Genomic DNA, 453,593 nt, shown 5'->3' on the forward strand with positions numbered 1-453,593 from the left:
GTCCACTTCCCAAAAAACGAGAGCCAAAGACGACATCTGCATCACCATTTAAGAGTGGCTCTAAGAGGACAAAAAACTCATTTGGGTCGTACTCAAGATCTGCATCCTGCACCACAACGTAGTCACCTGTTGCTTGGGCAATACCCGTTCTTGTAGCAGCGCCTTTGCCTTGATTTTTATCATGGTAATAGACTTTTACATCCGGAAAAAAGCCTTCAATGTCATTCTTGAGTATGTCACGAGTTCCATCTTTGGAGCCATCGTCGACAAGGATAACTTCTTTCGATATATCGACATTACGAACCCGTTCTAGGATCTCTTTGATCGTATGGATCTCATTGTAGACGGGAATGACGACAGATAGACAGAAATCCTTGCTTTTGAAAGTTTCTGAGTCAGATAGTCTCTCTCGATGTGTTTTTCTCAATTAGTATTGGCCTTTAAATTTTTGTTCGTTGCTATATGTTCTAATGTCTGTAGGGGGATTCTGTGTTTGAATGATATTAAATTGTTTGTTGTTCATCGCTTTGAAAGTAGAATTGACCTACCCGTCCAGATGCGCTTTATAGGGTTTTTGTGCAAATACAGCAGGCTACTTGGACTCCAGAGTCGCCAAGATACTTAGCAAGCGCTCTACTTCGGGAACGGTGTTGTAGTGTGCCAGTCCCACCCGAACCGCGCCCTCGGGGAGGCTGAGAGTCTCCATCACCCCGACGGCGTAGTAGTTACCGCTCCAGGTGCAGATCCCTGCAGCCCCGAGTACCTCAGCAACGGCACGCGGGGTGTGACCAGCGACCGTGAAGGCGACCGTTGGTACCCGGTCCGATTTGCCTGGCCCGTAGACCGTGACTCCGGGGAGCCTGTGGAGTCCCTCAAGAAGGCGGGTACCGAGCTCCGCTTCGTAGCGCTGCATCGCGTCCATGCCAACACTCTCGATGTACTCCACCGCGGCGGTTACCCCTGCCAAGCACTCGTGGTTGAGGGTTCCTTGCTCCCAGCAGTGGGGAATGCTGGTCTTGGCGGGGCGGACTTTGTGGGGCTTAAGGCGCTCTAAGTGCTCCCGCTTGCCGTAGAGGACACCGATGTGCGGCCCGAAGAACTTGTAGGCGGAGCAGGCGAGAAAGTCGCAGTTCAGCGCACGGACATCCGTGGGGCAGTGGGGGACAAACTGCACGGCATCGACAGAGACCAGCGCCCCCGCGGCATGGGCGAGCCCGATGGCATGCGCTAGGTCGGGGATCGTGCCAAGGGCATTGGAGGCCGCGGTGATCGCCAGCAGGCGGGTCTTGCCCGGTGTGAGGGCCGCCTCCAGCGCTGTCATGTCCAGAAGGCCCGTTGCCGGGTCGAAGGGCACACGACGAATCACGGCCCCGACCGCCTCTAGCTCCCGCCAGGGCGCGACATTGGCATCGTGGTCTAGGTCCGTGACAATGATCTCATCGCCGGGGGAAAGCGTCTCCCCAAACGAGCGGGCGAGATGAAAGGTCAGCGCGGTCATGCTCTGCCCAAAGACAATCTCATAGGGATCGGGCGTGCCTAAAAGCCGGGCCATCGCCGCCCGCGCCGCCGCGACAGTCGCATCGGTGCGCTGGCTGGTGGCAAACGCGCCGCCCACATTGGCACAGCTGGTCGCCCAGTACCCACTCACGGCATCGATCACACTCTGGGGCACTTGGGTTCCGCCTGGGTTATCGAAGAAGATCAAGTCGGGGTTGTTGGCCAGCGCCGGAAACTGCGCCCGGATGGTGTCGATGGGAAAGCTCATACGGGGATTGTACCTGGCCTTGACAAGATACGACACCTGTCGTATGATGCCGATGACGGTTATACGACGATTGTCGTACGGAGAGTTAAGGATGAGAAAGAAGACAAACTTAGGGCGGGCGGAGTCGGAGGTGCTGCGCTTTATCGCGGAGCGGCACCCGATCAGTGTGCGTGAGGTCGCCGAGAGCTTCGGCGACGTGCGCAAGACGACGATCCTCAACGTGATGGAGCGCCTCCGGGAGAAAGGCTTTCTAACCCGCGAGCCCCGAGAGGGAATCTACCAGTACTCCCCGACCCAGACCCAAGCTAGCCTGATGCGTGGCCTGGTCGCCGAGTTTGTGGACACGATGCTCGGCGGCTCGGTCGAGCCCTTCGCCGCCTACCTCGCCGAAAAAGAGACCCTCACCGAGACCGAGCTGGCGCGCCTTAAGGAGATCATCGCCAAGCTGGAGGAGAAGCCATGACCGAGACCCTGCTTCGCACCACGTTCCAGAGCGGTGTCGCGCTTTTGGTAATCGCCGTCCTCTGCCGCCTCTTTTCCAAGCTCTCCCCAAACATCCGCTGTTGGCTCTGGCGTGCAGGCTATCTCAAGTGTCTTGTTGCTTTTGCTGTCCCAATCACGCTTTCGATACCTTTTCTTCCACCTAAAACCATTTCTACAGACTTTCCTATTACCCATACGGGCTCTCCTGTGGGCCATACAGATTTTTCAGTCACTCGTACGGACTTACATTTAATCCGTACAGACACACCGACGATACAAAAAAGCTCTCCTGTAATCCATACTACTTTTTTACCGACCCGTATGGGATTTCAAAGCGGGCAAATGATGAGCATACTCTATTTATTAGGCGTTGGCGTGGCGTTTATGCGGCTTGTGGTCGCCGCGGCGCAGACTAGAGCGCTTCTCCAGAAAGCCACACAAGTCTCTCTCCCCGCTCTGCCCGCCCTCTGTGCCCGCTTCGGTCTTTGTCGTGCGCCGCGAGTGGCCCGGCTTACGGGCTTTTCGAGCCCCCTGCTTGCCTTTGGGACGATCTTGCTGCCCGAGCCCGCGCTCGCCGACGAAGCGCTGATTGTCGCCCATGAGCTGGCGCACGTGAAGCGTCGCGATCTGTTCTGGGAGGGACTTGGTGCGCTTGTGGGCGTGCTGCTCTGGTTCCATCCGCTGGTCTGGTGGGCGCGGCGCGAGGAAAAACTCGCCCGTGAGCAGGCCGCCGACACCCTCGCGCTTGCCGTCACCGCTGCCCCCCGCGCCGAGTACGCCCGTGTGCTCCTCACGGCGACCCTCGCCCACACCCCGGAGCTCGCCGTGGGTGCGTTTGCGAGCCCATCGCGCCTTCGCCGCCGCCTGGAAGCGCTCGCTCAGCCCGCCCTGCCGCGGCGCAAGGCTACCTCGCTACTACTCCTCGCCTGCGTCTTGGCTCTGCCCGCACTGATTCCCTGGAGAGCGGTCGCGCGGCAGCAGGCAGCACAAGGGGGGGTGGGCCTTCCGCGTCCTGACAGCCCTCATCCCCACTTTGGAATGGTACGCACGAAGGCGGATCAGCCCTTGGGTGATGTTCTCGTGCGCCTTGTGCAGGTCGAGGTGGAGCCGCTCACTAAGAAGGCCCATGCCACGGTGGTTGCCCAGACACACACAGCACCCGATGGTACGTTTCGTTTTCCAGAGAACCTCACTCAGGCAAGCCTGCGGGTGCTGGTCGATACACCTGGCTACTCGCCCAACTACGCGCCCAACGAGGGGATGTTCTTCGAGCCGGGGCGTGGCTGGCGCATTACGCTGGAGCCTGCGACACAGTGGGAGGTAACTATCCTTGACAAACAAGGCCGCCCCCTGAGCCAGCAGCCCCTTGAGGTCCGGCAATGGGGATGGGGAGGACTTGCCCGACAAGCGCTAGAGCCCGAGCGCTTCCAGGGAACCACCGATGCCCAGGGGACCTTTCGCACCGAAGGGCTCAGTGCGCCCGGTACAATGGATCGGCAAAGTGGCCAGCTCGTGCGGCTCAAAGACCCTCGCTTGGTCCCTGTGTCCCTTCAAACAACCAAACAGGGAAGCCGGGTCTTCCAAAAAATGGTGGTTATTGAGGGGCGGACCATCAGCGGTCGAGTCCGTGACCTCCAAGGCAGGCCGGTGGCGGGGCGGGAGGTCGTGCTGGAGCAGCCAGGGTTGATGGGGACGTACTTTCCCAGCCCAAGTACCACAACAGACTCTCAGGGGCGCTTTACACTTGTCGGTGCACGGCCCGCGCCTTGCCGTGTACGCTTAGAGGTGGGACGTCAGGAGAGCTATGCCCCCGTGCGGAGTGAGCGTCTCTCGTTGGAGAGTGGCAACCTGACGGGTGTCGAGCTACGGCTCACTCCTGGGGGCGTGGTACAGGGAACAGTGCGCGAGAAGAGTCGTAACCAGCCGCTCCCCGGAGCGGGAGTGCGGGTGGACATCGCCTATAGCTACACGGATACATCTCAAGGAAAGCCCGTAACCCGAGTCGATTTCCAGTTTGCCGGTTTCACCCGAACGGATTCCCAGGGACGCTACACGCTTCACGTTCCTCCCGGAAAGACAGTCAAGCTCAGTCTTGAGGGGACGTTTAGCCCGCGCTTCCCAGCACCGTCGGCGCGGGTATTCCAAGGGAGAGAAGGAGAGACACACACCATAGACTTCTCCCCCGTTAGTCCGATGCCTCTGGAGGGGATCGTCGTGGATAGCACAGGCAAGCCGGTTGAGGGGGCAACGGTGCAAGAGCAACACGTCATGGGGATTGCCGCCACTACCAATGCACGTGGGCACTTTTCTATCCCAGAGTGGCAGCTTCCCATGGGGGTGTACGGTGGCTGGGCCAGCAACGACCGTGGAAAGCGCACCAAGGGAGTTCTTGTCGCAAATGACTTCCAGCTCTTTGCCCAAAAAGGAGTTCTCTCCGGGAGGGCCACCGTGGGATTTAACCAGAAAGCGCCGGTGCGAGTTGTTCTCGTGGCGGGCAAGGTCATCACCGTGCGTGGCAGAGTGGTGAGTGCCTTTGGTGAGCCACTCTCTGGCGTGAAGATTCGAGTCATGCCCCTCAACCCAGAGCCACGAGACCGAGAGAATGGCTTGGCACCCGAGAGCCTCTCTCTCACCACGGATGCAGACGGGCGCTTCGAGGGCTTGCTCCACTCCGTGGGGAAGGTCATGGCGGCCATCTGGAAGGAAGGCTGGTCGCACCAGTCGGTTCGAGGGATGAAGGTCCTCCCCCTCGGGAGCACGGCTGAGCTGGGGACGCTGCAGCTAACCAAGGCGGACGCGGTTCTTGCCGGTAAGGTGGTGGATCGCCAGGGGAGCCCTATTGCGGGTGTGTCCTTGCATGTCTTTGGCGGGGCCATCCTTACACAGACAACCAAGACCGATGCGGCGGGCCGCTTCTTTGTCTCCAACATCGTTCCAGGCAGCACGCTCAGCGCCAATCTTGCAGGCATGATGAAGGGCAAACGGGTTCAGGCCTACCGCTATCGTATCCCCGCCAACCGAAAAGATATCGTCTTCTGCCTCGACGGCCCGGATGGATTTAGCACACGCTAGCCCACTCAAGGTGCGCGGTATCATAGACACATGAGTAGTGTTTTCACCGCCGATCTAAAAGGCATTGTCGTACCGTGCCCGTCGTGTGGCCAGAAAAACCGCATCCCCTACGAGCGTCTTGCCGCGCACGGCACCTGCGGCAAGTGCGAGGCGAGCCTGCCGCTGGTCCATGCGCCCGTGGACATTCCCAGCACGGCGGTCTTCAATGCGGTGCGGGGCGCGAGCTCGCTCCCCGTTCTGGTCGATTTCTGGGCGGCGTGGTGCGGCCCGTGTCGCATGGTCGCGCCGCAGCTGGAGAAAGTGGCCGAGCAAGAGGCGGGGCTGACCCTGATCGTCAAGGTCAACACCGAGGCGCTGCCCGGACTCTCGGCGCAGTACAACATCCAGGGGATTCCGGCGCTCCTGCTCTTTAAAAACGGCAGCTTGGTTGCGGAGCAAGCGGGCGCACAACCTGCCTCCGCAATCCGGGAATTTATCTACCGCTGAGCCGGCCTCATGGACGAGGCGGGCTCCGGGCTTCGCCCTACTGGCCTCCAGCCGCCAAGTCGCTCCGCGACATCGTAGCCGCAGGCTAGAAGCGGAGCGTGCCCGCCTCGTCCATGAGGCCGGGTACAATAGCGCCATGAGCCTCTACGATTCGCTTCCGTTGACCTTCCCTCGCCGCAAGACCCGCCCCGTTCGTGTGGGCAAAGTGACCATTGGCGGGGACCATCCGGTGGTGGTGCAGTCGATGATCACCGCCGAGACCCACCAGGTCGAGGACTGCGTCCGTCAGATCACCGAGATGGCGCGCAAGGGGGCGGAGATCGTCCGCGTGACCACGCCGTCGATGCGCGATGCCCACTGCCTGGGACAGATCAAGGAGAAGCTCCGGGCTCGGCTGGTCGATGTGCCGTTGGTCGCCGATGTGCACCACCAGGGCAGCGATATCGCGGTCGCGGTGGCGGAGTATGTCGATAAGGTGCGCCTCAACCCGGGGCTGTTTGTCTTCCACAAGCACACGGGCCGCTCGGAGTTCACCGACGCCGAGCACGACGAGCAGCGGGAGGCGATCGAGGCGAGCCTGGTGCCGGTGATCGAGGCCTGCAAGAAGCGCGACATCGCCATGCGGATCGGGGTGAACCATGGCTCTCTGGCCGAGCGCATGCTGGTCACCTACGGCGACACGCCCGAGGGGATGGTCCAGAGCGCGCTGGAGTACCTCCGAATCTGTGAGAAGCACGACTTTCGCAACCTGGTGATCTCCCTCAAGGCCAGCCGCGTCCCGATCATGCTCGCCGCCAATCGGCTCATGGTGCAGCGCATGGACGCCGAGGGCATGGACTACCCCTTGCATCTTGGGGTCACGGAGGCCGGCGACGGCCAGTACGCCCGTATCAAGAGCACGACGGGGATTGGTACTCTATTGGCAGAGGGGATTGGTGACACGATTCGGGTATCTCTTTCCGAAGACCCCATTCAAGAGCTGCCCGTCTGCTACGAAATCCTGCAAGCGCTCGGTCTACGCAAGACACAAGTCGAGTTTATCGCCTGCCCCAGCTGTGGACGTACGAAATTTGATCTTCCAACGGTCTTAAATCAAGTGAAACGTGCCACAAGTCATCTTGTTGGGCTAGACATTGCGGTGATGGGATGCTTCCCTCCTGGCGAGACGGTTGTCACGGAGGCTGGTTTCGTTCCCATCGAGACTGTGGAACAGGGACAGAAGGTACTCACGCAGGAGGGGACCTACTCTCCGGTAACCGCAGTGGATACCCACTCCTTTGAGGGGGAACTCGTTGAGCTAAAGCTACGTGGCGCACCTTCCATTTTAGTGACGCCCAACCATCCGATCTTGGCACTAGAGCGCACGGGGAAAGCGAAAAAAGATCGCACGCGCTGGCAAAACATGGCCGAAGTGCCAGGGCTAGGACAGGAGCCGAGCTGGCAGGGAGCAGAAAATCTCCATAAAGGACACGTCCTTCTCTATCCTGTACTTCAGGGGGAGCAAGCCCTAACAAGCATTCCTGAGGCATCGCAGCTTTCCATGAACGAGGACTTTCTCCGGCTTGCAGGGTACTTTGCCGCCGAGGGCTCCCTGGGCGGCCGTAATGGTATCCCACGACAGGTTTTCTTGACTTTTGGTTCTGATGAGCCTGAGCTCGCACAGGACGCTCGGGATATCTTCTGTCGCCTTGGGGCTTCGGTTAGCCTACGAGAGCGCCCGGAGAGGAATACCATTGAGACCGTGGTTCACTCCACGGAGTGGGCAACTCTCTTCGCCCAGCTTTTTGGACGGCGTGCAGAGAACAAGCACTTTCCTCAATGGATGCTGACTCTGCCTAAAACCCAGCAAGTTACCTTGCTCAGGACTCTCTGGCTTTGCGACGGCTACACGGGCGTGGTGCGTGGCTATCCCCGTGCTACCTATGTGACCGTCTCGCGTCAGCTTGCCTACCAAGTGCACCAGCTGCTGCTCCGTTTGGGAATCCCTGTGACCCTGGTTCGCCGCCAACCTAAGAACCGCCAGGAGGTCTATTTCCTCTCTGTGACCAACGCCGACGCGCTCCGCACCTTCGCCAGCACACTGGGATATGAGATCGCCATCCCCGAGGAGCGCCAGAACAGGGCTCGCCTGGCGCTTGACGAACATTTTCTCTACCTACCTGTTCTCTCTACTGGACGAATCGCTTATAAGGGAAATGTCCACAACCTGGAAGTCGCCGGTTCGGGAACCTACGTGAGTTCGCTCGCCGTGGTGCACAACTGCATCGTCAATGGCCCCGGCGAGATGGCGGACGCTGATTATGGTTATGTGGGTAAAGCGGGTGGGAAAATTACGCTCTATCGCAAGCGAGAAGAGATTAAGACAGTCGATCAGAGTGTTGGGGTTGAGGAGCTGATCGCACTGATCAAGGCCGACGGGATGTGGCAGGAACCGAAAAAGGAGAACTGAGATGCCGTCTCCGTTTCCTGGGATGGACCCGTGGCTGGAGAGCCCAGAGCACTGGCACAATGTCCACCAAATCTTGATCACACTAATCGCTGCGCAGCTCAATCGAATACTCCCCGAGGGGTTTGCGGCGACAATTGATGAAAATATTTATCTTCTGTCGCCCGGGGATCGGTTTCTGCCCGATGTTGCGATCTTGCGTACGAGCAATAACTTTGCGACTGCTCCCAATCTCCCTGGTGCTTCCGGTGCGGTGTTAACGGCGACAATGCCGTATGAGATTGTTGAAGAAGCCGACGAAGTACGGGAGCCTTTTGTCAAAGTGATCTCGACCAACGCACAACGCACGGTGGTGACAGTGATTGAGGTACTCAGTCCGATCAATAAGACAGGGGCGGGGCGGGAGCAGTACCGCAAAAAACAGCTGGAGATTTTGGAAAGTGCCGCCCACTTGCTAGAGATTGATCTCTTGCGTGGGGGCCAGCACACCGTTGCGGTGGAGCAACGAAGCCTCACCGCGCAGTACCGAGGGTTCTGGGACTATATCGTCTGTCTCCACCGGGCGGGAGTGGGGAACCGCTTTACCTGCTGGCCGGTGGGGCTGTTTGACCCGTTGCCGACGATCTTTGTCCCACTCACTGTGGGGAGCCCTGAGCTTACTCTCGATCTCGGGGCACTTTTTTCCCGCTGCTATGACGAAGGTCCGTTTCGGCGCACGGTAGACTACTCGCAAGTGCCCACACCGCGTTTGAAGCCTTCCGAGGCACAGTGGGCAGCGGAGTGGCTTAAGCAAGAGTGATCTTTGCGGCGAGGAGCGCATCCCGCAGAGTGGCGCGTAGGTGCGGCAGGAGCTGGGCGGGGCGCTGGCCTTTGGGGGCCTTGAAGGTGATCTTGAGCGTCGTCTTGGCGGCGTCGGCGAGGGTGACTCCCTCGACACGCGGCGGCTCGGGGAGGTTTTGCTGGGCGAGAGTCTCTTCGATCAGTTTGGTCACGGCGGCGATATCCTCCGCGGCGGCCACCGAGAGCTCGAAGCTCGCCCCCACCAGCCCGCGGCTGTGGTTGCAGACCGAGGCGATGTCGCCGTTGGAGAGAATATAGAGCTTGCCGTCGTCGTCACGGATGCGCGTGATCCGCATCCCCAGCTCCTCCACCACCCCTGTCACGGCCCCGATGGTCACGTAGTCCCCGGCCACGTACTGGTCCTCTAGGAGCAGAAAGTAGCCGGTGATAACATCCTTGACCAGCTTCTGGGCTCCGAAGCCAAAGGCCAGTCCGGCCACACTGGCGGTGCCAATAATCGGAGCGACATTGATGCCCAGCAGGCTCAGTGCGGAGACAATAAAGACAAAGGCCAGCACGAAGTGGAGCGTGTGCTGGAGGATGGTGGCGAGGCTCCGTACCCGCGCCGCCTGGTGCTCCGTGGCCGCCTTGTTCGCCAGCTGCTCGCCCACGCGCCGCACCCCCCGCTTCAGGAGCCAGCGCAGGCCGATATAGAGCCCGATCAGCAGGACAAACTCTAGAAGGAACAGGACGATCTGACGGTAGGCGAGCCGCTCCAGCCCCGTGAGCTCGGAGAGCTCTTCGACAACGCCGCGTGTGGAGACAGGCGGCTTAGGAGTGGGGCTGGGAGCGGGGGTGGGCTGCATCTACGCGATCCCACCCTCACCAAGCTTATCGGCCTGGTCGATACTCACGAGAGAGTCGATAATGTTCTGGATGTCGCCGTCCATGACATTGTTGAGCCCATGAATGGTCAGCCCGATCCGGTGGTCTGTCAGACGGTCCTGGGGGAAGTTGTAGGTGCGAATCTTATCCGAGCGGTCCCCCGAGCCCACTTGCAGGCGCCGGTTCTGGGTGACAGAGGCCAGCAGCTTCTCCAGCTCGCGCTCGTAGAGGCGGGCACGGAGCACGCGCATGGCCTGCTCGCGGTTCTGGAGCTGGCTGCGCTGGTCCTGACAGGCGACCACGATCCCGGAGGGGATATGGGTGATGCGCACCGCGGTCTCGTTCTTCTGAACATTCTGGCCGCCCGCGCCGCCCGAGAGGTAGTAGTCCATCTTGAGGTCCTTGGGGTCGATATTGACCTCGACATCGTCCACTTCCGGCATCACCGCGACCGTCGCCGTGGACGTGTGAATGCGCCCGCCGGACTCGGTGACCGGGACGCGCTGCACGCGATGGACACCGCCCTCGAACTTGAGCTGCGAGAACGCGCCCTCGGCCTGGATCGAGAGCTGGGCATCTTTGACCCCGCCGATTCCCGTCTCCTGGCAGGCGATCAGCTCGCTCTTCCAGCCGCGCCGCTCCGCCCAGCGCATGTACATCCGCAGGATCTGCCCGCAGAAAAGCTCGGCTTCGTCGCCACCCGTGCCCGGACGGAACTCCATAATGACGTTTTTATCGTCGGCGGGGTCCTTGGGCAGGAGCATGAGGCGCAGCTCTTTCTCCAGCGGGGTCACCTGTGGCTTGAGCTCTTCCAGCTCTAGCTGCGCCAGCTCCTTCATCTCCGGGTCGCCCAGCATCTCCTCCGCATCGGCGATTCCCTGCACAACTGCTTTATAGCGGCGGAAGGTCTCGACCAGCGGGGTGAGCGCCGTGTGCTCGCGCGCCACGGGGGCGTAGCGCTTGGGGTCCGACGCTACCGTGGGGTCCATCATCTGATGGTTCAGCTCTTCGTAGCGTTTCTCAACATCAAGTAGTTTTTCAAACATGGTTTTTCCAGAATCAAAAAGACAGCAAAAAGCAGCCGCAAGACACGTGCAAGACTGCAAAAGGGGGAGACGTGAGGTGATGCAGGTGCCCCGGGGGGCTAGAGGGGGAGTGGCCAGAGGCTGGCATGAAGGAAGGTGTGCATCGTAGAATCCAACAGGATTGTACCATAATGCCACAAAAACCGATCCAAACCCTCGCCGATGCCCTTGCCTTCCTGCACTGGGACCCCCGACGCCACGGCGCGCTGCTCTGTATCGCCCCGGAGAAAACGCCGCTTCTGCTCCCAAGCCCCTCCCGGGAAATTCTGGGGGCTCTCGGTGCCTACGAGGCTTGGCTGAAGCAGCAGACGCTCCTTGCGCAGCAAAAGCTGGGCATGCCGCCGCCCGGTGGCTGGATGCCCCAGGAGCTGGTTGCGGCATTTGGGCGTGGCCTGCGCCGCTTTGGCAGTGTCACTGCGCTGGGGCCAGCGGAGCGCGTGGGCTACAGCCGCAACCCCGCCCCGCCGCGCTTCGATGCCTCGGCCAGCACGTTTCTAGAGACCGTCACCGAGGCGCAGTGGCAGCAGCTCTGTGGCGGTGGGCTTGCCGTGGCGCAGTGTACAGCCGCTCAGCGTGCGCTGGTGCTGGGGCTCCTGCCCGAGTCGACGCTGATTCGGGATGCATCGTTTCAGGGCATGATCCCGCTCGATGGCCCACGACGCTCTCAGCTCATGCTCTCCTTGGGGCTGGTGGCGATTGTGCAGGGGCCGCCTATCGGGCCCTTTGGTTTTACGCTCTTGGGAAGCGGGTTTAACTTTCCTCTCAAACCACAAGTGCCCCCCCTGGGGCAAGAGCTCTTGCAGAGGCTTCCGAACCGCGGGGGAGTGGGGCAGCTCAACCCACGGGCGCTCTCCGGGCAGGTCGCGCTGGAGGGGGAGAAGGTGACGGTCGCGCTGCTTCTGGAGCGGGCGACCCAGGCCAGTGGCGTCCTGGTACGCGCCGATGCACGGGTTGCCAAGCTCCCGGTGTGGAGCCAGGGCACGACACTGGCCACGGGCGAGCTGCTCGAGGCGCTGTGCTTCGCCCTCGCGGGAGTTTTTCGCAAGACCGACGAGGGCTTTTTGCTGGTGGAGGAGCTTGCCCCGCTTCAGGTCCGCCGCGCCCGTGTCGCTGAGTGGCATGCCAGTGCGGAAGCCGTACATCCGCGCGAGACACAGGCCTTCGCTGAGCGCTTTGATGCACTCTTGAGCGTGCCCTTTGCTACGGGAGCAGTGTTTGCCCTGACAGACTCCCAGCGCCGCCAGTACCGTGCGGCGCACCAGGAGGGTAAGGAGCTCCGGCTGGGCTACTCGGAGCTGACTGCAAGCCAACAGGTGGTGGTGGATGCGGAGCATAAAAAACTCCAGACTGCCTTTCAAGCGGCCCAGCGGCAACCCGCGGTAGCGGTCACGCTTGATAAGGTGACTGTCTCCCTGAGCCTCCAGCTCCAGGCCCGTGTCCCCGATGCACCGACGTTCTACGTGGGCGATATCGACTTGAGTGAAACGCGACGCCTCCGTGTGTCCGTCAAGGGCCGGCCCGTGCTCGTGCGTGTGGGCGACAAAGACAAAGACGAGCTGAAGGCACTCCTGCAAGCGGCGCAAGAGGCGGGCGCGGCGGCGGTCTGGCTGGAGGCGAGCCCGGAGCTGCTGGAGGTCGCGCTGGCGGAGAGGCGCTTGCCGATCTGGGCGTGCGTCCCCGTGTTGCGCAGCAACGACGGCACCCCGGCGCGCAATAGCCTGGGCGAGACCTGGCGTGCGCTCTGCCGCCGTCGGTTCCGCCGCGACGAGCTAGACTGGCTGGACCCTGGTGTCGAGAGCAACCTGGCGGTGGCACGGGCAACGATCGAGCGCTTCCGCCTGCCACAGGTCGCGGGGCTGGTCTTGACCGAGACCGTGCCACCGGGGTTCCGGGAAGAGGTCTCGGACTGCCACACGGAGGAGCTGGGCTACACGCCGGAGCGCTGTCGTGCCTTTCGCCAGAAAAACGGGGTCGAGCCCGCCGATGTGATTGTCTCCTACGGCAGGACATTCCCCAGTGAGTCCGACCGACGCCTCTTCCCGCCCGCCCACGACCTGGCGCAGACCTGGCTGGGGGAGCGCGAGGACGATGCAGATCGCTTTTTGACCCGTCTCCAGCAGGCGCTTCTGAAGGAGCAGCCCACCCTGAGTGTCTGGTGGGGGGGAAGTAGTACGTGGGTGGTGTGCTGGAAAGCAAAGCAGCCCATCCCGCTTCTCTACCCCTACTACGACCCAACCCCCGCGAAAGAGTACGAGACGCAGTGGGTGGTGGCACCGGAAAAATTTACGGAAAAGACGCCGTCAACGGCGACGGTCGATCTTCGGACGCTCTCTGTGTCGGCGCTTCTGGCTGGATTTCGACAGGGGGTATTTTAAAGTGCCTTTTATAAATTAAATAATGAATTAGATTGCCTGAAGTTGCCGATTGTGTCACGGGTTTTGGGTTGAAATGGGCTTTTAGTGGGTAGAATCCCCGCTGGAAAAGAAATTATGAATATTTGTGTTATTGGTACAGGCTATGTCGGACTTGTCACTGGGGTGATCTTTGCGGACCTGGGAAATGAGGTCATCTGTGTGGACAAGCTGGAAGCGAAAGTGGAGCAGCTCAACCGCGGTGAGATGCCAATCTACGAGCCCGGGCTTGAGGAGCTGGTACAGCGCAACGCGGAAGAGGGGCGCCTCACCTTCACCACAGACTTGGATGGCGCGGTGCGCAAGTCCGAGATTATCTACATCTGTGTGGGCACCCCGCCGCGTGAGGACGGCTCCACCGACATGAGCCAGGTCGAGGGTGCGGCGCGTGGGATCGCGGCGGCGATGGACCGCTACAAGGTGATCGTCAATAAGTCCACGGTCCCGGTGGGCACGGGCAGCTTTGTGCGCGAGGTGATCGAGACCAACCGCCGCCGCAATGTGGATTTCGACGTGGTCTCCAACCCGGAGTTCCTGCGCGAGGGCTCGGCGATTCAGGACGCGCTCAACCCGGACCGCATCGTCATTGGTGCCCCCAACCAGATTGTCGCGCTCAAGGTGCTGGAGCTCTACGCCCCGCTGGAGCGCCCGATGATCATCACCGATGTCGCCAGCGCTGAGCTGATTAAGTACGCGTCGAACGCGTTCTTGGCCGTCAAGATCAGCTTCGCCAACTCCATCGCCAATATCTGCGAGGCCGTGAACGCCGATGTGATCCAGGTGATGAAGGGGGTCGGGCAGGACCGCCGCATCGGCCCCGCCTTCCTCAACGCCGGCCTTGGCTACGGCGGAAGCTGCTTCCCTAAGGACTCGTCGAGCCTGCTCCACACCGCGCAGAGTGTCGGCTACGACTTCCCGATCCTAGAGGCGACCATCAAGACCAACGATGAGCAGCCCAAGCGCTTTATCAAGAAGATCGAGAAGGAGCTGGGCGGCTTCAAGGGCAAGAAGATCGCGCTGCTCGGGCTGGCCTTCAAGGCCAACACCGACGACATGCGCGATGCGAAGTCCCTCGATGTGATTGCGGCGGTGCTCGCGGGCGATGGCGAGATTGTCGCCTTTGACCCGATTGCGATGGAGAACTGCAAGAAGATCTTCCCGCAGATTACCTACGCCAAGAGCGCCTTCGATGCCGCGGAGGGGGCCGATGCCGCGGTGGTTGTCACCGAGTGGAACGAGTTCAAGCAGATCAACCTGGAGAAGCTCAAGGCTGCAATGAAGGGGAGCCATGTCTTCGATGGCCGCAACCTCTACGACCCCGAGAAGATGCGGCGTGCGGGCTTTGTCTACCACGGAATCGGCCGCACGAGTAAGTAGCGCTTTCGCGCTCGGAGTGACCCTCTTCCTCATTTCCGCTCCGCGGAGGAAGAGGGTTTTTTATTGGCCAGAGTGGATTCCCTTGCATTAGGGCTCTACGGAGCACAAGTACCCCTCTCAGGAGGGCCAAAGCTCTCGTTATTTGTATTTGCAACCGAAATAAAAGGCGTGATATAGTGGTTAGGAAGCAACCTCAAGGTTTGTGGTCTGCTTCAATTCAACTCTCCCCGGCGAGCCTTTTTCCCCACACTATTTTGTGTTTCGTCGTGCTCTCGCCGACCGCTTCGTTTTCGGAAAGTCCTCATGCCAAGACGTCGTTTGACAACGCCCCCCGACCCGGATGGGGTCGATACAACCTCTGCTCCTGCTAGCGTGGAGAGTGCCCCTGAGGCGACCACCACGCCCTCTACTCCGACACTACTCCCAACCCCTCCCCCTGAAATGATTGCTGCGGCAGAGTCGCTGCTGGGTGACGCCGCGCTTCCTCCTCCCGCCCCCCCCTCGCGTCGCCGCCGCCTCCTCCAGACGAGCGCTCCGCCGCCGCTGACCCAGCAAGAGGCCTTAGAGCTTGTCGCCGATCTGCCTGAGCGTGTCGCGGAGCCCCTGCCACCGCCTGCCCGCATCGAGCGCCAAGACCGCAACGACCGCAACGAGCGTCCTGATCGTGGCGACCGCCCCGAGCGCCGGGATCGTCCTGGCCATAGCATGCGCCCCGCTCGCGGCAACGCGGCGAGTCCGGGGAACTCCTACAACAACCCGCCTCGGCGTGGCAATGTGGGGCCTGCTCTGGGAGCGGGAGCCGATCTCCGTGACCTGGAAGAGGCCTCGCTCAATGGTGAGGAGCCGCTCAGCGGTGAGGGGGTCCTGGAGATCAATAGCGAGGGCTACGGCTTTTTGCGCCGCCAGAACCTCGCCGCCAGCAACGACGATATCTATGTGGCGCAGGCACAGATCAAGCGCTTTGGCCTCAAGACGGGCGACCAGGTGCTAGGGTTTGTCCGCCCTCCCAAGGACTCGGAGAAGTACTTCGGGCTCCTGCGGGTGGAGAAGATCAATGGCTTCGACCCGGATGTCGCCCGGATGCGCCCCAACTTCGATGAGCTGGTGCCGATCTTCCCGGAGTCCCGGATCGTGCTGGAGCTGGACCCCAAGACCCTCTCGATGCGCTTTATGGACCTGGTCTCCCCGATTGGCAAGGGCCAGCGCGGGCTGATTGTCGCGCCGCCCAAGGCCGGTAAGACCATCCTGCTCAAGCAGATCGCCAACTCGATTGCTATCAACCACCCGGACATTCACCTGATGGTGCTCCTGGTGGACGAGCGCCCGGAAGAGGTGACCGACATGCGGCGCTCGGTGCGAGGAGAGGTGATCGCCTCGCCCTTTGATGAGCTACCCGACAACCACATGCGTGTCGCCGATCTCTGCCTGGAGCGGGCCAAGCGCCTCGTGGAGGTGGGTAAAGATGTCGTGATCCTCCTAGACTCCATCACCCGCTTTGCCCGCGCGTCGAACCTGACCGTGAACCCGTCGGGGCGAACCCTCCAGGGCGGTCTGGACCCCGCCGCGATCTACCGTCCTAAGCGCTTCTTTGGCGCGGCTCGCAACATCGAGCACGGCGGCTCGCTCACCATTATCGCCACGGCGCTGGTGGAGACCGGCTCGCGCATGGACGATATCATCTTCGAGGAATTTAAGGGCACGGGCAATATGGAGCTGCGCCTGGACCGCTCGCTGGCGGAGCAGCGGCTCTACCCGGCGATCGACATCAAGCTCTCCGGCACCCGCCGCGACGAGCTCCTCTACCCGGCCGACGACCTGCGCAAGATCTGGCAGGTGCACCGCATCCTGGCCAACTTGGGGACCAAAGAGGCCACCGAGCTCCTGCTGGACCGCCTCGATAAGACACGCTCGAACCGCGAGTTCCTCTCCGCGATCGGGGGGACCGCACCCGCGGCGACCAATAAGTCGGAAGCAAACAAGTCGGAGTAGTATGTCTAGCCCGTTTGACGAGACCAGTGAGGACGAGAACCGGAAGCCGCGCTCGCTCGACGAGAAAGAGGTGACGGTTCTCGGGCTCTGGGAGACCCGTGAGGCGGCGCAGGCGGACGGACCGATCGAGGAGGTCGCGCTGGTGCTCCGCGATGGCCGAGGGCGCCGGCTCTCGGTGCATATCGGGCCGTTTGAGAGCATGGCGATCCACAATGCCCTCCAGAAAGTCGCGCCCGAGCGGCCCCTGACCCACGATCTGCTCCGCAATCTGATCGAGAAGCTCGGGGGAAGGCTGAGTCGTGTCGTGATCGACGATCTCTGGCAGGGAACGTACTATGCCAAGCTTCACATCGAGCGCGAGAAAGCACCCGCTCTGGAGATCGACTGTCGCCCCTCGGATGCCATTGCGCTTGCGCTACGCTTCCGCGCCCCAATCTCCGTTGCGGAGCACGTGCTCGTGGAGGCGGCGGAGTCCGAGTAGGCACCACGACGGAGATGTGCAAGAGCCCGAGGACACGTGCCTCGGGCTCTTTTTTGCGTTGGGCTCTTGCTTTTTTAGTGCTTGCGGCGGCGCAGAACCACGAGCCCCAGCACGGCGAGCGCGAGGGTGCCTGGCTCGGGAGCGCTCGTGCCACTGAGGGCTCCGACTGCATAGAGCGTGGCATTGTTGATCGCGTAGACCTTGCCATCCGCGCCAATCAGGGTCGGGGTGTAGGCCTCGCCGATGCCCGCGGTGAGCGTGATGACCTCCGTGAAGGTATTGGAGTCGAGCGACCAGCGGTAGAGCTTGCCGTCCTCGCTATTGGCCAGGACGCTGTTGCTGAAGGGATCGAAGACCGCTGTGTTGATACACCACTCGCGCACCCGGGGGAGAACGGGGTCGGGGGTCTGGCCGGCGATCGTGAGGATCTCTTTCATCACAATCGTGTTGGTGCGGGTGTCCAAGAAGGTATCGTTGGGATCGAGGATCGCCAGGCGGTTGTTGCCGACCCCGTAGTCGTTGTACTTGGTCATCAGCAGGTACGACGATGTCCCGGTGTAGGACTTAACATTCTTGGCGGGAATCACGGTCGCGGTATCGTCCCAGCCAAACGCACCCGCCGCGCCGGAGGGAGTGAGGTCGCCGTTGAACTGGAGCATCCACCCGCGCGACGAAGCAAAGGGGCGCTCTAGGACTCCGATATAGACCTTTCCATCCGGCCCCACCATGGGCGAGGCCGTGCCATCGTCGCTGATCCAGGCATCGTTGAGCGGGTTCTGGGCATCCTTGAGCCGCACCGTGGCGGTAGGGGCCAGGGTCGTGGTGTTCATCGAGACAAGATAGCCCGCCGGGAGCGTGTCGGCGTTGCGCATCACCGCATAGACCTTCGAGCCATCGTTGCTGATGGCGAGGGCTGCGTTCATGGCGATCTCGGTGGCATTGCCCCCGGTCGCCGCAGACGCCGACATCAGGCTCACCTGTCCTCCCGGGGTGACCTTTGCGATACCGCTGGAGAGCGTGGCCCCACCCTCCAGGGTGAGAAAGGCACTGACACGGTAGCCGAAGTACACATTCCCCTGAGAGTCCGAGGTCAGCGGGGTGCAGATCTTGAGCCCGGAGTCAAAGGCCGCTTTATTGGCCGCGTAGTGGGCGTCCCCGACAATCGAGATCCGTGTGGCCGCGCTGGGGGCGTTGGAGTCGAGGTTGCTCTGGTAGAGGACCGTTCCGCCGCCGCCCGCCATGTACATGCGGCCTGTCGAGGTCAGGGTGGGGGCGTAGCTGGGGACCCAGCCGTGGCCCGGAAGGGAGTAGTCCGTGGAGGAGGTCCACATCAGCGCACCATTGGCCCCGTTGCGCGCCTCGACCTTGAAGCCATCGTTTGCACCGGTCTTCACGGGGATGATCACCGTGTTGTTGTTGGTCACGAGCGGAGAGCCATAGTGGACCAGCAGGCTCGTCCCTGAGTACTGGGGGTTCAGGTCCACCGGGGTGCTCCAGACAATCTGCTGGAGCGACTGGGAGGCGACAGTCGAGAGGGCGGTGTGCTGGGCATTGCCGGCGTAGCCGCTCCACACCTGCGCGTGCGCTCCCCGCGGAAGCAGGAGCGCCCCCGTCGAGAGAGCGATGAGACACGAGAGTTTTAATCTTGATGAGATCATGCGAATAAGCTTTCTGATTCACTGCCAGAGTTACAGGGACGTTCACCAGGTGGGAAGAAAACTCCTGCCTCGGGGTTTTGAGGTATCATACGCCGGCCTCGAACACCTCATGCAAACCACACCACGCTCCCTGCTCGCCGCGCTTTGTTGCGTCGCCATGCTCCTCTACTCTGTCTATCTCGGCGCGGTGGGGGTGCTCCTGCCCTACCTCGGGAGAGCGTTCTCGCTGGGGGAGGAGGCGCAGGGAAGGCTCTTTCCGGCCAACTTTGCGGGCTTTGTGGTGGGGGTGCTCCTGTGTGGCTACCTCTCGGACCGCTGGGGGCGCAAGGCGGTTTTGCTGATCGGGCTGGCGGTCTATGCGGGCGGGCTGAGCCTCTTTGGGAGCGCGGGGAGCTATCCGCTGGCGCTGGCCGCGGCCTTGCTCGTGGGAGCGGGGAGTGGGGCGATGGAGGTGGTCGCCAATGCGCTGGCCGCCGATCTCTACCCCGAGAGGCGTGCGTTTCTGCTCAATGCGCTCCAAGTTGCCTTTGGGGTGGGAGCCGCCGTCGCCCCGACCCTCTGCCGCTACTTGCTCACCCACGGCACCGACTGGCGCTGGCTCTACTTCGGGCTGGCGGCGATCAATGGGGTGGTCTTTGTGGTCCTGAGCCTCTGTCGCCTGCCGCAGAGCGCCGCCCCCGAGGCGCTGGAGCTGGCGGCGCTACGGGCGGTCCTGCAGAAGCCGAGCTTTGCGACTCTGTGCGTGATGCAGGCGCTCTATGTGGGGGCGGAGGTGAGCTTCTTCTCCTGGCTCCCGACCTACTTTGAGAAGCAGCTCACCGGGGGCGTGGCCTGGATGGCGGGGGTGGGAACCCTGTTCTGGATCACGATGACGATCGGGCGGTTTGCGCTGGGGGGGCTCCTGGGGCGGTTTCCACTGATGCGGCTCAATGCGCTCGCGGCGGGGGGCGGGGTGGTCTTTGCCGCGCTGGCCCTGCTCTGGCACACCCCGCTCCCGGTCTTGGTCTGTGTGGCGCTGGCGGGGCTGTTCTTTGCGGGTATCTTCAGCCTGGTGCTGGCCGAGGCCGGAGAGCGCTTCCCGAGTGTGGCGGGCACGGCCTTTGGTGGTGTCGTGGCGGCGGGCGGACTGGGCGGTGCGGTGATTCCGTGGGTTGTTGGTGCCTTGGCGGCGGGCGGGCTGGGCTGGCAAGGGGCACTGGCGCTCGTGCCCCTCACACTAACGGGAACTCTGGTACTGAGCCTCGTCCTGCTACGCACGCCGCCGTCGGGCCAGTACCAGAGTCCCGCCGAGCGCTAGAAACGCAACGGAGGTGGGCTCAGGAGCGGCAGTCGTTGCGTGTGCCGCGAGCTGGATTGTCAGGCCGTTGGGGAGGATCGAGCCGGTCCAGCTGGTGCGGTTGTTCTCACTAAAGCGGTAGCCCTCCAGGATCACATCGCCCGCCCCCGCCCCGGTGGCGCTGGGAAGGACACTCCCGGTCGAGATGTCCCAGCGCACGACATTCTGAAAGTTGGTCCCCCCCGCGTTGTAGGCCTCGGAGGTCAGGACAAACCAGTAGGTCGTGCTGGGGACCAAGGTGACAATGCCGGCGGTGGTGAAGGTGAGGAGCGTCGCAGGGGGCGCACTTGCCCCGATCAGCTGGGAGCCAAAGGCACCGCCCGGGACAAGCGTGCTGGAGGGGTTGCCCGCGCTATTGGTGTAGATTCCGCCGGTGATGGTATGGGCGGCACCGTCCTCGTTCTCCGCGGCGATCTGGAGTGAGGTGAAGTCAAAGGTCCCCGAGGCACTGGTGGTGATCCCATAGGCTTTCCAGTACCGGTCGGCGAGGACTCCGGCGGAGTTTCCCAAGACAGTCCCCTGCACGTTGGCAGTGGCGGGGTTATTGGAGATCGTCACCTGCGCATGGGCAGGCAGCCAGAGCGCACTGAGGAGAAGCACGCCACAGAGTCGAAGAGAGGCAGTCAGGTTCGTCATGCCTCCAGTATGGCGCTCGCACGGGGACGGAGCTGGGGACAAATGCGGGGGTATTTAGGGGACAAGAGCCCCCGGATGGCGACCGAAAGATTTTTCTGCCGTGTCGAAGGAATTTTAAAGGAGGATGGCAAACTTATGTTTATGAAGAGTGTTGCCCACTACGCCCATCTCTACGACTACGAGCGCTCTGCCAATGCACAGATGCTTACGATGCTGGAGTCTGTCCCGGAAGCCGGCCGCACGGACCCGCGTTTCCAGCGTGCGGTGACGATCGCCGCGCACTTGGCGGCCTGCCGGGAGAACTGGCTGACCTGGATGGCGGGGGAGGACCGGCCTATCGGGCTGTGGTTTGAGCGCGATGCTACCCTGGAGTCGCTGCGCCCGCGCTTTGCCGTGCTGGAGCAGCGCTGGGCAGACTATCTCGCCGCCCTCCCCGACGATCAGCTCCAGGCGACCTTTTCCTTTACAGAGGGCGACGGTAATACCTACCGCGTGCTCCGTGAGGGGCAGCTCATCCAGCTCGATGGCCATGCCTGCTACCACCGCGGCCAGGTCGTGTTGCTGGTCGATCTACTCGGCGGGGAGACCGTGGACACGGACTATATCGACTGGATCTACCCGCGTGATCCGCGCTATGGGGTGGTTACGGCAGGGGAATAAAGAGCCGGTCGCGGAGGGTGTCCCAGGTCTTGGCCCCGAGGGCCTGGGCACGCTTCGCGTAGGCGGGCTCGTTGAAGGCCCTGCTGGCGCGCAAGAGAGGGAGCACGAGCTTGCTGCCCTCGACCTTGTGAGTGGGGTCGTTCTCATGCGGCCAGGGCTTGCTCCCCTCGGCGAAGGGGAGGAGGTACTCCAGCGCGCCCCGGAGGCTCCGGCCATCGGCGGTCTTGTAGCTCCAGAGGTCCACCCCCACTTGCTGGGCGTAGTCGGCGAGGGCGCACATGGCGGTGAGGTTGAAGGTGCTGTAGCCCCAGCTATCGGCACGCTCCAGCTCACGGGGCATCGTCCCATCGGGCTGAATCTGCTCGGCAATGCGCTTGGTCTTGAACTCCTCCGCGATCTTACGGGCATCGTCGGGCTTGCCCAAGTAGAGCGCCAGCGCCGTGGCCTGCACATCCCACCAGCAGCCGTGGTTGTTGCCCGCCTTCTTCTCCGCTACCCCGATCTTGCTGGTGGTCAGCCAGGTGTAGTAATCCGCAAGCCAGGCACGCATGGCTTTTTGGTCATCGGCGCTCCACTCAGGCGACTTGTCGAGGAGCTCTAAGCACAGCAGCAGCGTCGTCAGGTCGCGCCACTCGATCACGCCCTCCTTGCGCCCCAGCACCCCGCCGGGGATCGCCTGCCCGTTGTCGAGGTGGGGGAGCATGCGGGTCTTGGGATCGAGAAACCAGGTCCTCAGGAGTAGCGCGGCGTGCTTCAGATAGCCGGGGTTGCTCTTGAAAGAGTCGGCGAGGATCAGGGTGCAGGCCGCACGCTTGATCGCGCCAGCGTTGTTCTCATCGCCCATGGCCACCTGCGCCGCGTTGCGCTTGCCGTCTTTGCGGATAAACGGGAGGCCGTCGGGCTTTTCTGGGTTGGGCCAGAAGTAGGGGGCGTAGCTAACATACGCATGGGGATCGACTCCCACGAGCCCCTGCTTCTTATCCAGCACCGAGAGTGGCTTCTGCTCCAAAGCCTTCGTGGCATCGTCGAGCAGGCGCTGGAGCACGGGCTGGAGCGCACTGGTCGGGCTGGCGAGGCTGGCCTTGGCGGTGTAGAGCTCGGCGAGGGTCGCCTGAGCACGGACAGGGGAGCCGACGGCAAGGAGCGGCAGGAGAGAGAGAAGAAGCGCGGCGCGGCGCAGAGTAGGCATGGTACCTAGACGGGCCCGACGGGGGGAATTGTTCACCTTGAGCGGTATCCAAGCACCTTGAGAGCCTTCTGGAGGCGCTGCTCGTCAAAGCCCAGGATTACCTCGACGACTAGGCCCTGCGCATTGACGAGGACTGTTACGGGGTAGGTCGTTATCCCGACTGCCTCCGCTAGCTTTCGGGCACCCGTCCCAACCAGTGTTGCGTAGCGGAGTCCATAGGTGGTGCTGGTGCGCTTGGCATCGCGACTCGTATCGATGGGGTTGACTCCCAGAATCCCTATTTTTTGGGCTTGGAGCGGTGCGGCTAGCTTTGCGAGGAGGGGCATCTCTTGGATACAGCCCGTGCAGGCCGAGAACCAGAAGTTCAGCAGGAGGCCGCGGTGGCGCTTCGAGACCTGCCGGGAGTCGATAGAACGGCCCGTAAAGTCGGTTCCCGTAAAGGCAGGGAGCTTTGTACCCACTCGTATCCGTTTGGAGAGGTCAGGTGGGCTACTGAAGACCTTGGCATCGCGCGGGGCAATAAAGGTGAGGTCACGGGCAGTCAGTGGTCTTTCCTCAACCGAGAGATACCGCAGCTCGTACTCTGTCCCCTGAGCGGTTGCGATACTGCCAAGGGGAAGGAGCGACTCGGGGTGGATATAGAGAAGCACATCGTGCCCCATTGCTGCCTTGCAGGGAAGCTCTAGTGCTGGTTTTCCCGCAAAGGACGCCTGGCGCGTCGCAGCCTTCGCCCTGAGGAGCGCGCCCTTCGGCCACAAGATCTCAAATCCTGCAGGAAGGGGGTTGCCGTCCTCAGGCTTGCCCCTACTGAACTCTTTCTTGGCAGGCATCCAGGTCACTTGCTCGTCGCGCGAGATATACATCTCTGAGGTGGGATACTTCGCGTAGAAGAAGCCCGTGGGGGCGATCTTAAACTCCATGGGCACCGACGAAGGTCGGACCATCTCTGCTCGGATCACGACTCCTCTTAGCTTGGCGATGCGTGCATAGACCTGCGTGAGGTCAGGGAGGGCTCTCTCTGTCTGGGGGGGCATCTGTTGCATACACTTCTTAGACCCCCTTTGGCTAGGGTTTATTCAAGGGGTTCTTAAGGGGGAGGGCTAGTCTAGTGCGAGGGTGAGGGCCTGCTCCAGGGGGAGGGCGTAGCCGACGGCCCAGGCGGCGTCGAAGGCAACCGCGCCGAGGAGTGTCTTGGCGGCGTCGAGCTTGGTGGTGTACTCGGCCAGATCAGTGGGGGGGACACTCGCCCCGAGCTCGTCGCGTAGGTGGGCGGCAGCGCCCCAGAGGTGGGTGGCCTGGGTAGGGCTCACCAGAACCGCGGCGATACGGCCGAGGCTATCGAGCAGGTTGGCCAGCCCCTCGCGGTTGCCGAGCTCGCGGTGGAGGGTGAGGCTCTGGCGGTAGAGGCCGCGCGCCACCCCGAAGTCCCCCTGCTTCTCCGCCAGGTCGCCCTGGTTGCTCAGCGAGACCGCGACCTCCGCCTGGTGGCCACCGTCGCGGTAGAGTGCCTGGCTCTCCTGGTAGAGCTGCTGCGCCGCGGCGTAGTCGCCCTGGTTTGCCGCCATGAGCCCCAGATTATTGAGTGCATTGGCCGTCCCCTGGAGGTCGCCCAGCTCGCGCTGGAGGGCGAGGCTCTGGGCGTAGAGGTGGCGTGCCGCGGCGTAGTCCCCCTCGTTGGAGGCGAGAATCCCCAGGTTATTGAGTGAGATGGCGATCCCATGGCGGTTGCCCAGGGCACGCTGGATCACGAGGCTCTCTTCGTAGAGCGGGCGGGCTGCCGCGTAGTCGCCTTGATTGGCCGCGATCAGCCCCAGGTTGTTGAGTGCATTGGCCGTGCCCTGGGAGTCGCCCAGCGCGCGCTGGAGGGCGAGGCTCTCCTCGTAGAGCGCCCGGGCGGCGGCGAGGTTGCCCTCCGCGGCGGCGAGGACCCCGAGGTTGTTCAGACAGATCGCGATCCCCTGGGGATCGTCGCGCTCCCGCTGGAGCGCAAAGCTCTCCTCGTAGAGTGCCCGGGCGGCGGTGTAGTCGCTCTGGATACGGGCCAAGTTGCCCGCGCCATTGAGGACCCGTGCGCGCAGGCTGGTCTGGGGGGCGCTTGTGGGGGGCTTCAGCGCGACGGCGCACCAGTCGCGGCCCTCTTCAAAGTAGCCCCGGGTGTACCAGAACCGCCAGAGCACGCCACAGAACCGGAGCAGGGCCTCGGGGGGACTCCCTTCGTCCTGGGCAGAGGTCAGGGCGGCGCGTAGGTTGTCGTGCTCGGTCTCCAGGCGCTCTAGCCAGTGCTGCTGGTCGGGGCCGGTGAGCTCTGCGGACTCGACCAGCGCGAGGAAGTGCTCCTCATGCCGGCGACGCCAGAGCGTGGCCTCGCCCGTCTCTTGTAGGCGCTCGCGTGCGTACTGGCGCACGGTCTCCAGCAGACGAAAGCGTGTCGTTCCCGCGGTCTCTTCCGTGAGGCAGAGGCTCTTGTTCACCAGGGACTCCAGGAGGTCCAGCACTTCAACGCTCTCGACAGCTTGGTCGGCGCAGACTAGCTCGGCGGCATCGAGTGTCCAGCCATCGGCAAAGACCGAGAGCCGGCAGAGCAGCGCTTTCTCGGCATCGGTGAGCAGGTCATAGCTCCAGTCGATCAGCGAGCGCAGGGTCTGCTGGCGCGGGAGGGCGGTGCGCGAGCCCCCGGTGAGCAGCCGAAAGCGCTGGTCGAGCCGGTGGTTGACCTCGTCCACGGACATGCTCCGCACCTTGGCTGCCGCCAGCTCGAGCGCCAGAGGAATCCCATCGAGGTGCTGGCAGAGCGATGCCAGGGCGGGCGCGTTGGCATCGGTCACCTGAAACTCGGGGCGCGCGGCACGCGCGCGCTCCACAAAGAGCCGGACCGACTCGACCTGCGAGAGGCTTGCCGCGCTGGGGGCTTGCTTGGGATCGGGGAGAGAGAGGGAGGGGACGCGGTAGGTGCTCTCCCCAGCGATTCCCAGCGCCTCACGGCTGCTGGTGAGCAAGACCACCTGGGGGCACTGCTTTAGGAGGCTGGCCGCGAGCTGGGCGCAGGCATCGACCAGGTGCTCACAGTTATCCAGCACGAGCAGGAGCTGCTTGCTCTTCAGGTAGGTGGTCAGCGTGCTCAGCAGGGGCTTGCCCATTTCTTCTGGGAGCCCGAAGACACTAGCGACTGTCTGGGGGACCAGAAGCGGCTCGGCCAGCGACGCAAGCTCGACCAGCCAGACCCCGTCGCCGAAGCTATCTAACAGGTCCGCGGCCACCTGGAGCGAGAGGCGGGTCTTGCCACTCCCCCCGCTCCCGGTGAGGGTGAGGAGGCGGGTTGTCTTCAGGAGCGCCTTGACCTCCGCGAGCTCTCTCTCGCGCCCGATAAAGCTCGTCACCTGCAAGGGAAGGTTGTTGGGCAGGGCGACACTGCTCAGAGAGCGCAGGGGAGGGAACTCGGCGGGAAGCGCGGGGTGGAGGAGCTGGTAGACCACCTCGGGGCGGCCCAGGTCCTTGAGCCGATGCTCCCCGAGGGGGCGGAGCGAGCACGGGGGCGGGAAGGCATCGCGGGCGAGCTCGTGGGTGGTCTGTGAGAGAAGAACCTGCTCCCCATGTCCTGTGGCTAAGAGCCGCGCGAGGCGGTTGAGCGACTGCCCAAAGTAGTCCTGGTCGCGGCTCTCTACCTGCCCGCTGTAGAGCGCCATCCGAACCTTGAGCGTAATGTGCTCGGGCCAGGGCTCGGTGGAGAGCGCCTGCTGCGCCGCTACCGCCGCCACGACTGCGGCATGAGCTTGGTCAAAGGCGGCATAGAAGGCATCCCCGATAGTCTTGAAGACATGCCCTCCGTGTGCCTCCAGCACCTCGTGCAGGAGCGCATCGTGACGGGCAAGCGCGGTCCGCATCTGCGCAGGGTACTCTTCCCAGAGCCGTGTACTGCCCTCGATATCGGTGAAGAGGAATGTCACCATTCCTGAGGGTGGGGGCATGACGACAAAAGTATACCCTGTCAGCTGCCTTCACCGAAGGCACGTTTCCAGCCATAGGGGGTATCCAGGGCTTCGGGAAAGTCGCTGAAGCGTAAGGGATGAGGGCTGATCCCACAGATTCTTAGGCGACGAGGTGGGATTCTTAGGAGCGCGTAGGCGTAGAGCTTATGGTGGCCATCGAGGATGAACTCGGTCCAAGTACTTCTCGTTGCCGTTGCGGTCAGGACGATAGGCCGTTCCCCGGCTTCGATGGCATACATCCACTCCAGGATCCGTTTTTCGTCGAGGGTGGCATAGCTCTGGGTGGCGAGTAGGTTGGGAATGTCTTGGTACTTGTCATCGGTGGGATAGAACCACCCCATAAACATATGGTCTTCACTCTCCCACTCGTCCATCCACCAGGAGGGGATGTCTTCCAAGACGAGCTGATACGTGCCGGGAGTGAAGAACTCAAAGAAGGGCCGGATCTGTGACCGAAGCGACTGCCTCTCCGAAAAGCCCTGCGCGACACGCGCACGCAAGGCAGCAATATCGTCTTCCGCAGAGAAAGACCGCAGGTGCAGGTAGTCCTGTAAGATACTCCCGCTACACTGCGCCCAGGTCAGCGTAACCGGCCGGCCATCGGCAAAGAGCCCCAGCGCATGGGAGTGCTGTCGAACCTCAAGCCGCCCCTTGCTCGCTTTAAGTGTTGTGGTTTCTTCACGCAGAAGCATCAGAAGTATCGGCCCTAGCCCCCCCTCTCCTCTCCCCCTTCCTTCGTCCCGACGAAGTCGGAAACAGAGCGAAGGAAGGGGGCCGGGGGGATGGATGCCTGGGAGGGATGCCCTACGCGTTGGTGGTCATCTTGCCCTTGTCGGCGGCTTGGGCGTTCTTGCGGGACTCTTCCTTTGCGGCGGCCATCTCCTCCACGGTCTTCGTGTGCTGGCGCGCCGTGCCCTTGAAGCCGACCATGCGATGCACGCGCGTTCCGTTGGCCTCTTGAGCTGCGAGCTCGGCCTGGGCAGCGTCCACTGCGCCGCTAGCGACATACTGCGGGAGCCACTCGGCCTGCGCGACCAGCATCTGGTCGGTCATCTGCCAGATCTCCTCGGGGTCACAGACCGCGCCGGTGAGCGGGTCGTGGAGCATCGCTTGCTTGAGGAGCGTGCGGTCGCCGGTGAGCGCGGCGTGCACAGACATCCGCTGGACATTGATGCTCGCCGTACAGGTGGCGGCGCAGGCCAGCGGCAGGTCCCCGACAATCGGGATACTGATGCCATTGCGGTCGACGTAGCCCGGCACCTCTACAATGGCATCGGCGGCCAGGTTCGGGATCGCGCCGTTGTTGACCACATTGAAGTGCCCCCGGTAGACACGGCCGGTCTCCAGCGACTCGATAATGTAGCTCCCGTGCTCCTCGCTGCGCTTCTCAGGCGTGAACTGCGGCGGGTCCTGCGCCAGCCAGTTGGGGAAGTCGGTCTCAAACCAGTTGCGCCCCTCAGTGCAGACCCGCAGGTAGCCGCCAGTCTCGCCATTGATCCAGCTCGAAAGGTCAATCCACTTCGTCACTTCGTCGAGGCGCTTGCGGTACCAGGGCAGGTACTCACTTAAGTGCCCATTGCTCTCGGTGGAGTAGTAGCCAAAGCGCTTGAGGGCATCGATACGCACTTTCTCGGTGGTGGGGTAGCGGTCGTGGCCGGTGAAGAGCTCGTAGAGCTTGGGGATCAGGTCGATCCCGCGCCAGACCGCCTTGACACACCAGGTCTGGTGGTTGATCCCGGAGAAGACAAAGTCGATGTCTTTTCGATGGACTTTCTCATCCGCGCCGAGCAGCTCCTCGCGCTTGGCCCACTGCTCGACACAGCTGGCGATCTGGTGCTGTGCACCCTGCACCCCGTGGCACAGCCCGACCGTGTTCACGCCGCCGTAGTGGTTGGCGGCCCAGGTGAGCATCGCCATCGGGTTGGCGTAGTTCAGAAAGAGCACGTCCGGCTTGGCCACTTCCCGGATGTCTTTACAAAAATCCAGGGTCGCGGCGATCCCGCGCTGGCCGTACATGATCCCGCCCGCACACAGCGTATCTCCAACACACTGGTCGATCCCGTACTCCAGCGGGATGTCAATGTCATCTGCAAACGCCGAGAGTCCGCCGATACGCACGGTGCTAATCACATAGTCGGCATCGGCGACCGAGGTGCGCCTATCCGTGGAGGTGCTGATGGTCGCGGGCAGGCCATTGCCCTTGATATCGCGCTCGGCGAGCTGCTTGACCATGTCTAGGTTCTGGGCATTGAGGTCGTGGAAGGCAAAGTGCATGTCCGCGAACTCGGGGACAGTGAGCAGGTCGGCCATCAGGCGACGGGTGAAGCCGATACTGCCGGCTCCGATCATGGCAACTTTTAGGGGCATAGTTCTTCCTAAGGGTTTCCGCGCAGCCGCGCAGGGATAGGCTATTTTAGCGCTCCAAACTCACGAATTGCAATCGTCGCCTTCGAGAGGAGTCGCTTCTTGTAGCGCTTGTGCGATCACGGTCTCCTCGGTCAGGAGGCTTCCTTCTTCTATGGCAGCCGCGAAGGCAGTGTCGCCAAGAGCGAGGCGGGCTTGCTCACGCCACTTCTGCAGGTAGGCTTCGACAAAGGGCTCTTTGGGAAAGCCGATACACTCATGGATTTTTTGGGCCGCGCCCCAGAGCAGTGTTGCTTCATATGCCTTTTCGCGACAGACAAGCACGGCTCCCAGACCCTCTAGAGCGGTCGCGGTGCCTTGCTTATTTCCCTGCTGCTGGCAGAGGGTTAGGCACTCCTGAATCAGAACCTGCGCGGTATCAAGGTTCCCCAGGACACACTCCACCTCGCTCAGATTCCGCAGAAGTGTCTTGAGGGTGTGTCGGTTGCCTTGGGCACGGAGCATCGCAACTCCCTCACGGAGCAGGGACTGAGCGCTGACATAGTCGCCACGGGCCGCGGCAATATTTCCTAGGCCTTCTAGGCCCGTTGCGAGAGCTCGGGTGTTGCCTGTGGAACGAAACAAAGCCATGCTCTCTTCAATGAGGGGCTCTGCCGTCAGGAAGTCATTCTGGATGATCGCCGTCCCTCCCAGAGTTACCAGGGAGAGTCCCAGGTAGATGGGATCGTTGATCTCTCGGAAAAAGCTCAGGTTCTTCTCGATGAGCTGTCTGGCCGTGTTATAGTCGCCGCGATGGTTTGCCAGCCAGCCCTGCGCCATCCCAAAGACAGCAATGCTATGTTGGTCTTCCAGCTCGTGGGCAAGCTGTAGCGCCTCATCAAGGGCCGCGCCCGCCGCGACATCGTCGCCTTGCTCCATCGCCAGGAGGCTGGTGCCATGCAGGACCTCGGCAAGGGACTTTACCACCGTGCGGGGGCGTGTCCCCTGCCATGCGTGCCCGAGTCTGGCAAGCTCTTCTAGATGCTCACGTCCGTCGCTGAGATAGCCACAGACGTGCCAGAAAGGCCAGAGTGCCTCCCCAATGCGCAGTCCACGACGGATAAAAGTCTCTGAGGATGCGTTTGCACTGCACCAAGCAAGAGCCGCACGAATATTTTCGTACTCTTCATCCATGTGCTGCATCCAGAGGGGAAATCCTTCAAAGCTCGTGATCGCAAAGATGGCCTCCACTTGGGTGACCGTATGATCTAAGTGCCTCCCACGTACCGTCTCGGACTCACCGGACTCCGCGAGACGCTCCCGTGCATACTGGCGCACGGTCTCTAAGAGTCGGTAGCGGGCGCGGTTGCCGTGCTCTTCGTAGGTGACAAGGCTCTTATCCACCAAGGAGGTGAGTAAGTCCAGCACATCAAGTTCGTCAATGCCGGCTCCACTACCGACACTCTCTGCGGACTCCAGCACCCAGCCTCCCGCAAACACCGAGAGTCGGAGTAAGAGCGTTTTTTCTTCTGGGGTGAGTAGGTCAAAGCTCCAGTCAATGAGAGCCCGCAGGGTCTGCTGGCGTGGGAGCGCGGTGCGTGAACCCCCTGTCAGCAGGCGGAAGCGATTGTCCAGTCGGTCTTCGAGCTGCTCGATAGGCATGGCACGGAGGCGGGCGGCGGCGAGCTCAATGGCCAGAGGAATCCCATCTAAGCGATAGCAGACAGAGGCAAGCGCCGGGGCATTCTCGTTGGTGACGAGGAAGTCCGGCTTTGCGGTGGTGGCGCGCTCCAAAAACAGCCGCACGGCTTCAAACTGTGAGAGACTCTCGGGCGTGTGGTGTGGAGAGGGCTGAGGCAGGGAGAGGGAGGGGATGCGGTAGGTACTCTCCCCGGAGATGCCGAGCGCTTCTCGGCTACTGGCAAGCATTCGTATGCTAGGGCAGGAGCGCAACAGCGTGTCACCCAGCAAGGCAACCGACTCAAGAACGTGCTCACAGTTATCGAGGACCAGGAGGAGCTGCTTGCCTTTCAGGAACCCCTGCAGAGATTTTGTCAGGGTCTCCCCCGGCGACTCACGTACCCCGAGCACCTCCGCGACCATCTGCGGGACAAGGGCAGGGTTGGTAAGCGGTGCCAGCTCGACAAGCCAGACTCCCTGTGGGTAGTGCTCTAGTACCTCAGCCGCGACTTGCAGGGAGAGGCGTGTCTTGCCGCACCCTCCGCTTCCGGTCAGGGTCAGGAGCGAGGTGGTCGCGAGCAGGGACTTGATCTCTTCCATCTCACGCTTCCTACCAATAAAGCTTGTCACTTCCTGTGGCAGGTTATTAGGGAGGGCAATACTATCAAGCGAGCGCAGCGTGGGGAACTCCGCAAGGAGTTCGGGATGCAGCACTTGGTAGATATGCTCTGGCCGAGAAAGATCACGCAGGCGGTGCTCGCCAAGATTCAAGAGGGTTGTTTGTGCCGGGAGGCTGTCTCGTACGAGCTCCTGTGTTGCCTGAGAGAGCAGCACTTGCCCTCCATAGCCTGTGGCGAGTAGGCGTGCGACACGGTTGAGCGGTTGCCCGAAGTAGTCATTGTCGCGGCTCTCGACCGCTCCTGTGTGCAGGGCCATCCGAGCCCTGAGGGCAATACCATCTTCCCAGGGTTCTGCGTAGAGACAGCGCTGTGCGGTCAGGGCTGCGGACAGAGCCTCTGGTGCGGTAGCGAAAGCCGCGCAGAAGGCATCCCCGATGGTCTTGAAAACATAGCCATTGTGCTCCGTAATCGCTTGATGTAGGAGCGCATCGTGACGGGCCAGCGCGGTCCGCATCCGCTCGGGATGCTCTTCCCAGAGCCGTGTGCTGCCCTCGATATCGGTGAAGAGGAAAGTGACAGTTCCAGCAGGCAGTATCGGCATAGCTGTATTGTAACCGCTGGAAGGTGTTTATTGCCTGCCTACGTTCGGTAGGCAGGCAAGGGCTTGCTTAGCGCGTGTAGACACCCGTGGGGGACCAGACCGCGCAGGGGCCACCCGAGAGCCCGATAGGCAAGGGGAAGATCGGGATCGCTTCGCCATTGATCTTCAGGCTGAGCTGCCCCGCCGCCGCCTCGATTCCCTGTTGCACAAAGGGCAGGGGCTCCCCAAACGGCCGCTCGACCAGCTCCAGTACCCCCAGCTCACTGAGGCGGGTCTCGATCTCAAAGCCCTCTATCGTGACGCGGCAGCCGACAGTGCCCGGCTGGCTAGCAAAGACCTCGATCTGGGCAGGGAGAACGGGCGCGCTCTCAAACGGGGTTCCCGCGAAGATATTGGGGCCAAAGTACGCCCCGATCTGCGGGTCGGTGGAGACAAAGCCCATAAACAGCGGTGCGGCGCTCGGGTCGGGCTGGTAGAAGACCATCCCGCTCGCGGCGGAGCCCAGCGGCGTGTGCACCAGCCGCGCGATATGCACAATGACATTGGGCTGCTCCGCCCCCGCGATTGTGGAGGCGACCAGGTCGACCCCGCCCTCCCAGCTCATCCAGTTCGTAACTTGCATTGAAGTGTTCCTCTCAAGAAACACTTTAGCGGTCTCCCGTAACGGTAGCGTTACAGGGGCAGATCGGTTTTCTTGGTCCAGTTACCCGTGCCCTCTTTTTCCAGGACGGTGACGGTCTCTCCCTTGGTGAAGGTCATGCGGGTGATATTGGGGGCGACCAGCTCGTAGCGGATATCGGTGGTTCCGCCCGAGACCGAGACCGTGCTGGTGATTCGGAGCGCCTCGCTCTTGCCAAAGAAGAGGCCAGCGGCGCGGTTGGCACGCAGGTAGGTGTCGAAGGTGACATTGAACCAGCTCTGGTCGCCGTCGTCGTGGAGGAAGGTCACGGACTTGGCATCGTACTGCTGAAAGAGCTCATCGAGCTCACGAACCCCCGTGGTGAGGACGCCACTCTTCCAACGGCCGAGCCAGGGGGCATCGTGGCTGATGGCAAAGTGAAGCTCGTGGCCGTTGTAGGCGGAGGCGGCGTGGATGTCCTTGAGCTCCGGGAAGGCAAGCCGTGCACTGGTAAGCTCTTCCTGTCGGGTACGGACCGCGTCCATGGGCACCACGTAGCCCACGACATCGCGTGCGGCCAGCAGCAGTGCATCGCGGTCGATGGTCGCCTCCAGACGCGTCGTGACAAAATCGTCCCCGGAGCCTTTTCCCCCACAGCCGGAGAGCAGGAGCAGGCCTGCAAGTGCGACGAGACAAAGTGTTCTGGAGCGTTTCATGCCCCATTGTAGCGCATTTTACGGGGGGGGCGAGAGAATCGCGGCGCAGAGGTTGTCCACCCAGCGCTCCAGGCTCGCGTGCTTCTCGATCCAGCGGCGCGCATTGCTGCCGAGTTTTTGGCGTAGCGCGGGGTCGGACTGGAGGCGCGTGAGGGTCTTCTCCCAGGCACCCGGGTCGCCCACGGGGACATAGAGCCCGTTCTCACCGTCGAGTATCGCATCGGTCTGGCCCTCGGTGCGGGTGGTCACCACGGCTTTCCCACAGGCCATCGCCTCCAAGATCGCGGTGATCCCTGCCTGGAAGTCGTTCTCATAGAGGGGGACCGCGACCACGCCCGATGAGAGATAGAGCTCACGGAGCTCCCCGTACTCGTAGCGGCGGGCGGAGACATTGGCGGGCATGGTGCGCTTCTCGGTCTCGTTGTTGTGCTTCGACCAGGGCGAGGCGGCCGCGAGCGGGAACTGCGTCTCGGGGAGGCGTTCGGCGGCGGCCAGGAGGGTGGGGTAGTCCCGCCACTCCAGCCCCGCAGCGCTGACCTGCTTCTCGTTCTCCGCGATCTCGGGGAGGGGGCGCCAGAAGTTGGCATCGGCGTGAAACGGGATCAGGCGCAGGCGCTCGGCAGGGATTCCCAGCACTCTCTCACCATGGGCGAGCTGCGTTGTGGCGTAGACAAAGATCGTGTCCATCTCGCGCCAGAGCTGGAGCGTCCCGAAAAAGAGCTTCTTCTTGCCGGTCGAGAGCCGGTGGCCAATGGTGACGTGCTTTGGCCGCTTCTTCCCCGAGAGCCGGAGCAAGAGCGCCAGAAAGATGCCGATATTCTCGCCGTTGGTGAAGAGTGCCTGGTAGCCCTTGCGCCGCCGCCAGCCCGCCACGGCGAGGGCGATATCTTTCCCGAGCGTCTTGCGTGCCAGCGCCACCAGCGGGTCCGAGTCGGCCTCCAGCGCGCGGTAGTCGTAGAGCTCGGCGCAGGTGCCACGGCTCTCCAGCCCCGCGACCAGAGCATCGTAGTCCATCGTGGGGTGCTTGTCCGCCGCGACCGCCTCGGCGATCTTCTCTTTCCGGTAGCTCGGGATCAGTAGCAGGGTCTTCATGATTACCTCCCCCCCATCCCCCGCTCAGCGGGGGGGACGAGAGGATGTTCCTTATATTCCCCCCGCCGGGCGGGGGTTAGGGGGGCAAGCCCTTTCAGGCGGGCGAGGATCCGGGGATAGTTCACCGCGGCATCGTAGCGTTCGAGAGCGGCCTCGCGGGCGTTGCGGCCCAGGCGCAGGCGCAGGGCGTGGTCGGTGAGGAGGTGCTCAAGGGCTATCGCGAGCGCGGCGTCGTCCCCGACCGGCACGAGCTTGCCCGTCTCGTTGTCGATCACGGCCTCGGGGATCGCGGCGACTGCGGTGGTAATGACCGGCAGGCCCGCGGCCATTGCCTCCAGGACCGCTTGCGGCAGGCAGTCGGCGCGGGTGGGGAAGACAAAGAGATCGGCCTCGGCAAAGAGGGTCCGCAGGCGCTCGGAGTTGGGGGTGACACCGTTATGAACCGTGATATTCTCCGTGGTGGCGAGCTCCGTGGCCTGGGTGACGAGGTGCAGGTGGGCGGTGCGGCGGACACTCTCCGGGAGGCGGGCGAAGGCGGTGAGCAGCGTGTCTCCGCCCTTGCGCACAAAATCTCCCCCGACAAACAGAATGTTGAGCGGCGCACCGGCGGCACGGGGCTGGCGCAGGGCGCGGGCGGCGTCCCAGGCGGCGATATCCACCCCGGGCGGGATCACAAAGACTTTATCGGCGGGCACCCCGTAGTCGGCGACCAGCGAGTCCTTGGCCCACTGGCTCCAGGTGATGAGGCCCCGGGCCGCGGAGAACGCGCGCTGGTTGAGGCGGGCCTTGAGCACCTCGACTCGGCCGTTGCCCGGTGTGTGCCCGTAGTGGGCCCCAAGTCTATCGTACTGGAGCGGGGTGGCATCGAGGGAGATCAAACCAGGCGTCTTCTGGAGCATGCCTGCGGCCAGGAGCGCGGTGACCTGCGTGTGGAAGAAAAGCGCGTCAAAGCTCTGTCCGCGTAGTCCTAGATACGCTCCCAGTGAGGCTCGCAGGCTCCAGTTCGAGCGGACGCCGGGAAGCTTGGCCCAGGCACCGGGGGTGTTGTGGTAGGGGAGCTCCACAAAAGTGGGGTGCACCAGGCTATCGCTGGCGAGGGCTGCCTTGAGGTTCTTGGCGTGGGTCGCGTGGCCGAGGGAGTGCTCCAGCGCGAAGCCGAGCTTGAGGGTCGCAGACATCAGAGAGCTCCTCAGGCCAGCGGGGTCGGACCGACAAAGTTCTCAAAGGCGGCGGCGGGCTCGGAGGAGTGCGAGCCGATCCCATAGCGGGTGAGCAGGTGGGTGATCAGGTGCTCCAGGCGGTGCTTGGGCAGGCGGGCCGGCGCAAAGATAAAGACGTTGTCGTCGATCTGTAGCAGGCTCATACGGCGGCGCTCCGCGGTCAGCCCTAAGTAGGTGTTGGGCGCGATCTCGCGGCAGACAATCTTGCCCCGGCTGGTGCGGATCATCATCTGGCGGTCGTTGGTGATGGCGCGGGCGTGGGTGGCAGCGGCCTCATTGACATCGCCAATGGGGTACTCAAGGTCGTCGAGGTCGACGGTCGTGGTGACGACTATTTTCTTCGATGCGTTCATCATGTGAGGTCCTTTGTCCGAGTTACTTACGAAGGCTAGCTTCGGTCGGTTCCGTGGGCTGCACGGGAGCCGTGGTGATATTGAGCTTCTGGGGCACCGTGGTGCGGGGCTCCTCGATCAGAGGGCGAGGGCGGGGCCGTCGCAGACCGGCACGCACCAGGAGCGCCTCGTGTGTCAGCTGGAGCAAGAGCGGCAAGTCGCGGCAGATGTAGCGCTTGTAGAGGCGCTTGGGGTCCTGCAAGAGCCGCCAGGCCCACTCCATTCCTGTCTTCTGGATCAGGCGAGGTGCCCGCAGAACCATCCCCGCCGCCATCTCAAAGCTGCCGCCCACCCCGATACTCACCGGGACACTGAGCTGCATCTTATGTCGGGCTATCCACTTCTCTTGCTTAGGGGCACCCAGACCAACCAGTAAAACATCCGGGTTGGCATCGCGCAGGATCTGGGCGATCTTGGCCTGCTCCTCGGGGGTGTCGAAGGTCTCTTTGGGGGGGCAGTAGGTGCCGCAGATCTGCACGCCGGGGAAGCGCTCCTCCAGAATGGCCTTGGCGGCATCGGCCGCGCCGGGCATGCCCCCGAGGAAGAAGAGCTTCAGGCCGGTCCACGCCGAGGCGCGGCACAGCTCTAGGAGAAGATCGCTCCCCGCAACACGCTCGATCAGGTCGGCCGTATCGGGGCGGAGCCGCGAGAGCCAGACAATCGGCATCCCATCGGCCAGGACCAGCGCGGACGACGCATAGATCTCACGAAACTCTGCATCCTCTTTGAGCAGAGCCAGGTGGTCCAGGTTTCCCGTACAGACATGCTGGGGCGCATCGGCTTTATGGACGAGCTGAAGGATGCGCTCGACAGCCGCGGTCATGGTGACATTGTCGAACCGCGTGTCTGAGATAACCACCTGTTCATTGAGTGGCGACATATCGATTTTTCTCCGAGTTGAAAACATACTGAGGAAAAACAAAAGCAGATTCCGTGCCGGTGTGTGACAAAAGCACTAAAAAAAACTCTAGGAAAATTTAGTAGGCACCGTCGCCCCGGAGAATCGCCGGGATAGCACGCAGGAGGATCGAGAGGTCCAGCAGTAGCGAGCGATTCCGCACATACTCCAGGTCCAGCGCGATCCACTCGTCGAAGGTCAGCTTGGAGCGCCCCGAGACCTCGCGCAGGCAGATCAGCCCGGGCGGCACGGAGAGGCGCTCCTGAGGGTAGTTGGGGCACTGCTCCAGCTCACGGGGCAGGTGAGGGCGCGGCCCGACCAGGCTCATATCCCCTTTGAGGACATTCCAGAGCTGCGGGAGCTCGTCGAGCGAGTAGCGGCGCAGTACCCGCCCGATCCGTGTCACCCGGGGATCGTCTTTCATCTTAAAGATCGGGCCGGTCGCCTCGTTCTGCTGGCTCAGGCTGGCTTTAAGGGCTTCTGCATGGGGCACCATGCTCCGAAACTTATAGAAGGCAAATCGCCGCCCTCCACGCCCGACACGCTCCTGCTGGAAGAAGACCGGCCCCCGGTCCTCCGACCAGACCAAGAGGGCCAGGGTCGCCAGGACGGGGGCGAGGAGAGTCAGGGCAGTGAAGGCAACCAGGATATCAAGGGTGCGCCGGGCCGGTTCGGCGCGCACCGCGCTCTTTTCGTTGGGGATGTCCATTGCGGTAGATGTCTTGACCATGGGGCTGAAGGTTTCTCCTGAGATAGTGACGCGTGGCACGCGTATACTTCTAAACTCCTACCGTTACTGTGCCAAAACGAGGCGCAATCCTGAAAACTGGTAGTTTTTTCAGTGAGGTTTTGGTAGCAGATCGTATGGCTATTTTCGTATTTAGTATGCTAGTTTCGATATTGATTGCTGGTAATGCTACTAGTATGGACACTATATTTGCTGGTTTTTAGAAATAGAGTGATTAAATTGCTAAAATAGGCCTGAGACCTCGTTGCGGGTATTCCGATTCTCTGATGACAGTGTTTTGGCATCAGAAAAAATTTAGGGGATTATTCGTGTTCGTGTCGATTTGGCATGGTGGTTGCTTTAGCTCTATGAGTGACCCTACTAGGGAAAACTTTTAAACGAGCACACGAGAAGGGGAGCGTTAAAATGAAGACAACTCAACAAACACGACGGATGATGATGACACTGGGGGTCCTTGCGACCACGCAGACCACCTGGGCAGCCGGCCCCATTCCCGGCATGGCGGTTGTTCCCGTCGTGGTTGGTGCCCAGGCCCGCCGCGTCCAAGAGGCTCGTCCTCTGCAGCTGCCCGCTCCCAGTGAGCCCCGCAGCACGCCCTCCGTTGCGAGCCCCGCCGCGAGCTCCGTAGCTAGTGCACAGAGCCGCTATAAAGTCCGGGCGGGCGACTCGCTGGAGATCAAGGTCATGGGGCGCCCCGAGCTCACCCAGGCAGTGACGGTCGCTCCGGATGGGACGATCATCTACCCCTATGTCGGAGAGGTCGCGATCGCGGGGGACTCGCTGGTGCAGATTATCGCCAAGCTCAAAGGGGGCCTGAAGCGCCAGCTCGAGAACCCGCAGATCCTGGTCTCCGTGGTCAAGCGCCAGATGGGCGAGGTCGCGGTGCTGGGGCCGGTGAAAGAGGCGGGCAAGAAAGAGCTCGGCGACGACTGGAGGGTGCTGAACCTAATCGCCGCCGCCGGTGGGCTGACCGTGGAGCGTCCTGAGTTTGTGACGATGCGCCTGGTGCGCAAGGGCGGCCAGACCACCCTCAATGTCGATCCGATCCAGCTCTACGCGTCGGGCGATCCCAAGCTGAACTTTATGCTCGAAGACGGCGACCTGCTGGTGATCCAGGAGCGCGACAAGAGCGAGACCATGGTGACTGTCGTGGGTGAGGTCGGCAAGCCCGGCCAGGTGATCTGCCCCCGCGATGGCTCTCCCCTGGCGGCTCTGGTGGCGGCGGGCGGTGCGACCGGCAAGGCGAGCCTCTCCAAAGCGACCCTGCGCCGCGGCTCGGGCGGAACCCCGATCCCCGTGGACCTGAGCAACCCCGATAAGCTCCCGCTGAGCCTGCAAGTGGGGCCAGGCGACACCCTGACCATCCCCGCGAGTGTCAGCCAGGTCTTTATCGCCGGCGCGGGTGTCCTCAAGCCCGGTGCCGTGGAGATCCCCGACAAGACCGCGCTGACCATCTACTGGGCGATCCAGCAGGCCGGTGGTGTCCAGCAAGACGCCGACCTGAAGCACGCCAGTATCACCCGGATCGCTCCCAACGGCGCTCCGATCGCGGAGGAGATCGACCTGGAGAAGATCTTCAAGAACCGCAACTCCCAGGGCAAGGGAGCGGAGGAAGCCGCCGCTCTCAATAGCAAGCTCAAGCCCGGTGACATCCTGGAGATTCCTACCAAGGGTGCCAAGCGGCGCGGGTTCAACCTGGGCCTAAACGAGGCGATGATGGGCCTCTCGACCTACCTGATGGTTCGCCAGATTCGCTAACGTACGGAAATTATCAAGAACTATGTATCGTCGCACAAACGTTATTTATCGAGTGGTGGATGCGCTGTTTCGGAACCGCAACCTGGTTCTGATCACCCTGCTGTGTGTCGCGATTCCGGTCGCGCTCCTGCTGATCTTCAAGTCCAAGGGCTACACGGCCACCGCCGCGGTGAGTGTCGCGCAAGAGGGCAAGATCCTGCGGGAGAACATCGGGGCCAATATCGACCAGTCCGGCTGGAAGAGCGCCGCGGAGGTGCATGTCGCCAACCTCACCACGCTGATGAAGGATGTCCGCCAGGGCGGCTTTGTCGATGAGGTCTTTCAGCGGGCGGCGCTGAGCCACCCGATCTCGCTGGCACCGGGCAGCTACGACAAGCGGGTCGAGGCCTTTCTCAGCGGCTTCACGATCAAGACAGATGGCGACAACCTCTTTACGATCAGCCTGAACTGGGAAGATGGCGACGAGTGCAAGAAGCTGGTGAAGGCGATCCAGGACCAGTACATTGTCGAGACCGTCCGCTCCAAGCAAGTCGCATCGCAGAGCGGGGTGGTCTACTACCAGAAGCAGATCGAGCAGGTCGAGCAGAAGATGACCGATGCCAATGTGCAGCTGGAGCGCTTTCGCAAGCTGCACCCTGAGCTCGGCCCGACCAGCCACGAGGTCATCACCGACCGCATTGGCCTCCTGGAAGACCGGCTGCAGCGCGCCAAGCTTGCTCTTGTCGAGGGCGGCGAGCGCCAGACACTGCTCGCACCGCGCCTCTCGCAAGAGAGAAAGTTTATCGAGCCCGAGAGCCCGTCGGTGGTGGGAAGCACCGACTCGGTCGCCCGAAAGCACCTGCGTGAGCTGGAGGACCGCCGCTCGCAGCTGACCTCGGGAGATAGCCCCTACGCCACGACCAGCGACACGATCCGCGCCTTAGACCAGCAGATCGACCGTGCGCGCCTCGATGTCAAGCGGGAGCAGCGCGAGAAAGTGAAGACCGGGGGCGTCACCCGCCGGGTGAACCCTCGCTACGCCGAGCTCGCCGAGGCGACGACCCAGTCCGCGCTGACCGCCAAGACCGCCAAGCTAGAGATCGAGCAGGTCACCCAGCAGATCGCCGCGGCCAAGAAAGAGCTCAAGGACCTCCCCGCCCTCCAGAACAAGATGAACGATCTTGACTTCAAGGCAACCTCGATCCAGAACGACCTTGGCAAACTACGGACCGGCCTCCAGAACGCCCTGCAGAAAGATGCCTTGGAGAAGGACCTGGCGAGCCAGACCCTGAAGGCGGTGGGCGAGGTCTATGCGGCCAGCCTCTCCGGCCCGAAGAAGCGCATCCAGCTCGGGTTTGTGAGCCTGATCCTGGGCGCTGTGGTCGCGGCCCTGATGGTGGCGCTCCGTGAGTGGGCCGACCCGACCATCCGCTACGAGACCGATATCGAGCAGGCGCTGGACATTCCCGTCCTGACCGGCCTCCCCGAGACCCGCGCCGTCCTGGCACCTAAGAGCCTCGAAGGAAGCCGCCGCTCCGGAAGCAAGTCCCGCAGGCCCAAGGCCCTGCTGCCTTCCGAGGAACTATAGAGCAAGAGAGCAAGAGGAAGAGACCGCGTGATTACCCAAGACCACCCGCTAGAGCAGCCCACTATGAACGAAGACCACAACGACCTGAGCCTAGAGCGAGTCGCCCCCACGACTAGTGTCACCCTTGTTCCTGCGGAGGCCCTCCGCCGTGTCCATGTCGCCATCGAGCGCGCCGATGCGGACTTCGCCCAGCTCCACGCCGCCATGGAGTGGCAGCTCGCCGAGAGCGCCAACTCCAACCACTGGGACCAGGCCGCCGAGCACCTGGAGGACCCGCTTCTGGACACCGACAGTGTCTTTGGGATCACCAGCGCGGTCCCCGGCGAGGGCAAGACCACGATCGCGATGCACCTTGCCTTTAGTATCGCCCGCAACAGCGGCCGCAAGGTCTGCCTGATCGACTTTGGGATGGGGGACAACGATATCTGCCGCCGCCTAGGGGTGCGCACCGAGAAGGGCGTGATCGATGTGCTCGAAGGGCGCGACTATGTCATCCGCACCCTCCAGCTCGCCGACTGTGGCGATCTCTCCGTGATCCCGGCGGGCAAGTTCCCCCGCAACCCGAATAAAGCCGCGCGCTCCCCCGCGGTCACCGAGATTATCGCCGCCGTGCGTGAGATCTACGACACCGTGATTGTCGATCTGCCCGCGGTCTCGACCGGCAATGCGCTCCCGATTGCCGAGCACCTCGACAAGGTCATGCTGGTGGTCTGTGCCGGCGCGACTCCCAAGGATGTCGTGCAGCAGGCCGTGGACCGCCTGGGCCGCCGCCGCGTGCTGGGGGTCGTTCTCAACCGGATGAAGTCGTCGGTGCCGCGCAAGATCCAGCAGTTCTTCCGAAAGGTCGCGTAAGGAACGCTTCATGAGCGAGCTCTACTCCGCATTTACCTACACCTGCCTGACCGCCTGGATGGCGCTCGGGCTGGCGACTCTGGGCAGCAGTGCCTACCTCGCCGGCCTGATGGGGCGTGCCGCGCTGCGTCAGAAGAAGACCCAGGCCAAGCTCTCCACCAGCGCGGTTCCTCAGCTGGTGGTGGTGATCCCCGCCCACGACGAAGAAGTCGTGATCGCGGCGACTCTGGAGAGCCTCGCTGCGCAGAGCTATCCCCACACTGCCTACGAGCTTGTCGTGGTGGCGGACAACTGCACCGATACGACTGCTGCCCTGGCACGTGCTGCCGGCGCGACCGTCCTAGAGCGCACCGACACCGAGCGGCGGGGCAAGGGCTACGCGCTGGAGTGGGCTATCGAGCAGCTCTGGAGCCGCACCAGCAAGCCCGATGCGGTCGTGATTGTCGATGCCGATACCAAGGCCGCTCCTGACTTTCTGGAAGTACTTTCTGGAGAGCTCTTTGCGGGAGTTGGCCCCGAGAGCTGGGCCACCCACCGCCGCGCGATCCAGGGCCGCTACGGGGTCCTCAACGGCGGCGAGTCCTGGCGCGCCGCGCTGATGGAGGGTGCCTTCGAGCTGGTTAACCATGTCAAGCCACTGGGGCGCAGTGTCCAGGGCTTCACGGTCGGGCTCAAGGGCAATGGGATGGGCTTTACCCGTGCGGTGCTGGAGGCGGCTCCCTGGAGTGGCAATAGCATCACGGAAGACATCGACTACGGGCTGGACCTTCTGCTCAACCATGGGCTCGTGGTGGGCTACGCCCCCGAGGCGGTGGTGCGGGCGCAGATGCCCAACACGAGCCAGCAGGCAGCATCACAGCGGGCACGGTGGGAGCGGGGGCGCTACCGCCTGCTCCGTGAGCGCGCCCCCCAGCTCTTTACGGCGGGGATGAAGCGGGGCGACTCCCGCCTGGTCGATGCGGCGCTCGACCTGGTGATCCCGCCCCTCGCGGAGCTCGCGGCGCTCCATGGTGCCTGGCTTGGGCTCACCGCCCTGTGCTTTAGCATGGGGGTCCTGGTGCCGGTCTGGGTGCTCCTCTGGCCCCTCTCGCTGGCGCTCTACGGTGCCTATATCTTCGGTGGCCTGAAGGTCTCGGAGGCGCGCCCCGAGGTCTACAGCGCCCTGGTCCGTGCCCCATTCTACGCGCTCTGGAAGTTTGCCCTCTACGCACTGGTTCGTCTGAAGGGCGGACAAAAGACCAAAAATGGGTCCCTAGAGTGGGTTCGGACCGAGCGCACACCCATGGGGGACGAGTCTAAGAAGCCCTTGGAGGACGCGGCATGAACCTGGTGATCGGCGCGGTCTTTGGGGCGACCCTGATGGGGCTATTTGTCCCGCGCTGGCAGCTCAAGCACGGGCTGATCCTGGCGGGCTGGATGTGTCTGGTTCTGGTGGTGTTTTACTTTAAGAATCGGTAGTAGGTAGAAGCTGAGATGATCAATGCTATGTCCACGACACCTGTACGAGAGCTAACAGAAGAGGAGCGCCGCCGCCGTGCCAAGGCACGCGCCGCGCGCCGCCGCCAAGAAGAGGCCGCCCAGAAACAGCGGCTTCGGCGCGAGCGGATCGCCTTCGCGGTCCTAGGGAGTGTCGGCAGTGTGGCCGTGCTGGCCGGGGTCTGGGGCATCAAGCGCGTCAAAGAGGCGGGCGGGCTCCGGGAGAGCGCCAAGGGCCTGGTCAAGAGCTTCGCCACGACCACGGGAATTGGCCCCAAGGGCCTGATCCCCGTGGCCCCCACCGAGCGCGCCGACGAGCCGATCGTGGTCTACCGCGACGGCATGGGGGAGGGCTGGGACGACTGGTCCTGGGCGACCCGGGATAAGGCATCCGCGGCGATGGCGGCCAATGGGATCAATGGGATCGCCATGACCCTCAAGGGCAGCGAGGGGCTCTACTTCCACCACACCGCGTTTCCCGCCGATGGCTACGGCTCACTAGAGTTTCTCTACAAAGGCGCGCCCGACACGGTGATGGCGACGGTCTTCGACGAGTACGCAAAGCCGCGCCGCCAGCTCAAGCTGGGGAGCTACGTGGTCAATGGGGCGGTCGGGCTCAAAGACGGCTGGCAGAAGATCAGCATCCCTCTGAAGGCGATGGGGGTGGGGGTCGGGGATAAGATCAGCGGGGTCGTGCTCCAGTGCGCGATGCCATCGGCGAGCGGTCAGGTGGGCTTCGACGATATCTCGCTCATGCCCGATACTAGCCTCCCCGAGGCACCCAAGGCGCTGACGATTCCGGTCGCTGTGGACACGCAGGCGGGCAAGCACGCGATCAGCCCGACGATCTACGGGGTCGCCCACGCCAGCAAGCAGGAGGCCGAGGCACTGGGCGCGACCCTCAACCGCTGGGGCGGCAACCCCAACTCGCGCCACAACTGGGTGAGCAATCTCTGGAACTCCGGGAGCGACTGGGAGTTTCGCAACCACGCGGGCGAGAAGCCCCAGACCAAGGCGGGCGGTGCCGCCGATGCCTTTGTCCAGGACAACCGTGCGCTGGGGATCACGAGCTACATGACCGTCCCGACCCTGGGCTGGGTGGCCAAGAACGGCAATATCCAGGTCAAGTCCGAGAATGTTCCCTGGAACACCGGCCCCGGTGTCTCGGGCTGCGACGGCCCCATTGCGGGCTACGACCCGACCGAGAACCGCAACCGCACCAGTGTCCGCTCCGTGGCGCGCAAGAACAAGCCCTTTGAGCTCTACCCCGCGCCCGGTGACACGGTCTACCAGGACGAGTGGATCAACCACCTGGTCAAGCTCCATGGCAATGGCGCGGGCAGCGGGGTGAAGTACTACGCGATGGACAACGAGCCCGATCTCTGGTCCCACACCCACCGCGATGTGCACCCGGCGCAGATGGGCTACGACGATACCTTCAAGAACTTTACGGACTACGCCACGGCGGTGAAGGCGGTCGATCCCACGGCGCTGGTCGCGGGGCCGGCGGTCTCGGGCTGGATCAGCTACTTCTACTCCGCGCTGGACCGGGGCACCGACGACTTCCGCACGGGGGCGGACCGCCGCGCCCACGGCGACACGCCCTTTATTCCCTGGTTCCTGCAGCAGGCCAAGGCCTTCGATGCCAAGCGCGGCAAGCGGACCCTCGATGTGCTGGATATCCACTACTACCCCCAGGGTGAGAATATCTACAGCGATGCCAAGGACCCTGCGCTCCGGGCGCTGCGGATCCGCTCGGTGCGGAGCTTGTGGGACAAGGACTACCGCGATGAGTCCTGGATCGCCAATACCGGCGATGGGCCGAGTGTGCGGCTGATCCCGCGCATGAAGGACTGGATCGCGCAGTGCTACCCCGGAACCAAGCTGGCGATCGGGGAGTGGAGCTTTGGCGCGGAGGGCGATATCAGCGGGGGGCTCGCCGCTGCCGAGGCGCTGGGGGTCTTTGGGCGCGAGGGGGTCGATGTGGCCTGCTTCTGGACCCGGCCCAAGCTCTTTACGCCCGCTGCGGCCGCCTTCCAGCTCTTCCGGCGCCCTGAGCCAGGGCAGGCGGGCTTTGGCGATAGGGGCTGTCAGAGCACGTACGGCCAGGGCGAGCGCCTCGCGGTCTTCTCCGCCACGGAGAGCAAGACGGGCGCACTGACCCTGGTGCTGATCAACAAGACCCCCAAGGCGACCATCACCGTGCCTCTGAGTATCACGGGCCACGACGGCGGAGCGAGCAGGCTCTGGCGCTTCTCCGCGGAGAAGCCCAACCAGCTGAGCGCCGAGGTGGGCCCCAAGGTGAGCGGAGGGAAGGCCAGTATCAGCCTGCCCCCGTACTCCGCGACCCTCGTGCGGATAGGGGGGAAGTAGCTTGGCCAGTCGTCACGAGCGGGCCTTCCGCGCGTCCAATGTCCTCGGGCTCCGTGAGGTAGAGCAGCGGCAGCGCCGGCAGCAGGCAATCCTGGGAGGGATCGCCGGGCTGCTAGCGCTGCTTGCTGGCATCTCCTATGTCCTGGTCGAGCCCACCACCTTGCTCGTGCCGATTCTCTTGCTGAGCGCGACCCTGCTTCCGGCGGTCTTCTGGTACTACCCGCGCATGGCTCTCTTTGGTATCTTTGGCTGCGCGATCCTGTTTGAGGTCTTCCAGACGGTCCCCAAGGAGCAGGGCCTCACCGATGCCGTGCCGTTCTTCTGGAACATCAACACGATGTTCGATAAGTTCCTAGGAAGCAACCCCAAGGCCGCCCCGATCAACTTCTTCGAGCTCATCCTGATTGTCTTCTCGGGCATCATGCTCCTGAGCTTTGCGACCCGGCAGCGCACCCAGCTTCGTGTTGGCTCGCTCTTCTGGCCGATTGCGATCTACCTGGGCTTTGTGGTGGTCGGGTTTCTCAATGGGATGTCCACCGGAGGAAACCTCAACGAGGCGCTCCAGGAGACCCGAGCGCAGTTCTACTTTGGCATCATGTATGTCATGGCGGTGAATGCGATCCGGGACCGGAAGCATGTCGATAGCCTGATCTGGCTGAGCGTGATCTGTATCGCCTTCAAGGCCTTTAACTACATCTACCGGCACTTTGCGCTCTTCCATGCGGAGATTCAGGACCAGGGAGTGGGCTCGCACGAGGAGGCATTCTTCTTCATGTCCTTTGTGATGCTGCTCTCGGTGCTCTCGTTCGCCAAGGTGCAGCAGAAGCTCCAGGTGCTGATGTGGACCCTGCTGCCCTTTGTCTTCTTTGCCAACCTGACCACCAACCGCCGCACCGCCTACGCCGCGCTGACAATCGCGCTGCCGATCTTGCTGCTGGCGGCCTACAAGGGCTTTCCCAAGGCACGGCGCTCGGTGCTGACCGTGCTGGTGAGTATCGCGGTGCTCTTCCCGCCGTACTTTATCGCCTTCAAGGACAAGGATGGCGCGATTGCCGGGCCAGCGCGTGCGATCAACTCCGCGATCTCGCCCAACCAGCGCGACTCGGACTCGGACACCTACCGCCGCAACGAGAACTACGACCTGATGTTCACGATGCGGGCTACGCCGGTGAGCCAGGCGATTGGCTACGGCTACGGCAAGCGCTTCTACACCCCCGCCAAGCTGGACTCGATCAAGGATATCTACGCCTGGTACAACCTCCTGCCCCACAACCAGATTCTCTGGGTCTGGATGCGCCTGGGGACCCTGGGTTTTCTCGCTTTCTGGGGGATGGTCTGCTCGATCCTGGTCTATGCCTGTCGGGTGATCCGCTTCCAGGAAAGGGAGACTCTGAAGCCAAAACCGGGGGATATCTATCCGCGGCTCGTGGCGTTCTATGCCCTGATTGAGGTGGTTCTGCTGATGGTCTTTGGCCTGCTGGACCTGCAGCTCTCCAACTTCCGGGACATGGTCTTTGTGGCGGTCTGGGTGGGGGCGCTGGCGGGCCTAGCCCCCGGCGCGATGGCCCTCAACGACCCCGAGAAGCGTGTCCGTCGCCCCGGAGTGAGCGCCGCGCCGCGCCGCCGCCTGCCCGAGGAGCCCCGCCCCCAGCGTCGCCCACGGCCCCAGCCCACGCGCCCCCGGAGCACCCGATGAGCGGCATGAGCGCCCGCGTGGCGAAGAATATTGTCGGCACCCTCGGGACCCAGCTCCTGACCTTTGCCATGGCCTTCCTGGTCAACCTCTACCTGCCGCGCTATCTCGGGCCGGAGGGGACCGGCAAGCTCGCCATTATCGCCAGCTGGGTGACTGTCCTAGGGGTCTTTGTGCCGCTGGGGACATCGCAGGTGATCGTCAAGGAGGTCGCCCGGGACCGCACGAAGGCAGGCGCACTCTTGGCCAACGGCCTGGCCCTGCGCCTCCTGATGGGGATCACCGCCGTGCCGATCGCCTACCTGGTTGCCTGGGCGCTGGGCTACTCGCGGGAGATGTTGATCCTGCTACTGGTGAGCGTCCCCGGCATGGTGGTCTTTGTGCTCAGCGATGTCTTTGCGACCATCTACCAGGGCCGTGAGGAGCTGGCCCGCTTCAACCGGGCGACCCTGCTGGATAAAGTGGCCTACGGGCTCGCGGTCCTGCTCCTGGTCGCCTTCAAGGCGCCGCTCTGGATGATCGCGGGGGTGGCGATCCTCTCGGGGCTGCTGACCTTTACGTTCTATGCGGTGGGGCTGCGGGATGTCCTCAAGACCCTAACGCTGCCCCGCTGGGCGGACCTGAAGTCGCTGGCGGTGGCGAGCCTGCCGTTTATGGGGCTGCTGATCTTCCGCACCCTCTACGGCCAGACCGATCCGATCGTTCTTGGGGCCGTCGCCACCAAGGTCGAGGCGGGCTGGTACGCAACCGCCTTTAAGCTGGTGGGCTCGGCGATGTTCTTTCCGATGGCGCTGGTCTTTGCGCTCCTACCCACCCTCTCGCGCCTGCACGGCAGTGGGGACCACGCGGGCTTCCTCTCGCTGGCGCGCCGGGCACTGGATATCTCCCTCTTGGTGGGGCTTCCCATCTCCGCCGCCGCGATCTTTCTGGCGAAGCCGATTGTCCAGCTTCTCTATGGCCCGAGCTTTGCCGGTGCCGCTCCCGTGCTCGCCGTGGGGGGCTTTGGGATGCTGCTATACTTCGTGACGGCGGTGCTGGGCCTGCTAGTGATCTCGCTGGACCGGCAGCTCGTCCAGACCCGGAGTGCGCTGATCGCCTGTCTCTTTGGCATCCCGCTCTGCATTCTCTTCTCCTGGGGCGGCCACCAGCTCTGGGGCAACGCCGCGCTGGGGGCGATTGTCTCCGATGTGCTGGTCGAGGTCTATCTGGGCGTGGTCTACTGGAAGGCGCTCCCCGCCGAGCTCTTCGACACGGCACTGGTCTCGCGCGCGGTGCGCTACACGCTCTCGGCGCTGCTGATGGTACTGGGGCTCTGGCTCTCGCTAGGGACCAGTCTGGGGCTCTGGGGCATCCTTCCCTGCATGGTTGTCTACCTCGCCGCCTGCGTGCTTCTGCGCTGCTGGAGCCCCGCCGAGCTCCGCGACCTGCGCGGGATGCTCGTCCGCCGCCCCGCGTAAGACGGATCGCCCGTTTTAGATCGCTCCCATGAACGGGAGCGTCTTACAGTCCTCGTGCCTCGGACACAAAGGGCTTCGCCCATCCCGATCCGCGTTAACGCGGGTATGGCCGAAGGCCTTCGTGTCGGAGCCTGCGACGACAGCAAGACGCCCCCCTCCAACGGGGGCGAGCCAAACCGAAGCAATCGAAAAAGTTTAGTAACTTCGTCACGTTGGCACAAAACTTGTAAGACTAAAGCAACATGACTCTCACACAACTGATCCGTAGCGATATCGCCGCGTGGGCGAGTATCTGGAAGAGCAAGCCCAGCGCGGCGTTTGTCTTTCACTACTGCGGGCTCCGGGCCACGGTCCTCTACCGGATCAGCCATGCGCTCTGGAAGAGCCGTGTGCCGCTTCTTCCGGGGATGCTCTTTCGGCTCAATATCACCCTGCATGGCTTCGATGTCCCCCCGGCGACCGCCATTGGCCCGGGCCTCTATGTCCCGCATCCCGTGGGCACCGTGCTCTCCGCGGAGCGCATCGGGGCCAATGTCACCCTCATCTCCGGGATCACAGTGGGGATGCGCGGTGAGGGCGAGTTCCCCATTATCGAGGATGGCGCGTTTATCGGGGCGGGGGCGCGGATCTTGGGCAAGGTGACGGTCGGGGCGGGGGCGAAGATCGGGGCCAATGCGGTGGTCCTCAAGGATGTTCCTGCAGGCGCGACCGCAGTCGGGGTGCCGGCACGGATTCTCGGGAGCTCGTCGGAGAAGGTAGCCGCATGAGACACAAGCTACAGACACTCTGGGTGCTCGTCACCAGCCTGGTCAAGACCCGAAACTGCACGCAGCGCGGCAAGCTTATCCGGGTCTGGGGGCAGCTCCAGGTCAGCGGCGATGTGCGCCTCGGGGAGCGGGTGCGGGTCCGTGCCACACACGTGCCTGTCGAGCTGGCCGCCGGACCGGGCGCGTGTATCACGATTGGGGAGAGTAGCTTTATCAACTCCGGGGTCTCGATTGGAGCCCAGGAGCAGGTGACGGTCGGTAAGAACTGCGCGATTGGCAACTACACCCTCATCATGGACTCCGACTTCCACAACCCCTACGACCACACGCTCCCTGGTGCCGCCGCGCCGGTGGTGCTCGAAGACGATGTCTGGCTGGGGGCGCGGGTGACCGTGCTCAAGGGGGTTCGTATCGGGCGCGGAGCCGTGGTCGCTGCGGGAGCCGTGGTGACACGCGATGTCGCTCCCTATACCTTGGTAGGCGGTGTCCCCGCACGCGTGATTCGCACGCTGGAGAAACTGGACCGATGATCGAGAAGACAATGCCACAGCGCGAGCCCGTGCGAAACCGGGTCTTGACCGCCCTTGCGGAGGAGCTGGGAGTCACGAGCGTCCCCTGGCGCCTCGTGGTAGCCCAGACCTGCCTGCGTGGCATCCCCGAGGACATGGCAGGCCGCTGGCGTGCGCTGGTCTACCGCCGCGCCGGGATTCAGATCGGTCCCCGAACCCTGATCCGTGGCATCTTGCGCCTGCGCGGGGGCCGCGATGCGGTGCGGAACCTGACTATCGGGAGCGACTGCCTGATCTACCCGCCGGGCTCGATCGACTGCTGCGCGCCGGTTCGGGTGGGAAACAACGTGACCTTTGGCCCCCATGTCACCATTGTCACGGGGACCCATGAGCTGGTCGATCCCTGCCACCGTGCGGGGGCGCTGGTGCCCAAGCCGGTGGTGATCGAAGACGGTGCCTGGCTTTGTTTAGGGGTGATTATCCTCCCCGGCGTGACGGTTGGTAAGGGCGCGGTGGTGGCGGCGGGCTCGGTGGTGACCCGCGATGTGCCGCCCCACACGCTGGTCGGGGGGAGCCCGGCACGAGTGATCCGGTCACTGGAGACGGAGGTACGGGTATGAAGCGTGTTTTGTTCCTACAGTCGCAGACCTTCTTTGGTGCGGACTCGGCGATCCATGCCCAGCTCATGCAGCACCTCAACCACGATGAGGTCGAGGTCCATGTGGCGTGTAACCGACGTCAGGATGCAAATGTCGCGATGACGGCGCTGGAGCGCATCCAGCAGATCAAGGGGATCAAGGTCCGGCCCACGGAGTTCGGCCCGACGGTCTTCTCCCGGCCCCTCTGGGAGCGGCTCTGGATGTCGCTGACCCAGGGGCCGCTGGTTCCCTTGCACCTGCTCGCGCTGGCTGCCTACATCAAGCGGGAGGGGATCCAGGTGATCCATGGCACCGAGAAGCCGCGTGATGCCTTCTATGGTGTCCTGCTGGGCAAGCTCACCGGTGCAAAGAGCGTGATTCACATGCATGTCCGCTACGCCAACTGGCTCAGCCCGACCGTCCGCTGGGCCCTGCGCAACGCCGATGCCGTGGTGGGGGTCTCCGCGTTTGTCTCCAAGACCGTGGTTGAGGCCGGGATTCCCGCCGAGCGCGTGCACACCGTGGTCAATGCGCTGGACACCTACGACTCGACCTGGGAGCCCCGCACCGATGCCGCCGAGGTCCGGGCAGAGTTTGGGATCGCCCCCGATGCCGTACTGATCGGGGTCTGCTCGCGCCTCTTCCGCTGGAAGGGCCAGAAGGAGCTGATCGAGGCGGTCTCACGGCTGCTCCCTCAAGTGCCGCAGGTCCACCTGATGATTGTCGGGGAGGACGACTCCCGCGCCAACCCGGGCGGCGGGAGCTTCTGCGAGGAGCTCAAGGCCCAGGTCGCCCAGCTCGGGATGACCGATAAAGTCACCTTCACCGGCTTCCGCCGCGATATCCCCCGCCTGATGAATGCCTTTGATATCTACGCCATGCCCAGCTTTGAGGAGCCCCTTGGCATGGTCTATCTCGAGGCGATGGCGCTGGGAAAGCCGGTCGTGGCCTACAACAATGGGGGGGTCCCCGAGGTTGTGGAAAATCACCTAACGGGTTTCTTGACAGAACCCTACGATATAGACGCTTTGGCACACTCGTTGCTTACATTAGTCAGTAATCCGGGACGACGAAAACAGATGGGAGCCGCCGCGCGAGAGCGGGTGCTCCGAGAGAGTACGCCGGAGCAGATGTGCTCGCGGATGGAGCTGGTCTACCGTGCGGTCCTCACCGGCTGCCGAGAGACTGAGGCGATCCCCGCAGTCAAGCTGGAAGCGCAGTAAGGCGAGAGATGAGAAGTGCAATGCCGTTTCTAAGTGTGGTCATTCCAACCTACAACCGCTGTGAGAGCCTGCGAGTAACCCTGGAGGCACTCAAGCGTCAGGAGCCGGTTACCGGCGGCTTCGAGGTGGTCGTGGTCTCTGATGGGAGCACGGACGGTACGGACGCGCTCCTGGTGGGCTGGCTGGCGGCACGGCTGCCCTTCACGCTCCGGGTGATCCGGCAGGAAAACGCCGGACCGGCACGGGCACGCAACCGCGGCGTCCAAGAGGCGACGGGCGAGGTCATTGTCTTTCTGGATGACGATGTCGAACCGCAGATGGGCTGCCTACAAGTGCACGCCCAGCGCCACCTGGCAGAGAAAGACTTAGTCCTGATCGGCCCGATGTCGCCCGATCCGGAGCGCCGGCGTGTCGAGCCGGTCTGGATCGCTTGGGAGCACGCGATGCTCCAGAAGCAGTACAGCTCCTGGAAGAGCGGGACCTGGGCGGCACACGAGTGCGGTCCTCATAACTTCTACACCGGCAATGCATCGGTGCGGCGCGCGTTTATCCTGGCGGTGGGGGGCTTCGACGAAGGCTTCACGCGCCAAGAGGATGTCGAGCTGGCGACTCGGATGGAGCGGACCTGCGGTGTCTACTTCCGCTTTGAGCCCGCGGCGGCGGCCTTTCACCGGCCCCACCGTAGCTTTGAGTCCTGGCTGCGCGTCCCCTATGCCTATGGCAAGCTCGATGTGATCCGTGCACAGCGTGGCGATGCGAGCTGGGAGGTCGTGCGGCACGGGTATGCGTCACGCCAGAAGGCGACACGTCTTCTCGCGGACCTGGCACTTCCTCGCACGGGGGTGGGAGAAGCGCTGCGTGGTCTGCTCCGCATAGGAGCAGAGGCGGTCTATGCGCTCCCGCTGGGGGGAGCGCGGCGCGCGGGCCTGGGAGCCCTGAGCGCCCTCTACAATCTTCATTATCTAGAGGGGGCACGAGACGAGCTGGGATCGTGGGATGCCCTCCATCAGGTGTTGCGTGCAAGCACTACTTCGGCCTACGGGGATTCGAAAACAGAAGTCAAAGAGAGAGCGGCATGATGACGAGTGGATTAACAACGGGTGGTTTGACAACGAGTGGTGTGCTCAATCGTAAGGTGTCGGACACGGCATCGGATTGGCGCGAAGGACGACGGCTGCGGGCGCTGGAGCTCTACCGACAGGGCTGGAAGCAGAAGCATATCGCCGAGGCACTGGGCGTGACCTGCGGTGCCGTGAGCCAGTGGGTAAAGCGAATTCGCGAGGTGCCCGACGAGAGCGCGGTCGAGGTTCTCCGCCGCCGCAAGCCCACCGGGGCACCGTCGCACCTGACCGCCTGCCAGCGCCAGGAGCTCTCGGACCTGCTGAGCCGTGGCGCACGCGCGTGGGGCTACAGCGACGATATCTGGACCTACCGCCGTGTGGCGGAGACCATCGAGCGGGCCTACGGGGTGCGCTACCACGAGAGCTATGTCGGGCGCCTGCTCAAGGCCTGTGGCATCGAAGTCCGCCACTCCAGCCAGGTGCTCAGCTAGCCCCTACCCCGAGAGGTCTTTGGGAGCCTGCCAGAAGATATCGAGCATGCGCTTCCAGAGGCCTCGGATGGTCAGGGTCGCCGCCACAAGGTAGAAGGCGGGGACAAAGATCCAGAGCCAGGCGGGCCAGTCGTGGGGCGCAGAGGTCATCGACAGCACAATCGCGGCGATGGGATTGAAGATATTGGGAAAGCCCGCCAGCCAGGGAAACCACGCGGGCGGGTTAAAGCTCGTGTTCATCAGGCTCGCCATCAGCGCCGGTGCGGCGTAGGTGATGGCGGTCAGGCCGGGCAGCCCAAGGAGCGGCACGATCGCCCAGCCTCCGGCGTTGCCCGATGCCTGCTGGCTCTTCTTGCTGGTGAGCGAGCAGTAGAGCGACAGGGTGACATTGAGCAGGGCAGTCACCAGGATGATCACCTGCGATGCCAAGAAGTTGGTCCAGGACATCCCCGTCCCGGTTGCGGTGATCGCCAGCGCGGGAAGCATTCCCGCATAGAAAAGCCCGATCGGCCGGAGCGTCCCCGCCGCCTTGCCCGCGAGGATCTGCAGGGGCGAGTTGCGCGAGAGCAGCAGGGCGTTCCAGGTCATCTTCTCCCGCTCCCCCGTGATCGAGGTCGCGGCTTGGAGCGGCATGGCCAGCATCAGCACGAGCCCCTGGAGCACGACCAAGAAGCCATGCATCCCCCAGAAGTACCCCTGCTGAACCGACTGAGGTAGCGGCACTGCGAGCGAGATAAGGTAGAACATCCCCGCGTAGAGCCCTAGGATGCCAAGAATGCCGAGGGTCTTCTCCGTGGTACGGGTCGCGGACTGCTTCTTCTCCGCCGTCCGCCTCTGCGAGAGGAGCTCTTTCTGGAAGATCGGGTTGGTGGTGATCAAGTGCGCCCACCACTCGGGGAGAGAGAAGGTCGTGGGGGGAGGGGCGAGGTGCTGTGGGGGGGTAGTGAGTGTCGGGAGGACCCGCTCTCCTCCCGTGAAGGTCTCCCCGCTCCGTAGCCGCGAGAGAAAGACCTCGTCGTCGGCGCTCAGGGTTGCCGCAGTGGGCTGAGGAGGAGCAGGGGGGCGTACGGGCGGAACCTGCTTTTTCTGTTCTTCATTTTCTTCTTGCGTGACTTTAAGCATAACAACTCCTACAGACAACAACTCAGTATAGCGCGAATATTGTCCTATTTACCCGGAAAAATCCTTGGGCGCATCCCAGAGCGAGCGAAGCATCCGCTGCCAGACACGGCGTGCGGCGAGCACGACGACGAGGCAGTAGAGCACGGGGACAACCCAAAGCGCGAGAGGAAGGTGCCCAAACAGCATCACAACCGTCAGGAGACAGAGCAGAAAGGCCAGAAAGTTCAGCCCTCCCAGCCGCCACATGCTCTTGCTACTTGCTTCTTTGAGGTTCTTGCTCCAGAGGGAGATCTCGACCCCCACCAGCACCGAGAGCAGGGTGTTGGGCAGGAGCACCAGCGGCAAGAGAAGCAGCACGGCGGGGGAGATCACCCCACGCGCCACGAGTGCCAGCCCTATCGTAAACAGACCGGACAGCGCCAAGAGCGAGACCCGGAGCACATTGGCGATCTTGCCTCCCAGGATCTGCGCGGGGGTAAGGCGAGAGAGGAGCAAGGCATTCCAGGTGCGCTTCTCCCGCTCTCCGACAATGCTGCCACTCGTGAGGGCGGTGGAGATAACGAGCCCACTGATGAGCGGGCCGATTAGCCCCCCTCCACCCCCACGGTTGAGCCAGGGAAGGAGTATCGGAATCAGGGCGTAGGCTATGCCAAAGAGAATCAGATAGGGGCGTGTCCGACGCCATGCTTTCTGTTGCGGCGGCAGGGCCTCCCACTTGTCTTGGGCGGCACGGAGCTTGGCACGGTGGGCGTCGGCTTTCTCCGGGGAGTAGCTCGCGGGGATCTGGATCGCATGGGACTCGCGCTGGTAGACAGGGTTCTCGGTGATGATCTCGCGCCAGAGGGCGGCCAGCGACGACTCGACCGGGGCGGTTGCGGTTGTGGGGGGCGTTGCGTGCTCGCGCTGTTGCTGGGTGGAGAGTGCCATACCTACCTATCTACGACGGAATTTCCCCGCGCCGGTTGCGGCTATTCGTCCCCTTCTTTTTTCCGAAAGCGTGCGGGGCGCAGGTTGGTCAGCCCCCAGATTGTCAGCACGCCGCTCACGCCGAGGGTGGGCATGCAGAGCACCAGTGTCTCCCAGAGCTTGGAGAGACCATGCAGAGGGTCTCCGCTCACGGCCAGCCAGCCCCAGACACCAGGTGGCACCAGCCCAAGGAGACCTCCCAAGAAGCAGCAGAAGGCACGTCGCCCCCCGACCGGTACGCGCAAGGCCCACTCGGTTGTTGTGCCCAGGAGAAGTCCCGCCGGCACCGCCTGGAGCAAGACCACCGCCCAGACAATCTCTCCCGCGGTCTGCGACCCAAGCTGCGTGTGGTAGTACGCGGTCGAGGCACCTAAGGCAAGTGCCCCTAAGAGTCCGCCCCAGAGTCCCTTCATTTGCTTTTCTCCTGTTCTCTCGGCTCACGTGGCTTCTCGTCGAACTCGTACCACACCCGGATAAACTGGTACCAGTGGTTGTAGTGTGAGATTCCCTCGTAGGTGGCGACACTTCCCTCCATCGTGGCTTCCTCGGTCACGGGCTTCTCTCTCTCCAAGATATTGGGCAGGACAACGGTCTCGATATTCAGGACCTTGACCTGGTGGTCGCGTACCCAGAGATTTGCTTGTAGAACCGCGTCCATGAGGTTATCGAACTCCGCCGACTGGAAGAAGCCCGCGGGCCGCTTCTGCTTGGGGGCGAAGTCACGAAAAGCAAAATGAGTCATAGTATCTTAGTCGGCTTTCTACCGGATTTCCAGTACCTCACCCGCCGACTCCGCGCGCACGTTTGCGCTGTACATCGGGGTGACTGCGCTGGGGAGAGCATGGCTCTTTCCCCGTGTCTGCGCCCGTAGATGGTACTCGTAGACATGCTTGCCCGGTGCCAGGTGCCGTGCAAAGAGCGCGACCCGGTCGTCCCGAACATCGATATGCGAGTACCAGAAATTCCAGCTACCGTAGGTATCGTCTTCCTCAAGTGTCCCACGGGCATTGGGCTCAAACCCGGCGGGGAAGCGGTCCTCCAGCAAGACAAACTCCTGCGCCTGAGTCGCCTCGACAATCAGCCGGACGCGCACGGTCTCCCCCTGCGGGAAGCTCGTGCTGGCTGCCTCGGGGAGGAGGCCCTTGGGCCCCGATGCCAGCCGGACATACTCGCGGCGTATTTTGAGCCCCTTGGCATCCAGCGGCGCGAGTGTCTCCGTGCGAGTGGTCTGGCGCAGAGTGGCGATTGCATAGCCGCCCGTCGCCTGGAGCGTATTGGATCTGGGCTGGAGCGCGGTGGCGGGGATAGTCGCCTCCCGTAGCTTGCCCCGTGGCGCGAGGGGGATCGGCTTGCCATTGAGGGTCAAAGACGGTGCCACGCTCGCGTTGTTGGACTCTGGCAGGAGGCAGAGGGTGGAGATCACGAAGGCGGTGTCTCGGGTGTTGCCGAAGTAGCTCTCGGTCTGGGTGGAGAGCAGGTAGGTGGTCGCCTTGGAGAGCACGGGGCTCTGCGGGAGGGTGGTGAGCAGGGCGCGCAGGGCTAGGGCCGTGGTCGTGCGCTCGCTCCCATCGCCCCAGTGGGCAAAGGCACCGTCGACCACCGCTTTTTTCTCCAGTGCCGTCGCGTAGGCAAGGGGATCGAGGCCCGCGCTCTTGCAGAACAGGACGAGCCAGGCGAGGGTATCGGCGCGCTTGGCGCTCGGCTCGCCGAAGCGGTGGAGCAGGGCGGGGGCGAGTGCGCGGGCGCGGGCGGGATCGACCCGGCTGGCGGCGTAGAGTGCGAAGGCGGTGTCAGGGACGGGGGTAAGGGGGGCTTCCAACAGTGCCCAGAGCGGCTTGGTGCCTCGGGTGAGGAGCTCGTCGGGGACCGCATAGCCCGCATCACGCGCCTCGGCGAGGCCCCAGACCGCGTAGGCGGTGTGCCAGAGATCAAAGTTGTCTCTGTACCACCAGCCCCAGCCCTTATCGCCCTGCTGCATCCCGGCGAGGTGCAATACCCCCTCCGCGACCAGGGCTTTGTCGGCGACACCCGCTGCGATCAGCGGGACAAAGCGGCTGACCGTCTGCTCGACACAGCCATAGGGGTATTTTCGGAGGTAGTCGGTCGCCTCGGTGATGGTTGTCTTTAGGCTGGGAGCGATCCGCACGGTCAGCGACGAGCGCTCGGCAATCGCGCCTTCGGGGACGGTGAGAGCGAGCGCACCCTGCGGATCGAAGCCGTAGTTGGTGACTGTCTCCCGGGCAAAAGGGCGCACGGTGAGCGGGAGCTTGACCCCATCGGTGAGGCGCGTCTCGGTCCAGCCCTCCAGGATCAGCTCCGTGGACTCGGGCATCCCTCCCGGAACCGTCCAGCTCCAGGTCGCCTCCCCGATCGTCCCCGTGGCCACCGTCAAGGTCTTCTCCGGCTCGCTCAGACCGGCGGCCTTGAGACGCAGGTGCGCGGTCTGCGACTGCCCACTGTTGTTGTGGACGAGGCCGGTGAGCTTTACCTGGTCGCCCTCCACCACAAAGCGGGGCATGTCCAGGCGCACGAAGAAGGGGCGGTTCACCAGGATCTTTGCCCGTGCGTAGCCGACTGCAGTCTGGTCGCTCACGGCGTGCGCCACGGCCCGCCAGGTGGTGAGGTTGTCGGGGAGGGGAAAGGTCACGGTCGCCTTTCCCTCGGCGTTGGTGCGCACCTCGGGGTTCCAGTAGGCGGTATCGACAAACTTCTCGCGGGTCTTGACCTTGATGCCGTCCTTGCCATCGCCTGCCAGGTAGAGAATCTCAAACGAGTGCCGCGTGCGGACATCGCTGGTGCGGTGCGGGTAGAACGCCTTCCGAAGCGCCTTGGAATCGTCTTCCTTGAGCGCGTAGATAGCCTCATCGGCGACCGAGAGCGCGAGCTCGGTGGCGACCGGCTTGCCCGCGCTATCGGTCACGGCGACCTCGAAGCGGGCGGGCTGGCCGGGCTCGTACTGGGGCTTGTCGGGGGTGAGGGCGATACTCAGGGTCTTGCGGGGCAGGGTGACACGCAGGGGGGTCTCGGTCTGCTGGAGCTGCTTGTGGGCGACATAGACCGCGCCGAGCGAGACATTGGGGCCGTACTCTTCCAGGACAGGAACCGCGATCCGGGTGACACTCTGGCGAACGGGAACCGCGATTGCCTTGTAGAGCCGCTCGCCCTCGATCGTGAGCAGTACGGTCTGGCCGGTCTCCGCCGCGCCAATCACGACCTGTGCGGTCTCGCCGGGGGCGTAGCTGCGCTTGTCGGTGGCGAGGGTCAGGCCCGCGAGCCGGGTGCTGTCCTCGGCGACCTCATCGCGTGGGGTCACCCAGAGGGTCTGGTGGGTCTGGGCCTCGCGGCCGGCGCTATCGCGTGCGGTGGCTATCAGATCGATATCGCCGCTCTTCGGGAGCGTGATCGTGAGGGTCGTGCGCCCGTCCTCGCCGCTCTTTCCGGTGAGCGGGGCCATGACCGCGACCGGGCCTTTCTTCTCCTGGTGCTCGACTCGCAGGGTGACCGGGGCGTTGGCGACCGCCTTGCCCTCGTGGTCGCGGACCGTGATAAAGAGGCGGGTAGGCTGTCCCGCGCGGGCGAGATAGCCCTCGGGGGTGAGAGCCACTTTGACATCGGCGGCGGTGACACTCACATCCGCGGACTGCTCCACCTCCCGCTCGGCGTTGTCGGTGACATAGGCGGTGAGCTTGTAGCGCTCGGTCTGGGCGGGGAAGTGGGGGCGTGTGGGCTCGTCGCTGTCCTCAGCCTCTTCTTTGGGCTCGGGCTTCTCGGGCTCGGTGGGCAGCGAGAGGCTCAGGTGCCCGGTGTCATCTAGCCGCCCCTCACCATCGGCGACCAGGCTCCCCGAGCCATAGTCCTCCCCGGCGAGGTCCTCTTCCATCCCCGGCCAGCCCGTGTTGTCGTAGTCGGCGGACCAGTCGGTCTCCCGGGTGAGGCTCCAGCGGACCTTGGCATTTGCGACGGGTGCTCCAAAGTAGTAGGTCGCCGCGATCGTTGCGTCCAGGCGGCCGCTTCGCAGGAGCCGTAGCTGCTTGGGCGTGACACTCACCGAGAACTCGGGCTTGCGGTAGGAGGCGATCTCGATACTCTGGAGATGCCGCTTCCCCGCAACCTCCACTTTTAGGTCGTAGAAGCCGGTCTGGCCCTCGGGGTTGACCGTGAACTCCCCGATCACCGCGCCACTGGCAGTGACGGTCTTGGTCTCTTTTTGGAGCTCTAGGCCGTTCGGGTCGGTGAGCGTGACGACGGCAGGCTCGCCGGCGGGCAGGCGGTAGGCGGTCGCGTTTCCAGGAGTCGGGCGGCGTAGGATGGTCTTGTAGTGGACGGTCTGGCCGGGGCGGTAGAGCGGGCGGTCCGTGATCGTGTGGCCCACCAGCGCCTCGTGGTCGTCTTCTTGCGCCCCCCGCGCCTCGTAGATCATCGTCTCATCGTCGCCGACCCGTGCCAGGGTGGCCGAGCCGCTGGCAGTCACGCCGCGCAGCGTCGCGAGGCCCTGGGCATCGGTCGTGCTCTCGGCGACCACACTGCCCGCCAGAAACTGCTGGACACGTGCTCCCGCTCGGGGCGTCCCCCGCTCGATATCGACCACAAAGGCGAGAAGGCTCTTGTCGCTCGGGGAGTAGTGGGTCACCAGGGCCGTGTCGGTGAGCTGCACCCAGGACCAGACCGTCTGCTTGGCGTGGGTCAGGCGGGCGAAGTAGAGGCCGGGCTTCTTCTCGAGGCCGCGCAGGGGCAGGCGCAGGGTAAAGAACCCCTCTCGGTCCACGCGGGAGATCGCCTCCTGGTTCTCGACGATCGGTGTCGTGCAGAGCGGCTTGAGCGCGGTGGGCAAGGTGCTGGTCGCCTCGCTCCACGCGTTTCCGATACGCCCCAGTGCCTCGGCGCGCTCGGGCTTGCTCAGGACCTCCGAGAGGCGCGCACGGTAGAGGGAGACCCCGATCTTCTCCCCAGCACTGCCCAGCCCGGTGAGCGCGAGTGTTGGCGTCTCATGCGTTCCAAAGGTCCGCTGCTGGGTGTAGGTAAGCTCCAGTGCCGCGCCATTGGGCTCCAAGGCGGGCTCGGTGTGGGTGGTGGTGGCCTCACGGACCTGGAGGTCTTTGACGGTGCCATGGTGGTGCTGCGCCTGGGGAGAGAGCGAGTAGGTGCCCACCGGGATGTGTGAGAGAGAAAAGTGGCCGCGTGAGTCGGTGTGGGCCCGCCAGCGGCGCCGGTCGCTCTCCGCCTCGGGCACCAAGACCACGGTCGCATCGGCGAAGGGCTTCTTGGTCGTGGCAAAGGTGACCGTGCCGTCGACCGTTCCCACGGGCTCGCTCTGGGCAAAGAGCGCCCCAAAGCCGAGCAGGATCAGCAGGACCGCGAGGGTGGGAGCAAGGGCTGTCTTCATTTCTGCCTCCGCGCGAGGGCGTAGCCGATCCCAAGACACACGGCCCAGGCAAGCACCAGCTCACCCGTGAGGAGTAGCCGATCCAGGCGGGTCTTGCTGGCGAGGGGAGCGAGGTGCCCCAGGAGCTGTGCGAGGGCGGTGGCCACTCCCAGCGAGTAGAGCGGTGCAAGCGTGAGCTCTCTCTCCGTGGCCGCGCTCCAGAGCTGCCCGGCGAGCAGCCCGAGGACAAGGGTCAGGCCCGCGGGAGCGCCGTAGAGGATGCAGAGGACAGTCGGGGCAACAAGCAGGGTCGCTCCCGCGGCGAGGGGGCCCGGGAAGCCGCTCGCCAGCCGTGGCAAGAGCCCCCCCAGGAGCAGGCCGAGGAGAAGGTACTGCTCATGGAGGCCAAAGCCGTGTGCCCCGTCGAAGCGCTGTGCGACCAGCCGCCAGAGCGCCGCCAGCGCCGCCGCGACCAGGCCAGGCAGGAGGACCTCGGTCTTCTCCGTGAGCAGGCACAGCAGCCCCAGACCAATCGCCAGCAGAGCGACCGCGTAGCCCTGTCCCGTATGGTTGGCCGACGTGATCGCAAGGACAATGAGGAGCGCACTCAGGGCTCGCTTTTCAGTCTGGTGGAGCCAGAGGAGCATCAGAGTGAGGGGGAAGGCTATCGCTGCGGCGGTCAGGACACCGACATTTTTGAGCGGCCCGATGAGCGTGAGGGCAAGGGGCCGTGTCGCGAGGAGGGCGTAGACGAAAAATCCGACAAGCCCTATGATGGCTCGCATGTCCTTGTCGCGCGCCTTGATGTGTCCCTGCACACTGGCGATCACGAGCCCTCCGACCGCAAAGAGCGGGGCAAAGGCCAGCCAGCCGCCGCGGATCGCCGCCCCGCCCCGGAAGGTGCCCAGCGCCGCCGCCGACCCAACCCCGACCGTGAGCGAGCCGACAAGGGTGAGCGACGGTACGCTCTCGGGGTGGCGGAGCCCTGTCAGGCAGAGTGCGGCGAGCAAGCCCAGTGTCGCACCAAGCAGGTTCTCACGGGGGAAGCTCCCGTGCTGCATCAAAAAGAGGAACAAGGGAGCCAGCGCCAGCCCTGCGGCGGCCGTGGGCCTCTCTTGCAGGACAAGCCAGGCTGCGAGTGCCCCAAAGATGCCTCCAATGAGCACACCTAGCCCTAGCGCCTGACCTGGGGCGAAGCTCCCCGAGGTGGAAAGGGAGAGAAGAAAGGCGACAAGGGCAGGGAGCGCGCTCTGCCAGGGTAGCGCGACAGCTCGTCGTGGCGGCAGAAAACCAACCCCTCCCGTGAGTAAACTCAACACCAGCGCAACAACCAGCAGGCCACGTTCCATGAGGCACCTCTTCCACTGTCGATTATACCGGCTTGAGACCCCCGTGATAGAATTTGGCATGAAACTGCTACTGGACCAAGGCCTCCCTTTTCGCAACGCGGCGCTCTTGCGGGCGCAGGGAGTCGATGGGGTGCACACCGAGGAGCTCGGGCTGGGGCTGGCACGCGATGAGGAGATCCTTGCCCACGCCCGCCGCGAGCAGCGCACGGTCGTGACCCTGGATTCCGACTTTCACACACTCCTCGCCTGCACCGGTGCGAGCAAGCCCTCCGTGATTCGCCTGCGGATCGAGGGGCTCTCCGCCGAGGGAGTCGCCGCGCTGGTGCCCCAGGTCCTGGATGGGCTGACGGCGACCCTTCCGCAGGGGGTGGCGGCGAGTGTCGATAGCCTCCATCAGGTCCGAGTACGCCCACTGCCGCTCTGATTGCGGGAGAGAGTGGAAAAAAATCGTGAGTCTGCCGATAAGTAAGGGAGGGGAGCGGGTGGGCTCCCCGTAAGACTACCGGTATGACTGTTAAGTCCTGGACACAATTTAACTGCTACGATGTGCTCAAGGTGGCACCGGGTGCCTCCGAGACCGAGATTCGCACGGCCTTTAAGCAGGCATCACGGCGCGCCCACCCGGACCGGGGCGGCTCGCACGATGCCCAGGTCCAGGTCAACCTTGCCTACGAAGTCCTGAGCAACACCGAGACCCGCGCCAAGCACGACCGGCACTGGAAGCTCGGGGCGCACGCCGCCGGGCCGATCCTTCCTTTCTTCACCGGCGATGAGGCGGTTCGTAATCTCTGGACGGGTGTCGGGGGGAGCTCCCGCAAGCTCGCCGATGGCAAGGGCTCGTCGGGGGTGGTGCGTCGGGTAAAAGAGCGGATCAACCGAGACCGGGACCGCATCACGCTCGACCGGGAGAACCGCAAGGCCATCCTCGTGGCCGAGTTTGAGAAAAAGCTCCAGAAAGCACGTCTTGAGACCGGCGTCCTCGCGCTGGCCATCGGGCTCTCGGTGCTGGTGGGGAGTGTCTACACCTTTGGGTTTCTCGGAGTCGCGGGCTTTGGCGCTCTGCTGGCCCGGCGGCTGGGGGGAGTCTTGGTGCACCCGGAGACCGACCTCAAGCTGGCAGTCCTCGATCCGTTGGCGAAGAAGCACCTCGACGAGGCCGCGGAGCGGCTCTCCCAGGAGTCCGTCGCACGGGATCGCGAGCGGCTAGAGGTACACTTCGCCGCCCTGGAGCAGCTCGGGAAGCTGGTCACCACCACCACCAAGGCCACCGACTCCGAGGGGCAGGTGCTCCGTCGCCTGCTCGCGGTGCTCTTTATCTTGGGCCTCATGCCCACCCGCCACGACTCCGCGGCGCAGCGCGTGATCCTCCAAGGCGAGGGCGAGTGGGCCGCGCTCTTCTACCGCCACGCCGGAACCCAGCAGCTCGCCACCGCTACCGTGGAGAAGATTATCGCTGCCCGCGCGTCGGTGAACGCCCAAGCGGCCTTTCTCTACAACCTTGGGGGGCTCTCCCAGAAAGCCGCCGAGCGCGCGGAGAGTGCCTACATCCGCTGGGTCGGGATGCGCGAGCTCAATACCTGGGCCCGCCAGGTCTGGACCTCCGAGAACGGGGGACCGTCGGGGGATATCCTCCAGCGCCTCGCTGAGTTCAAGGCATTTCTCGATACCCTCCCCAGCTAGTCTGTAACGCTGTCGTCACGGTAGCTTGTTAATCTAGGAGGCATGATGCAAAACGCTAAGAAACTCGCGCTGGGCTACCTGGCGCAGACACAGGCACTTCTTCCCAAGGTTGGGATCGATGACCACCCCGGCGACGGCGGCCCCGACTTTGGCAAGCGCACTCGGGATGCAATTCTCCGTGTCTACCTGGGGATGGCCAAGGCGCAGGACGGGCTGGCAAGCGAGGCGGTGATCAAGAACACGCTCGCCAAGGCCGTGTCGCTGGTCACCGTGGACGGTAAACCCGACCTTGGCCTCGTGGAACTGGTGGTGGAGGGCTACCTCAACCAGCTCTGGAAGGCAGAGGCACTGGCACTGGTGCAGAAGTACGACTCCGTGGGCTACTTCGCCGCCAATAACCTGCCGTTTATGCGCGTGATCGACGACAAAGACGCCCCGGCTATTCTGCGAGAGGCACTCAAAAATACGGAGAAGATCCCGCAAATCACCGAGCGTCTCGCCCAGTACCTCGCAATCGCCGAAGCCGCGCTGATGAAGGGCTTTGCCGACGAAAAAGACGCGGCACGGGCGGCGGCACTCGCGCTGGCACCACGCGTGGTGCACGACGGGCGCTTTGGGGCACTGACAGTCTGCCTGGGCATCTCCCAGTCCCTGCCCGCTGATAAGGCCCTCGCGGAGCAGAACCTACGCAAAGAGACCGTCGACGCGCCCGGGTACCTGGCACTGGGGCTGATCTGGCTGGGGAAAAAGCCGGAGGCACTCGCGGCTCTGGGCAAGCTAACCAAAGACTCGCGCCCGGATGACTTGCCCCCGCGTATGGTCATATTGCTGGAGGAGAAGGAGTACCTTGCCCATGTCACACGCACCAAGAACTACACCGCCGCATGGCGCGATGCCAAGAACACCACTTTGTTTATCGACGCGGAGCGTCGCCTTAATATTGCGCTTCTCGCAGAAAAACTAGACCCAGCCTCAGCGTCGGCACGGGACTGGTACCGGGTCTATCAAATTGTCCAAGACAACCCCGATATTGCCGGGCGCCTCCTGCCGCAGCTCAAGAAAAAGCTACGCGTAGAGCTAGTCGAGAAAGAGAAATACTGGAAGCAAAAGGCGTCCACGAGCGAGCTGAGCATGCGTCAAGCGGATATCTCGGAGTATGTTGAGTTCGCCGCCTACGCCGACCCGCCCACCGCGCTCCGGCTCCTTCCCCGCGTCACCGAGCCACGCTGGCGCATCGACGCCCTCGTCGCGCTGGCACAGGCAGAGAGCATCCGCAGTCGCCCCAAGGGAGATGCGGGGTAGCTTATTTTTCACGAAGCAAGAAAGGTTAGAAGATGCAAAACCTACCGATCTCGGAGCTGGTGGAGGTGCACATCGCTCTCACCAAGCTCCAGACGCTGATACGGGTGGCAGGGAAGCCCGACCTCCTGAAAAGCATTGCGGACGAAGCCCGGCAGGAGATGTGGAAATGAATCGCTTGACATTCCTAGGAGGTTTGGGAGGCAGTCTTGGCAGTGCCGTTCTTGCCCAACCCCCGACAAAAGACGAGGAGCAAAAGAAAGTACGCGAGGAGCTCGCGAGCCTCACGAAGCAAATCGATACCCATCGTGAGAAAGAAAGAAACGAGGCCGATTCGCGTAAGCGAGCGGAGCTACAAGCCGATCTCGCACGCTGGTACAACCTTCGCGGGACCTTGTGGATGGAACTCGAAGAGTGGCAAGCCGCTCTGCTGGATTTTAGCGACTCTCGAAGATACTACAGGCTGCCAGAAAAATACTTCATTACCGACAACGGCTGGTTGGAAGCGACACTGAACTATGCAGAAATGCACTGGAGGCTGGGGCACTTCGACGATGCCGTCCAGTACGCGAAAGATGCCCGAGCCAAGGGCAAAAGAACCGCAGATGCCGACTTTATCTTGGCACAGGCTTATGCCGCTCTTGGGGATCTCTCTAGTGCGGCGGTGGCGGCCTCGAACTGCTTTGTCGCTCGTAGCGGTGATAAGACGGTCGATTCCAAGAAACTGGCCAACACGGAGCGGCTACAGGGCATGATTGGCTATCTTCAGGGAGAGCTGCCTCTCGCACAGGCGCACTGGCAAGCGGCGGCGGCACGCGACGGGCGCTTCGGCACGATCGATCCCTTCGATCCCAAACAAGCAGCTCTGAACGGCGCGATTGCCAAGAACCCAAAAGACTTCACGGCACGGCTGGCACGGATTATCTACTTTCGAGAGCGCGCCGCCTTCCAACAAGAAGAGAAACGGATTCGGGCAAAAGCAAGTACGGATCGCACGCCCGACGAGGTCGCCTTGCTCCGAAACTCCGTTGGGGCTGCCAAAGGGGGCTACATCAACCTGCTGAACATCCGAAGCCCGCTCCCCCACTCGTTCGAGGAGGCGGCGCTGCTGGATTTGAAGGTGGCACTGAACCTTCAGCCGAAGAGCAACGCGGTCTACTTCGAGTGGTTCGTAGCGCTGACCAACTACAACAGAAAAGCTCCCAAACTAAGTATCAAAGAGGGAGTTATTCGGCAACATCCGAACCTCTACTTCCTTCTGGCGGCGCACTACGCCCGTCAAGACCCCGAGGTTCTCTATGTGATGGGCGCGCAGTCGGGAGGCCTCGTGACACCCGGTACGGCTGTTGGGTTTCTCTCGCGGGGGCTGCTCCTCGCTCCTACCCACCCCTTCGCCGACGCAGCACGGAAGCTGCGCGATGAGACGGTGAAAAAGCTACCCTGCGCGACGCTACCCAGCCCGCCCCCCGGCTCTCCCAAGACGGCGCTGGAGTGGAAGGAGCGCGGCAATGCCTTCAACGCGGGCGGCGACTGGCGCAACTCCCTAGAGTGCTATGAGAAAGCCGTTGCCCTCGACCCCAAGTTCGCCGACGGCTACAACAACATCGGAGGAGTCTACCAAAGCATCGGCTGCTACGACAGAGCCATGGAGGTACTGGACAAGGCCATCGCGCTGGCTCCACAGCACAGATTCGCCTACCTCACCCGTGCCCGAGTAGGAGTTACCGTGGGAGGCTACGACAAGGTCCTCGCCGATGCCGAAAGGGCCGCTACCTACGGGGCGACTCCCAGCGCCAAGGCAGAGGCGTCTAGTGTCAGAGCCGAGGCCTTGCTACGCCAGTTCCGTGCGGACGAGGCACTAAAGGCGGCGACCGAGGCGACGACGCTCGATGCCAACAACACGGGGGCCTGGGCGCGACGGGGAATCGCGGAGCTGTACCTGGGAAAAGACGCGGTGAGTGCGTTTGATCGGGCAGGAACGAATCCCTACACTCGACTGCTGCGCTGCCTTGCCGTGATCTTGGCCGTCCCCGAGGGAGGTGAGGTCTACCCGGAGCAGAACGGCAAGGGGGGCTGGAAAGCTCTAGAAACCGAGAAGATCTCCAACGAGTTCGACCAGATGATGCTTTTTATACTGGTCTGGCAGGAGAGCGAGCTTGCGCCCAAGCCAGGATCGACGCGTGCGAGGCGGCTCGCGAGCTTCTACCACGATATCTTCCTTGCGCGAAATCCCGCCTCGTAGATGATCGGACATGGTGCGGGTGCATGTCTTCCCCGACGGCTTCACAAAGCTCCTTTGTGCCCAGGACTTCAACGACAGCTCCAGTAGCATCGCTGCCACCACGGTTGAGTTCAGCCGCGACAAGCGCGGACTACTTATCGTCAGCGAGAGCTACTCGGAGCGCGAGGGGGGCGGGCACACGACCGATTACTTTTGGACAGGGCATCGCTTCAAAGAAAAATAGCGGGTGTTCGTCACGCTGTGTTCACGCAAGCCCCGTAGCATAGCGGGCATGCGAACTCTTTCTCGTTTTAGCTCTCTCGCCCTCGCGCTGACTCTCTCTGTCGGCGCAGCACAGGCACAGTACATCGCGCGTCGGCTCAGCACGCCCAGCTTTCCCCAAGCCGTCAGCTCCGTGAGTGGCAACCGGGCGGTCGGCACGTTTGGCTCATCGAGCACCCGCAACCGTGAGGACGCCATGCTCTGGGACATCCGTGTCGGCACGCCCACTTTTCCCGAGAGCCCCGTCAATAGTGCCTACCAGCAGATCAGCGGCGACTGGGTGATCCAGAGCCAGTTTGACTTTAGCGTGATCCAGGTCACCAGCAACCGGACCTACACAGCGAAGAACCTGGTCACCAACCAGACAGTCAGCCTCGGAATCTCCGCCTCGGCGAACAACTCCCAGACCTACACCAGCACGGTCCCAAATCTCCGCGAGGGCTGGGCCTTTACCAACACGGATGTGCGAAGCATCGCTATCGGGCCCTACAACACCTACTCGTCAACGGCGTTCAACCTCGCGACAGGGCAGCAGTATAGCTTCACCTGGGGGCCACTGTTCTCGTCGTTTCCGCGCCAGATCCTGGATATCAGTGGCACGAATGTGCTAGTGAACCTGACGGGAACGGGCTTTGGCTTTCTTGACCTCCCGACCGGCAATATCACCAACCTCAGCACTGGGCTCTCGTCGGTGCGCGGCATGAGCGGCAACTATATCGTGGGGACCAGCACGGCGACTGGCGCGGTGGCGGTCTATGAGATCGCCAGTGGGACGACGCGCAACCTGGGGACGATCGGCTCACTGACCGGGGCGAGCACCGTGATGGTGGGGGCAAACCAGACGGTCGGGACGGCGCAGCAGGCGGGGAGCAACCGCGCGGTGCTGTGGGACAACGCGACGGGCGCAGGGACCAACCTACACGGCTATCTCCCGAGCGGCTACACCAGCTCCAGCGCGATCGCAATCGACAAGAACTTCGCCGACGGTCCGCTCCTGCTCAATGCCTTCAACAACCTCGGTCAGTCCGATACCTACGCATTGCGCCGCTTCGGGGGCGCAACGGTTGAGATCGACACCCCGGAGATCGCGACTTTCGATAGAGACTACACCCAGAGCGGCGGTGGTGTCTCTAATGCGGGGACGATCCAGTGGACGAACCCATCGGGGATCTACACCCTGAGCGGTGGGGGCTACCTCTACAGCACGGGGAGCATCCTGGGGGGCATTAGCAATGGTGGCGGGACTCTCTCCGGTGGCCTGGGCAGCGGGGGCAGTGGCGGCGGGATCGGGGCGTTCTCGGCGACCGGGGGCTACGCACAGGGCAGTGGGGGAACGCTCCTGCTCAATATCGGCGGGGGAAGCTCCTTTGACACCTTTAGTTTTGGGGGAACCGCAACCCTGGGAGGGACGCTGGAGATCGCACTGTCAGGCGGCTTCCTCCCCGATGTAGGCCAGGGCTTCCTGTTCTTCTCCGCTCCCAATCTCAATGGCAGCTGGGAGCGGATTGTCTCGCCAGGCTACCTCTGGGACGTCACCTACACGCCCACGGGTGCCACGGCAATCTTCCGAGGCCCCCTAGCCGGTGGAACCTCCGCTCCGGAGCCCTCCACACTCGCGCTTATTTCCCTCGCGCCACTGGCTCTCCTCATCCGCCGCCGGTACAATCGGGCCTAGAGATGCTCTGGAGAGTTCGTTTACTGGGGGGGCTGGCGCTAGAGCGGGATGGGTTTCCCCCCGTGACGCACTTTCGGAGCCGTAAGACCGCGGGCTTGCTGGCCTACTTCGCCCTCTTTCCGGGCCAGCACTCCCGCGAGCGGCTGATCGACCTGTTCTGGCCCGACGACCCCTTGCCGCAGGGGCAGCAGAGCCTCCGCGCCGCGCTGACATCACTACGCCGCCAGCTAGAGCCGCCGGAGCTGCGGGCGGGCAGTGTCGTGCTGGCGACGAGGACCCATGCGGGGCTCCATCCCTCGGCGATTCAGACCGATGTGGCCGAGCTGGAGGCGGCGCTCAAGGCGGGCGACCGAGCACGGGCCGAGCGCCTCGCGCTGGGGCCACTCCTCCCCGATTTCTACGACGACTGGGCGATCACGGCCTCCGAGGCCCTGACCGCGCGCCTGGAGCGTGTCGGGCTGGGGGAGCCCGGCGCAGCTCCTCCGCCCGTTGCGCCACTCTCCCGCACCCACAAACGCCTCGGCGTGCCGCCGTCGCTGGACCGCTTCTTTGGGCGTGAGGCGGAGCGGGCGCAGCTTCAGGAGCTCCTGCTCGCCGGCGTTCCTGTGACCCTGACCGGCGCGGGAGGCAGTGGCAAGACACGTCTCGCCACGGAGCTTGCGCTTGGGTGGGAGGGGACCAGTGTCTTTGTAGCGCTGGCCGATGTCCACGACACAAGCGAGCTGCCCGAGCGCCTGGCACGCCTGCTCGATGTACGCGCTGAGGGCATCACGGCGGCACTGGAGGCGGAGAGTGCCCCCTTGCTCGTGCTGGACAACACGGAGCACCTGACGGGCGCGGCGCTCAAGGCCTTTGTGCTCTCCCTGCGAACGGCCCTTCCCCCGCTACGCCTGCTGATCACCTCACGCCAGCGGGTCGGGTTTCCGGGGGAGCGGCTCCTGCCCCTGGCCGCGCTACCGCTGCCGAACTCGGATGCCGAGCTCGCCAGCCTGGCGAGTGTCCCGAGTATCGCGCTCTTTGTGGACCGGGCACAGGCCTGCCGCGGGGACTTTCAGCTCACCCTGCGCAACGCCGGAGCGCTCGCCGAGCTGGTGCAGACCCTGGAGGGCGTGCCGCTTGCTATCGAGCTGGCAGCCTCGTGGACGGGTGTCCTGACCCCGAGCCAGCTCTCGGAGCGGGTGCAGGCGTCGCGGCTGGCGCTCCCCGCGCGGCGGGGGCGTGCGGGGCGGCACGACTCGCTCTGGGCCGTGGCGCACAGTAGCTACACGCTGCTCTCGCCCGAGCTCCAGCGGCTCTTTCGGCTCCTCGCGGTCTTCCGTGGGGGCGCGACCCTCGCGGCGATTGCGGCTGTCGCCGAGGAAAAACAGGTCGAGGAGGCCGTGCTGCGGCTCAGTGAGCGCTCGCTAGTTCGCCAGACCCTCGGGGAGACGCCGCGCTTTGCGCTGCCCGAGGCACTCCGGGAGTTCGCCGCCGAGCGCTTGAGCGAGGTGGCTGAGGAAGAAGCAGCGCTGGGGCGTCACGCGACCTTTTTTATGGCCCACGCCGAGGGGCTGGAGAGCGAGCTCGCCACCGAGCGCCAGGGCCAGGCACTCGCCCAGAGCGACAGGGAGTTCGACAACTTCGCCGCCGCCCTTGCCCACGCCGATGCGGAGCAGGCGCTACGGCTCAGCAGTGCGCTCTGGCGGTTCTGGGAGTCGCGGGGGCGCTTGCGGGAGGCGGAGCGCGCGCTCACCGAGGCGCTGGCCCACCCCGATTCCAGCGCGCCCGCCCTCCTCGATAGCCGGGCACGGGCGCTGGGGGGCCTCGGGGTCGTGCGGGTCCGGCAGCGCGACTACGCAGGGGCACTCGTGGCGCAAGAGGCGGCGCTGGCGATCCGCCGCGAGCAGGCCGAGCCTGTCGGGATCGCGGTGGCACTCTACAACGTGGGGATGGTCGCCTCGGCATCGGGGGACTTTGAGCGGGCGGGGGGCCTCTACGACGAAGCCCTTCTGCTCTTACGGCCCACCGGCGACACGCACCGGCTCTCGACCATGCTCATGGCGCGGGGCAATCTGGAGGTGCGCCGCAAGCAGCCGCTCCTGGGCCTGCCGTATCTGGAGGAGGCGCGGCGTGTCCAGACCGACACCGGCAACGTCATGGGCTTGATCTACACCCTCATGGCCCTTGCGGCCCTGCGCTACGAGCTGGGGGAGCTAGACACGGAGCTTGGGCTCTACGAAGAGGTGCTCCCGCTCTGTGTCGCGATCAACGACGTGGTCAACGGGGCGACTGCCCTTCTCAACATGACCGAGACACTGATGGAGCAAGAGGCCGACCCCGAGCGGATTGTCTTTCTGGCGGCGCTGGGGGAGAGCACGCGCCGCAAGCACGGCATCCCCCTGCTCCCCGCCGACGACGAGCGCCGCGCCAAGCTCGCGCCCCTCCTGGAGCAACCCCGCTACGCCCTCCTCTGGGCACGCGGCGAGGCTACCGACTGGACCCAGTGGGACTCCCCATAAACGAGGAAGGAAATCCACCGCCTTGCACCGAAGTGAGAGGGCGGAGGACTGTCATGACCAAGGACGGCAAGGTTGCGGTTGGGATTATTGGGTTTGGGGGGATTGCGCGGGGAGCGCACCTGACGAGCGGGTACCGGAAGCTCCCGGACTGGTGTGAGGTGGTGGCGGCGGCGGATATCCTGCCGGAGCGCTGTGCACAGGCAAGTGGGCAGTTCGGGATTCCCGAGACCTACGCGACGCACACGGAGCTCTTGGCGCGCGACGATATCGACGCGGTCTCGGTGTGTACGGGCAACTACGCCCACGCGCCGATCACCATCGATGCGCTGCGGGCCGGCAAGCACGTGCTCTGTGAGAAGCCCATGGCGATGAACGCCGAGGAGTGCAAGGCGATGATCGCGGCACAAAAAGAGACAGGCAAGAAGCTTCAGATCGGCTTTAACATGCGCTACTCGCCGGGAGCGCAGAGCCTCAAGCGCGCGGTGGAGGCCGGGGAGTTTGGCGAGATCTACCACGCCGCCGCCCGTGCGATCCGCCGGCGCCGTGTGCCGTCGCAGGGCGTCTTTATCAACAAGAAGCTCAATGGCGGCGGGCCGCTGATCGATATCGGGGTCCATATCACCGACATGACCCTCTGGCTGATGGGGCACCCCAAGCCGGTCGCGACTGTCGGAAGCGCGGTCTGCAAGATGGGCAAGACCCCCGGCCTCGTGGCGGAGTGGGGGGCTTGGGACACCGAGGCCTACACGGTCGAGGACTTTGCAAGTGCCTACGTCCGCTTCGAAGACGGCCGCACAATGACCTTGCTAGCGTCGTTCTTGGCCAATATCGACGAAGAGCACTTCGATACCCAGCTCTTTGGGACGGGCGCGGGCGCGTTCTTCGATGCCAACGCGGGCAAGTACAAGCTCTACCGCGAGGAGTTCGGCACCCTCACCGATACCACGACGGGCTGGCTCCCGAGTGTCGCCAGCACGCACGGCAAGGAGATCGAGATGTTCCTCAAGGCGATCCGCGAGGACATGACCATCGACGAGGTCGGGGCCGCGACCGGCGAGCAGGCGCTGATGGTGACCCAGATCATGGACGCGATCTACAAGTCTAGCGAGACCGGCGGCGAGGTCGCTATCTCGTAAGGGGAACCGCACACGGGGCGAGGGTGGGCTGGTTGTAGGCCCGCACTCGCCCCACGTAGACTGTCAGGCCCTTATCGCCATCGTCGTAGGCATCGGCAGGGTGCGCGGGGTCGTCCCACACAACGGTGGTGTTGTGAAATCCTTGGAGGCAGAAGCTGGAGAGCCCCAGGAAGTTATCCGGTGTCAGGTGGAGCGTGCCCGCCTCAAGACGTGCCCCCACCAGCCGTTCGACCACGGCGCTGTCCCACGCCGGGCAGCTCTCGCGCGGCGCGTCGAAATCGCCCGCGTCGAAGCACGCTTGCACACTCTCGTCCGCGAGGGGCGGCGGCGTGAGCCCCCGCCAGCGCAGGGCCTGGCAGTGCGCCACCAGCCGGGTGAGCCAGGGGTCGCTACAGTCGAAGAGAAGCCGGTGCTCCGACGACCACCGCTCCAGAAGCTGCACTTGCACGGCGGCGGGGCGTGGCTCAAAGAACCAGCGTGTCGCGCTCTTAAAGGCATCGTCCTCCGTGGCCGCGCGTCCCAGGGTGAAGTTCCGGGAGACCACCATATCGGGTGGCAGGTGGATCAGGAGATCGTCTAGGGGCGGCGTGCAGCGGTGCACCCAGCCGGTCGGGCTCTCGCCGTTTTTCTCGCTCCAGCGCGGCGTCAGCTCCACAAAGACCGTCTCCGACGAGGGATTGCGGATCAGGAGCGAGACCACGACGGTGCCGTCTGGGGCCACAAAGCTATCCTGAACCAGCTGCAGCTCCGAGAACTCGGCCCGTCCGTAGAGGCTCGTGTGGCTAGGCCGCCAGTGGCCATCGGTGGGGAGCACGGGCTCGCCATCGGAGGCAATGGTGAGTGTCAGCGCCTCCGTCCCCCAGCTCTCCTGGGAGAAGGGGCGACGGAGCAAGTCATTGAGGCCAGCGTAGCGTGGGTCGAGGATCACGGGACTGATTCTACCCGATGACCGAGAGATCGCCCCCGTTGGAGGGGGGCGTCTATCTGTCGTCACGGGCTCCGACACGAAGGCCTCCGGCCATACCGAGTTTACTCGGGAGGTATGGGCGAAGCCCTTTGTGTCCGAGGCACGAGGACGTAAGACGCCCCCCTCCAACGGGGGCGGTCTCATCGGGTATACTGGTAACTATCCCATGTCTGCCTTGCTTGCCAGCATCCGCTCTATTGACTTTAAGTCGCTCGCGTTGGCCGCGCTGGATATTATCGTTGTTGCCTATATCCTCTACCGGCTGATCGTGCTCGCCAAGGGCCGGCGTGCGTGGCAGATTCTGATCGGGATTGGGGTCTTTTTTCTGCTGGTCCTGCTCTCCAACTGGCTGGGACTGGTAACCCTCAACTGGCTCCTGCAGTCCATCACGCCTCTGGGCCCCGTGGCGATTGTGATCTTGCTCTACCCCGAGCTGCGGGAGGTGCTGGAGCGCTTGGGGCGGCTGGACTTCTGGGGCGCGCCGCTGAGTGTCACGCGCCAGGAGAATATCACCGGCACGATCGAGGCGATTGTCACGGCCGCCACCCTGCTCTCCGCGCGTAAGACCGGCGCGCTCATCCTCATGGCGCGTGAGACCGGCCTCGACGATGTCATCGCCACGGGGACCGTCCTGAATGCGACCGTCACCCCCGAGCTCCTGACCACGATCTTCTACTCCGGCACCGCCCTCCACGATGGCGCGGTGATTGTCCGGGACGGCTTTCTTGTGGCGGCGGGCTGCACGCTTCCGCTCTCGGATGCCCCCAATATCGCCACCAATGTCCACATGCGCCACCGTGCGGCCATGGGCGCGTCGGAGAGCTCGGATGCGGTCGTGGTGATTGTCTCGGAGGAGACGGGGACGATCTCGATCGCTATCGGGGGCAAGCTGGACCGGGGGCTCAAGCCCGAGCTCCTGCGCGAGAAGCTCCTCTCTGCCTTTGGTAAGGGAGCGAAGAAGGCCCTGCCACGCCTGAGCCTGACGCGTAAGAACAAAGAGGCGAGCTCGGAGGCACCGACCTCATGATCGCTCTCCTGCGCCGCAACTGGGAGTATAAGCTCCTCTCCCTGGTGCTCTCGATCCTTCTCTTTGTGATCGCCAGTGTCCAGCGCAACCCAAGCCGCACCAGCAGCATGACGGTTCAGCCCGATGTGATTGGTGTCCCGGCGGATCTTGCCGTGAAGGTGCCCCCGCGTGTGGAGCAGGTGACCCTGACCGGAACCACAGAAGACCTCGAACTGGTGCGCAAGCAGGGGATTCAGGTGCGGGTCAATGCCAATGGAGCCGCAGCGGGCAAGAACGCTCTTCCGGTGGGCTACGAGCTTCCCAAGGCGGTTCGGGGACGGGTCTCTATCGAGGCTCCGCCCATGCTGGAGGTGGAGCTGGAGGCACGGATCGAGCGCAGTGTGCCGGTGCGGGTGCTCTTTGAGAACCAGCCCCCACCAGGGTTTGAGTACGAGACGCCACAGGCAACACCCGAACAGGTCACGGTGACCGGGCTCGCCTCGGATGTCGCCCAGGTCGAGCGGGTAGTGGCGCTCCTTGACAATACAGGAGCCAGTGGCGCGGTGCGCCGCGAGGTGCCCGTGGTCGCCCAGGATAAGAACCAGCAGGTGGTCTCACGGGTGAACCTGAAGCCGACCCGTGTGGAGGTCGCCTTGCTCCTGCGCCAAGCCCCCGCAACCAAGACCCTCGTGCTCTCCGCCGCGCTGAGTGGCTCGTCTGCGCCTGGGGTGCGGCTGACCGGCTACCAGTTTGCCCCGAGCACGATTGTCGTCCGCGGGGAGCCCACGACACTGAGTAAGCTCTCGTCGTTGCTTGTTCCCGTGAGCCTGAGTGGGCTGGCCACGGCAGAGACACGCAAGGTTTCCCTGACACCGCCGCCGGGAACTGTTTTTGCGGGACCTCGGGATGTCCAGCTGACCCTGAGTGTGGAGGGGGCCACGGGGCCGCCGCCTACACCGACGGCATCCCCCAATCCACCGGTCCCACCGAAGGGGTAGTAGAGAAGAATGGCACTCAAGTTTGGCACGGATGGAGTACGGGGGATCGCAAACACGGAGCTGACTCCTGAGTTTGCCCTGGCACTCGGGCGGGCGGCGGCCCAGAGCCTTGGTGGAGGGCGCTTTGTGATCGGGCGGGACCCGCGGCGCTCGGGCGACTTGCTGGAGGCGGCACTCACCGCCGGGCTCCTCTCCCAAGGCGCCGATGTGCTCTCGCTGGGCGTGGTGCCGACTCCGGGTGTCTCGTTTGTGGCGCGCACCACGGGGGCGAGCGCAGGTGTCGTGATCTCGGCCTCCCACAACCCGATGCAGGACAATGGCATCAAGTTCTTCGGCCCCGATGGCAAGAAGCTCCCCGATGCCACCGAGGCGCAGATCCAGGCAGCACTGTCCAATGAATTCTCTCGTCCCGCTGGTCCCGGAGTGGGGCGCCTCACCCACAACAGCGGTCCCGTGGACAACTACGCCGACTTTCTGGCCGCCACTCTGGGAGAGACGACGCTCGCGGGGCTCAAGCTGGTGATCGACGGTGCCAATGGGGCGGCGAGCTACTTGGCAAGGCCGCTACTGGAGCGCCTGGGGGCCGAGGTGGTCGCGATCCACTGCGAGCCCGATGGGGTCAATATCAACGAGGGCTGCGGCTCGACCCACCCCGAAGAGCTGGCGGCACGGACCAAGGCCGAGGGCGCCGATGCGGGCCTTGCCTTCGATGGCGATGCCGACCGGGTGATCCTCGCCGACCGCCACGGGCGTATCTTCGATGGGGACCGGATTCTCTTGACGGGCGCGCTCTGGTGGAAGCTGGATAGCGTCGTAGGGACCGTGATGAGCAACATGGGCCTGGAGCTGGCGCTGCAAGCCGCCCAAGTCCGGCTAGAGCGCGCCAGTGTGGGGGATCGGTATGTCGCCGAGCTCCTGGAGAGCACCCGCGCGCGGCTGGGCGGTGAGCAGTCCGGGCACATTCTCTTCCCCGAGCTCTCCCCCGCGGGCGATGGCCTACTCACCGCGCTCCAGATCCTCAAGATTGTCCAAGACTCCGGCCGCGACCTCGCCACTTGGTACGACAACATGACCACGCTCCCGCAGAAGCTGGTCAATGTCGCCGTGCGGGAGCGCGATGGCTGGGAGGCCGATCCCGCGATCACCGCAGCGATTGCCGAGACCGAAAAGGCCCTCGCGGGTCGTGGCCGCCTGCTCGTGCGCGCCTCCGGCACCGAGAAACTGATTCGGGTCATGGCCGAGGCTCCCACCGAGACCGAGGTCGCCCAGGTCTGTGACCAGGTCGCCGCCGTGATCCGCGAGGTGCGCGGTGCCTGAGCTGGCTCGGGAGGGGCGCGAAGCGCCCTTTGTGTCCGAGGCACGAGGACAGCAAGACGCCCCGGTTCATCGGGGCGGTCTAAAACGGGTGGGATCAAACGGGAGTGAGCTCCTCGCCCTCTTTCTAGAAAGCCATAGCCCCACGACCATGGCGGCGTACCGCCGTGACCTCGACGACTACGCGGCGTTCTGCGGCAGCGAGACGCCCACTGCGATCGCGGACCTACTGGCGCTCGCCGCCGGGGATGCCAACCGGCGTGCGCTGGCCTACCGAACCCACCTGCGCCAGCGCAAGCTCTCTCCCGCGACTATTAATCGGCGTTTGGCGGCGTTGCGCTCGCTGAGCAAGCTGGCACGCCTCTTGGGACAGACCACTTGGGCGCTGGAGGTGACCAACCTCGCCAGCGAGGCCTACCGCGACACGCGCGGACCGGGTCGGGAGACCGTCCAAGGGATGCTCGCCCTCGCGGAGCAGAGCCCCCGCGACCACGCGCTCCTGCGCCTCCTCTACGATCTGGGCCTGCGCCGCGCCGAGGTCTGCTCGCTGGACGTGGCGGACCTGGAGACAACCCGGCTCTGGGTGCTGGGAAAGGGACGACTGGAGAAGACCCCGCTGGAGCTACCCGCCCCGACGCGGCAAGCGCTTCTGGACTGGCTCGCCGTGCGCGGGAGCGAGCCGGGGGCGCTCTTTACGAATCAGGACCGTAGTGGGAAGGGAGATGGGCGGCTGAGTGGGCGCAGTGTGCACCGGATTGTCGGCAAGTACGCCGAGGCGCTGGGAGTCTCCGCGCGGCCCCACGGACTGCGCCACACCGCCATCACCGAGGCATGCAAAGCGGCGACTGCGGCAGGGATAGGGATCGAGGAAGTGCTCGACTTCTCCCGCCACAAGAGCCTCGCCGTGCTAATGCGCTACCGGGACCGAGAGCGCAACGTGCAAGGCAAGCTCGCGGCGCTGGTGGCGGGGGAGCAGCTTGCCCCCTAACCCCCGTCCGACGGGGGGACAACAAGGAGTGTTGCTGAGATGGCTGGCTATTCTTGTACGCTACCCAATGGGGAAGAGACTCGGTTTTCGTCGATGGTGCGCTACTACTATGTCCTGGATCGGGAGACGTACCAGGCAATTCGGTGCAGCGTGGAGCCGATGTTTTGCAATGCCTGTCAGACAATTGTTGAGGCGGAGAGCTGGATCACCGTGGACGATTTTGAGCGGCGTATCGCGACCAGTCGTCGGGTAGGAGTGAGCGGGGCTTGGTTAGCCGAGCTTGCGCTTCTTAGAGAGTTCCTCAGAGGGCGCGTCTCGGGAAGGAAGTGCTTAACGTGTGGCGGCGAAGACTTGGTCGCGGTTCGAGCGAACCTCGATATATTCTTCTCAGGAATCAAATCCTACGCATTTCTAGATAAAGAGGGGAATGGGATTTCAATAGAAACAAGGGATATCCAGAAATATCTTTTTGCCCAATCAGAGAAGCCCGCAAGTGCTTAGGTGAAGAACAAGTTGGGGTCGTAGAGAATCAACGCGTCTTCGCGGCCCCGGGCCGCTTGGCGAAGCCGCCCCGGGTACCCTCTGGGTGGTGGGACCTTCAGGCCCCGGAAAATCATGCATACCCCTAGCCCCCGCTTGGCGGGGGCCAGAGGACAAGCATTACGCGGCCTGGACGGCGGCGACGGCGGCGGCGTAGTCGGGCTCAGCGGCGACCTCGCTGACGATCTCGGCGTAGGTGACGGTATCGTTCTTATCCACGACATAGACGGCGCGGGCGTAGAGGCCCAGCTCTTTTAGGTAGAGCCCCCAGCTCTTGGCAAGCCCCATCTCACGGTAGTCCGAGAGCATGGTCAGGTTCTTCACGTCCTCCGCCTGGCACCAGCGGCCCTGGGCAAACGGCAGGTCCGCGGAGACCAGAAACACCGCGACATCGTCGCCGAATGCCTGGCTCGCATCGCTGAACTTCTTGCCCTCAAGGGAGCAGACACTGGTATCCACCGACGGCACAAAGATAAAGAGCTTGGTCTTCCCGGCTCCCGCTTCGAGGGGGTTGACGGGAGCAAGCCCCGCCCCGATTAGCGTCGCGCCGGTCGCGGTCGCGCCCACCGAAAGCTCGGGACCAACCAGGGTCATCGGGCCGCCCTTAAAGGTCACCACACCACTTCGCTCAACAGACATAGATATCAAATCCTCCACCGTAGAGAACCTAAAACGAGGCTCTGGGTTCCCAGGTCGGGGGCTGGCCGGGCATTAAAATACCCGGCACCAGAAAAAGAGCGTCCCGAGGACGCAGAGAACTCTTCGCTCCCCGCGTCCCCGGGACGCTCCCTCTCTTTCAGACGGGTATTTTAATGCCCGGCTCTATCCCCCGGACAGATATTCGTCCACGGTGCGGACACCCATTTCCTCGCCGCGGTTGTAGGACTCCAGGGCGGTGAGCAGGGCGCGGGCGGTATCGAGGCTGGTCAGACAGGGCACCGAGCGCTCGACACTGGCGCGGCGGATCAGGGCACCCTCTTGCTCGATACGGCGGTCCTTGCTGATCGTGTTGATGAGCAGTCCCACCTCGCCGCTGTAGATCAAGTCGATCAGGTCGGGCTTGCCCTCGCTGATCTTATTGACGGGAGTCGCCTCGACCCCATTGGCTGCGAGGAACTTGGCCGTGCCGCCCGTCGCGTAGATCTGAAAGCCCTGCGCCACGAAGTCCTTGAGGAGCGGGAGCGCCTCGGGCTTGTCGGCATCGGCCAGTGTCGCGAGGACAGCCTTCTTCAGCGGCAGGTTGATGCCGCTGGCAACGAGCGCCTTAAAGAGCGCACGCGGATAGTCTAAGTCTTGACCCAAGATCTCACCTGTGGACTTCATCTCTGGCCCGAGGGTGTTGTCCACCCCGACCAGCTTCTGGAACGAAAAGACGGGCGCCTTCACCGCGGGATTGGCCTGCTCCGGGAAGAGGCCGTTCTCATAGCCCTGGCTCTCTAGCCCCTCGCCCAGAATGCAGCGGGTCGCGGCCTTGACCATCGGAATGCCGGTGATCTTAGAGAGATAGGGGACCGTGCGGGAGCTGCGCGGGTTCACCTCAATGACATAGGGAATCTCGCCCTCGCAGACAAACTGGATGTTCATGAGACCGACCACGTTCATGGCCTTGGCCAGCTTGATGGCGTACTCGGCGATCAGGTCCTTGGTCTTCTGCGAGACGGTCTGGGGGGGATAGACCGCCATGGAGTCGCCCGAGTGGACACCGGCGCGCTCGATGTGCTCCATGATTCCGGGCAAGAGGCACCGCTCGCCGTCGGAGATGCAGTCCACCTCCAGCTCCTTACCAATAATGTAGCGGTCCACCAAGATCGGGGCCTTGGGCGAGACATCCACCGCGTACTTCATGTAGCTCGCCAGCTCTTCGTCGCTCTGGACAATCTCCATCGCGCGTCCGCCGAGGACATAGCTGGGGCGCACCAGACACGGGTAGCCGATCTCCCGTGCCACTTCCAGCGCCGCCTCGGCGCTCACCACGGCGCGGCCATCAGGCTTGGGAATGTCCAGCTCGCGCAGAAGCTTCTCGAACTGCTCGCGGTCCTCAGCAAGATCGATGGAGTCCGCCGACGAGCCAAGAATCTTCACCCCCGCCTCGACCAGAGGCCGCGCGAGGTTGATGGCGGTCTGGCCCCCAAACTGAACAATCACGCCCTCGATCGGGGACTCGCGGTCGATCACATTGAGGACATCCTCTGCCGTGAGGGGCTCGAAGTAGAGCTTGTCGGAGGTGTCGAAGTCCGTAGAGACGGTCTCCGGGTTGTTGTTGAGGACAATGGCCTCGTAGCCCGCCTCACGCAGCGCCCAGACACAGTGAACTGTGCAGTAGTCAAACTCAATGCCTTGACCGATACGGATCGGACCCGACCCCAGAACCAGAATCTTTTTCTTCATGCAGACCTCAAAAATGTGGCCCGCCGCGCTGCTAGCCCTGCGAACCCTGACATTGTACCGCATCCAATGCCCTGGATTGGAGTATCCCGCCCTCCAACGGGCGGGACTCTAGCGCATCCAGAGGAGCATGGTGTCGCGCGGCTCGCCGGCCCACACGACCTGCTTTGCCTCTGTGGTGATCTTCCAGCCGTCTCTCTCGCGCTGCTCGACAAACTCTAAGGCGGCGGGACGGATCGGATCGGAGAGGAGAATGGGCTTGCCGAGGGTCGGGAGGAGCGCGGTGAGGGTGGGGTGGAGCGTGCGCTCGTAGAGGATATCGGTGCCGATCACGAGGTCAAAGCCCACCAGCTCTGGGGGCCAGGTGCGCCAGTCGCCGGTGCGGACCGTGACATTCGGGACGTTGTTGAGGCGTGCGTTCTGGCGGCAGAGCTCCAGGCAGTCGGGGTGGTAGTCGGTCTGGATCACTTCGGCAGCTCCGAGGTGCGCGGCGACCAAGCCGACATAGCCGACCCCCGCCCCGAGCTCCAAGACACGCTTGCCCGCCACGAGAGAGGGCTCGTCGGCGAGGCGAAGCGCCAGTGCGTGCGCCGAGGCCCAGAGGAGCATCCCAAAGGGAAAGTTGGCCAGGTCCTCGTCGGTCTGGACACGGGCGACCAGTGCGTCTTGGTCCGTGACGCAGCGGAGGTGCCAGGGCCGGCCCGCGGCGTGGCGGGTCTGGGTAACAAGGGGGTAGCGGTCCAGCATGGGCTCTAGTGGGGAGAGTTCGGCACCGAAAATGCAGAAGAGAGTCCTGCAATGCACGATACCGTCGATATCTTTCTTGCCGTTGTCGCCGCCGTGGGGCTGGGGGTCTTCTTTGGCATGCCGCTAGGCTCGCCGCGGACAAGCCGACCTGTGCGTGTGCAGCAGCAAGCCGCCACACACGCACAAAGCCGTCCCGAGCTAGTGGTCGTCGCGCAGGGACGCGCCGTGGCCCAGGATAAACGCTAGCAGGTCGGCCTCGCGCTCGGCGAGCCCCTCGGGAGTGCGCGCCTCGACATTCAGGCGCAGTACCGGCTCGTTCTGGCTCATGCGCAGGTTGCAGCGCCAGTCCGCCTCCGCGAGCGAGACACCGTCGATCTGGCTTAGCTCGGCATCGGGGTGGCGTGCCTGGAGCGCCGCAATAATCCCCTTGGCATCGTCGGTGATGAAGTTGAGCTCCTCACTGGCTGGGTAGTTTTTCTTGTAGCCATCGAGAAGCTGCGAGACCGTCCCGCCGTTTTTGATCTGCTCCGCGAAGATTCCCAGCACGGTCAGGAACGTGATGATCCCATTGTCGCAGTACCAGAAGTCGCGGTAGTAGAAGTGGCCGGAGTTCTCTCCGCCAAAGATCGCATTGGCCTGGCGCATGGTCGCCTTGATAAACCCGTGGCCCGTGCGGCTCGTGACCGCGGTACCGCCCCCGGCGGCAGCGGCGGCCTCGGTCGCCCAGATCTGGCGCGGCTCGACCACAACCGATGCGCCGGGCTCGACCTTGAGGAAGTGCTCGATCAGGACCGCGTTGATGTAGTAGCCAGAGAACGAGCGCCCCTTCTCATCGTAGAAGAAACACCGGTCCGCGTCGGCGTCCCACGCCACACCGAAGTGGGCTCCCTCGGTGACGATCCGCTCGCTGATCTCCTTGCGGTTGGAGGGGAGCAGGGGATCGGGGGTGCCCTTGGGGAAGCTGCCATCCTCGTTCCAGTTGAGGCGGATCATCTCGATGGGGTGGCCCTCAATGGCGGCATCGACAAACTTCCCATTGGCTCCAAAGTTCACATTGCCCACCAGCTTGAGCTGCGGCAGGCCCTCGGGGACATACTGCTGCAGGTAGGCGGCGTAGTCGGCGAGCAGGGGGGTGGGGGTCACGGTGCCCGGAGTTGCAGCCTTCTGGGGCGTCGCGGCCTCGATATCGGCGTAGATCTCGCCCAGCTTGCCCTCGCGCACGAGCGGCTGGCCCTTCTTGCCGACAAACTTAAAGCCATTCCACTCGCGGGGGTTGTGGCTCGCGGTGAGGGCGAAGCCACCGTCGATCTCCAGGGTCCCCGACGCAAAGTACAGCATCTCGGTCGAGATCACCCCCAGGTCTAGCACCTCGACACCGAGGTCTACCAGGCCCTGGATCGCGGCGGCCTGCATGGACGCACCACTGGTGCGCACATCCCGGCCCACGGCGACTTTCTTTGCGTCCATCACCCGGGCAAAGGCCTGGGCGCAAAGATAGGCAAACTCTTCATTGATCACCGAGGGGTAGATCCCTCGGATGTCGTAGGCACGGTAAAGGGACTTGTCAAAAGGCATGTTCAATTCTCCGGCATCTAGGATACCCGAAAATGACGAATCTCCATCAATCTGGAAGGAAGCCTTGACAGCAAGGAAGGGGCGCGATAGAATCTCTCTCGCTTGCCTGCGGCCTTAATCTGCTGTGATCAAGCGAAACCCTCAGTTGCCCAGGTGGCGGAATTGGCAGACGCGTACGTTTGAGGGGCGTATCCCGTAAGGGGTAAGGGTTCAAGTCCCTTCTTGGGCATAAAAAAGTCAGAGGCTCTCCGTAACAAACGGAGGGCCTTTGGCGTTTTATAGTTAATCGAAAGAGTTCGGGTATAGTAACCCAACCTTAGGCTCTAAACCATCAATCTCAGGAGTTTGTCATTGAATCGTACTCTGCCCCTCTCCGCGCTTGTCTTTGCGCTTACCCTGGCCTCTCACGCGCCGACGCTGGCGCAGCCCCCTGCCCCCAAGACTGCTACCCCGGCTCCGACGCAGCCTCCTGCCTCCACCCAGAAGATTCTCTTTAGCAACAAGGCCCAGCAAGGCCAGGTGAAGAAGATCAATGCCGTGGCGACCTTTACGGTGGAGGGCCCCAATGGCCAGAAAGTGACCCTGGAGTTTAAAGAGCAGGATCGAGTCAACTACAACGCGGTCGCGGCAAACGGGGAGATTACCTACGAGACACACACGGACTCGGTGCAGCAGTTTCTCAATGGCAACAAGCTCCCCGATGACCCCAACATGGGCAAGGATGTCGATACGTATGTCATCAAGCCCGATGGCACCCTGGTGAGCTTTAAGTCCAGCAAGACCGAGAAGGACGACGACCACAGCGACGAGCGTCTCTACGTGGCGACCTCGGTGGGGTTCTCGGATAAGCAAGTCGCTCCGGGGGAGAAGTGGACCCGTGAGTACAAGGCCGATGCCAACATGGGGCTGGTCGAGGGCAAGGGCGAGTACGAGTTTCAGGCGCTGGAGGAGAAGAATGGGATTCTCTGCGCGCGTATCGGGGTGACCTATACCGAAAACTCGGGGAAGAACCCGATCTCCACCAAGGGCCTGATCTGGATCGAGCCGGCCAGTGGCGATGATGTGGCATCGGATATCGTGGTCACCAATATCCCCTTTGGCGATGGCGATGTGGTCACGGCGAGCTTTAAGTCGAACCGTGAGAGTGGCGGCCCCCTGCCTGAGGATATCGTCAAGAAGGCGCAGGCAAGCCTCAAGGCCGAGCAGAGTGCGATCAAGGCGCAGGCCCCCAAGGTCGAGGCGGCAAAGCCCAAGACCATCGATGAGGTGGTCAAGGACTACGAGAAGCTGCCCGGCGTCGTGACACTCTGGCGCAAGCGCGAGGAGAGCGGCAAGGACACGATCTACGCCGAGGTGCGCGAGGACCAGCTCGACAAGCTCCTCTTGCTCCAGGCGACCTTTAGCACCGGCGATGCCGAGCACGCGATCTCGGGCGACCCGATCGCCGACTTTGTCTTCCAGCTCACCAAGAGCCCCGATGACAAGCTCTATCTCGCCGTCCCCAACACCAACTACCAGACCCAGGCGGGCACGCCGCTGGAGAAGTCGCTCAAGCGCTCCATGCCCCCGCTCTCGTTTTTGCAGACCTTCAAGATCGAGGCCAAGCAGGCCGACCGCAAGAGCCTGCTGATCGATCTCTCGGAGTTCTTTAAGTCCGATTTCTTGGGGATTGGGTTTGCCTTCTCCGGGATGCCGCCGATCCCCGGCCTGATGGCGGGGCCGACCGGGGGCGGGATGGGGCTCGACCGGGAGAAGACCTATGTTCTGTCCGTGAAGAACTTCCCCGAGAACCTGGTGGTCACCAGCCAGTACCACTTTGTACGCGGCCTCTCGCCCATGATGACCAACACCCCGACCCTGGGTGATCCGCGGAGTGCACCGGTGCAGGTGACCTTTAATCTCTCCGCGCTTCCGGTGGGCAATGGCTACATCCCGCGCTACTACGACACCCGGATCGGCTTCTTTACCACCGACTTCCAGTCGCTCGACCGCGACGACAAGCTCGACCTGACCAAGCGCTTTATCACCCGCTGGGACCTGCGCAAGAAGAACCCCGAGGCCGCGGTCTCCGAGCCGGTGAAGCCGATTGTCTTCTGGCTGGACAACGCGATCCCGGAGGACTACCGCAAGCCGCTGGCCAGTGCGATCCTTTCCTGGAACCCGGTCCTCGAGAAGACGGGCTTCAAGGACGCGATCCAGGTCAAACAGATGCCGGACAAGCCCAGCGAGGACGAGGTCAAGAAGGGGCTGGTGCCCACCGACACGGCGGACATGCGCTTTAATGTCATCCGCTGGGTGGTCTCGCCCAACCCAGCAGATAGCTACGCGGTGGCACTGGCACGCCACAACCCGCTCACAGGGCAGATCCTCAACGCCAGTATCACGGTCGATGCGGGAATGGCCCAGATTACCAAGGTGGAGCACAAGGACATTGTCTCGCCGGAGGCCGCCTTTGCTCGGATCGCGGAGTACGAGAACCACGACGATACCAAACTCGCAGGGCAGAGCAAGCTGCGCTGTGAGTACGGCCACGCGGCCCAGACCAATGCCTACTTTGGCCTGCTCGCCTCTAGCCTGCTGGCGGAGGGCAAGATCAGCCAGAAGGACTATGTCGCGCAGTTCCTGCAGGATGTGGTCACCCATGAGTTTGGGCATATCTTGGGGCTGCGCCACAACTTCGTCGCCTCGACCCAGTACTCCCTGGCCCAGCTCAGCGACCCGAAGGTGGTTCCCAACGGCAAGCCCATCGCGGCATCGGTGATGGACTACAACCCGGTCAATATCGCCGCCCTCAAGGTCAGCGGGGTTCCCTTCTGGTCGCTGAGCCCGGGTGTCTACGACCAGTGGGCGATCCAGTACGGCTACGGCACGGTGCCAACCGCCACCAAGCCTGATGACGAGCTGCCGGTCCTCAAGCAGATCGCGCGGCGGAGCGGTGAGCCGGGCCTGATCTACAACACCGACTTCGAGGCCGATAGCTTCGACCCGACCATTACGCGCTTTGATAGCACGTCCAACCCGCTGGACTACTGGGAGCGCATCATGCAGACGTCGCAAGAGCTCCTGGGCAAGCTTGAGTCGCGGGTCAAGCCGGGCGAGAGCTATGTTGAGTTCTCGCGGCAGGTGCAGCTAACCCTGAATATGATGGCCCAGGGCTCCGCGCAGGCGAGCCGCTATATCGGGGCCCAGCAGGTGCGTCGTAGCTTCAAGGGCGATGCCGGACAGAAGCCCAACCTCAAGCCCGTGGAGGCGGCGCAGCAGAAGCGTGCGCTGGACCTGCTGGCAAAGTACATCCTGGCTCCCGGGGCGCTCAAGCTCCCGCAGGGCTACCTGGAGAAGATGACGGTCGACCTGGCACCGATTGAGTCTCGCCCCTCGGAGTTCTTTGTGGGGGAGGTGATCGCCAACCTCCAGAAGTCAGTCGTGCGGCGCCTGCTCTCGTCGCAGACCCTGATGCGGGTCGCCAGCAACGAGTATAAGACTGGCGATCCCAGCAAGGCACTGACCCAGCCCCTGCTCTTCAAGACCGTGGCGGATGCGGTCTGGAGCGAGCTGGCGACCAAGCAGAATGTCAGCTACCAGCGCCGCCATATCCAGCGTCAGCATGTCGAGTCGCTGATCACGCTGGCCAGTAGCAGCGCGACCGACGACAGCCGGATGCTGGCGGCGGCGCACCTGCGGATGCTCCGGGAGAAGCTCAAGGCCGCTCAGGCGATCCCAACCCTCGATGAGTACACCCGCCTGCACTACACCGACCTCTCGGAGAAGATCCAGCGCCAGCTCGATGCCAAGGTTAACCTTGGTGGTGGCGGCGGTGGTGGCCTGGGAATGCTCTTTGGCCGCCCTGGAAAATGAGCCGATTTTCGCGCGTTGTCCCTCCTGCCCTGCAGGGGGGACTTCTCTTGTTGCTGGGAACTCTATTTCTCTTCTTTGAGGTTGTTGTCCGTGGCCGGGTCCTCTACTACGGCGATCTGACTCTCTACTTCCTCCCCGAGCTAGACTTTCTCCGCGGCGAGCTCCGCGCGGGGCATGTCCCTCTCTGGAACCCCTTTATCAACTGTGGGCAGCCGTTTGTGGGCAACCCCCAGACCTGGGTGCTGTATCCGTCCACTCTCTTGCTCCTCCTCTTTGAGACCTCACGTGCCAACGCCCTCTCGACCGTGCTGCATGTCTTTTGGGCGGGGTGGGGGACACTCGGGTTTCTTCGACAGCAGCGCCTCTCTGCCCCCGCCGCGGCTCTGGGGGCGGTGGCGTTTGCCTTTGGGGGGGCGCTGGTCTCCAAGGCCCAGTTTCCCAACATGCTCCAGGCGATGGCGTGGCTCCCCTGGCTCCTCTGGGCGACCGAGGGCGTGCTGACACAGCGCACGCTTGGGGCGGTAGGGAGGCTGGGGCTCTGTGTGGGGCTGGCGCTCCTTGCGGCACACGCGCAGGTAACCCTCATGCAGCTCTACTTGTTGCTCGGGTGGGTGGGCTTTCGCTTGAGGAGCCTGCCCCGCTCCGAGCGCCTCCGGCCGCTGGGCGCGCTGACGCTGGCGGCACTGCTGGGGCTCTGCCTGGCGCTGGCGCAGCTCTTGCCGGTGGTGGAGTACGCGCTGGCCTCGACCCGGCCGCACCTGAGCCTGGGCGCTGCCAATCGTTTCTATCTGCCTTGGCGGGAGCTGATCCTGCTGGTGGCGCCCAATGCGCTGGGGAACCCGGCGCTCGCCACGGGCTGGCAGGGCAAGGGCAACTTTTGGGAGCCGTGCTGCTATATCGGGCTGATTCCGCTTGTGCTGGGCGTGTACTTTGGTTTCGTGCGGCGGCGTGCGACCCGATTCTGGCTCCTCGCGGCAGCTCTCTCGCTCTGGCTGGCGCTGGGGCGCTACGGTGGGCTGTACTTTGTGGCGTTCTATGTCTTGCCCGGGGTGAAGCAGTTCCACGATCCCGCGCGCTGGCTCTATCTCACGAGCTTCGCGCTGGCGGTGCTCGCCGCGCAGGGGCTGGAGCAGGTGCGTCTGCGGGAGAGCGGAAAATGGCTCCTGGTGCTGATAACTCTGGGGGAGCTCGTGTGCTTCTCGCGGACCCTCAACCCGACCTGTGCCCCAGAGCAGCTTAAGACACTGGTGAGCCGCCCGCCCGCCCCTACCGAGCGTGTCTTTCACCTGCGGCCCTTTCAGGCCTGGAAGCAGCTCGCGCCCTACAAGCGCTACCCCGAGCCCGCCGTTGCGCTGTCGGGGGCGGGCATGACCCCCAATGTCCCGCTACTGAGCCGAGTCCCGCAAGCGGGGGGCTACGAGCCGGTGGCACGCCGGGATGTGACGGAGGCGCTGAAGGCGCTGGGGACACTCCCCCCCGACCCAGCCGGGCTGACTCCCACACAGACCAAGCAGCTTGAGGCGCTGGGGGTCCGCTGGGTCTACGGCAGTCGCGCGACGCGGCGTCTGGTGAGCACCTTGCCACGGATCGCCGGGGCGACACTCCTAGCCGAGCGGCCTGGCGTGCTGGAGCTTCAGCCCACGGCGAGTGTGGTTGTGGTCCGCGAGACCCATGCCGCGGGGTGGCGTGCTTGGGCCGATGGTATCCCGGTGCCGATTATCGCGAGTCCCCCTGTTTTTATGGAAGTGAGCGTCCCTGAGGGCACGAAACGGGTGGTTTTTCGCTACGAGCCGCTCTCTTGGCGGGTTGGGGTGTTTATTTCAGGGGGCGCAGGGTGTATACTGGTAGCACTCATGTTATCGATGTTAAGGAATAAAACGTGGCAGAGCTGACGATTCAAACCACGCCGGGGAGTACGTCCCTGGTGGCGTTTTCGGGAGAGCTGGACGCCTACCACGCTCCACGCGCCAAGACCGAGCTGGAGGCGCAGCTCGCGGCCCAGCCGGAGACCCTGGTGATTAGCCTGAAGCGCGTGGCCTACGTGGACTCGACCGGGCTAGGGGTGCTGGTGGCGATTCGCAAGCAGGCAGAGGCTGTGGGTGTGGGGCTGCGCCTCGTGATGCTCTCCGAGGGAGCCGTGCGGCGGACCTTTACCATCACGGGGCTCCTGAGTGTATTTTCTATTTTTGAGGATGAAGCTGCAGCCCTTGAGGCGGCGGCGTAAGTAAGGAAGGATAGCGACATGCAGAAATTTTCCCGAGCGGCGCTCTTAAAAGCGCTGATTCCTGGTGTGGTTCTCTCCCTGAGTATGGTGGGCTGTAAAGACCCCAATGCAGGGAACACGACGGGCGGCAGTGGCAGCACGGAGTCCAACTCTACCGCCGCGACCCAAGATACTAGCGGCGATAAGATCAAGGTGGGGCAGTACGCCTCCCTGACCGGTGAGACCTCGACCTTTGGGGTGGAGTCGAACGCGGGCCTGACCTTTGCCGTGGAAGAGATCAATGCGGCCGGTGGGATCGATGTGGGCGGCAAGAAGATGCAGGTCGAGGTCGAGACCCAGGACGACCAGAGCAAGCCCGACGAAGCCAAGACCATTGCGGTGAAGTTTGCGGCCGACCCCAAGGTGGTTGCCGTGATCGGGGAGGTTGCCTCCAGCCGCTCCAAGACCGCGGCCCCTGAGTTCCAGCGTGCGGGGATTCCCATGATCTCCCCGAGCTCGACCAACCCCGATGTCACCAAGGTTGGAGATTTTATCTTCCGTGTCTGCTTTATCGACCCGTTCCAGGGCTTTGTGATGGCCAAGTTCGCGATCGAGGAGCTCAAGCTGAAGAAAGTCGCGATCATGCGCGACCCTCAGCAGGACTACTCCGTCGGCCTCGCCGATGTCTTTAAGGACGAGTTCACCAAGATGGGGGGGGAGATTGTCGCCGATGTCTCCTACAACGCCAAGGACTCGGACTTCCGCAGCCAGCTTGGGCAGATCAAGGGGGCCGGTGCCGATGGTATCTTTATCCCCGGCTACTACAACGAGGTCGGGACGATCGCGCGCCAGGCTAAGGAGCTGGGGATCACCGTGCCTCTAATGGGCGGCGATGGCTGGGACTCCGAGAAGCTGGTCGAGGGTGCGGGCGGGCCGGGTAAGGCTCTGGAGGGGGCGTACTTCTCCACCCACTACTCCAAGGACTCGAAAGACACCAAGGTTCAGGACTTTGTGAAGGCCTTCACGGCCAAGAACGGCAAGGCACCTGCCAGCCTCGTGGCCCAGGGCTACGACGCCATGATGATCCTGGCCGATGCGATCAAGCGCGCCGGCTCCATCGAGCGCAAGAAGGTCCGCGATGCTCTGGCCCAGACCAAGGACTACGCCGCCGTGACTGGTAAGATCACGATCGACGGAGACCGCAACGCCAACAAGAGCGCGGTGGTTCTACAGATCAAGGGCGCAGAGTTTACCTACGTCAAGACGATCGACCCGAAGTAGAGACAGTGCTCACCCAGCGGCTTTTCGCTGGGTGAGCTTTTATTTGTCTTAAGAAGAAATTTGTGGATCAGTTTTTACAAAATATAATCAACGGTGTCCAGCTCGGGAGCATCTATGTGCTGATCGCGCTGGGCTACACGATGGTCTATGGGGTGCTCCGCCTGATCAACTTCGCGCATAGCGATGTCTTCATGGTGGGAGCCTACATGGGCTACTTTGCGTCGCGCTGGCTCAAGGTGAAGCAGCAGACCACGGTCTGGGCGGGGCTGGTGCAGCTCCTGCCCGTGCTGCTGATCTCCATGACGGTCTGTGTGGTGCTAGGCCTGGTCATCGAGCGGCTGGCCTACAAACCCCTGCGCCGTGCGCCGCGCCTGACAGCACTCATCACCGCCATCGGCATCTCGCTCTTTCTGGAGGGCATGGCACAGCTTCCCTTTGTCTTTGGGGTGGACCCGAAGTTCTATCCCGAGATCCTCCCCAGCGGCCCGGAGGCGACCCTGCACCTGGGCAACCTGACGGTCTCCCAGAACCAGCTTGTGCTGGTGATCACGGCGTTCTTGCTGATGGGGATTCTCTGGTTTATTGTCCAGCGCACCAAGATGGGCAAGGCCATGCGCGCCGTCAGCCACGACTTCGATGCCGCTGCGCTCATGGGGATCAACACCGATGCGGTGATCTCCTTTACGTTTGGGCTGGGCGCTGCCCTGGCTGCGGCCGGAGGCGTGCTCTTTGGCGCTCTGACCTTCAAGAGTATCTTGCCCCTGATGGGGGTCCAGATGGGCATCAAGGCCTTTGTCGCCGCTGTCGTGGGGGGGATTGGCTCGATCCCCGGCGCGATGCTGGGCGGCCTGCTCATGGGGCTCTCGGAGTCGTTTGTGAAGGGCGCACCCCATATCAAGCTCGGCTCCTATGATTTTGATCCGTCGCGCTGGGTGGATGCACTGGCGTTCTTAATCTTGATCGTGGTCCTGCTCGTGCGCCCCGCGGGGCTCTTGGGCAAGAACGCACCGGAGAAGGTCTAGCCATGCAAAAAACACTCTTAAAGCGCCTGGGCTGGGCGGCGGTCGCACTCGTCGGACTCATGGCGGGCTCGCTGCTCTTCCCGCTCTTTCTTCAGGACGTGGTCTACCGCGTCGTGATGCTCTGTGGGATCGCGATCATCATGGCGGTCTCGCTGAACCTTATCAACGGCTTCACGGGCCAGTTCTCGATCGGGCATGCGGGCTTCCAGGCGGTGGGAGCCTATGTGGCCGCCTCCCTGACCGTCTACGGCCACGACAAGCTCTTCTCGTTCGTGCCAAAAGACGGCAACTTCTCCACGATGGTGGTTGGGGGGCTAAAGCTGCCGATCTACTCCCTGCTCTCCGGGGGACCGGCGATGCTGGCCTCGATGCTGATCGGGGGGCTGGTGGCGGCGGGGATTGGCTATCTCGTGGGCCTGCCGAGCCTGCGCCTCCGCGGTGACTACCTCGCCATTGTCACCCTGGGCTTTGGGGAGATCATCCGGGTGATTGTGGAGAACCTGGATGTGGTCGGGGGGCCGCGTGGTTTCTCCGGCGATCTCAAGACGGGCATTCAAGTGCCGGCGCTGACCAACTTTTTCTGGGTCTACGGCACGGTCTTGGTGGTGATCCTGGTCTCCCGTAACCTGCGCTTCTCCGTGCATGGCCTCTCCTACCTCTCGGTGCGTGAGGACGAGATCGCGGCGCAGGCGATGGGGGTGAACACGACCACGGTGAAGGTAAAGGCCTTTGTCCTGGGTGCGTTCTTTGCCGGGGTCGCGGGAGCCCTCTTTGCCCACTACGAGCGGACCATCTTAATCACGTCGTTTAACTTCGTGCGCTCGTTTGATTTTGTCACCATGGTCGTCTTGGGCGGCCTAGGCTCGATCACGGGAGCGGCGCTCGCTGCTGTCGTGCTTACCGCACTCCCTGAGGTGCTGCGCTACACACTAGGAACCGAGGCAAATAAGTACCGTCTGGTTGTCTACGCCCTTGCCCTAGTGATCATGATGCTGGTGCGCCCCCAAGGGATTTTTGGGCGAGGGGAGCTTTCCTTTCGTCGGTTTATTAAAAAGAAAGAAGAGGTTCAAACAGGTTGAATAGACCATTTAACCCCGAATCGGATAGAAGGTTTCGGGTCGCTGTTTTTGTTGATTTTGAGAATGTAAAGCGCTCGGTCGATGATTTTTTTGAGAATGATCGTGTCGATTTTAAGCTGATTCTAGATGAGATTGTGCGGATTACCCAGGGACGGATTTTACTAAAGCGGGCCTATGCCGACTGGAGTGTGTTTCGGGACTACCGCGCTGAGCTGCTGGACAATGCTATCGAGCCTATCCAGACCTTCCCCCTCACTCCGAAAGGGAAAAACGGCTCGGATATTCGTCTTGCAATCGATGTCATGGAGTATGTCCTACGGCACCCTGAGCTCACCCACGTGGTGATTGTCTCGGGCGACTCCGACTACACCCCCCTCGTGGTCAAGCTCCGCGAGCTCGGTGTTCAGGTCCTGGGGCTAGGCGTGCGCTCCAACTCGGCCAACTACCTCGTCAAGGCCTGCGACCGGTTCCTGTTCTACGATGACCTCAAGGTTGCGCCCGCGCAGGACCCCGCTGCGCTCCTTGTGCGTGCCCTCAGCGTGATGGGGAACCGCCCGGTCCCTGGCTCTGCGCTCAAGATTCAGATGCGCCGGATTGATCCCAGCTTCGATGAGACACGGCTGGGGTTTGGCTCGTTTCTAGAGTTTCTCCGGGCCAACCTGCACCTCGTCGATGTCCACAAGCCCTCTGTGGGAGACGTGACAGTGGCACCACAGGGAACCCTGGAAGCGGAGGGAGAGACCCTCTACACGCCTCCAACACCTGCCGATAAGCTCCGGCTCTGGCTGCGGGAGAACAACTTCCGCTATGTCCCCTGCACCGAGCGCCACACGATTATCGCGGGCCTCTACGATATCTTCGTTGCTGCCGAGGCGGAGGGAGGGGTCTCGCTCAAAGAGGCGAAGGATCGCCTGCACGCCTGGGTGGAGGAAGTCCATTCAGATATCACCTGGGACGCGGTAAACTCGACCATCTACCACTTGTTCTACACGTGGTGCTTTGAGTTCGACCGGGGCGACGAAGCGGAGAGCAAGCAGCTCTGGGACCGGCGAACCCGGCTCCAGCCCGATATCACCGATGCCGATGACCTGATCGAGAAGACCGAGCGGGGGATCGCCCGCAAGCTCTGGGAGCGCGATCGGGACGGTGTGGATGCCGAGGCGCTCAATGAGTGGCTCTACGACGGTAACCCAGAGGACCTGGAGAGTGTCAAAGAGCTAATTGAGATCGTCTCCGACCCGGACTACACCACTGTCGGGCGTGTCGGGGGCGGCTAGGAGCCCACAGCGTGAGAGCAATAGAGCCACTCGGTGCCGCCAACCAGGCCTGGACCTTCTGGAAGACCATGAGCGAGGTCTCGCCACGAGTCGTACGCGACGAGATGACGCGAGACTTTCGCCTTAGTATCGTGGGAACCGAGGAAGACCGGCAGTGGTTTCTGGACCGCCTGATCCCCGAGACCGCCACACGGATCGAGCGGGAGGACGGCAGAGAGCGGCTCTACTTGCTAGATCGCGCCCCGGACGAGGGAGTCTCGGAGGTCTCCGCGGCGACCTTCTACCTGGCAGGCCCAGACCAGCCCCTCGGGGTTCGCGGTGTGCGGTGTGCGCCGTTTGTGGGTAGCTACGACGAGGCGATGGCCTGGGTGGCACAGACCCGTGCGGGTCAAGGGGTGGCCTTTGGACGTTATCTTCCTGGCATGCGGCCTGCGGTTGCCCAGCGGCTGATCCTCAATGCCAGCGCCAACAACGCGCGCTTTGCCTTCCTCTCCGCACTCCCCTGGATCCTGCCCGTCTCCCTCCCCTTCCTCCCGGCATCGTCGGCGGTGGATGTCTTTGTGCTCACCAAGAACCAAGCGATGCTGGTCATGCGGCTGGCCGCGGCGCACGGGCAGGCCCCTGGCTACACCCACCAAGTGAAAGAGATCCTGGGGACCGTTGCCGGAGCGATGGGGTGGCGCTTGCTGGCGCGCGAGCTGGCGGGGATGATCCCGGCGGGAATCGGGGTGGCCGCCAAGACCGCGATCGCGTATTCGGGGACGATCACGGTGGGGAAGGCGGCGCTGTACTACTACCAGAAGGGCCACCAGATGACCGCCGAGCAGATTCGCAACATCCACAAAGAGAGCGAGGCTGAGGCAAAGGCCGTGGCGGAGCAAGTGATCTCCAACCCACCAAGCCCGGAGGACCTCACCGAGCTCTAGCTGGCACGAATCGTGTGGAAGAGGGCTTCCGTATGAAGGCAGAGCGACGGTATGCACATGAGGTTCGCCTCAAGAAGCTGGAAGAGCTGGCAGAGCAGAAGCTAGGCTGGGCCGAGGCACGCCCGGAGGCTCGCGACGCGTGGCTGGCCTATCTCCAAGCCAACGACTACGATCTTGAGACCGTCTTGGTGCGGGCACACCAGCTTGCGCAGCACCCGCCTCTCCTGCTGGAGTCCCCCGAAACGCTCGCCGAGAAGCTGGCAACGTGGGAGGGGGAGAGTGCGTTTACCCCGGATCTCTCGTCCCCCGAGCGTGCGCTGGTTGCCTACGATGCGGAGCTCCTCAAGACCCCCTGGGACCCTCGACTGCTCGTGGCCCGGGGCTTCTTCCTGAACCGACTGGGGCGCTTTGCCGAGGGGCTTGCGGCCAGCGAGAGCGCACTACGGCTCGATCCTGGCAGCGATCAGGCCTTCAATAACCGTGGCTTTGCCCTGACGGGACTGGGGCGCTACGACGATGCCTTGGTGTCGTTTGCGGAGGCGCTCTGGCTCAATCCTGCCAATGCAAGCGCCTACACCAACCAGGGGACGACTCTCTGTGTGCAGGGGCGCTACACCGAGGCAGTGGCGGCCTTTGACCAGGCTCTGGTGCACAACCCCGAGCTTGCCGCCGTGCACAACAACCGAGCGGAGGCACTGAACTTCCTGGGGCGCTACGACGAAGCCTTGGCCGCCGCCGACCGGGCACGTGAGCTTGCGCCTGAGCTCGCCGGTCCTCATGCCGTTCGCGGCTTCTCTCTGTTTTCCTTGCAACGGTTTGCGGATGCCAGCACGAGCTTTGGGCGGGCGGACCGGCTAGCGCAGCTCAAGAATCCCGTCTACCTCTTGCTCCAGGCGGTGGCCCTGCTGGCGGTGGGCGCTGCGGGGACACGCCAGGAAGGGATTCGTCTGCTGGCGAGCCCCCGGCTCCAGGGCTTCCAGGGGCACCGTCTCTTGATCCTGCGCACCTACCAGTACCTCCACGCGCTCTCCCGGCAGGGGCAGCTCGTGCGGCTGGCGGAGCTCAAGAAACTCCTGGACGCGGGCGTTCACTTTCCTTCCACTTGGCAGTTCTCGCTAGAGCCCAGCCTCACTCAGGCAACCCTCTCGGGCCACGAAGATGCGGGCTGGCTCCCGACCCTGATCGACGTTCTTCTGGCGAGACAGCCCTCCAGTGTGCTGGAGAGCTGGCCGCTCTGGCAGCAGCTCTAGAGGCGCTAGGCGCTCGGGGCGGCAAACTCCACCAGGTAGCGTGGGCAGATCTGCGCGGTGTCGTAGACAATCATCTCGTTGTTGGCGACCCCGCTCTTCTCCGCTTGGGCAAAGGTGGAGTCGTAGCCGTCTTTGCGCGGGTCGAGCGTGTGGTTCCAGGTCGGGGGCGTGAAGCTCTTACCCATCGCGACATCGCAGAGGAACATGAAGCAGTGGTCCGTGCTGCGGCCCTTCCAGTAGCCGTAGGCGTAGTTGAGGGACTTGGTGCTTTGGTCGGAGAAGTAGACCCCGTTGCCAAACATCCGCCCCGTGCAGTGCGCCGCCGAGGCGGGGGCGATCACAAAGCCGCTCCGCAGGATCGAGAGGAGGTTGCTCGCCTGGGTCCCGTGCCAGAGCTCCTGGACATTGCCCACTGTGGCACCGCACTCCTCAAATCGCTGGCGCATCGCAGCGATCTCCACCCGAAAGACCCGCTTGACATCGAGGTGGGAGCTGGCATGCATGGCCTTTTGCGTGCTCTGGTATTTTCGTCGAATCCGCTCGATCTCCACGTCGTCGGTGACCCGCTCCAGGCGCGCCTCAAAGAGCTTCGGAGCGGGAGCCGCCTCTTTCTCGCTCTCTTTGTCGGCCTTGAGCACGAGCGCCAGGCTGGCTTCGAGCGCATCGAGGATTCCGTTTTGTTTTTGGACCGCCTCTAGATCGGGGAAGAGCTGCTTGGGATCGGGCTTGGCGCGCCCGATGTTCTGTGGGATCAGCATCAGGTAGTCGTTGAGGTGGGGGACAAAGCAGGCATGATCCCAGTCGCCTGTCGCCACAAAGCCCCCAAGCGTCCCCAGTAGAGCACGCGCCTCCGTGAGGGCCTCGCGGGTGACAATTCCCAGGGGTGTGGAGAACGTCCCCCGGCTCTCGTCGTAGGTCATCGTGGTCGCTTCGAGGATACGGTGCACATTGACGCGGGCGAGGTACTGCACCAGTGCCTGGGTCTCGGGGGAGCTCGTGATAATCTGCTCCGCCGCCACTTTCGCCAGAGTCTCGCCCTGGAGGTTAGCGCTGCTTGCCGTATTGGCGAGGGTCTTCTGAGGCCGGTAGCCCTTGCCCTCTTTCTCGCGGCACTTGGCATCGAACTGCCACTCGTTGTAGTGGGGGAAGCTCTTGCGCTGCCCATCCTCCCCGACCCGTCCCCAGTGCGTCTCACAGGAACCGTCGGCTAGGAGCTTGATGTTCCAGAACTTGTTGTTATTGCCTGCGATATTGGTCAGCACGTACCGTGCTTCTTTCACCACGCTCACCGTAGCCATCTCTCACTTCACCTTGCCTTTCGTCTCACACCGCGTGGTAGGCGGCTTCGTAGAGAGACTCCAGGGGGTGGGCAAAAGGCGGAAAAGAAAAAGCCCCCTACAAGAGTTTGTAGGGGGTTCTCGCACGCCTCTTATCCAGGAGGATGGTAGTCATGTAGACCAGCGCGTAGAAAGGTTGCTTCAGGCACTTAAACGAAGAGCAACCTGCAATTGTTCAGTTTGAATCTACTCTTTTCGGCGGCGGCGGTGGGCAAGCAGCAGGCCACCCAGTGCGAGCAGACCGACGGTGCCCGGCTCGGGGGCGTTGGTGAGGGTGACACGTGAGGTGCGAAAGGCTCCACGGGCGGAGGTGGTGTTGTCGCCGAAGAAGAGGAAGTTAGTGGTGTTGTAGGCAAGCAGGCCCGACGACGAGTAGTTGCGGAGGGCACCGGAGACGACGGAGGTGCCGTTGGCGAGGAGCTGGTAGTTGCTGCCGCTGATCTGCAAGCTGTAGTTCGTCAGGGCGGCGGTGGTATCGAAGAACCCTTCTTCGGCCTTGGTGAAGCTCGGCCCGGACTGTGCCCAGATGCGGTCTGACCAGAAGCCCAGCTCGATTCCCATGAGGTCGCTGGTGATCGCAATCACGGAGACACCGGAGCGGTTGGGGCCATTTACCCCATCGTGGGTCTCGCTATCCACCTTGAGGGTGAAGCCCAACGAGAAGCCTTGCGTGCGGTTGAGGGTCTGGTCAAAGCGGGAGAACCCTGCTTGGGTGCTATTGTCGGGGAGGGTGGTATTGAGGACGGTCGCGCCCCCGGCGAAGGTCTCAAAACCGGGAGGGAAGACAAGCCAGCCGCCGTATTGGCTAACTCTTTGCCCCCCTGCGCCATCGTAGAGCGTGGTCTGAGCGACAGCGGGGGCGCTGAGGGCAAGAAGGGGAACGGAGAGAGCAAGTAAGCGTTTCATAGGTTTCCTTTGAGGTGGGATTCGAAGTCTTGCCGTGCCTCTTCGGAGAGGGCCTCGGCGCAGAACCAGGTATCGTCCATGGTCGCCGCGAGGATGCTGTCGGTGAACCAGAAGCGGAGCTCTTGGGGATGGACCAGCGGCTCGTCGGCGACCGGGCTGAAGAGGCGCGCGGCATCGGCGAGTGGGGTGGGCGTGTCAAGCTCCAGCGGATGATCGGCGCTGGTCACCAGCTCAAAGGCCAGCGCTTGGGCGGCGAAGTCGCTGAAGTAGGCCGTGGACGGCAGGAGCAAGTACTCGCTTCCCAGGACGCCATCGGCATCCTCGATATAGACCGGCGGGTTGGCCAGGTGGCTATCGGATTCCAGGACCACCCAGCTGTAGAGGTACTGGTTCTCATCGTAGAGGATCAGCCGGCGCGGGTAGTCCGCCTCCTCGCCCGCGAGCCCCTCCCCCTCAAGGTCGTCCCAGAGCGAGCACCACTCCAGCTGTGTGTAGGGAGTCAGGTGGAGCTGTGAGCCGGGGTGGTAGAGACGCTCGCACTTGCCAACAGCACCGTACCAAGCCCGCACGAGAGCGGGTAGGGGCCGGCCTAGCTCCTGGTTGAGGGCATCGAGCTCCATGGCGCTCAGGCCTTCCTCCGGAGTGAGGGGGGCACCAAGCCAGGGCTCGACAAGGGAGAAGGCAGTCTTCCAGCTAGGGGGGAGTGTGTTCATTGTGGTTGGGTCGTGTTGCGCGGGAGCGGAGGCTCGTCGGTGAGGGGCGGGGCGATGGCGCGGCGACGGCGGCGGCGTGCGCGGCGTGCCCGCTCCTGGGCGAGCTGGCGCTGGCGCAGGAGGAGAAGCAGACCGCCCCCGCCGCCAAGCAGGCCAACCCAGAGCCAGGGGCTTCGCCCGGTTGCCTGCACCACGGAGCGCTTGACGGCGCGGGTCGCCGTGAGAGGGACTTGGGTGACAGGCTTGCCGTCGCGCAGGACCGTGAGGCTCGCGACCGCCTGGCCTTGTGCGATGGGGGCGGTGTTGGTCGTGGGGGTGACCCGTGTCTCGATCGTGCTGGGACGCAGGCGGTCCTGAGTGATGTGGAGCGTCTCTGCGACTGTCGCCGCGACCCGCCCCTCCGCCCCGAGGCGTGTCGGGACCCAGGCCGTGCGCTGGCCACTCACTGCAACCGTCTTGGCGGAGAAGCGCGCAAAGCCCCACTCGATCAAGGGAACCGTGTCCCCGACCGCGTTGCTGGGGGCCGCCAGAATGACCGCGAGGAGCCGCCTGCCGTTGCGGGTGGCGGAGCCCACAAAGCAGTGGCGGGCGGCGTTGGTGAAGCCCGTCTTAACCCCATCGGCGCCGGGGACCACATCGTAGAAGCTCTTCTTTGCCTTCGAGGCCACGACCAGGTCCTTAAAGTTGATCGAGCGGCTGATTGTCCGCTTGGGAGTCCCGACAGCATCGGCGAAGCGCGGGTTCTGGAGCGCGGCCCGTGCGATCAGGGCGAGGTCGCGTGCGGTGGTGTAGTGGTTGGGGTTGTGCAGGCCATGCGGGTTGACAAAGTGGCTATTGGTCGCTCCGAGCTCTGCGGCCCGCGTGTTCATCTTCTCCGCAAAGGCTGGCACCGAGCCCGCGACATGCTCCGCGATCACCACTCCCCCGTCGTTGGCGGAGCGCAGGAGAAAGCCATAGAGGAGCTGCTCGGCACGGAAACGCTCACCGGGCTTGATGCTGAGGCTACTGGGCTCGATATTCACCACGGTTGGATCGGTGCAGGTGACAATGTCATCGGGCTTGGTGTTCTCCGCAAAGAGTAGCCCCGTGAGGATCTTGGTTGTGGAGGCGGGGTAGCGCTTGATATCCGCCCCGGACTCGTAGAGCACCTCGCCCGTGTCGTACTCCATGAGCAGGACACTGGGAGCCGAGAGCACCGGGGCCTTGCCTAGGTCGGCTTTGTAGAAGTAGCCGGGGAGCTTCCCCGCCTTGACCAGCGCGATGTGCTCCGCCTCGGTCTTGAAGGCGAGAGAGGGCTTGGCCCCCTGCTTGCGTCCCGGGCGGGCTTGGGCCGGCGCAAGTGCCAGCAGGAGCACGGTAAGAGCGAGGAGCCAGTGCCTCATAGCGCGCTCGCAGCCTCCAGAGAGAGGTGGGCTGCCTCTTGCTCGGATGCCGTCGGGGCATCGTCGGGGAGGGCCGGGAGCTCGTCGAGGCTGGTCAGGCCGAAGTAGTGTAAGAACGCATTGGTTGTCGCGTAGAGGATCGGGCGGCCGGGGGTCTGCTTGCGGCCCGCCTCACAGATCAGCTCGCGCTCCTGGAGGGTCTTGAGGACACCGTCGCAGGAGACCCCACGAATCGCCTCGACCTCGGCCTGGGTGGCGGGCTGGCGGTAGGCCACAATGGTCAGCGTCTCCAGCGCGGGCTTGGAGAGCCGGTTGGCGTGGGGAGCGAGGAGCTTGCCGATCGTCTCGCCGTACTCCGGGCGGGTGGCGAGCTGGAAGCCGCTGTCGAGCTCGATGATCCGCAGTCCGGAGTCTTGGTCACGGTAGCGCTGGCGCAGCTCTTCTAGAGCGTCGCGCACCGCGTCCTCGTCCCACTCCGTGGCCTTCACCAAGTCCTTGAGGCTCAACGGCTCACCGGAGACAAAGAGCAGGGCCTCCACCATTCCTAAAAGGCTACGCATCCTCGTCGGTCTCCTCGTCGCTATCGGGATCTACCATCGCGCTGTGGGGGGCGTCACGCTCGCTATCGGGCACAAAGATAAGACGGATCGGGCCGCAGAACTCGTCTTGCTGGACATCGATGGCGTTTTGCTTGAGGAGCTCCAGCAGTGCCAGAAACAGCAGGATGATCTCCAGGACCTCAAAGGGTGGGACGGGCAGTAGCTCCACGAGGTCCAAGCCCTCGGCACCGGCGCGCTCCACCTGGCCCAGCACCAGGCGCATCGTCATGCGGAGCGTGATCTTCTGGCGGCGCACACTGGTGATCGAGCGCTCGCCCGCGCCCACATCGGCGAGGATACGCTCCAGAGCGCGCAGCAAGGCATCGGCGGGGAGCTCACCAAACTTGGGAGGCAGGGCGTACTCGTTGGAGTAGGGCAGCGGCTCGCGGAAGAACGAGCGGTGGATCTCTCCCTCGCGCTGAAGAAGTGTCTCGGCGATCGCTTGGTACTGGCTGTACTCCAAGAGCCGCCGTACCAGCTCGGCGCGTGGGTCCTCGCCGACACCCGCTTCGTCTTCGAGCTCGTCTTTGGGGGGAGCGGGCAGGAGCAAGCGGGACTTGATCTCCAGCAGGGTCGCGGCCATCACCAGAAACTCCCCTGCTACGCCCAGGTCCAGGTTCTCCATGGCGTTGAGGTGGACTAGATACTGGTCGCAAAGCTCGGTGATAGGCAGGTCAAAGATATCCATACGACCGTGCCGCACCAGGTGGAGCAAGAGATCGAGTGGACCGTCGAAGTCGTGGATATGGACCGTGGGAGGCGGCGCAAGGGCGACCGGCATAGTAAAGGATTGTACCCAGTGCGACGCCCTGTCGCAACGCACGAGGCACGGTGACTTTTGCGGCTACAACTGGTCGGTGCGGAGGCGATAGCCGACACCTGGGACGGTGAGTAAGTAGCGGTCGCCGGTGATATTGGGCTCCAGCTTGCGCCGGAGGTGGGAGACATGGACATGAACCACGTGCACTTCATCGTAGTTCTCTCCCCAGACAGCGCGGAGCAGGTGGGAGTAGGGCAGGACATGGTCGACATGCAGCACTAGCTCGCGCAGGAGATCGAACTCAATCTTGGTGAGCTTGATCTCCTCACCGGAGCGCTTGACCTCGCGGCGCAGTAGGTCGATCACAAACGGGCCGATGGTGATGGCTTGTGCGCGGGGCGGGGCGCTTGCTTGGGCGCGGCGCAGGACCGCGCGCATGCGTGCAACCAGCTCCGCGGTGTGAAAGGGCTTGGTGAGGTAGTCGTCGGCTCCTAGCTCGAGCGCGGTCACTTTAATCCGCGGCGTGTCTGCCGCGGTCACCAGGATAATGGGGATACTCGACCACTGGCGAACCTGCCGGCAGACCTCCAGGCCATCTAGCTCCTCGATCCCAATATCAAGGAGCACCAGGTCGGGGGGATGCTGTGCGATTCGCTCCAAGGCGAGCCGGCCGCTGCGGACAACCTCGATCTCCCAGCCCCGCGCCGAGAGCTGGGACTGGAGGAGCTTCTGTATCGTGAGATCGTCCTCGACAAGAAGGACACGCTCTCCTTCTTGGAGGGGGAGGGTGAGGAGTGTTTCCATCTCGCCTAGACGCTCTCTCTCTCAGGGGCGGGCTCAGACGCGCTCAGGAGCGTACAGTGTGGTAGCGTCACAGTCACAGTCACTCCTCCGAAGGGCTCGTTTTGCGCGGATATCTGCCCCCCATGTCCCTCGACAAGAGTCCGGCAGATCGCGAGGCCGAGTCCGGTCCCCGCGGACATACTCGTGGTGCTTCGGCGATAGAACTTCTCAAAGATCTTCTCCTCCGTGCCAGGGGGGAGACTCTCCCCACGATTGGTCACCTGAAAGACAACCTCGGTCTCCCGTAGCTCGCCTACGAGGAGGAGGGGAGAGCCTTTAAAAGAGTACTTGAGCGCATTTTCAAGCAAGTTGAGCGCGACAATCTCCAGCTGGGTGGGATCCCCCATGACAAGGAGAGGGGTGGCGGGAAAGTGTGTTTGGATGGAGTGATCTTTACTGAGGACACGAACCCGCTCGAGGGCATTGGCGATGATATCGGTAAGGTCACAGGGCTCCTGCAGGACAGGCGCAACCTCCGACTCCAGTCGCGACATCTCCAGCAGGTTGCGGACGCGGCTTGCGAGGGTATCGAGCTCTTGGCTCACCAGAGTAAGGCACTCGGTGACCTCGGGGGAGAGCGAGGGTGGGAGAGCTTCTGGGGAGTCGGCCTCCAGGAGGTTGGAGACGGAGAGCTGCATCGTGGAGATGGGAGTCTTGAGGTCGTGAGAGATATTGGCCAGGAGGTCTGACTTGGCAAGGTTGAGCCTGTGGAGGGACTCATTGCGCTGCCCGAGGGCAAGAGCGAGCCGCTGAAGGCGCTCATAGAGTAAGAAAAGGTTCCAGCTGATCACGGGCACAGCGAGAAGGAGTGGGATGCCAACAATGGCGAAGTTTCTCAGCAGATACCGGTAGGGGGCAAAGGCTGCATCGGTGGGTTGCGCTACCAGAATCACCCAGCCGGGAACCAAGGTTGGGGTGTAGCCTACCATCTGTTCCTGCTGTGACGGCGCGAAGCTAGCCTCTAAGGGAGGAGGAATCCGGTAGAGCTCCGCTCCAGGACTGCCTTGTAGCGCCTTTTGGTAAGGGGCATAGTCAGGACGAACCCGGCGCTCCAGAAAACGGATTGCACTCTCTTGAGGAGCGGTGGCGTCACTGCTGGTAGCGACAATCCGCTGGGTGTTGTCGATCAGGATCACGGTGCCGCTGTAGAAACGAATGGAGGTCAGCCAGTCGTAGAAGTTCCCAAGGCGAAAGTAGGCAACGAGCACCCCCACCGCGATCCCTTGTTGATTCCGCACAGGAATCGCCATTGCCAGTGCTTCTTTCTCCTCCAGTCCCCTGAGATGAACGACATTATTGACCAGGGGGGGATCTTGTTTGTGGTGGGAGTATAGCTGAGCAAACCAGGGCTCTGCGGCAATACTTTGTGGGAACTCCGCAACCGCAGGGTACTCTGCGATCTGCTCTCCTTCCTGATTGTAGGTGGCGGCGGCCAAGAGGTCTGGCAGGAGGTCAACACTATCTTTGAGGGTACTAACCACCATCGACCGATCGTTTTTCTGAACCGCTTGCGTGAGAGTGGGGCGCTCTACGAGGGTATGAAGGATCGTAAATGCATTCTGACACCGTCGCTCTAGGAGGCGAGCACAGAGCCGTGCGGTATTTTGCGCTCGCCAAGCCGCGAGCCGGGTCTGATTGGAGTTTGCGCTGCTGAGGGTAATGGCGAGGTAGAGAACGAGGCTAAAGAACAAGACGAGGATCATGCTCAAGACAAGAGCTCTGTCTCGTCGCGATTGGGATAGACTGGTGGTAAGCCCTGTATCCGATACCTCCGAGTCGAACGGGGCATCGTGACGTGGGGGGATTTGAGGGCTTCTCCCGTGGGGAATCTTCATGGCGATCTCGTTGCAACTGACATTGTAGCACCCGCGGACTACACCACCGAGAGATCATGGATTCTTGAGGGAATCTTGAGACGATGCCCCTTCGGGGGAAGAGCATTTTAGCCAAGATTCGGGTACAACGGAGCCCGGGTCTGCATGTTTCTAATTTCCTGAAATTTCCACCGCGAAAACCAATGAAAATTAAGCTATTGCCTTTGTCGAAACAGCATCAGGGGGATTATGGTTCCTAAGGTTTGCCTCAGATTTCAAGAGAGGGGAACACTTGTCGTTTTGCGGCGAGATTGTCGTACCGGGACTCATTGGGGAGACAGACAATCATAATGGCTGGCAAAAAGAGCATCCTACATTTATTAAATTTTATCCCTTCTCATGAGCGGACTATGGATCACTTTATCCTGAGAATGGTGGGGCAGTTAAACCAATCAAAAGTTCACTCTATCTTTGTATTCCCTGCTGAGCCCTCCTTAGTGATGAAGGAGAGGCTCCTGGGCTTAGGTGCCGATTATAAAGTGTGTGCCTTCCCCTTAAATCCCCAGCGTGTGTCTACACTTGTTAAAGAGCTGGAAGGCTGTCACATTGATGTGATGCAGACAATGTTTATGTCTCCTTATAATGTGAGTTTGTTTATTTTTAAGTGGAGAGCTCGTGTCGGTAAGTGGATTTTTGTAGATCGGTCTAGTGGGAATTCCACAAGGGGTAGCGAAAAAAGTATTGGTAAGGATTTTTATCGTCGTATTCGTGGTTTTTTTTCTGGATTTGTAATCGATAGAGTGATCTCCGTCTCTGGTTATGTCGCTGCACGCGATCAGTTTGAGATGTTTTTGCCTGGCGATAAGATTCGTACTATCTACAATGGCATTGACCTCGCACGGTTCTCCGTTGCTCAGGCACCAGTTGCCAATGCGGTATTTACAGTGGTCTTTGCCGGACAGTTGATCCCCGAGAAAGGGCTTGAGCTACTCATTGAGGCCGTTGCGCAGCTGAAGGTACAAGATGGAATCGTGGTACAGGTAAAGGTTGCAGGTGCGGGCCGTAGTCAGAGTGAGCTGGTAGCTCTCGCAGAGCGCTTGGTGCCAGGGCAGATTCAGTTTCTGGGACAGGTCTCCGATCTGCAAGAGCACTTCCGAGCAGCGGATGCTGCTGTGTTTCCGTCGCGCTGGGCGGAGGCATTTGGCTTTGTGGTTGCTGAGGCCATGGCCTGTGGGCTGCCCGTGATTGTCTCCGATGCGGGGGCACTCCCTGAGGTCGTTGGGGCGGACCAGCAGGCGGGCTTGATCTTTGAGTCCGACGACGTCGGAGCGCTGGCACAGCAGCTCAAGAGGCTCTACAGCGACCCAGCGCGACGCCAGGCGATGGGGCTAATCGCACGTCAGCGCACCGAGACCCTGTTCTCTTTAGATCGAATGGTCGATGACTATGTTGCCGCCTGTTTAGAGCTTCTGCCAGACAACAAGGGCTAGCATTTGCCAGCAGACAAGCGATCTGGGGAAACGTGGGGTATACTCCTGACTAGCGCGCGTCTCTGACGCGCGGATGTCGTTTTCTGGATGCTTCCCCGGCAGTGACCCGCCGCCCCGTTGCGCGATTTCGAGTGGCGTGAGCGTGACCTGTGCCTGGTTGAGGCGTCGTTTCTTACTTTGTTTACTTAGGAGTACCTCATGCGACGACGGCGCACTGCCGCCTCTGCCGACGATGAAAACGTCGTGCTTGATGCTGTTAACAGCACCCCGACCACAACCGACACCGTCCCTGCCTCTGCAGAACCGGAACCTGTCACCGATATCCCCGCCCCTAAGCCGCGTCGACGAACCACGCGGGCGAAAGCCGAGACACCTGCTGTCGAGCCCGAGCCTACCGCTGTTGTCGAGCCCGCTGCGGTGGTGCCTGAGCCTGAGCCAGCGCCGGTAAAGCCACGGCGGACGCGCAAGCCCAAGGCCGTCGAGCCGGAGCTTGTCGTTGCGGCTGAGCCTGAGCCCGAGCCTGTGGTTCCCGAACCCGTGCTTGAGGAGAGTACCCCCGAGCCCGCCGAGTCTGCCTCGCGTCGCCGCCGCTCTCGTGCTCGAAAGGCACCGCTGGAGCCTACCGTCGGTCTGGAAGAGGCCCAGTCCATTCTCGCCGAGGTTGCGCCCGAGCCCGCTCTTGCCGCAGAGACCATCTCCATCGAGGAGCGGATTGTCGCTGAGGATCGCGACCCCCGCACGGGCCGCCGTCGCCGTGGCCGGGGAGGCCGCGACAGTAAGCCCACCGCCGAGCCCGAGCCGACTCCCGCCCCCGTTGCCGAGACGCCGGCAGAGACCGAGTCGGGAGACTCCGATCGCCCCCGGCGCGTTCGTGGGCTCCGGCGCACCCGGACGGTCGCTGCCCCCACCATGATGGTCTCGGGGGACGAGCTGCCGGTCGTGGTGCCTGTGGAGCTTCCCGAGCCTGTGGTTGCGGAGACCGACGAAGGAAAGCCCGCGCGGGTTCGTGGGGGACGGCGTGGTCGCCGCGACGGTGGCGCTGCCGCGCTCCTTCCCCCCCCGGTTGCTGGCCCTGTTGTCCCGCCCCCTGTGGAGCCGCTGCCGCCGCTCTACACGCCACTCCCCGCTGAGGTCCTCGCCAACTTGGTGGAGGCTAAGGTCGCGGTGCGTAAAGGTGTCGCCGAGCTCTTGATCGGTGGCGAGCCGCGCCTGCCGATGCTCTTCTTTGTCAATACCGAGATGGGCGAGGAGTTTCTTGCCAGCGCCCAGCGCCAGATTCGCTTCGCCTACGAAGCCGGCGTGCGCCTCTTTACGGTGCTCTGCCACCTGCCCTGGAAGACCCGCTCCGGGGAGCGGCGCTACGACCTGCTCGATAGCATCCTGCGCTTTGTCTCCGAGAACGCGCCTGAGGCACTGGTCCTGCCACGGCTGATCTTCTCGCCGCCCGCCTCGTGGGCCCGGCAGAATCCCGGTGAGATGGTGCGCTACGCCAGCGGCGAAGAGGGCGATGTCTCCCTGGGCTCCCGGCTGTTCTGGGAGAAGGAGGCCGAGGAGGCGCTCCGTGCCGCAGTCGAGCATGTTGCGCAGGGACCGCACGCCGCCCGGGTCTTTGGGTTCTACCTGGAGCACGGCGAGTGGCTGCATGAGAAGGGGGTCGGCTACGACCTCTCCGATGCCAATGTCGCCGCCTTCCGTAGCTGGCTGCGAGCGCGCTACAAGAGCTCGCTGGTCGCCTTCCGGGCTGCCTGGCACGATGGCCACGTGACCTTTGAGAACGCCGCGATTCCCGCCTGGCCCGTGCCACAGGGAACCGGGGTCTTCCTCGGAGCGCGTGAGACCCGCTGGTCGGACTTCCATCGCTTCATGAGCGAGCGTGTCGCCGAGGTGATCAATCGCCTCGCAAAGGCCGTGAAAGAGGCATCGGGCGGTCGCAGTGCGGTCGCAGTGAGCTGTGGCTACACCCTGGAGCTGGCACGCACGAGCTCGGGACACCTGGCGCTCTCCGATGTCCTGGCATCGCCGCATGTCGATATCCTCACCGCCCCGTTCTCCTACGCGGGCCGTCTTCCCGGTGGCGCTGCGCCGCTGCCCCTGCCGATTGAGTCGGTGGCGCTGGCGGGCAAGCTGTGCATCCTCGAAGACGATACCAAGACGTTTTTGGCGAGCGGGACGACCCCGGATACCTACAACCCGCATGTTCCGACGGTCGAGGGGACCCGCGCGGTGCATGTCCGCAACTTTGGAGCCGCGCTTGCCCACGGGGCGGGCATCTCCTACATGGACCTCTGGGGCGAGGGCTGGCTCGATGACCGTGAGACCTGGGAGTTTCTGGGCGGCCTGCGGGAGATCGCCGATCTCTACGCGACACGGCGGCGCAACCCCCGGACACGTGCCAACGCCGATCCCGATGTGGCGGTGATTGTCGATGAGGCGAGCTTCTTTGAGGTGCGCGACGAGCGTCTGCTGGAGAAGCTGATCTCCAACCAGCGCGAGGTGCTCCTGCGCTCCGGGGCACGGGTGGGCTTCTACCTCCAGTCCGACCTGCTACGCAAGAACTTCCCCGAGACACCCAAGCTGCTGATCTTCCTCAATGCCTTTAAGATCGAGCCCGCTCTGCGCGCCGCGATCCGTGAGCGCTGGCAGGACGCTGGCCGGACCCTGGCTTGGCTCTTCACCCCCGGAGTCCGGGAAGAGAGCCTGACCGAGCAAGCCGAGGTCTTTGGGATGCACCTGAAGTTCCAGCCCTTTGCCTCGAAGCTTGGGAGCCGGGTCTTCTCCGACACCCGCTCGCCGCTGACCGAGACCCTACGTGGTCAGAAGCTCGGCGAAGAGGTCCGGGTGAATCCGTCGCTGACCATTGCGGACTCACGGGCTGTGGTTCTTGGCGAGTACGGCAATGGTAACGCCTCGCTGGGGGTTCGCAAGCACCCGCGCTGGCAGTCGGTGTTTATCGGCGAGCCGGTCCTGACCCAGGCACTCCTGCGTGGCCTCTACAAGCTGGCGGGGGTGGCGGCCTACACCGCGGACGACGATGTGGCTTGGGTGGGCGATGGCCTGCTCTGTCTGCACTCGGCGCCGGGTGGCGGGACCACGGTCTACCTACCGGAGGAGGCGGTGCTCCATGACTTTGTCTACGGCGAGACCCTGGCCCGCGATGGCCGGGGGGCACGCCTCTCGATGCCGGTCAATGGGACCCGCTTGCTCTACTTTGGCCCGACTGCGGAGTCCGAGCGCTTCGGTGCCGAGCCCGCGACCGCACCGCCGGGGCTGACCCTGAGCGAGCTGCCGGTGCCTGTGCCTCCGTTTGTCTTTGAGACCCCCTCGCCGCTGGGCGTGGAGTCGATCTCCGCCGAGGACGAGGCGATGTTCCAGGCCGCGCTGGCCGAGCTACCGCACCTCGCGGAGGTGATTGGCGAGCTAGAGGAGCCGACAATCGCGATTGCCGAGGCCGCGACTGCCGCGGTCGCCGAGGTGGTCGCTCCCACGGAGCGCGCCCCACGCCGCCGCCGTGGCCGTGGTGGGCGCGATCGCCGTGGCCGCGACGAAGAGACCAGTGAGCCCGCTGCCGCAGAGACGGTAGAAGATACCGAGCCTGTGCGTCGCCCGTCGCTGGAGGAGCTCCTGCCCCTCTCGGAGTCCCCGCTGGAGGGAGAGCTTCCCCCCATCCCGGAGGAGTTCCTCGCCCTCGACGAGACCCCCGCAGTTGCGGAGCCCGCCCCGCCTGCCCGCCGCCCGCGCCGCCGCCGCCTACGCAGCGACGCCAGCGAGCCCACGGAGTCTGCGGAGTAGCACGTGCAGTCTGCGCCCCTCATTCTGGAAACAGAGCGAGGGGCGCTTTTGTTTTTCTGATCGGGAATCGTGCGGCTTTAGGGCACATTCGCGTGGACGGTAAACGTCCGGCAAGCCTGCACGGAAATCGTGCGGCTATGGGGCCTTCGGCCGCCTCCTCGTTCCTCGTCGGAAAATTCCGCCGAAGGCGCGGCGGAGGAACGACGCCCTACAGCCCCGAGGTTTACCGTCGAGGGCAATCCGGTTTCTAACCGGCGGACAGAAGGGGGCTTGCGGCCACGATCCCATGGTCCGGTCCCTTGACCAGCACGGTATCCGCGAGGGCTTTGGTGGGGAGGATGTGCTCGTGGAGGTTGGGGAGGTTGACACTCTCCCAGATCGTCTGGATGCGCGCCTCCCACTCCGCATCGGTGAGGGCGAGAAAGCGGGTGAAGTAGGACGACGGATCGGTGCGGGCGGTGTCGCGGAGCCGGAGCAGGCGCTCGCGGTACCAGCGGAAGAGATCGGGCTCCTCGGCGTGGAGGTAGAGCCGCTGGTCCAGCTTGCCGGCGGTAAAGGCGGGCTGGAGCGCGTTGATCCCCTCGACAATCACCAGCTTGGGCTGACCGAGGGCGCGGCGCGTGTCGGGGAGGATGTCGTAGGTCTGGTGGGAGTAGACGGGGACGCTTGCGGGCTCGCCGGCGCGGAGGGCATCGAGGAAGGCGGTGAAGGCGGCGGCATCGTAGCTCTCGGGGAAGCCCTTGCGCCCCAGCAGGCCCCGGCGCTCCAGCTCGGCGTTGGGGAGGAGAAAGCCATCGGTCGAGACCACCTCCACCGTCTTGCCCGCCGCCCGCTCGGTCTCCGCCAGCTGCGCCGCCAGCGTGCTCTTGCCCGCCGCCACACTGCCCGCCAGCCCAATGAGCGTACTCACTGCGCGAAGGTCTTCTCGATCACATTGCCCTCTCCCAGCAGGACGATCTGCGCGGTGTGCGTGGCGATGCTCTCTTGGGGAACCTGGCAGTAGGCGCAGATGATGAGTAGGTCGCCTTTTTGTACGCGTCGCGCCGCCGCGCCGTTGAGCGAGACCTCGCCCGCGGTGCCCTTGATGACATAGGTGGAGAAGCGCTCGCCGTTGTTAATATTGTAGATCTCGACTTGCTGGAGGGGGTGGAGCTTGGCGGCGGCGATCAGCTCGGGATCAATGGCGATCGAGCCCTCGTAGTGGAGATCGGCTCCCGTAACCGTCGCACGGTGGAGCTTGGAGTAGAGCATTGGGATGGTCATAGCGCCTTAGCATACCCGACAAGCGCGTCGCAGAGCGTTAAGAGCGTGGGAAGGGGAGCGCCGGGGCCGGCGTGGTCCCAGAGCGTGGCGCGTGTCTGTTGCATGGTCTGCTGGTCGTTGTGCACCACGAGATCGGCGCCCGCTGCCAGTACTTTCTCTACGGCGATGCGCGTCTCGTCGGGGCCCGCGCCCTCGGTGAGCTTGAAGCCGACAAGCTTCAGCGCGGGGTTTTGGCTGTAGCTTTTTAGCTCGGGGAGGATTTTCTTCCCCGGAGCCAGCTCCAGCGAGAGCCGCGCCGACGAGTGCAGCTTGCCGGTGAAGGGGGCGGGGTGGGGGATGCCATCGACCGTGACCGTCTCTACCACAAAGTCACTGACCGCAGCGGCGTGGATCACCAGACCGAAGGAATGGCTGCTCAGGAGCGTCTGGCAGGCTTGGTCTAGCTCCGCGACCGTGGTGAAGAAGTGCTCGTCCACAGGGCTGGTCGGCGCGACCGAGTGCCGTGCCCGCAGCAGGGTGACCGCGAAGCCTGCCGCACTGAACGCATCGGCGAGGGCGGCACCGGTCGCGCCCGTGCTGGAGTTGGCGATCACCCGGACACCGTCGATGGGCTCCCGTGTTCCGCCGCTGGTGATCAGCACCCTCACGCCAGAATCGCCCTCAGGATAGCGTCGGGCTCCATCAAGCGGCCCTCGCCCACATCGCCACACGCGAGGTTTCCCGCATCGGGCCGGAGGATCGTCACGCCGAGACTCTCCAGCTTCTGCACCGACTCCTGCGTGACCGGGTGGGTCCACATCCTGGTATTCATCGCCGGGGCGACAAAGAGCGGCTTGGCGAAGTCGTGGGTGAGCCAGAGGTTGCCCAAGAGATCGTCCGCGACTCCACTTGCCATCTTATTGAGGCGATTGGCGGTGGCAGGGCAGAGCACCGAGATATCGGCCCAGCGGTTGAGCTCGATGTGCTCCATCCAGCGCCCCGGTGCAAACGTCTCGGTGAGGAGCGCACGGCCCGAGAGCCCTTCGAGGGTCGCCGCGCCGATAAATTTTAAAGCGGACTCCGTGGCAACACACTGCACCGTGTGCCCCGCCTGCACGAGCCGCGAGACCACGGTGCAGGCTTTGTAGCAGGCAATGGAGCCTGAGAGCTGGAAGAGAATGTTCATACGTTTTTGGTTCGCCCCGGTTGGAGCGGGGCGTCAACAGGCGTCGCAAGCTCCGCCGCAAAGGCCTTCGGCCATACAACCCGCGGCGAGCTTACTATGGCCGAAGGCCTTCCCAGCCGTAGGCTCGTTGACGCCCCGCTCCAACCGGGGCGATTCTACAGCGCGATGTTATCAATCAGTCGGACGACCGGGCCATTGTCGAGGGGCGGCGTGTGCACGGCCCCGAGGCGGCGGCCCCAGCGCTCGGCGATATAGTCTACCGTAAAGCCGAGCTCCGTGAGGTCCTGGGTGGCGGCGTCGCAGGAGAGCGTGGTGTTAGCCAGGGTCTGGGCCCACTGGGTGGCGAGGGCGCGCTGGGCGGGGTTGAGGCGGCGGTTTCGGCTGCTCATGGCGATGCCATCGGGCTCACGGACCGTGGGGCAGGCGATAACTTTCGTGGGGTGGTGGAGCGCCTCGGCCATCTCTTTGACCAAGAGGAGCTGCTGGTAGTCTTTCTCCCCGAAGAACGCGGCATCGGCCTGGAGGCAGTTGAAGAGCTTGAGCACGACCGTGAGGACACCGTCGAAGTGGCCGGGGCGGTGGGCACCCTCGAGGACAGTGCTCGTCTCGGTCTCGGTGACCCGGTAGCGGTAGGAGTCGGGGTAGAGGGTCTCGTAGGTCGGGGCGAAGACAAAGCCGCAGCCAACTTCTTCTAGCAGGCGGCAGTCGTCCTCGAAGGTGCTGGGGTACTTGGCGAAGTCTTCGGGGTTGTTGAACTGGGTCGGGTTGACATAGATGCTCACCGCCGCGTGCTCGCACTGGGCGAGGGCGGTCTTCACCAGTGCCAGGTGGCCGTCGTGGAGGGCGCCCATGGTCGGGACAAAGCCAAGCGTCCCCGACGGCCGCAGGGCGCGCCACTCGGTGGGGGTGTGGAAGATGGTCATGAGGTCTTCTCCAGGATCGCCGCGACAGTCTCGTCGAGCGTCAGGTGGGTGCTGTCGATCACGGTCCAGCCACTCCAGTCCTGCTGGAGAAGCCAGGCATAGGCATGCCGGAGCAGGTCCTCGATACCGGCCGTGTCGAAGCTCTTGTTGGTGCGGGTGGCGTTGCGCTCCAGGGCCATCTCCAGGCTGGGCAGGAGCAGGACGCGCCGGCAGCGGGGATCGGTGAAGTGCGCCGTCACATCGTCGGGGCCGAAGACATCGGCGACCGCGACCGTAAACCCCGCGTCGGCGTAGAGCGTGGCCGCGTGCGCCGCGACCGTCCGGGCGAGGCCAAACTGCCGCGTGGTCTCGTCGGTCCAGTTCTCGGGATGGGCGGCCCCGGCGACCACCCACTCGCGGAGGTCGTCCATGGGGATGTGAATGCCGAACGCAGAGCGCTGCGCCAGGGCAGTGGCGACCGTGGACTTGCCCGCTCCCGGCGGCCCCGAGAGGAGGTAGATGCTCAACGGTAGCTCTCTTTCTCGGTTGGGAAAGCGGCGGACTTGACCGCACTGTCGTAGGCCCGGAGCGCCGCGAGCGCCTCCGCGCCCACCTGGCCAAAGGCGCGGGCGAGCTTGGGAGGCTTCTCCGTAAAGCCGAGCAGGTCGTGGAGGACGAGCACCTGGCCGTCGGTAGCGGGCCCGGCCCCGATCCCAATGGTTGGGATGGTGAGTGCCTCCGTGATGCGCTTGCCCAGTGGCGCGGGAACCCCTTCGATCACGAGAGCAAAGACCCCTGCCGTCTCTAGCGCCTTGGCATCGGCGAGGATACGCTCCGCGGCGTCGTCCTCGCGGCCCTGTACTTTAAAGCCCCCAAAGGCATGGATAAACTGCGGGGTGAGTCCGACATGGCCCATCACGGGGACACCGCCCTCGACCAGGTTCTGGATACAGGTGAGATTGCCAGCGGCTCCCTCGATCTTGACCGCGTGGGCTCCTGCCCTAAGAAGAAGCTGGGCGGCGCTGACCGCCTCGCGCTGGCCCTTGCGGTGCTCGAGAAACGGCATGTCGGCGACAATAAATTTTGTGCCCGCGCCGCGTGCCACGGACTCGGTATGGAGCTGCATCATCGGCAGGTCGGCGGCCAGCGTGCTAGGGTGCCCGTGGACCACCATCGCCACGGAGTCCCCCACGAGAATGCAGTCCAGCTCGGTCCGGGCGACCAGGTGGGCGAAGGCATAGTCGTAGCACGTGACGACAGTGATCGGCTCGTGGAGGGCTTTCCGACGGCGAAAATCGGGGAGGGTCATGGACTCTATTCTATCGCTGATTGGCAGTGCGGTAGAGGGGCAAAACCACGAGGGCTTTCCTCATTCTTAATATCATCGACTCGGAGAATATTGGTGTCGCACACGATTGTGGTTGTGCCCTGGAATTTTTAAATCAAGTACGACTGTTTCTTAATGTAGGTGCAATATTTTGTGTTTTTTGTATTAACTAGTATTAATATAAAGTTTAAATTGTCTTAATGGACGTTGATAGTGAGCAGTGATATTATTGACCGGTTTGATCGCTGGGCTCTTGTGATAGTCCGCGTTCTAAAGAAAAATCAGGAGTAATCTTAATGCAGAAGCGCGCGTTTACGCTTATTGAGCTGCTTGTTGTTATCGCCATCATTGCGATCCTTGCCGCTATCCTCTTTCCTGTCTTCGCTCAGGCCCGTGAGAAGGCTCGTCAGACCTCTTGTCTGTCGAATCAGAAGCAAATGGGTCTTGGGGTGATGATGTACACCCAGGACTATGACGAGACTTTCCCTGCTGCCTACTACTACAACAATGACAGTAGCTCTGCGGGTGGCTACACGCACTGGAGTGGTGTTGTTCAGCCTTATGTGAAGAACCTTGGGATCTTTGTCTGCCCGTCCGATAAGAACCGTGGGCTTGCCCCCACCAACTTTATCGGTAACAACCTGGGATTTGGCGTGCCAAGCGGACAGACCAGCCAGGTTCCTTCTATCCAGGACAACCAGGCTCCTCGCCTGTCCTATATTGCCAATGGTGCTGTCCTCTCCCGCAAGCGTCGCACTGCTGACCCCGGTAACGTGGTAGGGATTGCCGCTATGGACGCTCCCGCCTCCACGATCATGGTTGCGGAGATGACCGACTCGGTTCCCTGTATCAATGGCTCCTCTGCGGCATCTGGTGTGGCCTTTAAGACCCACCGCAACACCCACACGGTGAAGACTGCTGCAGGCGCGGCGTTCACGCAAGAGACGGAGCCGTCGGGCACCCCCCTCATGGCACTCACTCCTGCTGAGGCAAATAGCTCCTTTGTGACCTGTCAGGCAGGGACGATCTCCCACTTTACCGCCTACATTGCCCCCCGACGTCACAGCGATGGTGCAAACTACACCTTCGCCGATGGGCACTCCAAGTTCCACAAGTTTGAGCAGACCATCAACCCGATCAACTACCTCTGGGGAATTCGCTACTACGGCCACGGTAATGCTCCTGTCTACCAGCCAGGGACGACCATTAACGTCCAGTAGAGCTCTCTGATCCTAAAAGAGACAAGCCCGTCCGGCACTGCCGGGCGGGCTTGTTGATTTCTTGGACGTGGCCTCAGGGATGCCGTGCCTATCGTCTTAAAAGCTCACCGTCTGTTAACAATCCCATGCCGTTTTAGGGATAGGCTGAAGCGGTATGAAAAACCGTCGTCTCTTCACGCTCATCGAGCTTCTTGTGGTGATTGCTATTATTGCGATTCTTGCCGCTATTCTTTTTCCGGTCTTTGCCCAAGCACGCGAGAAGGCGCGTCAGGCTGCCTGCCTCTCCAACATGAAGCAGATCGGGACCGCGGTGCTGATGTACGCGCAGGACTACGACGAGTCTATTGTGCCGTCGCAGAACGGGGTCTCGGGGGTGAACTTGGTCTCCTGGCCGACCATTATCCAGCCCTACATCAAGAACGCACAGGTCTTTGTCTGTCCCAGCGCCTCGGAGACGCCGCAGGCGCCCGACTCGAAGTACATCAACAACACAGCGGCGCGGCTCTATATGGGGGTTACCAAGGGCACCACGACCGCGGGCAACGGTGGCGACGGCAGCGATCCGGTGGTCTGCCTCGTGCCGCGCCTCTCGTACAGCCGCAACCTGATTCCCACGACCAATGGCAACCCCTGGGACGCCTTGATCGCGGGGCGTGTCTGCAACAACGGCAAGACCTACCCGGGCTTTGTGGACTATGTCAGCAACCTCAAGTCCGGCTGGGTGGGTACGGGCACCACATTCACCCGCTCGATGGCCGAGGTCGCCGAGCCTGCCAACACGATCCATATTGTCGATGGCATGGCCGGGGGCAACGCGGCCGCAAACCCCCTTGCCTACGGCGCGTCGATGCGCGGCCTCCAGCAGGACATTCGCACCGACATGTTCAACGACAGCCCGCCCTCAAAAGTCGCACCACGGCACTCGGGGGGCTTTGTGATTCTCTACGGCGACGGCCACTCGGGCTACAAGAAGTGGGGCTCGACCACGCCGTGTATGTGGACCATCCAGGACGATACTTGTAACTAACGTCGGCGCAGGAACGGCCGCTCCGCAACCGTGAAAAACGCAAGCCCTGCGAGAAGCGCGGAGGCGGTACGGACAAGGCCGGTGAGCAGGGGGCTGCTGGCGACGGCGCTGGGCAGGGGGAGCGCGAGCATGATAAGTAGGTGCAGCAGGTAGATGCTGTAGGAGCGCTCCCCCAAGAAGACAAGGACACGGCCCAGGAGACTCTGCACGCGCCACTCCCCGACAAGTATCAGGCAGCAGGCAAAGACAATCCCCCAGAGCGGGTCACAGAGCGGCCCCAGGCGGTAGAAGCCCAGCACCAGCACCAGGGCGGGGAGCAGGCACGCGCTGCCCACCACAAGCGCGATGGCTCTCTGCCCCCGCACCGGACGCGCGACCCGCAGCGCGGCTAGCATCCCACACGCAAACTCAAAGACACGTCCGGGGAGTGCGTGGTAGACCACCGCGAGACCGGGCTGCCACGTGCGCGAGACCCCCAGCTCACGGGCAGCAAGCCCCTGCCACAGCAGGACAATCACCAGAGTCGCGATCAGAACCGTGCGAATCCCACGCCGGGCCACCAGCGCCACGAGGACGGGAAAGATCAAGTAGAGCTGCCACTCCAGCGCCAAGGACCAGCACACGGAGCTCAGCGAGGCAAAGGTCTGGCGGGTGAGGTTGTGGAGCAAGACCAGGTGCAGCGGGAGATCGTACCAGCTGCCCAAGAGCTCGGAGACGGGGCGGCCTTGCTGGTGCAGGAAGCGTAGCCCCAGCGCAAGGGCAACCGCGAGCGAGAGGTAGTAGGGGGGCAGGATGCGGCGGGCACGGCGCAGGAAAAACTGCTTCAGGTGCACCACCACCGACTGTTCCTCCCGCTCCTGAACCAGCGGGTAGTAGAGGCAGAACCCCGAGAGAACCAGAAAGAGCGAGACCCCGAGCCAGCCGATCTCACAGAAGCGGGCAAGCGCGGTCGGGACTCCCGGTTGGTCCCCAAAGGCATGGTGCAAGACTACCCAGAGGCAGGCTAGCCCCCGGAGGGCGTCCACGGCGGGGAGATGGCGGCGCGACGGCATGGTGTTTGGCTACTCGCCTCCGTTGGGAGCGGGCTCGAGATGCACCTCACCGACCGTGAGCTCCCCGTGATGCGCGCCTAGCTGCAGGGCGACGATCACCTGATCGGTCTTCACGGAGGCAAGGGAGACAGGCAGGCAGACCTCTTGGCTGGTGGGGGTGGCGAGGACCTCCGTGCTCCAGAAAACCTTCCCCGCGGACTGGAGGGTGACGGGGACCGCGTGTGGCTGCGTGGCGCGGAGCCGAAGGCGGAGGCAGGCGCTCGGGCCAGGCTTCTTAGGCGGGACAGAGAGGGCGGTGCTGAGGAGGGAACTCCCCGTGCGAGCGTTGCCCCCGGTGAGCTTGAGCCGCAGCTCCGCGGGGGACTCCACGGTATAGGCGGTGCTACCTCCCGACGGAGGCGCGAGGCGGAGCGCACTGGTGCCCGCAAGAGGGACGACCGTGACCTGCGCCTGTGTCTTGAGCTGCCAGATGCTCCGTGCTGGGGCTTGGTGTGAGCGTGCTGGCATCGCGTGGAGCAGCGAGGGCACCAGGCAGAGGGCGACGAAGGGCAACACCACAGGGAGGGGAGGCAGCTTGGTCATATGCTCCCCCTCTTTGCAGAAACTAGGCCAGATAGGCTCCGCGTGCCAGAAAACCTCCGTCGACCGCAAGACACTGGCCCGTGATGTGCCGCGCGGCAGGCAGGCAGAGAAAGGCCACGGCGGCGGCGATATCCTCTGGCTCCGCGATCCGGCCCAGCGGCGTACTGGCCAGCACCCGCGCCAGCCGCTCGGGGTCATCGAGGACGGGCTGGGCAAGCGGGGTGCGGGTGTAGAACGGGTTGACCGCATTCACGCGAATCCCACTGCCCGCCCACTCGACCGCCAGATAGCGTGTCAGCTGGTCCAGCGCGGCCTTGCTCAGGGCGTATGGGGCTCCCGTTCCGATCGAGACCGCGCTTGCCACCGAGCCGATATTGACGATCGTCCCGCCCCCTTGTGCGAGCAGGGGCTGGGCGGCGCGGCAGAGCCGGAAGACGGAGTCCAGGTTCGTGGTTAGAACCCGTGCGTACTCATCGTCGGTAAGGGCGAGGGTCGGCTTGCGGACACTGGTCCCGACATTATTGACCAAGATCTCTAGCCCGCCCAGGCTCTCCTGCACCGCCGCGACGATCTGCCCTGCAGCCCCGTCCTCGGCGAGATCGACGTTGATATCCGCCCCGGAGCGCGCCACGGTGAGCACGCTCGCGCCCAGCGCGCGTAGCTCCGCCACCACTGCCGCTCCAATCCCGCGGGTTCCCCCGGTCACCAGCGCCCGCTGTCCGTCTAGTCGCCACCTACTCATAGGGGCTATTCTACCGCCGTTTCTTCACGATGAGCTGAAACACGAGCCAGCAGGTAAGCCCGAGAGGAAGAACCCAGGGGACGAGCGCGACCCCAACCAAGACAATCCCGACAAGGAAGTTTTTCAGGCTCTCGACCGAGCCGCTGAAGCTCCGTGAGACCTGGGTGGCGAGGGTGGGAGGGCCTTCGGGGACGAAGTTCTTGACCTCGCGGAGCGTGATCGTGATGGTGGAGAGGTCGGTCTGGTTGGTGAGAAAGCGCAGGCGACCCTCGATGCGCTCGATCTCATCGCGCACCCGGCTGAGCTCTTTCTCCACCGTGAGCACCTCAGTGAGCTTTCCGGTGGCCTTCTGGAGCAGCTCGATCAGGCGGTCTTCTTCAATCTTCTTGTTCTTGAGCCGCGCCGCGACATCGTAGAACTCCTCGCTGACATCATCGGCCTTGCGCGAGCTGCTCTGAAGCTCCCCGAGAGCCGGGAGGGCCTTTAAGAAGGCGTCGAACTTCTCCGCCGCGATACGCACGGTCCACGAGCCCTCGCGCGTCTCGCCCCGTGCACCGGTCTGGCTGGCGTTGCTGATGTAGCCGCCGAACTCTTTTGCACGGGCTTCCAGTCCCGCCGCCGCCTTGTCCAGGTCCTCGCAGATTAGGGTGACCTCGCCGGTGAAGATAATCTTGCGCGGCATCGCCGGGGCCTTGGCGACGGGCTCCGCGTCGGCCTTGGCAATACTTGCCTCACCCCCCATCGGAGCCATGGCCGAAGCGGGAGCTTGCGCCACCTGCGTAGATACCGAGCTTTCGGGGGCGCTGGCGTGCGGCTGACCCGCGCAGCCTGCCACGAGCGCGAGACCGATTATTGCCGCCGATTGAAATCGGCGTCTGCAGTAGCCTTCGGCTGCGAAGCCCGGGTACCCTCTGGGTGCGGGCTGGAGAATATGGAGCCCGGCACGGGCTTTGCGGCGCGCAGCGCCATTGCAGACGCCGGTTTCCAACCGGCGGCAGGGAATGAGTTGTTTCATGCCCGTTTAGTGCCCGAGGGCGGCTAAAACGTTCATTTTTTCTTCATCGGTGAGGGGCCAGTCGGCGCTGGCCATGTTCTGCGCGACTTGCTGGGGGCTACGCGCTCCGATAATGGCGCAGGTGAGAGCGGGGTGAGAGAGCACCCAGGCCGCGGCGAGGTTCCCGACCGTCTTTCCGTGTGCCTCGGCAATCGGGCGCAGGCGCTCGACAATCGCGAGGTTTTTGGTCAGCTCGGGCTCCTGGAAGAACGGGTTCTTGCGACGCCAGTCGTCCTCGGCGACCCGGTTGATGTCAAAGCTCCCAGAGAGCAGGCCCGCTTGCATGGGGGAGTAGGCCACCACCCCGACCCCGTTCTCCAGGCACCAAGGGAGAATCTCCGCCTCGATCTCGCGCCGGAGCAGCGAGTAGGGCGGCTGGAGGCTCTGGACGCGGCGGATGGCGTGGCATTTTTCCAGCAGGGGCACGTCGAAGTTGCTCACCCCGATAAAGCGGCACTTGCCTTCGTCCTGGAGTGTCGCCATCATCCCCCAGGAGTCTTCGAGCGCCGTTCCCGTGTCGTTGTCGGGCCAGTGCACCTGGAAGAGATCCACGCAGTCGAGCTGCAGCCGCTGGAGGGAGGCATCGAGCTGCTGGCGAATCGACTCGGGGCGCAGGTCGGACTGCGGTCGGTCGGCAGCGGTGGCACCCCGGACCCGGCCGCACTTGGTGGCGACAAAGACCGGCTGGCCAAACTCACGCACGGCCCGTCCCACAACAGTCTCGGAGTGTCCGAAGCCGTAGACCGCCGCCGTGTCGATCCAGTTGCCGCCGAGCTCCAGGTACTTGAGCATCGCCGCCACCGAGTCGTTGTCGTCCTGGGGCCCCCAGCCAAACACATACGGGCCCCCTGCGGCCCACGCACCAAATCCCACCGTGGTGAGCTGTGGCCCACCGAATCCTAGCTGTCTCGTTTCCATACAGGCTTCCTCTTCTCCAAGAACGCACGAATTCCCTCTTGTCCCTCGGGGGAGACGCGGATACTTGCTATCGCTTCAGCGGTGTCAGCTGTGCCTTCGGCCAGCCCGTGCAGGAGCTGCTTGGAGGCTGCAATTGCCTTTGGTCCCGCGCTACAGGCATCGGTGAGGACACTGTTTACCGCGGCGGCAAGGTCCTCACCCGGCACCACTTCCTGCACCAGCCCGAGCCGGAGCGCGGTGGCGGCATCAAAGCGCCGCCCGGTGGTGAAGTACGCTCGCGCCGCTCCGAGTCCGATCTTTTCGACGACAAACGGGCTGATCACAGCAGGAATGATCCCCAGCTTCACCTCGGAGAACGCAAACGTGGCTTTGTCGCTAGCAATCGCGTAGTCACACGCCGCCACGAGCCCCGCGCCGCCGCCCATCGCCGCACCATTGACGGCAGCTATCACGACTTTGGGGCACTGGGCAATCGTCTCAAAGAGCGTCTGGAGTGTCTTGGCATCAGCGAGGTTTTCGTCGTGCGAGTAGCCTACCATCTTGCCCATCCACTCCAGATCGGCTCCGGCGCAGAAGCTCTTACCATTGCCGGTCAAAACAATCGCCTCAATCCATGAGGTACTTCCAAGGCGTCGGATCGTGGTGGTGAGCTCATGGATCAGTCGTTCGTTGAAGGCATTGTGTACCTCAGGGCGATTGAGCGTGACTCTCCCAACGGGAAAGGCACCACTCACCTCTAATAAACTGGGGCCATATTCTTTGAGATCAAAATAGGCACCAGGAAAAGTGACCTCAAACTCTCCAAGCGGAAGCTTCTGGAGCATACCATGCAGATTAATGGCATGCTCGATAGCAATCGTGAGATCAAAGTCTCCCAAACGAGGGCTCACGTTTGGGTCGTCGTCAATATGGAAGCGAAGGAGCCAGGCATTCCCCTCGGCGACAAAGGCATGTCTAACCCAGGTATCCGCGTTATCAAAGAGCTGAGTAAGCACGTCTGTGCTGGCAATTTCGGATTGGAGAGTCTCCCACGACGTTGGAGTTGCATCATTGAGGAAGCTATCGTGCTCCACCCAGCAATGGAAAAACTCCAAAGGTATGTTTGGGAACTGTTCAGCGAGATAGGTAACGACGCAGGTTAGGGCTTTCTGGAGTGCCTCTGGAGTCAGCCTCTCTTTGCAGTGAAGTGTCAGGCCATTGAACGGTGGGGCATGTTGCTGGCGGAGTGCGTTAAGGGCGTGCGTCATGGCTTTTGGATCGTCGCTTTCAAGATAATCACCAGCTCGGAACGGGACTTGTCGCGGGCATCACGGCGGAAGAGCTGGCCGAGAAGCGGGAGGTCACCGAGGAGGGGGATCTTGCGGATGGCGTTGAGGTCGTTCTCGCCGATAAGCCCACCGATCACGAGCGTCTCACCGTCTTTGAGGCGCACGGAGGTCTGGACCGTGCGGCGGGAGATGCGCGGGAGGGAGATGCCACTGGTCTGGGTTTCGAGCAGCGTGAGGCTGCCAACCTCCGGGTTTACTTTGAGCTGGATCGTGCCATCGGGGTTTCCGATGGCCGTCACATTGAGCTCGACACCGACATTGACTTTCCCTGTCTGGAGCGCGACCCCATTTTGGGTGACCTGTGTCCCTTGCAGAAACGTCACTTCATCGCCAATAAAGATCCGTGCCCGCTGGTTGTAGAGCACCATGAGCTTGGGGTTGGCGAGGAGCCGGGCTTGGTTTTTCTGGATCGCGGCGTCGATCGTGGCATTGAAGGTGATGGGGTCGCGGGAGAGGCGGCCGAAGACAATCTCATCGAAGCGGCCACTGCCCTTGGGCTTGTCCAGAGTACCCTTGACCGTCTTACCACCCGGTGCGAGCTCGTAGCTGACCCCCAGCGTACTGGAGACCCCCTCGTTGATATCGAGAATCTGCGCCTCGATCAGCACTTGCGGTGCGGGTAGGTCGAGCTGCTCGAGGAGCCCGAGCGCCTCGCTGACCTTATCGGGTGTCCCCTTGAGTACCAGAAAGCGGACAAACTGGTCGCTGACATCCTTGATATCGGGAACCGCCGCGGTGACACGGACGGGGGCGGTGGGGGACGAGCCCAGGTCTTCTCCCTGGAGCGTGTCGCGCACGTACTTGGGCTGCGGCCCGAGCAACGTCTGCACCTCGGGGAGGAGCTTGGTCAGCAGCTCCGAGAGCTCCTTGGGGGTCGCGTACTTGACTTGGTAGAGCTTGATCACCGCGCTCACCGGCGGTGGTGGGGTCTGCGCTCGGACAGGGGGGGCGAGGGCGAGCAGGGCAAGGGCAGCGACGGCGCATCGTTTCATAGCGTGCATTGTACCAATGAGTCGATATACTTGGCGGAAAGGAAGTTGCGTATTATGGGTGTGGAAGGCAGTGAGCTGCTGATTCAAGCGGCGGCGGAGAACCATCTTTCCTGGTTCACCGAGAATGCACGGGTGGCAGGTGGCGAGGTCCAGCAGCGTGATGGCCTGACCGTGATCTACTCGCCGTCGTCGTCGCCCGATGCCTTGAGGGAGGTGACGATCGCCTTTCCCCAGTGGGCGAGCGAGGGGCTGGGAGCGGCGCTGGATGCCGCGCTCGCGTTTGCCCGGAGCAAGGACGTGCGGCAAGTGTCGTGCTGGTCTCTGGTGCCCACACAGCCCGACGATCTTGCCGCACTTCTGGTCGCACGGGGCTTCTCGTGGGGCTGGGAGCCGCACTGGATGGCGCTGGACCTGGAGACCGCCACGCCGGAGAGCTTCCCCACTCCTGAGAGCCTAGAGCTCGCCTTGGACGAAGGCAGCCCGTGGGAGGTGACAGGCATTCCTTACTACGAGCCCCGCGATGCCCCACGGCTCCGCGCACTCGCCCAGCAAGAGCCACGCAAGACGTACCACTTTGGTGCGCGGCTGGAGGGCAAGGTGGTGGGGCATAGCCTGCTCCATGTCTCTGGCGGCCCCCTCCATGTGGCGGGGATCTACAATGTCGGGGTGCTCCCGGAGGCACGCAGGCAGGGAGTCGGGCGGGCGGTCTCTTGGGCGGCGTGTCAGCACGCACGAAGCCTGGGCTGCCGCTATGTCTTGCTCAATGCCGCGACCCACATCTACAACCGGCTCGGCTTTGTCTCACTGGGCCACGGCCAGACCTGGTGGATGTTTCGACCCGCCCTGGAGCTTCCGCCGCTGGCACCGGAGACTGTCGCCTTTACCGAGGCGATCGGGCGCGGGGATATTGAGGCACTCCAAGCCTTGCCGCTGCCTCCTGATCTCGACTCGACACTCCCGTGTAAGATGACCCTGCTGGAAGCCGCCGCACGCCTGAAGCAGCCCGAGTCGGCGCGCTGGCTCCTGGCCCAGGGAGCCTTGCCCGATATTATCCCCCTCTGCGATCTGGGCTGGCGCGACCAGGTTCCTGCGGCGCTCGCGGCGCGCCCCGCGCTCGCCAATCGCTTACTGGGATCAGGGGGCTGGACCCCGCTTCATGAAGCCGTACTACGCAAGGACCGAGAGCTTGCTCGCCTGATCCTAGCCGCCCGCCCCGACCTGAGTATTCAAGACCTCCAGTTTAAGGCAACGGCACTGGGCTGGGCGAAGCACTTTGGGTACCCGGAGTTTGTCAGCCTGATCGAGGAGCAGTTGAGTCCCGCCCCTCCAACGGGCGGGAACTAGTGCTCAACGAGCACTGCACGCACGGGGGAGCCGTCGGCACCGTCGACGCGCAGGGGGAGCGCGATGAGCTGGTAGCGTCCCGGCGCGATCTGGCGCAGGTCGAGCGACTCCAGGATATGGATCCCCGCCGCTGCGAGAGCGTGGTGGATCGGGAGGTCCTTGCTCTGGAGGCGGTCCACGCTGGGGACGTCCAGCCCGATCAGGCGCACGCCTTTGCTCGCTAGGAGCGCGACACTTGCCTCGGTCAGCACCGGGACCTCGTCGGGGAAGCGCGTGTGGTCGGTCCAGGCGAGGGTCTTGAGCAAGACGCGGGGTGGGAGGGGGGCCGTGCCAAAGACCTCGGGGGTGAGCTCGTCTAAGCCCGTCGCGTCCAGCACGACACACTCGCCGATATAGACCTCAGGGGAGATCTCGGCGATCCCGATCCCCTCGGGCAGGAAGTGGCGTGGCGCATCGGCGTGGGTTCCCGTGTGGCAGCTCAGGGTCAGAGCGCCCACGGAGATCGTCCCCCAGTCCGTGCTGGTGAAGGAAAACTCGGTGTCGCCCGGCCAGACCGCGAGCGCCGGGTTCAGGGGAATCGTGATGTCGTGGACCATGGTTTTTACAGTGCCTCGCCGCAGTGGGCGCAGTGCTTGTCGGATTTTTCCGCGACATGCCAGCAGTTCTGGCACTGGCGCGCGCTGGTGCGGCGCAGGCCACAGCCGGGGCAGTGGAGGAGCGTGGGGAGGCGCTCGTCGGACCAGACCAAGCGGCACTGCGGACAGCTCCGTCGCCAGCGCTCCCCGAGACCGGCCGCAACACCGCCCAGCAAGAGCACAGCTCCTCCGAGGGCGACCCAAGCGGGTCCGGGACCGGGCTCGGCGTGGCTGACCTCCCCAAAGGGCTCGATGGGGGAGAGGCGAACCTGCTCCAAGCGCGCATTGACGGGCATCAGCCGCATGCGAAGCGAGAGGATCTGTCGGGAGACGGCTTGGACCGCGGGCTTGCCTTGGCTCATGCCCACGCCCAGCGCCACCAAGCCTGCCACGGCTACCACAAACGGTGCACGTCGCAGCACGCTCAGACCGATCAGCCCGGCGGCTGCGGACCAGGCCCCCGCAAAGAGCACGCCCGGGGCGGCGAGAGGAATCCCAAAGAGCGAGAGCTGCACCCAAGGCGCGACACTTCCCGCCAGTACCCCAAGCGCGCCAGCACCGCTGAGCATGCGCCCTCCGTGCCAGAGCCCGGCCCCCAGCCGCCGCCGATCCGCTTGTCTACGGCTTGCCATAGCCACCCCCTCCCGGAGTCTCCAGAATTAGTCTGTCTCCCGCCGCGCACTCCGCCGCCGCGACTCCGGGAAGCGCCTCGATACTTCCGTCCCCACGGGCGATCCACTGCCGGCCGGGGGCACCGTCGCTTCCGCCGTCTGCGCCAAACCCGCCCGTCGTGCGGCTCTGGGTCAGGAGCGAGACCGCGACAGGCTCTAGAAAGACATACTCCCGCACGATTCCCTCGCCGCCGGAGTGCTGGCCTGCGCCGCCGGAGCCGCTCCGAATTGCAAAGCGCTCCAGCCGCACGGGGTAGCGTGCCTCGATAATCTCCGGGTCGGTGATGCGCGTGTTGGTCATGTGGGTGTGCACCGCCGCTGCCCCCGGCGCGGCTGCGGTCGCGCCCGCCCCGCCACAGACCGTCTCGTAGTAGCCAAAGCGGGCGTTGCCAAAGAGCGTGTTGTTCATGGTCGCCTGCGACCCCGCCGAGAGCCCGAAGGCCTGGAGAAGCGCCGCCACCACCCGCTGACTGACCTCTGTATTGCCTGCCACCACCGCAGGGCAGAGCATCGGGTCGGCATGAAACGTCGGGTTGAGCAGCGTGTCGGGCGGCAAGACAATCTCCACGGCTCGCAAGAGCCCCTCGTTCAGCGGCACGTCCTCGCCGATCAGCAAGCGGAGCACAAACAGGACACACGCCACTGTCACCGCGGGCGGCGCATTGAAGTTCGCCGGGTGGGTCGGTGAGGTGCCCGTAAAGTCTATGACAAGCCCGTTATCGCTGTCTCGGAGCGCGACTTGGATCGTGTGGCCGTCGTCTAACTGAGTGGTTGAAAACCACTCGCTAGAGGCGCTTCGCGCCGGTCGTCCTGCCGGACGCACGAGGGCTTGGCATGCGATCTGCTCGCACCGATCGGCGAGGGCGGTTTGCAGGGCGAAGAGTTTTTCGGGGCCGTGTTGCTCGGCGAGCGCACGCAGGGCTTGTGCGCCTTGGTGGTTGGCGGCGAGCTGCGCTTCCAGGTCGGCGAGGTTGTCGGCGAGGGCGCGGGTGGGGTAGGGAGCTTTGGTGAGGAGCGTCGTGAGCTTCTCTCTATCCCAAGGCGTCGGGGGGATTACCACGCCTTCCTCGGCCAGCGTCCTTGCACCGGGCGGCATCGAGCCGGGGCGCGTCCCGCCCAGCTCCGCATGGTGTGCGCGGCTGGCGACATAGCCAAGCAGAACCCCACAATCATAGACCGGGGTGACAACCGTGATGTCGGGGAGGTGAGAGCCACCGAACGCAGGGTGGTTGACAAGGATCGGCTGCTCACCAACAAATGCCTTGGCGCGGATCAGCTCGCGCACACAGACCCCCAGCGCACCCAGATGGACGGGGATATGTGCCGCAGTCGCCACCAAGTCGCCGTCGGGGCCGAGCAGGGCGCAGGAGTAGTCTAGCCGCTCTTTCACATTCACCGAGAGCGCCGTGCGACGGAGCGCCTCGCCCATCTCGGTGGCGACCGACTCGAAGCGCCGAGTGAAGAGCTCCAGGGCCCCCACCTCATCTTCCTCCCTCCCCCCGCCTAGCGGGGGAGAAGAATGCTGTAGAACCAGCGCACCGCTCTCCGACGTTGTCTCTGTCCAGCCCTCTCGCACGACCGTGACACTAAACGCCTCCACGATCAGCCCCCCCTCAACCCGCCTTCGCAGAGGGAGGGTGGCCGAGGAACGAGGCCGGGTGGGTTCAGGCTGGGTGGGTTCTGTCCGGGCGGCTGCCACAACCACCCGTAGGCTCTCCAGCTCGATCGCACGGCTCGGGTCCGGCGCGTAGCCATAGAGCTGCGTAAAGTGCCGCTGGAACTCGTCGGCAAGCGCAGGGATGACAGGGACTTCGAGCGGTGTCTCCTGCCCCACGAGGCGCAGGCGTGCGATCCGGCGTGTGACCTCACCGGGCTCGCCGAGTGCGGTGAGCGCCTCTGACTCTAGCCCGGTGAGAAGGGCGGGGAGATCTGTCTGGTCCAAGAGCTGGAGTACTTGACGCTCCGCGAAGCGCTCGCGGCGGGCGTGGGCGATCCCAAAGGCGGAGAGGAGGCTCTGGTCGGGGGGGACGATCACCGTGCGCATCCCGAGCTTCTCCGCGATGGCACAGGCGTGCTGGCCGCCCGCCCCGCCAAAGGCGACCAGAGCGTGCTCCGTGGGATCGTAGCCCTTGCGGACACTGATCTGGCGAATGGCATCGGCCATGGCCTCGTTGGCGAGCTCATAAAAAGCGTGGAGGAGCGCCTCCGCAGGCTGGCCCGAGAGCTCGGCGACCGCGTGGAGTGCCTGCTCGGCGGCGGTGCGGCTCAGCGGGAGGGAGAACTCTCGCTCAGGAATATGGCCCAAAAGGAGATTGATATCGGTGATCGTCAGAGGGCCGCCCGCACCGTAGCATGCGGGGCCGGGCTGCGCCCCCGCCGATGCTGGCCCAACAAAGAGGCGTCCGTGGCGATCGCACCCGCAGATCGAGCCGCCGCCCGCCGCCACGGACTCGACCGCCACGGCGGGGGCTAGGAGCAGCGCATCTCCGACCTTGTGCTCGAAGACATAGGGAAGCTCGGGAGCCTCGATCCGTGCGACATCGGTGCTGGTGCCGCCCATATCGAAGGCGATCAGCCGAGTGAATCCCGCCCGGAGCCCCGCCTCACACGCCCCAACCACGCCCCCCGCAGGCCCGGAGAGGAGGCTATCCTTGGGGCGAAACTGGTTTACCGGGACAAGTCCCCCCGCGCTGGTCATCACGGTGAGAGTACTTCCTGTGCTGAGCCCCCGCTGGACACCGGTGAGGTAGCTCTCTAGGACGGGGGTCAGGTAGGCATTGACGACGGCTGTCTCCGCACGAGGCAGGAGCTTCTGGAGCGCCGCCAGCTCCGACGAGAGCGAGACATGGGTGAAGCCGCATCCGTACAATATCTCCGCTACCCGCTGCTCGTGGGCCGGGTTGCGCCAGGCGTGCAGAAGCGCCACCGCCGCGGTTCGGTGACCCGCTGTAACAAGGCGTTGCGCGTCCGCACGGAGTACGGCTTCATCGAGTGGGCGCAGAACCGAGCCATCGGCACGCAGACGCTCCGCGACCCCGACGGACTCGGCGTAGAGCGGCTCCGGCTTGACAATATCGAGCGCAAAGAGCTCGGGGCGGGCTTGGTTTCCTATTCGGAGCAGGTCCTCAAACCCCGCCGTGACAAAGAACACGGGAGGCGTCCCGGTGCGTGTGAGCAGGGCATTGGTGCCCCGTGTGGTACCGAGGCGTAGCTCCAGATCGGGTAGCGGCTGCGAAAACGGCGTGCGGGTCACCAGGTGCGCCGCAACCAGAGGGGCTTCCATGCCGGGCGAGTACGTGAGAATCTCACTGTCGCGCTGGACGGCGACACCGTCAAGGAAACGATTAGGGAGCCCTGTGCGCCACGGGGCATTGCCCGTAGCATCGGTGCGTAGCACCCCACTGGAGAGCACCTTGGCACGGTGCCACGTGCCCTCCGGGGAGAGCGCCAGGCAGTCGGTGAAGGTCCCACCGGTGTCTGCAAAGATGCGCCAGAGACTCACGCGGCGAGGAGCTCGTCCCAGGACTCCGCCTCAAGTACCTTATCTAAGAGTTGTTCAAGCAGGGCTGGCTCACGGACATTTTCTAGGGTTGCAAGGACTGTCTCGGTCGGCTTCCTAAGGCGTTTCTCGCCGATACGAAGGAGCGACGCACGCAGTGCCTGTTCTTTGCCTTGCTCTAAACCTTGCTCTAGCCCCAGCTCGCGGCCTTGTTCGCGGCCAAGTTCGATGCCTTTTTCAAGTCCCTCTTTCATGAGGGCCTGATAGGTCGAGGATAGCTCCAGTACATTTTTTCCCATTAGTTTCTCCACAAATTTCGGGTCGTATTTCAGGCCCATGAGGACAAAGCTTGCCGTGCGCAAGGCAATTATATCGCCGTCTTCACGTAGGGAGCGATGGTCTCAAGGGCAGTCGGGCAGTCTACACTGGGATTCTCCGTCAGGAGATCTAGGACCAGGCTCTTGGACTTACCGCGTCCGTTCTGCCGGCGCTCGCTCTCGATCTCTGACCGGAGCTTGCGCCAGTCGCGCAGGGCACCGGGGCTGACAGCGGCGACGAGGACCGTTTTCTCCGAGGCTTTCTGGCCCATCGCATCCGCCGAGGCATCGGTGGACTGCATCTCGTGGAGGCGTCCCGCCTCTGTCCAGGGCTCGAAGGTTAGGTCGAACTTGCGCTCTCGCATCAGGAGCGGGAGGTCCGGGGCGGCGCGCTGGGCGCTCTGAAACAGCTCGATCATGAGCTCTCGGACGGCTTGGGCGCGCGCCTTTTGCCAGGTGTTCTGGGGGGCTGTCGCGGCGGCGGGGACACCGACCGGAATCCCCTGTGGCGCTGGCGTGAACTCGGGGACATCGAGCTTGAGGTTCTCGTAGCGGTTACCTACAGAAAAGTACATCTCCGTGCTCCGGTTGCTTGGCTCATCAAGCGGATCGCCGAGACTGGCACGGAGGCGCTGTAGGCGTGGCTCCAGCAGGTACCCAAGCTCCAGGTAGTCGATACCCGAGTAGTAGTCCATGTCCAGGTAGCCCGGAGAGCCGCTGCGCTGAAACGCCATCCCGGCGAGCCCGGGAGTACGGGCCAGCGCCGTCACCAGCGTCTTCAGATGGTTCCTTACCTCACGGACAAAGGGGGTGACGAAACCATCGTTGCCCATCCGGCGCTTGATGTACTCGTGGAACCAGGCAGGCTCCTCGGTGCGCTGGGCAAGCCCGGCCAGCACGCCCTCACTATTGGTCTCGCCAAAGAGCCCACGGTCCTCGACAATCCCTGGCGGAAGCGGCGCGGGCTTGGGCTGGAGCCGGTCCCGTCGCCAGCAGAGTACGTCCACCGCCGCCCAGACCGCGACTCCTTGCTTCTTTCCCTCCGCAATCGCCGCAACCAGCACCTTGGTGGGATCGCCGGACGTGAAGTAGGGTGCCCCCTGCGGCGTGGCGGCCAGCAAGAGCGCATTGAAGCCCATGGCCTTTGTCTTCTGCACCAGCGCGACCGCCTCGCTGACACGATCGGTGGTGGCCAGGATGCCACGGAACGCCTCGGGGATCGGGATCGGCTGCACCGGAGGCACAGGTGCCTCCACGGTCGCTGGCGGCTCACTGTCATCGTCGAGCCAGCGCCACTGGCCTAACCGCATCACCCCGAGCCCCTCCAGCTCCACCCCAAACTGCAGGTTGGTGTCCAGCCCCACCGAGCTGTCGTCTTTCAGGCTGGAGAGAACCTTGCTGTAGGGCAGGTGCTGGTTCTGCTCGTTCGGGTCCGGGGGGAGGCCCGGAAGGGGCTCGCGCGGTGTGGCGCTGCGCTCCAGGTCGGCGCGGATCGCCTGACGGAGCGGTGCCGGAAGCTCGGAGAAGGGTAGCTTGCTCTTCCCGAGAAACTCTTGCGGGAGGGCACTAGGGTCGCCGGGGACAAAGGGGAGCGCGGTGGTCCAGCTCCGTTTTTTCAGGCGCTTGGTGTTGGACTTGCTGGCGGCCTTGGCACGGGCCTCCCAGCGCTTGACGATCTGGGCCTGCTGTGCGCGGAGCGTCGCGAACCCGGTGACATCATAGGTCAGGACATAGCCCCTGCCCACCCGTCGCCAGGTGCCGCACACCGAGAGCGCCAGGGCTTGCGCGAGCTCTTGGGCAGGGACACTCAGGTCGGTCTCCCCCAGCAGGGTCAGCCTTTGTACGGCGAGCCGTGGCGCGCAGTAGAGCTCCAGACCGGTTGCCTGCGCCAGCTGCACGACCAGCGCACCGACCGTCTTTGGGGCGTCTAACCGGATCGAGCGCTTCAGGGCCGGAGCGCTCAGAGGAAGCTCGGAGGGCTTGAGCTGATTGGGGCGCTCGGACTTCAGGTAGGCGGTCAGAGGGCTGATCTCGTTGGGGAGCGCGAACTCCATGCCATCGCCCTCCAGCTTCCAGCCCTCCTGCGGCTTCTCGCTGGCCGGGGTAATCGCCACGCCGAAGCCCTGCTGACCCGGCACCCCAAAGGTGTAGTGGCGGCTCTGGAACACACGGAGCCGTAGCCCACTCAGAAGCTCGCGCTCGGAGAGGGTCTTTGTCTGCTTTTCATAGGCCTCCCGCACGGCCTTTGATCGCTCCTGCAGCGCATTGCGCTGCTCCGGGGTGGTGGCTGCCTGAAACTCTTGAAAATCGATGGTGCCAGGCGACACGTTGGCGGGGGCGACCTTGAAGGGCTTCGGGAGGGCTTTTTTAAGGAGGCTTGCCTGGTCGGGGCTCAGGTCACGGAAGCCGAGGCCACGGCTGACCAGCTGGTCGAACTGGGGATCGGAGAGGGTGGCGAGGAGGGCGGTGAGGGGATCGGTGGAGATCAGCTCGCCCAGGGGGACACTCTCCCCGAGCTTGGGATTGGTGTGGAGAACCGTCATGGTCTCGGGGACCAGCGCGACAAGGCGTCCGAAGCGCACGCGCCGTCGCCCAAAGGCCCGGGTGACTCCCTCCAGGGTGCTGGTGTCGAGGCTGCTCAGGAGCGCTTGGGGTGTTGTGTTCGGGCTATCACCCCGGTTGAAGCGGGCCACCGAGGCGGGGACGGCACCGCTGTTGACGATCAGCCAGAGCCCGTTTCGGGGGAGCTGGGACTCGGGGAGGCTGGTGATGCTCTGCTCCAGCGAGCGGTTCAGGCGCTGGTACTGCTCTAGCTGCCGCTGTTGCTCCGGCGTGAGGTTTCGGGGAACGGGAAGGGGGGGCGCCTCCTGTGCGTGGGCGGAGAGGGAGAGCCCAAGGGTTCCAAGGAGGAGCTCACGGCGTTTTATCATAGGATTAAGGTCTCTTTGTTGTTAGGTAGGGAGAAATCTTGTTGAGCACTTCCAGGCTATCGCCGCTGGGGTCTTCGCTAAGCAGATCTAGGATCAGGCTTCGTGATTTACCACGTCCAAACTGTGTGCGGTAGCTCTGAATTTCGTCGCGGAGCTGTCTCCAGTCTTTACGTGCCCCCGGACTGACTGTCGCCACGACCACCGTTTTCTCAGACGCTTTCTGGCCCAGCTCATCGGCGCTTGAGTCGGTATTGAGCATCTCGTGGGGCTTGGTGGCGTCTGTCCAGGGCTCAATATTAAAGCCAAACTTGCGCTCTCGCATGAGCAAAGGCAGCTCGGGCGCGGCGCGACGGGCCGCTTGGAAGATGTCGCTGAGAACGGCTTTGGCAGTCTTAACGCGGAAGGCTTGCCAGTCTTTTTCCTCGCTCGCGTGGGGCGTGTCAAACCCAAAAACGGTGAGAGGCAAAGACGTCGTATTCTGCCCGACGGAGTAATAGATGCCGCTATGACCGATCAGCACCTCGTCAATCGGGTCGGGCTTTCCTGCGCGAGCCCGTGCGAGCCGCACCTCGGGGAGGAAGCCAAACTCTAGGTCGTCTATCCCCGGGTAGTAGTCCATGTCCAGATAGCCAGGGACTCCTGCCCGCTGAAAGAGAATCCCCGCCAGCCCCGGCAGCTTGGCAAGCTCTGTGGTGAGCGCTGTGAGTGCTTTTCCCACCCCAGGATCAAACGGGCTGACATATGCATCGCTGCCAAAGCGCCGTTTGAAGAACTCGCGAACCTCAGGGATATCCGAAGCCCGACGGCTTAACTCCGCGGCAACGCCCTCGCTATTGGTCTCACCAAAGAGCCCTCGGTCCTCACGAATGTCCTCGGGGAGGGGCTTTGGAGCGGGGCTGAGCCTATCGCGTCGCCAGCAAAACACATCCACGGTCGCCCACACCGCGACGCCTCTCGCTTTGCCTGCCGCAAGTGCCGCCGCGAGAGGCGCGGTGTGCTCGCCACGTTGAAAGTAGGGGGCTCCGTGCGCGTCTGCTGCTAAAAAGAGCGTATTGAAGCCCAGCGCCGCCACGCGCTCTACCAGGGCTTTCGCGGCCTCAGGGGTTGCGGCAGCGGCTAAAACACCCCGTAGGCTCTCAGGGATTGGAATCGGCTCCACGGCAGGAATCGGTGCGTTCGGAGCGCTGTTGAGCTCGCGAGCAGAATCGGGATAGCGTGTTTGCCCTAGTGCCATCGGGCCGGTTTCTGGGAGCTCAATGGTGAGCTGAAAGCGTGGATCAATGCTCATTGGTGTGGCATCATTGAGCGCGGAGAGCACTTTCCCCACCGAAATATAATGGTCACTGTCGCTTTCTGGATCCTGGGGGGGCTGGGAATCGCGCTCTAGTGCAGCGCGCACCTTGGCTTGCAGTGCCTTAGGGAGCTCCGAGAGCGGAACCCGAGTGCGCCCCCGAAGCTCGTCTGGAAGTGCATGAGGATCGCCGGGTGGCGCACCGACGGTCTTGAGCCAGTCCCGCTTCAGAAGGCGTGTTGCGTTGGACTTACCAATACCCTTGGCACGCTCCCGCCAGCGCTTGACGATCTGCGACTGAACCGCATGAATCTGCGCCCTGCCTTGCGTGTGGTGGGTGAGCATAAAGCCCGGTCCAAGCCGTCGCCAGGTGCCGCAGAGCGAGAGGGTCAGTGCCTTGAGAAGCTCACTGAGCGGCACTTCCAGGCTCGCCTCGCCCAGCAGGAGCACGCTCTGGGCGGCAAAGCGCGGGTCACAGAAGAGCTCCAGTCGCGAGATCGCGGCGGCTTGCTTCACGATGTCCCCAACCGTCTTGACGCTTCCCAGAGAGATGGCTCGCATGAGGGCAGGCAGCTCCCACGAAAGCTCCGAGGGCTTGAGCTGGTTGGGACTCTCAGACTTCAAGTACCGCTCGATACTTTGCAGACCCTCTTGCTGTTTTCCGTAGTCCTTCTGCCCACCGTTCTGCAGCGCCCACTTCTCGCCCTGCCACTCGCCACTCTCAAGATTAAGTCCGAAACCATAGCCGTCCTTGCCTGGAACATCAAACGAGAACGAAGGACTCTGGTAGAGGCGCAGACGTAGGCCGCTACGAATCTCGCGCTCGCTGAAGGTTTTTAGCTTGGACTGGTAGAGCAGGGTCTGTGTTTCTGCACGCTCCTGGAGCGCTTTGCGCTGGTCGGCGGGAAAGCCTTGCTGAAAGATCCGATAGTCCAAGACACCGGGTTTGATATCGCTTGGCGCGGCACGCAGGGGGTTCGGGAGGGCTTTGGTAAGCAGGCTCGCCTGGTCGGGCGTGAGCTGGCCAAACGTCAGGCCCTTGGCGAGCAGGGCATCGAACTGTGAGTCGCTGAGAGTCGCCATGAGGGCACCGAGAGGGTCTTCGCTCACCAGCTCGCCGAGGGGCACGCTGTCCCCAAGCTTCGGGTCGGCATGAAGCACGGTCATGGTCTCGGGAACCAGCGCGATAATTCTCCCAAAGCGCCGCCGCACGCGCCCGTAGCTCTTGGTGATGCCCTCTAAGCTAGTGAGGTCCATCGCCGCCCGGAGCTTCGCGTAGTCCACGTTTTGGGAGCGCCACTGCTCTTGCTGGAGACGCGTGATTTGGGCGGGCGGCGCATCATCGTTGACAATCAGCCAGAGCCCGTTCTGGGGGAGCTGCGCCTCGGGGAGGGTCTGAAGAGCCGTGCGGAGCGGGCGGTTCAGCAGGGCAACATCGGCCTTCCTCTGGGCAAGTTCCTCGGGGCTGGGTCTTGGTGGCTGCGTCTGGGCTTCCGCGTCGCTGGCAAGGGGCAAAGCGAACCCAAGGGTTCCAAGGAGGAGCTCACGGCGTTTCATCGGCAGCTTCTTTCTTCTCGATCTGGAACGTCTGGCCGTCTACCTGAACCGACGGCGTAAAGTGGGGGATCGGCTTTCCCTTAGGATAACGGATCAGAAGCGTCCGTGGTTGCGTCCAGACAAGCGTAATCTTGTCACCGGGGAGCTCGCTGTAGAAGACAGTGTTAGGATAGTCGAGCGCACGCTCTGTTTTTTCGGGCGTGTCAAAGCCCGCAGGGACAATGCTAACGTCCGTGAAGAACCTCGATGTGGCTCCCCCATCGGCGTAGTGGGCGACCGCCTTGAACTTGCCATCGGGCGATGTCTTGGTCTGCCAGACGATGTAGGTGACGCTCAGCTCCATGGCCTTTGCAAACAAAAAGGCACCGAGGAGCCCAAGAGCGACAAGCACCCCGATAATCCACAAGCAGGAGCGGATCATGGCTACGGCTCCGCGAGGGTGCGGGTGTCGCCGACACGGTGGGTGAAGCGGACGCCGTCGAGGTATTCGAGCAGCGGGAGGACGATCTTTCGGGAGCTGCCAATGGCATCGCGCAGGCCCCCGACCGTGATGCCCTCGGGCGTGCTGGCGAGCTTGCGGATGGCTTGCTTGGCCTCCGCGATTGCCTCCGCACTGAGGTAGAGGTTGTCGGCGATCTTGACCAGCTCGTCGCGCTCACAGAGGATCGCAAGGATGGTCGGGACATGGACATCGCGCGGGTAGGTGGCGGCGAAGTCGCCGGGGAAGGGGGGGGCGTACTGGGCGGCCTGAAAGACCGAGAGGATGTGCGCCGCGGGCTGCTTCCAGTTCTCGGGGAGGACCACCTCGTGCTCGGGGAGGTGAACCCCCTTGGTACCGACCGTGAGGAGGACGCCTTCGTTGCTGAGGTAGGCGACCAGCGCCTGGAAATCTTTCACGGTGGCGGCCTTGCTGAGCGGGATGCGGAGGTTCTCGCGGGGCATGGCGCGCTTGTAGGGGTTCTGGCGGTGGAACTGCTCTAGCGTCTTCTTGGCCGTCTCGCGCAAGCGCCGCCCGGCTTCGTCGCTGAGGTAGTGCGTCCCCCCGATCACGATCGCCCGGCCCGCATCGGCGAGCGCTTCGAGGGCGTCGTCGGCGGGGAAGCCGACAGCGGCGCTGAGCTCCTTGGCGGTGAACTCGGCGTGCTTGGAGCTGAGCTGGGCATAGACCGCCTCGTCGGGCGCACCCGTGCCGCGTGCCTCAAAGAGCGCGAGGGCCGCCGCATCGCCGCGCCGGTACTTGCGGCTGGGCGTCGGATCGACTATGGTCCCACCGCCGACCGCGCGCGCCGGGGAGTAGGTGCGCACCACAAAGCGCTCCCCACGCGCCGGTGCCGCCGGGCTCTCACAGAGAAGCTGGACGGGAATATCGTCGCTTCCGGGCAAGAGCTCCACCCCTTCGAGCAGCACGAGCCGCGCCAGAATCTCCCCCGTGCCCAGGTGTAGACGAACGCGCTCCCGGTGGCGCAGGGGCTTGGTGGCCGACGGCAAGACCGAGAGGCGGGCATCAAGGAGCGTGGACGCGGCGAGGCTCCCAGGTGCACAGAGCACGGCCCCGCGCTCCAGCTCCCCGACCTCGATCCCCGGCAGGTTTACCGCGACCCGCATCCCCGGCTCGGCGGTCTCGATCTTCTGGCTATGGCTCTGGAGGGTGCGCGCCTTGCTCACCTGCCCCTGCGGCTCCAGCGCCACAGCATCGCCGGCGTGGAGCGTCCCCGAGACCAGGGTGCCCGTGACCACGGTGCCGACTCCGGGCAGGGAGAAGACCCGGTCCACGGGTAGGCGCACGGGCGCACTTGCATCGCGCTGGGGGGCCTTAGCTGCCGCCTCTGCCAGCGCTTGCTTGAGCGCGTCGAGCCCCGCGCCCGTCTGGGCGCTCACGGGGACAATCACGGCGTCTTTGAGCGGCGTCTTGGCGAGCAACTCGCGGGTCTCTAGCTCGGCGAGCTCTTGGATATCGGGGTCGGCGAGGTCGGTCTTGGTCAGGGCGACCACGGCGACGGTCACTCCGAGGACGGTAAGAATATCCAGGTGCTCGCGGGTCTGCGGCATCGGGCCTTCGTCGGCGGCGATCACGAGCAGAGCCACATCGACCCCGCCCGCGCCGGCGAGCATGTTCTTGACAAAGCGCTCGTGGCCGGGGACATCGACAATGCCGGCCTCAAGCTCGCCGGGGAGGGAGAGGAAGGCAAAGCCCAGGTCGATGGTCATGCCCCGCGCCTGCTCCTCCGCGAGCCGGTCGGTGTTGGTGCCGGTGAGGGCACGGATGAGGGTTGTCTTGCCGTGGTCTACGTGCCCGGCGGTTCCGATGATGAGATGGCGCATCGGGGGTATTGTATCCGAACCCATCCCCAACCCCTTCCCTGCGGTAGGGAAGGGGCCAGGGGATGGGTTCAGAGCCGAATCACGCTCCGAATCACGTTGCCCGTCTCCATCGTGTGGAACGCATGCTCCACCTCGTCGAGCTTGACATAGCCCGTGACCATCGCATCCAGGTTCAGGCGACCCTCCAGGTAGAGCTGGGCCAGGAGCGGGAAGTCGTGGCTCGGGAGAGCGTCGCCGCAGTGGCACACACGCAGGTTCACCTTGTTCCAGTAGACCCCCGTGTCGATATTGCCCACGTTCAGGGTCACTTCAGCGTCTTTACCGGGGAAGCCAATGTTGACTGCCGTCCCGTTGTAGTTCACCATGCGCACCGCTTGCTCGATACAGGGCATCAGACCGGTCGCCTCGAAGGCAAAGTCCACGCCGCCCTCGTAGCCAGGCCAGTCGTCGGTCACGAGATTGCGCACCGCGGCGACGGGGTCACCGTCGCGGGCATTGACCACGTGGGTCGCGCCAAAGTTCTTGGCCCACTCTAGCTTGGTGGGGTTCACATCGACGCCGATAATGGTCTTCGCACCCTGAATCTTCGCGCCCTGGATCACCGAGAGCCCGACACCGCCACAGCCCACCACCGCGACACTCGCGCCGGGCCAGACCGTGGTCGTGTTCATGGTCGCCCCGACCCCGGTAATCACGCCGCAGGCAAGCAGACAGGCCTTATCGAGGGGCATGGCCTCGGGCATCTTGATCGCAGCCTTCGCATTGACAACCGTCGTGGTCGAGAACGTCCCACAGCGCAGGACCTGCGAGCACGCAGCCCCATCCGATGTGCGCGTGATGGGCGTGGTCGGGCGCAGGGCCATGTAGCAGTGACGGGGGTCGCCGCGACGGCACGCCGGGCAGTTGCCACAGGGCGCACGGTAGGCGATCACGACCGGATCACCGGGCTTCAGGTGGGTGACATTGCTCCCCACCGCCTTCACAATCCCCGCGCCCTCGTGTCCTAAGATGATCGGGAACTTCATTCCCGCGCCCTGCTGCATCTTGATGGTCAGGTCCGTGTGACAGACACCGCTCGCCACCACCTCGATCACGGCGTCGTCGGGTGCCGGTGCCGCCACCGAGATATCAATCAGCTCGACATCCTTGCCCGCCTCGGTCAGGACTGCCGCTTTTCCTAAAAATGCCATTGTTTCAGCCTCCAATTCGTGCTACTATTCGGGGCACCGTGCCGGGAATCCTCCGCAGTGCGCCCCAAGACGCCCATGACCCGCCGCGATAAACAAATCAACTTTGCCATCTGCCTCGCCGATGCCGTGGGGTTTCCGCTGGGGATCGCCTTCTTCTCCACCCAGACCATCCTGCCTGTGTTCCTGGCGCACTGCGGCGCGTCGCCGGCCGTGCTGGGCGCGCTCAACGGGCTCTCATCGCTGCTCGTCCTCGCGCCGGGCCTGCTGATTGTCGGCACGCTCCAGCGCCGCAAGACCGTGCGCCTCTGGCTGTTCTGGGTTGCGTTTATCGAGCGGCTCTTCTTGCTGCCCCTTGCCTTCCTCTCTCCGCTCTGGGGGAAGACCCACCCGGACTGGCTCGTGATCGCGACCTTTCTGGGCTTCTGTGGGCACTCGCTCTCGATGGGCTTCAATATCCCCGCCTACTGGACCGCGATTGGCAAGACCATCCCCGTGCACTGGCGCGGGCGGCTCTACGGGTTCGCCGGAGGGATCGCGGGGGTCTGTACCCTCGGTACCGAGTGGGTGCTCCGGCACGTGGTTCTGGGCAGCGGCTTCCCCGGCGGCTACGGTATCGGCTTTGGGCTGGGCTTTGCCATTCTGACGATCACGATCCTTCCGTTTCTCTTTTTGCGTGAGCCCGATAGTATCCCCGCCGAAGGCTCGGAGCGGGCCAAGAACGTCGATCTCGCGCACCTGCGTGCCACCTGGCAGGGCGATGCGCGGTTCCGGCGGCTGAGCTACTCGCAGGTGGTCTTCGCGCTCACGCAGGTCGCGTCCCCGTTTCTCGCGCTCTATGCCACCCGGCGCTTTGGGGAGGAGCACGCGGACCTTGCGCTCTACACCGCCGTGAGCATCTTCGCCGGGTCGGTCGCCGCGCTACTGATCGGCTGGCTCGCGGACCGCTGGGGGAACCACCCGATGGTTGTCTTTGCGGGCATTGCCGGGGCGGGCGGCTTTCTCTTCGCCCTGCTCGCTCCGTCGGGGGGCGCGTTTGCCACGGTCTTCGTGCTCTGGGCCCTGGCGACGGCGGGCGTGGATGTCGCGGCGAACAACCTCATGATGGAGCTGGCAGGGGATGCCACCAAGATCCCGACCTACTCGGCGCTCTACAACATTGTCCGCGCCGTGCCCCGCATGATCGCCCCGTGGCTGGGGGGGCTTGCGGTCGCCCATATCGGCTACGGCCCCCTGATGGGGATCGCGGCGGCGGCGGCACTTGCGTCCTTGTCGCTCTTGCGAACGCGTTCTAAATGAGGCCTAGAGATGAGCCCCTGAGAACGAGTCTCTGGGCTTAGGAGGACGACGGCTGCCTTCGCAGCCAACCGAATACCGGATCTAGTGGCTCCGCAGGGAGCCGTCGCCCTTTCAAGCCCGGACACTCGTTGTCTGGGCACTCATGTTGTCTGGGCTCGCGTGGTTCCGGTAACTTTTGCAATAGGTATAATACGCCATGCCTTCTGCACCCTTTGGCCTGACCGTGGCCTACCTCGCCTACCCGGAGCGTACGACACTCTCCGACCCGCACCCGCCGTTTTCCTGGTGCCTGGAGACCGGACTCCAAGCCGCCTACCAGCTGCAAGTGACCGCCGAGGGCGGCGCGACGCCGCTCTGGGACACGGGCAAGGTTCCTAGCTCGCACTCCATTGCCGTGCGCTACGCCGGGCCGCCGCTGGAGTCGGGGAAGCGCTACGTGTGGCGTGTCCGTGTCTGGACCGCCGCAGACCGTGCCCGGGCGAGCGCGTGGAGCAAGCCCCAGAGCTTCGCTACTGGCAAGCTCGGCGAGTGGCCCGTCCCTAGCCCCAAGAACGACTCCTGGGTCAACCGCAACCCGCTGACGACCACCGACCTCGCCCCCGAGAGCATCGTCAAGCGCCCCGATGGCAGCTACTTTGTGGACTTTGGCCGTGCCTGGTTTGGGACACTGAGCCTGAAGTCAACAGTCGAGGGACGTGCGCTGGTGCACTTTGGCGAGCGGCTCGCCGCCAAGAACACGATCGACCGCAAGCCGCCCGGCAGTGTCTGCTACCGCAAGGCCGAGGTCGCGCTCAAGCCCGGAGAGAACGCGATTGCGACCCCTGCGGCCCCTTTTCCCGCGGGAGTTCGCCGGGGGGCGGTGCTGATTCCACCCGGCCACGACGAGGTCCTGCCGTTTCGCTCGCTGGAGCTGGAGGGCTGGCCCGGGGAGCTGAAGAAAGAGAACGTCACGCTGCACGCGCTGCACCAGGTCTTCGACGATACCGCAGCCAGCTTCTCGTGCTCCGACCCGACCCTCACCGAGGTCTGGAAGCTCTGCCAGCACACGTTCAAGGCGAGTAGCTTCCTGGGGGTCTCCATCGACGGCGAGCGGGAGCGGACCCCCTACGAGGCCGATGCCTATATCGCGCAGCTGGGGCACTGCCATGTCGAGCGGGACTGGCCGCTCTACCGGCACACGCTGGAGTACCTCCTGCACCACCCGACCTGGCCGACCGAGTGGGCGCACCACCTGATCTTCATGGCCGAGGCCGACTACGACTTCACCGGGGATGCGTCGGTGGCGAACCGCCTCTGGGACCGCCTGGAGAAGAAGCTCCTACGGGAGAAAGCCCGCCCCGATGGCCTGCTGGTCGCGGGTGCGATCGTGGACTGGCCGCCCGCGGAGCGCGATGGCTTCGGAGGCGGCGCGATCGCCACCGACAACCGGCAGATGGCTGCTCCCATGGTCAATAGTGTCGCCAATGCGTTCTACTACAAGGCGCTGGTGGGGATGGGGCGCTTGGCCGCTGTGACGGGGCGGCCCGACACCTACAGCGCGGAGGCGGCACGGGTACGAGCTGCCTATCTCGCCACCTTCTTTGACAGCGGCCGTGGTGTCTTTGTCGATGGCGAGGGGAGCACGCACGCATCGCTCCATGCCAACCTCTTCCCCCTCGCCTTTGGGCTCGTCCCCGACACGAATAAGCCCTCCGTACGGGCGCTCCTCAAGTCCAAGGGGATGGCCTGTAGTGTCTATGCCGCGCAGTATCTCCTTGAAGCGCTCTTTGCCGCCGGCGATGCGGAGACCGCGCTCAAGCTCATGCTCGCCCCGGGGGATCGCTCGTGGAGGCACATGCTGGAGATGGGGGCGACCATGACCGCGGAGGCTTGGGACGCCAAGTACAAGCCGAACCTTACCTACAGCCACGCCTGGGGAGCCGCCCCCGCCAACCTCATCCCCCGTGGCTTCTTTGGGCTTCATCCTCTGGAGCCTGGCTACGGAAAAATTGCCCTTCGGCCGCTCCCTGGGGGGCTTGCCTGGGCAAAGCTCACGGTTCCCACGGTCCGTGGCCCGCTCAAGCTCGCCTTCGACACGCGAGGGGGACGGCTGGCGTTTGAGGTGACCCTGCCGGGCAATGTCACCGCCGAGGTCACGCTGCCCGGCAGCACTACCCCCCGGGTGCTCGGGCCGGGAACCCACAAGCTCTAGAGAGCACGGCGCAGGTGGCATGGTGTCATAGAGGAAAAAACTTTATCCGGCCACTCTCTAAAAAAACAAAGTACGCTGATACTATATACTATGACAGAGCCGCTTCGACCTTTACTGCACTTCACCGCCCCGCGCGGCTGGCTCAACGACCCCAATGGGCTGGTCTTCTACGCGGGCTACTGGCACCTGTTCTACCAGCACAACCCACAGGGAACCGAGTGGGGGAACATGACCTGGGGACATGCCCGGAGCCGCGATCTGGTGCGCTGGGAGCACCTTCCCCACGCGCTGGAGCCCTACGACGGTGGGACGATCTTCTCCGGCTCGGCGGTCTGTGACGAGGCGGGGGTGGCGGGGCTGGGCAAGGGGGCACTGCTGCTCTTCTACACGTTTGCGGGAAAGCCGTTTGACCAGCGCCTCGCCAGCTCTACCGACGGCGGAAAGACCTTCACACAGCACACCTGGAACCCGGTCTTGCCCAATGTCGAGGGCGAGAACCGGGACCCGCGTGTCTTCTGGCACGAGGCGAGCAAGCACTGGTGCATGGCGCTCTATGTCCGTCGTGGCGAGGTCGATGGGATCGAGTTCTACCAGTCCCACAACCTCACGGACTGGAGTTTCTCCAGCCGGATCGAGGGCTTCTACGAGTGCCCGGAGTGCTTCGAGCTCGACGGTACCTGGGTGCTCTTCGGGGCCGATGGGGGCTACGTGCTCGGGCAGTTCGATGGCAAGACCTTCCACCCCGAGGGCGAGCGGCAGAAGCTGGACCAGGGAATGCACTTCTACGCCGCCCAGACCTACAGCCACGCCCCCGAGGGACGCCGGGTGCTGATCGCCTGGATGCGTGGGGGGAGCTTCCCCAAGATGCCCTTCAACCAGCAGCTGACCTTCCCCACCGAGGTGACTCTGAAAGAGGTCGGAGGGCAGAAGCGTCTCTGCCGCCAGCCGGTCGCGGAGATCGCGGGGCTCTGGCGCGAGACCTGGGAGCTGAACCAGACCGCCCTCGTGCCGGGCTGTGGCCTGATTGGGCTCTGGGAAGGGGAGGCCTTTGATATCGAGGCCGAGCTGATCGTCCAGCCCGATGCGCTCTTGCAGCTCTCCGTCCGTGGGAGCGAGGTGCGCTACGATGCGGCCAGCCAGATGCTCACCTGCCAGGGCCGGACGGCGCGGCTTCCGCTGGGCGAGTCGCAGCGCCTGAGGCTACGGGTTCTCTGTGATCGGACCAGTATCGAGGTCTTTGCCGGCGAGGGGGATGTCGTGCTCTCGACCTGCTTCCTCCCCGACCCCACCCACCGGACCGTCACCGTGGCGGCTCCCAACGGGGGGATCTTCCTAGAGACCCTGGCGGTGCGCTTAATCCGCGGCTAACACCCCCCAACTTTTCCCCCAGACACGGCGATAAATCCTTTGTAGGTGCATGAGCACGCTACCGAAGGAAAGGTCGTTGACAATGGGGCGTGTTAAGATCTGGCTGATCGTTTTGTTCTGCTGGTTGGGCTCGCTTAGCTCTACAGGGACAGCGCACGCGGTGGTGCAGTGGGCGCGCCAGTACCAGCTCCCTTGCTCAGGCTGCCACGCCGGATTTCCCCGCCTGAACGAGGCCGGGATTCGCTTTCGACAGCTCGGCTACCGCTTCGATCCCGATGAAAAGCCCCGTGTGGTCCCCGAGCAGCTGATCGGACCGACCTGGGCGCCTGGAATGACACTTGGGACAGATGATAGCATCGCCATCCAGCGCCGCGGTGTCAAGATCCATGTCGGGGGCGCGGTCTCGTCGCAGCTTGCCTTTCTGGTCCAGCCCACCCCCGGCGAGAAGAATGCCTTCAACATGGCCCAAGCGATGGTCAACCAGGGAGCATTTCGCCTGACCGCGGGCCGGGTCTATGCCTGGGAGAACGGTGGCGGGGTGGGGGCGGGCGATCGGTTTCCCACGGCGAATCTTCCGCGGATGCTCACAAGCTTGGGGAAGGTCGCGGCAGGGGGGCTGGGAAATGGCTTCCGGCTCGATCACACCGACGCACACGCCAATACGGCGTCGGTCTTCTCCACCGATCTGCGCGGCAGTGGGACCGCCACCCCGACACGGGGAATCTCCCTCACCCGCCGCTACGATCCCAAGGCGCTACGCTACGCCGAGGTCTTTGGAGGGAGCTCGCAGCTACCAGGGGGAGGGACCGCCCAGCGGATCGGCGCGACATTCAGCCACGCCCTGGATGGGCCGGCGGCGTCCGGGCCGAGGTGGGTCCTCCTAGGGGGCGCACTCTACGGAACGGGCGGCGGCTACCTGTCTGCGGGATTCTTGGAGGCGGACTGGCTCCCCACCAACCGAACCCTCGTTCTGATCCGCACCGACCTGGAGCAAGGGACGGTGGCGCGTAGCACCCGTGGCGGACTGGCACTGGGGGCCGCTCTGCAGCTCACGGCGCAGCAGCGGCTGGACCTCGACTGGATACCCGTTCGGGTGACGAGCACCGCTGCACCCCTCAACGCACGGCTCCGATTTTTCTACTAGCCTACCGCCGCGCACTCAGAATCCGTGGGTTTGTGCGGCGCACCGGGGCCTCCGGCTCGTCGCTCTCGGAGTCGGCGAGGGTATCGCTGAGCAAGCGGAGGACATGATCTAGGGGAGTGGCCTGCTCACGGAGGGCGGCGCGCTGTGCCTGATACTGCCTCTCCTGCTTCTCTACCTGGGCTTCACACCGGGCGAGCTGGGCATGGAGCTCCTCCAGCTGCTGCTGGTGCTGGGCTTGGAGTCGCTCTAGCTGCTGCTGGAGCTGGACACGCTGCCAGACGGCTTGGCCCAGCAAGTCGCTCTGTAGCGCGGGGTCGAGGGCGTAGTGCTTCTGAAGGATCTGACTCAGGGTGCTGGTGCGGAGCGCCGCGGGGAGGTTGTCGGGGAGTGAGCCTAGGAGCTGGCCTAGCTGGGGGAGGGTAAGCGAAGAGGGGGTGGAGAAAGCCATGATGCCCTGCGGGTTTGCAACATGCATACCAGCAGGGCATCTGGAGGGAAATATCGGGGAGGGCCTATGACTCGCTGATTCCCAGGAGCCGCCCGGCAGTCTCTTCGCGAAGGTGCGGGGGGAGCTCGGCGGTGTGGCCCGTGGCGAACGTAGGGGTGCCGGGGCTACCCGCGAGGTCTGTCCCGAGGAACTGAATCACCCGGACCATCTGGTCCATCTGGCCCACGACCTCGTCGCGGAGCTTGTCAAACTCGGCGTTGATGCTATCGCGGCGCTTGAGCAGGTTCTCGATCTCCGCGTTGAGTGCCTGGGTCGCCGAGTGGTGCTGCTCGTCGAACTGTTTGAGCTGCTGGGTCATCTGCATCTTCTTCCAGGTTGCTTCTCCCAGGATGGTCTCGACATCGGCACCCTGGTCCTTGCCCTGGTTCTGGATGGCGTTTCGGATCGCGGCCCGCTTGACCCGCATGGGCAGGTTGTCGGGTAGCGACGAGAGCATCTGGTAGACGGACTCCGGGGAGAGGCTATCGCCGAGGCTCACCACCGGAACCCCCGCCTCGGCTACGGGCTCGACGACAGGAGCAGCGGGCTCAACCGCAACTGGGGCAGCCGGGGCGGGGGGAGCGACGACAGCCTGCGGAGTGGCGGCACTCGCCTCGGCCACTGTCCGTTTCGAGGCAACTCCCGGAAGCTCCAGGTAGTCTTCCTCTTCCTGTGTCGTGTTTGCCGTGTTGGTATCAACGAGGTTGTTGTTGACCAGCTCGCGCAGTTTCTTTGCTAGGTTCATGCTAGGTTTCTCTCTGTAGGAAATAAAAATTCTAAGCGGCCTTGAGGACGGGGAGCTCCATGCCTTGCGGGACATAGCGGGGCTGGAAGTCCGAGCAGCGGTAGGAGACTGCCTCCTCCGTCGGGGCCTCGGCTTCGTCCTTGGCGATCGTCGTTCCGTACTCACGGCACCAGCTTTGCTGGGGATCGAAGTGCCCACAGTCCGCACAGCGTCGCAGGACCGTAAAGCAGGTCGAGCACCGTAGCGCCCCCACCAGCTCGATCCGCCCACAGAGGGGACAGTGGATATAGAGCTCACGGAAGCCGTAGTCGGCGCTCTCTAGGGCTCCGCGGACCTGCTCGGCGAGGGAGCTGAGGTGGCCCGCGGCGCGGGTAAGGAGGGCCAGGAGGCGGTTCATGTCCTCCATGCCCAGAAACTCGACAATCCGAGGGTCGATCGTATCGATGACGCCCGTGACTTGTTTATCCAGGACCTTTAGCTGCTCGTGTGCGGTCTGAGGGCGGTAGGGCTTGCGGCGCTCATCGGTGGCCTTGAGGGAGCGGATCATCTGCTCGCTGACCCCACTTCCCACACGTAGAAAGACCTCGCTCTTCTGGGGGTACTGCTGGATCGCGGCGACGGTCTGCTCGACTTGGGCGACACTGAGGCGCTCTTGTTTGATCTTCTCCATCAAGCGCGCCTGGATCTTGGGCATCCCATTGAGAGGGAGCAGAGCGCGGGCATGGCTCTCGGCAAAGGCGCCGGTGTTGGTTCCCTCGCCCTTGCGCTCGGCGAGCTCGGCCTGCATGAGCTCGGGGAGCTGGAGCAGATCGAGAGCTCGGCGCAGGGTGGTATCGGAGACCCCGAGAACCTTCCCCACTTTCTCCATGGGCATCTGCTCGAGCAGGGCAGCGATGGCCCGAGCACGCTCGATAGGGTTGAGGTCCTCACGCTGGAAGTTCTCCAGGAGCGCATCCGCCGCCGCTTCATCGTCGGTGAGCGAGCGAACAATCGCGGGGATATGGGTCTTCCCCGCCAGGTGGCTCGCTCGGAAGCGGCGCTCGCCCATGACAATCTCATAGCGAATCTCGCCCGTGGAGAGAGTCTTGGGACGAACGACAATGGGCTCTAGGACACCCCGCTCGCGGATGGAGTTGGAGAGCTCCTCCAGCGAGTCCTGGTAGAAGGTCTTTCGGGGCTGGTCCTCGGCTGCCTGAATCAGCTCGAGAGGAAGTTCTATGAATGTGGACATCTTGCTCTGCTTAAGTTATCGGCAGAACTGCCTCACAAAAATAGGCTCGTCATGAGATTATGCAGAGACTCGGTAGTTGTAGAGTGCCTCGGCTTCGTCCTCACCTAAGAGGCCCTCGCCCGCTTGAAACTCACTGCGGATCAGCTCGAGCTGGATCCCCAGAGACGCTTTGGTATCGTCGGTTTCCTGGAGCAGGAGGCATAGATAGAGGCCGCTCTCGGGGTCATGGGAGAGAGGGGTGATACAGACCTCGAACTCCGGGAGCTGGAGGCGCATCTCCTGGACCAAGTCCTCGTTGGCCTGGGGCTCCAGATGGACACGGATCGTGTTGAGCGAGCGGGCGTAGTCCGATGCCAGACGATCTGCCTCCATTGCCTCGTGGCCCCCCGAGCCCATGCAGACTCCGGTAGCTAGATCGAGGACCGAGGCACCGCGTACACCCGGCAGGGGGGTAAGGATGTCGAGCACCGCCTGGATGGTCATGCTGCCACCACCGGTGCCATGAACTGTCCCAGAGCCGCCAGTGACTGACGAACACGCGCCAGATCCGCACGCTTGGGATCGAGGATCACCTGGAGAAAGAGCCCCGCATGGTTCTTACCGGGCAGGGGCCGTAGCACAAAGGTGTAGTGCTCCTGGGAGATCACGATATCCCCGACCTGGTCACGCAGGGCGATGGCATGGAGCCGTGCGAGGCGTGGGTTCAGGTTGGCCCCCTCGGGGAGGGCCTCCGGGCGAGCACTAGAGTCGAGCGGAAGGTGACGGGCGGTGTCGGTGTCAAAGAGCGAGACTTGACGGATTCCAGTGAGCGACAGGAGAGCGAGAAAGACGGGCGATGCTAGTACCATTTTTTTTGACGTTCCTAAACAAGAGTGTTGAGATTATTTTAGGAAGGGCAAAATTTAAAACTAGGCTTTTTGACAAGAACCCGTATTACTATCAGTTTATAGCGAATCTATTTATGGGTAATTAATGTTTTGTTTAATGGACTAAAGTGTAAACCCGATTCTTCCGAAAACTAAGGCGAACCGAAAAAATCTCAAGGTTTAGGATGAATCTCGTATGCTAAAAAGAAAACAACTCCTCATGACAGGAGGCCTGCTCCTGGGAGGAAGTGCGATCGCGCATGCCCAGACACCTAAGGCCGCGTTTACACCCGACAGTGGTGATACCGCCTGGATGCTCGTGGCGACCGCGCTCGTCATGGTGATGACCCCAGGTTTGGCTTTCTTTTACGCGGGGATGGTACGCCGCAAGAACACGATCAATGTACTGATGCAGTCGTTTGTGGCGATCTCCGTAGTCACCGTGCTCTGGTTGCTCGTGGGCTATAGCCTGAGCTTTGCGCCGGGAAGTCCTGTGATTGGGGGACTGAGCTATGTCTTCCAAGCCAACACCGATGCGGCACAGCAGCTGACTCTCAATGGGGCCGCACTGACAATCCCCCACCCCCTCTTCATGATCTTCCAGATGATGTTTGCCATCATCACTCCCGCCCTGATCTCCGGCGCGATCGTGGACCGCATGAAGTTTAGCGCCTATCTGTTCTTTATCGCCGCATGGAGCCTCTTGGTCTACTCGCCCATGGCACACATGATGTGGGGCGAGGGCGGTCTGTTCTTTAAGATGGGGGCCGTGGACTACGCCGGTGGCACGGTGGTGCACACCCTGGCCGGTGTCTCCGCGCTGATCCTTGCGACTCTGGTGGGCCGCCGCAAGTTTATCCGCGGTGAGGAGACCCGCCCCCACAACGTTCCCTTTATCCTCCTGGGAACGGCGCTGCTCTGGTTTGGCTGGTTTGGCTTCAACGCAGGCTCTGCGGGTGGTGCTGGAAATGTCGCCACCAACGCCCTGATCGTCACCCATGTCTCCGCTGCCGTGGCTGCGGCGGTCTGGATGCTGATCGACGTCATCCGTGGGGGCAAGCCGACCGCGTTTGGCTTCGCTGCCGGTGCGGTGATCGGCCTGGTCGCCATTACTCCTGCGTCGGGCTATGTCTCCCCGCTCTCCTCAATCGTGATTGGGGCCGTTGCCTCTGTGGTGGGCTACCTCGGGGTGCAGCTCAAGGAGAAGATCCGCTACGACGACTCCCTCGATGTGGTGGCCGTGCACGGCATGGGCGGTATCTGGGGAATGCTCAGTGTTGGCCTCTTTGCGAGCAAGGCGATCAACCCCGCAGTCAACAATGGCCTGTTCCTCGGTGGCGGCGCGACCCTGCTCCTCAACCAGTTCATGGCAACCGCCGCCGCCGTCATCCTGGCGGGTGTTGGTAGCCTCGCGATTGGCATGCTGGCCAAGGTGCTCTTCAAGGGACTCCGTGTGGAGCCGCAGGAAGAGGGCATCGGGCTCGACGAGACCGTGCACGGCGAGACTGCCTACACGGGTGAGGACCTTACTCTGGTCGCAGCGGAGCAGGAGCACTTCAGCAAGGCTGCCTAGTCTTACTGTCTAACACAAAGAAAGGATACGTTCTATGAAGATCAAACCAGGAGGACTGGCCCTCATCGTTCTCGTTGTCGCTTCCGTGATTTTTCTGATCGCACGAAACCTGGGAGCGGGCGATGGCTCGACCAAAGGGGTTCCGCGCCTCAGCGGAAAGTCTGTGGAGCAAGGTAAGTAACCAAGACGCCCTCCCTGCGCAAGCCGCAGGGAGGGCGTTTTTTTGTTTGGGTAGCGACGCGCTAAGCGGCTTGCTGCTGCCGGCGCTGGCTAAGGTGTAGCTCGACCTGCTCGGCGGTGAGCGGCTGGCTAAAGAAGTAGCCCTGCAAGAGATCACAGCCGATCTCCTGGAGGAAGGTGTTCTGGCTCTCGGTCTCCACCCCCTCGGCGATTGCCTGGAGGTTGAGGGCATGGGCCATCTCGACCGCCGCACGCACCAGAGCGTTGTCCGTGGTGTTCTTGCCCGCCCCCGAGACAAAGCTCTGGTCGACCTTGATGGCATCCACAGGGAAGCGCCGCAGGTAGGCCAGCGACGAGTACCCGGTGCCGAAGTCGTCCACGGCGATCCGCACCCCCAGCTCCCGGAGGCGGCGCATCGCGGTGGGGAGGTTGTCGAGGCTGCTGGCGAGGGTGGACTCGGTCATCTCCATCTCCAGCGCGTGGCAGGGGAGGTTGGTCTCCCCAAGGATGCGCGTGATCTGGCTGACCATGTCGGTGCCGGAGAACTGGCGCGCGGAGAAGTTGACACTGATAGCCAGGTCGATCCCGTAGCAGGCGCGCCAGGCGGCCATGTCGGCGCAGGCACGGCGTAGGATAAACTCGCCCAGCGCACCGATCAGGTCGGTCTGCTCCGCGAGGGGGACAAAGTGGGCGGGGGGAACCATCCCGCGCTTGGGGTGACGCCAGCGGGCGAGGGCCTCCAGCGTGCGCCACTCGCCCGTGTTGGGGTCTACCTGTGGCTGGTAGCTGACAGTCAGGAGGCCTTCCTCAATGGCGTGTCGTAGCTCGCCTTCCTCGATCAGGCGCTTGTAGCCCCCCGCGCTCATCGACGGTGCATAGAGCGCGAGGCCGCTGTGTTTCTTGGCCTGGTACATGGCGATATCGGCATGCTGGAGCAGGGTCGAGGCATCGCGGCCGTCTTGGGGGTAGAAAGAGATCCCGATACTCGCCCCGACACTGAGCTCTTCCTTGCCGATCAGGATAGGGCGACGCAGAGAGTTGATGAGCATCTGCGCGGTCATCTGGGCGTGCTTCTGGTTGCGGGGCTGGGGCAGGAGCGCGGTGAACTCATCGCCGCCCAGCCGCGCCAGCACATCGCCGGGCTCCATACAGGTCGCAAAGCGCGAGGCCACTTCCTTCAGGAGCTGGTCACCAATGGCGTGGCCGAGGGTGTCGTTGATGCGCTTAAACCGGTCCAGGTCCACAAAGAGCAGAGCAAGCAGGGGGCTCTCTTTTCCCTGGCGGCGTAGGCTGCTCTGCTCGCGCTCTTGAATCTCCTCTTCCACTTTCTTAGAGAAATGGGCACGGTTGGGCAGGAGCGTGAGCGGGTCGAACTGGGCGATGGCATTGCCGGCGGCGGCACTCTCCAGCTGGCGCGCCATGGCCTGCTGGCGGAGCTGCGTGAGGGCATGGATCTGGAGGGTCAGCTGGAGCATCGCCTGCCGGAGCGTGGGGGTAAAGCCATCGGGGCGCTGCAGGAGCACCATCAGCTCGCCCACAGCGTAGCCCTGCATGTCCAGCAGGGGAATGATCGCGACACCCCCGACTAGGCCACCAAAGCGCTGGCTCTGCTCCACGGTCAGGGACTCGACAATGCCCTCGGGGCAGTGCTGGAGGTTGCTCTCCCCAAAGAGGGTCTGGTAGCGGATCGCTTGCGGGGAGAAGCGCCCTGCGCCCTGCCACTCCAAGTAGCTCCAGCGCTCCTGCGACGACTCCAGGGTCAGGATGGTCCCCAGGACGCCGGGCTGGCGGCTTAGCAGCGTGATCAACGCCCCGACAAGCTGTTGGAAGTGCGGGGAGAGTGTGGCAGAATCCTCGGAAGACATCATATTCAGTATCGGAATATACGTCTTCCAGGAATACTGTTAGCTTTACTGGTGTCGTGGGGGGTGCCGTTAGGGTACGGAGGGCTTTGCCGCTGGGGTCGACTCCACCTTGGTCTCTGACTTGGACTCGGTCTTGGTCTCGGTGGCCGCTGTCTCCGTCTTTGCCTCGGCGGGCTTGCTCTCCGCAGGCTTGGCCTTGCCCGACTCTTTCTTCGAGTCGTTGATGTAGAAACCGTCGCCCTTAAACGCAATCCCGACCGGGTAGATGATCTTCTTGACCGGGCCGTTGCACTCTTCACACTCTGTCAGGCGCGGGTCGGTGATTTTTTGAACCCGCTCAAACTCATGGCCGCACGCGGTGCAGCGATAACCATACGTAGGCATAGGGTAAGATTTTATCATGAACACCCTCCCCAGTACCGAGCTGGTCAACCCCCACACCGACGGCATGGACCGTCTGCCCACCGACGAGATGCTGCGCCGGATCAACGACGAGGACGAGAAAGTCGCGGGGATTGTCCGTGGCTGCATCCCTGAGATCGCCCGGGCCGTGGACGCGGTCGCGGCGGGGCTGCGGCGCGGCGGACGGCTGATCTATGTCGGGGCGGGGACCTCGGGGCGGCTGGGCGTGCTCGATGCCAGCGAGTGCCTCCCCACCTTTGGGGTCTCGGTCGAGCAGGTCTTTGGCATTATCGCCGGCGGCGAGCGGGCGCTCACCAAGGCAATCGAGGGCGCGGAGGACGACCGCGAGGCGGGGGCGGCGGCGATGGACGAGGTCCTCGTGGGAGAGCACGATGTGGTGGTGGGCATGAGCGCCTCCGGGGGCGCGCCCTATGTCCGCGGCGCGATCGCCCGGGCCAAGGAGCGTGGCGCGGTCACCGTGGGAGTCGCCTGCGCCACCCCCGCGCCGCTCTGTGACGAGGCCGATATCCCGATCCAGGCGGTGGTAGGCGCCGAGGTGCTCCAGGGCTCGACCCGGCTCAAGTCCGGGACAGCGCAGAAGCTGATCTGCAACATGCTCTCCACCGGCGCGATGGTCAAGATCGGCAAGACCCTGGGCAACCGCATGGTCGATGTCCAGGCCACCAATCTCAAGCTGGTCGCCCGCGCCCAGCGCCTCATCGCCGATCTTGGGCAGACCGACCTGGAGACCGCCGCCACGCTCCTCACCCAGTCCGGGGGCTCCGCCAAGCTGGGAATCATCATGGCCCGCAAAGGCGTCGATGCCGACCAAGCCCGCGCCCTCCTCGCCGAAGCCGACGGCTTCCTCTCGCTCGTGCTGGGCGAGTAGCCGTGCCGTACCGTGCTGTCGCGATCTTTTGTGGACTATTGGCGCTCTTGCAAGCCTATTGGGTGCTTGCGATGGAGAGCGACGACCATCCCAAAAATGCGGGGGCGGCTCTGAACTTTTGCTACAGTGACTTGGAGCACGCTTCCGACCAGCACGCAGGAGTCCTGCCCAACCTCCACGACGGCCAAGCGCTCTGCAAGAGCTTCCAGCCGCCCCTGCGCTACAACCCGGCGGTCGCGGGGAGGAAACTCCAAACGCTCTCCCAAGACACCTGGATGGCGCGTACCCAGGAGCCGCTAGGCGAGCGCGTGTGGGCCATCGGGCCAGGAGGTATCTCGACACAGGATCGCCCAGATCTACTGGCATGGCGCTTTTGGAGTGCAGGCGGGTTCTCGATCTGCCTTGCCGCTCTTGCGGGTGGGGCGGCGCGTCGACAGCGGCGCGGCTAGGGCGGAGGAGCCTCGCGATATACTAATCCCCATGCACTACGTATTTGACCAGCTCCGGGAGCAGGCGAGCGCGGCACTTGTCGCCACGGGCCTGATCGCGCCGGAGCAGCTCGCGCTCGCCGAGCCCAAGAACCGAGACCTCGCTGACCTTGCCTGCCCGATCTTTGCCGCCGCCAAGGCTGCGGGCGAGGCCCCGCCCGCCTTCTCCCAGAAGCTCGCCGCCGCCGTGCGTTTGCCGGAAGCCGGCCTGCTCGCGAAAGTGGAGGCCGCCGGGGGATTTGTCAACTTCACCGTCCGTCCCGAAGCGCTCGCTGCCGCCGTGCTGGCGGAGGTGACCGAGCGCGGGGATGCGTTTGGTAAGGATAGCTCGGTCGGGGCAGGCGAGAAGGTGATTGTCGAGTACAGCTCGCCCAATATCGCCCGAAAGATGCATGTCGGTCACCTGCGCTCCACCGTGATCGGCCACAGCTTGCGCCTGATCTTCGAGGCACTCGGCTACGACGTGATCGCCGACAACCATTTAGGCGACTGGGGGACGCAGTTTGGGATGCTCCTGGCCGCTATCGACCTCTGGAAGCTCACCCCCTGGGACGATCCCGACCCGGTGCAGAGCTTGGTCGTGCTCTACGCCAAGTACAACAGCGAGGCCAAAGAGGACGAGAGCCTCAAGGACCTGGCACGGGCGTGGTTTAAGAAGCTGGAAGATGGCGATGTCTGGGCACGGGAGACCTGGCAGAAGCTAATCGACATCACCATGGCCGAGTTTAGCCGCACCTACGACCGGCTCGGGGTGAGCTTCACGACCCAGCATGGCGAGAGCTACTTTGAGTCGAGGATGCCTGCGGTGATGGCCGAGGCGGTGGAGAAGGGAGTCGCGCGGCGGGATGCGGGCGGCGCGCTGGTGGTGGAGTTCGACGACAAGCTCCCGAGCTGCCTGCTCCAGAAGTCCGACGGCGGGACACTCTACCAGACCCGTGATGCGGCGACGTGTCTCTACCGCTTGGAGAACTACGCCCCGGCGCGCAATATCTACGTGGTCGGTGCTGAGCAGAAGCTCCACTTCCAGCAGGTCTTTGAGATCGTCCGGCGCATGGGCTACGAAAAAATCGCGGATGTGAGCATTCATATCAGCTTCGGGAAGGTCTCGCCGCCCAACGGTGGGCGCTTCTCCATGCGTGAGGGCAACGTCGTCTTCCTCAACGATGTCCTCGATGAGGCCGTGGAGCGGGCAGAAGCCGCGATGCGCGCCAATGTCGCTGCGGGGCGCTCGGAGCTGACCGAGGAAGAGATCCCCGAGATCGCGGAGACCCTGGGAATCGGGGCGGTGGTCTACGCCGATCTCTTCCAGGGGCCGGACCGCAACATCACCTTCGACTGGGACAAGATGCTCCAGAGCGAGGGAAACACGGCGATGTACCTCCAGTACGCCCACGCCCGCTGCCGAAGCATCCTGCGCAAGGCTAGCCCTCTTGCACCTCCATCCGATGGGGGCGGGGGGGGCTTGTTGGTGCATCCCGCAGAGCAAGCGCTCCTCAAGCAGCTGGCGCGCATGCCGCACGCGGTGCGCGAGGCAGGCGAGAAGTACCTGCCCGCCAGTGTCGCCGACTGGACCTTCCAGCTGGCAAAGGCGTTCTCCACCTTCTGGGAAAACTGCCCCGTCCTACGCGACGATGTCGCGCCCGAGATGCGAACAGCCCGCCTGGAGCTGGTTGCGGCGACGGCGCAAGGGCTCAAGAACGGGCTGGCACTGCTGGGAATCAAGGCTCCCGAGCGGGTTTGACACGGGGTGCTAGTCGAAACGGACACCGCTGATCAAGACATCGGCGGTGGCCTTGCCCGCCTGGAAGGTGATATTTCCCTTCCCAAGCGGCACTTCCTTGGTAAAGGTCACGGGAACCGTGTACTCTTTCCACTCTGAGGTCAGGCTGATGTCCTCGGAGACAAACTTCTCAAACGGCTCCGTGTTGAACTCAACCGCAACCGTCAGCCGAGACTCTGAGCCGCTGGTCTTGCCCCAGAAGTGGAGGGTCTTCTTATCGCCGACTTTCTGAGCGACTGGAATCCCCACACCGGTCTGCAGGTCCCAGCTCTCCCCGTGCGCGGCAGTGATCTTCAGGTGGGCAACCCGCCCTGTCCCCGATGGTGCACTCGTATCCTGCTCGACCACGAGAGGGACCTCGCCTGGGGTCTTCGACGACGACCAGAACTGATCCTCGGCGAGGCTGGGGGCGGGTGAAGCGCTCTTAGGAGCTGCCGCCACGGTGCTGCTGGCAGCGGCGGCGGTGTTGCTGCGACTGCGGCTCTGGAGGACGGCTTGTGCACTGAGGGCGAGAACCCCGAGGCTGATAAGGGCGATACCGCCCGGCTTGATGATGACCTTGACTGCCATGAGTTTCCTAAAAATAAAGAACGTTGATTAAATATTCGGAGAATCATGGTAGGGTCTGCAGAGCCGCAGGAGAATTCGGGTAGATTTACCTGGTTAAAGAGGTGTATTCCCAGTGGGTGGTACACTACCGTCCGTGATACAACCAACCCTCCGGCGCTACCCCCTGGTCAAGAACGACCCCCTCCAAGCCTGGGACGCCGCCGATGAGCTGCTCCTCAAGCATGTCGCTGCCCTGGAGCTCGCCGGTAAGCGCGTCTTGATCGTCCACGACCACTTCGGTGCCCTCACCTGCTCGCTGGAGGCCGAGGAGCTCACCAGCTACACGGACTCGTTTCTCAGCCACCGCGCGATCCAGCTCAATAGCCAAGGGGCCCGCTCGACCGTCTCGACCCTCGACGAGCTCACCGGGGTCTACGATTTTGTGCTCCTGCGCTTCCCCAAGAACCTCTCGTACTTTGAGGACATTCTCTGTCGGCTCACGGCGCACCTGCGGCCCGGCTCGCTCCTGATCTGCGCCAGCATGGTCAAGCACCTCTCGGTCGGGGTGTTTCCCTTGCTCCAGAAGTACATCGGCGAGACATCGACCAGCCTGGCGGAGAAGAAGGCGCGCTTGGTCTTCGCGGAGTTTGAGAAAGAGGCCGTCGCCTCGCCGTTCCCGCTCTCGCTCGACATTCCGGGCCTTGCCCATCCCTTCACCAACCACTCCAATCTCTTCAGCCGCGAGAAGCTCGATCCCGGCACCAAGTTCCTGCTCCAACACCTCCCCGAGGGGCCGTTTGCCAAGGTCCTCGACCTGGGCTGTGGCAACGGCATCCTGGGGATTGTTGCCCAGCAGCGCTACCCCGATGCCGCACTCACGTTCTCCGATGAGTCCCGCATGGCTCTCCAGAGCGCCGAGACCAACTACCGAAAGTTCTTCCCTGAGGGCACGGCGGCATTTGTCTGGGCCAACTGCTACGAGGACCAGGAGCGCGACTCGCTGGACCTCGTGCTCTGCAACCCGCCGTTCCACCAGGAGACCACGGTCCACGATGGGATCGCCTGGCAGATGTTTGTCGATGCCCGCCGCGCGCTAAAAGTAGGGGGGACGCTCCGGGTGATCGGGAACTCCCACCTGGGCTACCACCTCAAGCTCAAGCGCATCTTTGGCCGGGCGAAAATTGTCGCCACCAACGATAAGTTCATGATTGTCGATGCCGTCAAGACGCCTACCCAAGTGATACAATAGCGAACCATTGTTTGTTTGGGGAGGCGGGGCGCATGGCAAAGGGAAGTGGGCGGTTTGAGTTCGTGGGGCCACCGGCGGCGGGAGATCAGCCCAAGGCGGTCGCCCAGCTTGTCGAGGGGCTCCGCAAGGGCGAGAAGCGCCAGACACTGCTCGGGGCGACCGGAACCGGAAAGACCCACGCCATCGCGCGCGTGATCGCCGAGGTCCAGCGGCCGACCCTGGTGATGGCACACAACAAGACCCTGGTCGCGCAGCTCTGCACCGAGCTCAAGGAGTTCTTCCCGAGCAACGCGGTCGAGTACTTTGTCAGCTACTTCGACTACTACCAACCCGAGGCCTACATCCCCCAGACCGACACGTTTATCGAGAAAGATAGCGCGGTCAACGAGGAGATCAACCGCCTGCGCCACTCCGCCACCCAGGCGATTCTCTCGCGACGCGACACGATTATCGTGGCATCGGTCTCCTGTATCTACGGCCTGGGCTCGCCCAAAGAGTACAAGAACACGGTGGTCTGGTTCGAGGTGGGGCAGGACTGCGACCGCGACGAAGTGATGCGGCGCTTGGTGAGCATGCAGTTCTCCCGCAACGATATCGCCCTCACTCTCGGGACCTTTCGGGTGAAGGGCGACACGCTCGATATCCAGCCCGCCAACGAGGAAGTCATCTACCGGATCGAGTTCGACTGGGACACGGTACGGCGCATCACCGCCATTGATCCTATCACCGGCGAGACCATGAGCGAGCGCGACGAGCTCTCGATCTTTCCGGCGACCCACTGGGTGAGCGACCCGGAGAAAGTCGAGGAGATTGTCCGCAAGATCGAGGGCGAGATGGAGGCGCAGGTCAAGAAGTTCGAGGCCGAGGGCAAGCTGATCGAGGCCCAGCGCATCCGCCAGCGCACGAACTTTGACATGGAGATGGTCCGCGAGATGGGCTTCTGCTCGGGGATTGAGAACTACTCGCGCTGGTTCGATGACCGCGATCCGGGCTCGCCGCCCAACACGCTGCTGGACTACTTCCCCGACGATTTCCTCATTGTCCTCGACGAGAGCCACCAGACCATTCCCCAGCTCAATGCGATGTATGCCGGCGATAGAAAGCGCAAGGAGACCCTGATTGAGTACGGGTTTCGGCTGCCCTCGGCGGCGGACAACCGCCCGCTGCGCTTCCAGGAGTTTGAGAAGGCCGCCGGCCAGCTGATCTTTGTCTCCGCGACCCCCGGCCCCTACGAGCGCCAGCACTCCGAGCGGATCGCGGAGCAGATCATCCGTCCTACGGGCCTGATCGACCCCCAGATCACGATTCGCCCCACGAAGGACCAGATCGACGACCTGATCGGGGAGATTCGCGACCGGATCGAGAAGCACGAGCGCATTCTTGTCACCACCCTCACCAAAAAAATGGCCGAGGACCTGACCGAGTACCTGGTCGAGCTGGGGATCAAGGTCCAGTACCTCCACTCCGATGTCCACACCCTGGAGCGCTCCGAGATTCTCCGAGACCTGCGCCTTGGGGTCTATGATGTGGTGGTTGGTATCAACCTGCTCCGTGAGGGCCTCGACCTGCCCGAGGTCTCGCTGGTTGCGATCCTCGATGCCGATAAAGAGGGCTTCCTGCGCTCGGAGACATCGCTGATCCAGACCATCGGCCGCGCCGCCCGAAACTCCGAGGGCTTGGTGCTGATGTACGCCGATACCATCACGGGCTCGATGCAGCGCGCCATCGACGAGACCAACCGCCGCCGTGCGATCCAGGTGGCGCACAACACCAAGCACGGGATCACTCCCACCACGATCAAGAAAGCGGTCCAGGACGTGCTGGCCGCCAAGCAGGTCGCGGAGGCCAAGAGCTACTACAAGGTCACCAAAGAGGTCGCCCCCGAGTCCCTCCCGCTGAAGGACCTTCTCCTCGCCCTCACCGATATGGAGAAAGAGATGAAGCAGGCCGCCAAGAACCTGGACTTCGAGCACGCGGCGCTCCTGAGAGATGAGATGAGCCGCCTCAAGAAGCTCCTCCCGACCGAGATGAAGAAGAAATAAGGGGGCGGCCTCATGGACGAGGCGGGCCCGCTTCGCTTCTGGCCTGCGGCCGTGATGTCGCGGAGCGACTTTGTGGCGCGTGCGCCAGGAGCGAAGCGAGCGCCCCTCGTTCATGAGGGGCCGCGTATCGGGTAGAATAGCCTCGCACAGCCTCCGATGATGGAATTCGTCGGGGGTATTTGTTTTTAGGAGAGGATGAGGCATGGAACAAAACACCGCGCGGCGGGGGGCCGAGACCCAGCAGAAGGCGCTGGAGGTCAACCTAAACCCCCGCCTCTACGGCACCTTTGCGGAGATTGGGGCGGGGCAGGAGGTGGTGCGCTGGTTCTTCCAGGCAGGCGGCGCGGCGGGGACCATCGCCAAGTCCATCTCCGCCTACGACATGACCGTCAGCGATGCCATCTACGGACCGTCGCCGCGCTATGTCTCCCGCGAGCGGCTCCAGACCATGCTGGACTATGAGTTCTCTCTACTGCGGGAGCGCCTCAGCCCGCTCCGTGGCCCCGAGACCGACTTCTTTGTCTTTGCCGACACGGTCGCGGCGCGCAACTTCCACGGCACCAACGAGTGCCACGGCTGGATGGGGATCAAGTTCCAGCGCCTCAACGAGCTCGAGGCCAGCCAGGTGGTGATCCATGTCCGCATGCTCGATACCGACAACATCAGCCAGCAGGAGGCGCTCGGGATTGTCGGGGTGAACCTGATTCATGGGGCCTTGCTGCACTACGACAACCCCGATGTGATCCTCAGTGACCTGCTGGACAGCCTCACCGCAGAGCGGATCGAGGTGGACATGATCAAGTTCAGTGGGCCCGCGTTCGAGGAGATCGACCACCGCCTCATGGCCCTGAAGCTGGTGCAGCTCGAGCTCTCCAACGCCGCGCTGTTCTCCGCCGACGGCGAGGTCTTGCAGCCGTCGGAGGTGCTCCGCAAGAAGCGCATCCTGGTGGAGCGCGGCTCGTTTCGGCCCGTGACGCATGTCAACTTGGACATGATCCAGTGCGCTAAGCAGCAGTTCGCCGACAGTCCGGGGGGTGATCAGGAGACAGTCGTGCTGTTTGAGATCACGATGAAAAATCTCTTGGCGAGTGGCGAGATCGACTACGCCGACTTTCTGGCCCGTGCGGACTTGCTCGCCGCCACGGGAGCCACGGTCTTGGTCTCGGACTACTTTGAGTACTACCGCTTGGCGGCCTACTTGCAGCGCTACACCAAGCTCCCGATTGGGATCACGATGGGGATTCCCAGCCTCAAGGACCTGTTTGAGGAGCGCTACTACGAGGACTTGGGCGGGGGGATCTTGGAGTCGTTTGGGCGGCTGTTCAAGAACGACCTGCGGCTCTATGTCTACCCGCTGATGGACAAGGCGAGTCGGCAGCTCATCAATGTCGCCAAGCTAAAAGTGGCACCCCACCTTCAGAGCCTCTACGAGCACTTGGTGGAGAATGGCTTTATCCAGAGCCTGGATTTCTACAACCGGGAGTTCTTGCACATCTTCTCCCGCGATGTCCTGCGCAAGATCGAGGAGGGGGACAGTAGCTGGGAGGCCGATGTCCCCGCTGCCGTGGCGACTTGCATCAAGGAGCGGGGATTCTTCGGCTGTGGTGGCTAGGGCTACAGAACGACGTGGCGGACGGAGAGGATGCCATCGAGGCTACGGATCGTCTCCGTGACCTCCGGGGAGGCGGCGGTATCGACCGAGAGGGCCATCACCGCGGTGCCGTCTTTTTCGTCGCGGCCGACGTACATCCCCGCGATATTGACCCCGCCCTCCCCCAGGATGGTCCCGATCTTGCCGATCATGCCGGGCCGGTCGTGGTTGCGCACCATGATGTGGTGGCCCGACGGTCGAAAGTCCACGGGGTAGGTGTCCAGGAAGACAATATGGGGGTCGTTCTTGCCAAAGACCGTTCCTGTCACGGCGTGCGTTCCGCGGTCGTCGGTGGCGAGCACGGTAATCTGCCGCTCGTAGTCGTCGCTGCGGGGGCCGCGGGACTCGGTGACCTTGACGCCACGCGAGGCCGCCAGCGCCGGGGCATTGACATAGTTCACCGACTCGCCCAGGGCGGGGACCAAGAGGCCCTTGAGCACCGCGCGCGTCAGGTGGACGGTCTGCGCCGTGTCGAACTCGCCCTCGTAGCGAATCTCCACCGCCGTGACGGAGCCTCGTGCGAGCTGCGCCTTGAGGCTGCCCATCTTCTCCGCAAGCGTGAGGTAGGGCGCGGTACGGTGCAGGATCTCCGCTGGAAGCGACGGCATGTTCACCGCGGCGCGGGCGCTGCCGCCCTGAAGCACGGCGACAATCTGCTCGGCGATATCCACCGCCACGCCCACCTGTGCCTCCTCGGTCGAGGCGCCCAGGTGCGGGGTTGCGACCACTTTGGGGTGCAGTGCCAGCGGGCTATCGGGCGCGACCGGCTCGCTCTCCCAGACATCGAGTGCCGCCCCGCCGATCTTCCCCGACTCCAGCCCCCGCAAGAGCGCGGCTTCGTCGTAGATGCCGCCCCGGGCGACATTGATCAGCCGGACACCGTCCTTCATCACCGCGAGCTGGGCATCGGAGATGAGGCCCGTGGTCTCCTTGGTCTTGGGGACATGCACCGTGATAAAGTCCGCGTTGCGGTAGAGCGTGTCGAGATCGACGAGCTGGACACCCAGTGCCTCGGCCTGCTCCTTGCCCAGAAACGGGTCGTAGGCGAGGATGGGCATCTCCATGGCCTTGAGCCGCTTGGCGACCTCGCGCCCGATCTTGCCCAGCCCGATCACGCCTGCGGTCTTGCCATAGAGCTCGACACCCACGAACTTGCTGCGCTTCCACTCGCCCGCCTTCATGCTCTGGTGGGCTTGGGGGACACTGCGCGAGAGGGCGAAGAACAGCGCGACCGTCAGCTCCGCGGCAGCGATGGTGTTGCCCTCGGGGGAGTTGACCACGAGGATGCCCTTTTCCGTGGCCTTGGGGACATCGATATTGTCCACCCCGACCCCGGCGCGCCCGATGATCTTGAGCTTGTGGGCCGCCTCCAGAATCTCCGCCGTGACCTTGGTCTCCGAGCGGACAGCTAGCCCCTCGTACTCCCCGATGATCTCTTTGAGCTCGGCACCGGAGAGCCCGGTGCGCACATCGACTTCCAGCCCAGCGCGGCGGAGGATAGCAACCCCCTCCGCCGCGACCGGGTCACTCACTAGCACTTTTGCCAAGGTGGTCTACGCTTCCGTGATCGTAATCGTGCGGATCGTCACTGGCGCAATGGGTCGGTCTTGTTGTCCGGTAGCCGCGGTGGCAATGGCTTCCAGGACATCATCGCCTGCGGTGAGCTTGCCAAAGCCGGTGTACTGCTTGTCAAGGAAGCGGGGATCGCCGTGGCAGATGAAGAACTGGCTTCCTGCCGAGTCGGGGTGCTGGGAGCGGGCCATGGAGAAGACCCCGCGGGTGTGGGGGAGGTCGTTGAACTCCGCGCGCACCTTGTAGCCGGGACCGCCCATGCCGGTGCCGGTGGGGTCGCCGCCCTGGATCATGAAGCCCTTGATGACGCGGTGGAAGATCACGCCCTCATAGAAGCCCTCGCGGGCCAGAAAGACAAAGTTATTGACGGTCTGAGGGGCTATCTCGGGGTAGAACTCCGCCGTCATCGTCCCGGCGCTGGTCTCAATGGTCGCCGTGTATTTCTTCGAGAGGTCGATGGTGAACGCCGGTGCGGCGTCGTACTGTTTAGCAGACATAGGTCTCAGGATACCATGAAAAATTCCCCCCCATCCCCCGCCGAGCGGGGGGGGGAATGCGGTATTTCCTTATTGTCCCCCCGCCGGGCGGGGGTTAGGGGGAGACCTATCCCAGCAGTGCCTCGACAAATACCTCGGGGTTGAAGGGCAGCATGTCCTCTGGTCCCTCACCGACCCCTACCATCTTTACGGGAACGCCTAGCTCCTGTCGGAGCGTGATCACAATCCCCCCACGCGCCGTCCCATCGAGCTTCGCCAGCACGATCCCGGTGACCCCCACGGCCTCGGTGAACTGCTTGGCCTGCGGCACGGCGTTCTGACCCGTGGTCGCATCGAGCGCCAGGAGCACCTCGTCGGGCTTGCGCCCCAGCTCCTTCTCACAGATACGCCCGATCTTGCGGAGCTCCTCCATGAGGTTCAGCTTGGTGTGCAGGCGCCCCGCCGTATCGACCAGGATCAAGTCCGCGCCGCGCGTCTTGGCCGCGATAATCGCATCATGCACCACGGCAGCGGGATCGGCGTTCTCTTTCTGGCGGATCAGCTCGGCCCCGGCGCGCTCCGCCCAGATTCCCAGCTGCTCGGCGGCGGCGGCGCGAAACGTGTCGCCCGCCGCGAGAATCACCTTCTTGCCCTCTTTCTTCGAGGCCCGGTAGGCCAGCTTCCCGAGGCTCGTGGTCTTGCCGACCCCGTTGACCCCCACCATGAGATAGAGAGTCGGCCCGCTCTCGGCGACCTTGAGCTTGGTGTCGCCGGCATCGCCCAGCGCCTCGGTCAGCGCGATCTTGAGACCGTCTTGGACCTCCTGCGCCGTGGACATGCGCTTGTCGCGCACCATCCCCTTGAGCCGCTCCAAGACCTGCTCCGTGGTGCGAAACGACAGGTCCGCCGCGAGGAGCGCCTCCTCGAACTCATCGAAAAGGTCATCGTCGATGCGCCCCTTCCCTGTGACCAGGGCATCCACCGACTGAAACAAGGTCTTGAACACGCCACGTTTGAGCATGGGATTATGATACCGCGAACCCGGCATCTGGTTTGATATAATTCAGCCATGGCTGCAACACTGGAACCACCACAACTTTCGGTCATTGAGGGGCTGGAGCGCTCGATCGTTAGTAGTGCGGAGCTACTACGGCTCCTCGATCCTGTCCGGTACCGGGCGGTGGTACGCTCCCTGCTCCCTCAGCCGATTGGGGCACAAGATCACACTGCGGCACTGGAAGACCTAGATCGCTGGCTGGAGACACTTCGCCAGCAAGATCGCGACGGTGTGGAGCCCTAAGCATTGCCTGAGTATCTCCTGGACACGAATGCGTTTCGTGAGCTTCTCGTGCCCAACTCCGCTATGGCTCAGCGAATCATGGCCAATACGGAGTCCATCTTTTTAAGTACCGTTGTGGTGCGCGAGATTCTCAGGGGCGCGATGGCCTCGATCTCGGAGGCGGAGGGGAATGCATCGCGGGGCAAGGCTTCTCTGGTACAGCGCTATGCCCTTCTTGAGCTGGTGCTTGCCCGTATTCAGCTCTTCCAAATCCTGTGTTACTCCGATGCTGCAGAGAGTCTCTACCAATCATGGCCAAAGAGTCTGCAACGAATGGGACCCAATGACTGCCGAATTGCCGCTTCGGCAGTCGTGACTGGGATCACGGTCGTCACGCGAAATACCGGGGATTTTAGTCGTATTGCGGAGCATGAAGCGCGGCTGGTCTTTGAAGACTGGGCTTCGCAACCAGCCGCACAGTAAGCGCTACTTTGCCATCCAGTAATCCCCGCGGTAGACAATCCCCGGTTGCTGCTCGCTCACGGGGAGCTTGGCGGCAAACGCGGCGCGGGCGACCGCCTTGGCGTGGCCGTCGCAGAAGACAATATTGCCGAAGCCGTGGTGGCGAAAGTCCAGCGACGACGTGCACCCGTACCCCATATAGCACCAAGCGCTCGGCGGCTGGATCGTGATGGTCTCGGTGACTGCGGCGCTTGTTTTCATGCCATCTGGTGCTACTGCCGCGCTATCGGTGCGGTTGCCCGAGTCCGCAAAGAGCAGGCACTCCGCGGGGCGCGAGATCGCCGCCTCCGTGGCAGGCTGGGGCTGCATCACCCAGCTGCCACCGACATTGACCCACTGCTCTCCGGCCAGCACGGAGCTGTAGCCGTAGCCCGTGCCACCGAGATTGGCTGGCCCCGCGTACTCCGAGCAGCGCTGGAGCGCGCCGCTCTTGAGGTAGGGGAAGATCAGCCCGCGCGTTTTGTCCAGCGGTCCGGAGAACCCGCCGCGCGCCCCAACCCAGTAGGTCTGGGAGTCGCCGTAGGAGAAGAGGGGGAGCGTGGAGTCGTAGTCTTGGGCGTACATCAGCGCCGCGAGCCCAAGCTGCTTGGTGTTGGAGAGGCAGGCGGTCTGCCGGGCCTTGCTACGCGCTTGGGCGAAGACGGGGAAGAGGATCGACGCGAGAATCGCGATAATCGCGATGACGACAAGAAGCTCGATCAGCGTAAAGGCCGCTGACCGGCGAAGAGGGAATTTCACAAACGTTTCTTTCTAGCCTGTTGCGCGCAGGCCGAGGGATTTGTCGCCCCCGCTGGCGATCGGACTCGGAGCCAAGGCTCGATTACCGTTGCGCGACAGTGCCGGAATCACACCGGACTTCCCCAGAGGGCGGGAGCGGGGTCAGGGTATCACAAAATCCGGGTAAAATCGCTTCATGGAACGATTTGTCATCGGAGTAGATGTGGGAACCGGCTCGGCGCGGGCGGGGGTTTTTGCGGTGGCCGACGGCGCACGCAAGGGGATGGCGACCCATCCGATCAAGCTATGGCGGCCCCAGCCGGAGTTTGTCGAGCAGAGCTCGGGCGATATCTGGAGCGCGGTGGGGATCGCGGTGCGCGGGGCCATGGCGCAGGCGAAAGTGGCGCCGGAGAGCGTGGTGGGGATCGGCTTTGACGCTACCTGCTCGCTGGTCGTGCTGGGCGCGGGGGACACGCCGCTGACCGTGAGCCCCAGTGGCAGCGCGGAGCAGAATGTCATTGTCTGGATGGACCACCGCGCGATTGCGGAGACCGATACCATCAACGCCGGGAGCCACGATGTCCTGAAGTATGTTGGGGGCGCGATCTCGCCGGAGATGGAGCCGCCCAAGCTCCAGTGGCTCAAGACGCACCTGCCGGAGACCTGGGAGAAGGCGACCAAGTTCTTGGATTTAGCCGACTTTCTGACCTACAAGGCATCGGGGCAGGATGTGCGCTCGCTCTGCACCAATGTCTGCAAGTGGACCTACCTCGGCCACGAAGGGCGCTGGGACAACGAGTTTCTGGCAAGCCTCGGCCTCGACGATCCCCGGATCACGGGCAACCCCATCCGGCCACTCGGGGAGCGCATTGGGCCACTGACGGCGGAGGCGGCGGCGCACTTTGGCCTGACGACAAGCTGCTTTGTGGCGGTGGGGATTATCGATGCCCACGCGGGGGGGCTGGGGCTGCTCGGCGCGGCGGACTTAGAGAACTCTATCGCGCTGATCGGCGGGACGAGCAACTGCCACATGGCGGCCTCGAAGGAGCCGATCTTCGTCCCCGGAGTCTGGGGGCCGTACTTTGGCGCGATGGTGCCCGGCTACTGGCTCACCGAGGGCGGGCAGAGCGCGGCCGGCGCGCTGATCGACTTCGTGATCGAGGACTCCAGCGAGTACCGCGACCTGGCCTACCGGGCGGAGGCGGCGAGCACGACGGTCTATGCGCTGCTCAACACCGAGGCCCAAGAGCTCGCTGTCGCGGAGGGGCTCACCGATGTGGCCTATCTCACGCGCAACCTCCACGTCCTGGACTTCCACCTTGGCAACCGTTCCCCGTTTGCGGACCCACACGCGCGGGGCGTGGTCGAGGGGCTCTCGCTGGATCGGTCGCTGGCGCAGGACACACGACTCTATGTCGCGACCGTTCAAGCGCTGGCCTACGGCACCCGCGCGATTATCGAGGCGGCCAATGCCCAGGGCTTCACGATCTCCCAGATTGTCGCGACAGGCGGGGGAACCAAGAACCCCCTCTGGCTCCAGCAGCACGCCGATGCCTGTGGCCTGCCCATCACGCTGGGGAAAGAGCCCGAGTCGGTCCTGCTAGGCTCCGCGATCCTCGCCGCGCACGCGTCGGGGGACTACGCTACGGTCACCGAAGCCATGACGGCCATGGGACGAGCGGGGGAGACGATCTTGCCCAACCCCGCGACCCGCGCCTTCCACGATGCGAAGTACGCCATCTGGCGGGACCTCTACGAGTCCCAGAAGCGCCACCGTGCGCTGATGGCGTAGGCGCATGCTAACGGTCCTCAAGCAGGAGCTCCTACTCCGGTCTCGACAGGCGTCCACTTGGGGACAGTTTCTCTTTATCCTGATCGCTGCCGCGGGCTATCTCGCCAGCCAGCGCAACGACAGTGAGCTGGGGCGCGGTCTGGTCAACGCCCCGGTCTCGCTGGTGACGATCTCTGGGATCTTCTGCCTGCTGGTCGGCCCCATTGTCGCGGCCATCGCGGGGACCGGCATCCTCCGCGACTACGAGCTCCGTGTCCACGAGCTGTTTTTCACATCGCGCTTGAAGCCTCTGCAGTACTACTTCGGGCGCTTTCTGGGGAGCTTTGTGGTCGTGGCGGCACTCTTTCTCGCCCTGCCGCTGGGGCTCTGGCTTGGGACCCACCTTCCGGGAGACACCAGCCACGTGGGGCCGTTTCGGCTCGCACCCTATCTCTTTTGCTACGGTGTGGTCCTCCTCCCCAATCTCTTGCTGACCAGCGCACTCTTCTTTGTCTGTGGGGCACTTACCCGAAGTCTCTTTGCAGTCTATGCTATCGGGGTGAGCCTCTTTGTCTGCTACGGCATTGGGGCGATGCTGGCGCTCGGGATCAAGAACCGAGCGGCGGCAGCGATTCTCGATCCCTACGGCTTGACCATGCTCTCTCTGGAGACGCAGTACTGGTCGCCCGCACAGAAAAACACGCAGCTCCCCGCTCTTGACGGCTCGCTTCTGCTCAATCGCTGTCTCTGGGCGGGGCTAGGGCTGGCTGTCTTGCTTCTGGGCAGTGCGCTCTTCCGCTTCCGGGCACAGGGGCCCGCGCGACGGCAGCGCGGCTCGATGCGAAGAGAGCGCCCGACACCACCTCCTACAACGCCGATTCCCCGTGTCGTGCCGAGGCCGTCGGCGCTCCGAAGCTTTGTCCACCTGGTACGCTTCACCACCCAGCAGCTCGTCACGAGCTGGCCCTTCTGGGTCTTCTTCGTCCTAGGGCTGATTGTGTTTTTTACGTCGGTTAACAAAGAAGATAGCCTGCTAGGGACAGCCCTGCGCCCCACGACCGTCCGCATGCTCACCGAGGTGGGCGATCTCTTCTCCGTTCTCTATGTGATCGTCGGCGTGATCTATGTCGGGGAGCTCTGCTGGCAGGATCGCCTGCTTCGGGTGGCCCCCCTGATCGACGCGCTCCCGCTCTCTCGGGCCACGGTAACCCTCGCCCGGTTTGTCGCATTGCTGGGGGCGATCTTGCTGATGGGGGTCTTCTTCTGCGGGCTGGCGATGCTCCTGCAGGTTGCCCACGGCATTGTCCCCGAGCCTCGTGCGTACCTACTAGGTGTCCTCGGTGCCCACGGGGTCACGCTGGTCTGCCTGCTGAGTATCGCGCTCTGTCTCCACTCAATCGCGCCCAATAAGTTCCTTGGGCATGTCTTGTTTCTGGTGGCGACCTTTATTCCCAGTCTCGCGGAGCTGCTAGAGCTTGAGCACCCGCTTCTGGATTTCGGCTCGGTAGGGGAGTGGCACTACTCCGACCTCGATGGGTTCTCGGCCTTTGCCCCACAGCTCCTTGGGCTGGGCGGGCACTGGCTCTTGGTCTCAGCTCTACTCCTGACGCTCACCCTACGGCTCGGGCGGCGGGTGATCGTCCCGTTTGGCGCACTGGTGGCCGCGAGCACGGCGGTGCTGCTCTACAACTTCCATGGAGTCCATCGCTTCACGAACGCGGCCTTAGAAAACCGCGAGCGCGCCGACTACGAGCGGCTCTACGGGCCGCGCTGGCGCGAGGCGCCCCAGCCCCGTATCACGGCCGCCGACCTGGATATCACCCTCTGGCCGGAGCGCCGCGCCTTTCGGCTAGCGGGACAGTACACGCTTAAAAACACCACCCAGAAGCCCCTCACGGAGCTCTTTATCGGCTACGACAGCACGCTGGCCGTCGAGAAGCTCGCTCTGGGGCCTACTGCCCAGCGTCTTGAGAACAACACCCGGCTGGGAGTACAAATCTGGCGCTTGGCGGCCCCGCTCGCTCCGGGCCAGGAGCTGACACTGGCATTCTCTCTGCTCTGGGACAAGCCGGGGTTTGCCGCAACGGGCGCACGCATCGATATCGCGGAGAATGGGACCTTTCTCAAGAACCTCGCCCCCCGGATGGGCTACCAGCGCGATGCGGAGCTAAGCCGTGCCGCCGACCGCAAGAAGCAGAGCCTGAAGGCCCGTCCCCGGCTCCCCGACGCGCTTGCCATCCAGCGGAGCTATATCGCCTCCGATGCCGACCTCGTGGACCTCACGACCACCGTTCGTACTGCTCCTAACCAGCGCGCCCTCGCTCCGGGAAAGCTCCAGCGCGAGTGGAGCGAGGGCGGGCGGCGCTGTTTTCGCTATGTCACGGAGCGCCCCATTCGCTACTTCTGGGCCGTGGTCTCGGGGCGCTACCTGGAGCGGACAGTCACCTGGAAGAATATCCCCATCACGGTCTACTACGATCCTCACCACCCCTGGAATGTCGAGCGCATGCTCCGGGGCGCGCAGGACACCCTGGCCTTTTGTAGCAAGAGCTACGGCCCCTACCCCTTTGCCCAGCTCCGCATTGTCGAGTTCCCGGCGCGTGGGGAGGCGATTGCGGCCCAGGCCTTTGCGGGGACGGTCCCGTTCTCCGAAGAGGGAGGGTTTATCCACCAGGTAGAGCCCGATGCGCTGGACATTCCCTTCTTTGTGACGGCGCACGAGGTGGCGCACCAGTGGTGGGGGCACCAGGTGACCGGCGCAGAGCTCCCCGGCGCGGAGCTCCTCGCGGAGTCGCTCGCGGAGTACACGGCTATCCGGGTCGCGGAGGAGGCAGGGTTCTCGGCGCAAGAGGTTTTGGAGCGCTCGTCGGACCAGTACCTCAAGGGGCGTGGGAAGGACACCGACGAAGAGCAGGCGCTGGTGACGGCACAAGGGCAGGCCTATATCAGCTACCCCAAGGGCGCTCTGGCGTTTCATGCGCTGCACTGGCTGGCCGGAAAGCACCTAGAGCGGTTTCTGCGCAACTACGTGCGGGTCCTGGCGTTTCGTGGGGCACCGTATCCCACGGCAGAGAACCTCGTGCTCAACTTGGAGGAGAACCTTCCCGGGGACCGGCAGCGCATCGATGAGCTCTTCCGCCAGATTGTTTTGTGTGATGTCGCGGTGGTCTCGGCGCAGTGCCAGCCCGTGCCCGGAACCCGCCGCTGGAAGACCCAGCTCACGGTGACCGCACAGAAAGTCCGCGCCGATGGGCAGGGCAACGAGAAACCCGCTCCCCTCCACGACAGTATCGCTGTCGCACTCGATGGGGGCTCGGCCAGTGAGACGCAGTTTATCGCGCTCTCCCAGCCGCGCCAGACAGTCACGCTGGAGACCCCGTTTCGCCCGACCTCGGTCCTGCTCGACCCCGGCTACCACCTGTTTGATCGTGTCCGGGAGAACAACCGTGGCACGGTCGAGTAGGGAAAAACCGGCATGGTAGAATGAGCCGGTGGAAAAGTAATGGTCAATCGAGGGGCATGGATTGTCGCAATTGTTGCCGCTCTTGCGGTGCTTCTGATCAATCCGATTGCTGAGATTAGCTGGAACGACGACTGGTGCTATGGGCGAATGGCCTATGAGTTTGCGCGTTCTGGGACGTTTGTCTATAACGGCTGGGCAGCGGCAATGGTGGGGCCTCAGGTACTCTGGGGAGCGCTCTGGATTAAACTTTTTGGCTTTTCCTTCACGGTTTTACGCTTAAGTACACTTCCTGTTTTTATTGGCTGTGGGGTTTTGCTCTATCGTCTACACCGACGCGCTGGTATTGACGACAATCTCTCTACTCTGGGCTCGCTGGCGACCCTTCTCTCACCGATTGTTCTCCCTCTCGCGGCGTCTTTCATGACCGATATCTTCGGTCTTTTTCTTTTTCTGCTCTCCATTGTCTTCCTGCAGAACCTACAAGAGGGGACACGCGAGAAAGCGGGGCTCTGGATCGCTCTTGTGGTGCTTACCGGGCTCTTAGCGGGCGCGATTCGTCAGCTCTTCTGGCTGGTGCCGCTGGTTGCGCTGGGCTATATCGCGTGGCGGCGGCGTGAGCTGCGCGCTCTGGCGCTGGGGGGCGCGGCGGTGGCTCTTGTGGGGACGGTGGCGCTGACGCTCTGGTATACCAAGCAGCCCTATGCCCTCGGGGAGTCGGTTGTGCCGGGGATAAAGGGCATTGTCCACAACCCGGTTCCTAGCTTGCTGACCATCTTGGGGCTCTTGATGGGGGTGACACTGTTCTTATTCCCGGTCGTGAGTGCTGTGGTCCTCCCGCGCCTGGGTGGGGGAGCGGGGAAGGGGCGCCTCATCGTTGGGGTGCTGGCACTGGCGAGTGCAGGGGCGTGCTTCCTCGGAAAGTGGCTCTTTCCCTGGAGCTACAATATCTGCTCCGAGTTTGGAGTCCTACGGCCCGCCGATACCGCGCTGGGGGACCCAGAGCTCGTGCTTTCCACCCTCCCGCGCCTGGTGCTCTCGCTGGTCGCGCTCCTGAGCTCGCTCTGCGTGGTCGAGTGGGCAATCGCCGAGCGAGCCACGCTCATAAAGACCCTCCAGCGCGTCCTTGCCGCCCAGACCGAGAAGACCGACCACGGGGTGGTGATCCTGGCCCTCTACAGCGTCCCCTATCTGCTCGTCGCGCTCTCCCGTGCGGGGATTGGGATGTCTTGGGACCGCTACCTGATTCCCGTCTTCCCGCTGGTCACCATCCTCGCGCTACGGAGCCTCGCGGGGCGTGCCCTGCCCAAGGCCGCGTGGGCCGCGCTGGCGCTCTTTGGCCTCTATAGTGTCGCGGTCTCCCACGACTACCTGGCGTTTCTGCGTGCCGAGGCGACCGCGGTGCAGGCGCTGGAGAAGCGCGGCGTGCCCGCCACCCAGATCCGCGCCAACTTTGAGTTTGACTGCTGGACCGAGACCGAGCAGAAGGGCTTTATCAACGATGCCCGCATCCATAATCCCGTCGATGCCTACAGAGACCTCACCGACGAGCAGATGCGGGGCGTCTGGCCCACCAGCCAGAAAGTGCCCTGGTGGTGGCGCTTTACCCCGTCGGTGGAGGGCCGCTACTTCGTGGTCACCACCCCCATTCCCGGCCTGATCGACACCGCCGACACGCCGATTACCTACCAGCGCTGGCTCCCCTGGACAACCGCCACGATCCGTATCCAGCAGAGCCCCACAGCAAACTAGGCAAGCACCATGGAAACACCCTCCGATCCCACGCCTCCCCAAGACAGTAGCGACCATGTCGCCCAGGTTACCCAGAAGGCGGTAAAGGGCGCCAAGATCATGACCCTCCTGGGGTTCGGTCAGGTCTGTCTGCGCTTCTTCTCCACCAAGGCGACCTCAGTCTTTCTGACCAACCTGGACTTCGATAACTTTGGGCCTGGCTCCAAGCTGACTGGGATCGGGGGCTTTCTCTCGGATGTGGGGCTCGCGGGGGCGCTTGTGCGCAAGGGGACCGAGCCCACCGACGACGAGCTCATCACGGTCTTTCTGAGCCAGCAGCTCCTGGCAGGGCTCTTTGTGGGCGGCGTCCTAGCCTTCTTGCCACTGATCCGTACGAGCCTGCACATGAACCACACCGCGACCCTGGTGCTGCTGTTTCTGTGCTTTGGGGTCTTCCTGCAGACATTGCGCCTTATCCCGATGCTCGTGCTGGAGCGCAAGCTCAAGTTCGATGCCATCGCCCGCTGTGAGATGCTGGAGAGCGTTGTCCAAGTGCTCGTCACCATTACCATGACCCTGATGAAGTACGGGGTCTGGGCGCTGGTGGCGGGCTACTGGTCGCGTGGGATTACGGGCTTGATCGCCATCTGGATCGCCTCCCCGTGGCGCCCGCGGGGGACCTTCCGCTGGGGGATTGTCAAGGAGCTGGCCAAGTTTGGGCTCCCGTACCAGCTCAATGCCCTCATTCCCACCCTGGGCGACTTCTGGATGGTGCCCGTGCTCAAGCAGCTCCTCACCGAGGGCGCTCTGGGGTTGGTGACCTGGTCGGGGAATATCGCGTCGATCCCGATGACCATCAACAACATGCTGGTGCGGGTGGCCTACCCCGCCTACAGCCGCCTGCAGGCCGATAGCGCCGCCCTCGCCGATGCTCTCCAGAGCGCCGTGCGCCGCCTGACCGCGATCTTTGACCTGGCGATCTCCCCGTTCGTGACCCTCTGCCCGTTCTTGATTCCGTTCTTGCTCCACCCCAAGTGGGCACCCGCCGTGCCGATTGTCCAGTGGCTGTGTGTTCAGGCGGTGGTGAGCATGCTCCTGGGGACGGTCTGCTCGGTGCAGAACGCGCTGGGGAAGGCGAGCGAGCGGATGTGGGTGACGGTCGGGATGGCGGTCTTGCGCTGGGTGACCGGCTACTGGGCGATCTCACGCTTCGGGCTGGCGGGCTACGGCCCTATCGGGCTGGCGACCGGTGCGTTTGAGCTCTGGGTCTCCGGGGTGCTGGTGCGCCGCCACAACCCGCAGAGCGCGACCCTGCTGCACGATCTCTTTGGACCGCTCCTGATCTCCTGGGTGACCCTGGGGGGTGCGCTGGGGCTGGGTGAGGCTCTCGGGCACGGCGTTCTCTGGCAGAAGGCCCTGGTCGCGACCCTGGCCTGGGTGCTACTCTCCGCGCTCCGCGAGGCCCTGACACCGTTTCGGATGCTGCGTAGCGAGCTGGGACCGCTGCTCGCCCTGATCCAGCGGAAGCGATCCTAGCCCATGTCCACTCCCCAGCCCATGCCGATCCCCGACCTGAGTGTCACGGTCATCAACCACAGCAACCCGGACTACCTCCAGGAGTGCCTGCGCTCGGTCTTCCGCGAGGCCGACGGGCTGACGCTGGAGGTGATCGTGATCGACAACGCGACCAACCAGCGCCTTGTCCCCGAGCTACGGGCGGAGTTTCCCCAGGTGCAGTGGCTCTTCAACGCGCGCTCTCTGGGGTACTCGGCCAACCACAACCAGGGGCTAAAGCTCGCGACTGGCCGCTACCTCTGCACCCTCAACGACGATACCGTGGTCCACGACCAGGCGCTGGGGAAGCTGGTTGCCTACCTCGATGCCCACCCCGAGGTCGGGATGCTGGGGCCGCGCCTGCTCAACCGCGATGGCACCATTCAAGACAGCGCCTACTACTTTCCCAGCGTGAAGAGCGTGCTGATCTCCTGGCTGACCCTTCCTGGCGGGCTGGTGCGGCTCAAGCGGCAGATGATCCACCCCGCACAGCAAGGGGAGAGCGCCGCTGAGGTGGACTGGGTGCTCGGGGCGTGCCAGGTGATCACCCGCGCCGCCTACGAAAAAGTGGGGGGGCTGGATGAGAAGCTCGCCCCGATTGTCTACTACGAGGACACCGACTGGTGCCGGAGCTGTCATAAGGCGGGCTTTAAGATTGTCTACCTCCCCGAGGCGCGGCTCACCCACTACGGTGGCTCGAGCACGGGCGTGGACGGTGCTGAAGGTGAGGTCCGCCCCATGCCGATGCTGCGGGAGCTCAGCGCGACCTGCATGCGCTACTTCCGAAAGCACCATGGGGTTCTTGTCACGCTCTGGCTGCAGCTACTCTTTGTGTTTGTGACAGCCTGGAACCTGGGGATGATGGGACAGTCGCGGCTTCGGCGGCGGCTCTCGGCGGCCAGCTTTAAAAATGGCCTGGCCAATGCGGTTTTTGCCTTGAAGGGTGCCCTGAACCCTTAGGCGCTTGAGGAGCTTTATGTCGCGAGAGACGGTTGCGGTGGTGATTCCCACCTACAATGTGGCGGCCATTATCCGGCCCACGCTGGAGAGCATTCGCTGGGCGGATGAGATCATTATTGTCGATATGTTTAGCGACGATGGGACCAAGGAGCTGGTGGAGGCCTATCCCAATGTGCGCTACTTTGGCCGCAAGGACTATATCTTCGCCAATGTCAACTACGGCATGGAGCAGGCGACCACCGACTGGGTGATCCGACTCGATAGCGACGAGGTCCTGGGGGAGGAGCTCCAGAAGGCGATCCAGGCGTTCCTCGAAAAGCCCGATCCGAGTGTCAAGACCCTGCTCTTTAGAGGGGTCCACCGCTTCTTTGGCTTCCCGAGCTACCAGGGGGTCTACCGCGAGGAGGCGTGCTGGCGCAAGCACATGTTCCGCAAAGGGACAGCCGCCTACCCGTGCAAGGCGGAGCACGAGGATATCGAGTCCCAGGAGCCGACCCAGCGCCTGGCAGGCCACTACGACCACTTCACCAACATGACCGCCGAGGAAGTGGTCCGCAAGTTCAACTACTACACGTCCAAGGATGTCGAGCGGATGTCCGACTCCGAGCTGGAGCCCATGAGCCCCGGCAAGCTGCTCTACCGCTGCACTCGGATGTTTATCCTCTACTACTTCCAGTGGAAGGGCTACAAAGAGGGGCAGTTTGGCTTCTACACCGCGCTGTTCCGTGGGCCGATCTACACCATTATCGAGCAGGTCAAGCGCTGGGAGCGGCTGGAGAAGCAGCGCCGCGGCTAGAGCGCGGCAAGCTGCATCGCCGGGGGGACGACGCTTCCTCTGTCCCAGGCCTCCTGCCACTGCTCTGGAGTGAGGCCCGCACGGCTGCGTGCCGTGGCCTCGTCGCGGTGGGGGTGCTCTGGCTCGACCTCGCCATGCTTCTCACGCAGACGGGACGCGCAGGCGAGGAGCTGAACCGCGAGCCGTAGCTCCCCGCGCCGGGCGACAAGACAAGCAAGCGCATCCACCGACTCTCCGCTGAAGGCCTCCAGTCCGATCTCCATCCGAACCTGAGCGCTCTCTTTGAGGGCGAGCTGGGCCTCGTTGAGGCGGCCTTGCTGGAGCCAGATCAGTCCGAGGCCGTGCTGGAGAGCCGCGATGGGGCGCTTCGCCCCCTGGCGCCGACGGATCAGGAGCGCCTCCGAGAACGAGCGCACCGCAGCGGGGAGCCGGTTGAGCTCGCGCTGGACCAGCCCCAGGTAGTAGAGCGAGAGCGCCGCCCAGCCAGGGTCGCCCATCTCACGCCAGTGCTGGGCGCTCCGTGCGAGCTGCTCCGCGGCGTCTTCGTAGCTGTGCTCCAGAAACGAGAGGACTCCCAAGTGGTGGATCATCGCCCCGATCCCCCCCCGGAGATTGAGGCGGGTGCGGGTGTCGAGCGCCTCCTCCATGTACTGCCGGGCGCGGGGATAGTCCTCCTGGCTCCGTGCGATCAGCCCCAGGTTGGCACTGGTCTCCGCGACTCCCGCCTCGTCCTCAAGCTGCTGGAACAGATAGCGGCTCTCCTGGTTGTGGTACATCGCCTGGTCCAGGTGCCCCAGGTTCCAGGCTAAGTGACCTAGGCTCGCCTGGACTGCGGCCTCCCCTGCCTGGTCTCCCGCCTGGCAGAAGATCTCCAGCGCGCGCTGGTAGTGCTGTTTGGCGGCCTCGGGGCTCCCCTGGTTCCAGTGGACCAGACCCAGCACGCGCAGAGCATCCCCTTGTGCCAGTGGCGAGGCGCACTGCTCCGCAAGAGAGAGCGCGGTCTGGAGCTCGGCTTGGGCAAGAGAGAAATCACCGGTCTCGTAGGCAAGGACTCCCATCCCTAGGTGGGCTTGGAGGCGGGTGGTGGGCGCAAAGCGCTCGGCGCTCTGGAGGAGCTGGCGCAGGGTACGCAGCCCCTCGGTGCGGTAGCCACGCTCCGTCCAGAAGGGCCAGAGGTTGCCGGCAAGCTCAAGGGCAAGCTCGGGCGAGCTCTCCTGCGTATCGGCGAGGGTGAGACGGATATTGTCGTGCGCCTCTTCCAGGCTGTCGTGTGCCTGGCGGCGCTTCACGCCGGAGCGAAAGGTGGCGGCTTTTCGTGTCTCGGCCAGGACATAGCGCAGGTAGCCCTGACGCGCGGCGCGGCCAGGCTCGCCCAGGCCCTGCTCGATGGCGTACTCACGGACCGTCTCCAGGAGCCGGTAGCGGCCTGTCTCTGGGCTGAAGATCACCAGGGACTTGGCAACAAGCGACGAGAGAAGGGGCAGGCTCCGGGGGCAGGCGGCCTCGCTGGCGGCAAAGGAGAAGGGGCTGACGAAGGTGGCGAGCTGACGAAGCGCATCGCGCTCATCGGGGGTGAGCAGGTTCCAGCTCCAGTCCATCGCGGCGCGGAGGGTGAGCTGGGGACGAAGCGTGCTCCGGCTCCCACCGGTGAGAAGATCGAAGCGGGCATCTAGGCGCTGCCCGAGCTCCTCCAGAGAGAGCGTGTCGATCCGGGCTGCGGCCAGCTCAATCGCAAACGGGAGATCGTCGAGCTTCTGGCAGAGCTGGCGCACTAGGGGGCGATTTTCGGGGGTAAGCTCCCAGCTCTGGAGGACCTTCTGAGCGCGCACGGTAAAGAGCTGGAGCGCCTCTTCCTCCGTAAGCACGGGAACCCGCCAGAGCGACTCCTGGGCTAGTCCAAGCGGCTCGCGGCTGGTAGCGAGGAGGTGCAGGTAGGGGCACTGCGCAAGGAGTGTCTCACAGAGTGCTGCCATGTGGTTGAGGAGATGCTCACAGTTATCGAGGGCCAAGAGCACCGAGCGGGTCCGTAGCGCCTCCACCAGATCGACTGTCTCCGGGATGTCCAGGGTTGCTGCGATACGAGGAGCAATCAGCTTGGGATCGCTTAGGGCGGCAAGATCGATCCAGGCGACCCCCTCCGGGTAGGTGCCCGCTGCTTGGAGAGACTCTAGCACGGCGACCGCTAGCCGGGTCTTGCCAACCCCCCCCATGCCCACGAGGGTCAGTAAGCGGGTCTCGTTGAGGCGCTTTGCGATCTCCTGGAGGGCCTGTTCGCGCCCAATCAGCGGGGTGGGAGGCAGGGGAAGGCGGCTTTGGCGAACCGGGGTATGGGCAGGTGCAGGCACCACAGCGTCTTTTTTCTGGCGCGTGGCGCTGCGAATCTGCTGGTAGTGTGCCAGGGTCTCCGGGGACGGCTCCAGCCGGTACTCGCGCTGTAGCCAGAGGCGGAGCTTTCGGTAGGCCTCCACGACACCCGCAGGGTCGCCCCGGTCCGCTAGGGCCGTCATGAGAGGCCGCCAGGCAGACTCACGGCCGGGATCAAGCTCGACCAGACGCTGGAGCTGTGCAATCGCCTCCTCGGGGGTCTTGGCCTGCATCGCGAGGCGCTCCAGGGCGCTGATAAACTGCTGCTGCTTCAGGCTCCGTGCCTGGAGTACCCAGTCCTCGCTCCAGCCATCGAGGAGGGGGCCCTGGTAGAGATTTACCGCGGCGAGGTCATCGCCGCGCTGGATGGCGCGCTCAAACTCCCAGAGATCGCAGGCACCGGGGGGGAGCTCTAGCTTGAGGGTATGGAGGACATCTTCGGGCTCGGTGAGGGTGGACGCATGATCGCCGAGCCGCTTGCGCAGCTCGACCAAGGTACGGCGGAGATAGAACAGCGCCCGCTCTTCGGTCGCCTCGGGCCAGAGGGTAGCTGCCAGCGAGAGACGGGCCTGGCTCCCACGGAGTACGAGGAGCGCTAGCAGGTACTCGCCCGCTTGACGGCGCTCCCCGGGGGGCAACGGAGCCCCCTCTGACAAGAGCTGAAAACCCTTGAAAAGCCGAAGTGTTAAAGCCATGCTCTTGCAGAGTTCGGCAACGGTAACGAAAATCCTGCGTCTTTGGTAACGCTTCTGGTAACGCTGGTCATGGGATACTGGTGTCTGTTCGGCGACTATTAGCGACGTCTTCACTGAGGAGAGCGTGAGATCACGGGGTGGCAGGCATCCACCAGTTTCCTATAAGCCTGCTACCTCATTTTTTTTAAAGGAGAACGACGATGGTGGAAAATCAATCCCGACTGGTTTGTTTGCTACTTTCCCCACAGGAATCCGGGCTCTTACGTGCCCTGCTTGCCGAGCGCACCGACGATCGGGCGGCCCGGCAGCTCCTCGCGCGGCTCGATGCCGCAGAGAAAGCCCATCTCCTCCCCCTTCTCTCACGGGCACTGGGACACGTGGGAATCACCACGCGCCCCGTCGAGAACTAAACCCTAGCCGAGCACCTCGCGTGCGAGCTGCTCCGCAACCCCGATGTAGCCGCCCGGGGTGAGCGCCGCCAGCCGCGCCTTATCTTCCTCCGGGAGCTCCAGCCCCGCCACAAACTCTTTCAGCCCCTCCGGGGTGATCCGTGCCCCACGGGTGAGCTCTTTCAGGCGCTCGTAGGGGTTGGGGAGGCCCGCCTTGCGCATCACGGTCTGGATCGGCTCGGCGAGCACCTCCCAGTTGGCATCCAGGTCCGCCGCCAGCCGCGCCTCGTCCACGGAGAGCTTGCGCAGGCCACGAAGCGCCGCCGTGACCGCAATCAAGGTGTGCGCCAGCCCCACACCCATGCTACGGATCGCCGACGAGTCCGAGAGGTCGCGCTGGAGCCGGGAGACCGCGAGCTTGCCCGCTAGGTGCTCAAAGAGGGCATTGGCGATCCCCACATTGGCCTCGGAGTTCTCAAAGTCGATCGGGTTCACTTTATGGGGCATGGTCGACGAGCCCACCTCGCCCTTGACCGCGCGCTGCCGGAAGACTCCCAGCGAGATATAGGTCCAGATGTCCCGGTCGAAGTCTAGCAAGATCGTGTTGAAGCGGCTGAGGCTATGAAAGAGCTCTGCCATGTAGTCGTGGGACTCGATCTGGGTGGTCAGGGGGTTGTAGGTCAGCCCCAGGCTCTCCACAAAGCGCTGCGCCAGCACGGGCCAGTTGATCTCCGGGAAGGCGCTGACATGGGCATTGAAGCAGCCCACCGCCCCGTTGAGCTTGCCCAGGTACTCCTGCTGCTTCAAGAAACGCACCTGCCGACGCCAGCGGTGGACAAAGACCGCGAGCTCCTTGCCCAGCGTGCTGGGCGAGGCGGGCTGGCCGTGGGTGCGCGAGAGCAGGGGAGTCGCGACATAGGGCCGCGCCATCTCCGCAACCGCCTCGATCAGCTCATGGATGCGGGGCAGAAGCACCTGCTCCAGCGCGTTTTTCAGCATCAGCGCATGAGAGAGGTTGTTGATATCCTCCGATGTGCAGGCAAAGTGCACCCACTCCAGCACATCGGACAGGCTTGTCTCCCCCAGGCGCTCCTTCAGGAAGTACTCCACCGCCTTGACATCGTGGTTGGTGGTGCGCTCGATATCCTTCACCAGCGTGGCATCGTCGAGGCTAAACCCCGCGATCACCCCCTCCAGAAGCGCCACTTCGGCGGGCGTAAAGGCGCGCACCTCGGCGATCTCGGGCTCCTGGGAGAGCTGCATCAGCCAGCGAATCTCTACCGTCACGCGGTACTTGATCAGGGCAAACTCAGAGGCAAAGTCGGCGAGGGGCTGGGTCTGGGCGGCGTAGCGCCCGTCGAGGGGGGAGATAGCAGTCAAGGACATAACGGCTCTATCGTATCAGATATCCTGCCTACCATCTCCTCGACTCGTGCCTCGCCTCCCTCCTTCCCCTGTCGCTCGTCGGGTACCCACGGGGTGGCTGGGAAGAGAGACGGGGGGAGGGGTACAATGGCGGCTATGACATTGAAGAGTTCAGGCCGAATGCGAAACACCGCCCGTTTACCCGTCCGATACCACGCGGCGATATAACAGAAAGAACAGGAGGTTTGAGGAAGATGCCACAGACATTAGAGGAGCGCGTGACGCTCTTGGAGCAAGAGGTGAAGGAGCTCCGACGAACACAGAAACCGGCAAACTCAGAAAAGGGCAATAATCGCTGGGTGAATGCCATCTTTGGTGCGTTCAAGGAGGACCCACTTTTTGAGGAAGCGGTGAAAGCCGGCGAGGAGTACCGCAAGGCGCAGATTCCTGACTACATGAAGGACGATACCTCCCCCCATGTACCTTCTTGACACCGATCATATTACGCTCCTTGCACGTAGCGGCGAGGAAGGCGAGCGTATCCGGCAGCGCGTTTTGTTAGCCCCAGAGGGGGAGGTCTCCGCAAGTATCGTCAGCTACGAGGAGCAGATGCGTGGGTGGTTGGCGCAGCTTAACCGAATCAGTGCCGTCAATCAGCAAGCGATCTACTACACACGACTAGAGGAGAACCTGCGTTTCTACAATCAGATTCCGCTGATCTCATTCGATACAGCCGTGGTAGAGCAGTTTCAGGCACTCTGGGTACAGCGTATTCGGATTGGAACGATGGATCTGAAAATCGCGGCAACGGCTCTGGCACACGATGCAACCCTGCTGACACGCAATGCAAAAGATTTCTCCAAAGTGCCTGGCCTACGCCTCGAAGACTGGAGCATTGGGCTGCCGGAATAGGACGCCCATCCATGGGTCTTACTGGGCGCGAAGCGCCGCTCGTACCTGCTTCGTGGGCAGGCTATCCCCGCACTAAGTAATCCCCCGAGCCGACCCATTTGTAGGTCGTGAGCGCCTCCAGCCCCATCGGGCCGCGGGCGTGGAGCTTCTGGGTGGAGATGGCGACCTCTGCTCCAAGGCCAAACTGCCCGCCGTCGTTGAAGCCCGTGGAGCAGTTGACAAACACCGCGGCGGAGTCGATCTCCGCGATAAAGCGGGCGGCGTTGGTGTCGCTCTGGGTGAGAATCCCATCGGTGTGCTGCGACGAGTGCGCCTGGATATGCACGATGGCGTCGTCGAGGCCGGCGACCACTTTAATCCCCAGAGTCAGGCTCATCCACTCCGTGTCGAACTCGTCCTCGACAAAGCGCACGCCCCGCTCGGCCAGCGCGGCCTTAGCTTTAGGCAGAAACGTCTCTGCGAGGGCTTCGTGGACCAGCAGCGTGTCCAGAGAGTTGCAGACACTCGGGCGGCGGCACTTGGCGTTGACAATCACGGGAATTGCCTTTTCCAGGTCGGCGCTCTCGTCTACGAAGAGGTGACAGACCCCGATTCCGCCGATAATTACCGGGATCGTGCTGTTTTGTCGGCAGAAGTCGTGGAGGCTGGCCCCGCCGCGGGGGATGATCATGTCCACGTATTGGTGCATTTGTAAGAGCTCGCTCACCAGCGCACGATCCGGGCTCGCGATCAGCTGCACGGCGTTCTCCGGCAGGGCCTCGGCCATCGCCACGACGAGCGCCGTGTTGGTACGCAGGGTCTCCGAGCCGCCCCGCAGGATCGCCGCATTGCCGGTCTTGAGCGCCAGGCTGGCGATATCGACCGTCACATTGGGCCGCGCCTCGTAGATCACGCCGAGGACACCCAGGGGGACACGCTTTTGGTAGAGCGAGAGGCCACTCGGAAGCAGCTTCTGGTTAAAGACCTCGCCCACCGGATCGGGGAGGGTGGCGACCGCACGGACGTCCCCCACGACCGCCGCAAGACGGCCGTCTGCCAGAGAGAGCCGGTCGAGGAGCGCAGCGGTGGTGCCCCGCTCCCGCGCCTCGGTGAGGTCGGCGGCGTTGGCCTGTAAGATCTCGGGGCTATGGCGCTCCACGGCCTCGGCGAGGGCGAGCAGGAGCGCGTTTTTCTGATCCGTGGTAAGGAGGGCGAGCTGGCGGGACGCGGCCTTTGCAGCGGCTCCCAGAGCGGGAAGATTGGGACGAGAGGGGAGATCGGCGGACACGGTGCTATGCTACCACACCGGCCCCGACCCAAAAAAAAGCCTGGCAACCCGCCAGGCGAGAAAAATGGGCCGTCAGCACCCTACAGTCTAGCAAGGAAGCGCTGGCATTTCGTTGGCAAGCGAATCCGCCGAAACGTGGATTTGCCTGGTCGCGCGCTCGCCTAAACTAAGCGTGGAGGACATGATGATCTACTACGTAACAGGAGACATTCTTAAGACAAAGGCAGCGGCTCTGGCCCATGGAGTCGCGCCCAACGATGACTGCAAGTCCGGGCTCGCACTGGCGCTCCGTGAGCAGTGGCCGGCGATGTACAGCGACCTGCGGCACTACTACCGCGCCTTTCACCCCAAGCCCGGGACTCTCTGGGTCTGGAGCGGGGTGGGGGGAGTGCGGATTGTGAACCTCTTTACCCAGGAGCCCGCCCCCGAGGACACCCACGCGCATCCGGGGAAGGCACACTTAGAAGATGTCAACCATGCGCTTCGCGAGCTGGCGAAGCTCATCCATGAGGAAAAACTCGCCAGTGTGGCTCTGCCGCGCCTTGCGACCGGGGTCGGGAAGCTGGCCTGGAAGGATGTCAAGGCACTGATCGAGAAGCACCTGGGGCCGCTCCACACCCCGATCTATGTCTATGAGGAGTACCAGCCCGGGGTGGCGGCAGAGGAGCCTGGAGTTTCGGTATCATAGGAGGCATGTCAGCCACCCCCGATTCTAAGCTTCAGGGAGAGACCCCACCCGGCCCGGACGATGCCCCCGCCGGGGTGCAGGTCTCTCCCGATCTCTACCGCTCCAACCGGATTCCCCCGAACCAGAGCCGGACAAAGAAGTGGCCGGTTCTGGACACGGGCATCCATCCCAAGCCGCTCGCGCCCGACGAGGTCACTCTAGAGCTCTACGGCGAGGTCGAGGTGCCACGGCTCTTTACCTGGGCGGAGCTCCAGGCGCTCCCACGGGCACGGGTCGCGGCGGACATGCACTGTGTCACGCGCTGGTCGCGCCTGGGAAACCTCTGGGAGGGGGTGAGCACGCGGACTCTGGTCGAGCAGCTTCAGCTCAAGCCGAGCGCGAAGTTTGTCATGGTCTATGGGCGCGATGAGGTGACCTTCTTCCGGGGCGGCTCGGCGACCTGGTGCACGAACCTGCCGCTGGAGTACTTCCTCCACGACGACTGCCTGGTGGCGTGGAGCCACGACGGCGAGCCGCTGAGCAATGAGCACGGCGGGCCGCTCCGGCTGGTTGTCCCCAAGCTCTATGCCTGGAAGTCCGCCAAGTGGGTGAGCGCGATTGAGTTTCGAGAGAGCGACTCTCCGGGCTACTGGGAGAAAGGCGGCTACCACATGCTCGGCGACCCGTGGAAAGAGCAGCGCTTTCGGTTCAGCGACGATGGCGAGGAGAGCGAGAGATGACCCTAGACGAGTTTCGTGCACAGTTCCCGAGTGTGCAAAAGGGAGTGCATCTCAACCACGCCGGAATGGGCCCGATACCTTTGGTGGCATCCGCGGCCGTGGCACAAGCGCTCACGGAGCTGGCCGATGGCGATGGCATGATGGCCTTTCGTGCCCACTTGGCGCGCCAGAGCCGGCTACGGGAGGCACTCGCCCGGCTGATGAATGTCTCGGTGGAGGGAGTCGCTCTCACGCGCAACACCAGCCATGGCCTCACGATCGCCGCGCAGGCGATCCCGTTCTTGCCCGGCGAGAATGTCGTGGTGGGGGAGTGTGAGTACCCATCGGTGGTCTACCCCTGGCAAGCCCAGGCAGTCCGCGGGGTCGAGACCCGGATCGTCCCCTGCCCGGATGGTCTGCTCTCCGAGGATGCGCTCATGGCGGCCTGCGACTCCAGCACCCGCGCCCTGGCCGTGAGCTGGGTGCAGTGGGGGACCGGGCAGCGCATGGACCTGGAGCGGCTGGGAGAGTTTTGTCAGCAGCGCAATATCTGGTTTGTCGTGGATGTCATCCAGGGCCTCGGAGCGCTCACGTGCGACCTGAGTGCTTGTGGCGCCGATATCGCGGCGGGGGGCTGTCACAAGTGGCTGCTCGCCCCCGCGGGGATTGGACCGCTCTATATCAAGCCGTCGCGCCTCGGGGAGCTCTTACCCACCAATGTCGGGTGGAACTGGGTCAACAACCCCTTTACCTGGGACCGGCTGCGCTTTGACGATACCCGGCCACGTGCGGATCGGTTCGAGGAGGGGAGCCCCGCGATCCTGGCAACCGCGGCACTGGAGGCGACTGTCGCACTGCTGGAGTCTGTGGGAATGGAGGTGATTGGGGAGCGTGTCCATGCAAATGCGGAGGCACTTCGGAGTGGACTGCGTGCGCGTGGGATGGAGGTCTGTCCCACCGATCATCAGAGTGGCATTGTCGCCTTCCGCCACCCGAGCTTGGCCAATGAGGCCCTCCTTGCTCAGCTCGATGCCCAGCGCATCTGGGCAGCCGTTCGCTGTGGCTGGGTACGATTTTCGCCCCATGGCTATACATCAAGCAACGATATAGAGCACGCATTAAATGTGATGGAGTAGAGAGATAATGATATTTTAATACCGTGCGAATTAAGTATAAACATCAGTTGAATATTGGTATTTGGGAAACAAGGTAACACTCAATGAATAGAGGTTATACCGATTCAAGTCCGAAAGGGATTCCTGACGACGTTCACAACTAATTGCATTTATTCACCCCTCTCAGTCAGGCTAGGAAGTGCAATTACTATCAACAAATATCATGATATGAACAACCTGCTGAATCGGTATAACGTCTAATGACAAGCTAATCGACCAGAGCGTGCTCGAAGCCGCCGCACCCGTGATCCGAACTATCGCCCACCCGCTCCGCTTGCGGATCCTCGACTACCTCGACCACCAAGGAGCCAGCAATGTCTCCCAGATTGTCGCGGTCTGCGATGCGGAGCAGGCCGTGGTGAGCCAGCAGCTCCGTATCCTGAAAGACCAGGGAATTCTCTCCAACCGCCGCGAGGGTAACTTCGTGTTCTACGAGCTCAAGGACCGCTCGGTACTCTTTTTGCTGGGGTGTATTCGCAACCACCAATGTGCTGTATAAAGAGAGGACATGATCTCTCTTGAATCCGGGCTAGCGCTGGTTGTCTTTGCCATGGCAACCGGGCTGGCTCTGGGAACTCTGGGAGCGGGGGGGGCAATTCTTGCCCTCCCCGCTTTCACGTATGCCGCTCACCTGCCCCAGCGCGAGGCGAGCGCAACCAGCCTCCTGGTCGTGGGCACGGCGGCCCTGATCGGGGGACTTCTTACCCTGGTGCGCTGCCGCAAGAACCCCGATGAGCCCCGGCCGGACTTCAAAGTCGCGCTTCCGTTTCTACTCAGTGGGCTCGTGGGGGCGTGGTGTGGTGCCAAGGCCTCGAAGCTTGTCCCCGAGCTCGCCCTCAAGTTGCTGTTTGGCGCGATTGTCCTCGCCGCCGCCGAGGCAATGTACCTACGTGCGATGTCCCCCAAGGCTGCCCCGTCGCGGCGTGCGCTCCCGCTCTGGCTGGGGCCGCTCCTCGGGGGGCTTGTCGGGCTGATGACCGGGCTGGTTGGAGTCGGAGGCGGGTTTATGATCGTCCCCGCTCTCACCGTGATGGGGAAGCTCTCCCTCAAGCAAGCCTCAGCGACCTCAGTGTGGATTATCGCGGGCAATGCCGCGGCGGCACTGGTGGGCTATGTGGGCCATGTCCACATCGCCTGGGGGCTCGCCGGAGCCTTTCTCGCGGTCACCCTGATCGCCATGCAGGTAGGGCAGAGCCTTGCCCGGCGGGCAAACCCCAAGGTGCTTCAGCTGACCTTTGCCGGTTTCTTGCTGGTGATCGGGGCCCTGACCCTACTAAAGCACTAGGAGCGATAGCCAAGACACATGCCACCGATCTTTATGGGGACGATGGGCTGGTCCTACCCGGACTGGCGCGGTCCGTTCTATGCCCTGGGAACCCCGGACGCCCGCCTGCTCGCCGAGTACGCGACGGTCTTTGACGCCATCGAGCTCGATACCACGTTCTATGCCCCGCCTCGTGAGACCGCGCTGGCGCAGTGGGACCGGCTCACCCCCGCTGGCTTCTTCTTCTCGGCAAAGGTTCCCAAGCTCATCACCCACGAGCGCCGCTTGGTCGGACCCGCCGCGGGGAAAGAGGCACGAGACTTTGGCCGGCTGATGCAGGCGGGGCTGGGCGCAAAACTGGGCCGCCTTGTCCTCCAGCTTCCTCCCGACTTTGGCCCCGGCGAGGCACGCAATCTCCTCACCTTCGCCGATACCCTAGCCGAGCACACGCTCCCGATCACGGTCGAGCTGCGCGAGAGTGGCTGGCTACAGACCGAGATCGCCGCGCAGCTTGCGGAGCGGGGGATGCAGCTGGCCACCACGGATCGTGTCGCCGTGCCAGGAGCGCCCCTGACCTACCTGCGCCTTCTCGGGGAAGAAAATAGTGTCGAGCGCTTCGACCAGCGGGCGCTCCCCCGCGACACGGAGCTAGACCACTGGGCGGAGCAGCTACGAGCCGCCGCCGGCCCGGTCTTTGTCCATGTCCGTAACTACTACGAAGGCCACGCCCCCGCAACCCTGATCGAGCTGCGCCGCCGCCTCGGGCTCTCGCTTCCCACACCGCCCGGCCAGCAGCAGATGAGCTTGTTTTAGGGGCCGGGGGCCGGGGATTGGAAATCCCCGGCACAAAGGGAGGAGCGCCCCGTGGGCGCAGAATCCATGGTGTTCCGCGCGTCCTCGGGACGCTCCCCCCCTTCTGCCGGGGATTTCCAATCCCCGGCTAACCCAGCTCCGCGCGGGTGATAACCCCCTTGTAGACATTGCCAGCCACCACGGGAAGCGCAGGGGCACCCTTGCGCTCCAGAGCTGCCAGAGCCTCTTGCGTGGTCGTCTCTGGTGAGAGAGGGCGGGTGGGGCGCACGTACGGCCCGACTTGCAGAGTGGCGCGGTCAGCCCCGGCAGGAATCAGCGAAGACTCCAGCATGGCGGCATTGAGAATGCCCATGTACATCTCATCGCCCACGAGAACGACAGTCTGAAGTGGGTCGGCTTCCAGGAGGGCAATGGCCTCATCGAGGCTGGTCTGGGGATCGATCACGGGGACGCTGCGAAGCGTGGCATCGGCAAGTGTGCTCATGGGCTAACGTTCGCGATTTTTGGGCGTTTTTCCTGCAACCCGTAACCGTAGCTGCGGGGGGAGCGTTCTAATTCCTATGAACAAGGTAAAAAAAGCACTCGCGCTGGGCTGTGGCACGAGCCTCGCGCTCTTGGTCGGGCTGGGTGGGACTCTCTGGATTCGGGGCAATGCCGCGCCGGAGTACACCCTCCCCGAGTGGAAAGTCCCGACACCCAACGCCTACGACACGCTCACCGAGGCAAAGAAGCTCGAAGTCAGCAAGCTCGGAAAGGCAGCCATCAATCCCGAAGCGCACTACGACAAGAAAGCGCAAAAATATATCTATCCCCTGGGGCCGCTGGACGATAGAAAGGCCTTGCTGGAGAAGAACCAGCCCGCCATCGCCAAGCTACGCGAAGCGCTGACCCAAGAGTTCGCTACTCCCCGGAAACCGGGCGATATCCAGGCACTTGCCGATAACTTCCCTCACTTCGCAGAGTTTCGGGAGCTAGCCCGGCTTCTGATGTTTGCCAGCCGAACCTACGCGGACTTGGGGCAAAACGACGAAGCGAGCCGGTGCGCTTTGGATGCGATCACGCTGGGGGCTCTCGTCTCGCACCGAAGCCAGCTCATCGGGAACCTGGTTGGCGTCGCCTGCGAGGCAATCGGGCGAAAAGTGCTCTGGGAGCGGGTGGATGCGCTCGATGCAAAGACCGCCCGGGCTGCTGTCGCGCGGCTCGAAGCGCTGGAGCCGACCCGCTATTCCTTTGAGAATGTGCTCCTCAATGAGCGCGACTTCAACCAGGCTAATACCTACGTGAACTTCAAAAATTCTAACGCCTGGCAGTACACCTCGTCGTACTTTTCCCAAATCGACGAGGCGCAAACTGTGACCGGGGCCATGATGGGGGAGGAGCCAGAGAAGCCCAGCGCACTGGACCGGGCGAAACTGCTTGGCACACAGGTATGGATGACCGGGCAGTTTGTCTGGCAGACCAAAAAGGTCATCTTTGCCGAGAGTGGGCGCTACATGACCGAGCTGGCCGCGCAGAGCAAGCTCCCCTACGATCCCAAGCGTCCCGGTCCGCGCATGCCCACCGACCCGATCAACCAGCTGATCCTACCCGTCTTCCAGCAAGCCGGCCAAAAAGACACCGCGACCCGCGCGGAGACGGCACTGGCACGGGTCTACCTTGCCCTGCGTGCGTATCGGTTAGAAAAAGGCGAGTATCCGTCAACTCTTGCGGAGCTTGTTAGCGCGGACTATCTCAAAGCCCTTCCCGACGATCCCTATGCGATGCGCTTTGGGCAGCCCTTTGGCTACCGGCGTGAGGCGGGCGATACGTTCACACTCTGGTCCTGCGGCCCCGATGGCGACGATGACAACGGGCGGGCGATCAAGAAAGGCGATGGAACGGTAAGCCGCTATGTCCAGACCAACGACGAGGGCGATCTGGTGGCGCGGGTCAATACGTACTAGCCTCCTGACCCCCACGCGTGGGGGAACTGAGAGGTATTTTCCTTGTGTCTCCCCCACCTGTGGGGGGTGGGGGGCCTACGCGATCCAGGCACCCTCGGGCTGGTCGGGGCGGTAGCTGACTCCTACGTAGTCCCCGACAAAGCGGCTCTCGGCGGGGGTCGGGGTGGGGGACGTAAACTCAATGGCTTGGCCGCGGTGGGTCGCAAAGCGCACACGGGCATAGAGCGCGGCGTCGCGCTCGACAAAGGCAATCAGCACTCCGGTTGCGGATAGCGGGTTCATAGCTCTCATGCCGGGATTATCGGCAGAAAAAAGAAAAACCTCCCCCGCAGGTTTGCAGGGGAGGCGCTGGGTGAGAGACTCGGACTACTCCTCGTCGCCCTTGCCCTTACGACCAGACTTGGCCATGATCTCCTCCGCGACGTTGCGCGGAACCTCTTCGTAGTGCGAAGGCTCCATCGTCGAGGAGGCGCGGCCCTGGGTCATCGAGCGAAGGTCGCTGATGTAGCCAAACATCTCCGAGAGCGGCACTTTCGCCTTGACGGCGCGGATGCCACCCATCAGGGTCTCTTGCGACTCGATCATGCCACGGCGGCGGTTGAGGTCACCGATCACGTCCCCGAGGAACTGATCCGGGGTCACGGCCTCCACCGACATGATGGGCTCCAGAATGACAGGCTGTGCCTTGCGCATTCCGCCACGCATCGCCATACGGCCCGCCTCACGGAACGAGATCTCGTCCGAGTCGACGTCGTGGTAGGAACCGTCGATGACGGTCGCCTTGACATCCACCACCGGGTAGCCTGCCAGGACGCCGTGCACCAGAGCCGCCTCACAGCCCTTCTGGACCGCGGGGATGAACTCGCGCGGGATCGCACCACCGACCACCTTGTTGATAAACTCGAAGCCCTTACCCTGCTCGTTGGCCTCAACGATCAGCGTACAGTCGCCGAACTTACCCTTACCACCGGTCTGCTTCTTGAACAGACCGCGCTCGGTCGTGCTACCCTTGATGGTCTCACGGTAGGCAACCTGGGGCGTCCCCTGGTTGGCCTCGACCTTGAACTCGCGCTTCATGCGGTCCACCAGGATCTCCAGGTGAAGCTCGCCCATACCACGGATGATGGTCTGGCCGGTCTCCTGGTCGGTGAACGTGCGGAAGGTCGGGTCCTCGGCGGAGAGCCGCTGGAGGGCGACACCCATCTTGTCCTGGTCGGCCTTGGTCTTCGGCTCGATGCTCATCTCAATGACGGGCTCGGGGAAGCTCATGGACTCCAGGATGATCGGCTTCTTCTCATCGGCCAGCGTATCTCCGGTCGTGGTGTCCGAGAGACCCACGGCTGCGGCGATATCGCCCGAGTACACCACATCGATCTCCTCACGCTTGTTGGCGTGCATCTGAAGGATGCGGCTGACGCGCTCTTTCTTGCCCTTGGTCGCGTTGTAGATGTAGCTACCCTTGGTGAGGGTGCCCGAGTACACACGGAAGAAGGTCAGGTTCCCGACGTGCGGGTCGTTCATGAGCTTGAAGGCCAGCGCGGAGAAGGGCTCATTGTCGCCCGGCTTGCGCTCGTCCTCGGCCAGAGTGTCCGGATTGATCCCCGGAACGGCCTCGACATCCACCGGAGACGGCAGGTAGTAGATGACCGCATCGAGCATGGACTGGACGCCCTTGTTCTTGAACGCGGAGCCACAGATCATCGGGGTGATCTCCATGGACAGTGTCCCCTTGCGGATCGCTGCACGGATCTCGTCGATGGTGAGCTCCTCGCCCTCCAGGTACTTCTCCATCAGGGCCTCGTCGATGGTCGCGGCCTCTTCCACCAGAAGAGCGCGGTACTCATCGACCTGGTCGCGCATGTCGGCCGGGATCGGCACTTCCAGCGGCTTCTTGCCGAAGTCGTCGGAGTAGTTGTAGGCCTTCATGGTGATCAGATCGACAATGCCCTTGAAGTCCGCCTCAGCGCCGATGGGGAGCTGAAGGGGCACGGGCTTGGCACCGAGGCGATCCTTGACCTGCTTGACAACCGTGAGGAAGTCAGCACCGGCGCGGTCCATCTTGTTGACGAAGGCAACGCGAGGCACCTTGTACTTGTTGGCCTGGCGCCAGACGGTCTCGGACTGGGGCTGCACACCACCCACGGCGCAGAACACCGCGACCGCGCCATCTAGGACGCGCATCGAGCGCTCAACCTCGACCGTGAAGTCGACGTGGCCAGGGGTGTCGATGATGTTGATACGGTGCGTGTTCTTACGCGCCCCATCATCGAACTTCTTCTTGTCCTCGGCTTCGTCGTAGCCATCCAGACCCCAGAAACAAGTGGTCGCCGCGGAGGTAATCGTGATACCGCGCTCGCGCTCTTGCTCCATCCAGTCCATGGTAGCGGTGCCGTCGTGCACTTCACCGATCTTGTAGTTGACGCCGGTGTAGAGCAGGACGCGCTCTGTGGTCGTGGTCTTGCCCGCATCGATGTGTGCTGCAATACCGATATTTCGCGTGTTTTCGAGAGAGTATTCTCTGGCCATTTTTCCTGTTTCCTTCCGACGAACTGCCCTACTTGACTACAGAACGCCAGACAGCGAAACGCCGCCTGGCCTTTTCGGTCCAGGCGGCGAGGGCTTTGTTAAGCCACCTAGAACCGATAGTGGGAGAATGCCTTGTTGGCCTCAGCCATCTTAAAGCCTTCTTCACGCCGACGAACCGCGCCGCCCTGCTTGTTGGCAGCGTCGAGGATCTCGGCAGAGAGCTTGTCCACCATGCTGCGGCCATTGCGGCGGCGAGCAAAGGTGATCATCCAGCGAATGCCAACCGCCTCTTTACGGGGCGACTTGACCTCGACAGGAACCTGGTAGGTCGCGCCACCGACGCGGCGGGGCTTGACCTCGACCACGGGCATGACATTGCGAAGGGCCTCATTGAAGACCTCGATACCAGGACGACCGGCGCGGGCCTCAACCTTCTCCAGGGCCGAGTAGAAGATCTTCTCAGCGACCGACTTCTTGCCATCCAGCATGAGTCGGTTGATGAAGCGGGAGACCATGATCTGATTGTAGATAGGATCCGGCGCGATAACGCGGCGGGGTGCAGGACCTTTGCGTGGCATAGATTATTTCTTTCCTTTCGCGGGTGCTGCAGCCTGACCGGGCTTGGGACGCTTGGTGCCGTACTTGCTGCGGCTGGACTTGCGGTCCTTGGTGCCCTGGGTATCCAGGGTGCCACGCAGGATGTGGTAGCGCACACCCGGCAGGTCCTTGACACGACCGCCACGGATCATGACGACGGAGTGCTCCTGCAGGTTGTGGCCGATTCCCGGCACGTAGGCGGTAACTTCGATTCCATTGGTAAGGCGCACACGGGCGATCTTACGCAGCGCCGAGTTAGGCTTCTTGGGGGTCTGGGTACGGACCACGACACAGACGCCGCGCTTCTGGGGGTTTCCCTGCATCGCGGGCGACTTGCTCTTTTTCACAACAGGCTTGCGCCCCTTGCGGACTAGCTGACTAATTGTTGGCATAAACGGCCTTTAAGCTCCTGAGTTCAATTCACTGCCGCTGGGAAGCGGACAGAGGAATGCTTTCTGCGGGGCAAACAAAAACCCCGCGAATTCGACGCAATCGTCACACGCAGGGCAGGGGAAGGGGTTCGATGAAAAGCGAGTTATTGCTTCGTCTTGCCGACTCCAACCTCCTCCGCGCTTGCGGTGCAAATCTTGTCGTGCCTGGCGACGGCCTCACCTGCGCCAGACAACCTGAACAGCATACCGCGATTTTAAGAGGCTGTCAACCACTGTGTGGGCGATGAATTGCCCGGCACACGGGAGAGAGCGTCCCGAGGACGCGCCTAAGCGAAGCGCTCCCTGCGTCCACGGGACGCTCCCAAAAACGTGAGGCGGGGGATTTCAACCCCCGACAGTGAAGCCCACGGCCTGCTGGCCTGCCGCGCTGGTCCAGTAGGCTTCGTGGATGGTCTCGGCGGCGAGCCTGAAGATCGGGGTTGACTCTAGCTCGGGGGAGAGCGTGAGATTGCCCGCGGCGAGGGTGTCTAGAAACGCGGCGTACTCAGCGGCGCGGGGGGCGAGTTCGTGGGTGAGCAGGTCTTCCACAAAGGCCACCGCTCCAGCATCGGTGCCACCCGGCGCGTCGTCCGGGGGGATCACGAGGTCGGCGAAGGCGGCAAGGGTCGTGCGCTGGGTCTCGGTGAGCATGCCCTACGTTTCGCTTACTCGTCGGTCTCTTCCTGCATGCCGAGCCAGCGTCCCAGGAAAAAATATCCCGTGGCAACCACCAGAAGAAACGCCGCGAGCAGGAGGTTCAGGCTGCGGACCTCTGGGAGTCGGGCCTGCCAGAGCCCTAGCCCCATCAGGATAAGAAGGCAGAGCGTGGCCAAGAAGAGACCCAGCCGTGCCAGGGGCCGGTGACGAAGCAAGGCGAGTAGCCCGCCAAAGCCGCAGCAGAGTGCCTGGGTCACCCAGAGCGCGTGCGTGAGGTTGCCAAAAGTCGTGCGCTCGTGGCCCAATAGGAGAAAGAACAGCGCGGTCAAGACCCCCCACACCAGGGTCAGCGAGGCCGCGACCCGCTCACCGAGAGAGCGTCTGTGCCGCCTCTCTGTGCTTGATTTTTGCTGTTGCATCATGCTAGCCGCTCCAGCGCATCGGCATAGATCCCGAGCGCCTGTGGCTGCTCGTCGGGGTAGAGCACGAGACGCACGAGGGTGAAGGTGTGTTCCTCGTGAAGAAGAAAGTCGCGGATGGCGGCGAGGGCGAGGGGAGCGGCGGCGCGGAGAGGCCAGTTGAAGGCACCCGTACCGATCGAGGGAAACGAGAGCGTTGTCAGGCCACTGTCGGCGGCGAGGCGAAGGCTCTCACGATAGGCGCTACCGAGCAGGTCGCACTCGATCTCATCGCCGGTCTCGTAGACGGGGCCGACCGCATGGACCACCCAAGGTGCCTTGAGCCGAAAACCCGGTGTCAAGACCGCCCCGCCAATCGGGCAGGCCCCGATCGTCCGGCAGAGCGCCAGGAGCTCTGGGCCGGCTTTAAAGTGAATCGCCCCATCGGTGCCTTGGCCTCCGCCTAGGTCCCAGTGTGCCGCCGTCACGACCGCCTCCGTCGTCTGCTCCGCGATATCGCCCTCAATCAGCTCGAAGCGTGTCTTGCCAAGTTGTGTGGCTGTCGTCATGTGCTCTCCACGCACGAAAGACTACCGGAGAGGGTTCTGGGACTCCCGCTTGCGAAGCTCATCGAGCTGCTTGATACGGGCCTTGTCCCCCGACTTGCGCAGGCGCTGCTCCAGGACCACGGACTTACTGATGCGGATAAACCGGAACCAGCGGGCGTCCTCGATATCCTGGGCGTAGCTGGCCTTACTCGCGGCATCCACCTGGCGACGGACCAGGGAGAGCTCGGTGAGCTGGGTGGGGTTCTCCTCCAGGTAGGTTAGCGCTTTCTCCACGGCCTCTTTCCACTCCTCGGGGGAGGCGCGGCGCGTGGCCAGCGACGGAAACCGCTGGAAGAGGTCCTGGCGGGCGGTGGCGTAGCGCTTCTGCGTCTCGGGGCTGAGGCGGATTCCGGTGGAACTGCTGGGACGAAGGTCGCGGTCCAGGAGCTTCTGGAAGTGCTCGTAGGCGACCTTAACCCGGTCGTCGCCCTGGGCGCTCTCGCCCAGCTTCTCGCTGAGGCCCTCCAGCGCCGCACGCTGCGCCGGTGTTGCGGACTTGAGGATCTCGGCCCACGAGACCTCGGTCAGCTCCTTGTCCTCCGTCCACGGGACAAAGCGGCGCAGGAAGACATCGCTTGTGGCGACCGGGACATCGATCGACTCCTCGTTGATCTGGGTCCAGGCAAAGGCCTCGTCCATCCCCACCTTACCGTCTTTGTTGTAGTCGGGCTGCACGGACTTGCGGCCCAGGCGGTCCTTGCCCGTGAGCGCGGCGAAGAAGTAGCTGGTGAAGTCGTGGTACTCCTCCTCCTCGACCTCGGGGGTACAGCCTGCCGCCTCGCGCTCCTTGACGGTCGCAAAGAAGCCACAGAACGGTCGGTCCACCAGCTCGCCCTTCGGGTTACCGTCGGTGAAGAGCAGGTTGCCAAAGGCACCGGAGAAGCACTGCACCATCACCATCGTGACCGGGCGGTTGGCCGGGAGCTTTCCGAGGTAGCCCGCGAGGTCCTTGGTGGTCAGGTGGGCGTTACCCCAGAGATCGTAGTGGTTGTTGTCGCGTGGGTCATTGTCGACCGTGCGCACTCCCTGGCCTGGGGAGCCATGGCCCGTGAAGTAGAGCAGGAGCGGGTTCTTGTCCTTCTCCGCCGCGAGCTTGTCAAAGAGCCCCGAGACCGTGTCTGGGGTCGTGGGGCCATCGCGGCGGGGAACATCGCTGTTGCGGTACTGCAGAAACGGTGCCCCCTTGGCAGGGCGTGGCCCATCCCCAAAGAGCGTCCGCAGGGCCTTCTGCGCCTCGGTCTTGGTGGCGAGAAACTGCACGATCGGGGTGTCGGCCTGGCCATCGGCAAAGAGAATGGTCTCGTCGACGCGGGTAGGCAGGAGGCTATGGACATAGCGCACATTGCTCTCAATGGCGACCTGGTTGTACTGCGGCGAGGGGCCCCCCCCAAAGATCACGCAGCGCAGGGGTGCGGGTGCAGAGGCCAGGGCGGCCAGGGTGACAAGGGCAAAGATTGGTGCAGCCATTCCGCATTTTATCGTGTTTCTGCCCCCTTTTATTACATTCCCCCCGCGGTGCCTCAGTCCCCTTCAAAGCGAAGGTAGCTCACGTCCGGGTTTTCCTTGCACTGGAGAAAGGCTTCCTTGAGGTCGCTTGCCACTTTCAAGAGCTCACCTGAGATCACTCCCTGAAGCTGGTCGACTTCCAAGATCAGACGATCCATCTGGTAGGGGGTAAAGATGGTCCATCCATAAGGATCAATGGTTCTCAGTACAACAGCGCCCTCGGCCTGCTCCGTTGCCAAAAACTCTAAAAAGAGCGCAAACGCGTCGGGGTTCTCGTAGTCGTCCGAGCCCACGGGCAAGATGCCCTTGCGTGTGTGAATTGCCGCGTCGATTCCATGCATCTTTGATCCTCCTAGAGCGAGGGCATTCGTCCACCGGGGAGGACAAACTTAATCCCGAGGGTACGCAGATAGGTCTGTAGCCCCGCGTCCTGCATGGGCAGCAGGTGCGCCTCGCGGCCGGACTCGTTGTAGTGGGCGTGCCAGTAGCCGGGCGGGGTGATAAACGACGAGAACGGCTTCCAGTCTACTTTTACGGGGTCGAGGATCTCGCCTTTCTCGTTGATCTTGGTGCCGACCAGGGTGTAGCAGCCCGGGTCGCAGTCCAAGATCAGGTCCAGGGCGACCGACTCGTGGCGGTGCGGGAGCTGGATGGCGTTGACGGGAAGCACGCCCAGCATCGCCCAGAGCGTGTGGGTGATGGTGAGGGTCTGGTCCATGGCCTTGTTGGCAAGTAGCACGCTGATGCGGCTGCGGTTGATGGCATCGCCCTCGCTCTTGGCCTGTGCCAGCGCGGCGAGCGAGTCCTCGGCGGTGAAGAGGGTCGGGGCGAAGCGCGGGGTGTCGGCGATCGCGCCCAGATAGCGCAGGAGGGGCTCGTCGTGGACCAGGTAGAGCGCGGCGTCTTGCTCGGCGCTGTGGTGGGTCTCCTTGCCTGTCGGGAGCACCACAAAGTCGCCGGTCTTCCAGGGGATCTCAAGGTCATCGAAGCGGGTGCTGCCCTTGCCACGCATGACATAGTAGAGCTGCGAGGTCGCGTTGAAGCGGAGCGTCAGGCTCTCGCCGGGCAGGATATGGACAAAGTTGGCACAGAGCGCCGGGCTGGTCGCGGGGCCGTCGCACCGTAGCGCATCGCTCACATCCAGGGGAATAAGCTGTGTCGGGCCGCTCTCGTGGAGGGAGCTCGGAAAGTCCGCGTAGGGAATCTTGGAGATCGTCCCCGACCCAATCGGATCGGCGGCCTTGGTGTACTCGAAGTAGAGACCGTTCTCGGTCAGGCTCGTTTGCATGATAGGGCTATTTTAGCCGACGTTTGCTATAATTCCCCTATGTTCAAAGTCGCCATTATCGGCACCGGCCTGCCGTGGAAAACCGAGGGATCGACGGGGTTTGGGATGAGCCGTGCCCATGCTCCTGGCTATGTCAAGTCCGGCAAGTGTGAGATTGTCGCCCTCGCCGACCTCAAAGAGGCCAACATGGCTGCCTTCAATGTGGAGCTCTGCGAGGGAAAGGCACGCCAGTACACCGACTACCACGCGATGCTCGCGGCGGAGAGGCCCGATATTGTCTCGATTGCGACCTGGCCGCACCTCCACGCCGAGATGGTGATCGCTGCCGCGGACGCCGGGGTGAGGGCGATCCACTGCGAGAAACCGATGGCGGGGACCTTTGGGGAGGCACGGCGCATGGCAGCGGTCTGTGCGGAGCGTGGGGTGCAGCTGACCTTCAACCATCAGCGCCGCCACCTGCCCACGTTTCAGACCGCAAAGCGCCTTCTCGCCGAGCGAGCGATTGGGGAGCTGACCCGGCTGGAAGGGAGCTGCTCCAATATGCTGGACTGGGGGACACACTGGCTCAATATGTTCCAGATGCTCAATGGCGAGTCCACGCCAGTCTGGGTGATGGGGCAGGTGGACTACCGCAAGCCGCACCAGGTCTACGGCGTGATCCACGACACCGACGGCATGTGCCTGGTCGGCTATGAGAACGGGGTCCATGGCCTGCTCTGCACCGGAGAGACTGCGGAGAAGGCAGTCGGGTGTGCGATCAAGGCGATTGGCACCGAGGGCACCCTGGAGATCCACAACACCGCGCCCCACCTGCGCCTGCGCAAGGGGAGCGTGCTCGAAGAGTGGACCGGGCCGGAGACCGAGGGCGGCCTGCACGGCAACTTTGCGAATCACGACAATGTGGTGGACTTGGTCAACGCGCTGGAGAGTGGCACCAAACCCCTCTGCGACGTGAGCAATGCCCTGGCGACCACGGAGATTATCTACGCCTGCTACGAGTCGGCGCGGCGGCGGGGGCGGATCGAGCTACCGCTGACCATCGACGATCACCCGCTGGCGGAGCTGGTTCAGAGCGGGGCCTATCCCGCAACCGCTCCTTGAAGGTATAGTGTGAGGTAAGGATCAAAGAAACTATGCGACGAAACCTAATTTTTGTGAGCGCACTGGCGCTTCTGGCGGGCTGCTCCTCTGGGACCGTGACTCCGCAGATCAACCTCCCGACCGTGGAGCAGCTCCGTGCTGTCCCCGTGAGTGTTGGGGTGGCGAGCAAGACCCTCAAGGGCCAGACCGCCCTCTGGCGGAACATGATGCCCGTTGTCACTCTGGCAGGCGAGCCTGCACCCACACGCCCCTTGATCGTCTCTGTCACGGTCAAGTCGGAGGACAACGCCGCGGTTCCAGGGGGACTTCAGGCGCAGCGTGTCACGGTCACCAATGGCACCGATGTCTGGACCTCGACTACCCTAGAGCTCCGCAGCGACGAGACCTCCTTTGGTGCGATTGTCCGCGACGGCCCCGAGTGGGCGATTGGCTCCCAGGTCGATGTGGTCGTGGACTTCAAAGACAGCTCGGGCGGGGTCTATCAGCTCCGCGCCGTCGGCCAGATCGTCCAGGGCGCGTTCTAGTCTCGCCCTAGTTAGTGATCGCCCCGGTTAGAGCGGGGCGATTAGTTTGTCAGTGCTTCATCCAAGTTAAGGAGCACGTTGCCCACCACCGTCCAGGCTGCAAGCACTCCCGGGTCCTCGCCGGGCTGTACCGTGATAATGGCATCGCGCAGGAGCGCGAGGGCATCACTGGGGTGCTTGCGGAACTCTGAGAGGGTCTCGGTGAAGAGGGCGCGGAGGCGTCTTTCTTCCTGAGCTGTGGGCTTGCGCGCGAGGAGGCGCGCAAAGCCCACACCCAGCCCCTGCTTTGCCATGCGCCTTCCCAGTGCTCCGGCGGCTTCGACAAACACCGGATCGTTGAGGGTGATGAGGGCTTGGAGCGGGGTGTTGGTCCGAATCCGCCGCACCAGGCAGACCTCACCACTGCCGCCGTCGAAGGTCGTGAGCATCGGGTGGGGGCTGGTGCGGCGCAGGAACGTGTAGAGGCCACGTCGCCAGCGGTCCTCACCCGGGCTCGTCTCCCACTTCATCCCCGAGTAGGTCACTTTCCAGAGCCCCGCCGGCTGGGGAGGGAAGACACTTGGGCCACCGAGCTTGTTACTGAGGAGCCCCGCCGCCGCGAGGGCCTGGTCGCGGATTACCTCGGCGGGGAGGCGGAAGCGTGGGCCGCGGGAGAGAAGCCGGTTGCGTGGGTCCTTGGCGAGTGTCTCCTTGGTCGTGGTCGAGGCCTGCTGGTAGGTCTGGCTCAGGACCAGGGTCTTAAGGAGCTTCTTCACCGACCAGTGACAGTCTCTCTGGAAGTGCAGGGCGAGCCAGTCCAGGAGCTCAGGGTGCGATGGTGGTGCGCCTTGGGTCCCAAAGTCCTCTTCGGTCTCCACCAGTCCCACGCCAAAGAGCCTGGCCCAGTAGCGGTTGACCTGCACGCGGGCCGTGAGCGGGTTCTCGGGGGAGACCAGCCAGCGGGCGGCATGGAGGCGTGTGGGTGCCCCCCCCGCCCCCGCAAGCGGGGGAGCCAGTGAGGGGAGGAGTGCTGGGGTGACGACCTCACCAGGGTCGAGGAAGTTGCCGCGCGTGTGGAGACGCGTGACCCGCTGCCTTCCGGGGGGGAGCTCGCGGTAGATCGGCGTGGCGGGGATCGAGCGCTCCAGGCGGGCTTGCTCGTTTTGCAGGCTCTCCAGCTCCGCGAAGCGCTGCGGGTTGGTCTGCTTGAGATAGGCCTCGTCGCGCTCCGCAGCGGTGAGCGAGAGGCTGGGGGAGAGAAGCGCCCGGTCCGCGCCGCTCACCGAGAGCCGGAAGCAGCCCACGGCGAGATTCGGATAGTTCTGGGTGAGGCGCACCTCCAGCGTCCCGCCCGCCGCGACCAGAGGCTCTGCTAGCTCAAAGACCGCCACGTGCGGCTCGGCGTTCTTAGGAGACCAGGCCCAGCCCGTATCCTCCTTGCCGTCGATGGCATTGGCGACCGGCCAGCCCCCTTGCTCAAAGTCCGCGCGGGCATTCTTCAAGAGGAGCGGCTTGTCCTGGTAGCGCACGGTCAGCTCGGAGACCACCGCGTTCTGGTCGTCCCGGTTGCGGCCCGGCCCACCATTGGGGAGTGTGGGGTCTTTGAGCACCTCTAGCCGAAGCCCGGTGACCGTCCCCGCGGGCAGGCTCAGGCTCAGCGTGTAGGCCTCTTTTTCCGCCCGTGCCCCGGAGACCAGAAAGGCCCCGTCGGCGCGCGTTGCCAGCCTGGCCCCGCTGCTCGCCGAGGCCGTTTTAAGGGCGAGGGGGCTCCAGAGGTTCTGCTTGGCCAGCGCCGCCTCCCAGGTAGTGCGCTCCGGCGACGGCTTCGCGGCGTCGGCATGGATCGCGGCGAGCTGGGCCTTGAGGGCGGCCAGGCGCTTGGTGGTCGCCTCGGTCGCGATCGCCTTGGTTGGGGCGTCGTCGTAGCGGTCGGCGTCCTCGGTCTGGTTGAAGATCGCGTAGAACCGGTAGTAGTCCTTCTGGCTGATCGGATCGTACTTGTGGGTGTGGCACTTGGCGCAGCCGAGAGTAAGCCCCATCCAGACCTGCCCGGTCGTGTCCACCCGGTCTTTTACCGCGATCTGCCGGAACTCTTCGTCGTCGGTGCCGCCTTCGTCGTTGGTGGGCGTGTTGCGGTGAAACGCGGTCGCCAGAATCTGGGAGTCCGTGGCGTTGGGGATCAGGTCGCCGGCGAGCTGCTCGATCGTGAACTGGTCGAAGGGCATGTCGGCGTTGAAGGCATCGATCACCCAGTCCCGCCAGCGCCACATGGTCCGGGGCAGGTCTTTCTCGTAGCCCTTCGTGTCGGCGTAGCGTGCCAGGTCCAGCCAGAGCCGCGCCCAGTGCTCGCCGTAGCTTGGGGACGCCAGTAGCTCCTCGACGAGCTTGGCATAGGCATCGGGGTGCGTGTCCTTGACAAAGGCCTCGACCCGCTCGGGCGTGGGCGGCAGGCCGGTCAGGTCCAGGCTCACCCGCCGGATCAGTGTCCGCCGGTCCGCGGGCGGCGCGGGCGTGAGGTTCTCTTTAGCAAGGCGAGCGCGAATGAAGAGGTCGATGGGGGACGATTGGGCATCCCTTGCATCCCTCCCCGGTTTGACATCCCTCCCCCCGGCCCCCTCCCTTCCCCTGAGACCCGACTTCGTCCCCGCGAAGCGGGAAACAGAGCGAAGGGAGGGGGACGGGGGGAGGGATGCCGATGCCGGTTTCACAAACGACCAGTGCTGCTCGTACTTGCCGCCCTCGCCGATCCAGCGCATCAGAAGGGTTTTCTCCGCGGCCGTGAGCGTGTGCCCGCTCCCGGCGGGGGGCATCTGGAGAGAGTCGGTGCGCCGGAGGCGCTGGGCGAGCGGGCTGGCGAGAATATCGCCGCCGACCACCGCACGATTGGGCAGGTCCAGGCGCAGGTTGGCCTTGCGGGCGCTCTCATCAAACCCGTGGCAGGCGTAGCAGTTCTTCGCGAGGAGCGGCTGCACCTGGCGGAACGCGATGGGGGCTTTTTGCGGGGGCTGCGCTGCCTTACCCGGCGCAAGGGCGATACAGACCAGAGGCAGGAGTGCCAGACTCTTCATGGGGCTATTTTAGCCGGTTTTTGGCGCGGGTGGGTTGCTCTCGGGGACGCGGGTAATGAGATAGAGGGCACCGAGCACGCCGACAGCGCTCATGGCGACAAACATCGCGCTGAAGCCGTAGCGCTCAGCGAGCCAGCCACAGAGCGCGGGGGAGACCGAGAGCGCGATCCCCGAGGTGGCGGTCATCATCGCCTGGGTCGTCCCACGCTGGGAGTCGGTGACACAGTCATTGACATAGACCACTGCGAGGGTTCCCACGATCCCGTAGTTCAGCCCATGGAGCGCCTGGATGGCCATGACAGTCGCGGGGCTGGTGGCGAGGGTGTAGAGCAGTAGGCGCACGGGCATGAGGCAGAACGCCAAGACCAGCGCGGGCTTTCGTCCATTGCGGTCGGTCCATTTTCCCACCTGGCTCATCACCAGCACCTCGCACACGACCCCCGCGGCAAACATCAGCGAGATCTGGCGCGGCGCAGCCCCCAGGGATTTCATAAAGAGCGAGAGATACGACGATGCCCCGTAGAGTGCGAACTGGTAGAGAAAGTAAGCAAAAAAGAAGTGCTTAAGCCCCCTCCCCCCGCCGCTTAGACGGCGACCCCCTCCGGCAATCGCTCGTTCCTCGCTGCGAAGGGGGACGGAACTTGATGGAGCTAGTTTTGTGTCGGGGACGATGAGGGAGATGGCGGCGATGAGGAAGAAAAGCAGGGGGCCGTAGGTGAAGACCGGGGCAAGGTCGGTGCGGGACATGCCTGGCGACGGGGAGAGCAGGAAGCCGGTGACGACACAGACACAGATGTAGCCGACACTCCCCCAGACACGGTACTTGGCATAGGCCGCCCCCCCGCCCTCCGTGGTTGCCAGCCGCCCCACGAGCACCCCCCCGACCGTGTTGAGGTACTGGAGCCCATTGGTCCCGAGTGCCGTCAGGAGCAGAAAGGGCCAGAAGCCATCGGCGAGGCGGAAGAGGAGATAGGCGACCCCTGCCAGAAGCGCCGTGGCGACCATCAGGGGGCGTCGGGCATCGAGGCGGTCTGAGAGGCGGCCTAAGAGGGGCTGAATCAGAACGGCGATCACCGTGCCAAGGCCCGCCAGGAGCCCGATCTGCGCCTTATCCAACCCCGAGGCGGCGTAGTAGGGCGAGGTAAACGGTTGTAAGAACCCAAACGACCCGGTCACCAGAAAGAGGCACAGCGCCAGAGCTATTTTACGCCAGCGGGGAACTGCTTGTGGGGAGTCAGGATTCAGAAGAGAGCTTCTCAGTGTCTAGCCCTTCTCTAAGAGCGTATCGCCGACACCGGAGGTGACTTTGATCTGCACCGTGCCCCCGCGTCCCAGTGTGCCGGTGAGAAGCCCGCCCGTGTCGCCGACCGAGCGGGGGCGGCGGGTGAGGTTGAAGTCCGAGCGGAACTTCCCGGACTGGGTGCTGACGGTCGCATCGCCCTTGACATTGCCAGGGATTCGCACTTGAACGCTGCCCACCCCCGCCGAGGCGCTGAGGCTCTGCTTCGGAATGGACTTGAGCTGGGCAAGGATGCCGCCTACCTGGGTCTGGAGCGCCACACGGTTGGCCGCTGCGGTCTCCAGCGTCGCGCGCACCGAGCCAACACGCAGGGTTGCCTGAAGGTCGTTGAAGGAGCCACTGACCTCAAGGTCGCCGGTATCCATCCCGATCATGGTTCCGCCCTTGACCACCTTGAGGTTATCGAGCTTGACCAGCCCCGTGCCACTCTTGATCGTCAGTGCCGTCAGCTCCCCCGCGATCTCGGTCGTCCCCACGAGCAGGCTACTAGAGAGGCGGAGCCCCGCGGGGATATGGATCTCGATATCGAGCTCGACCTCGGGGGCGTCTTCCGTGAACCGCTCACGCCGCAGGTCCTCGGGGATCACATCGTCGAGCACCAGCGTCCCGCCCTCGTTGAGGCAGGTAGGGACGGTCTCCTTGAGCTTGAGCTGGGCGGTGGGCTTGTCCTTGGCCCGGATGGTTCGGGTCGCGCGGATCTGGATCTCGTTTTTCCGATCCGTGTCGATCTTGATGGTCCCCACGACCCCTTTGAGCGCAAGCCCGACAATCCCCTGGGCGGGGAACTCCCACTTGTACTCTTTCTTCTCCTCGGTCGTGGCGTGTGCGAGGGAGGTGGTGATTAGAAAACAGGCGACAGTGGCAAAAGCTCTCATGGGTGATTTTCCTTAGTGTATCAGAACGTGGCCCAGGACATAGGCTGTGACCGCTCCAACGAGGGTGGCTAGTATATTTACGGCATCGTTACGCATCCAGTTCACCCCGCGTGTCGGTTTTCCCTGTGGAATTTCACTCCAGCGCTTTTTCTGTTCATCCCACCACTGCGCCTGGAGGGTCGCGCCGAGCACCGAGTCCACCAGCGCGCCCAGAAAACCGGCCAGGGTGACCGTGAGAAAGAGCCCCCCCCGTCCCCATAAACACGGGAGCCCACCGATAAGCGCTGCGCCTGCTAGAGCGGCCAGGGTCCCTAGCACCGAGACCGCCCCCGACTCGCCTGGCTCTGCGGGGGCAAGGGTGGTGATGCGCCGTGGCTTGCCCCCAAAGAGGGAGCCCAGCTCCGTGGCCCAGGTGTCGGCGTTGGCGGCGGCCAAGGCTCCCAGCATCGCCTCCGGCTGGCCCAGAAGGGCACAGAGTGCCGCGATCCCTCCGTTGGCGAGCACTTGCCAGGCATCGCGCTGGCCGGGCTTCTCAAAGCCGAGCTTGTCTTTCTTGCGCTTGCCTAGCTTCGAGAGCGCGGTAGAGGTCCCAAAGAACGTCAGCAGTGCTCCCGCCGCCAGCCAGCCGCCAAACGCGAGGTGGCAGAAGCCCACACCCGCCGCCGCAACCGCGCCCGAGAGGGTGAGGGCACGCACGCGCCACGCGAGAAAGCCCATCAGCGGCGCACCGATCGTGGCAGCAAGAAGGGGAGTCATCTTTTAGATCGCCCCCATATGAATCGCCCCGATGAACCGGGGCGTCTTGCTATCGTCGCAGGCTCCGACACAAAGGCCTTTGGCCATAGGGCTTTCTCATGGCCGGAGGCCTTCGTGTCGCGTAGCGACAGCAAGACGCTCCCGTTCATGGGAGCGATTACGGATGGGAGCGCTCCTAACGAAATGCAAGCCATACAATAACCAAGAGGGGAAGGTCGGCGGCGAGGGCATGGAGCAAGATCGCATCCCCCAGGGTTTTTGTCTTCTCCACGACCTCGCCGAGCGCGAAGCCGATTGCCATTACGCCTAGAACGGCGAGGGGGGCGACCCAGAGCGGGGCGATCAGAAAGATCGGGAGGCTATGCCACGCCCCAAAGAGGAGTGCAGTGTAGAGGGGGCCGTGGGGGCGCAGTGCGCTTCGCCAGAAAAGCTCTTCGACTAGCGGGTTGCCGATCAGGAAGTAGGGAAAGAGCCACCCAAAGCTGGCAGGCGTAATGCCAACCCCCGCGAGGCGCTCGGTCAAGAGCGCGGCGGGCAGGAGCCACTTGCCCAAGAGCTGGTAGAGGCCGACGAGAACAAGATTACTGGCGAGAGCAACCCCGAGATGGACTCGGAGCGGCCACTTGGGCTTGAGCGAGCAGGAAAAGCCGCCGAGCCGCTTGGTGCCGTAGAGGCAGACACTGGCGTAGAAGAGAAACGCCAGAAACGCGGAGTGAAAGACAAAAAGGCCCGCCGCGACGGCGGGCCAGGGGAGCAAGGCCAATCCCAAACTTCCCCCACGTGTGGGGGCTAGGGGGCTGGGGCTAGAAAATCGCTTTTTCGGTGTCTTTGTCGAAGACATGGCAGTGGTCGGCATCGATGACGATGTCCAGTGGGGCGTTCTCTTTGGCGACCGTGCTCGCATCGACCACGGAGACCAGCGCGTGGCCCCCAAGGCTGATGTAGAGGTTGGAGGTCGCACCCATCTGCTCAATCACCTCAACCTGCGCGCGGACGACATTGCTCGGCGTCCCGGAGACCAGAGCCTTGTCGTTGAGGTGCTCGGGGCGGACACCGAAGACCACTTCCTTGCCGACATACGGAGCCAAGACGGCGGCGCGGTCGGTGCCCAGGGTGACGGAGAAGCCACCGCAGTCGATCACCGGAGTGCCTCCCTCCATTTTTACGGTCGCACCCTTGACAAAGTTCATCGGGGGCATGCCGATAAAGCCGGCGACAAACATATTAGCCGGGTGGCGATAGATGTTCTGCGGGGTATCGCACTGCTGGAGCAGGCCGTTGTTCATCACCGCGATCCGCTGGCCCATGGTCATGGCCTCGACCTGGTCGTGGGTGACGTAGATCGTGGTGACTTTTAGCTCGCGGTGGAGGTTGATGAGCTCAAAGCGGGTCTGCACACGGAGCTTGGCGTCCAGGTTGGAGAGCGGCTCGTCCATGAGGAAGACCTCGGGGTCGCGGACAATGGCGCGGCCAAGGGCGACACGCTGACGCTGCCCGCCGGAGAGTGCCTTGGGCTTGCGATCCAGGTACTGGGTGATGTCGAGCTTGCGGGCCGCCGCCTGGATCTTGGCATCGATATCGGCCTCGACCTCCTTGTACTTGGGGGTGAACTTCTGCCAGATCGGAGGGAGCATGCGCAGGCGGAGCCCAAAGGCCATGTTCTCGTAGACACTCATGTGCGGGTAGAGCGCGTAGTTCTGGAAGACCATGGCGATATTGCGATCCCGGGGCGGCACGTCGTTGACCACACGCTCCCCGATCAGAATCTCGCCGCTGGTAACTTCCTCCAGACCCGCGACCATACGCATCGTCGTGGTCTTGCCACAGCCCGACGGTCCGACCAGCACCATAAACTCCCCGTCGTGGATCTCCAGATCGAGATCCTTGACGGCGTTGACTTCCTTCTTGGACTGCTGATCCACGAAGGTCTTATTCAAGTTGCGAAGAATGACTTTTGCCATAATTGTCCTGCGAGGAGTATAACCTAGTCCGCCTACTTCGGCAACAAGGCCGCCACAGAGATTTGCGCATCGGGCTTTGCCAGCGGCGCTGCACTCTGGGTATCGTCGTAGAGGTGCGTGCTGCGGTAGATCGTCCCGTGTGGCTCCCGTCGCACCTCCAGTGTCCGGGCGTTGATGTCTAGAATCCAATACTCCGCGATCCCTGCCTCCGCGTAGACCTCGGACTTGAGCCCCTTGTCAAAAGCGAGCGTGGAGTCTGAAATCTCCATCACCAAGAGCACGTCGTGCTCTGTCGGATGCTCCGTGTAGTCGTCGGGCTGGCCAATGATGATAGCGATGTCGGGTTCAGGCTCCCCATCTGTCGAGAGACCAATCGGAACCTGTGATTGTACATGGTTGGTCTCTCCAAGAGCAGTTTGAATGACTTGTTCCGATTTCACTACAGCGGTGGCGTGTGGGCGGTTCATAGGCGTTTTGAGATAGATCTCTCCTCGGATGAGCTCTACTTTGGGACTCGTGCCAAAGAGCCCCAGCTCCACCGCTTGGTGGTAGGTCTCACGGGTCCAGTGCCAGGTTGCGGGTTCTTTGGTGGCGCTCATGAGGAAATTATACCGCTGGCTGGAATGACGCTACTTCGCTGAGGACTTCTCGGGCCACAGTGCGACCGCAAGGCAGACCGCTGCGAGGGCCACTTGTGGGACGATGCTCTTGACCTCGCGGCCGTGGGTGCCGGGGCCTTGGTGGGTGGGGAAAACCATCGCGCTTGTCGGTATCAGCCCGACTCGGGCGGCGATATTCTCCGTGTCGGGGGAGACCGCGCCCATCGCCCCGATAGCCTCGGGCGACGTGAGGCCCTTGCGCCAGATAATCAGCCCCATCGCCAGGGCTAAGAGCGGTGCTTCTTGCTGGGGTTTGAGGTCCCGGTGGGGGATCAGGTCGCAGATGGCGTGCGACGCCACCCCGGCACCAAACGCCTTGCTCTCGTGGCCGATAATGCGTCCCAGCGCCGCCCCGACCGCGGCATGCACCCAGGCCATCATGGCTTAGCGAATCCCACAGAGCTCTTTATAGATGCGGATGATCTTCTTGACATAGCCCTGGGTCTCTCGGTACGGGGGGACACCGCCGTACTTCTTGACCGCCCCTTCCCCGGCATTGTAGGAAGCCAGTGTCAGGATCAGCTGCTCCAAGGTAGCGTCGGTGTAGTTGGGCGACTTGCTAAACTTCACCAAGCGCTCCTTGAGCAGGTAGGTTCCCCCGGCGATATTTTGGATCGGGTCGTAGGGGTTGGTGAGCTTGAGGCGCTCGACCTCGTCGGGCATGAGCTGGATCAAGCCCATCGCCCCGGCGTGGCTACGCTCCTGCACCTTGAAGTCCGACTCGGCTATCACGGTGGCGACAATGAGCCGCGGGTCCATGTCGAGTTCCTCGGAGTAGCGCAGGATGGCGTAGGTGATCTGGTCGGCCTGCGCCTCGGAGAGGCGCTTGTTGTGGCGCTTGATGTAGTCGCGGTAGGCGGGAAAGACCGCGCGGGCATTGGGCGAGAGGTCTTCGTAGCGGGCAGGGCCGACCACGATCTGCTTCTTGCCTGCCACCGGCTTCACGGGAAGCGAGCGCGAGGTCAGCGCACCACGGGGGGGAGTGGCCGCCTGAACCCGCTGGCGCTCAAACTCACGCTGGCGCTCCTGCTCAAGCTGCTTGCGCCACGCTGCCTTTTGCTCTTGCTCGGCCTTCCAGCGTGCCTCAAGCGCCCCGATATCCAGCGCAGAGGCCACGGCGAGCACCTCGAGCTCCGGCGTGCCGATCACATTGGCGTTCTCTTCCGTGTCCGTGACAATGCAGAGCGCACGAACCACAGCCCCCGGCTGGAGCCAGGTGGGAACGAGCGACATGCGCAGGGTGAGGCTATCGGTGTTGTTGGTGTTGAGCAGGAGCAGGGCACTGGAGTCGCTGGAAGTAGAGGTCGCGGTCCCGGAGACTGTCCCCTCAATCTCAAAGGCCTTACCACGGTAGGCACCGGGGTTCTCGCGCACCTTCTCCAGGGTCAGGCCCCAGACAATCGGGGAGGCACGGCGCTGCGCCAGGTACTGACTGGTTGGGGAGACACTCTGCTGGGCCCGCACCGGCCCAAGCAAGACAAAGACACCGCACAGGAGTAGGCCCATACGGAGAGTCCGGGATTCGAACCCGGGGTAGGGGTTAAGCCTACAACGGTTTAGCAAACCGTCGCTTTCGACCACTCAGCCAACTCTCCTGATCATAGGAATCTGCTCCTGTTCGGTGTCGCGCCCGTATTCTACCAGATTTCCAGCGTCCTGCAACTCCCGGACGCCTCGCCTCCCAGGAACTTTTTGATTTCCGTAATGTCTAGTGTAGCGGCGGCGTAGGCGCGCCACTACCATCCACTTCAGGGAGCAATTCGTTTTATGTTGAACCGACGTGCGTATATCGGACTTGCTGCGGGGCTGACCGGGGCACTTGCCCTCGGGCTCAATGCCTCCGCCAAGCGTGGTCCTCTCAAGATCGGGGAGGTGGTCAAGGCCCCCGTTCTCCGCGATATCGCCAGCGACAAGCCGCTGGATTTGGCCAGCTACAAAGGGAAAAAAGTGGTCGTGGGGATCTTTGTGCAGAAGAACTGCGGGACCACCTGGAAGTACTACGGCAAGATGGGCGAGATAATCGCCAAGTTCAAGGCCAAGGGAGTTGAGGTGGTTGGCATCCACAGCAGCCAGGGCGAGACCGACGACATGATGCTCTCGGACCTGCAGTCCAAGAACCTCAACATTCCCCTGCTCGACGATAAGAAAGACCAGGCACTCATGAAGCTTGTGGGGGCGAACTGCACCCCGACCTTTGTGGTGATCGACAAAGACAGCAAGCTGCGCTACTTCGGTTCGTACGATAAGTATGGCAGTGCACCCAACTATGTTCCGGACGCACTAAATGCAATCCTCGCGGGCAAGCCAGTTAAGATGGCACAGACCCGCGCCTTTGGCTGAGGGCTCTAAGAACTACCGCTCGTGAAGCGGTGCAAGACTCCTCTACGGAAGGTGGACGTAAAACAGGCGGTGGGCTAGAGTGCCCACCGCCTGTTTTACGTTATACTGCGCCTATGGAACTGACTCAGGAGCAGGTGGCCCAGCTTGCACAGGCATGGCAGCCGACACCCCAGGAGCGACGCTGGGAGAGCATTGGCTGGGTGGAGTCGCTCACCGAGGCGCTCACGCTCGGGCAGAAGAGTAAGCGCCTGATCTTTCTCTTCACCCTCGATGGCCGGATGCAGCGGGGACGCTGCTGAGGGGGCGCTTTTGCGACACGGGCCGTGTCGTTTAACAATGAGAAGATAGTCGCCGCCCTCAACTCTCTGACGGTGCCTGTCTATCTCTCCAACGATCTGGTGGTCGGGGACGAGCGCAGCGCCCTGACACGCATCCACCAGGAAGGCTACCGCAAGAAGCTCTCGGTGGGGACGGTTCACTGCTTTATTCTTGCCCCCGATGGTGCCCTCCTCGACACGATCCACGTGGCACTGGCGAGTCCCCAGCGGATCTTGGAGGCGGTGGAGAGGGCCGCACGGGAGCAAAAGATCGTGCCAGGGAGCCCCCTGGTCCCGGCACACCCCCTCTCGCTTCCCCCGGCACCCCGTGGCGGCCTGCGCCTCCACATTGTTGCCCGTTATCTTGAGCGCAAGCCCGACGGCTCGCTCGGGCTTGTCACGGGCGCGGGAGGCAACTGGAGCGCGCTTCCCGGTGAGGACTGGCTCACGCTGAGCCCGACTGAAGCCAAGGCACTTCGGACGGGGGAGCGCCTCCAAGCGGAGCGCCTGCTCACGCACTTCTACCCCCCGACCGAGAACAACGACCTGACGAAGAATCGCTTTGTGGAGCTGAGCTGGAAAAGCGAGCCGCTCCCAGATGGCATCCTGCGCCTGCGCGGCTCCCTTGTCCTCAAGCACTCTTTCTACAGCCGCGACGATCAAAACACGGCGCAGGCGGAGTGGGTGGGGTATGCCGACAGCAAGACACTCACCCTGGTGACCACCAAGGCGACCTACAATAACCAGCCCTACGCGGTCGCGGTGACCACTACTTAGGACTGCGGGGGAGCTCGGTGAGGTTAAGGTTGCGGAACCAGACCTCGCCGCCGTGCTCCTGGAGCAGGATCTTTCCGGGCTTGGTGCCAAAGTCGGGCTGGTTCTTGAACTTGCTCTTGGCCAGCGCCTCGTTCCACTCCGGGGAGCCCAGCACCACCTCGGCGGTCTTCTTGCCGTTTAGGTAGTGGGTGATCTTTTTCTCCTTGACCACGATCCGGCTCTGGTTCCACTCACCTGCTGGCTTGGGGAGCACCTTCGGGTCCGCGGCAAAGAGATCGTAGATGCTCCCGACCGAGTGCTTGCCGTGGTTGTCGCCCGCGCCGGCTGCGTCGATCAGCTGGTACTCGATCCCGACCATGCTATTGCCGTACTTGCCGAAGTGGTACTTTAGCCCCGAGTTGGTCCCCGGCGCGACCTTCCACTCAAAGCTGAGATCGAAGCTGTCGTAGGTCTTCTCCGTGACAATATCCATCGCGCGGGTCGCCCGGTGCAGGGTGCCGTCGGCGACCTCCCAGCCCGAGGCAATGGGCTTGCCCGCGACCGTGGTCCAGCCGGTGAGAGTCTTGCCATCAAAGAGTGGGGTGGGGTCGGCGGCGAGAAAGAGCGCGGCCCCCAGTGCCAGTAGTGCTTTCATGCTCCCAGTGTACCGGAAAAAAAGCCTGAGAAAGCGAGTACAATGGGCCTATGTGGTCGTCCGATCTTGTCCAGCGCGCCCTGCGGGTGGCCGCGCAAGCCCACCAAGGCCAGACCGTCCCCGGGACAAACCTGCCGTACCTGCTCCATATCACCCAAGTGGCGGCCGAGGTCATGGCGGTGGCCGGAGCGCCCGAGACGGATTGTACGCTTGCGGTTCTCTGTGCCCTGCTCCACGACACGCTGGAAGATACCTCCCTCACGGAGGCGGAGCTGGAGGCCGAGTTCGGTCCCGCAGTTCTGGCAGGGGTGAAGGCGCTGACCAAGGACGATACCCTTCCAAAAACCGAGCGCATGGCCGATAGCCTGCGCCGGATTCAGGCACAGCCGCCACAGGTTGCCTGGGTGAAGCTAGCGGACCGGATCACCAACCTGCAGGTCCCTCCGAGCCACTGGAGCGCGGAGAAGATCGCTGCCTACCGCGACGAAGCCCAGAAGATTCTGGCGGCGCTGGGCGGCTCACATGCGGGGCTCGCGGACCGGCTGGAGGCCAAGATCGCGACGTACCCGCCTAAGGCTTGATCAGCCTAGCTTACGGCCTGCCGCGAGGCGCACGGCGGCGATTGTCTCCGCCGTGACAGCCTCTTCAAAGGAGCGGAAGCCGGCCAGCTCAAAGCCGTGTTTCTTGGCGAGCCGCCAGGTCTCCTCCACTTGCGCCACACTCACGGTCTTGCCAAGGGTGAAGCTCTCGTAGCGGCCCTCTAGGGCCAGCATCATGGTCTCGGACATGCAGGCGTAGGCGGTGCCGGGAGGAAAGCCAAAGGAGAAGAGCTCACCGGGGCGATCGACACCTTTTTTATCGGTTTTGGTGGCGGTGAAGCTGCCCGGAATCTGGACACACCCGCCCTCAATTACCAGGACATCGTTGCGCTCCTTGGCCACGCGGACGCTCACATCGCGCGGGCGGGCGACATCGCAGACCACGGCGCCGCGCTTGAGGTGCTGGGGCAGGATGATCGCATCGGCGGCACTGGTGACCGTCACGATCACATCCGCATCGCGCAGACCCTCCTCGACCGAGCTTGTCACCTGTACGGACTTGCCACCCCGCTCGGTGACCTCTCGGGCGACTGGCTTGAGGCGCTCGGTATCTCGCCCTACCAAGGTGATCTTCGCGGCATGAGGGGCCAGCAGGAGCGCGCTGGTATGGCCGATACTGCCGCTCGCCCCAACAATGGCGACATGGGCGGAGTCAAAGGGCGTCCCCATCAGCTCCGCGCCCTTGATCGCTCCCTCGACCGCAGTCGCGACCGTGTAGGAGTTGCCGGTGGTGACGGCGAGCTTGGTGCGCTGGGCGAGCGTGATCCCGCCATCGCCGGCGACACTGGTGAGGGCCCCGAGCCCGATAATCTTGGCCCCGAGCCGCTCGGCGTGCTCGCAGCACAGCAAGAGCTTGGCATAGACCTGCTCCGGGGGGAGGTTGAGGAGCTGGTGCGGCGAGAGGGGGCAGGCGATAAACCAGCCCTCCGCCTCGACTCCTGTTGCCGAGCGAATGCCCGTCAGGTGCGCCACCGGCTGGGGCGACATCTGGCGCAAGAGTGCGGCCAGCAGTGGCTCGGGGAGGTGCTGCGCGACCGGGAACTTGCGGCTCAGGTCTTTACGGACATCGATGGGGTGAATGATGAAAGCGAATCGCTCCATGGTCTCATTCTACCCGAACGAAACACGGCCTCTAATTTTTAGTGCTCACTTGTATCTGAGACTCCGTGACCGTGAAGACAGTCCGGCTGGAGTCGCGGGCGGTAAAGCGTGCCGTAAAGTGCGCTCCCGTGCGGCTAAGGGCCAGATACGGGCCGATAAGCGAGCGCTGCGCCTGGGCCTGCACCTCGGGGCGAAGCCCAAGAGACTCGATCGAGACCGCCTCGCCGCTGGGGATTGCGGTGTTGCTAATGAGGGCTTTTTGTAGCTCGTGGGCGACCTCACGGCAGGTGTCCCGGCGCTGGCTATCGGTGGTGAGGAGAGTCCCCGCGCCCATGATGCCGAGCTTACTCAAGAGGGTATCCAGCGGCCACCAGACCACGCGCTCAAGCCCGGCGAGCGAGCCCTGCTTGACGGAGTAGCGTCCCAGCGACGAGCCACTCTCCACGGAGAGGCCCTGCTCGGCATGGATATGGAAGCTGCCGGCCTTCTGGAAGACCTTGCCCGCGCCCGTGACAAAGCCGGTGGTGAAGCGGGAGGGGGCATAGACAAGAGCGGAGCCCTGGACCAGCTGGAACTGGCGCTGGCCCGTGCCATCGCGAAAGGCATCGCTCTGGAGCAGGCGGAGCTGGCTCTGGGGCTCGAGCTGGACAACCGTGCCGTCGGGGAAGGCGAGGGTGGCACTGCCGATCGTATCGGTGGTGAGGGTGTCGCCAATGCCCAGGCTCTGCCCGATAAAGCTGGGAGCGGGGGCGCTCTTGCCGCTGGCGGTCTGGAGGGTGGAGCTGGGGGTGAAGGCGGCGACAGCAGCACTGCCATGGGAGATATCCCGGCGGGCTCCATCCAGGAGCAGGACGGTCACGATAATTAAGGCGGTGATCTTACCGATCTGTGCCAAGTAGTCGCGTGCGGCTTGCTGTCGCCAGCCTCCCAGCCGATTTCGCCAGTGTTGCTCCTCGTAGTTGGCAGCATCTTGCAACAGGCTCATCTCACAGTTCTCCTTCTCGTGATATGACAGTTTAGTATGCCTTTTGCTTCAAAGGGTTGCAAGCGGGTTAAAAAATATTGCGATCTTTACGGAAGTAACCTATAATATACACTGCGATTTTTGTGTCCACGATTTTTTGAAACCCATGCCGCATAACGAAAACGAGCCGGTCTATGTCATCAGTGTGGCAGCCCGCCTCGCGGGCCTGCCTTGCTGGGTCTTGCGGGTGCTGGATCAGGAAGGGATCGTTGTCCCTCGCCGTACGGACTCCAACCGGCGGCTCTACTCCGACTCCGATATCGTGACTCTCGCGCGGGTGCGGCACCTGACCGAGGAGCGCGGTGTCAATATCGCCGGAGTCAAGGTGATCCTCGAGCTGGAACAAGAGCGGGTCGTGGAGCAAGAGCGCACAGAAAGTAATCAACAAAATGATCTACCCATCCCCCGACAAGATTGACAAGCAGATAGATAGTAAGTACGCCCTCGTGGTGCTGGCCGCCAAGCGCGCCAAGCAGCTCAAGGAAGGGAGCCGCCCGCGCCTGGCAACCGACTCCACCAACTCCCTGACCATCGCGCTGGAAGAGATTGCCGAGGGGAAGGTCCAGTACAAGTTCGATGAGCAGTCGCTGGCGGGACGTGAGGCGATCGCAGATCAGCAGGCCGTGATCGGAGCGCGCGACATCGAGGTGGATATCGATCCGCTGGCCCTGCCCGACGAGGACATCCTGCGCCAGGCGGCACGTGAGCTGGGCGGCGATCTGGACAACGACGATAAGAACCTCCTGGGCGACGACGACGAGGGCAGCGATATGCTGGTCGACGAAGAGCCGGAAGAGGAAGAGCCGCTGATCATGCCCGATGATGAGACTGAGGGGTCTGAAATCTAGTCTCGGGGGCTAGCGGTACTAACTATGGGCCGTATCGTCGGGATTGACCTGGGAACCACCAACTCGGTGGTTGCCGTTCTAGAAGCCGGTGAGCCAACCGTGATCACTCTCACGGAAGGCTCCCGGCTCTGTCCGTCTGTGGTGGGCTTTACCCGCGACGGCGAGCGCCTCGTGGGGCAGCTGGCCAAGCGTCAGGCGGTCACCAACCCCGAGCAGACCTTCTCGTCGATCAAGCGCCACATGGGCTCGGACTTTCGGGTCTTTGCCGACAGCACGGCCTACTCCGCACCCGAGATCAGCGCCATGATCCTCCAGAAGCTCAAGGCCGATGCCGAGGCGTACTTGGGAGAGCCCGTGGACCGCGCCGTGATCACGGTGCCCGCTTACTTCAACGACGGCCAGCGCCAGGCCACCAAAGACGCTGGCCAGATCGCGGGGCTCGAAGTCCTGCGGATCATCAACGAGCCCACCGCCGCCGCGCTCGCCTACGGCCTCGAAAAGACCGAGGCTCAGACCATCCTTGTCTGGGACCTGGGGGGCGGGACCTTCGATGTCTCGATCCTCGAGATGGGCGAGGGGGTCTTTGAGGTCAAGGCGACCTGCGGCGACACACGCCTCGGCGGCGATGACTGGGACGATGCCATTGTCGCCTGGCTCGTGGCGGAATTTAAGAGCGCTCACGAGATCGACCTCACCGACGACCGCCTGGCACAGCAGCGCCTGAAAGAGGCCGCGGAGAAGGCCAAGATCGAGCTCTCCGCCATGCTCAATACATCGATCAACCTTCCGTTTCTGAGCCAGAGCGCCGACGGCCCGCTCCACTTGGAGAAGTCCCTGACCCGCGCGCACTTTGAAAACATCACCACGGACCTGCGCGACCGGATGCGCGATCCCACCTACCAGGCCCTCAACGATGCCAAGCTCGCCCCCAACCAGATCGATAAAGTGGTCTTGGTGGGCGGCTCCACACGGATGCCCGCGGTCCAGGACATGGTGCGGGAGATCTTCCACAAAGACCCCTTCAAGGGCATGAACCCCGACGAGGTGGTCGCGGCGGGGGCTGCGATCCAGGCGGGGATGCTGGCGGGAGAGCTCACCGGGCTGGTCTTGCTGGATGTGACCCCCCTCTCGCTGGGGATAGAGACCCTGGGGGGCGTGATGACACGTCTGATCCCGCGCAATACGACCGTGCCGACGAGCAAGACCGAGATCTTCACCACCGCCACCGAGGGCCAGAGCGCGGTCGAGATCCATATCCTCCAGGGCGAGCGGGAGATGGCCACCGACAACAAGAGCCTGGGCAAGTTCCTGCTGAGTGGGATCGCGCCCGCCCCCCGCGGCGTCCCCCAGATCGAGGTCTTCTTTGATATCGATGCCAGCGGAATCCTCCATGTCTCCGCCAAGGACAAGGCCACGGGCCACGCCCAGCAAGTCGTGATCACGGTCGCCTCGGGCCTCTCGCAGGAGGAGATCTCACGCATGGTCACCGAGGCCGCGAGCTACGCCGCCAGCGACCTGCAGCGCCGAGAGCTCCAAGAGGCGCGCAACCACGCCGACACCGCGCTCTACCATGCCCGAAAGCTGGTGGCTACTGATGGGCCGCCGGTCGAGGGACACATCCAGACGATGGTCCAGAGCGCGATCGAGGCCCTGGATGCCTCCGTCCGTGAGGCGGACTTGATGACCCTGATCTCACAGACCCACTATCTCAATGATGCGATGTTTGCCTTCTCACAGGCACGTGTCGAGGCCACGCCCGCAGCGGACCAGTCCGACGAGCCAGAGCCGATGACCCCTGTGATGCCCCCGTTAAAACCTGAAAGTGAACTCCAAGGAGATACCGAGAACGATGCCGACTGAGAGCAAGCGCGACTACTACGAGGTGCTAGGAATTGAGCGTAGTGCGAGCGCCGACGAGATCAAGAAAGCCTACCGACAGCTTGCGCGCAAGTGGCACCCCGATGTGAACCAAGGGGATGCGACCGCCGAAGAGCGCTTTAAAGAAGTTGCCGAGGCCTACGAGGTGCTCTCCGATGCCCAGAAACGGGGCGCCTACGACCGCTTTGGGCACGCCGCAGCCTCCGGGGGAGGTCCCGGTGGTGGCTTTGGCGGCTTCGATGGCTTTGGTGGCGGCGGCGGTGGCCTCGACGATATCCTCAATGCCTTCTTTGGCGGTGGGGGCGGCGGGCGCAGGACCGGGCCACAGCGGGGCGATGACCTCAAGTATGAGCTCTCCATTACCCTGGAAGAGGCGCTCAAGGGCGGGGAGAAGACTATCTCCGTCCCGCGCACCGAGAACTGTGAGACCTGTGGGGGCAATGGCGCGGCACCCGGCACCAAGCCCGATACCTGTGTCCAGTGTGGAGGAACCGGTGCGACCCGCCAGGTGCAGCAGACCATTCTAGGCACGGTGCAGACAAGTGTCACCTGTCCGCGCTGCCAGGGCCGCGGGAGCGTGGTGAAGAGCCCGTGTGGCGGCTGTGCCGGCCGCGGAAAGGTTCGCAGGACCCGTGAGCTCAAGGTTCCGATTCCCCCGGGTGTCGATGATGGGATGCAGATGCCCGTCCGCGGCGAGGGTGAGGCAGGCAACCTTGGGGGGCCTCCGGGTGATCTCTATGTCTTCTTCGCGGTCAAGGAGCACGAGCGTTTTGAGCGGGATGGGATCGAGCTCTATGTCTCCCAGCCCCTCTCGTTTGTGCAAGCGACCCTGGGCGACACGATCTCGGTGACCACGCTGGCAGGGGAGAGCGTCTCCCTGACTATACCCGAGGGGACACAGAACGGGACACGCTTCAAGCTGCGCGGCCACGGGATGCCCAATATCCGCCAGCGCAACCAGAAGGGCGATCTGACGGTCGTGATCGCGGTCCAAGTGCCCACCAAGCTAAACGATGAGCAAAAGAAGACCCTGCGCCACTTCGCTGAGCTACGCGGGGAGATCGCCGGTCAGACCCCCGATGACAACAGCAAGGGGCTCTGGGAGCGCATCAAGCACGCCGTCAAGGGGGACTAAACGCCGCCGGTTTGAAACCGACGTCTGCAGTGGCTTCGTTCCTCAGCCGCAAAGCCCGTGCCGGGCTGACCGCAGGTAGTTAACGTCGACGAAAGAGGGGAAGTATTAGCACAATAATCAAAACTGCCCCAGGGATACTGAAATACAGGAGTTGAGGTGTTGGGTCTGACCACTTGTCCATATTGACGGTTCGGTTGTAATACGGCGGCCCGGAGCCGTAGGCTTCGTCATAAGTCCCCCAAAGGGTCAGGAGGGTGAAGAAAAAAAATCCCAGTGCCGCGACAGCTCTCCAATGCATTTTTAGCCCTCAGAAAGTTCGGTCTGTATATCGGCCCAGCGTCGCTCCTGCGGCGTTGGGCCGCTCCATTTTCGGCGGTGTCCACACATCCAGCACGAGCAGTTTTGTAGGTGCTCAAAGTTCTTGCGTGCCCAGCTCTCCAGTCCACGGCCCGTGTAGAGGCGAATCGCACGCCGAAGCCGCCGCGCACGGTGGTGGCGGCGGAGGGCGCGTTTGGAGGGGGGAGGTGGCATGGAGGCTACACCGTGTCGGGGTCGATACCTAGCTCGCGGAGCTTGGCGGCAAGGCGATCCCGTTCCTGGGAGAGCGTGGCACCATCAACAAAACGGCGACCGTTGGGATGGTAGATCTCGAGGGGAGCGGGTGGATCGGGGACCATAAAACGAATCCCCATGCGCGGACTGGTGAGCTCGCTGGTAAACTCTGCAACACGCAACTTGCCATCACGGCGCTGCCAGGCAGAGAAGTCGTAGGTGTCTGGGTTGTAGATGTAGTACTCCTCAATCCCATACTCTTCGTAGAACTCAAACTTGCGCGCCATCTCTAGGAGGGTGTTGCCGGGCGAGAGAATCTCAAAGGCGATCTGAGGGGCAACCCCTGCCTCTTCCCACTGTTTGTAGCTCCCGCGATCCGCTTTTGGGCGCCCAAAGACTACCATGACATCGGGTGCTTGTCTGATTTTTGGCTGTCCTTCAACGGGATACCAGAGCAGATCCCCCGCGATAAAGACATCGGCTTGGGTTGCATAGAGTGCGTCTAGCCCGATCTTGCAGAGCATGATCCAGTGAAGCTGCTTGGTATTATCGGCCATGGGGTTTCCATCACTATCGGGGTAGTGGACCGGGGAAGAGGTGAGTGTGGTCATCATGGTGCATCCTTTCCTCAGGTCTCAAACACTCCGGTCTTGCCGAACATGCCGTCGAGGTCGTCGCGGGCGATCAGGATATCGCGGGGCTTGGCACCATCGAGGGCACCGACAATGCCACGCTGTTCCATTAGGTCCACGAGGCGGGCGGCGCGGGTGTAGCCGATCTTGAAGCGGCGCTGGAGCATCGACGTGCTGGCGCTGCCGCCGGTCACGACAAGCCGCACCGCGCTCTCAAAGAGATCATCGTCGGCCTCCCCCTCGCCGGAGTCGTCGTCGCCGGTGGACAGCGAGAGCGTCGAGGGCAGGACATCGAAGTTGGGGGTGCCCTGCTCCTTGAGGTAGTTCACCAGGGACTCCGTGTCGTGCTCGCTCACGAAGCAGCCCTGGATACGATACGGCTTACCGGCATCGATGGGCATAAACAGCATGTCGCCGCGCCCTATGAGCCGATCGGCACCGGTCTGGTCGAGAATCGTGCGAGAGTCCACGGCGGAGTTCATGGCAAAGGCGATTCGGCTGGAGATATTGGCCTTGATGGTCCCCGTAATCACGTTCACCGACGGTCGCTGGGTGGCGATCACCAGGTGAATCCCCGTGGCGCGGGCGAGCTGGGCGAGACGGCAGATACTGGTCTCGATCTCCGGGCCGCTGGTCATCATCAGGTCCGCGAGCTCATCGACAATGATCACCCAATAGGGAATCCGCTCAGCCTCCTCGACCTTGGCGTTGTAGCCTTCCAGATTGCGCGTCCCCAGCTTGGCGAACTTGTCGTAGCGGGTCTCCATCTCGCGCAGGGCCTGCTTAAAGAGCGACGGTGCCTGCTTGACATTGGTGATCACCGGCGACGCCAGGTGCGGGATGCCTTCGTAGAGGGAGAGCTCGACTTTCTTGGGGTCGATCATCAGCAGCTTGAGCTCACGGGGGGAGTTGCGGTAGAGAAGCGAGGTGATCAGCGCATTGAGCCCGACGGACTTCCCCGAGCCCGTGGAGCCCGCGATCAGCAGGTGCGGCATCTTGGCGAGGTCCGCGACTTTCACGGCGCCGGTCACATCGCGGCCCAGCACAAAGGTCAGCTTGCCCGGGGCATTGACAAACTCAGGTGCTTCCAGACACTCGCGGATGCTCACGCCGCGCGGCTTGGCGTTGGGGACCTCAAGGCCAATGGCGGACTTTCCAGGAATGGGGGCCTCGACACGGACATCGATGGCGGCGAGGGCCATGGCGATATTGTCCGCGAGGGAGACAATCTTGCTGACCTTGATGCCACGCTCCAGCGCGATCTCGTAGCGGGTGATGGTCGGGCCGTAGGCCACATCGGCGACATCGGCCCCGATCCCAAAGTCCTCGAGGGTCTGGAGGATGATCTGGCGGCGCTCCTCGCTCTCCCCATCGGCGACATTGGCGGGGGCGGGTGGCGACGGTGCCATGAGCGCGGTGGGAGGCAGCACGAAGGCGGCCATCCCCGGACGGGGTTCTCCACGTGTGGGGACGGCGGGGGCAAGCACGGGCACGACCGGCGTTGTCGGCTCCTCGTCTTCGTCTTCTTCCAGTGTCGCGGCGGGGCGTGGGCTCGGGGCGGGCGCTTCTGGCTTCTCCTTGCGGAAGGAGAAGAGAGTCGGCTGGCTGCGTGGTGGCGCGTCGGTGGTGGGCTCGTCGAGCTCTAGGTCGTCGTCGAGGGGCTCGGGTGTCGTGCGCTTAAAGACACTGGGCGGGGGCTGGACCAGCGGCTTGCGCTCCGTGGGAGCGGCGGCGGGCTTCTTGCGTGCTTTCTCCACCGCCTCTTTGGCCTGCGCTGTGGCTGCCTCTTTTCCCTTGCCGGTCCACTCGGCGATAAAGCGCTCGACCGGGCCCAGGAGCGAGGGGAGCGGGACATCGACCAGGAACAGAATCCCGATCCCCACCAGGGCGACAAAGACCACGTGGGCACCAAAGACTCCTACCAGCATCCGCAGCAGCCAGGAGACCCCGCCGCCGAGGTAGCCGCCGCCATTGACCAGGTTGTCGGTGAGGAAGTGGTAGGCCAGCTTCATCCCCCCGACCCGGCCCAGGTGCCACCAGGCGATAAAGAGCACGTAGAGCGCCCCGAGCGCGCCCATGTTGTCGAACGAGCGGCTCTTCCCGATGGCGAGCATCCCGCCCAGCGCGAGCAAGACAAAGGGGAAGACCCAGGCCCCGACCCCCGACAAAAGGTAGAAGCCATGGACCACGGTGCGCCCCAGGAAGTTGTCCCCGGAGTTGGTTCCCGCGCCAAGGAGGGTGGCCAGCAGGATCAGCCCGAGGGCGCAGAGCGCGATCCCCCAGGTGTCGTAGGCAAAACGGGTGTTGGTGCGTGTCTTGCGCGGTGCCGTGTTCGTGTTGCGCGGGGGGCGCGGCTTGCGCGGCGTGTTGGAGCCACGCGGGGAGCTGGAGTCACGCGGTGTGGTCTGAGTCGTAGCCATCGGTCTGGATATTTTACCAGCAATAGCTACGCAGGGCTTGTGATAGTGCCAGAAGTTATGCACCGAGAAGAAAACTATTGCTAGAGGAGGTTGCCTATGATAAACTGCGAAGGTTTCGCAAGTGTCTGGCGCGGTAGCTGCCGCGCCTTTTTAACGCCACACCCACCGCAAATCTCGGTCCCAAAAGGGCGCGTGGTGGGGGGGAGAAACCGAGAAGGAATACGCAAGCTATGGCCACAATCGCCATGAAAGACCTGCTTGAGGCAGGCGTCCACTTTGGTCACCAGACCCGTCGCTGGAACCCCAAGATGAAGCGCTACATCTACGGGAGCCGCAATGGAATCTACATCATCGACCTGCACCAGAGCCTGAAGCTCTTCGATGATGCCCAGAAGTTTATCCAGGACATTGTCGCCGACGGTGGCACGATCCTCTTTGTCGGAACCAAGAAGCAGGCCTCCGATGCCGTACAGGAAGCGGCTGTTCGTTCCCGCCAGTACTTTGTCAACCAGCGCTGGCTGGGGGGCATGCTCACCAACTTCACCACGATCCAGAAGCGGATCGCACGCCTTCGCCAGCTCAAAGAGATGACCGAAGACGGCACCCTGCTGCGCCTCACCAAGAAGGAGGCCGCCCTCCTGACCGAGGAGTACGAGAAGCTGGAGCGCTACCTGGGCGGTATCAAGGACATGCCCCGCATCCCCTCCTGCCTCTTTGTCGTGGACCTGAAGAAGGAGCATATCGCTGTTCAAGAGGCCAAGGCGCTCGGTATCCCGATTGTCGCCATTGTCGATACGAACTGCGATCCCGACGATGTGGACTACATTATCCCGGGCAACGACGATGCCATTCGCGCCATCAAGCTGATCACCAACAAGATCGCCGAGGCCATTGTCGAGATCAAGCAAGAGGAGTGGGACGAGGTTCCCTCCGGTGACCTGGCCGCCGCCTTTGGTGTCGATGCCGCTGCTGCGGACCGTGTGCGCCAGCTGGAAGAGGACGAGAAGGGCATCGATGTCGACTACGACAACGAGGGCAAGCCTGTGATCGCCGATGTGGCGGACCTCTTCGCCGATGCGCTGGAGGCCGAGGCTACCCCCGAGGTCGCGCCTGCTGCTGAGGAAGCCGCACCCGAGGCCGAGTAGTCTTTTAACGAAACGCCCCCTCTCGGGCGATAGAGTTTTCCGCGAGGGTAGGGCAACAATCCTACCCTTTGCTCTGTGACAACGAAAGGAACACGTACAGAAATGGCGGCAATTACAGCGGGCATGGTCGCGCAGCTCCGCGAGCGCACCGGCCTTGGGATGATGGAGTGTAAGAAGGCACTGGGCGAGACCGACGGTGACCTGGAGGCGGCGGTCGAGCTGCTGCGCAAGAAGGGTGTCAAGGATAAGGGCGACCGTGTGGCGGGTGAGGGGCTGATCATGGCCTACATCACCGACGGTGGCACGGATGGCGCTCTGGTCGAGCTCAACTCCGAGACCGACTTTGTGGCGCGCAACGATGACTTCAAGGGCCTTGCACGCTTGCTGGCCGAGAAGACCGCGGTTGGGAAGGGCAACACCCCCGACGAGGTCCTGGCAGACCCGGGTCTGAAGGCGTTCTACGACGAGACCGTGCGCACGATCGGCGAGAAGATTGTCTTTGGCCGCCTGACCCGCTTCAATGCTGCTGCCGGCAACACGCTGGTGAGCTATGTCCACAACCCGGGTGGGCCCCAGACCGACGGTGGCAAGATCGGGGTGATGGTGGAGCTCTCGGGCGAGAATGTCGAGGAACTCGGCCGCGAGATCGCGATGCATATCTCCTTCGCCAAGCCGCGCTTCCTGTCCTCTGAGGATGTGGATGCGGCGACAATCGAGAAGGAGACCAAGATCCTGACCGAGCAGACCGCCGCCGATCCCAAGATGGCGGGCAAGCCGGCGCAGGTGATCGAGGGCGCGGTCAAGGGCCGCCTCAATAAGTTCCTGGGCGAGATCGTCCTACTGAACCAGCCCTACATCCGCGACGATAAAAAGACGGTGGCGCAGCTGGTGAAGGAGACCCCGGGCGCTGCTCTGGTGCGCTTTGCCTTCTTCCAGGTCGGCGAGGCCGTCAAGAAGGCGGAAGGGTAAGCACCAGCCATGGCATCCCGCCCTCACTACAAGCGCGTCCTGCTCAAGCTCTCCGGCGAGGCTTTCGCCGGAGATCAAGGCTATGGAATCGAGCCGGAGACCATCCAAAAGATCGCCTCTGAGCTGGCTGCGATCCATGCCGGAGGCGCACAGATCGCCATTGTGGTGGGAGGCGGGAACATCCTGCGCGGCTCCGTCGGGGAGAAGCAAGGGATGGACCGTGCCCAGGCCGACTACATGGGCATGCTTGCAACCGTCATCAATGCGATGGCCCTGCAAGATGCCCTGGAGAAGCTGGACGTGGACACGCGTGTGCAGACCGCGATCCCCATCCCGCAGGTCGCGGAGCCCTTTATCCGCCGCCGTGCGATCCGCCACCTAGAGAAGGGCCGCGTGGTCATCCTCGCGGGAGGCACGGGAAACCCCTACTTCACCACCGACACCGCCTCCGCACTCCGCGCCGTGGAGATCGAGGCCGATGTGGTGCTGATGGCCAAGAACGGCACCGATGCTGTCTACGACAAGGATCCCCGCAAGCACACCGATGCCCAGCCCTACACCAACCTCACGTTTGAAGAGGCGCTGGACAAGAAGCTGCGTGTGATGGATCTAACCGCCTTCACCCACTGTATGGAGAACAATCTGCCCATTATTGTCTTCGATATGAATGTGGCAGGCAATATCCAGCGCGCCGTGCTCGGAGAGCCGATCGGGACGCTGGTCGAGAGGAGTCAATCGTGAGCGTCTCTTCCATTCTAAAAGATACCGAGACTCGTATGGGCAAGACCCTGGAGTCCACCGCCGCTGATTTTGCGACCCTGCGCACGGGCCGCGCCAACCCCGCGATGCTCGATGGCCTCAAGGTGGACTACTACGGTTCGCCGATGAATGTCCGTGACCTGGCCAATATCACGTCGCCCGAGCCCCGCGTGCTCCTGATCGAGCCCTGGGACAAGGCCGCGATGCCGCTGATCGAAAAAGCGATCATGAACAGCAACCTGGGCCTCAATCCTAACAACGACGGCATGCGGATTCGTCTGAATATCCCCGCCCTCACCACCGAGCGCCGCAAGGAGTTTGTCAAGCAGCTCGCTGGAAAGGCCGAGGCCGGTCGGGTTGCGTTGCGCAACATCCGCCGCGATGCCAACGAGCACCTCAAAAAGGACGAAGAGGTCACCGAGGATGAGGCCAAGCGTGCGGAGAAAGATGTCCAGAAGCTGCTGGATAAGTACGTCGCCGAGCTAGAGGCGATGACCAAGACCAAAGAGTCCGAGCTGCTGGAGAACTAGCTTGCCCCCGGCCCCCACAAGTGGGGGAGAGAACAGGAAAGAGCCCGATTCCGACTACGGAGTCGGGCTTTTTGTTCGCTCTACCCAGTGACGCGGGGACTCCCGAGAATCCGCGTCTCCCCTTTCTTGAGAGTGAGCGTCACCGGCTTGCTACCGGGTTTCATCACCACGTCGACGGGGCCGTCTTTCACGGCGTGAATGGCGAGAAGTGGCCCATTGGCAAAGACCACGGCTTCGGTCTGGACATAAAAGTGGACTTTCGCTTGGCGAGCCGCGGTGCGGAGATCCTCTGTGCTGGTGCCACGTTCATTCAGAAAATAGATCACCTTGCCTTTTGCGGCACGCTCCAGGGCGGCACGCCGCTCGGGGAGAAGCGCTTGGCTTAACACCACGACAAGTAACTTGGCCGGACAGCGGCCTGCCAGGACATCGTCGAGCAAGTACTGGCCGTAGGGCGCTCCGACCAGCCCGAGGGCCTTGCGCGTTGTGGAGAGCGGTGCGTTTTGAGCGGCGTTGGGGGAGAGTCCATAGACGGCGGTTTCATCGAGCACGAGGGCGATCTCGGGGCGAAACGGCGTGGGGTGGGCGAGGAAGTAGTCGTCCCAGGCGACGAATTTTCGCAGCTCCTCCCAGAGCTTGGGATCGTCGAACCAGCCCGTGCCCGGCAGGTCCATCCACCAAGTCGCGTGGTTGCGGCAGGCGTTCTGCGCCAGGTTGCGCCGCAGAATCCCGAGCGTGTTTTCGACGGTGTCCGCGCCCGAGTCCCAGCCGGGGAAGGTTCGCTCTTTGGCGAGGTAGGTGCGGGTATCGTCCTCGTTGAGCCAGAGCTTTCCGGTGGCCAGAACACTCTCCGCGGCGCTCATCACCGGGCCAACCCCACCGACACTGCGCTCGAAGTAGGAAAATGGGCCGCAGAGGATATCCACGGCGGGCGAGGCAAGTAGCTTGTGGAGCGCGTAGTGGCCGCTGTTGGCCGGGCCGCTGGGCATGGGGGCGAACTCAAAGCCGTAGCCGTAGAAGAGGAGGGAGAGCTTCTTGCCCTTACTGGCTTTTCGGACCGCGCTTGCCATCGCGAGGGCCGCATCGGCGATGCTCTCGGAGAGGAAGCGGTGGAAGTCGATCACCGTGGGCGAGGGGGTCTTGGCCTTGCGCTCGGCGGGTGTGGGGACGGGGGCGGGCGGGAGCTTTTGTGCGGCTCGCCAGGCGTCCCAGGCAGTGCGATCACAGGCCGCGTAGCCCGGGAGCGCACCGGTCCAGGAGTCCATCCAGAACCACTCGCCGGTGTTCTGGCCCGTGGGGTGATAGCCAATCACGCGCTCACCAAACATCGCTTCCAGGTGTGTCACCAGCGCCGCCAGCCGCTCGGCACCGTCGCGCTGGTAGGCCACCGATGCCGCGCTTGCCATCCCTCCGCCGTGGGCGCCATCGTCCCAGCGCATGACCTCGTCGGGATGGGACTTGAGCCAGTGCGGTGGGGGATAGACTCCTATTCGGGGCAGGAGCAGGGCCTTGGGGTTGGCGGCCAGCACCCGCTCACAGGCGGCGTCGGAGGCCCGATAGTCCAGCGGCTCGCCGGGAGCAGGCCAGGGAAGCGCGACCTCAAAGCTGACGATATTCACCCCCGCGGCGGCGGCGAGCTTGACCTGGCTCTCGAACTGCACCGACGGCCCCGCGAGAAACGTGTAGGTTGTCCCCGGCTGGTAGAGCGCGACCGTCAGGCTGCGGGCGGGCGTGGCATCGGCGCGCAGGCGGACGTGGTAGGTCTTGCCCTTGGTGAGCTTTAGCTGGTGCTCGTGAAAGACATGGAAGTCCGGCCATTCCTTGCCCGGTGGCGGTGCGATCACCTGGGCGGCAAAGCCGCCCTCGCCAAATACCACCCGGCTCTCCTCGCTTGGCGGCCAGACCTTCCAGACCGGCTGCGCCCCCAGCACCTCCTGTCCAGAGCCCGCCTCGACAATGCGCACCCCGCGCACCCCTACCTTGCCGAGCTCTTGCCCGAAGCGGAAGTGGATCGTCGCCGTCTCTGTTGTGAGCGGGGCGACAAAGGAGAACGCAATCTCCCGCTCCGCCCCGATCGGAACCGGCGAGGCGCTGGCCCCGCCCCAGAAAATCCGCGCCCGTGTCGGCTTGCCATCCACCTCGATCCGAGGGACACCACCCACGACTCGCACCCTTGCTGACTTCATACCGGCATTATACGGGCCGCCGATTGGAAATCGGCGTCTGCAGTGGCGTTCCGCCTCAAAGCCCGTGCCGGGCTAGCGGGTTGGTTGCCTGCGCTTGCGTTGCTTGCTGATGGCTAGGATGCGCTCGGCCTCGGTCTGGGTGTCGCGGCGCTGCTCGGTGAGCTGGGCGGCGAGGTCGCTTGCCGTGCGTGCTCCGGTGGCTCCGTTGCGGTGCTGGAAGCGCACGCCGGCTTGGTAGAGAGTCGCAAGATGTGTCCACTGGCGCGTTGCGGTCTTTCGGGGGGCCTGAAACGCAGCCCCCATAAACTGCAGCGGCTGGCGACAGCTCGGGCAGGGAAAGGGACCGTCCGCCGCGACCGGCTTGCGGAACGCCTTGCGACAGGAAAAACAGACCCATGGCAGGGACTCGGGGCTAAAGTTATCGTCCATAGTGCTGCTCTATAGCCTCACAGCCAGAGCTTACTAAAATGGGTAGACTGGTCTCAGGAGACGAGGGATGTTCACGAAAAAGGAGTTTCTTACCCGGTGGCGCTCTGAGATCGGTGGGGAGGCACCACCGCTCGACGTGCTGCGATTTGGCTACGATGCGTTTGTTGCCCGAAGCGCCGAGCAGTCAAGCTACGCGATCCGTGGTTCGCGGACGGACTGTCCCGACCCGCTGCGGTTCTGGATCAAGGCACAAGAGGCGATGGACTGGCAGCAGCCCGAGCCGTATTTTACGCGGATTGCGGAGTCTGTGCTCTGTGAGCCGATCACGCAAGCTGAGTTTGCGGACACCGTGCAACGCTACGGGAGCGGGATGGTCCTGCCCCTGCCTGCCTTTATCCAGCACCTCGATGGCTACGAAGCAGGTCTGCGGATGCGCGATGCTTGGAACTGCCAGGTGGTTCTGGCACAGCTCCCGACCAGCTATCTTCTCTTTGAGTGGGGGACATCGGCCTAGAGAGGCGGTGGGCCAGGTAGAATGCGCCCATGAAAATCGCACTGCAGCTCGGGCTGATTCCGGGCACGACCACGGCGGAGAAGGCCAAGTGGGCGCACGACAATGGGGTGGACGGCCTAGAGCTCGGGGTCTGGGGCGGGGGGCTCGAAAAGTGCCTGCGCGATGCCGAGGCGATCAACGGCCTCGTGGCCATCTCTAGTGTCTGTGGCAACGCCGACCCCGGCGGCAACCCGTGCTTTGACTTTCTCGACCCCGACAAAGAGAAGCGGCGCAAGGCCATTGAGGGCAGTAAGGCGCTCTTGAAGTTTTGCGGCGAGGTCGGTGCGGCCGGTCAGATCGTCCCCCCGATCTTTGGTGGCCCCAAAGTCCCTGATCTCTCGCCCTACAAGACCGCGATTGAGCTGGAAGACGGCCTGATGGTCGCGGCGCTTGCGGAGCTCGCGCCCCACGCGGCGGCGCACAACACGCTCTTTCTGCTGGAGCCACTCAACCGCTACGAGCAGCACTACCTGCGAAGGCTCGCCGATGCCCAGCGTGTGATCGAGCTCGCGGGAAGCCCTGCCGGGGTCGGAATCCTCGCCGATCTCTTCCACATGCACATCGAGGAGACAAGCTCCCCGCAAGCGCTACGGGATGCTGGAAAGCTCGTGCACCACCTGCACCTCGCCGATAATACAAGGCAGGAGCCTGGCACAGGAGACATTGACTTTGTCGCGGCGTTTCGGGTATTGAGAGAGCAAGACTTCACCGGCTGGCTCGCCTATGAGTGCAGCATCAGCGGCGTGACTCCTGAGGAGAAGGCCGCTAGCCTCACCAAGAGCCTGGCGTTTGTGCGGGAGTGCCTGGCTGCCGGGGGCTGAAAGTCCCCGGCAGAGGAGAGGGAGCGTCCCGAGGACGCGCGAAGAATTTCGTATTATGCGCCCACGGGGCGCTCCCTACTCGGAGACGGGGCTTTCAATCCCCGGCGTTCACCCCCCGGCAAGCAAGCGGGTAAGGGCTGCTTTTTGAGCCGGGGGAAGAGGCACCGCGTACTCCACAAGATCCTGCAGTGTGGCGTGGGCGTACCAGCGCACGTCGTCGTCGGGGTCTTGGCAGAGCTGCTCGTAGGCGCGGATCGACTCGGGGGGGAGGGGATTGGCGAGGTCGCAGCACGTCAGGTTGCTGGCGACAAGCCGACGCAGTGCAGCATCGGGGTGGTGGAGGAAGCGCAGGAGGAGCGGGCGGGCCAGCGGGTGCTGCTGCCAGCCAATCGCGGAGACTGCAAAAGACAGCACCAGCGCGTCGGTCTCGCGCTCCACGAGGCGCTCGAGGACGGGGAGTGCGCGAACCGCAAAGGGCTTAGGGCGACCCAGTCCCGGAAACTCGCGCAGGATCAGCACCCCAAGATGGCGCTCGGCGGGGTCGGGGCGCATGCAGAGCGTGCTTGCCGCTACAAAGACCTCCTCGGTCACCCGCTGCTGCAAGATCAGAAGCGCAGGATTGTGAATGTCCTGGTCGCTCTCCCAATCCTGCCGCACCGCCTCAAGTGCCTGGGCAAGCAGAGCGGAAGTCGTCAGGCGCGGATCGCGTGCCTGAGCAAGGAGCCTCTCGTGTGGCGTAACGTGGCGCATACCATGAGTATATCCGCTTGGTCGGGCAATAAATTACCCGCCTCGGATTTTGGGGAGCGTCCCGAGGACGCGCAGAGCGCTAAGGTATCTGCGCCCACGGGGCGCTCCTATCCTTCATGCCGGGGATTTTAATCCCCGGAACTGAAAACCTGGTATCCTTGTTGGAAGTGTTTGACAGGCCCGCCATGTCGCGGTAGGATGTTTGTGAAGAACTTTGCTTGACAAAGTGAAAAGTGAAAACTATGGACCAATTCCCGATTCTCGACCAGCTCACTGGCCCCGCCGATCTCAAGAGCATGGACTCCGCCCAGCTCAAGGCCCTCTGCAACGAGGTACGCCAGGGTCTGATCCAGACCATCTCCCGTGTCGGGGGGCACTTTGCGCCGAATCTGGGGGTGGTCGAGCTGACGGTCGCGCTCTACAAGGTCTTCGAGCTGCCCAAAGACAAGGTGATCTGGGATGTCGGCCACCAGTGCTACCCACACAAGATGCTCACCGGGCGCTGGAAGCAGCTCCACACGATCAAGCAGTACCAGGGAATCTCGGGGTTCCTGCGCCGCGACGAGAGCGAGTTTGATCTCTTTGGCGCGGGCCACGCCTCGACGAGCCTCTCCGCCGCGCTGGGGTTTGCCAAGGCGCGCGACCTGCGTGGCTCCAACGAGAGCGTGATCGGGATTATCGGGGACGGCTCGCTCACCGGCGGGATGGCACTGGAGGCACTGCTCAATATCGGCGACCAGAAGACCAAGATGCTGGTGGTGCTCAACGACAACGAGATGAGTATCGCCGAGAATGTCGGGGCGCTGGCGACCTACCTGGCGAAGCTGCGGCTCATGCCCACCTACCAGAAAGTGGAGAGCACGGTCAAGAAGACCCTCAACAAAGATGGCCTGCTCTACCGCACCGCCGCCGGAGCCAAGCACGCCGCCACTCACTTTACCTCGCCCGCCAACACCGGTCTCTTCTTCGAGGAGCTGGGCTTTCAGTACATCGGGCCCATCGACGGCCACGATACGGACTTTCTGATCCAAGTGTTCGAGCACGCCAAGCACCTCGACGGCCCTGTGCTGCTCCATGTCCTGACCACCAAGGGCAAGGGCTACGAGCCCGCCGAGAAAGACCAGCGCACCTGGCACGCGACCACGGGCTTCTCGATCGAAGACGGCAAGATGGAGAAGAAGTCCAGTGGGGTCACCTACACCCAGGCCTTTGTCGAGAGTCTCAATGAAGTGGCAGTGAATAACGATAAAGTAGTCGCGATCACCGCCGCCATGCCTGATGGCACGGGCCTGGCCAAGTTCGCCGATAAGTTCCCCAAGCGCTACTTCGATGTGGGGATCGCTGAGCAGCACGCGGTGACCTTCGCTGCGGGGCTCGCCGCCGAGGGTTTCACCCCAGTCTGCGCGATCTACTCGACCTTCTTGCAGCGCGCCTACGACCAGATTGTCCACGATGTCTGTATCCAGAACCTGCCGGTAGTCTTTGCGATCGACCGTGCGGGGCTGGTCGGGGACGATGGCGCGACCCACCATGGGACGATGGATATCGCCTACCTGCGCTCGATCCCCAATCTGGTGATTCTCTCGCCCAAGGACCCGCAGGAACTGCGCGAGATGACCAAGTTCGCGCTCTCGTATGGCAAGGGCCCCATCGCCCTGCGCTACCCGCGCGGTGGCGGCGAGAACCTCACCGACACGGTCGCCCCAATCCAGCTCGGACAGTCCGAGACCCTGCGGCGCGGCGACGATATCGGCATTGTCACCCTCGGTCCGATCGTCAGCGAGGCGCTGATCGCCGCCAACACGCTGGAGACCCAGGGGCACTCCGTCGAGGTTCTCAGCGCGCGCTGGGTCAAGCCGCTTGATGAAGTGGCCATTCTCGCCCTCGCGCGCCGCACCAAAAAGCTCATCACGGTCGAGGACGGTATCCTGGCGGGAGGCTTTGGCAGCGCGATTGTCGAGCTCCTCGCCGACCGTGGCCTCACCGAGGTGCAAGTGACCCGAATCGGCCTGCCGGATCACTTTGTGGAGCACGGGACGATCCCCAAGCTGCGCGAGCTGGTCGGAATGGACGCCGCCGCGATTGTCAAAGCGGCCGAGGTCCTGCTCCATGAAAATCGCACTCTGGCTAGCCGGTAACCTGATTTTTTGGCTCGGGGTGCCCGTGGCCTCTGCGCTTTACATAAACTGGCGCGATGAGCAGGCATACCAGGCTGGAAAGCTTACCTCACAGGAGCTAGCGGCACTGACTCCTGTAGGTCTGCTTTTCATAGCGGCACTGGTCACCACGTCGATTATCGTTTTTGCGGTCAATCTGATAGTGGGAAGTATCTGGCTGATAAAACGGCGATGGAATAACCCGTCAGCTCAGAAGCCCTTGGAGCGAGAAGACGATTCCGCCAAGCAGTAGTAAGGACGCGACCACGGCGAGCTCCTTTTTCGGGCAGAAAATAGCCACCAGTGTTCCAGCGAAGAGCAAGACACCGCCCAGGAGCCAGGTGTGAACCCAGGACCGGCTCTGTCCCCAGCTCCCTTGTGACAGCCGGTGATGCGTTACGCAATCTTAGAAAAACGCGGATTACTTTGCTCCACCTACAAGGGATGTAGTAAACTTAGCTGTCGTTAGGGAGTGGGAGTAGAATGCGAAATCGTATCTCAGTCGTCGGAATCACCTGCTTGTTCTCGTTGTTGGGGCTCGGCGTGCTTGTGGGTTGTGGTGGCTCGGACTCTAGAGCTGGTGTAGGAACGTCGCGCAGTGCCAGCGTCGCCTTTACCATTCGCTGGCCCGAGCGGACGCGGCTTATCCCGCTTGCGGCACAGAGTATCAAGGTAGAGATTCGCGATAGCCAGGGGGCACTGCTCGGAGCTCCCAAGGTCGTCGCCCGCCCCGCATCGGGGAACACCAGCACCGTGGTCTTCAACGACCTGGAGGTTCAGACCGTCCAGGTGAAGGCCACGGCCTACCCCAACAGCGATGGAACCGGTGTGGCACAGGCGACCGGAACCGTTCCCCTCGTGCTCGTGGCGCGTCAGACCGCGGAGGCCACGGTCACGATGGACTCCACCATCTCTCGGGTGCAGCTGGGCTACGATGCCAGCCCCTTGGTAATCGGAGAGCCACGCACCCTGACTGCTCAGGCGCTCAACTCCTTGGATGAGACTGTCTTGGTAGACCCGTCGCTGTGGGAGTGGAGTAGCAGCAACTCTGTCGATTTTAACCTGGTTCCGTCGGCGGCAAGCGCGACGATCACCGCGGTGAATCCGGGGCGCGTGACGGTCTCCGTGCGGGAAAAAGAGTCCGGGAAGACGGTTGCCGTGGCGCTCCAGAACGGTCTCACCTTGGCCAACACCCGTATTGTTTTTGTCAGCCAAAGATATGGAGCGGCCGGGATCTATATCATGAACGCGGATGGCACGAACCAGACACGGCTTACGAACAACACGGTTCAGGAGCGATCTCCGATTTTCTCGCCGGATGGGAAGAGTATTGTCTATACCCGATATGACAATCCCACGGAGGGAGATCTCTACCTGATGAATGTTGATGGAACGGGAGCCAAAAACTTAACGAGTGGTCCAGGAACAGACGCCGCGACGTGTTTCACCCCAGATGGAAGTAAAATCCTCTTCACCAACAGCCAGACAGGAGCAAGCACTATCTATAGTGTGAATATTGATGGAAGTGAGAAGCGACGCCTGACGGCATCGTCGGAGTTGGAATCGTCACCCGTTATCTCGCCAGACGGGGCTCAGATTGCATTTGTCAGGAGCTCTGAGCTCTGGATCATGAATGTAGATGGCACGGGGCAGAAGAAACTGTCGAATGATCCATCGGGAAACGTCTCTGGGATTTCGTTTTCTCCAAATGGAAAGAGAATTATGTATAACTTTTATAAAAATTTAAATACCTCTATTTGTATTATGAATTCGGATGGGACCGGGGTGACGCAGATATCTGCAAGCGGGCGCTACTCTCCACGCTTTTCTCCTGATGGAACAAAAATTGTCTTCCAGGCAAATGAGGGGTTTGGTGGGTTCAGCAACAACGACGAGATTGAGGTGATGAATGTTGATGGGAGCCAGGTGGTCCGCCTCACGACGGTGGATGGACACGACACAGCCCCCTCATGGTCTGGGTTTGTTTTCTGATCGGGTTGACTCCGCCGTTTAGGGGATGGCGTGGGGGTGGGCTCTCGGATAGAATCTTCACAGATCAGGCGGCTTGTGGGTAGCTCCGATAAGTGCAGCCGGGCCTCTCTCTAAAACGAATGAGAGGCAGCAGGACACCAAGCCCTGTGGGACTGACGATTACATCGTTACGTCTCACAGGGCTTTTGCGTTGTGCCCAGACGGTAAACGTCGGGCAAGCCAGCACGGAAATCGTGCGGCTATAGGGCGCTTCGCGCCGCCTCGCTTCGCTCGGAACAAGCCTGTACCGACGAGGGACGAGGAGGCGGCCAAAGGCCCGGGTACCCTCTGGGTGAGCGGGACGTTTACCGTCCACGCGAAGGCCGGCTTGTGAGCAGAGAGAATATGCACGAGAAAACAACACGACTACAGCTCGGGATCGCGCTACTGGCGCTCACGGGGATCGCGCTCCACCTGGGGCTACGCTTCGGATTTCACGCCGCTTCGCTTCCTACCAACCTGCCACTCTTTGCGGTGCTGGCGCTCGGGGGCACTCCCTTGGTCTGGGAGCTCTTGCAGAAGCTCGCCCGGCGTGAGTTCGGCTCGGACTTGCTGGCGGGAATCTCCATCGTGACCTCGGTGCTGCTGGGGGAGTATCTCGCCGGAGCGCTGGTTGTGCTGATGCTCTCGGGCGGCGAGGCGCTGGAGGCCTATGCGACAAAGAGCGCGTCGTCGGTTTTGCAAGCCCTCGCCAAGCGCATGCCGACCCTGGCGCAGCGCAAGGTGGGCGAGCAACTCACCGAGGTGCCCTTGGCGGAGGTTGGGGTGGGAGACACGCTCGTGGTCTTTCCCCATGCCCTCTGCCCGGTCGATGGTACGGTGCTCGACGGTCACGGGGCTATGGACGAGTCCTACCTCACGGGGGAGCCGTACCAGGTCTCCAAGGCACCCGGGACCACCGTGCTCTCGGGGGCGATCAATGGCGAGAGCGCGCTCACCATCCGCTGCGACAAGCCTGCCCAGGACTCGCGCTACGCCCGGATCATGCAGGTGATGCGCGACTCCGAGCAGAACCGCCCCCAGCTCCGCCGGATCGCCGACAAGCTCGGGGCCTGGTACACGCCGCTTGCCGTCGGGATCGCACTGGTCGCCGGGCTCGTCACCCACGACCCCCTGCGCTTTCTTGCCGTGATGGTGATCGCCACGCCCTGCCCGCTGCTGATCGCCATCCCCATCGCTATCATCGGCTCTATCTCGCTGGCGGCGCGCAAGGGCATTATCATCAAAGACCCGTCGGTGCTGGAGAACCTGAGCACGTGTAAGGTCGCCCTCTTCGACAAGACCGGGACCCTCACCTACGGCAAGCCCAGGCTCACCGAGCTCCTCACCGTGCCAGGCTTCGATAAAGACGAGCTCCTGACCCTGGTCGCCAGCCTGGAGCGCTACTCCAAGCACCCGCTCTCCAGTGCGATTCTCGAGGCCGCCGAGGAGAAGACGCTCACCCTGCGAGACGCCAGCGAGGTGAGGGAGCTCCCTGGCGACGGGCTCCGTGCGGAGATCTCGGGGCGCAGTGTGCATGTCACCAGCCGCAAGAAGCTCACGACGCACTACCCCGATCAGGCCGCTGCCCTCCCGGAGGCGGTCGCGGGAATGGAGTGTGTCGTCCTTGTTGATAATCGCTACGCCGGGGCGCTGCGCTTCCGCGATGAGCCCCGGCCCGAGGGGGCGCACTTTATCCAGCACCTCGCGCCCCGCCACGGGATCAAGCGCGTCCTGCTGGTCTCCGGCGACCGTGCCAGCGAGGTGTCCTATCTTGCAGAAAAGGTCGGAATCACCGAGGTCTTCGCCAGCCAGAGCCCCGAGCAGAAGCTTGAGCTCGTCCGCGCCGAGACCAAGAAAGCCCCCACGGTGTTTATGGGCGATGGGATCAACGACGCGCCGGCACTCACCGCCGCGACAGTCGGGATCGCCTTTGGCAACAACTCTGAGATCACCGGAGAGGCCGCCGATGCCGTGATCCTCGATAGCTCGCTGGAGAAAGTGGATGTGCTGATGCATATCGGCCAGCGCATGCGCCGCATCGCCCTCCAGAGCGCGGTCGGCGGCATGGTTCTCAGTATTGTCGGCATGCTCCTCGGGGCCGCCGGGCTTCTCTCGCCCGTCACCGGCGCGGTCGCTCAGGAGATCATCGATGTCCTCGCCGTCCTCAACGCCCTCCGCGCCGCGCTCCCCCCCAAGGTGCTCTCGGATTATTAGCCCAATGAAATTGGGCGTGTGCAATGGCACGCAGTGCCATTGCACACGCCGATTTCCAATCGGCGGTAAAATGCGTCATGAGCACCCGCAACGACCTGCCTGCGCCCTACGGCCCCACACCCAGCCCCCGCCAGCTCAAGTGGCACACGCTGGAGACCTACGCGTTTTTGCACTTTACGACTAATACCTTCACCGACAAAGAGTGGGGCTACGGCGACGAGAGCCCCAGCATCTTTAACCCGACCCAGTTCAGTGCCAAGCAGATTGTCAGCACGCTGAAGTCGGCGGGGCTGAAGGCCGCGATCCTGACCTGTAAGCACCACGATGGCTTCTGCCTCTGGCCAACCAAGACCACCAAGCACAATATCAGCGCGAGCCCCTACAAGAACGGCAAGGGCGATATTGTCGGGGAGCTGGCGCGAGAGTGCCAGAAGCAGGGGCTGAAGTTCGGGGTCTACCTCTCGCCGTGGGACCGCAACAACGCGCTCTACGGCAGCCCGGAGTATGTCACGCGCATCTACCGCGAGCAGCTCCGCGAGCTTCTTACGTGGTATGGGCCGATCTTTGAGACCTGGCACGACGGCGCGAACGGCGGCGATGGCTACTACGGTGGCAAGCGCGAGTCCCGGCAGATCGACCGGACGACCTACTACGACTGGCCGACCACGTGGCAGCTGATCCGGGAGCTCCAGCCCGATACCTGTGTCTGGAGCGATATCGGCTGGGACGCCCGCTGGGTGGGGACGGAGCGTGGCTTTGCGGGCGACCCCTGCTGGCACACGATCACGATCGGCCCCAAAGACGGTGTCGGGCAGATGGACGAGAAAAAGCTGCTCTCGGGGATGCGCGACGGTAAGTCCTGGATTCCTGCCGAGGTGGACTTCTCGATCCGGCCCGGCTGGTTCTGGCACGAGGCGCAGAATAAGTCCGTGAAGAGCCCGACGCAGCTGATGACCCACTACCTAGAGTCGGTGGGGCGGGGGGCGTCGATGCTGCTCAACATCCCCCCGGACCGTCGCGGCCTGGTCCACGAGATCGACGCTAGTAGCCTGAAGCTCTTTGGGGAGCACCTCAAGAAGACCTTCGCCAAGAACCTCGCTGTGGGCGCACGGCTCACGGCCTCCAACACGCGCCCCGGCTCCGACCCCAAGCACTTGCTAGATGGAAGTTGGGAGACAGCTTGGTACGTGGACGACAACGTCCTCACGCCCGAGCTGATGCTGGAGCTCGGCCGCCCAAAGACGTTTAACATTATCAGGCTCCGGGAAGCCATCGCGCTGGGCCAGCGCATCGACGAAGCGGCAGTCGATTGCTGGCAAAACGGCGCTTGGGTGGAGGTGGCCAAGGCGCAGTCCATCGGCTCCTGTCGGCTCTGGCGCATCCCCACCACCACGACGGATCGCGTGCGGATTCGCGTCATCAAGGCCGCCGCCTGTCCCGCCCTCTCGGACTTTGGGCTGTTCCTAGAGCCACCGATGCCCGCGTGGAGTGCCACGGAGCCCGCCAAGAGCACCTCACGTCTCCCCGCGACTGTCGCCGCGTGCTCCTTTGAGGCCGAGGGCGGCGGCGCGGCGGCCAATCTCCTCGATGGCAACCCTGCGACCCTCTGGCACACGCACAGCGTGGCTCGTGGTGAGAGCGGCCTGCCGCAGTGGGTCGTGCTGGATTTGGGCGCGAGTAAGAAGCTCACGGGCTTTACCTACCTGCCCCGCCAAGACGGCACGGTGCACGGGATGGTGGACAAGTACGCGCTCCATGTCTCCCCCGACGGCAAGAGCTGGGGCGAGCCCGTGGTGCAGGGGGAGTTTGGCAACCTGCGCGCCAATCCCGTGGAGCAGACCGTGCGCTTCCCCATGCCGGTCACCGGCCGCTTTGTCAAGTTTGTCGCGCTCCATGCCCTGGAGAAAAACCACGCCGCGGTCGCGGAGCTGCGGGTGTTTTAAGGCACTGCCCAGCGGAGCCTGGCGAGGGCGATCAGTAGGTCGTAGCGGGCGTTGATGTGGTTGACCTCGGCCTGCACCAGGGTTGCCTGGGCATCGCTGACCGAGAGCTGCGTATCAATTCCCGTGGAGAGCCGGACCTGCGCGATCCGGAGCGCCTCGCGGGCCTGCTCGACCGTCTTGGCGGTGCTCTGGAGCCGTCCTTGGGCATCCTCCACCGAGAGACACGCCTGCTCCACCTCCTTGGCGATCCCTGTCTCGTACTCCGTGCGCTGGGACGCCGCCGAGCGCAGGTCGGAGTGGGCACTGGTGCGCTGCGAGCGCGTCGTGCCACCGTCACTGAGGGGAATCGAGAGGTTTAGCGAGAGCGTGGCGGCATCCTTGGGGGTGAAGGCATTGGCGGGGCTGGGGTTGTAGCTCCCACTCAGGCGCGCCGAGAGCGAAGGAGTCGTGCCGCGCTTGGCATAGCGCAGGTTGAGGTTGGCTTTCTCCTGGTTGAGCTGGGCCTGCCTTGCCTCGGGGCGCTTCTCCAGCGCGATTTTGAGAAGCGCGGCACGCTCTAGCGGGGGGACGCTCGGTGGGGCGCCGGGGCTCTCGGGGGCGAGTGCTGCGGTGGGAGGGAGCCCTAGGGTGTTGGCGAGGTTGGTGCGTGCAACCGAGGCCTGGTTCTGGGCAGTGAGTAGCGACTGCTGCTGGTTGGCGAGCTGGGTCTCAGCGCGGAGGACATCGAAGCCCGCCGCGCTTCCGGCTCTCTCTTTCTCCTGCGAGACCCGCAGCGACTCGGTGCTACTGGCGATCGCCGCGCTCTGCACCCGGACGTACTCTTGCGCACGGAGCAGCTCGTAGAAGTCACTCTGAACCGTGAAGACCAGCTCGCGAACCACTTTTTCTTCCTCAAGCTGCTGAATGGCTTCGTCGGTGCTGCCCATGCGGATCAGTGTCTTTTGGATTCCCCAAGCATCGAGCTGCTGTGTCAGCGAGAGCCCGAGGCTGGTCTGGTTGAGACTACCCCCACCGAGATTGAATGTCGTGGGGCTGTCTGTGGTGGGCGCGGGCTCGGCGCGGGTGAGCTGGACCGAGCCCGCACCGGGCGGGGAGCCCTGGAGCCCCACGGGGAACGGATTGCCACTGCCCGAGCCGCTTCCACTGCCGCCGCCGCTACTATTGGCGAGCGCGGTCGAGAGGCGGGTGTAGGATGCGGTCGCGCTGGCTTGCGGGCGAAGCTGGGCGCGCTGCTGCTCGACACTCTCACGGCTGCGCTGGTGGCGCTCACGGGCCTGCTGGAGCCTGGGCGAGCGCTCCAGCGCGATCTGAATCGCTTGCTCCACGGTGCGAATGGGGGCTTCTTGGAAGATAACAATCGCTATCAATGGCTCTTTCCTCTCGCGATCACGTTTTGTCCCTCTTTGAGGCCGACTCCACCGAGGATCACCTGGTCGCTCTCGCTCAGACCCTCGCGGATGGGGAGGAGCTGGGCGCTGGCGGCACCGACCTTGACCGTGCGCTTGACCACTTTCCCTTGCTCGATCACGAGGACCGTGGACGAGTCCCCGAGCGTGGTTACTGCGGCGACGGGGACGACAAGCTGCTCCTTGCCCGCCTCGACAATCAGGTTCACCGAGAGGGTCTGGCCGGGGCGAATCCACGCGGGGGGAGCGACCGGGGTCAGGCGCACCTCGATCGTCCCCCGGTCGGTGTCCACCTGCGTGCCCACTTCGGAGACGCGGGCGGTGAAGCGCTGGCCGGGGAAGGCATCGCTGGTCACCTCAGCCTCCTGGCCGACCTTGAGCCGCCCTAGGTTTACCTCGTCCACATCGATCTTGATCTCGGGCTTCTGGATGCGGGTGAGCTTGAGCAGGGCGCTGGTGGGGCTGATAATACCGCCCTCCTCGGTGAGGATCTGGGTCACGGTGCCCTCAAACGGTGCGAGTAGGCGAGACTCCTGCAGGCGCTTCTCGGAAAGGAGGATGCCTTGCTGAGACTCATCGAGCCGCTGGCGGGCTGTCGCCTCCGCGCGCTGGGCTTCGTCGAGGCGCGCTTCTGCAACCGCGACATCCTCGGGGCGTGGGCTGGCAAGCAATGAGCGAATCTGGGCCTGGCCGGACTGTGTTGCACCGGTGCGGCTTGCCTGCGCCGACACCACTTCGGCGCTTGCGGCACGGACATCGGCCTCGGCGGCGGCGACATCGGCCTCGCTCTGGCGGAGCTGCTCGGGGCGGGTGCCGCTCTTAAGCTGCCGTAGCCGTGCACGGTGGCTCTCCAGGGTCTGCTCGGCGACCGCGAGCTGGGTCTGGGCCAGCTCTGCCTGGTTGCGTGGGATCGCTCGTGCCGCGAGAAGCTCGCTCTGGCGCTCGCTATCGCGCTTGGCCTGAGTGAGATTAGCCTCGCTCTGGCGCACCTGGGCCTCCGCTTGCTCAAGCTCCTCAACCCGGCTGCCTGCCTTGAGCTCGGCGAGGCGCTGCTGGGCCGCGAGGAGCTTCTGCTGCGCTCCCGCAAGCCGGGACTTGCTACTGGCGACCTTCGTCTCCGCGACCGCGATACTCTGCGTCACCTCAGCCCGCAGGCGCGTGATGTCATCGGTGAGGGGGCCGCGTCTTGCCTGCCGGAGCTGTGCCTCGGCGGTGCGGACACTGCTCTGCGCCTGGGCAAGCTGCTCCTGAAGCGTGCGCCGCTGGGACTCACTCTGGGCACGCTGCGCCTCCAGCACCTGGTTGTCGAGCTGCGCGAGGAGCTGGCCCTTTCGGACGCGCTGGCCCTCTTTCACAAAGAGCCCGATCACGCGTCCCCCCGTGGCCGCGCCGACACTGGTCTCGACCTCGCCGCGGAGCCGCCCCGACGCCGAGAGGCTCTCCACGACCAGCTTGCGCTGGGGGATGACCACCTCGACAGCCTGCGGCTTGTTCTGCGCGAGCAGGGCACCGCCGCCGAGAACGCCCACTCCGAGTAGGGCAAGGGCACCCCGGCTGAGCAGGGCATAGTTTCGTTTCATTTATTTGTACACCTCGTTTAGGTAGCCGTCCTCGATCCGTAGGATACGGTCGGCGGCGGCGGCAAGACGGTCATCGTGGGTGACCATGAGAAAGGTCACGCCCAGCTCACGGGCGATCTCCCGCATCAGGGCGAAGACCTCGGCACCGGAGCGTGAGTCCAGGTTGCCCGTGGGCTCATCGGCCAGCACCAGGCGGGGGCGGTTGGTCAGCGCACGGACAATGGCGGTGCGCTGCTGCTGCCCCCCAGACATCTGGTTGGTGCGCTTGTGGAGCTGCGAGCTCAGGCCCACACGGTCGAGGAGCTCTTTGGCGTAGGCGGTGTCCGACGGCTCAGGGCCGCCTTTCTGGATCGAGACTGGCATCAGGACATTCTCCAGGCAGGTGAACTCTTCGAGCAGGTGGTGGAACTGGAAGACAAACCCGAGCTTCTGCCCCCGGAGCTTGGCCAGCCCCAGAGAGTCTAGTGAGCCGATCTCGGTCCCATCGATCCAGGCACCGCCCTCGGTGGGCTGGTCCAGTGCGCCTAAGATATTCAGGAGCGTGCTCTTCCCCGACCCCGACTGGCCGATAATGGCGATAAACTCCCCGGCGTAGGCGACCATATCGACGCCATGGAGCACCTCGACGGCTTTTTCGGTGCCCAGGTTGTAGGTCTTCTTGAGCTGCTGGGTCTCAACAACGATCGGGCGACTAGCCACGGAGCACCTCCACGGGATCAAGACGGGCCGCGCGGCGGGCGGGCCACTGCGCGGCAAGGACGGTGGCGGTGACCACGGCGGCGTAGGCACCGGCGAAGATCCACCCATTGAGCGAGACGGGCGCGAGCTGGTCCACCCGGCCGTAGCGTGCGGGGAGGGTGATGCCATCCACGAGGCTCAGGAAGACATAGGCACCGACACAGCCCAGGAGCGCCCCCAGCACCGCAACCCCGAGCCCCTCTAGGGTGAAGATGCGCAGGATCTGCTGCTCGGACGCCCCCATGCTCTTGAGGATGCCGATCTGCTTGCTCTTTTGCAGCACCGAGACAATCAAGACGGCAGCGATCGCACACGACGATGTGATCAGCATAAAGCTCGTGAGGAGCGTTCGGATCGTGGTCTGGGTGCGGAAGCCATTGACCATCTGCTCGTTGTCGTCGAGCCAGGACTTGACTTTCAGGCGCGGGAACATTGCCCGCACCCGCGGCAGGGCCTCGTCCACGGCGAAGGGATCGTCGAGCTTGACCGCCACCTGAGAGACTCCAGTGCCCATGGCAAAGAGGGACTGCGCCGCCTTCAGAGGCACATAGACCTGGCTCTCATCGCTCTGGGGGTTACCGGTGTAGAAGAAGCCCGCGATCCGAAAGACCTGCGTGAACCCCTCCGACGACTGAATCCGCACCCGATCCCCGAGCTGGAGGCGCAGCTTCTCGGCGAGGGTCATGCCGACAACCACCTCATCAGGGCCGATCTCCGGCCAGCGCCCGGCGAGCAGGCTCTCTTTGAGTGAGATCAGGCGTTCCTGCTGTTCTGGGTTAGCCCCAACAAGGGTCACGGACTGGCGCTTGGAGCCCTTGAGCACAAAGGCATTGCCTTGCACCTGGGAGAGCGCGGTCTTGAGGCCACGCAGCGATCCTACCTGGGCCTCAAGCTCGGCTCCGTTGTTGATACGCGTGCTCTGCTGAAAGGTCTGCTGGGGCTCCGAGGTGTAGACGCGGTCGGAGCCGCTCGCCACTAGGAGGCTCTCTAGAGGCACGGGCTGAATATCTTTGGGCTCGATCGTGATGTGGGCGAGGGTGCGTAGCTGGTTGCCCATGAGCTTCTTGGACATTCCCGCGATACTGCCATTGACAAAGATAATCACCATAGTCGCAATGGCAACCGCGATAATAATTAAGATTGTCGTGCCACCGCCTGTCCGTAGGTGCCGCCAGGCGATCGTGCTCTCAAAACGCATCGGCTGGGTCTCCTAGGAAGGCAGTTTGAAGTCGTCGGGGGAGAGGGTGGGGTTGATCTCCGTGGCAACGACCTTGAGCTTCACCGAGGCCATTTTGGGGAGACCGTCCATCTTCACCCCCAGCTCCACGGGCACTTTGACTCCTTGGACGGTCTCGAAGCGCTCGTAGGTGAACTCCTGCTCGATACGCTTGTTGGCGGTCGTGGTCTGGACCACACGCTCTGCGAGGAGCGTCCCATCTGGGGCGAGGAGGTAGGTCCAGGCACACGCGCACTGCTCGACCTTGGGCTCGTCGCGGCCCTGCATCACCGGCATGAGCCGCGCCTCTCGGGTTCGGGTAAGCGAGCTGCCCTTGCGCTTGCCGATTGCGTCGGTCGGCTTGGCCTGGAGCGTGTCGTGGGTAATACTCAGTGCAAGCAGCCCGATCAGGCCGGTCTGCATGTTCGGGACAAAATCAAAGGGTACTTTCGCCGTGCCTAGCGGCGTCGTACCCGCCTTCGCGGTCCAGAAAACGCGGCCCTCGGCGGTCTCTTGGTGGATACGATTCAGCTTGCCGTTCTCCCAAAACTCCACGCGGCCACGCCGGTTCTTGAAGTCAAAGAGGAACCGTGTGCGCATCGACGGCCCCTTCATGCCCATCATGCGCACCTCCATCGCTGCCTCTTGGCGCAGGCTGGTAAGCGTTGTCAGCCCATGGGGTGCGGCAATCTTGCCCAGAAGCTCTTTCTCGTCTTGTCTCATTGATGTCCTATCTCTTCTTTAAATGGCTTTAGTGGCATTGGGACCTTAATCCAATCGGAGGGGATCGTGAAGCGTGTGGCCTCGACCGCGGCGTCTTCACGTGCGGTCACCTCCAGGCTCAGGCGAGTGGGGGGCGGAAAGTCTCCTTGGGGGAGGTTGCTGCCCTGAAACGCGAGCTGGATATCGGTCTTAAGGGGGTAGCCGGCGCGGGCACGGTCCACTTGCGAGACCAGCGAGCGCAAAAACGGCATCCCCAGCTCCCCGAGTGCCAGATAGACAAGCGGGGCAAACAGCGCAGTCTCCGTGGTGGATCGCGACGGCGAGAGCGTAATCGTCCCCGATGCCAGAAGCTGCGGTACCTTCATACCACCGCCAGGAAAGCCTCCGCCGCCAGGGAGCTGAGGCTCAAGCCGGAGCACCCCTTCGAGGGTTGTCTTTATGGGCTCGGTCGTGGAGTTTTCGCGCTTCTCTCGCTGGAGACGCGCGAAGATCGTGGTCTGGAGGCGAATCTGCGCGGGGACGTTGGCGGGGAGCTCGCCCATTCGAGAGGAGATATCCTCAAGCTTGCTCCAGCTCTGTGTGGAGTAGGTGCGGTTTGCTGGGTCGAGATGCGTGAGCTCGCGGCGTTTTTCGTCGAAGAGGAGCGAGAGCCCATCGGAGCGATCCAAGCGTGCGAGGCTACCACTCTGGTAGAGCGTGAAGGTGAGGCGGGGCTTGGCCTCGGGCGTGATCGTGCCACGGAGCGTGACATCGCCACGCACCGGGAGGCTAGTGACAAGCAAGCTGCCAAGAGAGAGAAGCCCGGCGAGAGCCCGGCGAGGCATTCTAGGGTGCACTAGTAGAGTTCTTCCTTTCGTGAGAGCGAACACCGTTGACGTAGTAAGTAAGACACAAGTGAGAGAACTAAGAGGACGAAAGGAGGAAGGCTCTGGGGGAGGGGTTGCCCGGCGAGAAGATGAGAAAACCCCGCTCCCAGCAGAAGAAACGTAAAACCAGCATAGGCCCACTCTCGGAGCCGTATGTCCTGGGTAAAGAGCGCCGCAGCCCCTGCCAGCTTAGCGACTCCCAGCATTCCCGGAAGAAACATAGGGTAGCCGAGCGCCTGAAGGGACGCCACCACACGCGGGTTTCCGGTGAGACTCATCACTCCAGAGCCGGTCATGGCGAGGGCAAACAGGCAGGTAGCAACCCACCCTAAGACTAGTTTCGGTGTACGTTTCATATTAATTGATCAGTCAGTCAATTTTATCATGAGCCAAGAGCTTGTCAAGAGGTGCGCGAAAAAACGTGATTGCCCCCGACGGTAAACCTCCGGGCTATGGGGTGGGCAAGCCGCCGTTCGCTTCGCTCAGATACATCGTCTACCGATGAGGCACGAGGAGGCGGCCGAAGGTCCAAGAGCCGGACGATCTCCGTCCTGGCAATCTCCGTGCAGGCTAGCCCTCGGTCGAGGAAGGCGAGGGGGACGCCAGTGTCCCTTGGAGGAAGTCGTCCACGAGCTGAAAGCGGACCTTGTCGAGCTCAAGCGCCTGGGCGCTGGGAATCTGCATCACCTCGCGGGAGAAGAAGAAGTGGAACATCGCCCCCATAAACCGGATGGTCGTGAGGGTGGGATCCAGGTCCACACGGAGCGTTCCGTTCTCGATATGTGTCCGAAAGATCCCCTCCAGCCGCGCGAAGACCTGCTTCTCCATCGCCTCGGTCATCAGGCGGGCGAACTCAGGGCGGCGGAGCGCCTCGCCCATGAGCACGCGCATCAGCTTGACAGTCTTGGGGTTGCTGAGGTCCCGAAGTACCATCCCCGTGATCTCGTAGAGAACGTCTTTGAGGGGGCGGCTTGGGTCGAAGGTCACCGGCGGGGGCTGGGGCATGCGGGAGAGCAGCGCCTCGCGCAGGAGCTCTAGCTTGTCGGTGAAGTAGTGGTAGATCAGCCCCGGCGAGGCGATTCCTGCGACACGAGCGACCTCTTTATTGCTCGTCCCCTCAAACCCCTTCTCGGAGAAGACTTCCAGAGCGGCATCGATAATCTGCTCCCGGCGCTCCTCAGGGGGCAGGTGCTTTCGCGTGGGATTGGACACAGGCAAGATAGTACCGCCGACCGAGCGAGCCGGCAACTGCGCTGTTATTCCACCGTAACGCAAGACAGGCTACAATGCAGGTATCGAAAGGAACTCACGACGATGTTCATTGCCCCTTGCCTTGCCGTCCTTGCCCTCCTGCCAGCTCCAAAAATCGACTCCTTTGAGGCAACACTCAAGGCGACCAGCTATGCCTACAAGGCCGATAAGGACGGTGACTACCATGTCGAGCTGAGCTGGGACGAAGAGAAGCGCTCCCAGCTGGTGCTGATCCGGGGAAAGGGAACCCTCATCACCGAGCCCAAGCAACAGGACACAACAAGTCGAGAGCTCTGGGCGGTCTGCTGGCAGGGCAAGGAAAAGCCCAGCGCTGAGATTGTCGAGAAGCTGGCGCTGAAGCACTACAAGCTTGGGGCCTTTCAGCTAGAAAAAGGCTCTAGCGGCACTTGGAGTGCCTACTACCGGGTCGATGTCCCAGAGGACGCTCCGGCGAGCTTTCTGCGCCAAGCCATCCGCATCACTGCCGAGGCCGCCGATGATATGGAAAAAGAGCTACTCGGCACCGACGACTTCTAGCCTGCGCGGCGGGGCCGCTTCCCAGCGCTCGTAGAGTCCCTCCGCGAGCGTTCGCACAAAGTCGCGGCCTTGGGGCCCGTTTTCCAGTGCCGCCAGCCAGTTCTCTGGGATCGCCGCGCTCCTGTGAAAGGCACCGGCTAGTGCGCCCGCCATCGCCGCGATGGTGTCGGCATCCCCCCCAAGCCGGACGGCGTAGAGGATGCAGTCGGGGAGGGAGTCCCAGCGCGAGAGAAAGGCAAAGAGCGCAGCCGGCACGGAGAGGGTGGCCGTGAGATCGGTGCCCAGCCGCGCCGCAACCACACAGGGCTCAGGCTCGGCGGCGAGAAAGCCCTCTACCTCCGCAAGCTTCTTGAGGAAGATCTCGTCGTGGGTGCCGGACCGGATAAAGCCAAGGAGCTGGGCCACATCCAGCTCGTCTGCTCCCTCCGCGACCTGCCGCAGGACCCCCGCAACCGCGAGAGCGATGACGACCGCTCCCTCGATGCCGTGGGGATGCGTGTGGGTGGGGAGGCTGGAGAGCCGTGCCTGCTCGCGAATCGTCGCTACCTCGCTGTCCCAGAAAAACGCCCCGATCGGCGCGACCCGCATCGCGGCCCCGTTGCCATAGCTTCCTCGCCCCCCGAAGACCTGGCGCGCGGGCTCGTCCCACGGCCGCCCCTGCTTGAGCGCATCCAGCACTCCGTAGGCACCCGGGCCGTAGCCACGCCACGGCTGAAAGTTGGTGGCAAAGCGCTGCGCCAGCGTCTCCGGGACGATCTCCCCCTCCTCGACCAGTATCTGCGCGACACCGATCGCCATCTGGGTATCGTCGGAGTAGCGTGCCTCTCCCGCCGCGACCTTTCCGCCCGTGATGAGCCCCAGCACCGCCGTGGCGAGCTCCTGCTCCCCGCGGGGAAGTAGGGGAAACCGATCAAGCTGCTCCGCCATGCGGACGCAGTCCCAGCCCTCTACCGGCAAGCCAATCGCATCGCCCACCATGGTCCCTAGAAGCATCCCAACAAAGTGCTCTTTCATGCTTTTACCTAATCCGAGCCCAGCCGTGCCAGCCGTGCGACTGTTCCTTGGAGGATCTCGCTGGTCTGCTGGAAGAGGGTGTAGAACATTGCCTCGCGCATCCGGCGCTGGGCGGGGTGGTCGAGGCTATTGGCTCCCCCCGATGCCGCCGCGACTCCGGTGTGTGCCGCACGCACGCCGAGCTCGATCGCCCAGGCACGGGCTTGGAGGGCCTGCTCGCGCCAGTCGAGGGCGGATCTATCCCCATCGGCGAGGGTGAAGCAGCGCTCGCGGCACTGCGCCAGCTCGGATTCCAGGGCATCGGCGGCTTGGGCGAGCACGGGGAAGGGTTTCTTGGTAGCAAGCTGGCGCAGCAGGCGGATGCTGCCTTGGGTCACCCCAAACATCGGGGCGACATTGTTACAGAGGTTGGCTGTGTCGCTGGCGGCGAGCTGCTCGGGCGAGGAGTCCCGCACCCAGTCGGACTCGGGGACAAAGAGGTCCGTGAGAGTGGCCTCGACCGTCTCCGTCGCGTTCATGGCGCAGAGCGGCAGGGGCGCCGAGACCCGCTGGTGCGCGCTCAGAGTGGCGGGGACATAGAGGTAGATGTGCTTGTCATCGGGGAGGTGCGCTCCGTAGATGGTGGCGGAGAGAACCGGCCAGCCGGTCACCCAGGGCGCGGTCCCATTAAGGAGCCAGCCGCCATCGACGGGCGTGGCGCGGAGCATGGGCTGGGGACGGCGCAGGTGTCCAAACCCAACCCCGACATAGTGCTTGCCGGTGATCATCTCTGCCAGAAAGCGCTCCCGCAGCGAGGGGTTGGCGCTGTTGGCGAGCTGTCCACACGAGCCCAGGTGCTGGATCAGGACAAAGTAGGTCGTCCCACACGCCCCGCAGAGTGCCTCCACCAGCCCTCGTCGGAAGGCATCGCCGCCAAAGGTGCCATCGGCGAGCCCTGCGGCGGCGAGCGACTCGAGGTTCTCTCGGGGCACGAGGCCGCTCTGGTCCACGCGCTCGGCATTGGGCTCAAGGAGGTCGTCACAAATCCGCTGGGCCTCGGCGAGGCGGGCAAGTTCTTGTTCGGTCACGGCTAGAGTGTACCCAGTGCGGGCCGGACCGCCTCCGCAAGACGGCGGATCGTCGCATGGATTTGTTCCGGGGTGAGACCGGCCCAGCTGGGCTCCAGGTTGATCACATCGAACTCCGTCTCGGCGCGGAGGGTCGCGATCTGCTCCGCGACACTCTCCGGGCCGCCGACCAGGAAGTTGATCGGGTGTCCACAGAGCTCCCAGGGATCGTCGGGCTCGGGGGTCTCCGCCGGGATCTTGCCCTCGTCCCGGAAGCGCCGCCAGAGGGTTCGGAGCGCGGGCTCCAGCTCCGCCATTGCTGTGGCATTGTCGGGGCCGACATAGACCGGGCGGTTGGCGGCGATCAGGCCCGTGCCGCCGGAGTCGAGGTAGGCCTGGCGGTACTGCTTGTACTGCTCCGGGGTGCGCAGGTGGGAGTACATCACGTTCATCCCCAGCCGCCCGGCGTTCTGCGCGCTTCCCACACTGTTGACCGCTTGCCAGCTCCGGGAGTGCAGGGTGGGACTGGCGTGGGGCAGGCTCTCGGGATCGGCCCAGGCCGCCAAAATCTCCCCAAGAGCATCTGCGAAGTTCTCATGCCGCTCCTGCTCCGAGACCAGCGCCTTCCCAAAGAGCACCGACTCCGTGGGCGAGCTACCGCTCCCAAAACCGGGAGCGAGCCGTCCCTGCATCAGCGTGTCCGCCACCGCGGCCTGCTCCGCAATCGCCAAGGGATGGTGCAGGTTCAGGCAGATAATGGCCGTCCCGAGCTGAATCTGCGTGGTCTGCGCCGCCAAGTGCTGCGCAAAGAGCAGGGGCCAGGGGAGGTGGCCGTAGTGGACATAGCGGTGGTGCTCGCTGAACCAGTAGTAGTCAAAGCCCAGCGAGTCGGCGAGGCGGACGTAGCCCGCCACCTCCGCAAAGACCTCGCCCGATGCTCGCTCGCGCGGGGCCTCCACATGGTCGGTGAGCGCAAAGCGCAGCGGGTTGGGCATGAGTCTCTACGAGAACGGGTAGGGGGCGTAGACCTTGGCGGTCTCCTGGCGGGCCTTCTCCTCGCGCTCTTCCTGGTCCGAGTCGCCGCGGAGTGCGTGGACAATGATATCGCGGACCTCTTCGGGCGAGTCTACCAGGTAGAAGAGGTCCATGTCCTCGGGGCTGATCTTCCCGTGTACCAGGACAGAGCTTCGGAGCCACTCGACCAGCCCGCCCCAGAACTCGCTCCCCACCAGGATCACGGGGAAGTTATGGATCTTGCCGGTCTGGATCAGGGTCAGCGACTCCATCAGCTCATCGAGGGTGCCAAAGCCGCCGGGGAAGATCACAAAGGCTTGGGCATAGCGCACCAGCATGGTCTTGCGGACAAAAAAGTAGTGAAAGTCAATGGTCTCGGTGCAGTAGGGGTTGATGTGCTGCTCGAAGGGAAGCTCGATATTGAGCCCGATGCTCTGCACCTTCGCCTCCGACGCGCCTTTATTGCCCGCCTCCATGATCCCGGGGCCACCGCCCGTGATGATATTGAAGCCCGCCTCCCCGATCAAGCGCGCCGTCTCGACCGTCATCTGGTACTGGGGATCGTCGGGCTTGGTGCGCGCCGAGCCAAAGATGGTCACGGCAGGTCCAAGGTCTCCGAGGGCATCGAAGCCCTTGACAAACTCGCTCTGGATACGCAGGACGCGCCAGGAGTCGGTGGGCCAGGCCTCGCCGCGGTGCTGGCGCTGGGGAGTGAGCAGGTGCTCATCACGGGTGGATTTTCGTTGTGTCATTGTGTGTCTTTCTAGGATTCTTCAGGGTTAGGGAGTAGCGCACGGATCGTACGGTGCGCCTCGGGAGCAGCGAGAGGAGCAATCGTTTCGTCTTCGGTATACTCCAGCACCGAGCGATAGCCCTCCTCGCTGGGATCACGGTGGACAAAGAGCCGCCGCCCCCGCACATCGAGCGCCCAGTAGTCCTCGATCCCTGCGCGGGCATAGAGCCGCGCTTTCTGATTGCGGTATTGGGAGAGAGTAGCATCGGAGATCTCGATCAGAAGCAAGATATCCACTGCACCGGGCGCTTGCGTTTGGTAACTCTCGACGCTCTGTCGAAGGACGGCAATATCGGGCTCGGGGTCGTTGTAGCTCTGGTCTTCGGAGGCGATCTCGATGGGGTCTTGCTCTTGGACCACCTCCTCCCCAAAGACCGTAAAGAGCCAGTTTCGTACCCGTCGAAGTCCGAGGACATGGCGGCGGTTCTTGGGCATCTTCGTGTAGATAATCCCCTCGATCAGCTCGAAACGCTCGGGGAGAAGCTCCAGCTCCTTCAGGCGCAGGCAGGCCTCTCGTGTCCAGCGCCAAGGCGGCGGGCTGTCGGAGAGGACTACGGTAGGCGGCTGACTCAGAGTGGGCATTGTTTAGGTGTTGGGGAAGAGGCGTGCGAGAGCACCTCCAACCACATCCGCAGCGGCCTGTCCTGCACCGCGGCTCTTGAGGTTGCCTTCCGCATCGAAGAGGAAGTAGTAGGGCACCCAGGCTTGGTCGTTGCCAAAGGCATCGGCGAGCTTGTGCTCGTTGTCGATGGCGCAGGGCTCCGTGATGGAGAACTGCTCCAGCGCGGCCTCGACCTTGGCAAGGTCGGTCTCGTCTTCCTCGCGCGGCATGTGAACAGCGATCACCCGTAGCCCCTCGGGAGCGTAGGCGGCTTTCCACTCCTTGAGGCGTGGGAGATTGTTCTTGCAGATGTAGCAGGAGAGCGACCAGAAGTGGATCAAGACAGGTGAGCCGAGAAGGACTTCTCGGCCCACCTTGCCATTGCGCCACTCGGTCGCGCCGGTCAGCTCCGGCAGCGGGGAACCGGTTCGCAGGGCCATGGATGCTTAGCTTCCTGGGGTCAGGTTCTTGGTGCCGGGCTTCCAGTTGGCGGCGCAGAGCCCCCCGGACTGGAACGCCTGGAGTGTCCGCAGGACCTCATCGACATTGCGCCCGACGTTGTTGGCGTTGAGGGTCGCGTGCTGGACAATCCCATTGGGGTCGATGATGAAGAGGCCGCGGAGCGAGTGCCCTTCGTCTTCCAGGAGGACGCCGTAGTCTGCCGCGATCTTGCGGGTCATGTCGGCGATAATCGGGTAGTTGGTCCCGGCGATCCCGTTCTGGTCACGGGGCGTGCGCACCCACGCGCGGTGGGAGTAGACCGAGTCGGTGGAGGCACCTAGGATCTCACAGTCGACATCCTGGAACTCTTCCAGGCGGTCGGCCAGCGCGAGGATCTCGGTGGGGCAGATGAAGGTGAAGTCGAGCGGGTACCAGAAGAAGACCAGCCACTTGCCTCGGTAGTCCGAGAGGGAGATATTCTTGATCGGGTCCGCCGCGCCGTCGCCCGGAAAAGCGGCGGGTGCGGTAAAGTCAGGTGCGGGTTTACCAACGAGCATGTTAAAAACTATCCTTGTGAGTTTTGGGCACGAGGCCCTGTTTGAACGACCCCATTTTACCCGCTCGGGTTCCCAAAATGATCGCCTCCTCTGAACCGCCCCGATGAACCGGGGCGTCCTACTGTCGTCGCAAGCTCCGACACGAAGGCCTCCGGCCATACCGAATTATGGGCGCAGCCCTTTGTGTCCGAGGCACGAGGACAGCAAGACGCTCCCGTTCATGGGAGCGATTAACTGTCCAACGGGGGCGGTCTAAGACGGGAGCGAGCTAGTTGGGCATGACCATGTAGCCGACCTTGGTGGCGTAGCCGAGGCCCACCCAGATCGCGGAGTTGATGACATCGCCCAGCACCAGCCCCAGAAAGAAGGGGAGAAAGAACTGGTAGCCCTTCATCCCGCCGTAGCGCTGGATGATCGACTTGGCGAGCCAGCCCACAAAGAGTGAGAGCCAGAGCATCTTGATCGCCCAGACACCCGCGCAGAGAATCCCAATCGGGTGGACTCCGAAGTTGAAGCGCGCGCGCAGAAAGAGCAGGCCCAGAAAGACCACAAAGCCCGTCAGCAGGTGCAGGCCGTTGCTGATATCTCCCTTAAAGGGCACCGATGCCGCGCCGCCCAGGAAGTTCAGGGGCCTTTCCGGGCTCCAGTGGTAGGTGAACTCATTGTTGAGCGAGTTGCCGCCGCCGTTGTAGTAGGGCAGCGCGAGGCTGGCGTAGAGCGAGACACCAAAGGCCAGTAGGACCGTCACCACCATCGCGGTCATGAGAGCCCGGGAGTTCTTGGGGGAGGTCGAGGTCGTGCGGGCGCCCATCATCACCGAGGGGGCCAGCATCTCGCGGGGGTCGAAGAGGAACATGGTCTCCCAGCGGGTCATGGTGAAGAGCTGGCTGGTCTTGAAGGGGGCGGTGCCAAAGAGAAACGAGAAGATATCGATCGAGCCGTAGGGCTGCGCCATGAAGACCAGGCCCGCCTGACAGACCGCCCAGGAGATCGTGATCAGCCCCAGGGTCATGGTGACCAGCGAGACCAGGGTCAGCAAGATCGAGACACCTGCCAGGGTGAGCCAGAGCGCGATCCCACCGTAGGCGATAAACAGACAGATCAGCGCCGCGCGGTAGGAGAGCAGCTCCCCGGAGTCGTCGATCTCCTTGGCACGCGGGCCACCCAGGGCTTTCTCTACGATATCCCCAAAGTGCCGCCGCCCGGTCCAGAGGGTCCAGAGCACCAGCGCGATCCCGCCGCCATACGCCTGGAGCGCAGAGAAGTTGGTGTCGCTGTAGCCCTGCGGCCCCGGCATGAGCCAGTTGTAGAGGCCACAGATCAGCACCTGGAGCTTGAAGACCAAAAAGAAGAACCAGAGCGAGAAGCAGACCTCCGCAGGGAGCAAGTAGGCGATCCCAATCACCATAAAGAGAAGGCGCGCCGGAAACCACCCGACCAGGTTCCAGGGACGCACAGTCAGGAAGTCGTTGAAGGACCACTCCAGGTTGATATCGGGGATCGACGGGTAGAGCAGGTGCAGGCCCTTGACTGTGTGGATCACGGTGCTAAAGAGGACGCCGCCCCAGAGCATGGGATTGCGAAAGAACGCATTGACCTTGCGCCCCGGCTCGGGGTCCTCGGCGATCAGGAGGGGGAGGGTGACCAGAGGAAAGGAGAACTTCTCGTTCTCGATCCACTGGCGGCGCAGGAGGGTGCAGATCGAGAAGGTCGCCAGCAGAAAGAGCATCGCCAGCATGCCCCAGAAGAACAGCGGGCCGCGCCACGCCTCCCAGGGGATGTGCTCCTCGCCCTTGTGGTAGCCGTTGAAGAAGGCATCGGCGGCCTCTTTGTCCTGGAACTGGGTCCACTTGGGGAGCTCTCCCAGAAACTTCTGCTCCCAGTTGTTGGTGTCGTTGGCGAAGGCCTTGTGTGCGACAATCTCGGGGATGAAGTAGCGCATCATCCCCGACGACGGTATCCCCGATGCCACTAGGATCAGGGTCCAGATCGTGAGGAGCTCGCCGCGCTGGAAGACCGCCTTGGGCGCGACCGTGCGCAGGAGGGCGTTGATGGCAAAGGCGAAGAAGAACAAGACAAAGAGCGCCCCGATCGGAAACTGCGTCCCCGCGATATAGGTCGCGGCGACCTTGAAGTCGTTGTAGGGCGTCACCGCCGCAAAGAACAGCGCAAAGGCAATCCCAATAAAGAGCGCACGCGGCGTCACGGCACGTTGGTTCACAAAGGGATTATACCCTTAGAGCCGGAAACCAACGGAGATACCTGCTTGGACAGGTTGTGTGACGGAAGGAAGCGTCAGTGTCAGCTCGGTGAAGTAGAGCCCTCCACCGACACCTGCAAAGACTTTACCGCCAAGCTCCGTGCGCTTGCGCGTTCCAGCACCCCCTCCTGAGAATGTCGTGAGGTAGCTTCCCAACCCCACACCGACCCAGCCGTATCCGCGTGACTGGCGCACAGAGAAGCCGACACCACCAAAGCCATCCATGGTTTCTGCGGAGGGGGGAGCATTGGGATCGGCAGAGGTGCCGCTGCCACTGCCCAGGGAGAAAGCACTCTCTGCATAGAGGCTCAGCGTGCGTTGCGGTGTGAGGCGCTTGGTATCTAGGGAGGCTCCAAACCAGAACAAATCACGTGTCGGTGCCGTGGAACCTCCCAGTGTCATCCGAAACGGACGGCTCTGGGCAAGTGCGGGGGTGGTAAGAAGAGCGAGACTAAGAGCAAGTAGGTGGCTTTTCATTGTTGAATTAGAGTCCTCTATGCTTCGGAGGCTTCAAGTAGTTCCTCCCAGCGTGCAATCGTCAGGTCGGTGTAGAGTGCCGGGGCGAGGCCGTAGCTCCCCAGGGAGAACCCATCGTTAACCTCGACCAGCGCGGTCTGCCCGGTTGCGAGGACGCCAAAGTCGATGGCATAGGCCCGGACATGGGTCTTTGACGCCGTGAGCGTGGCGATTGCCTGCTCCATCACGGACCGCTCGGGGAGCGCTGTGCTGTCACCCGCGTAGTGCCGGATATCGAGCACCATGCCATCGAGCACAAATACCCGCCACTCGGAGCGCCAGGCGACCACCTCGCTGCAGCAGACAGGGAGGCTCCGCGAGACGCCGACAGCTTGCCAGAAGTCCGCGGTGCTCTCCAGAACAAAGCCGGTGAAGCGCTTGGTATGCCCTGCAGGCTTAAGAAAGCGCGGCGCGGCACCGTCGGCGGCGCGGTCCAGCTCCGCTCCCAGCGTGCTGGTCCAGACACGGCGGTGCAGGTAGGGGCGGAGGCAGTCCGGGTAGTCGTGGGGCTCAGGAAGGGGGATTTTGAGCTGCTTCAGTGCGCTCCGCACGGAGTCGATGGAGCCCGCGACTAGGCTCTCGGGGGTAAGCGCCAGCTGGCGGCGTGCGAGCTGCTTGGCGGTGAAGAGTGTGACCGGAATCCCGCGTCGCGGGAGGGTTTCTGCCAACAAGGCCAGCTCCGGCTCCTGCCGGCCCTGGCCCTGTTCTTCCAAATAGGCGTGGGTGACCACCCTAGCGCTGGTGCGCGGGGAGGATCTTCAGCCGCCGCCGGGGCTCGACCCCGATGGACTCGCTGCCCAGCTCGGCGCGCTCGACCAGCTGGTGCTGCAAGCGGCGGACATAGGCGTTCTGCGGCGCCAGCTCGACCGCCTCGCCGGTCTCTTGGACATGCTCAATGGCATCCGATGCCTCGGCGATCGCGGCCTCTTCATCCGTCGGGAGCACCGTGGGCTGGAGGCCGAAGACCTCGCGCAGGGCGCTCTCGATCTGGATGTAGGTGTTGCTGCGCACCACAAAGGTGGGGATGTTCTTGTTGCGTGCCTCGTGGATCTTGGACGGCTCGCGCCGGAACGTGGCCTTGAGCGCGACAATCAGGTCGGCGTCTTTCATGTCCCGCGCCACGACTCCGGGCACCCGCAGGTTCGCCATCGCTCGCTCTAGGCGTGAGCGGGAGACACCGTAGGGGAAGAGATGGACGGTCTTGCCGCTGGTGCCGATGCTCTTGACATCAGAGCCAGCGCTGCGCTCGGAACCCATCCCACGCTCCGTACCCATCCCCCGGCCCCTGCCTTCGTCGTAGGACGGGCTGATTGGCTCGGGATCGAAGGTCATGCCGTAGGTGCCGCCGGTGCGCTCGCCCGGACGGTCCGGGGGAAGCTCGGCCTTCTGTACCACTTCCACGACGCCGCCGGTGTTGCGGACACGGATCTCCGGGCGGGGCTGCTGGCCGCGGAGCATCTTGTCCACCACCTTGGCAACATCGTGGTGGATCGCGAGCTTGTCCACTTCCAGGATCTCGATAATGACATCAAAAGTGGGGGGAGCCTTGCGCTCCAAGACGGTCTTCTGGGTGCCGCGCCGCTTGGCCTCTTCATCGCCCAGGGTGACGGACTGAATCCCGCCGACTAGGTCGGAGAGGGTGGGGTTGAGCAGCAGGTTCTCCAGCGTGTTGCCGTGGGCCGTTCCCACGAGCTGCACGCCGCGCTCGGCGATCGTGCGGGCGGCGAAGGCCTCCTGCTCGGTGCCGATCTCGTCGATGACGATTACCTGCGGCATGTGGTTCTCCACCGCCTCAATCATCACCGCGTGCTGCTCCTCCGGCCGCTTGACCTGCATGCGCCGGGAGCGCCCAATCGCCGGATGCGGGATGTCGCCATCGCCGGCGATCTCATTGGACGTGTCCACGATCACGACCCGCTTGCGAAACTCCGACGAGAGAATGCGCGCCACTTCTCGCAGCTTGGTGGTCTTGCCCACGCCCGGTCGGCCCAGCATGAGGATGGACTTTCCGCTCTCGACAATATCGCGGATGATGTCCACGGTCCCAAACACCGCGCGGCCAATGCGCAGGGTCAGCCCGACCACGCGATCCCGGCGGTTGCGGATGCAGGAGATGCGGTGCAGCGTCCGCTCGATCCCGGCGCGGTTATCAAAGCCAAAGTCGGAGATGCGCTCGGTGATGTGGTCGATGTCCTCCAGCGTCACCTCATTGGCCGGGTCCAGGGGATCGTCGCTGGCCGGCAAGAGCTCGATCTGGAGGTTGTTGCCAAAGCGCGCCTCGGCGGGGCGCCCCAGGTCCAGGACCAGCTCTAAGAGGTCGGAGTGCTCGACGAGATGCGGCGCAAGGGCGGCGTGCACGCGCTCGGGGAGGACCGAGAGGATCATGTCCAGGTTGTCGGTGATCTGGCGCTGCGCTAAAACTATATTTTCGTGCAATTCTATTTCGGTCTCTTTAGTGGGCAAGACCCGGCCTCTTTCAGTAGTCACGGTATTATACCGCCGACAAGGGGCTGTTTGTTAAAAGGTGTCGTGGAATGGGTCCATGAAGGGGAGGCGGGGGCGTGGTGGTTTCGACGAGGCGGTAGTCCACACAGAACCCCCTTTCCCAGTGAGGAACGATGGGTATCCTCTGGGTGCGGGAGAGGGGGCAGGGGGAGAGGTTACGGCACCGATCTAAGCCATAGGCACCCCACCAAAAAACAGCGCCTCGCTTTCGCAAGGCGCTGCAATCCATATTCGCTCCCCCTTCGCGAAGCCGGAGGGGGTCGCGCGCTAAAGCGCGGGGGGAGGTAAAAACGCTACGGCAGCTCCCGCACGTAGATGTTCTTGAAGAAGATCGGGTTTCCGTGGTGCTGGAGCTCGATCTGGCCGGTGGGGAAGATCGGAATCTTGCGGTCCCAGTAGTTCTCCATCTGGACACTCTGGACCACCAGCTTGTTGTTCAGGTACACCGTGACACGGTCTCCGACCATCAGGATGCGGAACTCATTCCACTCCCCGACCGGGTTGTCCGCCACTTGCGTCGGCTTGCTGGGGTTCTTCTGGTTGTTGTAGAGTCCGCCCGAGCCGACTTGGGCGCCGACATTGGTGAGCGCCGTGTCCCAGATCTGCACCTGGGGTGAGCCGCGTAGGTAGATGCCGGAGTCGCCGCCGGGGCCGATCTTCCAGCTCACCAGCAGCTCAAAGTTCTTGTAGTCTTTTACCGTGCAGAGGCTATCGTTCTTGCCGTCGTAGCAGATGACGCCGTCTTTTGCGGTCCAGTGCTTCAGGGCCTCGTCGGTCTTGACCTTCTCTTGCGCGGCCAGCTCCTCAGGGGAGAGCTTGGCGCGGGTGAGCGGGTTGCCCAGCAGGCCCTTCCAGCCCTTGAGGTCCTTGCCGTTGAAGAGCGCGGTAAAGCCCTTGGGAGCGACATTGTCCTTGGGGGCCTTGCTCAGGTCCTTGACCTCCAGGTTGCGGAACCAGACCTCGGAGTTGTGGCCCAGAAAGCCAATATGGCCGCTGGGGCGCAGCATCCCCGGATGGGCCGCCAGAGTCGCCGGATCGCTGACTGCGTTCAGATCGCCCTCGACAATCTTCTTGCCGTTGAGGGTCACGGTGATACGGCGTCCCTCGCAGCGAATCTCCTCTTTGTTCCACTCGCCGGTCGGCTTGAGGGCACCGCGCTTGGCGGGGAGGACCTTGTAGATCGAGCCGTGGTACTGCCCGGGCTCCAGCTTGGCGTAGACCGGCGCGGGATCGTCGAGCACCTGGCACTCCATCCCGACATAGGCCGCGTCGCCTTCGTAGGGCGCCCGGAGGCCAATCCCATTGTTGGCACCGGGAGTCAGCTTGAACTCAAAGCGGTAGACAAAATCGGAGTACTCTTTCTCGGTGAAGAGGTTGCCTCCGCCATCGGCCGGACAGACAATGCAGCCGTCTTTGATCACGTAGCCAGGCCCATGCCCCCCGATCAGCTTCCACCCGTTGAGGGTGGTGCCATCAAAGATCTTCTCGAATTTTTGCGCCATGGCCGAGGGCACCATGAGCACGAGCGCGGCGAGCGCCGCGAGCACCTTTACTTTCATGGGGCAGTATTCGCGCTCTCCCCGGCAAAAACCTTTGCATCTTGGAAATTGCGGCGGTAACATTGTGAAAGGATTCACGAAGTGCCGCCTCATTCCATGAGGCGTCTGCAGTGGCGTTCCGCCGCGAAGCCTGTGCCAGGCTGGAGAGCGCACTTCCCCAGCCCGGAACGGGCTTTGCGGCACGCAGTGCCACTGCAGACGCCGGTTTTCAACCGGCGGCGAGATGAAACATCATGGGTAAACCGCCAATCAAAGCCTTGCTCCTCACTCTGGCTGGGGTCTGGACCGCCGCCGGGCTGGGAATCTACTCGCTGACCCGCTTCGACCGCCAGCAGAACATCACGATGCTCCTGCCGCGGACGAAGGCACCGATCTTTGTCTTGCCCGACCAGACCGGACGGCTCCACAACCTCGCGGACTACGACCAGCGCTCGGTGGCCTTGGTCTTCCTGCCGGGCGTCAGCGACGAGGTACGGGGGGAGCTGCGCTCGCTCAAGAACGAGATGAAGCGCTTCGATAAGATCGGGGTGAAGGTCTTTGCGGTCGCGCCCCTGGAGAGGTCGGTCGCGGCCGAGCTCCACGACAGCGAGTCGCTCAACTTCCCGATCCTGCTCGATACGGGCGGCAAGATCGGGCAGCAGTTTGGAGTCGCGCCCGGTCGGCCCTATGTCTCGTATGTCCTCGGGCCTCAGGCCAAGGTGCTCCTGCCCATTGCGACCGTCCAGCCCAAGGAGCACGGGACCCAGCTGGTCGAGCTCGCGGCCTGCTTCTTTGATACGTTTGCGTCGGGCAAGAACCCCCTGATCGACAAGCCAGTGGCGGACGCGACCCTCCCCAAGGCCGATGGCACGGGCTCCGAGAGCCTCTACGGCGATAAAAAACAAAAGGCGACTGTCGTGCTGTTTCTCTCGGCGCGCTGTCCCTGCTCCGGTGGCTACGACAAGCGCAATAAAGAGCTGGCCGATGCCTATGCCTCCAAGGGCGTGCGCTTTGTGGCGGTGAACTCCAGCGCCGACGAGCCCGACGCCGAGATCGCGGCCCATGCCAAGGCCCACGGCTTTACGTTCCCCGTCCTGCGCGATGCCGACCACAAACTCGCCGATACCCTCAATGCCCAGGTCACCCCCGAGGCGTTTGTCATGGACGCACAAGGGGTCCTGCGCTACCACGGCCGCATCGACGATAGCCGCGACGAGAAGGCGATCCTGGCCCACGACCTGCGCAACGCTCTGGACTTTCTCCTCGCCGGTCAGCCGCCCAAGGTCAAGTCCACGACCCCCTTCGGCTGCTCCATCGCCCGCCAGAAGCTCTAGTGGACCCTCTGGAGGGACTCGACGAGGTCCCGTGGCACGCGCTAAACCATGCCTACGGCCCGGCGACGGATGTGCCGCGCCTACTCCGCGCCCTGGCCTCTGAGAGCCCTGAGGCGCGCTGGGATGCGTTTATGCACCTCCATGCGAATATCTACCACCAAGGGACGGTCTATGAGGCGACTCCCTACGCCGTTCCCTTTTTAATTCGTCTCTTTGAGGCGCCAGAGACACCCGAGCGTGAGCCCGTTGCGCTCTTGCTGGTCATGATTGGGAACGGCTGGGGCTGGCTCGAAGGGCCGGCGACAACGACGCGGCACCTGCACAAGCGCCTCCTGCGAGCCGGAACTTCCTACGAAAAAGAACAAGAGCGCTCAAGACGCATTGCCGAAGAGGCCCGTGCTTTAGTCGCCCCCGTGCTCCCACGCGTGATCGCCGCGCTCCCTGCGTTTGCGGGGAGGCTACGAACGAGTATTCTCTATACCCTCGCTGAGTATCCCGCAAACCTCCCCACACTAGAGCCGATCTTGGAAACGATTCGGCAGTTTGAAGACGAGGCTGCGGCCGAACCCTACTGGCAGCAGATTATCGATTACCTGATCAACAGCTGTGGTGGTTAGATGTCTTTCTCTCCCTCCCGTTGCTTGACATACCAGGTCAGCCAGCTCAACCAGAACAGGGTGGCGGCGATTCCCAGGATCGGGAGGTACTCACCGGAGTAGCCCAGCTCACCTCGGTTCCAGCCGTCGTAGAGAGTAAAGAGGAGTAGGGCAGTGCTCATGACTGCAGCGACGAGATAGAGCCCTCGTGCTCCCTTGCGCAGGCGGAGAAACAGGAAAAGCCCCGCAAGGCTACTGGCAAACAATCCAAGTAAGAGGGCTACTTGGGCGATGAGATAGTCCAAGCGCTGGTTGCTCCAGTTCCCCCAGAAGAGTTGCCAGAAGTAGACAAACCCGGCGCTCCCAAAGACAAGGCTCAGGGTGGCAAAAAACCTCTCGATACCATTGAGGCGCACGGGCCGGTGCGCGGTCTTTGGTCGCTCGTGTTGCTGCTGCATCAGGGCGAGTCTCCCGCGTTCGTGTCTTCCCGCCGCGAGAGCCAGCGAGCGATCAGGGCGTGTACCAGCCCGATCAGAAAGACGATATCACAGTAGGCTAAGGCTGCAGGGTGGTAGGTGCCGTCGGGGCGGCGTCCGACCAACAGTGCGTTTGCGAAAAGGCACCACCAGGCCACGGCACTAAGAAACTGAAACAGCGCCGCGATCCGCCGGGCACGTAGGAGGAGCAGGGTACCCGCACCGATGTAGCCTACGAGTGCCAAAAAGAGACCCCACGAGATCAGCACCGTCGGGTCCCAGTAACGAGGGAAGTCAGGCACGGGGGGACGCAAAAAGCCCACACCAAGCGCCAGGCCGAGATTGAGAGTCATGATCACAAGCTCAGCCGGTGTGAACGTGCTCCCCTTGCGCTTTTGCTGCTGCCTCTGCATGGCCTATGCCCTCTCCATACCTGCGAGTCGCCAGAGCCAGCGGGCGATGAGGGCGTGAACCAGGCCGATCAAAAAGAGCAGGCTACAGACAAAAACGGCGAAAGCATCGAGGCGGCCATTGAAATTGAGGAAGCCAAAGACGGCGATCACGATCCCAAACCACCACGCCGTGGCACACAGCGCCTGAAAAAATGCGGCGATACGGCGTGCGTGGACAAGCAGCGCCACTGTGGTTCCTAGCAGGGCTAGCTCCAATAAACACCACGCGAGCCCTCCATCATACCAGTTGACCAGGGGGAATCGGAACGGGCGCAGTAGGCTACGCCAACCCGTGAGCGTTGCCAGAAGCGAGCCAACGAGGAGCACCCACTCGCCCCCGGTTCGGTGTTTAGATACCGCAGCGTGCGTTTGGTGCTGTTTCTGCGACTGCATCATCTCTCGCTCTCCTGCTTTTTGATAAACCAGGCAAACCAGAATATCCAGAACGTGGCTGCCACAATCCCGGCGATGCCAATCAGATCCCCTCGGTAGTCGCCGCGATGCCAAGCGTCAAAGATAGCGTAGCCCAGCACAAGCACCGCCAAAAGCCCTGCGCCATGCAGTAGCCACCGTGCCAGTCGACGAGCACAGCAGAGCACAAAGCCCCCGGCAAGTGTTGTGAGCAGGATTCCCAGAAGAAGAGCCGCCTGAGCCGCCACAACATCCCAGCGCTCCCCGCGCCCGAGGGGCGAGAAGGAGATCCAGAAGTAGAGAAAGCCTGCGCCCCCTAAGACTAGGCTCAGCCAGCTAAGCGTGATCTCTAACGGATGAAGGCGTGCTTTTGTAGGTCGTTTTTGCTTCTGTTGGATCATGCGTCCTTTTACTCCTCACTGTCTCCTTGGAAGCGCCAGAGCCACCGGGCGAGAAGGGCATGGATCAGACCGATCAGAAAAAGCATGCCACAGACGACCCAGGTTGTGGGGTGGTAGCTGCCGTCGGGAAAGCGTCCCTGCACTAGCTCATGGAAGATCATACACCACCAGGCAAGTGCGCAGACTGCCTCAAAGACCGCCGCGATCCGCCGGGCACGCAAGAGCAGGGTGATGCCTGTGCCTAAGTAGCCGACAAACGCCAAGAACAGCCCCGACTTAATCATCACCATCGCGTTCCAGATAAAGGGGAATGGCAGACGTGGATGCAGAAAACCGATCCCTATTCCCAGCCCTAGATTGAGAACCAGCACCACCCATTCCGCCACGGTGTGTCGTGCCGTCTTCGTCTTTTGTTTTTGCAGTTGTTGCTGTGGCACGTGCTACGCCCCCTCCTCACTGTCGTCTCGGAAGCGCCACAGCCAGCTTGCGAGCCACGTGAGAAAAAGCCCGATGAGAACGAGGCCGGAGAGGAAGGGCACGCCCCGGGGCGCCAGTGGGTTTTCGAGATGTTGGATGAGGTAGACAGCCGCACACCACCAGCCGAGGGCGGCGAGGAACTCAAAGAGAGCCGCCACCTTACGTGCGCGTGTAAGCAGGCTGATGCTGGTGCCCCAGAACCCCACCGTGCCAAAAAGAACGCCCAGCCCGATCAGGCTCACGGGGTGGTGGATATCTCGCAGGACGGTGGTGAGAAGCAGGGCAGGGACAACATTGGTTGCGAGGACGATCCACTCCATCACCGTCCGGCGCACTGCTTTACGTTTTGGCTTCTCTAGTTGTAGCTGTTGCATGGGCTATTCCTCACTATCGGACGCGCGCTTGCAGAGGCCATAGGCACCGAGCAGGTAGAGCGCCATGGCGAGCAGCAACGAGAGGGCGGGGATATTGCTGTGTGGGATGCCCCTTTGGAGGGTTCGGAGGAGGAGAGTGGCAAGAAGGGACGCTCCTCCCACCATCCCGAGTAGCTGAAACCAGCGCGCGACTCGGGCGGAGCGGGAGATCAGCAGAAAAAGCCCGGAGAACAGCGCCCCGGTGCCACCTAGCAGGAGTCCGATAAAGAGGAAGAGATTAAACGTATTGTTGTACCAAGGGTAGGGCAGCTCTGTCATAAACGCAAAGGCCAAGGCAAACCCAGAGGTAAGACCAACAAAGAAGTTGAAGACGATCAGTACCCACTCGACAATGGTGCGGGGCGCGACCTCGCGCTCTGGCTTCTTCTGTTGCTGCTGTACCATGCGTCATTTTATCGCGTAAAATGCCCCTATGAATATTGTTCTGATCTTTGCCGACGATCTCGCGTATGCCGATGTGGGCTGCTTTGGGGCCAAGGACATTCGGACGCCGCATATCGACTCTCTAGCGCGCGATGGCGTGCGCTTCACGGACTTCTATGTCGCGCAGCCGGTGTGCTCGGCGAGCCGGGCAGCACTGCTCTCGGGGTGCTACTCGGGGCGGGTGGGGATTCAGGGCGCACTGGGGCCGGCCAGTAAGATCGGGATCAGCGCCGACGAGACGATCCTGCCACAGGTGCTCAAGGCGAAGGGCTTTGCGACCGGCGCGGTGGGGAAGTGGCACCTGGGGCATCTGCCGGAGTTCAACCCCACACGCCACGGCTTCGACGAGTGGCTGGGGCTGCCGTACTCCAACGACATGTGGCCCAACCACCCGGACACGCCCCGTGCCTACCCGCCGCTGCAGCTCATGGACGGTGAGAAGCCCGTGGAGACGATCCTGAACCTGGAGCAGATGGGGACCCTAACCCAGCGCTACACGGATCGCGCGGTGGGCTTTATCGAGAAGCACGCGGGCAAGCGTCCGTTCTTTCTGTACGTTGCACACTCCATGCCGCACGTTCCCCTGGCACCGGGGAAGAAGTGGCAAGGGCGCTCCCAGCGCGGCACGTTTGGCGATGTGATCGAGGAGCTCGACGACTCCGTGGGGCAGGTCTTGGCGGCGCTGAAACGCACAGGTGTGGAGCGCGAGACGCTCGTGATCTTCACATCGGACAACGGTCCCTGGCTGAGCTACGGGGAGCACGCCGGGAGCGCCGGGCCCCTGCGCGAGGGGAAGGGCACGTGCTGGGACGGCGGCGTCCGCGAGCCTTTTGTGGCCCGCTGGCCGGGGCATATTCGTCCCTGCAGTGTCATCACCGAGCCCGCGATGACCATCGACCTCCTGCCGACAATCGCCAAGCTGACCGGCGCGCCGCTGCCCAAGAACAAGCTGGATGGGAAGGATATCTGGCCCTTGCTCAGTGGAGACACCCGCGCCAAGAGCCCGCAGGAGGCGTACTTTTTCTACTACAACACCAACGAGCTCCAGGCCGTGCGCTCCGGGCGGTGGAAGGTCATGCTCCCGCAGTCGTACCGCAGCCTCGGCCCCTACCCCGAGACCGCGCGGGGCGGCAAGCCCGTGACCTACAAGATGGCCAAGATCACCCGCCCGCTACTCTTTGATCTGGTCGCCGATCCGGGGGAGACCACCGACCTCGCCGCCCAGCACCCCGAGATCCTCAAGCGCCTCCTCGCCCTCGCCGAGCAAGCCCGCGAGGAGCTCGGCGACGGTCCCAACCGAATCGGCAAGGGAATCCGCCCCGTCGGGCGCGTACCAGGCTAGGGCGTCTCCGTGCTTTCGTCGAAGAGGCGGAGCGTCATGGTGACGCTTGCGCCCTTGTCCGGGCCGGGGGAGTCGTGCTCGCAGGTGCCCTGGTGCCACTGGATAAACGGCATGCCTAAATCCCGAACGGGCTTGTCGCGAAAGGTGATAAAGACCTGGCCCGCTCTAACCCGTTCGGCGAGCTCTCGACGCTCCACCGGGTCAAACCCCTGGCCTTGGTCCGTGATGCAGATCGTGAGTGTATCTGGGGCGGGTCTCTCCAGCCGAAGCCGGACCTCGCCGCCTTGGGGAGAGGACCTCAACGCGTCTTCCAGAAACATCCAGAGTGTCTCCTTCAGCGCCTCGGCATCGGTGAGGAGAGTTTTGGGGAGATTGTCACCCACCTCCAGCACAAACGTGTGGGTCGGCAGGCGGTAGGGGGACTTCGCCGCCTCATCGCGCACCGCTTCGAGGATGTCCTTGAGCCGCGTTGGCTGGGCATGGAACGGCACGGGCTGTAGGCAGGCTTTGAGGGCATCGCACTCTCTGTCGATGATCGCATAGAACTCCAAGCGGTCGGGGTGCGCAAACATCGTCCCGTCCTCGTCCGTGAGCATGATCGAAATAAACCCCTTGATCGAGGTCAGGGCGGTCTGGAAACGCTTGCTTACCCAGAGGCTCTCTTGAGGGGAGAGACGAAGCGAGCGCTCCAAAACCCGTGCCGCTTGGGTCTCAAAGCCTTGATCTCCCTCGTGTGCCCGCTCTTGCAGGCGAGCAAAGGCTTCGTCGGAAAGCTCAATCGTTATTTTGGGCATGGGTTGTCTCCAAGGAGGAAAGAAACGCCTCTAGCTGGCGGAGCTGGGTGTTTACGGCGTGCGCGAGCTCGGCGCGGGCGGTGGTGGTGAAATGGAGGTGCTCGGGAGAAAGTCCTTCGCTGTCGCTCAGAAGCTGGAGTGCGATGGTTCGGAGCATCACCATCGCCTCTTGGTACCGCTGGTCATTTTCGAGGGCAACAAAAGAGTCATCAAAGCGCCGTAGGGTGTACGTGATGGTGGCAGGTTCCTCTTGATCGCCTGCCACAAGGTTCCACGAACCGCCGTGCCACTGCACAAAGAGCCGGGCGAGGTGCAGAAACGGTGCGCCCATGTACACTGCGTTCTTGACGGGCTTTTCAATGTGCTGTTGAAAGAACTCTCTCCCTGCGGAATCGATGAAAACGCCACGTGTCGTCAAGGAGACCTGCAAGATGTGGTCTGCCTCTTCCGTCACTGTGATTTCGAGCGTCTCTCCCTCAGGTGTCCACTCTAGCAAGGAATGAATCACTTGAAGAAGGGCTTGGAGGAAGAGTCTGCCGTCGGTGTGAAGGAGCTGAGGAAGGTTCTCGGCAAGCGACCACACAAGCTGCGGAGCACGTGTCAATCGCTTCTGGCGGGAGTTGTTGCGCTGGTTTGCTTCCTGGCGCAGAGGCTCGGCTTGTTCCTGTGCGGCTTGCAGGAGATCGCGGAGGATAACCCACTCGGGCTGAAACCGAAGGCCACGCTGAGGCCGCTTCTCGACAGTGCCAAGTAACAGCTTGAGACGATCACACTCCTTGTCCACGATCTCCAGAAACTCCAGTCGGTCAGAGTGCGCAAACATCGTCCCGTCTTCGTCTAGGAGCAGGGTGGAAACAAAGCCCTTGATGGAGGTCACCGCCGTATGAAGCGAGTGTTCGCCCTCTACCGTACGACGAAGGTAGCCATTCAGAGACTTCTGCACGGCCTGACGCGCATCTTCTTCAGGAGTTAGATCGCGATACCGCGCCCGCTGTGTGAGCTTGGCAAAGTCATCATCAGTGAGGTCAATCGTAAGCTGCGGCATCTTCATCTCCGGTGAGGTGGGTGACAAGGCTCTGGAGCGCGTCTTGAAGGTCGTGGAGCTCGTCGTTGACGAGGGCGATACAGTGCAGGCGCGCGTTGTTGTTGAAGGTAAAGTAACTCTCCGCGACCGCGTCAACACCTTCCAAGAGAATTTGGAGCCGCCCGAGTCGCTGGTGCAGCCGATGTTTGGTCTCCTTAAACGCCTCGTCATCGGCGACTGGGATGCTCTGTTGGAGCGGGATCGTGACAGAAACAGTCGTGCCTTTCTGCGCATCTGTAGACAGGGTGAGCTGTCCGTCGAGAAAGCGTACCGAGGCTTGGACAAAAGGGGGGACAAACTCGGGAGCAACGTCAACGGCGGGGCTGGTGATCGCAAAGCGGAGCGTCTCATTGGTGGGCAAGTCTACGGTCAGAGTGAGCTTTCCGCCATCAGGAGAGAGTTTTACTAGGTTGTGGAGGAGAGTCTTCAGCGCAAGAGTGAGCCAGCCGGAATCGACGACGATGGATTCGGGGAGGGGGCCGTGGAGCCAGTACGCGAGGTGATGCCCCTCGTGCCACTCGGGAGTGGTCTTCGTGTGCTCGACCACGCGCTCCACCAGCTCGCGCAGCACGACATGCTTCAGATTGCGCTCGCCCATGTAGTGAGAGCGCTTGTCCAAGTTGGTACGAAGGGGATGCCAGTGCTGTAAAAGAGCGCGCATGTAGTCAAGCTGATGGACTATCTTCTGGAAGAGCGCAAATCGGCCTGTGTGCGTGTCCGCTGTCTCTTGGCTTGCTCGGTCTCGCACCAGTGCCTGAATCGCCGTCAGCAGGGCCGATATCCGCTCCAGTGCTTCACGCTCCCAGGTCGCCAAGCCACTGTCGAGTGCCATGGCCGCGTAGCTCTCCAGTTCCTGCTCATGAAACCGTGCGCGTGCAGAAAGACGGGCGTAGGCTTCATCGGTGAGGTCAATCGTGAGCTGCGGCATGGGATTGTTCCGGTGTGGCGGGGCCTGAAAGGCCCCGCCTAGGCGATGCTTCGCATCAAGCGGCCCGGGGCCGCACCGAATCTGTCTTTTCTATCTTCGCGGGCTCGGCCCGCTTCGCCGAAGGCGGTCCAGCCGGGGCCTTTCAGGCCCCGGCTGACAGATTCGCTACCGCCCTCGGTCTTTGTAGCCCTTCCAGGCAAACTCCAGCGCCTGGGCCATTGTCTGGCGCTCGACACGGCCATCGCAGTGGCCGGACTCTTTGGAGAAGACAAACTGGTAGGGGTACTTCTTGGCCGCCAGAGCACGGGACATGCGGTCGTTGGCCATCACCCAGTTGTGCCAGGTCTCCTCGGGGTCGCGGAAGCGCAGGTCGTTCTCGCTGACATGCATCCAGATACGCAGCGGCTTGCGCTTCTCGTTGGGCACGAGGGTCGCGTGGAACTCCCAGGCACCGCGCAGGGTGGCGGGGTTCTCCGGCGACTGCTGGTTGACATAGGTCCCCGAGTAGCTAATCACCCGGTGGTAGAGATCGGGGTGGTACCAGGCCATCGAGAACGCCGCCGCCGCGCCCGAGCTACAGCCCATGGTCGCGCGGGCATCGGGGTCCTTGGAGAACGTCACGTTGTAGTCCTTGCTCACGCGCGGCAGGATCACGGTCTCGATATACTCCGCGTACTTGCCCGAGCAGGTATCGTACTCCAGGCCGCGCTCGCTGCCCTGAGCATCGCCGCCACCGGAGCTGACAAAGACCACCACCATCGCAGGGACACGCTTGGCCGCGATCATGTTGTCCAGGATGGTCGGGAGCTCGCCGCGCCCCATCGCATCGTGGGTGACCAGGAGCGGCGCGGGCTTGCCGGGCTGGTACTGGGCCGGGACATAGACCCAGCAGCGGCGCTCGTAGGGGACAACCTCGCCGGGCTTATTCTTCGCGATTCCCGGAAAGAGCGGGCTATCGGTGGACTTGACAATGAAGTCGTAGACCTTGCCCTTGGGGACGTTGTCTTGCGGGGTCAGCTCCGGTGCGTTGGTGTACATCGGCGCGATCACGTAGTTGCCCTCGCCCTTGTTGTAGCCGTAGGGCTGGAACTTGCTCAGGTCCATCGACCAGGGCGCGTTTGCCGGGGGCTGCTGTCCCAGCAGACCAAAGGCCAAGAGGCCGGTTAAAAGTGCGTTGTTCATGTTTCTTTTTTTCACACGAGGAGTTGAAAATTCCTCGCTAAAGGCGCTTCGCGCCGAACGTCCTGCCGGACGGAATATCTCTGCCAATTCGCCCGTGAGGGCGTTCGGCAACGTGTTGCCTCTAGCGAGGAATTTTCAACTCCTCGCTACTTCAGGGGGCGACCCTTGAGGGGCTTGCCGTTGGTGTCGAGGATCTGGAAGTGGTGAATCCCCGGCTTGGTGGTGTCGCGGTGGGTCCAGACAATCTTCTTGTCGCGGGTGATCTCCACCAGTTTGACCTCGTTGCCCTGCGCGTGGTGCGCCGTGATCACCGTGTTGCCGTTGGGCAGGCGCTGGACACCGCAGCAGTCGTTGAAGGGGCGTCCTTCCAGCTCATCGTTGCTCACCGACCAGATAATCTTCCCTGTCTTATCAAACTCGACCGTCAAGTTTGCGATCGTGCAGCCCGTGAGCGTGTTACCATTGTCGAGGCGAATGGCGGTGAAGGCCCAGCTCAGGAAGGCGGAGTTCTCCCAGTTGGGGGTCTTGGCCTCCCAGACAATCTCGCCCTTGGGGGTGTACTCGCGCACCATCTTATCCAGAAGCTGGGGCACCAGGTAGTTGCCGTTCTTGAGCTTGCGGGTCATACGGGTCTGGAGGTGGTGGTCCTTGGTCTGTGCCTGGATCGCCACCTCGTGCTTGATCTCGCCAGACTTCTTGTCGATCTCCAGGATGCGCGGCTTGTTGCCCGCCTCGGTGCAGAGCAGGCGTCCCTTGCCGATATCCTGGACCGTGTTCACCTCGGACTGCGTGCCCTTCCAGTCGAAGAGCACCTTGCCGTTTTTGTCCACCTCAGCGATCCCACCACCGGGATACTGAGCGCTCTTATTGAGGGCGAGGATGACGTTGCCGTTGGGAAGCACCCAGCCATCGCGGGTCGCGTGAGGAAACTCCCAGAGAATCTGTCCGCTGCCAGAGCGGATGTAGGTCGCACCACCTGCAGCAAAGAAGGCGTGCGTGATTGGTTCTTGTCGCATACGGCATTTTAACACAAGCCCCCTCACAGAGAATGCATAAAATCGCCCCATCCTTCCAGCTCGCTCTGATCCTGAACGATGGTGATAACTTCCTTGGGACGCTCATAGTTTTGGGGTGCAGGTCTCAGATCGCGGCCAAAGTCGGTGAAGCGAAAGGCTAGCTCTGGCCCAAGTGTGTGGTAGCCAAGGTAGCTTCCGTCTTTACCGTGGAAGTTTCCGATGGGAATCCGTGTATGCCAGCGAATCCGGTGGATATAGTGTCCGTTTTCTTCGCGCTCCAGCTCACTCCAGTAGATATCGTTGCGCTCATCGGCGACGATGAGGCAGAGGAGCTGCGTCTCCATGGGGGAGAGGGTGATGCCTTCGTAGCGCAGCTGCGCCTCAAAGTAACCACGTTGCGCGTCCCCAACCCAGAGCGTCAGGACGAGCCAGCGCTCAGCGGGGACAATGCGGAGCGAGTGGGTGATGCCATCGTCGAGTGAGAAGTCCAGGAGCCAGGTCAGCTCTGGCGAGAGGGTGGGACGCAGGGCATCGTTGTGAGCACGCCACTCTTGAATAACAGCGTCGCGGCGCTGCGCCACAGCGCGCCGGACAGACTTGGGGTAGTCCATCGGGTTGACGAGATCGGGGATGACAAAGCGCATACCGCTCTATCGCACCACTTTAGGGGCTTGGTAAAACTCTACGGAAAAGCGCACAGGGCCAAGTGGCTCGACATGGTGGGGCGCCTCAGGTACGACGATCCCGAGGGTGCCGACACAGAGCTCGAAAGTCTGGCCGGAGCCGTCTAGGTGGTAGCGGAGCGTGCCCTCCGTGACCAGAATCTTGGCCCAGATACCCGGCTTTGTGGTGTGGTCTTTGAGCAGGGCCGCAGGGATGGTCGCTTCCGTGAACTCGGGAGTCTGGTGAAAGGCGACAAAGTGCTCGGGGAGCTCCCAGCGCTCGCAGTACGGGCACTCTAGCAGCTCCCCGAGCTTGCTCTGACGGCCCTCTTCGGTGGCCACCCAAGGGCGACTCTGGAACGGCGGCTGGTGCCGGGTGTGCTGGGTATGGCCACAGGAGAGAGTGGCGAACCAGTCGCCCACACTATCTTGGGCAAACGCCAGGATCGGTCGTTGCATCGAGGCTATGCCTCACGCTTCGGCAGCATCTCGGCAAGGAAAGAGAGTCCCGCGGCAGTCTGCACCGTGAGCTGATCGTTCTGGGCGCTGATGCCCGTGACGGAGTGACCGCGGGTGTCGTAGAGGGTGACAGTTTTTTCTCGACGTACGGCGAGGCAGTGGGCGTTGGGGAAGTGGGCGTAGGCGAGCGCGTTCTGCCCACCCGCCTGCGACGGCATCCCGAGCGCCGCTGGCCACCAGGTAATGGGCGTGCTCACGGGAGCCGGAGGCGCTTGCAGTTGGCTGGCCAGCTCGGTGAAGAGGGCGAGGACGCGGGCCTTGAGGGGCTGATTGAAGGCATCGCCGATCATCACCATACCGGGCATCCACTGGCCGCTCCCACCCAGCTCGGGGTGGGAGAACTGCGCCATCTTGCCATTGCCGTGCTCCAGGGCTGCCTTCGCGTGGGCAAGAGCGTCGTCTGAGAATCCTTGGCTCATCGCGTTTTTTCCAGGGCGGTGAGGATTGCATCACGGGTCGGAGCCACTTCCTCAAGCGCCACTCCTACCGTCTTCACGGCTCTGTCCGGGTCCTTGAGGCCATGTCCCGTCAGGGTCACCGTAACGGTGGCCGGGGAGTCGCCAAAGTAGCCACGGGCCGCGAGCTTCTTCAGTCCCGCCAGCGGCGCGGCGCACGCGGGTTCGGCAAAGACCCCCTCCAGCGATGCCACCGCGGCGTAGGCCGCCAGGATCTCGTCGTCGGTGACGCTCTCGATCAGCCCGCCAGAGTCATCGCGGGCGGCTATGGCACCGTCCCAGCTGGCCGGCTTGCCGATACGGATCGCGGTCGCAATCGTCTGGGGCTCATCCACGGGGTGCCCGAGCACCAGTGGCGCGGCACCGGCGGCCTGGAAGCCCAGCATCTTCGGGCGCTTGGTCGCCTTGCCCAGTGCCGCAAACTCCGAGAAGCCGCGCCAGTAGGCCGTGATATTGCCCGCGTTGCCCACGGGGAGCGCGTGGAAGTCCGGTGCATCGCCCAGGTCCCGCACGATCTCAAAGGCCGCGGTCTTCTGCCCCTCGATCCGCACCGGGTTCACCGAGTTCACCAGCTCAATCCCAAAGCTCTCATCCGCGGCGATCTCCCGGACTAACCTCAGCGCATCGTCGAAGTTGCCGTCGATGGCCAGCACTTTTGCACCATGGATCAGCGCCTGGGCTAGTTTCCCGAGTGCGACTTCTCCCTTGGGCAAGAGCACCGCGCACGCAATCCCCGCCCGCGCCGCATACGCCGCCGCCGCCGCGCTCGTGTTGCCGGTCGAGGCGCAGATCACGAGCTCGCGCCCGCGCTCCACTGCCTTGGAGACCGCCATGGTCATCCCGCGGTCCTTAAACGAGCCGGTCGGGTTGAGTCCCTCGAACTTCAAAAAGACGCGCAGGCTCGGCGCTCCCAAAAAGACAGTCGGCAGGCGCTTGGCCTCGATCAGCGGGGTGTCGCCCTCGCTGAGGGAGATAACGGGGGTGGAGTCGGTGATATCGGGCAGGAACTCCCGCCAGGTAGAGATAAGTCCGTGGTTCATGACTTTGGTGTTTTTATGGATCGCCCCGATGAACCGGGGCGTCTCGCTGTCCTCGTGCCTCGGACACAAAGGGCTCCGCCCATTCCGAATATGGCCGCAGGCCTTCGTGTCGTGAAGCGATAGTTAGACGCCCCCCTCCAACGGGGGCGATCAACCTACTCCTCGACACGAATCCAGTTGTGGACCTTGCTGACCGCGGGGAGGCGGCTGATGACATCCAGCGCACCCAACAGATGGTGCTCGCGGCTTTTATGCGTCACCCAGACAATCTCTGCTTCGTCGCCGGGGAGCGCGCGCTGGACCACGGACTCGATACTGACATCGAAGTCCCCGTAGACATTGGCGATACTGGCGAGGACCTTGGGCTTGTCGAGGGCGTGGAGGCGGACATAGAACTTGCTCTGGGCTTGCTCACTGGGAAGCATGGGGCGGCTGAGGTAGCACGTGCACCCGACCCGGCCCGTGGCGTTGGAGACAATATTGCGGGCGCAGGCGATCAGATCGCCGACCACCGCGCTTCCCGTGGGGAGGCTCCCTGCGCCGCGTCCGTAGAACATCACATCGCCCACGGCATCGCCGCGCACCAGGACCGCGTTGAAGACATCGTTGACACTGGCGAGGGGGTGCTTGTTGGGCAGGAGGGCGGGGTGGACACGCGCCTGCATGCTGCCATCGGGGTGGCACTGCGCGGAGGCGATCAGCTTGATCTTGTAGCCCAGGTCCCGGGCGACCGCGATATCGCGTGCCTGGATATGACGAATCCCTTGGCGGGGGACTTTTTCCTCGTTGACCGTGGAGTTGAAGGCTAGCGACGAGAGAATCGCGAGCTTGTAGGCCGCATCGTGGCCGTCCACATCGCTGGTCGGGTCGGCCTCGGCGTAGCCAAGGCGCTGGGCATCGGCGAGGGTGGGGGCGAAGTCGGCGCCCTCCTCGGTCATGCGGGTGAGGATGTAGTTGGTGGTGCCATTGACAATTCCCATCACTTCTTTGATATTATTGCCCGCCAGGCTTTCTTTCATCGCCGCGATAATCGGGATTCCGCCGGCGACCGAGCCCTCGAGGAAGAAGTCTTTTTGGGCGAGCTGTGCGGCATCGAGCAGGTCGTGGCCGGACTTTGCCATCAGCTCCTTGTTGGCCGTGACAATGTTCTTGCCGCTCTGGATCGCGCGGAGCAGGAAGCCGTGGCAGGGATCGACCCCTCCCACCAGCTCGGCGAGAATCTCGATCTCGGGGTCGTCGATTACCTCAAACGGGTTGTCGGTGAGGAGGGCGGGGTCCACGGCGACATCGCGGTCCTTGGCCAGGTTGCGCACGGCGATCTTCTTGACCACCAGCTCGGCCCCGACCCGGCGCGAGATCGCCTCGGCGTTTTCCTGGAGAATGCGTACCGTCCCCGAGCCAACCACCCCCAGCCCGAGGATTCCAATCTTAATCTGTCGCATGGCCTAGCTCTCCAGAAGTACCAGAGGATCGCCGGGCTGGACAAGCTTTCCATTCTCTGCGGGGATTGCGACAACGCGCCCTGCATGGTCGGCGAGGACCTCGGAGAAGACCTTCATCGCCTCGATCATCCCGATGGGCTGGTCTTTCTCGACCGTATCTCCCACCTCGACAAAAGACGGCGCACCCGGCGCGGGGGAGCGGTAGAAGACCCCCATGATCGGGGCCTCGATCGGCGTCCCCGTGGGCGCGGCGGCGGTGGCGGTCGCTCCTGCGGCAACGGGAGCAGCCGTGAGGGGCAGAGGTGCCGCGACAGTGGCACCCGCAACAGGGACAGCGAGCGTGGGCACGGTCGTACGAAGCGTCACGCGCAGAGAGCCTTCTTCGTAGCGTAGCTCGGCCAGGTCATGCTGCTCGACAAGCCTTGCCAGCCGCCGCAGCTCCTCGGGGGCAATCGGAAAATCAGACACGCGGCATTCTATCACGCAGAGGCGTCTTGTGATATACTCCGCTCAAGCTATGCGTCTTCTCATCACCGGCGGCGCGGGGTTTGTGGGCTCCCGCCTTGCGCTTGCCTTTCGCCGGGACTTCCCCGAGTGCGAGATCGTCGTCTTGGACAACCTGCGGCGGCGGGGAGCAGAAGTCAACCTGCCTCTCTTTCAGCGCCATGGTATCCAGTTCTTCCACGGGGATATCCGCTGCGAGGCCGACCTCATGGACCTGCCGGGCAACTTCGACCTCTTTATCGAGGCATCGGCAGAGCCCAGTGTCCATGCCGGCACCGACGGCTCCCCCGCCTACGTCCTGCAGACCAATCTCGTCGGAACCATCAACTGCCTGGAGCTGGCCCGCAAGCGCTGTGGGGGGATGGTCTTCCTCTCGACATCGCGGGTCTACTCCATCGCGCCGCTCCGTGAGATCGTCTTGGACGAGGCCCCGACACGCTTCGAGATCGCGCAAGCGCAGACCCTTCCGGGGGTGAGTCCCAAGGGAATCGCGGAGAGTTTTCCGGTCGATCAGCCCCGCTCGCTCTACGGGGCGACCAAGCTTGCCAGTGAGCTTCTCATTCAGGAGTACGCGGCCAGTCTGGGCCTCAACGCCGTGATCAACCGCTGTGGTGTGCTGGCCGGGCCGGGGCAGTTTGGGAAGGTCGATCAGGGAGTCTTTACGCTCTGGGTGGCCAACCACCACTTTGGGCGGCCCCTGCGCTACACCGGTTTTGGCGGCGAGGGCAAGCAGGTGCGTGATCTATTGCACCCTGAGGACCTCTACGACCTGATCCGGCTGGAGCACGCCAATATCGAGGCACTCTCGGGCACGACGTTTAATGCGGGCGGTGGACGGGAAGTATCTACATCGTTACAGGAGCTGACCACGCTCTGCCAGGAGGCGACCGGCCGAGAGATACCTCTGGGCACCGATCTGACCACGGCCAGTGTGGATATTCCGCTCTATGTCTCGGATTCAAGTAAGGTCCAGGCACGCCTTGGCTGGCAGCCCCAGCGGAGCGTGAAGGACATCGTGGGGGGAATCGCGGCCTGGCTGCGAGAGAATGAGGACGCGCTGCGCCCGCTCTTTGCCCCCTAGCCCCTGATTTTTCGGGGTGAACCCATAAGGAAGAAACTATGTCGGTTGTGATTGTTACCGGGTCTGCGGGCCTGATTGGGAGTGAGACGGTCAAGTTTTTCCATGAGAAAGGCTTTGATGTCGTGGGGGTGGACAACGACATGCGCCAGTACTTCTTTGGCGCGGAGGCATCCACCAAGTGGAACACGGAGCAGCTCAAGGCTGCCCTGCCACGCTTCACCCCCGAGTCGGTGGATATTCGGGATGAGGCCGGGATCAATGCGCTCTTTGCTAAGTACGGCAGCGAGATCGCGCTGATTGTCCACACCGCCGCCCAGCCCAGCCACGACTGGGCCGCCCGCGAGCCCCTCACCGACTTCACGGTCAACGCCAACGGTACCCTAGTGCTCCTGGAGGCCACCCGCAAGTTCGCCCCGGAGGCCGTCTTTGTCTTCACGTCGACCAACAAGGTCTACGGCGATGCGCCTAACGAGCTGCCCCTGATCGAGACCGAGACCCGCTGGGAAGTGGACCCGTCGCACGCCTACGCCGAGCACGGAATCGACGAGACGATGAGTATCGACCAGTGCAAGCACAGCCTGTTTGGCGCGTCGAAGGTGGCCGCCGATGTGCTGGTGCAGGAGTACGGGCGCTACTTTGGGATGAAGACTGCGGTCTTCCGTGGCGGCTGTCTGACCGGGCCGGCGCACTCGGGGGCGGAGCTCCATGGGTTTCTTGCCTACCTCATCAAGTGCGTCGTCACCGGGCGGCCCTACACCATCTTTGGCTACAAGGGCAAGCAGGTCCGCGACAACATCCACTCCTTTGACCTGGTGAATGCCTTCTGGCACTTCTTCCAGGCACCCAAGCCCGGCAGTGTCTACAACATGGGCGGCTCGCGCTTTAGCAATATCTCCATGCTCGAGGCGATCGCCAAGACCGAGGCGCTCACCGGCAACACCCTGACCTACACCCTCTCGGACCAGAACCGAGCGGGGGACCACATCTGGTATGTCAGCGATATCCGCCGCTTCCGCGCCGACTACCCGGACTGGGAGTACAAGTTCGATATGGACACCATCCTCAAGGAGATGGTCGAGGCCACGATCGAGCGCAACCGTTAGAGAGAGGCTGGTTGAGAGATGCCCGAACCCACCCAAAATATCCTGTCGGTCGTGATCCCGGCGCACAACGAGGAAGGCTGTATCGAGTCCACGGTGCGTGCGCTCTGTGAGAAGCTCACGGCTGAGGCGATCACCTACGAGATCCTCGTGGTCAATGACAACTCGTCGGACAGCACCGAGGCGATCCTCCAGCGGCTCTCGACCGAGCTGGTGGGGGTGCGGTATCTCAACAACCAGCCGCCCCACGGCTTTGGGTTTGCGGTTCGGGCGGGTCTCAACAACTTCAAAGGGGACGCGGTCGCGGTCTACATGGCGGATGCATCGGATCGGCCCGAGGACCTAGTCGCGTTCTACCGGACCCTGGTGAGCGAGAACCTGGACTGTGTCTTTGGGACGCGGTTCCATAAAGACGCCAAGGTGGTGGACTACCCGGGCTTTAAGCTGGTGATCAACCGCATGGCGAACTTGTTTATCCAGATGCTCTTTGGCCTCAAGTACAACGATGTCACCAATGCCTTTAAGCTCTACCGCAAGAATGTGATCGATGGGCTCCACCCGATCCTCTCCAACCACTTCAACTTGACCGTCGAGCTGCCCCTCAAGGCCATTGTCCGCGGCTACTCCTACGGGGTCGTCCCAAACTGGTGGATCAATCGCAAGACCGGTGAGTCCAAGCTTAAGATCAAGGAGATGGGCTCGCGCTATCTCTTTATCGTGCTGTACTGCCTGCTGGAGAAGTGGCTCTCCCGCGGCGACTACAACCGCCACCAGCCCGTGCGCTTCAAGAGTGTTGCGGTGAACGAGCCTGCGGTGGTGAATAAGCAGGCCTAGCCGCTAGAAACGCGGTGCGGTGCGGTACAATATCCCGTGACACCACAACCGTTTTTAGACGACGATACACCCCATGAGGAGTGTGGCATCTTTGGGGTCTGGGCCCCGGGAGAAGATGTCGCCCGCATGGCATTTTTTGGCCTCTTTGCCCTCCAGCACCGGGGGCAGGAGTCTGCGGGGATTGCGGTCAGCGATGGCAAGCGGATCGCGCTCCACAAGGACATGGGGCTGGTGACCCAGGTCTTCGACGAAGAGATCCTGAGCAACCTCACCGGCTACAGCGCGATCGGCCACACCCGCTACTCCACCACGGGGTCGTCGGTCTTGCGCAATGCCCAGCCCATCGCGGCGTGCCTCCACGCCCGCCAAGAGGTCGCGGTGGCCCACAATGGCAACCTCATCAACACCGATGTCTTGCGTGCGGAGCTGACATCGCGTGGCTACAAGCTGGAGTCCACCAACGACTCTGAGGCACTGGCCCTGCTGATCGCCGAGCACCTGGAGCAGGGGGGAGTCGAGGCCGTACGGAAGGCGATGCAGAAGGCAGAGGGGGCCTACTCCCTCGCGATCCTCACCAACACCGAGCTGATCGGCGCGCGCGATCCCTACGGCGTTCGGCCCCTGTGTCTGGGCCGCCTCAGCGATGGTGGCTTCGTGCTGGCGAGTGAGACCTGCGCCCTCAACACGGTCGGGGCGACCCTCATTCGAGAGATCATGCCCGGCGAGATCGTGGTCATCAACGACCAGGGCTGGCGTGTCGAGCCGGGGGTGGCGATGCAGCGGCAGGCGCTCTGCATGCTGGAGGCAATCTACTTTGCCCGCCCGGACTCCGTGATGTACGGCCAGAGTCTCCACGCCGCGCGCCGCCGGATGGGGGGAGAGCTCTCCCGGGAGCACCCCGCGCTAGACGCCGACCTCGTGATTGGGGTCCCGGACTCGGGGACACCGGCCGCTCTGGGCTTTGCCGAGGCATCGGGGATTCCCTTTGGCGAGGGGCTGATCAAGAACCGCTACATCCAGCGCACCTTTATCCAGCCCGACCAGCGCATGCGCGAGATGGGAGTGCGCATGAAGCTCACCCCGATCCGTGAGGCGCTGCAAGGCAAGAGTGTGGTCATGGTGGACGACACCATCGTCCGCGGCACCACCACGGGCAAGGTCGTGCGCCTGCTCCTCGAGGCCGGAGCGCGGGAGGTGCATGTCCGCATCTCCGCACCACCGGTCAAGTGGCCCTGCTTCTACGGGATCGACATGGCGACCCAGGACCAGCTGATCGCGGCGAGCCAGTCGGTGGAGGCGATCCGCCAGAAGATCGGGGCGACCAGCCTGGGCTACCTCTCCGAGGCCGGGCTCGCCCGCGCGATGTCGGTGCCCGCGGATAACTTCTGCCTAGCCTGCTTCTCGGGGAGCTACCCGATTCCTGTCCCGGAGAACTTGCGGATGGAGAAGCTCGCCTTCGAGCCCCCCGTGTCGTGATCGTCCACTGCCTCGCCTCGGGGTCGTCGGGGAATGCCTTGCTGGTGGTCTCTGAGGCGGGGGCGCTCTTGGTCGATGCGGGGATCGGGGTGCGGACCCTCAAGCGCTGGTGCGCCGACTTCGGGGTCGCGCTGGAGAACCTAAGTGGCGTACTGGTCACCCACGAGCACGGCGACCACTCCGTGGGAGCGGTGCCGCTGGCGGTGCGCTACAAAGTCCCCATTATCGCCACGCCGGGGACACTCACTGCCCTCCAGAGCGCCGACAAGCGCGACTTTCCCCGTATCGAGCTCTCCCCCGGCAACGAGCGGGGGGTGGGGGCGTTTGGGGTGCGTGCCCTCCAGACCACCCACGACTGCGCCGAGCCCTGCGGCTTTCGGGTGGAGCAGAGTGGCACGGCCCTGGCCTACGCCACCGACACAGGCTCGATTACGCCGGACATTCGCGAGGCGTGTCATGGTGCTTCGCTCCTGGTGGTCGAGGCCAACCACGATATCCACCGCCTGCGCTTTGGGCCCTACCCCGAGCACCTTAAGAGCCGGATTCTGGCGCGGACCGGGCACCTCTCCAACAATGCCGCCGCCGATCTGGTGCTTGGCCACACGCTTGAACACGGACCCGCCGCGGTCTGGTTTGCCCATCTCTCGGAGGTCAACAACACCCCGGGAATTGTCCGCGCCTACTGGAAGCGGCGCTGGCAGGAGGCGGGGTGTGCCGCAAGCCCCGCTGTGGTCGAGATCGCCCAGCGCGACACACCGTCGCTGACGTGGCAGGCGGGGGCACGTGCTGTCCAGAAGAGTCTCTTTTAGGGCTTGACCGCATCCGCACGTCGTGAAGGCACGTGAAGTGTTAGCGAATGTTAAGTAGCATTATCGATGCCTAAGTACCGTTAAATATTTTGCTTCCGTCTCGATTTTTTTAGCAAATTGGGAACCTCGGTGTAGGAAGCGACGCTATGAGTGGCGTGACAACTCATGAAGTGAATCTGGCGGTAATCGCCCTCTCCCCTGAGAGCCCTCTCTCCTGGATCTCCTCCACCCTGGCGGAACGTGGGGGGCGTCAGCTCTTGGCGAGTGATGGGCTCAAAGCATTCGAGCTCGCACGCACGAGTGGGGTCGACCTTGTGGTGCTCGCGGAGCCACTGGCCGTTCTGGCTGCCCAAGCGGTCTGTACAGCGCTCCGTGAGGCACGTGTCTCTGTTCCCATTCTGGTGCTGAGCGATACCACAAATGCAGCGGCGCTCCTGACGGCCGGAGCGGACGTCGTGCTTGCTCTGGAGAGTGATTCGCAGGTCGTCCTTGCGCAGATCGATGCCCTGATGCGCCGTGTCGCGTTTGAGCATCGCCCGCTTCAGGTGGGGGAGCTGATCCTCGACACGCAGGCACGGCGCGCCGAGCGGGGGGGCAAGCTCATCCTTCTCTCGGGGACCGAGTACACGCTGCTGGAGCTTCTCATGCGGCGGGCGGGGCGTGTGGTCTCTCGCGAAGAGATCTTGGAGCATGTCTGGCCGGGCGAGGTTCGGGCCAGTGACAACGTGCTGGATGTCTACGTGAGCTACCTGCGGACCAAGGTCGATCGGGACTTTGGCTCGTCCTTGATCCGCACGGTGCGTGGGCGGGGCTACATGATCGCCGCCGAGTAGGCCCCGGCGGCGTCGGAGAGAGCGGCTACAGGGTGACCCAGCGGCTCTCTTTCGCTCCCGCGTAGATCGCCTCCATCACCTGATTTCGATATGCCGCCTCGCTCGCACCCACGAGCGGGGCGGTGCTGTCTTTGCCCGTCACTTGATCGAGGAAGGCGTCCAGACCTGCGGAGATCGGGCCGGGAAGCTCGGCGCTGCGCAGCGGCTGGCTGCCGTCCATCGTGGGGACGTGCTTGCTCTGGAAGTAGAGCTTGTCGTGGATGATCGCCGCGTGTCCCTCGGTGCCCGAGATCAGGAGCCGCACCGGGTCCGCGACATCGTCCCAGGCGGCGGCCAGAGTCGCGATCACCCCGCTCTCAAAGCGCAGCATCCCCTCGCCGGTCTCATCACAGCCCTCGTAGCGTGCGGTCCCGTTGTCGAGCTGGCCGGTCGCCTGTGCCACGGGGCCAAAGAGCCAGAGGAGGATATCCAGGACGTGGGTTCCCAGGTCCCCAAACCCGCCACAGCCCGCGATGCTCGGGTCGGCCATCCAGCGCCACTCCCCATCGAACCAGCCGCCCAGCGCGCCGCTGTGGCAGTTGCTCATGCGGGCGCGGGTGACCTTGCCAAAGTGGCCTTTTTCGAGCTGCTCTTTTACATAGCGGAGCTTGTTGTCGCCGCGGGAGAAGTAGCCAGTGGAGAAGAGTACGCCCGCACTCTCGATGGCTGCGGCCATCTGCGTGGCATCACTGCCTGAGAAACCCAGCGGCTTCTCCACAAAGACATGCTTCTTGGCGGCGGCGATCTGGGGGACAACCTTGATGTGCTCGTTGGTCTCGGTGCAGACAATCACCGCCGTGACCTCGGGATCGGCGAGGATCGCCTCAAGGCTGAGCTCGACCACGGAGCCCGGGAGCTCAGTGGCACGGCGCGTGGCGCGCTCGGCATCGTGGTCCCAGACATACTTGACCCGGAGGCTGTCGGAGCGGCGGTTGATGGCGTGGATAAAGCCGGGTGTGTGGATATGGGCACACCCGATAAAGGCTAATGTTGTCATGGTATGTAGATTCGGGGGCCAGACCGCGCTTTCCTGCGTCGGGTACAATCGCCCTATGCTCGTCCCCTTTTGCCTTATGGTGGCACAGCAGGCAGCACCGCCGCAGAGCCTCGCGGCGCAGTGGGAGCGCCTCTACTGGAGTGTCGAGGCGCGTGGGCCACTGATTGCGGTGGGGACCGACACACTTTTGGAGCAACCTAGCCTGCCCGAGCTTCCTGCGGGACCGCTCAACGCAGCGGATCTCGTGGCGCGCTACGACGCGACCCTGGCCCGCTGTGGGGGCGTGACTGCGGTGGCAACCCGGACGATGCGCCTCTACGACCCGCCGCGTAACCCCACCGCGCTCGCGGAGAAGCTGCGCGACATCAACCCGGAGGCGTACTGGGTGCTCCTGCTCGCCTCGCTGAGCACGGGCCAGTGGCAAGAGCTGACCTCGGAGGCGGGCCTCGCCCTCCGCACGCTCAGCCCCCGCCAGAGCCACTGGCTGGAGGGTGCTCTCCCCGCGAACCTCAGCTTCCGCACGCACCCCGGTGCTACCTTGGACCGGCGCACGTTCCGGCTCCACCTCCACCGGCAGCTAGAGATCCATGTCTTGGGCAGCGATGGCAAGGACACGGCGCTGCCGAGCGGCCTTGCGCCCGAGTCTTTTGAGACCTCACAGAGCCTTGCGCTCCAGGAGGCTGCCACCAGCGACGACGACCAGCTCTTGGGGAAGGTGCGTGTTCCGGGGAGGGAGAAGGCTAGCGCGCTCGATCCGGCGCAGCCCACTCTCCAGCCCCTGGTCGTGCTGGAGGGAGCCACGACCGTCGGGGCCTTGCTAACACGGATCGGGCGGGCCACCGGCCTGGAGCTCTACGCCGACCCGAGCGTGGCGGGGCGCACGGTGTGGAGCCGTGGGCGCTCCGCGAGGGCGGGGGATGTCCTACAGGCGCTCTGTCGTGGAGTGAATGGCTGCCTGCGGCAAGTCGGGCCCGCCTATCTATTGGTGGAGGACCTGCCGAGCGCGGCGGAGCGCCGGGAGCGTGCCAATGCCGAGTACCAGCGCGTGCTGGCACCCCAGGAGCAGGAGACCGGCCAGCTCTCCCCCCTCGCTGCAGGAGCGCGTCGCCGCCTGAGCCGTGAGCGAGCCCTGGAGCGCATCCCGCGCGGCCCCCAGGACGCTCCCGCCGCACTCTGGGAGCTCGCGGAGCACTTCGACACCGAGGGACGGGTTCCCTTTAGTCGGCTCACACCCGGGCTCCAGGCGGAGGTGCGGGCCTTACACGACCGCCAGCGCGCCGCGACGGCGCTGGAAGGTGGGGTGGAGCCTGTTGCACCCGTCGCGGCGACCGCCCAGCAGAGCCTTGTCTTGGAGCTGCGCCTTCCCGAGGGACAAGGAGTCGCGACAGTGGGCGAGCTCGATGCCGAGGCCCTTCGCCCCGACAGCGCTGAGCCCGAGCCCGTTGGCCCAGTTGTCGTGCCGGAGACTGTCGCCACCCGGGCCTGGCAGCTCGCCCTGCCCGAGACTCCCCAGGAACAAGACGCACTCTTTGCCCTGGCGAAGCGCCTGAAGGTCACGCAGCTACGGATTGCACTCTGGCCAGACCCCGCCCGCGAGACGCGCTTCGCGGCGCTGGCGGCGGCGGCGAAGGCGCAGAAGCTCGGGGTGGTTGCCGTGCTTTGCCCGCTCCAGGCCTTCGACCCCAGCACGCCCCGGGAGCGCAACGCCTTGGGACTGACCCTCGCGGAGTGGACCGCACGCTTCGCTACCGACAACACTCCCTCCTGCCGGCTCGCGCGGAGCCTCGCACCGTGGGGCTTTGTGGTCCCCGAGGCGCTGGATACGTCCCGTTTTGTCGCGTTTGCCGCCCGGCTGTCCGCTCTGCCTGGTGTCGTAGGGATTGGCCTTGATGGTCTCAGCGCTCCCGGCACGCCCGATGCTGAGGTGGGGGACTGGGCACTCTGGATCGGGGGATTCGCGCCCGAGCGGCGGCTTGCGTTTCTCCGTGCCCACCAGGCCGACCCCGCCGATCTGATCCCCGCCTCGCCCTTTGACCTTGAGTCTGAGACCACGGAGCATCGTGAGCGACGAGCACTCTGGGAGGCGGAGCTACGCACACGCCGCGCCCTGGCGCTGACAGCCCTTCAAAAGGCACTTTTGGGGGCGAAACTGCCCGTCCCGCTCTCCGTACGGCTGGGAGATCTGGGTAAGGGGGGGAGCTGGCATGCCCTGCGTGCTCCGATCGTCCTGAAAAACGCCGTTCTGGATCCCAAGGACGACCTCGCACTGCGGCTTGTCGCCAATATCCATGTGGGGCTCTTGCACGTGAGCCTGCTCGCCTACGATGCCCGCGTCTCTGGCCTCGCCACTGACGACGCTGCCCTCAACGATCCCGATGCACAGCTTCGGTCCTGGCTAGACATCGAACTCCAGCCCGCCACTCGTCCCACCCCCGGCCACCCCGATCACTGGGATGGCTTCGTCCTGGACCTTGCGGATCGTCCTCTTGCGGATGCCCTGAATCTGCTTGAGAAGGCCTTCGCCGACTGATTCGAGCACTCTTACAAAAGGCAAATTTATCGCTTTGGGCAGGAATTCGATTTACGGATGTGGAAAGGTTTTTTACCTCAGGAGGAATTTTTTGTATGTCTCAAAATAGACGAGAATTTTTGGTAGGAGCGGCGGCGCTCGGGATGGGAATGACCTTTGCGGAGAAGGCGCTCGCAAAGCAGGGTGGCCGGGTCAAGTTTGCCTGTATCGGGGTTGGTGGTAAGGGCGATAGTGACACCGCCGATGCGGCGCGCTTTGGCGATGTCGTGGCGATCTGTGATGTCGATGAGAACACGGTCGCGAAGGCACTTAAGAAGTACCCCAATGCCAAGCCCTTTACCGACTGGCGCAAGTGTCTGAAGGCGATGGCCAAGGAAGTGGATGCGGTGACAGTGACCGTTCCCGACCACATGCACGGCATTATCGCCGCCAATGCCATGCGGCTGGGCAAGCACACGTTCTGCCAGAAGCCGCTCTGCCGCACGATCTACGAGGCCCGCCGCCTGGCCGAGATCGCGGTGGAGATGAATGTCCAGACCCAGATGGGCAACCAAGGAACGGCAGACTCCAAGCTCCGCAAGCAGGCCATGCAGGTCCGCGCGGGGATGATCGGTAAGGTCAGCGAGATCCATGTCTGGAGCAACCGCCCGATCTGGCCCCAGGGAATCGCACGACCTACCAATGTCGCGACCCCGCCCTCGACCCTGAACTGGGACACCTGGCTGGGTGTCGCACCGGTTCGCCCCTATGTTCCTGGTGCCTACCACACCTTCAACTGGCGCGGCTGGTGGGACTTTGGCTCGGGCGCACAGGGCGACATGGGCTGCCACACGCTCAACATGCCCTTCATGGCGCTCGACCTGCGCGACCCGATCTCGATCCAGTCCGAGACTGCGCCCAACAACGGGGACTCGTTCCCCGCGTGGTCGATCACGACCTTTATGTTCGCCGCGACCTCGACCCGTGGCCCGATCAAGCTGGTCTGGTACGACGGCAACAAGCAGCCCCCGATGGACATCCTCATGGACGTGGTCGATGAGGACTGGAAGCTCCAGAGCTCCGGCTCGCTCCTGATCGGCGACAAGGGCAAGATCTATGTCCCCGGCGACTACGGCTCGGGTGGCCGTGTGGTCGGTGGTGTGGACCTCTCCAATGTCGGCTTTGAGGAGTCTCCAGGCCACTTCGCCGAGCTGGTGCGCGCCATCAAGGAAGGCAAGCCCGCCATGAGCAACTTCCCCGGCTACGCCGGTCCGCTCGCGGAGATGGTGCTTGCGGGGAACCTTGGCGTCCGCGCGGGTGGCAAGAAAGTCGAGTGGGACGCCCGCAAGATGAAGGCTACCAACATGCCGGAGCTGGATGCCTACATCAAGCCCAAGTACCGCAAGGGCTACGACTTGATCTAGTGCGGGAGAACCGTGCCAAGAGCGAGGGGTGGTCACACCCCTCGCTTTCTTTACATAATCCGCCCAATGGAATTGGGCGTCAGCAATGACGCAAGCGCCGCAAAGCCCGTTCCGGGCTACCGAACCAAGTTTCCAGCCCGGAACGGGCTTTGCGGCTGAGGGACGAAGCCACTGCAGACGCCGGTTTCCAACCGGCGGCAGAAGGAACGATTTGTCATGATGGACCGTCGTGGATTTCTCAAAGGGGTCGCCGCCGCAGGGACCTTTAGTATTGTCCCCGCCAGCGCACTGGGGCGCGGGGGCAGGCTCGCTCCCAGCAACCGCATCACGCTGGGGTGTATCGGGGTGGGAGGGCAGGGCAACTCGAACCTGGATGCCTTCCTCAACGAGGCCGACTGCCAGGTGGTGGCGGTCTGTGATGTCGATAAAGACCACCTGCGCGATACCAAGAACAAAGTAGATCGCCGCTACAACAACACCAGCTGCGCCGCCTACGGTGATTTTCGCGAGCTGATCGCCCGGAAAGATATCGACGCCATCTCGCTCTGCACGCCCGACCACTGGCACGCTGTCCCCGCGATCCTGGCCGCGCAGTCGGGGAAGGATATCTTTGGCGAGAAACCCATCTCCCACTGCCTCATGGAGGGCCGCCAGATGGCCGATGCGGTCAAGAAGCACGGGCGCATCTGGCAGACGGGAAGCTGGCAGCGGTCCGTGAACAACTTCCGGGTGGCCTGTGAGCTCGTGCGTAACGGGCGCCTGGGCAAGGTGGTTCGGATTGAGGTCGGCCTGCCGACTGGGAGCCCCTGTGGCCCCGTGCAGTTCAAAGACGCCCCCCCCGCTCTCGACTACGATTTTTGGGTAGGACCGTCGCGCATGCTGCCCTACTGCGACCAGCGCACCCACTGGAACTGGCGCTGGCAGCTCGACTTTGGCGGCGGTCAGATGATGGACTGGATCGGGCACCACGCCGATATCGCCCACTGGGGGATGGACTGGGACACGACCGGCCCGCTCACCATCGAGGGCACCGGAAACTACCCCGACAAGGGAATCTGGGACGCGGCGACGACCTACCACTTTATCTGCCAGTACGCCGGTGGAGTGGAGCTGCATGTCGCCAACGGCGGCAACGCGGGGATTCGTGGCGGCACCAAGTGGATCGGGGAGAACGGCAGCTGGATCTGGGTGGACCGTGGTGGCCTCGATGCCAGCCCCAAGAGCCTGCTCAGTGAGGTGGTCGGCCCGGACGAGAACCAGCTCTTCCGCAGCCCTGGGCACCACCGCAACTTCCTGGACTGTGTCAAGTCCCGCAAGCAGACCCTCACCCCCGCCGAGACCGCCCACCGCTCCGCGTCCGTGGGACACCTGGGGCAGATCGCGATGCGCACGGGCCGCAAGCTCAAGTGGAACCCCGTGACCGAGCAGTTCGCCGACGATCCCATGGCGACTCGCCTGCTGACAACTCCGATGCGCGCTCCGTGGCATACGTAAGGAAGACAAGAGAACCCATGCAATTTTTTCGTGGAGCCCTCCCGGCTCTCGCACTGGCGCTGACACTCGCGCCCGCCCATGCCCAAGACCCACTTGAAGCACTGCGGCGCTACGACTACCAAGACCGGAGCGCTCTGGACACGATCGCCAAGCAGATCGCTGCGGCGGGGAAAGACACCGCAAAGCTGGCCGCGCTGGAGACCGGGCTTGTCGCGGTTCTGGGCGACCCGCAAGCGACCGAGGGAGCGCGGCTGGAGGCCTGTACTTTCCTCTGCCGTATCGGAACCGCCCGCTCCGTTCCCGCCGTGGCCCGGCTTCTCGCGAGTCCTGCGACCGCCAATATCGCCCGCCTCGCCCTAGAGCGCAACGCCGATCCGTCGGCGGGGGCGGCTCTCTTGGCGGCCTTGGGCTCGGCAAAGGGCCTGGCGCTGGTGGGGATCGTCAACTCCCTGGGAAACCGCGGCGATGTGTCCGCGGTACCACGCCTCAAGGGGCTCACGACCAGCTCGGAGCCCTTGGTCGCGGAGGCGGCGGTGACCGCACTGGGCAAGATCGGGGCAACCCCGTCCGTTGCAGCCCTCCGTGGCGTGAAGAACCCGGCGCTCCCGGTCTCGCAGGCGCTTCTGAGTGCGGCGGGGCGGCTTGCGGGAGCGGGGAAGCGCTCCGAGGCTCTCGCGGTCTACCAGAGCCTCCTGAGCCCTAGCCAGCCCGAGGTGGTGCGCTCCGGTGCGCTCACCGGGCTCGTGGCCGTGGGTGCCCCCAAGCTCGGCGAGCTCGCGCTGGGGCTGGCTAAGAGCGCGCCCGAGCCGCAGCTCCAGCGGGTCGCTGGGCGTGTGCTGGGCATGCAGCCCGATCCTGCGACTGTGAAGCTGGGAGCACGTGCGTTCTCGACACTGCCGACTCCTGCCCAGATCGCCCTGCTCACGGCCTGGGCAGATCGCCGGGAGAAGGCCGTGGCTCTGGTTGCGCTGGATGCCCTCAAGAGCGCCGACGCCGAGGTCCGTGTGGCGGCGATCCAGACCGCGGCGCGTGTGGCGGGTGTCGCCGCTGTCACGCCGCTTGCGACTCTCGCACAAGACGGGGAGCAGGCTGGCACTGCCCGCACGGCACTGGCCCGGATGGGCGGCCCTGGTGTGGAGGATACCCTACTACGCCTCGCCAGTACGGGCCCCGGAAAGATTTCTCCCGCCGTGATCGCGGTGCTCGGGGAGCGTCCTACCCCGCGCTCGACCGCCGCTCTCATGGCAATTGCGGCGAGCAAGGAGCAGGAGACCCGCGTGGCGGTGGCCGCGCTCAAGGTCCTGGAGAGGACCGCGACCCCCGCGCAGGCCGACGGGCTGGTCAAGCTCTTGGTGAGCACGCCCAACGAGCAGGTTCGCGATGGCGCCCAGACCGCCCTCGTCGCGATTGCCCAGCGCTCGGGTGACCGCGAGCGTGCCGCTCAGCCGCTCCTCACCGCTATGGGGAGTGCATCAGCCGAGGGACAGGCGGCGCTCCTAGGGGCTCTGGCCGAGCTGGGAGGCACGCAGGCGCTGGGGGCACTGACCCAGGCCACGACCTCGACCAATGACCTCCTCAAGAGTGCGGCGCTGGCCGGCCTTGCCAATACCTGGAGCGACTCAAGCGCCCTGCCCACGCTTCTGACGCTGGTTCGGCGAAGCATGGCGAAAGAAGACCGGGTCCTGGCGCTGCGGGGAAGCCTGCGACTGCTAGCCGCCGATGACCGCATGCCCGCGCCCCAGAAACTCAGCCAGCTCACCGAGCTCTTTGGGCTCGCCGAGCGCGTCGAGGAGAGGCGTCAGGCGCTCAGTGTCCTGCGTGAGATTCGGCTCCCCGGAGCGCTCGTGCTGGCGACAAAGGCGCTGGACAACCCAGAGCTGCTCGCCGAGGCAGGGGATGCGATTCTCTACCTGGCGGCCCCGCAGAGGAAAGACCGCACCAATCTCGCGGCGGTCCAGGGGGCGGAGCGGGATGCGGCGCTGGACCGGCTGATCGCGGTGAGCTCCGACGAGAAAATCCGAGAGCAAGCCCGCAAGCTCCGCGGGTAAGGGGGTACAATCGGCGCATGCGTGCAATTTTGCTTTCCTGGGAGTACCCGCCGATGCGGGTGGGGGGTATCGCGGCGGCGCTGGAGGGACTCGCTCCGGCGCTGGCCCGCGCAGGGGTGGAGACCCATGTCGTGACCTGTGGCGACTCAGGGGGGGCACCGGAGGAGAACCCGGAGCCCAACCTATTTCTCCACCGCGTGACCGTCTCCGAGCCGTCGGATAACTTTGTCCACTGGGTGCACCTGCTCAACGATAAGCTCGATGAGCGGGCGGATGGCCTGATCCGTGAGTGGCAGAAGAAAGAGGCGCGGAAGAAGAACAAGACCCCGATTGTCCTTCATGTCCACGACTGGCTGGGGCAGTTCGCGGGGATCGCGCTCAAGCACCGCTACAAGCTCCCGATGCTGTCTACTATCCATGCGACGGAGTTTGGACGCAACGGGGGCATTCGCACCGAGGGACAGCACTACATCAACCGCTGCGAGTGGGAGCTGGCCAGTGAGTCCTGGCGGGTGATTGTCTGCTCGGACTTTATGCGCGGCGAGGTGGAGTACGCGCTGGGGGTGCCCTGGGACAAGATGGATGTCTTGCCCAATGGGGTCGAGGCGCGGGTCTTTGAGGGGCTGGAGGGCGATGCCTGGTGGAACTTTCGCCGCCGCTTCGCCTCCGACAACGAGAAAATTGTCTTCTTTATCGGGCGGCCCGTTCACGAGAAGGGCGCGCATGTGCTGGTGCAGGCGCTCCCGCGGGTGCGTGCACGCGGGGTCAATGCCAAGCTGGTGATCGCCGGGGGCGGGGTTCGTGGGCACCTGGAGACTCTGGCGGGGCAGCTCGGGGTCTGGGACCATGTCTACTTCACGGGGCGGGTCAGCGACCAGGACCGGGACAATCTCTACCAAGTGGCCGATGTGGCGGTCTTCCCGAGCCTCTACGAGCCCTTTGGAATTGTTGCCTTGGAGGCGATGGCGGCCCACACGCCCGTGGTGGTGAGCGATGCCGGCGGCCTTTCGGAGGTCGTCGAGCACAATGTCACGGGGACAACCACCTACAAGGGCGACCCGGACTCGCTTGCCTGGGGGATCGCCCGCGCGGTCAACGACCCCGGCCACTCGCGCTGGATGGCACAGAACGCCTACGAGCGGGTGGAGAAGATCTTCAACTGGGACGTGATCGCCGCCGATACCAAGGCGGTCTACGAGCGTGTCTGGGACGAGTACAAGGCCAGCGGCTGGGGCGGATAGCCGGGCAATACATTACCCCGCAGAGAGGGGGAGCGTCCCGTGGACGCGCAGCGGCCAAGCGGCTCCTGCGTCCACGGGACGCTCTCTTTTTTGTGCCGGGGATGTCACCCTCGGGCCTATTTTCCTGCGGAACTTTCTCCTTGACTTTCTTAACAATTACAGGCACACTGTGGGTGCGGAGGAAAGGTAACACTATTTGGCCTCTGCGGCATCGTCAACATAAACGGTTTCACTCCGTTTCTTAGCCTTTTGTTAATGGTTTGCCCCAGTGTGGGGGATAGACTCGTTGTGTGGGTGAACCCCACTCGTCAGCGGAGGTATGGATACAATGCAACGCATCAAGCGTGGTTTTACTCTTATTGAGCTCTTAGTCGTCATCGCGATCATCGCGATTCTCGCCGCAATTCTCTTTCCCGTCTTTGCCCAGGCTCGCGCCAAGGCACGCTCTATCGCCTGTCTCTCCAATGTCCGTCAGATTGGTACCGCTTTTGCGATGTATGTCCAGGACTACGACGAGACAACCCCCTCGGGCCGCAGTGGTGGCTGGGAGTGGTGGGTCGAGCTGGTTCCCTACTTCAAGTCCCTTGACCTGATTCACTGCCCCGACCGCAACGACCCCAACGTCCGCAACTACGGTGGTGCGTGTACCTCCGCGATCTACAGCCGCACCAAGCAGTCGGGCTACGGCTACAACTGGGGACCAATCAGCTACCGCGGTGGTGGGCTGATGGGACCGCGTACGGTTGAGGCCAACTGTGGTCAGCAGTACTTGGGGATGTCCCTCGCGGCAATCGACCTGCCGGCAGAGACCTTCGCCTTCGGCGACACCTACGACACCCCGCGCCAGACCATCGCGGTCTCCTTTGCGCTGGATGGCTACGGTGGCACGAGTAACGCGGGCTTCCGCCACACCCTGGGAATGTTCAACTACGCCTTTGTCGATGGCCATGCCAAGGCAATCAAGGTGCGTGGTGGCTTCATGGGCGGTGCTTTCAACGGGAAGTTCATCATCCCTGCCAACCGCGATATCGCCCGCACAGCATTCTGCTCCAGCCAGACCGCAGTGATCTCTGCCAACGGCTTCGATGGGACGAACATCCCGAACCTGCCCTGTAACCAGATCACGGACTGGATCTACGCCAACTACCCCGCCTGCCCGGCATCGGGTGGCTCGAACTGCTTCTGGTCGAACTAAGCGAGGCACGATAATGGAAAAGAAACTCTTTCTCGTCGCTGCGCTAGGGCTCTTGGTCTTTGCCGGGTGCCAGCAGCCCGTGGATGAGCCCAAGCTCGACCCCGCCGCCGCGAAGACTGCGCCGGGGGCTGATACCCCCGCTGCCGCCCCTGCCGCCGTCAACCCGGCACAGGTACGCGCGGACAAAGAAGGCAAGTAGATACCGCCGTCGCCGACGGCAAATTAAGAAAGAGAGGCTCCTTCGGGGGCCTCTCTGAGTTTTAACCCATGCAAAAACTTCTCCCTCATCTTGGTGCGCCTGCCGGTCTGCAGGTCGCGAAAGTCGTTCCGGGTGGGACCACGATCCTGCCCAATGGCCGCTTCCTCACTCCCCTGGGCAAGCGGCTCTGGGTGGCCGGGACCAACCTCTGGAACCTGAGCCTTACCCCGGACAACAAGACCCTTGTCGGCCTCTACGAAGGCGGAATGACACTCTGGCCCGCCGATGGGAGCGCGCCCCGTGGGAAGAATATCGCACGGCGAGATGCGGGCTTTGCGGGTGTCTTCACGAAAGACGGCAGCCGCTTTATTGCATCGAGTGGCGATGAGGGGCATGGGATCGAGGTCTACAACACCGCGGACTGGGACGCCGAGCCGCAGCGGATCGGGGGCGATAAAGAGGCCTACATCAACGATCTGGTGCTCTCGCCCGATGGCCGCTGGGTCTATGGGGTCGATGTGGCGCGGCAGAAAGTGGTGGTCTTCGACCTACAAGCGGGGAAGGTGGTTGCCGAGGCACCCGCAGGCCGCGAGCCCTATGCCTGTGTCCTCTCCGCTGATGGCAAGCGCCTCTTTGTCGCCAATATCGGCATCTTCGACTACAGCCTTGTTCCCCCGCCTGCGCCCGGGAGCAAGGGGAGCAAGCGCGGGCTCAGTGTCCCTGCCTTTGGGTTTCCATCGAAGGAGGCCGAGGAGGGAGTCGAGCGCGAGGGGCGGAAAATCCCGGGTCTGGGGAGCCCGTATGTCCCCGATGCCCAGAGCCTCTGGGCCTACGATGTCAGCAACCCCGCCGCCCCTAAAGTCACGGGCAAGGCAAAGACCGGTGTCCTGATCCACGCGCCCGCCGATGGCGGCAAGTCCGTGGGAGGGAGCGCCCCCAATGCCCTCCTCCTGCGTGGCAGCCAGCTCTTTGTCAGCAATGCCAACAACGACACGGTGCAGATCTTTGACGTGGCCACCCTCAAGCCGCTCAAGACCATCAAGCTCACCCCCACCAAAGAGACCGCGCGGCTTCGGGGCGTGATCCCGACCGGCATGGCGCTCAACAAGGCGGGGACCCGGCTCTTTGTCTGTGAGGCGGGGATCAATGCCGTGGCCGTGATCGACCCGAAGGCGGGCACCGTGCTCGGGCATATCCCCACAGGCTGGTTCCCCGTGCAGTGCGTGCTCGCTTCCGATGAGAGGACCCTCTATATCGCGACCCAGAAGGGGCTGGGGCGTGGGCCACGGGGAACCAAGAACCCTCGCCCTGAGACCGACGAGCGCGCCGGCCTGACCGAGATGCCGGGAATGGTCGATGCCGTGAGCCTCCCCAGCCTCAGTCTCGCGAGCGCCACGAAGTCGGTCCTGGCGAACAATGGCCTGATCCCTAAGGCCGAGCCCCTGCCCAAGCTGCCTAAGGAAGTTGAGTACGTGGTCTTTATCACCAAAGAGAACCACACCTTCGATGGCATCTTTGGCACGCTAGAGAACGCCGCCGCCGAGCCCGAGTACGCCGAGTGGGGTGAGCGCGGCTGGATTCGGGAGAAGGGCAAGGACGAGCGGGTTCCGATCATGCCCAACCACCTGAAGCTCGCGCGGCAGTTCTCGGTCTCGGATAACTTCTACATGGAGCCGGACGCATCGGGCGATGGCCACCGGTGGCTCGTGGGGGTCTATCCCAGCCTCTGGACCACCAAGGTCTTCTACTCGGGCTGGGCGTTCTCCGTCTCGGAGTCGGCGCGAGGGCGCATGGTGAGCTTCGGCTCCAACGGTAGCCAGATCCCCGAGGACTACCTGGAGAATGGCTCGCTCTGGGAGCACCTGGCGCGTGGTGGGATCAGCTTCAGAAACTACGGCGAGGGCTACGAGCTTCCGGACAACGATGAGGGGGTCCCCGAGACCAAGTCTGGAGCCTTCACGCGGGTGAACTACCCCATGCCCAAGGTCCTCTACGACAACACCTGCTTTGAGTTCCCCGCCTACAACAACAATATCCCTGATATCGCCCGCGCCGACTGGTTCCGTGAGGATATCGCCCTCTACCGCAAGAAGCACCAGGGCAAGCTCCCGCGCTTTATCAATATCGCCATCTGCAACGACCACGGTGCCGGCAAGCGCCCCGAGCGTGGCTACCCCTACACCGCCAGCTACATGGCCGACAACGACCTGGCACTGGGCCGCATTGTCGAGTTTTTGAGCCACCAGCCCGAGTGGAAGAAGATGGCGATCTTTGTCACCCAGGACGACTCCGGGGGCGATGGCGACCATATCGACCGGCACCGGAGCTTTGTCCTTGGGATTGGCCCGTGGATGAAGAAGCACTATGTCGCGCACCAGCACACGAGCATCATGAGCATCATGAAGACCATCTACCGGCTCTTTGGGCTGGGGCCAAACAACCTGTGCGATGCCGTTGCCACCGATCTCTCGGAGATGTTCACGACCACGCCGGACTTCACGCCCTACAAGCATGTCCCGGCCGATCCCCGTGTCTTCAAGCCCGCCGAGACCTTCGATCCCAGCGATCCGCAGTTCAAGCGCCGCCGCGGGGAGAAGCCCGATGTCCCGCTCGACGATCCCAAGTTTATCGACTCGCTTCGCCAGCGGTAAGTAGTGGGAACATAAACGTAGGAAGTGGGATAGAGAGAGTATGCCCGTTTACCTACACCATATCGAGACAGCCGTTCCGGAGACTGCGTATCCCCAGACCGTGGCCGCGGAGATCCTCAAGCAGGCTATCGCCACGGACGACCGCAAGACGGAGCGGCTGATCCAGCGGCTGTACTCCCACTCCGGGATCGAGACGCGCCACTCGGTGCTGGGGGGCTTTGAGCACGACGGGCCAGGGAGCCAGTTCCACAACCTCGCGGAGGGGACATTTCGGAGCCCCAGCACGGAGGAGCGGAACCTGATCTACACCGAGGCAGCGCGGCGCATGGCCCCCGAGCTAGCCGCGCGGGTGATCGACGGCTGCCCCGGTGTCAGTCGCGGTGAGATTACCCACCTCATCACGGTCTCGTGCACGGGCTTCTTCCAGCCGGGGCCGGACTTTGCGATTGTTCAGGCGCTTGGCCTCTCGGACTCCGTGGAGCGCTACCACCTCGGCTTCATGGGCTGCTACGCCGCCTTTCCCGCCCTCCGCATGGCCCAGGCGTTCTGCCTCGCCCAGCCCGATGCCGTGGTGCTCGTGGTCTGTCTCGAGTTCTGCTCGCTCCACCTCCAGTGGAGCCGGGAGACCGACGATCTCCTGGCGGGCTCGGTCTTCGCCGATGGCATCTCCGGGGCGATTGTCCGTGCACAGCCGCCCGCACACGGGGGGCTCCAGCTCGATGCCTTTGTCTCGGCGCTGGCCCCGGCTGGGGAGCAGGACATGGCCTGGACAATCGGCAACGAAGGCTTCCGCATGCGGCTCTCGTCGTATGTCCCGGAGCTGATCCAGAACGGAATCACCGAGGCCCTCGCGCCCGTGCTCGCCCGCACGATGCTCCAAAAAGACGAGATCGACCACTGGGCGGTCCACCCGGGGGGACGGGCCATCCTAGACCGGGTCGAGCGGGGGCTGGGGCTTCCGGCGGAGTCGCTGACCGCATCGCGCGAGGTGCTTCGCAACTTTGGCAACATGAGCAGCGCGACCATCCTCTTTGTCCTCAAGGCGGTGCAGGAGCAAGCCCGCGCTGGGGAGCGGATTGTCGCGCTGGCGTTTGGGCCGGGCCTGACTATCGAGAGCGCTGTCCTCACCCGCGTATGACTGTCTTTCTGCGAGAGCGTGCGCTGGGGCTCACGGAGCGCATGGACTCCCCCGACTGCGACCCTGCCCTGCTCCAGCGCACCTACGCACAGTTCTCCACGGTCAATGCCGTGCTCAGCGGCTGGGGACAGCTCTACCAGCGCTATCTCCAGCCCTGGCTACGGACCCAGGCGCGCACGACCCGTGTCCTGGATATCGGCTGTGGCGGCGGCGATCTGCTCCGACGCCTCGGGGGCTGGGCCGCGCAAGAGGGCCTCAGCGCGACCTTTGTGGGGATCGACCCCGACCCCCGCGCGATCGCCTTCGCCCGCCAAGCCCCGCACCACTCCAGCACAACGTTCCGTCAGGCCGACTCGCGCACACTGGTGGCTGCGGGGGAGCGCTTTGATATTGTCCTCTCCAACCATGTCCTCCATCACCTGAGTGCGCCGGAGCTGACTGCGCTCTGCCAGGACTGCGAGCAGCTAGCCCTGGGCCGGGTGATCCACAACGATATCCGCCGCGATGACCTTGCCTATGTGCTCTTCCCCTTGGCGGGGCTGGTCTGCCAGCGCTCGTTTATTGTCGAGGACGGCCTGCGCTCCATCCGGCGCTCCTTTACCCCGGCCGAGCTGGAGCAAGCCGCGCCTCCCGGCTGGACCGTCGCAACCACAGCCCCGTTTCGCCTGCAGCTCCTCTGGAGCGCGCCATGAAGCCAGTGGTGATTGTCGGGGGCGGCCCCGTGGGGATGCTACTGGGGTGCTTGCTGGCCCAGCGCGGGGTTGCCTGTGAGCTCTTCGAGCGCCGCACGACCCGGGCACCCCACTCCCGCGCGATTGGGCTCCATGGCCCTGCGCTTGCGGTGCTCGACCGGGTGGGCGTGGGGCAGGCCGTGCGGCAGCGCGCCATGGCGATCACGGGGGGGCAGGTCTTCTACGGGAGCCAGCGCCTCGGGCGGCTTGCGCTGGAGCCGACCTCTGTCTCGATCCCGCAGACCGAGACAGAGCAGCTCCTAGAGGAGCGCCTCCTCTCCCTGCCCTGTGTGCGGTTTCACCGTGGGACGGCGGTGCAGGACCTCTCCGAGTACCGGGGCTGTGTCGTGGTGGGCAGCGATGGGAAAGACAGCCTCGTGCGGACGCAGGCAGGCATCCCGCTCACCGGACACGCCTACCCCGACCACTACCTGATGGGGGATTTTGCCGAGACGACCCCGTTTGGGAGCGATGCGGCGCTCTTTCTCACCCCCGACGGCATCGTGGAGTCGTTTCCTCTGCCGGGGGCGCAGCGGCGGTGGGTTGTCTGGACCGGCATCCCCGAGCGGCCCGCAAGTCTTCCCCGCCTCGTGGACCTGATCGCCACTCGGACTGGGTTTACCGTGACGCCGGAGAGCTGCTCTTGGGTGAGTGCCTTTGGCGTCCAGCACCAGCTCGCGCGGCGCTTCACGCAGGAGGGGCTTGCCTTGGTCGGGGATGCGGCGCACGTGATTAGCCCGATCGGGGGGCAGGGGATGACCCTGGGGTTCTTGGGCGCGGAGACCCTCGCCGAGGCAATCGTGGCGGGCGACCTGCGACCCTACGAGCGGGTGCAGCAGAAGCGTGCCCAGCGCATCGGGCGGCGGGCGGCGTTCAACACCGCGATGGGGCGGCCGTGCGTGCCGCACAGCCCGCGCTTGCTCTTTATCGAGGCACTGCTCCGCATTCCTGCGCTCGCACAGCACTTTGCGAGTCAGTTCACCATGGCTGATATTAGCTAGGCGCTGATCCTTGGGCGAGATCTAGGGCGAGCCTTGCGGTACGCTCCGCTCCACCGGGCTCCCCGAGCTGGCTGCGGATTCCCTGGAGGCTGCGGCGCATGCGTGCCATGCGATCGGGGTCGAGGAGGAGATCGAGGATATGGGTGGCGATCGCCTCGGGAGTCGCGGCGTCTTGGAGGAGCTCGGGGCAGATCTCTTCCCCGGCGATCAGGTTGGGCATCCCCACAAAGCGCGGCAGGCTCTTGCGGACGAGGGCGATCTGGAGGGTATTGGCCTTGCTGAGCTTGTAGACAATCACCATCGGCTTGCCCAAGATCGCCGCCTCCAGAGTGGTGGTTCCCGACTTGCAGATCAGCGCATCACAGGCCGAGAGCATGTCGTAGGTGGCGTCTTCGAGGATCACAAAGGGCGGGATCACCGGGCTCTCGCTTCGGTGCGCCTGGGCCTGCTCGATCCACTCTTTTTGTCGCCGTGCCAGCTCCTCGACCGAGCCCTCTGCCAGGACGGGCTGGCGTCGGTTGGTCTCGTGCGACGGCTTGTGCGCGGGCCGGGGGGCGGTGTGGTGCTGGGTCGCGGCGCGGATCGCGGCCTCGACCTGGGTGCGGTCCACGGTGGGGGCGAGGGCGATCATAAACTGCACGCCGGGGAGCCGCTGGGCGATCTGGAGCGCGGCGGCGAGCTGGGTGGGCAGGATGGCGTCTATCTCCTGACTACGGCTCCCCGGAAGCAGCCCGACCAGCGGCTTGTCGGTGTCGAGCCCGTATTTTTGCGCGAGCTCGGGGAGGGTGTGGGTGGGCTTCACCAGATCGAGCAGGGGATGTCCCACAAACTCGGCGCGCACCCCGAGGCGGTTGAGCTCGCTCGCGTTCCAGGGAAACGGCGAGGCGACCGCATCGACAAGCCCACTGAGCGGCGTGTACTTGAGGGTCTTGCGCCAGGAGCCGGGGGGGAAGTAGTAGAGAATCTTGGTCTGGGGGAGGTGCTTGCGCGCCCAGGGAACCAGGCCCTGGATTGGGCCAATCCCCAGGTGAAACGCACCCGCATCGATGGGGATGAGCACATCGGGCGGACGCCGCTTGAGCTCGGCGAGCAGGCGACGGCGCGCGGCGAGCATCTGCGGGAGCAGCTTCATGCCCGCGACCAGGCCAATCACCCCAAACGAGCTGGCATCAACAATGACCTCGGCGCCGGCTTCACGGAGCCACTTGCCGCCACTGCCGTAGAGCTCGACAGCCGGGTCTAGGCGGCGCAGCTCGTGGGCGAGCTGGCCGGCAACCCGGTCTCCCGAGGCCTCCGCGGCAGTGATGGCGACTCGCATGGGCTAGCGGCGCGGGCGGTCGTCTTGCCGCCCCGACGTTCCGTCCTTCATGCGCTCGATAAACTGCACGAGGTAGTCCAGCTCCGGGTTGGGCTCCAGCTCCTCCGCGATGGCTTCGAGGGCCTGGGTGCGGTTCATGTTGGAGCGGTAGAGCAGCTTGTAGGCCTGCTTGAGTGCGTTGCGGGTGTTGGTGTCGATCCCGGCGCGGCGGAGCCCGCGGACATTGAGGTCGAGGATATCGGCGGGGCGGCCATCGGCGAGCATGAACGGCGGGACATCCTGGACCACCTTGGAGTACCCCCCGAGCATGGCGTAGCGGCCGACACGCACGAACTGGTGCATCCCGATCATGCCCCCGACAATCACGTTGTCCTCGATATAGATGTGTCCGGAGAGTCCGGCATACGACGATAGCATGGCCTTGTTGCCGACATTGCAGTTGTGCCCGATATGGACATAGGCCATGATCAGGTTGTCATCGCCGATTGTCGTGGCCTCGTCCTCGCCCGTGGAGCGGTGGATCGTGACAAACTCGCGAATCTGGGTCCGGTCACCGACCCGCACAAAGGAGCGCTCGCCCTTGAACTTATTGTCCTGCGGGGGGCCACCGAGCACCGCGCCCGCTCGGACCTGGCAGAGCTTGCCCAGCTCGGTGTACTGCTCCAGGACCACGTGCGGCCCGAGGATCGTCCCATCGCCGACAATACAGTCCGGCCCAATCACCGTGTAGGCACCGATCTCCACATCTTCGCCGATCTGGGCCGACGGATCGATCACCGCGGTTGCGTGAATCTTGGGGGTACTCATAGCTCGCTCATTCTCCCTTCCGCCAGAGCAAAGGAGATCTCCGCCTCGGAGGCGATCTTTCCATCGACTTTTGCTTCACAGTGGATCCAGCCCATCGGGCCACGTGTCTTGGTGACGACGATCTCAATCTCGAGAACATCGCCGGGCACGACCTTGCGCCGGAAGCGGGCCTTCTCGATTCCGGTGAGCAGGGCGAGCTTGCCTTCGTTGCCGGGCTCCAGGAGCAGCAGGACACCGCCCGCTTGTGCCATGCACTCAATTTGAAGGACTCCCGGCATGATCGGAATCTCAGGGAAGTGCCCAACAAAGTGCGGCTCGTTGATCGTCACGTTCTTACGTGCCAGGATGCGCTTGCCCGGGTCTAGCTCCAGGACACGGTCTACCAGTAGAAACGGGTAGCGGTGGGGCAAGATGCGCAGCAGCGTCGTTGCCTCGATGGGCAGGGATATTTCGTTACTCAAGATCAGTCCTCGACAGAAGTGAAGCCAGCTGGCAGTTTAGCCTGTGGCTGGGTTTCATGGCGATTATATCCGCTTTTGGCAGAAAACCGGTAAGGTAGAGGTCACCGAGGAGGTCGAGAAGCTTATGCCGTGCCAGCTCGTTGTCAAAGCGCAGGGCGGGCTCGTAGCGATCGGGGTAGACAATCACCGCGTTGTCCAGCGAGCCGCCCTTAGCCAGGCCGGCATCGAGGAGCTTTTGCACTTCCTCAATAAACCCAAAGGTCCGAGCTGGCGCGATCTCACGGGCGTAGTCTCCCTCGCTGGTGGGGGCAGGGGGGGCAAAGCGTGCGACTTGTGTCCCGACCAGCGCGTGCTCGAAGGCGATCGCGCAGGTGACCGTGAGGTGCTCGGCGGGGTAGCAGGCGATAAAGGCTCCTCCGCGACCCGTCACAATAACTGGCTCCGTAAGCTCCCGGAGCACGAGCGGGCTCTGGGGGAGCACCTCTGCCCAGCCTGCGGCGCTGCCATCGAGGATGGGGAGCTCGGGGCCATCGACCGTGATCTTCAGGTCGGTGATTCCGCGCCCCGCGCAGGCGGAGAGCAGGTGCTCCACGGTGGAGAGGCGTGCGCCGCCGCTTCCCAAGACGGTGCAGCGGAGGGTCTCGACCACGTTTTCGGCGCGCGCAGGAATCGTCCCCTGCGCCGTCTCAAAGACAATGCCGGAGCCGGGGGGGAGGGCGGTGAGAGTCGCGGTGCAGGGCTGGCCGGTGTGGATGCCAACCCCGGAGAGTGTCGCGTAGGTCATGGCCTAGATGATACAATATTCCCTAGCGAAATTTCCTATGAGCCGCATCGTTCATCGTCAGCCTATCTGGACCTGGAGCCTTGTCTTCCTCTCCACCCTCCTGCTCACCCCGAGCACGGCGGCGGTGGTGCTGGCGGCGCTGCGTCAGGCCAATGTGGCGATGGTGCCAAGCGAGTCGGCGGTCTCTCCCCGGCGGGCGACCACCGAAGAGGAAGAGGCGATCAAGGCCGCCGCCCAGAGCGGGCGCCTGAAGGTCATTCGCCTAGAGCCCGCCTCCGAGCAGAACGCTCTGGCGATCCTCGCCCCAACCCGCGCCACGGTCGCGCTCCCGGAGCTCTGCGCTGCCCGGCAGCTCTATCCCACCCTCACAACCACCCTCCGTTCTGCGGAGCGACTCTCCTATGGCTCTCGTGCACCGCCGCACGCCGCTTAGAACTCTTCTTCGTTGATTGTGTCCCGGATGGTAAACGTCGGGCAACCTCGACGGTAAACGTCAGGCTATGGGGCCTTCGGCCGCCTCCTCGTCCCTCGTCGGTACAAGATTTATCCGAGCGAAGCGAGGCGGCGGAGGCACGACGCCCCATAGCCCCACGTTTATCGTGCGGGAACGTGAATTTAAGTGAGAACCACAGAATAACCATGGATTTCCTACGAAAACTTTTTGATAACAACGAGCGTGATGTCCGCAAGTACCGCAAGGTCGTGGAGAAGATCAACGCGATCGAGCCGCAGTTTAAGGCGCTAACCGATGAGCAGCTCAAGGCCAAGACCGACGAGTTCCGCCAGCGGGTGAAGGACGCCGTCGGCGATGAGAGCGAGTACACCGACCCCAAGATGCTCCGCGCCGCCTACGACAAGGCGCTCGATAGCATCCTGGTCGAGGCGTTTGCCGCCTGCCGCGAGGCGGGCTGGCGTGCGCTGGGGATGCGCCACTTCGATGTCCAGCTCATCGGGGGCATGGTCCAGCACGATGGCCGTATCTCCGAGCTACGCACCGGCGAGGGCAAGACCCTGACCTCGACCCTGGCGACCTACCTCAACGCCATCGCGGGCAAGGGAGTGCACCTGGTCACGGCCAACGACTACCTGGTCAAGCGCGATGCCATCTGGATGGGGCCGGTCTACGCGGCGCTGGGGATGACGGTCGGGATTCTGCAGGGGCACTCCCCGGAGACGGGCGAGGGCGGTGGGACCTTTATCTACGACCCCAGCTACGAAGACCCGTCGGTGGATGGCCTCGATGAGCGCTTTAAGTACGCCCGCCAGACCTACGACCGCCGCGATGCCTATGCCTGCGATATCCTCTACGCCACCAGCGCCGAGCTGGGCTTTGACTACCTCCGCGACAACATGGCCCCCACCCTGGAGCATGTTGTCCAGCACCGTGGTCACTGGTTCGCCATTATCGACGAGTGCGACTCCAACTTAATCGACGAGGCCCGGACCCCGCTGATTATCTCCGGCACGGCCCAGCGCTCGTCGGAGCTCTACTATGTCTTCTCGAGCATCATGCCCCAGCTTGAGAAGGGCGAGGCCAAGAAAGACAAGTACGACACCACCACCGACGAAAAAGACTACACCGTGGACGAGAAGGCCAAGAACGCCACCTTCACCGAGCGGGGCATGGAAAAGGTCGAAGAGATCCTCCGCAAGATGGGCCACGATATCCAGGATATCTCGTCGATGGAGAACCTGGAGTACATGCAGCACGCGGTCGCGGCTCTGAAGGCCCATGCGGTCTTTGAGCTCGATATCGACTACGTGGTCAAGCCCAACCAGGAGGGCAAGCCCGAGATCGTGATTGTCGATGAGTCCACGGGGCGCCTGATGTTTGGCCGCCGCTGGTCCGATGGCCTGCACCAGGCGGTCGAGGCCAAGGAGGGGATCAAGATCGAGAACGAGCAGCAGACCCTCGCGACCATCACGATCCAGAACTACTTCCGCCTCTACGCCAAGCTCGCGGGCATGACCGGAACCGCCAAGACCGAAGAGGACGAGTTCCGCAAGATCTACGCGCTCGATGTGGTGCAGGTGCCTACCAACAAGCCCATGCAGCGCAAAGATGTCGCCGACATGATCTACAAGAGCCTGGAGGCCAAGCTGCGCGGGATCGCCAGCGAGGTGCTCACGGTCCACTGTCGCCAGCAACCGCTCCTCGTGGGGACTCGCTCTATTGAGATGAGCGAGCGGGTCAGCTCCCGCCTGACCTTCCAGGCACTGGAGCTCCTCTCCGCCATCACGATCCTGCGCGCACGCTTGCTAGAGAAGCGCAAGGAGCTCGGGGAAGAGAAGTACGGCCAGTTCACCGCAGTGCTCAACCGGCGTGTCGACGACCTCAACCTGCCGATGCTCGCGCCGCTCGCCAAGGAGCTGGGCATGGGCACGAAGATGACCGACGAGGCCCAGGTCGCGGCGTTTGCGAGCCTACTGGGGCTGGACAAGGCCGATGAGAACGCGGTCAAGAACCTGGTCGCACTCCATGGCAAGTCCGCCACCGAGGTCTCCACGGAGCTCGTGACCGCCCAGCTCAAGGCACTGCGCGAGGCGCTGGAGTACGGGATTCCCCACAATGTCCTCAATGCCAAGTACCACGAGCAAGAGGCACGCATCATCGCCGAGGCGGGCCGCCGTGGCGCGGTGACGATCGCGACCAACATGGCGGGCCGTGGTGTCGATATTCTCCTGGGAGGCTCGCACTACAAAGAGGTCGAGGGGCAGGAAGAGAAGGAGCGCGACTTCTCCTACCGTCGTGGTGGGCGCCGTGCGGGGATCGCCCATGTGGTGACCGGGCGCGACCAGGCCGCCAGCGGGGTCGAGGGAACGCACTCCCTCACCGAGGAAGAGAACCTGGACCTGGCCAAAGAGCGCGAGGAAGTGCGCGCACGCGGTGGGCTCTACATCCTGGGCACCGAGCGCCACGAGTCGCGGCGTATCGACAACCAGCTCCGGGGCCGCTCCGGGCGCCAGGGCGATCCGGGCACCAGTAAGTTCCATGTCTCGCTAGAGGACTACCTCTGGCGCGCGTTTGGCGAGCGCAACAGCCTCCAGCTCGCCGCGCTCAAGGCGTGGGAAGAGGACCAGGCGGTCGATATGCCGATCCTCTCCAAGATGATCGAGCGCGCCCAGAAGAAGGTCGAGCAGCACAACTTCGACTCCCGAAAGCATGTTCTGGAGTACGACGATGTGATGAATGTCCAGCGTGAGGTGATCTACGGCGAGCGCCGCAAGCTCCTACAGGGGGCCGAGCTGCGCGACACGCTCACCAGCTACCTCCATGAGACCGTGGACACGATGGTCGAGCTCAACTGCCCCGATGGGATTCCGTCGGAGGAGTGGGACAAGGAGAAGCTCTACCACGACCTCAACGAGCAGTTCCCGCTGGCCAACTTCGCCAGCTACGACGAGCTCAAGGACCTGACCAAGGCCGAGCTCGCCCAGAAGCTGCACGACCTCGCCGACGAAGCCTACGATGCTAAGGAGGAAGAGGTGGGGCCGGAGCTGATGCGCGAGATCGAGCGCCATCTCCTGCGCCAGACTATCGACCAGACCTGGATCCAGCACCTGCAGGCGATGGACTACCTCCGCGAGGGAATCGGGCTGCGCGGCTATGCGCAAGTCGATCCTCTGGTCGCCTACAAGAAAGAGGCGATGGAGGTCTTCTCGCAGATGCAGGCCGGGCTGGTGGGCGACACGGTGCGCAATGTCTTTGTGGCCCAGCTCCAGCAGGACATGCCGGACTTCGAGCAGGAGCAAGATATCTTCAACCTGCTCCAGCAGTACGGCGGCGAGTCCGTGCCGATGGAGCTTGGCGGCGAGGGCGGCCCCGTCATGGAGAACCCGATCGTCCCCGAGGTCAATGCGCTCCTCGCGGCGGCGGCGGAGGCCGCCCAGTCCACGGCTCCCCGCAAGATCGACCCGAACGACCCGTGTCCCTGTGGCAGCGGCAAGAAGTACAAGCAGTGCCACCGGGGCAAGCCGCTTCCCGCCGATGTGGCGTAGCGAAAAAATAAGTTGGGGAAAAGTTGGGGGCGCAAGCCCCCAACATTGGTTTAAACCGGAAAATTAATCCTATCTTCATCCTGCCTTTCTAGAATAAAGGCATGGGAGTCGCGGCCACACCATGGGCACGGGTTGAGCAGGAAGTCGAGAGAGCACGCCAGCATCGCTTTGATCGGCTCGCCGCACAGCACCGAGAGCGCTTCTGGGCCTATGCCTACCGCCTCTGTGGTAACCCCGCCGATGCCGACGATCTCCTTGCGGAGACCATGCTAGAGGCGTACCAGTCCTTTGATGCCTACCAAGGCCATGGCTTCGACCGCTGGGTCTTTCGTATCCTCACCACCAACCGGATCGACCAGGCACGCCGGGCAAGTCGCCGCCCCGCTCAGCCCCTCGCAGAGTACCCCGAGCCTATCTCGGGTGCTCCCACGCCTCTCGACTGGCTTCTCAACCCCTTGCTCTCCGAAGAGCTCCAGCTCGCGCTCCAGAAGCTCCCTGACTCGTTTCGGACGCCGCTCCTGCTCTGCGATGTGGAAGGCCTCGACTACGCGACGATTGCGACGCGCCTGCAGATTCCCCTCGGCACCGTCCGCTCCCGCATCCACCGCGCCCGCGAACGCCTGCACCGCGAGCTTGGACAGTTCTGTCACGCTAAAGACTGCTCTGTCTGTGGGAAAGAAGCCAGGTATAGAGTGCAGCGTTCGAGTAGGTAGCGCTCCAAGCATCGTGGCCTGTGTCGGGGTAGAGCGTAAGGCGTGCTTCCCGTGCCCCTGCTTTTTGTAGGGCCGCGATCATCTCCTGAGAGTGCCGTGGTGGTACTGTGTCGTCTTTGAGGCCGTGAAAAGCCCAGACGGGAAGCTCGGTGAGGCGCACAGCATCCGCCGGGTCGCCCGCCCCGCAGATCGGTGCGATGGCGGCGAAGCGCCTGGGAGCAAGCAGTGCCGTGGCCCATGTCCCAAAGCCGCCCAGCGAGAGCCCCGTGAGATAGAGCCGTGTCGTGTCCAAGCGGTAGGTTCTCTCCAGCTCCTCAACCAGAGTGAGAACCTGCTCCGGGCGCCACCAGTCGCCGCTAGGGTTCTGTGGCGCGGCGATCAGAAACTCCTTGGTGTGCTTCCAGGGACCGTGCACCTTGACCAAGTCGAGGTTGTCCCCCGACTCACCAGAGCCGTGGAGGAAGAGCAGCAAGGGCCAGCGCCGGGTCTTGTCCGAGTCGTAGCCCGCAGGGAGCTGAAGGGCGGTGCGAAGGCGTGGTGCGAGCCCAAGTTTCTGCTGGAGGCCCCACCACCAGCGGCCATCGCGTGCGTCGGGGCTGAGGCGGGCGACAGGGGGCTCGTCGGGCTTGCACTCCGCCAGTCCTGCCAGCAAGACCGCACTCTTGGGGTCATCGTCGAGGTGGGCGAGAAAGCGCTCCCGCAGAAACTCAGCGATCTCGCCCTGCCGCAGCTTGCTCACCTCGGGCAGGACCCCCAGCTCCTCCGGGATACGCCCGGCAAAGAAGTTGGGTTTCTGCCAGGAATCGTGGCTCCCCGGCGATTTGTAGAGGGTCGTAAAGAACGTCCGCGTCAGCCCGCTCTTGCTCTTGAGCGTCGTGACTGCGCCGTAGCGCCCTGGTGCTGTGGGCTGTGTTACCGGCTTTTGGTTGGTGTCGTAGAAGGTCGTCGTGAGCGCCACGCCGCCCAGCGCCGCTTCGAGCCGCTCCGAGACCTCGGGAGTGGGGAAGCGGGAGTCGGTGAAGACGAACGACGAGAAGCTCAGCTTGGCATCGGTGAGGAGCTTTGCACGGATGTCGGCGGGGTTTTCTAGCAGTAAGGGACTCCGCCGTTTTGAAAACTCACACGTGATCGTCTCGTCCCATGCACGGCTGAGCTGAACCTCGCCCACTGCGCCGTGGGGCTTCTTGGTAAAGCGCCCTGTGGCAAGTGTGCCGGAGCGATCCCTGATGACGAACGGTGTTCCCACGAGCCCGAAGGGGCCAACGAGGGCGAGCTTGGTCTGGGGGAAGCGGCTGACGTCTGCCTCCGTTGCTAGCTCCAGCGCGTGATCCGGCTCTTGGGTGAGGCGAAGGCGGATCATTTTCTTGGGGTCGTTGTAGGCGCTCCCACCGGGATGGAGGCCGTACTGGCGCACGGTGCCGTCTCTATCCCGATCGTTGACGACCGCTTGGAAGGCAAGCTCCAGCCCCGTCTTGGGAACGATCCCCAGCTGCGCCCAGCCCAGATAGGCCCGCAAGACATAGGTATTGGGCGGGCCGCCGTCGGTCTGGCTGGTGACTCTACACTGGAGGGGCCCTTTCCCTTGCGTGCGATGATCAACCTCCACAACCTTGGCATGGTAGCTACCGATGAGAAACTGGACATAGTGCGACTCACCGACACGGGTGCCCAGAAAGAGCTCGACGGAGTCGCCTTGCCAGAGATTCTCGGTGCCGGGCTGCTCACTTTGGGTATCGTCGGTAACGACAAGGTGGACAAAGAGCCCTTCCGGGAGCCAGGAAAGCCCGAGTAGCACGTCGAGGTCGCTCGGCGGTGTCCAGCCGCCCACGGTGGGGACAAACGCTTTTATCCACACGCGGCGTGGATTCCGCGGGACTTCGATTATCGTGGGGATCATAGGGCGATTATACGCCGCTTCGGGTAGCGCGCCACTGCAAGTAGGCCCCGATGAGCATAAACACAAACGTGATCGCAAAGACTCCCTGGTAGTGGATGATCCGCAGGAGCGGGAGCGCGACTAGGGGGGCGAGGACGCCACGAATCCCCAAGAGAAGCGAGTGGAGCGCCTGGTAGCGGGCGGCTTGCCCGTGCTCGGCGTAGTTGAGGATGCTTGCCGTGTAGCTCAGCTCGATCCCAACCATCCCAAACCCGGAGAGAAACGCCGCGAGATAGAGCAGGGAGAGCGTGTGGGCAAAGAAGTACACCGCTGAGATCGACGCGATCAGGAGAATCCCCCGGAAGACAGTCTGGGCGGCGCCGTGGCGGTCGATAAAGCGCCCCCAGAACAGCGAGCCCAGCATGGAGCTAATCGACGCCACATTGGTGAGGTTGGCGATCTGGGTGGGGCGAATATGGAGCTGCTCCACCTGGTAGAGCTGGTAGAGCGGCGCGGCCATGAGGTTCCCAAAGCCATAGAGCATCACCGAGAGGGCGAACCAGCGGTAGCTCTCGTTCTCCTTGAGGATGCTGAGGGTGTTGAGAAAGAAGCTCAGGAGCGGCTGCGGGGGATCGGCGGACGGCGGGGGAATATGGGGCAGGGGCCGCACCTGGCGAAAGAAGACCGCTGCCAGGATGCCCGCCACGCCTGCGACGGCAAAGAGAGGGCCAAAGCCAACCCCACGGTCCATCAGGCGGCCCGTGATCAGGGTGGAGAAGAAGGTCATCGCCTGCACGACGATCCGTACATAGCTCATCAGCTGGCCACGGGCACGGTCGGGGTAGATATCCTTCATCAGCGACGTGTACGCGGGGGAGCTGATCGTCCCGATAAAGAGCAGGAGCGCGATAATCCCCACAAAACCCCAAGCCGTGGCCGCCAGTGGCATGAGCAGCAAGAGCGAGCGCCCGGTGATCCAGCTCACCTGGCAGAAGGGCATCTTCGCCTTGCCCTCCATCTGCCGTGCCCAGACTGGCGCGAGGAGGTTCCCGACGAATGGCGCGGCGTTCATCAGCCCAATCGCAAAGTCCGATGCGTGAAGCTCGGCGCGGGCGATTCGGGTGAAGAAGGGAATGGTCATGCCCAGGTAGATCCCCGCGCACGCCCCCGCGAGTACGTCCCAGCCCAGGGAGTGGAGTGCTTCTCGTGGAACCCCGAGCTTCCAGCGGGCCCAGTGGCGTAGCCGTAGCCTTATGTCCTCGCGTTCACTCATTAGGAGACAGTCTACCGCGCCTTGGCAGCGACGGGGATTGAAAATCCCCGTCTCAGGAAAAAAGAAGCGTCCCGAGGACGCGAAAGGAGTTTGTTTCGGTGCGTCCTCGGGACGCCTCTGCTGGCTGCCGGGTAATTTATTGCCCGAGCACTTGCAAAGAAAACAGTTGTTTGGTAGACTTCCCAGCAGAGAGGCAGGAGAGACATGAAAGCTTCCCTTTGGAAGATTGGGACACGCCGAGCGATGGCGTACGTAGAGGGGCGAGAGGCTCTGGAGCGGCTCGCTGTTGTGGCGGGGGTAGAGCGAGCACCGCTCAAGCGGGGGGCGGGGATCGAGGCGGAGCTCCAGGGACCGGGGGCGGTGGCGGTCTACACCGATCCCAAGGGCAGACCATTTGCCTGGCTGATCGCCTTTGATGCCAAGCGCTGGGACGATGTGAGTGCTCTGGCTGCTTCCTAGCCGGGACAGTTCGTGTGCCAGGGAGTGCGTGCGGGATTGGGTAGCGGGATGGGGTAGCGCCGCATCAGATCCACGCCCGACCAGGGGAGGCCACACGGGTCTTTCAGGAGAGAGCCGCGGCTCATCCACTTGGCGTGTCCATCAAAGAAGGCGGCATTGACTCCGCCTTGGTGGCGTGTCATGGCAAGTACCGGCTCGCCAAAGCCCGGCTTGTCGTAGAGGTTTTTGGGAGGCTCGAACCAGGAGTCGTCGAACTGTGCGTTTTTCTCGGTGACGACGATAATCTCTGCGGGGGTATCGACTGCTGCTAACGTGAGCGACTCCGCGGCGCGGTTGGCGACATACGAGCGGGGCTTGTTGTCCGTGGAGTTGGGGGTCTTCTTGGGATCGTCGGGGCAGTACAGCAGGCTCGGTGCCGATGTCGTGTAGGGCAGGATCTGGTTCCACCAGCGATTTGTAGCGAGTGCACCGAGAGGGGCCGACGGGTTGGAGCGGGAGTAGTCGACATTGTGCCCAAAGAAGAAAAGCATCTCATCGTAGTCTTGGGCGTACATCGAGAGCCCAATTCCAAGCTGGCGCATGTTGGAGAGGCAGTTAACCTGCCGCGCTTTTGCACGTGCTTGGGCAAAGACCGGGAAGAGAATGGCGGCGAGAATGGCGATTATCGCGATGACGACTAGAAGCTCGATGAGGGTAAAGGCGCGTCTCATGAGGCAATCATAGCATAGCTTGCTCGGTTGTTGGTTAAAATTTTGTGAGCCACTCGCGGATGGCGGCGTAGTAGCGGCTATCACTGGGAGTGTTGTGCTGGTCGCCCTCCAGCACGACCAAGCGCTTGGGCTCGTTGGCGGCCGCGAGAAGCGCCTCGCCTAGTACCGGCGGGCAGAGGGTATCGTCGCTGCCGAAGAGGAGCAAGACGGGAACAGAGACCTTGGGGAGCTTTGCCTGGTTGTCGAAGCGGTGGAAGACCAGCGGGCCCAGGCGCAGGCGGAAGAGGCGACGGCCCATATCGGGGATGGAGCAGAAGGTTCGGGAGAGAATCAGCGCCTTGAGGGTGGGATGGCGAAGCGCGACCTCGGTCGCCACCCCGCCGCCGAGGGATTTTCCTAGGACAAGAGTCTGCTCCAGCGGGAAGCCTTGCGTGCTCGTTAGCCAGGTGAGACCGGCGAGGGCGGAGGCGTAGCAGCTCGCCTCGGTGGGAGCGCCACGCGACTTGCCAAAGCCCGGGTAGTCGATCGCAAGCACGCTGACCTCAAGCTCACGGCGCAGGGTGTTGGCCGAGACAATACGGTGGCTCAGGTCGCCCGCGTTGCCGTGGCAGTAGAGCAGGGCCTCCGAGGCACCAGGCTTGGGGAACCAGAGGGCGTGGATCCCTGGCTCCAGCCAGAGCTCCTGGGAGTCCGGGGGGATCGGGAGCGGCTGATCGCGCGGAAACTCGCTGGGGGCAAAGATCAGGTGCGCCTGCATGAGGGTCACGACTGCGACACCGGCGAGGCAAAAGAGCAGCGCCTGGGCACCGAGCCAGAGCGGGAAGGGAGTCGTCTCGGGGAGGAGCTTACCGCCGCCTTGAACAATCAGAAAGCCAACCCCGAGCGCCAGCAGGCAGTCGCGGAGCAGGCGCAGGTGGCGGCGGCTCATCTAGCGGAGCACCAGGGCGGGCAGAGTCGCGCCCGCCGGGTAGTCACCGTGGTCCTCGTGGGCGATCACCAGGACATCCGCCCCAACCATGCTGGAGGTTCGGTGGGAGCCCTGTAGCCCGGTCGGCGTGGCGTGGAGGTCTGAATCGACACTGGCACGGACAAACTCCCGCCGGCCGGGTGCGTGGGGCAGGGGAGTGGCTAGCGTGACGGTCACCTGGGGCCGTAGGACCCGTGTGTGGCCGGCGAGTTTTCTCAATAGGGGGCGGACAAAGAGCTCAAAGGTCACCAGCGACGAGACGGGGTTGCCGGGGAGCCCAAAGAACAGCGCCCCCCCGAGCGTCCCAAACGCCAGTGGCTTGCCCGGCTTGATCGCGATCCGCCAGAAGTCCAGCGTGCCCTGCGCCTCCAGAACCGCCTTCACGTGGTCGTGGTCGCCCACCGAGACCCCGCCCGACGAGATCAGCACATCACAGCCCGCGAGCTGGGCCAGCGCCTCCGCGACCGCCTCGGGGGTGTCTTTGGCGTGGGTTCGGCCCACCACTACGCCTCCGGCCTCTTCAATCGCGGCGACCAACGCCGGGCCGTTGGAGTCGCGGATCTGGCCGGGCTGGAGCGTGGCTTGACCGACAGGAATGAGCTCATCGCCTGTGGAGAGAATCCCGACACGGGGCAGGCGAACACAGGGAACGTCGGTGATATTGAGCGCGGCGAGCAGGCCCAGCTCCCCCGCCCCGAGGGTCAGGCCCGCCGGAATCGCAACACTCCCCGCCGCAATGTCGGAGCCGCGTCGCCGGATGTAGCTCCCCGAGCCGGGATGGCGTAGCGTGACCCGCCCCGGCTCGTCCTCACTCTCCTCCGTGTCCTCGACCATCACGACAGCATCGCAGCCCTCCGGGATGGGCGCACCAGTGAAGATGCGCGCCGCCTCACCTGCTTGAAGGGGGCGCGTGGGCCAAGAGCCCGCGGGAATCTCCATCATAATCGGCAGGCTCAGCCCTAGTTCCTCCGACGCCCCTCCCACACTAGCAGCGCGGACAGCGTAGCCGTCGACCATGGAGTTATCAAACGGGGGCAGGTCACAGAGGGCGAGAATCTCCTCGGCGATGGCTCGCCCTCGTGCGTGCTCCAGCGGGACAAGCTCGGTCTCGAGTGGCCCTGCGGAGGCCAAGATCCGCTCTAGCGCGGCGTCATAGCTCTGCATCCCGTTATTTTTCGGCATGCCACGCTCCGCTCTTGCCGCCGGTCTTGCTCACCAGCCGCACTTCCTCGATCACGATCCCTTTGTCCACGGCCTTACACATATCGTAGACCGTCAGCGCGGCGACACTGACTGCGGTGAGAGCCTCCATCTCCACTCCCGTCCGCCCGACACACGACGCGGTCGCGGAGATCGCCACGCCGCTCTCGGTGAGGCGTAGCTCCACCTGAATATCCGTGAGGGGGAGCGGGTGGCAGAGGGGAATGAGCTCGCCGCACTTCTTTGCCGCCAGGATCCCCGCGAGCTTTGCCACTGTAAAGACATCGCCCTTGGGGAGCGCTTTCTCCGCCACGAGCTGGCGCACGCTCTCGGTAAGGCGAACTTGTCCCTGCGCTGTCGCTGTCCGGTGCGTCTCCGCCTTCGCCGAGACATCGACCATCCGTGCCGTGCCGCTCTCGTCTAAGTGGCTAAACTCCCGTATCTCTGTCATGTCTTGGATTCTACCCTGCGCGGTATACTGAAGGGTGTCGGACGTAACGACACTTTCGCAAGGTCGCGAAAAGGAATCAGGTCAACGATGAACAAGATCTCACTCTATCCGGCGGGACGAACCGCCCTTCTGCGCTGCAATGCACCACTCTCCGGCGGCCCCGATGTCACGCAGCTTGTCACTCAGATCGAGCGTACTGGTGCCCGCGAGGTTCTGCTGGACACCACCAAGGCGAGCTGGGCCGACAGTGATGGCCTCCGCTGGTTGCTCTCGCTCCATCAAATGCTTCAGACCCACGGCCGCTCCCTACGCATTGTCGCGCAAGAGAATGGCCGTATCTGGCGCAATATCACGCTCCTCCAGACCGACCTGCCGCTCTTTGGGAGTGTGCGGGCCGCGCTCCAGTACTAGCTACTGTCCCGGCTTGAGGGGGGGAAGGCCCATTCTCTGGCGGGTCTTGGGGCCACGAATATCGAGGTGAAGGTCGTCTTTCTTCTCAGGGAAGGCGATCTTGCGGTAGTTCTCGATCAGCAGCGGACCGTAGCACATGGTCAGCATCGCACCGGCGGCCATGAAGGGGACAAAGGGAATCCCATACTTCATGCTACGTCCCCGGCGGAACGCCAGATACCCTCCGACCGTGGCTCCAAGGAAGGTCGCAAAGACAAGGGAGAGGACGGCGAGCCCTGGCCCCAGGATCGCCCCTAGGCCGAGCGCGAGCTTGACATCGCCAAGACCCATCGCGCCGTGCTGCCCGGTCTCGGCTTCACGGGCGAACTGGTCGGCCTCCGCTGCCGCCGCCGCGACCTCCTCACTCGCCGATGCCGGGAGCCCGAGGTCGTCAGAGCGGCCAAAGCGGGCGATTGTCTGGAGCGGGGTCTCATCGGCGCGACGGGTCATGAAGAAGAAGGCTGTCAGGGGAATCAGCAGAAAGACCGGCGAGAGGGTGGGGATGAGCGGTGCCATGGACAGAAACGAGAGGGCGCAGAGAAAGAGGGGGGAGAACGCCAGGCGTGGCGGAGCGCTCTCCGAGCCGTCCTCGCCCTCGCCGCCGGTATCGACCAGTGCCATGCCGCTCTCCGTCTCGGGGGCCTCGTCCACAAAGAAGCGCCGTGCGGTCTGGAGGAAGCTCTCGCCAGGCACACGGGCGTAGAGCACAAAGCCAAGAAACGAGACCAGGAAGAGCAGGCCACCGTAGAGCGCGGCACCTGCCACGGAGATCGGGAGCCAGCCAAAGTAGAGATAGGTCTCGGCAAAGTGGGGCCACTCACCCAGCAGGACCGCCGCGATGCCACAGGCGATATCCCGGCCAATGCCTAGGATCAAGGCGAGCCGGGTGAGCTCATCTGGGGCAAGGAAGTGGTCCAGGTCGATAAAGACCAGCGCGATCAGCACCGACGAGACCAGCGCGGCGAAGATAAAGTGCCAGGTGGTGAGCTGTTGGTAGGGAAGGACGATGGTGTGGTAGAGCAGAGCCCAGAAACAGCCTGTGAAGAGCTCGACACAGAAGTAGCGCCAGGAGATGGGGGCCTTACAGTCGCTACAGCGTGCTCGCAGAAACAGAAACGAGAGCAGGGGGATATTCTCCCAGAACGTGATGAGGTGGTTGCAGTTGGGGCAGTGGCTTGCGGGCTTGGAGAGGTGCTTGCCGAGCGGGAGCCGGTAGATCACCACATTGAGAAAGGAGCCGACAATGGCTCCGTAGGCGAAGGCAACGTAGTACCAAAACGAGTCCGGCAGCGCGGGCCACTCAATATTCATCACTTTATGTTATCGGTAAAACGCAAAAAAAACGAACCCTCTCGCTGTGCGAGAGGGTTCGTTTTTACGTTGCTGTAGCGCTTACTTGTCGCCGTCGCCGTTGTCGCCGGAGAGACCTTGGATCAGTCCGACGAGGGGAAGGAACATTGCGATCACGATGTAGCCGACCGTGAATCCTAGGAAGACGATCAGGATGGGCTCGATGGCCGCGGTCAGCGAGGCGATCGCTGCGTCTACCTCGCCGTCGTAGAAGTCCGCGATCTTGGAGAGCATGGTATCGAGCGAACCCGACTCTTGGCCGATCGAGATCATCTGGACAACCATCGGAGGGAACATCTTGGACTTGCGCAGTGGCTCGGAGATCACGTCTCCTTCACGCACACGGGCACGGGCATCCAGGATGGCATCGGAGAGAATCTCGTTGGAGACGGTTCCGGCAACGGTCTCTAGCGCCTGGAGGATCGGCACACCCGACGTGAGGAGCGTCGAGAGCGTTCGGGAGAAGCGGGCCAGGGCGACCTTATGGTTGAGTTTTCCAAAGACCGGGACTTTGAGCTTGAAGCGGTCGTAGACACGGCGCCCAAACTTGGTACGGGTGAACATCTTGAAGGCGATCACAAAGATCACCACCGAGAGGATCATGATGTACCACTTATCTACCAGGAAGTCCGAGAAGATCTTGAGGGACATCGTCATGGCGGGGAAGTCCTCCGCCTTGAGCCCTAGGTCGATAAACATCTTCAGGAACTGCGGGACGATATAGATCGTCAGGAACATCACGATTCCAAGAGCGACTACCGAGACCAGGATCGGGTAGGTCATCGCCGACTTCACCTTGCGGCGCAGCTCGACGTCTTTCTCAAGGAAGGTGGAGAGGCGCTGGAGGGACTCTTCTAGCACACCACCGACCTCTCCGGCGCGGATAAGACCGACAAAGAGGTTGGAGAAGGTGGAGGGGTACTTTGCCATCGCCTTGGAGAGCATGTTACCGGCCTCAACCTCGGCGCGGAGGTCCGCGATAATGCGGCGGAGCTTGGGCGACTGGGACTGGTCCGAGAGAACGTCCAGACAGCGCACCAGCGACACACCCGCATCGATCATCGTGGAGAACTGGCGGCAGAAGATCGACAGGTCGCTCAGCTTGACCTTCTGGAAGCGGTCCAGGAAGTTGGGCTGGTTCGATGCCTTAGTAGCCTTCTTGGTTGCCTTGGCGGGGGCTACCTTCTGAACCGTGTATCCCTGCTCGGTAAGACGCTGTCGCAGCTCCGCGGGGGTAGCAGCCTCGCTGTTTCCGGTTAGTGTCTTGCCATCTGCGGCCTTAGCCGTGTATGTGAATGCGGGCATAGAGTTTCTTTCTCCTGCAGGTAGATGCCTAATAAACGTCGGTTTGATCCCGACGGTTACGGCTCCGCAAAAATCCTTGGTTTGTATTATAGGTCATCTAGTGCCATCTCGTCAATTTTTCCGCCAAGGGAGCTGAATAGGCGTTCGTTTTCCGTCTTCATCGGCTGGTCCGGCACTGTAGAGCTCGTAGCCGTTCTCCGTTCTTTCGTAGCGGAAGGGCTGACGCGTGAAGGGATCGAGCGCCCACTCGGCGAGCCGGAGCGGCTCTAGTCTATCGGGCAGTTTCTCCCACTCCCACTTGTACTTACGGACCGCGGCATAGCAGTAGAGGAGCTGGCACTGGATTCTGTTCTTCACCAGGTTCTCCACGGCTCGGGGGTAGGCAGGTGTGATGGTATCGAGTAGCGCCGCTTCCAGAGTGCCTGCGGGGAGCTTAGGCTCGGGCGGCAGGATGTGGGGAGCGAGGAGATAGGCCTGGGCGCGTGCCTGGTGCTGCTGTGCGCCTTGGAGAAAGGCACCTAGGACACGCTTTCTCTCGGTAGGGTTGTTCTGGAGCGCCGAGAACTGGCGCTGGAGCTGGTTGAGTGTCGGGTCCTCAGAGTCAGTGAAGAGCTCGCGGAAGATCGCGGGGTCACTTGTCTCCAGGGTGGGAAGGATGCTCTCCACAAAGCGCTGCTCCATGGCGATAGCCTTTGAGGCACTGCCCTGGTCTTGCTCCTGGTGCTCGCGCAGGATAGCCTGGACCCGGTCGCAGTCACGCGGGGTGAGCTGCTCTAGGTGCGTCTTGACACGGGTCAGCAAGACCGAGTCGATCGCGGCTCCGACAAGGCCACCAATCAGCACCTGCGCCTTGGGAGCACTCCCCAGACGCAGGCCCTGTGCAAAGCTCACCAGCGCGGCGGCCGCTCGCCCCTCGGAAAAGAGCACATGCATCTCGGCCGAGAGCAAGCGGGCCAGATCACGCAGGCCGGTGTACTCGGGAAAGGTGGTTGAGGCTGTTAGTTCCCGAACTGGCGACTCTAGTGGCTTGAGGGCGGAGGTCTCGATCAGGGCGCGCGCCTGACGCACCGGCGGATCGGCGAGGGCACGGCGACGGCTAGAGAGGGTGTTTTGCTGCTGCGCATCGGCCCAGAGTGCGCTGGTCTTCAGGAGCTCTCCGGCGCGGACAAGGTCTTCGTAGCCGTTTCTTCCCGTCGGCTTGGGGAAGAGCTGAGAGAGGATACTTTTTTCTTGCACAGAATTCTTAACGCAGATTTCTCAAGAATGGTTGCGGGGTCTGTCAGAAGGTGATAAGATTCCCCTTGCGTTTCTTCGGGGCGTGGCGCAGCTTGGTAGCGCGTCTGAATGGGGTTCAGAAGGTCGCACGTTCGAATCGTGTCGCCCCGATTAGGAAAACCCTCCGCTTCCTCAAGCGGAGGGTTTTTCTTTGTCTTTCTCTAGCTCGGCGAGACGCTTCTCTAGGTCGCGAAGCTTCTTGACCATGTCTGGGAGCCGGTGGGCCGCTGCCTGCTGGCGCATCATCTCCTTGTGGGGCCGCGCCGGGAAGCCGGAGACAAACGAGCCCTCGGGGATATCACCGATCACGCCGCCACGGCCCGCGATCACCGAGCGCGCCCCGATCTTGACGTGCTCGCCCGCGCCAGACTGGCCCGCAAAGACCGAGTAGTCGCCCACTTGGACACCGCCGGCAAGCGCGGTCTGGGCGACGAGCAGGCAGTGGTTGCCTACCTGGCAGTTGTGCGCCACATGGACCATGTTGTCGAGCTTGGTCCCATTGCCGATTCGGGTCGTGCCGGTCTTGGCGCGGTCGATCGTGCAGTTCGCTCCCATCTCCACATCGTCGCCGATCGAGACCGTGCCAATCTGCGGGACCTTGAGGTGCTGGCCACCGACAAGCATGTACCCAAACCCATCGGCACCAATGACGGTCCCCGAGTGGATGATATTGCGCTTGCCCATCTTGGTCCCGTGGAGAATCGTCACATTGGGAAAGATAATGGTATCGTCGCCAATCTCCACATCGTTGCCGATATAGCAGAGCGGGTGGATCGTGACGTTCTTACCCAGCCGGACATTCTCCCCGAGCACGCACTGTGCCCCCAAGGAGACGAGCTCCCCGTACTCAAGATCGCTTCCGATCACGGCGGTGGGATGGATACCACGGGGGGCGTAGTGCTCCGGCGCGAAGAGGTCCAGGAGCTGAGCAAACGCCAAACGAGGGTTCTCGACCCCGATCATGACCTTGGTGTCGCCGTTGCTAATGGCCGACTGGGGGGCCAGAATCGCCGAGGCGAGAGACTTTCGCGCTGTCTCTAGGAAGCGGGGGCTCTCCGCAAAGGTGATATCCCCGGAGCGTGCCTCTTCTATCGAGGCGATCCCACAGATCATGGTCGCGGGGTCGCCAAAAACCTGGCCTTGCACGACCGCTGCTATCTCGGCCACCGTCCGGAGGCGCTGCTCTTTGCCCATCATTACAAACTCACCTTTATCCAGTTGGCAAACTCTCTGGTTCGATCCGGAACGCCGGGAAGGGGGGAGAAGGAGACGATGATCCCCCGACGCTTGGCGATGTCCTCGACTTGAGCGCGTAGCTCGGCCACCAGAGCTTTTTGCTCGTTGTTTTCTCTTTTTGCGGGGCGACTCTCCACTACCTGGGGAGAGGACCCTCTCGGTCTCACAGGGAGGCCCGAGCTAGGGGGTGTGCCCGCGGCACGGCGTGTTGGGAGCTCCTCGGCCAAGAGAACGCGGTTGAGGCTCTCTTCTTGATCGAGGCGCAAGGAGAAGGTCTCGTCGCGGCTACGAAGCCCTTCAAGGCGCTGCTCCACCCGTTGTTTGATCTCACTCTCCCGCTCTTGGGCGCTCTGTAGGCGCTTTTGTTCCGCTTGAAGCTCCGCGCGTTTGATCGTGTCTTCAAGCTCTTGGCACAGTGTCTCTAGGGCATCGCGCGAGGCGGCGTAGAGGACACGGGGGTTGCGTGGTGCGACCCCGTTCTCCCAGGCAACACGTGCGCGCCGAACCCCGGTCAGGGAGTCCACCTGAATCTGGGCACGGAGAGGGATGGCGCGGAGACGCTTGACCTCTTTTGCAACTTTCTCGGGCTCATCCGGGGCGAGGAGGGTATCGTTGGCCGGGCTGGCGAGGGCGCGCGAGATCTGAAACTGGGTCTGGGCCAGCGAGAGATCGTCCTTAAGCCGTGCCACTTCCTCACTCACGGTCCGCATCGCCTCCTTGCGGTCGTCGTCGGCCTGGCTCCGCGCTTGCGGCCGCTCCTGATCCTCAAAGTAGGACTTGCTGATCTCCAAAAAACGGTCCTGTCGCTCGCGGAGGCGTGTGCCAAACTCCTGAATCCCCCGCTGGTTGGCCCGTGTGACCTCTGCACGCCCCTGGAGCCGCCGCCGCTGCGCCTGCTCCCAGCCCGCCGTCTGCGTCAGCACGAGCGGGACAAGCGCGGCAGGACGCACGAGTGTGGTCAGCGGGACGGGCTGCCCTGCGGGGAGTGCGAGGAGGGCTTCTGTCCGAACATGGCTCTGGACAAGAGCCTCCAGGTCCACCGTTGCATGAGTCGGGGCAGGCGTGGAGGAGGGGGTGGGTACAGACTTGCTACACCCACACACCCCTAGAGCAATACAAAGTGCTACACCAGGAACCCGCGTCACAGAGCGACGCCTACTTTTGGAGGAGCTTAACCACGTCCTCAGTGATGTCGGTCGCTGCATAGATCACGACATTGGCATTGAAGACAAGGGCCAGGCTCTTTTCCTGCGCCACTTTCTTCACTGCGTCCTTGACTGCTTTCTCCAGCTGGTTTTCAAAATCGGTGCCCTTCTCCGTGATACGCTTCTCGTACTCGGCCCCGATCTCATTGAGGAGCGGAATTCCCTCGTTTTGCAGGGTGTTGAGCCGCTCCAGCTCTTTCTTCTCATCGTCTTTGAGCTGGGCTTGCTGGCTGAGGCGGGTGATGGTGCCCGCGCTCTGGTCTGCCTTCTTCTGGAGATCCGCGGCGCGCATCTTCTCCGCCGGGGTGGCCTTGTCGCCCTTTTCGTAGATCGCGGCGAGCTCACCCATCTCCTGCTTGGTCAGAAAGATGGCATTGCCCTCTTTGAGCTTGGTAAAGATTCCCAGCATGCTACGCTTGAAGCTATCGAACTGGCCATCCAGGTCTTTTTTTAGCTTGGACTGCTTGGCGCACTCTTGAAAGTCAACAATGCCAAACTGCTGCTGGGCATGCGCGGGGGTGGGGACGAGGGCTGGCAGGCAGACTCCTCCGAGAAGGGCCAGGGCAACCGGCAGGAGGGGCCGAAGGGTTCGAGTGGATCGCATGCGATATTGGAGAGAGGTCATGGTAAAAAGTTTCTCTTTCTTCTTTACTAAAATGCCTGGCCAATGGAGAAGTGGCTCCGACCGGCACCGTCCCCGAAGCCGTAGTCAAGACGGACAGGGCCGACGGGCGTGCGGACACGGATGCCGACACCAAAGCTCGTCCTTGGGTGGAAGCCGGTCTGCTGCTGGAATCCGGCGATATTTTCCTGGTTGACCGTGGAAGCGCCCCATGCATGGCCCACATCGACAAAGAACACGCCCCCAAGCTGGTTGGTCTTGTCCAGCGGGATGCGCACCTCGTTGGAGAAGAGGAACATGTTGTTGCCCCAGAAGCGGTCATCGAAGAAGCCACGGAGGTTGTCGGCGCCGCCCATGAAGAACTGCTCCGAGAAGGCGATATTGCCCGTGGCCGTTCCCACCATGAGGCGTGAGGCAAGCACCCGCTTGCCCTCGCGCAGGTTCTCCTTGGAGCGCTCACCATTGAGGGACGTGTAGCGGCGGGCATCGAGGATGTACTTGACAAACCCACCGTTCTGGCTCCGGTCCTCCAGCAAGAGGCGGGGCTCGCCGGTCTGGCCGAACTTGGGGTTGAGGCTGGGCTTCTGGTAGTTGAAGCGGCTGTGCCCAAACTCGATACTGGGGGAGAGGTAGTAGCCACGGGTCGGGTCTTGGGCGTTGTCGGTGGGGTTGGAGATCACGCCAAAGGTCACTGCGGAGATGCGCCCGTCCTGAACCAGTGAGCCCCGAAGGTTGCGAATGTCGTCGTCGCTGAGGGCATCGTAGTTCTGCTGGAGGTTGTTGGCCTGGATCCCCTCCGCACGAAGCCCGGCGAAGGCGCGGGTGAAGCGGTCCGCGGTCAGAGGACGGGAGAGGTTAAAGCCCGCACCCTTGCGCTCCTCGTAGTACTGGTTGTTCGATGTATCATTGGTCAGGTTCGACGAGAGAATGCGGTTGAAGCGAAACGCGAGGCGGTCGTAGAGGTTGATGCTGGCGCTGGTGTTGTTCTTGTCTACCCAGGGCTCGGTGAAGCCTAGCTCGTAGGAGTTGCGGGAGATGCCGCCCGCCACCGACCACTGCAGATCGAGCCCCTGGCCCTTGCCCCGGAAGTTCTGCTCGTTGAGGCTGACGGTTCCAATCAGGCGCTGGCGTGCCGAGTAGCCCACCGAGACCCCCACCTGGCCCGTGCGCTGCTCCTGCACCGCGAGGGTGACCTTGGTCTTGTCCAGGTCGCTGCCCGGCTCGGCGTTGGTGACCGCATCGACAAAGATATTGAGGCGCATCAGGCGGGAGAGGTCCTCTTGGAGCAGGCTCTCGTTGTAGGGATTGCCCACCTTGGTGCGTAGCTCGCGTGTCACCACGCTGCGGGCGGTCTTGATATTTCCCGTGACCTCAATCGACTCGACCACGGTCTCCAGGATGGGAATCGTGAGGGTGCGGGTCTTGGGGTCGAGCGAGACCTCGTCGATCACCACGAGTGCGCGGTAGCCCTGGCTCTGGTAGAAGCGGGGGATCTTGAGGACATCGCTGGAGAGGGTCTTCTGGTTGAGCACCTCGCCGGGCTTGGTCGCCATCAGCTTGAGGAGCTCATCGTTCTTGATGACCTTGTTGCCGGTAAAGGTGATGACATCGATCACCGGGTTCTCGGCAAGGTTGAAGATGAGGCGAATGCGCCGGTCGGGCAGCTCCTCGAAGCGCGCGGTGACTGTCGCGTAGAGCCCGGTGTCCAAGAGCGCTTTCTTAGCGTCCTCTAGGCCCTTGAAGGCAAAGGGCGAGCCAATCTTAAATACTTTATTGACCGCCAGTGTGGCGACAGTCTCGTTGGTTTTCTGTCGCCCCGTGAACTGAATCTCCGCGATGGGGCGGCTCTCCTGAGCACTTGCCACCACCGCGACACTCAGTGCGGCGACACTACATCCTAGCTTGAACCACATGATCTAAAAAACTCCTAACCTTGTCCCTGACGGCCAAGCCACCCCCGGTAGTAGGGCTCCAGCCGCTGGCGTACTTTATTGCGGGCCCGGTGCAGGCGGGTTTTTACCGCGGGCACCGACAGGCCCAAAATGGCTGCGATCTCATCGTAGGGAAGGTCCTCCCAGAGGTCCAGGATCAGCACTTCCCGATACTCCATGGGCAGGGCATCGACCGCCTCACGGATTTTTTGTCCAAACTCCGTCTCCAGCAAGAGCTTCTCTGGTGCATTGCGCCAGTCGGCGACCTCGTGGGTGAGCTCTCCGGAGTCGCTCTCTAGGTTGTCATCGAGCGAGTAGCCCTCACGCTCGCGCTGGCGGCCTTTTTGCTTGTACCAGTTCTTGCAGAGGTTACGGGCGATCTGGTAGAGCCAGGTGTAGACTTGCGCATCGCGGCGGAAGCCTCCCCAGGCTTTCCAGGCATTGGTGAAGGTATCTACCAGAAGGTCGTTTGCATCCTCCACGTTCTCGTTACCGATCATGCGTAGGATTAGGTTATAGAGACGGAGCTCGTATTTCTTTTGGATCTGCTCGAAAGTGAGATGACGATCATCTCCTTCTCGGGGTCGGCGCTCCGTACTACTCACAATGACACCAGGGTAGACAGTAAAGGCTGTCAAACGTTTCAGGGTTTTGCAACAAGTGGTGCATTAGTAGCGTAGAGTGCCTCGAATAAAGAGCTGGCTATCGCGCTGCTCGTTGGTCGAGGCGCCCAGCTGAAGACGGCTCCCACGGCGGAGCTGGCCGATCTCGTAGTTGAGGCTGTAGAGCTGTGGGAGGAGGGTGGACGAGCCGCTGCGGGTCTGAAACGAGCGGCGCACCTCGATGGTCACCTTGTCCAAGGGCTCGGGGAGGCGGCGGATAAAGAACAGGTTCGCCAGGCCGTCCTGCCCGTAGTCAAGCGAGACATTCTCCAGCCCAAAGAGCTTGCTGAACTGGTCGGTGAGCGGGGTCAGCAGCGAGCTAGTGAGGCCGTTGCTCAGGAGCGATGCCCCATCGCGCAGGGCTTGCTCCGAGAGCTGGGAGAACATCTGCACCGGGAAGAGCAGGGAGTAGATCGCGTACTCGCTCAGGCGCGGATCGGAGGCGGTGAGGCGGATCGGGTTGGCCTGGGACTTGCCCACCTGGAAGAGCGCATCACCGAGCGGAAGAACGCCATTGAAGCTCGCGGTGATCGTCACCCGCTTGCCCGCCAGATCGTCGGGGATCTGGTTGCTGAGCCGCCCGGGATCGAAGGTCGTGGGGGTGGACTGCGACGACTTCACCGCCGATGAGCTCACGAGAATCTTGCCGGATGCGGTCACATCCTGTGCCTTCAGATCGAACTGGAGCCGGTCTTGGCGTGCCTCGTAGCGCTTGGCGTAGGTCAGGCGCAGCTCCCCGCCACGCTGGACGGTAAAGGTCGCCAGGGGGTACTTGAAGTAGCCGCCTGTCGGGCTCAGGACTCCCTCGATCTTGGGGGAGGCCAGGTCCCCGGAGATCGTCACGTTACCCAGTCCCTGGAACTCAAAGATCGAGGTCTTGGTGAGGCGGGCTTGGTTGATGGTCTCCAGGTTCAGGGCAAAGCGGGGGTTGAAGTCGCGGGCGACATTTTCGGTGCTCTCAGGGAGCTGGCGCTTGGGAAGCCGGAAGCTCACGTCGGTGAGCCCGAGGTTGCCGCCTGTCGCGGTGGCCAGAGTCGGGGTGAGCAGGGGGCCGCGAACCAGGAAGCGCCCGTTGAGCTGCCCCTTGAAGGCCTCCTCTAAGCCCCCACCCAGCGAGCGCACCAGGGTCTCGTTCATCAGGAGGGCGGAGGCATTCTCGGTGTCGAGCTGGAGGTTCTCAAAGCTGGCCTTCAGGTCGAACTCGCCGCGGAGCTTGGGGGCCGGTGCGCGCTCTTCTTGGTCGGTCTCTTTCCGAGCAAAGAGGCGGGTGAAGTCTTCTAGGTTCTCAATCCGAATGACCGAGCTGGGGTCCAGGGAGAGCTTGCCCGCACTGGGAAGCGAGTCTAGGGCGGGCGGTGTGGGGAGTGGCTTGCCCTTCTCAGACTTTGTGGGGGGGAGCTGGGCGAGCTGGAGCTCTGCCTTGGGGAAGCGAATCTCGTTCCCCGCAAACTCCATGGCGAGCGCGAGGTGCTGGATCGGGTTGATCACATCGCGTGCCCCCCGCTGGATCGGGTTGGGGAAGCGTACCGTGCCATCGTCGAGCCGTAGCTTCCCGGTGAGCTGCGGCTCGTTGAGGCTCCCGGCAAGCTGGATATTCCCTCGCAGGACCCCGCCCAGCTTGATGCCCGCGGTCTGGAAGTACTGGGTCAGGGTCGCCAGAGTCAGCCCCTGGGCATCGTCGATTGCCGCGTGCGCCTGGATCGGCTGGTCCGCCGCGACACGGGACTTCTGGTTGTCGTAGGGGAGAGCGCCATCGAAGGTGACAACCTCCTTAGCATGGGTCAAGCGCCCATCCGTGACCGTCAGCTGCCAGTCTTGGGCGTTCTTTCCCGTGAGCTCGACTTGAAAACGGAGCAGGTCGATCAGCAGAGGCGGGATATTGACAGCCCCTGCCTGCCCGACCGTCTCCCCGATCAAGAGATTGTCCGCATAGAACGATGCCGTGACATGGGGAGTCTCGGCCGTGCCATCCGCGGCGAGCGTGACGGCCGCCTTCCCCTGGATGGGGGCGAGGCTCCGGGGGGAGAGGACACGCACGAGGTTGAGAGGGATGGCGTTGGTATCCAGGGTAAGGTGGTACTCTAGCTTCTCGTCCTTGGTTTGTGGGAGCCTCAGCCAGCTCTTGCTCGTGCTTGTCTCGCCCGTCTTGGGGTCTTTCGTGGCATGGGCGAGCAGGCGGACGATAGTCGGGTCCTCGCTCTGGGGGTCTTGGAGAGTGAGCTCGGCGCTATCGAGGGAGAGGCGCTCGTTGTTGAGGGTTGCGCGGGCATTGAGCTGTCCCTTGACCACCACCGGCTCTTTTTCGGTCCCTGCCTGGAACACCAGGTCGCCACTGCTCAAGCGCAGGTTGGCACTGAGGTCCGTGGGAGAGCCGGTCGCAAACGAGGCCCCGAGCGTCCCCGTGAGAGCCGCAGTCCCGTCGATCTGACTGGGAACTTTGTAGAGGCTCTGGATAAAGTCTTGCCCCTCCGGGGTATCGTCGAGGTGGGCCGAGCGCAGGTCATCGAGAACCTGCTGGAGCCGCGCCTCGGTCACCGCCAGGCGGCCCGTCACCCGCTGGGTCGCGAGGTCGTAGTGCACGCCGAGGAGCTCGAACTTCACCCGGCTCTTGCCTAGGCGCAGGCTTACCTCGGGGAGCGTGACGATACCCTCCACGGGACCGGGGCCTCCCAGGATAGGAGCGAGCTCCAGGGCTCCGATCTTCAGCTCCGTGACCGGAATCCCCACAAGCTGCAAGGGGCGTTTCTCGGCGAGCTGGGCGGTGATCACGGGCCGCTCACTGGTTCCGGCAAGGGTCAGAGTCGCCGAGACCGCCCCGGTGATCCCTACTTGCTTCTCCTCCAGACCGCCCAGCGATGAGAGCGCTTCCAGGTCGATACTCTGGGCCACCACGCTTCCGGTGAGCTCTCCGGTCTTGGCGAGCGAGATCTCGCCGGAGACCGCGCCCGTGGCGGTGTTGAGCTGGATATCGTGGACCCGGACTTGGTTCTCGTCGCGGGAGAACGCCAGGGTTCCGCCTTCGAGTGGGAACCGGGTTAGTAGAAACCGCCCTAGGGTTGCTTTCCCAAGGATCACGGGCTCTTTTGCATCCCCGGTGATGGTCGCTTGGGCACTACGGACCAACCCACTGATCGGGGGCTTGGGGACACCGGTCCACTCCATGCCGGTTAAGAGGCTCTCGTAGGTCGGGTGGTGCTGAAGCCCAAGCGGCGCAAAGTTCCCTGGCTCGTCGGAGATCTGCTGGAGAATCTCATCGACCTCGATGTTCTCCGCGCGGGCAACGAGGTTGAGCTGGGACGCCTCTTTGGAGCCCGTGATGGTGCCATAGACCTCGGCCACTGCGGGGGAGTGGGAGACACGGAGCGGCTGCATGGGGTCGAGCTCTAGGCGAACCTGTCCCGTGGCGAGGAGCCGCAGTGTGGTGCGCTCGATAAAGGCCGACTCGGCGACCAGAAGATGGCTGTCAAAGCGAAAGCTCGGCTGGAGGACGGTTACATCCCGCAGGAGCAGCGAAGGGGCCGCCTCGGTCCCGGTGAGCTGCAGGGAGGCGGAGACCGTCCCGCCCACTCCGGGCAGGCCAAAGGAACGGGTGAGCTTCCCGAGATCCGCCGCGACCAGCTGGCCTTCCAGCGCCATGGCCCCCCCGAGCTCGCCACTTCCTGTCACGCGTAGGGCACCGCTCTCTCCCGCTAGGGCACCGTCGAGGAGCTGGTAGCGCTTGCCCTTGAGGGAGAGGCGGGCGCTCGCTTTGGGGAAGCTCAGACCCACAAGGCTCAGATTCGCAACCTGGACAAGCCCGTCTCCGGTGATATTTCCTCGGAGAATCGTCCCGACCACGTCCCCGGAGAGCTGGCCGCGGGGGGGCGTTTTTAACCCCTTCAGGAGGGCGACACTCTCCAGCGGAGCCGCGCGGAGGTGGAGATCGAAGGCACCCTGCTGGCTCTTGAGTGTGTAGCTCCCTTGGCCCACTAGAGTCCCACCACCTGCGAAGTTGGCACGAACCTCGGTTGCCCGCAGCTCCTGGTTGGTGTAGACAAGGCTGGCCGCGGCCGTGACCGGGGGAAAACCCTTCCAGCTCGCTTGGATGCCGGAGACCCGTGCCTGGACCTGTGGGGCCTTTAGGGTACCGGTGATCCGTGCGCCTTCGAGCTGCAGGGTCTCGCCCAGAGCGAGCTTCTGGGGGAGCCCGAGCTTGGGCAGGAGCGCCAGACCGCGCCGCAGGGGCACACGGGGGATACGCACGGTCGCGGCGAGCTGTGGATCGGGGCTGGTCAGGTCACGGAGGTTTCCCTGTAGGGTGAACGGCTCCCCGAGGGCCTTACCCGCCACAACCGCCGCGAGCGTCTCGCCGTCGTAGGTTGCGCTTCCCCCCAGACCGGTGAACGGGACACGGACGGGTTGCTGGAGCTGGGCATCGACCTCGAAGAAGCGGGCCGTGGCATGGACAATGGGACGTGCATTTTTCTCGGGGGGGAGCACGAGGCTTGCCTGAACCTTGGCTCGTCCCCGTGTGAGAGCGGCTTGTGGCGGAAGTTTAACCGCGTAGCTAACCCAGTAGGGAAGCTCGACACTCTCGGCGGAGGCGCGCAGGGAGACGAGGGGCTGGTCTGCACGCGGGCTATCGTCGCGTGGGCCGGGCTCTCCCCGTCGTGCCGAGCCCTCGACCAGAAGGGGGCCCGCGAGCCGCGCGGTGGTGCGACCCGCGGGGTAGGCACGCGCCGTAAAACGAATCGTCCGGGTGCCCGTCAGGTCCGCGACTGCATCAACCCGCTGGAGCGCGTTCTCCTCCACCTGGCCGGGGGCGCGGAGGCTGGCGAAGTCGCGGACTCGGACACGGCCTGCATGCACCCCGATCGTTGTCTGAAAGGCCGGCTGCTTGGGATCCGGGGGCGTCTTGGGCTTGGGCAGGAAGTCCTCAAAGCTCAGGTGGCCGTCGGGGCGGCGGTAGACCACGACCTCGGGCGACTCCAAGCGCACCTCCGCGACTCCGTGTTCACTGAGCTTCCCTGCCTGAAGCGCCGCTGGGGAGACGAGGGCGCTCACGCGGGGCACGCGTGCCAGCCAGCTCTGACCTGCCCAGCGCTGCTCGTCGGGGCGGCATCCCAGCTCCAGCCCCTCAACCACGACCGGGAGGGTTTTCCGCGTGAGTGCGTCCTTGAGGGTGGCGATACTGAGGCCGGGAGAGAGCCGCTGGAAGTGCACGGGGCGCTGGAGAACCTCCGAGAGCTCCTGCTCGATCAGGGGCTTGCTCTGCGCCAGCTCTCTGTCGAGGCGCTCTTGGACCTGCTGCCAGGCCCAGAGGGAGAAGACAAGCGGCGGCGCGAGCGCCACGGCAAGGGCTAGCACCCCATTGGTGGCGGCACCCAGGGCTCTCATCGGAGGAGGATCACACCACCGCCAGAGGGAGGCTTAGGCGGCGCGGGCCCGGTGTCGCAGGTCGCGGCGGTGCCATGCCTGTCTCCAGATACTTATGGCGGAAGTCGATGGCATTGTACGACGAGCGCACGAAGGGGCCGGAGGCGACATAGAGAAAGCCCATCTCCTCGGCGAGGGCCTTGTAGTGCTCAAAGCGTGTCGGGTGGACATACTCGACCACGTCCAAGTACCCCTTGCCTGGCTTGAGGTACTGCCCCAGGGTCACGGCATCTACGCCAGCATCTTTCCAGTCCGAGAGCACCTGAAGGACCTCCTCTTCGGTCTCACCCAGCCCGAGCATGATCCCTGACTTGGTGTAGATGGTGGGAGCGGTCTCCTTCACCGTGCGGAGGAAGTCAATCGAGCGCTCGTACTTGGCCTGGGGGCGGACCGTGCGGTAGAGGCGCGGGACGGTCTCGGTGTTGTGGTTGAAGACATCGGGGTGGGCGGCACAGACCGTCTCAATGGCGAAGCGTCGGCCACGAAAATCGGGGGTGAGCACCTCGATACTGGTCTCCGGGAGGGCCTCCCGGAGCGCGGCGATCACCGCAGCAAAGTGCGCCGCGCCGCCGTCGAGCAGCTCGTCCCGGTTCACCGAGGTCACCACGACATGCTTGAGCTGGAGCTCACGGGCCGCATCGGCGAGGCGCTGGGGCTCTTGGGGATCGAGCGGCGCGCCCCGGCCCGTCTTGACCGCGCAGAAGCGGCAGGAGCGGGTGCAGGTATCGCCCATGATCATGAAGGTCGCGGTTCCCTTGGTCCAGCACTCGCCCAGGTTGGGGCAGCGTGCCTCCTCACAGACCGTCACGAGGCGCTGGGAGCGCATGAGGTCCTCGACCTTACCAATATCCCGGGAGCGGGGCACCTTGATGGTGAGCCACTCGGGGATGCGGCGGTGGATCTTGGGCTGGAGAGTGACAAGCTCAGGGTCGGACTCTAGCGTGGGGTTGGCTGTAGTTGGTTCGCTCACAATCTTGAAGTCTACCCTGTGAAGCGGGGGCACCGCAACCGGTGGGAACACTTGGAGGCTGTGGTGCGTAGAACTAGCTGTATGCGACGATCTGCTGTTTGGGTTCTGGCGACCGGACTGGTGGTCTGGCTGGTGGGGTGTGACTCGGTGCCGCTGACGGCATCACTGTGGACCGACGATGAGCGTCGGGAGCAGGCGCGGGCCTACTGGAACGAGGGGCTCGCCGAGCTGAGCGTGAGCGAGGGGAGTAGCGAGCGCGCCGATCAGCTCCTCGTGCAGGCTGCGCACCTTGAAGGTCCGGCCGGCGAGGGAGTGCTGACGATCTCCCGGCGCTTGCTCGATGTCGCGCCGGTCTATGCCACCAAGGTCGCGACCTGGCTCAAGGAGGCTGTCCTGCAACCGCCGCTCTCGGAGAACCCTGTGGCCTTTGGGGTGCTGGCACGGGCCTACGATCTCCTCGGCGATACGCGCTCCCAAGAGGAGAGCCTGGAGCACGCGCAGGAGCTGGTCGCGAGGGCGGTCGATCTGCTGGACAAGGCAGCGCCAACCGACGAGCGTGGGCGGCTGGAGCGGGTGCGGCGGCTGACCCTGGCCGGCGAGTACTGCGATGGGTTTCTCAAAGACGGCACAAAGGCGGTGCGGCTCCTGCGCGGTGCGGTGCGGCTCGGCCCGGCGGATATCGACCTCTTGGAGCTGCAGGATGCCCAGGCCCTCAGTGCGCTGGGAAGTGCCCTGGCTCGGAATAAAGAGCTCGCCCAGGACCGGGGTGAGGCGACCCGCCTGACGCGCATCGCCGCCCAGCACGACTCCGAAAATCCGGAGCTCCTTGAGGCCTATGGCACCGCTCTCTTTCTCCAGGGCGATCTTGCGGGAGCGCGCCGGGTGCTGGGCGAGGTGGTCGCTCTTGCACCGGACCGTGCGGAGGCGCGCTGCATGCTCGGTCGGGTCCTCTCTCGGCTGAAGCTCTACCGCTTGGCAGCCGTGGAGCTGGACCGTGCGCTCGCTCTCCAGCCGCAGAACCCAACCGCGCGGACTGCCCGTGCGGCGCTGCCTAACCCACTGCCCGCGCCAGAAGCGGACCCGGAAGAAGCGTCCTAGCCAGCGGTTTTCCATCGCGGACGATCCCAAGCGGCACATCGGGCTTGTTGTCCCCGTGGAAATCGGAGCCGCCGGTGACGAGGAGCTGGTACTTCTCTGCAAGGCGAAGAAACCGTGCCTCGTCGGCGGGGCTATACGACGAGTAGTAGGCCTCGATCCCGTCGAGACCGAGGGCGGCAAGCGCACGGACGCGGCTCTCGTGGGTCTCGTGGGCCGCGAGTTTTAAGAGGCCAGGGTGCGCGAGAAAGCACAGCCCGCCTGCTTCGTGTACCAGCGCAATCGCCTCCGCAGGGCTGAGGGTCGCCTTCTCCACATAGGCCGCGGCATCGTCGGCGAGGTACCGCGTAAAGGCCTCCCGCAGGTCAGTGACCACCCCTTTGGCTAGGAGCACGGCGGCGATATGTGGTCGCCCAATGTTCGCTCCACGCGGTGCCAGCGCAATCACTTCCTCCAGCGTGATCGCAACTCCCAGGGCATTGAGCCGTGCGATAATCTTGAGGTTGCGCTGGCGGCGGTTCTCCGAGAGGGTCGCGAGGGTTGTCACAAGGGGGGCATGGTGCGGGTCGATCCCCAGCCCAAGCAGGTGGCACTTGCCCGGTGCGCCCTCGGCGGAGAGCTCGACTCCGGCGAGAAACTGCATCCCATAGCCAAGCGCCGCTGCCTGCGCCTCGGCCACTCCCGCGGTGGTGTCGTGGTCGGTGACCGCGAGGAGGCCAAGCCCGCACTGGTGCGCGGCGGTGACTAGCTCGGTGGGGGTGAGGGTGCCATCGGAGGCGGTGGTGTGGGTATGGAGATCAGCGGTCATAGCGTTTGGGACTCAAAAAGCAAAGGGGTGGCGCATCGGCTGCGGCCACCCCTTTGCCTGGATGCGATTGCACCCTGCAATAAAATAAATTATGCCTGGAATAGGTCTTTGAGGCGGCCTTTGCGGGCCTCCATCCGAAGCTTACGAAGGGCCTGTGCCTCGATCTGGCGCACACGCTCCCGGCTGATACAGAGCTCTTCCCCGATCTGTGAGAGCACACAGCCCTCATCGCCATCGAAGCCAAACCGCCGGCGCATGACGATCCGCTCGCGCTCGTCGAGGTCGTTGAGGATCTCTTCGAGGGTGGTGCGAATCTCGCTGCTCAGGAGGTAGTCCTGGGGATCGAGGGCGTTCTTGTCGGTGAGGAGCGCACCCAGCGGGGTGTTCTCTTCATCCCCGACCGGCAGGTCCAAGGAGATCGGGTCCTGGGTGGTGTTCATCAGGGCGAGGACCTTGCGAACCGGCATTCCCGCGCGGTCGGCGAGGAGCTCGGTGCTGGGGTCTTGGCCGATCTCACGGCGGAGCTCGGCGCGGACTCGCTCTAGCTTGCGGAGCGACTCGGAGATATGGGCGGGGATGCGGATGGACTTGCTCTTGTTGTCCACGGCGCGCCCAATCGCCTGCCGAATCCACTGGGTGGCGTAGGTGGAGAAGCGGAACCCACGGGCCGGGTCGAAGCGCTCGGCCGCGGTCATGAGCCCGATAGCTCCCTCTTGTACCAGGTCCTCGAAGGGAATCCCCGACGACCGGTAGGCCTTTGCTATGGAGACCACGAGGCGCATGTTGGCCTCGACGAGGGTGGAGCGGGCACGAGAACCCTCCAGGCCTCCTTTGCCAATCTTATTGGCAAGACGAATCTCTTCCTCGTGGGTAAGTAGTCCCGCGCGTGTCAAGCGGGTAACATAGGAATGACCGTCGTCATGAAAGCCAAGCACTTCGGGTGCTTTCAGACGCCCGATCACGCTGCGCGTCCGACTCTGTGGCATAATTGCCATCGCCTGTTTGTCCTCCCTCACTAGTTCCATCGGATGTAAGGAAACCCCTGGCCAGTCACAGCCAGGAAGAGATTCGGCACGTGCCAAAAGGATTCCTTCTTTGACCTTGCCGAGTTCCCATTTTTTTTGTAAGACAGGAAGTGAAATGACGGTCTCCTCGGATACTCTGCGCGATGGATTTCTGGAACACCTGCGCCGTGTTCGCCGCGCCTCGCCCCACACTCTCCGTGCCTATGCCGAAGACCTACGCCAGTTCTGTGCCTGGATGGAGGAGAGCGAGGGCAAGACCCTGGAAACGCTCACCGCCGCTGAGGTGCGTACCTTTATCGCGGCCCTGACCACCGAGCGAAAACTAGCAAGAACGACAGTGGCACGCAAGGCCGCCTCGCTCCGCGCGTTCTTTCGCTATCTCCAGCGCCAGGAGGTTGTCGCGAGCTCCCCGGCACAAGAGCTCCAGACCCCCAAGCGCGGTCGCTCACTGCCCAAGGCGCTCTCCGAGGAGGCGGTCGCCGCGCTCCTGGCCTTCCCCGACCCCAGCAAGCCCGATGGCCTCCGCGATCGGGCGATCCTGGAGACACTCTACGCCTCCGGGCTACGCGCCAGTGAGCTGGTGGGGCTGGATATCGCCGATCTCGCGCTGGAGGCCAGTGGCGAGGGCGAGGCACGGGTGCGCCAGGGCAAGGGAGGGAAAGAGCGGATCGGTCTGCTGGGACGGCCCGCGGTGCTGGCGCTGGAGCGCTACCTCAGCGATGCCCGCCCGGCTCTGGCGCAAGGCAAGCCCACCCCGGCTCTCTTTCTCAACCGCTTCGGCGACCGGCTCTCGGATCGGGCGGTGCGGCGGCTCTTTGACCGGGCCTGCACCCAGGTCTCGGTGAGCCATAAAGTGACCCCACACACGCTCCGGCATAGCTTTGCGACCCACTTGCTGGATCATGGTGCCGATCTCCGCGTGGTCCAGGAGCTCCTTGGCCACGCCGATCTCTCGACCACCCAGGTCTACACCCACGTGAGCACCACCCGCCTGAAGGAGGCCTATGAGCAAGCCCACCCCCTCGCCCGCAAGCCCCAAGACTGAGTGGCGCACCTGGGCCCTGGAGGCTCGTCGCTCTCTGGACCGCGCCTCTCTCTCGGCCCAGCTCCACAGGGCACTCTTGCCCGCTCTCGTGGACGCCCAGCACGTGCTGCTCTACGCCGCCACGGCGGAAGAGATCGATCTCTTGTCGCTTGTCGCCGCCCTGCCTGAGACACAGTTCTACCTGCCCCGCTGCGCCCCCCAGCGGCGACTGGCAGTCCATGCCTACCCATGCCCCTTGGTGACTAGCCGCTTCGGCATCCGCGAGCCCGCTGCCGACCAGCCGGAGGCCGATCCTTTCACCCTTGATCTGGTTCTTGTCCCCGCGCTTGTGCTCGACCAGCGCGGCTACCGCTTAGGCTATGGCGGGGGCTACTACGACCGCTTCTTGCCCCGCCTGCGCCCCGATTGCCGCACTCTGGGAATCGCCCCTTTTATTGTCGCCGAGCTCCCCACCGACCCGTGGGATGTCCCGGTGGGATTGTTGTCGGGCGGCGGATAAATTCGGGCGGCATTTCGGGTTCGGGCGGCTAAAGCAGCCCGCTGGTGCGGCAAGACCCATAAATGGGCCTCCAAAACTAATATGACCCCCTTCGCCCCTCGGAACGCGGCGGGTACCCTCTGGGTGTGGCGAAGGGGGTCGGCGGTGGTGCCGCCGGGGGGATGTACCGCCGGGGGGATGTCCGGGGGATGTCCTACCCTATTCCTCGTCTTCAACGGGCCCGCGCTGCTTGAGATACGGCTCCCAGAGGTTCATTTTTACGAATAGCTCATAGGAGGCATCGGGGCGCAGAGCAAAGAAGCCGGTCATGATGTGGTCTTTGAGCTTGGGCGTCAGGGCTTCGTCGAACTCCGGCGACGCCAGCACGAGGGGGGCATCGGGGTCTGCGGGGAGCTGGGTCCAGTACCCGATATTCTCGAAGCGGCGGAGGTACCAGGGAAGCGGCCAGTAGTAGCCGTCCTTGGAGAGTACCTTGATGACCAGCTTCTCATGGTCGGGGTGCACCTTGGCGAGGTCCTCGATACGGGTCTTGAGCTTGACGACATCGGGGACAGTGGGGGAGAAGACATAGGGATTTTTATTGCTGGCGAAGTGCACAAAGCTGGTCTGGTAGGAGAGCCAGCCAAGGTGAGCGCTTGCAAGCAAGATCAGCCCTGTGATGAGGGCCTTGGCAGGGAGCTTGGCGGCTCGCTCAATTAGGCCCGCCACACCGACCCCTGCGAGGAGCGTGAGCGGCATCAGGAAGTTCAGGGCACACCACGGGGTCTTGTAGGGAATCAGCGAGTAGCCGACCGTGAGAAAGAGCGTGAAGAGGGCGAGGAAGCGCACAAACGGGCGCTCGGCGGTGGTCGGGGGCTTGAGCGCTCCGAAAATGCCTAGAAGGAGAATGAGGCTCTCGCTCCAGAGGGGGACGCCCTCGCGGCGGTGCCAGAAGAAGCGCTCCAGATAGTCAAACCAGGGGTTCTTATGAAGCTCCTCGCCGGCTGCGCGGTGGAGCCAGGGCGTGTAGGCTTGAAAGTACTGCAAGGGGTTGGGACGCGCCTCGGTAGGGAGAGGCCGATAACAACCGTACAGAGCCACACAAGCCACCGTGATCGCCACTCCCAGCGCGAGCCAGAAAGACCTACCCAGCGTAGGCCGTTTGCGGCTCACGAGTAGCCAGGCGACCCCGGCGGCGAAAAATGTCAGCACGGCGGTCTCTTTCGTGGCCACCATCAGCCCCGCGGCGATCCCGGCGGCAATGGGTTTCTTGAGCGTGACCGATGCCAGAAAGACCAGGGTGAAGACAACCAGAAATACCTCTTGGATGAAGTAGCGGCTGTAGAAAACCAGGGCGGGTGAGAGCGCGGCAAAGAGCCCCGCCCAGAGCACGGCCGAGGTGCCGAGCGGCTTTCTCAAGAGGAGGAAGAGGGGGACCAGCGCCGCTCCGACAAGGGCGATCACCAGCCTTAGGTCGGCTTCCTGCAGCGCGACAAAGGTCTTGTGGCCGCTCGCCGCGACCGTGGGGAGGGCGGCGTAGTAGATGGTCGGGCCGTGGAACTCGTTGGGGTCGTAGCGGTAGCGACCGTGCTCCCAGAGCTCACGGAACTTGACCGCGTGCACCGCCTCATCGGCGTGAAAGGGGCGGTTCCCAAGCTGGGGCAGGCGCAAGAGCAGCGCCAGCCCCAGGAGAAAGAGTGCGAGACCGGCTGAGGCGAAGCGTCTCACTTACTGGGCAGGCCGTAGACCTCGACCTCGGTATAGCGGTTGAGCGGGTCGGTGTAGGTGCTACCACGGCTGTAGAGACGAACATAGCGCGCCTTTACTTTATTCGCCGCGATCAGGCGGCCCTCGCTCGTCTCGAAGTACTCGCGGTCCTTGCCGATACCAAGACCGGCGCTATTGTCCGCGTCGTTGTTGTAGAGTGTCGTCACCCCCTCCACGAACTTGGGATCGTTGGAGACCTGCACGATCACATCGCGGAAGACCACCGGCTGCTCGTGGAAGTGCCATACCAGAACATAGGAGAGCTCAGAGGCTGCCTCCAGGTCGATCTGGACCCACTGGAGCTTGGGGTACATCTCGACCGCACTGCCCTGCTTGGCGTCCTTGACACCATCGGTGATGAGATCGAGCGAGCCTTCGTAGGGTGCCTTGCTGGCGGTGACTTTCTTGTGGAGCGCGAGGTTGACCGTTCCCTTGGGCACCTGGGGAATGGGGCGCGGTCGGCCTAGTGGCTTCTCGACATTGGCGCCTGCGGGTGCATCGGAGGGGGTTCCGATAAAGTTGGGCTTTGGCAGGACGGCGGGGAGCGGGATGGTGTCCTGCGCGAGCGCGGCTCCGGCGAGCGCCAGGGTCGTGACAAGGGTAAAGAGGTGTGATTTTTTCATAGGGTTATGCTTTCGGAAGAGTCCAGCCCTTGCGGTACTCGCGCTGGTAGCTGAGGTTGTTCATCGCCTTCTTATCGTTGGTGACAATCTCCTTGGCGGCGTCCCAGTGGAGGACATTCTGCGCTTGGTAGGCAAGGTTGGCAAGATGGCAGACCGTGGTTGTCTTGAACATGGAGGCGATATTGGAGCGCATCACCGCCTTGGTCTTTGTGCCGGCGACGAGCTGCCCGACATGGGCGGGGAGGCCATTGAGGCGCTCGCCCGTGTCGATGGCGGCGGGCTTCTCCACAGGGTTGCCGGCGGCATCGAAGATCGACCAGCCACTCCGGTCCACGAGAACACTGCCATTGCTCCCAATGAAGAGCGCGCCATGGTCGCGACCAGTGGTTGCGCTTCCGGCAAGTGCGTTGGGGCCGGTCTTGGTATTGCCGACATGCACCTCCCACTGGAGCATCCACCCCGGAAACTCAATCAAGGCGATCTGGGTATCGGGCGTCGTGCGGTCGTCGTCGGTGCCGGTGAAGAACTTTCCTCCAAGGCTCATGACCTTGGTCGGCATCACAAAGTCGTCGGTCTTGTTCATGCCAAGCAGGATGGTGTCCATCATGTGAACCCCCCAGTCGCCCGTCATGCCCCCCGCGAAGTTGAAGTACCAGCGGAACTTGTAGTGGCAGCGGTTCTCCTGGTAGGGGACAAAGGCGGCCGGCCCCACCCACATGTCGTAGTCGAGGTCGGCGGGCACGGGCTTGGTGGCCTCCTTGCCCATCACGGCGGCGTTGGGGTCTTGCACCTTCCAGGCGCGGCAGAGATTGATCTTGCCCAGCTTGCCGGAGCGGACATAGGCCACGGCATCGATAAACTGCTGGAGCGAGCGCTGCCAGGTGCCAACCTGTACCACACTGTTGTGCTTAGCGGCATGGTTGACCATCTGACGCCCCTCCAGGATATTGTGGGAGATCGGCTTCTCGGTGAAGAGCGCCTTGCCCGCCTGGCAGGCATGGATCGCCACCAGAGCGTGCCAGTGGTCGGGGGTGGCGTTGATGACCAGGTCGATATCCTTGCGCTCTAGGACCTTGCGGTAGTCCTTTATCTGTGCCGCTGTCTGGTCGAGCTTGTCGTCCACCGTGATCGCGGCCTTGCCCATGCGCTTGGCATCGGGGTCGCAGACAGCAACGACATTGATATCCTTGCGGCCCATGAAGGTGTTGAGGTTGCTCATGCCTTGGCCGCCACAGCCGATCAGGGCGATATTGAGCTTGTCCTGAACGGAGACGCGTCCCGGCACCAGCGCCTCTTCGCCAAAATCGACCCCGTAGTCGTGGGCCGCACGGCCGTTCTGCGCCCCGTAGACCGGCTGGAGGTCCAGTGCTCCCAGCATTCCCAACCCAAGCGCCGCCTGGCCCGCTCCGGAGAGTAGGCCACGACGCGTCATCTTTTCCTTATTCATATCAAGCCCTTCAGACGAAGTGATGGTCTTAAAGTTCGCAAGACATTGCGTTTTTCCCTCCCTCCGCAAAGGAAACTCTGACCTATTCAAATTCCAACCAGATGCCAAAAATAGGATTTAGGAAAATCTAATCTAATGTCCGAGCGCCGCTTCCGTCCCTTTCGAGCACTGGAAAGTCTTCCTGTGCGCGCTCGCTTGCCTATCTTCCTCCTCGTGCTCAGTGTTCTGATTCTCGCTCTGGCTGTGGCCTGGACCCGCGAGACCCAGCACCAGCTTACCCACCTGAATGCCCAGGAGCGAACCACCAAGAAAGAGCTGATGGAGCAGATCATCCAGCTCAAGTCGCAGCAGCTCGCGGGGCTGACCTACGACTACGGCTACTGGGATGACCTGCGGACGTTCTTGGACACGGGCGATAAGACCTGGGCGAAGAACAACCTGATCTCCGTGCTAAAGGGGCAGAACACCGACGGGCTCTGGATCTACCGACGGGACCAGCGCTGCGTGCTGACGAGCTTTCGTCGCCCGGAGAACACGCTGAAGATCCACGAGGTGGATGTCTTTAGCCTGCGTCCCGCCGCGAAGGCACACCGCTGGTATCAGGTGGAGGGAAGCACGGTCTGGGAGCTCTACGGGACGACCATCCACCGGGGTGAGGACGCCGAGCACAAGGGAGCTTACTTTGGCTATATCGTCATTGGGCGCCTTCTTGATCGTAGCTACCTCTCGTCCCTGGAGACGCTATCCCAGTGCCGGCTCTCGCTGCTGATGGGGGCTCAGACCGAGCTGCTCCCTACGTCCCAACACTTTGACACGAGCCTAAAGGATAATAACAATGTCCCGGTGGCGACCCTTCGTGCCCGAATGCTGGACTCCCTAGGGCCGGTGATCGAGGACTCCGTTGTCCAGGCCGAAGCCTACTTTGTGGGCATCGCGATCTTGGTGGCGGTGCTGGTGGGAGTGGCGCTGATCCGCTGGATCGGGAGACCGATTGGACTCCTGGCCGATGCCCTCAAGAGGCGAGATGCCGCGACACTGGGGCCGCTCCTGCACCAGAAAAATGAGTTTGGGGACCTCGCCCGGCTCGTGCTGGACTTCTTCGTACAGGAGCAAGTGCTCGTGCAGGCACGCAATGAGCTGGAGGAGCGGGTGGCCGAGCGCACCGAGGCGCTGGCCCACCAAGCCTACCACGATGCCTTGACAGGCCTCCCCAACCGGACTCTTTTCCGCGAGCGGCTCGACAGCGCCCTCGCCCTTGCCCAGCAGTCTGACCGCGGCTTGGCAGTGGTGTTCATGGACATGGATAACTTCAAGGTGATCAATGACAGCCTTGGCCACGAAGTCGGCGATCTCGTGCTGCGCCTGGCGGCGGAGCGCATGCTCCTTGCTCTACGAGCTAACGACCTGGTGGCACGGCTCAGTGGGGATGAGTTCGCGCTCCTGCTTCCCGGCGTACGAGAGCCCGAGCAGGTCCAGCTGGTCACTACCCGGCTCCAGGAGGCGTTTCAGGCACCCCTGCCGCTGCAAAATAAGCGTCTCGTGGTGACACTGAGTATGGGCTCCGCCCTCTTTACGGGGCAAGAGAGTGCCACGGATCTGATCCGAAACGCGGACACGGCGATGTATGTCGCGAAGTCCCAGGGCAAGGGGGGGATGGCCCTCTTCGACTCCCAGATGAAACAGCAGGCGGACCGTCGGCTTGAGCTTGAGATCGAGCTCCGGCATGCCCTCGCCGACGATCCTGCGCAGCTGACGATCGCCTTCCAGCCGATCTTCTCGCTGACAGAGGGCAGGATTCAGGGGGTGGAGGCACTGGCCCGCTGGAACCACCCGACGCTCGGTGCGATCTCCCCGGCGCAGTTTATCCCCGTGGCGGAGGAGGCGGGACTCATCGGCGCGGTTGGAGCCTTCGTTCTCGAAGAGGCGGGCCGCCAGGTGGTCGCCTGGAGCAGGCAGCTGGGTCGGCCCCTCCAGCTGAGTATCAACCTCTCCGTCCGCCAGCTACAAGAGGAAGACATTGTCGAGCGGATCCAGGCGACCCTCCAGAGACTGGGGATTGTCGCAGGACAGCTGGAGCTTGAGGTGACCGAGAGTGTGATGATGCAGCACCCAGAGCTGGTCGTCGACCGGCTCTCTCGGCTTCGCAAGAGCGGGATTCGGATCGCAGCCGATGACTTCGGGACGGGCTACTCGTCGATGGCGGTGCTTGCCCAGCTCCCGCTCGATGTTATCAAGGTGGATAGGAGCTTTGTGAGTGGCCTCGAAGAGCACTCCGAGGCAACCGCGATTATCCAGGCGATCCTGGAGCTGGCCCATGCCTTGAACCTTACCACGACGGCGGAAGGAATCGAGACGCAGCTCCAGTGGGACTCTTTGCAAGAGCTGGGGTGCACCAACGGTCAGGGCTACTTCTTCTGTCGCCCCTTAAGCGCGGAGGCGATCGGGTCTTTCTTGCTTGAGAAAGAAGCCGCGCTCCCTCCCCAACTCAAGGCCGCATGAGCCCCTCGCGCCAGGCATAGACCGCCGCTTGGGTACGATCCGTGACATGGAGCTTGGCCAGGATATTGCTCACGTGGCTCTTGACGGTCTTCTCGGAGAGAAAGAGGCGCTCGGCGATCTCGGTGTTGGAGAGGCCATCGGCGATTAGGCGGATCACCTCCAGCTCCCGTGTGGTCAAGGGGGACTCGGGGGGGGGCGGCTCGCTGGGCTTGCGCTCCCCACTGACTGCCTTCATCATCTGCGCCGCGATCGCGGGAGAGAGGGTGACCTCGCCAGTAGCTGCCTTGCGAATGGCTGTGGCGATCTCCCCCGCCGCCACATCCTTGAGAAGATACGAGAGTGCCCCCGCGCGGATCGCCGGGACCACGTGCTCGTCCTCGTGGTAGCTGGTGAGCACGATCACCTGGGTTCGTGGGCTGATCGCCTTCACCCGCCGGGTCGCCTCGACACCGCCCATCCCGGGCATGAGCAGGTCCATCAGGACAATATCGGGCGCGAGCTGCTCACAGAGCCGAATCGCCTCCTCGCCGCTCCCCGCCTCTCCCACAACCTTCAGGTCGGGTTGGGTCTCCAGAAAGGCGCGGACTCCCTGCCGCACGATAGCGTGGTCGTCTGTCAGTAGAACCGTGATCTCGTCCATGGGCAGGTTAGAGCAGGCGAATCGCGTCTTCCATCCCTAGGAAGTCGTCCATGCGTGCCGGACGTGCCGCGCTATCGCAGCGCACGACAATGCAGCAGCCTGCGCCGGGGGTACTGAGGAGCTGGAAGCGGCCGCCTGGCAGGGCCTGGGCGCGCTCGCGCATCGTGTGGAGCCCAAAGCCCTCGCCACCGCAGAGCCGGTGCTGGCGGGCATCGAAGCCACGGCCATTGTCTCGGATCAGAAGACGAACCCCCCCGGCATCGTCGCGGCGGAGCGAGACCTCCACGCGGGTTGCCTCGCTGTGCTTGCTGGCATTGGCGAGGGCCTCTTGTGCCACACGGAGGAGCCCGTTGGCAGCCTCGGGAGAGAGAGAGGGGAGCTCATCGCTCTCAAAGGTCGTGGGGATGCTGTTGCGGCGGCTCCAGTCCGAGACATGGCCCTTGAGCAGGATCGCCAGCGGTGCCCCTTGTGCGCTCACGGGGCGCAGCTCTTGGAGGACACTGGTCAGGTCGCGCTGGGCCTGCTGGGCGAGGTCGTTGGCGGCGTCCAGGCGGGTGAGAGCGAGCTCGGGCTGGGCCGGCAGGAGCGCCTTGGCGGCTCCGATCTGCATCGACGCGGCAAAAAGATGCTGCTTGACCGTGTCGTGGAGGTCCCGTGCCAAGCGATTGCGCTCCTCTAGGGTAGCGACATCTTGCCGAAGCGCCATGAGATCGCGCAGCTCTGTGGCCATACGATTGAGCCGCCCCGCGAGCTGGCCCATCTCATCGGTCGCCTCGGGGGCCATGGCGGAGAAGTCCCCCCGCGCCCAGGCATCGGCGGCCTTGCTCATCGCATCGAAGCGCCACGCCAGCCGCCTCGCCGAGAGGTAGCCCGAGATTCCCGCCACCACCCCGGAGGACAGCGCAAGCACGAGGGCGCTGGGGAGGAGGCGCTCCAGAAAGTTCGAGCTGGGGCGGTTTCCAAAGAGGCCGAGGAGGACAAAAAATCCCAGGGTGGCCAGGGCCGTGGTCGCAGCAGCCTTGATATGCGACTCTTTGAGCTGGGTGCGCAGACGGAGCGGGGGCGCTTTCATAGTTGCATTGTACGCCCGTTGTGTCTGTTTCCCCTCGGTCTGGGGACGGATTTTTTAGCGCTCGCCGGCGGCGTGGAGAAAGACCTCTTCGAGTGGGGTGTCGGTGGGGACGATCAGATACTCCAGCTGGTAGCGCTGTGCAAGCTCGGCGAGGCGCTGGCGGATATCGTCCTCCATGCGCAGCCCTAGCCCGCCCTCGCCCATCTCGGAGCGGTCCATGAGGTGGATCAAGACAATACGGGCCTCACCGGTCAAAAGCGCGGGCGCACCCCACTCCCAGTTGCGGTCCCGAAAGTCTGAGAGGAGCAGAAAGAGTGAGCGGCGCGAGGTCCGGCGGACCCGCTTGCGCAGGGCCCAGGCGAAGTTGCGGGTTCCGCCTGCGCGGAGCCCTTCCAGGTAGTGCAGGACCATCCCGATGTCCTCGGGCTGCTGGAGCACGGGGCTGCGGACGCCGCGTGCGGGCGAGAGGGCAGTAACCTCGAAGCGCTGCTCCCGGAGCGCCGTGGCGTAGCCCAGCGCAGCGGTGAAGCGGCGGGCGAAGTCGAACTTGGGGGAGGGCTCTGGCGGGGTGTAGCCCGAGAAGGTCATCGCCACCGAGGCATCGAGGAGCACATGGAGGGTGGTGTTCTCCAGGCGGAGCAGGCGGATCAGCAGGCGCTCTAGCCGGGTCGACTTGCGGGTGGGCTCGCTCCGTCGTGCCAGCCGGAACAGCGACTCGCTCCGCGGTGTCCGGCGCCCTGCGCGGCGCGCCTCGTTCTCACTGCTGGGAAGCGCACTCTCCAGCTTCTGCACAAACTCGGGATCAAGAAGCATTCTGGTTTTCCGTAATCAGCCCTCGGACATGGTTGGCCCACTCCGAGCTGGGGTAGAGCCGCAGGAACTCGGCAAAGATGCCCAGAGCGATCTGTGGCTGTCCGAGCTTCAGTAGGTGCAGTTTACCCAATTTCAGCATTCCTAGCTCGGCATCGGCGGTGTGGGGGAAGTTCTGGCAGAGATCGGCCAGCGCCTGACGCGCCAGCTCGTACTGCTGGGCGTCTTCACAGGCACTGGCGACCCGCTGTAGCAGACGCACGGGGAGCGAGACCTTCAGCAGGTTGCGCTGGGCATCGCTGTAGACCCGCGCCACGGCTGCGGCGTTGCCCTGCTTGGAGAAGAGATCGAGCGCCTCGGTGAAGTAGCGGTGGGCGGCGTCTTGCTCTCCCAGCCGGACATGGACCAGCGCGAGCGTGTGGGCCAGCCCGCCATCGGTGGGGGTGCGCACCAGGAGCTCGCGGTAGTAGCGCAGCGCGGTCGGGAGGTCGCCGTTTGCTAGCGCCTTCTCGGCGTCCTCGATCCCGTACTCCCGTGCGCTCTGCTCCAGAACCTTCAGCGGGAAGGCGAGGGCGAAGCCAAACAAGAAGCCCGAGAGGTGCGCGGTGTAGGCCACTTGGTCGGAGCCGTCGGTGACAAAGGAGCGGATCGCCAGAAAGCACTGGAGCACCATGACGATCCCCACCGCGACACTGGCGGGCACTGCGGGAATCCAGAAGAGCCGCACACGGGTTCGCCAGAATCGCACCGCAAAGAGCCCCAGCACCGAGAAGATCGCCCCCGACGCCCCGATCAGCGGGACACTTGCCGCGGCGGGTGAGAGCAGGTTGCAGAGCAGCGCATGCGCCAGCCCCGAGAGTAGCGCCCCCGCCAGGTAGGCCAGCAGGTAGGGGAGATTGCCTAGTGCCTCCTCGACATGCACCCCGATCACATAGAGCGTGATCATGTTGCCCAGCAGGTGGAAGATATCGGCGTGGAGAAAGGCGTAGCTCACCAGCGGCACGAGCTGTAGGTGGCTGGGGGTGAGTCCCCACTGGCGCACAAACTCCTCGCCGCTACTGAGGCTCCCCAGGAAGATAAGGGTGTTGAGCACCAGCAGCCCCACCGTGACAAACGGAAAGTTCGCCACGCCTCCCTGCCGTCGCCGCATGGGCAAGATGGGAGTCAGTAGCAGGACCAGCAGAGCGATCAGGAGCAACAGAGCCAGTAACAGCATGAGTGTCCCTTAGTATACAGCCAACCCTCTAGCCCGGAAAGGGACACGCCTACTCCCTCACTATGGCCGGAAGGCCTTTGTGTCCGAGGCACGAGGACAGCAAGACGCCCCGGTTCATCGGGGCGAGACGCCCCCCTCCAACGGGGGCGATCCAAATGGGGTGGATTTATTGGGCAGGATTTACCAGGGAAGGCGTCGAACGGATTCCCGATGTTCGCACTTAATTTTTATAACGAGCTCTACGGCGATGCGCTCCGCAAGGGGCGCAAGTCGGCGACTATCCGGCTGGGGGATAAGTCGGGCAAGTACCAGTCCGGTCAGCTTGTCTGGGTGACCCTCGGTCAGCGCTTTGGGCGGCGCTACAAGCTCTTTACGGCCATCCTCGATATGGTCGAGGTCAAGCCCATCCGCGACCTCACACCCCGCGATATCCAGCGGGAGAACCCGGAGTTTCGCACGAAAGAGGAGGTGATTACCCTTCTCTCGCGTGTCTATGATCGTCCGATCTCCGAAGACAGCCTCATCACTATTATTTACTTTTCGCCCGTGGACGAGTACGGGCTGGATGGAATCTAAAACGCTATGCTCTTTCCCGTGATCCCCGCCCTTGTGGCGACCCTCGCACAGCCCGAGGCCCCGAAAGCCAACTGGAAGCTCGCCAGCCGCTTTACCGCCGAGAGCCTCCTGCCCTTCACGCCCAGCACAACCCTCACGCCCGGCTGGATCAACAAGACCGACACGTTCTGGTACACCTGGCGCGACGATTCCGGGCGCAAGTTTTGGAAGGTTGAGCCCAAGGCGAAGAAGAAGACCCCGCTCTTCGACTCCGCCAAGATGGCCGCTCTCCTCTCGGAGCTGACCCAGAAGCCCTACGACTCGACCAACCTGCCCTTCACGACCGTGACATTCGATGAAAAAGACGCCAACCGGATGTTCTTCACGATTGTCGAGGTTCCTACCGCCCCTGTGACACCGCCTGCCGCGCCGAAAACAACGCGCTATGAGTACGACCTGACCAAGGAGACGCTCAAGGTCGCGCCGAAGGAGGGGACAGCAGCAGCGGAGACCGAGGCGCGGGACTTCCGCAACTGGTCGCCAGATAAGAAAGCCTTTGTCTACGCCATGGCGCACAATCTCTACTATGTGGAGGTGGTCGATGGCAAGGAGCAGCCGCCGATCCAGCTGACCAAAGACGGCGAGAAGGACTACAGCTTCGGGAGCCGCGACGGTGGCTTCGGAGGCGGGGTCTTTGGCGGCGGCGGGACCCGGCGGCGCGGGCAGCAGGGCACGGGCGGGGGCACGACTCCGCCGCCTGTGGTCGAGCAGCGCGTGCGCGCGGGGGTGACCTGGTCCAAGGACTCCAAGCGCTTCTTTGTCAGCCGCTTCGACTCGCGCGATGTCAAGGAGCTCTTTCTGGTCAACTCGCTCACCGAGCCGCGACCATCGCTGCTGAGCTACAAGTACGCCATGCCCGGCGAGCCCGGTGTCGGGCACCAGGAGCTCTTTGCCTTCAATCCCGCCAGCAAGACCCTGGAGAAGCTCCCGATCGAGAAGTACAAGGACCAGCAGGTGCGCAATGTCCACTTCCAGGACGCTGTCTCGACTGCTCTGCGCTTTGTCCGCCGCGACCGGCTCCAGCGCCACGCGGAGCTTTGCGAGATCAACCTCGATACCAAGGTCGTCACCCCGATGGTCGCGGAGTCTGTGGAGAATGCGTTTCTGGAGCTACAAGAGGTTAAGTATGTCAAGCCCGGCGGGGACTTTCTCTGGTTCTCCGAGCGCTCCGGCTGGGGGCACTACTATCGCTACAGCAACGACGGCAAGCTCAAGAACGCGGTGACCAGCGGCCCGTTTCGCGCGTCGCAGATCACCGAGGTCGATGACAAGAAAGAGCAGCTCTGGTTTGTGGGCCAGGGCCGCGAGACAGGGGAGAACCCCTACTACCAGCATCTCTACCGAGTCGGGCTAGATGGTAGCGGCTTGGTGCTCGCCGACTCCACCGAGGCCGATCATACGTCGAGCCTCTCGCCGAGCAAGGACTTTGTGGTCGATGTCTACTCCCGTACCGATCTGGCGCCCAAGGCCGTGCTACGCGACCGCGATGGCAAGGTGCTCCTGGATCTGGAAGAGAGCAAGCTCGGCCGGCTACTGGAGCTGGGCTGGCGCTTCCCCGAGCGCTTCACGGTCAAGGCCGCCGATGGGGTGAACGACCTCTACGGGAATATGTGGCGCCCGACGGACTTCGACCCCAAGAAGAAGTACCCGATTATCGCCTATGTCTATCCCGGTCCCCAGACCGAGTCGGTGAACTCGGGCTTTACGGTGAGCGCCAACAACGCCCGGCTGGCCCAGCTTGGCTTTATCGTGATCCAGATCGGCAACCGGGGCGGCAACCCGGCACGTTCGAATGCCTACCATAGTTTTGGCTACTACAACCTGCGCGACTACGGCCTCGCCGATAAGAAGACGGGAATCGAGCAGCTGGCGGCACGCTACCCGTGGATCGATATCGATAAGGTCGGCATCTTTGGTCACTCCGGCGGCGGCTTCATGACGGGGGCGGCGCTTCTCCTGCCGCCCTACAATGAGTTCTTCAAGGTGGGGGTTAGCAGTGCGGGCAACCACGACAACAATATCTACAACGCCAACTGGAGCGAGCAACACCACGGTCTCAAGGAGGTTCCCGTCTTGGATAAAGACGGCAAGCCCACGGGCGAGACCAAGTTTGAGATCAAGGTTCCGACCAACGCGGAGCTTGCGGGCAATCTCAAGGGCAAGCTGCTTCTGGTCCACGGCGACATGGACAACAATGTCCACCCTGGTGGGACGATCCGGCTGGTGAACGCCCTCATCCGCGCCGGAAAGCGCTTCGACTTTATGATCCTGCCTGGTCAGGACCATAGCTTCGGGGACATGATGCCCTACTTCAACCAACTCACCCTGGAGTACTTCGCCGAGCACCTGCTAGGCGACTACCAGCGCAGCGGGGCGGAGCTAAAGGTCAAGCAGTAGTTTCTGCCCCGCGCCCATAGCCCGGACGGAGATCGTCCGGGCTATGGGGCGCTTCGCGCCTCCTCCTCGTGCCTCGTCGGTAGAAATCCGCCGAAGGCGCGGCGGAGGAACGACGCCCCATAGCCCGACGATCTCCGTCCGGGGCCGAATTAAGCCAGCAACAACCCCGGCGTCTCCAGCAGCTCTTTGACTCGTGCCAGAAACGCCGCGGCGGGGGCACCGTCGAGGGCGCGGTGGTCGAAGCTGAGGGAGAGGCCCATCATGGGGCGCACGGCGGGCTGGCCGTTGACCGCCACAATCGTGTCGGTGATGGCGCAGACCCCGAGAATCGCCACTTGTGGCGGGGGAATGATCGGGTTAAACGACTGGACCCCGTAGTTGCCCAGGTTGGTGATCGTGAACGTCCCCCCAGTTACTTCATCGCTCGCCAGCTTCATGGCCCGTGCGCGTGCGGCCAGATCGACACGATCCTTGGCGAGCTGGGTGAGGCCCTTGCTCTGGACATCCTTGATGACGGGGACGATCAAGCCATCGTCGCCGAGGGAGACCGCCAGCCCAATATGTGCGGCATCGAAGAGGGTGAGCGTGTCGCCGCTGATGTGGGCATTGACCATCGGGTGCTCTTTCAGCGCATGGCCGCACGCCTTGACAATGAGATCCGTGGGGGAGATGCGGACGTTGTCGGACTTCTCGATGGCGGGCAGGAGCTGCTTGCGGAGCTTGTTGGCCTCGGTCATGTCCACGGAGAGGTTGAGCGTGACATGCGGCTTCTCCCGTACGGACTTGCTGAGGTTGTCGGCGACCCGCTTGCGGAGCCCAGCCAACGGCACGGTCCGTGCTCCCACACTCGTGGGGGCGGGGGGGGCAACGGGCACAGCCGCCGCCCGGACATCGTCGGCGGTGATGCGCCCGCCCGCGCCGCTGCCCGCGACCTCGGTGAGGTTGACGCCCTCACCCGTTGCGATGGCTTGTGCGAGGGGAGAGACACGGAGCCCCCCGGCCCCCGCAAGCGAGGGAGTGAGGAGGGCTTCTGCCTGCGTGGCGGCGGCGGTCAGTGCGGCATGGGCGGCCTCGACATCGCGCTCGATGATGCGCCCCCCCGGGCCGGTGCCTTTCCCGGCGAGGTCGCGGATGCTCACCCCAAGCTCATCGGCGATCCGGCGGGCACGCGGCGAGGCATCCAGCTGGCCCCCCCCGCCCCCAAGAATGGGGGAGCTTGTGGGGGCCACAGCGGGCGTGGGCGCAGGGGCCACGACGGCAGGAGTGCTGGCTTCTTCACTTGTGGGGGCAGGGGGGGCTTCCCCCGGCTCCCCGACCAAGACAACCGGGGACTCTACCTTGACATAGGAATCGACCGGGGCGAGAAAGCCCAGGACCACACCGGCCTCGGTGCTGGCGAACTCCATGTTGGTCTTGTCCGTCTCCAGCTCGCCCAGTGCCTCCCCGATCGCGACCGTGTCGCCGATCTTCTTGAACCACTGCACGATACGAACTTCCTCAACCGACTGTCCCAGAACGGGCACCTTTACTGTCCTAGCCATGTTTCCTCACAAAGTGTCAGTGTAGCGAATAAACGCGAGATTTTTTTGTTGCTTGAGCACGGGGTCACACCACATCTTGCGATCGGTGTCGCGCTCTAGGGCGATCTCTTCGCCGGTAAATTTCCGATTTCCCAGCTGGCGTAGCTCGCCATCATCGTCGATTGCAGGATGACTGACATAGACATAGGTCTGGGTTAAGTCTTCGCTCAGGCGCTCCAGCAGCGAGCCTGTTCCCGGCAGATGGGGGATGTGGTAGACCGTCATCAGCCCCTGCGACTCCGCCCAGGCGACCAGTGGCTCGCGTAGCTCGTGAACTACCCAAGAGCTCACGCCCATGTGCTCGTCGAGGTACTCTGGGGCGAGGTCGGCCTTGCGCATACGGTCGAGCTGGGCCTGTGCCTCACGGAGCATCGCGCCAATGGCTTCGTCGCCGCGGGGCAGGTCGATAGGGCTCTGGGGGAAGACGCCTCTTTCGTCCTTGAGGATCGGGAAGTCGGTCAGGGGACCCCAGGTAACGTTGTCCCACTCAGAGTTCAGGGTCAGGTGCAGGCCGATACAGAGGCCGGGAATCCCGCGCAGGCGCTCCGCGGCATCGTCGAACGCGGGGCCACAGGCCATCACCGACGCATTACGCAGGACGCCAAAGCGCGCTGCCTCTTCGACCCCGCGGTTGGCGGCCACACACGAGCCGGCATCGTCGCCGCGCGTGACTAGCTTAACCACGCCCAAAGACCTCGCGGCGTGCCTCCCGGTCGGCATCGCGCTTGGCGATATCGTCGCGCTTGTCGTAGAGCTTCTTGCCGCGCCCCAGCCCGAGCTCCAGCTTGGCGAAGCCGCGCTCGAAGATAATCGCCAGCGGGATCAGCGCGAGCCCTTTCTGCTGGGTCAGGCCCATGAGCTTGTCGATCTCTTTGCGGGTGAGCAGGAGCTTGCGCACGCGGGTCGGCTCGACATTGCTGGCGTGGCCCTGGGTGAAGTGCGCGATATGCAGGTTGTGGAGCCAGAGCTCGCCCTTCTCGATGCGCGCGTAGCCGTCGGTGAGGTTGGCCTTGCCCGCCCGCAGGGACTTGACCTCGGTTCCCACGAGCACCATCCCGGCGACATAGGTCTCCTCAATGAAATACTCGTGGCGGGCGCGGCGGTTCACGGCGACGGTGCGTTTCTGGCCGCTTTTCTCTTCCTTCTTGCTGGTGGACATGGGATTTGATTATACCGCGCTCGAACCCAACCCAGCCCTCCCTGCGGCAGGGAGGGGGGATGTGAGGAACGAGCAGCCGGGTGGGTTCTATCGGGGGATCGGCTTGCCTTGACGGAGCGCGGGGAGCCAGTCCTGGTAGCAGCGCTTGTCGTAGGGGGCTTGGGAGCCGTTTTCGTTCTGGTGGCCGGAGATCGGGAGGATCACAACTTCTTTGGGGCCGCGCATCTGGTTGGCGGCGGCGAAGATTCCCGCCGGGGGGCAGGTCTCGTCGATTAGGCCGCAGCCGATCAGCACGGGGCAGGTGATACGCGATGCAAAGTTGGCGACATCGTAGTAGCGGGCGGCCTCACGCACTTTCTTTTCGTCTTTGCCTTGCGCATTGAAGACCCACATCGGCCAGCCGGGCATGCGGCCGGAGTCGGGGCCGAGCATGTCGCAGCCGGCGGGGACATTGGCGAGCGCGGCGGTGATCTTGGGGTGGAAGCCCGCGGTCATCAGCGACTGCAAGCCGCCCTGGCTCGTGCCCATGACAACGAGTGTTTTTCCGTCCCAGTCCGGGTGCTCCGTGAGGTACTGCGCGGCGCGGTAGCAGGACAGATACATCCGCAAGAAGTAGCTCGTCTCCGGGCTGTCGTTGCCGATCGCGGGGTAGTTGTTGAGCGGCCCCTTGCTCTGCGCCTCATAAAACGCGGGCGGCTGGTCGAAGGGGATATCGTGGGGCATGACATTGAGGGTCAGCCAGCCCTCGGCGGCGCGGTCGGTGGCCCAGTTTTTGGGGAGCCCGTAGACCCCGGCCCACTGGACAATCAAGAGCGCGGGGAGCTTGGTCTGCCCGGCGGGCTGGGCGAGCTGCGCGCGGATCTTGGTGCCACGGATATTGTCCATCGTGAGCTTGGAGTAGAGAACCCCCGCCCGCCCCGACGGCTGCCGCTCCAGCTGGGGATTGGCAGGGACGCGCTCCAGCTCTCGCACCTTTGCGGCCCAGAAGGCATCGAAGTCGGCGGGGCGCTTGGCCGAGAGCGCGATCTTCTCCGGGGCCGCCACTGCGCCCCCTCGGCTTCGGGAGCCCTGGACCACCAAGAGAAGCGTCCCCGGCTCGTCGAAGCGCGCCTCTACCTGGCCCTTGCCGCCACTCAGCACCATGCTGCCCTTGCTTATCTCGGTGAGGCCGCCTTTTTTGACGACATAGTCGAGCTTCTCGGGCGGAGTTCCCTCGCCGGCCCAGACAATGCTCCAGCGCACGGTCTCCCCAACCCGGTAGACTCCCGTGGCATGATCCGCCGTGATCACATAACGCGCCCCTTGCTGCATTCCCTACCTCCCAAAAACAAAAGCCCTCTGGTTTTAACAGAGGGCTTTGAGAGCGGGAGACGAGACTCGAACTCGCGACATTTTGCTTGGGAAGCAAACGCTCTACCACTGAACTACTCCCGCAGTGAAGTGAATTGTACCGGCTTTTTGCGGGGTGCGCAAGGTATTCGTTGCCGGACGAACGAGTCTTCTGGCTTAAAAGGGCAACGGCTACCTCCGTAGCCAAACAGACTTGTTGCCTGTGCAGGCAGGCGTGCGCCCTCTTAAGCCCAGAGACTCGTTCTCAGGGGTAGACCCGTTTCCCGGTCCAGTCCCGGTTGGGTTCTTCGTCGCCGCTGCCCCACTTCCCCGAAAACGACTCGCCATCGTCGCTGAGGACAAACCAGCCCCGGCCACTGGAGCTGTCGTGCTCGGTCCAGGTGAAGGTGAGCCGATCCCCGCTCAAGGTGCCGACAAGCACGCCCTCGCTCGACGGATAGGTACCGGTGACGCGGTTGCCGTGAATCTCCAGGGTGAGCTCGCCGAAGGTCGCGCTCCACTTTCCGGCGAAGGTGCGTGTCCCGCGGCGGGTGAGCAGGTAGACCGGCTGGAGCTTGAGGGCATCCTTGACTGCCTGCGCGGGGCCATCGGGGAGCTGTGTGGCGAGGATCTCGGACTTACCCTCCTCCACCGCCCCGACCGTCCCGTAGAGTTGCGCCAGGCCCATGGCGTACTTGGCGACCTCATCGCCGGTCCAGCGCTTGCCCCGAGGCGCGGGCGGGAGCCAGAGCTTGACCCAGCTTGCGCCGCCGGGAATCGCCTGCACGAGCTCCGTCAGCCACGGCTCGATCTGGCTGGCAGCGCTGGCGGTCTGGCGCGGCGCGACAAGGCGCGCACCGGAGAGCGTGGAGTCGGCGAAGAGGCGGACAGTGGCCTGCTGGCTCACCTCACGAAGGAGCGAGTCCAGCGCGCGGAGGGTGGCAGGGGCTTGGTCCTGCAAGAGCACAATCGCGGGAATCGGGAGTAGCATGGGCGTACCTCACTTGACAATGGTTAGTCCCAAGACGACGGGCGGAAGGTTCATAGGCAGCGCCCACGAGACCTCTAAAACCTCTCCAAAGTGCGAGTCGGTGATCACGGCGAGCTTTTTCTCTCCCAGGGGCGCTTCCAGCTTGACCCGGAGGCCGCTGAGGTTCCAGGTCGAGCCGCCGAGCGCACAGCCGGGCGCGTGCAAGAGAAGGCGGAGCCGCTCACTGCTCCGCTTGGGAAGGGATACTTGGAGCGCCTCCCCGACAAGCTTGACTTCAGCGCCATTGGTGCCGTGGACAAGGAGCCAGCCCGTGCCACCATCGGGGAGGCGCCAGTGGATCGTCCCCGGCGCGTGCTGCTCCCAGGCGCGCGTCAGCCCCGTGGTCGCGCCCATCATCCAGGTCTTCTCTAGGACACACTGCACGGGAAAGACCTTCCCGGCGCGGGGCACCTTGCGCTCCAAGCGACGCGGTTTGTCAAAGGCCTTGAAGTGTGCGAGGGCATCGGGGGGGCAGCGCAGGCCGAGCGCCAGAAACATCGGGACATAGGCCCACTCAAAGCTCCGGTTGCGCCAGTCCGCCGGCGCGGGCGCGGTTTTCTTGTCCTGGGTGAGGAGCAGGATCGCTACCCCCGTGATGGCGGTGTACTGCACCATGTCCATGCCGTAGGCGCGGGTAAACGGCCCGCAGAGATTGCGCAAGCCCGCGTGGTAGAGCTGCGCCGTGTCGCGCCAGAACGCCGCCTCCATGGCGATTGCCGCTGTGCGGCTCTCTTTGGACGGCGACAGCTCGCGCCAGAGCGCTAGGCCCATGGCATCGACCCCGCCGTAGGTAGGGGAGTTGTCCTCGGTGAAGGTCTGGAAGCGATTAAACAGCTCGGTGACCTTCTGCGCCTTCTCCCGCCCGAGCCCCGCAAAGTCTGGCCAGTTCAGCTTCGCCCCGACCCACTCCATCAAGAACGCACTCATCAGGGCAATATTGGTGTACTCCGGCCCGACATTGCGATGGACAGCGCCGTCCGCCGCGATCACCAGGGCTTCGTCGATCTTCTTGATCAGCGCCGGGGGCAGGAGCTTGCCGTAGCGCTCCCGCGCCACAATCAGCCCCACCCCGATAAACTCGCGCCAGTTGTGGTCCAGCTTGCGGTCTTTCTGGCTCGTGCTGCCCGGCCAGACTCCGAGCCACTCCCCCGGCTCGCGCTTCTGCAAGCCCACCAGCGCCTCCAGCACCGCCGCCGCCCGCGCCGCATCGCTCTGCCGGTTGCGGATCAGCAGTCCCACCGCAAGATAGACCGCTGAGCGGGTGCCCTTTTGGTCCAGAAATGCCTGTGTCTGCGTCGGAGTCCACGCCGCGCCGGGTGCGGGGAGGAGGAAGTCTAAAAGCTCAGCTTCGAGTGGTGTCATGGGGTTATTCTTCGTCTTTCTGCTCCACGCTTCGTTTACAATTCCGCTTGGAGAAGTGCTTTGGCTTTTTTACGTGCGCTCTCTGGATCAAAAGGATGCACCCTACCCTCATCAATGGCAAAGTATGCCGCATCTAGAGCTATTGTGTCTTCTAACGCATCTAGAAGCTCTTCGATGAGGGGATCGTTGAAGTCTGCGGGAACAACAAAAAGGCCCTCTGCCAAGCCGATGGGGCGCTTTGCCGGACGGGGAAGAGGTGCCGTTACCTCCTCTTTGAGACTGTTTAGGATCAGTGTTGCAAGCTCCAGCCGCTCCTCAGGGGAGAGCTGTTTAATCTCGTTACCGTAGCGCTCGACAATATTGACCATGTTGGAATACTTCCTCTACTTGATCGCTGTGCTTACTCGGGTTGCTCGAAGTAGTCTTGGTCGATCCGTTTAACGATGTAGGTCTCTTGAATGCCCACGCCAAGGTTGTACTCGATCATCAGCGATGCGAGGCGCTTACCATCAATCAAGATGACTTTGTACTGAGGATTCTTCTTCGCCGCTTTTTGTGCATCCTCGGTGAATGCCGAAGTCGTGAGAAGGACGCCTTTATTTGCTCCGTTGTTGACCAGGCTTCCAATGAATCCTTGAACCGCTGGACTTCCGACATTCTCCTTCCAGCGTTTTGCCTGTAGGTAGATAATATCAAGCCCTAGACGATCTTCGTTGATGATTCCGTCTATCCCACCATCGCCGCTTTTTCCTACCGTTTTTCCTGCATCCTCACGGGAGCCACCGTAACCCATAGCCAGCATCAAATCCACGACAAGGCGCTCAAAAAAGGCAGGAGGCATCTGCTTCACTTTATCGAGAATATCCGAGGCGAGCTTCTCATTTACCTCCACCCAAATGCGCTGGAGGGTCTCTTCAGGAGTTTCTAGTGGGAGTGTCGGGGCAGCGGTTGCTGCTGGTGTTTTGGCTTTAGTTTTATTCTTGAAGGCGACAAACTCGGGGAATTGATCTAAAAACTTCCCATCGATCTTGGCAGGTGGATCCGTTAGAACTTTCTGACCCTGGGCAGTAATTTTCACCATACCTTTACTTGGTGATTCAATCAATCCCGCTTGTTTTAAGTAGGACTTTGCCCACCCTATTCTGCTGACGTAGGTTGCTATGCCGCTTGGGATTGTCTCTGCTTTATCGGAGGGGGTGAGCTTAAATTCTTGGGCCAGCTCGTCGCAAACTACTTTCAAAGGCTTTGGAGCAGTAGCGACGCATTTCAGGAGTGGCAGCATGAACGTCTGGTAATCTGGGACAGGCATAGCGTATTTTACTCCACCCAGGCTTTCTGGTGGCCGCCTCCTAGCATGCGCCGGACTTGCTCGATCAGGCCTTCGTCGGGGTCCACGAGGATGGGGGTCTTGATGAGGTACTCGCCGCTGCCTGTCTCGGCGTGGACAACGAGAGGGGAGCCGCCTTCTTTGCTGCCGAACATCTCTTTCACCATCCCGAGCAGGGTGCGGTTGCTGCCGTCGATACGGACGTGCACCGTGCGCGGGCGGGCGTCGGCGGCCATGGCGTTCTCGACAATGCGCTCCACCTTATCGGCGATCAGCTCGACCTGGACATTTTTATCCGCGGCGGCGGGCTCTCCACCTTCTTCCGCCGCCTCAGACTTCAGGATGCGCTCCCGGTGCTGGGCGCGACCGATAATGGCGACCACAGAGTTGACGATGCAGTACTTGCCCCACTCGGCGGCGCACTTGGGGAAGAGCGTCACGCTGAGGGAGCCGCTGGTGTCTTCCAGGGTCACAAAGAGCATCGCGCTACCGGTCTTGGTGTACTTGGTGCGCACCTCCGTGATCATCCCCCCGACCGTCACCTGCTGGTTGGGCGTGCTCTCGCTGATCTGGTCGGCGCGCCAGGCACGCCACTTGCGGCGCAGCTCGGGCTCGAAGGGCTTGACGGGGTGCTCGGTAAGGTAGAGGCCCAGCAGCTCCTTCTCCCAGCCCAGCCAGACCCCGCGCGGGTGGTCCGGGACATTGGGCAAGGGCTGCACCGACTCCACCGCCGCCGCATCCTCCCCAGCATCATCGCCCCAGAGCGAGATCAGGCCGGCCTTGGCGTCTTTTGCACCACGAGCCGCCGCGGCCACGGCATCGTCGAGGGTCTCCATCAAGGCGCGCCGGTTGGGGTGGATACTCTTGAAGGTCCCCGCCTTGATCAGCATCTCGATCACGGACTTGGAGGTCAGGCCCTCGGCAAAGACCCGCGTGCAGAAGTCGGGGAGGCTGTGGAACTTGCCGCCCTTGGCACGGGCCGCCAGGATGGTCTCGATAGGGGCCTTGCCCACATTCTTGATCGCCAGCAGCCCAAAGCGGATCGCGCCCTCGTACTTCTTCGTGTCGGTGGGCTCGCTGACGGTGAAGTCGGCCTCGGACTCATTGACATCGGGGGGGAGAATCTCGATCCCGAGGCGGTCGCACTCCTCCAGCGTATTGACGACTTTGTCGGTCTTTTCGACATAGGCCGCCATCAGCGCCGCGAGGTACTCGGCGGTGTAGTTGGCCTTCATGTAGGCGGTCTGGTAGGCCACCATCGCGTAGCAGGCGGCGTGGGCACCGTTGAAGGCGTAGCCGGCGAAGGGCTCGATATCGGCGAAGATCTTCTCCGCGGACTTGGCGCTCACCCCGCGCTCCTTGGCCCCCTCCATGAAGATGCCCTTCTGCTTGTCCATGTAGGCCTTTTGCTTTTTCCCCATGGCGCGGCGTAGCAGGTCGGCTTGGCCCAGGGTCAGCCCGCCCACGGCTTGGACAATCTTCAGAACCTGGTCCTGGTAGACAATCACCCCGTAGGTCTCTTTGAGGATCGGCTCTAGGAGCGGGTGCTCATACTCGATCTTGGTGGGGTCGAACTTGGACTGGATAAAGCGCGGGATGTGGGCCAGCGGGCCGGGGCGGTAGAGCGCCACCATCGCGGCGAGCTCCTTGACCGAGTTGGGCTTGAGCTCGACCACGTACTTGCGCATCCCCGCCGACTCCAGCTGAAAGACCCCGGTCGTCTCGCCGCGCCCCAGCATGTCGTAGGCCTTCTGTGCCCGGGGATCGTCGTAGTTTAGGGGGATATCCCAGACATCGACCGTCTCGCCGCGGGTCTCTTTGATCAGCTTGACCGCGCGCCCCAGAATCGAGAGGTTGATGAGCCCGAGGAAGTCCATCTTCAGTAGCCCGATCGCCTCCAGCGAGCTGTGCGGGTACTGGGTCGCTAGGGAGCCGTCGTTGAGCTTGCGTAGCGGCGTGTACTCCACCAGCGGCCTGTCGGCGATCATGACTCCTGCGGCGTGGACCGACTCGTTGCGGGTGATGCCCTCGATCCGCTGGGCGGTGTCGATCAGCTTGCGTGCCAGCTCCTCGTTCTCGTAGGCCGCGACCATCTCGGGGTTGCCGGGGTAGTCCTTCTCCTCCCAGCCGTACATGGCCCGCTTGATGGAGATTCCCAGTGGCAGGGCGGGGATCATGCGCGCGATCCGGTCCACATCGGGCAGGGGCATCGCCAGCGCGCGCCCTGCATCGCGCAGAGCGGCCTTGGCGCCCAGCGTTCCAAAGGTGGTGATGTAGCTGACGTTGTCCTTGCCGTACTGCTTGGTGACATGCTCGATCACCTCGGCGCGGCGCGTGTCCTCGAAGTCCATGTCGATATCGGGCATGGTCACGCGCTCGGGGTTGAGGAAGCGCTCGAAGGTCAGGTTGTACTCCACGGGGTCGAGGTCGGTAATCCCTAAACAGTACGACGCCAGCGAGCCCGCCGCCGAGCCACGGACCCCAAAGAAGATGCCGCTCGTGCGGGCGTGCTGGGCGATATCCCGGACAATCAGGAAGTACTGGGCAAAGCCGGTCTTCTCGATAATGTCCAGCTCGTAGCTCAGGCGCTCCTTGTGCTCCAGCTCGTGCTTGGGCAGGCGGCGCTCCAGCCCCTCCCAGCACATGCGGGTCATCGTGGTCTGGGCATCGCTGCCAGGATCCACGCCCACGACCGGCATCGGGGCGCGCCCAACCTCGATCTCCAGGTTGACCTTCTCCGCGATCTCTAGCGTGTTCTCAATCGCATCCGGGGCGAAGTGCTCGAACTCGCCCATCATCTCGGCGTAGGTCTTTAAGTAAAACTCGCGCGGCTCGTAGCGCATGCGCTTGGGGTCATTCACCGTGGTGCCGGTCTGGATGCAGATCAGCACATCGTGCGGGTCGGCGTCCTCGGCGCGCAGGTAGTGGCTGTCGTTGGTCGCCACCATCTTGATGCCCATCTCGCGGCTAATGCGCTTGACCTGCTCATTGACATCCCACTGCCCGGTCGCATGGTGCCCCTGAACCTCTAAGTAAAAGTCATCCTTGAAGACCTCCCGGTACCACGCCGCGACGCTCTTGGCCTCTTCGTAGCCCTGCTTCATCACCGCCTGCGCCAGCTCGCCGCCCATACACGCCGAGCAGATAATCAGCCCCTCGCTGTACTCAGCAAGCAGCTCTTTGTCCACGCGCGGCTTGTAGTAAAACCCCTCCAGCGATGCCAGCGTCACGAGCTTCATCAGGTTCTTGTAGCCAGTCTCGTTCTTGGCCAGTGCCACCAGGTGGTGGTTGCCGTCTTTCTTAGGATCGCGGTCCTTGCGCCCCCGGGTCGCGACATAGAGCTCACTGCCCACCAGCGGCTTGATTCCCGCTGCACGCGCCGCCGTGTAGAACTCAAACGCGCCGTACATCACGCCATGGTCGGTGAGAGCGAGCGCGGGCATCTCCATCTCCACGGCGTACTTGACCATATCTTTGATCTTGGAAGCGCCATCTAGCAGGGAAAACTCGGAGTGGTTGTGGAGGTGGACAAACGGGGTGGACATGCGGCCATTATACCGGGCGAATCGGCGATTTCCCTGGGCGGTAAGACCGATAAATCGGCCTAGGGAGACGGAGGCGATTGAGGATTTGCGAAGCCCGTTAGAGTATCGTTCGGTGTGGTGCTGTCGTGGGAGTAGAAGACGACCTTGACGGGATTTCCGAAGACGGACTCTAGGATTTTCTCCTGGTGCAGGCGGCGAGCTAGCTCGATGTAGTGCGTAAAAAGAACTTCGGTGTCGCCCATGAAGCTTAAGAAGGCATCGCGAAAGGGATGTCCGGGCAGGGTCACGGTGAGGGGAGTAAAGCGCGGGAGAGCACTCGGCTCTGCGTGGCACTCCACGGAGAGGGAGACCTCCTGGTTGTAGGTAAAGGAGACGTGTGTGATCGGCCCCTCCCAAGCACGGAGAACCTCCAGCACCGAATCGTAGAGGGTGGGCTCAAAGGAGCTAATCTGGTCGTGGTAGAGCGTGTTGGCGCGGAGCCAGGTGGCGAAGTCGGCAAAGTCACAGAGGCCCGAGGTAGTGAGCTGGCGGACTCCTGGAAAGCTGGCGGGATCGTCGAGGACGCGGTCGCAGTCGGGGAGCTGGAGACAGAAGACCTCCTCGTTGTCCTCGCTTCCGGTAAGCGCATCGGCGACAACCGGGAGCCACTCGGGGGGGATGGGGAGCTGCTGGCGGAAGTAGTTCCAGCGGGCTTCGTCCGACTGGGGACCAAGCCAGCCCCAAAACATCCCGATGTAGGACTCGCCTGGTCCCATGCGCCAGTGAATGTCGTAGGGTGACGTATCTGGATATGCTTTCCAGGGAGGGATGGGGGGCTGTGAGGGATCAGGCTCTGTCATGTGAATGATAATGAAGTGTACCTAAGAGAGGCATGGGGCCAAATAAGCGGGTGCACGGATTGGGTAAAATCTGGACATGAAACGCTGGCTGAGCACTCTCTTTAAGCCCGCTCCTTCTGTGCCTGCAGAGCCTCTCCCGCCGTCTCCTGATCAGCTCCGGGCTTGGGAGCTCTCGGAAGCGGAGTGGGTGCGGGAGAAGCTGATGAAGACACCGCTCAATCGGCTGATAACCATTCACGGTATCCCGGTCAAGATAAAGATGGAGCTCGCGGCGCAAGGGGTTTCCAACATTCAGGAGCTGGTTCAGAGCTGGGACACGCTTCGTATTTCTCCGCCCTATCGAGCGATGGTTGGGAGCTGGTTAGAGGAGCTACAGGATGACTTACAGAAGCAGTATGCAGAGTTTACTGCCACAAAGCCGGAACGACTTGCTTAGAGCTCAGGCTAGCCCCCCCCCGAACTCCTAGTATCACTAGAGTCTAGAGGCTCTGAGGGAAGCTGGGGGCGAGCGGGAGGATATTTTTTTGGTATATTGCAGTATGTTTCCTCTTAAATTGAAAAGTGTTGCTGTTGTGGGGAGCTTCGTGGCACTCACGCTGGCGGGGTGTAGCGGTGCGGGGCTTTTGTCCCACGGAAGTGCGGGTTCGTCTTCTCCCACCGTGGCGGCGAGCGGCTCTGCACGCTTTACGATTGTCTGGCCGGAGACAACCGGGCGCTTGATTCCTCTGGGGGCCAATAGTATTAAGATTGTCTTGAGCGGCCCGGAGACGGTCACCAAAGTGGTAGCGCGGCCCACCGGTGGGAGCAATACGACCACGATTACGTTCACGGGGCTGAAGATAGGGAGCTACACCGCCACCACGAGCGCCTATCCTAGCACCGATGGCACAGGGGTGGCGCAGGCGACCGGCGCGGTGAGTGTCGCGATTGCGCGGGACCAGACCACCACGACCACGCTGACCATGGACTCGACAATCGCCACGGTGGAGATCGGCGGTGCGGGGACAACCGGAATGAATCTTGGAGAGAGCCGCACCCTGACGGCAACCGCGAAGAACGCGGCGGGGCAGGTCGTTCTGGTGGCCCCAAGCCTCTGGCAGTGGAGCGGGAACAATGCGGCGAGCTTTACGCTCACGCCGGGGGGCGAGAGCGCAACCCTGACCGCCAACGCACCGGGGACAGTCACCCTCTCGCTGAAAGAGACCGAGTCCAACCAAGTGGCAACGCTCACGGTAAAGGCGTTTCATGTGACCTTTGAAGGGCTCGGCGATCTGCCCGGAGGAGAGTTCCGCAGTGTGGCCCTTGCGGTCTCCGCCGATGGTAGCGTTGTGGTGGGAAACAGTACGTCCGGGAATGTGACGGGATCCAATGCGGGGGAGGCCTTTCGGTGGACGCGGGCAAGTGGGATGGTCGGGCTAGGGGACCTACCGGGGGGATTTTTTCGAAGCTCGGCTACCGCGGTCTCTGCCGATGGGACGGTGGTCGCGGGAATCGGGGACAACGCGGTGTCTGCTGCTCGGGTGTTCCGCTGGACACAGGCCGGCGGAATGGTGAACTTGGGAGCACCTGCCAGCTCCGCAATCTGCTGGGCACGGGGCATCTCGGCAGATGGAACCCGGATTGTCGGGACGACGACACTGGCAGCGGGAGTGGAGTACGGAGCCTGCTACTGGACAGAGGCGACGGGCTTTGTGGAGCTCAATGACCTGGCGGGCGGGCCCGTTCGGTGCGAGGCAACGGCGATCTCACAGGATGGGAGAGTGCTGGTGGGCTACGGGACGAGTGATAAAGAGACGTCCTGTTCCTGGAACCTGGCAGGCGAGATCACGGCGCTTGCTGGAGTGCCCCGCGGGACGGGCTCCGCACTCGGGGCATCGGGAGACGGCACGGTGATTGTGGGCTATGCCGATACGCTCGCGCTCGGTCGGGATGGGCTGGAGGCCTACCGCTGGAGCGCGAGTGGGGGCACTACGTTCTTAGGGGATTTTCCTGGGGGGGGATTTGCAGGCTACCCCGCAAGCTATGCCCGTGGGGTCTCCGCCGACGGGAATGTGGTCGTGGGAATGGGAATGTCCACGGAGGGAAGCCGTGTCTTTGTCTGGACGCAGGCGCGTGGCTTGCAAGACTTGGGAGATATCCTTCGGTCTAAGGGAATAGACCTAAGCGCTTGGGCAGGGCTCATCAATGCTACTGATCACGCAGCGGATGTGGTTGCGACGATCTCTGCGGATGGAACCACGATTGTGGGGACGGCCTTCCACAACGGCAACCGGGAGGCGTTTCGTGCCTATAAATCCGATGGGTTCTTGAATCCCTAAAAAATCTATGTTGGAATTCCCTATATTCCGATACTGAGAGTATGAAATGGCTCACTAACCTCTTTCGCCGCGCGGAGCCGGCTCCCCTTCCTGCTCCGCAAGCTCCCCCGCAAAAGCCTGCACCGACCCCGGAGATGCAGCGGACACTTGTCTTGACCCAGCGTGCCTGGGTGGACGAGCAGCTTTCCTTGCGTAGTATCGACGATCTCTTGGCGATCAATGGCATCCAAGCGGCCCACCTGCGCTCGCTGCGTAGTGCGGGGATCGAGACCCTGTTACAGGCCAACCAGTGCAAAGACCTCCCGCTCATGGCCGCGACGGGGGACTGGGTGCGCGACTGGCTCCGTCGCCAGGTGAGTAGTCTGGAGCGCGACTACCTCAAGTACCGCAAGGAGCTGGAGAGCGAGTCGCTAGTTTCCTAGCGCGATAATCCGGTAGAGCTGGACGAGCACAGTGCCGTGCTTGCCCGATGGCGTGACCCAGGTACCAGGGTAGGTGCGGGTGCGGGTCAGGTCGTTGCGCCGCCAGTTGAGGCTCGCGCTCCACTCTGGAGTGATGGTCCAGCGCGCCCCAAGAGTGACCTGGCCGATACGGGGGGCACTGGGCGAGGGCTTGAGAGTCTCCGTGCGTGCGGTCACGGTCCAGGCAGGGACTCCGGGGAGGCGGTAGAAGCTATCCAGGTAGGCACCTTCGTAGCGTTTTCCCCCAAGCGTCCCCTGGATGACCTCGCCCCGGAGCACCAGATAGGGCCGGGCATAGCGCAGGTCTAGCCCACTGAGCTGCACCCAGCGCTCGCCGCCCCCAAACTTCACCTGGCTCTGAGACAGATGGCTGAGGCCGACAAGCGCATCGGGGGGGAGGAAGAGCTGGACACGCCCTCCGGCTCCTCGCCGTGGCGTGAAGTCGTTCCAGACGGTCACCCCGTTGCCCGTAAAGCCAACCCCCTCGGCAAGGAGGCGCTTGTGGCGAACGGTCGCACCCACTCCCAAGACCGACTGCTCCACCCCGCTGTCACCGTAGTCGGTACGGGGCATGGCGTAGTCGATCAGGCCGGAGCGGTAGGTCTCCTGCCAGTCGTAGATGCCAAAGGGGAGCCGCTAGAGCCCCACCCGTAGTGTCGTTGAAGCACTCACCGGGCGCTCGGCCTGCGCCTCGACAATCCGTGTGGAGAAGTACTTTCGCTGGACCAGTGCGCTGACCTTGGTCTCCTGAGACAGGGCGGCCTGGAGGCGAAGCTCGGTCGTGTGGAGGCTGTCGTAGCGCTGGTAGGGGAACTGAAAACGGTCACCGACCCCTAGACCTGCACAGACTTCCTCGACGATCTAGGAAAGACCCTCAAAGTAGACTCTGCGGTTCTGCTAGGGCGGCAAGGGCAGGTCAAGGGCGGGGGCGAGCTTCCCACCGAGGAGGCACTCGCTCATGCGCGGGCGATGACCGGTGAGCACTGGAGTGGGATTATTGTCGCCAACGGACGCCCTCGCCTCCTGGTGATTAGTGCCGTGCACGACCCGCAGAGCCAGGAGCTCCAAGGGAGCCTCTTGGTCTACCGGAACCTAGATAAGCAGCTCGCCTCAGAGCTTGCGGAGACCCTCCAAGGCAAGATCACGTTCTTACTGGATGGCAAGCCTATCGCCAGTGCTGCGGTCGGAGGGGCCCCGCGCGGTGGTGACCCCGAGGTTCGCTCACGGACGCTCCTCCCCGACGATGCCACGGGGGGACGGCTGGCGCTGGAGCTGGGGCTCTCACGGGCAGCGCTGTTCACGGACTTTGAGCGGGGACGCTCCGTGGTGGCGGGGGTCTTTCTGATCTCCTGCCTCCTCGGTGTCCTCCTCACCGTGCGGCTTGCTCGTCGGTTCACCCGGCCTCTGGAGGCGGTGATTGCGGCAGCCCAGCGGGTACGGGCGGGAGACTGGCCCGAGCCGCTGACGGTCTGTGGGCAGGCGGAGCTCGGGATGCTCCAAGAGGTCTTCAATGAGATGACGGTCTCGCTGCGGATCCACCAGCTGGTGACGGTGCAGACACTCGCTGCTGCGGGGGATGCACGCGATACCTACACCCGTGGGCACTCGGACCGGGTTGCGGAGTACGCACGCCAGCTTGCGGTGGCGCTGGGCTTTTCCCAAGAGCAGGTGGAGCGTATCCACACGATCGGCACTCTCCACGATGTCGGCAAGATCGGCATCCCAGACTCGGTCTTGCTCAAGCCCGGGCCGCTGGACCCCGACGAGCGCAAGGTCATGGAGTCGCACGCGGTGCGTAGTGAGGAGCTCATCCGCAATGTACCGTCGCTGGTGGCCACGCTCCCGGGGATTCGCCACCACCACGAGCGCTGGGACGGCAAGGGCTACCCGGATGGCCTGGCAGGAGAGGAGATTCCCCTCGATGCCCGTGTTCTCGCCCTCGCCGATACCTTCGATGCCCTCACCAGCGACCGCCCCTACCGCAAGGGCTGGGACTTTGCCCGTGCTCTGGCAGAGATCGAGCGCTGTGCAGGCACCCAGTTCGATCCCGCGCTCGTCCCGTATTTCATCGCCCTCTGGCCCGCCGCGACCGAGCCCGCAGCACCACTCCCCGAGCTCCGCAAGGCCGCGTAGCCGCTACTCCACCACGAGCCACTCCATGCCCCCCGCGGGTATCGTCACCTGCACGGTCACGGAGTAGTCGCGCTCCAGCGTGTAGGTCTTCGCCTTCCCCCCTCCAACCGCGAGTTTGGCCGATTTCGTGAGCCCCGTGTAGTAGAGCGGCAGGCGTAGCGCACGGGTGATGGGCTGATCGGTGGGGTTGAAGAGCACCGCTAGGGCTTTCTCCTTGAGTGCCGGGTTCACATGGAGGACACCGTCCCAGTCGCGCCCATCGGCGCGGCGCAGGTGGAGCAGGTCGCTCTCCAGGATCGCCCGGTGCGCCTTGAACCACGCCACCCACTTTGTCACGAGCGCCTTTGTCTCCGGCGTGTCGTAGAGGCGGGGACCGCGGTAGCAGGCCTGTGCGCCGTAGCCCAAGTTGTTCTGTAGGTGGCGCTCGTAGTCCGGGAGGTGGTCCTTGAGCGGCTCGATGGTCGCCGCCGCACCGCCACCCTGGTACTGCACCAGCGGGACGAACATCCAGCCCATGCTCGGGGTCTTCTCCCAGGTGCCATCAAAGAGGTTCTGCCGTGCGTGGAGCACCTGCTCGGCGCGCGGCAGGCTCCAGTTGCTCTCCCGGTAGCCCATCCCGGTCTTGTTGGAGCCATTGAGAAAGTAAAAATCCGGGACATTCAGGTAGATATTCTTGCTGCGGCACCAGTGGTAGAACGCGCGAATCTGCATAAACTGGGTCCACTGGGAGTCCGCAAGGCCCTGGTGTCCGGGGTGCGTGGTCGAGGCGCAGATATCGCCGGGGTAGCTGCCATCGTGCTCCAGAATGTCAAAGCCCGTCTCGGTCAGAAAGGTCTTGAGGTGCTCAAAGTAGGCGATTCCCCACTTACTTCCCAGGCACGGGCTGTTGCCAAAGATCGCACCATTAGGGTTCTTGACATCGTCGCGCTCCGAGATGCTCCGCGAGGCGAGGAGCGAGTAGCCGCCCAGGCGAATCTTCTTGCTGTGGGCGTAGTCGGCGAGGGCCTTGAACTTGGCGATGTTCTGCGGCGACGTGTCCTCCATGTTCAGGCCGCTGCCAAAGCTTAGGATCACCATCTCAAAGCCCACCTCGGCGCACTGGTCGATCGCGGTCTTGACGGTCTCCGGGTTGGTGCTGGTGACATGGAGCAGGAGCGGGTTGTCCAGCACCCAGGGGGCCAGCGCGCGGTACATCTTGCGGAGGGCGAGGCCCTTGCGCTCGCGCTCGGTGGAGTCGTGGAGGAGCACGAAGGTCCAGAAGCTATCGAGGCTCTGGCCGGGCTCCAGGACGATATCGGGGCCGTAGGGAGGGCGAACCTCAAGCAGGCACGGGGTCTGGCGCTCGTAGTTGACCTGGGTTGCATAGCCGGGGTCGGGGACAAAGTGGACGGTCTTATTGGAGTTGCTCTGGCCCATCCCTCCGAAGCTGTAGTCCGTGGAGACACTGATGTTGGGCTGCTCCCAGCGCTCGATCTTGTCGACCACGGACTCGGGCTCGACCAGGGCAAGGCGCTCGCTGGTAAACGAGCTCACGCGGAAGGGCTTCTCGCCCGAGTTGCTCACGGTCAGCCACTTGGCAAAGACCGGCAGGCCATCGTAGAGCTCGTAGTGGACCGTGACCGCCAGCCCCGGCGCGGCGAACTTCAGGTCGAGCGAGACCCCTGCCAAGGCCGGTGCCGCAGCAAAGCGAGGCACGGGCTTGCCAACCGAGTAGCCGGTAAAGTGCAGGGCATCGGGATCGGCCTTGAGCTGGGGGAGCCACTCGGGCTTGAGAAAGGCATGGTTGGGCTGCCCCGTCAGCCCCCCGACCGCGCGCTGTTTGCCGTCGATGGTGACCACTGCCTCCGGGCCGACCGCACGCAAGAAGGCCTCGCCGGTCACGAGCTGGTCCAGGCCGACTGTCGCGGCATCGGGCGAGAGGCGAAAGGTGCGACGCACCAAGCCGTTTTGCAGGGTAAGTGTCTTGCCATCGGCGGTCGCGGCCACGCTTGCATGGACAGCAGGGGGCTGGATCAGCCAGTCGGGAGAGAGGAGCATGGTGCATTATGCCGAAAAAATTGTGCTGGTAGCAAACGGCGACAGCTGGTGATTATTGGCGAGCTTAATCCAGTGTTGCTTGACAGAAATTCAAATAAACGCTAGGCTGTGGTTGGTAGGAGGAATACACCATGTATAGAAAATTTGCTCTGTTTGCAGCCACGCTGTCGGTTTTTTCGTTCGCCTTGATCGGGTGCCAGAAGGCAGACGACGCCGCAGCCGGTGCAGGTGCGAGTGCGAGTGCCGTTGCCGACGCGGGTAAAGACACGGCGGGTAAAGTCGCGGATGCGGGCAAGGACGCCGCAGGCAAGGTAGCGGATGCGGGTAAGGACGCTGTGGCCGCTGTCACCGACCCTGCCAAGCTCCTGGAGGCTCTGAAGGTTGAGCCCGGTCTGGCCGATGTCAAGATCCAGAAGAACGCCAAGGGCGAGCTCGTGATGACCGGTAAGGTCGCCGATCAGGCGTTGAAGGCTAAGGCCGAGGAGCTGATCAAGGCTGCGGGCGGCACCGTTAAGAACGCGATCATTGTTGGTAAGTAGGAAGTAAGACCATGCCGTACACCATTGAAGGTATTTCAATCGAGGGCATCACCGAGCCCATCCTAGGTGAGGGGACGACCTTTGTCCCGCTCGCCAATGTCTCCCAGGCTCTGGGGGGCTACGCCGACTACGACCATGAGACCAAGGTTGCCCATATCAAGCTGGGCGACTATGATTTTCATGTTCAGGCAGACAACCCCATTATCGAGATCAACGGGTCGCCGATCGAGCTTCAGGCCGCGCCGTTTATCGACGTGGACTCGATGTTTGTTCCCGTGCGCCTCTTCGAGACCCTAGGCTTCTCGATGAGTGTCGACGGTGACCATATCTCCCTCGCCACGCCGTAGGCGCTCGGAGAAAGACGCGAGGCGCTGGGGCAGAAAGCTGCCCTGGCGCTTTTTGCTTTCTGGGAACCGTGTCGCCCGCCGCGTGTCTCTGGGAGTATGTCACTAGACCAGGCGCTACGCCAGCTTAAAGATGCCTTTCCGATCACTGGGGAGACCTTGCCTACGCTATTTGTAGGCCACGGGAACCCGATGAACGCTATCGAGGACAACCCCTACAGCCGTGCTTGGGAGCAGCTGGGGGCGGCGCTCCCCAACCCCAAGGCGATCCTCTGTGTCTCCGCCCACTGGGAGACCCAGGGAACCCAGGTCACGGCGATGGAGCAGCCCCGGACGATCCATGACTTTGGTGGCTTTCCTCCCGAGCTCTTTGCGGTCGAGTACCCCGCGCCCGGCTCTCCCGAGCTCGCGGAGCTGGCGCGTGAGACGCTCTCCGAGACGACTCCCGTGGGGCTCGATCAGCATTGGGGACTGGACCACGGGGCCTGGTCGGTGCTGTGCCGGATGTTTCCTGCGGCGCGGGTGCCCGTGGTTCAGCTGAGCCTCGACCGGAGCCAGTCGCCCGCGTTTCACTACGCCCTGGGACGCGAGCTCCGCAGCCTCCGCGAGCGTGGGGTCTTGGTGGTGAGTAGCGGCAACGTGGTCCATAACCTGCGTCAGGCGCGCTGGGTCGATGTGGCGGCGGACTGGGCGCTGGCCTTCGACAGCACCGTCAAGGAGCGCATCTTGACGGGAGACCACGAGGCCTTGGTGGACTACATCAAGCTCGGGCAAGAGGCGCAGCTCTCCATTCCCACCAACGAGCACTACCTCCCGCTGCTCTATACCCTGGGGATGCAGCACGACGGCGAGGGGGTCTCGTTCTTCTCGGAGCACGTCACCCTCAACTCCATCTCGATGCGGACCGTGCTGATCGGCGGGTAAGGCCTACTTCTGGACCACGCGCACCGCGATCCGTCGGTTCTGTGCTCGTCCCGCCTCAGTCGCGTTATCCCCAACGGGGTTCTCGCCGCCGTAGCCCTCCGCCTCAAGGCGTGCGCTCTCGATCCCGCGCTCCGTGAGGGCCTTCAGGACCGCATGCGCACGCTCGTCGGAGAGCTTTTTGTTGGCGTCGGCGCTCCCCAGGTTGTCGGTGAAGCCGCCGATCTTGAGGTGAACCTTGGGGAAGGCCTTCAGGATCGCGGCGATATTCTCCAGCTGAGGGAGCGCCTCGGGCTTGAGAACGGGCTTGCTGGTCTCAAAGCGCAGGCGGTCGAAGGTAAACCAGGTGGTCTGGTCCACGGGCTTTGTCTGGATAAAGGCGATCAGCTGGCTCTCGATCCCGCTAGCCGCCCCTTTGAGCACGGCACCTCCCGGAAGCGCGATATCGGTCAGTGCGACCTTGGGCTCGGGGCTTGGAGTGGGCTCTGGGGTAGGAGTCGCTGGCGCGACCGGGGTCGCCGGGACACTGGTGGCCGGCGGCGGAGGAGGGGGCGTGCTACCCGAGTCGGGGACAGTGCTCGGGGACGCGGGCGTGCTTGCCTGCTTCTCAGAGGAGCTACCTCGCAGGAGCAAGAACCCGGAGATGAATACCATGAGCGCAAGGACGCTGGGGAGGAGCCACTTGGGGCCAAGGGATGAGTCGGTCTCAGCTGCCATCGAGGGATTCCTTTTTCGTGTCTAGCGGCGGCGTTTCATAAAGCTATAGATCGTATCGGCACCGGTGTGGAGCGCGGTGCCAAAGATCAGCCCAACCAGGGCCATGATAGTCGCGCGAGGGTTGTGGGCGTAGATGTCCTGACAGAGGTCCCAGGGTGTCCGTTCGGGGGCGCCCGGCCCAAGTCCCGATGCCTGTCGAATCCCCCATAAGACCGCCCAAGCGAGGAGCCAGACCATGCCCATGAGGTAGCCAACCCGCATCAAGGGCGAGAGAAGCCAGGAGTGGGAGACCCAGGAGCGGTGTGGGACGAACTTCTGGTAGGGGTACCAGAGAAAGCGCAGTGGCCCCCAGCGCCGGTAGATCGACGAGTCCAGGTCCAGGTCGGGCGAGAGCATCCAGCCGGAGAAGAGGGTGGCGACCACGAGGGTCGCGGCGATCTTCCAGTCCTGGGGAGCGGGGGTTAGGTACCACCACACAGGAACGGCCAAGCCCGCGCCGATGGCGGTGATACGATCGTGGACCTTCCCCGAGGGCACGGAGGCTTACCCTACAAACTCACGGAGCAGGTGCAGGCTATCGGGGCTCCGAAGCTTGCCCATAGCCTTGCTCTCGATCTGACGCACGCGCTCACGGGTGACACGCAGGTGCCGCCCGACCTCTTCCAAGGTCTGCGGGGTACCGTCGCCGTGCAGGCCGTAGCGCAGCGCGACCACGTCCCGCTCGCGCTCGGTGAGCTGCTCCAGAACCCGCTCAAGCTGGTCACGGAGCACGCGGCGGCTGGCGGCATCGGTGGGGCAGAGTGCATTGGGGTCGGGGATGAAGTCGAGGGGGCAGGTGGTCTCGGACTCCTCGCCGGAGGGGCCATCGAGGGAGAGCGGCTCAGGGAGCGCCCGGAGCGCCTCTTGAATCCGCGAGACCGGGAGCTGGAGGCGGAAGGCAAGCTCCTCGGTGGTGGGGTTGCGCCCGAGCTCCTGGCGGAGAAACTGGCTGGTGCGCAGCAGGCGCTGGATAAAGTCGATCATGTGCACAGGGAGCCGGATGGTGCGGCTCTGCTCCGCGAGGGCACGGAGGATCGCCTGACGAATCCACCAGGTCGCACAGGTCGAAAACTTAAAGCCCTTGCGCCAGTCGTACTTCTCCACCGCCCGTAGTAGCCCCACATTGCCCTCTTGAATGAGATCCGCAAGGGTCAGTCCACGGCCCTGGTAGCGGCGCGCAATCGAGACAACCAGGCGCAGGTTCGCCTCCGCAAGCCGGGCGCGGGCATCGTCGTCGCCCCGCTCGATCTGCTGTGCCAGGCGGATCTCTTGGTCCAGGGTCAGCAGGCGGCTTCGGCCCGCAACATGGAGCCAGCTGCCCAGGCCATCTTCGAGGATGCTATCGGTGGATTCTATCAAAATCGCTGGTTTACTCCCTGAAGGCATAACATGCATTCACAGGGTAGACTCGCCTCCCCGCTTCTTGGCAAGAGTCCAGGCCTGTAGAGCCAGTATTTCGTCATTGGTGAGTCCAATTCCTTCTGTCCGCTTGGCCTGAATCGCACGAATATGCGGAGGCGGGTGGCGCAGAGCCAGCTCATTGACACAGTCATGAAGCGCTTCCTCCGAGAGAGGGGCATCGGCGTTGGTGGGGACGAGGTAGCGGGTGGCAAAGAACGCGAGTTCCTGGTCGATGAGCTGGTCCAGTGCGCGCTGGAGCGACATCCGGCCCGCCAGGAGGGGATAGAGCGCCTCGACCAGCTGTCGCCCCTGCGGATGGTTGAAGAGCCCGCCTGGGGAGCAGGCAAGCGCCTTCGCGGCCCGCTCTAGCTCTCGCAGGGTCACCATCCGCCAGTCGTCGTCGAGCAGGCCCCGCAGGACCGCACGCTCGGCTTTCTCTAGCGCGGTGGTGGACGGTCCCGCAGGTGCCTCCGGACGGGGTGGTGGTGGGGGCTGACCGTAGCGGGGGCGTTGCTGCCAGCCTCCGCCCCCGCCTCCTCCGCTACTCTGGTTGTTGCGCTGCCAGTTGCCGCCGCCATTCCCGCCACCACTGCCTCGTTCGTAGCGGGGCCGGGGCACGGTCGGGACAAGGACATCGTCGCTGGGGGCTTGGGGCGTGCCGGGGCGCTGCGTGCGCCAGCGCTGGACCTCGGCGAGGATCGAGGCCTCCGCACGGGTCCCTGAGCCAAAGGCGGGGTGGTAGGGAGCGAGCCGCCCCACCAAGAGATCGAGCTCCAGCGACGAGCGCACCTCCGCGAGAAGGGGAATCGACTCCCGCAGGTAGCCCATGCGCCCGCTCTCGTCGGTGAGGTCGAACTGGCGCTTGAGGCCATCGAGGCGAAACTCAGGGACGGAGCGGGCGCTGTCCATGGCCTTGCGAAAGCCCGCGATATTGCCACGCCGGAGCATGGAGTCGGGGTCGTCGCCCTCGGGCATGGCTAGGATCTTGAGGGCAAACTCTGGGCCATGCGCCGTAAAGAGCTCCGCCGCCCGGAGCGCCGCGCGAATCCCGGCCTCGTCGGAGTCGAACGAGAGCAGGATATTCTTGGTGTAGCGCCCGAGGATGCGGATGTGCTCATCGGTGAGCGAGGTCCCGAGGGTGGCGACCACGTTCTCGATCCCCGCCTGGTGCGCCGCGATGACATCCATGTACCCCTCGACCACCAGCACCCGGTCGGCATCGCGGATGACATTGCGGGCACGGTTGAGACCGTAGAGAATCCGGCTCTTGGAGAAGACAGGGGTCTCCGGCGAGTTGAGGTACTTCGGCCCGACATTGGTATCGGGCGGGAGCTCGGGGTTGGGGATGATTCGTCCCCCAAAGGCGACTATTCGCTCCTGGACATCGATGATGGGGAAGATCAGCCGCCCCCGAAACTTATCCGTGAACTCGCCTTGAACCCGCCGCGACGGAAAGTTTAGCCCGGCTTGCTCCGCGGCGTCCATCGGGACCCCTCGGCTCTGAAGATGGCGGGAGAGGGCGCTCCACTCATCGGGGGCGTAGCCGATCTGGAAGTTCTCCAGGGTCTCGTGGGCGAGGCCGCGCTCCTTGATGTAGTCCTGTGCGAGCTTGGCCTTGCCCAAAAAAGCGCGGAAGAAGCGCGATGCCTCAGCGTTGGCGCTGTAGAGGCGCTCTTTCTCATCGCGCTGGCGGGCGGCCTCGGTGCTATCGACTCCAGTGCGTGTGAGGGTGATTCCCGCAAGCTGCGCCAGACGCTCGGCGGCCTCGGGGAAAGTCAGGTTCTCGGCCTTCATCACAAAGGCGAAGATATCCCCGCCGATCCCGCACTGGCCGTAGCAGCGCCAGAAGCTCTTGTCGGGATCGACATGAAACGAGGGGGTCCGCTCGTTGTGGAAGGGACAGAGGCCTTTAAACGTCCTCCCCGAGCGCTTCAGGGCCGTGTAGCGTGAGATAAACTCGACGAGGTCGACGCGTTCGCGGATCGTATCTTTCTCACTGAGTTCCATGGGGGACTCTATCATACCCCAAAAAAAACAAAACCCCCGGCGCGGAGAGCCGCGCCGGGGGCAGTGTGAGAGGTCTACTCGACCGAGTTGATCTGGATCGCGACAACCTTGTAGATGCCGTTGTACGGATCGGGGGTGCCGTTGACAAACTTCATGTTCATCAGCTGGAACTCGATGTGCTGCTTGGGGTAGGAGCAGACCAGGAGCTCACCGCTCTTCATCACGGACTTGGGGGTACCGTAGGTGCGGATCAGGTCCTTGTAGGTCGAGCCCAGGGTGATTCCCTTGGAGCTCTTGTCGCCCTTGGTGCGGGGCACATAGCCCGTCACACGGATCTGGGAGACCTTGCCCTCAGGGGAGATCAGGAAGTCGTAGCCAATAGCCTGCTTCTGCTTCTTGGCATCGAGTGCCTTCATGGAGTAGCTCCAGGTCACTTCCTGCTGAACCGTGGACGAAGACGTGGTCTGGCCAAAGCGTCCCATGCCGCTTCCGCCGCCCATGCCGCCGGGCATCCCGCTTCCACCACCGGCCATCATGCCATCGAGGTCGCCGCCGCCCATCAGGCCGCCGCCGCCCTTACCTGCACCACCGGGCATTCCCATGGGGCCGCTGCCACCCATGCCGGGGCGCTGCATGCCACCGTAGCCACCCATCATGGGGCCGCTGCCGCTCATGCCACCGCCGCCCATCATGGGACCGCTGCCGCTCATGCCGCCGGGCATTCCACTACCACCGGGCATTCCCGCGGGGGCCATTCCTGCACCAGGCATTCCGCTACCGCCGGGCATTCCCGCAGGGCCGGGGATTCCACCGCCCATGCCAAGGCCGCCGCCGCCACGCTTGCCGCCGCCCATCGGGCCACTACCGCCCATCATGCCGCCCATGCCCTCACCATCGAGACCACCGCCCATGCCGCCCATCATGCCGCCCTGGCCCGCGCCGCCACCGGCGGTGGGGGGACGAACCGCAACATCGCCGATCTGGATGTCGTTGGGGTTGCCAAAGGCGGTCAGAATCGACCGTGCCGACGAATTAATCCGGATTCCTGCAAGCGAGCGCTCAATCCCATCTTTCTGAGCATGTGCCGGGAACACACCCGACACTACCAGCGCCACGCCGCCGAAACCCACTACCTTTTGCCAGTTCATGAAACTCATCCTCCCAAAATTCTCCCCGATTGGGGGAGCCTACACTCGGAACTAGATGCCGCGTATTCTACCAGATTTTTTACAAAATGGTATAAAACTTCTTATTGTGTCCAATTCTCTCCACACCACTGCTCTTGCCTCGCTTCGCGAGGAGCGCTCCCTCACCGACTACCTGATCCAGGCGCGGGCGGAGCTGCGTGCCCGCTGGCTCCCCGAGACCGGGGGGCGAGCCTGGGCACAGGCACATAGCGACCTGCTCGATGCGGTGCTCCGACGCTTGCTAAGCCTTGCGGCGGAGCGCTCGGGGCAGAGCCCCCAGGGGATCGCTCTGCTCGCAACCGGAGGCTACGGACAGAGAGCCCTGGCTCCCTACTCCGATGTGGACCTGACCTTCTTGGTGGACCGCGACGATGACCCGCCGCTGCTCCGGGAGGCGTTTCGCCTCGTGATGGATGTCCTGATGGCCGGTGCCCGCATTAAAGTGGGCTACGCCTATCGCCATATCTCAGAGATCGGAGGAGACCGGCTGGATCATCAGACCCAGACCGCACTTCTCTCCGCTCGCCTGATCGCGGGCGATGGTGCGCTCTTTGCCCGTTTTGATCGCATCTATGGCCCCGGCCTTCACATTGCGGACTTCCTTTTTCGAAAAATTTCGGAGCGGGAGCGAATCCGGCAGAAAATGGGGACATCACCCTACCTGGTGGAGCCTGAGCTCAAAGAAGGCGCAGGAGGGCTACGCGACATTCAAACGGCGCTCTGGATGGCACGTGCACGCTTCGATAAGACCGGAGACTCGCTCTGGCGGGAGCTGGTGCGCCGGCATATCCTCACGGCATCGGAGAAGACACGCCTACAAGAGGCACGGGAGCACCTCTATAAGATTCGAAACCTCCTGCACCTACTCACCGACGAGCGCCGGGACCGGCTGAGCACGTCGCGGCAAGAGGAGATCGCCGCCCGGCTGGGAATCACCGACGAGGGAGGCATTCCCGCGGTCGAGGTGTTCATGCAGCGCCACTACCAGCGGACCGGGGATATCTACCACCTCTCGGAGAAGATCATGCAGCGCTGCCTGGAGGCCCCGCTCGCGCTGGGAACGGACTCGGGGCTGGCGTCGCTGCGCCGCACGGTGATTGTCGCCGAGCCACGCCGGGTCGCGGCCGATCCCCACTGGCCCCTCGCGGCTCTCGAGTTTTGCCAGCGCTACGAGCTAGAGCTCGCCCCCGCGACCATCGAGGCAATCGAGGAGCTGGTGGACAAAGAGGGGCTCTCGACCGACTCCGGGACCCGCTTTCTCAACCTGCTGATGCAGCCCGGCGATGTGGAGCAGACCCTGCGGCGGATGCACCGCACGGGTCTTCTTCGAGCGCTCCTCCCTGAGCTGGACGCCTGTATGGGGCTCGTTCCCTACGACCCCGCGCATGTCTGGACCGTGGGGGAGCACACGCTTCGGGTCCTGCAGAACCTCACCCGCCTGCGCCCCGACGCCCCCCCCGACTCTGGTGTCCCTGCAAACTACCGCGAGGTGTTCGCATCGCTGGAGTCGCCCGCGACTCTCTACCTGGGAGCCCTGCTCCACGACCTGGGCAAGCAGTGGCCCACCCTGCTCGACGGCACCCGCGCGCCCCACGAGCTCACCGGTGCCGAGCGGGCGACCGCACTCTGTGAGCGTCTTGGGGCCTACCCCCAGAGGGCCGAGAGCGCGGTCTTTCTGGTGCGCTGGCACTTGCTCCTGGCCGAGCTCTCCCGCCTGCGCGACCTGACCCGCCCGGAGACGATCCGTGAGGTGCTGCGGCATGTCCCCGATGCGGATCACCTCAAGATGCTCTACTTGCTGACCTGGGCGGATACCTCGGCGGTGGGCCCCGGGGTCTGGACCGACATGACCGCCCGCCTCCTGGATGAGCTCTTTGGCCGCACGCTTGGGGCACTGGAGAGCGACCAGCCCGACGAAGACGATCCCGATGAGGCGGCGCGTCGCCTGGACGGTCTGCGCGGGCGGCTGCGGCGCCGCTTGGCCTCGCACGCGACCGAGGAGGAGAGCGCGGCGATCCAGAGCCACACCAACGCCATGCCCGCGGCCTATCTCCTCAACACATCCCTGGAGACCATGACCCTCCACCTGGCGATGATCGGAGCACTGACCAGCGGGGAGGCGGAGCACGGGGTGGTCGCCGATCTGCGGACGCTTCCCGGCACGGAGCAGACCGAGCTCACGCTGGTGGCCTACGACGACCCCGCGCCGGGGCTCTTGGCCAAGATCACGGGCGTACTCTACGCCTACGACATCCGCCTCCACGCGGCGCAGGTCTTCACTCGGCCCGCGGAGGGGGAGTCCGGGCGCGCGATTGTCGTGGACACGCTGGTGATCGACCACCGGGACCAGCCACTGGACCGCAACATGCGTGGGGAGCTCGCTACCGCGCTGGGAAAGGCCTTGGGCGGTGAGGAGCCCATCCCTGAGCTCCTCGCCCGCCGCCGCCGCCCGGAGCCGTCGCTGGGCACGCTACAGAACCTCCGCCTGGAGCCCACCGATGGTGACCACACGCTGCTGGATGTGATCGTCCCCCGCGGCCCCGGCGCGATCCACGCTCTCCTCCGCACGGTCACTGCCCAAGGCTGGAACATCCACGCCGCCCGCCTCTCCACCTGGGCCGGACTAATCCGCTGTGCGCTCTACCTCTCGGAGGCAACCCCGGGCGCGGGTGGGGACTTGAAGGCGGCGCTGTCCGGGGGCTGAAGTCCCCGGCAGCAGTTGGGGAGCGTCCCGAGGACGCATAGAGAATATTGTCTTTTGCGCCCACGGGGCGCTCTTGCCTGCTGCCGGGGACTTCAGCCCCCGGACAATTCCCGCACTACGCCCCCTTCAGATAGTCAAACACCTCTTGGGCGAGCTTGGCGTTCATTCCGGGGGCCTTGGCGAGCTCGACCGCGCTGGCTTTCTTCATCTTGGCGACACTGCCAAAGAACTTCAGCAGGTTCTTGCGCCGCAGGGGGCCGATTCCGGGGATCTCGTCGAGGATACTCATGTTGGCGGCGCGGCCACGGACATTTCTATGGTAGGTGATCGCCCAGCGGTGGACTTCGTCGCGGACCCGCTGCAAGAGAAACAGAGCGGGGGCGTTGCGTGGGAACTCGATGGGCTCGTGGGCGCCCGGGAGGAAGACCTGCTCATATTGTTTGGCGAGGCCGATCATCGGGAAGTCGTAGCCGAACTGCTTCATGGCGTCCTGGGCGGCGGAGAGCTGCCCTTTGCCGCCATCGACCACGATCAGGCTGGGCTGCTGGGTGAACTTGGGGTTACCCTCGGCCATCTGCGCGAAGCGGCGCGTGAGCACCTCGAACATCATCGCAAAGTCATTGGGGGTGTTGTCAGGGAGGCTCTCGATCTTGAAGCGGCGGTACTCGCTCTTCTTGGGCTTGCCCCGCTCGAAGACCACCATCCCGCCGACCGCGTGGCGCCCCTGGACATTGGAGTTGTCGTAGGCCTCGATCCGGTGGAGGGAGTTCTCCGGCATCCCCAGCGCCGTCGCCAGCTCTAAAAGCGCCCCGTCGATCCGGCTCTGCTCCGCCGCCGCGACCGCGCGGAGCTGTGTGAGTGCCTGCTCCGCATTCGCCGACGCCAGCTCCATCAGGCGCTTCTTCTCACCGCGCTCGGGGACAGAGAGGGTGACTTTCGCGCCGCGTTTTTGCCGCAGCCAGCTCTCGATAATCTCGGTCTCCTCCACGTGGGTGGGCAGGAGAATCTCCCCGGGGACAAAGCTGGCGTCTTGGTAGTAGCGCTTCAGAAACTCCGCGGTCGCCTCGCCCACACCGTCCTCGGCACCGTCGAGCAAGAAATGCTCCTGCCCGATCAGCTTGCCGCCGCGGATAAAGAACATCTGCACCGCCGCCCCGGTCTCGTCGGCGACCACGGCCATGACGTCCTGGTCGCCGGTCGTGGTGCTGACCACTTTCTGCCGCTCGACAATCGTGTTGATGGCTACCAATTGATCCCGTAGCTTGGCCGCGCGCTCGAACTCTAAGTTCTCCGCGGCGGTCTCCATCTTCGCCTGCAGGTTCTTCGCCAGCGAGTCCTGCCGGCCTTGGAGAAAGACCTCGGTGTCTTTGACCGTCTGGGCATAGCGCTCCTTATCGGCGAGCCCGGCGCAGGGCGCTTCCGGGCAGCGGCCCATGTGGTGGTACAGACACGGCTTCTGCTCGACCTTGTTGGTCCACTCCTTCTTGCAGGTCACGAGCGGGAAGACACGGTAGATCAGATCGACGGAGTCCCGCACGGCCGCGCCATTCGTATACGGCCCAAAGTACTTATTCCCATCACCCTGCTTCACTCTCCGGGTAATCAGCACCCGCGGAAACGGCTCGCTGGTCGTCAGCATCAGATAGGGGTATTGCTTGTCGTCCCTGAGTCGGACGTTGTACTTGGGCTGGTGCTTCTTGATCAGGTTGCACTCTAGGATCAGCGCCTCCAGCTCGGTATCCGTCAGCACCCAGTCCATATCGACAATATTGGCGACCAGCTTGCGTGTCTTGGGCGTGTGGTTGGCCGACTTTTGAAAGTACGAGCGCACTCGGTTCCTGAGATTGATCGCCTTACCGACATAGATAATCTGCCCCTCTTTATCTTTGTAGAGGTAGCACCCCGGGTTGGTCGGGAGGTTCTTGAGCTTTTCTTCAAGCGTCAGCGGCGCAGGCGAGGACATGGTGAACTATTGTACCGCTTCCGCGCTCAGGGCTATTCGGGATCAGGAAACTCCAGGCCATCGTAGAGGGCGGCGAGGGAGATTTCTATGTCTAGTGGTGGGATATATAGACTCCCAACAAGCGTCTCCCCGTCGTCCACCTGCCAGGCATCGTCTTTGCGACTCCAGCACTCCACTAAGATGCGGTTTTGTGAGACAAAGACAATAGCTTTCAGACCTGGCAGGCTCCGGTAGCGACGAAATTTTTCTCCCCGGTCAAAGGCCTCCGTGGACTCGGAGAGTATCTCAAAAACGACAGTCGGGTTGAGGATGGTGTCTCGGCGGGTGTTGTAGAAAAGCGGGGGCGAGCAGAGGATCAGGGCATCGGGGTAGAAAAAACTCGCCCCGATCTGGACCTTGAGGCCCTCGGTGCGAACCCGGCACGGAGGCTTTAGTGCCGTCGCACAGGCAGTGACAAGGTTTGTCGCGAGCTGGTTGTGCTCATCCGACATCCCTGCCATGGCATAGATGCTCCCCGCGACATACTCATAGCGCTCCGGCTGCACCTTCTCCCAGGCTAGAAACTCCTCAACGCTCCGTAGCTTTTCCGCCGTCGCCATAACGGCATTATACACCTGTCCTACGACGGGTTCTACGGCAAGGGCTGGCGCTTTTCCGTGAGCGGATTCAGCGCCAGCCCGAGCTTCCAGGAAGCTTACTGCTGTGAGTACTTGAGTAGGTACTTGCGGTTGGACTCGGCGTTCTTGACGAGCTCTTGACCATTGGGGATGCGCTTTGCAGCCGCGACCGCGCTATCGAGCCAGCGGAGGGCGTTGCGGGTAGCGACCGGGTTCATGGCGGGCTTGAGCCCTCGGTTCATCCCAATCTGACGCACGTAGTAGTAGTGCCGAGCCATCGCGGCGGCGTAGGCGAGGGTGGGAATGGCTTGGGTGATGATCATTCCCTCGGAGGTCGGCTGGTTGTCGTAGGGAAGCGCTAGGGAGCCAGGAGGAACAGTGACACTGATCCCGTATTTCTTATTGAGAATCGAAATAAGCCGCATCTGTGGGGTCTCCTCCCAGGCGTCGATCCCAACATAGAGCGGAAGCTGAAGGTTCTGCGCACGCGGGGCATCTGGGGCGAGCGGTTCCAGGGGGACAAGCCAGAGCGTAGCGTAGTCCGCACTTCCGCCGACATTGTGTGGGCCGCTGATGGAGAGATAGATCCGCCCTTGGTCGTCGCGGGTGTACTCAGGCTCGTCCTTGTGCAGAGGCTGATCGCGGAGATTGACAGAGGCATGGAGGCCCGGCGTGGAGTGATCCGTGAGTGCTGTGTTGCCGAGCCAAGTACTGACTCTGAGCTGGAGATTGCCCTCCGTGTCGTAGGCGAGGACGGTCGGCTGAAGGACAATACCTTGCTGCGTGGCATCTATCGTAATTTCTCCTGCTTTGGGAAGCGCCTGAGCCCCATCAGGTAGGGCGACATTGTAGGTGCAGGTCAGCTCCGCCTCGACAAACGTTTTCTTAATCGGCCCCTCATCGGGCTCCTGCGTTGGCCCATGGTCGTGCTCGTTCTGGGTTACCTGGTAGCGAATGGGGAGGTTGCTCTTGCGGTCCACCGAGAGCTCGGCGACGCGCTCGATATCGCCCGATACAATGTGGCTAATGAGCATGAGCTGTGGGCTTTGGGGGTTCCGGTAATCGACGGAGAGGCTGCTGAGATAGTCCCCGCCGATTCCCTCGAAGAAGTGCTCCCCCGGCTGGTTGGGATCGTCGCTGAGGGAGCTGGAGGGCAGCAGAATCGAGTAGGACTTGGGGCGCATGCGCACTTTGGGGAGCTTGCGGAGCCTGGTCTTTCCATTGTCAATCAAGACACTCTCCCCGAGCTGCTCGCGGTAGAAAAATGGCGATCGGCGGCCCCAGATCTCCCACTTCACTTTTTTCTCGTTGACGATACGCCAGCCGATAAAGTGCCAGGTGTTGGTATGTGAGATCGCCTCCCGGACATCGCTGGCGGCGAAGCTGCGGGGGGTGAGAAAACGTGGCCCCGCCAGGAGGCCAATGCCTAGGGCGGTGGCGACCGTGAGAGCGCCAATTACAGAACGAGCCATGATGGGTTTCCTTTGAGGGGGGAGCGCGAGTGTGCCTGCCACTCGGTTGATTTGGGCGATATTTCGCTTGTAGGCACGGCAGCCGGAGCAGCCCGCCAGGTGGAGCGTGAGTGCGAAAGTGCGCTGCCCTTCGCTCAGGGCAATGCGGGCGTTGTCACAGTGCATGGGGAGTTCCTTTCGTGGTCGGACAGCCACCCTCACAGGCGGTTTCGTGGGTGATCAGGGGAGCGAGCTTGGCATAGAGGAGGCGGGTCGCCGTGCCTAGGCGAGACTGCACCGTTCCCAGGGGAATCTCCAGCAACTCTGCCACTTCTTTATAGCGAAACCCCTCCACCCGGATGAGCACAAAGACACTGCGATAGTACTCCGGGAGCTGGGCGATCGCTGCCTCCAGAGCGTCCTGTGCCTCAACCTGAGAGAGCAAGGCGAAGGGATCACTCAAGGGCGCAGCAGGCTCAAAGCTCTCCTCAAGCAGAGTGGTCGGGAGGTTCTTTTGCTGGCGACGCAGGGTGCCGTACTGCCGGAAGGCGATCCCACAGAGCCAGGTGGAGAACGCTCCCCGACCCTTCCACTGGTCCAGCTTCTCATAGGCAATGACCACCGTTTCCTGCAAGAGGTCCTCGGTCTCGGTCGCATTGCCCGTGAGCCGCCGTAGCATTCCCTCCACTCGGGGGCGGTGCCTTGCCAGGAGCACCTCCAACGCCCGCGGATCGCCTTTTCTTGCTTTATGAACCTGCCAGGTATCGGAGTTCCAGATCATTGATTTCGCTGTCCTGACAGTAAGTAGCAGGCAAGCCCCGTTTGTTCGCAGATCCCAAAAAATAATGTCGCGGAGCGACTTTGTGGCCGCAGGTCAGGAGCGAAGCGCGCCCGCCTCGTTCATGAGGCCTGGGCGATGAGCTTCGCCACTAACGCCGTCCAGCCGGTCTGATGGCTCGCTCCGAGGCCGCGGCCCGTGTCGCCGTGGAAGTACTCGTGGAAGAGGTAGTGCGGGTGGCTGTCGGGGCGCTGGATCAGCGAGATAAGGCGCTGCGAGAGGTCTGTGGCGACCGCCCAGAGGTCGTTGTCGTTGTAGAGGAAGCTCTTGCCGTAGGCGTAGTCGAACTTCTGGAGCGACTCGATCAGGAGATAGTTCAGCGGCATCCAGAGCGGCCCGCGCCAGTTGGAGTTGCCGCCAAACATCCCGCTGGTCGAGTCGCCGGGATCGTAGGCGACCCGGTAGGTCTGGCTTCCGACTGTCAGCCGGAACGGGTGCGAGCGGTGCCACGCCGAGAGCGAGCGGATGCCATAGGGCGAGAGGAACTCTTCTGGGTCGAGTGCCCGCTTTAGGACTCGGCGCAGGCGCTCCTGCCCGACCAGCGAGAAGATCACCCGCTCGCTCTGTCCGGGATCGGCGAGGTGGGCCACTTCCTGACACAGCTCCGGCTTGTGCGCCATAAACCACTTGAGCCGCTTCGTAAAGTCAGGGACACGCTTTAGGGTCTCGCTATCGAAGCTCTCCACCGCAAAGAGGGGAATCAGCCCGACAATCGAGCGCACGGGGAGCCGGTGTGTCGAGCCATCGGGGAGGCGCAGGGCATCGTAGAACCAGCCATCGTCTTCGTCCCAGAGCACCCCCGAGTGGTTAAATGCATGGGCGATATAGACAAAGTGCTCGGCGAACTTGGTGGCGACATCTTCATAGGTCGGATCGGTCTTGCACAGCTCCAGCGCGATCGCCAGCATGTTCAGGCAGAACATCGCCATCCACGCCGTGCCATCGCACTGCTCCAGGGTTCCTCCGGTCGGGAGCGGCGCGCTCCGGTCGAAGACCCCGATATTGTCCAGCCCTAGAAAGCCGCCTTCAAAGAGGTTGTTGTCCTGGGCGTCCTTGCGGTTGACCCACCACGTGAAGTTGATCAGTAGCTTGTGGAAGATCCGCTCCAGAAACACCGTGTCGCCGGGCTCATCGCGCCCCTTACCCTGCTTCTTGCGCTCGATCTTGTAGACACGTAGTGCCGCCCAGGCATGGACCGGCGGGTTCACATCGCCAAAGGCCCACTCGTAGGCGGGGAGCTGGCCGCTCGGATGCATGTACCACTCTCGGCAGAGCAGGAGGAGCTGGTGCTTGGCAAACTCGGGGTCGATTAGCGCGAAGGGGATCGTGTGGAAGGCCGTGTCCCACGCGGCAAACCAGGGGTACTCCCAGCAGTCCGGCATCGAGAGGATATCGGCCGCATTAAATGTCCGCCAAGCACTGTTACGCCCGGATTTTCTCTGCCCGGGCGGCGGCGGCTGACCGGGGTCACCATCGAGCCACTGGTCCACATCCAGGCGGTAGAACTGCTTGCTCCAGATCAGCCCCGCAAAGGCCTCACGCTGCACCTGCTTCTGCTCCGCAGTCGCGCTTGCCGGAGCGAGCGTGTCGTAGAATGCGTCCGCTTCTTGCCGACGCTGTGCCAGTACAAGTGCTGTTGCCTCTGGCTCCCAGAGCGGCGGTGCTTCTTGAAGCGTGTTGGGCTCTGCCTGTCGGCGCAGACGGAGCCAAAGAGACTTACTTGCGTTTGCGGGAACCAGGAGCTGCTCGACCAGGCAGGCTTTGGTCCCGCGCTCTCGACTCTCACAGGCATTGTCCTGAGCGTGTAGGAGTTGATCCCCGAAGGCGTCTTTCTTGTTCTGGGTGCTCTCTAGTGTTCCCCAGAGGAGCTGGGTATTGCTCTCATTGTGAGTCAGCCACAGCGCCGATGGATGCGCGGCTTCGAGGGTGTAGGTACCTAGCCTCTGGTGCTGTGCCAGGAAAATAGAGTCACTGAGGCGCGTGATCTCAGGGCGTGGGGTGTTCTTGCCCCAGCTCCAGCGGTTGCGGAACCAGAGGGTGGGGAGGAGCCAGAGCGGCGCATCTTCCGGCCCCGCATTAAATGCCGTGATACAGACCACGATATCGTCGATTCCCGCCTTGGCGTACTCCACGGTGATATCGAAGTAGCGCTTCTCGGCGAAGATGCCTGTGTCTTCTAGCTCGAACTCCGTGGCGTGGGGGTCGTGCTTGCGGCGGGCGTTCTCCTCGATCAGCTGTGCGTAGGGGAAGGCGCGCTGGGGATAGCGATAGACATACTTCAGGTAGCTATGGCTGGGGGTGGCATCGGCGTACCAGTAGAGCTCCTTGACATCCTCGCCGTGGTTGCCCTCACCATTGGTGAGCCCAAAGAGGCGCTCCTTGAGGATGGGGTCCTGGCCGTTCCAGAGGGCGAGCGCAAAGCAGAGGCGCTGGCGGATGTCCGAGATGCCCGCGAGACCGTCCTCACCCCAGCGGTAGGCGCGGCTCCGGGCATGGTCGTGGGGGAAGTAGTCCCACGCGGAGCCGTCGGGGCTGTAGTCCTCGCGCACCGTGCCCCACTGCCGCTCGGCCAGGTAGGGGCCCCAGAGCCGCCAGGTGTCGGCGTCTTGCGCCTGCTCGGCGAGTCGTCTCTCCTCGGTGGTCATGGAAAATTGTATCAGCTTCATTAAAAATCCGAGCGCATGTGGAAGAAGTAACTAGCCAAATAATGGATATTTAATGGAGCAGGGGGAAACAATGTTTCACGCAGTCAATCACTTTGGGATTCGGCTACTCGCCTCGGTCGCAGAACAGCAGAGTGAGGCACGTTTTACGCTTGCCCCGCCCGCACTCTATCTACCGCTCACCATGCTCAAGAGTGTGGCATCCGGGGCGACACGCCAGGGCTTGAGCCGCGCCTTGGAGACCGATGAGAAGCTCAGCGAGGACGAGCGCGAGCGCCGGATTCGTCTCCTGCGTAGCCTTGTGAGTACCAGCCCTGTGAACTTTGAGGCCTCACTTCTCAGCCGTGGGCAACGGGCGTTCTCCCCAGGGTTCATGCGACGAGCCCAAGAGACCTATGGGGTGCCTGTGGTCACCGACGAAGGCAACCTTCCGCTGCGCTTGCTCTTGCGCCTCAGTGCGACTGTCAACCTGACGGGCGCGGTACACCACCTTCGCGATGGCAAGGTGCTGGGGTACCGGCTCCCGGCGGAGAACGGGCTGGCACTCACCCTCTTGGTTCCTCCGCGTGCGGCGTTCTGGCAGGCCAGGAACCGGCCGCTGCTGGAGCTCCTGAAGGGCCTCGACCCCGACACGCTCAACCTCTGGAGGGAGCGGCTCAGTGCCACCGAGGCGAGTACGACTCCCATCCCACCCCTCCCGGAGATCTCGGAGAATATCGACCTGATGGCGCGGCTGAAGGCACTCGATCTGGGGCCGGCGCTGACACCTGCAGCAGACTTCTCCCTGATGATGGTTGCCAGTGAGGCACCGCACCTTGCGGGGATGCGGCAGTCGCTCCAGCTCCAGCTAACCGGCGGGAAGGCGCTTCCCACCCGCGCTGCGGACCCGATGGTCTGGTGGCTAGAGCACGAGCCCAGCGGCGTGATGCTCGCGCTGGGCTATGGTGGTGGTTCGGTGCGGGACTAGCCGGCCGCGTGGACAATCGGGCGCTTGCTGGGGTCCGATTGGTTGCGGCGTAGGATCTCGTGGGTGAGTGGCGCGATATCGCCCTCCCCAAAGATCACAAAGCGCAGCAAGAAGAGCATCGGGTTGGACTCGATCCAGTTGAAGTAGACATGCGGGCGGCGCTTGTGGCGCTTCTGCACCTCCAGCAAGACTGCGGCGATCGCATTGGGAACCGCGACTCCGTGGCAGCGCAGCACCCAGAAGCCTCCGACATCCACGCCCTCCACCCGTAGGGTCGAGGAGAACGACGACGAGTCGGGGACATAGACCTCGAGAAATGCCCAGCGCTCGGCCTCTCCGAAGTGGTGGGTCCAGGCGGCCTCGCGGATCGCGGTCGAGTACTCGGCGGCATCGCGCTCATCGGGGTGGTTGGCGATAAAGCGCACCTCACCCTGCTTGGCCATCTCCACCAGCATCCGCTCCGCACTCTCGTCGAACTCGATCTTATCGACACGGAGCTCCGTGGTGCGCCAGACACGGGAGATCAGGGAGAGGATAATAATCACCCCGATAAAGAAGCTCGCGATCTTGAGACCATCGCTACGCTCGACAATATTGATCACCGTGGTGTAGGCAAAGATCGCCGTGATGACCCCAAAGGCGACCTTGAGCCCTTTCTGGCCCGCCCGGTGCGCTGCGATAGTCACCGCGACCGCGGCACTGGTCATCAGCACCAGCACTCCTGTGGCGTAGGCACCGCCTTGGGCATCGACATCGGCCTGGAAGATCAGGGTCACGACGACCGCCAGGACCATGTAGACCACCACGAGGGGCCGGTTGGCGCGGGTCCACTCGGGGGCCATGCCGTAGCGGGGGAGATACCGGGGGACGATATTGAGTAGGCCGGCCATGGCGCTGGCCCCGGCAAACCAGAGGATCAGGATGGTCGAGATGTCGTAGAGGGTCCCAAAGCCGTCCCCGAAGAACTTCTGGGCGAGAAAGGCGAGAGCACGGCCATTGGCACTGCCGCCCTTCTTGAGTGCACTGATCTTGACAAAGCCCGGCTTGTCTTTATCGTCTTCAAAGTGCACATGGACCATGTCGGTGTCCATCCCATTGACGGGCACTTGGACATCGATCTCGCTCTCGCCATTGAGGTACTTCTCGATGGGGACCGCGACTGTCCAGACCGGCTCCTTGACATAGGCGCTGTCGGGGTGGACCGACATCAGGACGGTTCCCGCGGGCTGGTTCTTCATCCCTGCGAGCTGGCTCTTCTCAACACTCTTCTCCGCGACCAGCTTCGGGTAGAACTCATGGGCGGGGATAAGGAGCGCGGCCACAAAGCTGGAGGCGATGAGATAGATACTCATGATCGCCGCAGCGGAGAGGAGCAGCTTGCGCGTATTGGCGACCCGTCCCACCGGATTGGCCTCGGTATCGTCCTTGCCGCCCTCCACCAAGGGCATGACGGCAACCCCTGTCTCAAAGCCCGAGAGCCCCAGGGCGAGCTTGGGAAAGAGGCCGAGCGCAGCGAGCAGGATCAGCCCGATACTGCCATGCACCGCGAAGGGCTTGCCAAAGAGCGCAGGGGCCGCCGCCATGAGCATGGCCTGGAAGTCGGCCTGGTGCTTGGGGAGGTCGGAGAGCAGGAGCATGACGCCCTTACCGACCACGATGGCATTGAGAGTGAGGTAGGTCAGGGTCAGCACCACCGCGATTCCCACCGCCTCTTTGAAGCCACGCAGGAAGACCGCCCCCAGCAGCAGGATCAGTCCCAAGGTGATGCCGACCTGCCAGAGTGTCGGGTTGTGCTCCATGAAGTGCGCGACAAAGTGGTTCTCTCGCACGTGGGCGGCGGCATCGGCGGCGGAGAGGGTGATGGTGATGATGAAGTCGGTGGCCACAAACCCCAGCAGGATCAGCACAAAGATCTTGCTGGTCCAGCTCTTGAGGAGCGCCTCCAGCATCGAGATCGAGCCCTCACCGTGGGGGCTCTCTTGTGCGACACGCCGGTAGATCGGGAAGGCTCCCAGTAGGGTGAGGAGCACGAGGACAATGGTGGCGATGGGGGAGATCGCACCTGCCGCGAGGAAGGCGATTCCGGGCTGGTAGCCCAGAGTGGAGAAGTAGTCGACTCCCGTCAGACACATGACCTGCCACCAGGGATGGGGCTTGTGTCCTGGCTCGTGCTCTTCTTCAAAGGCGCCCTCGACATTCGAGACATAGCCCTCTAAAAACCACTTTTTAAACTTACTGTTCATCGCATGATTGCTTTCAACACGCGGACTTTTTCGGGATCGACGGGCGAGTCCACGGCACCCACTTTTAAGCTACTGCCCACGATCGCCCCTGCCGCACCGGCCTGAAGTAGCGCGGTCGCGGTTGCCTCGCCAAAGCCGCTTCCGACCAAGACGGGGACTCCCGGAACTGCCTGGGCGACCGCCGCCACATCCGACACGCTGGTTCCGCTGCCGGTTGCACTGCCGCTGACGATCAGCGCATCGGCCATGCCACGAAGCACGGCGTCCTTGGCGGCATCTTGGATGGTCTGGGTGCCATCGCCGAGCTGCGCGGCGTGCTTGACAAAGACATCGGTGAAGATCTGGATGTGCTCGGCCCCGAGCTGCTTGCGGTAGAGAATCCCCTCACGGGCCGCGCCCTCGATAATGCCCTGGTCGGTGACCGCCGCGCCCACCCAGACATTGACCCGGACAAACTGCGCCCCGACAATATGAGCGATCGCCAGTGCGCCTTTAGCATCGTTGCGCAGGCAGTTGATCCCCAGTGGAGTGTTTGGGGCCGCCTCACGGACCACTAGCGCCGCACGGGTGAGCGCGGCGAGGGTGTGGGGTGGGACGCTATCCTTGGCGAAGGGAGCATCGAAGAAGTTCTCCACCATGATCGCGTCCACGCCACCGGCTACCAGCGCCCGCGCATCGGCGTCCGCGCGGCTCAGCACGCCCGCGAAGTCGCCGCGATCCCGCGGGCTCCCCGGCAGTGGCCCGAGGTGTACCATTCCAATAAGGCGCTTGGACGCCCAGAAGTCTTTAAGCACGGAGGACATTGTAGCGCACAATTCTGGTCATCGGATAAAATAAAGGACCGTTGTCTTGGAGATTAGATCATGACTATCGAAACGGAAGCGGAACGCGATGCGGCACTTCTTCGAGCGATGCGCCTGAAGGAATACCTTGCCTCTTTACCTCCAACAGAGGATGCTTGGGAGAAACACTGTCGCTGGGCAACGCAGGCGACTGTCTTTAATCTTGAAGAAGATATTGAGGAGTTTGAGTACCATGCTCGGCAGAAGCGTGAAAAACTCCCTCTGACTTCTGGTTCGTGAGGAGGACGACTGTGGGGCTGTGACGAACCGTAGGGCATGGACCCGATGACCTCACCTCGTCTCTTGCGCGTCGCCGCGCAGCCTGTGGAAGCCGCAAAGACGCTCCTACGGCGCATCTCCTGTGAGCTGGACTTCGCTCGTGCCTTTGCCACGCTGACCGGAGACACCCACTGGCCCGCGCTGATTGAGCACGCAACCGCGATTGTCGAGGGCTGCACGGGCGAGGTTGCTGAGGCGGTCGCTGAGGCGGAGGCGGTTCTGGCACCGATCGGGGTGGCGGCGAAGGCCTACACGATCCACTGCGTGGGGCATGGGCATATCGACATGAACTGGATGTGGTCGTGGCAGGAGACCGTGGCGACCACCCACGATACGTTCCAGTCCGTGCTCCAGCTCATGCGCGAGTACCCGAGCCTGACCTACTCCCAGTCCCAGGCATCGGTCTATGCGCTGATGGAGAAGTACCACCCCGAGCTCTTTGCCGAGATCCAGCAGCGGATCGCCGAGGGGCGCTGGGAGGTGACCGCGGTGCACTGGGTGGAGGGCGATAAGAACCTGGCGAGTGGCGAGAGCCTCGCGCGGCACCTGCTCTACACACGGCAGTACACCAAGGAGAAGTTCGGCCTCGACGCCGCAGACCTGCCGCTGGACTGGGAGCCGGACACGTTTGGCCACGCCAACACGATCCCGACCATCCTGGCCCAAGGCGGGGTGAAGTTCTACTACGCCTGTCGCCTCGGGGGGGGCTTTGACCATGCGGTCACGGGCGAGTTTCCGCGTCCCAAGCTCTTCTGGTGGCAAGGCCCCGATGGCTCGCGGGTGCTGGTCAATAAAGAGTCCACTTGGTACAACTCCTATGTCAATATCGGGGACAATATCGCCCTGCCCGCCGTGGAGTTCTTCCGAGACACGCAGCTCACCGACTGGCTCAATGTCTACGGGATCGGCAACCACGGTGGCGGCCCCACCCGTGTCGAGATCGAGTACCTGCAAGAGACCGCTACCTGGCCGATCTACCCGAGCGTCACCTTTGGGACGGCCAAGGGCTGGTACGAGAGAGTGGCGGCGGGCGATCTCTCGCACCTCCCCGTGCTGGACCACGAGCTCAACTACGAGTTCACCGGCTGCTACACGACCCAGACCCTCATCACGCAGGCCAATAGATTTGGGGAGAACTACTGTGTCGAGGCCGAGACCCTCGCCGCGATCACGGGCCGGGACTCTCGGGGGTCCCTGCGCGAGGCCTGGATCAATATTCTCTTCAATCAGTTTCATGACATCCTGCCCGGCTCGGGTGTCCGCCAGACCCGTGAGCACGCGATGGCGCTCTTCCAGGAGACCGGGGCGATCACGGGGGCGATCAAGCGCGAGGCGGGGAAGGCACTGGCGAGCGGGCTGAACACGGCGATCTTCGCCCCAGGTGCGGCGACGCTCGGGGAGTTTGGTAGCGGTGCGGGCGCGGGGATCGGGGCGATGGAGTCGGGGCTCTCCAAGTCGGCGGGGGGCGGGAGTGTCCGGCCCTATGTCGTCTACAACCCCTGCGCCTGGCCCCGCACCGAGGCGGTCACCGTGCGCCTCTACGACACGGGCTTTGAGCCGGGGCGCATTGTCGCGCGGGACGAGCATGCCAACAACCACCCCACGTTTTTTCTGACCCGCGGCGATGACTGGGGGCATAGCTATGTCGATGTGCTCTTCTTCGCGCAAAATGTCCCCGCCACGGGCTACAAGACCTACGCGCTCTGTGAGGGCAAGGTCACGGTCGAGGTTCCTCAGGTCAAGGCCCTGCCCCGCGATGTCTTTGAGACGCCCTTTGGGATGCTGCGCTTCGACCGCTACAAAGGCGGGCTGGTCGAGGTGCACCACCAGGAGAGTGGGATCACGTTCTTGGAGGGGGACTTTGAGAGCCTGGGCGAGTGGGAGCTGACCCGCGAGCAGCCGCGTGGGATGACCGCGTGGGTCCTGGGCGGCTCGGTGGAGTCGCAGGCAGTGACGGTCTCAGGGCACCATGTCCATGGGGTGACGCGCAACCGGGGGACCAGCTACCCGAGCGGGACGAGCATGGCCTATGTGGTCCACCAGAGCCTCAAGGTGCCAGGGACGAAGAGCACGATCAAGGTTCAGTATCTGATCCATGGCTTCGCGCCACGCGTCGACGTGACCGCGGAGATTGACTGGCGCGAGATCGGCGACCCGGAGCGGGGGATTCCCGGCCTGCGGGTCCACTTCCCCTTCGATGGCTACGAGGGGCTGCCGATTCGCTTCGAGACCCCGTTTGGCAGTGTCGTGCGGGAGGACAGCGATGGGGAAGAAGTGCCCGGCCTGCGCTATACCCATGTTCCCCTCGATGAGGGCGGCTTCACGCTCCTCAACGACTCTAAGTACGGCTTCATGGTCGAGGGGGGAAATCTGGCGATGCGCGTCATTCGCTCAAGCTACGACCCCGATCACGCGCCCGAGGTCTGCAAGCACACGATCCGCTACTCGATGGTCTTCCATGACCGCGCCGTGGACGCGTCGGACCTGACCCGGATGGGCGCGGCGTTCAACCACCCGCTGATCGCGTTTCCGGCGGGCGTTCAGGAGGGGACGGGGCCGCTCTCGAAGTCTTTTGCGTCGGTGGAGACCCCCAGTGTGGTGCTTACCAGCCTCAAAAAGGCCGAAGACGGCAACGGCGTGATCCTGCGCCTCGTGGAGTACGATGGGCAAGACACGGAGGCAGTCGTGACTCTGGCGGAGGGCTTTGGGACACGCGCAACCCTCACCGACCTCATGGAGAGCCCTGTCGGGGGGAGGGTAGATTTTGACGGAAAGACCCTCCGCGTCCCGATCCGCGCGAGCTCTTTTGTGAGTGTACGGGTGGTACAATAAACCCGCTTCATGGCCTATCAATCGCTCTATCGTAAGTACCGCCCCCAGACCTTCGCCGACGTGGTCGGGCAGGAGCATGTGGTGCGCACCCTCCAGAACGCTATCACGTCGGAGCGGATCGCCCACGGCTATCTGTTCACGGGGACACGCGGGACGGCCAAGACCACCATTGCACGCCTGCTCGCCAAGGCGCTCAACTGTCTCTCCGGCGGTAAGGGCCCCGTTGCGGAGCCCTGCAACGCCTGTGATGCCTGTAAAGAGATCACGGCCGGCAACTGTATCGATGTGATCGAGCTCGATGCCGCCAGCCACCGTGGGGTCGCCGATATCGAGGAGGTTCGCAAGCAGGTCAGCTACGGCCCGATGGAGTTCCGCTACAAGGTCTTCATTATCGACGAGGCCCACCAGCTCTCCAGCGATGCCAAGGATGCCTTCCTTAAGACCCTGGAGGAGCCGCCGCCCGGCGTTGTCTTTATCCTCGCCACCACCGAGCCGCAGTCGATTCCCATCACCATTCGCTCCCGCTGCCAGCAGTTCGACTTCAAGCGCGGCTCGCTTCTAGATATCTCCAAGCGCCTGAAGTATGTCCTCGACTGTGAGGGGGTTGCCTACACCCCCGATGCTATCAATCTCGTGGCGCGTGGTGCCGAGGGAAGCTACCGTGACTCACTCTCGCTTCTAGAGCAAGTGCTTGCCTTTGCCCCCAAACAGATCACGGCGGCATCGGTGGAGAGCGTCCTAGGAACCCTCGATACCGAGCAGCTCGCGCGGGTCACCGACTGTGTCGCCCGCCGCGATGCGCCGGGAGTCCTGGCGCTTGCCGGGGAGATCTTGGACTCGGGGAAGGAGGCGCGGACCCTCCTCAAGACCCTCGCCGGCCACTTCCGCGATCTCTTACTCGTCGCCGTGGGCGGACCCGCCGCCGCTAATGAGCTCGCCCCAGAGGATGTCGTGCGCCTGCAAGGCCAGGTGAAGCACTTCGCGCCCCAGCAGATTCTCAAGGCGATCGACCTCCTCAACGAGGCGCAGGGAGAAACCCGCTGGAACAACCAGCACCGCCTGCTCACCGAGCTGACCTTCCTGAAGCTCATGACGATCGGCGAGGCCCCCGACCAGCCCTTTGCCACCGCCCCGATTGTCTTCGCCCAGCAAGTCGCCGCCGCGCCGCAAGCCACTGCCCCGCCGCCCGCTACCCAAGCACCGACCGCTCCGCCCCCTGTTGTCGTTGCCCCACCCGTTGTTGCCCCCGTCGTTGTTGCCCCCGTCGTTGTTGCCCCCGTCGTTGTTGCCCCCGTCGTTGAGCCGGAGCCTGTGCAGGACGATGAGGACGAGAGTCTTGATCCCGTTCTGGAGGCCGCGCTGGAGCGTAGCGAGGAAGCACCCAGCCTGAGCGCGGGGTACTTCTCCGATGATCTCCCGGCGGGCGACGACGAAGACGAGTTTGTCCCCGAGCTCGACGACGAAGGCGACGACGAGCCTGCTGTCGTCCCTGCTGCGGTGCCGCCCGCCCCGTCTGGCTTCTCACTCTTCGACGACGCCCCGGAGCCGCAGAGGCCCGCTGCGCCACCCGAGCCGGAGAACGATGGCCTGAGCCTCTTTGACCTGGATGCTCCCGCCCCGGCACCTGCACCGACTCCAGCACCGGCACCGGTCGCGCCACCCAAACCCGATCCGGTCGCGGAGCCTGCACCTAAGCCAGCGGAGAAAGTCGTACCCGCAGAGAAAGTGGTGCTCTTCGACGACGACGAGATGCCGCCTCCGCTCGATGATGACTACCCGCCGCTCCCGGACGATGAGTTTGGCACCAGCAGTGGCCGCCTGGCCCCACAATCCGTCTCTGTCGCACCGCCCGTCCGCGTGCCAGAGCTAGAACCTGAGCCGGAGCCCGTGCGACCCGCGAAACCGGCGCCCGCTCCGGAACCGGAACCCGAGCTTGAGCTCGCGGACCCGCGCATCACGCTTGCCGCGGTGCAGCGGGCATGGCCGGCGTTTCTTACCCAGGCAGAGAAGATCTCCAAGAAGACCAGCGTGATGATGTCGGCGGCGACTCCTGTGGATGTCGAGGGGCGGACGGTGGTACTCTCGTTCACGGCGCGGATGAACTACGACATGATGAACGCGCCCAAGCAGCAGGAGTTTGTTCGCAAGCTCCTCGCCAAGGTCTTGGCTCCCGACCTGGGGACCGTGCCGGTGCGCTTTACGCTCTCGGAGAATGTCCCGCCGCCGCTACTACGCACCGTTGCTCGGCAGACCGTCCGGCGCGACCCCCTCGCACAGATCGAGGCACTCGGCCACGATGAGCTCGAACAGACCCGCACCGATGCCCCGCTCTGGACCCCCCCGACACCCGCTCCGCGGGTCTCGGAGGCTCCCGCCCCAAAGAGTAGCTGGAATAACACACGCTTTGGAGCAGCCCAAGCGGAACCTGCACCGCCCCCCGATCTGTCTGAGGAGCTACGTGCCCTCGATCCTGAGGTCGCGGCGGTCGCGAAGCCCGGCTCGTACAAGGCACAGGCCCTCTCCGAGCTGCTGGTGCAAGAGATTCTCTCCACCTTTGGTGGGGAGATAGTTGAAGGATAAGAACCCTATGGCAAATATGTTTGGCAAGAAGAAAGAGCAGGGTGGGGGCTTCCCCGGCCTGGGTGGCGGCGGAAACATGGGCGGGATGGCCGCCATGATCCAGCAGGTCCAGAAGAAGATGTACGAAGATGCCGAGAAGATGGCCGAGCGCCTCGATGCGGCACGGATCGACGGCTCCGCGGGCGGTGGCTCGGTGAAGTCGGTGGTCGATGGCAATGGCAAGCTCATGAGCATCACGATCGACCCCAGCGTGCTGGAAGACAAGGACGCCGAGATGCTCCAGGACCTCGTGCTGACCGCAGTCAATGCGGCCCTGGACAAGGCGGCCGAGCAGCGTGAGGCCGAGCAGCAGAAGCTCATGCCCGCCGGTCTGAATATCCCCGGTCTGTTCTAAACCATGGCACAGTACGCCAAGCCGCTCGCCCGGCTCGTCGCCGAGTTCGAGCGACTCCCCGGAATTGGTCCCAAGTCGGCGCAGCGGCTGGCGTTCTATGTCCTGCGCCTCTCCGACGACGAGGCGCGGGCACTTGCCAACGCCATCACGGAGGTCAAGGCCGCCGTGGGCTACTGCGAGTGCTGCTACAACTTCACCGACCAGAAGCTCTGTGAGATCTGCCGGGATCCCCGCCGCGACGATGCCACGATCTGTGTGGTCTCGGACCCGCGCGACCTGATGGCGCTGGAGCGCATGAGCGAGTTTCGCGGCAAGTACCATGTCCTCGGTGGTGTCCTCGCGCCTATGGAAGGGATCGGCCCCGACCAGCTCAAGGTGCGTGAGCTCCTCGCACGCCTCACCGGCGGCACGGTCCGAGAGATCGTGGTCGCCACCAACCCCACGGTCGAGGGCGATGCCACGGCGATCTACCTCGCCAACCTCCTGCGCCCCCTTGGCCCCAAGATCACCCGAATCGCACACGGCGTTCCCGTCGGCGGCGACCTCGACTACGCCGATCAAGCCACCCTCATCCAAGCCTTCGAAGGCCGCCGCGAGCTCTAGAGGGTACCCGGCCTTTGTTGCGCCGCGCTCTCTAGCCCCCCCGTTCTGATCGGGGGGATTCCTGTAACCTTCCGCAATCGGGTACTCTCTAAGCGGATGACTATGCTCAAGAACACACTTGCCGCCGCGGCGGCCCTCGCCCTGCTCCTGCCGGGTGCTGTCCTGGCCCAGACCCCGCCCGCTCCCACTCCCCAGGCCGAGGCGCGCTTCACCTACGACAACAACTACCTCTACGCCGCGTTTCAGGTCGATGATGCCCAGCTCCTTGGGGTGCACCAGGAGCCCATGGCCAAGGGAATCGAGGACGACGACGGAGTGGGGCTCTACCTGAAGATCGGCAACGAGCCCGTGCGCGCGATGCTGGTCTCCGTGGCGGGGGGCTTTTCGTTTCTAGAGAACGGGACTCCCAAGCCGCTCTTCACGATCAAGTATGGGGTCACGCGGCAGGGAACCCTCAACCGCCTCGATGATGTCGATCGGGGCTACACCGTGGAGCTGGCGATCCCTTGGGCCGCGCTCGGAGTCGAGGGCAAGGCTGCCGCAACCACCAAGATCGCCTACGCCGCGACCGTCCGCAAGAAGGGAGTGGCCGCCGCCGCGCTCTTCCCCGCCGGAGCCGCCCTCGATAAGCCCGAGAGTTTTGGGACACTCGCCCTTCAGGCATCCGCTACCGCACCCTTTATCGACGGTGAGCAGAAGATCGGGGAGTGGCCTGGGGTGGCGCTGCGCTTTCCCGTCCCCGCAGCTCCGGCCGCAGGGGGGACCACTCCCCTTGTGCCTGTTCCGGTGGACTCCAGCCCGCTGACCGCGCCGCCGCTGCCCAAAGACGGTGTCCGGGAGAGGCGGCTCTTTGCACGTCTCTCGCTGGCCTACCAGGGCGATACCACCAAGATTACGTTTCCTCCTCAGGGGGTGATTGGCTCGACGGGGACCTTCGTCCCGACCGACCAGCCCGCCAATGGGTTTGGTCCGTGGTACTCCGCCGACCGGGTCGGCTGGGCACGCACCGAGCTGGCGCAGCTCCGCCGGGCTGGGGTGGAGGTCGCGCTCACCCAGCTCGGGAGCCCCGATGTGGCGACCGGACCGATGGAGGAGAAGGCACTCACCGTGCTCGTTGCGGCCTGCCGTGAGATGCAGCAGGAGCGCCAGGCAACCCCACTTCTTGGGCTCTGGTTGGACCGCTCCCAGGTGAAGGGGGATCTCTATCTCGCCCTGCGCCGCTGGTTTGCCCTGGTTCCCCCGGAGCTGCGGGCGACCGTCCGCGTGGGTGGCGTCAGTGTCTACCCGGTCTTCCTCTCCGACTCCAGTGACCTCACTCCGGAGGTGATCGAGGAGGTGCGCCAGAAGTTCGCGGCGGAGTTTGGTGGGCTTGCCCAAGGCGTGAGCCTGGGGATCGGGTTCCCCTTCGCCACGGTGACCCCTGGTAGCCAGGAGCCCTTTGTGGCGCGCCGTAGCGGGGAGACCTACGCGAAGTCGTGGGAGAGCGCTCGCAAGAGCGGCGAGCCCTGGGTGGTTCTGGACTCCTGGAACGACTTCACCCGCGCCACCGAGCTCGCGCCCTCACGTCAGTACGGGGACTTCTATGTCGAGCTCACCCGCCGCCTCGCCACGGTGCCCGATACCACCAAGCCTGCGCAGCTCCAGTTCGGGGCGCTCGACCTACCGCGACGGCTCGCCGCAGGAACCCTGACTGCGCTTCCGATCGGCCTGACCAATATTGGGGGGAAGGCGGTCACGCTCGACGATGCCATTCAGGTGGGCTACCGGTGGTTCCAGGACGGCAAGCCTATTGCGGAGGGGCCGGTGCGCGTGCCGCTGCGGGAGTCTGTTCTTCCGGGCTTTGGTGCGACTGTCACCCTGGGAATCGCAACCGTGCTGGCTGATGGAAAGCCCCTGCCCGCGGGGAGCTACGAGCTGCATCTTGAGCTTCTTCTTCCTGGGGAACGGACCGGAATCTCGGTCCCGGTGCGTGTGGAGGAGAAGCTAGAGGACACGGTTCAGATCGCCTCCACCACCCTGACACCGCTCCTGCGGATGGGCGGGAAGTTCCCCGCGACCGTGCGCCTGCGCTGGCTCGGCAAGGAGGCACTTCCCCCCGGTGAGGCGCAGCTACTCTACCAAATCCTCACTGCTGATGGGAAAGAAGTGCTCTCGTCGGGGGCGACCCCCGTCGGGGAGTCGCTCAAGCCCGGAACCTGGGCCGATCTCCCCGCCGTGGTGGAGCTGATCGGAAAAGACGGTGTCCCGCTAGAGCCCGCCTACCCCGAGCGCCGCCTAGAGTCCCCCGATGAGCGCAAGACCGGCTACCGGATTCGCTGGGCACTGGCCCGGACATCGTCCACCACGCCCGTCCAAGGTGCCTACGAGGAGCGCGTGGCGCTCTATCCCGGCGAGGACGATGCACGAATTAGCCTTGCCCCCGATGCCTCTCTACCGTCGAGTGTGGAGGCGGAGAAGACCATCTCGGTGCGGGTCACGCTCATCAACCGTGGCCTGAAGCGCTGGAACAAGGGGAAGGTCGCCGTGACTGGGCGCTGGTTCCAAGCCGATGGGCTCCGGGTGAACCAAGGCCGCGCGATCCTCAATGCCTTTATCGACCGAGAGGTCGCCCCTGGTGAGGCCATCGACGTGACCGCGGAGATCGCCGTTCCCGAGCGGCCCGGACGGTATGTTCTGGGGCTCTTTGCGCTTCGCCCGCCGGAGGTGATCTTCCCCATGCACCCGATTAGCCGCACGGGGGACATGCTCCAGGTTCCGGTCATGGTCACAGGGGGACGTCAGGTGCCCCTCGATCTCACCTCTCTCTTCGATACCGATGGGGTTGCCAGTGAGCAGCGCTCGCGCGACGGGGACCTTGATGGTACGGGCCTGACCCTCCCCGCGGAGTGGTTCCCCTCGGACCACTACGGCCTGAACCAAGGGAACCTGCTCTACCCGTCGGGCTACTCCGCGGATATCTCATCGGTTGCGGCCCGGAGCATTGTCTTCCGCTACGGTGTCACCACCGACGGCGTGAAGAACGTGATTGCATGCAATGGGCAGACCCTCTCGGTGCCGAAGGAGAAGTTCTTTGCGATCCACATAGCCGCCACCGCGACCGGAGGGAGCGAGCGCAACCTGAGTGTGGTGCTACGCTACAAAGACGGCACGACCGAGACCCGAACCCGTGTCCTGCGGGATATCGCCACACCCGCGGGTGCCGACGATGCCGTGGCCTTCTTCACGCCGCGCCAGCGCCACGCGGAGCTGGACCAGGCGGGGGCGCTGACGGTTCGCCATGTGATCTTCCCGGTTCCGGTCACCAAAGAGCTCGTCTCCGTGACCCTTCCCAGTGATCCCAAGGTCAAGCTCTTTGCGGTAACATTGGAGAGATAACCCTAGCCCCCGTCCCACGGGGGAACAAAGCTGAATTTATGACTTACGATGTGATTGTTGTGGGAGCCGGGCCGGGCGGGGCGACCTGTGCCTGGAAGTGCGCCGCGCTGGGCCTAAAGGTCCTAATTGTAGACCGTGCCCCCAGCCTGCCGCGCTACAAGCCCTGTGGCGGGGGGATTCCTTCGTCGCTGGTGCGCCATGTGGAGGGGCTAGAGCCCGAGAAGTTCGCCGACCTGACGGTCACCAAGCTACGCCACACCTGGCGCGGAAAGTCTCCCGTGCTTGCGGAGATGACCTGTAGCAACGGCGAGCCCGCACAGGTCTGGATGGTGCAGCGCCCACGTTTTGATACCTACCTGGTCGAGAAAGCGCAAGCCGCCGGCGCGGAGCTAAAACTGGGCGTCAAGGTCAGCGATGTCACGGTCGCGGCTGACTCGGTGACGGTCACGGCAGGCGACGAGAGCTGGACAGCGCGCTACGTGGTCGGGGCCGATGGTGCTAAGGGGATCGTGGGCGCACGGGTCGGGCTCCGGCTGGGCAAGCGCTGGGGAATTGCCCGCGAGGTGGAGATCCCCTATGCCCCCCCCGCCTCCGCAAGCGGGGGAGCGGAGATCTTGATGGATGCCTGCTACCTCGACTACGGCTCCGTGAAGAACGGCTACGCCTGGATCTTTCCCAAGGCGGGCTACCTCTCGGTGGGAGCGGGGATGCTGGTGCCGCGCCAGCCAAAGGCCGAGCAGAATGTCGGCAAGATCCTCATGGACGCGATCCACACGATGCTGGGCTCGGTTGGGATGACCTACCCCGAGGGGGCGGAGGCTCCCAAGCTCTGGGCGCACCCGATCCCGTTCTGGACCGGCATGGAGCCCCTCGCCACCAAAGACGGCCGCGTCTTGCTGGTCGGGGATGCGGCGGGAGTCGTCCAGCCGCTCTTTGGCGAGGGAATCCAGTACGCCGTCCGCACGGGCAATATCGCCGCCCAGCACCTGGCGAGCAATACCACGCAGAGCTACACCGCGGCCGTCCGCGAGGAGCTTGCCGGCGAGTTCGATGCCGCACTCCGGGTCGGGAAGGTGTTTCATAAGACGCCCTATCTCTCCTACCGCCTTGGTGTCAAGAACCCCGCGGGCACCAAGCTGGTCGGGCGGCTCATGTCCGGCGAGGTCTCGCTGGAGCACCTAGAGCAGCGTATCTACGACAAGCTCAAGAACCCATTTAAATGACAATTCCTCGTATCCCCCCCGCTGGACGGGGGCTGGGGGGGCGCTAAATGCCCTACACACCGATTCTGGCCACGCTTGGCTATGTGCTCTCGCCCGACCGCCAGCAAGTGCTGCTGATCCACCGCAACGCCCGACCCGAAGACCCGGCATTGGGTAAGTACAACGGGCTGGGAGGGAAGCTCGAACCCACCGAGGATGTCGCGGCGGGGATGAAGCGTGAGCTCCTTGAGGAAGCGGGGATTGAGGCGACCGAGCTGGTTCTGCGGGGGACGATCTCCTGGCCGGGATTTGGTAAGAACGGCGAGGACTGGTTTGGGTTTATCTTTATCATCACCGCGTTCACCGGCGATATTGGTGCGGGCAACGACGAAGGCTCGCTGAGCTGGCAGCCACTCGCAAGCCTGCTAAATGGGGAGCTCCCACTCTGGCCGGGCGACAGGCACTTTCTGCCGCTGGTCTTTGATAGCGACCCGCGCCCGTTTCATGGGGTCATGCCCTACGAGGGCGGACAGGCCCTCTCCTGGAGTTTTACACGATGAGCCCGATTATCTGCCGCTGGCAGGCGCTTCCCTGGCTGGTTGCCTTTGACCAAGGTGTCACCGAGCTGGAGACGACCCTGGATCTCAATAAATCCCACTGCACGGTGGCACTAAGCGAGGCGGGGGTGCAGCTCCCCGACGGTCCGCGGGTGGCCTGGGACGCGGTGAAAGAAGTGGCGGACCACGACACGGGCTGCTTCACGGTCACCGACGACGGTAAGCTGGAGCGGGCGTATATTTTTTCTCCCACGACGCGGCGTGCGGTCTCGCTCTGGGGGCAGCCCGACGGTGCCCCGACCGTGCTGGTGGCGGGCTTTCCGATGCACCGCACCAAGCATGTCGACCCCTGGGAAGACACGCAGAAAAAGCTCGCCGCGTGCCAGCCGATCACGGGGCGCGTGCTGGACACCTGTATGGGCCTCGGCTACACCGCGATCGGAGCCGCCCAGACCGCCGCCCATGTCACGGTGATCGAGCTGGACCCCGGTGTGGAGGCGATGGCGGCGAAGAACCCCTGGTCGGAGCCACTGTTTACCAAGTCCAATATCACGCGAAAGAGTGGCGATGCATTTACCGTCCTCAAGGAGCTCTCCGACGCGGCCTTCGATCTGATTGTCCACGACCCTCCGACCATGCAGCTCGCCGGCGATCTCTACTCTGGCGCGTTCTACCGAGAGGCATTTCGGGTGCTCTCCAGGCGTGGGCGGCTCTTTCACTACATCGGGGACCCCAACTCCAAGCACGGCGCGACGGTCACCCGTGGCGTGGTCAAGCGCCTGCATGAGGCGGGCTTTGCGGCGGTGACCAGCGCGGCGGATGCCTACGCGGTGGTTGCCTGGAAGGAAAAGCCCCGGCGGTGAGCGCGAGCGAGCTAGAGGCCTATCTCCACGAGCATATCCCCCTGACCGCCGCGATGGCGCTCCGCGTGCTCCAGTGCGATGAGACAGGGATAGTGCTGGCCGCGCCGCTTCCGCCCAACTCCAACCACCGGGGGACGGTCTTTGGGGGGAGCCTGGCGTCGCTGGCGACCCTGGCGGCGTGGGCGGTGGTGCACACGGGGCTGCGCCGAGCCGACATCACGGCGCGGGTCGTGGTGCAGTCTAGCCAGATCGAGTATCTCTTGCCCGCAACGGGAGAGTTTGTCGCCACCTGCGCTGCCCCCAGCGAGGCCGAGTGGAGGCGTTTCTTGGCGATGGTGACACGCAAGGGCCGCGGACGGCTGACCCTGGCGGTCGAGGTGGTGAGCGAGGGCGTCGTCGCGGCGCGGCTCACCGGAAGTTTTGTAGGAGCACACTACGATGGCAGTCTCTAAGCGGGGAATGCGCACGCTCAGAGTGGACGGAGTGGACTATCTCTGGAAGATAAAGCGTGATGAAGATCACCTCGATGAAAACCTGAACGTTGTTGTCATTCCCGAGAGCGGGGGAGCGATCCTCACGATTGATCTTGGTGCGCCTCGGCCAAATCGTGCGACCTCGGTTGTGGCTCTTCCCGATGGCTCAAGCTACACGAAGACCGTTCCCCACGCCATTGCCACACCAGGGCGGGTTGCGGAGGCGATCCAAAAGGCACGAGTGGCCGGGTGGTTGCCCGAACAGGGCGGTGGACCGTTTACCGTGGTGCTAGAGCAGGACTAAGTTGTCGCGGTGGACCGCTTCATCGCCGAAGGTATAGCCCAGCACGTGGGCGATCTGGCGCGAGGAGCGTCCCTTGAGCTGGCGAAGCTCATCGGCGCTGTAGGCCGCCAGCCCCACCGCCAGTGCAGAGCCATTGGGGGCTAGGAGCTTTATGGCGTCCCCGCGGTCAAAGCTCCCCTCAATCTCGGTGATGCCCACAGGAAGCAGGCTAGCCCCGCCTTGTCGGAGCCGGCGAACCGCACCCGAGTCGACGTGCAGGACACCTTGGGGGCGCTCTGCCAGGAGCCAGCGCTCGCGGCTCTCTCGGCGCGTAGCGAGGGGCAGGATCGTGGTGCCAAGCGGCTCTCCCGCGACAATCCGACACAGGATATTAGGAGTCGTGCCTGGTGCGATCACGGTAGTCGTCCCGCTCTGCCCGGCGAGCTGCGCGGCCTGGAGCTTGGTGGTCATCCCCCCCGTTCCCAGAGCGCTCCCGCTCCCCCCCGCCATCGCAAAGTGGCTCTCGTCGAGGTGCTCGATCACCGCGAGAAACTGCGCCTCGGGATTGCTGCGCGGGTCGGCGGTGTAGAGCCCAGAGATATCGGAGAGAATAATCAAGAGATCCGCATCCGTGAGGTTCGCGACCAGCGCCGAGAGGTTGTCGTTGTCCCCGACCCGGATCTCGTCGGTGGCGACCGTGTCGTTCTCATTGACAATGGGCACCACTCCCGCAGCGAGCAGGGCATCGAGGGCATCGCGGGCATTGAGATAGCCACTGCGCCGCGCCAGGTCGCCGCGGGTGAGCAGGACCTGTCCCACGGTGTGCTCGTAGATGGCAAAGAGCTCGGCCCAGAACTGCATCAGCCGGGTCTGCCCGATCGCGGAGAGCATCTGCTTCCCCGCGATATGGGGGGGGAGCTTGGTAAAGCCCAGCGCCTCCCGTCCCGCCGCCATCGCCCCCGACGACACCAGGGTGATCTCGTGTCCCGCCTCCAAAAGCTCCGCTGTCTGCGCGGCAATGCTCAGCATCGCCCGCCGCGAGAGCCGAGTTCCCCCTCCCGTGAGAGTTGAGGTCCCTAGCTTGATGACAATTCGTTTTCCGCTCACCGTGCGGCTATCGTACCACGTGGCGGGGAGGGGAGCAGGCCTGCCTCCCAGAGTGCTGTTTCTACCTCAAGGCGGTGGGCGTGGGTGAGAAAGTGCTCCCAGCCGCGCTCGGTGTAGAGCTGGCGGAGCTCGGTCTCCTTGAGGTGGAAGTTCATTCCTCCCACCCAGGCCTCGGGGAAGACGGGAGCGAGCAGGCGGGCGAGGCGCTTGGGAGTGCAGGGCAGGAGCGGAGCAACCGAGGCACTGACCGCAATTCCCGCTTCGTGTAGCTCCTTCGCGGCCTTGAGACGGCGGGAGATCGACGGTGCCCGGGGCTCGAAGACCTTGCGGACGATGTCGCTGTCGGTGGGGATCGAGAAGCCGACAGTCAGGCTCTCCCCAAAGCGCTGGAGGAGCTCGATATCGCGGGTGATGTGGGGCGAGCGGGTCTGGATATGCAGGTGGGCGGGCGCGGCCATGAGCAAGACCTCCAGGCAGGCACGGGTCAGGCCCAGGCGCCGCTCCAGAGGCTGGTAAGGGTCGGTCGCCGATGAAAAAAAGACGCGCTGGCCGGTGACCTTGCGGCTCTCTTTTTGGAGGGCATCGACCGCGTTTTTCTTCACCTCCACCCACTGCCCCCACGCCGCGCGTTTCTGTGGGTCTTCGTAGACAAACTCGCTGGCGTAGCAGTACGCGCAGCCAAACAGACAGCCGCGGTAGGGATTGATGGTGATATCAAAGGGAATCCGCCCCGGGTTTTTCTGGCGCGTGACCACGGAGCGGACCTCGATCTCGGTGATGAGCACGCCGCTAGTATATCAAACGGGCGTTTGTTTTGCTGGGAAAAAATACGCGCGTGCCTCGGGCAGGAGAAGTGTCCCCGCTACCAGGAGTCCAAAGACCGCCCCGATACACTGGTTGGTCGCGTAGAGGCCGTAGGGAATCATAAGCTTGGCCGGGGGATGGGGGAGCACCCAGATAAGGCGAAGGGCGTAGTAGAACCCACCCACGACGCCCACGAAATACGACCATTTCTTCCTCTCATAGAGCCGCCCCGAGAGCAAGACGGGGTAGAGAAAGGCAGTCAAGCCTGTCAGGAGAATCAGCCAGAACTTGGTCAGGATCGCGGTGATCACGACCAGGAGAAAGCTGAGACAGGCATAGAGAAAGAGGAGTGTTGCGGCGTTCTTGACCGGCTGTGGGGCGCTCTCCATGAGGGCGCGAATCTCTTCTGGGCTTTTGGTGGGGGGAGTGGGCATGGACAGGCTCGTTTTTGTCTATTTTACAGCAGGAATGACATAGGGGCCTTTGGGAATCACCGCCAGGGTCGCCGTCTTTGGGAGCCGGGCAAGTGCTTCGTCCATGCTCCCCACGGCATCGATATGGCAGCCACGGAGCTCAGTGGCGCGGGCGGGCTCGGTGACCACGATCACCTTGTGCTGGCGGCACGCACGGGCGAGCATCTCCACCTGCCACTGGTCGGGGAGGGGTGTCCAGCCGGGCGCACTCATTCGTGCTACCAGGACGTCTAGGTCGGGGTTGGTCTCCAGGGTCTCCCGGAAGTGGGCGCTCCCGATTCCCTCTTGCATCTCGGCGGCGATAATCACGGTGCCACCAGGGCGGACAATGGGGTAGGCCCCCACAATCCCCTTGACCACTTGGTAGAACGTCGCATCGAGCGGGTAGCCGCCGCCGCTGGTGACACAGGCATCCACAAAATCCGGGATCAGAGGGCGTGCTTGCTGGGCCACAAACTCCGTCCCGCGCCGCCAGTCGTCGATCCAGTGCCCACAGAAAACCCCTGTGACCCGCCGCTGCTCATCCAGGGTGACATCACAGATCAGATCCGCGGGGGCCAGGGCGGCGATCGCGGTGTTCTCCTCATGGACGGGGTTGTTGTCTAGCATCCCATTGCGGGCGTTCTCGTGCTCCAGGAACTGCGGCGAGTGCCAGGCCTGGATGGTCGCGCGCCCCGCCACCCCCGGCATCACGAGCTTTCGTCCCCCGGAGTACCCCGCCATAAAGTGCGGCTCGATCAGCCCGACGGTGATCTTAAGCTCCGCATCGAGCCAGTGTGTGTCCAGAAAGACCTCCAGGCCCTGCGGGCTCGTGCCCACAAAACGGTTGGTCATGGGATCGTCGCAGTCATGGTCCACCACCCGAATCCCGCTGTGCAGGAGCTTCTCCCCGAGCAGATCAAGGTGCTCTTGGGGCGTGCTGGCGCGGTGGGTTCCTGTGGCGATCAAGACCGTGATCTGGGGTAGGGGAATGCCAAGGAGCGGAATTATTTGGCTTAAAATTAGCGTATTGGGAACAGGACGGGTAAAGTCGCAGATCACAATACAGGCGGAGTTTTTCCCACGCGCCTTCTCGGGGAGCTGGGCGGCGAGCAGTGCCTCCCGGACAGCCTGCGCGGGGTTTTCGAGAGGGGGAGCCGGCGAGAGCCCGAGCTGGTGCTGTACCCTGTGGTGTGTGAAATCGACAGGAAGTCCCGCTCTGCCGTAGTCCAGACGGATGGTCATAGGGCCTATTGTAGGGTGGCCCGGCCCATCCGACCAGAAGTTTGGGTGAAAATTTAAGGCGTGACTGCCAATAATACGAGGGAGCCCGCATGTCGGGGCACAAGGTAGGTTTGGAGTAATGCGAATTCCTGGTTTGCGTGGGCGCCGGTTGGAGAGCGCCGAGAAAGCAAAAAAAGAGCTGGGCATCCCCCTGCTGGGGGAGCTTCCGCAACCAAGTGCGGGGGCCCAGAGGCTTGAGATCGCCTACACCCACTTGATGGAGAGTATCCTCTTGAAAGCGGGGCAAGGCGAGGCGTCTCGGGTGTCGATCGCGGTAACATCGACCCGCGAGGGTGAGGGGCGCTCGTCGGTGGCGGCGAACCTGGCGATCGCGGCCACGCGGCTGGGGCGGAGCGTCCTGCTGGTGGATACGGAGTCGAGCAACCCGCGTCAGCACCGCATCTTTGGGGGGGAGTTTGCGTCGCAGGAGCCCGGTCTACTGGACCTGCTCGCCATGGCGGTGACCTCCCCCTCGGAGGTGTTGCAAGAGACAACGATTCCTCGCCTGCGGCTCCTGCCCGTGGGCGATACCCTGACCCACGATGCCAGTGTTCTCTTCAGCCCCACCGGCTCGCACCAGCGGCTGGAGCGCTTTATCCGCTCCATCGCGCCGCGTCTTGCCGATGTGGTGATCTTCGACACACCCTATGTCCTGAGCCACGAGCCCGGCCGACATGTCCTCTCCCACACCGATGGGGTGGTCTTTGTGGTGGGGCTGGGTGAGACCGAGGCCAGCGCGGCGCGCAAGGCACTTGGGATTCTGGAGAGCCGTGAGGCATCGCTTCTGGGAGCGGTCTGCTTGACACTGGGGGATTTCTCCCGGTCCATGGCCGTGCCTCTGCCAGAAGTTACCCTCCAGAAGCCGGAGAAAGAAACCGAAATCCTTGGTAACAATGTTCTTACCGTAGAGGTTCCGTCCCCTAGGGTGAGCGAAACTAGTCCAATAGTCCCGCCTTCTGTTCCGATTGACAATGCGAAGGTGGAAGTAAACGATTCAGATGGGAAGTCCATGAGTGTAGCAGCACAAAAACAAGACGATGACCAGAGCACCGCGCCTGCGGGTGGCTTTGGTGTGGAAGACCTCGAGGCCGTTCTTCAGGGATGGCGACGGCGAGACACAACTCCTAGCCCCGAGCCTGAGCGCAAAGAAGAGCCCATGGGGATCGGGATCCCGCTGCCTCCGTCCTTTAATGTCGCGTCGGACGAAGGCGAGACGGTGAGCGAGGGTGCTGCTCCTGTGGGTGTTGCCTTTCCGATGGGGAACTTCGGGGGTGGGGGCGAAGGGGTGCCCATACCGATTCCCTTTTTAAGTGTCGCCACGAACCAGGAGCCCTCGGTGGAAGAGACCGCAGAGGCACCAAAGCCGATCCTGACGATTGTCGAAGGCCCAAGCGAGGCAGAGACCGAAGTGGCCAAGACAGAGCCTGAGGTCGAGGTGGTTGCCGTGCCTGAGCTCGTTGTGCCGCATATCGAGCCTGTCGAAGCGGTTGTGGTGGCTGAAGAAGAGATCATGATTCCTGTGCCCGTTGCTCCGGTGGTAGCGGTCGCTGAGCTGGAGGAAGCCGTGCCTGTTGTTGAGAGAGAGTCCGTTTCAATTCCGGTGGTGCCGGTCTTCCCCGTCCCGGTGATGGCTGCCGAAGCCCCCGTAGCGCCCGCCCCGGCTCCCGAGCCCGTTGTGGTGGTTGCACCCGAGCCTGTGATGGTGGCACCGGTCTGGCCGACGGTCGCTCCCACACCCGTTGCGGTGGTGCCCCAGCCCGAGCCGGTGGTCGCTGCTCCTGCCCCGGTTGCGCCTGTCGAGGTGCCTCCGCCTGCTCCTGCGGCTCCGGTCTATGTCCAGCCTGCCCCCGCTCCTGTGGCTGCGGCCCCCGCCTACACCCCGGCTCCGGCCCCGGCCTTTGCGCCACCGCCCGTGCTGGCACCTCCCGTCGTTGCGGCTGCTCCGCTTGCAGCCAGTGTCGCGCCTCAGGCGAACCGGTCGGCTCTTGATATGCAAATTGATATGTTCCAGACAGGTCCTGGCGAGATGACCATGCGCGCCGCGACCAGTAACGCTCCTGCGGTGGGGGTTCCCCCTGTCTCTCTAGAGCTGGCCATGGCGATGAACGCGATGCGTGGGATGCGTGCCATCACGCCCTCCTCAACCGGTGGAGCCGATCAGCCCCGAATCGCCCTTGAGGCGGTCTCCACGGATGCCCCTGAGGCCACTCGGATGCGTCTTGTGGTGGGCAGCACCCACGAGCCGGCGCTGGAGGTGGTGGTCCACAATGGCGCGGGCATCAGTGTCCGCACCGGCAGTGGCATGGAGCAGCCGTCGGTCAAGCTGGACTCCCAGAACCTCCCCGATGGGGGGACCGTCACCCGTGCCACCCTTCACACCGCCCGTGGCGGCCAGGAGCTGGTGCTGGAGCTGCGCCGCGAGGCCGTCAATGATGGCTTCACCGACGCCCGCTGGAAAAACCGCCTCTCGCTGTTTGCGTAACCCCCTAACCCCCGCCGAGCGGGGGAATAAAGTGGAAAAGCCCTCTCTGACCTTGGTGGTCGGAGGGGGCTTTTTGTTACGTGCCGGGAGATTGCCTAGCTCTTTAGGTAGGTGCGGATCGCATCCTGCCAGCTTGGGAAGGTGTCCATGCCGCGCAGAGCGAGCATCTTGCGCTCCAGCGGCGAGACACGGGGGCGCTTGGCAGCGGGCTTGGCGCTGGCGACATACTCCGCGAAGGTGGTGGGGTTGACCGGGGTGGCGAGGCCCGCCTCGGCGACGATAAACCGAGCGAACTCTAGGAGCGAGCACTGGCCGGCGTTGGTGGTGTGGTAGGTGCCTGCGAGGGGAGTCTCGGCGAGGTCGAGGAGCGTGGTTGCCAAGTCGACCGTGGACGTGGGACTGATAATCTGGTCCTCCACAAAGGTCAGGCTGGGGCGGGACTGGGCGGCGCGTACAATGGTATCGACAAGGTTCTTGCCGCTCTTGCCGTAGAGAAACGAGGTTCTTGCGATCATGTGGCGGTCGGGGAGGGCGGTGCGGACAAGACGCTCACCGGCCTCTTTGCTCGCGCCGTAGACACTCTGGGGGTTCACGGGGTCGAACTCGTGGTAGGCGCTGCCCTTCTCGCCATCGAAGACAAAGTCGGTGGAGACTTGAACGAGCCAGCTCTGGGTCTGGGCGCAGGCGGTGGCGAGGTGCGCCGCGCCAAGAGCATTGAGCTTCCAGGCCGCGTCGGCCTCGGCCTCGGCACCGTCCACATTGGTCCACGCGGAGCAGTTCACTACGGCATCGGGCTGGTGCGTCGTGACACAGGCGCGGACTGCGGCGAGGTCGGTGATATCGAGCGCGGCGCGGCCTGCTAACGCAACAATGTCGTGGCCTCGGCGCTGTGCCTCGGCCACGACATCGCTTCCTAGCATCCCGCCTGCACCGGTGATGAGCAGGCGCATGGGGCTACGCGCGCTCGTCCATCGGGACAAACGTCAGCCCACGCGGACCACCGTAGACCGACTCGGGGCGGATGATCAGGCTCTTGGGCATCTGCTCCAGGATATGGGCGGTCCAGCCACTCGTGCGCCCAATCGCAAAGACCGGTGTGAAGATCTCGGAGGGGATTCCCACGGCGTGGAGGATTAGTGCGGCGTAGAGCTCGACATTGGCGCGGAGCTTGTTGCCCGGCTTGCGCTTCTCCAGCTCGTCGATCGTAGTCTGCTCGACAACCTTAATCAGGTCAAGCAGGTGGTGGTCGCCGGTCTCATCGGCCATCTTATCGGCGGCATCGGAGAGCAGGGCGGCACGGGGATCGCGGACCTGGTAGACACGGTGCCCGAAGCCCATGATGCGCTCCTTGCGGTCCAGCGCGGCACTGATCCAGGGCTGTGCGTTCTCCGCGGTGCCGATCTCGTCGAGCATGTCCAGAACGGGGCCGGGGACACCGCCATGGAGCCAGCCCTTGAGGGCACCAATCGCGCCGGTGAGCGCCGAGACCATGTCCGAGTTGGTGGACTGGATCACGCGACCGGCAAAGGTCGAGGCGTTGAAGCCATGCTCTGCCACCGCGACCAGGTAGGCATTGAGGCCCGCGACACGAGCCGCGCTGGGAACCTCACCCTCCAGCATGTAGAGAAAGCCCTCCGCGAGGCTGTGCTCAGGCTTGGGGGCGACAATCTCCTTGCCGTTGCCCAGCCGGTAGCCGTGTGCCACGATCGCGGCCATCTGGGCTTGCAGGCGTGCGGCACGGCGCAGGGCGCTCTCGACATCGGCAGGGGCGTTGATGGGCCACGCGGACTCGGGGTCCCCAATGGTCAGGGTCGAGGCACCGATACGCAGGATATCCATGCCCTCGGCGTGTGGGGCGCAGGCACGTAGCGTCGCCAGAGTTGCCTCCGGGAGCTCGCGTGCGGCGGACATCTCTGCCAGGAGCGCATCGTACTCCGCCCGGTTGGGAAGCTTGCCATGCCAGAGAAGATAACAAACCTCCTCGAACGTGACCGTGCCAGAGAGTTCGCTGATATCGTAGCCACGGAGCGTCAGCTTCCCATTTTTTCCATCGACTTCCGCGATCTGGGTCTTGGCTGCAACAACGCCTTTAAGCCCGTCGTAGATCGTGGGTTCTGGGGTCTGGGTTTCGGGGGAACTCATGTTTTGTTAAACAATCCTTTGAATGAAGATAACCGAGAGATAGTACCCTTCTCTCGTCGTTCTTGTCAACGTCGTAAACCTGCCAGGAGTTCGCGAAAACTCCTGGCTGGAGCAACTACTTTGCCTTGGCCGGGGACCAGACCAGCGAGCCCGCCTTCCCCACGCCCTTGGTGAGGTTGGTCGGGGTCTCGGCTCCCCCGGTCGGGATCACCAGTAGCTCACCGCCCGAGACATAGGCCAGCGAGCCGCTATCGGGGGACCAGCCCACCGACGTGACCGGGGTCTCGGTGAGGCGCTGGGGCTGCTCTTGCTGGCTGAGGCTCCCGACAAAGAGCCCGGTGGGGGTTCCTGCAGGGCCATCTGCCACCGCGATCGCCACGAGCTGATTGTTTGGCGCGACCGAGAAGCTTGTCGGGGCAAAGGGGAGCGGCACGACCCCGGAGGGCTTGAAGCCGGAGTCGAAGTGCACGAGGAAGGACTGGCCCTCCATCGCCTCGCTCTGGTCCGCCAGCATCTTGAAGAGCCCGCCAAGGGCACCGCGGGCCTCGTCTTTTTTGTCCTCGGCAGGGGGTTGGAGCTGGATCGCCTCTTTGAGCGGGGAGCCGCCGTTGAAGAGCACCACAAAGCTCCCATCGCTGAGTGCCTGGAACTTGAGCTCATGAGCCGAGCCTAGGAGGGCGAGGGTCTTGTCTTGCTTCAGGTAGACCGCCAGGATCTGGGTGCGCTCCTGTTTGACCGCCGCGAGGATGATCTCACCGTCCTTCGACGTGGCAAACTGGCTGATCCCGCCCTCGGCAAAGAGCATCTCCAGGTTGAGGTCATCGCGCTTGCCCTCGACCGTCGGGAAGATCGCATCGGTATCGGAGGCATCTTTTGCCGTGCTTCCCACCTTGCCGCTATCGAGAAAGAAGATCTTGCCCTCCCCTCGAAACTGCGGAAACTCCTTGGTGGACTGGGTCGTGGTCAGGGCGATGAGCTTTCGTCCGGGGGCCGCCTCGGTCAGGCAGACCTGTCGGACACTGCTCTCGCCGCGCTCTGCCGTGAAGGTGAGGTGCTGGCCGTCTTGGGAGAAGTCCAGCTCCGCCTCGCGGGCCTTGTCGTTGCTCAGGCGCTCCGTGGCACCGGTCTTGGGGTCGGCGAGGTAGATATCGGTCTGGCCGTCTTTTTCCCAGGTAAAGGCCAGCTTGCCTGCGGTGCTAGGAACCGCCGCAAAGGGGAGGGGAAAGCCCTTAGAGCCCCAGTAGGCCAGCCCCCCGAAGGTGCCCACGGCCATGAGGGCAAGGAGAAAATTGCGAAACGTGAAGATCTTTGGACGCATAAAATTTAATATCCTCGGGCGACATAGCCACCCAGAAACCCGGTGTAGCCCATCGTGGCTGCCGCCAGGACAACTAGAAAGAGATAGATTAGGTAGTGCCCCTGGCCCTTACGATCCTGCATGCTCCGCGAGCTCCCAAAGTCGGAGGTCAGCACGCGCCAGATCAGGAGCGCGAGCAGAAGGCTGGAGCCTGCTAAGGCGACATTGCGGTGGGAGAGCAGGTGCTCGGCCTCCCACTTATCGGCCTTGAACCAGCCTAGCTGGCCCCAGAGGCCCGAGAGAACGGCAGGGACGGAGAGGGCGACAGCCACTACCAGCGACCAGAAGCCGACCGTGCGCCACTCCTTTTTTCCAAAGAGCTTGCTACCCAGATCAAAGGCAGCGGAGACAAGAGCAAGAGCGAGGGCAAAATGAATGGTGGCACCATGGAGGTGCTGCCAGAGTTTAATGGGGTCTTCCTGAGGCATAACCCTTACATGATACAATAAGCGCAGACGGGTCGCCGCAATCTCGGCGACCCGTACTTTCGTCTAATGGTGAAACTATATGCTGGCGGATGTATCCAAAGATTTAAGCCTGCTTGCGGAGCGCCTCGACGATATCGGGAGGCATCTTTGACCTTCCGCGTCGAAACAAAGAAATAGCACAGCTGGAGGCTCTCGCTGGAGAGCCGACACTCTGGGACGATGTGGCGCGCGCCCAGAAGACCATGCAGGCCCTCGCAAAAGCAAAAGAGGAGGTACTGCCGTACTTAGAGCTAAGGCGCAAGCTGGACGATGCGCTGGTTCTGATCGAGATGGCGGAGTCCGACGACGACCCTGAGGCCTATGAGCCCGAGGTGCGCGCGGAGGTACTGTCGATCGGGGCGGGGATGGAGAAGGTGGAGAACGCTACCTTGCTCGCCGGTCCCTACGATGCCCACGATGCCATCCTGGAGATCAAGCCCGGAGCGGGCGGCACCGAGGCCTGTGACTGGGCCGCGATGCTCCTGCGAATGTACCTGCGCTGGGCGGAGGCCAATGGCTTCCAGGCGGAGGTCAATGAGGAGCTTCCGGGAGAGGTCGCGGGGATCTCGTCGGCGACCGTGTTCATCACGGGGCGCAATGCCTACGGGATGCTACGCTCCGAGCACGGGGTCCATCGCTTGGTTCGTATCTCGCCCTTCAATGCCAATGGCAAGCGCCAGACGAGCTTCGCAGCGGTCGAGGTGCTCCCGGCAATCGAGGACGATAGCGAGCTGGTGATCGACGACAAAGAGCTTCGGATCGATACCTACCGCTCCAGTGGAGCAGGGGGCCAGCACGTCAATAAGACCAGTAGCGCGATTCGGATCACGCACCTGCCGACCAATATTGTGGTGACCTGCCAAGACCAGCGCAGCCAGCTACAAAACAAAGAGGTGGCGATGCGTGTCCTAAGAGCAAAGCTTGCAGAGCTAGAGGCGCGCAAGTTCGACCAGAAGATGGCGGACCTGCGCGGCGACCAGCAGCGAATCGAGTGGGGAAGCCAGATCCGTAGCTATGTCTTTCAGCCCTACACGCAGGTCACCGATCTTCGGAGCCGCGTCAAGGTGAGCGATGTCAACGGGATCATGGACGGTAACCTGGAGCCGCTACAGCTAGGCTACTTGCGCTGGTTTGCAGGAAAAGGTGCGGCAGGAGAAGCAACCGATGGAGACGACGAGATTTAGATTTCTAGTACTTGCAGCCCTCGCACTGGGAGGCCTTGGCCTCCCCGTGCAGGCACAGCCGTCGGAGAAGACCGCCATTCGCCTCGGGGAGGCGGAGGCCGGTAACCTAGTCGCCGATGCCGTTCGTCAGAGTGTTGGGGCCGAGATTGCATTGGTGCCCGCCGCTGCCTTCAAGGGGAGCAAGGCGCTCTCCCCCGAGGCCGCCACGGCGCTACTAGACCCCGCTACGGATGAGATTGTGGTGCTGAGCATCCGGGGAAGCCAGCTCAAAGACGCTCTGGAGCGCTCGGTGTCGTTTGCGGGCACCCCCTTCGCGGGCTTTCTGCAAGTGTCGGGCCTGACGTTCCAGTACAATGGCAGCTTCGATGTGGGGGAGCGCGTGGTGAAGATCACGGTGGGGGGAGCCCCGCTCGATCCGAAAAAGACCTACAAGCTCGCCACCACCAAGCCCCTCGCCGACGGCCAGCAGGGCTACTTCCAGATCTGGAAAAAAGACCAGATTGTGGCTGGCGGCAAGACCGTCACCCTCGCCGAAGCGATGCGCGCACTCCCCGCAGGCACGAGCGCCAAGGTCGAAGGGCGCATCGTCCGCGTAGACAAGTAGCGCCTAGCCGAGAGTCTTGTTGAGGTTGTCCAGCACGCGCCTAAGATAGCCGCGTGTGGACGCCACTTCCTGCATGCCATCGAGAGCGGTCTGTACATCGCCGGCATCGTAGGCCAAAAAGAGCTCCCCGAGCCGTGCCCTGAGCGCGTCGTAGGCTTCCGAGAACTCCACGCGTGCGGCTTCTAAGCTACTGCGCTGACTCTCATCGCCATCCTGGAACTCCATCAGGGCCTCTTGTAGCTCCATGACCGTGGCGAAGAGCTCCTTGGGGGGCTTGGCATCGCGCATCTCACCCAGCTTGACACTGCGCTCTCGGCGGAGAAGATACTCGGCGCGGGAGAAGGGATCGCGGAGCGTGCGGTAGGCATCGTTGACTAGCGCGGTGGAGGTCAGGGCATCGTCTTGTGTGGCCGTGTCGGCTGCGGCAAAACGGTCCGGGTGGAAGCGGCGAGAGAGCATGCGAAACTGGGTCGCAAGTTGCTCATCGCTGGCCGCCGCCCCCACGCCGAGAATCTCGAGGTAGGAGGCGGTCGGGTCCAGAAACTCAGACATGGTCACGCGAGGTTACTTGGCGGTGAAGCTGGTGCCACAGCCGCAGGAGCGCACGGCCTGGGGGTTGTCGAAGACGAAGCCGCCCTCCATCAGGTTCTTGATGTTGTAGTCCAGGGTCGTGTCTTTGAGGAACTTGGCGCTCTTGATGTCCACCACCACCCCGAGATCGGCCTGCTGGTAGAGCAGATCGAACTCCGGGTCAGGGTTGGCCTCAAAGTCGATGACATAGGAGAGCCCCGAGCAGCCGCCGCCTCGCACGCCAAGGCGCAGGAAGGCTTCTTCCTTACCTGCCTTCTTGGCCTGGCGCTTCACCGCGGTAATCGCTGCCGGGGTTAAGGTCACAATGGGTTCGGTTGTCGGGATCGTTTCCATTTTTCTTCTCCGCCGATTGAGATCAGCGTTTACTTGATCGACAGTGCTTGCTTGGCCTTGTAGTCCTCGATCGCCGCCTTAATGGCGTCCTCGGCGAGCACGGAGCAGTGGATCTTCACGGGGGGAAGCGCGAGCTCCTGGACAATCTGGGCGTTGCTGATAGACATCGCCTCTTCTAGGGTCTTGCCCTTTACCAGCTCGGTGGCGAGGCTGGAGCTGGCGATCGCGGAGCCACAGCCGAAGGTCTTGAACTTGGCGTCCTCGATAATCCCCTCGGGGCTGATCTTGAGCTGGAGCTTCATGACATCGCCGCACTCCGGTGCGCCCACGATCCCCGTGCCGACGTCTTCCGCGTTCTTGTCAAACGAGCCCACGTTGCGCGGGTTCTCGTAGTGGTCGATAACTTTCTCAGAGTATGCCATTGTATTAATTCCTTGTAATGTTCCCCCATCGGACGGGGGCTAGGGGGTGGGCAGGCTAGTGCGCGTTCCACTTCACGGTCGAGAGGTCGACGCCTTCGAGGTGCAGCTCCCAGAGGGGGCTCATCTCACGCAGGCGGCTGACCTCGCTGATCACCTTTCGCGCGACCCAGTCCACTTCTTCCTCGGTCGTGAAGCGGCCAAAGCCAAAGCGCAGGGAGCTATGGGCCAGCTCATCGCCCAGGCCCATGGCCTTGAGGACATAGCTGGGCTCCAGAGAGGCCGATGTACACGCGGAGCCGGAGCTCAGTGCGACATCCTTGAGGCCCATTAGAAGGCTCTCGCCCTCGACAAACTCGAAGCTGATATTGAGGTTGCCGGGGAGGCGCTGGGTGGCGTGGCCGTTGATGTAGCAGCTATCGCAGGCATCCATGATGGTCTGTGCCATGCGGTCGCGCAGTGCGGTGAGGCGTGTGATCTCACTCTCCATCTCCTCCATCAGTAGCTCGGCGGCCTTTCCAAAACCGACAATGCCGGGGACATTGAGCGTCCCCGAGCGGAAGCCACGCTCGTGGCCGCCGCCGTCGATCTGGGCCGTCAGCTTCACGCGGGGGTTGCGGCGGCGAACATAGAGCGCACCGATTCCCTTGGGGCCGTAGATCTTGTGCGCCGTGAACGAGAGCAGGTCGATATGCAGGTCATTGACATCGAGCGGGACCTTCCCATAGGCCTGCACCGCATCGGTGTGGAAGAGGACACCCTTCTCGCGGCAGATCGCCCCGATCTCCTTCAGGGGCTGAATGACACCGATCTCGTTGTTGGCGGCCATCACCGAGACCAGGATGGTCTTGTCCGTGATCGCGGCCTTGAGCTCGTCGAGGTCGATCAGACCGTCGGCACCCACCCCGAGGTAGGTCACGGACTTGCCGTCCTTCTCCAGATGCTTGCAGGTGTCTAAGACCGCCTTGTGCTCGGTGACAACCGTGATGATGTGATCGCCCTTCTCCGCGTACATCTCCGCGACACCTTTAATGGCCAGGTTGTTGGACTCGGTGGCGCCCGACGTGAAGATAATCTCCTTGGGGTCTGCCCCGATCACCTTGGCGAGCTGCTCCCGGGCGATATCGATCGCCTCTTCTGCGGCCCAGCCGAAGCTATGGCTGCGCGAGGCGGCGTTGCCGTAGACCTCGGAGAAGTAGGGCAACATCGCCTCGACCACACGGGGATCGGTGCGCGTGGTGGCATTGTTGTCGAGATAGATGGGTAGTTTGACGCTCATAGTAGGTTTTATTTCTGGGCCTGGGCCATCATCAGTGGCACGGCATTCTCAAATCGTTTCCCGCGCAGTGGCTCCGGGGTGAGGAGCTCGGCCAGGGTCATCTGGCGCAGGATCTCCGCCATCTGCTCCTGAATGCGGGCAAGGGGGCCGCGCAGGTGGCAGTTGCGTGCCTGCTGACAGCCCGTCAGCCCCGACTCCTCCCAGCACTGCGCAATGGCCAAGGGGCCGTCGGTTGCCTCCACGATCTCGGCGATCGAGATGCTGGTCGCCTCCCGCCCAAGACGGTAGCCGCCGGTGGGGCCGGGAACCGAGAGCACGAGGCGGTGCTTGGCGAGGGTCTGCATCACTTTTGCGAGGAGCTCGGCAGGAATCTCATAGCGCTGTGCAATCTCACGAGGACCGACCAAGCGCTCCGTGCCTTCTGTTGCCAGAAAGCAAAGGGCGAGGAGTGCATAGTCTGTCTTTTTGGTAAACGTAAACACAGGGGGCGAGGTTCCCGATTTTTTTAGTCGCCGACTAATTATGTCGGTGATTGTCTCTATAGTATCGGCATGCGCAGGATCTGTCAATATGAAAATAAAACAATTGTTTGAATTGCGCTGGAAAAGGCCTCTGTGTTATAATCGGCTATCCTAACCAAACAGGTTCCGGACCCTAACGTTTACTGCGGCGGGAGTAGGTTTGAGAGTTAAAATTTCAGTGTTGAAACGACACCATTCACACCAGATGAGTAAGCCCGCCACCGCGACCGATCTGCGCTCATTTCGGGATACCGCTGGCATCATTTTCCGTTCCTTCAAGAACGATCACTTCGGGGAGGGTTAACTCAAATGTCATTCGCACGAAAAAGTCTCGCTGACATTCTCCTGGAAAAGCAGTTTGTCACGGCTGCTCAGCTAGAGGAAGCCAAAGCGGCAGGCGGCGACCTACGCAAGGCCGTTATCGACAAGGGCTTCGCCATGGAGGTCGATGTCTATAAGTGCTGGGCGGAGTCCGAGGGGCTGCCTTTTGTCGATATCACCAAGCACAAACCAGAACCATCGGCGCTCAATGTGGTTCCACAAAATGTGGTGACGCGTCACAAGGCCATCCCGGTTCGCAAGGACGGCCAGACGCTCTATGTGGCGATTGCGGACCCGCGCAACGTGCCGGCCATCGACGATATCAAGATCGCGTCGCGCGTGCCGATTGTCCGTGCCCTTGCCGCATCGCCCAGCGATATCGAGGCGGCGATCAAAGAGAACTATGGTGCGGCGCTCTCGGCCCCGACCACGAGTAGTGCGGTTGCGACCAGCGGTGGTGCCCCACAGCCCGGTGTGGGAGCCCTCGCCCTCAAAGGCCTGATCGATGAGGTTGTCAGCTCCAAGGGCGGTAGCAAGGACGATGAGATTGGGGCCGATGGTGAGGATGCCGATGCGGCGCCTATCATCAAGATGGTCAACGCGATCCTCTCCAACGCGATCGACATGGGGGCCTCGGATATCCACATGGAGCCCTTCCGCCGGAGCATGCGTGTCCGGTACCGAATCGACGGTGTTCTGCGTGAGGTGATGCCCATCCCCAAGCTGATCCAGAACTCCGTGGCCGCCCGCTGTAAGATTATGTCCGACATGAACATCGCCGAGCGGCGTGTTCCCCAGGACGGTCGTATCGGTCTGAAGCACAACAACAAAGACTACGACATGCGCGTGTCCTGTCTGCCGTCGATGTACGGTGAGAAGATCGTCATGCGTATTCTTGACAAGTCGTCCACCCAGATCGGTCTGGAGCGCCTCGGCTTCCGCCCCGAGGTCATGGTGCCTCTCGAAGAGCTGGTCGAGCAGCCCAACGGGATGTTTATCGTGACGGGGCCCACGGGTTCCGGCAAGACCACGACCCTCTACTCGGTGCTTCACAAGCTCAATAAGATCGAGCGCAATATCATTACGGTCGAGGACCCCGTTGAGTACGAGCTGATGGGGGTGACCCAGGTTCAGATCAACAAGAAGGCCGGTCTGAACTTCTCCAACGCCCTGCGCTGCTTCCTGCGCCAGGACCCGGACATCATCATGGTGGGGGAGATGCGCGACCTGGAGACCGCCGATATCGCTGTCGAGTCCGCGCTTACCGGACACCTTGTTCTCTCGACCCTCCACACCAACGATGCCCCGTCGGCGACCATGCGTCTTGCGGACATGGGGGTGGAGCCCTTCCTGATTGCGGCGACCCTGATTGGTATCCTTGCACAGCGCCTCGGCCGAACGATCTGCGCCAGCTGTAAAGAGAGCTACCAGGCGACCGCGAAAGAGCTGATTCCGTTTAACTTTGGCAAGTCCACGGTGCATGAGTTCATGCCCGAGTTTGGCCTCAATCCCACCGATCTAGAGCAGCCGGTGACCCTCTACCGAGGACGGGGCTGCGATGTCTGTGGAGACACGGGCTACAAGGGACGAACCGGAGTCCATGAGATGCTCATCATGAACAATGAGATCGCCGACCTGATCGTGCGCCGCGCGCCGCTGGGCGATATCACCGATGGGGCATCCCGTGGCGGAATGAAGAAGATGCGTGAAGACGGCCTGATTAAGATTCTACGCGGGATTACGGATGTCTCGGAAGTCCGGCGCGTTGTCTTCACGGCGGGAGAGGGATAAACCACTATGTCAACCACAGGACCAGACGAAGTTCCCCAGCCAGAGCGACTGGTAGGGGCCGGTGGCGGGCGCATGCGCTCGCTGGAAGATGCGCATATCGACGAGCTGTTGCACCTTGTCTTTGAGACCAAGGGCGCCTCGGACCTGCACATCGCCTCGGGCTTGCCGCCGGTGATTCGCGTGGACGGTAAGCTGCTACAGGCACCCTACGAGCCCTTTACGCCGCAGACCAGCCAGCGCATCAACTACGATATCCTGACCGACGAGCAGATTCAGAAGTTTGAGTCCACCATGGAGCTCGACTTCTCCTACGCACTGGGGCGCGCCTGCCGCTTCCGTGTGAACCTCTACCGCGACCGAGGGACGGTGGCGGCTGCCTTCCGAACCATCCCCACCAAGATCCCGACCCTCGACGACCTCAAGCTCCCGCCGATCGTCGAGAAGATCGCCCACAACACCCGTGGTCTGGTGCTGGTCACCGGTCCCACGGGATCGGGGAAGTCCACCACCCTGGCGGCGATGATCAACGACATCAACATGCACCGCTCGGAGCACATCCTGACGGTCGAGGACCCGATCGAGTACCTCCATAGCCATAAGATGTCGGTGGTGAACCAGCGCGAGCTGGGCCAGGACACCAAGAGCTTCGCCAACGCCCTGCGCGCCGCACTCCGAGAAGACCCGGACGTGATCCTGGTCGGTGAGATGCGAGACCTGGAGACCATGTCACTTGCCGTCTCCGCGGCAGAGACCGGCCACCTTGTCTTTGCGACCGTCCACACCAACTCCGCCGCATCCACCGTCGACCGTATCGTCGACTCCTTCCCACCCGGCCAGCAGGAGCAGATTCGTCTGCAGCTCTCCAACAACCTGATCGCCGTTCTCACCCAGCAGCTCCTGCCCCGTATCGGCGGTGGGCGTGTCTGCTGCCAGGAGATCATGATCGCCACCCCCGCTATCCGCAACCTCATCCGTGAGGCCAAGGCCCACCAGATCACGTCGATGATCCAGACCTCGGGAAATATCGGGATGCAGACCATGGACATGTGTCTGCGCGACATGACCATGAAGGGGACGATCACCAAGGAGATGGCTCTCACCCGCGCCATGAACCGCACGGAGCTGGAGAACATGCTCATGCAGGCCGAGATGGTGGTGGCTCAAGGCGGAGAGAACGCCAAGAACCGCCGCATGTAGCTCGGAGCGCTGGAAATGGCCCCCCGTGCCTGGCACGGGGGGCTTTTGTTTTGTAAGATGTGGCATGGTTTTCCCTGCCCTCCTTGCCCCCGCTCTGCTCGCGCCGGCACCCCCGGCCATTCGCCTGACTATCGATGCCCGCGAGGTCAGCAAGCAGGTGGTTCACGTGACCCTGCGCTTTCCCGTGACGCCGGGGCCGCTGACCCTGGAGTACCCGAAGTGGATTCCGGGGATGCACGAGCCGGTCGGGCCGGTGCAGAACCTGGTGCGGCTCGGGTTCGCCGCGAATGGAAAGCCGGTGGCGTGGCGGCGCGATGGCTACGATGCCTACGGCTTTCAGCTCACCGTGCCTGCCGGGGTGAAGGAGCTGGAGGCGCACTTTGACTACCTCCCGCGGCCCAACGACTCGGACGAGATCGCCTATGGGGTCGCGGCAACTGGGACGCTCGCGGTCATCAACCCAAGCGCCTTGCTCCTCGCCCCGCGTGGTTCGGCGCTCACCAAGACTGCATTTGCTCCCACGGTCCTGCTACCGGAGCGCTGGCAAAAAGCGACCTCGCTGCCGACAACCCCGACCGTCTCCCTAGAGCGCCTGATGGACTCGCCGATCTTTGCGGGGGAGCACCTCAAGCGCTTCGAGCTCCCGAGCCCCGATGGCGTCCCGCACACGCTCGCGGTGGTGGCCGACACCGACGAGGTCGCGACTCCCAATGCCCATGTGCTGGCCTGCATGCAGAAGCTGGTCACCGAGAGCGCCGCGCTCTTTGGGGCACGTCACTACGACAAGTTCACGTTCCTGCTCGCGCTGACCAGTGGGCTGCCGCAGTACGGGCTGGAGCACCATGAGTCGACTGTCAATGTCCTCCGGCCCAATGCTCTGGGCGATGGCTCAGGCACACCGGGGCAGTGGAACGCCAACCTCCTGCCGCATGAGTATGTCCATAGCTGGAACGGCAAGCACCGCCGTCCGTACGGGCTCGCCGGGAAGACCTTCAACCAGCCGCTCTCCACGGACCTGCTCTGGGTCTACGAGGGGATGACGGAGTACCTGGGGGAGGTGCTGATGACCCGCTGTGGCTTCTATCCCTTCGAGGCCGAGCGAGAGCACCTGCGGCAGACCCTGGTCTCGCTGGACGGCCGCGGGGCACGGACCTGGCAGTCACTGCGCGATGCGGCGCTCGCCTTTCCGCTGATCACCAACAAGGGCGATAGCACGCGCCTGCGCCTCTCCAACGATATCTACTACGAGAGCATGCTCCACTGGCTGGAGGCCGATGCCCTGATCCGGCAGAAGAGCAACGAAAAACTCTCGCTGGACGATTTCTGCCGGCGCTTCTTCGGTGGGGTGAACCGCGGCCCCGAGGTGCGTCCCTACACCGAGGCCGAGCTGGCGGCGACGCTTACCGCCACGCTCCCCGGTGTCGACTGGACGGCCTGGCTCCACCAGCGCTTTGATTCCCTGGAGCCGCAGGCACCGCGCACGGGGCTAGAGCTGGCGGGCTGGCCTGAGCACCTCGGGGAGCTGAGCGAGCCCCGCCGCGAGCAAGAGACCCTCACCGACTTCCGCTTCTCCCTGGGCTTTCGCCTCGCCGGTGCCCGCATCACACGGGTCGAGCCCAGCTCGTTTGCTGCCCAGGCAGGGCTGGTCGTGGGCAATCAGCTGACACTGCTCAACGGAAAACCCTTTAGCAACCAAGCCCTCCGCGAGGCGATTCGCGGCTCCAAGACGCAGGCGACGCGGCTGGTCCTACAGGTCGATAGCGCACGTGAGGTGGCCTTCGACTACCTGGGGGGGGAGCGTCTTTCCGTGCTGGAGCGGGCAGGCTCCACACCGGATCGCTTGAGTCTGATTTTTCTAAGAAAAAAATAGGAGAAGTGCTTGACGTATGCCTTAGGGTGGGTTAAAGTATCGTCTAAGTAAGAGTCAAGTATTAAAAAATAATGAAATCGGGATCGCACCGTCGGACACTGGTTGTTTCATCATAAACCTTTACGAGGTGTCAGAAAATGTCTCATCATCAAAAACGGTCCGCGTTCACGCTGATCGAACTCTTGGTTGTGATTGCTATTATCGCCATTCTCGCGGCGATTCTCTTCCCCGTGTTTGCGCAGGCTCGTGAGAAAGCCCGCGCGGTCGCTTGTCTCTCCAATGCGAAGCAACTTGGTCTTGGCCTGATGATGTATCTTCAGGACTACGACGAAAAAGTGCTGCCTCGCTACCAGGCCTGTCCTAGTACCGGTCCTACGGGTCCTACCCAGAAGCTCTGGACCGATACTCTCCAGCCCTACATCAAAAATCAAGGCATCTTTGTCTGTAACTCTGCCAGTAATACGAACTACTGTGACCAGTGGACACAGTGGAACGCGACAATCCCTTCTACCAACAACCGTGGGCGGCTCTCGGTGGGCTACAACCAGACCATTAGCGGCTGGTACTACGCTACCGCAGACGGCTGTGGGGACATGATCCTGCCGACGATCCCTCAGATCCAGGTGCCGTCTAAGAACGTCATGTTCGCCGACTCGCCGTCGGGGGATATCGCAGGCGGTTTCCGTGGCTATCTCATGGGAAATACCGGTCTGAATGTTCCCTACACCGCGACCTCAGCGGGAAGTATTGCGGCAAAGCACAACGAAGGCACCAACCTGACCTTCTTTGACGGACATGCCAAGTGGTACAAGGGCACTGCACTTCTGTGGAAGCCCAATGCGACCATTAACTGCAAGGACTCGTCGCTCTGGCTCAATCCTTACATGGATATGAACGATGCGCACGTGAAGTTCAATATTTCCGACACCTGCATCCCCGATCCATAGGACGAGCACATGAAAGAAAAAGTAAGCCCTCTGATGCTCGTGGTCGCGGGGGTAGTGGTGGTCGCAATCATTGGGTTGCTGATCTGGAAGTTCAGTGGCTCAAGTCCCGGGGACGCTCCCCCGGTGATTGTGAAGCCGGATAACCCCAACGATCCCAAGTACAAGCCCGATCCCCGGCTTGGCCTGGGCGGTGGCGGCTCCTAAAAGAGAAATCTCCCCTCCTGCGCAGTGCGTAGGAGGGGTTTTTGTTTTTCATGGTGAAGCTGTTGGCATGAAAATCACCGATGTCCGGGTGATCGTGACGTGCCCCGGACGAAACTACGTCGCTGTAAAGATTCTCACCGATGAGCCGGGTCTGTATGGAGTGGGGGACGCCACGCTCAATGGCCGTGAGCTCGCCGTTGCCGCTGCGCTGCAGGAGCACCTCGCGCCCCTGCTGATCGGCCGAGACCCCGACCAGATCGAGGATATCTGGCAGATGCTCTTCCGGGGGACCTACTGGCGCGGCGGTCCCGTGCTGATGACCGCGCTCGCCGGGATCGATATCGCGCTCTGGGATATCAAGGGCAAGCGCGCCGGACTTCCCGTGTACTCGCTCCTGGGGGGCAAGACCCGCGACGGTGCCTGGGCCTACACGCACTGTGGCGGCCACACCAACGAGGAGCTGGAGGACTCGGTGCGGGCGGCGATGGCGAAGGGCTTCCAGCATATCCGAGTCCAGTGCCCCGTTCCCGGCGCGACCTCGACCTACGGCATGGGCGGCGCGGCAGAGGCGGCGAGCGCGAGCTGGCTCGGAAAAGGCAGCGGCGACGGTGGCCCGATGCCCCATGTGGAGGGGAACTGGGAGCCGGCGAGCTATCTGAGAGTCGTCCCCAAGATGTTCGCCTATCTCAGAGACAAGCTTGGCGATGAGCTCAATCTCCTCCACGATGTCCACGAGCGCCTGAACCCGGTACAGGCGGCCCGTCTCGCCAAGGAGCTAGAGCCCTACCACCTCTTCTTCCTCGAAGATGCCCTGCGCCCGGAGCATAAAGAGAGCTTTCGCCTGGTCCGCAATGCCTCGACCACGCCTCTTGCCATGGGCGAGCTCTTCCACACCAAGTACGAGTGCCTGCCGCTCTTCACCGAGCAGCTGATCGACTTTATCCGCTGCGACATTGGGCATATCGGGGGGATCACCGAGGCCAAGAAGATCGCGATCCTGGCCGAGCCCTACCAGATCCAGACCGCCTGGCACGGCCCCGGCGATATCAGCCCTGCGACCCACTGCGCCAATGTCCATGTCGATGTCTCGATCCCCAACTTCGGCGTTCAAGAGATGGTCTACTTCCCGGAGATCGTCCACGAGGTCTTCCCCGGTGCCCCGGAGTGTCGCGACGGCAAGCTCTGGCCCTCCGAAGCTCCCGGCCTCGGCTGCGACATCAACGAGGAGGCGGCTAAGAAATACCCCTACCAGCGCAACTACCTGCCCGTCTGCCGCCGCGCCGATGGCTCGGTCCACGACTGGTAGATACGGATTTCCAGGTGAGTCGGGGATAGAATAGTGACAAAGGTAAACGCATATGTCTGCATCTCCTCTTCCTCTTCCTAGCACACCATCTGCCGCACTTCTGGACGCTGATCCACAGACGGGCCGCGTGATCTGGAACCGGTCGGCCTTCCACGCCATTGCCCAAGCGGGGCTGCTTGAAAATGGCCGCTACGAACTTTTGGAAGGGGAGATCGTTAAAATCATGCCCAATGAACCCTACACCTTTGTCAACTCCGAGCTTGTTTTTTTACTTGCGAATATCTTTGGAAGTGCCTATGTTCGAGTCCCAAGCTCCCTGGCCGCCAGTGAAACCAGCGAGCCTGAGCCCGATGTCTCCGTGACGATCAAGCCGCGCCGTGAGTACCTCAAGACGGGCATTCCCCCCGGCAGTGAGTTTCGTCTGGTCGTGGAGGTCTCTGATAGCACGCTCTGGCGGGATAAAGGCCAAAAAGCACGGCTCTACGCCACGGCAGGGGTTCCCGAGTACTGGGTCGTCAATCTTACCGGACGCACGGTGATCGTCCACCGCAGGCCGGTCGGGGAGGACTACCAGAGCATCGTCACCTACAACGAGAACGAGACGATCTCCCCCGAAGCTGCCCCGGAGCACACCATTGTGCTTTCCGAGATATTCCCACCCGCCGACGTCACGCCCGACGAATGACTGCAGAAGACCTCTTGGCCGAGGTAAGCAATCCCGCCACTCTACCTGAGCGGCTGGAGCGGCTCTGGTTTGGGTTTCCCTACCCCCAGCAGAAGCCGGGCTACCACGGCTCCCACGAGATTCGCCGCCGCATCGCCGCGCATCCGAACCTCACTCCAAAGCTGGCAGGGCGGGCACTAGGAAAGTACCCCGATACTGTGTGTGAGAACCCTGTTTTTCCGTTACTCAAGCTGGAGGCACCTCATTTGGTGAAGCTCGTGCCTCCTAGCGACATGCTTGCCTGGCTGAAGCGAGAACACTGCCCCCGTCTGTTCGTCGAGCTGATGCTGGGGAAAAACTGGCCCCTCGTCTCCGAAGCTGCCAAGCGCCATGTTTCCTACGCAGGATATATCTCCCGCGATGAGCTGCCCGATGTTCTGCGGACAGAGCTTATCGAGATGCCCAAGGCAAAAGATGACAAGAGCCTGAAAGCTCTGCACGATGTCGGACTGGTGCCGCAAAGCATCGCGGAGCATTTCGGATTAGGAGAGCCCATGTCTCTCCCTGATTTACCTGGGGATGCCCTCCCAGTAGACCGCGAAGAGGAACCGCTTACTGAAGAAGAGGAGCGTGAACTCAGGAGCGATCTCTGGCCTGAGAAGTCAGATCGTCGGCCCTACTATGCACTAGGAATGGGCCGTTGGATGTACTTTCGTGAGATCGCTTGTAACCGCAAAACTAAACCGGCAGTGCTACGCCGACTTGCAGAACTCACGGCACGGTTTCACAGTGGGCTCACTCACGATCTCGCAAACAACCCTTCTACACCACCCGATGCCTTACTGATGCTCCTTAAAGCAGGGAATAGTGTTTATTGGCTGGCAAAGCGGTTCGAAGTGCTGCCTGATGCCTCTTCTCTGGTTCACCGCGAGCTTGTGGCAGTTCGACACTGTTCGGGCGATATAACCCAACTTTCCTGTGTACTTGCGCTGGCTAACTCACCCTCCGTACAGGGCGACCATAAAAATCTCGTAAAGGCAGTGAACTGGCGGCGACGGCTGGGGCTTGCACTGAACCCACTCACACCACCAGATTTGCTGGAGCTTCTCTCCCACGACGGCAACAGGCTGGTGAATGCCGCCGCGAAGGCACAACTGGAGACGCCAGGAGTTCGCCTCTTGGAGCAGCTCTAGGCGCTCTCGTCGCGCACCTTGCCCTCGCCCTCAAAAATCAGCCTTCGGGTGGCGACTTTGTCCAAAAAGAATCTATCGTGGCTGACCACTAAGACCGCGCCGGGGAAGTGGGTGAGGGCCTGCTCCATCACCTGGATGCTGGGCATGTCGAGGTGGTTGGTGGGCTCGTCGAGGATAATCACGGGAGAGCCGGAGAGGAGGCACTGCGCCAGTGCGACCCGCGACTTCTGCCCACCGGAGAGCGTCCCGAGGCGCTGCTGCAAGTCCATCTCGGAGAAGCGCAGCATCTCTAAAAACTTATGGACATGCTTGCGCGGGGCGTGAAAGGCCAGCCCAAACGTGTTCACGGCGTGCGAGAGCGTGTCCTTGGGCTCCAAGTTCTCGAGGAGCTGGTTGAAGTGCACCGCCTTGACGCCGCCCTCCCAGCGCACAATCCCGGAGTCCGGCGCTTCCTCGCCCGTCAGTAGCCGCAGAAGCGTGGACTTGCCGCTCCCATTGCGCCCGACAATCGCGAGGCGCTCGTTGCCGTGGAGCTCGAAGGTCAGGTTGGTAAAGAGAGTCTGGTCCCCATAGGCCTTACACAGGTCTTCGACCCGGAGGAGGTTATCTCTTACGTGTAGCCCCTCGTAGATCTCGGTGATCAGCACTTGCGCGGGGCGGGGTGTGACCCGCTTCTTGAGGTCTGCCAGCTTGCGCTCGCGGCGCTCCTTGTGGTCTTTTAGCGCCTCGGCCTCCAATAAAAGCAGCTCTTCCTCATGCAGAAACTGCCGCTCGCTGGTCTTGAGGCGGAAGGGCTTCTCACGGATGTAGTCTGTGTAGTTGCCGGCGTAGTCGCTGAGGCGGTAGTTCTCCAGCTCGACAATGCGGGTGACAACCCGGTCCAAGAACTGCCGGTCGTGGGAGACCAAGAGAACCGCGCCGGGAAAGCCCCGGAGCCACTCCTCCAGCCAGGCGACTCCCTCGACATCGAGGTAGTTGGTCGGCTCGTCCAGAAGCAACGCATCAGGGGACTCCAGCAGAATCTTCGCCAGCGCCGCACGGTTGCGCCACCCCCCGGAGAGCTGCGCGATGGGCCGCGAACGGTGCTCGTCGTTGAAGCCCAGCTTGCCCAGAACGGTGTCGATCTCCACCCGCCAGTTCCAGCCGTCGAGGAGCTCCATGCGCTCCAGAAGCGCCGCCTGTTTCTCCAACAGCGCCTCTAGGTCGGCACCGTCGTCGGCGAACTGGCTGCCAATTGCCTCTAGCTCTGCCTCGATCTGACGTGGCTCGGCCAGAACCTCGCCAAGTACCTCTTCCACGCTCAGGGTGCTGTCGAGCTGGGAGAACTGAGAGAAGTAGCCCACCTTGAGGCCGGGCTCTTGCTCGACCCGGCCCTCGCTGGGAGCGAGCTCGCCTAGAAAGAGCCGAAGGAGCGTGGTTTTCCCCGTCCCATTCTGCCCGATCAGTCCAACTCGCTCCCCTTTTGCCAGCTTGAAGTAGACCTCCCGCAGGACCTGCCGAGTGTCGTAGCGCACGGTGACCCCATGCAGGCGCAGGAGGCTCAACTACTTGATCAGCTTTGCGGTCTTGATGGCATCGAGCTTGGGGAAGTTCTTCTCCAGAAACTTATTGCCCTCCGCCGCGATCTGCCCCTGAAGCTGCGTCAGGCTCTCACCGTACTCGTCGTAGAGCTTATCAACGACATCCATGCCCGAAACGACCTTGGCAAAGGGAGAGAAGCCCATACTGTCGAGGTTAACATTATCCTTGAGGTTGATAAAGAACTGGGTGGAGCGGGAGTTGGGGGCGCTGGACTTGGCGTAGGTGAGGAAGCCACGCTTGTTGCTCGCCTTCACGGCATCATCGGGGATATTGCTCTCCAGCCATTTGGTCGCCAGCGACGGATCACCATGGATGCCGAACTGGACCACAAAGCCGCGTACGACACGGAAGAACTTGATCCCGTCGAAGAACCCATTCGTCACCAGGTTGTAGAAGCGATCGACTCCGTTGGGGGAGAGCTCACGGGTAGCCTCGACCACGAAGACTCCCTTGGTGGTCTCGAACCGTACTTTGAACTTAGCCGGTGCCTTCTCCTTGAGTGCCGCCGGATTTTTGAGTTTAGGATTTTGCATGCGCCTATTGTACCGTGTGTCATAGAAGACACGGGCCAGCTTCGCTTCTGGCGTGCCGCCACAAAGTCGCTCCGCGACATGGGAGGGGGAAGAAATATTTTTTTAATTTTTATCAGATTTGGTAGGTGTCAGCCGTTATAGGGGCATGAAGGGAAACAGACAAGTCGTGCGGCGCTCACGCTGGGGGAGAAATCGGGTTTCGGTTGGGCTTCATGTGATTTGGACAACGGTGCAGCGGAGACCACTCGTGACCTCAGAGCTTGAGCGGGCGATCTATAGGAGTATCAGCGGGGAAGCAGAGAAGCTTGGTTGCCATGTCTTGGCGATTAATGGGATGCCCGACCATGTGCACGTCGTGCTCTATCTTTCCGTTACCACTAGCATCTCAAACCTAATGAAGCAGATGAAGGGGGCTTCGTCATCACTCGCCCGAAGTCTCGCTGGGCCAGATCAGTTCTTCCAGTGGGCAGATGGCTACGCCGTCTTCTCGTTGAGCCGCGCCCACCGACACAATGCAATCCAATATGTCGAGCGCCAAAAAGAGCATCACATGGAAAGAACAACACGAGCCGCCTGGGAGCAATCCACCGAAGACGATCTACCAACCTAAACAAATGAAACATTGATGTCGCGGAGCGACTTTGTGGCGGCACGCCAGAAGCGAAGCGGGCCCGCCTCGTTCATGAGGCACAGGGAGGCAAGGGCAAGAGGCAGGTACAATAGGGCATGCGGATTCTCTGGTGTTTGCTAGTGCTGGTCTGGGCGAGTGTCGTGCGGGCGCAGACGGAGCCGATTGTGATCAAGGTCGGGGGGGCGTACTCGACCTGGGGCATCCCCGACCCCAACTCCACGGCACCCTTTGACCGGGCGCGGCGCACGGTCTTTGAGGCCTTTACCAAGAAACACCCGGAGATCAAGCTGGAGCGGTTCACATCGCTGAGCATCCAAGGGCCCGCGGCGGAGTCCGGGATTCTCATGGCCTACGCAGGTGGGACCGCCCCGGATATCGTCTACGTCAACATGCGGCTCATGCGCCAGTACATCGGGCAGGGTTTTTTGCAGCCGCTGGATGGCCTGCTGACCAAGTACCCCGAGACCCTCAAGCGGGTGCACCCCAACCTCAAGAAAGAGCTGACGGTAGAGGGGCATGTCTACTCCGTGCCCTATGCCCAGTTTGTGCAGGCGCTCTACTACCGCAAGGACCTCTTTCGGGAGGCGGGCCTCGACCCTGACCGACCGCCGCAGACCTGGGACGAGTTCTACACCTACTGCCAGAAGCTCTACGATGAGAAAAAAGGCCAGTGGGGCTTTACCTTTCCGCCGTCGGACGGAAGCTGGTACTGGATCAACTTCTTGTATGCGGCGGGCGGCGATGTCACCAAGCAGAACGAACAGGGGCAGTACACCGCCGCGTTCAACTCCGAGGCGGGAGCGCAGGCACTGGAGTTCTACCGCAAGCTCATGACCGCGCCCTGGACCGATCCCAAGACCGGCAAGACCCTCAAGGGAGTGAGCACCAAGTCCACGACCCGCTCGCAGGACATCTCGGCGGGGAAGCTGGCGATGTGGTTCAGCTACCAGAGCGACGACCTGACCAACATGAACTCGTTCGACCTGAACCCATCGCTGCTGGGAATCGCACCGCTCCCCCAAGGCCCGACGGGCTTGCGCGGCAACGAGCTCAACGCATCGATGTGGGGCATCAACGCGTCGGTGAGGGACGAGCGCAAGCTCCAGGCGTGCTACGACTTTGTGAACTTCATGGCCAGCGAGGAGGCGAGCCAGATCCGGGTCCAGGCCTACGTGGAGAACGGGCTGGGGCAGCTTGTCAACCCCAAGGAGCTCAAGAAGTGGGGCTACGACGAGTTCATCACGGCGTCGGCGCGGCCCTGGCTGGAGTCCCAGGAAGCGCTCTTTGCCTCGGGGAAGCCCGAGCCCGCGGGACCGAACATGGCCTTTATCTACAAGCTCCTGGACGAGCCGCTGGATCAGGTCACGCTCTACCCCGACCGCTCGGTGAAGGAGATTCTGAGCGCGGCGGAGCAAAAGGTCAACGCCAAGCTCCTCAACTACGCCGACCCTGCCATCGTGGCATCGCGGCGCAAGGTCGCCAATGGGATCGCGGGCGTGATCCTGGCGGGGCTGGTCGCGCTGCTGGGGCGGGCGCTGGTGCAGGCATGGCAGGCACGCAAGCTCGGGGCCGCGCCGGGGGGGAAGCTCTCCCTCCGCACGCACCTAGCGGCGTGGGCCTTCATGCTGCCGGCACTGCTCTCGGTTGCGATCTGGGCCTACCTGCCGCTCCTGCGTGGCATGGTCATGGCCTTCCAGGACTTCCGCATCTTGGGCGACTCCAAGTGGATCGGGCTGGATAACTTTATCGAGGCCGCGACCCAGGAGACCTTCTGGAAAGGGTTCTACAACGCCTTCGCCTTCACGGGCTGGCTGCTCGGGCTGGGCTTTTTCCTGCCGATTATCCTCGCCCTCATGCTTAATGAGATTCCCAAGGGCAAGGTGGTCTACCGGATGCTCTACTACCTACCTGCGGTCACGACCAGTGTCGTGGTGGCGATGCTCTGGAAGCAGTTCTTCGATGCCAGCCCACAAGGCTTTGCCAACTCGCTGCTGGCGCTCTTCCATGTCGAGCCCCAGAAGTGGCTCCAAGACCCGGCGCAGGCCAAGTTCGCGGTCGTGCTGCCACTGATCTGGGCGGGGGCGGGGCCGGGGAGCATTATCTATCTGGCCGCTCTGCAAGGCATCCCCGATGAGATGTACGAGGCGGCGGACTTAGACGGCGCGGGCGTGCTCACCAAGATCTGGCGCATCACCCTCCCGACCCTCTCGCCGCTGATCCTCATCAACCTGGTGGGTGCGACTATTGGTGCCTTCAAGATCATGGAGCCCGTGCTGGTCCAGACCGCCGGTGGCCCCGACTATGCCACCCACACCATCGGGCTGGAGATCTGGTACAACGCCTTCATGTACCTCAAGTTCGGCTACGCCACCGCCGCCGCCTGGATGATGGGCCTCGTGCTCGTCGGGCTGACAACCTACCAGCTCAAGGTCCTGCGAAACGTCAAGTACAGCACCGCCGGACGGTAGGAGATAGCTCCCGTATGGCCGGAACGACCTTTGTAGCCGAAGGCTCTCCAGCCCCCCCGTTCTGATCGGGGGGGACTACTGCTCGATGCTGGCTTGGAGCGCGGGGACGAGCTGTTTCTTACGCGAGACGACGTGCCCCAGATCAAACTCATTGGTGCTCAGGCGGGCAAAGGGCAGGACATCCACCATCGTGCGCTCCCCGACCACCAGCAAGTGGCTCGTGCCGTCGATCACATTGGTCACCATCAGGCAGACAATCGCGTGGCCCTCACGCACCCGGCGGATGGTCATGGCATCGAGGAGCTCTTCCTGGCGCTCCGGGAGCTCTAGGAGGCTGCTCACCTCGACCTGACCGATACTGACAAGCTGCTGGGCCATGACATAGGTCTTGCGGTCGGAGTCGACGATATCCTCGGCGGTGCGCGACGAGAGCCCGGGGGCGGCGCGCAGGAGCTCCTCGCCGTAGAGAGCAACATCGACCCGGGCGACGCCACCGAGCCACTCGGCCATGACTTGGTCTCGCGGGGTGCTGGTGGGGGAGCGGAAGACCAGCGTGTCGGAGAGGATACCGGAGAGAAGCATGCCCGCCAGGGCACGCGGCGGGGTGATGCGCTTGGCACGGCACTGCTCGGCCACCAGCGTGGACGTGCTCCCGACAGGATCGACCACAAAGGGGATCGGGGCCGGAGTGGGCGGGTTCCCGAGGCGGTGGTGGTCCAGTACCCCCACGATCTCGGCTTCGTCGGCACCGGGCACGGCCTGGCCCAGCTCGTTGTGGTCGACCAGGATCAGGCGCGCACGGGGCGGGTGCAGGAGCGCTTGCTGGGACGCAAGCCCGACGTAGCGTCCCGAATCGTCTTGGACAATAAAGCGGCTTGCCTCCGCGCGGAGCAGGGTTGCCTTGTGGTCGGAGAGGCGGTCGCGCTGGCGCACCAGTGGGACGGTCTCCGCGAGTGCTCCACAGAGGCGGGACTCCAGGTTACCCGTGGCAAGTGCCCGCGCCAACGCGAGGGGAGAGACCAGCCCACAGGCACGGCCTCCCGCTTGGAGCACGGGAACCGCACTCTCCCCCGAGGCGAGCTGAGCGAGTGCCTCGGTGAGGGGAGCCTGCGCCTCAACGGTCGGCGTGCGCTCTAGGATATGTCCAAAGGTGGGCGAGGCCTCCGAGAGCAGGGGGGGGGCCTCTTGCTCGTAGCGGTGGAGAGCGTAGCGTGCCTGCTCCGAGGGCTGGCCTGCCCGTGCCGCCTGGTACTTTTCATCGGTGTCGTGCGAGAGAAACCAGGCGTACCCTAGGGCGGAGGCGATAGCATCGGTATCGGGGCGCTGGTGACCAATAACATACGTGAGCTTGGGGGACCAGTCCATACGTTCGGAGAGAGCGGGCATAGCTCTATGCTACCCGAAATGCGTTTCCAGCGCGTTTCTATCTTTATTTCTATATCGCGCTGTTTTCCGCAGCCATCGCGGCCTTTAGCGATGCGATGGAGACCTCGATCTGGCTGTCGTCGGGCTCGCGTGTCGTGAGCAGCTGAGTCCACATCCCAGGGCGAGAGAGCGCCGCCATGAGCGGGTTGTGGCGAAACTTCCCGGCAATGCGAAGGAGCTCAAAGGCAACTCCTGCGACCGGAAAGACCATCGCGAGCTGGATGAGAATACGCTGCCAGAGCGGACGATCGTAGAAGAAGGCGACGGCTAGGACCGAGAGAAAGATCACGATCACCAGAAACGAGGTCCCGCAGCGCGGGTGCAGGCGGCTCGCCTCCCGGACATTTGCGACCGTCAGCTCCTTGCCGGCCTCAAGTGCATTGATCGCCTTGTGCTCGGCGCCGTGGTACTGGAACACGCGGTAGACATGGTTCATCCGTGCGATGGCGAGAATATAGATCGTGAAGATGGAGAAGCGCACCAGGAAATCCACGATCCCCAGCTGCCAGCCATGGAGGGAGGTGGTTTTCTTGAGGGCCTCGATCCCAAACTGCGGCAGGATCTTAAAGAGAAAGACCGCAAAGATCAGCCCGGTGAACATCGCCCCCCCGATCAGCGTGTCACTGACCCCGACGGACTTCTTGACGGGCACGACACCTTCGACGAGCACTGCGTCGCTTGCAGGAACTGCCTCATCGAGTTCTTGTACAGGGCGTGTGTCCTCTTCGGCGACCTTGGCAGCCCAGAAGAGCGACTTGGTGCCCAGGGTCATGGCATCGACGAGGGAGAAGCCACCGCGCAGGAAGGGGATCTTCTGCCAGGCGGGGCGCAGGATCTTCGGCACCGGCTCGCAGGTGAGGGCGATCTCGCCATTGGCACGGCGAGCGGCGACGGCAAAGTGATGGGGGCCACGCATCATCACGCCCTCGATGACTGCCTGGCCCCCATACAGATCTGACATAGTTTGCGACGACTACTTCTTCAGGAACTTTGCAAACTTCGACTGGAACTTCTCGACACGGCCTTCGCTGTCCAGAATCTTCTGCTTTCCGGTAAAGAAGGGGTGGGTGTCGGAGGTAATTTCCGCGACATAGAGGGGATACTCTTTGCCATCTGTCCATGTGGTGGTTCGCTCAGTCTTGAGGGTCGAACCTGCTAGGAAAGAAAAGTCGCTGGAAGCATCTTTAAAAACGACGAGGCGGTAGTCCGGGTGGATTCCTTCGCGCATGAGAGTTAAGTCCTTTCAAGCAATTCCCGACGATATCCGACCGCCAGGCGCGAGGGACATTCTATCGCTTTTTCCACTACGCTGCAAATTCAATGCTAGTCGGGGATTTTCAGCGTATACTAAGTGCTAAACTCAGAGGTTTTTTCCGAAGGAAGGTTTTGTATGAAAAGTGGACGTGGTGGGTTGTGTGTGGTCGCGACGGTTCTCGCCCTTGGGGCACTGGCCGGGTCAGCAAAGGCGCAGGCGGAGCCGCAAGGGGTTCGCTTCTGGATTGGCCCCAGCCTCGGGAACAGAGACAATGAGATTGCACGCCAGACCCTCTCCGCGATTGGTTACTCCAAGGCTCTGGGCCGCGATAAGAACGAGTCCCTAGAGTTCTATGCCGATGCGTTTCGCGTGATCAACCGCCCTGCCGAGGTGGTGGCGCGCAAGGTCACCGACGAGGTGATCGGGGCGGGATTCCAGCGCCTCTACAAGGTCACCGATAAAGCGGGGGTGGGGGCGTACTATGGCTTTGGGCTGGGCTTCTACCGCAACCGCCAGTCAGATACGTTTCTGGGAGGTGGTTCGGTGACCTCGCAGTCTGCCGGAGGTAAGCTGCTGGTCGGCACCAGTATCGATGGCCCGTTCTTTCTCCAGCTCCAGCTCACCTATATGAACACCCGCACCGACTTTCAGCTCGGGGTGGGGCAGCGGTTCTAGCTCTCCGAGAGCTCGAGACGCTCGTTGGCGCGGCGCACCCAGATCGACTCAACCGGGAGCGCCGCCGCCCGCTCCCAGGCAAAGCGCGCGGCGCTACTCTCCCCTAGCTTGCCGTAGCAGTCGCCCAGCATCACCCAGTTCTCGGGTTGGTTGATCGGGTGGGGCTCTAGGCGCAGGACGTTCTTCCACTGCGCTGCCCCTGTCTGCCAGTCCCCCTGAAGTGAGGCAAGCCGTGCCTCCATGCGTGCCAGCGCGGCTCGCTGCTCCTGGGATGCACTCTCCCCACCCTGGGCGCGGAGCTCGGTGGCCTCCTCTTGCGCCTTTGCCTCTTGGCCCATGTGCCAGAGAATCGAAACGCGCCCCAGACGCGTCAGGTACTTGCCACGCCCTCCCAATGCACGAAGCTGCTCATTGGTGTGCTTGAGTGCCTGCTGGTAGTCTTCCCGCGCTAGGTCGAGGCTGATTCGGGCCGCCAAGGTAGTGGCTCGCTTGCGGGTGGCAGCAATCGCCTCCTCCAGTAGCGCGTCGGCCTCGTCGTGTGCCCCACGTACGCAGGCACAGGTAACACGCAGGCTCAGCGCCCGTGCACGTGCGTAGGGGAGCGCATCCTCAACCTCGCGTGCCAGCTCCTCCGCAAGGCCCACGCGCCCACGCAGGAGAAGGCCTCGCGAGGTCTGTAGAGCAACTTGGACAACCGAGTGCCAGTCCGCCCCCTGCCGTGCCAGGTAGGTTGCCTCTTTGAGCCGATCGAGCGCCTCGTCGGATCGGCCTTGGACCCCAAAGACCAGTGCCTTGATCCGCATGGCATCGGTCTTATGATCCGCTGTCGCGTTTCTATGAACAAGCGCCTTGCTCGCCCAAGACCAGGCATCACTGTCCCGGCCGGAATCGAAGGCAGAGGCAGCCGCCATCGCTAGCATCCCGGGAACCGCGACTCGGTCATCGGGGAGGGCCTCCAGGGCCTCAAGGGTGGCAGCGTACGTTCTGTCGGGATCGTGCTCCTGGCTGAGCCGAATGACGCGGGCGAAGGCACGGCTCCCGGGATCGGTGAGGAGCTCTTCGGCTTGGGCGGTTTTCTCGCGCATCTCCGCGGCTTTCTGGGTATGGCCCCGGGCTTCGTAGAAGTGGCTCAGGCGGCGGTAGAGATCCGAGTGGTGCTCGGGGCTCGCGACGGTGAGCGCGGCCTTGACCAGCGCCTCTCCCTCGTTGAAGCGCTCGACGGTCAGGTAGAGCCCTGAGAGGGTAAAGAGCGCAGAGCACTGGAGGTCATTCAGTGCCGTGAACGGGGGGCAAAGGTGCGGCTCAAGGAGCGCAATGGCCTTGTCGAGCTTTCCAAGATCACTGAGACGCTGTGCGGTGGTTAAGGTGTTGCTGTCCATTGTTGGTAGAGGGCTTCGTGGTAGGCTCGGAACGCGGGGGCGAGGGGCTGGCGGAGGAGCTCTGCCTGGGCTTCGCAGGCCTGGGTACGGGCACCTTGGTGCCAGAGAGCCTGGGCATAGGCCTCTCGTTGCTCAGGGGAGTCATCGGCAGGCTGTGGGGGCGGCGTGGTGATCCCGGTGAGCGCCAGCGCCCAAGCACGCCGTAGCTGCACGAGAGGAGCTCTCTCTCTCAGGTCCTCTAGGTGCATCAGGGCCGTGGAGCCATCTCCTGCCTCCAGAGCGACTGTGGCCGCCAAGAGGGTGGTCTTTGGGCCGGGAGCTGCCCGCTCTAGCCACTGCTGTGCCTTGGGGAAGTCGCGCTGGAGCCGCGCCAGGGTCACTCCGAGCCCGATATCCTCGCCCGTGAGCAGGGCTTCGGTCTCGCTCAGCTGGTTGTTGAGAAGCAGAGCGGTTGCCAGATAGCGACGGCTGGTCGCCTGGGGAGAGAGGGTATGGAGCGCCTTGGCATGGGTGAGGAGTGCCTCCCAGTCGTGCTGGGCCTCGGCGGCATGGAAGCCCACCCGGTGCATCTCCCACTGGAGAGCCGGTGCAAGCTCCGGGGTCGCCAGTGCCTGGGTGAGGTAGCTACGCGCCGTGGCGGCGTAGCCGGCGTGCTGGGCGGTGAAGGCGGTAAAGCAGAGCAGCGTGGGAACCGCGACGCGCTCTGGGTAGCTGGTCAGGAGCTCCTCTTGCAGAAGAAGCGCTTGGGGGTACTGGTGGAGGCGCACCAAGCGCTCCTGGCGGGCAAAGAGGCGGTAGGCGGTGTCGGGGATCTCTTCGATCAGGGCATCTGCTTGCGAGCGGCTCGCCTCGGCCTCCTGGGGGAGATCCAGGGCGTCCTGGCAGCGCGCTAGGTGACGCAAGACATCGTGCCGCCCGGAGGGGCCAAGCTCCGAGGCGGACTGGAGGAGCTCTTGGCAGACCTGCTCCCCAAGGCGCCACTTTTGGAGGGAGACGTAGAGCCCACAGAGGCGGTAGCGCGCCTCCGCGATAAAGGCGGTCTCGGTGGGGCCAACCTGGCGAAGCGCACGCTCTAGCAGGGCGACTGCGGCGAGACTGGCTCCCTGGGACTGGAGGGCATCCGCCTCCTCCAAGACCTCCTGGCGGCTCTTACGGCCCCGGCCCGCAAGCGCCAGGCCGATCCCGCCGCCCAAGACTCCCAGGGCGACAGGAAGCAATAGCTCAAACACGCCTTATTGTACCAAAGAGAATGCTGCCTAGGAGTGCTCGTGCTGGTAGAGGGCCGCAAACCAAGGTTGCGCGACAAAGTTGCGAAAGACCGGATTGCTCTCCAGCATCCCGCGCAGAGGAAGAACACCTTGCTCCTGGCAGCGCGTGAGCCAGCGACGAGTCCCCTCCAGATCGCCCCGTGAGCCCGTGAGACACGCAAGGAAGTAGGCCGCGCTCCCGGGGGTGAGGAGCTCCGCCTTGCTGAGGTGCTCCAGCGCCTCACAGACCAGCGCCTGAGACACCTCGCCGCGGGTGAGCTGGGCGCGGCGTGAGAGAGCCATCCCCCAGAGGTACTCGATATTGGAGTCCTGGCTCTGGAGAGCCGTCGCCTGCTGGTACTTCTCACAGGCAGTGCTCAGCAAGCGCTCTGCATCGGCACCGGACTTGAGCTTGGCTTGCTCGGAGAGTGCCATGGCCCACTGGACCAGAACCTCGGTGGTGTCGGGCTGGAGAACCAGCGCTCCTGCATAGCGAGCGTAGGCCGCCTCAAAGAGCACATCGGCCTCGCGGTTGGCCTTGAACTGCGCCCGCAGCACAAGCTCATCGGCCTCACGGAGCTGGGCGGCCACAAAGCTCGGGTGGACATCTTTAGGGCGCGGTGTTTTGACTTGTTCCTGGAGGCGCTCTAGGATCACATCGGGCTGGGAGGCGGGACAGAGGGTCTCCATGATGGCCTGAGGGTGCTCCAGGAGCCGGTCGGCGAAGTCTGAGGAGAAGACCCCGAGCTGCCGGACGAGCTGGACAAAGAACTGGTCCGACGAGTACCCGCTCAGCCAGTAGGCCTCTTTCCCCGGTTTGAGGAGGCGGCTCTGGACACACGCCGCAGGAGCTTCGTCGCCGTGGCCGACCCAGTAGAGGCGGTTGGAGTAGTGTTTCTGCAGAGCGAGCCGGGGGAAGACAGTCGTGTCGGTGCCACTGTAGCCCACGACAATCAGCGGGCGGTTCTGGGTGGACTCCTCTAAGACGGCCTTTAGGTAGCGGGGAGGGATGTGGGTGTTGCCGGTTCCTTGCCCCTGGAGGTAGAAGAGGGCGGTATCGGGGAGCTTGAGGAGCTGGTCCGGGGAGAGCTGGGGGACATTGAAGACCGCAGGAAACTCGCCGGCAAGGGCACAGGCGCGGACAAGCAAGGGGTCGAAGTTCGTGGTTAGGACCCGATCGACAAAACCTCCCTTCATCAGGTGGGCGATCGCCAGGTAGGTGGGGTTTACCTGGGAGTGGTGGACACAGCGGTTGATGAGTGCCTGCTGCTCGCCCGGTGCGAGCTCCTTGAGGTAGGCGGCGTAGCTGCGCTCTGAGGCGCGCTGGGCGGCACGGGGGAACTCCTCCTCGATGCTGTGTAGCATCTCCTCCGCTAGCGGGATGCCCGCCGAGACCGAGCAACCCGCCCCGACAAGAAGGGTCGCCTTCTCGCCTCGCAGGTTCGCCCTTCGCAGGGTCTCCAGAACATCCTCAATGCCACGCCTCAGCTCTTGCATAAAAATAACAGCCTCCAATCAAGAGATTGGAGGCTGTCGTGTCCGGCTTTACCGTATCCTGACTAGTTTACACACCCTCTGCCACAAATGGCAGGAGAGCGATCTCACGGGCACGCTTGATGGCCTGCGCGAGAGGGCGCTGGTACTTGGCGCAGGTACCGGTGGTGCGGCGGGGCAGGATCTTGCCACGCTCGCTGACAAAACGCCGCAGGAGCGCGACATTCTTGTAGTCGATGTAGTCCACTTTCTGCACGGTGAAGTAGCAGACTTTACGTTTGACTTTCTTAAATTTGCGGGTCTTAACCGTCTTGGCGATAGTTGCCATCTTACTTTTCCTCGTAGCTACTCAGCGAACGGATCGCTCAGATCGCTGTCATCGTAGTCGTTTGCGGGTACCTGTCGTGCACGTCCGCCGCCCCCGGCGTAGCCACCGCCTGCCGGCCTTGCCGGCGCTGCGGTCCGCTCGTAGCCACCGCCGCGCGCCGCGGGAGCCGCTGCAGGCTGCTCGTAGCCTCCTGCATAGGCATCCCCACCGCCCTCGCCGTCACGGGGACGGTCTAGGCCCTTGAGGTTGTCGGCGACAATCTCGGCGGCTTTGCGGCGCTGGCCGTCCTGGGTCACGTACTCACGGATCTGCAGGCGGCCCTCGACGGCGACCAGCCTGCCCTTGTTGAGATACTGCGACGCGAACTCAGCGCTCTGGCGCCAGGCGACGATATCAATAAAATCGGCTTGCTTCTCCTGGCCTTGCTGTTTGGCTTCCTGGGAGAGGGGCCGGTCCACGGCGATACGGAACTGTGCAACCGCGATACCCGAAGGGGTGTACTTCAGCTCGGGGTCTGCTACCAGTCGCCCGATCAAGATCACTCGATTCAACATCTCATCTATCCTCCACCCGCACACGCTTTGGTGCGGGTTACCAAGTCAACACACACTTCACCTAGCCACTAGAGTTTATAAGTTGCATCGGTGCCAGACGGGCGGGGAGCGTCCCTGCCCGAACTACTCCTCGGTGGTCTCGGCCTCGGGAGCTGCCTCTTCCTCATCGTCGGAAGCACTGCCCAGGTCGGTGACCGGCTGAGGAGCAAGCGGCGCGGCGGCGGCGCGGGCAGCTGCCTCACGCTCTCGACGCTCCTGCTCTGCGGCACGGGTCTTCGAGGGGAATCGGTCCGCCTTCGGATCCTGCTTGACGATCATGTGTCGAATGACATCGTCGCTGATCCGGAAGATACGATCCAGCTCGTTCTTACACGCCGCGTCGCTTAGAAAGTTCACCACGATATAGCGGCCTTCGCGGTGCCCTTTGATCTCGTAGGCCAGCTTGCGCGGGTCCCAGATATCCGTGTCCTCCACAGAGCCATTGCTCTTGGTGATCACGCCTGCATACTTCTCGATGATCGCTTTGACTTGATCCTCGGCCAGTGATGCATCCACAATATAGATGGCCTCGTAGGCTGTTGCCATCGTCTTCCTCCCTATGGTCTTGAAATTGGCCTCTGTTTTTGGGCAGAGGCAGGGATTCCAGAGAGCGACTTAACCTCTCCCTGAAAACTAATACGGCCGCACCCCTATAACGGCTGGGCGACCCGGTTTCTGACAAAATGCCAGAGTTTTTTTCTTAGGCCTTTGCAGCCGCGGAGGCGCGCTTCATGAGGCGGGACTTGCGGCGAGCAGCGGCGTTCTTGTGGATGATCCCACGCTTGGCGGTCTTGTCGATCACCGAGACGGCCTGCGACAGGACACGGGACAGCTCGGCATCACCGGTCTGGATGGCGACACTTGCCTTCTTGACAAAGGTCTTCATCCGGCTCTTGGCCGCGTTGTTGCGGTCACGGTTGATCCGGGAGCGCAGGACATCTTTTTTTACCGACTTGATATTGGGCATTGAATTTCTATCCTTATTTTTTCAGGGGACTAGGTTTTTTTGAGGGCGGGAAGCTAGACTTGATCTCCCGCATGATCGTCTCCACTAAGTGGGAGCCTTCGGAGCGCAGTGTGCCCAGGTTGAACATGGTGACGTAGTGACCGTCGAGCCAGATTCCCTCAGGAACATCGCGGATGATATCGACATTGACCAGACGAAAGCGTGTGTTTAGGCTCGTCTGGGAGTTGACCCGCTCCAGCATCTCGCTGAAGTGTCGTAGGGCATCGGTTGCCTGGGCAGGATCGCCCTGGACAGTGGGAGAGAGGGTGTAGCCAATCGTGACCTCACGCTCGGGGGCCATCGTCCCCACATAGCTCTCAGGCTGCAGTCCCTCAAGGTCCCCCCCTGGGGCAGGGGCCGCCTCGGAAGACGACGTTCCCTGAGACTTGGGCTTATTGCGCTCTTGCTCCTCCTGCTGGATCTCTTCCGGAGACCGAGGACGGCTCTCGTACTGGGCACGGTTGAGGAAGGCAATCCCCCCCAAGGCAGCCAGAACGACGACGGCAAGAAGCGGTGTGTTGTTGGGGCGGCTCATGAGGTAGGGGTCTCCGGGAGCCCTAGCGCCTTGAGCTGCTCGCCCCCACCCGCACCCGCTGCCGCGAGAATGCGGTCTCGGATGACGTCCACCGGAAGCGCCGCATGCTCGACCGCCTCGCGCAGGAACGCCTCGCGATCCTTGGAGAGGAGCAGATCCAGCACCGAGATTCCCAGGGTCTCCGAGATGGCAGCCAGGGCTGGCGAGAGCGCTAAAATCTCGTCCTCAGCGCGGGCACGGAGCATCCCGCGGGCGAGCTGTAGCTCACGGAGGGCGTGCTCAACCGGCGCAACGAGCACGCTGTACTCGTTGACCTTTTCTTGTATAGAACTTGCTACCTCTGAAGACATGCACGACCCTCACCAAATTTTGGCGCAAGGGCTAGTATAACATAGGGAGGAACCAGAGTCAAGGATGGCGAACCTTTCCAGCGATGCTACAAAAGATTCTTGAGCGTGAGCTCGCCAGTGGCTTCGCTTCCCTGCCCGGCACTCAGATCAAAGGGAAGCTCCCCGTCCCCGGAGCACTAATCAACCAGGCGCTCAAAGAAGCGATCGCCAAGAAAAGTGGCCCCGTCAAAGGGGTGATGGTGGCGCTGCTGGAGGGAAACAAGGCGATTGCGGTGGTGGCGATCGACCAGTTTCTCCTGCCCAAGACCCTGGAGCTTCCCTTCACGATCGAGCCCACGGTCGCCAAAGACGGAGAGCTGATCGCCACGGTTCAGCTCGACCCGCCCGGAGGCCTGGTCGGGGTGCTGATCCCGCTGCTGGCGGGCATGGTCCCGGGGGTGACGGCCAATGGGACGACACTATCTATCGACCTGGGGGCACAGCTCAAAGAGAAGAGCGGCCATGACTTTGGGTCGCTGATCGACACACTGGAGCTCAGCACCCGCCGCGGATTCCTCGATATCCACTTCGCCCTGCGTGTCCCGGAGGAAAAGGCATGAGAGAGCTACTCGAGAAGATTCTTACCGGCGGCGCCAAGGAGCTGGCGGGGCTGGAGATTGAGGGAGTCATCCCGATCCGCCAAGAGCTGATCAATGAAACCCTCTCCGAAGGGCTGAAGCAGGGGCTGACGAAGGAGATCGAGCTCCCCAAGGACGCCAAGGCCCCGGAGGCGTCGCAGATCAACGCATTGCTGGCCCACGTGAAGCGCGCCGAGGTAATCGCTGAGGGCGGCAAGCTGACGATCTCGTTTCATGTGAAGGTGGACTGAACCCATGCCCCATTCCCCCCTAACCCCCGCGGGGCGGGGGGACAATGCAGTATCCTTTGCCAAAGATGGCTTTCTTGCGGCCCTTCCGGTGCTGACCCCCGACCAAGCAAGCCGTGTGCGGGAGCAGTTCGATGTGCTGGAGGCACAGGTGGGGCGGGAGACGGCGCAGATCGGGCTGCTGGATCGGCACCTGACGGAGAGTTTTATCTACGAGCTGGCGGTCCATCCCAAGGTCTTGGAGGCTGTCGAGAGTGTCCTCGGGCCGGACTTCTTTCTGCTGGCGACCCACTTCTTCTGCAAGTACGGCGAGGGCGACTCCGCGGCGAAGTTTGTGGCCTGGCACCAAGACGTGACCTACTGGGGGCTGGAGCCGCCGGTCGCGGTGACGGTCTGGCTGGCTATCGACGATGCCGATGAGGAGAACGGCTGCATGCGGGTGATTCCGGGCTCGCACGCTGCGGGGATTCGGGAGCATGGGACGGCAGAGCAGGCGGGGAACCTGCTGAGTATTAACCAGGAAGTGCCCGTGACGGAGGCAGAAGAAGCGAGTGCGGTCAGCCTGCCGCTCCCCGCGGGCTTTGCATCGCTTCACGAGGGCTGCCTGATCCACGGGAGCCTGCCCAATGCCTCGACGCGCCGCCGCTGTGGCCTGACCCTGCGCTACATTCCCACCGACGTCCACCAGAGCACGCTCAACTCCCACGGCAAGCGCTGGAAGCCCATTTTGGTGCATGGCACGGATCGCTACCGGCACTGGATCGAGGAGTGACAAGAAGCAATGAATCCGCCCACCCCCCGCTTGACCGTCGCCACCCTCGCCGAGCTGGAATCCACCACGGGCTTTGAGTGGTTTGTCACCGCCCCCCGCAATGAGCTCACGTTCCCCGAGCGCTTTCGGGAGCTAATGTATCGTTCGCGAAAAGAGCTACGGGCTCTGGAACCGCAGCTCCCACGTGTCTCTACCTTGCTCCAGAGGCGCTTTCTCAAGCACTCGGCTTGGGTTGCCGACGTGCTGGGCAACTTTGATGAGGCTGCCACGTTTCAGCGGCGCTTGGGCAATATCAAAGAAGCGGACTGGCAACTGTTTCAGGCAAGCATGGCCCGAGGTATGGCCTCGTTCCTTAAGCCCAATCAGATCGTTGGGGCGCTAGAGCCTTTAGATGTGCATCAGGGAGTTTGGGTCGCTCTTAGCTTTGTGAAGGAGGTAGAGGAACAGTGCCAACCCTCTGTCTTAGTGGCTAGAAAGAGCGGAGGGAACTGGCAGTGCCTTGCCCAGCGTACCCTCAGCCCTCAAGCAACCAATGCCCATCTTAAGGTGCTCTCTGGCGAGATCGTCATAGTGCAGGATCGCCTTGGTGGCTCCTGGCAACCCACTGAGGTGAACTGCTACCGCCTTCATCAAGGTGCCCTTCAGGAAACCACCTCTCTCTTCAGCGAACATGGCGTTCGGCTCCGAAAGTTCGACGGTCGCTGGACTCTTAGTACCTTTCACTGCATTGGTTATTGCCCCTGCCATGGGGAGCAACCACGCTGGCTGGAGGTCTTTCAGCAGGGCAAGAACGGTTGGCAGCTTGCCAGTGCAAAGTACCCCGAGCTGTTTGAGGACTACCCACGCCAAATCCGAAGCCTCCTGAAGCGCTACCCAAACGACGATGTGCTCCCTGCCTACCTGCACTGGACGGAGCGACTTCTCCAAGGGAAAACCGTGGGGCCACCGCCCCAAAAACACGCACAAAAAATCGACACCTAGCTCCGGAGGCCCCTTCAGGGGGCTTGCCGCAACGGCGGGCTGGTTTACCCGCCCGTTCCCGAAGGGAGAAAAAATGCCCGAGTACCTCGCCAATACAATCGTCCCCGACGAGCAGATCAACGCCTGGGTGGAGCAGTTCCACCGCGATGGGTTTCTGGTCCTGCAAGATGTCCTCACCCCCGAGATGTGCGCCGCCATGCGCGACGATCTCGATAGGGCGCTCACAGAGAACCACGAAGACGGCGACGGGATCATCCAGCTCCACCACCGGATGTTCGAGGTCAGCCCCACGAACCTCTCGCTCTTTGACCTGGAGCCTATCGCCACGTTTGCAGAGAAGCTCATTAACAATGTCACCCACGTGATCCACAACAACAGCTTCAAGGTCTACCCAGGGCCGGGCAAGGGGATCACGACCTGGCACCAGGACGATGCGCCGCACTTTCTGGTGACTGAGGGAGAGGCCCCAAAGAACATCAAGCTCCCCGTGCTCCTCTTCACTGCAAACTACTACCTCACCGATGTCGAGACTCCCGAACACGGCCCGACCCAGGTGCTTCCCGGCTCGCACCTCTTTGGCAAGCCCTGCCCCCCGACCCTTGATGGCACGGAGTGGGCAGACAAGACGGTCTATGGCTGCGGGAAGGCGGGCAGCGTCGTGATGTTCAACAACCAGGTCTGGCACCGGGGTGCGCCTAATCTCTCGGACCGCGTGCGCTACATCACCCAGGTGAGCTACGCCCGGCGGCTCGTGGGGCACAAGTACAGTCCCTTTATGAACTACCAGATGCCCGAGCATGTCTACGCAAACGCCAGCCCGCGCCTCAAGCGCCTGCTGGGCTTCCTGCCCAATGGTGCCTACGGGTAGACCTCTGAAACCTCTCCCCTAGCCCCTCTCCCGGGCAGTCGTTCCTCCTTGGGAAAGGGGAATTCCCCGTCCGTTTCCCCTTTCCCAGCGAAGAATGAGCGCCCGGGAGAGGGGCTAGGGGAGAGGTTCCGTGCGCTAAAGGAAACTATCATGCAAGGCTATCGCTCTCCCGGTCCCCCGAAAACACTGCTCGACGCAGCGGCATCAGGCAATCTCACCGCCGTGCAGAAATTTCTCGCGCAAGGAGCTAAACCCGACCAGCGTGACACCAACGGCTGGACGGCGCTGCACCATGCCGTGGGGTATGGGCAGGAGCCTGAAATCCATTCGCCTACAGGTCGGGCACCCGTCAAGGGGATCGTCGAGGCTCTGCTCAAAGCGGGGACACCACTTAACAGCCAGACAAAGGCAGGAATGACCCCGCTCATGCAGGCTGTGATCGCAGAGCACGAAGAGGCGGCGCAGTGGCTTCTCGCTGCCGGTGCAGACCTGCGTCCCGCCGACACGGTGGGGGGAACCGCGCTTACCCACGCTCTCTGGTACAACCACTGCTCCCGTGCGCTCGCTCAGCGCCTCCTTCAGAGAGGCTCGCCTGTCAATCTCTGGGACGCACTCTGGCTGGGAGATACTTCAAAAGCCCTTGGACTGGTGGAGATAGCCAATGTCAAGGCAACTGGCCCCAACAACTACACCTACCTGCACCTTGCCGCCGAGCTGGGAAACCTGCCCGTAGTCCAGAGCCTGCTTGCAAGGGGGGCAATCGTCAATGCACGTGATAATCAGGGCTTCACCCCACTTCATCACGCGATTGGCGGCAAACCGGGACACGTCGTTCTTTCTGGACGACCCTATTGGCATGCCTACGGCCCCATCGCAGGCCGTGAGCCCTTGCTTGCGCTCTTACTCAAGAGTGGGGCAAATCGTGATGCCCGAGGCCACGACGCCGTACTTCCACAGGACTACACCGCGCTCGGCTGTGCGATCCTCGCCCAGCGCCCCGAACTGATGCAGGTGCTGCTGAGAGCCGGAGCCAACCCCAACGAGAAAGGCTATCACGACGATCCACAGCTCTTTGCGGCTATCGAGACGCAAAGCCCTACTGTTGTGAAGATGCTTCTGGATGCGGGAGCAGACCCACGCCGCAAGAGTGCGTACGGCACGACCGTGCTGGAAGCGGCTAAGAGCACCGAAAACCAACAGATCCTCGCGCTCGTGAAGGCAGCACTTCAGAAACCATTGCATTAAGTCCTAAAGTGGTAAAATGCGCCATGCAACACCTCGTGATCTTTACCGCGCTGGCCCTGATTGGGGGCACCCCGACTCTCGCTCAGGACACGATGCCTGCGGGTGAGACAAAGCCCGCCGTGGCCGTTCCCGAGAGTACGCCCGCTACCGCACGGGACTTCTTTCTCTTTACCAAGGCACTCAAGCCCCTACGTGAGGGCATGGTGACCTCGCAGGTGCGGATGGACCTGAAGGGCGACAACCTCTCGGTGACACTCCAGGCGGAGATCAAGCTGGTGCAGAAGGCCAGCGGTGCCTACCTCAGCGATATCCTGGTGCAGTCGCCCACGGGAGGGAAACCGCACCACTACAAGGTCACCAGCAGCGGCAAGACCACCTGGGTGCAGGATGTGGATGCCAAGACCTACGCGATCCAGCCAGTCGCCAGCGACAATGAGTTTCTGGTGCGGGGCCTGCTCACGGGGCTGGCGCAGAAAGCGCTGGAGAAGCTGGAGCCTGCGCAGCTCAAGGCGCTCGATGCCCCCGAGCCCACCCCCGAGCTGGCGGCGGCGCTAGAGAGTGGGATGAAGCCCGGCGAGGTGAACCTGAAGGTGCGCGACGAGCAGCGGGGCGCGCGGACGCTCCGGGTCTATGATCTGCAGACCGGAGGCCCCAAGGGCGAGGTGATCTCGATCTTTGTCGGCCCCAACAACCAGCCCGACCGCCTCGCGATGAAGCTCAAGCAAGACAAGCTGGACATTAGCTTCTCGGAAGTGGTCCTGAGCATCAACCCAACAATCGCCAAGACCGTCAGCTTCCGCTATACCCCAACTCGGGGAGTGCGTAAGGTGAAGAAGATCGACCTAGGAAATTTTTAGGACAGTAAGGGGGGATGGTGAAACAAGAGAAAAAAGTGCCGCCGAGCGCGGCCCAAGCGGAGCTGGAGAGGCTGCAAAATGAGCAGCGCCAGCGCCAGCAAGAGTTTTTCAAGCGTCTTGAGAAGCTCAAGGACAGCGAGCAGCAGCGCGCCTATCAGGACTTCAATACGCGGCTCTTTAGTGACTTCTGGCCGCGCTACCAAGCCCTGATTAAGAAGACCAAGGGGGGTGTCCAGGTTCGAGCCCGGATGGCCGCCATGGAGCTGGCGCAAGGCGCACAAAAGCCTGGCCAAGCGGATCAGCTGATCGCGGATATCCTGCGGGAGAACCGTGACCAGGCTGAGACCGCACAGTTGGCAATGAGCCTGCGCTACGACAACTACCAGCCCGAAAAGAAAGCAACCATCAAGGCGAAACTGGATGCACTGGGCAAGTCCAAGGATGCGACCGTGCGTGCCGCGGCGCTCTATGCCCTGGCTGAGGTGACAAAAGACACCGATGCAAAGTCGGCGATCCCGCTCTACCGACGGCTCCTGGCACAGTATCCGACTAGCAGTTATGCGAAGCTGGCCACCGGGGCAATCTTTGAGTCGGAGCACCTACAAGTGGGGATGATTGCGCCAGAGATCACCGGGCCGGACCAAGAAGGGAAGACCTTCCAGCTCTCGGAGTACCGGGGCAAGGTGGTGGTGTTGGATTTCTGGGGCTTTTGGTGAGGGCCCTGCCAAGCGATGCTTCCGCACGAGAAGGAGATGGTCAAGCGACTCGCTGACAAGCCCTTTGCTCTCATCGGAATCAATAGCGATGGCGACCGGTCGGTCGTCAATAAGATCCTAGAGCGCGAGAAGATTACCTGGCGCAATGTGATCGATGGCAACACACAAGGCCCGATTGCGACCGCGTGGAATGTTCATGGGTGGCCCACAATCTACGTGCTCGACAAAGAGGGAAAGATCCGGCACCGCGACCTGCGCGACGACGAGCTAGAAAAAGCAGTGGTTAAGCTCTTGGCGGAGGGCTGAGCTTCTTGCCGAGGGTGAGGCAGACCGCCGCGCCCAAGACCGCACCCGCGACGATCTGGTAGGCCCAGTGGGCACCGGCCTCGACGCGGGACCAGGCCATGAGCGCTGCCCAGAACCACCAGAGCGGGGCGAGTTTTGGGTAGCGCTCCGTGAGGAGATAGGCGAGGCAGACATGCGCGGCGGTGTGCCCGCTCGGAAAGCCGCCGTCGCCGCCCGACGGCCGGGGGAGTAGGGCAAGGCCGTAGGTGTGGTGCTTGATATTGATACCCCAAGTCGCACCCTTGATCGCCAGGTAGACTACCGTCTCCACGAGCATCACCAGAATGACCCAGCGGGCGAGCAGCTTGTCTTTGTTGCGCCAGGCAAGAAAGAGCAGATACCCGAGTGCGATGACCAGCGCGGCGGTGTTGCCCTCGCGCCCGATGCGCTTTGCCACCGGCTCCAGTCCTAGAGCGTTCTGGTGGTTGTAGAAGAAGGCAAGTACAACCGCCAGAGGCAACCAGAGCAGCGACCAGCCGTGCGGCGACCTCACCGCTTCTCCGAGGGGCTGCGCAGGACGATCTCGCCGTAGTTGAGGCCAGCCGCGGTCAGCGATGCGTGCCAGGCGGGGAAGCGGCGCCGGGCGGCGGTGATGAGCGCGGTATCGTCGCGCTCCAGCGCCTTGGCATGGAGCGGTTCCCCACGAGCATGGCGCTCCCGAATGCGCCGCACGACCTCTTTTTCGTCCCAGTCGTGGTAGCGGCGTATGGCATCGTAGTCGAGGCCCGCTGCTTCGAGCGCGGCGCGCCACGAGCCGAAGTGATGCCGCTTGACCGCCGCCGCTGCCAGCGTGGGATCGAGTTTGAGGGAGACATGGCGCCACGAGAGGTCGGCCCCTTGCTGACCCAGCTCTTGGAGACGCTCAATGATCCGATCATTGGTCCAGTTGCGGTAGCGCCGGAGCTCGTCGTAGTCAAGGCCCGCCGCAGCGACTGCCAGGGGATAGGAGCCAAAGTGCCGCGCCGCCGCCCGCAGCAGAGGCAGGTTGTCACGGCTCAGGCCCGAGTAGGAGAGATCCTGCTGGGTTTCGTAGCGGCGAAGTATCTCACCGAGGATAGTTTCACGGGTCCAACGAGGCACGAACCCCATATTCGGCAGAGGCGGAGGGCATTCCTTCATTAATAACTAACAACAAGAACTGCAACCACAGTCACACCCGTGACAGCAACCCGCATCGCAACAAGCGCCCTCGCAGCCATGGCACCCGTGACAGCCTGCACAGAGATCCCCCGATGTGTTACAGAACAGTGAGTCGCAGCAGCACGTACAGTCGCAACAGTCAAATCCATCGCACTGGCAGCAGGAGCGTGTCTGGCGGCGGCGCTGGCGCTGGGGGTAGTGCCGGGTGGTGCGCTCGTCGCGGGTCTCGGTCTGCTCGGGGGCGCTCACGCTCATCAGGGCACGGCCGACGCTCGCCTGGAGCTGGAGGGTGAAGCGCTGGCGGTCCGGGACGGGCAGGGGGAGCGCCGTTAGAGCCGCCGTCACCCGTGCCTGCTGCTCCCGGACATAGACAAGCGCCTGCTCTAGGCTGGTCTTGGTTGCGGTCAGCGCATTGAACGCCCCGCGTTTTAGGTCGTCGTCACGGTCCGTGAGCGCATCGAGGGTGTAGACCAGCCGGCCAAAGGCCTCGCCCAGCTCCGTGAGCAGCGGAGCGTGGACGAGGCTTCCGTGTCCAAAGACCAGCGCGGTCGCGGTTGCCGTCGGGGTTGCGAGGGCAGCGAGTGTGGTCGGGCTTGCCTCGGCCTGCGCCTGCGCCGCGCTCTGTGCAAAGAGCCGCTCCAGGGGCAGCCCAGAGAGTCGTAGCCGTGCCCTGGCCCCCACAAACGCCCGGGAGAGCTCGCGTTGTACGAGCCTCCAGCGCAGACCCTCACGATCGGCGAGCTTATCGGTGATCGCAAGCTCCGCCAGCGCGACATTGGCCGCGGCGGCGTAGGCGAGCGGTGCGGGAATCTCTGCAGCCATGGGGAGCGAGAAGCAGCGCCGCGCGGTGAAGCTTGCCGGGAGCGCTGCGTGTTCCAGGGCCAACAACAGCTCGCCCAGAAAGACCGCATCGTGGTTGAGGGTCAGGCGGGCACGCTGGCCAAAGAGCCGCCCCGTGGCCTTGCACGTGCCGCAGTAGTGGAGCTGGCGGAGCCGCCTCGCCTCCGACGAGACGCCGCAGCCGCAGGAGCGCATGAGTCCAAACATGGGGTTCCGACACAAAACACCAGGAAAAGTTACAGAGCTGTTTAACAAACGTCTGTTTTGAGGCGATATATCCTGAAGAGGCCAGCTAGGCCCAGGAGAAATCTCTTGCCCGTTGCCGAATCTTCCCCCGTGTCCTCTCCCTCTGAGGCAGACAGTACCGACAACGACGACCCGCTTCTCTTGAGCGAGTGGGCCGATCTCGACGAAGAAACGCATCGCTTTGGTGAGCGTGTGGTGCAGCTCCACCAGCGCTCCGTCCGGGTCTACGATGGGGCAGGAGTGCTACTGGTCACGGTTCCCTTGGCCGACATCAAGTCCGCGCGAACCGAACCGCTGGTAGGTGGTGCGCGGCTGGAGCTGACTCTCAAGAATGGAACTCTCCTGCCGCTGGTCGAGTGCACGGCGCGGGTCTCGGCGCGAGTCTCGGAGCTGGCACGGGGGATCGAGCAGCTGGCCCAGGGCGAGGAGCTGGCGGTCAAGCTCACCCACCAGAAGACCCGCTGTGAGCGCTGCAACCGCCTCCTCCCCGAGCCTGATAGTAGCTGCCCCGCCTGTGTCCAGCGTGCCGCGATCTTCCGGCGCATCCTCTCCTACCTCGGGCCCTATCGCTTTCAGGCCGTCTCCGTGATCGGCGGGTCGCTCCTGATCGCCGCGATCAATACCTTTGCCACGCCCAAGCTCACCGAGGGGATCACCGATAAAGTTTTAGGGCCGCGCTCGGGGCTGAGCCTGGGGGAGGGAAGTGTCCAGCTAGGGCTCTATGTGGGAGGGATGCTCCTCGCGTTGCTGCTCGGGGCGTTTTTGCAGTGGTACAAGAACTACAACGCATCGTTTCTCTCCGCCAATATCGCCAAAGACCTCCGCGCGAGCATCTACCGCGCCCTGGAGCACCTCCAGCTGAGCTTCTTTGACAAGCGACAGATGGGCGCGATCATCAGCCGGGTCACCCAGGACACCGACCGGGTCTGGGGCTTTCTGGTCGATGGCGTGCCGTATCTGCTCTCGGGCACTCTGACGCTGGTCGGAGGGCTGGTCTCGGGGCTCCTGCTCTCGTGGAAGCTGACTCTGGCGATCCTGCTACCGGTCCCTTTGGTGGCCGTGCTGATGTCGCTGATCTGGAAGCCGATGGCGTCGAAGTACCATAAAGTCGGGCAAAAGTGGGGGCGCTTGCACACGCAGCTCAATGAGTCACTCAATGGAATTCGGGTCGTGAAGGCTTTTGTCCGTGAGGACGGCGAGTGGGATAAGTTCCGCAGCCGCAACTCGGAGCTGGCGCAGAGCGGCCTGATCGCCGATAGGTGGTGGTTCCGCTCGGAGACCTTTGTGACGGTTCTCGTGGGGCTGGCACCGCTGATCAACTGGGGCTTTGGGGGCTACCTCGTGCTCCACAGCGAGCTGACCCTGGGCAAGCTGATGGCGATGCAGATATTGCTCTGGCAGGTCTACGGCCCGCTGCAGTGGTTTGGGCAGGTCAACCAGTGGTTCTCCCGCGCCATGGCCGGTGCCGAGCGTGTCTTTGAGGTGATCGACTCGCAGTCCGAGACCTACGACAAGCCGGGCGCGGTGGCGCTGGAGACGGTCGAGGGGGAGATTCGCTTTGAGAATGTCCGCTTTGGCTACGACAAGTCCAACCCGGTGCTCAAGGGGATCGACCTGACCGTCAAGCCGGGCGAGCTGATCGGGCTGGTGGGCCGGAGCGGCGCGGGCAAGTCCACGACCGTGAACCTCCTCTGCCGCTTCTACGAGGCCGATGGTGGCTGTGTCCGCTTAGACGGGATCGACCTGCGCGATATCGAGCTCTCGTCGCTCCGCAGGCATATTGGGATTGTCCTCCAGGAGCCGTTTCTCTTCAATGGCACGATTGCGGAGAATATCGCCTACGGCAAGCCTGAGGCGAGCTTCGAGGAGATTATCGAGGCGGCACGCGCGGCCTGCGCCCATGAGTTCATTGTGCAGAAGCCCGATGCCTACGACACGAATGTCGGCGAAAAAGGGGGTAAGCTCTCGGGCGGGGAGAAGCAGCGCATCTCGATCGCACGCGCGATTCTCCACAACCCGAAGATTCTGATTCTCGATGAGGCGACCAGCTCGGTGGATGTGGAGACGGAGAAGAAGATCCAGCAGGCAATCGGCAACCTGACCGCCGGCCGCACGACGTTCGCTATCGCACACCGCCTCTCGACCCTCCGCAACGCCGATAGGCTGGTCGTGATTGATAAGGGCCGCATCGCCGAGCTAGGAACCCACGCCGAGCTCATGGAGAAGCAGGGGATCTTCTACAACTTAGTCGAGACACAAAACCAGACCAGCAAGGCACTGGCGGAGACGATTTAAATTTGTAATTGCGCCCGTTTTGTATCGCCCCGGTTAGAGCGGGGCGTCTTGCTGTCCTCGTGCCTCGGACACAAAGGGCTGCGCCCATCCCAAGTGAACTCGGGATTATGGCCGGAGGCCTTCGTGTCGGAGCCCGCGACGACAGCAAGACGCTCCCGTTCATGGGAGCGGTTAAGAGGGGAGCGATCCAAAAGAAAGAAAAACATGAACGAGATTCAAAACTGGCTTCAGCAGCTAGACCAGACAACCCAGGAGTGGCTGAGCCAGCTCGACGACGACGCGACGGAGGCAGAGCTCACGTGGCAGGCCTTCCCCGACGGACATAGCATTGGTGCGCTTCTCGTGCACATCGCGGAGGTCGAGGCCTACTGGCTCCATCACATTGCCTGCGGCGAGCCGTACCAGGACCTGGAGGGCGAGGTGCTCCATGCCGAGATCGACCAGTTTGGGATCAAGTGGCCCACGCCACCGCCGCATCCCTTGAGCTTCTACAAATCGCTTCTCGTCACGATACGGGAGCGCACCAAGACGCTGATCGGGGCGCTCGACAATCCCCGGCACACGGCCCTGCGCGGCGAGCGGGAGTTCACGCTTGCCTGGCTGATGACCCATGTGATTGTCCACGAGGCGTATCACGGCGGCCAGGCCGTGCTGCTCCAGCTCCAGCAAAGGAACGCGACCCGATGACCAATCTGCAGCTCTTCTACGACCCGCCCGGTGTCCTGCGTCTCACGGTGGACGACGAGCGCTCCTACCCCAAGGTGGCGCTCTACCAGTCGTCGCCGCTCCGCAGGCCGGGGAGGTTTCTCTCGCTCCTGGATGGCAAGAGCGAGGAGATCGCGCTCGTGCCGTCGCTGGACGACCTTATGCCTGAGAGCCGAAAGGTCGCGGAGCGGGAGCTGGCGCGGCGCTATCTCACGGCTAAGATTCAGGTGCTCACGAGTGTCCGGCAAGAGTTTGGGGTGACCTACTGGCACGCCGTCACCGACCGGGGCGAGCGGGACTTTGTGGTGCAGAACCTCTCGGAGTCCTGCCTCTGGCTCTCGGAGACACACCTGTTGATCATCGACGCCGACAACAACCGCTTTGAGATCCCGGACCGGGGCGCACTGGACACGGCGAGCCAGCGTCTGCTAGACTCCGTGCTATGACGGTTGCGCGCGCCACTTCTGCGGAGCTGCCCGCCCTCGCGGCCCTCTAC

The 453,593-nt window shown here is 63.3% G+C and carries 408 protein-coding genes, 4 tRNA genes, 10 pseudogenes and 2 riboswitches (2 of these 424 running past the window's edge); of the genes and pseudogenes, 193 read left to right on the forward strand and 229 right to left on the reverse strand.

Features of this window, described 5'->3' with window-relative positions:
- Together HNQ39_RS16855 and HNQ39_RS16860 are read right to left on the reverse strand one after the other, a co-directional pair.
- A protein-coding gene (locus HNQ39_RS16855; protein ID WP_184198854.1) for a glycosyltransferase family 2 protein crosses the window boundary here: on the reverse strand, positions 1-427 show its 5' portion. 344 nt of this gene lie to the left of the window's left edge; the window shows 427 of its 771 coding nt (coding positions 1-427); it begins with the start codon at positions 425-427; its stop codon lies beyond the left edge, outside the window.
- A gap of 165 nt (positions 428-592) precedes the next feature.
- Positions 593-1,765: a cysteine desulfurase-like protein gene (locus HNQ39_RS16860; RefSeq protein WP_184198857.1), complete on the reverse strand. Its 1,173-nt coding sequence runs from the start codon at positions 1,763-1,765 to the stop codon at positions 593-595.
- A gap of 91 nt (positions 1,766-1,856) precedes the next feature.
- On the opposite strand from HNQ39_RS16860, the gene HNQ39_RS16865 reads away from it, so the two are divergent.
- From HNQ39_RS16865 to HNQ39_RS16895, 7 genes and pseudogenes are all read left to right on the forward strand, one after another.
- Positions 1,857-2,228, forward strand: a complete 372-nt coding sequence (locus HNQ39_RS16865) for a BlaI/MecI/CopY family transcriptional regulator (protein WP_184198860.1) — start codon at positions 1,857-1,859, stop codon at positions 2,226-2,228.
- On the forward strand, positions 2,225-5,320 hold the full coding sequence (locus tag HNQ39_RS16870; RefSeq protein ID WP_184198864.1) for a carboxypeptidase regulatory-like domain-containing protein: 3,096 nt from the start codon (positions 2,225-2,227) through the stop codon (positions 5,318-5,320). The genes HNQ39_RS16865 and HNQ39_RS16870 overlap by 4 nt, the downstream gene beginning before the upstream one ends.
- A gap of 30 nt (positions 5,321-5,350) precedes the next feature.
- Positions 5,351-5,806, forward strand: a complete 456-nt coding sequence (trxA, locus tag HNQ39_RS16875) for a thioredoxin (protein ID WP_184198867.1) — start codon at positions 5,351-5,353, stop codon at positions 5,804-5,806.
- Positions 5,807-5,942: 136 nt separating this feature from the next.
- Positions 5,943-7,034, forward strand: a pseudogene (gene ispG / locus HNQ39_RS30825) ((E)-4-hydroxy-3-methylbut-2-enyl-diphosphate synthase); the annotation flags it as partial.
- 312 nt (positions 7,035-7,346) lie between these two features.
- A pseudogene (locus tag HNQ39_RS30830) lies at positions 7,347-7,880 on the forward strand (LAGLIDADG family homing endonuclease); the annotation flags it as partial.
- Positions 7,881-8,057: 177 nt separating this feature from the next.
- Positions 8,058-8,255 (forward strand): annotated as a pseudogene (locus HNQ39_RS30600) ((E)-4-hydroxy-3-methylbut-2-enyl-diphosphate synthase); the annotation flags it as partial.
- A 1-nt stretch (position 8,256) separates the two neighbouring features.
- Positions 8,257-9,051: a DUF4058 family protein gene (locus HNQ39_RS16895; protein ID WP_184198872.1), complete on the forward strand. Its 795-nt coding sequence runs from the start codon at positions 8,257-8,259 to the stop codon at positions 9,049-9,051.
- Here the strand turns inward: HNQ39_RS16895 and HNQ39_RS16900 are convergent.
- Both HNQ39_RS16900 and prfA read right to left on the reverse strand, forming a co-directional pair.
- Positions 9,038-9,898: a mechanosensitive ion channel family protein gene (locus HNQ39_RS16900; protein ID WP_184198875.1), complete on the reverse strand. Its 861-nt coding sequence runs from the start codon at positions 9,896-9,898 to the stop codon at positions 9,038-9,040. The two genes, HNQ39_RS16895 and HNQ39_RS16900, sit on opposite strands and share 14 nt — an antisense overlap.
- Positions 9,899-10,963, reverse strand: a complete 1,065-nt coding sequence (gene prfA, locus HNQ39_RS16905) for a peptide chain release factor 1 (protein ID WP_184198878.1) — start codon at positions 10,961-10,963, stop codon at positions 9,899-9,901.
- A gap of 170 nt (positions 10,964-11,133) precedes the next feature.
- On the opposite strand from prfA, the gene HNQ39_RS16910 reads away from it, so the two are divergent.
- From HNQ39_RS16910 to HNQ39_RS16925, 4 genes are all read left to right on the forward strand, one after another.
- Positions 11,134-13,377 (forward strand): hypothetical protein, encoded by a 2,244-nt coding sequence (locus HNQ39_RS16910; RefSeq protein ID WP_184198881.1) that lies wholly within the window; start codon positions 11,134-11,136, stop codon positions 13,375-13,377.
- A 114-nt stretch (positions 13,378-13,491) separates the two neighbouring features.
- Entirely contained in the window at positions 13,492-14,790 is a 1,299-nt protein-coding gene (locus HNQ39_RS16915) for a UDP-glucose dehydrogenase family protein (RefSeq protein ID WP_184198884.1), read from the forward strand.
- 303 nt (positions 14,791-15,093) lie between these two features.
- Positions 15,094-16,779: a transcription termination factor Rho gene (gene rho / locus HNQ39_RS16920; RefSeq protein ID WP_221290068.1), complete on the forward strand. Its 1,686-nt coding sequence runs from the start codon at positions 15,094-15,096 to the stop codon at positions 16,777-16,779.
- 1 nt (position 16,780) lies between these two features.
- Positions 16,781-17,260 (forward strand): bifunctional nuclease family protein, encoded by a 480-nt coding sequence (locus HNQ39_RS16925; RefSeq protein WP_184198887.1) that lies wholly within the window; start codon positions 16,781-16,783, stop codon positions 17,258-17,260.
- Between the two features lie 74 nt (positions 17,261-17,334).
- Here the strand turns inward: HNQ39_RS16925 and HNQ39_RS16930 are convergent, their stop codons facing one another.
- A complete protein-coding gene (locus HNQ39_RS16930; RefSeq protein WP_184198890.1) occupies positions 17,335-18,918 on the reverse strand; it encodes a PEP-CTERM sorting domain-containing protein in 1,584 nt (527 codons plus the stop codon).
- 109 nt (positions 18,919-19,027) lie between these two features.
- On the opposite strand from HNQ39_RS16930, the gene HNQ39_RS16935 reads away from it, so the two are divergent.
- Positions 19,028-20,215 carry an MFS transporter gene (locus HNQ39_RS16935; RefSeq protein ID WP_184198893.1) on the forward strand — a complete coding sequence of 396 codons (1,188 nt, stop codon included), beginning with the start codon at positions 19,028-19,030 and terminating at the stop codon, positions 20,213-20,215.
- On the opposite strand, the gene HNQ39_RS16940 is transcribed toward HNQ39_RS16935, so the two are convergent.
- The gene (locus tag HNQ39_RS16940) at positions 20,168-20,890 is read right to left on the reverse strand and encodes a choice-of-anchor R domain-containing protein (protein ID WP_184198924.1); all 723 of its coding nucleotides are present in this window, start codon (positions 20,888-20,890) and stop codon (positions 20,168-20,170) included. The genes HNQ39_RS16935 and HNQ39_RS16940 overlap by 48 nt on opposite strands.
- A gap of 141 nt (positions 20,891-21,031) precedes the next feature.
- Between HNQ39_RS16940 and HNQ39_RS16945 the strand changes: the two genes are divergently transcribed.
- Complete coding sequence (locus HNQ39_RS16945; RefSeq protein WP_184198927.1) at positions 21,032-21,550, forward strand: DinB family protein; 519 nt, start codon at positions 21,032-21,034, stop codon at positions 21,548-21,550.
- On the opposite strand, the gene HNQ39_RS16950 is transcribed toward HNQ39_RS16945, so the two are convergent.
- From HNQ39_RS16950 to HNQ39_RS17010, 13 genes are all read right to left on the reverse strand, one after another.
- Positions 21,534-22,739 carry an alginate lyase family protein gene (locus HNQ39_RS16950; protein WP_184198930.1) on the reverse strand — a complete coding sequence of 402 codons (1,206 nt, stop codon included), beginning with the start codon at positions 22,737-22,739 and terminating at the stop codon, positions 21,534-21,536. The genes HNQ39_RS16945 and HNQ39_RS16950 overlap by 17 nt on opposite strands.
- A gap of 32 nt (positions 22,740-22,771) precedes the next feature.
- Positions 22,772-23,773, reverse strand: coding sequence for a TlpA family protein disulfide reductase (locus tag HNQ39_RS16955; protein WP_184198932.1), 1,002 nt, complete (start codon positions 23,771-23,773; stop codon positions 22,772-22,774).
- A 66-nt stretch (positions 23,774-23,839) separates the two neighbouring features.
- Positions 23,840-26,704 (reverse strand): tetratricopeptide repeat protein, encoded by a 2,865-nt coding sequence (locus HNQ39_RS16960; RefSeq protein ID WP_184198935.1) that lies wholly within the window; start codon positions 26,702-26,704, stop codon positions 23,840-23,842.
- Positions 26,705-26,724: 20 nt separating this feature from the next.
- On the reverse strand, positions 26,725-27,417 hold the full coding sequence (locus tag HNQ39_RS16965) for a hypothetical protein (protein ID WP_184198938.1): 693 nt from the start codon (positions 27,415-27,417) through the stop codon (positions 26,725-26,727).
- A 112-nt stretch (positions 27,418-27,529) separates the two neighbouring features.
- On the reverse strand, positions 27,530-29,092 hold the full coding sequence (gene melA / locus HNQ39_RS16970; protein WP_184198941.1) for an alpha-glucosidase/alpha-galactosidase: 1,563 nt from the start codon (positions 29,090-29,092) through the stop codon (positions 27,530-27,532).
- A 60-nt stretch (positions 29,093-29,152) separates the two neighbouring features.
- A complete protein-coding gene (locus tag HNQ39_RS16975; protein WP_184198943.1) occupies positions 29,153-31,969 on the reverse strand; it encodes an adenylate/guanylate cyclase domain-containing protein in 2,817 nt (938 codons plus the stop codon).
- A gap of 67 nt (positions 31,970-32,036) precedes the next feature.
- A complete protein-coding gene (locus HNQ39_RS16980) occupies positions 32,037-32,591 on the reverse strand; it encodes a hypothetical protein (RefSeq protein WP_184198945.1) in 555 nt (184 codons plus the stop codon).
- 50 nt (positions 32,592-32,641) lie between these two features.
- On the reverse strand, positions 32,642-33,304 hold the full coding sequence (locus HNQ39_RS16985; protein WP_184198948.1) for an SH3 domain-containing protein: 663 nt from the start codon (positions 33,302-33,304) through the stop codon (positions 32,642-32,644).
- Positions 33,305-33,322: 18 nt separating this feature from the next.
- A complete protein-coding gene (locus HNQ39_RS16990) occupies positions 33,323-34,396 on the reverse strand; it encodes a glycosyltransferase family 4 protein (protein ID WP_184198951.1) in 1,074 nt (357 codons plus the stop codon).
- Positions 34,397-34,398: 2 nt separating this feature from the next.
- On the reverse strand, positions 34,399-35,574 hold the full coding sequence (locus tag HNQ39_RS16995) for a glycosyltransferase family 4 protein (protein ID WP_184198955.1): 1,176 nt from the start codon (positions 35,572-35,574) through the stop codon (positions 34,399-34,401).
- 11 nt (positions 35,575-35,585) lie between these two features.
- Positions 35,586-35,972, reverse strand: coding sequence for a hypothetical protein (locus HNQ39_RS17000; RefSeq protein WP_184198958.1), 387 nt, complete (start codon positions 35,970-35,972; stop codon positions 35,586-35,588).
- 19 nt (positions 35,973-35,991) lie between these two features.
- The gene (locus HNQ39_RS17005) at positions 35,992-36,888 is read right to left on the reverse strand and encodes a WecB/TagA/CpsF family glycosyltransferase (RefSeq protein ID WP_184198961.1); all 897 of its coding nucleotides are present in this window, start codon (positions 36,886-36,888) and stop codon (positions 35,992-35,994) included.
- 97 nt (positions 36,889-36,985) lie between these two features.
- A complete protein-coding gene (locus tag HNQ39_RS17010) occupies positions 36,986-37,636 on the reverse strand; it encodes a sugar transferase (protein WP_221290071.1) in 651 nt (216 codons plus the stop codon).
- 423 nt (positions 37,637-38,059) lie between these two features.
- Here HNQ39_RS17010 and HNQ39_RS17015 point away from each other — a divergent pair, with 423 nt between their 5' ends.
- The 14 genes and pseudogenes from HNQ39_RS17015 to HNQ39_RS17080 all read left to right on the forward strand — a co-directional run bounded on the left by HNQ39_RS17015 (position 38,060) and on the right by HNQ39_RS17080 (position 53,519).
- Positions 38,060-39,412, forward strand: a complete 1,353-nt coding sequence (locus HNQ39_RS17015; protein ID WP_184198964.1) for a polysaccharide biosynthesis/export family protein — start codon at positions 38,060-38,062, stop codon at positions 39,410-39,412.
- Positions 39,413-39,434: 22 nt separating this feature from the next.
- Entirely contained in the window at positions 39,435-40,979 is a 1,545-nt protein-coding gene (locus HNQ39_RS17020) for a GumC domain-containing protein (RefSeq protein ID WP_184198967.1), read from the forward strand.
- Between the two features lie 27 nt (positions 40,980-41,006).
- Positions 41,007-41,831, forward strand: coding sequence for a nucleotide-binding protein (locus tag HNQ39_RS29975; RefSeq protein WP_184198970.1), 825 nt, complete (start codon positions 41,007-41,009; stop codon positions 41,829-41,831).
- 10 nt (positions 41,832-41,841) lie between these two features.
- Entirely contained in the window at positions 41,842-43,155 is a 1,314-nt protein-coding gene (locus HNQ39_RS17030) for a glycosyltransferase family 2 protein (protein ID WP_184198973.1), read from the forward strand.
- Positions 43,152-43,289 carry a hypothetical protein gene (locus HNQ39_RS17035; RefSeq protein ID WP_184198976.1) on the forward strand — a complete coding sequence of 46 codons (138 nt, stop codon included), beginning with the start codon at positions 43,152-43,154 and terminating at the stop codon, positions 43,287-43,289. The genes HNQ39_RS17030 and HNQ39_RS17035 overlap by 4 nt, the downstream gene beginning before the upstream one ends.
- A 15-nt stretch (positions 43,290-43,304) precedes the next feature.
- Entirely contained in the window at positions 43,305-45,680 is a 2,376-nt protein-coding gene (locus HNQ39_RS17040) for a glycoside hydrolase family 44 protein (protein WP_184198979.1), read from the forward strand.
- Between the two features lies 1 nt (position 45,681).
- Positions 45,682-47,376, forward strand: coding sequence for an O-antigen ligase family protein (locus HNQ39_RS17045; RefSeq protein ID WP_184198982.1), 1,695 nt, complete (start codon positions 45,682-45,684; stop codon positions 47,374-47,376).
- Positions 47,373-48,830 (forward strand): flippase, encoded by a 1,458-nt coding sequence (locus tag HNQ39_RS17050; RefSeq protein WP_184198985.1) that lies wholly within the window; start codon positions 47,373-47,375, stop codon positions 48,828-48,830. The genes HNQ39_RS17045 and HNQ39_RS17050 overlap by 4 nt, the downstream gene beginning before the upstream one ends.
- A 242-nt stretch (positions 48,831-49,072) precedes the next feature.
- Positions 49,073-49,597, forward strand: a complete 525-nt coding sequence (locus HNQ39_RS17055; RefSeq protein WP_184198988.1) for a serine O-acetyltransferase — start codon at positions 49,073-49,075, stop codon at positions 49,595-49,597.
- A 353-nt stretch (positions 49,598-49,950) separates the two neighbouring features.
- Positions 49,951-50,100, forward strand: a pseudogene (locus HNQ39_RS30835) (DapH/DapD/GlmU-related protein); the annotation flags it as partial.
- 23 nt (positions 50,101-50,123) lie between these two features.
- Positions 50,124-50,726, forward strand: a complete 603-nt coding sequence (locus HNQ39_RS17065; protein ID WP_184198994.1) for an acyltransferase — start codon at positions 50,124-50,126, stop codon at positions 50,724-50,726.
- Positions 50,723-51,967 carry a glycosyltransferase family 4 protein gene (locus tag HNQ39_RS17070; protein ID WP_184198997.1) on the forward strand — a complete coding sequence of 415 codons (1,245 nt, stop codon included), beginning with the start codon at positions 50,723-50,725 and terminating at the stop codon, positions 51,965-51,967. Before HNQ39_RS17065 ends, HNQ39_RS17070 begins: the two co-directional genes overlap by 4 nt.
- 20 nt (positions 51,968-51,987) lie before the next feature.
- A complete protein-coding gene (gene epsD, locus HNQ39_RS17075) occupies positions 51,988-53,046 on the forward strand; it encodes an exopolysaccharide biosynthesis glycosyltransferase EpsD (RefSeq protein WP_184199000.1) in 1,059 nt (352 codons plus the stop codon).
- 26 nt (positions 53,047-53,072) lie between these two features.
- The gene (locus HNQ39_RS17080; protein ID WP_184199003.1) at positions 53,073-53,519 is read left to right on the forward strand and encodes a helix-turn-helix domain-containing protein; all 447 of its coding nucleotides are present in this window, start codon (positions 53,073-53,075) and stop codon (positions 53,517-53,519) included.
- A gap of 3 nt (positions 53,520-53,522) precedes the next feature.
- Here HNQ39_RS17080 and HNQ39_RS17085 read toward each other — a convergent pair whose 3' ends face one another.
- The 6 genes from HNQ39_RS17085 to HNQ39_RS17110 are packed head-to-tail and all read right to left on the reverse strand — an operon-like array spanning position 53,523 to position 62,318.
- Positions 53,523-54,641 carry an ABC transporter permease gene (locus HNQ39_RS17085; protein WP_184199006.1) on the reverse strand — a complete coding sequence of 373 codons (1,119 nt, stop codon included), beginning with the start codon at positions 54,639-54,641 and terminating at the stop codon, positions 53,523-53,525.
- Between the two features lie 48 nt (positions 54,642-54,689).
- Positions 54,690-55,568, reverse strand: a complete 879-nt coding sequence (locus HNQ39_RS17090; protein ID WP_184199009.1) for a hypothetical protein — start codon at positions 55,566-55,568, stop codon at positions 54,690-54,692.
- 41 nt (positions 55,569-55,609) lie between these two features.
- On the reverse strand, positions 55,610-56,020 hold the full coding sequence (locus tag HNQ39_RS17095) for a hypothetical protein (RefSeq protein WP_184199012.1): 411 nt from the start codon (positions 56,018-56,020) through the stop codon (positions 55,610-55,612).
- A complete protein-coding gene (locus tag HNQ39_RS17100; RefSeq protein ID WP_184199014.1) occupies positions 56,017-56,349 on the reverse strand; it encodes a hypothetical protein in 333 nt (110 codons plus the stop codon). Before HNQ39_RS17100 ends, HNQ39_RS17095 begins: the two co-directional genes overlap by 4 nt.
- 18 nt (positions 56,350-56,367) lie before the next feature.
- On the reverse strand, positions 56,368-60,990 hold the full coding sequence (locus tag HNQ39_RS17105) for an alpha-2-macroglobulin family protein (protein WP_184199017.1): 4,623 nt from the start codon (positions 60,988-60,990) through the stop codon (positions 56,368-56,370).
- Positions 60,987-62,318 (reverse strand): hypothetical protein, encoded by a 1,332-nt coding sequence (locus HNQ39_RS17110; RefSeq protein WP_184199020.1) that lies wholly within the window; start codon positions 62,316-62,318, stop codon positions 60,987-60,989. The genes HNQ39_RS17105 and HNQ39_RS17110 overlap by 4 nt, the downstream gene beginning before the upstream one ends.
- 58 nt (positions 62,319-62,376) lie before the next feature.
- Here HNQ39_RS17110 and HNQ39_RS17115 point away from each other — a divergent pair, with 58 nt between their 5' ends.
- The 9 genes from HNQ39_RS17115 to HNQ39_RS17155 all read left to right on the forward strand — a co-directional run bounded on the left by HNQ39_RS17115 (position 62,377) and on the right by HNQ39_RS17155 (position 73,109).
- Complete coding sequence (locus HNQ39_RS17115; RefSeq protein ID WP_184199023.1) at positions 62,377-62,742, forward strand: DUF5615 family PIN-like protein; 366 nt, start codon at positions 62,377-62,379, stop codon at positions 62,740-62,742.
- An 83-nt stretch (positions 62,743-62,825) separates the two neighbouring features.
- Positions 62,826-63,998: a DnaJ domain-containing protein gene (locus HNQ39_RS17120; protein ID WP_184199037.1), complete on the forward strand. Its 1,173-nt coding sequence runs from the start codon at positions 62,826-62,828 to the stop codon at positions 63,996-63,998.
- Between the two features lie 42 nt (positions 63,999-64,040).
- Positions 64,041-65,300 (forward strand): hypothetical protein, encoded by a 1,260-nt coding sequence (locus HNQ39_RS17125; protein WP_184199040.1) that lies wholly within the window; start codon positions 64,041-64,043, stop codon positions 65,298-65,300.
- A 32-nt stretch (positions 65,301-65,332) separates the two neighbouring features.
- Positions 65,333-65,470, forward strand: a complete 138-nt coding sequence (locus HNQ39_RS17130; protein ID WP_184199043.1) for a hypothetical protein — start codon at positions 65,333-65,335, stop codon at positions 65,468-65,470.
- Between the two features lie 353 nt (positions 65,471-65,823).
- The gene (locus HNQ39_RS17135) at positions 65,824-67,539 is read left to right on the forward strand and encodes a tetratricopeptide repeat protein (protein WP_184199046.1); all 1,716 of its coding nucleotides are present in this window, start codon (positions 65,824-65,826) and stop codon (positions 67,537-67,539) included.
- A 10-nt stretch (positions 67,540-67,549) separates the two neighbouring features.
- Positions 67,550-67,762, forward strand: coding sequence for a hypothetical protein (locus HNQ39_RS17140; protein WP_184199049.1), 213 nt, complete (start codon positions 67,550-67,552; stop codon positions 67,760-67,762).
- Positions 67,763-67,810: 48 nt separating this feature from the next.
- The gene (locus HNQ39_RS17145) at positions 67,811-69,475 is read left to right on the forward strand and encodes a PEP-CTERM sorting domain-containing protein (RefSeq protein WP_184199052.1); all 1,665 of its coding nucleotides are present in this window, start codon (positions 67,811-67,813) and stop codon (positions 69,473-69,475) included.
- 2 nt (positions 69,476-69,477) lie between these two features.
- Positions 69,478-71,973: an ATP-binding protein gene (locus HNQ39_RS17150; RefSeq protein ID WP_184199054.1), complete on the forward strand. Its 2,496-nt coding sequence runs from the start codon at positions 69,478-69,480 to the stop codon at positions 71,971-71,973.
- A gap of 53 nt (positions 71,974-72,026) precedes the next feature.
- Positions 72,027-73,109, forward strand: a complete 1,083-nt coding sequence (locus tag HNQ39_RS17155) for a Gfo/Idh/MocA family protein (RefSeq protein ID WP_184199058.1) — start codon at positions 72,027-72,029, stop codon at positions 73,107-73,109.
- Here HNQ39_RS17155 and HNQ39_RS17160 read toward each other — a convergent pair.
- Positions 73,099-74,037 (reverse strand): hypothetical protein, encoded by a 939-nt coding sequence (locus tag HNQ39_RS17160; RefSeq protein ID WP_184199060.1) that lies wholly within the window; start codon positions 74,035-74,037, stop codon positions 73,099-73,101. The two genes, HNQ39_RS17155 and HNQ39_RS17160, sit on opposite strands and share 11 nt — an antisense overlap.
- Before the next feature lie 205 nt (positions 74,038-74,242).
- Here HNQ39_RS17160 and cdaA point away from each other — a divergent pair, with 205 nt between their 5' ends.
- The 5 genes from cdaA (at position 74,243) to HNQ39_RS17185 (ending at position 78,883) form a co-directional block, all read left to right on the forward strand.
- Positions 74,243-75,103, forward strand: a complete 861-nt coding sequence (gene cdaA / locus HNQ39_RS17165; protein WP_184199064.1) for a diadenylate cyclase CdaA — start codon at positions 74,243-74,245, stop codon at positions 75,101-75,103.
- Entirely contained in the window at positions 75,100-76,080 is a 981-nt protein-coding gene (locus tag HNQ39_RS17170; protein WP_184199067.1) for a CdaR family protein, read from the forward strand. Before cdaA ends, HNQ39_RS17170 begins: the two co-directional genes overlap by 4 nt.
- Positions 76,081-76,089: 9 nt before the next feature.
- Positions 76,090-77,397, forward strand: a complete 1,308-nt coding sequence (gene glmM, locus HNQ39_RS17175; protein ID WP_184199070.1) for a phosphoglucosamine mutase — start codon at positions 76,090-76,092, stop codon at positions 77,395-77,397.
- Positions 77,390-78,382, forward strand: a complete 993-nt coding sequence (locus tag HNQ39_RS17180; RefSeq protein WP_184199073.1) for a tyrosine-type recombinase/integrase — start codon at positions 77,390-77,392, stop codon at positions 78,380-78,382. Before glmM ends, HNQ39_RS17180 begins: the two co-directional genes overlap by 8 nt.
- A gap of 93 nt (positions 78,383-78,475) precedes the next feature.
- Entirely contained in the window at positions 78,476-78,883 is a 408-nt protein-coding gene (locus HNQ39_RS17185) for a hypothetical protein (RefSeq protein WP_184199076.1), read from the forward strand.
- 159 nt (positions 78,884-79,042) lie between these two features.
- Here the strand turns inward: HNQ39_RS17185 and tpx are convergent, their stop codons facing one another.
- The 3 genes from tpx to HNQ39_RS17200 all read right to left on the reverse strand — a co-directional run bounded on the left by tpx (position 79,043) and on the right by HNQ39_RS17200 (position 82,054).
- Positions 79,043-79,561 (reverse strand): thiol peroxidase, encoded by a 519-nt coding sequence (tpx, locus tag HNQ39_RS17190; protein ID WP_184199079.1) that lies wholly within the window; start codon positions 79,559-79,561, stop codon positions 79,043-79,045.
- Between the two features lie 183 nt (positions 79,562-79,744).
- Positions 79,745-81,310 carry a carbamoyl-phosphate synthase large subunit gene (gene carB / locus HNQ39_RS17195; RefSeq protein ID WP_281380283.1) on the reverse strand — a complete coding sequence of 522 codons (1,566 nt, stop codon included), beginning with the start codon at positions 81,308-81,310 and terminating at the stop codon, positions 79,745-79,747.
- Between the two features lie 108 nt (positions 81,311-81,418).
- Positions 81,419-82,054, reverse strand: coding sequence for a class I SAM-dependent methyltransferase (locus HNQ39_RS17200; protein ID WP_184199090.1), 636 nt, complete (start codon positions 82,052-82,054; stop codon positions 81,419-81,421).
- Positions 82,055-82,105: 51 nt separating this feature from the next.
- On the opposite strand from HNQ39_RS17200, the gene HNQ39_RS17205 reads away from it, so the two are divergent.
- Positions 82,106-82,300 (forward strand): hypothetical protein, encoded by a 195-nt coding sequence (locus HNQ39_RS17205; protein ID WP_184199091.1) that lies wholly within the window; start codon positions 82,106-82,108, stop codon positions 82,298-82,300.
- On the opposite strand, the gene HNQ39_RS17210 is transcribed toward HNQ39_RS17205, so the two are convergent.
- Positions 82,253-83,629: a phosphomannomutase/phosphoglucomutase gene (locus tag HNQ39_RS17210; RefSeq protein WP_184199092.1), complete on the reverse strand. Its 1,377-nt coding sequence runs from the start codon at positions 83,627-83,629 to the stop codon at positions 82,253-82,255. The genes HNQ39_RS17205 and HNQ39_RS17210 overlap by 48 nt on opposite strands.
- Before the next feature lie 147 nt (positions 83,630-83,776).
- On the opposite strand from HNQ39_RS17210, the gene HNQ39_RS17215 reads away from it, so the two are divergent.
- The 10 genes from HNQ39_RS17215 (at position 83,777) to HNQ39_RS17260 (ending at position 96,522) form a co-directional block, all read left to right on the forward strand.
- A tRNA-Leu gene (locus HNQ39_RS17215) sits at positions 83,777-83,858 on the forward strand.
- 122 nt (positions 83,859-83,980) lie between these two features.
- Entirely contained in the window at positions 83,981-87,484 is a 3,504-nt protein-coding gene (locus tag HNQ39_RS17220) for a zinc-dependent metalloprotease (RefSeq protein WP_184199094.1), read from the forward strand.
- Entirely contained in the window at positions 87,481-89,376 is a 1,896-nt protein-coding gene (locus HNQ39_RS17225; protein ID WP_184199096.1) for a YfhO family protein, read from the forward strand. The genes HNQ39_RS17220 and HNQ39_RS17225 overlap by 4 nt, the downstream gene beginning before the upstream one ends.
- Positions 89,364-89,708, forward strand: a complete 345-nt coding sequence (locus HNQ39_RS17230) for an anti-sigma factor antagonist (RefSeq protein ID WP_184199098.1) — start codon at positions 89,364-89,366, stop codon at positions 89,706-89,708. Before HNQ39_RS17225 ends, HNQ39_RS17230 begins: the two co-directional genes overlap by 13 nt.
- 18 nt (positions 89,709-89,726) lie before the next feature.
- Positions 89,727-90,968 carry an ABC transporter substrate-binding protein gene (locus HNQ39_RS17235; RefSeq protein WP_184199100.1) on the forward strand — a complete coding sequence of 414 codons (1,242 nt, stop codon included), beginning with the start codon at positions 89,727-89,729 and terminating at the stop codon, positions 90,966-90,968.
- Between the two features lie 62 nt (positions 90,969-91,030).
- Positions 91,031-91,990, forward strand: a complete 960-nt coding sequence (locus tag HNQ39_RS17240; RefSeq protein ID WP_184199102.1) for an ABC transporter permease subunit — start codon at positions 91,031-91,033, stop codon at positions 91,988-91,990.
- Between the two features lie 2 nt (positions 91,991-91,992).
- Positions 91,993-93,069 (forward strand): branched-chain amino acid ABC transporter permease, encoded by a 1,077-nt coding sequence (locus HNQ39_RS17245; protein ID WP_221290073.1) that lies wholly within the window; start codon positions 91,993-91,995, stop codon positions 93,067-93,069.
- Positions 93,066-94,346, forward strand: coding sequence for an NYN domain-containing protein (locus HNQ39_RS17250; RefSeq protein WP_184199104.1), 1,281 nt, complete (start codon positions 93,066-93,068; stop codon positions 94,344-94,346). The genes HNQ39_RS17245 and HNQ39_RS17250 overlap by 4 nt, the downstream gene beginning before the upstream one ends.
- A gap of 11 nt (positions 94,347-94,357) precedes the next feature.
- Positions 94,358-95,272, forward strand: coding sequence for a hypothetical protein (locus HNQ39_RS17255; protein ID WP_184199106.1), 915 nt, complete (start codon positions 94,358-94,360; stop codon positions 95,270-95,272).
- Between the two features lie 32 nt (positions 95,273-95,304).
- Positions 95,305-96,522: a tetratricopeptide repeat protein gene (locus HNQ39_RS17260; RefSeq protein ID WP_184199108.1), complete on the forward strand. Its 1,218-nt coding sequence runs from the start codon at positions 95,305-95,307 to the stop codon at positions 96,520-96,522.
- Positions 96,523-96,527: 5 nt separating this feature from the next.
- On the opposite strand, the gene HNQ39_RS17265 is transcribed toward HNQ39_RS17260, so the two are convergent.
- From HNQ39_RS17265 to HNQ39_RS17300, 8 genes are all read right to left on the reverse strand, one after another.
- Positions 96,528-97,820, reverse strand: a complete 1,293-nt coding sequence (locus HNQ39_RS17265; RefSeq protein WP_184199111.1) for a WGR domain-containing protein — start codon at positions 97,818-97,820, stop codon at positions 96,528-96,530.
- A gap of 225 nt (positions 97,821-98,045) precedes the next feature.
- On the reverse strand, positions 98,046-98,765 hold the full coding sequence (locus HNQ39_RS17270) for a choice-of-anchor Y domain-containing protein (RefSeq protein WP_184199129.1): 720 nt from the start codon (positions 98,763-98,765) through the stop codon (positions 98,046-98,048).
- Positions 98,762-99,478: an SMI1/KNR4 family protein gene (locus tag HNQ39_RS17275; RefSeq protein ID WP_184199132.1), complete on the reverse strand. Its 717-nt coding sequence runs from the start codon at positions 99,476-99,478 to the stop codon at positions 98,762-98,764. The genes HNQ39_RS17270 and HNQ39_RS17275 overlap by 4 nt, the downstream gene beginning before the upstream one ends.
- Positions 99,475-100,860: a D-alanyl-D-alanine carboxypeptidase family protein gene (locus HNQ39_RS17280; protein WP_184199135.1), complete on the reverse strand. Its 1,386-nt coding sequence runs from the start codon at positions 100,858-100,860 to the stop codon at positions 99,475-99,477. The genes HNQ39_RS17275 and HNQ39_RS17280 overlap by 4 nt, the downstream gene beginning before the upstream one ends.
- Complete coding sequence (scpB, locus tag HNQ39_RS17285) at positions 100,857-101,420, reverse strand: SMC-Scp complex subunit ScpB (protein WP_184199138.1); 564 nt, start codon at positions 101,418-101,420, stop codon at positions 100,857-100,859. The genes HNQ39_RS17280 and scpB overlap by 4 nt, the downstream gene beginning before the upstream one ends.
- Positions 101,413-102,240: a segregation and condensation protein A gene (locus HNQ39_RS17290; RefSeq protein WP_184199143.1), complete on the reverse strand. Its 828-nt coding sequence runs from the start codon at positions 102,238-102,240 to the stop codon at positions 101,413-101,415. Before HNQ39_RS17290 ends, scpB begins: the two co-directional genes overlap by 8 nt.
- A gap of 63 nt (positions 102,241-102,303) precedes the next feature.
- Positions 102,304-103,023, reverse strand: coding sequence for a response regulator transcription factor (locus HNQ39_RS17295; RefSeq protein WP_184199146.1), 720 nt, complete (start codon positions 103,021-103,023; stop codon positions 102,304-102,306).
- 5 nt (positions 103,024-103,028) lie between these two features.
- Positions 103,029-104,765, reverse strand: a complete 1,737-nt coding sequence (locus HNQ39_RS17300; RefSeq protein WP_246385787.1) for a sensor histidine kinase — start codon at positions 104,763-104,765, stop codon at positions 103,029-103,031.
- Positions 104,766-105,676: 911 nt separating this feature from the next.
- Here HNQ39_RS17300 and HNQ39_RS17305 point away from each other — a divergent pair.
- Both HNQ39_RS17305 and HNQ39_RS17310 read left to right on the forward strand, forming a co-directional pair.
- Positions 105,677-106,366 carry a glycosyltransferase gene (locus tag HNQ39_RS17305; RefSeq protein ID WP_184199152.1) on the forward strand — a complete coding sequence of 230 codons (690 nt, stop codon included), beginning with the start codon at positions 105,677-105,679 and terminating at the stop codon, positions 106,364-106,366.
- A 198-nt stretch (positions 106,367-106,564) separates the two neighbouring features.
- A complete protein-coding gene (locus tag HNQ39_RS17310; protein WP_184199155.1) occupies positions 106,565-110,155 on the forward strand; it encodes a hypothetical protein in 3,591 nt (1,196 codons plus the stop codon).
- Positions 110,156-110,402: 247 nt separating this feature from the next.
- Here HNQ39_RS17310 and HNQ39_RS17315 read toward each other — a convergent pair whose 3' ends face one another.
- The 7 genes from HNQ39_RS17315 to panB form a co-directional block, all read right to left on the reverse strand.
- Positions 110,403-111,065 (reverse strand): type I pantothenate kinase, encoded by a 663-nt coding sequence (locus HNQ39_RS17315; RefSeq protein WP_184199158.1) that lies wholly within the window; start codon positions 111,063-111,065, stop codon positions 110,403-110,405.
- The gene (gene panD / locus HNQ39_RS17320) at positions 111,062-111,418 is read right to left on the reverse strand and encodes an aspartate 1-decarboxylase (protein WP_184199174.1); all 357 of its coding nucleotides are present in this window, start codon (positions 111,416-111,418) and stop codon (positions 111,062-111,064) included. The genes HNQ39_RS17315 and panD overlap by 4 nt, the downstream gene beginning before the upstream one ends.
- Complete coding sequence (locus tag HNQ39_RS17325) at positions 111,415-112,065, reverse strand: phosphopantothenoylcysteine decarboxylase domain-containing protein (RefSeq protein WP_184199177.1); 651 nt, start codon at positions 112,063-112,065, stop codon at positions 111,415-111,417. The genes panD and HNQ39_RS17325 overlap by 4 nt, the downstream gene beginning before the upstream one ends.
- A complete protein-coding gene (locus HNQ39_RS17330) occupies positions 112,062-112,583 on the reverse strand; it encodes a flavoprotein (protein WP_184199181.1) in 522 nt (173 codons plus the stop codon). Before HNQ39_RS17330 ends, HNQ39_RS17325 begins: the two co-directional genes overlap by 4 nt.
- Positions 112,584-112,738: 155 nt before the next feature.
- Positions 112,739-113,506 carry a pantoate--beta-alanine ligase gene (panC, locus tag HNQ39_RS17335; protein ID WP_184199184.1) on the reverse strand — a complete coding sequence of 256 codons (768 nt, stop codon included), beginning with the start codon at positions 113,504-113,506 and terminating at the stop codon, positions 112,739-112,741.
- The gene (locus HNQ39_RS17340) at positions 113,503-114,012 is read right to left on the reverse strand and encodes an AAA family ATPase (protein WP_184199188.1); all 510 of its coding nucleotides are present in this window, start codon (positions 114,010-114,012) and stop codon (positions 113,503-113,505) included. The genes panC and HNQ39_RS17340 overlap by 4 nt, the downstream gene beginning before the upstream one ends.
- Complete coding sequence (panB, locus tag HNQ39_RS17345; protein ID WP_184199191.1) at positions 114,009-114,794, reverse strand: 3-methyl-2-oxobutanoate hydroxymethyltransferase; 786 nt, start codon at positions 114,792-114,794, stop codon at positions 114,009-114,011. Before panB ends, HNQ39_RS17340 begins: the two co-directional genes overlap by 4 nt.
- A 314-nt stretch (positions 114,795-115,108) precedes the next feature.
- Here panB and HNQ39_RS17350 point away from each other — a divergent pair, with 314 nt between their 5' ends.
- Positions 115,109-116,032 (forward strand): DUF1559 family PulG-like putative transporter, encoded by a 924-nt coding sequence (locus tag HNQ39_RS17350; protein ID WP_184199193.1) that lies wholly within the window; start codon positions 115,109-115,111, stop codon positions 116,030-116,032.
- A 154-nt stretch (positions 116,033-116,186) separates the two neighbouring features.
- A complete protein-coding gene (locus tag HNQ39_RS17355) occupies positions 116,187-117,059 on the forward strand; it encodes a DUF1559 family PulG-like putative transporter (protein WP_184199195.1) in 873 nt (290 codons plus the stop codon).
- Here HNQ39_RS17355 and HNQ39_RS17360 read toward each other — a convergent pair.
- From HNQ39_RS17360 to HNQ39_RS17390, 7 genes are all read right to left on the reverse strand, one after another.
- Positions 117,056-118,111 carry an acyltransferase family protein gene (locus HNQ39_RS17360; protein WP_184199197.1) on the reverse strand — a complete coding sequence of 352 codons (1,056 nt, stop codon included), beginning with the start codon at positions 118,109-118,111 and terminating at the stop codon, positions 117,056-117,058. The genes HNQ39_RS17355 and HNQ39_RS17360 overlap by 4 nt on opposite strands.
- A 9-nt stretch (positions 118,112-118,120) precedes the next feature.
- Positions 118,121-118,693, reverse strand: a complete 573-nt coding sequence (locus HNQ39_RS17365) for a hypothetical protein (RefSeq protein WP_184199200.1) — start codon at positions 118,691-118,693, stop codon at positions 118,121-118,123.
- Between the two features lie 22 nt (positions 118,694-118,715).
- Positions 118,716-119,435, reverse strand: a complete 720-nt coding sequence (locus tag HNQ39_RS17370) for an SDR family oxidoreductase (protein WP_184199202.1) — start codon at positions 119,433-119,435, stop codon at positions 118,716-118,718.
- Between the two features lie 10 nt (positions 119,436-119,445).
- Entirely contained in the window at positions 119,446-120,270 is an 825-nt protein-coding gene (locus tag HNQ39_RS17375) for a DUF4349 domain-containing protein (RefSeq protein WP_184199204.1), read from the reverse strand.
- Positions 120,271-120,456: 186 nt separating this feature from the next.
- Positions 120,457-121,407, reverse strand: coding sequence for an aldo/keto reductase (locus tag HNQ39_RS17380; RefSeq protein WP_184199206.1), 951 nt, complete (start codon positions 121,405-121,407; stop codon positions 120,457-120,459).
- Positions 121,389-122,141: an enoyl-CoA hydratase-related protein gene (locus HNQ39_RS30605; RefSeq protein ID WP_343075974.1), complete on the reverse strand. Its 753-nt coding sequence runs from the start codon at positions 122,139-122,141 to the stop codon at positions 121,389-121,391. Before HNQ39_RS30605 ends, HNQ39_RS17380 begins: the two co-directional genes overlap by 19 nt.
- Before the next feature lie 509 nt (positions 122,142-122,650).
- On the reverse strand, positions 122,651-123,727 hold the full coding sequence (locus HNQ39_RS17390; protein WP_184199209.1) for a type II secretion system protein GspD: 1,077 nt from the start codon (positions 123,725-123,727) through the stop codon (positions 122,651-122,653).
- 54 nt (positions 123,728-123,781) lie between these two features.
- Between HNQ39_RS17390 and HNQ39_RS17395 the strand changes: the two genes are divergently transcribed.
- Positions 123,782-125,071: a GNAT family N-acetyltransferase gene (locus HNQ39_RS17395; protein WP_246385798.1), complete on the forward strand. Its 1,290-nt coding sequence runs from the start codon at positions 123,782-123,784 to the stop codon at positions 125,069-125,071.
- Here the strand turns inward: HNQ39_RS17395 and HNQ39_RS17400 are convergent.
- From HNQ39_RS17400 to HNQ39_RS17440, 9 genes are all read right to left on the reverse strand, one after another.
- Complete coding sequence (locus HNQ39_RS17400; protein WP_184199215.1) at positions 125,068-125,667, reverse strand: cyclase family protein; 600 nt, start codon at positions 125,665-125,667, stop codon at positions 125,068-125,070. The genes HNQ39_RS17395 and HNQ39_RS17400 overlap by 4 nt on opposite strands.
- A gap of 5 nt (positions 125,668-125,672) precedes the next feature.
- Entirely contained in the window at positions 125,673-126,338 is a 666-nt protein-coding gene (locus HNQ39_RS17405) for a zinc ribbon domain-containing protein (RefSeq protein ID WP_184199218.1), read from the reverse strand.
- Positions 126,325-129,879, reverse strand: coding sequence for a hydantoinase B/oxoprolinase family protein (locus tag HNQ39_RS17410; protein WP_184199221.1), 3,555 nt, complete (start codon positions 129,877-129,879; stop codon positions 126,325-126,327). The genes HNQ39_RS17405 and HNQ39_RS17410 overlap by 14 nt, the downstream gene beginning before the upstream one ends.
- Positions 129,876-130,238: a FliH/SctL family protein gene (locus tag HNQ39_RS17415; protein WP_184199224.1), complete on the reverse strand. Its 363-nt coding sequence runs from the start codon at positions 130,236-130,238 to the stop codon at positions 129,876-129,878. The genes HNQ39_RS17410 and HNQ39_RS17415 overlap by 4 nt, the downstream gene beginning before the upstream one ends.
- A gap of 5 nt (positions 130,239-130,243) precedes the next feature.
- Complete coding sequence (locus HNQ39_RS17420; protein ID WP_184199227.1) at positions 130,244-133,123, reverse strand: hypothetical protein; 2,880 nt, start codon at positions 133,121-133,123, stop codon at positions 130,244-130,246.
- 4 nt (positions 133,124-133,127) lie between these two features.
- Entirely contained in the window at positions 133,128-135,971 is a 2,844-nt protein-coding gene (locus HNQ39_RS17425; protein WP_184199230.1) for a hypothetical protein, read from the reverse strand.
- Entirely contained in the window at positions 135,958-136,392 is a 435-nt protein-coding gene (locus HNQ39_RS17430) for a hypothetical protein (protein WP_184199233.1), read from the reverse strand. The genes HNQ39_RS17425 and HNQ39_RS17430 overlap by 14 nt, the downstream gene beginning before the upstream one ends.
- 2 nt (positions 136,393-136,394) lie before the next feature.
- Positions 136,395-138,293 carry a selenocysteine-specific translation elongation factor gene (gene selB, locus HNQ39_RS17435; RefSeq protein WP_184199236.1) on the reverse strand — a complete coding sequence of 633 codons (1,899 nt, stop codon included), beginning with the start codon at positions 138,291-138,293 and terminating at the stop codon, positions 136,395-136,397.
- Between the two features lie 68 nt (positions 138,294-138,361).
- Positions 138,362-139,483, reverse strand: coding sequence for a zinc-binding dehydrogenase (locus HNQ39_RS17440; RefSeq protein WP_184199239.1), 1,122 nt, complete (start codon positions 139,481-139,483; stop codon positions 138,362-138,364).
- A 57-nt stretch (positions 139,484-139,540) separates the two neighbouring features.
- On the opposite strand from HNQ39_RS17440, the gene HNQ39_RS17445 reads away from it, so the two are divergent.
- The 4 genes from HNQ39_RS17445 (at position 139,541) to HNQ39_RS17460 (ending at position 145,482) form a co-directional block, all read left to right on the forward strand.
- Complete coding sequence (locus HNQ39_RS17445; RefSeq protein WP_184199242.1) at positions 139,541-140,779, forward strand: MFS transporter; 1,239 nt, start codon at positions 139,541-139,543, stop codon at positions 140,777-140,779.
- Between the two features lie 196 nt (positions 140,780-140,975).
- Complete coding sequence (locus tag HNQ39_RS17450) at positions 140,976-142,970, forward strand: alpha-L-rhamnosidase-related protein (protein ID WP_184199245.1); 1,995 nt, start codon at positions 140,976-140,978, stop codon at positions 142,968-142,970.
- Positions 142,971-143,060: 90 nt separating this feature from the next.
- Positions 143,061-144,338, forward strand: coding sequence for a glycoside hydrolase family 32 protein (locus HNQ39_RS17455; RefSeq protein WP_184199248.1), 1,278 nt, complete (start codon positions 143,061-143,063; stop codon positions 144,336-144,338).
- A gap of 82 nt (positions 144,339-144,420) precedes the next feature.
- The gene (locus tag HNQ39_RS17460; protein ID WP_184199251.1) at positions 144,421-145,482 is read left to right on the forward strand and encodes a hypothetical protein; all 1,062 of its coding nucleotides are present in this window, start codon (positions 144,421-144,423) and stop codon (positions 145,480-145,482) included.
- Position 145,483: 1 nt separating this feature from the next.
- Here HNQ39_RS17460 and HNQ39_RS17465 read toward each other — a convergent pair whose 3' ends face one another.
- From HNQ39_RS17465 to HNQ39_RS17485, 5 genes are read right to left on the reverse strand one after another with little or no spacing between them, the layout of a single operon-like run.
- Positions 145,484-145,957: a hypothetical protein gene (locus HNQ39_RS17465; protein WP_184199254.1), complete on the reverse strand. Its 474-nt coding sequence runs from the start codon at positions 145,955-145,957 to the stop codon at positions 145,484-145,486.
- A gap of 37 nt (positions 145,958-145,994) precedes the next feature.
- Entirely contained in the window at positions 145,995-146,714 is a 720-nt protein-coding gene (locus tag HNQ39_RS17470; protein WP_184199257.1) for a hypothetical protein, read from the reverse strand.
- Positions 146,715-146,745: 31 nt separating this feature from the next.
- Positions 146,746-147,945 carry a ParB/RepB/Spo0J family partition protein gene (locus tag HNQ39_RS17475; protein ID WP_184199260.1) on the reverse strand — a complete coding sequence of 400 codons (1,200 nt, stop codon included), beginning with the start codon at positions 147,943-147,945 and terminating at the stop codon, positions 146,746-146,748.
- A 57-nt stretch (positions 147,946-148,002) separates the two neighbouring features.
- Entirely contained in the window at positions 148,003-148,428 is a 426-nt protein-coding gene (locus tag HNQ39_RS17480) for a hypothetical protein (protein WP_184199263.1), read from the reverse strand.
- Positions 148,425-148,793 carry a hypothetical protein gene (locus HNQ39_RS17485; RefSeq protein ID WP_184199266.1) on the reverse strand — a complete coding sequence of 123 codons (369 nt, stop codon included), beginning with the start codon at positions 148,791-148,793 and terminating at the stop codon, positions 148,425-148,427. The genes HNQ39_RS17480 and HNQ39_RS17485 overlap by 4 nt, the downstream gene beginning before the upstream one ends.
- A 238-nt stretch (positions 148,794-149,031) precedes the next feature.
- Here HNQ39_RS17485 and HNQ39_RS17490 point away from each other — a divergent pair, with 238 nt between their 5' ends.
- Both HNQ39_RS17490 and HNQ39_RS17495 read left to right on the forward strand, forming a co-directional pair.
- Positions 149,032-150,384 (forward strand): ammonium transporter, encoded by a 1,353-nt coding sequence (locus HNQ39_RS17490; RefSeq protein WP_221290078.1) that lies wholly within the window; start codon positions 149,032-149,034, stop codon positions 150,382-150,384.
- Positions 150,385-150,418: 34 nt separating this feature from the next.
- Complete coding sequence (locus HNQ39_RS17495) at positions 150,419-150,565, forward strand: hypothetical protein (RefSeq protein WP_184199272.1); 147 nt, start codon at positions 150,419-150,421, stop codon at positions 150,563-150,565.
- Between the two features lie 61 nt (positions 150,566-150,626).
- Here the strand turns inward: HNQ39_RS17495 and HNQ39_RS17500 are convergent, their stop codons facing one another.
- A complete protein-coding gene (locus tag HNQ39_RS17500) occupies positions 150,627-152,432 on the reverse strand; it encodes a putative bifunctional diguanylate cyclase/phosphodiesterase (protein ID WP_184199275.1) in 1,806 nt (601 codons plus the stop codon).
- Between the two features lie 66 nt (positions 152,433-152,498).
- Positions 152,499-152,813: an FmdB family zinc ribbon protein gene (locus HNQ39_RS17505; RefSeq protein WP_184199278.1), complete on the reverse strand. Its 315-nt coding sequence runs from the start codon at positions 152,811-152,813 to the stop codon at positions 152,499-152,501.
- Positions 152,814-152,829: 16 nt separating this feature from the next.
- Here HNQ39_RS17505 and murQ point away from each other — a divergent pair, with 16 nt between their 5' ends.
- The 3 genes from murQ to argS are packed head-to-tail and all read left to right on the forward strand — an operon-like array spanning position 152,830 to position 155,949.
- A complete protein-coding gene (gene murQ, locus HNQ39_RS17510; RefSeq protein WP_184199281.1) occupies positions 152,830-153,720 on the forward strand; it encodes an N-acetylmuramic acid 6-phosphate etherase in 891 nt (296 codons plus the stop codon).
- A 2-nt stretch (positions 153,721-153,722) separates the two neighbouring features.
- The gene (locus tag HNQ39_RS17515) at positions 153,723-154,169 is read left to right on the forward strand and encodes a hypothetical protein (protein ID WP_184199284.1); all 447 of its coding nucleotides are present in this window, start codon (positions 153,723-153,725) and stop codon (positions 154,167-154,169) included.
- A 31-nt stretch (positions 154,170-154,200) separates the two neighbouring features.
- Entirely contained in the window at positions 154,201-155,949 is a 1,749-nt protein-coding gene (gene argS / locus HNQ39_RS17520) for an arginine--tRNA ligase (protein ID WP_184199287.1), read from the forward strand.
- Positions 155,950-155,958: 9 nt separating this feature from the next.
- On the opposite strand, the gene HNQ39_RS17525 is transcribed toward argS, so the two are convergent.
- Positions 155,959-156,558: a hypothetical protein gene (locus tag HNQ39_RS17525; protein ID WP_184199290.1), complete on the reverse strand. Its 600-nt coding sequence runs from the start codon at positions 156,556-156,558 to the stop codon at positions 155,959-155,961.
- A 133-nt stretch (positions 156,559-156,691) separates the two neighbouring features.
- On the opposite strand from HNQ39_RS17525, the gene HNQ39_RS30610 reads away from it, so the two are divergent.
- The 4 genes from HNQ39_RS30610 to HNQ39_RS17540 all read left to right on the forward strand — a co-directional run bounded on the left by HNQ39_RS30610 (position 156,692) and on the right by HNQ39_RS17540 (position 161,440).
- The gene (locus HNQ39_RS30610; protein ID WP_221290080.1) at positions 156,692-157,786 is read left to right on the forward strand and encodes a methyltransferase; all 1,095 of its coding nucleotides are present in this window, start codon (positions 156,692-156,694) and stop codon (positions 157,784-157,786) included.
- A 32-nt stretch (positions 157,787-157,818) separates the two neighbouring features.
- Positions 157,819-159,828: an excinuclease ABC subunit UvrB gene (gene uvrB, locus HNQ39_RS17535; RefSeq protein ID WP_184199296.1), complete on the forward strand. Its 2,010-nt coding sequence runs from the start codon at positions 157,819-157,821 to the stop codon at positions 159,826-159,828.
- 12 nt (positions 159,829-159,840) lie between these two features.
- Positions 159,841-159,963 (forward strand): hypothetical protein, encoded by a 123-nt coding sequence (locus HNQ39_RS30310; RefSeq protein ID WP_281380284.1) that lies wholly within the window; start codon positions 159,841-159,843, stop codon positions 159,961-159,963.
- Positions 159,964-160,030: 67 nt separating this feature from the next.
- Positions 160,031-161,440 carry a nucleotidyl transferase family protein gene (locus tag HNQ39_RS17540; protein ID WP_184199299.1) on the forward strand — a complete coding sequence of 470 codons (1,410 nt, stop codon included), beginning with the start codon at positions 160,031-160,033 and terminating at the stop codon, positions 161,438-161,440.
- Between the two features lie 2 nt (positions 161,441-161,442).
- Here the strand turns inward: HNQ39_RS17540 and serA are convergent, their stop codons facing one another.
- From serA to ftsY, 3 genes are all read right to left on the reverse strand, one after another.
- Entirely contained in the window at positions 161,443-163,026 is a 1,584-nt protein-coding gene (serA, locus tag HNQ39_RS17545) for a phosphoglycerate dehydrogenase (RefSeq protein WP_184199302.1), read from the reverse strand.
- 6 nt (positions 163,027-163,032) lie between these two features.
- Positions 163,033-163,548: a peptidylprolyl isomerase gene (locus HNQ39_RS17550; protein WP_184199305.1), complete on the reverse strand. Its 516-nt coding sequence runs from the start codon at positions 163,546-163,548 to the stop codon at positions 163,033-163,035.
- A gap of 106 nt (positions 163,549-163,654) precedes the next feature.
- Positions 163,655-164,548 (reverse strand): signal recognition particle-docking protein FtsY, encoded by an 894-nt coding sequence (ftsY, locus tag HNQ39_RS17555; protein WP_184199308.1) that lies wholly within the window; start codon positions 164,546-164,548, stop codon positions 163,655-163,657.
- 48 nt (positions 164,549-164,596) lie between these two features.
- Between ftsY and HNQ39_RS17560 the strand changes: the two genes are divergently transcribed.
- A complete protein-coding gene (locus HNQ39_RS17560) occupies positions 164,597-164,827 on the forward strand; it encodes a hypothetical protein (RefSeq protein ID WP_184199311.1) in 231 nt (76 codons plus the stop codon).
- A 3-nt stretch (positions 164,828-164,830) separates the two neighbouring features.
- The gene (locus HNQ39_RS17565; RefSeq protein WP_184199326.1) at positions 164,831-165,289 is read left to right on the forward strand and encodes a type II toxin-antitoxin system VapC family toxin; all 459 of its coding nucleotides are present in this window, start codon (positions 164,831-164,833) and stop codon (positions 165,287-165,289) included.
- 3 nt (positions 165,290-165,292) lie between these two features.
- Here HNQ39_RS17565 and HNQ39_RS29665 read toward each other — a convergent pair whose 3' ends face one another.
- Positions 165,293-166,066 carry a DUF1559 family PulG-like putative transporter gene (locus HNQ39_RS29665; protein ID WP_221290082.1) on the reverse strand — a complete coding sequence of 258 codons (774 nt, stop codon included), beginning with the start codon at positions 166,064-166,066 and terminating at the stop codon, positions 165,293-165,295.
- Between the two features lie 46 nt (positions 166,067-166,112).
- A riboswitch (adenosylcobalamin-variant (AdoCbl-variant) riboswitch) is annotated at positions 166,113-166,202 on the reverse strand.
- 39 nt (positions 166,203-166,241) lie between these two features.
- Here HNQ39_RS29665 and HNQ39_RS17575 point away from each other — a divergent pair.
- From HNQ39_RS17575 to HNQ39_RS17600, 6 genes are read left to right on the forward strand one after another with little or no spacing between them, the layout of a single operon-like run.
- A complete protein-coding gene (locus HNQ39_RS17575; RefSeq protein ID WP_184199329.1) occupies positions 166,242-167,837 on the forward strand; it encodes an FGGY-family carbohydrate kinase in 1,596 nt (531 codons plus the stop codon).
- 4 nt (positions 167,838-167,841) lie between these two features.
- On the forward strand, positions 167,842-171,279 hold the full coding sequence (locus HNQ39_RS17580; protein ID WP_184199332.1) for an ABC transporter permease/M1 family aminopeptidase: 3,438 nt from the start codon (positions 167,842-167,844) through the stop codon (positions 171,277-171,279).
- A 39-nt stretch (positions 171,280-171,318) separates the two neighbouring features.
- On the forward strand, positions 171,319-173,028 hold the full coding sequence (locus HNQ39_RS17585; protein ID WP_184199335.1) for an ArnT family glycosyltransferase: 1,710 nt from the start codon (positions 171,319-171,321) through the stop codon (positions 173,026-173,028).
- A 9-nt stretch (positions 173,029-173,037) separates the two neighbouring features.
- Positions 173,038-174,543, forward strand: coding sequence for an oligosaccharide flippase family protein (locus HNQ39_RS17590; RefSeq protein ID WP_184199338.1), 1,506 nt, complete (start codon positions 173,038-173,040; stop codon positions 174,541-174,543).
- Positions 174,544-174,546: 3 nt separating this feature from the next.
- Positions 174,547-175,521 (forward strand): glycosyltransferase family 2 protein, encoded by a 975-nt coding sequence (locus tag HNQ39_RS17595; protein ID WP_184199341.1) that lies wholly within the window; start codon positions 174,547-174,549, stop codon positions 175,519-175,521.
- Between the two features lie 16 nt (positions 175,522-175,537).
- On the forward strand, positions 175,538-176,317 hold the full coding sequence (locus HNQ39_RS17600) for a glycosyltransferase family 2 protein (RefSeq protein ID WP_184199344.1): 780 nt from the start codon (positions 175,538-175,540) through the stop codon (positions 176,315-176,317).
- Here the strand turns inward: HNQ39_RS17600 and HNQ39_RS17605 are convergent.
- On the reverse strand, positions 176,314-179,376 hold the full coding sequence (locus tag HNQ39_RS17605) for an ATP-binding protein (RefSeq protein ID WP_184199347.1): 3,063 nt from the start codon (positions 179,374-179,376) through the stop codon (positions 176,314-176,316). The genes HNQ39_RS17600 and HNQ39_RS17605 overlap by 4 nt on opposite strands.
- Before the next feature lie 200 nt (positions 179,377-179,576).
- Here HNQ39_RS17605 and HNQ39_RS17610 point away from each other — a divergent pair, with 200 nt between their 5' ends.
- Entirely contained in the window at positions 179,577-179,786 is a 210-nt protein-coding gene (locus HNQ39_RS17610) for a hypothetical protein (protein WP_184199350.1), read from the forward strand.
- Between the two features lie 3 nt (positions 179,787-179,789).
- Here HNQ39_RS17610 and purB read toward each other — a convergent pair whose 3' ends face one another.
- Entirely contained in the window at positions 179,790-181,151 is a 1,362-nt protein-coding gene (gene purB / locus HNQ39_RS17615; protein WP_184199354.1) for an adenylosuccinate lyase, read from the reverse strand.
- Positions 181,152-181,384: 233 nt separating this feature from the next.
- Here purB and HNQ39_RS17620 point away from each other — a divergent pair, with 233 nt between their 5' ends.
- Positions 181,385-181,621, forward strand: a complete 237-nt coding sequence (locus HNQ39_RS17620; RefSeq protein ID WP_184199357.1) for a hypothetical protein — start codon at positions 181,385-181,387, stop codon at positions 181,619-181,621.
- Entirely contained in the window at positions 181,608-182,042 is a 435-nt protein-coding gene (locus HNQ39_RS17625; RefSeq protein WP_184199360.1) for a type II toxin-antitoxin system VapC family toxin, read from the forward strand. Before HNQ39_RS17620 ends, HNQ39_RS17625 begins: the two co-directional genes overlap by 14 nt.
- A gap of 61 nt (positions 182,043-182,103) precedes the next feature.
- On the opposite strand, the gene HNQ39_RS17630 is transcribed toward HNQ39_RS17625, so the two are convergent.
- Complete coding sequence (locus tag HNQ39_RS17630) at positions 182,104-183,309, reverse strand: glutamate-5-semialdehyde dehydrogenase (protein ID WP_221290085.1); 1,206 nt, start codon at positions 183,307-183,309, stop codon at positions 182,104-182,106.
- 181 nt (positions 183,310-183,490) lie between these two features.
- Here HNQ39_RS17630 and HNQ39_RS17635 point away from each other — a divergent pair, with 181 nt between their 5' ends.
- From HNQ39_RS17635 to HNQ39_RS17660, 6 genes are all read left to right on the forward strand, one after another.
- The gene (locus HNQ39_RS17635) at positions 183,491-183,997 is read left to right on the forward strand and encodes a macro domain-containing protein (RefSeq protein WP_221290087.1); all 507 of its coding nucleotides are present in this window, start codon (positions 183,491-183,493) and stop codon (positions 183,995-183,997) included.
- 5 nt (positions 183,998-184,002) lie between these two features.
- Positions 184,003-184,716 carry a molybdopterin-dependent oxidoreductase gene (locus tag HNQ39_RS17640; RefSeq protein WP_184199363.1) on the forward strand — a complete coding sequence of 238 codons (714 nt, stop codon included), beginning with the start codon at positions 184,003-184,005 and terminating at the stop codon, positions 184,714-184,716.
- Positions 184,713-185,831 carry an aminotransferase class V-fold PLP-dependent enzyme gene (locus HNQ39_RS17645; RefSeq protein WP_184199366.1) on the forward strand — a complete coding sequence of 373 codons (1,119 nt, stop codon included), beginning with the start codon at positions 184,713-184,715 and terminating at the stop codon, positions 185,829-185,831. The genes HNQ39_RS17640 and HNQ39_RS17645 overlap by 4 nt, the downstream gene beginning before the upstream one ends.
- 262 nt (positions 185,832-186,093) lie before the next feature.
- Entirely contained in the window at positions 186,094-186,369 is a 276-nt protein-coding gene (locus HNQ39_RS17650) for a metalloregulator ArsR/SmtB family transcription factor (protein WP_221290090.1), read from the forward strand.
- 9 nt (positions 186,370-186,378) lie between these two features.
- Positions 186,379-187,155 carry a sulfite exporter TauE/SafE family protein gene (locus HNQ39_RS17655; protein WP_184199369.1) on the forward strand — a complete coding sequence of 259 codons (777 nt, stop codon included), beginning with the start codon at positions 186,379-186,381 and terminating at the stop codon, positions 187,153-187,155.
- An 18-nt stretch (positions 187,156-187,173) separates the two neighbouring features.
- On the forward strand, positions 187,174-187,947 hold the full coding sequence (locus HNQ39_RS17660; RefSeq protein ID WP_184199372.1) for a DUF72 domain-containing protein: 774 nt from the start codon (positions 187,174-187,176) through the stop codon (positions 187,945-187,947).
- Between the two features lie 127 nt (positions 187,948-188,074).
- Here HNQ39_RS17660 and HNQ39_RS17665 read toward each other — a convergent pair whose 3' ends face one another.
- Positions 188,075-188,431: a CBS domain-containing protein gene (locus HNQ39_RS17665; RefSeq protein WP_184199375.1), complete on the reverse strand. Its 357-nt coding sequence runs from the start codon at positions 188,429-188,431 to the stop codon at positions 188,075-188,077.
- 76 nt (positions 188,432-188,507) lie between these two features.
- Here HNQ39_RS17665 and HNQ39_RS17670 point away from each other — a divergent pair, with 76 nt between their 5' ends.
- The gene (locus HNQ39_RS17670) at positions 188,508-189,890 is read left to right on the forward strand and encodes a type II secretion system protein GspG (RefSeq protein WP_184199389.1); all 1,383 of its coding nucleotides are present in this window, start codon (positions 188,508-188,510) and stop codon (positions 189,888-189,890) included.
- Positions 189,891-189,965: 75 nt separating this feature from the next.
- On the opposite strand, the gene HNQ39_RS17675 is transcribed toward HNQ39_RS17670, so the two are convergent.
- From HNQ39_RS17675 to HNQ39_RS17720, 10 genes are all read right to left on the reverse strand, one after another.
- Positions 189,966-190,181 (reverse strand): hypothetical protein, encoded by a 216-nt coding sequence (locus HNQ39_RS17675; protein WP_184199392.1) that lies wholly within the window; start codon positions 190,179-190,181, stop codon positions 189,966-189,968.
- 75 nt (positions 190,182-190,256) lie between these two features.
- Positions 190,257-192,416, reverse strand: a complete 2,160-nt coding sequence (gene fusA / locus HNQ39_RS17680) for an elongation factor G (RefSeq protein WP_184199395.1) — start codon at positions 192,414-192,416, stop codon at positions 190,257-190,259.
- 107 nt (positions 192,417-192,523) lie between these two features.
- Positions 192,524-192,994, reverse strand: coding sequence for a 30S ribosomal protein S7 (rpsG, locus tag HNQ39_RS17685; RefSeq protein WP_184199398.1), 471 nt, complete (start codon positions 192,992-192,994; stop codon positions 192,524-192,526).
- A gap of 3 nt (positions 192,995-192,997) precedes the next feature.
- A complete protein-coding gene (rpsL, locus tag HNQ39_RS17690; protein ID WP_184199401.1) occupies positions 192,998-193,405 on the reverse strand; it encodes a 30S ribosomal protein S12 in 408 nt (135 codons plus the stop codon).
- A 384-nt stretch (positions 193,406-193,789) separates the two neighbouring features.
- On the reverse strand, positions 193,790-194,095 hold the full coding sequence (locus HNQ39_RS17695; RefSeq protein ID WP_184199404.1) for a gluconate 2-dehydrogenase subunit 3 family protein: 306 nt from the start codon (positions 194,093-194,095) through the stop codon (positions 193,790-193,792).
- A gap of 14 nt (positions 194,096-194,109) precedes the next feature.
- Complete coding sequence (locus HNQ39_RS17700; protein ID WP_184199407.1) at positions 194,110-194,523, reverse strand: hypothetical protein; 414 nt, start codon at positions 194,521-194,523, stop codon at positions 194,110-194,112.
- Positions 194,520-195,068: a macro domain-containing protein gene (locus tag HNQ39_RS17705; RefSeq protein WP_184199410.1), complete on the reverse strand. Its 549-nt coding sequence runs from the start codon at positions 195,066-195,068 to the stop codon at positions 194,520-194,522. The genes HNQ39_RS17700 and HNQ39_RS17705 overlap by 4 nt, the downstream gene beginning before the upstream one ends.
- 21 nt (positions 195,069-195,089) lie before the next feature.
- Positions 195,090-196,574, reverse strand: coding sequence for a hypothetical protein (locus HNQ39_RS17710; protein ID WP_184199413.1), 1,485 nt, complete (start codon positions 196,572-196,574; stop codon positions 195,090-195,092).
- A gap of 53 nt (positions 196,575-196,627) precedes the next feature.
- Positions 196,628-196,954: a hypothetical protein gene (locus tag HNQ39_RS17715; protein ID WP_184199416.1), complete on the reverse strand. Its 327-nt coding sequence runs from the start codon at positions 196,952-196,954 to the stop codon at positions 196,628-196,630.
- An 11-nt stretch (positions 196,955-196,965) separates the two neighbouring features.
- Positions 196,966-197,901 (reverse strand): cupin domain-containing protein, encoded by a 936-nt coding sequence (locus HNQ39_RS17720; RefSeq protein ID WP_184199419.1) that lies wholly within the window; start codon positions 197,899-197,901, stop codon positions 196,966-196,968.
- A 39-nt stretch (positions 197,902-197,940) separates the two neighbouring features.
- On the opposite strand from HNQ39_RS17720, the gene HNQ39_RS17725 reads away from it, so the two are divergent.
- Positions 197,941-199,002, forward strand: coding sequence for a Gfo/Idh/MocA family protein (locus HNQ39_RS17725; protein ID WP_184199422.1), 1,062 nt, complete (start codon positions 197,941-197,943; stop codon positions 199,000-199,002).
- Positions 199,003-199,034: 32 nt separating this feature from the next.
- Positions 199,035-199,526, forward strand: coding sequence for a hypothetical protein (locus tag HNQ39_RS17730; protein ID WP_184199425.1), 492 nt, complete (start codon positions 199,035-199,037; stop codon positions 199,524-199,526).
- Positions 199,527-199,567: 41 nt separating this feature from the next.
- Here HNQ39_RS17730 and HNQ39_RS17735 read toward each other — a convergent pair whose 3' ends face one another.
- The 10 genes from HNQ39_RS17735 to HNQ39_RS17780 all read right to left on the reverse strand — a co-directional run bounded on the left by HNQ39_RS17735 (position 199,568) and on the right by HNQ39_RS17780 (position 209,719).
- A complete protein-coding gene (locus tag HNQ39_RS17735) occupies positions 199,568-202,573 on the reverse strand; it encodes a PSD1 and planctomycete cytochrome C domain-containing protein (RefSeq protein WP_184199429.1) in 3,006 nt (1,001 codons plus the stop codon).
- A 9-nt stretch (positions 202,574-202,582) separates the two neighbouring features.
- Positions 202,583-203,833 carry an MFS transporter gene (locus tag HNQ39_RS17740; protein ID WP_343075976.1) on the reverse strand — a complete coding sequence of 417 codons (1,251 nt, stop codon included), beginning with the start codon at positions 203,831-203,833 and terminating at the stop codon, positions 202,583-202,585.
- Positions 203,834-203,836: 3 nt separating this feature from the next.
- Positions 203,837-204,748: a DUF4097 family beta strand repeat-containing protein gene (locus HNQ39_RS17745; protein WP_184199435.1), complete on the reverse strand. Its 912-nt coding sequence runs from the start codon at positions 204,746-204,748 to the stop codon at positions 203,837-203,839.
- A gap of 12 nt (positions 204,749-204,760) precedes the next feature.
- A complete protein-coding gene (locus HNQ39_RS17750; RefSeq protein WP_184199438.1) occupies positions 204,761-205,504 on the reverse strand; it encodes a DUF92 domain-containing protein in 744 nt (247 codons plus the stop codon).
- Between the two features lie 175 nt (positions 205,505-205,679).
- Positions 205,680-206,267, reverse strand: a complete 588-nt coding sequence (locus tag HNQ39_RS17755) for a CPBP family intramembrane glutamic endopeptidase (RefSeq protein ID WP_184199441.1) — start codon at positions 206,265-206,267, stop codon at positions 205,680-205,682.
- Between the two features lie 40 nt (positions 206,268-206,307).
- Positions 206,308-207,465: an ABC transporter ATP-binding protein gene (locus HNQ39_RS17760; RefSeq protein WP_184199444.1), complete on the reverse strand. Its 1,158-nt coding sequence runs from the start codon at positions 207,463-207,465 to the stop codon at positions 206,308-206,310.
- 32 nt (positions 207,466-207,497) lie between these two features.
- Positions 207,498-208,064: a Uma2 family endonuclease gene (locus tag HNQ39_RS17765; protein WP_184199447.1), complete on the reverse strand. Its 567-nt coding sequence runs from the start codon at positions 208,062-208,064 to the stop codon at positions 207,498-207,500.
- Positions 208,065-208,094: 30 nt separating this feature from the next.
- Positions 208,095-208,505 (reverse strand): hypothetical protein, encoded by a 411-nt coding sequence (locus HNQ39_RS17770; RefSeq protein ID WP_184199450.1) that lies wholly within the window; start codon positions 208,503-208,505, stop codon positions 208,095-208,097.
- A gap of 3 nt (positions 208,506-208,508) precedes the next feature.
- Entirely contained in the window at positions 208,509-209,630 is a 1,122-nt protein-coding gene (locus tag HNQ39_RS17775) for a lytic transglycosylase domain-containing protein (RefSeq protein ID WP_184199453.1), read from the reverse strand.
- 1 nt (position 209,631) lies between these two features.
- Positions 209,632-209,719 (reverse strand) — tRNA-Ser (locus tag HNQ39_RS17780).
- A 172-nt stretch (positions 209,720-209,891) separates the two neighbouring features.
- Here HNQ39_RS17780 and HNQ39_RS17785 point away from each other — a divergent pair.
- From HNQ39_RS17785 to HNQ39_RS17795, 3 genes are all read left to right on the forward strand, one after another.
- Entirely contained in the window at positions 209,892-210,464 is a 573-nt protein-coding gene (locus HNQ39_RS17785) for a redoxin family protein (RefSeq protein ID WP_184199456.1), read from the forward strand.
- 113 nt (positions 210,465-210,577) lie between these two features.
- A complete protein-coding gene (locus HNQ39_RS17790; RefSeq protein ID WP_184199459.1) occupies positions 210,578-210,763 on the forward strand; it encodes a hypothetical protein in 186 nt (61 codons plus the stop codon).
- A 24-nt stretch (positions 210,764-210,787) separates the two neighbouring features.
- Complete coding sequence (locus HNQ39_RS17795) at positions 210,788-211,558, forward strand: hypothetical protein (protein WP_184199462.1); 771 nt, start codon at positions 210,788-210,790, stop codon at positions 211,556-211,558.
- Here the strand turns inward: HNQ39_RS17795 and HNQ39_RS17800 are convergent.
- Positions 211,551-212,192 carry a 3-keto-disaccharide hydrolase gene (locus HNQ39_RS17800; protein ID WP_184199465.1) on the reverse strand — a complete coding sequence of 214 codons (642 nt, stop codon included), beginning with the start codon at positions 212,190-212,192 and terminating at the stop codon, positions 211,551-211,553. The genes HNQ39_RS17795 and HNQ39_RS17800 overlap by 8 nt on opposite strands.
- A gap of 50 nt (positions 212,193-212,242) precedes the next feature.
- Here HNQ39_RS17800 and HNQ39_RS17805 point away from each other — a divergent pair, with 50 nt between their 5' ends.
- Positions 212,243-212,773, forward strand: a complete 531-nt coding sequence (locus HNQ39_RS17805; RefSeq protein ID WP_184199468.1) for an HD domain-containing protein — start codon at positions 212,243-212,245, stop codon at positions 212,771-212,773.
- Here the strand turns inward: HNQ39_RS17805 and HNQ39_RS17810 are convergent, their stop codons facing one another.
- The gene (locus HNQ39_RS17810) at positions 212,774-213,892 is read right to left on the reverse strand and encodes a shikimate dehydrogenase (RefSeq protein ID WP_184199471.1); all 1,119 of its coding nucleotides are present in this window, start codon (positions 213,890-213,892) and stop codon (positions 212,774-212,776) included.
- Between the two features lie 31 nt (positions 213,893-213,923).
- Positions 213,924-214,877 carry a FecR domain-containing protein gene (locus HNQ39_RS17815; RefSeq protein ID WP_184199475.1) on the reverse strand — a complete coding sequence of 318 codons (954 nt, stop codon included), beginning with the start codon at positions 214,875-214,877 and terminating at the stop codon, positions 213,924-213,926.
- Between the two features lie 145 nt (positions 214,878-215,022).
- Between HNQ39_RS17815 and HNQ39_RS17820 the strand changes: the two genes are divergently transcribed.
- From HNQ39_RS17820 to dnaJ, 4 genes are read left to right on the forward strand one after another with little or no spacing between them, the layout of a single operon-like run.
- Positions 215,023-215,334, forward strand: a complete 312-nt coding sequence (locus HNQ39_RS17820) for a MerR family transcriptional regulator (protein ID WP_184199478.1) — start codon at positions 215,023-215,025, stop codon at positions 215,332-215,334.
- On the forward strand, positions 215,306-215,764 hold the full coding sequence (gene rpoZ, locus HNQ39_RS17825) for a DNA-directed RNA polymerase subunit omega (RefSeq protein ID WP_184199481.1): 459 nt from the start codon (positions 215,306-215,308) through the stop codon (positions 215,762-215,764). Before HNQ39_RS17820 ends, rpoZ begins: the two co-directional genes overlap by 29 nt.
- Positions 215,765-215,788: 24 nt before the next feature.
- A complete protein-coding gene (gene dnaK, locus HNQ39_RS17830; RefSeq protein ID WP_184199496.1) occupies positions 215,789-217,624 on the forward strand; it encodes a molecular chaperone DnaK in 1,836 nt (611 codons plus the stop codon).
- Positions 217,614-218,777 (forward strand): molecular chaperone DnaJ, encoded by a 1,164-nt coding sequence (gene dnaJ, locus HNQ39_RS17835; protein WP_184199499.1) that lies wholly within the window; start codon positions 217,614-217,616, stop codon positions 218,775-218,777. The genes dnaK and dnaJ overlap by 11 nt, the downstream gene beginning before the upstream one ends.
- Before the next feature lie 300 nt (positions 218,778-219,077).
- Here dnaJ and HNQ39_RS17840 read toward each other — a convergent pair whose 3' ends face one another.
- From HNQ39_RS17840 to HNQ39_RS17850, 3 genes are read right to left on the reverse strand one after another with little or no spacing between them, the layout of a single operon-like run.
- A complete protein-coding gene (locus HNQ39_RS17840; RefSeq protein ID WP_184199502.1) occupies positions 219,078-219,308 on the reverse strand; it encodes a hypothetical protein in 231 nt (76 codons plus the stop codon).
- Positions 219,309-219,313: 5 nt separating this feature from the next.
- On the reverse strand, positions 219,314-219,943 hold the full coding sequence (locus HNQ39_RS17845; protein WP_221290092.1) for a Uma2 family endonuclease: 630 nt from the start codon (positions 219,941-219,943) through the stop codon (positions 219,314-219,316).
- A 14-nt stretch (positions 219,944-219,957) separates the two neighbouring features.
- On the reverse strand, positions 219,958-222,381 hold the full coding sequence (locus HNQ39_RS17850; protein WP_184199516.1) for a DNA translocase FtsK: 2,424 nt from the start codon (positions 222,379-222,381) through the stop codon (positions 219,958-219,960).
- A 230-nt stretch (positions 222,382-222,611) separates the two neighbouring features.
- Between HNQ39_RS17850 and rpsB the strand changes: the two genes are divergently transcribed.
- The 4 genes from rpsB (at position 222,612) to frr (ending at position 225,784) form a co-directional block, all read left to right on the forward strand.
- Positions 222,612-223,526, forward strand: coding sequence for a 30S ribosomal protein S2 (gene rpsB / locus HNQ39_RS17855; protein ID WP_184199519.1), 915 nt, complete (start codon positions 222,612-222,614; stop codon positions 223,524-223,526).
- A gap of 102 nt (positions 223,527-223,628) precedes the next feature.
- Positions 223,629-224,495 carry a translation elongation factor Ts gene (gene tsf, locus HNQ39_RS17860; RefSeq protein ID WP_184199522.1) on the forward strand — a complete coding sequence of 289 codons (867 nt, stop codon included), beginning with the start codon at positions 223,629-223,631 and terminating at the stop codon, positions 224,493-224,495.
- A gap of 9 nt (positions 224,496-224,504) precedes the next feature.
- The gene (pyrH, locus tag HNQ39_RS17865) at positions 224,505-225,236 is read left to right on the forward strand and encodes a UMP kinase (RefSeq protein WP_184199525.1); all 732 of its coding nucleotides are present in this window, start codon (positions 224,505-224,507) and stop codon (positions 225,234-225,236) included.
- A gap of 35 nt (positions 225,237-225,271) precedes the next feature.
- Entirely contained in the window at positions 225,272-225,784 is a 513-nt protein-coding gene (gene frr, locus HNQ39_RS17870) for a ribosome recycling factor (RefSeq protein WP_184200433.1), read from the forward strand.
- Between the two features lie 80 nt (positions 225,785-225,864).
- Here frr and HNQ39_RS17875 read toward each other — a convergent pair whose 3' ends face one another.
- Complete coding sequence (locus HNQ39_RS17875; RefSeq protein WP_184199528.1) at positions 225,865-227,970, reverse strand: hypothetical protein; 2,106 nt, start codon at positions 227,968-227,970, stop codon at positions 225,865-225,867.
- A 72-nt stretch (positions 227,971-228,042) separates the two neighbouring features.
- Positions 228,043-228,399, reverse strand: a complete 357-nt coding sequence (locus HNQ39_RS17880) for a hypothetical protein (RefSeq protein WP_184199531.1) — start codon at positions 228,397-228,399, stop codon at positions 228,043-228,045.
- Between the two features lie 67 nt (positions 228,400-228,466).
- Between HNQ39_RS17880 and HNQ39_RS17885 the strand changes: the two genes are divergently transcribed.
- Both HNQ39_RS17885 and HNQ39_RS17890 read left to right on the forward strand, forming a co-directional pair.
- Complete coding sequence (locus tag HNQ39_RS17885) at positions 228,467-228,913, forward strand: hypothetical protein (RefSeq protein WP_184199533.1); 447 nt, start codon at positions 228,467-228,469, stop codon at positions 228,911-228,913.
- Between the two features lie 29 nt (positions 228,914-228,942).
- Entirely contained in the window at positions 228,943-229,773 is an 831-nt protein-coding gene (locus tag HNQ39_RS17890) for a sugar phosphate isomerase/epimerase family protein (RefSeq protein ID WP_184199537.1), read from the forward strand.
- Between the two features lie 108 nt (positions 229,774-229,881).
- On the opposite strand, the gene HNQ39_RS17895 is transcribed toward HNQ39_RS17890, so the two are convergent.
- Positions 229,882-230,523, reverse strand: coding sequence for a HEAT repeat domain-containing protein (locus HNQ39_RS17895; protein WP_184199540.1), 642 nt, complete (start codon positions 230,521-230,523; stop codon positions 229,882-229,884).
- 242 nt (positions 230,524-230,765) lie between these two features.
- Here HNQ39_RS17895 and dxs point away from each other — a divergent pair, with 242 nt between their 5' ends.
- The 5 genes from dxs (at position 230,766) to HNQ39_RS17920 (ending at position 238,849) form a co-directional block, all read left to right on the forward strand.
- Positions 230,766-232,661 carry a 1-deoxy-D-xylulose-5-phosphate synthase gene (gene dxs / locus HNQ39_RS17900; RefSeq protein ID WP_184199543.1) on the forward strand — a complete coding sequence of 632 codons (1,896 nt, stop codon included), beginning with the start codon at positions 230,766-230,768 and terminating at the stop codon, positions 232,659-232,661.
- Positions 232,633-232,932, forward strand: coding sequence for a hypothetical protein (locus HNQ39_RS17905; protein ID WP_184199546.1), 300 nt, complete (start codon positions 232,633-232,635; stop codon positions 232,930-232,932). The genes dxs and HNQ39_RS17905 overlap by 29 nt, the downstream gene beginning before the upstream one ends.
- Before the next feature lie 230 nt (positions 232,933-233,162).
- Positions 233,163-234,671, forward strand: coding sequence for a TolB family protein (locus HNQ39_RS17910; protein ID WP_184199549.1), 1,509 nt, complete (start codon positions 233,163-233,165; stop codon positions 234,669-234,671).
- A 50-nt stretch (positions 234,672-234,721) separates the two neighbouring features.
- Positions 234,722-234,828: riboswitch (NiCo riboswitch) on the forward strand.
- A 227-nt stretch (positions 234,829-235,055) separates the two neighbouring features.
- Positions 235,056-236,906 carry a heavy metal translocating P-type ATPase gene (locus tag HNQ39_RS17915; RefSeq protein WP_184199553.1) on the forward strand — a complete coding sequence of 617 codons (1,851 nt, stop codon included), beginning with the start codon at positions 235,056-235,058 and terminating at the stop codon, positions 236,904-236,906.
- 77 nt (positions 236,907-236,983) lie between these two features.
- A complete protein-coding gene (locus HNQ39_RS17920; RefSeq protein ID WP_184199583.1) occupies positions 236,984-238,849 on the forward strand; it encodes an alpha-L-fucosidase in 1,866 nt (621 codons plus the stop codon).
- On the opposite strand, the gene HNQ39_RS17925 is transcribed toward HNQ39_RS17920, so the two are convergent.
- From HNQ39_RS17925 to HNQ39_RS17960, 8 genes are all read right to left on the reverse strand, one after another.
- Positions 238,846-240,216 carry a TolC family protein gene (locus tag HNQ39_RS17925; RefSeq protein WP_184199586.1) on the reverse strand — a complete coding sequence of 457 codons (1,371 nt, stop codon included), beginning with the start codon at positions 240,214-240,216 and terminating at the stop codon, positions 238,846-238,848. The genes HNQ39_RS17920 and HNQ39_RS17925 overlap by 4 nt on opposite strands.
- A complete protein-coding gene (locus HNQ39_RS17930; protein WP_184199589.1) occupies positions 240,213-241,835 on the reverse strand; it encodes an efflux RND transporter periplasmic adaptor subunit in 1,623 nt (540 codons plus the stop codon). The genes HNQ39_RS17925 and HNQ39_RS17930 overlap by 4 nt, the downstream gene beginning before the upstream one ends.
- Positions 241,836-242,534 carry an ATP-binding cassette domain-containing protein gene (locus HNQ39_RS17935; RefSeq protein ID WP_221290096.1) on the reverse strand — a complete coding sequence of 233 codons (699 nt, stop codon included), beginning with the start codon at positions 242,532-242,534 and terminating at the stop codon, positions 241,836-241,838.
- Complete coding sequence (locus tag HNQ39_RS17940) at positions 242,527-243,771, reverse strand: ABC transporter permease (RefSeq protein WP_184199594.1); 1,245 nt, start codon at positions 243,769-243,771, stop codon at positions 242,527-242,529. The genes HNQ39_RS17935 and HNQ39_RS17940 overlap by 8 nt, the downstream gene beginning before the upstream one ends.
- A gap of 12 nt (positions 243,772-243,783) precedes the next feature.
- A complete protein-coding gene (locus HNQ39_RS17945; protein ID WP_184199598.1) occupies positions 243,784-244,512 on the reverse strand; it encodes a hypothetical protein in 729 nt (242 codons plus the stop codon).
- Positions 244,509-245,336, reverse strand: a complete 828-nt coding sequence (locus tag HNQ39_RS17950; RefSeq protein ID WP_184199601.1) for a hypothetical protein — start codon at positions 245,334-245,336, stop codon at positions 244,509-244,511. Before HNQ39_RS17950 ends, HNQ39_RS17945 begins: the two co-directional genes overlap by 4 nt.
- 11 nt (positions 245,337-245,347) lie before the next feature.
- Positions 245,348-245,734 (reverse strand): DoxX family protein, encoded by a 387-nt coding sequence (locus tag HNQ39_RS17955; protein WP_184199603.1) that lies wholly within the window; start codon positions 245,732-245,734, stop codon positions 245,348-245,350.
- Positions 245,735-245,948: 214 nt separating this feature from the next.
- Positions 245,949-246,590 carry a TetR/AcrR family transcriptional regulator C-terminal domain-containing protein gene (locus HNQ39_RS17960; RefSeq protein ID WP_184199606.1) on the reverse strand — a complete coding sequence of 214 codons (642 nt, stop codon included), beginning with the start codon at positions 246,588-246,590 and terminating at the stop codon, positions 245,949-245,951.
- A 102-nt stretch (positions 246,591-246,692) separates the two neighbouring features.
- Here HNQ39_RS17960 and HNQ39_RS17965 point away from each other — a divergent pair, with 102 nt between their 5' ends.
- Complete coding sequence (locus HNQ39_RS17965) at positions 246,693-247,166, forward strand: hypothetical protein (RefSeq protein ID WP_184199609.1); 474 nt, start codon at positions 246,693-246,695, stop codon at positions 247,164-247,166.
- Here HNQ39_RS17965 and HNQ39_RS17970 read toward each other — a convergent pair.
- From HNQ39_RS17970 to HNQ39_RS18025, 12 genes are all read right to left on the reverse strand, one after another.
- Complete coding sequence (locus HNQ39_RS17970; RefSeq protein WP_184199612.1) at positions 247,143-248,180, reverse strand: ADP-ribosylglycohydrolase family protein; 1,038 nt, start codon at positions 248,178-248,180, stop codon at positions 247,143-247,145. The two genes, HNQ39_RS17965 and HNQ39_RS17970, sit on opposite strands and share 24 nt — an antisense overlap.
- An 8-nt stretch (positions 248,181-248,188) precedes the next feature.
- Positions 248,189-249,247 (reverse strand): acyl-CoA dehydrogenase family protein, encoded by a 1,059-nt coding sequence (locus HNQ39_RS17975; protein WP_184199615.1) that lies wholly within the window; start codon positions 249,245-249,247, stop codon positions 248,189-248,191.
- Between the two features lie 2 nt (positions 249,248-249,249).
- Positions 249,250-250,221, reverse strand: coding sequence for an LLM class flavin-dependent oxidoreductase (locus tag HNQ39_RS17980; RefSeq protein ID WP_184199618.1), 972 nt, complete (start codon positions 250,219-250,221; stop codon positions 249,250-249,252).
- Between the two features lie 6 nt (positions 250,222-250,227).
- A complete protein-coding gene (locus HNQ39_RS17985; protein WP_184199621.1) occupies positions 250,228-250,992 on the reverse strand; it encodes an LOG family protein in 765 nt (254 codons plus the stop codon).
- Between the two features lie 11 nt (positions 250,993-251,003).
- On the reverse strand, positions 251,004-251,615 hold the full coding sequence (locus tag HNQ39_RS17990; protein WP_184199624.1) for a Uma2 family endonuclease: 612 nt from the start codon (positions 251,613-251,615) through the stop codon (positions 251,004-251,006).
- 3 nt (positions 251,616-251,618) lie between these two features.
- Positions 251,619-252,074: a redoxin domain-containing protein gene (locus tag HNQ39_RS17995; protein ID WP_221290098.1), complete on the reverse strand. Its 456-nt coding sequence runs from the start codon at positions 252,072-252,074 to the stop codon at positions 251,619-251,621.
- A 6-nt stretch (positions 252,075-252,080) separates the two neighbouring features.
- Positions 252,081-252,632, reverse strand: coding sequence for a peroxiredoxin (locus tag HNQ39_RS18000; protein ID WP_184199627.1), 552 nt, complete (start codon positions 252,630-252,632; stop codon positions 252,081-252,083).
- Positions 252,633-252,900: 268 nt separating this feature from the next.
- Positions 252,901-254,853, reverse strand: coding sequence for a DUF6785 family protein (locus HNQ39_RS18005; protein ID WP_184199630.1), 1,953 nt, complete (start codon positions 254,851-254,853; stop codon positions 252,901-252,903).
- Between the two features lie 15 nt (positions 254,854-254,868).
- Positions 254,869-255,369 carry a hypothetical protein gene (locus HNQ39_RS18010; RefSeq protein ID WP_184199633.1) on the reverse strand — a complete coding sequence of 167 codons (501 nt, stop codon included), beginning with the start codon at positions 255,367-255,369 and terminating at the stop codon, positions 254,869-254,871.
- A gap of 17 nt (positions 255,370-255,386) precedes the next feature.
- Positions 255,387-256,079: an ATP-grasp domain-containing protein gene (locus HNQ39_RS18015; RefSeq protein ID WP_221290100.1), complete on the reverse strand. Its 693-nt coding sequence runs from the start codon at positions 256,077-256,079 to the stop codon at positions 255,387-255,389.
- A 61-nt stretch (positions 256,080-256,140) separates the two neighbouring features.
- On the reverse strand, positions 256,141-257,793 hold the full coding sequence (locus HNQ39_RS18020; RefSeq protein WP_184200439.1) for a R3H domain-containing nucleic acid-binding protein: 1,653 nt from the start codon (positions 257,791-257,793) through the stop codon (positions 256,141-256,143).
- Between the two features lie 413 nt (positions 257,794-258,206).
- On the reverse strand, positions 258,207-259,472 hold the full coding sequence (locus HNQ39_RS18025; RefSeq protein ID WP_221290104.1) for a 3-keto-disaccharide hydrolase: 1,266 nt from the start codon (positions 259,470-259,472) through the stop codon (positions 258,207-258,209).
- Positions 259,473-259,705: 233 nt separating this feature from the next.
- Between HNQ39_RS18025 and HNQ39_RS18030 the strand changes: the two genes are divergently transcribed.
- Both HNQ39_RS18030 and HNQ39_RS18035 read left to right on the forward strand, forming a co-directional pair.
- Positions 259,706-260,785 (forward strand): redoxin domain-containing protein, encoded by a 1,080-nt coding sequence (locus tag HNQ39_RS18030; protein WP_184199642.1) that lies wholly within the window; start codon positions 259,706-259,708, stop codon positions 260,783-260,785.
- Positions 260,785-261,402 (forward strand): hypothetical protein, encoded by a 618-nt coding sequence (locus HNQ39_RS18035; protein WP_184199645.1) that lies wholly within the window; start codon positions 260,785-260,787, stop codon positions 261,400-261,402. The genes HNQ39_RS18030 and HNQ39_RS18035 overlap by 1 nt, the downstream gene beginning before the upstream one ends.
- Here HNQ39_RS18035 and HNQ39_RS18040 read toward each other — a convergent pair.
- Genes HNQ39_RS18040 through HNQ39_RS18070 form a run of 7 tightly spaced genes read right to left on the reverse strand, consistent with a single transcriptional unit; the run spans position 261,399 to position 264,416 of the window.
- A complete protein-coding gene (locus tag HNQ39_RS18040; protein ID WP_184199647.1) occupies positions 261,399-261,839 on the reverse strand; it encodes a hypothetical protein in 441 nt (146 codons plus the stop codon). The two genes, HNQ39_RS18035 and HNQ39_RS18040, sit on opposite strands and share 4 nt — an antisense overlap.
- The gene (locus tag HNQ39_RS18045) at positions 261,839-262,270 is read right to left on the reverse strand and encodes a hypothetical protein (RefSeq protein ID WP_184199650.1); all 432 of its coding nucleotides are present in this window, start codon (positions 262,268-262,270) and stop codon (positions 261,839-261,841) included. Before HNQ39_RS18045 ends, HNQ39_RS18040 begins: the two co-directional genes overlap by 1 nt.
- A 3-nt stretch (positions 262,271-262,273) precedes the next feature.
- Positions 262,274-262,705, reverse strand: coding sequence for a hypothetical protein (locus tag HNQ39_RS18050; protein ID WP_184199653.1), 432 nt, complete (start codon positions 262,703-262,705; stop codon positions 262,274-262,276).
- Positions 262,702-263,121 carry a hypothetical protein gene (locus HNQ39_RS18055; protein WP_184199656.1) on the reverse strand — a complete coding sequence of 140 codons (420 nt, stop codon included), beginning with the start codon at positions 263,119-263,121 and terminating at the stop codon, positions 262,702-262,704. The genes HNQ39_RS18050 and HNQ39_RS18055 overlap by 4 nt, the downstream gene beginning before the upstream one ends.
- Positions 263,122-263,129: 8 nt before the next feature.
- Positions 263,130-263,558: a hypothetical protein gene (locus tag HNQ39_RS18060; protein ID WP_184199659.1), complete on the reverse strand. Its 429-nt coding sequence runs from the start codon at positions 263,556-263,558 to the stop codon at positions 263,130-263,132.
- Positions 263,559-263,561: 3 nt separating this feature from the next.
- Complete coding sequence (locus HNQ39_RS18065; protein ID WP_184199662.1) at positions 263,562-263,972, reverse strand: hypothetical protein; 411 nt, start codon at positions 263,970-263,972, stop codon at positions 263,562-263,564.
- 3 nt (positions 263,973-263,975) lie between these two features.
- Positions 263,976-264,416, reverse strand: coding sequence for a hypothetical protein (locus HNQ39_RS18070; protein ID WP_184199665.1), 441 nt, complete (start codon positions 264,414-264,416; stop codon positions 263,976-263,978).
- 28 nt (positions 264,417-264,444) lie between these two features.
- Here HNQ39_RS18070 and HNQ39_RS18075 point away from each other — a divergent pair, with 28 nt between their 5' ends.
- Positions 264,445-265,797, forward strand: a complete 1,353-nt coding sequence (locus HNQ39_RS18075) for a sulfatase family protein (protein WP_184199668.1) — start codon at positions 264,445-264,447, stop codon at positions 265,795-265,797.
- On the opposite strand, the gene HNQ39_RS18080 is transcribed toward HNQ39_RS18075, so the two are convergent.
- The 11 genes from HNQ39_RS18080 to HNQ39_RS30615 form a co-directional block, all read right to left on the reverse strand.
- A complete protein-coding gene (locus tag HNQ39_RS18080) occupies positions 265,794-266,591 on the reverse strand; it encodes a sensor histidine kinase (protein ID WP_184199671.1) in 798 nt (265 codons plus the stop codon). The two genes, HNQ39_RS18075 and HNQ39_RS18080, sit on opposite strands and share 4 nt — an antisense overlap.
- Entirely contained in the window at positions 266,572-267,636 is a 1,065-nt protein-coding gene (locus HNQ39_RS18085; RefSeq protein ID WP_184199673.1) for an ATP-binding protein, read from the reverse strand. The genes HNQ39_RS18080 and HNQ39_RS18085 overlap by 20 nt, the downstream gene beginning before the upstream one ends.
- Positions 267,617-268,603: a hypothetical protein gene (locus HNQ39_RS18090; protein ID WP_184199676.1), complete on the reverse strand. Its 987-nt coding sequence runs from the start codon at positions 268,601-268,603 to the stop codon at positions 267,617-267,619. Before HNQ39_RS18090 ends, HNQ39_RS18085 begins: the two co-directional genes overlap by 20 nt.
- Positions 268,604-268,768: 165 nt before the next feature.
- On the reverse strand, positions 268,769-269,785 hold the full coding sequence (locus tag HNQ39_RS18095; RefSeq protein WP_184199680.1) for an alpha/beta hydrolase: 1,017 nt from the start codon (positions 269,783-269,785) through the stop codon (positions 268,769-268,771).
- A 146-nt stretch (positions 269,786-269,931) separates the two neighbouring features.
- Positions 269,932-270,801, reverse strand: coding sequence for a PDZ domain-containing protein (locus HNQ39_RS18100; protein ID WP_184199683.1), 870 nt, complete (start codon positions 270,799-270,801; stop codon positions 269,932-269,934).
- 23 nt (positions 270,802-270,824) lie between these two features.
- The gene (locus HNQ39_RS18105; RefSeq protein WP_184199686.1) at positions 270,825-271,445 is read right to left on the reverse strand and encodes a hypothetical protein; all 621 of its coding nucleotides are present in this window, start codon (positions 271,443-271,445) and stop codon (positions 270,825-270,827) included.
- 6 nt (positions 271,446-271,451) lie between these two features.
- A complete protein-coding gene (locus HNQ39_RS18110; protein WP_184199689.1) occupies positions 271,452-271,922 on the reverse strand; it encodes a DUF3565 domain-containing protein in 471 nt (156 codons plus the stop codon).
- 5 nt (positions 271,923-271,927) lie between these two features.
- Positions 271,928-272,401 (reverse strand): hypothetical protein, encoded by a 474-nt coding sequence (locus HNQ39_RS18115; RefSeq protein WP_184199692.1) that lies wholly within the window; start codon positions 272,399-272,401, stop codon positions 271,928-271,930.
- On the reverse strand, positions 272,398-273,477 hold the full coding sequence (gene thrC, locus HNQ39_RS18120; protein WP_184199695.1) for a threonine synthase: 1,080 nt from the start codon (positions 273,475-273,477) through the stop codon (positions 272,398-272,400). Before thrC ends, HNQ39_RS18115 begins: the two co-directional genes overlap by 4 nt.
- Before the next feature lie 155 nt (positions 273,478-273,632).
- On the reverse strand, positions 273,633-274,919 hold the full coding sequence (locus tag HNQ39_RS18125; protein WP_184199698.1) for a homoserine dehydrogenase: 1,287 nt from the start codon (positions 274,917-274,919) through the stop codon (positions 273,633-273,635).
- Positions 274,920-274,922: 3 nt separating this feature from the next.
- Positions 274,923-275,387 carry a biotin/lipoyl-containing protein gene (locus HNQ39_RS30615; protein ID WP_221290106.1) on the reverse strand — a complete coding sequence of 155 codons (465 nt, stop codon included), beginning with the start codon at positions 275,385-275,387 and terminating at the stop codon, positions 274,923-274,925.
- Between the two features lie 49 nt (positions 275,388-275,436).
- On the opposite strand from HNQ39_RS30615, the gene HNQ39_RS18135 reads away from it, so the two are divergent.
- From HNQ39_RS18135 to HNQ39_RS18160, 6 genes and pseudogenes are all read left to right on the forward strand, one after another.
- Positions 275,437-276,504 carry an NAD-dependent epimerase/dehydratase family protein gene (locus tag HNQ39_RS18135; RefSeq protein WP_184199700.1) on the forward strand — a complete coding sequence of 356 codons (1,068 nt, stop codon included), beginning with the start codon at positions 275,437-275,439 and terminating at the stop codon, positions 276,502-276,504.
- Between the two features lie 38 nt (positions 276,505-276,542).
- On the forward strand, positions 276,543-277,607 hold the full coding sequence (locus tag HNQ39_RS18140; RefSeq protein ID WP_184199701.1) for an NAD-dependent epimerase/dehydratase family protein: 1,065 nt from the start codon (positions 276,543-276,545) through the stop codon (positions 277,605-277,607).
- A 42-nt stretch (positions 277,608-277,649) separates the two neighbouring features.
- Positions 277,650-278,438, forward strand: a pseudogene (locus HNQ39_RS18145) (glycosyltransferase family 2 protein); the annotation flags it as partial.
- A gap of 36 nt (positions 278,439-278,474) precedes the next feature.
- Positions 278,475-279,914, forward strand: coding sequence for an amidophosphoribosyltransferase (gene purF / locus HNQ39_RS18150; protein WP_184199703.1), 1,440 nt, complete (start codon positions 278,475-278,477; stop codon positions 279,912-279,914).
- On the forward strand, positions 279,911-280,723 hold the full coding sequence (locus HNQ39_RS18155) for an MBL fold metallo-hydrolase (protein WP_184199704.1): 813 nt from the start codon (positions 279,911-279,913) through the stop codon (positions 280,721-280,723). Before purF ends, HNQ39_RS18155 begins: the two co-directional genes overlap by 4 nt.
- Before the next feature lie 146 nt (positions 280,724-280,869).
- Entirely contained in the window at positions 280,870-281,556 is a 687-nt protein-coding gene (locus tag HNQ39_RS18160; RefSeq protein WP_184199705.1) for a winged helix-turn-helix transcriptional regulator, read from the forward strand.
- Between the two features lie 25 nt (positions 281,557-281,581).
- On the opposite strand, the gene HNQ39_RS18165 is transcribed toward HNQ39_RS18160, so the two are convergent.
- Positions 281,582-282,592 carry a Gfo/Idh/MocA family protein gene (locus tag HNQ39_RS18165; RefSeq protein ID WP_184199706.1) on the reverse strand — a complete coding sequence of 337 codons (1,011 nt, stop codon included), beginning with the start codon at positions 282,590-282,592 and terminating at the stop codon, positions 281,582-281,584.
- A 55-nt stretch (positions 282,593-282,647) separates the two neighbouring features.
- Between HNQ39_RS18165 and HNQ39_RS18170 the strand changes: the two genes are divergently transcribed.
- The 11 genes from HNQ39_RS18170 to HNQ39_RS18220 all read left to right on the forward strand — a co-directional run bounded on the left by HNQ39_RS18170 (position 282,648) and on the right by HNQ39_RS18220 (position 298,223).
- Positions 282,648-285,122: a hypothetical protein gene (locus HNQ39_RS18170; protein WP_184199707.1), complete on the forward strand. Its 2,475-nt coding sequence runs from the start codon at positions 282,648-282,650 to the stop codon at positions 285,120-285,122.
- A gap of 95 nt (positions 285,123-285,217) precedes the next feature.
- Positions 285,218-286,525 carry a Gfo/Idh/MocA family protein gene (locus HNQ39_RS18175; RefSeq protein ID WP_184199715.1) on the forward strand — a complete coding sequence of 436 codons (1,308 nt, stop codon included), beginning with the start codon at positions 285,218-285,220 and terminating at the stop codon, positions 286,523-286,525.
- A 216-nt stretch (positions 286,526-286,741) separates the two neighbouring features.
- Entirely contained in the window at positions 286,742-288,019 is a 1,278-nt protein-coding gene (locus HNQ39_RS18180) for a Gfo/Idh/MocA family protein (RefSeq protein ID WP_184199717.1), read from the forward strand.
- Between the two features lie 17 nt (positions 288,020-288,036).
- Positions 288,037-290,067 (forward strand): HEAT repeat domain-containing protein, encoded by a 2,031-nt coding sequence (locus tag HNQ39_RS18185; RefSeq protein ID WP_184199719.1) that lies wholly within the window; start codon positions 288,037-288,039, stop codon positions 290,065-290,067.
- Positions 290,068-290,084: 17 nt separating this feature from the next.
- The gene (locus tag HNQ39_RS18190; protein ID WP_184199722.1) at positions 290,085-291,308 is read left to right on the forward strand and encodes a glycosyltransferase family 4 protein; all 1,224 of its coding nucleotides are present in this window, start codon (positions 290,085-290,087) and stop codon (positions 291,306-291,308) included.
- A 328-nt stretch (positions 291,309-291,636) separates the two neighbouring features.
- Complete coding sequence (locus tag HNQ39_RS18195; RefSeq protein ID WP_184199725.1) at positions 291,637-292,503, forward strand: type II secretion system protein; 867 nt, start codon at positions 291,637-291,639, stop codon at positions 292,501-292,503.
- A 13-nt stretch (positions 292,504-292,516) separates the two neighbouring features.
- Positions 292,517-292,702 (forward strand): hypothetical protein, encoded by a 186-nt coding sequence (locus tag HNQ39_RS18200; RefSeq protein ID WP_184199728.1) that lies wholly within the window; start codon positions 292,517-292,519, stop codon positions 292,700-292,702.
- A gap of 68 nt (positions 292,703-292,770) precedes the next feature.
- The gene (locus tag HNQ39_RS18205) at positions 292,771-295,353 is read left to right on the forward strand and encodes an alkaline phosphatase family protein (RefSeq protein ID WP_184199731.1); all 2,583 of its coding nucleotides are present in this window, start codon (positions 292,771-292,773) and stop codon (positions 295,351-295,353) included.
- A gap of 40 nt (positions 295,354-295,393) precedes the next feature.
- Positions 295,394-296,491 carry a type III polyketide synthase gene (locus tag HNQ39_RS18210; protein ID WP_184199734.1) on the forward strand — a complete coding sequence of 366 codons (1,098 nt, stop codon included), beginning with the start codon at positions 295,394-295,396 and terminating at the stop codon, positions 296,489-296,491.
- Complete coding sequence (locus HNQ39_RS18215) at positions 296,488-297,183, forward strand: methyltransferase domain-containing protein (RefSeq protein WP_184199737.1); 696 nt, start codon at positions 296,488-296,490, stop codon at positions 297,181-297,183. Before HNQ39_RS18210 ends, HNQ39_RS18215 begins: the two co-directional genes overlap by 4 nt.
- On the forward strand, positions 297,180-298,223 hold the full coding sequence (locus HNQ39_RS18220; protein WP_184199740.1) for an FAD-dependent oxidoreductase: 1,044 nt from the start codon (positions 297,180-297,182) through the stop codon (positions 298,221-298,223). The genes HNQ39_RS18215 and HNQ39_RS18220 overlap by 4 nt, the downstream gene beginning before the upstream one ends.
- On the opposite strand, the gene HNQ39_RS18225 is transcribed toward HNQ39_RS18220, so the two are convergent.
- The 4 genes from HNQ39_RS18225 to lpxC are packed head-to-tail and all read right to left on the reverse strand — an operon-like array spanning position 298,216 to position 301,593.
- Complete coding sequence (locus HNQ39_RS18225; RefSeq protein ID WP_184199743.1) at positions 298,216-299,541, reverse strand: lipid-A-disaccharide synthase; 1,326 nt, start codon at positions 299,539-299,541, stop codon at positions 298,216-298,218. The two genes, HNQ39_RS18220 and HNQ39_RS18225, sit on opposite strands and share 8 nt — an antisense overlap.
- 3 nt (positions 299,542-299,544) lie before the next feature.
- On the reverse strand, positions 299,545-300,348 hold the full coding sequence (gene lpxA / locus HNQ39_RS18230) for an acyl-ACP--UDP-N-acetylglucosamine O-acyltransferase (RefSeq protein ID WP_184199746.1): 804 nt from the start codon (positions 300,346-300,348) through the stop codon (positions 299,545-299,547).
- A complete protein-coding gene (gene fabZ / locus HNQ39_RS18235; protein WP_246385669.1) occupies positions 300,345-300,809 on the reverse strand; it encodes a 3-hydroxyacyl-ACP dehydratase FabZ in 465 nt (154 codons plus the stop codon). The genes lpxA and fabZ overlap by 4 nt, the downstream gene beginning before the upstream one ends.
- Positions 300,802-301,593 carry a UDP-3-O-acyl-N-acetylglucosamine deacetylase gene (gene lpxC / locus HNQ39_RS18240; protein ID WP_184199748.1) on the reverse strand — a complete coding sequence of 264 codons (792 nt, stop codon included), beginning with the start codon at positions 301,591-301,593 and terminating at the stop codon, positions 300,802-300,804. The genes fabZ and lpxC overlap by 8 nt, the downstream gene beginning before the upstream one ends.
- Positions 301,594-301,630: 37 nt before the next feature.
- Here lpxC and HNQ39_RS18245 point away from each other — a divergent pair, with 37 nt between their 5' ends.
- The 6 genes and pseudogenes from HNQ39_RS18245 (at position 301,631) to HNQ39_RS18255 (ending at position 306,305) form a co-directional block, all read left to right on the forward strand.
- Positions 301,631-302,026, forward strand: coding sequence for a hypothetical protein (locus HNQ39_RS18245; RefSeq protein ID WP_184199750.1), 396 nt, complete (start codon positions 301,631-301,633; stop codon positions 302,024-302,026).
- A 206-nt stretch (positions 302,027-302,232) separates the two neighbouring features.
- Positions 302,233-303,756, forward strand: a pseudogene (locus tag HNQ39_RS30840) (preprotein translocase subunit SecA); the annotation flags it as partial.
- 393 nt (positions 303,757-304,149) lie between these two features.
- Positions 304,150-304,624: pseudogene (locus tag HNQ39_RS30845) on the forward strand (preprotein translocase subunit SecA); the annotation flags it as partial.
- 113 nt (positions 304,625-304,737) lie between these two features.
- Positions 304,738-305,247: pseudogene (gene secA, locus HNQ39_RS30850) on the forward strand (preprotein translocase subunit SecA); the annotation flags it as partial.
- Positions 305,248-305,421: 174 nt separating this feature from the next.
- Complete coding sequence (locus HNQ39_RS30855; protein WP_425503578.1) at positions 305,422-305,592, forward strand: SEC-C metal-binding domain-containing protein; 171 nt, start codon at positions 305,422-305,424, stop codon at positions 305,590-305,592.
- A gap of 101 nt (positions 305,593-305,693) precedes the next feature.
- Positions 305,694-306,305 (forward strand): RNA polymerase sigma factor, encoded by a 612-nt coding sequence (locus HNQ39_RS18255; RefSeq protein ID WP_184199754.1) that lies wholly within the window; start codon positions 305,694-305,696, stop codon positions 306,303-306,305.
- Here the strand turns inward: HNQ39_RS18255 and HNQ39_RS18260 are convergent.
- Positions 306,244-308,202, reverse strand: a complete 1,959-nt coding sequence (locus HNQ39_RS18260) for a prolyl oligopeptidase family serine peptidase (protein ID WP_184199757.1) — start codon at positions 308,200-308,202, stop codon at positions 306,244-306,246. The two genes, HNQ39_RS18255 and HNQ39_RS18260, sit on opposite strands and share 62 nt — an antisense overlap.
- A 7-nt stretch (positions 308,203-308,209) precedes the next feature.
- Positions 308,210-309,454 carry an MFS transporter gene (locus HNQ39_RS18265; RefSeq protein ID WP_184199760.1) on the reverse strand — a complete coding sequence of 415 codons (1,245 nt, stop codon included), beginning with the start codon at positions 309,452-309,454 and terminating at the stop codon, positions 308,210-308,212.
- 204 nt (positions 309,455-309,658) lie between these two features.
- On the opposite strand from HNQ39_RS18265, the gene HNQ39_RS18270 reads away from it, so the two are divergent.
- Positions 309,659-309,913, forward strand: a complete 255-nt coding sequence (locus HNQ39_RS18270; protein WP_184199763.1) for a hypothetical protein — start codon at positions 309,659-309,661, stop codon at positions 309,911-309,913.
- Here HNQ39_RS18270 and HNQ39_RS18275 read toward each other — a convergent pair.
- Genes HNQ39_RS18275 through moaC form a run of 4 tightly spaced genes read right to left on the reverse strand, consistent with a single transcriptional unit; the run spans position 309,910 to position 313,232 of the window.
- Positions 309,910-310,623, reverse strand: a complete 714-nt coding sequence (locus tag HNQ39_RS18275) for a prepilin-type N-terminal cleavage/methylation domain-containing protein (protein ID WP_184199766.1) — start codon at positions 310,621-310,623, stop codon at positions 309,910-309,912. The two genes, HNQ39_RS18270 and HNQ39_RS18275, sit on opposite strands and share 4 nt — an antisense overlap.
- A 34-nt stretch (positions 310,624-310,657) precedes the next feature.
- Positions 310,658-311,551: an alpha/beta hydrolase gene (locus HNQ39_RS18280; RefSeq protein ID WP_184199769.1), complete on the reverse strand. Its 894-nt coding sequence runs from the start codon at positions 311,549-311,551 to the stop codon at positions 310,658-310,660.
- Positions 311,552-312,754: a molybdopterin molybdotransferase MoeA gene (locus tag HNQ39_RS18285; RefSeq protein WP_184199772.1), complete on the reverse strand. Its 1,203-nt coding sequence runs from the start codon at positions 312,752-312,754 to the stop codon at positions 311,552-311,554.
- Positions 312,755-312,758: 4 nt separating this feature from the next.
- Positions 312,759-313,232 carry a cyclic pyranopterin monophosphate synthase MoaC gene (gene moaC, locus HNQ39_RS18290; RefSeq protein WP_184200449.1) on the reverse strand — a complete coding sequence of 158 codons (474 nt, stop codon included), beginning with the start codon at positions 313,230-313,232 and terminating at the stop codon, positions 312,759-312,761.
- A gap of 96 nt (positions 313,233-313,328) precedes the next feature.
- Between moaC and HNQ39_RS18295 the strand changes: the two genes are divergently transcribed.
- Positions 313,329-313,652 (forward strand): STAS domain-containing protein, encoded by a 324-nt coding sequence (locus HNQ39_RS18295; protein ID WP_184199775.1) that lies wholly within the window; start codon positions 313,329-313,331, stop codon positions 313,650-313,652.
- Here HNQ39_RS18295 and HNQ39_RS18300 read toward each other — a convergent pair whose 3' ends face one another.
- The 3 genes from HNQ39_RS18300 to HNQ39_RS18310 all read right to left on the reverse strand — a co-directional run bounded on the left by HNQ39_RS18300 (position 313,653) and on the right by HNQ39_RS18310 (position 317,582).
- Positions 313,653-315,002, reverse strand: a complete 1,350-nt coding sequence (locus HNQ39_RS18300) for a prepilin peptidase (RefSeq protein WP_184199778.1) — start codon at positions 315,000-315,002, stop codon at positions 313,653-313,655. It abuts the gene before it with no gap.
- Positions 315,003-315,083: 81 nt separating this feature from the next.
- Complete coding sequence (locus HNQ39_RS18305; RefSeq protein ID WP_184199781.1) at positions 315,084-316,346, reverse strand: type II secretion system F family protein; 1,263 nt, start codon at positions 316,344-316,346, stop codon at positions 315,084-315,086.
- A 111-nt stretch (positions 316,347-316,457) separates the two neighbouring features.
- Complete coding sequence (locus HNQ39_RS18310; RefSeq protein WP_184199784.1) at positions 316,458-317,582, reverse strand: hypothetical protein; 1,125 nt, start codon at positions 317,580-317,582, stop codon at positions 316,458-316,460.
- Between the two features lie 76 nt (positions 317,583-317,658).
- Here HNQ39_RS18310 and HNQ39_RS18315 point away from each other — a divergent pair.
- Positions 317,659-317,732: transfer RNA gene (locus tag HNQ39_RS18315), tRNA-Pro, on the forward strand.
- A 21-nt stretch (positions 317,733-317,753) separates the two neighbouring features.
- Here the strand turns inward: HNQ39_RS18315 and lpxD are convergent.
- The 7 genes from lpxD to lipA all read right to left on the reverse strand — a co-directional run bounded on the left by lpxD (position 317,754) and on the right by lipA (position 329,665).
- A complete protein-coding gene (lpxD, locus tag HNQ39_RS18320; protein WP_184199786.1) occupies positions 317,754-318,818 on the reverse strand; it encodes a UDP-3-O-(3-hydroxymyristoyl)glucosamine N-acyltransferase in 1,065 nt (354 codons plus the stop codon).
- Positions 318,818-319,897, reverse strand: coding sequence for a hypothetical protein (locus HNQ39_RS18325; RefSeq protein ID WP_184199789.1), 1,080 nt, complete (start codon positions 319,895-319,897; stop codon positions 318,818-318,820). The genes lpxD and HNQ39_RS18325 overlap by 1 nt, the downstream gene beginning before the upstream one ends.
- 115 nt (positions 319,898-320,012) lie before the next feature.
- Positions 320,013-320,666, reverse strand: coding sequence for an OmpH/Skp family outer membrane protein (locus HNQ39_RS18330; RefSeq protein ID WP_184199792.1), 654 nt, complete (start codon positions 320,664-320,666; stop codon positions 320,013-320,015).
- A gap of 47 nt (positions 320,667-320,713) precedes the next feature.
- Positions 320,714-322,597 carry a BamA/OMP85 family outer membrane protein gene (locus tag HNQ39_RS18335; protein WP_184199795.1) on the reverse strand — a complete coding sequence of 628 codons (1,884 nt, stop codon included), beginning with the start codon at positions 322,595-322,597 and terminating at the stop codon, positions 320,714-320,716.
- 14 nt (positions 322,598-322,611) lie between these two features.
- A complete protein-coding gene (locus HNQ39_RS18340) occupies positions 322,612-323,220 on the reverse strand; it encodes a sigma-70 family RNA polymerase sigma factor (protein ID WP_343075977.1) in 609 nt (202 codons plus the stop codon).
- A gap of 63 nt (positions 323,221-323,283) precedes the next feature.
- Positions 323,284-328,653: a translocation/assembly module TamB domain-containing protein gene (locus HNQ39_RS18345; RefSeq protein WP_184199801.1), complete on the reverse strand. Its 5,370-nt coding sequence runs from the start codon at positions 328,651-328,653 to the stop codon at positions 323,284-323,286.
- Between the two features lie 10 nt (positions 328,654-328,663).
- Positions 328,664-329,665: a lipoyl synthase gene (lipA, locus tag HNQ39_RS18350; RefSeq protein ID WP_425503579.1), complete on the reverse strand. Its 1,002-nt coding sequence runs from the start codon at positions 329,663-329,665 to the stop codon at positions 328,664-328,666.
- Positions 329,666-329,743: 78 nt separating this feature from the next.
- On the opposite strand from lipA, the gene HNQ39_RS18355 reads away from it, so the two are divergent.
- Positions 329,744-330,760: a tetratricopeptide repeat protein gene (locus HNQ39_RS18355; protein ID WP_184199804.1), complete on the forward strand. Its 1,017-nt coding sequence runs from the start codon at positions 329,744-329,746 to the stop codon at positions 330,758-330,760.
- Here the strand turns inward: HNQ39_RS18355 and HNQ39_RS18360 are convergent.
- Positions 330,714-331,565, reverse strand: coding sequence for a PHP domain-containing protein (locus HNQ39_RS18360; RefSeq protein ID WP_184199807.1), 852 nt, complete (start codon positions 331,563-331,565; stop codon positions 330,714-330,716). The genes HNQ39_RS18355 and HNQ39_RS18360 overlap by 47 nt on opposite strands.
- 89 nt (positions 331,566-331,654) lie before the next feature.
- Positions 331,655-332,560 carry a sigma-70 family RNA polymerase sigma factor gene (locus tag HNQ39_RS18365; protein WP_184199810.1) on the reverse strand — a complete coding sequence of 302 codons (906 nt, stop codon included), beginning with the start codon at positions 332,558-332,560 and terminating at the stop codon, positions 331,655-331,657.
- Positions 332,561-332,705: 145 nt separating this feature from the next.
- Between HNQ39_RS18365 and HNQ39_RS18370 the strand changes: the two genes are divergently transcribed.
- Together HNQ39_RS18370 and HNQ39_RS18375 are read left to right on the forward strand one after the other, a co-directional pair.
- Positions 332,706-333,635: a tyrosine recombinase XerC gene (locus HNQ39_RS18370; protein ID WP_184199812.1), complete on the forward strand. Its 930-nt coding sequence runs from the start codon at positions 332,706-332,708 to the stop codon at positions 333,633-333,635.
- Positions 333,595-334,134, forward strand: coding sequence for a 5-formyltetrahydrofolate cyclo-ligase (locus HNQ39_RS18375; RefSeq protein WP_184199814.1), 540 nt, complete (start codon positions 333,595-333,597; stop codon positions 334,132-334,134). The genes HNQ39_RS18370 and HNQ39_RS18375 overlap by 41 nt, the downstream gene beginning before the upstream one ends.
- Positions 334,135-334,332: 198 nt before the next feature.
- Here the strand turns inward: HNQ39_RS18375 and HNQ39_RS18380 are convergent, their stop codons facing one another.
- Genes HNQ39_RS18380 through HNQ39_RS18390 form a run of 3 tightly spaced genes read right to left on the reverse strand, consistent with a single transcriptional unit; the run spans position 334,333 to position 337,935 of the window.
- Positions 334,333-335,841 carry a flippase activity-associated protein Agl23 gene (locus HNQ39_RS18380; protein WP_184199817.1) on the reverse strand — a complete coding sequence of 503 codons (1,509 nt, stop codon included), beginning with the start codon at positions 335,839-335,841 and terminating at the stop codon, positions 334,333-334,335.
- On the reverse strand, positions 335,838-336,503 hold the full coding sequence (locus HNQ39_RS18385) for a discoidin/SUN/FTP domain-containing protein (RefSeq protein WP_184199820.1): 666 nt from the start codon (positions 336,501-336,503) through the stop codon (positions 335,838-335,840). The genes HNQ39_RS18380 and HNQ39_RS18385 overlap by 4 nt, the downstream gene beginning before the upstream one ends.
- A 4-nt stretch (positions 336,504-336,507) precedes the next feature.
- On the reverse strand, positions 336,508-337,935 hold the full coding sequence (locus HNQ39_RS18390) for a Gfo/Idh/MocA family protein (protein ID WP_184199822.1): 1,428 nt from the start codon (positions 337,933-337,935) through the stop codon (positions 336,508-336,510).
- Between the two features lie 150 nt (positions 337,936-338,085).
- Between HNQ39_RS18390 and HNQ39_RS18395 the strand changes: the two genes are divergently transcribed.
- A complete protein-coding gene (locus HNQ39_RS18395) occupies positions 338,086-340,449 on the forward strand; it encodes a putative bifunctional diguanylate cyclase/phosphodiesterase (RefSeq protein WP_184199825.1) in 2,364 nt (787 codons plus the stop codon).
- Here HNQ39_RS18395 and HNQ39_RS18400 read toward each other — a convergent pair.
- Genes HNQ39_RS18400 through HNQ39_RS18415 form a run of 4 tightly spaced genes read right to left on the reverse strand, consistent with a single transcriptional unit; the run spans position 340,436 to position 344,187 of the window.
- Complete coding sequence (locus HNQ39_RS18400) at positions 340,436-341,089, reverse strand: response regulator (protein WP_184199828.1); 654 nt, start codon at positions 341,087-341,089, stop codon at positions 340,436-340,438. The two genes, HNQ39_RS18395 and HNQ39_RS18400, sit on opposite strands and share 14 nt — an antisense overlap.
- 7 nt (positions 341,090-341,096) lie before the next feature.
- A complete protein-coding gene (locus HNQ39_RS18405; protein ID WP_184199831.1) occupies positions 341,097-342,161 on the reverse strand; it encodes a sensor histidine kinase in 1,065 nt (354 codons plus the stop codon).
- A gap of 54 nt (positions 342,162-342,215) precedes the next feature.
- Entirely contained in the window at positions 342,216-342,974 is a 759-nt protein-coding gene (locus HNQ39_RS18410) for a DUF58 domain-containing protein (RefSeq protein WP_184199834.1), read from the reverse strand.
- Positions 342,964-344,187 carry a rhomboid family protein gene (locus HNQ39_RS18415; RefSeq protein WP_184199837.1) on the reverse strand — a complete coding sequence of 408 codons (1,224 nt, stop codon included), beginning with the start codon at positions 344,185-344,187 and terminating at the stop codon, positions 342,964-342,966. Before HNQ39_RS18415 ends, HNQ39_RS18410 begins: the two co-directional genes overlap by 11 nt.
- A 210-nt stretch (positions 344,188-344,397) precedes the next feature.
- Between HNQ39_RS18415 and HNQ39_RS18420 the strand changes: the two genes are divergently transcribed.
- Together HNQ39_RS18420 and HNQ39_RS18425 are read left to right on the forward strand one after the other, a co-directional pair.
- On the forward strand, positions 344,398-344,763 hold the full coding sequence (locus tag HNQ39_RS18420; protein ID WP_184199840.1) for an ASCH domain-containing protein: 366 nt from the start codon (positions 344,398-344,400) through the stop codon (positions 344,761-344,763).
- A 6-nt stretch (positions 344,764-344,769) separates the two neighbouring features.
- Positions 344,770-347,199 (forward strand): S9 family peptidase, encoded by a 2,430-nt coding sequence (locus HNQ39_RS18425; RefSeq protein ID WP_184199843.1) that lies wholly within the window; start codon positions 344,770-344,772, stop codon positions 347,197-347,199.
- 149 nt (positions 347,200-347,348) lie between these two features.
- Here the strand turns inward: HNQ39_RS18425 and HNQ39_RS18430 are convergent, their stop codons facing one another.
- The 11 genes from HNQ39_RS18430 to HNQ39_RS18480 all read right to left on the reverse strand — a co-directional run bounded on the left by HNQ39_RS18430 (position 347,349) and on the right by HNQ39_RS18480 (position 359,370).
- Positions 347,349-348,740, reverse strand: coding sequence for a dihydrolipoamide acetyltransferase family protein (locus tag HNQ39_RS18430; RefSeq protein ID WP_184199846.1), 1,392 nt, complete (start codon positions 348,738-348,740; stop codon positions 347,349-347,351).
- A gap of 6 nt (positions 348,741-348,746) precedes the next feature.
- Positions 348,747-349,463 carry a ChbG/HpnK family deacetylase gene (locus HNQ39_RS18435; protein WP_184199848.1) on the reverse strand — a complete coding sequence of 239 codons (717 nt, stop codon included), beginning with the start codon at positions 349,461-349,463 and terminating at the stop codon, positions 348,747-348,749.
- Positions 349,456-349,938, reverse strand: coding sequence for an SsrA-binding protein SmpB (gene smpB / locus HNQ39_RS18440; RefSeq protein ID WP_184199851.1), 483 nt, complete (start codon positions 349,936-349,938; stop codon positions 349,456-349,458). The genes HNQ39_RS18435 and smpB overlap by 8 nt, the downstream gene beginning before the upstream one ends.
- Positions 349,939-350,025: 87 nt before the next feature.
- Positions 350,026-351,249: an acetylxylan esterase gene (locus HNQ39_RS18445; protein WP_184199854.1), complete on the reverse strand. Its 1,224-nt coding sequence runs from the start codon at positions 351,247-351,249 to the stop codon at positions 350,026-350,028.
- Between the two features lie 51 nt (positions 351,250-351,300).
- Positions 351,301-351,372 (reverse strand) — tRNA-Gly (locus HNQ39_RS18450).
- Between the two features lie 160 nt (positions 351,373-351,532).
- Complete coding sequence (locus HNQ39_RS18455) at positions 351,533-352,258, reverse strand: hypothetical protein (RefSeq protein ID WP_184199857.1); 726 nt, start codon at positions 352,256-352,258, stop codon at positions 351,533-351,535.
- 9 nt (positions 352,259-352,267) lie between these two features.
- Positions 352,268-353,659, reverse strand: coding sequence for a hypothetical protein (locus HNQ39_RS18460; protein ID WP_184199860.1), 1,392 nt, complete (start codon positions 353,657-353,659; stop codon positions 352,268-352,270).
- 35 nt (positions 353,660-353,694) lie between these two features.
- Complete coding sequence (locus HNQ39_RS18465) at positions 353,695-354,027, reverse strand: hypothetical protein (RefSeq protein WP_184199863.1); 333 nt, start codon at positions 354,025-354,027, stop codon at positions 353,695-353,697.
- A gap of 32 nt (positions 354,028-354,059) precedes the next feature.
- Positions 354,060-354,968: a restriction endonuclease gene (locus HNQ39_RS18470; protein ID WP_184199866.1), complete on the reverse strand. Its 909-nt coding sequence runs from the start codon at positions 354,966-354,968 to the stop codon at positions 354,060-354,062.
- Positions 354,969-354,976: 8 nt separating this feature from the next.
- Entirely contained in the window at positions 354,977-358,531 is a 3,555-nt protein-coding gene (locus HNQ39_RS18475; RefSeq protein WP_184199868.1) for a DNA polymerase III subunit alpha, read from the reverse strand.
- Between the two features lie 59 nt (positions 358,532-358,590).
- Positions 358,591-359,370, reverse strand: a complete 780-nt coding sequence (locus tag HNQ39_RS18480) for a hypothetical protein (protein WP_184199871.1) — start codon at positions 359,368-359,370, stop codon at positions 358,591-358,593.
- 76 nt (positions 359,371-359,446) lie between these two features.
- Here HNQ39_RS18480 and HNQ39_RS18485 point away from each other — a divergent pair, with 76 nt between their 5' ends.
- The 3 genes from HNQ39_RS18485 (at position 359,447) to HNQ39_RS18495 (ending at position 362,110) form a co-directional block, all read left to right on the forward strand.
- Positions 359,447-359,806 (forward strand): hypothetical protein, encoded by a 360-nt coding sequence (locus HNQ39_RS18485; RefSeq protein WP_184199874.1) that lies wholly within the window; start codon positions 359,447-359,449, stop codon positions 359,804-359,806.
- Positions 359,807-359,909: 103 nt separating this feature from the next.
- Entirely contained in the window at positions 359,910-361,688 is a 1,779-nt protein-coding gene (locus tag HNQ39_RS18490; protein ID WP_184199877.1) for a hypothetical protein, read from the forward strand.
- Between the two features lie 41 nt (positions 361,689-361,729).
- Positions 361,730-362,110 (forward strand): hypothetical protein, encoded by a 381-nt coding sequence (locus HNQ39_RS18495; protein ID WP_184199880.1) that lies wholly within the window; start codon positions 361,730-361,732, stop codon positions 362,108-362,110.
- Here HNQ39_RS18495 and HNQ39_RS18500 read toward each other — a convergent pair.
- A complete protein-coding gene (locus HNQ39_RS18500) occupies positions 362,099-362,722 on the reverse strand; it encodes a hypothetical protein (RefSeq protein WP_184199882.1) in 624 nt (207 codons plus the stop codon). The two genes, HNQ39_RS18495 and HNQ39_RS18500, sit on opposite strands and share 12 nt — an antisense overlap.
- Before the next feature lie 288 nt (positions 362,723-363,010).
- On the opposite strand from HNQ39_RS18500, the pseudogene HNQ39_RS30620 reads away from it, so the two are divergent.
- Together HNQ39_RS30620 and HNQ39_RS30625 are read left to right on the forward strand one after the other, a co-directional pair.
- Positions 363,011-363,286, forward strand: a pseudogene (locus HNQ39_RS30620) (CHASE4 domain-containing protein); the annotation flags it as partial.
- A 30-nt stretch (positions 363,287-363,316) separates the two neighbouring features.
- Entirely contained in the window at positions 363,317-364,282 is a 966-nt protein-coding gene (locus HNQ39_RS30625) for an HD-GYP domain-containing protein (protein ID WP_343075978.1), read from the forward strand.
- 3 nt (positions 364,283-364,285) lie between these two features.
- Here the strand turns inward: HNQ39_RS30625 and HNQ39_RS18510 are convergent, their stop codons facing one another.
- A complete protein-coding gene (locus HNQ39_RS18510; protein WP_184199888.1) occupies positions 364,286-366,319 on the reverse strand; it encodes an alpha-galactosidase in 2,034 nt (677 codons plus the stop codon).
- Positions 366,320-366,450: 131 nt separating this feature from the next.
- Between HNQ39_RS18510 and HNQ39_RS18515 the strand changes: the two genes are divergently transcribed.
- The 3 genes from HNQ39_RS18515 to ygiD all read left to right on the forward strand — a co-directional run bounded on the left by HNQ39_RS18515 (position 366,451) and on the right by ygiD (position 368,126).
- A complete protein-coding gene (locus tag HNQ39_RS18515) occupies positions 366,451-366,858 on the forward strand; it encodes a hypothetical protein (protein ID WP_184199891.1) in 408 nt (135 codons plus the stop codon).
- 11 nt (positions 366,859-366,869) lie between these two features.
- On the forward strand, positions 366,870-367,205 hold the full coding sequence (locus HNQ39_RS18520) for a copper amine oxidase N-terminal domain-containing protein (RefSeq protein ID WP_184199894.1): 336 nt from the start codon (positions 366,870-366,872) through the stop codon (positions 367,203-367,205).
- A gap of 96 nt (positions 367,206-367,301) precedes the next feature.
- Positions 367,302-368,126 carry a 4,5-DOPA-extradiol-dioxygenase gene (gene ygiD, locus HNQ39_RS18525; RefSeq protein ID WP_184199897.1) on the forward strand — a complete coding sequence of 275 codons (825 nt, stop codon included), beginning with the start codon at positions 367,302-367,304 and terminating at the stop codon, positions 368,124-368,126.
- 3 nt (positions 368,127-368,129) lie between these two features.
- Here the strand turns inward: ygiD and HNQ39_RS18530 are convergent, their stop codons facing one another.
- The 5 genes from HNQ39_RS18530 to HNQ39_RS18550 all read right to left on the reverse strand — a co-directional run bounded on the left by HNQ39_RS18530 (position 368,130) and on the right by HNQ39_RS18550 (position 373,435).
- Positions 368,130-368,840, reverse strand: a complete 711-nt coding sequence (locus HNQ39_RS18530; RefSeq protein ID WP_184199900.1) for an OmpA family protein — start codon at positions 368,838-368,840, stop codon at positions 368,130-368,132.
- A gap of 21 nt (positions 368,841-368,861) precedes the next feature.
- Positions 368,862-369,377: a DUF2227 family putative metal-binding protein gene (locus tag HNQ39_RS18535; RefSeq protein ID WP_184199902.1), complete on the reverse strand. Its 516-nt coding sequence runs from the start codon at positions 369,375-369,377 to the stop codon at positions 368,862-368,864.
- A 6-nt stretch (positions 369,378-369,383) separates the two neighbouring features.
- On the reverse strand, positions 369,384-370,238 hold the full coding sequence (locus HNQ39_RS18540) for a sigma-70 family RNA polymerase sigma factor (RefSeq protein ID WP_184199905.1): 855 nt from the start codon (positions 370,236-370,238) through the stop codon (positions 369,384-369,386).
- A gap of 36 nt (positions 370,239-370,274) precedes the next feature.
- A complete protein-coding gene (gene dnaG, locus HNQ39_RS18545; protein WP_184199908.1) occupies positions 370,275-372,287 on the reverse strand; it encodes a DNA primase in 2,013 nt (670 codons plus the stop codon).
- A 74-nt stretch (positions 372,288-372,361) separates the two neighbouring features.
- Positions 372,362-373,435, reverse strand: coding sequence for a hypothetical protein (locus tag HNQ39_RS18550; protein ID WP_184199911.1), 1,074 nt, complete (start codon positions 373,433-373,435; stop codon positions 372,362-372,364).
- Positions 373,436-373,541: 106 nt separating this feature from the next.
- Between HNQ39_RS18550 and HNQ39_RS18555 the strand changes: the two genes are divergently transcribed.
- On the forward strand, positions 373,542-376,178 hold the full coding sequence (locus tag HNQ39_RS18555; RefSeq protein WP_184199914.1) for a [protein-PII] uridylyltransferase family protein: 2,637 nt from the start codon (positions 373,542-373,544) through the stop codon (positions 376,176-376,178).
- A 115-nt stretch (positions 376,179-376,293) separates the two neighbouring features.
- Here the strand turns inward: HNQ39_RS18555 and uvrC are convergent, their stop codons facing one another.
- The 5 genes from uvrC to HNQ39_RS18580 form a co-directional block, all read right to left on the reverse strand.
- Positions 376,294-378,141, reverse strand: a complete 1,848-nt coding sequence (gene uvrC, locus HNQ39_RS18560; RefSeq protein WP_221290111.1) for an excinuclease ABC subunit UvrC — start codon at positions 378,139-378,141, stop codon at positions 376,294-376,296.
- Positions 378,142-378,173: 32 nt separating this feature from the next.
- Positions 378,174-378,740, reverse strand: a complete 567-nt coding sequence (locus tag HNQ39_RS18565; protein WP_184199916.1) for a Uma2 family endonuclease — start codon at positions 378,738-378,740, stop codon at positions 378,174-378,176.
- A 95-nt stretch (positions 378,741-378,835) separates the two neighbouring features.
- Positions 378,836-380,395 carry a hypothetical protein gene (locus tag HNQ39_RS18570; protein ID WP_184199918.1) on the reverse strand — a complete coding sequence of 520 codons (1,560 nt, stop codon included), beginning with the start codon at positions 380,393-380,395 and terminating at the stop codon, positions 378,836-378,838.
- The gene (locus HNQ39_RS18575) at positions 380,385-380,990 is read right to left on the reverse strand and encodes an RNA polymerase sigma factor (protein WP_184199921.1); all 606 of its coding nucleotides are present in this window, start codon (positions 380,988-380,990) and stop codon (positions 380,385-380,387) included. The genes HNQ39_RS18570 and HNQ39_RS18575 overlap by 11 nt, the downstream gene beginning before the upstream one ends.
- 119 nt (positions 380,991-381,109) lie before the next feature.
- Positions 381,110-383,692 (reverse strand): MGH1-like glycoside hydrolase domain-containing protein, encoded by a 2,583-nt coding sequence (locus HNQ39_RS18580; protein ID WP_184199924.1) that lies wholly within the window; start codon positions 383,690-383,692, stop codon positions 381,110-381,112.
- Between the two features lie 91 nt (positions 383,693-383,783).
- On the opposite strand from HNQ39_RS18580, the gene HNQ39_RS18585 reads away from it, so the two are divergent.
- Positions 383,784-384,677 carry a serpin family protein gene (locus HNQ39_RS18585; protein ID WP_184199927.1) on the forward strand — a complete coding sequence of 298 codons (894 nt, stop codon included), beginning with the start codon at positions 383,784-383,786 and terminating at the stop codon, positions 384,675-384,677.
- Here HNQ39_RS18585 and HNQ39_RS18590 read toward each other — a convergent pair.
- Positions 384,674-386,920: a hypothetical protein gene (locus HNQ39_RS18590; protein ID WP_221290112.1), complete on the reverse strand. Its 2,247-nt coding sequence runs from the start codon at positions 386,918-386,920 to the stop codon at positions 384,674-384,676. The two genes, HNQ39_RS18585 and HNQ39_RS18590, sit on opposite strands and share 4 nt — an antisense overlap.
- Positions 386,917-387,714 carry a BtpA/SgcQ family protein gene (locus tag HNQ39_RS18595; protein WP_221290114.1) on the reverse strand — a complete coding sequence of 266 codons (798 nt, stop codon included), beginning with the start codon at positions 387,712-387,714 and terminating at the stop codon, positions 386,917-386,919. Before HNQ39_RS18595 ends, HNQ39_RS18590 begins: the two co-directional genes overlap by 4 nt.
- A gap of 69 nt (positions 387,715-387,783) precedes the next feature.
- On the opposite strand from HNQ39_RS18595, the gene HNQ39_RS18600 reads away from it, so the two are divergent.
- From HNQ39_RS18600 to HNQ39_RS18650, 11 genes are all read left to right on the forward strand, one after another.
- Positions 387,784-388,002: a hypothetical protein gene (locus tag HNQ39_RS18600; protein WP_184199933.1), complete on the forward strand. Its 219-nt coding sequence runs from the start codon at positions 387,784-387,786 to the stop codon at positions 388,000-388,002.
- Between the two features lie 45 nt (positions 388,003-388,047).
- On the forward strand, positions 388,048-390,873 hold the full coding sequence (locus HNQ39_RS18605) for a glycoside hydrolase family 38 N-terminal domain-containing protein (protein ID WP_184199936.1): 2,826 nt from the start codon (positions 388,048-388,050) through the stop codon (positions 390,871-390,873).
- A gap of 9 nt (positions 390,874-390,882) precedes the next feature.
- On the forward strand, positions 390,883-393,453 hold the full coding sequence (gene dnaX, locus HNQ39_RS18610) for a DNA polymerase III subunit gamma/tau (RefSeq protein ID WP_184199938.1): 2,571 nt from the start codon (positions 390,883-390,885) through the stop codon (positions 393,451-393,453).
- A gap of 7 nt (positions 393,454-393,460) precedes the next feature.
- Positions 393,461-393,847 carry a YbaB/EbfC family nucleoid-associated protein gene (locus HNQ39_RS18615; RefSeq protein ID WP_221290115.1) on the forward strand — a complete coding sequence of 129 codons (387 nt, stop codon included), beginning with the start codon at positions 393,461-393,463 and terminating at the stop codon, positions 393,845-393,847.
- Positions 393,848-393,850: 3 nt separating this feature from the next.
- Positions 393,851-394,450, forward strand: a complete 600-nt coding sequence (recR, locus tag HNQ39_RS18620; RefSeq protein ID WP_184199941.1) for a recombination mediator RecR — start codon at positions 393,851-393,853, stop codon at positions 394,448-394,450.
- 96 nt (positions 394,451-394,546) lie between these two features.
- Complete coding sequence (locus tag HNQ39_RS18625; RefSeq protein ID WP_184199945.1) at positions 394,547-397,825, forward strand: DOMON domain-containing protein; 3,279 nt, start codon at positions 394,547-394,549, stop codon at positions 397,823-397,825.
- Between the two features lie 38 nt (positions 397,826-397,863).
- On the forward strand, positions 397,864-399,048 hold the full coding sequence (locus tag HNQ39_RS18630; protein WP_184199948.1) for a geranylgeranyl reductase family protein: 1,185 nt from the start codon (positions 397,864-397,866) through the stop codon (positions 399,046-399,048).
- A gap of 47 nt (positions 399,049-399,095) precedes the next feature.
- On the forward strand, positions 399,096-399,587 hold the full coding sequence (locus HNQ39_RS18635; protein ID WP_184199951.1) for an NUDIX hydrolase: 492 nt from the start codon (positions 399,096-399,098) through the stop codon (positions 399,585-399,587).
- Positions 399,584-400,447 (forward strand): methyltransferase, encoded by an 864-nt coding sequence (locus HNQ39_RS18640; RefSeq protein ID WP_184199953.1) that lies wholly within the window; start codon positions 399,584-399,586, stop codon positions 400,445-400,447. The genes HNQ39_RS18635 and HNQ39_RS18640 overlap by 4 nt, the downstream gene beginning before the upstream one ends.
- Positions 400,444-400,899, forward strand: coding sequence for a YiiD C-terminal domain-containing protein (locus HNQ39_RS18645; RefSeq protein ID WP_184199956.1), 456 nt, complete (start codon positions 400,444-400,446; stop codon positions 400,897-400,899). Before HNQ39_RS18640 ends, HNQ39_RS18645 begins: the two co-directional genes overlap by 4 nt.
- A complete protein-coding gene (locus tag HNQ39_RS18650; protein WP_184199959.1) occupies positions 400,886-401,224 on the forward strand; it encodes a hypothetical protein in 339 nt (112 codons plus the stop codon). The genes HNQ39_RS18645 and HNQ39_RS18650 overlap by 14 nt, the downstream gene beginning before the upstream one ends.
- Here the strand turns inward: HNQ39_RS18650 and proB are convergent.
- The 4 genes from proB to HNQ39_RS18670 are packed head-to-tail and all read right to left on the reverse strand — an operon-like array spanning position 401,210 to position 404,811.
- On the reverse strand, positions 401,210-402,310 hold the full coding sequence (gene proB / locus HNQ39_RS18655; protein ID WP_184199962.1) for a glutamate 5-kinase: 1,101 nt from the start codon (positions 402,308-402,310) through the stop codon (positions 401,210-401,212). The two genes, HNQ39_RS18650 and proB, sit on opposite strands and share 15 nt — an antisense overlap.
- The gene (locus HNQ39_RS18660) at positions 402,307-403,095 is read right to left on the reverse strand and encodes a radical SAM protein (RefSeq protein ID WP_184199965.1); all 789 of its coding nucleotides are present in this window, start codon (positions 403,093-403,095) and stop codon (positions 402,307-402,309) included. Before HNQ39_RS18660 ends, proB begins: the two co-directional genes overlap by 4 nt.
- Before the next feature lie 12 nt (positions 403,096-403,107).
- Complete coding sequence (locus tag HNQ39_RS18665) at positions 403,108-403,548, reverse strand: hypothetical protein (protein ID WP_184199967.1); 441 nt, start codon at positions 403,546-403,548, stop codon at positions 403,108-403,110.
- A gap of 18 nt (positions 403,549-403,566) precedes the next feature.
- Entirely contained in the window at positions 403,567-404,811 is a 1,245-nt protein-coding gene (locus HNQ39_RS18670) for a nickel-dependent lactate racemase family protein (protein WP_184199970.1), read from the reverse strand.
- Between the two features lie 118 nt (positions 404,812-404,929).
- Here HNQ39_RS18670 and HNQ39_RS18675 point away from each other — a divergent pair, with 118 nt between their 5' ends.
- Complete coding sequence (locus HNQ39_RS18675) at positions 404,930-407,332, forward strand: tyrosine-protein kinase family protein (protein WP_184199973.1); 2,403 nt, start codon at positions 404,930-404,932, stop codon at positions 407,330-407,332.
- 95 nt (positions 407,333-407,427) lie between these two features.
- Here the strand turns inward: HNQ39_RS18675 and rfbD are convergent, their stop codons facing one another.
- The 4 genes from rfbD to HNQ39_RS18695 all read right to left on the reverse strand — a co-directional run bounded on the left by rfbD (position 407,428) and on the right by HNQ39_RS18695 (position 411,259).
- Entirely contained in the window at positions 407,428-408,282 is an 855-nt protein-coding gene (gene rfbD, locus HNQ39_RS18680; RefSeq protein ID WP_184199976.1) for a dTDP-4-dehydrorhamnose reductase, read from the reverse strand.
- Positions 408,283-408,286: 4 nt separating this feature from the next.
- Positions 408,287-409,474 carry a citrate/2-methylcitrate synthase gene (locus HNQ39_RS18685; RefSeq protein ID WP_184199979.1) on the reverse strand — a complete coding sequence of 396 codons (1,188 nt, stop codon included), beginning with the start codon at positions 409,472-409,474 and terminating at the stop codon, positions 408,287-408,289.
- A gap of 115 nt (positions 409,475-409,589) precedes the next feature.
- Positions 409,590-410,792, reverse strand: coding sequence for a TolB family protein (locus tag HNQ39_RS18690; protein WP_184199982.1), 1,203 nt, complete (start codon positions 410,790-410,792; stop codon positions 409,590-409,592).
- A gap of 5 nt (positions 410,793-410,797) precedes the next feature.
- On the reverse strand, positions 410,798-411,259 hold the full coding sequence (locus tag HNQ39_RS18695; protein WP_184199985.1) for a DUF2231 domain-containing protein: 462 nt from the start codon (positions 411,257-411,259) through the stop codon (positions 410,798-410,800).
- A 79-nt stretch (positions 411,260-411,338) separates the two neighbouring features.
- Here HNQ39_RS18695 and prfB point away from each other — a divergent pair.
- Positions 411,339-412,482 (forward strand): peptide chain release factor 2 gene (gene prfB / locus HNQ39_RS18700; protein WP_184199988.1). Its coding sequence is split into 2 segments (ribosomal slippage): positions 411,339-411,407 and positions 411,409-412,482, totalling 1,143 coding nucleotides; the frame shifts between segments, so codons are not numbered across the junction.
- Positions 412,463-413,086 (forward strand): 5'-nucleotidase C-terminal domain-containing protein, encoded by a 624-nt coding sequence (locus HNQ39_RS18705; RefSeq protein WP_184199991.1) that lies wholly within the window; start codon positions 412,463-412,465, stop codon positions 413,084-413,086. The genes prfB and HNQ39_RS18705 overlap by 20 nt, the downstream gene beginning before the upstream one ends.
- A 3-nt stretch (positions 413,087-413,089) precedes the next feature.
- On the opposite strand, the gene hscB is transcribed toward HNQ39_RS18705, so the two are convergent.
- From hscB to HNQ39_RS18730, 5 genes are read right to left on the reverse strand one after another with little or no spacing between them, the layout of a single operon-like run.
- Positions 413,090-413,638, reverse strand: coding sequence for a Fe-S protein assembly co-chaperone HscB (gene hscB / locus HNQ39_RS18710; RefSeq protein WP_184199994.1), 549 nt, complete (start codon positions 413,636-413,638; stop codon positions 413,090-413,092).
- Positions 413,639-413,650: 12 nt separating this feature from the next.
- The gene (locus HNQ39_RS18715; protein WP_184199997.1) at positions 413,651-414,010 is read right to left on the reverse strand and encodes a HesB/IscA family protein; all 360 of its coding nucleotides are present in this window, start codon (positions 414,008-414,010) and stop codon (positions 413,651-413,653) included.
- A gap of 29 nt (positions 414,011-414,039) precedes the next feature.
- Complete coding sequence (gene iscU, locus HNQ39_RS18720; protein WP_184200001.1) at positions 414,040-414,432, reverse strand: Fe-S cluster assembly scaffold IscU; 393 nt, start codon at positions 414,430-414,432, stop codon at positions 414,040-414,042.
- Between the two features lie 55 nt (positions 414,433-414,487).
- The gene (locus tag HNQ39_RS18725; protein ID WP_184200004.1) at positions 414,488-415,708 is read right to left on the reverse strand and encodes an IscS subfamily cysteine desulfurase; all 1,221 of its coding nucleotides are present in this window, start codon (positions 415,706-415,708) and stop codon (positions 414,488-414,490) included.
- A gap of 8 nt (positions 415,709-415,716) precedes the next feature.
- The gene (locus tag HNQ39_RS18730) at positions 415,717-416,190 is read right to left on the reverse strand and encodes an Rrf2 family transcriptional regulator (RefSeq protein ID WP_184200008.1); all 474 of its coding nucleotides are present in this window, start codon (positions 416,188-416,190) and stop codon (positions 415,717-415,719) included.
- 348 nt (positions 416,191-416,538) lie between these two features.
- Between HNQ39_RS18730 and HNQ39_RS18735 the strand changes: the two genes are divergently transcribed.
- From HNQ39_RS18735 to HNQ39_RS18770, 8 genes are all read left to right on the forward strand, one after another.
- Positions 416,539-418,341 (forward strand): GspE/PulE family protein, encoded by a 1,803-nt coding sequence (locus HNQ39_RS18735; protein ID WP_184200011.1) that lies wholly within the window; start codon positions 416,539-416,541, stop codon positions 418,339-418,341.
- A gap of 6 nt (positions 418,342-418,347) precedes the next feature.
- Positions 418,348-419,538, forward strand: a complete 1,191-nt coding sequence (locus HNQ39_RS18740; protein ID WP_281380285.1) for a type IV pilus twitching motility protein PilT — start codon at positions 418,348-418,350, stop codon at positions 419,536-419,538.
- Positions 419,539-419,602: 64 nt separating this feature from the next.
- Entirely contained in the window at positions 419,603-421,408 is a 1,806-nt protein-coding gene (locus HNQ39_RS18745) for a M61 family metallopeptidase (protein ID WP_184200014.1), read from the forward strand.
- 137 nt (positions 421,409-421,545) lie between these two features.
- Complete coding sequence (locus HNQ39_RS18750) at positions 421,546-422,355, forward strand: DUF1559 family PulG-like putative transporter (RefSeq protein WP_184200016.1); 810 nt, start codon at positions 421,546-421,548, stop codon at positions 422,353-422,355.
- Positions 422,356-422,364: 9 nt separating this feature from the next.
- On the forward strand, positions 422,365-422,559 hold the full coding sequence (locus tag HNQ39_RS18755; protein ID WP_184200019.1) for a hypothetical protein: 195 nt from the start codon (positions 422,365-422,367) through the stop codon (positions 422,557-422,559).
- A 67-nt stretch (positions 422,560-422,626) separates the two neighbouring features.
- Positions 422,627-423,865, forward strand: a complete 1,239-nt coding sequence (locus HNQ39_RS18760) for a D-galactonate dehydratase family protein (protein ID WP_184200022.1) — start codon at positions 422,627-422,629, stop codon at positions 423,863-423,865.
- 52 nt (positions 423,866-423,917) lie between these two features.
- The gene (locus HNQ39_RS18765) at positions 423,918-424,550 is read left to right on the forward strand and encodes a Uma2 family endonuclease (protein WP_184200025.1); all 633 of its coding nucleotides are present in this window, start codon (positions 423,918-423,920) and stop codon (positions 424,548-424,550) included.
- On the forward strand, positions 424,547-425,722 hold the full coding sequence (locus tag HNQ39_RS18770) for a hypothetical protein (RefSeq protein WP_184200029.1): 1,176 nt from the start codon (positions 424,547-424,549) through the stop codon (positions 425,720-425,722). The genes HNQ39_RS18765 and HNQ39_RS18770 overlap by 4 nt, the downstream gene beginning before the upstream one ends.
- Here HNQ39_RS18770 and HNQ39_RS18775 read toward each other — a convergent pair.
- Both HNQ39_RS18775 and HNQ39_RS18780 read right to left on the reverse strand, forming a co-directional pair.
- Positions 425,719-427,266, reverse strand: coding sequence for an ABC-F family ATP-binding cassette domain-containing protein (locus tag HNQ39_RS18775; RefSeq protein ID WP_184200032.1), 1,548 nt, complete (start codon positions 427,264-427,266; stop codon positions 425,719-425,721). The genes HNQ39_RS18770 and HNQ39_RS18775 overlap by 4 nt on opposite strands.
- Entirely contained in the window at positions 427,267-427,836 is a 570-nt protein-coding gene (locus tag HNQ39_RS18780) for a peptidylprolyl isomerase (protein WP_184200035.1), read from the reverse strand.
- A 145-nt stretch (positions 427,837-427,981) separates the two neighbouring features.
- Here HNQ39_RS18780 and tnpA point away from each other — a divergent pair, with 145 nt between their 5' ends.
- A complete protein-coding gene (tnpA, locus tag HNQ39_RS18785) occupies positions 427,982-428,446 on the forward strand; it encodes an IS200/IS605 family transposase (protein WP_246385682.1) in 465 nt (154 codons plus the stop codon).
- A gap of 116 nt (positions 428,447-428,562) precedes the next feature.
- Positions 428,563-430,935 carry an extracellular solute-binding protein gene (locus HNQ39_RS18790; RefSeq protein ID WP_184200041.1) on the forward strand — a complete coding sequence of 791 codons (2,373 nt, stop codon included), beginning with the start codon at positions 428,563-428,565 and terminating at the stop codon, positions 430,933-430,935.
- 75 nt (positions 430,936-431,010) lie between these two features.
- Here the strand turns inward: HNQ39_RS18790 and HNQ39_RS18795 are convergent, their stop codons facing one another.
- The 3 genes from HNQ39_RS18795 to HNQ39_RS18805 are packed head-to-tail and all read right to left on the reverse strand — an operon-like array spanning position 431,011 to position 433,588.
- Positions 431,011-432,321, reverse strand: a complete 1,311-nt coding sequence (locus HNQ39_RS18795) for a DHHA2 domain-containing protein (protein WP_184200044.1) — start codon at positions 432,319-432,321, stop codon at positions 431,011-431,013.
- Between the two features lie 49 nt (positions 432,322-432,370).
- A complete protein-coding gene (locus HNQ39_RS18800; protein ID WP_184200047.1) occupies positions 432,371-433,321 on the reverse strand; it encodes a DUF1385 domain-containing protein in 951 nt (316 codons plus the stop codon).
- Between the two features lie 12 nt (positions 433,322-433,333).
- Positions 433,334-433,588, reverse strand: a complete 255-nt coding sequence (locus HNQ39_RS18805; RefSeq protein ID WP_184200050.1) for a type B 50S ribosomal protein L31 — start codon at positions 433,586-433,588, stop codon at positions 433,334-433,336.
- A 162-nt stretch (positions 433,589-433,750) separates the two neighbouring features.
- Between HNQ39_RS18805 and HNQ39_RS18810 the strand changes: the two genes are divergently transcribed.
- Positions 433,751-434,290, forward strand: a complete 540-nt coding sequence (locus HNQ39_RS18810) for a hypothetical protein (protein ID WP_184200053.1) — start codon at positions 433,751-433,753, stop codon at positions 434,288-434,290.
- Here the strand turns inward: HNQ39_RS18810 and HNQ39_RS18815 are convergent.
- The 9 genes and pseudogenes from HNQ39_RS18815 to HNQ39_RS18855 form a co-directional block, all read right to left on the reverse strand.
- Complete coding sequence (locus HNQ39_RS18815; RefSeq protein WP_184200056.1) at positions 434,287-435,669, reverse strand: tetratricopeptide repeat protein; 1,383 nt, start codon at positions 435,667-435,669, stop codon at positions 434,287-434,289. The genes HNQ39_RS18810 and HNQ39_RS18815 overlap by 4 nt on opposite strands.
- Positions 435,651-436,898: a hypothetical protein gene (locus HNQ39_RS18820; protein WP_184200059.1), complete on the reverse strand. Its 1,248-nt coding sequence runs from the start codon at positions 436,896-436,898 to the stop codon at positions 435,651-435,653. The genes HNQ39_RS18815 and HNQ39_RS18820 overlap by 19 nt, the downstream gene beginning before the upstream one ends.
- Before the next feature lie 27 nt (positions 436,899-436,925).
- The gene (locus HNQ39_RS18825; protein WP_184200062.1) at positions 436,926-438,413 is read right to left on the reverse strand and encodes an SIR2 family NAD-dependent protein deacylase; all 1,488 of its coding nucleotides are present in this window, start codon (positions 438,411-438,413) and stop codon (positions 436,926-436,928) included.
- Between the two features lie 67 nt (positions 438,414-438,480).
- Positions 438,481-438,738, reverse strand: coding sequence for a 30S ribosomal protein S18 (gene rpsR, locus HNQ39_RS18830; protein ID WP_184200064.1), 258 nt, complete (start codon positions 438,736-438,738; stop codon positions 438,481-438,483).
- Positions 438,739-438,755: 17 nt separating this feature from the next.
- Positions 438,756-439,292 (reverse strand): single-stranded DNA-binding protein, encoded by a 537-nt coding sequence (locus HNQ39_RS18835; protein WP_184200068.1) that lies wholly within the window; start codon positions 439,290-439,292, stop codon positions 438,756-438,758.
- 309 nt (positions 439,293-439,601) lie between these two features.
- Positions 439,602-439,877 (reverse strand): annotated as a pseudogene (rpsF, locus tag HNQ39_RS30630) (30S ribosomal protein S6); the annotation flags it as partial.
- A 154-nt stretch (positions 439,878-440,031) separates the two neighbouring features.
- The gene (gene rpsT, locus HNQ39_RS18845) at positions 440,032-440,298 is read right to left on the reverse strand and encodes a 30S ribosomal protein S20 (RefSeq protein ID WP_184200074.1); all 267 of its coding nucleotides are present in this window, start codon (positions 440,296-440,298) and stop codon (positions 440,032-440,034) included.
- A 13-nt stretch (positions 440,299-440,311) separates the two neighbouring features.
- The gene (locus tag HNQ39_RS18850; RefSeq protein ID WP_184200077.1) at positions 440,312-440,872 is read right to left on the reverse strand and encodes a hypothetical protein; all 561 of its coding nucleotides are present in this window, start codon (positions 440,870-440,872) and stop codon (positions 440,312-440,314) included.
- Positions 440,869-441,222, reverse strand: coding sequence for a hypothetical protein (locus HNQ39_RS18855; RefSeq protein WP_184200080.1), 354 nt, complete (start codon positions 441,220-441,222; stop codon positions 440,869-440,871). The genes HNQ39_RS18850 and HNQ39_RS18855 overlap by 4 nt, the downstream gene beginning before the upstream one ends.
- An 83-nt stretch (positions 441,223-441,305) precedes the next feature.
- Here HNQ39_RS18855 and HNQ39_RS18860 point away from each other — a divergent pair, with 83 nt between their 5' ends.
- The 9 genes from HNQ39_RS18860 (at position 441,306) to HNQ39_RS18900 (ending at position 447,832) form a co-directional block, all read left to right on the forward strand.
- Entirely contained in the window at positions 441,306-441,821 is a 516-nt protein-coding gene (locus HNQ39_RS18860) for a hypothetical protein (RefSeq protein ID WP_184200083.1), read from the forward strand.
- The gene (locus tag HNQ39_RS18865) at positions 441,818-442,090 is read left to right on the forward strand and encodes a hypothetical protein (protein ID WP_184200086.1); all 273 of its coding nucleotides are present in this window, start codon (positions 441,818-441,820) and stop codon (positions 442,088-442,090) included. The genes HNQ39_RS18860 and HNQ39_RS18865 overlap by 4 nt, the downstream gene beginning before the upstream one ends.
- Before the next feature lie 4 nt (positions 442,091-442,094).
- A complete protein-coding gene (locus HNQ39_RS18870) occupies positions 442,095-442,859 on the forward strand; it encodes a phytanoyl-CoA dioxygenase family protein (protein ID WP_184200089.1) in 765 nt (254 codons plus the stop codon).
- A gap of 9 nt (positions 442,860-442,868) precedes the next feature.
- Positions 442,869-443,840 carry a hypothetical protein gene (locus HNQ39_RS18875; protein WP_184200092.1) on the forward strand — a complete coding sequence of 324 codons (972 nt, stop codon included), beginning with the start codon at positions 442,869-442,871 and terminating at the stop codon, positions 443,838-443,840.
- Positions 443,841-443,913: 73 nt separating this feature from the next.
- Positions 443,914-444,708 (forward strand): phytanoyl-CoA dioxygenase family protein, encoded by a 795-nt coding sequence (locus HNQ39_RS18880; RefSeq protein ID WP_184200095.1) that lies wholly within the window; start codon positions 443,914-443,916, stop codon positions 444,706-444,708.
- Positions 444,709-444,858: 150 nt separating this feature from the next.
- Complete coding sequence (locus HNQ39_RS18885) at positions 444,859-445,953, forward strand: ankyrin repeat domain-containing protein (RefSeq protein ID WP_184200097.1); 1,095 nt, start codon at positions 444,859-444,861, stop codon at positions 445,951-445,953.
- A 23-nt stretch (positions 445,954-445,976) separates the two neighbouring features.
- Positions 445,977-446,810 (forward strand): hypothetical protein, encoded by an 834-nt coding sequence (locus HNQ39_RS18890; protein ID WP_184200100.1) that lies wholly within the window; start codon positions 445,977-445,979, stop codon positions 446,808-446,810.
- 14 nt (positions 446,811-446,824) lie between these two features.
- Positions 446,825-447,526, forward strand: coding sequence for a peroxiredoxin family protein (locus HNQ39_RS18895; protein WP_184200103.1), 702 nt, complete (start codon positions 446,825-446,827; stop codon positions 447,524-447,526).
- On the forward strand, positions 447,422-447,832 hold the full coding sequence (locus HNQ39_RS18900; RefSeq protein WP_246385848.1) for a TlpA family protein disulfide reductase: 411 nt from the start codon (positions 447,422-447,424) through the stop codon (positions 447,830-447,832). Before HNQ39_RS18895 ends, HNQ39_RS18900 begins: the two co-directional genes overlap by 105 nt.
- On the opposite strand, the gene HNQ39_RS30635 is transcribed toward HNQ39_RS18900, so the two are convergent.
- The 3 genes from HNQ39_RS30635 to HNQ39_RS18915 are packed head-to-tail and all read right to left on the reverse strand — an operon-like array spanning position 447,810 to position 450,058.
- A complete protein-coding gene (locus tag HNQ39_RS30635; protein WP_184200109.1) occupies positions 447,810-448,364 on the reverse strand; it encodes a phosphatase PAP2 family protein in 555 nt (184 codons plus the stop codon). The two genes, HNQ39_RS18900 and HNQ39_RS30635, sit on opposite strands and share 23 nt — an antisense overlap.
- Complete coding sequence (locus HNQ39_RS18910) at positions 448,361-448,951, reverse strand: hypothetical protein (protein WP_184200112.1); 591 nt, start codon at positions 448,949-448,951, stop codon at positions 448,361-448,363. The genes HNQ39_RS30635 and HNQ39_RS18910 overlap by 4 nt, the downstream gene beginning before the upstream one ends.
- Positions 448,952-448,996: 45 nt before the next feature.
- A complete protein-coding gene (locus tag HNQ39_RS18915) occupies positions 448,997-450,058 on the reverse strand; it encodes a DUF5685 family protein (protein ID WP_184200115.1) in 1,062 nt (353 codons plus the stop codon).
- Positions 450,059-450,187: 129 nt separating this feature from the next.
- Here HNQ39_RS18915 and HNQ39_RS18920 point away from each other — a divergent pair, with 129 nt between their 5' ends.
- From HNQ39_RS18920 to HNQ39_RS18935, 4 genes are all read left to right on the forward strand, one after another.
- Positions 450,188-452,392 (forward strand): ABC transporter transmembrane domain-containing protein, encoded by a 2,205-nt coding sequence (locus HNQ39_RS18920; protein WP_184200118.1) that lies wholly within the window; start codon positions 450,188-450,190, stop codon positions 452,390-452,392.
- 204 nt (positions 452,393-452,596) lie between these two features.
- Positions 452,597-453,079: a DinB family protein gene (locus tag HNQ39_RS18925; protein ID WP_184200121.1), complete on the forward strand. Its 483-nt coding sequence runs from the start codon at positions 452,597-452,599 to the stop codon at positions 453,077-453,079.
- Positions 453,076-453,543 (forward strand): DUF1854 domain-containing protein, encoded by a 468-nt coding sequence (locus HNQ39_RS18930; RefSeq protein ID WP_184200124.1) that lies wholly within the window; start codon positions 453,076-453,078, stop codon positions 453,541-453,543. The genes HNQ39_RS18925 and HNQ39_RS18930 overlap by 4 nt, the downstream gene beginning before the upstream one ends.
- On the forward strand, positions 453,540-453,593 hold the beginning of the coding sequence (locus tag HNQ39_RS18935; protein WP_184200127.1) for a GNAT family N-acetyltransferase. Its footprint extends 417 nt past the window's final position; 54 of the gene's 471 nt are visible here — the first part of the coding sequence; it begins with the start codon at positions 453,540-453,542; its stop codon lies beyond the right edge, outside the window. The genes HNQ39_RS18930 and HNQ39_RS18935 overlap by 4 nt, the downstream gene beginning before the upstream one ends.

This window comes from Armatimonas rosea (assembly GCF_014202505.1).
GTDB lineage: Bacteria > Armatimonadota > Armatimonadia > Armatimonadales > Armatimonadaceae > Armatimonas > Armatimonas rosea.

Bases quoted from the DNA above. Each gene is read 5' to 3' on its own strand.
- HNQ39_RS16860 (WP_184198857.1), bottom strand. From the start codon at position 1,765: ATGAGCTTTCCCATCGACACCATCCGGGCGCAGTTTCCGGCGCTGGCC.
- HNQ39_RS16865 (WP_184198860.1), top strand. From the start codon at position 1,857: ATGAGAAAGAAGACAAACTTAGGGCGGGCGGAGTCGGAGGTGCTGCGC.
- HNQ39_RS16870 (WP_184198864.1), top strand. From the start codon at position 2,225: ATGACCGAGACCCTGCTTCGCACCACGTTCCAGAGCGGTGTCGCGCTT.
- trxA (WP_184198867.1), top strand. From the start codon at position 5,351: ATGAGTAGTGTTTTCACCGCCGATCTAAAAGGCATTGTCGTACCGTGC.
- HNQ39_RS16895 (WP_184198872.1), top strand. From the start codon at position 8,257: ATGCCGTCTCCGTTTCCTGGGATGGACCCGTGGCTGGAGAGCCCAGAG.
- HNQ39_RS16900 (WP_184198875.1), bottom strand. From the start codon at position 9,898: ATGCAGCCCACCCCCGCTCCCAGCCCCACTCCTAAGCCGCCTGTCTCC.
- prfA (WP_184198878.1), bottom strand. From the start codon at position 10,963: ATGTTTGAAAAACTACTTGATGTTGAGAAACGCTACGAAGAGCTGAAC.
- HNQ39_RS16910 (WP_184198881.1), top strand. From the start codon at position 11,134: ATGCCACAAAAACCGATCCAAACCCTCGCCGATGCCCTTGCCTTCCTG.
- HNQ39_RS16915 (WP_184198884.1), top strand. From the start codon at position 13,492: ATGAATATTTGTGTTATTGGTACAGGCTATGTCGGACTTGTCACTGGG.
- rho (WP_221290068.1), top strand. From the start codon at position 15,094: ATGCCAAGACGTCGTTTGACAACGCCCCCCGACCCGGATGGGGTCGAT.
- HNQ39_RS16925 (WP_184198887.1), top strand. From the start codon at position 16,781: ATGTCTAGCCCGTTTGACGAGACCAGTGAGGACGAGAACCGGAAGCCG.
- HNQ39_RS16930 (WP_184198890.1), bottom strand. From the start codon at position 18,918: ATGATCTCATCAAGATTAAAACTCTCGTGTCTCATCGCTCTCTCGACG.
- HNQ39_RS16935 (WP_184198893.1), top strand. From the start codon at position 19,028: ATGCAAACCACACCACGCTCCCTGCTCGCCGCGCTTTGTTGCGTCGCC.
- HNQ39_RS16940 (WP_184198924.1), bottom strand. From the start codon at position 20,890: ATGACGAACCTGACTGCCTCTCTTCGACTCTGTGGCGTGCTTCTCCTC.
- HNQ39_RS16945 (WP_184198927.1), top strand. From the start codon at position 21,032: ATGAAGAGTGTTGCCCACTACGCCCATCTCTACGACTACGAGCGCTCT.
- HNQ39_RS16950 (WP_184198930.1), bottom strand. From the start codon at position 22,739: ATGCCTACTCTGCGCCGCGCCGCGCTTCTTCTCTCTCTCCTGCCGCTC.
- HNQ39_RS16955 (WP_184198932.1), bottom strand. From the start codon at position 23,773: ATGCCCCCCCAGACAGAGAGAGCCCTCCCTGACCTCACGCAGGTCTAT.
- HNQ39_RS16960 (WP_184198935.1), bottom strand. From the start codon at position 26,704: ATGCCCCCACCCTCAGGAATGGTGACATTCCTCTTCACCGATATCGAG.
- HNQ39_RS16965 (WP_184198938.1), bottom strand. From the start codon at position 27,417: ATGCTTCTGCGTGAAGAAACCACAACACTTAAAGCGAGCAAGGGGCGG.
- melA (WP_184198941.1), bottom strand. From the start codon at position 29,092: ATGCCCCTAAAAGTTGCCATGATCGGAGCCGGCAGTATCGGCTTCACC.
- HNQ39_RS16975 (WP_184198943.1), bottom strand. From the start codon at position 31,969: ATGCCGATACTGCCTGCTGGAACTGTCACTTTCCTCTTCACCGATATC.
- HNQ39_RS16980 (WP_184198945.1), bottom strand. From the start codon at position 32,591: ATGCAAGTTACGAACTGGATGAGCTGGGAGGGCGGGGTCGACCTGGTC.
- HNQ39_RS16985 (WP_184198948.1), bottom strand. From the start codon at position 33,304: ATGAAACGCTCCAGAACACTTTGTCTCGTCGCACTTGCAGGCCTGCTC.
- HNQ39_RS16990 (WP_184198951.1), bottom strand. From the start codon at position 34,396: ATGAAGACCCTGCTACTGATCCCGAGCTACCGGAAAGAGAAGATCGCC.
- HNQ39_RS16995 (WP_184198955.1), bottom strand. From the start codon at position 35,574: ATGTCTGCGACCCTCAAGCTCGGCTTCGCGCTGGAGCACTCCCTCGGC.
- HNQ39_RS17000 (WP_184198958.1), bottom strand. From the start codon at position 35,972: ATGATGAACGCATCGAAGAAAATAGTCGTCACCACGACCGTCGACCTC.
- HNQ39_RS17005 (WP_184198961.1), bottom strand. From the start codon at position 36,888: ATGTCGCCACTCAATGAACAGGTGGTTATCTCAGACACGCGGTTCGAC.
- HNQ39_RS17010 (WP_221290071.1), bottom strand. From the start codon at position 37,636: ATGGTCAAGACATCTACCGCAATGGACATCCCCAACGAAAAGAGCGCG.
- HNQ39_RS17015 (WP_184198964.1), top strand. From the start codon at position 38,060: ATGAAGACAACTCAACAAACACGACGGATGATGATGACACTGGGGGTC.
- HNQ39_RS17020 (WP_184198967.1), top strand. From the start codon at position 39,435: ATGTATCGTCGCACAAACGTTATTTATCGAGTGGTGGATGCGCTGTTT.
- HNQ39_RS17030 (WP_184198973.1), top strand. From the start codon at position 41,842: ATGAGCGAGCTCTACTCCGCATTTACCTACACCTGCCTGACCGCCTGG.
- HNQ39_RS17035 (WP_184198976.1), top strand. From the start codon at position 43,152: ATGAACCTGGTGATCGGCGCGGTCTTTGGGGCGACCCTGATGGGGCTA.
- HNQ39_RS17040 (WP_184198979.1), top strand. From the start codon at position 43,305: ATGATCAATGCTATGTCCACGACACCTGTACGAGAGCTAACAGAAGAG.
- HNQ39_RS17050 (WP_184198985.1), top strand. From the start codon at position 47,373: ATGAGCGGCATGAGCGCCCGCGTGGCGAAGAATATTGTCGGCACCCTC.
- HNQ39_RS17055 (WP_184198988.1), top strand. From the start codon at position 49,073: ATGACTCTCACACAACTGATCCGTAGCGATATCGCCGCGTGGGCGAGT.
- HNQ39_RS17065 (WP_184198994.1), top strand. From the start codon at position 50,124: ATGATCGAGAAGACAATGCCACAGCGCGAGCCCGTGCGAAACCGGGTC.
- HNQ39_RS17070 (WP_184198997.1), top strand. From the start codon at position 50,723: ATGAAGCGTGTTTTGTTCCTACAGTCGCAGACCTTCTTTGGTGCGGAC.
- epsD (WP_184199000.1), top strand. From the start codon at position 51,988: ATGCCGTTTCTAAGTGTGGTCATTCCAACCTACAACCGCTGTGAGAGC.
- HNQ39_RS17085 (WP_184199006.1), bottom strand. From the start codon at position 54,641: ATGCTTAAAGTCACGCAAGAAGAAAATGAAGAACAGAAAAAGCAGGTT.
- HNQ39_RS17090 (WP_184199009.1), bottom strand. From the start codon at position 55,568: ATGGCACTCTCCACCCAGCAACAGCGCGAGCACGCAACGCCCCCCACA.
- HNQ39_RS17095 (WP_184199012.1), bottom strand. From the start codon at position 56,020: ATGAAGGGACTCTGGGGCGGACTCTTAGGGGCACTTGCCTTAGGTGCC.
- HNQ39_RS17100 (WP_184199014.1), bottom strand. From the start codon at position 56,349: ATGACTCATTTTGCTTTTCGTGACTTCGCCCCCAAGCAGAAGCGGCCC.
- HNQ39_RS17105 (WP_184199017.1), bottom strand. From the start codon at position 60,990: ATGAAGACAGCCCTTGCTCCCACCCTCGCGGTCCTGCTGATCCTGCTC.
- HNQ39_RS17110 (WP_184199020.1), bottom strand. From the start codon at position 62,318: ATGGAACGTGGCCTGCTGGTTGTTGCGCTGGTGTTGAGTTTACTCACG.
- HNQ39_RS17115 (WP_184199023.1), top strand. From the start codon at position 62,377: ATGAAACTGCTACTGGACCAAGGCCTCCCTTTTCGCAACGCGGCGCTC.
- HNQ39_RS17120 (WP_184199037.1), top strand. From the start codon at position 62,826: ATGACTGTTAAGTCCTGGACACAATTTAACTGCTACGATGTGCTCAAG.
- HNQ39_RS17125 (WP_184199040.1), top strand. From the start codon at position 64,041: ATGATGCAAAACGCTAAGAAACTCGCGCTGGGCTACCTGGCGCAGACA.
- HNQ39_RS17130 (WP_184199043.1), top strand. From the start codon at position 65,333: ATGCAAAACCTACCGATCTCGGAGCTGGTGGAGGTGCACATCGCTCTC.
- HNQ39_RS17135 (WP_184199046.1), top strand. From the start codon at position 65,824: ATGCACTGGAGGCTGGGGCACTTCGACGATGCCGTCCAGTACGCGAAA.
- HNQ39_RS17140 (WP_184199049.1), top strand. From the start codon at position 67,550: ATGGTGCGGGTGCATGTCTTCCCCGACGGCTTCACAAAGCTCCTTTGT.
- HNQ39_RS17145 (WP_184199052.1), top strand. From the start codon at position 67,811: ATGCGAACTCTTTCTCGTTTTAGCTCTCTCGCCCTCGCGCTGACTCTC.
- HNQ39_RS17150 (WP_184199054.1), top strand. From the start codon at position 69,478: ATGCTCTGGAGAGTTCGTTTACTGGGGGGGCTGGCGCTAGAGCGGGAT.
- HNQ39_RS17155 (WP_184199058.1), top strand. From the start codon at position 72,027: ATGACCAAGGACGGCAAGGTTGCGGTTGGGATTATTGGGTTTGGGGGG.
- cdaA (WP_184199064.1), top strand. From the start codon at position 74,243: ATGTCTGCCTTGCTTGCCAGCATCCGCTCTATTGACTTTAAGTCGCTC.
- HNQ39_RS17170 (WP_184199067.1), top strand. From the start codon at position 75,100: ATGATCGCTCTCCTGCGCCGCAACTGGGAGTATAAGCTCCTCTCCCTG.
- glmM (WP_184199070.1), top strand. From the start codon at position 76,090: ATGGCACTCAAGTTTGGCACGGATGGAGTACGGGGGATCGCAAACACG.
- HNQ39_RS17185 (WP_184199076.1), top strand. From the start codon at position 78,476: ATGGTGCGCTACTACTATGTCCTGGATCGGGAGACGTACCAGGCAATT.
- tpx (WP_184199079.1), bottom strand. From the start codon at position 79,561: ATGTCTGTTGAGCGAAGTGGTGTGGTGACCTTTAAGGGCGGCCCGATG.
- carB (WP_281380283.1), bottom strand. From the start codon at position 81,310: ATGAAGAAAAAGATTCTGGTTCTGGGGTCGGGTCCGATCCGTATCGGT.
- HNQ39_RS17200 (WP_184199090.1), bottom strand. From the start codon at position 82,054: ATGCTGGACCGCTACCCCCTTGTTACCCAGACCCGCCACGCCGCGGGC.
- HNQ39_RS17205 (WP_184199091.1), top strand. From the start codon at position 82,106: ATGCACGATACCGTCGATATCTTTCTTGCCGTTGTCGCCGCCGTGGGG.
- HNQ39_RS17210 (WP_184199092.1), bottom strand. From the start codon at position 83,629: ATGCCTTTTGACAAGTCCCTTTACCGTGCCTACGACATCCGAGGGATC.
- HNQ39_RS17225 (WP_184199096.1), top strand. From the start codon at position 87,481: ATGAGCCGATTTTCGCGCGTTGTCCCTCCTGCCCTGCAGGGGGGACTT.
- HNQ39_RS17235 (WP_184199100.1), top strand. From the start codon at position 89,727: ATGCAGAAATTTTCCCGAGCGGCGCTCTTAAAAGCGCTGATTCCTGGT.
- HNQ39_RS17245 (WP_221290073.1), top strand. From the start codon at position 91,993: ATGCAAAAAACACTCTTAAAGCGCCTGGGCTGGGCGGCGGTCGCACTC.
- HNQ39_RS17260 (WP_184199108.1), top strand. From the start codon at position 95,305: ATGAAGGCAGAGCGACGGTATGCACATGAGGTTCGCCTCAAGAAGCTG.
- HNQ39_RS17265 (WP_184199111.1), bottom strand. From the start codon at position 97,820: ATGGCTACGGTGAGCGTGGTGAAAGAAGCACGGTACGTGCTGACCAAT.
- HNQ39_RS17270 (WP_184199129.1), bottom strand. From the start codon at position 98,765: ATGAAACGCTTACTTGCTCTCTCCGTTCCCCTTCTTGCCCTCAGCGCC.
- HNQ39_RS17275 (WP_184199132.1), bottom strand. From the start codon at position 99,478: ATGAACACACTCCCCCCTAGCTGGAAGACTGCCTTCTCCCTTGTCGAG.
- HNQ39_RS17280 (WP_184199135.1), bottom strand. From the start codon at position 100,860: ATGAGGCACTGGCTCCTCGCTCTTACCGTGCTCCTGCTGGCACTTGCG.
- scpB (WP_184199138.1), bottom strand. From the start codon at position 101,420: ATGCGTAGCCTTTTAGGAATGGTGGAGGCCCTGCTCTTTGTCTCCGGT.
- HNQ39_RS17290 (WP_184199143.1), bottom strand. From the start codon at position 102,240: ATGCCGGTCGCCCTTGCGCCGCCTCCCACGGTCCATATCCACGACTTC.
- HNQ39_RS17295 (WP_184199146.1), bottom strand. From the start codon at position 103,023: ATGGAAACACTCCTCACCCTCCCCCTCCAAGAAGGAGAGCGTGTCCTT.
- HNQ39_RS17300 (WP_246385787.1), bottom strand. From the start codon at position 104,765: ATGATCCTCGTCTTGTTCTTTAGCCTCGTTCTCTACCTCGCCATTACC.
- HNQ39_RS17310 (WP_184199155.1), top strand. From the start codon at position 106,565: ATGCGACGACGGCGCACTGCCGCCTCTGCCGACGATGAAAACGTCGTG.
- panD (WP_184199174.1), bottom strand. From the start codon at position 111,418: ATGACCATCCCAATGCTCTACTCCAAGCTCCACCGTGCGACGGTTACG.
- HNQ39_RS17330 (WP_184199181.1), bottom strand. From the start codon at position 112,583: ATGAACATTCTCTTCCAGCTCTCAGGCTCCATTGCCTGCTACAAAGCC.
- panC (WP_184199184.1), bottom strand. From the start codon at position 113,506: ATGACCATCTTCCACACCCCCACCGAGTGGCGCGCCCTGCGGCCGTCG.
- panB (WP_184199191.1), bottom strand. From the start codon at position 114,794: ATGACCCTCCCCGATTTTCGCCGTCGGAAAGCCCTCCACGAGCCGATC.
- HNQ39_RS17350 (WP_184199193.1), top strand. From the start codon at position 115,109: ATGCAGAAGCGCGCGTTTACGCTTATTGAGCTGCTTGTTGTTATCGCC.
- HNQ39_RS17355 (WP_184199195.1), top strand. From the start codon at position 116,187: ATGAAAAACCGTCGTCTCTTCACGCTCATCGAGCTTCTTGTGGTGATT.
- HNQ39_RS17360 (WP_184199197.1), bottom strand. From the start codon at position 118,111: ATGCCGTCGCGCCGCCATCTCCCCGCCGTGGACGCCCTCCGGGGGCTA.
- HNQ39_RS17365 (WP_184199200.1), bottom strand. From the start codon at position 118,693: ATGACCAAGCTGCCTCCCCTCCCTGTGGTGTTGCCCTTCGTCGCCCTC.
- HNQ39_RS17370 (WP_184199202.1), bottom strand. From the start codon at position 119,435: ATGAGTAGGTGGCGACTAGACGGACAGCGGGCGCTGGTGACCGGGGGA.
- HNQ39_RS17380 (WP_184199206.1), bottom strand. From the start codon at position 121,407: ATGGAAACGAGACAGCTAGGATTCGGTGGGCCACAGCTCACCACGGTG.
- HNQ39_RS17390 (WP_184199209.1), bottom strand. From the start codon at position 123,727: ATGAAACGATGCGCCGTCGCTGCCCTTGCCCTGCTCGCCCTCGCCCCC.
- HNQ39_RS17395 (WP_246385798.1), top strand. From the start codon at position 123,782: ATGGGTGTGGAAGGCAGTGAGCTGCTGATTCAAGCGGCGGCGGAGAAC.
- HNQ39_RS17400 (WP_184199215.1), bottom strand. From the start codon at position 125,667: ATGGTCCACGACATCACGATTCCCCTGAACCCGGCGCTCGCGGTCTGG.
- HNQ39_RS17405 (WP_184199218.1), bottom strand. From the start codon at position 126,338: ATGGCAAGCCGTAGACAAGCGGATCGGCGGCGGCTGGGGGCCGGGCTC.
- HNQ39_RS17420 (WP_184199227.1), bottom strand. From the start codon at position 133,123: ATGATAAAACGCCGTGAGCTCCTCCTTGGAACCCTTGGGCTCTCCCTC.
- HNQ39_RS17425 (WP_184199230.1), bottom strand. From the start codon at position 135,971: ATGAAACGCCGTGAGCTCCTCCTTGGAACCCTTGGGTTCGCTTTGCCC.
- HNQ39_RS17430 (WP_184199233.1), bottom strand. From the start codon at position 136,392: ATGATCCGCTCCTGCTTGTGGATTATCGGGGTGCTTGTCGCTCTTGGG.
- selB (WP_184199236.1), bottom strand. From the start codon at position 138,293: ATGCGCCATCTCATCATCGGAACCGCCGGGCACGTAGACCACGGCAAG.
- HNQ39_RS17440 (WP_184199239.1), bottom strand. From the start codon at position 139,483: ATGGCATTTTTAGGAAAAGCGGCAGTCCTGACCGAGGCGGGCAAGGAT.
- HNQ39_RS17450 (WP_184199245.1), top strand. From the start codon at position 140,976: ATGCCTTCTGCACCCTTTGGCCTGACCGTGGCCTACCTCGCCTACCCG.
- HNQ39_RS17455 (WP_184199248.1), top strand. From the start codon at position 143,061: ATGACAGAGCCGCTTCGACCTTTACTGCACTTCACCGCCCCGCGCGGC.
- HNQ39_RS17460 (WP_184199251.1), top strand. From the start codon at position 144,421: ATGGGGCGTGTTAAGATCTGGCTGATCGTTTTGTTCTGCTGGTTGGGC.
- HNQ39_RS17465 (WP_184199254.1), bottom strand. From the start codon at position 145,957: ATGCATGTTGCAAACCCGCAGGGCATCATGGCTTTCTCCACCCCCTCT.
- HNQ39_RS17470 (WP_184199257.1), bottom strand. From the start codon at position 146,714: ATGAACCTAGCAAAGAAACTGCGCGAGCTGGTCAACAACAACCTCGTT.
- HNQ39_RS17475 (WP_184199260.1), bottom strand. From the start codon at position 147,945: ATGTCCACATTCATAGAACTTCCTCTCGAGCTGATTCAGGCAGCCGAG.
- HNQ39_RS17480 (WP_184199263.1), bottom strand. From the start codon at position 148,428: ATGACCATCCAGGCGGTGCTCGACATCCTTACCCCCCTGCCGGGTGTA.
- HNQ39_RS17485 (WP_184199266.1), bottom strand. From the start codon at position 148,793: ATGGTACTAGCATCGCCCGTCTTTCTCGCTCTCCTGTCGCTCACTGGA.
- HNQ39_RS17490 (WP_221290078.1), top strand. From the start codon at position 149,032: ATGACAGGAGGCCTGCTCCTGGGAGGAAGTGCGATCGCGCATGCCCAG.
- HNQ39_RS17495 (WP_184199272.1), top strand. From the start codon at position 150,419: ATGAAGATCAAACCAGGAGGACTGGCCCTCATCGTTCTCGTTGTCGCT.
- HNQ39_RS17500 (WP_184199275.1), bottom strand. From the start codon at position 152,432: ATGATGTCTTCCGAGGATTCTGCCACACTCTCCCCGCACTTCCAACAG.
- HNQ39_RS17505 (WP_184199278.1), bottom strand. From the start codon at position 152,813: ATGCCTACGTATGGTTATCGCTGCACCGCGTGCGGCCATGAGTTTGAG.
- murQ (WP_184199281.1), top strand. From the start codon at position 152,830: ATGAACACCCTCCCCAGTACCGAGCTGGTCAACCCCCACACCGACGGC.
- argS (WP_184199287.1), top strand. From the start codon at position 154,201: ATGCACTACGTATTTGACCAGCTCCGGGAGCAGGCGAGCGCGGCACTT.
- HNQ39_RS17525 (WP_184199290.1), bottom strand. From the start codon at position 156,558: ATGGCAGTCAAGGTCATCATCAAGCCGGGCGGTATCGCCCTTATCAGC.
- uvrB (WP_184199296.1), top strand. From the start codon at position 157,819: ATGGCAAAGGGAAGTGGGCGGTTTGAGTTCGTGGGGCCACCGGCGGCG.
- HNQ39_RS30310 (WP_281380284.1), top strand. From the start codon at position 159,841: ATGGACGAGGCGGGCCCGCTTCGCTTCTGGCCTGCGGCCGTGATGTCG.
- HNQ39_RS17540 (WP_184199299.1), top strand. From the start codon at position 160,031: ATGGAACAAAACACCGCGCGGCGGGGGGCCGAGACCCAGCAGAAGGCG.
- HNQ39_RS17550 (WP_184199305.1), bottom strand. From the start codon at position 163,548: ATGTCTGCTAAACAGTACGACGCCGCACCGGCGTTCACCATCGACCTC.
- ftsY (WP_184199308.1), bottom strand. From the start codon at position 164,548: ATGCTCAAACGTGGCGTGTTCAAGACCTTGTTTCAGTCGGTGGATGCC.
- HNQ39_RS17560 (WP_184199311.1), top strand. From the start codon at position 164,597: ATGGCTGCAACACTGGAACCACCACAACTTTCGGTCATTGAGGGGCTG.
- HNQ39_RS17575 (WP_184199329.1), top strand. From the start codon at position 166,242: ATGGAACGATTTGTCATCGGAGTAGATGTGGGAACCGGCTCGGCGCGG.
- HNQ39_RS17580 (WP_184199332.1), top strand. From the start codon at position 167,842: ATGCTAACGGTCCTCAAGCAGGAGCTCCTACTCCGGTCTCGACAGGCG.
- HNQ39_RS17585 (WP_184199335.1), top strand. From the start codon at position 171,319: ATGGTCAATCGAGGGGCATGGATTGTCGCAATTGTTGCCGCTCTTGCG.
- HNQ39_RS17590 (WP_184199338.1), top strand. From the start codon at position 173,038: ATGGAAACACCCTCCGATCCCACGCCTCCCCAAGACAGTAGCGACCAT.
- HNQ39_RS17595 (WP_184199341.1), top strand. From the start codon at position 174,547: ATGTCCACTCCCCAGCCCATGCCGATCCCCGACCTGAGTGTCACGGTC.
- HNQ39_RS17600 (WP_184199344.1), top strand. From the start codon at position 175,538: ATGTCGCGAGAGACGGTTGCGGTGGTGATTCCCACCTACAATGTGGCG.
- HNQ39_RS17605 (WP_184199347.1), bottom strand. From the start codon at position 179,376: ATGGCTTTAACACTTCGGCTTTTCAAGGGTTTTCAGCTCTTGTCAGAG.
- HNQ39_RS17610 (WP_184199350.1), top strand. From the start codon at position 179,577: ATGGTGGAAAATCAATCCCGACTGGTTTGTTTGCTACTTTCCCCACAG.
- purB (WP_184199354.1), bottom strand. From the start codon at position 181,151: ATGTCCTTGACTGCTATCTCCCCCCTCGACGGGCGCTACGCCGCCCAG.
- HNQ39_RS17620 (WP_184199357.1), top strand. From the start codon at position 181,385: ATGCCACAGACATTAGAGGAGCGCGTGACGCTCTTGGAGCAAGAGGTG.
- HNQ39_RS17625 (WP_184199360.1), top strand. From the start codon at position 181,608: ATGTACCTTCTTGACACCGATCATATTACGCTCCTTGCACGTAGCGGC.
- HNQ39_RS17635 (WP_221290087.1), top strand. From the start codon at position 183,491: ATGATGATCTACTACGTAACAGGAGACATTCTTAAGACAAAGGCAGCG.
- HNQ39_RS17640 (WP_184199363.1), top strand. From the start codon at position 184,003: ATGTCAGCCACCCCCGATTCTAAGCTTCAGGGAGAGACCCCACCCGGC.
- HNQ39_RS17645 (WP_184199366.1), top strand. From the start codon at position 184,713: ATGACCCTAGACGAGTTTCGTGCACAGTTCCCGAGTGTGCAAAAGGGA.
- HNQ39_RS17655 (WP_184199369.1), top strand. From the start codon at position 186,379: ATGATCTCTCTTGAATCCGGGCTAGCGCTGGTTGTCTTTGCCATGGCA.
- HNQ39_RS17660 (WP_184199372.1), top strand. From the start codon at position 187,174: ATGCCACCGATCTTTATGGGGACGATGGGCTGGTCCTACCCGGACTGG.
- HNQ39_RS17665 (WP_184199375.1), bottom strand. From the start codon at position 188,431: ATGAGCACACTTGCCGATGCCACGCTTCGCAGCGTCCCCGTGATCGAT.
- HNQ39_RS17670 (WP_184199389.1), top strand. From the start codon at position 188,508: ATGAACAAGGTAAAAAAAGCACTCGCGCTGGGCTGTGGCACGAGCCTC.
- HNQ39_RS17675 (WP_184199392.1), bottom strand. From the start codon at position 190,181: ATGAGAGCTATGAACCCGCTATCCGCAACCGGAGTGCTGATTGCCTTT.
- fusA (WP_184199395.1), bottom strand. From the start codon at position 192,416: ATGGCCAGAGAATACTCTCTCGAAAACACGCGAAATATCGGTATTGCA.
- rpsG (WP_184199398.1), bottom strand. From the start codon at position 192,994: ATGCCACGCAAAGGTCCTGCACCCCGCCGCGTTATCGCGCCGGATCCT.
- rpsL (WP_184199401.1), bottom strand. From the start codon at position 193,405: ATGCCAACAATTAGTCAGCTAGTCCGCAAGGGGCGCAAGCCTGTTGTG.
- HNQ39_RS17695 (WP_184199404.1), bottom strand. From the start codon at position 194,095: ATGCTCACCGAGACCCAGCGCACGACCCTTGCCGCCTTCGCCGACCTC.
- HNQ39_RS17700 (WP_184199407.1), bottom strand. From the start codon at position 194,523: ATGATGCAACAGCAAAAATCAAGCACAGAGAGGCGGCACAGACGCTCT.
- HNQ39_RS17705 (WP_184199410.1), bottom strand. From the start codon at position 195,068: ATGACGACAGCCACACAACTTGGCAAGACACGCTTCGAGCTGATTGAG.
- HNQ39_RS17710 (WP_184199413.1), bottom strand. From the start codon at position 196,574: ATGGCTGCACCAATCTTTGCCCTTGTCACCCTGGCCGCCCTGGCCTCT.
- HNQ39_RS17715 (WP_184199416.1), bottom strand. From the start codon at position 196,954: ATGCATGGAATCGACGCGGCAATTCACACACGCAAGGGCATCTTGCCC.
- HNQ39_RS17720 (WP_184199419.1), bottom strand. From the start codon at position 197,901: ATGCAAACGAGCCTGACCGAGAACGGTCTCTACTTCGAGTACACCAAG.
- HNQ39_RS17725 (WP_184199422.1), top strand. From the start codon at position 197,941: ATGTTCAAAGTCGCCATTATCGGCACCGGCCTGCCGTGGAAAACCGAG.
- HNQ39_RS17730 (WP_184199425.1), top strand. From the start codon at position 199,035: ATGCGACGAAACCTAATTTTTGTGAGCGCACTGGCGCTTCTGGCGGGC.
- HNQ39_RS17735 (WP_184199429.1), bottom strand. From the start codon at position 202,573: ATGAAGAGTCTGGCACTCCTGCCTCTGGTCTGTATCGCCCTTGCGCCG.
- HNQ39_RS17745 (WP_184199435.1), bottom strand. From the start codon at position 204,748: ATGAGAGCTTTTGCCACTGTCGCCTGTTTTCTAATCACCACCTCCCTC.
- HNQ39_RS17750 (WP_184199438.1), bottom strand. From the start codon at position 205,504: ATGACTCCCCTTCTTGCTGCCACGATCGGTGCGCCGCTGATGGGCTTT.
- HNQ39_RS17760 (WP_184199444.1), bottom strand. From the start codon at position 207,465: ATGGCAAAAGTCATTCTTCGCAACTTGAATAAGACCTTCGTGGATCAG.
- HNQ39_RS17765 (WP_184199447.1), bottom strand. From the start codon at position 208,064: ATGAGCGCCACCAAAGAACCCGCAACCTGGCACTGGACCCGTGAGACC.
- HNQ39_RS17770 (WP_184199450.1), bottom strand. From the start codon at position 208,505: ATGATGGCCTGGGTGCATGCCGCGGTCGGGGCGGCGCTGGGACGCATT.
- HNQ39_RS17775 (WP_184199453.1), bottom strand. From the start codon at position 209,630: ATGGGCCTACTCCTGTGCGGTGTCTTTGTCTTGCTTGGGCCGGTGCGG.
- HNQ39_RS17785 (WP_184199456.1), top strand. From the start codon at position 209,892: ATGTTGAACCGACGTGCGTATATCGGACTTGCTGCGGGGCTGACCGGG.
- HNQ39_RS17790 (WP_184199459.1), top strand. From the start codon at position 210,578: ATGGAACTGACTCAGGAGCAGGTGGCCCAGCTTGCACAGGCATGGCAG.
- HNQ39_RS17800 (WP_184199465.1), bottom strand. From the start codon at position 212,192: ATGAAAGCACTACTGGCACTGGGGGCCGCGCTCTTTCTCGCCGCCGAC.
- HNQ39_RS17805 (WP_184199468.1), top strand. From the start codon at position 212,243: ATGTGGTCGTCCGATCTTGTCCAGCGCGCCCTGCGGGTGGCCGCGCAA.
- HNQ39_RS17810 (WP_184199471.1), bottom strand. From the start codon at position 213,892: ATGGAGCGATTCGCTTTCATCATTCACCCCATCGATGTCCGTAAAGAC.
- HNQ39_RS17815 (WP_184199475.1), bottom strand. From the start codon at position 214,877: ATGAGCCTGTTGCAAGATGCTGCCAACTACGAGGAGCAACACTGGCGA.
- HNQ39_RS17820 (WP_184199478.1), top strand. From the start codon at position 215,023: ATGCCGCATAACGAAAACGAGCCGGTCTATGTCATCAGTGTGGCAGCC.
- rpoZ (WP_184199481.1), top strand. From the start codon at position 215,306: ATGATCTACCCATCCCCCGACAAGATTGACAAGCAGATAGATAGTAAG.
- dnaK (WP_184199496.1), top strand. From the start codon at position 215,789: ATGGGCCGTATCGTCGGGATTGACCTGGGAACCACCAACTCGGTGGTT.
- dnaJ (WP_184199499.1), top strand. From the start codon at position 217,614: ATGCCGACTGAGAGCAAGCGCGACTACTACGAGGTGCTAGGAATTGAG.
- HNQ39_RS17840 (WP_184199502.1), bottom strand. From the start codon at position 219,308: ATGCCACCTCCCCCCTCCAAACGCGCCCTCCGCCGCCACCACCGTGCG.
- HNQ39_RS17845 (WP_221290092.1), bottom strand. From the start codon at position 219,943: ATGATGACCACACTCACCTCTTCCCCGGTCCACTACCCCGATAGTGAT.
- HNQ39_RS17850 (WP_184199516.1), bottom strand. From the start codon at position 222,381: ATGGCTACGACTCAGACCACACCGCGTGACTCCAGCTCCCCGCGTGGC.
- rpsB (WP_184199519.1), top strand. From the start codon at position 222,612: ATGGCCACAATCGCCATGAAAGACCTGCTTGAGGCAGGCGTCCACTTT.
- tsf (WP_184199522.1), top strand. From the start codon at position 223,629: ATGGCGGCAATTACAGCGGGCATGGTCGCGCAGCTCCGCGAGCGCACC.
- pyrH (WP_184199525.1), top strand. From the start codon at position 224,505: ATGGCATCCCGCCCTCACTACAAGCGCGTCCTGCTCAAGCTCTCCGGC.
- frr (WP_184200433.1), top strand. From the start codon at position 225,272: ATGGGCAAGACCCTGGAGTCCACCGCCGCTGATTTTGCGACCCTGCGC.
- HNQ39_RS17875 (WP_184199528.1), bottom strand. From the start codon at position 227,970: ATGAAGTCAGCAAGGGTGCGAGTCGTGGGTGGTGTCCCTCGGATCGAG.
- HNQ39_RS17880 (WP_184199531.1), bottom strand. From the start codon at position 228,399: ATGGACGATAACTTTAGCCCCGAGTCCCTGCCATGGGTCTGTTTTTCC.
- HNQ39_RS17885 (WP_184199533.1), top strand. From the start codon at position 228,467: ATGTTCACGAAAAAGGAGTTTCTTACCCGGTGGCGCTCTGAGATCGGT.
- HNQ39_RS17890 (WP_184199537.1), top strand. From the start codon at position 228,943: ATGAAAATCGCACTGCAGCTCGGGCTGATTCCGGGCACGACCACGGCG.
- HNQ39_RS17895 (WP_184199540.1), bottom strand. From the start codon at position 230,523: ATGCGCCACGTTACGCCACACGAGAGGCTCCTTGCTCAGGCACGCGAT.
- dxs (WP_184199543.1), top strand. From the start codon at position 230,766: ATGGACCAATTCCCGATTCTCGACCAGCTCACTGGCCCCGCCGATCTC.
- HNQ39_RS17905 (WP_184199546.1), top strand. From the start codon at position 232,633: ATGAAAATCGCACTCTGGCTAGCCGGTAACCTGATTTTTTGGCTCGGG.
- HNQ39_RS17910 (WP_184199549.1), top strand. From the start codon at position 233,163: ATGCGAAATCGTATCTCAGTCGTCGGAATCACCTGCTTGTTCTCGTTG.
- HNQ39_RS17915 (WP_184199553.1), top strand. From the start codon at position 235,056: ATGCACGAGAAAACAACACGACTACAGCTCGGGATCGCGCTACTGGCG.
- HNQ39_RS17920 (WP_184199583.1), top strand. From the start codon at position 236,984: ATGAGCACCCGCAACGACCTGCCTGCGCCCTACGGCCCCACACCCAGC.
- HNQ39_RS17930 (WP_184199589.1), bottom strand. From the start codon at position 241,835: ATGAAACGAAACTATGCCCTGCTCAGCCGGGGTGCCCTTGCCCTACTC.
- HNQ39_RS17940 (WP_184199594.1), bottom strand. From the start codon at position 243,771: ATGCGTTTTGAGAGCACGATCGCCTGGCGGCACCTACGGACAGGCGGT.
- HNQ39_RS17945 (WP_184199598.1), bottom strand. From the start codon at position 244,512: ATGAGACAAGACGAGAAAGAGCTTCTGGGCAAGATTGCCGCACCCCAT.
- HNQ39_RS17950 (WP_184199601.1), bottom strand. From the start codon at position 245,336: ATGCCTCGCCGGGCTCTCGCCGGGCTTCTCTCTCTTGGCAGCTTGCTT.
- HNQ39_RS17955 (WP_184199603.1), bottom strand. From the start codon at position 245,734: ATGAAACGTACACCGAAACTAGTCTTAGGGTGGGTTGCTACCTGCCTG.
- HNQ39_RS17965 (WP_184199609.1), top strand. From the start codon at position 246,693: ATGTTCATTGCCCCTTGCCTTGCCGTCCTTGCCCTCCTGCCAGCTCCA.
- HNQ39_RS17970 (WP_184199612.1), bottom strand. From the start codon at position 248,180: ATGAAAGAGCACTTTGTTGGGATGCTTCTAGGGACCATGGTGGGCGAT.
- HNQ39_RS17980 (WP_184199618.1), bottom strand. From the start codon at position 250,221: ATGCCCAACCCGCTGCGCTTTGCGCTCACCGACCATGTGGAGGCCCCG.
- HNQ39_RS17985 (WP_184199621.1), bottom strand. From the start codon at position 250,992: ATGACACAACGAAAATCCACCCGTGATGAGCACCTGCTCACTCCCCAG.
- HNQ39_RS17990 (WP_184199624.1), bottom strand. From the start codon at position 251,615: ATGCCCACTCTGAGTCAGCCGCCTACCGTAGTCCTCTCCGACAGCCCG.
- HNQ39_RS17995 (WP_221290098.1), bottom strand. From the start codon at position 252,074: ATGGCCCTGCGAACCGGTTCCCCGCTGCCGGAGCTGACCGGCGCGACC.
- HNQ39_RS18000 (WP_184199627.1), bottom strand. From the start codon at position 252,632: ATGCTCGTTGGTAAACCCGCACCTGACTTTACCGCACCCGCCGCTTTT.
- HNQ39_RS18010 (WP_184199633.1), bottom strand. From the start codon at position 255,369: ATGAAAAGCCACCTACTTGCTCTTAGTCTCGCTCTTCTTACCACCCCC.
- HNQ39_RS18020 (WP_184200439.1), bottom strand. From the start codon at position 257,793: ATGATCCTCTCGGTCCTCCCCGAGCGCGTGCACGCCGCCCTTGCGCCG.
- HNQ39_RS18025 (WP_221290104.1), bottom strand. From the start codon at position 259,472: ATGAAAGTAAAGGTGCTCGCGGCGCTCGCCGCGCTCGTGCTCATGGTG.
- HNQ39_RS18030 (WP_184199642.1), top strand. From the start codon at position 259,706: ATGGGTAAACCGCCAATCAAAGCCTTGCTCCTCACTCTGGCTGGGGTC.
- HNQ39_RS18040 (WP_184199647.1), bottom strand. From the start codon at position 261,839: ATGCAGCAGCAACACGAGCGACCAAAGACCGCGCACCGGCCCGTGCGC.
- HNQ39_RS18045 (WP_184199650.1), bottom strand. From the start codon at position 262,270: ATGCAGAGGCAGCAGCAAAAGCGCAAGGGGAGCACGTTCACACCGGCT.
- HNQ39_RS18050 (WP_184199653.1), bottom strand. From the start codon at position 262,705: ATGATGCAGTCGCAGAAACAGCACCAAACGCACGCTGCGGTATCTAAA.
- HNQ39_RS18055 (WP_184199656.1), bottom strand. From the start codon at position 263,121: ATGATCCAACAGAAGCAAAAACGACCTACAAAAGCACGCCTTCATCCG.
- HNQ39_RS18065 (WP_184199662.1), bottom strand. From the start codon at position 263,972: ATGCAACAGCTACAACTAGAGAAGCCAAAACGTAAAGCAGTGCGCCGG.
- HNQ39_RS18070 (WP_184199665.1), bottom strand. From the start codon at position 264,416: ATGGTACAGCAGCAACAGAAGAAGCCAGAGCGCGAGGTCGCGCCCCGC.
- HNQ39_RS18075 (WP_184199668.1), top strand. From the start codon at position 264,445: ATGAATATTGTTCTGATCTTTGCCGACGATCTCGCGTATGCCGATGTG.
- HNQ39_RS18080 (WP_184199671.1), bottom strand. From the start codon at position 266,591: ATGCCCAAAATAACGATTGAGCTTTCCGACGAAGCCTTTGCTCGCCTG.
- HNQ39_RS18085 (WP_184199673.1), bottom strand. From the start codon at position 267,636: ATGCCGCAGCTTACGATTGACCTCACTGATGATGACTTTGCCAAGCTC.
- HNQ39_RS18090 (WP_184199676.1), bottom strand. From the start codon at position 268,603: ATGCCGCAGCTCACGATTGACCTCACCGATGAAGCCTACGCCCGTCTT.
- HNQ39_RS18095 (WP_184199680.1), bottom strand. From the start codon at position 269,785: ATGAACAACGCACTTTTAACCGGCCTCTTGGCCTTTGGTCTGCTGGGA.
- HNQ39_RS18100 (WP_184199683.1), bottom strand. From the start codon at position 270,801: ATGCGACAAGAACCAATCACGCACGCCTTCTTTGCTGCAGGTGGTGCG.
- HNQ39_RS18105 (WP_184199686.1), bottom strand. From the start codon at position 271,445: ATGCGCTTTGTCATCCCCGATCTCGTCAACCCGATGGACTACCCCAAG.
- HNQ39_RS18110 (WP_184199689.1), bottom strand. From the start codon at position 271,922: ATGCAACGACCGATCCTGGCGTTTGCCCAAGATAGTGTGGGCGACTGG.
- HNQ39_RS18115 (WP_184199692.1), bottom strand. From the start codon at position 272,401: ATGAGCCAAGGATTCTCAGACGACGCTCTTGCCCACGCGAAGGCAGCC.
- thrC (WP_184199695.1), bottom strand. From the start codon at position 273,477: ATGAACCACGGACTTATCTCTACCTGGCGGGAGTTCCTGCCCGATATC.
- HNQ39_RS18125 (WP_184199698.1), bottom strand. From the start codon at position 274,919: ATGCGACAGATTAAGATTGGAATCCTCGGGCTGGGGGTGGTTGGCTCG.
- HNQ39_RS18135 (WP_184199700.1), top strand. From the start codon at position 275,437: ATGCGTCTTCTCATCACCGGCGGCGCGGGGTTTGTGGGCTCCCGCCTT.
- HNQ39_RS18140 (WP_184199701.1), top strand. From the start codon at position 276,543: ATGTCGGTTGTGATTGTTACCGGGTCTGCGGGCCTGATTGGGAGTGAG.
- HNQ39_RS18160 (WP_184199705.1), top strand. From the start codon at position 280,870: ATGAGTGGCGTGACAACTCATGAAGTGAATCTGGCGGTAATCGCCCTC.
- HNQ39_RS18165 (WP_184199706.1), bottom strand. From the start codon at position 282,592: ATGACAACATTAGCCTTTATCGGGTGTGCCCATATCCACACACCCGGC.
- HNQ39_RS18170 (WP_184199707.1), top strand. From the start codon at position 282,648: ATGCTCGTCCCCTTTTGCCTTATGGTGGCACAGCAGGCAGCACCGCCG.
- HNQ39_RS18175 (WP_184199715.1), top strand. From the start codon at position 285,218: ATGTCTCAAAATAGACGAGAATTTTTGGTAGGAGCGGCGGCGCTCGGG.
- HNQ39_RS18180 (WP_184199717.1), top strand. From the start codon at position 286,742: ATGATGGACCGTCGTGGATTTCTCAAAGGGGTCGCCGCCGCAGGGACC.
- HNQ39_RS18185 (WP_184199719.1), top strand. From the start codon at position 288,037: ATGCAATTTTTTCGTGGAGCCCTCCCGGCTCTCGCACTGGCGCTGACA.
- HNQ39_RS18190 (WP_184199722.1), top strand. From the start codon at position 290,085: ATGCGTGCAATTTTGCTTTCCTGGGAGTACCCGCCGATGCGGGTGGGG.
- HNQ39_RS18195 (WP_184199725.1), top strand. From the start codon at position 291,637: ATGCAACGCATCAAGCGTGGTTTTACTCTTATTGAGCTCTTAGTCGTC.
- HNQ39_RS18200 (WP_184199728.1), top strand. From the start codon at position 292,517: ATGGAAAAGAAACTCTTTCTCGTCGCTGCGCTAGGGCTCTTGGTCTTT.
- HNQ39_RS18205 (WP_184199731.1), top strand. From the start codon at position 292,771: ATGCAAAAACTTCTCCCTCATCTTGGTGCGCCTGCCGGTCTGCAGGTC.
- HNQ39_RS18210 (WP_184199734.1), top strand. From the start codon at position 295,394: ATGCCCGTTTACCTACACCATATCGAGACAGCCGTTCCGGAGACTGCG.
- HNQ39_RS18215 (WP_184199737.1), top strand. From the start codon at position 296,488: ATGACTGTCTTTCTGCGAGAGCGTGCGCTGGGGCTCACGGAGCGCATG.
- HNQ39_RS18220 (WP_184199740.1), top strand. From the start codon at position 297,180: ATGAAGCCAGTGGTGATTGTCGGGGGCGGCCCCGTGGGGATGCTACTG.
- HNQ39_RS18225 (WP_184199743.1), bottom strand. From the start codon at position 299,541: ATGCGAGTCGCCATCACTGCCGCGGAGGCCTCGGGAGACCGGGTTGCC.
- lpxA (WP_184199746.1), bottom strand. From the start codon at position 300,348: ATGAGTACCCCCAAGATTCACGCAACCGCGGTGATCGATCCGTCGGCC.
- lpxC (WP_184199748.1), bottom strand. From the start codon at position 301,593: ATGACCTACGCGACACTCTCCGGGGTTGGCATCCACACCGGCCAGCCC.
- HNQ39_RS18245 (WP_184199750.1), top strand. From the start codon at position 301,631: ATGAGCCGCATCGTTCATCGTCAGCCTATCTGGACCTGGAGCCTTGTC.
- HNQ39_RS30855 (WP_425503578.1), top strand. From the start codon at position 305,422: ATGGAGAACCCGATCGTCCCCGAGGTCAATGCGCTCCTCGCGGCGGCG.
- HNQ39_RS18255 (WP_184199754.1), top strand. From the start codon at position 305,694: ATGGGAGTCGCGGCCACACCATGGGCACGGGTTGAGCAGGAAGTCGAG.
- HNQ39_RS18260 (WP_184199757.1), bottom strand. From the start codon at position 308,202: ATGATCCCCACGATAATCGAAGTCCCGCGGAATCCACGCCGCGTGTGG.
- HNQ39_RS18265 (WP_184199760.1), bottom strand. From the start codon at position 309,454: ATGAGTGAACGCGAGGACATAAGGCTACGGCTACGCCACTGGGCCCGC.
- HNQ39_RS18270 (WP_184199763.1), top strand. From the start codon at position 309,659: ATGAAAGCTTCCCTTTGGAAGATTGGGACACGCCGAGCGATGGCGTAC.
- HNQ39_RS18275 (WP_184199766.1), bottom strand. From the start codon at position 310,623: ATGAGACGCGCCTTTACCCTCATCGAGCTTCTAGTCGTCATCGCGATA.
- HNQ39_RS18280 (WP_184199769.1), bottom strand. From the start codon at position 311,551: ATGAGCCGCCGCCACCTGCGCCTGCTCCGCGACTGCCTGCTGGCGCTC.
- HNQ39_RS18285 (WP_184199772.1), bottom strand. From the start codon at position 312,754: ATGCAGAGCTATGACGCCGCGCTAGAGCGGATCTTGGCCTCCGCAGGG.
- HNQ39_RS18295 (WP_184199775.1), top strand. From the start codon at position 313,329: ATGAACAAGATCTCACTCTATCCGGCGGGACGAACCGCCCTTCTGCGC.
- HNQ39_RS18300 (WP_184199778.1), bottom strand. From the start codon at position 315,002: ATGAATATTGAGTGGCCCGCGCTGCCGGACTCGTTTTGGTACTACGTT.
- HNQ39_RS18305 (WP_184199781.1), bottom strand. From the start codon at position 316,346: ATGCCCGCATTCACATACACGGCTAAGGCCGCAGATGGCAAGACACTA.
- lpxD (WP_184199786.1), bottom strand. From the start codon at position 318,818: ATGATGGGCAAAGAGCAGCGCCTCCGGACGGTGGCCGAGATAGCAGCG.
- HNQ39_RS18330 (WP_184199792.1), bottom strand. From the start codon at position 320,666: ATGCGATCCACTCGAACCCTTCGGCCCCTCCTGCCGGTTGCCCTGGCC.
- HNQ39_RS18335 (WP_184199795.1), bottom strand. From the start codon at position 322,597: ATGTGGTTCAAGCTAGGATGTAGTGTCGCCGCACTGAGTGTCGCGGTG.
- HNQ39_RS18345 (WP_184199801.1), bottom strand. From the start codon at position 328,653: ATGAGAGCCCTGGGTGCCGCCACCAATGGGGTGCTAGCCCTTGCCGTG.
- HNQ39_RS18355 (WP_184199804.1), top strand. From the start codon at position 329,744: ATGCGACGATCTGCTGTTTGGGTTCTGGCGACCGGACTGGTGGTCTGG.
- HNQ39_RS18360 (WP_184199807.1), bottom strand. From the start codon at position 331,565: ATGACCGCTGATCTCCATACCCACACCACCGCCTCCGATGGCACCCTC.
- HNQ39_RS18365 (WP_184199810.1), bottom strand. From the start codon at position 332,560: ATGGCAATTATGCCACAGAGTCGGACGCGCAGCGTGATCGGGCGTCTG.
- HNQ39_RS18370 (WP_184199812.1), top strand. From the start codon at position 332,706: ATGACGGTCTCCTCGGATACTCTGCGCGATGGATTTCTGGAACACCTG.
- HNQ39_RS18375 (WP_184199814.1), top strand. From the start codon at position 333,595: ATGAGCAAGCCCACCCCCTCGCCCGCAAGCCCCAAGACTGAGTGGCGC.
- HNQ39_RS18385 (WP_184199820.1), bottom strand. From the start codon at position 336,503: ATGAAAAAATCACACCTCTTTACCCTTGTCACGACCCTGGCGCTCGCC.
- HNQ39_RS18390 (WP_184199822.1), bottom strand. From the start codon at position 337,935: ATGACGCGTCGTGGCCTACTCTCCGGAGCGGGCCAGGCGGCGCTTGGG.
- HNQ39_RS18395 (WP_184199825.1), top strand. From the start codon at position 338,086: ATGTCCGAGCGCCGCTTCCGTCCCTTTCGAGCACTGGAAAGTCTTCCT.
- HNQ39_RS18400 (WP_184199828.1), bottom strand. From the start codon at position 341,089: ATGGACGAGATCACGGTTCTACTGACAGACGACCACGCTATCGTGCGG.
- HNQ39_RS18405 (WP_184199831.1), bottom strand. From the start codon at position 342,161: ATGAAAGCGCCCCCGCTCCGTCTGCGCACCCAGCTCAAAGAGTCGCAT.
- HNQ39_RS18410 (WP_184199834.1), bottom strand. From the start codon at position 342,974: ATGCTTCTTGATCCCGAGTTTGTGCAGAAGCTGGAGAGTGCGCTTCCC.
- HNQ39_RS18415 (WP_184199837.1), bottom strand. From the start codon at position 344,187: ATGCTGTTACTGGCTCTGTTGCTCCTGATCGCTCTGCTGGTCCTGCTA.
- HNQ39_RS18420 (WP_184199840.1), top strand. From the start codon at position 344,398: ATGTTCGCACTTAATTTTTATAACGAGCTCTACGGCGATGCGCTCCGC.
- HNQ39_RS18425 (WP_184199843.1), top strand. From the start codon at position 344,770: ATGCTCTTTCCCGTGATCCCCGCCCTTGTGGCGACCCTCGCACAGCCC.
- HNQ39_RS18430 (WP_184199846.1), bottom strand. From the start codon at position 348,740: ATGGCTAGGACAGTAAAGGTGCCCGTTCTGGGACAGTCGGTTGAGGAA.
- smpB (WP_184199851.1), bottom strand. From the start codon at position 349,938: ATGTCCACCAGCAAGAAGGAAGAGAAAAGCGGCCAGAAACGCACCGTC.
- HNQ39_RS18445 (WP_184199854.1), bottom strand. From the start codon at position 351,249: ATGCAGCAAGGGGCGCGTTATGTGATCACGGCGGATCATGCCACGGGA.
- HNQ39_RS18455 (WP_184199857.1), bottom strand. From the start codon at position 352,258: ATGCTACTCCCGATTCCCGCGATTGTGCTCTTGCAGGACCAAGCCCCT.
- HNQ39_RS18460 (WP_184199860.1), bottom strand. From the start codon at position 353,659: ATGACACCACTCGAAGCTGAGCTTTTAGACTTCCTCCTCCCCGCACCC.
- HNQ39_RS18465 (WP_184199863.1), bottom strand. From the start codon at position 354,027: ATGGTCAATATTGTCGAGCGCTACGGTAACGAGATTAAACAGCTCTCC.
- HNQ39_RS18470 (WP_184199866.1), bottom strand. From the start codon at position 354,968: ATGCCTGTCCCAGATTACCAGACGTTCATGCTGCCACTCCTGAAATGC.
- HNQ39_RS18475 (WP_184199868.1), bottom strand. From the start codon at position 358,531: ATGTCCACCCCGTTTGTCCACCTCCACAACCACTCCGAGTTTTCCCTG.
- HNQ39_RS18480 (WP_184199871.1), bottom strand. From the start codon at position 359,370: ATGACAGAGCCTGATCCCTCACAGCCCCCCATCCCTCCCTGGAAAGCA.
- HNQ39_RS18485 (WP_184199874.1), top strand. From the start codon at position 359,447: ATGAAACGCTGGCTGAGCACTCTCTTTAAGCCCGCTCCTTCTGTGCCT.
- HNQ39_RS18490 (WP_184199877.1), top strand. From the start codon at position 359,910: ATGTTTCCTCTTAAATTGAAAAGTGTTGCTGTTGTGGGGAGCTTCGTG.
- HNQ39_RS18495 (WP_184199880.1), top strand. From the start codon at position 361,730: ATGAAATGGCTCACTAACCTCTTTCGCCGCGCGGAGCCGGCTCCCCTT.
- HNQ39_RS18500 (WP_184199882.1), bottom strand. From the start codon at position 362,722: ATGCCCCGTACCGACTACGGTGACAGCGGGGTGGAGCAGTCGGTCTTG.
- HNQ39_RS18510 (WP_184199888.1), bottom strand. From the start codon at position 366,319: ATGCTCCTCTCTCCCGACTGGCTGATCCAGCCCCCTGCTGTCCATGCA.
- HNQ39_RS18515 (WP_184199891.1), top strand. From the start codon at position 366,451: ATGTATAGAAAATTTGCTCTGTTTGCAGCCACGCTGTCGGTTTTTTCG.
- HNQ39_RS18520 (WP_184199894.1), top strand. From the start codon at position 366,870: ATGCCGTACACCATTGAAGGTATTTCAATCGAGGGCATCACCGAGCCC.
- ygiD (WP_184199897.1), top strand. From the start codon at position 367,302: ATGTCACTAGACCAGGCGCTACGCCAGCTTAAAGATGCCTTTCCGATC.
- HNQ39_RS18530 (WP_184199900.1), bottom strand. From the start codon at position 368,840: ATGGCAGCTGAGACCGACTCATCCCTTGGCCCCAAGTGGCTCCTCCCC.
- dnaG (WP_184199908.1), bottom strand. From the start codon at position 372,287: ATGGAACTCAGTGAGAAAGATACGATCCGCGAACGCGTCGACCTCGTC.
- HNQ39_RS18550 (WP_184199911.1), bottom strand. From the start codon at position 373,435: ATGAACTGGCAAAAGGTAGTGGGTTTCGGCGGCGTGGCGCTGGTAGTG.
- uvrC (WP_221290111.1), bottom strand. From the start codon at position 378,141: ATGTCCTCGCCTGCGCCGCTGACGCTTGAAGAAAAGCTCAAGAACCTC.
- HNQ39_RS18565 (WP_184199916.1), bottom strand. From the start codon at position 378,740: ATGGCGACGGCGGAAAAGCTACGGAGCGTTGAGGAGTTTCTAGCCTGG.
- HNQ39_RS18570 (WP_184199918.1), bottom strand. From the start codon at position 380,395: ATGCACTGTGACAACGCCCGCATTGCCCTGAGCGAAGGGCAGCGCACT.
- HNQ39_RS18575 (WP_184199921.1), bottom strand. From the start codon at position 380,990: ATGATCTGGAACTCCGATACCTGGCAGGTTCATAAAGCAAGAAAAGGC.
- HNQ39_RS18580 (WP_184199924.1), bottom strand. From the start codon at position 383,692: ATGACCACCGAGGAGAGACGACTCGCCGAGCAGGCGCAAGACGCCGAC.
- HNQ39_RS18585 (WP_184199927.1), top strand. From the start codon at position 383,784: ATGTTTCACGCAGTCAATCACTTTGGGATTCGGCTACTCGCCTCGGTC.
- HNQ39_RS18590 (WP_221290112.1), bottom strand. From the start codon at position 386,920: ATGAACAGTAAGTTTAAAAAGTGGTTTTTAGAGGGCTATGTCTCGAAT.
- HNQ39_RS18600 (WP_184199933.1), top strand. From the start codon at position 387,784: ATGACTATCGAAACGGAAGCGGAACGCGATGCGGCACTTCTTCGAGCG.
- HNQ39_RS18605 (WP_184199936.1), top strand. From the start codon at position 388,048: ATGACCTCACCTCGTCTCTTGCGCGTCGCCGCGCAGCCTGTGGAAGCC.
- dnaX (WP_184199938.1), top strand. From the start codon at position 390,883: ATGGCCTATCAATCGCTCTATCGTAAGTACCGCCCCCAGACCTTCGCC.
- HNQ39_RS18615 (WP_221290115.1), top strand. From the start codon at position 393,461: ATGGCAAATATGTTTGGCAAGAAGAAAGAGCAGGGTGGGGGCTTCCCC.
- recR (WP_184199941.1), top strand. From the start codon at position 393,851: ATGGCACAGTACGCCAAGCCGCTCGCCCGGCTCGTCGCCGAGTTCGAG.
- HNQ39_RS18625 (WP_184199945.1), top strand. From the start codon at position 394,547: ATGACTATGCTCAAGAACACACTTGCCGCCGCGGCGGCCCTCGCCCTG.
- HNQ39_RS18630 (WP_184199948.1), top strand. From the start codon at position 397,864: ATGACTTACGATGTGATTGTTGTGGGAGCCGGGCCGGGCGGGGCGACC.
- HNQ39_RS18635 (WP_184199951.1), top strand. From the start codon at position 399,096: ATGCCCTACACACCGATTCTGGCCACGCTTGGCTATGTGCTCTCGCCC.
- HNQ39_RS18640 (WP_184199953.1), top strand. From the start codon at position 399,584: ATGAGCCCGATTATCTGCCGCTGGCAGGCGCTTCCCTGGCTGGTTGCC.
- HNQ39_RS18650 (WP_184199959.1), top strand. From the start codon at position 400,886: ATGGCAGTCTCTAAGCGGGGAATGCGCACGCTCAGAGTGGACGGAGTG.
- HNQ39_RS18665 (WP_184199967.1), bottom strand. From the start codon at position 403,548: ATGCCCACTCCCCCCACCAAAAGCCCAGAAGAGATTCGCGCCCTCATG.
- HNQ39_RS18670 (WP_184199970.1), bottom strand. From the start codon at position 404,811: ATGACCATCCGTCTGGACTACGGCAGAGCGGGACTTCCTGTCGATTTC.
- HNQ39_RS18675 (WP_184199973.1), top strand. From the start codon at position 404,930: ATGCGAATTCCTGGTTTGCGTGGGCGCCGGTTGGAGAGCGCCGAGAAA.
- rfbD (WP_184199976.1), bottom strand. From the start codon at position 408,282: ATGCGCCTGCTCATCACCGGTGCAGGCGGGATGCTAGGAAGCGATGTC.
- HNQ39_RS18685 (WP_184199979.1), bottom strand. From the start codon at position 409,474: ATGAGTTCCCCCGAAACCCAGACCCCAGAACCCACGATCTACGACGGG.
- HNQ39_RS18690 (WP_184199982.1), bottom strand. From the start codon at position 410,792: ATGCGTCCAAAGATCTTCACGTTTCGCAATTTTCTCCTTGCCCTCATG.
- HNQ39_RS18695 (WP_184199985.1), bottom strand. From the start codon at position 411,259: ATGCCTCAGGAAGACCCCATTAAACTCTGGCAGCACCTCCATGGTGCC.
- HNQ39_RS18705 (WP_184199991.1), top strand. From the start codon at position 412,463: ATGGAGACGACGAGATTTAGATTTCTAGTACTTGCAGCCCTCGCACTG.
- hscB (WP_184199994.1), bottom strand. From the start codon at position 413,638: ATGTCTGAGTTTCTGGACCCGACCGCCTCCTACCTCGAGATTCTCGGC.
- HNQ39_RS18715 (WP_184199997.1), bottom strand. From the start codon at position 414,010: ATGGAAACGATCCCGACAACCGAACCCATTGTGACCTTAACCCCGGCA.
- iscU (WP_184200001.1), bottom strand. From the start codon at position 414,432: ATGGCATACTCTGAGAAAGTTATCGACCACTACGAGAACCCGCGCAAC.
- HNQ39_RS18725 (WP_184200004.1), bottom strand. From the start codon at position 415,708: ATGAGCGTCAAACTACCCATCTATCTCGACAACAATGCCACCACGCGC.
- HNQ39_RS18735 (WP_184200011.1), top strand. From the start codon at position 416,539: ATGTCATTCGCACGAAAAAGTCTCGCTGACATTCTCCTGGAAAAGCAG.
- HNQ39_RS18740 (WP_281380285.1), top strand. From the start codon at position 418,348: ATGTCAACCACAGGACCAGACGAAGTTCCCCAGCCAGAGCGACTGGTA.
- HNQ39_RS18745 (WP_184200014.1), top strand. From the start codon at position 419,603: ATGGTTTTCCCTGCCCTCCTTGCCCCCGCTCTGCTCGCGCCGGCACCC.
- HNQ39_RS18750 (WP_184200016.1), top strand. From the start codon at position 421,546: ATGTCTCATCATCAAAAACGGTCCGCGTTCACGCTGATCGAACTCTTG.
- HNQ39_RS18755 (WP_184200019.1), top strand. From the start codon at position 422,365: ATGAAAGAAAAAGTAAGCCCTCTGATGCTCGTGGTCGCGGGGGTAGTG.
- HNQ39_RS18760 (WP_184200022.1), top strand. From the start codon at position 422,627: ATGAAAATCACCGATGTCCGGGTGATCGTGACGTGCCCCGGACGAAAC.
- HNQ39_RS18765 (WP_184200025.1), top strand. From the start codon at position 423,918: ATGTCTGCATCTCCTCTTCCTCTTCCTAGCACACCATCTGCCGCACTT.
- HNQ39_RS18770 (WP_184200029.1), top strand. From the start codon at position 424,547: ATGACTGCAGAAGACCTCTTGGCCGAGGTAAGCAATCCCGCCACTCTA.
- HNQ39_RS18780 (WP_184200035.1), bottom strand. From the start codon at position 427,836: ATGCAAAATCCTAAACTCAAAAATCCGGCGGCACTCAAGGAGAAGGCA.
- tnpA (WP_246385682.1), top strand. From the start codon at position 427,982: ATGAAGGGAAACAGACAAGTCGTGCGGCGCTCACGCTGGGGGAGAAAT.
- HNQ39_RS18790 (WP_184200041.1), top strand. From the start codon at position 428,563: ATGCGGATTCTCTGGTGTTTGCTAGTGCTGGTCTGGGCGAGTGTCGTG.
- HNQ39_RS18795 (WP_184200044.1), bottom strand. From the start codon at position 432,321: ATGCCCGCTCTCTCCGAACGTATGGACTGGTCCCCCAAGCTCACGTAT.
- HNQ39_RS18800 (WP_184200047.1), bottom strand. From the start codon at position 433,321: ATGTCAGATCTGTATGGGGGCCAGGCAGTCATCGAGGGCGTGATGATG.
- HNQ39_RS18805 (WP_184200050.1), bottom strand. From the start codon at position 433,588: ATGCGCGAAGGAATCCACCCGGACTACCGCCTCGTCGTTTTTAAAGAT.
- HNQ39_RS18810 (WP_184200053.1), top strand. From the start codon at position 433,751: ATGAAAAGTGGACGTGGTGGGTTGTGTGTGGTCGCGACGGTTCTCGCC.
- HNQ39_RS18815 (WP_184200056.1), bottom strand. From the start codon at position 435,669: ATGGACAGCAACACCTTAACCACCGCACAGCGTCTCAGTGATCTTGGA.
- HNQ39_RS18825 (WP_184200062.1), bottom strand. From the start codon at position 438,413: ATGCAAGAGCTGAGGCGTGGCATTGAGGATGTTCTGGAGACCCTGCGA.
- rpsR (WP_184200064.1), bottom strand. From the start codon at position 438,738: ATGGCAACTATCGCCAAGACGGTTAAGACCCGCAAATTTAAGAAAGTC.
- HNQ39_RS18835 (WP_184200068.1), bottom strand. From the start codon at position 439,292: ATGTTGAATCGAGTGATCTTGATCGGGCGACTGGTAGCAGACCCCGAG.
- rpsT (WP_184200074.1), bottom strand. From the start codon at position 440,298: ATGCCCAATATCAAGTCGGTAAAAAAAGATGTCCTGCGCTCCCGGATC.
- HNQ39_RS18850 (WP_184200077.1), bottom strand. From the start codon at position 440,872: ATGAGCCGCCCCAACAACACACCGCTTCTTGCCGTCGTCGTTCTGGCT.
- HNQ39_RS18855 (WP_184200080.1), bottom strand. From the start codon at position 441,222: ATGTCTTCAGAGGTAGCAAGTTCTATACAAGAAAAGGTCAACGAGTAC.
- HNQ39_RS18860 (WP_184200083.1), top strand. From the start codon at position 441,306: ATGCTACAAAAGATTCTTGAGCGTGAGCTCGCCAGTGGCTTCGCTTCC.
- HNQ39_RS18865 (WP_184200086.1), top strand. From the start codon at position 441,818: ATGAGAGAGCTACTCGAGAAGATTCTTACCGGCGGCGCCAAGGAGCTG.
- HNQ39_RS18870 (WP_184200089.1), top strand. From the start codon at position 442,095: ATGCCCCATTCCCCCCTAACCCCCGCGGGGCGGGGGGACAATGCAGTA.
- HNQ39_RS18875 (WP_184200092.1), top strand. From the start codon at position 442,869: ATGAATCCGCCCACCCCCCGCTTGACCGTCGCCACCCTCGCCGAGCTG.
- HNQ39_RS18880 (WP_184200095.1), top strand. From the start codon at position 443,914: ATGCCCGAGTACCTCGCCAATACAATCGTCCCCGACGAGCAGATCAAC.
- HNQ39_RS18885 (WP_184200097.1), top strand. From the start codon at position 444,859: ATGCAAGGCTATCGCTCTCCCGGTCCCCCGAAAACACTGCTCGACGCA.
- HNQ39_RS18890 (WP_184200100.1), top strand. From the start codon at position 445,977: ATGCAACACCTCGTGATCTTTACCGCGCTGGCCCTGATTGGGGGCACC.
- HNQ39_RS18895 (WP_184200103.1), top strand. From the start codon at position 446,825: ATGGTGAAACAAGAGAAAAAAGTGCCGCCGAGCGCGGCCCAAGCGGAG.
- HNQ39_RS18915 (WP_184200115.1), bottom strand. From the start codon at position 450,058: ATGTTTGGACTCATGCGCTCCTGCGGCTGCGGCGTCTCGTCGGAGGCG.
- HNQ39_RS18925 (WP_184200121.1), top strand. From the start codon at position 452,597: ATGAACGAGATTCAAAACTGGCTTCAGCAGCTAGACCAGACAACCCAG.
- HNQ39_RS18930 (WP_184200124.1), top strand. From the start codon at position 453,076: ATGACCAATCTGCAGCTCTTCTACGACCCGCCCGGTGTCCTGCGTCTC.